The 461,373-nt window shown below is 63.8% G+C and carries 384 protein-coding genes, 6 other RNA genes and 10 pseudogenes (2 of these 400 running past the window's edge); 153 read left to right on the top strand and 247 right to left on the bottom strand.

The window, feature by feature from the left end; genetic code table 11:
• Window positions 1-297, top strand: the 3' portion of a protein-coding gene (locus tag NYR97_RS06845) for a DUF2059 domain-containing protein (RefSeq protein ID WP_205393288.1). The gene continues 282 nt to the left of window position 1, outside the view; 297 of the gene's 579 nt are visible here — the last part of the coding sequence; its start codon lies beyond the left edge, outside the window; it ends in the stop codon at window positions 295-297.
• Window positions 298-733: 436 nt separating this feature from the next.
• Here the strand turns inward: NYR97_RS06845 and NYR97_RS06850 are convergent, their stop codons facing one another.
• The 3 genes from NYR97_RS06850 to NYR97_RS06860 form a co-directional block, all read right to left on the bottom strand.
• Complete coding sequence (locus tag NYR97_RS06850) at window positions 734-1,507, bottom strand: pseudouridine synthase (protein ID WP_316697218.1); 774 nt, start codon at window positions 1,505-1,507, stop codon at window positions 734-736.
• A 96-nt stretch (window positions 1,508-1,603) separates the two neighbouring features.
• The gene (gene ubiB, locus NYR97_RS06855) at window positions 1,604-3,277 is read right to left on the bottom strand and encodes a ubiquinone biosynthesis regulatory protein kinase UbiB (RefSeq protein ID WP_316697220.1); all 1,674 of its coding nucleotides are present in this window, start codon (window positions 3,275-3,277) and stop codon (window positions 1,604-1,606) included.
• On the bottom strand, window positions 3,274-3,918 hold the full coding sequence (locus NYR97_RS06860) for a ubiquinone biosynthesis accessory factor UbiJ (RefSeq protein ID WP_205393285.1): 645 nt from the start codon (window positions 3,916-3,918) through the stop codon (window positions 3,274-3,276). The genes ubiB and NYR97_RS06860 overlap by 4 nt, the downstream gene beginning before the upstream one ends.
• 194 nt (window positions 3,919-4,112) lie before the next feature.
• Between NYR97_RS06860 and ddlA the strand changes: the two are divergent.
• Both ddlA and NYR97_RS06870 read left to right on the top strand, forming a co-directional pair.
• Window positions 4,113-5,224: pseudogene (gene ddlA / locus NYR97_RS06865) on the top strand (D-alanine--D-alanine ligase).
• Complete coding sequence (locus tag NYR97_RS06870) at window positions 5,224-5,349, top strand: hypothetical protein (protein WP_275415011.1); 126 nt, start codon at window positions 5,224-5,226, stop codon at window positions 5,347-5,349. Before ddlA ends, NYR97_RS06870 begins: the two are co-directional and overlap by 1 nt.
• Window positions 5,350-5,467: 118 nt before the next feature.
• Here the strand turns inward: NYR97_RS06870 and NYR97_RS06875 are convergent, their stop codons facing one another.
• Together NYR97_RS06875 and oleD are read right to left on the bottom strand one after the other, a co-directional pair.
• Window positions 5,468-5,626 carry a DUF1328 domain-containing protein gene (locus NYR97_RS06875; RefSeq protein ID WP_003468167.1) on the bottom strand — a complete coding sequence of 53 codons (159 nt, stop codon included), beginning with the start codon at window positions 5,624-5,626 and terminating at the stop codon, window positions 5,468-5,470.
• 64 nt (window positions 5,627-5,690) lie between these two features.
• Complete coding sequence (oleD, locus tag NYR97_RS06880; RefSeq protein ID WP_006449829.1) at window positions 5,691-6,701, bottom strand: 2-alkyl-3-oxoalkanoate reductase; 1,011 nt, start codon at window positions 6,699-6,701, stop codon at window positions 5,691-5,693.
• Window positions 6,702-7,145: 444 nt separating this feature from the next.
• Here oleD and NYR97_RS06885 point away from each other — a divergent pair, with 444 nt between their 5' ends.
• Complete coding sequence (locus NYR97_RS06885; protein WP_316698073.1) at window positions 7,146-8,126, top strand: serine hydrolase domain-containing protein; 981 nt, start codon at window positions 7,146-7,148, stop codon at window positions 8,124-8,126.
• A 717-nt stretch (window positions 8,127-8,843) separates the two neighbouring features.
• Here the strand turns inward: NYR97_RS06885 and NYR97_RS06890 are convergent.
• Together NYR97_RS06890 and oleC are read right to left on the bottom strand one after the other, a co-directional pair.
• Window positions 8,844-10,397 carry a winged helix-turn-helix domain-containing protein gene (locus NYR97_RS06890; protein ID WP_316697222.1) on the bottom strand — a complete coding sequence of 518 codons (1,554 nt, stop codon included), beginning with the start codon at window positions 10,395-10,397 and terminating at the stop codon, window positions 8,844-8,846.
• An 8-nt stretch (window positions 10,398-10,405) separates the two neighbouring features.
• The gene (gene oleC / locus NYR97_RS06895; protein WP_316697224.1) at window positions 10,406-12,061 is read right to left on the bottom strand and encodes an olefin beta-lactone synthetase; all 1,656 of its coding nucleotides are present in this window, start codon (window positions 12,059-12,061) and stop codon (window positions 10,406-10,408) included.
• 344 nt (window positions 12,062-12,405) lie between these two features.
• Here oleC and NYR97_RS06900 point away from each other — a divergent pair, with 344 nt between their 5' ends.
• Window positions 12,406-12,789, top strand: coding sequence for a YkgJ family cysteine cluster protein (locus NYR97_RS06900; RefSeq protein WP_316697225.1), 384 nt, complete (start codon window positions 12,406-12,408; stop codon window positions 12,787-12,789).
• A gap of 147 nt (window positions 12,790-12,936) precedes the next feature.
• On the opposite strand, the gene NYR97_RS06905 is transcribed toward NYR97_RS06900, so the two are convergent.
• The 4 genes from NYR97_RS06905 to NYR97_RS06920 all read right to left on the bottom strand — a co-directional run bounded on the left by NYR97_RS06905 (window position 12,937) and on the right by NYR97_RS06920 (window position 16,644).
• A complete protein-coding gene (locus NYR97_RS06905; protein ID WP_316697226.1) occupies window positions 12,937-13,839 on the bottom strand; it encodes an alpha/beta fold hydrolase in 903 nt (300 codons plus the stop codon).
• 139 nt (window positions 13,840-13,978) lie between these two features.
• A complete protein-coding gene (fic, locus tag NYR97_RS06910) occupies window positions 13,979-15,118 on the bottom strand; it encodes a protein adenylyltransferase Fic (RefSeq protein ID WP_316697227.1) in 1,140 nt (379 codons plus the stop codon).
• Between the two features lie 87 nt (window positions 15,119-15,205).
• Complete coding sequence (locus NYR97_RS06915; RefSeq protein WP_023902138.1) at window positions 15,206-16,222, bottom strand: 3-oxoacyl-ACP synthase III; 1,017 nt, start codon at window positions 16,220-16,222, stop codon at window positions 15,206-15,208.
• Between the two features lie 101 nt (window positions 16,223-16,323).
• Window positions 16,324-16,644: a DUF4156 domain-containing protein gene (locus tag NYR97_RS06920; protein ID WP_023902137.1), complete on the bottom strand. Its 321-nt coding sequence runs from the start codon at window positions 16,642-16,644 to the stop codon at window positions 16,324-16,326.
• 398 nt (window positions 16,645-17,042) lie between these two features.
• On the opposite strand from NYR97_RS06920, the gene NYR97_RS06925 reads away from it, so the two are divergent.
• Both NYR97_RS06925 and NYR97_RS06930 read left to right on the top strand, forming a co-directional pair.
• Window positions 17,043-17,516: an XAC0231 family protein gene (locus NYR97_RS06925; protein ID WP_316697228.1), complete on the top strand. Its 474-nt coding sequence runs from the start codon at window positions 17,043-17,045 to the stop codon at window positions 17,514-17,516.
• Between the two features lie 26 nt (window positions 17,517-17,542).
• Window positions 17,543-18,019: a tRNA (cytidine(34)-2'-O)-methyltransferase gene (locus NYR97_RS06930; protein ID WP_168958623.1), complete on the top strand. Its 477-nt coding sequence runs from the start codon at window positions 17,543-17,545 to the stop codon at window positions 18,017-18,019.
• A gap of 153 nt (window positions 18,020-18,172) precedes the next feature.
• Here NYR97_RS06930 and NYR97_RS06935 read toward each other — a convergent pair whose 3' ends face one another.
• The 33 genes from NYR97_RS06935 to NYR97_RS07095 form a co-directional block, all read right to left on the bottom strand.
• On the bottom strand, window positions 18,173-19,396 hold the full coding sequence (locus NYR97_RS06935) for an MFS transporter (RefSeq protein ID WP_316697229.1): 1,224 nt from the start codon (window positions 19,394-19,396) through the stop codon (window positions 18,173-18,175).
• A 104-nt stretch (window positions 19,397-19,500) separates the two neighbouring features.
• Window positions 19,501-20,115 carry a hypothetical protein gene (locus tag NYR97_RS06940; RefSeq protein WP_316697230.1) on the bottom strand — a complete coding sequence of 205 codons (615 nt, stop codon included), beginning with the start codon at window positions 20,113-20,115 and terminating at the stop codon, window positions 19,501-19,503.
• A 132-nt stretch (window positions 20,116-20,247) separates the two neighbouring features.
• The gene (locus tag NYR97_RS06945) at window positions 20,248-21,048 is read right to left on the bottom strand and encodes a hypothetical protein (RefSeq protein WP_316697231.1); all 801 of its coding nucleotides are present in this window, start codon (window positions 21,046-21,048) and stop codon (window positions 20,248-20,250) included.
• Between the two features lie 360 nt (window positions 21,049-21,408).
• Window positions 21,409-22,749 carry a sigma-54-dependent transcriptional regulator gene (locus NYR97_RS06950; RefSeq protein WP_316697232.1) on the bottom strand — a complete coding sequence of 447 codons (1,341 nt, stop codon included), beginning with the start codon at window positions 22,747-22,749 and terminating at the stop codon, window positions 21,409-21,411.
• On the bottom strand, window positions 22,734-24,176 hold the full coding sequence (locus tag NYR97_RS06955; RefSeq protein WP_316697233.1) for a sensor histidine kinase: 1,443 nt from the start codon (window positions 24,174-24,176) through the stop codon (window positions 22,734-22,736). Before NYR97_RS06955 ends, NYR97_RS06950 begins: the two co-directional genes overlap by 16 nt.
• Window positions 24,177-24,223: 47 nt before the next feature.
• Window positions 24,224-25,951, bottom strand: a complete 1,728-nt coding sequence (gene poxB, locus NYR97_RS06960; RefSeq protein WP_316697234.1) for a ubiquinone-dependent pyruvate dehydrogenase — start codon at window positions 25,949-25,951, stop codon at window positions 24,224-24,226.
• 213 nt (window positions 25,952-26,164) lie between these two features.
• Window positions 26,165-26,824 carry a sigma-70 family RNA polymerase sigma factor gene (locus NYR97_RS06965; RefSeq protein WP_316697236.1) on the bottom strand — a complete coding sequence of 220 codons (660 nt, stop codon included), beginning with the start codon at window positions 26,822-26,824 and terminating at the stop codon, window positions 26,165-26,167.
• 6 nt (window positions 26,825-26,830) lie between these two features.
• The gene (fliP, locus tag NYR97_RS06970) at window positions 26,831-27,583 is read right to left on the bottom strand and encodes a flagellar type III secretion system pore protein FliP (RefSeq protein WP_316697237.1); all 753 of its coding nucleotides are present in this window, start codon (window positions 27,581-27,583) and stop codon (window positions 26,831-26,833) included.
• The gene (locus NYR97_RS06975; RefSeq protein ID WP_316697238.1) at window positions 27,580-27,903 is read right to left on the bottom strand and encodes a hypothetical protein; all 324 of its coding nucleotides are present in this window, start codon (window positions 27,901-27,903) and stop codon (window positions 27,580-27,582) included. Before NYR97_RS06975 ends, fliP begins: the two co-directional genes overlap by 4 nt.
• Before the next feature lie 8 nt (window positions 27,904-27,911).
• Window positions 27,912-28,166: a FliM/FliN family flagellar motor switch protein gene (locus NYR97_RS06980; protein ID WP_316697239.1), complete on the bottom strand. Its 255-nt coding sequence runs from the start codon at window positions 28,164-28,166 to the stop codon at window positions 27,912-27,914.
• Window positions 28,167-28,194: 28 nt separating this feature from the next.
• Window positions 28,195-28,938 (bottom strand): FliM/FliN family flagellar motor C-terminal domain-containing protein, encoded by a 744-nt coding sequence (locus NYR97_RS06985; RefSeq protein WP_316697240.1) that lies wholly within the window; start codon window positions 28,936-28,938, stop codon window positions 28,195-28,197.
• A 3-nt stretch (window positions 28,939-28,941) separates the two neighbouring features.
• Window positions 28,942-30,105, bottom strand: coding sequence for a flagellar basal-body rod protein FlgF (gene flgF, locus NYR97_RS06990; RefSeq protein WP_316697241.1), 1,164 nt, complete (start codon window positions 30,103-30,105; stop codon window positions 28,942-28,944).
• A gap of 11 nt (window positions 30,106-30,116) precedes the next feature.
• Window positions 30,117-30,533 (bottom strand): flagellar hook assembly protein FlgD, encoded by a 417-nt coding sequence (locus NYR97_RS06995; protein ID WP_016903036.1) that lies wholly within the window; start codon window positions 30,531-30,533, stop codon window positions 30,117-30,119.
• A complete protein-coding gene (locus NYR97_RS07000; protein WP_316697243.1) occupies window positions 30,523-31,089 on the bottom strand; it encodes a hypothetical protein in 567 nt (188 codons plus the stop codon). Before NYR97_RS07000 ends, NYR97_RS06995 begins: the two co-directional genes overlap by 11 nt.
• Before the next feature lie 166 nt (window positions 31,090-31,255).
• Window positions 31,256-31,717 (bottom strand): hypothetical protein, encoded by a 462-nt coding sequence (locus tag NYR97_RS07005; RefSeq protein WP_316697244.1) that lies wholly within the window; start codon window positions 31,715-31,717, stop codon window positions 31,256-31,258.
• Window positions 31,710-33,035: a FliI/YscN family ATPase gene (locus tag NYR97_RS07010; protein ID WP_316697245.1), complete on the bottom strand. Its 1,326-nt coding sequence runs from the start codon at window positions 33,033-33,035 to the stop codon at window positions 31,710-31,712. The genes NYR97_RS07005 and NYR97_RS07010 overlap by 8 nt, the downstream gene beginning before the upstream one ends.
• The gene (locus NYR97_RS07015) at window positions 33,035-33,511 is read right to left on the bottom strand and encodes a FliH/SctL family protein (protein WP_316697246.1); all 477 of its coding nucleotides are present in this window, start codon (window positions 33,509-33,511) and stop codon (window positions 33,035-33,037) included. Before NYR97_RS07015 ends, NYR97_RS07010 begins: the two co-directional genes overlap by 1 nt.
• A 164-nt stretch (window positions 33,512-33,675) precedes the next feature.
• Complete coding sequence (locus NYR97_RS07020; RefSeq protein WP_316697247.1) at window positions 33,676-34,140, bottom strand: hypothetical protein; 465 nt, start codon at window positions 34,138-34,140, stop codon at window positions 33,676-33,678.
• On the bottom strand, window positions 34,127-35,473 hold the full coding sequence (gene fliF / locus NYR97_RS07025) for a flagellar basal-body MS-ring/collar protein FliF (RefSeq protein WP_425613045.1): 1,347 nt from the start codon (window positions 35,471-35,473) through the stop codon (window positions 34,127-34,129). The genes NYR97_RS07020 and fliF overlap by 14 nt, the downstream gene beginning before the upstream one ends.
• A 43-nt stretch (window positions 35,474-35,516) precedes the next feature.
• The gene (gene fliE / locus NYR97_RS07030) at window positions 35,517-35,813 is read right to left on the bottom strand and encodes a flagellar hook-basal body complex protein FliE (RefSeq protein WP_316697248.1); all 297 of its coding nucleotides are present in this window, start codon (window positions 35,811-35,813) and stop codon (window positions 35,517-35,519) included.
• Window positions 35,813-36,196, bottom strand: coding sequence for a flagellar basal body rod protein FlgC (locus tag NYR97_RS07035; RefSeq protein ID WP_316697249.1), 384 nt, complete (start codon window positions 36,194-36,196; stop codon window positions 35,813-35,815). Before NYR97_RS07035 ends, fliE begins: the two co-directional genes overlap by 1 nt.
• Entirely contained in the window at window positions 36,193-36,570 is a 378-nt protein-coding gene (locus NYR97_RS07040) for a hypothetical protein (RefSeq protein WP_039814212.1), read from the bottom strand. Before NYR97_RS07040 ends, NYR97_RS07035 begins: the two co-directional genes overlap by 4 nt.
• Window positions 36,571-36,577: 7 nt before the next feature.
• The gene (locus NYR97_RS07045) at window positions 36,578-37,693 is read right to left on the bottom strand and encodes a flagellar basal body P-ring protein FlgI (protein WP_316697251.1); all 1,116 of its coding nucleotides are present in this window, start codon (window positions 37,691-37,693) and stop codon (window positions 36,578-36,580) included.
• A complete protein-coding gene (locus NYR97_RS07050) occupies window positions 37,690-38,253 on the bottom strand; it encodes a flagellar basal body L-ring protein FlgH (protein ID WP_316697252.1) in 564 nt (187 codons plus the stop codon). The genes NYR97_RS07045 and NYR97_RS07050 overlap by 4 nt, the downstream gene beginning before the upstream one ends.
• A 10-nt stretch (window positions 38,254-38,263) precedes the next feature.
• Window positions 38,264-38,968 (bottom strand): flagella basal body P-ring formation protein FlgA, encoded by a 705-nt coding sequence (locus NYR97_RS07055; protein WP_316697253.1) that lies wholly within the window; start codon window positions 38,966-38,968, stop codon window positions 38,264-38,266.
• Window positions 38,968-39,735 carry a flagellar hook-basal body protein gene (locus NYR97_RS07060; RefSeq protein ID WP_316697255.1) on the bottom strand — a complete coding sequence of 256 codons (768 nt, stop codon included), beginning with the start codon at window positions 39,733-39,735 and terminating at the stop codon, window positions 38,968-38,970. Before NYR97_RS07060 ends, NYR97_RS07055 begins: the two co-directional genes overlap by 1 nt.
• Before the next feature lie 13 nt (window positions 39,736-39,748).
• Window positions 39,749-40,420 carry a flagellar basal body rod C-terminal domain-containing protein gene (locus NYR97_RS07065; RefSeq protein ID WP_316697256.1) on the bottom strand — a complete coding sequence of 224 codons (672 nt, stop codon included), beginning with the start codon at window positions 40,418-40,420 and terminating at the stop codon, window positions 39,749-39,751.
• Entirely contained in the window at window positions 40,417-42,480 is a 2,064-nt protein-coding gene (locus tag NYR97_RS07070; protein ID WP_316697258.1) for a flagellar biosynthesis protein FlhA, read from the bottom strand. The genes NYR97_RS07065 and NYR97_RS07070 overlap by 4 nt, the downstream gene beginning before the upstream one ends.
• A complete protein-coding gene (locus NYR97_RS07075) occupies window positions 42,477-43,550 on the bottom strand; it encodes an EscU/YscU/HrcU family type III secretion system export apparatus switch protein (RefSeq protein WP_316697259.1) in 1,074 nt (357 codons plus the stop codon). The genes NYR97_RS07070 and NYR97_RS07075 overlap by 4 nt, the downstream gene beginning before the upstream one ends.
• Window positions 43,550-44,320: a flagellar biosynthetic protein FliR gene (locus tag NYR97_RS07080; RefSeq protein ID WP_316697260.1), complete on the bottom strand. Its 771-nt coding sequence runs from the start codon at window positions 44,318-44,320 to the stop codon at window positions 43,550-43,552. The genes NYR97_RS07075 and NYR97_RS07080 overlap by 1 nt, the downstream gene beginning before the upstream one ends.
• 2 nt (window positions 44,321-44,322) lie before the next feature.
• A complete protein-coding gene (locus NYR97_RS07085) occupies window positions 44,323-44,586 on the bottom strand; it encodes a flagellar biosynthetic protein FliQ (RefSeq protein WP_016903054.1) in 264 nt (87 codons plus the stop codon).
• A 10-nt stretch (window positions 44,587-44,596) separates the two neighbouring features.
• Window positions 44,597-45,754: a tetratricopeptide repeat protein gene (locus NYR97_RS07090; protein ID WP_316697261.1), complete on the bottom strand. Its 1,158-nt coding sequence runs from the start codon at window positions 45,752-45,754 to the stop codon at window positions 44,597-44,599.
• 274 nt (window positions 45,755-46,028) lie between these two features.
• Entirely contained in the window at window positions 46,029-46,967 is a 939-nt protein-coding gene (locus NYR97_RS07095; RefSeq protein WP_316697262.1) for a toxin-antitoxin system YwqK family antitoxin, read from the bottom strand.
• 405 nt (window positions 46,968-47,372) lie between these two features.
• Here NYR97_RS07095 and NYR97_RS07100 point away from each other — a divergent pair, with 405 nt between their 5' ends.
• Complete coding sequence (locus tag NYR97_RS07100; RefSeq protein WP_316698079.1) at window positions 47,373-47,654, top strand: hypothetical protein; 282 nt, start codon at window positions 47,373-47,375, stop codon at window positions 47,652-47,654.
• 128 nt (window positions 47,655-47,782) lie between these two features.
• Here NYR97_RS07100 and NYR97_RS07105 read toward each other — a convergent pair whose 3' ends face one another.
• The 7 genes from NYR97_RS07105 to NYR97_RS07135 form a co-directional block, all read right to left on the bottom strand.
• On the bottom strand, window positions 47,783-48,133 hold the full coding sequence (locus tag NYR97_RS07105) for a hypothetical protein (RefSeq protein ID WP_316697263.1): 351 nt from the start codon (window positions 48,131-48,133) through the stop codon (window positions 47,783-47,785).
• Window positions 48,130-51,357: a LysM peptidoglycan-binding domain-containing protein gene (locus NYR97_RS07110; protein ID WP_316697264.1), complete on the bottom strand. Its 3,228-nt coding sequence runs from the start codon at window positions 51,355-51,357 to the stop codon at window positions 48,130-48,132. Before NYR97_RS07110 ends, NYR97_RS07105 begins: the two co-directional genes overlap by 4 nt.
• An 88-nt stretch (window positions 51,358-51,445) precedes the next feature.
• Window positions 51,446-51,907: a hypothetical protein gene (locus tag NYR97_RS07115; RefSeq protein ID WP_316697267.1), complete on the bottom strand. Its 462-nt coding sequence runs from the start codon at window positions 51,905-51,907 to the stop codon at window positions 51,446-51,448.
• Window position 51,908: 1 nt separating this feature from the next.
• Entirely contained in the window at window positions 51,909-65,285 is a 13,377-nt protein-coding gene (locus tag NYR97_RS07120; RefSeq protein WP_316697269.1) for a LysM peptidoglycan-binding domain-containing protein, read from the bottom strand.
• An 89-nt stretch (window positions 65,286-65,374) separates the two neighbouring features.
• Complete coding sequence (locus NYR97_RS07125) at window positions 65,375-66,193, bottom strand: glycosyltransferase family 9 protein (protein WP_316697271.1); 819 nt, start codon at window positions 66,191-66,193, stop codon at window positions 65,375-65,377.
• A 6-nt stretch (window positions 66,194-66,199) separates the two neighbouring features.
• Window positions 66,200-66,595: a hypothetical protein gene (locus NYR97_RS07130; protein WP_316697273.1), complete on the bottom strand. Its 396-nt coding sequence runs from the start codon at window positions 66,593-66,595 to the stop codon at window positions 66,200-66,202.
• A gap of 2 nt (window positions 66,596-66,597) precedes the next feature.
• Complete coding sequence (locus tag NYR97_RS07135) at window positions 66,598-67,155, bottom strand: tetratricopeptide repeat protein (protein WP_316697274.1); 558 nt, start codon at window positions 67,153-67,155, stop codon at window positions 66,598-66,600.
• Window positions 67,156-67,447: 292 nt separating this feature from the next.
• On the opposite strand from NYR97_RS07135, the gene NYR97_RS07140 reads away from it, so the two are divergent.
• On the top strand, window positions 67,448-68,044 hold the full coding sequence (locus tag NYR97_RS07140; RefSeq protein WP_205393269.1) for an OmpO family porin: 597 nt from the start codon (window positions 67,448-67,450) through the stop codon (window positions 68,042-68,044).
• Between the two features lie 299 nt (window positions 68,045-68,343).
• On the opposite strand, the gene NYR97_RS07145 is transcribed toward NYR97_RS07140, so the two are convergent.
• From NYR97_RS07145 to NYR97_RS07170, 6 genes are all read right to left on the bottom strand, one after another.
• The gene (locus tag NYR97_RS07145; protein ID WP_316697275.1) at window positions 68,344-69,369 is read right to left on the bottom strand and encodes an NAD(P)H-dependent glycerol-3-phosphate dehydrogenase; all 1,026 of its coding nucleotides are present in this window, start codon (window positions 69,367-69,369) and stop codon (window positions 68,344-68,346) included.
• 15 nt (window positions 69,370-69,384) lie between these two features.
• Complete coding sequence (secB, locus tag NYR97_RS07150) at window positions 69,385-69,900, bottom strand: protein-export chaperone SecB (RefSeq protein WP_006451124.1); 516 nt, start codon at window positions 69,898-69,900, stop codon at window positions 69,385-69,387.
• Window positions 69,901-70,011: 111 nt separating this feature from the next.
• Window positions 70,012-70,449, bottom strand: coding sequence for a rhodanese-like domain-containing protein (locus tag NYR97_RS07155; RefSeq protein WP_023902123.1), 438 nt, complete (start codon window positions 70,447-70,449; stop codon window positions 70,012-70,014).
• A 75-nt stretch (window positions 70,450-70,524) separates the two neighbouring features.
• Window positions 70,525-70,947, bottom strand: a complete 423-nt coding sequence (locus NYR97_RS07160) for a hypothetical protein (RefSeq protein ID WP_316697277.1) — start codon at window positions 70,945-70,947, stop codon at window positions 70,525-70,527.
• Between the two features lie 28 nt (window positions 70,948-70,975).
• A complete protein-coding gene (locus NYR97_RS07165) occupies window positions 70,976-71,446 on the bottom strand; it encodes a YiiD C-terminal domain-containing protein (protein WP_043889635.1) in 471 nt (156 codons plus the stop codon).
• Between the two features lie 139 nt (window positions 71,447-71,585).
• Entirely contained in the window at window positions 71,586-72,395 is an 810-nt protein-coding gene (locus NYR97_RS07170) for a glycosyltransferase family 25 protein (protein WP_316697278.1), read from the bottom strand.
• A 219-nt stretch (window positions 72,396-72,614) separates the two neighbouring features.
• Between NYR97_RS07170 and NYR97_RS07175 the strand changes: the two genes are divergently transcribed.
• The 3 genes from NYR97_RS07175 (at window position 72,615) to NYR97_RS07185 (ending at window position 75,734) form a co-directional block, all read left to right on the top strand.
• A complete protein-coding gene (locus tag NYR97_RS07175; RefSeq protein ID WP_316697279.1) occupies window positions 72,615-73,391 on the top strand; it encodes a uroporphyrinogen-III synthase in 777 nt (258 codons plus the stop codon).
• A gap of 103 nt (window positions 73,392-73,494) precedes the next feature.
• Window positions 73,495-74,472 (top strand): uroporphyrinogen-III C-methyltransferase, encoded by a 978-nt coding sequence (locus tag NYR97_RS07180; protein ID WP_043907573.1) that lies wholly within the window; start codon window positions 73,495-73,497, stop codon window positions 74,470-74,472.
• On the top strand, window positions 74,469-75,734 hold the full coding sequence (locus NYR97_RS07185; protein WP_316697282.1) for a heme biosynthesis protein HemY: 1,266 nt from the start codon (window positions 74,469-74,471) through the stop codon (window positions 75,732-75,734). The genes NYR97_RS07180 and NYR97_RS07185 overlap by 4 nt, the downstream gene beginning before the upstream one ends.
• A 259-nt stretch (window positions 75,735-75,993) precedes the next feature.
• Here NYR97_RS07185 and NYR97_RS07190 read toward each other — a convergent pair whose 3' ends face one another.
• Window positions 75,994-77,289, bottom strand: a complete 1,296-nt coding sequence (locus tag NYR97_RS07190) for an acetyl-CoA C-acetyltransferase (RefSeq protein WP_316697284.1) — start codon at window positions 77,287-77,289, stop codon at window positions 75,994-75,996.
• An 88-nt stretch (window positions 77,290-77,377) separates the two neighbouring features.
• On the opposite strand from NYR97_RS07190, the gene NYR97_RS07195 reads away from it, so the two are divergent.
• Complete coding sequence (locus NYR97_RS07195; protein WP_316697285.1) at window positions 77,378-78,262, top strand: hypothetical protein; 885 nt, start codon at window positions 77,378-77,380, stop codon at window positions 78,260-78,262.
• A gap of 218 nt (window positions 78,263-78,480) precedes the next feature.
• Here NYR97_RS07195 and NYR97_RS07200 read toward each other — a convergent pair whose 3' ends face one another.
• From NYR97_RS07200 to glnA, 7 genes are all read right to left on the bottom strand, one after another.
• Window positions 78,481-79,128 (bottom strand): superoxide dismutase family protein, encoded by a 648-nt coding sequence (locus NYR97_RS07200; protein ID WP_115037068.1) that lies wholly within the window; start codon window positions 79,126-79,128, stop codon window positions 78,481-78,483.
• A 48-nt stretch (window positions 79,129-79,176) separates the two neighbouring features.
• Window positions 79,177-79,779, bottom strand: a complete 603-nt coding sequence (locus tag NYR97_RS07205; RefSeq protein WP_210762680.1) for a superoxide dismutase family protein — start codon at window positions 79,777-79,779, stop codon at window positions 79,177-79,179.
• A gap of 420 nt (window positions 79,780-80,199) precedes the next feature.
• Entirely contained in the window at window positions 80,200-81,630 is a 1,431-nt protein-coding gene (ntrC, locus tag NYR97_RS07210) for a nitrogen regulation protein NR(I) (protein WP_006449207.1), read from the bottom strand.
• Window positions 81,623-82,678 carry a two-component system sensor histidine kinase NtrB gene (locus tag NYR97_RS07215; RefSeq protein ID WP_006449208.1) on the bottom strand — a complete coding sequence of 352 codons (1,056 nt, stop codon included), beginning with the start codon at window positions 82,676-82,678 and terminating at the stop codon, window positions 81,623-81,625. The genes ntrC and NYR97_RS07215 overlap by 8 nt, the downstream gene beginning before the upstream one ends.
• Window positions 82,679-82,944: 266 nt before the next feature.
• Window positions 82,945-84,387: an ammonium transporter gene (locus tag NYR97_RS07220; protein ID WP_006449209.1), complete on the bottom strand. Its 1,443-nt coding sequence runs from the start codon at window positions 84,385-84,387 to the stop codon at window positions 82,945-82,947.
• Window positions 84,388-84,409: 22 nt separating this feature from the next.
• Window positions 84,410-84,748 (bottom strand): P-II family nitrogen regulator, encoded by a 339-nt coding sequence (locus NYR97_RS07225; protein WP_002808480.1) that lies wholly within the window; start codon window positions 84,746-84,748, stop codon window positions 84,410-84,412.
• A 276-nt stretch (window positions 84,749-85,024) separates the two neighbouring features.
• A complete protein-coding gene (gene glnA / locus NYR97_RS07230) occupies window positions 85,025-86,434 on the bottom strand; it encodes a type I glutamate--ammonia ligase (RefSeq protein WP_205393259.1) in 1,410 nt (469 codons plus the stop codon).
• Between the two features lie 222 nt (window positions 86,435-86,656).
• Between glnA and NYR97_RS07235 the strand changes: the two genes are divergently transcribed.
• Both NYR97_RS07235 and NYR97_RS07240 read left to right on the top strand, forming a co-directional pair.
• The gene (locus NYR97_RS07235; RefSeq protein ID WP_006449211.1) at window positions 86,657-87,451 is read left to right on the top strand and encodes an undecaprenyl-diphosphate phosphatase; all 795 of its coding nucleotides are present in this window, start codon (window positions 86,657-86,659) and stop codon (window positions 87,449-87,451) included.
• A gap of 136 nt (window positions 87,452-87,587) precedes the next feature.
• A complete protein-coding gene (locus tag NYR97_RS07240; RefSeq protein ID WP_316697287.1) occupies window positions 87,588-88,397 on the top strand; it encodes an META domain-containing protein in 810 nt (269 codons plus the stop codon).
• A gap of 259 nt (window positions 88,398-88,656) precedes the next feature.
• On the opposite strand, the gene NYR97_RS07245 is transcribed toward NYR97_RS07240, so the two are convergent.
• Window positions 88,657-89,268, bottom strand: a complete 612-nt coding sequence (locus tag NYR97_RS07245) for a YbhB/YbcL family Raf kinase inhibitor-like protein (RefSeq protein WP_316697289.1) — start codon at window positions 89,266-89,268, stop codon at window positions 88,657-88,659.
• A gap of 346 nt (window positions 89,269-89,614) precedes the next feature.
• Window positions 89,615-91,687, bottom strand: coding sequence for a tetratricopeptide repeat protein (locus tag NYR97_RS07250; RefSeq protein ID WP_316697291.1), 2,073 nt, complete (start codon window positions 91,685-91,687; stop codon window positions 89,615-89,617).
• Window positions 91,688-91,803: 116 nt separating this feature from the next.
• Here NYR97_RS07250 and NYR97_RS07255 point away from each other — a divergent pair.
• Window positions 91,804-91,878: non-coding RNA, sX9 sRNA (locus NYR97_RS07255), on the top strand.
• 4 nt (window positions 91,879-91,882) lie between these two features.
• Here NYR97_RS07255 and NYR97_RS07260 read toward each other — a convergent pair.
• The 9 genes and pseudogenes from NYR97_RS07260 to NYR97_RS07300 form a co-directional block, all read right to left on the bottom strand.
• A complete protein-coding gene (locus NYR97_RS07260; protein WP_316697293.1) occupies window positions 91,883-92,869 on the bottom strand; it encodes a YheT family hydrolase in 987 nt (328 codons plus the stop codon).
• Between the two features lie 62 nt (window positions 92,870-92,931).
• The gene (locus NYR97_RS07265; RefSeq protein WP_316697295.1) at window positions 92,932-93,828 is read right to left on the bottom strand and encodes a lysophospholipid acyltransferase family protein; all 897 of its coding nucleotides are present in this window, start codon (window positions 93,826-93,828) and stop codon (window positions 92,932-92,934) included.
• Between the two features lie 21 nt (window positions 93,829-93,849).
• On the bottom strand, window positions 93,850-94,278 hold the full coding sequence (locus tag NYR97_RS07270) for a hotdog fold thioesterase (RefSeq protein ID WP_115037056.1): 429 nt from the start codon (window positions 94,276-94,278) through the stop codon (window positions 93,850-93,852).
• A 234-nt stretch (window positions 94,279-94,512) separates the two neighbouring features.
• The gene (locus NYR97_RS07275) at window positions 94,513-96,546 is read right to left on the bottom strand and encodes a phospholipase D family protein (RefSeq protein WP_316697296.1); all 2,034 of its coding nucleotides are present in this window, start codon (window positions 96,544-96,546) and stop codon (window positions 94,513-94,515) included.
• A complete protein-coding gene (locus NYR97_RS07280) occupies window positions 96,543-97,115 on the bottom strand; it encodes a YceI family protein (protein ID WP_316697297.1) in 573 nt (190 codons plus the stop codon). Before NYR97_RS07280 ends, NYR97_RS07275 begins: the two co-directional genes overlap by 4 nt.
• A 3-nt stretch (window positions 97,116-97,118) precedes the next feature.
• A complete protein-coding gene (locus tag NYR97_RS07285) occupies window positions 97,119-97,595 on the bottom strand; it encodes a SixA phosphatase family protein (protein WP_006449220.1) in 477 nt (158 codons plus the stop codon).
• A gap of 14 nt (window positions 97,596-97,609) precedes the next feature.
• Window positions 97,610-98,242: a ParA family protein gene (locus tag NYR97_RS07290; protein ID WP_023902097.1), complete on the bottom strand. Its 633-nt coding sequence runs from the start codon at window positions 98,240-98,242 to the stop codon at window positions 97,610-97,612.
• 331 nt (window positions 98,243-98,573) lie between these two features.
• Window positions 98,574-99,491: pseudogene (locus NYR97_RS07295) on the bottom strand (AEC family transporter).
• A 672-nt stretch (window positions 99,492-100,163) separates the two neighbouring features.
• Window positions 100,164-100,802 carry a tetratricopeptide repeat protein gene (locus tag NYR97_RS07300; protein ID WP_043888912.1) on the bottom strand — a complete coding sequence of 213 codons (639 nt, stop codon included), beginning with the start codon at window positions 100,800-100,802 and terminating at the stop codon, window positions 100,164-100,166.
• Window positions 100,803-100,964: 162 nt separating this feature from the next.
• Between NYR97_RS07300 and NYR97_RS07305 the strand changes: the two genes are divergently transcribed.
• Complete coding sequence (locus NYR97_RS07305; RefSeq protein WP_316697298.1) at window positions 100,965-104,672, top strand: indolepyruvate ferredoxin oxidoreductase family protein; 3,708 nt, start codon at window positions 100,965-100,967, stop codon at window positions 104,670-104,672.
• 251 nt (window positions 104,673-104,923) lie between these two features.
• On the opposite strand, the gene NYR97_RS07310 is transcribed toward NYR97_RS07305, so the two are convergent.
• Genes NYR97_RS07310 through egtB form a run of 3 tightly spaced genes read right to left on the bottom strand, consistent with a single transcriptional unit; the run spans window position 104,924 to window position 107,481 of the window.
• Window positions 104,924-105,193 carry a DUF3253 domain-containing protein gene (locus NYR97_RS07310; protein WP_316697299.1) on the bottom strand — a complete coding sequence of 90 codons (270 nt, stop codon included), beginning with the start codon at window positions 105,191-105,193 and terminating at the stop codon, window positions 104,924-104,926.
• Window positions 105,194-105,208: 15 nt separating this feature from the next.
• The gene (gene egtD, locus NYR97_RS07315) at window positions 105,209-106,195 is read right to left on the bottom strand and encodes an L-histidine N(alpha)-methyltransferase (protein ID WP_316697300.1); all 987 of its coding nucleotides are present in this window, start codon (window positions 106,193-106,195) and stop codon (window positions 105,209-105,211) included.
• Window positions 106,192-107,481 (bottom strand): ergothioneine biosynthesis protein EgtB, encoded by a 1,290-nt coding sequence (gene egtB, locus NYR97_RS07320; RefSeq protein ID WP_316697301.1) that lies wholly within the window; start codon window positions 107,479-107,481, stop codon window positions 106,192-106,194. Before egtB ends, egtD begins: the two co-directional genes overlap by 4 nt.
• Before the next feature lie 65 nt (window positions 107,482-107,546).
• Here egtB and NYR97_RS07325 point away from each other — a divergent pair, with 65 nt between their 5' ends.
• Window positions 107,547-108,728: an aminotransferase class V-fold PLP-dependent enzyme gene (locus NYR97_RS07325; protein ID WP_316697302.1), complete on the top strand. Its 1,182-nt coding sequence runs from the start codon at window positions 107,547-107,549 to the stop codon at window positions 108,726-108,728.
• Window positions 108,729-108,849: 121 nt separating this feature from the next.
• Here NYR97_RS07325 and NYR97_RS07330 read toward each other — a convergent pair whose 3' ends face one another.
• The 4 genes from NYR97_RS07330 to NYR97_RS07345 form a co-directional block, all read right to left on the bottom strand.
• Window positions 108,850-110,322 (bottom strand): ABC transporter permease/substrate-binding protein, encoded by a 1,473-nt coding sequence (locus tag NYR97_RS07330; RefSeq protein ID WP_316697303.1) that lies wholly within the window; start codon window positions 110,320-110,322, stop codon window positions 108,850-108,852.
• Window positions 110,319-111,056: an ATP-binding cassette domain-containing protein gene (locus NYR97_RS07335; protein WP_316697304.1), complete on the bottom strand. Its 738-nt coding sequence runs from the start codon at window positions 111,054-111,056 to the stop codon at window positions 110,319-110,321. The genes NYR97_RS07330 and NYR97_RS07335 overlap by 4 nt, the downstream gene beginning before the upstream one ends.
• A gap of 60 nt (window positions 111,057-111,116) precedes the next feature.
• The gene (locus NYR97_RS07340) at window positions 111,117-111,440 is read right to left on the bottom strand and encodes an EF-hand domain-containing protein (protein WP_232372338.1); all 324 of its coding nucleotides are present in this window, start codon (window positions 111,438-111,440) and stop codon (window positions 111,117-111,119) included.
• Window positions 111,441-111,501: 61 nt separating this feature from the next.
• Window positions 111,502-112,707, bottom strand: coding sequence for a DesA family fatty acid desaturase (locus tag NYR97_RS07345; RefSeq protein ID WP_316697305.1), 1,206 nt, complete (start codon window positions 112,705-112,707; stop codon window positions 111,502-111,504).
• Window positions 112,708-112,858: 151 nt separating this feature from the next.
• Here NYR97_RS07345 and NYR97_RS07350 point away from each other — a divergent pair, with 151 nt between their 5' ends.
• From NYR97_RS07350 to NYR97_RS07360, 3 genes are all read left to right on the top strand, one after another.
• The gene (locus tag NYR97_RS07350; protein ID WP_316697307.1) at window positions 112,859-113,701 is read left to right on the top strand and encodes an ABC transporter ATP-binding protein; all 843 of its coding nucleotides are present in this window, start codon (window positions 112,859-112,861) and stop codon (window positions 113,699-113,701) included.
• Between the two features lie 200 nt (window positions 113,702-113,901).
• Window positions 113,902-114,912 carry a TIGR00266 family protein gene (locus NYR97_RS07355; protein ID WP_016901220.1) on the top strand — a complete coding sequence of 337 codons (1,011 nt, stop codon included), beginning with the start codon at window positions 113,902-113,904 and terminating at the stop codon, window positions 114,910-114,912.
• Between the two features lie 237 nt (window positions 114,913-115,149).
• Complete coding sequence (locus tag NYR97_RS07360) at window positions 115,150-116,187, top strand: patatin-like phospholipase family protein (protein ID WP_316697310.1); 1,038 nt, start codon at window positions 115,150-115,152, stop codon at window positions 116,185-116,187.
• Between the two features lie 440 nt (window positions 116,188-116,627).
• Here the strand turns inward: NYR97_RS07360 and NYR97_RS07365 are convergent, their stop codons facing one another.
• Both NYR97_RS07365 and NYR97_RS07370 read right to left on the bottom strand, forming a co-directional pair.
• The gene (locus tag NYR97_RS07365; RefSeq protein WP_316697313.1) at window positions 116,628-118,841 is read right to left on the bottom strand and encodes a TonB-dependent siderophore receptor; all 2,214 of its coding nucleotides are present in this window, start codon (window positions 118,839-118,841) and stop codon (window positions 116,628-116,630) included.
• 221 nt (window positions 118,842-119,062) lie between these two features.
• On the bottom strand, window positions 119,063-119,545 hold the full coding sequence (locus NYR97_RS07370; protein ID WP_316697314.1) for an Lrp/AsnC family transcriptional regulator: 483 nt from the start codon (window positions 119,543-119,545) through the stop codon (window positions 119,063-119,065).
• A gap of 127 nt (window positions 119,546-119,672) precedes the next feature.
• Here NYR97_RS07370 and phhA point away from each other — a divergent pair, with 127 nt between their 5' ends.
• Window positions 119,673-120,563: a phenylalanine 4-monooxygenase gene (gene phhA / locus NYR97_RS07375; RefSeq protein WP_154844311.1), complete on the top strand. Its 891-nt coding sequence runs from the start codon at window positions 119,673-119,675 to the stop codon at window positions 120,561-120,563.
• Between the two features lie 91 nt (window positions 120,564-120,654).
• Complete coding sequence (locus NYR97_RS07380) at window positions 120,655-121,299, top strand: DMP19 family protein (protein WP_316697316.1); 645 nt, start codon at window positions 120,655-120,657, stop codon at window positions 121,297-121,299.
• Between the two features lie 51 nt (window positions 121,300-121,350).
• Here NYR97_RS07380 and NYR97_RS07385 read toward each other — a convergent pair whose 3' ends face one another.
• On the bottom strand, window positions 121,351-123,087 hold the full coding sequence (locus NYR97_RS07385) for a M61 metallopeptidase family protein (RefSeq protein WP_316697317.1): 1,737 nt from the start codon (window positions 123,085-123,087) through the stop codon (window positions 121,351-121,353).
• Between the two features lie 305 nt (window positions 123,088-123,392).
• On the opposite strand from NYR97_RS07385, the gene NYR97_RS07390 reads away from it, so the two are divergent.
• Window positions 123,393-123,689 carry a helix-turn-helix domain-containing protein gene (locus NYR97_RS07390; protein WP_205394722.1) on the top strand — a complete coding sequence of 99 codons (297 nt, stop codon included), beginning with the start codon at window positions 123,393-123,395 and terminating at the stop codon, window positions 123,687-123,689.
• A complete protein-coding gene (locus NYR97_RS07395) occupies window positions 123,686-124,969 on the top strand; it encodes a type II toxin-antitoxin system HipA family toxin (protein WP_316697318.1) in 1,284 nt (427 codons plus the stop codon). The genes NYR97_RS07390 and NYR97_RS07395 overlap by 4 nt, the downstream gene beginning before the upstream one ends.
• Before the next feature lie 69 nt (window positions 124,970-125,038).
• Here the strand turns inward: NYR97_RS07395 and NYR97_RS07400 are convergent, their stop codons facing one another.
• From NYR97_RS07400 to NYR97_RS07445, 10 genes are all read right to left on the bottom strand, one after another.
• A complete protein-coding gene (locus NYR97_RS07400) occupies window positions 125,039-126,160 on the bottom strand; it encodes a GDSL-type esterase/lipase family protein (RefSeq protein WP_316697319.1) in 1,122 nt (373 codons plus the stop codon).
• Between the two features lie 226 nt (window positions 126,161-126,386).
• Window positions 126,387-127,052, bottom strand: a complete 666-nt coding sequence (locus NYR97_RS07405; RefSeq protein ID WP_205393234.1) for an RpiB/LacA/LacB family sugar-phosphate isomerase — start codon at window positions 127,050-127,052, stop codon at window positions 126,387-126,389.
• A gap of 249 nt (window positions 127,053-127,301) precedes the next feature.
• A complete protein-coding gene (gene kduD / locus NYR97_RS07410) occupies window positions 127,302-128,057 on the bottom strand; it encodes a 2-dehydro-3-deoxy-D-gluconate 5-dehydrogenase KduD (protein ID WP_316697320.1) in 756 nt (251 codons plus the stop codon).
• Between the two features lie 159 nt (window positions 128,058-128,216).
• Window positions 128,217-129,071 (bottom strand): 5-dehydro-4-deoxy-D-glucuronate isomerase, encoded by an 855-nt coding sequence (gene kduI, locus NYR97_RS07415; protein WP_210762666.1) that lies wholly within the window; start codon window positions 129,069-129,071, stop codon window positions 128,217-128,219.
• 439 nt (window positions 129,072-129,510) lie between these two features.
• A complete protein-coding gene (locus NYR97_RS07420) occupies window positions 129,511-130,569 on the bottom strand; it encodes a LacI family DNA-binding transcriptional regulator (RefSeq protein ID WP_316697321.1) in 1,059 nt (352 codons plus the stop codon).
• Window positions 130,570-130,709: 140 nt separating this feature from the next.
• A complete protein-coding gene (locus tag NYR97_RS07425) occupies window positions 130,710-132,293 on the bottom strand; it encodes a family 43 glycosylhydrolase (protein WP_316697322.1) in 1,584 nt (527 codons plus the stop codon).
• Between the two features lie 237 nt (window positions 132,294-132,530).
• Complete coding sequence (locus NYR97_RS07430; protein WP_006452152.1) at window positions 132,531-133,814, bottom strand: TRAP transporter large permease; 1,284 nt, start codon at window positions 133,812-133,814, stop codon at window positions 132,531-132,533.
• A complete protein-coding gene (locus NYR97_RS07435; RefSeq protein WP_205393230.1) occupies window positions 133,814-134,335 on the bottom strand; it encodes a TRAP transporter small permease in 522 nt (173 codons plus the stop codon). Before NYR97_RS07435 ends, NYR97_RS07430 begins: the two co-directional genes overlap by 1 nt.
• A 10-nt stretch (window positions 134,336-134,345) precedes the next feature.
• On the bottom strand, window positions 134,346-135,344 hold the full coding sequence (locus NYR97_RS07440) for a TRAP transporter substrate-binding protein (RefSeq protein ID WP_205393229.1): 999 nt from the start codon (window positions 135,342-135,344) through the stop codon (window positions 134,346-134,348).
• Between the two features lie 36 nt (window positions 135,345-135,380).
• Window positions 135,381-136,202, bottom strand: coding sequence for a 2-keto-4-pentenoate hydratase (locus NYR97_RS07445; protein ID WP_316697324.1), 822 nt, complete (start codon window positions 136,200-136,202; stop codon window positions 135,381-135,383).
• Window positions 136,203-136,341: 139 nt separating this feature from the next.
• Here NYR97_RS07445 and NYR97_RS07450 point away from each other — a divergent pair, with 139 nt between their 5' ends.
• The 3 genes from NYR97_RS07450 (at window position 136,342) to NYR97_RS07460 (ending at window position 140,219) form a co-directional block, all read left to right on the top strand.
• Window positions 136,342-137,451: an alpha/beta hydrolase gene (locus NYR97_RS07450; protein ID WP_316697325.1), complete on the top strand. Its 1,110-nt coding sequence runs from the start codon at window positions 136,342-136,344 to the stop codon at window positions 137,449-137,451.
• Window positions 137,448-139,070: a carboxylesterase/lipase family protein gene (locus NYR97_RS07455; protein WP_316697327.1), complete on the top strand. Its 1,623-nt coding sequence runs from the start codon at window positions 137,448-137,450 to the stop codon at window positions 139,068-139,070. Before NYR97_RS07450 ends, NYR97_RS07455 begins: the two co-directional genes overlap by 4 nt.
• Window positions 139,071-139,271: 201 nt before the next feature.
• A complete protein-coding gene (locus NYR97_RS07460; protein ID WP_316697329.1) occupies window positions 139,272-140,219 on the top strand; it encodes a rhamnogalacturonan acetylesterase in 948 nt (315 codons plus the stop codon).
• A gap of 522 nt (window positions 140,220-140,741) precedes the next feature.
• Here NYR97_RS07460 and NYR97_RS07465 read toward each other — a convergent pair.
• From NYR97_RS07465 to NYR97_RS07500, 8 genes are all read right to left on the bottom strand, one after another.
• Window positions 140,742-141,890 (bottom strand): aldo/keto reductase, encoded by a 1,149-nt coding sequence (locus tag NYR97_RS07465; protein WP_316697330.1) that lies wholly within the window; start codon window positions 141,888-141,890, stop codon window positions 140,742-140,744.
• Between the two features lie 272 nt (window positions 141,891-142,162).
• Window positions 142,163-142,627, bottom strand: a complete 465-nt coding sequence (locus NYR97_RS07470) for a metallophosphoesterase family protein (protein WP_316697331.1) — start codon at window positions 142,625-142,627, stop codon at window positions 142,163-142,165.
• A gap of 169 nt (window positions 142,628-142,796) precedes the next feature.
• Window positions 142,797-144,350, bottom strand: a complete 1,554-nt coding sequence (locus tag NYR97_RS07475) for a PepSY-associated TM helix domain-containing protein (protein ID WP_316697332.1) — start codon at window positions 144,348-144,350, stop codon at window positions 142,797-142,799.
• Window positions 144,347-144,619 (bottom strand): hypothetical protein, encoded by a 273-nt coding sequence (locus NYR97_RS07480; protein WP_316697333.1) that lies wholly within the window; start codon window positions 144,617-144,619, stop codon window positions 144,347-144,349. The genes NYR97_RS07475 and NYR97_RS07480 overlap by 4 nt, the downstream gene beginning before the upstream one ends.
• On the bottom strand, window positions 144,609-144,908 hold the full coding sequence (locus NYR97_RS07485) for a hypothetical protein (RefSeq protein ID WP_316697334.1): 300 nt from the start codon (window positions 144,906-144,908) through the stop codon (window positions 144,609-144,611). Before NYR97_RS07485 ends, NYR97_RS07480 begins: the two co-directional genes overlap by 11 nt.
• Before the next feature lie 390 nt (window positions 144,909-145,298).
• Complete coding sequence (glgB, locus tag NYR97_RS07490) at window positions 145,299-147,482, bottom strand: 1,4-alpha-glucan branching protein GlgB (RefSeq protein WP_316698082.1); 2,184 nt, start codon at window positions 147,480-147,482, stop codon at window positions 145,299-145,301.
• 11 nt (window positions 147,483-147,493) lie between these two features.
• Entirely contained in the window at window positions 147,494-150,844 is a 3,351-nt protein-coding gene (gene treS, locus NYR97_RS07495) for a maltose alpha-D-glucosyltransferase (protein ID WP_316697335.1), read from the bottom strand.
• Window positions 150,841-153,957: a maltotransferase domain-containing protein gene (locus NYR97_RS07500; RefSeq protein ID WP_316697336.1), complete on the bottom strand. Its 3,117-nt coding sequence runs from the start codon at window positions 153,955-153,957 to the stop codon at window positions 150,841-150,843. Before NYR97_RS07500 ends, treS begins: the two co-directional genes overlap by 4 nt.
• Window positions 153,958-154,508: 551 nt before the next feature.
• Here NYR97_RS07500 and NYR97_RS07505 point away from each other — a divergent pair.
• Entirely contained in the window at window positions 154,509-155,396 is an 888-nt protein-coding gene (locus tag NYR97_RS07505) for a hypothetical protein (protein WP_316697337.1), read from the top strand.
• Between the two features lie 80 nt (window positions 155,397-155,476).
• Window positions 155,477-156,160, top strand: coding sequence for a hypothetical protein (locus NYR97_RS07510; protein WP_055825755.1), 684 nt, complete (start codon window positions 155,477-155,479; stop codon window positions 156,158-156,160).
• Window positions 156,161-156,179: 19 nt separating this feature from the next.
• Here NYR97_RS07510 and NYR97_RS07515 read toward each other — a convergent pair whose 3' ends face one another.
• The 4 genes from NYR97_RS07515 to NYR97_RS22415 all read right to left on the bottom strand — a co-directional run bounded on the left by NYR97_RS07515 (window position 156,180) and on the right by NYR97_RS22415 (window position 158,416).
• Window positions 156,180-156,587: an MAPEG family protein gene (locus NYR97_RS07515; RefSeq protein WP_316697338.1), complete on the bottom strand. Its 408-nt coding sequence runs from the start codon at window positions 156,585-156,587 to the stop codon at window positions 156,180-156,182.
• 85 nt (window positions 156,588-156,672) lie between these two features.
• Window positions 156,673-156,933, bottom strand: coding sequence for a hypothetical protein (locus NYR97_RS07520; RefSeq protein WP_316697339.1), 261 nt, complete (start codon window positions 156,931-156,933; stop codon window positions 156,673-156,675).
• 145 nt (window positions 156,934-157,078) lie between these two features.
• Complete coding sequence (locus NYR97_RS07525) at window positions 157,079-157,441, bottom strand: Imm10 family immunity protein (RefSeq protein WP_316697340.1); 363 nt, start codon at window positions 157,439-157,441, stop codon at window positions 157,079-157,081.
• Between the two features lie 708 nt (window positions 157,442-158,149).
• Window positions 158,150-158,416 carry a DUF6959 family protein gene (locus tag NYR97_RS22415; protein ID WP_425613046.1) on the bottom strand — a complete coding sequence of 89 codons (267 nt, stop codon included), beginning with the start codon at window positions 158,414-158,416 and terminating at the stop codon, window positions 158,150-158,152.
• Window positions 158,417-158,440: 24 nt separating this feature from the next.
• On the opposite strand from NYR97_RS22415, the gene NYR97_RS07530 reads away from it, so the two are divergent.
• Entirely contained in the window at window positions 158,441-158,740 is a 300-nt protein-coding gene (locus tag NYR97_RS07530) for a hypothetical protein (protein WP_316697341.1), read from the top strand.
• Between the two features lie 78 nt (window positions 158,741-158,818).
• Here the strand turns inward: NYR97_RS07530 and NYR97_RS07535 are convergent, their stop codons facing one another.
• Window positions 158,819-159,442 (bottom strand): DUF4142 domain-containing protein, encoded by a 624-nt coding sequence (locus tag NYR97_RS07535; RefSeq protein WP_316697343.1) that lies wholly within the window; start codon window positions 159,440-159,442, stop codon window positions 158,819-158,821.
• A 296-nt stretch (window positions 159,443-159,738) separates the two neighbouring features.
• Between NYR97_RS07535 and NYR97_RS07540 the strand changes: the two genes are divergently transcribed.
• Both NYR97_RS07540 and NYR97_RS07545 read left to right on the top strand, forming a co-directional pair.
• The gene (locus tag NYR97_RS07540) at window positions 159,739-160,389 is read left to right on the top strand and encodes a hypothetical protein (RefSeq protein ID WP_425613047.1); all 651 of its coding nucleotides are present in this window, start codon (window positions 159,739-159,741) and stop codon (window positions 160,387-160,389) included.
• Between the two features lie 308 nt (window positions 160,390-160,697).
• Window positions 160,698-161,933: a hypothetical protein gene (locus NYR97_RS07545; RefSeq protein WP_316697345.1), complete on the top strand. Its 1,236-nt coding sequence runs from the start codon at window positions 160,698-160,700 to the stop codon at window positions 161,931-161,933.
• A 635-nt stretch (window positions 161,934-162,568) separates the two neighbouring features.
• Here the strand turns inward: NYR97_RS07545 and NYR97_RS07550 are convergent.
• The 6 genes from NYR97_RS07550 to NYR97_RS07575 form a co-directional block, all read right to left on the bottom strand.
• The gene (locus NYR97_RS07550; protein WP_316697346.1) at window positions 162,569-163,006 is read right to left on the bottom strand and encodes a hypothetical protein; all 438 of its coding nucleotides are present in this window, start codon (window positions 163,004-163,006) and stop codon (window positions 162,569-162,571) included.
• Window positions 163,007-163,225: 219 nt separating this feature from the next.
• Window positions 163,226-163,585 (bottom strand): hypothetical protein, encoded by a 360-nt coding sequence (locus NYR97_RS07555; protein WP_316697348.1) that lies wholly within the window; start codon window positions 163,583-163,585, stop codon window positions 163,226-163,228.
• 63 nt (window positions 163,586-163,648) lie between these two features.
• Window positions 163,649-164,074 (bottom strand): hypothetical protein, encoded by a 426-nt coding sequence (locus tag NYR97_RS07560; RefSeq protein WP_316697349.1) that lies wholly within the window; start codon window positions 164,072-164,074, stop codon window positions 163,649-163,651.
• A 42-nt stretch (window positions 164,075-164,116) separates the two neighbouring features.
• Window positions 164,117-164,674: a hypothetical protein gene (locus NYR97_RS07565; RefSeq protein WP_316697351.1), complete on the bottom strand. Its 558-nt coding sequence runs from the start codon at window positions 164,672-164,674 to the stop codon at window positions 164,117-164,119.
• A gap of 93 nt (window positions 164,675-164,767) precedes the next feature.
• Complete coding sequence (locus tag NYR97_RS07570) at window positions 164,768-165,175, bottom strand: DUF4262 domain-containing protein (RefSeq protein ID WP_316697353.1); 408 nt, start codon at window positions 165,173-165,175, stop codon at window positions 164,768-164,770.
• 541 nt (window positions 165,176-165,716) lie between these two features.
• Entirely contained in the window at window positions 165,717-166,286 is a 570-nt protein-coding gene (locus tag NYR97_RS07575; RefSeq protein WP_316697355.1) for a hypothetical protein, read from the bottom strand.
• 361 nt (window positions 166,287-166,647) lie between these two features.
• Between NYR97_RS07575 and NYR97_RS07580 the strand changes: the two genes are divergently transcribed.
• Window positions 166,648-166,893: a hypothetical protein gene (locus NYR97_RS07580; RefSeq protein ID WP_172454355.1), complete on the top strand. Its 246-nt coding sequence runs from the start codon at window positions 166,648-166,650 to the stop codon at window positions 166,891-166,893.
• Window positions 166,894-167,260: 367 nt separating this feature from the next.
• On the opposite strand, the gene NYR97_RS07585 is transcribed toward NYR97_RS07580, so the two are convergent.
• On the bottom strand, window positions 167,261-167,485 hold the full coding sequence (locus NYR97_RS07585; RefSeq protein WP_316697357.1) for a hypothetical protein: 225 nt from the start codon (window positions 167,483-167,485) through the stop codon (window positions 167,261-167,263).
• Between the two features lie 295 nt (window positions 167,486-167,780).
• The gene (locus NYR97_RS07590; RefSeq protein WP_316697359.1) at window positions 167,781-168,140 is read right to left on the bottom strand and encodes a hypothetical protein; all 360 of its coding nucleotides are present in this window, start codon (window positions 168,138-168,140) and stop codon (window positions 167,781-167,783) included.
• Between the two features lie 187 nt (window positions 168,141-168,327).
• Here NYR97_RS07590 and NYR97_RS07595 point away from each other — a divergent pair, with 187 nt between their 5' ends.
• Both NYR97_RS07595 and NYR97_RS07600 read left to right on the top strand, forming a co-directional pair.
• A complete protein-coding gene (locus NYR97_RS07595) occupies window positions 168,328-168,615 on the top strand; it encodes a hypothetical protein (protein ID WP_316697360.1) in 288 nt (95 codons plus the stop codon).
• 104 nt (window positions 168,616-168,719) lie between these two features.
• Window positions 168,720-169,025 carry a hypothetical protein gene (locus NYR97_RS07600; RefSeq protein ID WP_316697361.1) on the top strand — a complete coding sequence of 102 codons (306 nt, stop codon included), beginning with the start codon at window positions 168,720-168,722 and terminating at the stop codon, window positions 169,023-169,025.
• A 135-nt stretch (window positions 169,026-169,160) separates the two neighbouring features.
• On the opposite strand, the gene NYR97_RS07605 is transcribed toward NYR97_RS07600, so the two are convergent.
• Both NYR97_RS07605 and NYR97_RS07610 read right to left on the bottom strand, forming a co-directional pair.
• Window positions 169,161-169,625: an RNA polymerase sigma factor gene (locus tag NYR97_RS07605; protein ID WP_316697362.1), complete on the bottom strand. Its 465-nt coding sequence runs from the start codon at window positions 169,623-169,625 to the stop codon at window positions 169,161-169,163.
• Between the two features lie 333 nt (window positions 169,626-169,958).
• Complete coding sequence (locus NYR97_RS07610; protein WP_316697363.1) at window positions 169,959-170,336, bottom strand: SymE family type I addiction module toxin; 378 nt, start codon at window positions 170,334-170,336, stop codon at window positions 169,959-169,961.
• 147 nt (window positions 170,337-170,483) lie between these two features.
• On the opposite strand from NYR97_RS07610, the gene NYR97_RS07615 reads away from it, so the two are divergent.
• The 3 genes from NYR97_RS07615 to NYR97_RS07625 are packed head-to-tail and all read left to right on the top strand — an operon-like array spanning window position 170,484 to window position 171,973.
• Window positions 170,484-171,038, top strand: coding sequence for a hypothetical protein (locus NYR97_RS07615; RefSeq protein WP_316697364.1), 555 nt, complete (start codon window positions 170,484-170,486; stop codon window positions 171,036-171,038).
• A gap of 14 nt (window positions 171,039-171,052) precedes the next feature.
• Window positions 171,053-171,250 (top strand): hypothetical protein, encoded by a 198-nt coding sequence (locus NYR97_RS07620; protein WP_316697365.1) that lies wholly within the window; start codon window positions 171,053-171,055, stop codon window positions 171,248-171,250.
• A 21-nt stretch (window positions 171,251-171,271) separates the two neighbouring features.
• The gene (locus NYR97_RS07625) at window positions 171,272-171,973 is read left to right on the top strand and encodes a hypothetical protein (RefSeq protein ID WP_316697366.1); all 702 of its coding nucleotides are present in this window, start codon (window positions 171,272-171,274) and stop codon (window positions 171,971-171,973) included.
• A 308-nt stretch (window positions 171,974-172,281) separates the two neighbouring features.
• On the opposite strand, the gene NYR97_RS07630 is transcribed toward NYR97_RS07625, so the two are convergent.
• From NYR97_RS07630 to NYR97_RS07745, 24 genes and pseudogenes are all read right to left on the bottom strand, one after another.
• Complete coding sequence (locus NYR97_RS07630; RefSeq protein ID WP_316697367.1) at window positions 172,282-175,116, bottom strand: XVIPCD domain-containing protein; 2,835 nt, start codon at window positions 175,114-175,116, stop codon at window positions 172,282-172,284.
• Between the two features lie 42 nt (window positions 175,117-175,158).
• A complete protein-coding gene (locus tag NYR97_RS07635) occupies window positions 175,159-175,818 on the bottom strand; it encodes an imm11 family protein (RefSeq protein ID WP_316698084.1) in 660 nt (219 codons plus the stop codon).
• A 193-nt stretch (window positions 175,819-176,011) separates the two neighbouring features.
• Complete coding sequence (locus NYR97_RS07640; RefSeq protein WP_316697368.1) at window positions 176,012-176,674, bottom strand: imm11 family protein; 663 nt, start codon at window positions 176,672-176,674, stop codon at window positions 176,012-176,014.
• A 172-nt stretch (window positions 176,675-176,846) separates the two neighbouring features.
• Complete coding sequence (locus NYR97_RS07645; RefSeq protein WP_168960095.1) at window positions 176,847-177,074, bottom strand: hypothetical protein; 228 nt, start codon at window positions 177,072-177,074, stop codon at window positions 176,847-176,849.
• A gap of 111 nt (window positions 177,075-177,185) precedes the next feature.
• On the bottom strand, window positions 177,186-177,536 hold the full coding sequence (locus NYR97_RS07650) for a SymE family type I addiction module toxin (RefSeq protein ID WP_316697370.1): 351 nt from the start codon (window positions 177,534-177,536) through the stop codon (window positions 177,186-177,188).
• Between the two features lie 653 nt (window positions 177,537-178,189).
• Window positions 178,190-178,561 carry a hypothetical protein gene (locus tag NYR97_RS07655; protein ID WP_316697371.1) on the bottom strand — a complete coding sequence of 124 codons (372 nt, stop codon included), beginning with the start codon at window positions 178,559-178,561 and terminating at the stop codon, window positions 178,190-178,192.
• Between the two features lie 222 nt (window positions 178,562-178,783).
• Window positions 178,784-179,008: a hypothetical protein gene (locus tag NYR97_RS07660; protein WP_316697372.1), complete on the bottom strand. Its 225-nt coding sequence runs from the start codon at window positions 179,006-179,008 to the stop codon at window positions 178,784-178,786.
• 110 nt (window positions 179,009-179,118) lie between these two features.
• Complete coding sequence (locus NYR97_RS07665; protein ID WP_316697373.1) at window positions 179,119-179,469, bottom strand: SymE family type I addiction module toxin; 351 nt, start codon at window positions 179,467-179,469, stop codon at window positions 179,119-179,121.
• 397 nt (window positions 179,470-179,866) lie between these two features.
• On the bottom strand, window positions 179,867-181,669 hold the full coding sequence (locus NYR97_RS07670) for a P-loop NTPase fold protein (protein ID WP_316697375.1): 1,803 nt from the start codon (window positions 181,667-181,669) through the stop codon (window positions 179,867-179,869).
• A gap of 245 nt (window positions 181,670-181,914) precedes the next feature.
• Window positions 181,915-182,096: pseudogene (locus tag NYR97_RS07675) on the bottom strand (IS3 family transposase); the annotation flags it as partial.
• A gap of 131 nt (window positions 182,097-182,227) precedes the next feature.
• Window positions 182,228-183,511 (bottom strand): HEPN domain-containing protein, encoded by a 1,284-nt coding sequence (locus NYR97_RS07680; protein WP_316697376.1) that lies wholly within the window; start codon window positions 183,509-183,511, stop codon window positions 182,228-182,230.
• 66 nt (window positions 183,512-183,577) lie between these two features.
• Window positions 183,578-183,991: a hypothetical protein gene (locus tag NYR97_RS07685; protein ID WP_316697378.1), complete on the bottom strand. Its 414-nt coding sequence runs from the start codon at window positions 183,989-183,991 to the stop codon at window positions 183,578-183,580.
• Between the two features lie 107 nt (window positions 183,992-184,098).
• Window positions 184,099-185,169, bottom strand: a complete 1,071-nt coding sequence (locus NYR97_RS07690) for a GTP pyrophosphokinase (protein ID WP_316697379.1) — start codon at window positions 185,167-185,169, stop codon at window positions 184,099-184,101.
• Window positions 185,170-185,288: 119 nt separating this feature from the next.
• On the bottom strand, window positions 185,289-186,125 hold the full coding sequence (locus tag NYR97_RS07695; RefSeq protein ID WP_316697380.1) for a YbgA family protein: 837 nt from the start codon (window positions 186,123-186,125) through the stop codon (window positions 185,289-185,291).
• A gap of 65 nt (window positions 186,126-186,190) precedes the next feature.
• On the bottom strand, window positions 186,191-186,574 hold the full coding sequence (locus NYR97_RS07700; protein WP_316697381.1) for a hypothetical protein: 384 nt from the start codon (window positions 186,572-186,574) through the stop codon (window positions 186,191-186,193).
• Between the two features lie 60 nt (window positions 186,575-186,634).
• Complete coding sequence (locus NYR97_RS07705; RefSeq protein ID WP_228959859.1) at window positions 186,635-186,844, bottom strand: hypothetical protein; 210 nt, start codon at window positions 186,842-186,844, stop codon at window positions 186,635-186,637.
• Between the two features lie 188 nt (window positions 186,845-187,032).
• Window positions 187,033-187,470 (bottom strand): annotated as a pseudogene (locus NYR97_RS07710) (LamG-like jellyroll fold domain-containing protein); the annotation flags it as partial.
• Window positions 187,471-187,566: 96 nt separating this feature from the next.
• Window positions 187,567-188,274: a TIGR02391 family protein gene (locus NYR97_RS07715; protein WP_316697384.1), complete on the bottom strand. Its 708-nt coding sequence runs from the start codon at window positions 188,272-188,274 to the stop codon at window positions 187,567-187,569.
• Window positions 188,275-188,732: 458 nt separating this feature from the next.
• Window positions 188,733-189,062: a hypothetical protein gene (locus NYR97_RS07720; RefSeq protein ID WP_126943572.1), complete on the bottom strand. Its 330-nt coding sequence runs from the start codon at window positions 189,060-189,062 to the stop codon at window positions 188,733-188,735.
• A gap of 242 nt (window positions 189,063-189,304) precedes the next feature.
• Window positions 189,305-193,138, bottom strand: a complete 3,834-nt coding sequence (locus NYR97_RS07725; RefSeq protein ID WP_316697385.1) for a LamG-like jellyroll fold domain-containing protein — start codon at window positions 193,136-193,138, stop codon at window positions 189,305-189,307.
• A gap of 224 nt (window positions 193,139-193,362) precedes the next feature.
• The gene (gene pelA, locus NYR97_RS07730) at window positions 193,363-194,391 is read right to left on the bottom strand and encodes a pectate lyase (protein ID WP_316697386.1); all 1,029 of its coding nucleotides are present in this window, start codon (window positions 194,389-194,391) and stop codon (window positions 193,363-193,365) included.
• Window positions 194,391-195,368 (bottom strand): pectinesterase family protein, encoded by a 978-nt coding sequence (locus tag NYR97_RS07735; protein WP_316697387.1) that lies wholly within the window; start codon window positions 195,366-195,368, stop codon window positions 194,391-194,393. The genes pelA and NYR97_RS07735 overlap by 1 nt, the downstream gene beginning before the upstream one ends.
• 12 nt (window positions 195,369-195,380) lie before the next feature.
• Window positions 195,381-198,581 (bottom strand): TonB-dependent receptor, encoded by a 3,201-nt coding sequence (locus NYR97_RS07740; RefSeq protein ID WP_316697388.1) that lies wholly within the window; start codon window positions 198,579-198,581, stop codon window positions 195,381-195,383.
• A gap of 232 nt (window positions 198,582-198,813) precedes the next feature.
• Entirely contained in the window at window positions 198,814-201,561 is a 2,748-nt protein-coding gene (locus NYR97_RS07745; protein WP_205393188.1) for a TonB-dependent receptor, read from the bottom strand.
• A 287-nt stretch (window positions 201,562-201,848) separates the two neighbouring features.
• Between NYR97_RS07745 and NYR97_RS07750 the strand changes: the two genes are divergently transcribed.
• Entirely contained in the window at window positions 201,849-202,871 is a 1,023-nt protein-coding gene (locus NYR97_RS07750; protein ID WP_316697391.1) for a PfkB family carbohydrate kinase, read from the top strand.
• Between the two features lie 177 nt (window positions 202,872-203,048).
• Here the strand turns inward: NYR97_RS07750 and NYR97_RS07755 are convergent, their stop codons facing one another.
• Entirely contained in the window at window positions 203,049-203,336 is a 288-nt protein-coding gene (locus NYR97_RS07755) for a hypothetical protein (protein WP_316697393.1), read from the bottom strand.
• Window positions 203,337-203,510: 174 nt separating this feature from the next.
• On the bottom strand, window positions 203,511-204,719 hold the full coding sequence (fabV, locus tag NYR97_RS07760) for an enoyl-ACP reductase FabV (RefSeq protein ID WP_316697394.1): 1,209 nt from the start codon (window positions 204,717-204,719) through the stop codon (window positions 203,511-203,513).
• 291 nt (window positions 204,720-205,010) lie between these two features.
• On the opposite strand from fabV, the gene NYR97_RS07765 reads away from it, so the two are divergent.
• Window positions 205,011-208,361 carry an nSTAND1 domain-containing NTPase gene (locus NYR97_RS07765; RefSeq protein WP_316697395.1) on the top strand — a complete coding sequence of 1,117 codons (3,351 nt, stop codon included), beginning with the start codon at window positions 205,011-205,013 and terminating at the stop codon, window positions 208,359-208,361.
• A complete protein-coding gene (locus tag NYR97_RS07770) occupies window positions 208,358-208,756 on the top strand; it encodes a hypothetical protein (protein WP_205393184.1) in 399 nt (132 codons plus the stop codon). Before NYR97_RS07765 ends, NYR97_RS07770 begins: the two co-directional genes overlap by 4 nt.
• Window positions 208,757-208,932: 176 nt before the next feature.
• Here the strand turns inward: NYR97_RS07770 and NYR97_RS07775 are convergent, their stop codons facing one another.
• The 3 genes from NYR97_RS07775 to NYR97_RS07785 all read right to left on the bottom strand — a co-directional run bounded on the left by NYR97_RS07775 (window position 208,933) and on the right by NYR97_RS07785 (window position 211,826).
• Entirely contained in the window at window positions 208,933-209,334 is a 402-nt protein-coding gene (locus NYR97_RS07775; protein WP_316697396.1) for a hypothetical protein, read from the bottom strand.
• Between the two features lie 636 nt (window positions 209,335-209,970).
• Window positions 209,971-210,603, bottom strand: coding sequence for a response regulator transcription factor (locus NYR97_RS07780; protein WP_316697397.1), 633 nt, complete (start codon window positions 210,601-210,603; stop codon window positions 209,971-209,973).
• Window positions 210,600-211,826 carry a sensor histidine kinase gene (locus tag NYR97_RS07785; protein WP_316697398.1) on the bottom strand — a complete coding sequence of 409 codons (1,227 nt, stop codon included), beginning with the start codon at window positions 211,824-211,826 and terminating at the stop codon, window positions 210,600-210,602. The genes NYR97_RS07780 and NYR97_RS07785 overlap by 4 nt, the downstream gene beginning before the upstream one ends.
• Before the next feature lie 33 nt (window positions 211,827-211,859).
• Between NYR97_RS07785 and NYR97_RS07790 the strand changes: the two genes are divergently transcribed.
• From NYR97_RS07790 to lldD, 4 genes are all read left to right on the top strand, one after another.
• Window positions 211,860-212,426, top strand: a complete 567-nt coding sequence (locus NYR97_RS07790) for a methyltransferase family protein (RefSeq protein ID WP_316697400.1) — start codon at window positions 211,860-211,862, stop codon at window positions 212,424-212,426.
• A gap of 214 nt (window positions 212,427-212,640) precedes the next feature.
• Window positions 212,641-213,063: a DUF2141 domain-containing protein gene (locus tag NYR97_RS07795; RefSeq protein ID WP_316697403.1), complete on the top strand. Its 423-nt coding sequence runs from the start codon at window positions 212,641-212,643 to the stop codon at window positions 213,061-213,063.
• Between the two features lie 28 nt (window positions 213,064-213,091).
• Window positions 213,092-214,609 (top strand): carotenoid oxygenase family protein, encoded by a 1,518-nt coding sequence (locus NYR97_RS07800; RefSeq protein ID WP_316697404.1) that lies wholly within the window; start codon window positions 213,092-213,094, stop codon window positions 214,607-214,609.
• 233 nt (window positions 214,610-214,842) lie between these two features.
• A complete protein-coding gene (gene lldD, locus NYR97_RS07805) occupies window positions 214,843-216,003 on the top strand; it encodes an FMN-dependent L-lactate dehydrogenase LldD (RefSeq protein WP_316697405.1) in 1,161 nt (386 codons plus the stop codon).
• A gap of 371 nt (window positions 216,004-216,374) precedes the next feature.
• Here the strand turns inward: lldD and NYR97_RS07810 are convergent.
• The 3 genes from NYR97_RS07810 to ku all read right to left on the bottom strand — a co-directional run bounded on the left by NYR97_RS07810 (window position 216,375) and on the right by ku (window position 220,246).
• Window positions 216,375-216,451, bottom strand: a non-coding RNA gene (locus tag NYR97_RS07810) — sX9 sRNA.
• 60 nt (window positions 216,452-216,511) lie between these two features.
• Window positions 216,512-219,286 carry a DNA ligase D gene (gene ligD, locus NYR97_RS07815; protein ID WP_316697407.1) on the bottom strand — a complete coding sequence of 925 codons (2,775 nt, stop codon included), beginning with the start codon at window positions 219,284-219,286 and terminating at the stop codon, window positions 216,512-216,514.
• Window positions 219,287-219,295: 9 nt separating this feature from the next.
• Window positions 219,296-220,246 carry a non-homologous end joining protein Ku gene (gene ku / locus NYR97_RS07820; RefSeq protein ID WP_316697408.1) on the bottom strand — a complete coding sequence of 317 codons (951 nt, stop codon included), beginning with the start codon at window positions 220,244-220,246 and terminating at the stop codon, window positions 219,296-219,298.
• Window positions 220,247-220,394: 148 nt separating this feature from the next.
• Between ku and NYR97_RS07825 the strand changes: the two genes are divergently transcribed.
• On the top strand, window positions 220,395-220,574 hold the full coding sequence (locus NYR97_RS07825; protein ID WP_316697409.1) for a hypothetical protein: 180 nt from the start codon (window positions 220,395-220,397) through the stop codon (window positions 220,572-220,574).
• Window positions 220,575-220,686: 112 nt separating this feature from the next.
• Here NYR97_RS07825 and NYR97_RS07830 read toward each other — a convergent pair whose 3' ends face one another.
• The 12 genes from NYR97_RS07830 to NYR97_RS07885 form a co-directional block, all read right to left on the bottom strand.
• Window positions 220,687-221,091 carry a DUF779 domain-containing protein gene (locus NYR97_RS07830; RefSeq protein WP_316697410.1) on the bottom strand — a complete coding sequence of 135 codons (405 nt, stop codon included), beginning with the start codon at window positions 221,089-221,091 and terminating at the stop codon, window positions 220,687-220,689.
• 227 nt (window positions 221,092-221,318) lie between these two features.
• Window positions 221,319-221,963: an NADPH-dependent F420 reductase gene (locus NYR97_RS07835; RefSeq protein ID WP_316697411.1), complete on the bottom strand. Its 645-nt coding sequence runs from the start codon at window positions 221,961-221,963 to the stop codon at window positions 221,319-221,321.
• A 143-nt stretch (window positions 221,964-222,106) separates the two neighbouring features.
• Window positions 222,107-222,553 carry an Rrf2 family transcriptional regulator gene (locus NYR97_RS07840; RefSeq protein WP_168959197.1) on the bottom strand — a complete coding sequence of 149 codons (447 nt, stop codon included), beginning with the start codon at window positions 222,551-222,553 and terminating at the stop codon, window positions 222,107-222,109.
• Between the two features lie 294 nt (window positions 222,554-222,847).
• Complete coding sequence (locus tag NYR97_RS07845) at window positions 222,848-223,339, bottom strand: cupin domain-containing protein (protein WP_205393173.1); 492 nt, start codon at window positions 223,337-223,339, stop codon at window positions 222,848-222,850.
• 42 nt (window positions 223,340-223,381) lie between these two features.
• Window positions 223,382-223,819 (bottom strand): cupin domain-containing protein, encoded by a 438-nt coding sequence (locus NYR97_RS07850; protein WP_316697412.1) that lies wholly within the window; start codon window positions 223,817-223,819, stop codon window positions 223,382-223,384.
• Window positions 223,820-223,905: 86 nt separating this feature from the next.
• Entirely contained in the window at window positions 223,906-224,478 is a 573-nt protein-coding gene (locus NYR97_RS07855) for an isochorismatase family protein (protein ID WP_205393171.1), read from the bottom strand.
• 225 nt (window positions 224,479-224,703) lie between these two features.
• Complete coding sequence (locus tag NYR97_RS07860; RefSeq protein ID WP_205393170.1) at window positions 224,704-225,585, bottom strand: LysR family transcriptional regulator; 882 nt, start codon at window positions 225,583-225,585, stop codon at window positions 224,704-224,706.
• A 187-nt stretch (window positions 225,586-225,772) separates the two neighbouring features.
• Window positions 225,773-227,302, bottom strand: coding sequence for an aldehyde dehydrogenase (gene adh, locus NYR97_RS07865; protein WP_316697414.1), 1,530 nt, complete (start codon window positions 227,300-227,302; stop codon window positions 225,773-225,775).
• Between the two features lie 242 nt (window positions 227,303-227,544).
• Window positions 227,545-228,024 carry a hypothetical protein gene (locus NYR97_RS07870; protein WP_316697415.1) on the bottom strand — a complete coding sequence of 160 codons (480 nt, stop codon included), beginning with the start codon at window positions 228,022-228,024 and terminating at the stop codon, window positions 227,545-227,547.
• A gap of 352 nt (window positions 228,025-228,376) precedes the next feature.
• Window positions 228,377-228,757 (bottom strand): cupin domain-containing protein, encoded by a 381-nt coding sequence (locus NYR97_RS07875; protein WP_006450226.1) that lies wholly within the window; start codon window positions 228,755-228,757, stop codon window positions 228,377-228,379.
• Between the two features lie 126 nt (window positions 228,758-228,883).
• A complete protein-coding gene (locus NYR97_RS07880; RefSeq protein WP_316697416.1) occupies window positions 228,884-229,183 on the bottom strand; it encodes a hypothetical protein in 300 nt (99 codons plus the stop codon).
• Window positions 229,184-229,332: 149 nt separating this feature from the next.
• Window positions 229,333-231,468 (bottom strand): TonB-dependent receptor family protein, encoded by a 2,136-nt coding sequence (locus NYR97_RS07885; protein ID WP_316697417.1) that lies wholly within the window; start codon window positions 231,466-231,468, stop codon window positions 229,333-229,335.
• Window positions 231,469-231,624: 156 nt separating this feature from the next.
• On the opposite strand from NYR97_RS07885, the gene NYR97_RS07890 reads away from it, so the two are divergent.
• The 13 genes from NYR97_RS07890 to NYR97_RS07950 all read left to right on the top strand — a co-directional run bounded on the left by NYR97_RS07890 (window position 231,625) and on the right by NYR97_RS07950 (window position 250,264).
• Complete coding sequence (locus tag NYR97_RS07890) at window positions 231,625-232,827, top strand: amino acid aminotransferase (protein ID WP_205393165.1); 1,203 nt, start codon at window positions 231,625-231,627, stop codon at window positions 232,825-232,827.
• Between the two features lie 250 nt (window positions 232,828-233,077).
• Entirely contained in the window at window positions 233,078-234,094 is a 1,017-nt protein-coding gene (locus NYR97_RS07895) for a class 1 fructose-bisphosphatase (RefSeq protein WP_316697419.1), read from the top strand.
• 309 nt (window positions 234,095-234,403) lie between these two features.
• Window positions 234,404-234,871 (top strand): LuxR family transcriptional regulator, encoded by a 468-nt coding sequence (locus NYR97_RS07900; protein WP_316698086.1) that lies wholly within the window; start codon window positions 234,404-234,406, stop codon window positions 234,869-234,871.
• Window positions 234,872-235,098: 227 nt separating this feature from the next.
• Window positions 235,099-235,560: a hypothetical protein gene (locus tag NYR97_RS07905; protein WP_316698088.1), complete on the top strand. Its 462-nt coding sequence runs from the start codon at window positions 235,099-235,101 to the stop codon at window positions 235,558-235,560.
• Window positions 235,561-236,088: 528 nt separating this feature from the next.
• Window positions 236,089-237,717 (top strand): TldD/PmbA family protein, encoded by a 1,629-nt coding sequence (locus NYR97_RS07910; RefSeq protein WP_316698090.1) that lies wholly within the window; start codon window positions 236,089-236,091, stop codon window positions 237,715-237,717.
• A 1,331-nt stretch (window positions 237,718-239,048) separates the two neighbouring features.
• A complete protein-coding gene (locus tag NYR97_RS07915; protein ID WP_316697421.1) occupies window positions 239,049-240,683 on the top strand; it encodes a TldD/PmbA family protein in 1,635 nt (544 codons plus the stop codon).
• Between the two features lie 14 nt (window positions 240,684-240,697).
• Complete coding sequence (locus NYR97_RS07920; protein ID WP_316697423.1) at window positions 240,698-242,032, top strand: TldD/PmbA family protein; 1,335 nt, start codon at window positions 240,698-240,700, stop codon at window positions 242,030-242,032.
• Entirely contained in the window at window positions 242,029-242,841 is an 813-nt protein-coding gene (locus NYR97_RS07925; RefSeq protein WP_316697424.1) for a DUF4159 domain-containing protein, read from the top strand. The genes NYR97_RS07920 and NYR97_RS07925 overlap by 4 nt, the downstream gene beginning before the upstream one ends.
• Window positions 242,842-242,942: 101 nt before the next feature.
• A complete protein-coding gene (locus NYR97_RS07930) occupies window positions 242,943-243,935 on the top strand; it encodes an AAA family ATPase (RefSeq protein ID WP_316697425.1) in 993 nt (330 codons plus the stop codon).
• Between the two features lie 13 nt (window positions 243,936-243,948).
• Entirely contained in the window at window positions 243,949-244,845 is an 897-nt protein-coding gene (locus NYR97_RS07935; protein WP_316697426.1) for a DUF58 domain-containing protein, read from the top strand.
• Between the two features lie 70 nt (window positions 244,846-244,915).
• A complete protein-coding gene (locus NYR97_RS07940; RefSeq protein WP_316697427.1) occupies window positions 244,916-246,106 on the top strand; it encodes a BatA domain-containing protein in 1,191 nt (396 codons plus the stop codon).
• Window positions 246,103-248,385 carry a hypothetical protein gene (locus NYR97_RS07945; protein ID WP_316697428.1) on the top strand — a complete coding sequence of 761 codons (2,283 nt, stop codon included), beginning with the start codon at window positions 246,103-246,105 and terminating at the stop codon, window positions 248,383-248,385. Before NYR97_RS07940 ends, NYR97_RS07945 begins: the two co-directional genes overlap by 4 nt.
• A gap of 115 nt (window positions 248,386-248,500) precedes the next feature.
• Complete coding sequence (locus NYR97_RS07950; protein ID WP_316697429.1) at window positions 248,501-250,264, top strand: carboxypeptidase regulatory-like domain-containing protein; 1,764 nt, start codon at window positions 248,501-248,503, stop codon at window positions 250,262-250,264.
• Between the two features lie 288 nt (window positions 250,265-250,552).
• On the opposite strand, the pseudogene NYR97_RS07955 reads toward NYR97_RS07950, so the two are convergent.
• Both NYR97_RS07955 and NYR97_RS07960 read right to left on the bottom strand, forming a co-directional pair.
• Window positions 250,553-251,191: pseudogene (locus tag NYR97_RS07955) on the bottom strand (DUF938 domain-containing protein).
• Between the two features lie 639 nt (window positions 251,192-251,830).
• Window positions 251,831-252,625, bottom strand: coding sequence for an EcsC family protein (locus NYR97_RS07960; RefSeq protein ID WP_316698092.1), 795 nt, complete (start codon window positions 252,623-252,625; stop codon window positions 251,831-251,833).
• A 171-nt stretch (window positions 252,626-252,796) separates the two neighbouring features.
• Here NYR97_RS07960 and NYR97_RS07965 point away from each other — a divergent pair, with 171 nt between their 5' ends.
• Complete coding sequence (locus NYR97_RS07965; RefSeq protein WP_316697430.1) at window positions 252,797-253,246, top strand: SRPBCC family protein; 450 nt, start codon at window positions 252,797-252,799, stop codon at window positions 253,244-253,246.
• Between the two features lie 62 nt (window positions 253,247-253,308).
• Here the strand turns inward: NYR97_RS07965 and proP are convergent, their stop codons facing one another.
• From proP to NYR97_RS07990, 5 genes are all read right to left on the bottom strand, one after another.
• A complete protein-coding gene (gene proP, locus NYR97_RS07970) occupies window positions 253,309-254,799 on the bottom strand; it encodes a glycine betaine/L-proline transporter ProP (protein ID WP_316698095.1) in 1,491 nt (496 codons plus the stop codon).
• A gap of 334 nt (window positions 254,800-255,133) precedes the next feature.
• Window positions 255,134-255,469 carry a thioredoxin family protein gene (locus tag NYR97_RS07975; protein WP_205393150.1) on the bottom strand — a complete coding sequence of 112 codons (336 nt, stop codon included), beginning with the start codon at window positions 255,467-255,469 and terminating at the stop codon, window positions 255,134-255,136.
• Between the two features lie 18 nt (window positions 255,470-255,487).
• Window positions 255,488-255,886, bottom strand: a complete 399-nt coding sequence (locus tag NYR97_RS07980) for a host attachment family protein (protein WP_006453262.1) — start codon at window positions 255,884-255,886, stop codon at window positions 255,488-255,490.
• Between the two features lie 102 nt (window positions 255,887-255,988).
• Window positions 255,989-257,125 carry an alpha/beta hydrolase gene (locus NYR97_RS07985; RefSeq protein ID WP_316697432.1) on the bottom strand — a complete coding sequence of 379 codons (1,137 nt, stop codon included), beginning with the start codon at window positions 257,123-257,125 and terminating at the stop codon, window positions 255,989-255,991.
• A 65-nt stretch (window positions 257,126-257,190) separates the two neighbouring features.
• A complete protein-coding gene (locus NYR97_RS07990; protein WP_316697435.1) occupies window positions 257,191-257,643 on the bottom strand; it encodes an NUDIX hydrolase in 453 nt (150 codons plus the stop codon).
• Window positions 257,644-257,892: 249 nt separating this feature from the next.
• Between NYR97_RS07990 and NYR97_RS07995 the strand changes: the two genes are divergently transcribed.
• The 4 genes from NYR97_RS07995 (at window position 257,893) to NYR97_RS08010 (ending at window position 261,532) form a co-directional block, all read left to right on the top strand.
• On the top strand, window positions 257,893-258,549 hold the full coding sequence (locus NYR97_RS07995; protein WP_316697436.1) for an SDR family oxidoreductase: 657 nt from the start codon (window positions 257,893-257,895) through the stop codon (window positions 258,547-258,549).
• Between the two features lie 110 nt (window positions 258,550-258,659).
• Window positions 258,660-259,724, top strand: a complete 1,065-nt coding sequence (locus NYR97_RS08000; RefSeq protein ID WP_316697437.1) for a M4 family metallopeptidase — start codon at window positions 258,660-258,662, stop codon at window positions 259,722-259,724.
• Entirely contained in the window at window positions 259,721-260,032 is a 312-nt protein-coding gene (locus NYR97_RS08005; protein WP_115036813.1) for a protealysin inhibitor emfourin, read from the top strand. The genes NYR97_RS08000 and NYR97_RS08005 overlap by 4 nt, the downstream gene beginning before the upstream one ends.
• Before the next feature lie 321 nt (window positions 260,033-260,353).
• Window positions 260,354-261,532 (top strand): HDOD domain-containing protein, encoded by a 1,179-nt coding sequence (locus NYR97_RS08010; protein WP_316697438.1) that lies wholly within the window; start codon window positions 260,354-260,356, stop codon window positions 261,530-261,532.
• A 792-nt stretch (window positions 261,533-262,324) separates the two neighbouring features.
• On the opposite strand, the gene NYR97_RS08015 is transcribed toward NYR97_RS08010, so the two are convergent.
• On the bottom strand, window positions 262,325-263,308 hold the full coding sequence (locus NYR97_RS08015) for a hypothetical protein (protein WP_316697439.1): 984 nt from the start codon (window positions 263,306-263,308) through the stop codon (window positions 262,325-262,327).
• A gap of 177 nt (window positions 263,309-263,485) precedes the next feature.
• Here NYR97_RS08015 and NYR97_RS08020 point away from each other — a divergent pair, with 177 nt between their 5' ends.
• Window positions 263,486-265,006, top strand: coding sequence for a PAS domain S-box protein (locus NYR97_RS08020; protein ID WP_316697440.1), 1,521 nt, complete (start codon window positions 263,486-263,488; stop codon window positions 265,004-265,006).
• Between the two features lie 132 nt (window positions 265,007-265,138).
• Window positions 265,139-265,327 carry a CsbD family protein gene (locus tag NYR97_RS08025; protein ID WP_006451426.1) on the top strand — a complete coding sequence of 63 codons (189 nt, stop codon included), beginning with the start codon at window positions 265,139-265,141 and terminating at the stop codon, window positions 265,325-265,327.
• Between the two features lie 330 nt (window positions 265,328-265,657).
• On the opposite strand, the gene NYR97_RS08030 is transcribed toward NYR97_RS08025, so the two are convergent.
• Both NYR97_RS08030 and NYR97_RS08035 read right to left on the bottom strand, forming a co-directional pair.
• Entirely contained in the window at window positions 265,658-266,263 is a 606-nt protein-coding gene (locus NYR97_RS08030) for a dihydrofolate reductase family protein (protein WP_316697443.1), read from the bottom strand.
• Between the two features lie 203 nt (window positions 266,264-266,466).
• Window positions 266,467-266,844, bottom strand: a complete 378-nt coding sequence (locus NYR97_RS08035; RefSeq protein WP_316697445.1) for a winged helix-turn-helix transcriptional regulator — start codon at window positions 266,842-266,844, stop codon at window positions 266,467-266,469.
• Window positions 266,845-266,936: 92 nt separating this feature from the next.
• Between NYR97_RS08035 and NYR97_RS08040 the strand changes: the two genes are divergently transcribed.
• Window positions 266,937-267,344 carry a DoxX family protein gene (locus NYR97_RS08040; protein WP_316697448.1) on the top strand — a complete coding sequence of 136 codons (408 nt, stop codon included), beginning with the start codon at window positions 266,937-266,939 and terminating at the stop codon, window positions 267,342-267,344.
• A 131-nt stretch (window positions 267,345-267,475) separates the two neighbouring features.
• Here the strand turns inward: NYR97_RS08040 and NYR97_RS08045 are convergent, their stop codons facing one another.
• The 4 genes and pseudogenes from NYR97_RS08045 to NYR97_RS08060 all read right to left on the bottom strand — a co-directional run.
• A complete protein-coding gene (locus tag NYR97_RS08045) occupies window positions 267,476-268,090 on the bottom strand; it encodes a hypothetical protein (protein WP_316697450.1) in 615 nt (204 codons plus the stop codon).
• A 455-nt stretch (window positions 268,091-268,545) separates the two neighbouring features.
• On the bottom strand, window positions 268,546-269,808 hold the full coding sequence (locus NYR97_RS08050) for a pectate lyase family protein (RefSeq protein ID WP_316697452.1): 1,263 nt from the start codon (window positions 269,806-269,808) through the stop codon (window positions 268,546-268,548).
• 328 nt (window positions 269,809-270,136) lie between these two features.
• Window positions 270,137-270,544: a hypothetical protein gene (locus NYR97_RS08055; protein ID WP_316697453.1), complete on the bottom strand. Its 408-nt coding sequence runs from the start codon at window positions 270,542-270,544 to the stop codon at window positions 270,137-270,139.
• Window positions 270,545-270,827: 283 nt separating this feature from the next.
• A pseudogene (locus NYR97_RS08060) lies at window positions 270,828-271,118 on the bottom strand (SymE family type I addiction module toxin); the annotation flags it as partial.
• Between the two features lie 59 nt (window positions 271,119-271,177).
• Between NYR97_RS08060 and NYR97_RS08065 the strand changes: the two are divergent.
• The 4 genes and pseudogenes from NYR97_RS08065 to NYR97_RS08080 all read left to right on the top strand — a co-directional run.
• Window positions 271,178-271,396 (top strand): annotated as a pseudogene (locus tag NYR97_RS08065) (hypothetical protein); the annotation flags it as partial.
• Between the two features lie 220 nt (window positions 271,397-271,616).
• On the top strand, window positions 271,617-272,147 hold the full coding sequence (locus tag NYR97_RS08070) for a hypothetical protein (RefSeq protein ID WP_316697455.1): 531 nt from the start codon (window positions 271,617-271,619) through the stop codon (window positions 272,145-272,147).
• Between the two features lie 16 nt (window positions 272,148-272,163).
• Window positions 272,164-274,050 (top strand): XVIPCD domain-containing protein, encoded by a 1,887-nt coding sequence (locus NYR97_RS08075; protein ID WP_316697456.1) that lies wholly within the window; start codon window positions 272,164-272,166, stop codon window positions 274,048-274,050.
• Window positions 274,051-274,154: 104 nt separating this feature from the next.
• Window positions 274,155-274,601, top strand: a complete 447-nt coding sequence (locus NYR97_RS08080) for a hypothetical protein (RefSeq protein WP_316697457.1) — start codon at window positions 274,155-274,157, stop codon at window positions 274,599-274,601.
• 57 nt (window positions 274,602-274,658) lie between these two features.
• Here the strand turns inward: NYR97_RS08080 and NYR97_RS08085 are convergent, their stop codons facing one another.
• Window positions 274,659-274,883, bottom strand: coding sequence for a hypothetical protein (locus NYR97_RS08085; protein WP_316697458.1), 225 nt, complete (start codon window positions 274,881-274,883; stop codon window positions 274,659-274,661).
• A 109-nt stretch (window positions 274,884-274,992) separates the two neighbouring features.
• Window positions 274,993-275,343: a SymE family type I addiction module toxin gene (locus NYR97_RS08090; protein ID WP_316697459.1), complete on the bottom strand. Its 351-nt coding sequence runs from the start codon at window positions 275,341-275,343 to the stop codon at window positions 274,993-274,995.
• Window positions 275,344-275,947: 604 nt separating this feature from the next.
• Here NYR97_RS08090 and NYR97_RS22420 point away from each other — a divergent pair.
• Window positions 275,948-276,112, top strand: a pseudogene (locus NYR97_RS22420) (XAC0095 family protein); the annotation flags it as partial.
• Between the two features lie 682 nt (window positions 276,113-276,794).
• Entirely contained in the window at window positions 276,795-277,346 is a 552-nt protein-coding gene (locus NYR97_RS08095; protein ID WP_316697460.1) for a 3'-5' exonuclease, read from the top strand.
• Here the strand turns inward: NYR97_RS08095 and NYR97_RS08100 are convergent.
• The 7 genes from NYR97_RS08100 to NYR97_RS08130 form a co-directional block, all read right to left on the bottom strand.
• Window positions 277,337-277,858 carry a Mov34/MPN/PAD-1 family protein gene (locus NYR97_RS08100; protein WP_316697461.1) on the bottom strand — a complete coding sequence of 174 codons (522 nt, stop codon included), beginning with the start codon at window positions 277,856-277,858 and terminating at the stop codon, window positions 277,337-277,339. The genes NYR97_RS08095 and NYR97_RS08100 overlap by 10 nt on opposite strands.
• Complete coding sequence (locus NYR97_RS08105) at window positions 277,843-279,618, bottom strand: HesA/MoeB/ThiF family protein (RefSeq protein ID WP_316697462.1); 1,776 nt, start codon at window positions 279,616-279,618, stop codon at window positions 277,843-277,845. Before NYR97_RS08105 ends, NYR97_RS08100 begins: the two co-directional genes overlap by 16 nt.
• Entirely contained in the window at window positions 279,587-280,846 is a 1,260-nt protein-coding gene (locus tag NYR97_RS08110; protein ID WP_316697463.1) for a nucleotidyltransferase domain-containing protein, read from the bottom strand. The genes NYR97_RS08105 and NYR97_RS08110 overlap by 32 nt, the downstream gene beginning before the upstream one ends.
• Entirely contained in the window at window positions 280,843-282,045 is a 1,203-nt protein-coding gene (locus tag NYR97_RS08115) for an SAVED domain-containing protein (RefSeq protein WP_316697464.1), read from the bottom strand. Before NYR97_RS08115 ends, NYR97_RS08110 begins: the two co-directional genes overlap by 4 nt.
• Window positions 282,046-282,180: 135 nt before the next feature.
• On the bottom strand, window positions 282,181-282,438 hold the full coding sequence (locus tag NYR97_RS08120; protein ID WP_316697465.1) for a hypothetical protein: 258 nt from the start codon (window positions 282,436-282,438) through the stop codon (window positions 282,181-282,183).
• A 259-nt stretch (window positions 282,439-282,697) separates the two neighbouring features.
• Window positions 282,698-282,841, bottom strand: coding sequence for a hypothetical protein (locus tag NYR97_RS08125; RefSeq protein WP_162866341.1), 144 nt, complete (start codon window positions 282,839-282,841; stop codon window positions 282,698-282,700).
• Between the two features lie 204 nt (window positions 282,842-283,045).
• Window positions 283,046-283,393, bottom strand: a complete 348-nt coding sequence (locus NYR97_RS08130) for a winged helix-turn-helix transcriptional regulator (RefSeq protein WP_255086456.1) — start codon at window positions 283,391-283,393, stop codon at window positions 283,046-283,048.
• An 88-nt stretch (window positions 283,394-283,481) separates the two neighbouring features.
• Here NYR97_RS08130 and NYR97_RS08135 point away from each other — a divergent pair, with 88 nt between their 5' ends.
• Window positions 283,482-283,808: a nuclear transport factor 2 family protein gene (locus tag NYR97_RS08135; RefSeq protein WP_316697468.1), complete on the top strand. Its 327-nt coding sequence runs from the start codon at window positions 283,482-283,484 to the stop codon at window positions 283,806-283,808.
• A 144-nt stretch (window positions 283,809-283,952) separates the two neighbouring features.
• Here the strand turns inward: NYR97_RS08135 and NYR97_RS08140 are convergent, their stop codons facing one another.
• From NYR97_RS08140 to NYR97_RS08155, 4 genes are all read right to left on the bottom strand, one after another.
• Complete coding sequence (locus tag NYR97_RS08140; protein WP_316697469.1) at window positions 283,953-284,429, bottom strand: hypothetical protein; 477 nt, start codon at window positions 284,427-284,429, stop codon at window positions 283,953-283,955.
• 366 nt (window positions 284,430-284,795) lie between these two features.
• The gene (locus NYR97_RS08145; RefSeq protein WP_316697470.1) at window positions 284,796-285,785 is read right to left on the bottom strand and encodes an antitoxin Xre/MbcA/ParS toxin-binding domain-containing protein; all 990 of its coding nucleotides are present in this window, start codon (window positions 285,783-285,785) and stop codon (window positions 284,796-284,798) included.
• 207 nt (window positions 285,786-285,992) lie between these two features.
• Window positions 285,993-286,682 carry a glutathione S-transferase family protein gene (locus NYR97_RS08150; protein ID WP_316697471.1) on the bottom strand — a complete coding sequence of 230 codons (690 nt, stop codon included), beginning with the start codon at window positions 286,680-286,682 and terminating at the stop codon, window positions 285,993-285,995.
• Window positions 286,683-286,862: 180 nt separating this feature from the next.
• Entirely contained in the window at window positions 286,863-287,615 is a 753-nt protein-coding gene (locus tag NYR97_RS08155) for an SDR family oxidoreductase (RefSeq protein ID WP_316697472.1), read from the bottom strand.
• Window positions 287,616-287,750: 135 nt separating this feature from the next.
• On the opposite strand from NYR97_RS08155, the gene NYR97_RS08160 reads away from it, so the two are divergent.
• Together NYR97_RS08160 and NYR97_RS08165 are read left to right on the top strand one after the other, a co-directional pair.
• Window positions 287,751-288,638, top strand: coding sequence for a LysR family transcriptional regulator (locus tag NYR97_RS08160; protein WP_316697473.1), 888 nt, complete (start codon window positions 287,751-287,753; stop codon window positions 288,636-288,638).
• A gap of 177 nt (window positions 288,639-288,815) precedes the next feature.
• Window positions 288,816-290,897 carry a M13 family metallopeptidase gene (locus tag NYR97_RS08165; RefSeq protein ID WP_316697474.1) on the top strand — a complete coding sequence of 694 codons (2,082 nt, stop codon included), beginning with the start codon at window positions 288,816-288,818 and terminating at the stop codon, window positions 290,895-290,897.
• A gap of 151 nt (window positions 290,898-291,048) precedes the next feature.
• Here NYR97_RS08165 and NYR97_RS08170 read toward each other — a convergent pair whose 3' ends face one another.
• The gene (locus NYR97_RS08170) at window positions 291,049-291,762 is read right to left on the bottom strand and encodes a hypothetical protein (RefSeq protein WP_316697475.1); all 714 of its coding nucleotides are present in this window, start codon (window positions 291,760-291,762) and stop codon (window positions 291,049-291,051) included.
• Between the two features lie 714 nt (window positions 291,763-292,476).
• Window positions 292,477-292,644, bottom strand: a complete 168-nt coding sequence (locus NYR97_RS08175; protein ID WP_316698488.1) for a hypothetical protein — start codon at window positions 292,642-292,644, stop codon at window positions 292,477-292,479.
• On the opposite strand from NYR97_RS08175, the gene NYR97_RS08180 reads away from it, so the two are divergent.
• Window positions 292,614-293,585 (top strand): ATP-grasp fold amidoligase family protein, encoded by a 972-nt coding sequence (locus NYR97_RS08180; protein ID WP_316698097.1) that lies wholly within the window; start codon window positions 292,614-292,616, stop codon window positions 293,583-293,585. The genes NYR97_RS08175 and NYR97_RS08180 overlap by 31 nt on opposite strands.
• A 126-nt stretch (window positions 293,586-293,711) precedes the next feature.
• Entirely contained in the window at window positions 293,712-294,236 is a 525-nt protein-coding gene (locus NYR97_RS08185; protein ID WP_316697476.1) for a hypothetical protein, read from the top strand.
• 58 nt (window positions 294,237-294,294) lie between these two features.
• Here NYR97_RS08185 and NYR97_RS08190 read toward each other — a convergent pair whose 3' ends face one another.
• The 3 genes from NYR97_RS08190 to trhA form a co-directional block, all read right to left on the bottom strand.
• Window positions 294,295-294,594, bottom strand: a complete 300-nt coding sequence (locus NYR97_RS08190) for a type II toxin-antitoxin system RelE/ParE family toxin (RefSeq protein WP_316697477.1) — start codon at window positions 294,592-294,594, stop codon at window positions 294,295-294,297.
• Window positions 294,582-294,839: a type II toxin-antitoxin system Phd/YefM family antitoxin gene (locus NYR97_RS08195; RefSeq protein ID WP_316697478.1), complete on the bottom strand. Its 258-nt coding sequence runs from the start codon at window positions 294,837-294,839 to the stop codon at window positions 294,582-294,584. The genes NYR97_RS08190 and NYR97_RS08195 overlap by 13 nt, the downstream gene beginning before the upstream one ends.
• A gap of 67 nt (window positions 294,840-294,906) precedes the next feature.
• A complete protein-coding gene (gene trhA / locus NYR97_RS08200) occupies window positions 294,907-295,569 on the bottom strand; it encodes a PAQR family membrane homeostasis protein TrhA (protein ID WP_316697479.1) in 663 nt (220 codons plus the stop codon).
• Between the two features lie 174 nt (window positions 295,570-295,743).
• Between trhA and NYR97_RS08205 the strand changes: the two genes are divergently transcribed.
• From NYR97_RS08205 to NYR97_RS08215, 3 genes are all read left to right on the top strand, one after another.
• Window positions 295,744-298,239, top strand: a complete 2,496-nt coding sequence (locus NYR97_RS08205; protein ID WP_316697480.1) for a DEAD/DEAH box helicase — start codon at window positions 295,744-295,746, stop codon at window positions 298,237-298,239.
• Entirely contained in the window at window positions 298,236-300,023 is a 1,788-nt protein-coding gene (locus tag NYR97_RS08210; protein ID WP_316697481.1) for a ribonuclease H-like domain-containing protein, read from the top strand. The genes NYR97_RS08205 and NYR97_RS08210 overlap by 4 nt, the downstream gene beginning before the upstream one ends.
• A 295-nt stretch (window positions 300,024-300,318) precedes the next feature.
• Window positions 300,319-301,116 carry a DUF1868 domain-containing protein gene (locus tag NYR97_RS08215; RefSeq protein WP_316697482.1) on the top strand — a complete coding sequence of 266 codons (798 nt, stop codon included), beginning with the start codon at window positions 300,319-300,321 and terminating at the stop codon, window positions 301,114-301,116.
• 352 nt (window positions 301,117-301,468) lie between these two features.
• On the opposite strand, the gene NYR97_RS08220 is transcribed toward NYR97_RS08215, so the two are convergent.
• From NYR97_RS08220 to NYR97_RS08240, 5 genes are all read right to left on the bottom strand, one after another.
• Window positions 301,469-302,599: a saccharopine dehydrogenase family protein gene (locus tag NYR97_RS08220; protein WP_316697483.1), complete on the bottom strand. Its 1,131-nt coding sequence runs from the start codon at window positions 302,597-302,599 to the stop codon at window positions 301,469-301,471.
• A gap of 103 nt (window positions 302,600-302,702) precedes the next feature.
• Window positions 302,703-302,779: non-coding RNA, sX9 sRNA (locus NYR97_RS08225), on the bottom strand.
• A 61-nt stretch (window positions 302,780-302,840) separates the two neighbouring features.
• Window positions 302,841-303,347: a hypothetical protein gene (locus tag NYR97_RS08230; protein ID WP_316698100.1), complete on the bottom strand. Its 507-nt coding sequence runs from the start codon at window positions 303,345-303,347 to the stop codon at window positions 302,841-302,843.
• A 958-nt stretch (window positions 303,348-304,305) separates the two neighbouring features.
• Window positions 304,306-306,039: a M56 family metallopeptidase gene (locus tag NYR97_RS08235; RefSeq protein ID WP_316697484.1), complete on the bottom strand. Its 1,734-nt coding sequence runs from the start codon at window positions 306,037-306,039 to the stop codon at window positions 304,306-304,308.
• A 3-nt stretch (window positions 306,040-306,042) separates the two neighbouring features.
• Window positions 306,043-306,441, bottom strand: coding sequence for a BlaI/MecI/CopY family transcriptional regulator (locus NYR97_RS08240; protein WP_255086466.1), 399 nt, complete (start codon window positions 306,439-306,441; stop codon window positions 306,043-306,045).
• Between the two features lie 341 nt (window positions 306,442-306,782).
• On the opposite strand from NYR97_RS08240, the gene NYR97_RS08245 reads away from it, so the two are divergent.
• Both NYR97_RS08245 and NYR97_RS08250 read left to right on the top strand, forming a co-directional pair.
• On the top strand, window positions 306,783-307,397 hold the full coding sequence (locus tag NYR97_RS08245) for a hypothetical protein (RefSeq protein ID WP_316697485.1): 615 nt from the start codon (window positions 306,783-306,785) through the stop codon (window positions 307,395-307,397).
• Window positions 307,398-307,577: 180 nt separating this feature from the next.
• The gene (locus NYR97_RS08250) at window positions 307,578-308,567 is read left to right on the top strand and encodes a hypothetical protein (RefSeq protein WP_316697486.1); all 990 of its coding nucleotides are present in this window, start codon (window positions 307,578-307,580) and stop codon (window positions 308,565-308,567) included.
• 381 nt (window positions 308,568-308,948) lie between these two features.
• Here NYR97_RS08250 and NYR97_RS08255 read toward each other — a convergent pair whose 3' ends face one another.
• A complete protein-coding gene (locus NYR97_RS08255) occupies window positions 308,949-311,363 on the bottom strand; it encodes a penicillin acylase family protein (RefSeq protein ID WP_316697488.1) in 2,415 nt (804 codons plus the stop codon).
• A gap of 2 nt (window positions 311,364-311,365) precedes the next feature.
• Between NYR97_RS08255 and NYR97_RS08260 the strand changes: the two genes are divergently transcribed.
• The 4 genes from NYR97_RS08260 (at window position 311,366) to NYR97_RS08275 (ending at window position 322,078) form a co-directional block, all read left to right on the top strand.
• Window positions 311,366-311,623 (top strand): hypothetical protein, encoded by a 258-nt coding sequence (locus NYR97_RS08260; RefSeq protein ID WP_316697490.1) that lies wholly within the window; start codon window positions 311,366-311,368, stop codon window positions 311,621-311,623.
• A 121-nt stretch (window positions 311,624-311,744) separates the two neighbouring features.
• The gene (locus tag NYR97_RS08265; protein ID WP_425613048.1) at window positions 311,745-320,417 is read left to right on the top strand and encodes a glycoside hydrolase family 94 protein; all 8,673 of its coding nucleotides are present in this window, start codon (window positions 311,745-311,747) and stop codon (window positions 320,415-320,417) included.
• Entirely contained in the window at window positions 320,414-320,635 is a 222-nt protein-coding gene (locus tag NYR97_RS08270; protein ID WP_205393124.1) for a hypothetical protein, read from the top strand. The genes NYR97_RS08265 and NYR97_RS08270 overlap by 4 nt, the downstream gene beginning before the upstream one ends.
• A gap of 495 nt (window positions 320,636-321,130) precedes the next feature.
• On the top strand, window positions 321,131-322,078 hold the full coding sequence (locus tag NYR97_RS08275) for a LysR family transcriptional regulator (protein ID WP_316697492.1): 948 nt from the start codon (window positions 321,131-321,133) through the stop codon (window positions 322,076-322,078).
• Window positions 322,079-322,330: 252 nt separating this feature from the next.
• Here the strand turns inward: NYR97_RS08275 and NYR97_RS08280 are convergent, their stop codons facing one another.
• Window positions 322,331-322,945 (bottom strand): FMN-dependent NADH-azoreductase, encoded by a 615-nt coding sequence (locus tag NYR97_RS08280; RefSeq protein ID WP_316697493.1) that lies wholly within the window; start codon window positions 322,943-322,945, stop codon window positions 322,331-322,333.
• A gap of 261 nt (window positions 322,946-323,206) precedes the next feature.
• Window positions 323,207-324,097, bottom strand: a complete 891-nt coding sequence (locus NYR97_RS08285) for a pirin family protein (protein ID WP_316697494.1) — start codon at window positions 324,095-324,097, stop codon at window positions 323,207-323,209.
• Between the two features lie 285 nt (window positions 324,098-324,382).
• On the opposite strand from NYR97_RS08285, the gene NYR97_RS08290 reads away from it, so the two are divergent.
• The 3 genes from NYR97_RS08290 (at window position 324,383) to NYR97_RS08300 (ending at window position 326,360) form a co-directional block, all read left to right on the top strand.
• Window positions 324,383-324,727, top strand: a complete 345-nt coding sequence (locus NYR97_RS08290) for a hypothetical protein (RefSeq protein ID WP_023901967.1) — start codon at window positions 324,383-324,385, stop codon at window positions 324,725-324,727.
• A gap of 169 nt (window positions 324,728-324,896) precedes the next feature.
• A non-coding RNA gene (locus NYR97_RS08295) (sX9 sRNA) lies at window positions 324,897-324,972 on the top strand.
• Window positions 324,973-325,781: 809 nt separating this feature from the next.
• Complete coding sequence (locus NYR97_RS08300) at window positions 325,782-326,360, top strand: class I SAM-dependent methyltransferase (RefSeq protein WP_316697495.1); 579 nt, start codon at window positions 325,782-325,784, stop codon at window positions 326,358-326,360.
• A 2-nt stretch (window positions 326,361-326,362) separates the two neighbouring features.
• On the opposite strand, the gene NYR97_RS08305 is transcribed toward NYR97_RS08300, so the two are convergent.
• The gene (locus tag NYR97_RS08305; protein WP_316698104.1) at window positions 326,363-327,673 is read right to left on the bottom strand and encodes a DNA topoisomerase IB; all 1,311 of its coding nucleotides are present in this window, start codon (window positions 327,671-327,673) and stop codon (window positions 326,363-326,365) included.
• A gap of 59 nt (window positions 327,674-327,732) precedes the next feature.
• On the opposite strand from NYR97_RS08305, the gene NYR97_RS08310 reads away from it, so the two are divergent.
• The 4 genes from NYR97_RS08310 (at window position 327,733) to NYR97_RS08325 (ending at window position 336,193) form a co-directional block, all read left to right on the top strand.
• Window positions 327,733-328,113 (top strand): I78 family peptidase inhibitor, encoded by a 381-nt coding sequence (locus NYR97_RS08310; RefSeq protein ID WP_205393118.1) that lies wholly within the window; start codon window positions 327,733-327,735, stop codon window positions 328,111-328,113.
• 202 nt (window positions 328,114-328,315) lie between these two features.
• Window positions 328,316-332,788 carry a glutamate synthase large subunit gene (gene gltB, locus NYR97_RS08315; RefSeq protein ID WP_316697496.1) on the top strand — a complete coding sequence of 1,491 codons (4,473 nt, stop codon included), beginning with the start codon at window positions 328,316-328,318 and terminating at the stop codon, window positions 332,786-332,788.
• Window positions 332,789-332,912: 124 nt separating this feature from the next.
• Window positions 332,913-334,394, top strand: a complete 1,482-nt coding sequence (locus tag NYR97_RS08320) for an FAD-dependent oxidoreductase (RefSeq protein WP_006452227.1) — start codon at window positions 332,913-332,915, stop codon at window positions 334,392-334,394.
• 692 nt (window positions 334,395-335,086) lie between these two features.
• Window positions 335,087-336,193, top strand: a complete 1,107-nt coding sequence (locus NYR97_RS08325) for an acyltransferase family protein (protein ID WP_316697498.1) — start codon at window positions 335,087-335,089, stop codon at window positions 336,191-336,193.
• 167 nt (window positions 336,194-336,360) lie between these two features.
• On the opposite strand, the gene NYR97_RS08330 is transcribed toward NYR97_RS08325, so the two are convergent.
• Entirely contained in the window at window positions 336,361-337,419 is a 1,059-nt protein-coding gene (locus NYR97_RS08330) for an NAD(P)-dependent alcohol dehydrogenase (RefSeq protein ID WP_316697499.1), read from the bottom strand.
• A 308-nt stretch (window positions 337,420-337,727) separates the two neighbouring features.
• On the opposite strand from NYR97_RS08330, the gene NYR97_RS08335 reads away from it, so the two are divergent.
• From NYR97_RS08335 to NYR97_RS08355, 6 genes and pseudogenes are all read left to right on the top strand, one after another.
• A complete protein-coding gene (locus tag NYR97_RS08335) occupies window positions 337,728-338,801 on the top strand; it encodes a glycoside hydrolase family 5 protein (protein ID WP_316697500.1) in 1,074 nt (357 codons plus the stop codon).
• A 701-nt stretch (window positions 338,802-339,502) separates the two neighbouring features.
• Window positions 339,503-340,498 carry a glycoside hydrolase family 5 protein gene (locus NYR97_RS08340; protein WP_316698106.1) on the top strand — a complete coding sequence of 332 codons (996 nt, stop codon included), beginning with the start codon at window positions 339,503-339,505 and terminating at the stop codon, window positions 340,496-340,498.
• A 385-nt stretch (window positions 340,499-340,883) separates the two neighbouring features.
• Window positions 340,884-341,945: a glycoside hydrolase family 5 protein gene (locus NYR97_RS08345; protein WP_316697502.1), complete on the top strand. Its 1,062-nt coding sequence runs from the start codon at window positions 340,884-340,886 to the stop codon at window positions 341,943-341,945.
• Window positions 341,946-342,105: 160 nt separating this feature from the next.
• Window positions 342,106-342,227, top strand: a pseudogene (locus NYR97_RS22425) (IS30 family transposase); the annotation flags it as partial.
• 409 nt (window positions 342,228-342,636) lie between these two features.
• Window positions 342,637-343,695 carry a glycoside hydrolase family 5 protein gene (locus tag NYR97_RS08350; RefSeq protein ID WP_316698108.1) on the top strand — a complete coding sequence of 353 codons (1,059 nt, stop codon included), beginning with the start codon at window positions 342,637-342,639 and terminating at the stop codon, window positions 343,693-343,695.
• Window positions 343,696-343,987: 292 nt separating this feature from the next.
• Window positions 343,988-344,437 (top strand): PepSY domain-containing protein, encoded by a 450-nt coding sequence (locus NYR97_RS08355; protein WP_316697504.1) that lies wholly within the window; start codon window positions 343,988-343,990, stop codon window positions 344,435-344,437.
• A gap of 194 nt (window positions 344,438-344,631) precedes the next feature.
• Here the strand turns inward: NYR97_RS08355 and NYR97_RS08360 are convergent, their stop codons facing one another.
• The gene (locus NYR97_RS08360) at window positions 344,632-346,425 is read right to left on the bottom strand and encodes a M28 family metallopeptidase (RefSeq protein ID WP_425613049.1); all 1,794 of its coding nucleotides are present in this window, start codon (window positions 346,423-346,425) and stop codon (window positions 344,632-344,634) included.
• Between the two features lie 58 nt (window positions 346,426-346,483).
• Window positions 346,484-347,140: a DUF4097 family beta strand repeat-containing protein gene (locus NYR97_RS08365; RefSeq protein ID WP_205393108.1), complete on the bottom strand. Its 657-nt coding sequence runs from the start codon at window positions 347,138-347,140 to the stop codon at window positions 346,484-346,486.
• A gap of 97 nt (window positions 347,141-347,237) precedes the next feature.
• Between NYR97_RS08365 and NYR97_RS08370 the strand changes: the two genes are divergently transcribed.
• Both NYR97_RS08370 and NYR97_RS08375 read left to right on the top strand, forming a co-directional pair.
• Window positions 347,238-348,545, top strand: coding sequence for a murein hydrolase activator EnvC family protein (locus tag NYR97_RS08370; RefSeq protein WP_316697506.1), 1,308 nt, complete (start codon window positions 347,238-347,240; stop codon window positions 348,543-348,545).
• Between the two features lie 326 nt (window positions 348,546-348,871).
• Entirely contained in the window at window positions 348,872-350,392 is a 1,521-nt protein-coding gene (locus tag NYR97_RS08375; protein WP_316697507.1) for a S41 family peptidase, read from the top strand.
• A gap of 232 nt (window positions 350,393-350,624) precedes the next feature.
• Here NYR97_RS08375 and NYR97_RS08380 read toward each other — a convergent pair whose 3' ends face one another.
• The 3 genes from NYR97_RS08380 to NYR97_RS08390 all read right to left on the bottom strand — a co-directional run bounded on the left by NYR97_RS08380 (window position 350,625) and on the right by NYR97_RS08390 (window position 352,735).
• Entirely contained in the window at window positions 350,625-351,611 is a 987-nt protein-coding gene (locus NYR97_RS08380; RefSeq protein WP_316697508.1) for a D-2-hydroxyacid dehydrogenase family protein, read from the bottom strand.
• Entirely contained in the window at window positions 351,611-351,931 is a 321-nt protein-coding gene (locus NYR97_RS08385; protein ID WP_205393104.1) for a DUF1820 family protein, read from the bottom strand. Before NYR97_RS08385 ends, NYR97_RS08380 begins: the two co-directional genes overlap by 1 nt.
• Before the next feature lie 111 nt (window positions 351,932-352,042).
• Complete coding sequence (locus tag NYR97_RS08390) at window positions 352,043-352,735, bottom strand: rhomboid family intramembrane serine protease (RefSeq protein ID WP_023901941.1); 693 nt, start codon at window positions 352,733-352,735, stop codon at window positions 352,043-352,045.
• Between the two features lie 217 nt (window positions 352,736-352,952).
• Between NYR97_RS08390 and NYR97_RS08395 the strand changes: the two genes are divergently transcribed.
• Window positions 352,953-354,293 (top strand): outer membrane protein transport protein, encoded by a 1,341-nt coding sequence (locus NYR97_RS08395; RefSeq protein ID WP_316697509.1) that lies wholly within the window; start codon window positions 352,953-352,955, stop codon window positions 354,291-354,293.
• Between the two features lie 349 nt (window positions 354,294-354,642).
• A complete protein-coding gene (locus NYR97_RS08400; protein ID WP_316697510.1) occupies window positions 354,643-355,344 on the top strand; it encodes a 2OG-Fe(II) oxygenase in 702 nt (233 codons plus the stop codon).
• A 79-nt stretch (window positions 355,345-355,423) separates the two neighbouring features.
• On the opposite strand, the gene NYR97_RS08405 is transcribed toward NYR97_RS08400, so the two are convergent.
• Entirely contained in the window at window positions 355,424-356,518 is a 1,095-nt protein-coding gene (locus NYR97_RS08405; protein ID WP_205393101.1) for a PA0069 family radical SAM protein, read from the bottom strand.
• A 136-nt stretch (window positions 356,519-356,654) separates the two neighbouring features.
• Between NYR97_RS08405 and cls the strand changes: the two genes are divergently transcribed.
• The 3 genes from cls to NYR97_RS08420 all read left to right on the top strand — a co-directional run bounded on the left by cls (window position 356,655) and on the right by NYR97_RS08420 (window position 359,238).
• A complete protein-coding gene (cls, locus tag NYR97_RS08410; protein WP_205393100.1) occupies window positions 356,655-358,115 on the top strand; it encodes a cardiolipin synthase in 1,461 nt (486 codons plus the stop codon).
• A 75-nt stretch (window positions 358,116-358,190) separates the two neighbouring features.
• Complete coding sequence (locus NYR97_RS08415) at window positions 358,191-358,460, top strand: hypothetical protein (RefSeq protein ID WP_205393099.1); 270 nt, start codon at window positions 358,191-358,193, stop codon at window positions 358,458-358,460.
• A gap of 10 nt (window positions 358,461-358,470) precedes the next feature.
• Window positions 358,471-359,238, top strand: coding sequence for a pyridoxine 5'-phosphate synthase (locus tag NYR97_RS08420; RefSeq protein WP_316697511.1), 768 nt, complete (start codon window positions 358,471-358,473; stop codon window positions 359,236-359,238).
• Window positions 359,239-359,723: 485 nt separating this feature from the next.
• Here NYR97_RS08420 and NYR97_RS08430 read toward each other — a convergent pair whose 3' ends face one another.
• The 11 genes from NYR97_RS08430 to dnaA form a co-directional block, all read right to left on the bottom strand.
• Window positions 359,724-360,134 (bottom strand): ExbD/TolR family protein, encoded by a 411-nt coding sequence (locus tag NYR97_RS08430; protein WP_023901933.1) that lies wholly within the window; start codon window positions 360,132-360,134, stop codon window positions 359,724-359,726.
• Window positions 360,135-360,137: 3 nt separating this feature from the next.
• Complete coding sequence (locus NYR97_RS08435) at window positions 360,138-360,560, bottom strand: ExbD/TolR family protein (protein WP_023901932.1); 423 nt, start codon at window positions 360,558-360,560, stop codon at window positions 360,138-360,140.
• A 45-nt stretch (window positions 360,561-360,605) separates the two neighbouring features.
• The gene (gene exbB, locus NYR97_RS08440) at window positions 360,606-361,370 is read right to left on the bottom strand and encodes a TonB-system energizer ExbB (protein ID WP_006451798.1); all 765 of its coding nucleotides are present in this window, start codon (window positions 361,368-361,370) and stop codon (window positions 360,606-360,608) included.
• A gap of 85 nt (window positions 361,371-361,455) precedes the next feature.
• Entirely contained in the window at window positions 361,456-362,127 is a 672-nt protein-coding gene (locus tag NYR97_RS08445) for an energy transducer TonB (protein WP_006451797.1), read from the bottom strand.
• Between the two features lie 153 nt (window positions 362,128-362,280).
• Entirely contained in the window at window positions 362,281-363,477 is a 1,197-nt protein-coding gene (locus tag NYR97_RS08450) for a tetratricopeptide repeat protein (RefSeq protein ID WP_316697513.1), read from the bottom strand.
• A gap of 152 nt (window positions 363,478-363,629) precedes the next feature.
• Entirely contained in the window at window positions 363,630-364,433 is an 804-nt protein-coding gene (locus tag NYR97_RS08455; RefSeq protein ID WP_205393096.1) for a M48 family metallopeptidase, read from the bottom strand.
• A 62-nt stretch (window positions 364,434-364,495) separates the two neighbouring features.
• Window positions 364,496-365,332, bottom strand: coding sequence for a CPBP family intramembrane glutamic endopeptidase (locus NYR97_RS08460; RefSeq protein ID WP_316697515.1), 837 nt, complete (start codon window positions 365,330-365,332; stop codon window positions 364,496-364,498).
• 68 nt (window positions 365,333-365,400) lie between these two features.
• Window positions 365,401-367,845, bottom strand: a complete 2,445-nt coding sequence (gyrB, locus tag NYR97_RS08465; protein ID WP_023901928.1) for a DNA topoisomerase (ATP-hydrolyzing) subunit B — start codon at window positions 367,843-367,845, stop codon at window positions 365,401-365,403.
• Between the two features lie 114 nt (window positions 367,846-367,959).
• Window positions 367,960-369,066 carry a DNA replication/repair protein RecF gene (gene recF, locus NYR97_RS08470; protein WP_316697516.1) on the bottom strand — a complete coding sequence of 369 codons (1,107 nt, stop codon included), beginning with the start codon at window positions 369,064-369,066 and terminating at the stop codon, window positions 367,960-367,962.
• Between the two features lie 723 nt (window positions 369,067-369,789).
• A complete protein-coding gene (gene dnaN, locus NYR97_RS08475) occupies window positions 369,790-370,890 on the bottom strand; it encodes a DNA polymerase III subunit beta (protein WP_006451791.1) in 1,101 nt (366 codons plus the stop codon).
• Between the two features lie 277 nt (window positions 370,891-371,167).
• The gene (gene dnaA / locus NYR97_RS08480) at window positions 371,168-372,496 is read right to left on the bottom strand and encodes a chromosomal replication initiator protein DnaA (protein WP_006451790.1); all 1,329 of its coding nucleotides are present in this window, start codon (window positions 372,494-372,496) and stop codon (window positions 371,168-371,170) included.
• Window positions 372,497-372,738: 242 nt separating this feature from the next.
• On the opposite strand from dnaA, the gene rpmH reads away from it, so the two are divergent.
• The 4 genes from rpmH (at window position 372,739) to mnmE (ending at window position 376,526) form a co-directional block, all read left to right on the top strand.
• Window positions 372,739-372,879 (top strand): 50S ribosomal protein L34, encoded by a 141-nt coding sequence (gene rpmH / locus NYR97_RS08485; RefSeq protein WP_002805908.1) that lies wholly within the window; start codon window positions 372,739-372,741, stop codon window positions 372,877-372,879.
• 38 nt (window positions 372,880-372,917) lie between these two features.
• Window positions 372,918-373,364: a ribonuclease P protein component gene (rnpA, locus tag NYR97_RS08490; protein ID WP_039512801.1), complete on the top strand. Its 447-nt coding sequence runs from the start codon at window positions 372,918-372,920 to the stop codon at window positions 373,362-373,364.
• Window positions 373,365-373,379: 15 nt separating this feature from the next.
• Window positions 373,380-375,101, top strand: coding sequence for a membrane protein insertase YidC (gene yidC / locus NYR97_RS08495; RefSeq protein WP_316697517.1), 1,722 nt, complete (start codon window positions 373,380-373,382; stop codon window positions 375,099-375,101).
• Between the two features lie 84 nt (window positions 375,102-375,185).
• Window positions 375,186-376,526 carry a tRNA uridine-5-carboxymethylaminomethyl(34) synthesis GTPase MnmE gene (gene mnmE / locus NYR97_RS08500; protein WP_316697518.1) on the top strand — a complete coding sequence of 447 codons (1,341 nt, stop codon included), beginning with the start codon at window positions 375,186-375,188 and terminating at the stop codon, window positions 376,524-376,526.
• A 103-nt stretch (window positions 376,527-376,629) separates the two neighbouring features.
• Here mnmE and NYR97_RS08505 read toward each other — a convergent pair whose 3' ends face one another.
• Together NYR97_RS08505 and NYR97_RS08510 are read right to left on the bottom strand one after the other, a co-directional pair.
• A complete protein-coding gene (locus NYR97_RS08505) occupies window positions 376,630-379,674 on the bottom strand; it encodes an outer membrane beta-barrel protein (protein WP_316697519.1) in 3,045 nt (1,014 codons plus the stop codon).
• Window positions 379,675-380,385: 711 nt separating this feature from the next.
• Window positions 380,386-381,246, bottom strand: a complete 861-nt coding sequence (locus tag NYR97_RS08510) for an acid phosphatase (RefSeq protein ID WP_316697520.1) — start codon at window positions 381,244-381,246, stop codon at window positions 380,386-380,388.
• Window positions 381,247-381,439: 193 nt separating this feature from the next.
• On the opposite strand from NYR97_RS08510, the gene NYR97_RS08515 reads away from it, so the two are divergent.
• Window positions 381,440-383,740 (top strand): TonB-dependent receptor, encoded by a 2,301-nt coding sequence (locus tag NYR97_RS08515; protein WP_316697521.1) that lies wholly within the window; start codon window positions 381,440-381,442, stop codon window positions 383,738-383,740.
• A 98-nt stretch (window positions 383,741-383,838) separates the two neighbouring features.
• Here NYR97_RS08515 and NYR97_RS08520 read toward each other — a convergent pair.
• Window positions 383,839-383,914, bottom strand: a non-coding RNA gene (locus NYR97_RS08520) — sX9 sRNA.
• Window positions 383,915-383,991: 77 nt separating this feature from the next.
• Between NYR97_RS08520 and NYR97_RS08525 the strand changes: the two genes are divergently transcribed.
• A complete protein-coding gene (locus NYR97_RS08525) occupies window positions 383,992-385,092 on the top strand; it encodes a glycerophosphodiester phosphodiesterase (protein WP_205393088.1) in 1,101 nt (366 codons plus the stop codon).
• A gap of 79 nt (window positions 385,093-385,171) precedes the next feature.
• Here NYR97_RS08525 and NYR97_RS08530 read toward each other — a convergent pair whose 3' ends face one another.
• Both NYR97_RS08530 and NYR97_RS08535 read right to left on the bottom strand, forming a co-directional pair.
• The gene (locus tag NYR97_RS08530) at window positions 385,172-385,960 is read right to left on the bottom strand and encodes a rhomboid family intramembrane serine protease (protein ID WP_316697523.1); all 789 of its coding nucleotides are present in this window, start codon (window positions 385,958-385,960) and stop codon (window positions 385,172-385,174) included.
• A gap of 654 nt (window positions 385,961-386,614) precedes the next feature.
• A complete protein-coding gene (locus NYR97_RS08535) occupies window positions 386,615-387,571 on the bottom strand; it encodes a TerC family protein (RefSeq protein WP_205393086.1) in 957 nt (318 codons plus the stop codon).
• Between the two features lie 318 nt (window positions 387,572-387,889).
• On the opposite strand from NYR97_RS08535, the gene NYR97_RS08540 reads away from it, so the two are divergent.
• From NYR97_RS08540 to NYR97_RS08550, 3 genes are all read left to right on the top strand, one after another.
• Window positions 387,890-389,056 (top strand): class I SAM-dependent rRNA methyltransferase, encoded by a 1,167-nt coding sequence (locus NYR97_RS08540; protein ID WP_023905853.1) that lies wholly within the window; start codon window positions 387,890-387,892, stop codon window positions 389,054-389,056.
• Window positions 389,057-389,129: 73 nt separating this feature from the next.
• Window positions 389,130-389,206, top strand: a non-coding RNA gene (locus NYR97_RS08545) — sX9 sRNA.
• 38 nt (window positions 389,207-389,244) lie between these two features.
• Window positions 389,245-389,562 carry a hypothetical protein gene (locus NYR97_RS08550; protein WP_316697526.1) on the top strand — a complete coding sequence of 106 codons (318 nt, stop codon included), beginning with the start codon at window positions 389,245-389,247 and terminating at the stop codon, window positions 389,560-389,562.
• 118 nt (window positions 389,563-389,680) lie between these two features.
• On the opposite strand, the gene ftrA is transcribed toward NYR97_RS08550, so the two are convergent.
• A complete protein-coding gene (gene ftrA / locus NYR97_RS08555; RefSeq protein ID WP_205393083.1) occupies window positions 389,681-390,661 on the bottom strand; it encodes a transcriptional regulator FtrA in 981 nt (326 codons plus the stop codon).
• Window positions 390,662-390,850: 189 nt separating this feature from the next.
• On the opposite strand from ftrA, the gene NYR97_RS08560 reads away from it, so the two are divergent.
• The 8 genes from NYR97_RS08560 (at window position 390,851) to NYR97_RS08595 (ending at window position 401,874) form a co-directional block, all read left to right on the top strand.
• Window positions 390,851-393,382: a TonB-dependent receptor plug domain-containing protein gene (locus NYR97_RS08560; protein ID WP_316697527.1), complete on the top strand. Its 2,532-nt coding sequence runs from the start codon at window positions 390,851-390,853 to the stop codon at window positions 393,380-393,382.
• 875 nt (window positions 393,383-394,257) lie between these two features.
• A complete protein-coding gene (locus tag NYR97_RS08565) occupies window positions 394,258-394,635 on the top strand; it encodes a DUF3088 family protein (protein ID WP_043911156.1) in 378 nt (125 codons plus the stop codon).
• Window positions 394,636-394,747: 112 nt separating this feature from the next.
• Window positions 394,748-395,806 carry an MsnO8 family LLM class oxidoreductase gene (locus NYR97_RS08570; RefSeq protein WP_316697528.1) on the top strand — a complete coding sequence of 353 codons (1,059 nt, stop codon included), beginning with the start codon at window positions 394,748-394,750 and terminating at the stop codon, window positions 395,804-395,806.
• Window positions 395,807-395,882: 76 nt separating this feature from the next.
• The gene (locus tag NYR97_RS08575; RefSeq protein ID WP_316697529.1) at window positions 395,883-397,226 is read left to right on the top strand and encodes an LLM class flavin-dependent oxidoreductase; all 1,344 of its coding nucleotides are present in this window, start codon (window positions 395,883-395,885) and stop codon (window positions 397,224-397,226) included.
• An 11-nt stretch (window positions 397,227-397,237) separates the two neighbouring features.
• Window positions 397,238-398,455 carry a M20 aminoacylase family protein gene (locus NYR97_RS08580; protein WP_316697530.1) on the top strand — a complete coding sequence of 406 codons (1,218 nt, stop codon included), beginning with the start codon at window positions 397,238-397,240 and terminating at the stop codon, window positions 398,453-398,455.
• Entirely contained in the window at window positions 398,446-398,997 is a 552-nt protein-coding gene (locus NYR97_RS08585; protein WP_316698113.1) for a GNAT family N-acetyltransferase, read from the top strand. Before NYR97_RS08580 ends, NYR97_RS08585 begins: the two co-directional genes overlap by 10 nt.
• On the top strand, window positions 398,994-400,745 hold the full coding sequence (locus NYR97_RS08590) for an amino acid ABC transporter permease/ATP-binding protein (RefSeq protein WP_316697531.1): 1,752 nt from the start codon (window positions 398,994-398,996) through the stop codon (window positions 400,743-400,745). Before NYR97_RS08585 ends, NYR97_RS08590 begins: the two co-directional genes overlap by 4 nt.
• 157 nt (window positions 400,746-400,902) lie before the next feature.
• Window positions 400,903-401,874, top strand: a complete 972-nt coding sequence (locus tag NYR97_RS08595; RefSeq protein ID WP_316697532.1) for an ABC transporter substrate-binding protein — start codon at window positions 400,903-400,905, stop codon at window positions 401,872-401,874.
• Between the two features lie 60 nt (window positions 401,875-401,934).
• Here the strand turns inward: NYR97_RS08595 and NYR97_RS08600 are convergent, their stop codons facing one another.
• The gene (locus tag NYR97_RS08600) at window positions 401,935-402,126 is read right to left on the bottom strand and encodes a hypothetical protein (RefSeq protein WP_316697533.1); all 192 of its coding nucleotides are present in this window, start codon (window positions 402,124-402,126) and stop codon (window positions 401,935-401,937) included.
• 118 nt (window positions 402,127-402,244) lie between these two features.
• Here NYR97_RS08600 and NYR97_RS08605 point away from each other — a divergent pair, with 118 nt between their 5' ends.
• The 12 genes from NYR97_RS08605 to NYR97_RS08660 all read left to right on the top strand — a co-directional run bounded on the left by NYR97_RS08605 (window position 402,245) and on the right by NYR97_RS08660 (window position 420,995).
• Window positions 402,245-402,832: an RNA polymerase sigma factor gene (locus NYR97_RS08605; RefSeq protein WP_104551247.1), complete on the top strand. Its 588-nt coding sequence runs from the start codon at window positions 402,245-402,247 to the stop codon at window positions 402,830-402,832.
• Between the two features lie 2 nt (window positions 402,833-402,834).
• A complete protein-coding gene (locus tag NYR97_RS08610; RefSeq protein ID WP_316697534.1) occupies window positions 402,835-403,836 on the top strand; it encodes a FecR family protein in 1,002 nt (333 codons plus the stop codon).
• A 177-nt stretch (window positions 403,837-404,013) separates the two neighbouring features.
• The gene (locus tag NYR97_RS08615; protein ID WP_316697536.1) at window positions 404,014-406,761 is read left to right on the top strand and encodes a TonB-dependent receptor domain-containing protein; all 2,748 of its coding nucleotides are present in this window, start codon (window positions 404,014-404,016) and stop codon (window positions 406,759-406,761) included.
• A gap of 11 nt (window positions 406,762-406,772) precedes the next feature.
• Window positions 406,773-408,908, top strand: coding sequence for a penicillin acylase family protein (locus tag NYR97_RS08620; protein ID WP_316697537.1), 2,136 nt, complete (start codon window positions 406,773-406,775; stop codon window positions 408,906-408,908).
• A 74-nt stretch (window positions 408,909-408,982) separates the two neighbouring features.
• Window positions 408,983-409,459, top strand: coding sequence for a hypothetical protein (locus NYR97_RS08625; protein WP_316697538.1), 477 nt, complete (start codon window positions 408,983-408,985; stop codon window positions 409,457-409,459).
• Between the two features lie 132 nt (window positions 409,460-409,591).
• A complete protein-coding gene (locus NYR97_RS08630) occupies window positions 409,592-410,848 on the top strand; it encodes a dipeptidase (protein ID WP_316697539.1) in 1,257 nt (418 codons plus the stop codon).
• A 506-nt stretch (window positions 410,849-411,354) separates the two neighbouring features.
• Complete coding sequence (locus tag NYR97_RS08635) at window positions 411,355-412,665, top strand: MFS transporter (RefSeq protein WP_316697541.1); 1,311 nt, start codon at window positions 411,355-411,357, stop codon at window positions 412,663-412,665.
• A 25-nt stretch (window positions 412,666-412,690) separates the two neighbouring features.
• On the top strand, window positions 412,691-413,860 hold the full coding sequence (locus NYR97_RS08640; RefSeq protein WP_316697543.1) for a glycerate kinase: 1,170 nt from the start codon (window positions 412,691-412,693) through the stop codon (window positions 413,858-413,860).
• A gap of 373 nt (window positions 413,861-414,233) precedes the next feature.
• Window positions 414,234-415,424, top strand: a complete 1,191-nt coding sequence (locus NYR97_RS08645; protein ID WP_316697545.1) for a sugar diacid recognition domain-containing protein — start codon at window positions 414,234-414,236, stop codon at window positions 415,422-415,424.
• Window positions 415,425-415,563: 139 nt separating this feature from the next.
• Entirely contained in the window at window positions 415,564-417,315 is a 1,752-nt protein-coding gene (locus NYR97_RS08650) for a sensor domain-containing diguanylate cyclase (RefSeq protein WP_316697546.1), read from the top strand.
• Window positions 417,316-417,449: 134 nt separating this feature from the next.
• Window positions 417,450-417,842 carry a DUF2628 domain-containing protein gene (locus NYR97_RS08655; protein WP_104535383.1) on the top strand — a complete coding sequence of 131 codons (393 nt, stop codon included), beginning with the start codon at window positions 417,450-417,452 and terminating at the stop codon, window positions 417,840-417,842.
• A 675-nt stretch (window positions 417,843-418,517) separates the two neighbouring features.
• On the top strand, window positions 418,518-420,995 hold the full coding sequence (locus tag NYR97_RS08660; RefSeq protein ID WP_316697550.1) for a GH92 family glycosyl hydrolase: 2,478 nt from the start codon (window positions 418,518-418,520) through the stop codon (window positions 420,993-420,995).
• A gap of 348 nt (window positions 420,996-421,343) precedes the next feature.
• On the opposite strand, the gene NYR97_RS08665 is transcribed toward NYR97_RS08660, so the two are convergent.
• Window positions 421,344-422,759, bottom strand: a complete 1,416-nt coding sequence (locus NYR97_RS08665) for an amino acid permease (protein ID WP_316697551.1) — start codon at window positions 422,757-422,759, stop codon at window positions 421,344-421,346.
• A 334-nt stretch (window positions 422,760-423,093) separates the two neighbouring features.
• Entirely contained in the window at window positions 423,094-423,717 is a 624-nt protein-coding gene (locus NYR97_RS08670) for a glutathione S-transferase family protein (protein ID WP_316697552.1), read from the bottom strand.
• Between the two features lie 349 nt (window positions 423,718-424,066).
• Between NYR97_RS08670 and NYR97_RS08675 the strand changes: the two genes are divergently transcribed.
• The 4 genes from NYR97_RS08675 (at window position 424,067) to NYR97_RS08690 (ending at window position 427,567) form a co-directional block, all read left to right on the top strand.
• The gene (locus NYR97_RS08675; RefSeq protein ID WP_316697554.1) at window positions 424,067-425,653 is read left to right on the top strand and encodes a DNA recombination protein RmuC; all 1,587 of its coding nucleotides are present in this window, start codon (window positions 424,067-424,069) and stop codon (window positions 425,651-425,653) included.
• Window positions 425,654-425,892: 239 nt separating this feature from the next.
• Window positions 425,893-426,273 (top strand): hypothetical protein, encoded by a 381-nt coding sequence (locus tag NYR97_RS08680; RefSeq protein ID WP_205393064.1) that lies wholly within the window; start codon window positions 425,893-425,895, stop codon window positions 426,271-426,273.
• Window positions 426,274-426,490: 217 nt separating this feature from the next.
• Complete coding sequence (locus NYR97_RS08685; protein ID WP_316697555.1) at window positions 426,491-427,039, top strand: glutathione peroxidase; 549 nt, start codon at window positions 426,491-426,493, stop codon at window positions 427,037-427,039.
• A 102-nt stretch (window positions 427,040-427,141) separates the two neighbouring features.
• The gene (locus NYR97_RS08690; RefSeq protein ID WP_316697557.1) at window positions 427,142-427,567 is read left to right on the top strand and encodes a lysozyme inhibitor LprI family protein; all 426 of its coding nucleotides are present in this window, start codon (window positions 427,142-427,144) and stop codon (window positions 427,565-427,567) included.
• A 160-nt stretch (window positions 427,568-427,727) separates the two neighbouring features.
• Here NYR97_RS08690 and NYR97_RS08695 read toward each other — a convergent pair whose 3' ends face one another.
• From NYR97_RS08695 to NYR97_RS08720, 6 genes are read right to left on the bottom strand one after another with little or no spacing between them, the layout of a single operon-like run.
• Window positions 427,728-428,756, bottom strand: a complete 1,029-nt coding sequence (locus tag NYR97_RS08695) for an MlaA family lipoprotein (protein ID WP_316697559.1) — start codon at window positions 428,754-428,756, stop codon at window positions 427,728-427,730.
• 10 nt (window positions 428,757-428,766) lie between these two features.
• The gene (locus tag NYR97_RS08700; protein ID WP_168959031.1) at window positions 428,767-429,060 is read right to left on the bottom strand and encodes an STAS domain-containing protein; all 294 of its coding nucleotides are present in this window, start codon (window positions 429,058-429,060) and stop codon (window positions 428,767-428,769) included.
• The gene (locus tag NYR97_RS08705) at window positions 429,050-429,712 is read right to left on the bottom strand and encodes an MlaC/ttg2D family ABC transporter substrate-binding protein (RefSeq protein ID WP_316697562.1); all 663 of its coding nucleotides are present in this window, start codon (window positions 429,710-429,712) and stop codon (window positions 429,050-429,052) included. Before NYR97_RS08705 ends, NYR97_RS08700 begins: the two co-directional genes overlap by 11 nt.
• Window positions 429,709-430,257, bottom strand: coding sequence for an outer membrane lipid asymmetry maintenance protein MlaD (mlaD, locus tag NYR97_RS08710; RefSeq protein WP_316697563.1), 549 nt, complete (start codon window positions 430,255-430,257; stop codon window positions 429,709-429,711). The genes NYR97_RS08705 and mlaD overlap by 4 nt, the downstream gene beginning before the upstream one ends.
• 11 nt (window positions 430,258-430,268) lie before the next feature.
• Complete coding sequence (locus NYR97_RS08715; RefSeq protein WP_316697564.1) at window positions 430,269-431,018, bottom strand: MlaE family lipid ABC transporter permease subunit; 750 nt, start codon at window positions 431,016-431,018, stop codon at window positions 430,269-430,271.
• Window positions 431,018-431,812: an ABC transporter ATP-binding protein gene (locus tag NYR97_RS08720; RefSeq protein ID WP_205393058.1), complete on the bottom strand. Its 795-nt coding sequence runs from the start codon at window positions 431,810-431,812 to the stop codon at window positions 431,018-431,020. Before NYR97_RS08720 ends, NYR97_RS08715 begins: the two co-directional genes overlap by 1 nt.
• Before the next feature lie 235 nt (window positions 431,813-432,047).
• Here NYR97_RS08720 and NYR97_RS08725 point away from each other — a divergent pair, with 235 nt between their 5' ends.
• Window positions 432,048-432,335 (top strand): DUF6916 family protein, encoded by a 288-nt coding sequence (locus tag NYR97_RS08725; protein WP_046346129.1) that lies wholly within the window; start codon window positions 432,048-432,050, stop codon window positions 432,333-432,335.
• Window positions 432,336-432,341: 6 nt separating this feature from the next.
• On the opposite strand, the gene NYR97_RS08730 is transcribed toward NYR97_RS08725, so the two are convergent.
• From NYR97_RS08730 to NYR97_RS08745, 4 genes are all read right to left on the bottom strand, one after another.
• Entirely contained in the window at window positions 432,342-432,869 is a 528-nt protein-coding gene (locus NYR97_RS08730; protein WP_316697566.1) for a GNAT family N-acetyltransferase, read from the bottom strand.
• Between the two features lie 36 nt (window positions 432,870-432,905).
• Window positions 432,906-433,442 (bottom strand): phage tail protein, encoded by a 537-nt coding sequence (locus tag NYR97_RS08735; RefSeq protein WP_205393056.1) that lies wholly within the window; start codon window positions 433,440-433,442, stop codon window positions 432,906-432,908.
• Window positions 433,443-433,500: 58 nt separating this feature from the next.
• Window positions 433,501-434,028 (bottom strand): phage tail protein, encoded by a 528-nt coding sequence (locus NYR97_RS08740; protein WP_210762559.1) that lies wholly within the window; start codon window positions 434,026-434,028, stop codon window positions 433,501-433,503.
• A 71-nt stretch (window positions 434,029-434,099) separates the two neighbouring features.
• Window positions 434,100-434,645, bottom strand: coding sequence for a phage tail protein (locus NYR97_RS08745; RefSeq protein ID WP_210762558.1), 546 nt, complete (start codon window positions 434,643-434,645; stop codon window positions 434,100-434,102).
• Between the two features lie 263 nt (window positions 434,646-434,908).
• Here NYR97_RS08745 and NYR97_RS08755 point away from each other — a divergent pair, with 263 nt between their 5' ends.
• The 6 genes from NYR97_RS08755 to NYR97_RS08780 all read left to right on the top strand — a co-directional run bounded on the left by NYR97_RS08755 (window position 434,909) and on the right by NYR97_RS08780 (window position 452,084).
• Entirely contained in the window at window positions 434,909-440,230 is a 5,322-nt protein-coding gene (locus NYR97_RS08755; RefSeq protein WP_425613050.1) for a putative Ig domain-containing protein, read from the top strand.
• 379 nt (window positions 440,231-440,609) lie between these two features.
• Window positions 440,610-444,014 carry an exodeoxyribonuclease V subunit gamma gene (gene recC, locus NYR97_RS08760; protein WP_316697567.1) on the top strand — a complete coding sequence of 1,135 codons (3,405 nt, stop codon included), beginning with the start codon at window positions 440,610-440,612 and terminating at the stop codon, window positions 444,012-444,014.
• The gene (locus NYR97_RS08765) at window positions 444,011-448,243 is read left to right on the top strand and encodes a UvrD-helicase domain-containing protein (protein ID WP_316697568.1); all 4,233 of its coding nucleotides are present in this window, start codon (window positions 444,011-444,013) and stop codon (window positions 448,241-448,243) included. Before recC ends, NYR97_RS08765 begins: the two co-directional genes overlap by 4 nt.
• 223 nt (window positions 448,244-448,466) lie before the next feature.
• On the top strand, window positions 448,467-450,662 hold the full coding sequence (gene recD / locus NYR97_RS08770; protein WP_316697569.1) for an exodeoxyribonuclease V subunit alpha: 2,196 nt from the start codon (window positions 448,467-448,469) through the stop codon (window positions 450,660-450,662).
• 24 nt (window positions 450,663-450,686) lie between these two features.
• On the top strand, window positions 450,687-451,745 hold the full coding sequence (locus NYR97_RS08775; RefSeq protein WP_316697570.1) for a virulence RhuM family protein: 1,059 nt from the start codon (window positions 450,687-450,689) through the stop codon (window positions 451,743-451,745).
• Between the two features lie 42 nt (window positions 451,746-451,787).
• Entirely contained in the window at window positions 451,788-452,084 is a 297-nt protein-coding gene (locus NYR97_RS08780) for a HigA family addiction module antitoxin (protein WP_316697571.1), read from the top strand.
• Between the two features lie 35 nt (window positions 452,085-452,119).
• Here NYR97_RS08780 and NYR97_RS08785 read toward each other — a convergent pair whose 3' ends face one another.
• The 3 genes from NYR97_RS08785 to NYR97_RS08795 all read right to left on the bottom strand — a co-directional run bounded on the left by NYR97_RS08785 (window position 452,120) and on the right by NYR97_RS08795 (window position 453,583).
• Complete coding sequence (locus NYR97_RS08785) at window positions 452,120-452,425, bottom strand: type II toxin-antitoxin system RelE/ParE family toxin (protein ID WP_316697572.1); 306 nt, start codon at window positions 452,423-452,425, stop codon at window positions 452,120-452,122.
• Entirely contained in the window at window positions 452,425-452,679 is a 255-nt protein-coding gene (locus tag NYR97_RS08790; RefSeq protein WP_104586310.1) for an antitoxin, read from the bottom strand. Before NYR97_RS08790 ends, NYR97_RS08785 begins: the two co-directional genes overlap by 1 nt.
• Window positions 452,680-453,250: 571 nt before the next feature.
• The gene (locus tag NYR97_RS08795) at window positions 453,251-453,583 is read right to left on the bottom strand and encodes a hypothetical protein (RefSeq protein WP_102255212.1); all 333 of its coding nucleotides are present in this window, start codon (window positions 453,581-453,583) and stop codon (window positions 453,251-453,253) included.
• A 559-nt stretch (window positions 453,584-454,142) separates the two neighbouring features.
• Here NYR97_RS08795 and NYR97_RS08800 point away from each other — a divergent pair.
• Entirely contained in the window at window positions 454,143-454,550 is a 408-nt protein-coding gene (locus NYR97_RS08800; protein WP_316697574.1) for a hypothetical protein, read from the top strand.
• 34 nt (window positions 454,551-454,584) lie between these two features.
• Complete coding sequence (locus NYR97_RS08805; protein ID WP_316697575.1) at window positions 454,585-455,739, top strand: XVIPCD domain-containing protein; 1,155 nt, start codon at window positions 454,585-454,587, stop codon at window positions 455,737-455,739.
• Between the two features lie 114 nt (window positions 455,740-455,853).
• Here NYR97_RS08805 and NYR97_RS08810 read toward each other — a convergent pair whose 3' ends face one another.
• From NYR97_RS08810 to NYR97_RS08825, 3 genes and pseudogenes are all read right to left on the bottom strand, one after another.
• Complete coding sequence (locus tag NYR97_RS08810; RefSeq protein ID WP_104592033.1) at window positions 455,854-456,186, bottom strand: hypothetical protein; 333 nt, start codon at window positions 456,184-456,186, stop codon at window positions 455,854-455,856.
• A 202-nt stretch (window positions 456,187-456,388) separates the two neighbouring features.
• Window positions 456,389-458,145 (bottom strand): annotated as a pseudogene (locus NYR97_RS08820) (TIGR04141 family sporadically distributed protein).
• Between the two features lie 165 nt (window positions 458,146-458,310).
• A complete protein-coding gene (locus NYR97_RS08825) occupies window positions 458,311-459,132 on the bottom strand; it encodes a restriction endonuclease (RefSeq protein ID WP_316697577.1) in 822 nt (273 codons plus the stop codon).
• 361 nt (window positions 459,133-459,493) lie between these two features.
• On the opposite strand from NYR97_RS08825, the gene NYR97_RS08830 reads away from it, so the two are divergent.
• The 3 genes from NYR97_RS08830 to NYR97_RS08840 all read left to right on the top strand — a co-directional run.
• Window positions 459,494-460,390 carry a pseudouridine synthase gene (locus NYR97_RS08830; RefSeq protein ID WP_316698117.1) on the top strand — a complete coding sequence of 299 codons (897 nt, stop codon included), beginning with the start codon at window positions 459,494-459,496 and terminating at the stop codon, window positions 460,388-460,390.
• Between the two features lie 118 nt (window positions 460,391-460,508).
• A complete protein-coding gene (locus NYR97_RS08835) occupies window positions 460,509-460,838 on the top strand; it encodes a hypothetical protein (protein ID WP_316698119.1) in 330 nt (109 codons plus the stop codon).
• A gap of 101 nt (window positions 460,839-460,939) precedes the next feature.
• Window positions 460,940-461,373: the 5' portion of a DUF2306 domain-containing protein gene (locus NYR97_RS08840; protein ID WP_316697578.1), read on the top strand. The gene runs 274 nt beyond the window's last position; 434 of the gene's 708 nt are visible here — the first part of the coding sequence; it begins with the start codon at window positions 460,940-460,942; its stop codon lies beyond the right edge, outside the window.

The following is a 461,373-nucleotide window of genomic DNA, read 5'->3' on the forward strand; positions in this document are numbered from 1 at the left end:
GCGCAGCTGCAGCGCATCCAGGAGCGCACCCGCCAGACCGTGCGCAAGGCGCTGTCGTGGTCGGAACTGCGCCCGATGTATGTGGACATTTACAAGCGCTCGTTTTCGCGCGAGGACGTGCTGGCCATGGCCGAGTTCTATGAGAGCTCGGCCGGCCAGAGCCTGCTCGACAAGACCCCGGCACTGACCCAGAACCTGATGGGCGCGATCCAGCAGAAGATGCTGCCGCTGTTTGCCGACCTGCAGAAGGATCTGGAGAAGATCGTCAACGAGCCGGCGGCGGCGCAGAAGCCCTGAAGGGCTGGGATTGGGGATTGGGGATTGGGGATTGGGGATTGGGGATCGGGGATTGGGGATCGGGGATTGGGGAGTCGTAACAGCGTGATCCCGACGGTTGCGTCTGTGGGATTGATTGCGCCGACGAGGACAGCAGCGCCCAACTTTCCTGCCAGCGAGAGACGCCTGCTTTAGCGCCTTTCCTGCGGGAGAGGGGGTTGGGTGATGAGGGTAAGAGGCGAAGCCGCGCGTGCATCCAAACTCCACCAGGCTTCGCTCGCACCCTCATCCGCCCCTACGGGGCACCTTCTCCCGAGGGGAGAAGGACAGCAGTCGCACCTCTCCCGTCGGGAGAGGGGTTGGGGTGAGGGTACGGCTGCCTGAAAACGTTGCCGCTCGACGTTGGTGCACTGACAGATCGACGTTGATGCACTGACACATCCATGACCACGCCGCATCACTGCACGTGTGTCGTGCCTTGCAACCCCGCCACGTCCCACCCGAACAACGCACACGCTTTCGCGAACTCCACATCCAGCGGCGCCACCACGCTGAGACGCCGCCCGTCGGCCGGATGCGGAAACCCCAAGCGCTCGGCATGCAGCAGCATGCGGTGGATCCCAAGCATGCGAAAACTCCGGTTATGCCGGCCATCGCCGTGACTGGTGTCGCCGATCATGTGATGCGACAGGTGCTTCATGTGCCTTCGAATCTGCCGAAAACGCCCGGTCTGCGGCTGGCAGCGCAGCAGCGCATACCGCGAGGTGGCAAAGCCGGTGGAGGGAATCTCCAGCTCGCCGGTGGCCAGCCGCTGGAAATGGGTCACCGCCGGCTTCTTGACCGGCTTGCCGGGGCCACCGTCCAGATCGTGATCGACGATGAAGCGCTCCTCGGCCGGCCAGCCGCGGCACACCGTCAGATAGTCCTTCTCCAATTCGCCGGCCATCAAGGCCTTGCCCAACGCGCTGGCGCTCTCGCGATCGAACGCAAGCAACAGGCAACCGCTGGTGGCGCGATCGAGCCGGTGCACCAGAAAGATTGGCCGGCCCAGCTGCTCGCGCAGGCGGTCGGCCAGAAAGTCGTCCTCCCCGCGCGCCAGCTTGCTGTCGTGGACCATCAGGCCCGCAGGTTTATTGACGACGGCCAGGACATCGTCCTGGTGGAGAATCTGCAACGGGTCGGTCGATATGCTCACCGGCGGATTATCCGCATCGCTGTCACCGCATGCCACTGCGTTGCCGCGCCACGACTCGAGGGCCGCGCTGGTGCCCCGCTGCAGGCACTGCCGAAATGCAGCCGAATGCAGCGGGCCACCTATCGCAATGTGTCAGCGCCGCAGCCAGGCGACCAGCAAAGCGACCGAACCGGCCGTGCCGCTGACCCAGCTCCACACCGGCACCGTGCCCAGATACCAGCCATTCGGATGCAGGCCATACAGCACGGCGGCGACCACCAGCAGGCCGCTGCCCGTGATCGCAGTGACCACGCGCGTCTGCAACTTGCGCAGGCTCACATCCAGCGCGCGCAACTCGGCCGAGCGGATATCGAGCTGATGGCGGCCTTCCACCTGCTGCTTCAACCAGCTGTGTACCAGGCGCGGCATGTCCGGCGCGTGGGTCATGATTTCCGGCAGCCGCTTGCGCAACTCGCCCAGCACGCGGCGCGGGCTGTAACGCTCGCGCAGGATGCGTTCGAGCACCGGCCGCGCCACTGCCCAGATATCCAGCCTGGGGTCGAGCTGGCGGCCCACGCCTTCGATGTTGAGCAAGGTCTTCTGTAACAGGATCAGCTGCGGCTGCAGCGTCAATTCGTAGCGCTGCGCAACGCGGAACAATTTGATCAGCACTTCGGCCAGCGAAATCTCCGACAACGGCCGGGTGAAGTAGGGCTCGCACACCGAGCGCGCGGCCGCTTCCAGTTCGTCGATGCGCACGTTGTCGGGCATCCAGCCCGCCTCCACGTGCAGCTCGGCCATGCGGCGATAATCCTTGTGGAAGATCGCCATGAAGTTCTCGGCCAGATAGTACTGATCTTCCTGCGAGAGCTGGCCCATGATGCCGAAATCCAGCGCGATGAAACGCGGATTGAGCCGGCGCTCCGGGTCCGAGTCGACCCAGATGTTGCCGGCGTGCGCATCGGCATGAAAGAAATTGTCGCGGAACACCTGCGTGTAGAACACGCGCACGCCCTTGGCCGCCAGCGCCTTGCGGTCGATACCGGCCGCATCGAGCTTGGCGATGTCGTCGGAGGGAATGCCGTACACGCGCTCCAGCGTGAGCGCACGCTCGGCGGTGTGCGACCAGATCACCTCGGGCACATACAGATCGTCCGAGCCTTCCCAGAAGCGGCGCAGCACGCTGGCGTTGGCGCCTTCGCGTTGCAGATCGAGTTCGGCCGACAAGGTGGCTTCGATCTCGGCCACCACTTCGCGCGGGCGGATCTTGTCCGCGCGCGGGTGGGTGCGCTCGACCAGGGTGGCCAGCGAATGCAGCAGCGCGATATCGGCGTCGATCTGCCGCTCGATGTCCGGGCGCAGCACCTTGACCACCACTTCGCGGCGCACGCCGTTGGCATCCGGCGGCAACGTGGCCGCATGCACCTGCGCGATCGAGGCCGAGGCCAGCGGCACGGTGTCGAATGCGGCGAATGCCACGCTCACCGGCAGGCCCAGCGCGCGCTCCACGATCAGCCGCGCAACGTCGCCATCGAACGGTTTGACCCGGTCCTGCAGCAGGGTCAATTCGTCAGCGACGTCGGCCGGAATCAGGTCGCGCCGGGTCGACAGGATCTGCCCGAACTTGACGAAGATCGGCCCCAGTTCCTGCAGCGCCAGGCGCAGGCGCGCACCGCGCGATTGCGCGGCGATCTCGGCGCTGGCACGCGGCACGAACGGCTTGGCCAGGCGCAGCCAACGCTCGGCCGGCGTGCCTTGCAGCAAGACGTCCAGCCGATAGCGCAGGATCACCCGGCCGATGCGGCTGGCCCGCAGCAGCGCCCTCATGTCGCACCTCCGGCAGCACGCAGACGGGTGACGCGTGCGGCCAGACGTTCGACGTCGTCGCGCAGTTCGTCGACATCGTCGTGAAAGGCTTCGAGTTCGGCGCGTGGCACTACATCGCGCGATTCTTCGGTGACGAATTCGGCCGCGCTATGCGCCAGATCCACTGCACTGCGGCGCGCCTGCTGCAGCGCTGCACGCACCGCGCCGGCGATCTGCACGCCCAGGATGTCGCCGAACACCGCCACGAACGGCAGTTGCCAATCCGGATCGAACCGCCCTGCCAGTTGTTGCAGCTGGCGCGCCAGTTCGGCATCGCCGGAGACCTTGAGCCGGCCCGCCGGGGCGCCGCTACGGCGCGCATTGGCCAGAAACGGCAGCTGGCCGAGCAGGCCGGCCAGGGTGCTGCGCACGGCGAGGTCTGGCTCCTGCGTTTGGTCCACCGGGCCGACCAGCAGCCGACGCTCGTGCACGCGGATCTGCAGCGCCAAGGCAGGCGCGTCCAGGGTCAGCGCGATGCGCTGGCCTTCCAGCGGCAACAGGGCATCGCGGGTATCCGGGTCCAGCGCCAGCGCGCGATTGAGCGCGGCTTGCAGGGCCTGGCCGGCGAGCGGCTTGAGTGAGTTGAGCAGTGATCCGGGCATGGGCCCATTCTACCGTCCCCGCATGTCGCAACTGCTTGATGGTGAGCTGGCGAGTGCATGCCGGAGGCGGACGCGGCGGTCATGACAGCTCGCCTTGGTGGCAAGGCCGCTTGCATCGGTCATGGAGGACTTCCTTCAGCGCGCCGGCCGCGGGCATGCTGGCGACCTCATTGAACAGGTGGCAGGAGCAGGCGATGCGCAAGATCCGGGTCGGTCTCATCTTCGGCGGCAAATCGGCCGAGCACGAGGTCTCGCTGCAATCGGCGCGCAACATTCTGGATGCGCTGGATCCGCAGCGCTTCGAGCCGGTGCTGATCGGCATCGACAAGCAGGGCCAGTGGCACGTCAACGACCCCGACAGTTTCCTGCTCAATGCCGACGACCCGGCGCGCATCGCCTTGCATCGCAGCGGTCGCGGCGTGGCGCTGCTGCCGGGTGCGCACCAGCAGCAATTGCGTCCGACCCAGCCGGAGCAGGCGCTGGCGCAGATCGATGTGGTGTTTCCGATCGTGCACGGCACGCTGGGCGAAGACGGCTCGCTGCAAGGGTTGTTGCGCATGGCCAATCTGCCCTTCGTGGGCTCCGGCGTGCTCGGCTCGGCAGTGGCGATGGACAAAGACATGGCAAAACGTGTGCTGCGCGATGCCGGGCTGGAGGTGGCGCCATTCGTGTGTTTCAACCGCCACACCGCCACACCGCCGCACACGCCGACGTGCATGCGTTGGTTGCGCAGTTCGGTTTGCCGTTGTTCGTCAAACCGGCCAATCAAGGCTCGTCGGTCGGCGTCAGCCAGGTGCGCAGTGCTGATGCGTTTTCAGATGCGCTCGCGTTGGCACTGGCATACGACCACAAGGTGCTGGTGGAAGCAGCAATTACCGGGCGCGAGATCGAATGCGCCGTACTGGGCAATGCCACGCCGCAGGCCAGCGTATGCGGTGAAGTGGTGGTGCACGACGCGTTTTACTCTTACCAGACCAAGTACATCAGCGAACACGGCGCCGAGATCGTGATTCCGGCCGACATCAATGCGCAGACGCAGCAGCGCATCCAGCAGATTGCCGTGCAGGCGTATCAGGCGCTGGACTGCGCCGGCATGGCGCGTGTGGACGTGTTTCTCTGCGCAGATGGCCGCATCGTGATCAACGAGGTCAACACGCTGCCGGGTTTCACCCGGATCAGCATGTATCCCAAGCTATGGCAGGCAAGCGGGCTGGACTATCGGCGTTTGATCACGCAGTTGATCGAGCTGGCGTTGCAACGGCACGATGATGATCAACTGCTGCGTAGTGCGGTGGAACCGCGCTGATGAGTCCATCGCAGGTGCGCGAGGTGCAGTTGCACGATCATCCGGCACTGCTTGCACTCGACAACGCGCATGGCACCGAATTGTCGTTCGGCCAGCACGTGCAATATCTCGAAAAACTGCTTTAAAACAGCCACAACGCAACTGTAGAGCCCTCATAACGCAGATGGCCCGCTTCCTTGCGGAAGCGGGCCATCTTCGCGTCGATCGGCAGCGCCGCTGCCGTGACGTATCGCAGCTAAGTGGTTAAACCTTGCCGCGACGGAACATCGAGATCACTGCCAGGATCAGGAACACCACAAACAGGATCCAGGCGATGTTGGTCGCCGCACCGGCGATACCACTGAAGCCCAGCACAGCGGCGATGATGGCGATGACGAAGAAGATGATGGCGTAATGCAGCATGGCAAGGATTCCAGAAGTTGTCGTGCCGAATCGGCGCAGACGTATCCTGAAGATATCGCGGTCTTTACCGGGTGATGGCAATGTCGTTGGAAGATGAGGATCGCAGCCGTTGTAGGCCTTCTTCGATGCTGATACTAGGTATATAACCAAAGTCGCGGCGCGCCGGTTCCATGCTGTACCAATGCGGCGTGCACAATTGTTCCACCAGAAAACGCGTCAACGGCACTTCGCCTGGCAGACGCAACAGTGGCCACAGGGTCTCGCACACCGCACCGATTCTGTAGGCGGTCTTGAACGACAGCGAACGCGTTACAGCCGGTGCATCCACCGCGGCCAGCAAGCGATTGAGCAACTCGCGCATCGGCAAGGGCTCGCCATTGGAAATGAAGTACGCCTTGCCTGCGCAGGCAGCCCCATGTGCAAGATGCTCGAACGCATCGAAGTGCGCTTGTGCGGCGTTGTCGATGTAGGTGCTGTCCACCAGGTTGCTGCCGTCGCCGACCATGCGCAGTCGCCCGGCACGCGCCCGTGCTGCCAGGCGCGGCAGCAGGTGATTGTCGCCCGGCCCCCAGATCAGACGCGGACGCAAGGCCACCGTCGCCAGCTGCGCATCGTTGGCCGCCAGCACCGCGCGCTCGGCGATCGCCTTGGTGGCCGCATACGCTGCGCGCAGGTCTTCGCCGTAGGGCACTTCGTCGGCGCCCAGACCTTCCACCGGATTGGTGGCGCGATGGGTGACGCTAGGTGTGGAGGTGTAGATCAGGCGCGGCACGCCATTGGCGCGACACGCGTCGATCACGTTCTGCGTACCGACCACATTGGCCTGGTGATAGCTGTCGTAGCTGCCCCACGCACCGGCCTTGGCCGCATTGTGGAAGACCGCATCGATACCGGCAAAAGCGTGCCGCACCGCTTGCGGGTCCGCCAGGTCGCCACGGATCTGGCCCACACCCAAGGTCTGCAGAATCGGGTAATCGCCGCGCTGGAAACTCACCACCTCATGCCCACGCGCGCGCAGGCCGCGGCACAACGCCTGGCCGAGAAAGCCACCACCACCGGTCACCAGCACCTTCATTGCGCCACATCCATTGTTCCTGCAGGTCGCACACAATAGCCGGACCGGACCGTTATCGCGATGCGACGCGCACAGGCAAGCGCCTGCGGCTTTCGCAAGCCATTGATCGCAAAGAGCTTCATAAATCTTCATCGAGACATCAGGTAGTTCATTCGCACTGCTGGCGTCATGCCCGGACCCTGGATCGCTGGAGTCACCATGACCCGCCTGTCGCTGCTGTTGTCCGCCCTGCTCGTCATCTTCCCGCTGCATGCCGCCCCGCCTAGTGCATCTCCAAGAGCCGCCTCTGCAAAAGCCGCCACTCCGGGAATTGCCACACCAGGTCCATCGGCTGCCGCATCACCGGCGGTGCCTCCAGCGGCCACCACGCCGCCTGCCCTGGATGACGGCTGGCCGGTCGCCAAGGCTGCCGCCAGCGGCTGGAACCTGCCCCTGCTGACGCAGATGGAACAGGCATTGGCTGCCGATCTGGCCCCATCCACCACCAGCGTGCTGATCGTGCGCGATGGCGTATTGATCTACGAACACTACCTAGGCGATGCCGATCGCCAGACCTTGCACGACACCCGCTCGTTGACCAAGAGCGTCACCGGGCTGCTGGTCGGTGCGGCGATCTCGCGCAAGTTGATCCCCAACGCGCAAGCCAAGGTCTACGACTACTTCGGCGATCGCCAATGGCAGCATCCGGATCCGCGCAAGCGCGACATCACCATCGAAGACCTGCTCACGATGAGCTCGCAACTGGAATGCAACGACGACAACGCCTTCTCCGCCGGCAACGAAGAGCGCATGTACGTCAGTGCGGACTGGACGCAGTTCGCCCTGGATCTGCCGATCCGTGGCTACGCGCCATGGATGCAGCGGCCCGCCCAAAGCCCGCACGGCCGCGCGTTTTCGTATTGCACCGCAGGCTCCTTCCTGCTCGGTGCGGTGCTGGAAAAAGCCAGCGGACAGCGGCTGCAGGCGTTCTCCGCACAGGTGCTCGAAAAGCCGCTCGGGATCGATCAGGCGCAGTGGAATGTGTCGTCCGAAGGGGTGGGCATGGGCGGTGGCGGCACCCGTTACCGTAGCCGCGACCTGGCCAAATTCGGACAGTTGCTGCTTGCACAGGGACGTTGGCAAGGCCGCCAGGTGATTGCCGCCAACTGGATACGCGCGATGACCAGCGTGCATGCGCAGGCACGCAACGATGCCGATTATGGCTACCAACTCTGGCACTTCCTGTTTCCAGTGCGCGGCGTGCAACGCGACACCTGGGCGATGTCAGGCAATGGCGGCAACTACGTCTTCGTCGTGCCCGAGGAGCGCTTGGTGGTGGTGCTCACGCGCAGTGCCTACAACACCCGGCAGATGCACCAGCAATCACATCGGTTGCTGACCGACTATGTGCTCAAGGCGCTGCCTGAGAGTAACCAAGCGCGCTGACAGAAGCTCTCCAAAACTGCATCGATAGCGCCAACCCGCTGGCTGCACTTGCCTTCGTTGACGAGTGAAGTGATGTCAGGAATGGCAGTGACAGCACTCAGATCGAACGCAGCTGATCACAGCACATCATCAGACGGCTGTGCTACATGCACCGCTCGCAACCATGCATACCGACCATCTCGACGGGTCCTTGCCCGCCCACCGTCGCGGGACCTTACGCGGCATGGATGCCGCGTAAGAGCCTACACGGACGTACTTGCGGCGTGTCCCGCGATGGTGGGCGGGCAAGGACCCTGCAACGAAGCCGCAGATCATGCGCTCTACACCCGACGCACCCGCACCGTTCGATATCTCTCAAGGCGAACGAGATCCTGAGCTTCAGCGGCGCTTGAATGTTCCAAGCCAAGCCGGTCGAGGGCGCGATGCCCTCACCGCTTGCAGGACACGCCGTGAACCCATCCCTGGGGGCTCGGTGGCGGCATCCATGCCGCCACACGGTCCCGCAAGCGGTGAGGACATCGCACCTGCCGACGTGGTCGTGTGCTGATAGAAACCACAGAGCAGGCCGCGCCCGGCTAGCAGTGTGTGTAGTAATTTTCCGAAGTGGCTTACCGCACGACTACGCAATGAGCAGCGAGCGCAGTTGCTCTATGCGGCATACAGCGCATGCATTGCGATTTGAGCATGAAGCGCACCCAAACGAATCGATGCGGTGTCTTAGCCCCGCTCGGACATGGCATCTGCCGGCAACAGATCACGAGCACGCAGTTGCCCACGCTGGGCAGCAAGATCGGCATCGATATGTGTCAGCAACGCAGTAAACTCCGGCAAAGCACGCAGCGGCTGCAGCAGCGGCGACTGACGCAGATAGCCTGCGTTGTGGTAGCCGGCGGCTTCGGCATGCTGCAGAGCGCGCATTGCCGAGTCCGGCGCATGCGCACACAGCAGCAGAACCGCCGCATCGACTGCATCGAACGGGTCGCCGCCGCGCTCCACGCTGACCAACAAATCCTGCGCGCGCGCATGCAGCGTCGCGACTGCCGGTGGCGGCTGCGCCTGCAGCGTCCACGCCACCGTCTGCGCGAAGCTGCCCTGTGGTCGAAGCTGCACTGCACGCAGCGCCGCTGCGCGCGCAAGCGCCTTGTCACCACGCAGCCACGCAAGCTCGGCCTGTAGCAACGACAGCCCTGCGTACTCGGTGCCACGGCTCTGCGCCTCGTTCAACGCTGTCTGCGCTTCGGCCGCGCGGCCGTGTTCGAACAGGAACGTAGGCCAGGCCAGATTGGAGAACGGATCGTCCGGGTACAGCTGAAAATTCTTTCGGTAGCGCGCCTCGGCTGCACTCGCATAGCCGAGCAGACTCAGATTGCTGGCGATCTGGATCGGCAAAAATCGCACGCGCGTCGGGTCGCGCACCGCCAGGTTGGCCGACAGCGCCTGCACCAATTTTCCCTGGCGCTCGTATAGATACGCAGCCGAGCCGCGCACCGCGTCGGCACCGGGATCCAGCTGCAACGCCTGCTCGTAGGCAGCCAAGGCATCGCCATTGCGACCCTGGCAATCCAGCGCATAACCACGCGCGGCGTACGCTGCCGCAAGGCCCGGTTGCACGACCACAACCGCATCGGCCAGCCGCAAGGCCTGCAGCGCAAACGCTGCATCCCCGTCGTACTGGCACACGCGCGCACTGTAGGCGCGGCTGAGGCCGAGCTGCGCCTGTCGATCGTCCGGCGCTTCCTGCAGGCGTTGACGATACAAGCCGATGGCGCGTTCGTTGTCGTCGCGCTGGCCGATGCCGGCGTAATAGTCCGCACGTTGCAGCAATGCGGCCTGCGCTGGTGGCGCATCGCGCGTTTGCAGCCACCAGATCGCGCCAACGCCAACGCAGATCAGCAGCGCGCCTGCCGCAACGATCCAGCTTCCACGACGCCGCACCGCGCCTGCAGGCGGTGCTTCGTCCAACTGTACCGGCACGCACAGCTGATACCCCTGCCCGCGCACAGAGCGCAGGTAGCGCGGCTGCCGCGAGTCGTCCCCCAGTGCCTGCCGCAACAGGCGCACACGCTGGGTGACGGTTTCTTCGTTGACCAGCGCCGGTGCCCACACGTTCTGGATCAACTCGTCGAAATCGACTACCCGCTGCCCCTGCTGCAGCAAATAGTGCAGCAGGCGGAAACTCAGCCCGCCAACCTCGAGCGCAACACCGTCGCGCTCCACGCGCTGACGCGCCACATCGATGCGCAGGTCATCCAGACGATAACGCGCGCGCATCGTTGGGCTCAGTGCGACTGCTGCGCCGCCCAGACCGCCAGCTTTTCGCGACCGATCTTGGCGTTGTGGCGGATGTCCACCGGAAACCCGGAATGGCGCAGAAACCGCGCGATTCCTGCAGTGTGCGGGTGCGCAGCGCCCAACGCACGCAATGCGGTTTCCACTTGCGCAAACGCCAATGCCGAAACATCCGGCTGCAATTCCACGCACAGCACCGGTTGCTGCTGTCCGGCTGCGCCCACCCCGACCAAGGCGGTGCGCCGCACCTGCGGATGCACGTTGAACACCGGTTCCACCTGCTCGGTGTAGAGCGGGCCCGTTGCAGTTTCTACGCGATGGGTCTTGCGGCCGCAGAACCATAAGCGCCCTTCCGCATCGAAATACCCCACATCGCCCATGCGATGCACGATGCGCTCGCTGCCATCACTGCTGCGCTCACGGATCTTGGCGATGCGCGTGGCCGCGTCGCGGTTGAAGTAGGTATCGGTGGTGGTGGGACCGGCAACGGTGATCTCGCCGACCTCGCCCACCGCCAACACGCGCACGCCGCTCCACTCGGGAATGGCTGCATCGTCGATGGCGATGATGCGCACTTCATTGGGCGCTACCACGTGGCCCACACAGGTGCCGGCACCGGCCTCGGTGGCTGCGCGGGTGGCGTCCAGGGTGCGGCCTTCGATCGCTGCCACCGGCAGACATTCGGTGGCGCCGTACGGCGTCCAGAATTGCGCCTCTGCCGGCAGCAGCGCACGGGTCTTGGCCACCACATCCGGCGGCACCGGCGCACCGGCCGAGGTGGCCAGGCGCACGTTGGGCAGTGGCTGGCCATGGTCCGCCAGCACGCGCATCAATGCCGGCGAGCCGAACAACTGCGTTACCCCGAAGCGGGTGATCGCATCGTGCAACTTGCGCGGATCGGCGGTGGCCGGGCGGGTCGGATCCATATCCGGAATCACCGAGGTCAGCCCCAATGCCGGATCGAACAAGGCAAACGGCGGGAACGTCGGCAGATCCACACCACCGGGCTGCATGTCGAATGCATTACGCAGCAACTCGATCTGCCCGACGAAATGCCGGTGTCGATACACCACGCCCTTCGGCACCCCGGTGGAGCCGCTGGTGAACAGAATGGCGGCCACATCGTCCGGCGCGGTGGCGGCCAATTGACTGCCGGCGTTGGCGCCATCGCGCTCCACACGCGCCAGCGTCACCCCGCCCCAGCCGTAGCGGCCACCGACGGTGACGATCTGCTTGGCAGAGCGCGCCCAACGCAACAGACGACGCGCCAGCTGCGCCAGCGGAATACCGATAAACGCCTGCGGCTGCGCTTCGTCCAGGCATTGCTTGAGCGCGCGCTTGTCGATGCCCGGATCCACCAGTACCGGCACCGCACCGGCCTTGAACAACGCAAACATCAACAAGAAGAATTCCGGCGACGGCCGCACCATCACCACCGCGCGCGCGCCACGTCCGATGCCATGCAATGCCAGCCCGGCGGCGATCGCATCGCTGCGCGCGTCCAGCTCGGCATAGCTCAAGGTCACATCGTAGGCAGCAAATCCGTTGGCGGCGCGACGGCCCGGGCAGCGGATGGCGATCTGCTCGGGGCGCTCGCGCGCGAGTTCCGGCAGGGTGGCGGCGATATTGCAGAGAAGAGTTGTCATTGGCGCATTATCACCCATGCGCAGACGGTGCCGGCCGCTTGGATCACGCGCAACGTCGCAGATGTAACCTGCGCCCGGCGAAGGCGCATTTAAAAAAATGCGCGCGAACGATTCACCCTGATCTCCAGTGATCGTCTTAACGGCGAAAAACCATGCTCCGCCAACCCAGCGCGGTGTCGCCAGCGCCCCGCATACAACCTGCTCGCTTCATCGCGCGTCGCTCCTAGGCGCGCACGCGCATGAATCGCTAAAGGGCCGGCGCAGCCTGCCACTTGTATCGTGGCGTGGTTCGGTCAGAATGCCGCGCTCTCCACGTTGTTTCGCCGCGCAAGGCCCGGCATTCCATGGCACATCCCTGCCTCACCTGTGGCGCTTGCTGCGCCTACTTCCGCGTCAGCTTCCACTGGAGCGAAGCCGACCCCGCATTGGGCGGCAGGGTGCCGATCGAGCTGACCGAGTCATTGCGCACGCACGAGCGCGTCATGCGCGGCACCTCGCAATCGCAGCCGCGCTGCATCGCACTGGACGCGGACATCGGTCGCTACAGCCGCTGCAGCATCCACGACCGCCGCCCCTCCTCCTGCGCCGCCGTGCCGGCCTCGCTGGAGTTTGGTGAGCGTAGCGCGCAGTGCGACAAGTCGCGATTGGCGCACGGCCTGCACGCGCTCACCGAAACCGACTGGCTCGGCGTGGACGACGCACAGCGCAATCCGCTGCCGCCGCTGTAACGGCTGATCGCAGCGAGTAAGTGCGGCGTCCACTCGCAGCGACCCACAGAACGACTGGGTGGCCGATTCTCTCCACTTGTCCATCCGCTTTTTGCGCGCAGCTTGCACCGCGCCTGCTGCGCGCCTGCATGAGTAAACCAGCAGCGCTTACAGTGGATTGCGCTCCAAAAACGCACGGATCGCCGGCACCAGCACTTCGTGCTTGTCTTCCAGCACGTAGTGATTGGCATCGTCGAACGCGGTGACTTCGGCATTCGGCAATGCCTGACGGAAGCCGGCCAGGAAATGCTTGTCGAAGCAGATATCGCGCAGCCCCCAAGCGATGAAAGCCGGGCGGGCGGCAAACGAGGGCAATGCCTGCGCCGAGCGTTCCAGCAGCGACCACGCCTGGTCGGCGGGCGACAGCGGAATGTCCTGCATGAAGCGAATGGTGGAGATGCGGTTGCGCCAGTTGTTGTACGGCGCCACATACGCGCGACGCACGGCGGCCGGCATCCGCCGCGATACGCCAAACCACGAAGCGCCGGACGAAAACGCATTGAACGTACGGATAAACCACTCGCCCGGCCGCCAATGCCGGCCCATCGCGATCTGCCACGGCATCGGTTTTTCCGGCGGCAACGGGAATGCAGCGGTGTTGGTGATCACCAGCCGCTTGACCTGCGCGTGATGCGACAACGCCCAGCCGAATCCGATCATGCCGCCCCAATCGTGCACCGCCAGCGTGATCGGCCCGCTGATACCCAAATGCCGCAACAGCGTGTCCAGATCGTCCACGCGCGACTGCAGCGTGTACGCGTAACGCGGCTGCGCGTCGGGCGCATCGTCCGGCTTGTCGGACAGCCCCATGCCGATATGGTCGGGCACGATGCAGCGGTAACGATCCGACAGCCCACTCACCAGGTGCCGCCACAGATAACTCCACGACGGATTGCCGTGCAGCATCACGACCACCTCGCCATCGCGCGGACCTTCGTCCAGATACGACATCGCAATGCCGGGACGCACCTCAAGGCGCTTGGGAGTGAAGGGATAGCCGGGGTAGGTCATGGCAAAGGTATCCAATTCGTTTCAAGAGAAGCTGCGTGATGCAGATGTTGACGTGGCACGTACAGACGAGGAGCACCACGGTGATCGCCGCATTGCGACATCTCCAACGCGTGGCAGATGTAGGAGTACACAGCCAGCGTCATTCCGCTTCCCGCAAATGCATCCGATAAGTCGGGAGTTGATGCCCATCACTGGATAGCAGGTGCAGAAACGCCGGATGCAGGAACAATTTTTCTTTACCTAGGCGCTGCTCTTGCAGCATGCCGATATCTACCAGTTCCTTGAGATGGCGTGCAGCGGTCTGCCGGGTGATGCCCATCACGTCCACCACATTCTGGATGCGGCAGTACGGCTGATTGAAGATCACTTCAACGAGTTCGCGGCTATAGGCCTTGGGAGCGTGTTCTCGCACGTGGTCACGCGCCTGCGCCTCCAATTCGCGGATTGCCTGGATCTTTGCCGTCGTCCATGCAGCGGTCTCGGCAACAGCTGCGAGCATGTACTGAATCCATTCGGCCCAGCGACCATGCCGTGTGACATCTAGTAGCAAGCGGTAGTAGTCGCTGCGATGGCGGATGATGTAGCGCGACAGGTACAGCACGGGAACATCGAGCAACCCTTGCTCGATCAGTATCAGCAGATTCAAGACACGCCCGGTGCGCCCATTGCCATCGGTGAACGGGTGGATCGCTTCGAACTGGTAGTGCGCCACCGCCATCCGGATCAGCGGATCGATGTCGGTGTGCTCGTGAATAAAGCGCTCCCAGTTCGCCAGCTTGTCGCGCAGCAATGCCTCGCCAACCGGCGGGGTATAGATGATCTGATGGATCTGCTCATTGGCCAGCGCAGTCCCGGGCACGCGCCGGATCTGCATCTGCACGGCCTTGATGCGGCTGCACACCACCACGGCGGTGTCGGTACATAGCGGTCGTTGCCGCAGCGACTGGAACCCTTCGTAGAGCGCGCTGCGGTAACGCAGGGCTTCTTTAGTTGCCGGGTTCTGGGCGCGTTCCTGATCGTCTGCATAACGGAACAAATCGTCCGTTGTGGTGACGATATTTTCGATCTCCGAACTGGCCTGTGCTTCCAGGATCGGGATCGTGTTGATGAGCACTGCCGGATTGGGCAACAGCGCGGTGGCCTGCTTCAGCTCGGCCAACGCGGTGCGTGCAACGATGCAGTCCTTGAGCAGGCTGCGCGTTTCGATGTCTCCCGCCGGAGGAAGCGGCGGGAGCGCGTTGTAGGGATGCTCGGGGTTGAACACCAGCGTGTCGTCCATGCCTACACCGGTCATGTTGCAAGAGCGAACATGATGCAATGACGTGTACTAAAAATCCATTTTTTTTAACACGTCGCTAGGTGCAACTCACCAAACCACTTCCGCCATCGAGCAATTCAGCCCCGACCCAATGCCCATCAGCGCGATCCGGTCGCCCTTCTTCAGGCGGCCCAGCTCCTTGAGCTTGCTGAGCACGATCGGCACCGACGCCGGGCCGATATTGCCGTGCTCGCCGAAGATGGTCATGACCTTGGCCGGGTCGATGCCGAACGACTTCACGAACGAGGCGGTATGCGGGCGGCTGACCTGGTGGATGACGAACTGGTCCAGCTCATCCACCGCCCAGCCCATCGCCTGCTTGGCGGCCAGGAAGGTCTTCTGTGCCAGCTTGATGCCTTCGATCAGCAGCAGCCGGGTGTCGGTGACCATGCGGTCCAGGTTACCCCGGCACAGCTTGTTCCACTCGGTGGCCGAGCGGGTCACGCCGCCCTTGTAGCGCGGCGCGTCGGGCACCAGCTCGGTGCGCGCCATCACCATGGCCGCAGCGCCGCAGCCCAGGGTCAACGCGGCGAGTTCGTTGCGGAACTCTTCCTCGGTGACATCCGGCGAGGTCATGCGCTCCAGCGTCTTTTCATAGACCAGGTTGGCGGTCTCGCCGTCCACGACCAGCGCGTAGTCGATCTCGCCGCGCTCCAGCATGCGGGCGGCGATGTCCATGCCGTTGATGAAGGCAAGGCAGGCGTTGGCCACGTCGAAGGTCACGCAGTGGTCGCCGACCCCGAGGTTGCCGGACACGATGGAGGCCGTGGACGGCTCCAGGTAATCGCGGCTCACCGAGGTGTTGACCAGCAGGCCGATCTTTTCGATGCCGATGCCGGCGTCGATCAGGGCCTTGCGTGCGGCCAGCGTGGCGGCGTCCGATGCCTGGACATCCTGGTCCCACAGGCGCCGTGCATGGATACCGGCAACGTCGCCCAACACGTCGGTCTTGATCCCGAGACGGTCGTAGGTCGGTTGCAGGCGCTCGTTGATTTCCTTGGAAGTCAGCGTGTGCGGCGCATCAATATGCGCCAGTCCCGCGATGGAGACATTCTGGAAGAGCATCGAAATAGCGCCATGGCGTCAGGCGAGGGGGCGTCAGTCTAGCTGCTGGCCGCTTTTACCGCATCTTTACAATTGAACCGGCCTCGCCCTGGCCCAACGGTTCAGCGCGGCGGGCAGCGGAACGCGTTGAAACGCTGGCTGCCATCGGCCGGCTGGCCTTGCGCCTGGACCGTGTTGGCATTGGCACCCGGGGCCTCGTTGCGTGCCAGCGTCTCCAGCTCTTCCTGCACCCGCAACGGGTTGCGGTTATAGAAGCCCACCTTGCTCTTGACCGACACCACGACCTCGCCCTGCTGCTGACAGCCAGCTGGCACAGGGCCTGCGGGCAGGACCTGGACGCCCTTGCCGCTTTGTTCGATCGGCACCCAGGTGCAGGCCGCGGTGGTAGCGGCAACCAGAACAGACAGCATGAGCACGCGCATAAGTCTTGGACACCTGTGGGTAAAGCCGGATTGTGCCGCAGTTGTCTGCCGGCAATCAGCGCGTGCCGCGTGCCGGCCACCGCCTCATTCAGCGCACCGAATGTCACTTCCATTGCCCTGGCGATCCCTCCGCTGCGCTGTCCGCGGGCACCGCACGCGTCCGGGTGTCCGGACGCGGACACTGCCGCCAACAACAAATCCCTTTTAAATCAATGCACTGATGCTGGCACGCCCCTTGCTGCTAGTTCACCGGCAAGTAGCCAGCCGTGTCGTGTGCCCATCTGATTATGACTTCCAGCTGAATAAATAAAAAAGCACCGAGAAAGTTCTTGCGCATACAGAAACGGTGTACTACCTTACTACCACACCACTGATCACCCACACCAAGAGACCTCACCATGAAGACCCAGACCCTGCGCATCGCCCTCTCCGCCGCCCTCTCCGCCGCCCTGCTCGCCGGCACCGCCCTGGCGGGTTTCGCCCAGGCCGCCAGCCTGACCACGCTGGACACCGTGCAGGTTCGCCCGGCCGCCGACCAGATCGCCCAGCAGACACTGGAGCGCAGCAGCGACATCCGCACCCTGACCGCCGTGCAGGTGCGTCCGTCGGCCGAGCAACTGGCCGCACTCGCTGCCGAACAGGCCGGCCCGCGCATCGTCACCCTGGCGACCGTCCAGGTCCGCCCCTCGGCCGAACAGCGCGCCGATCTGGTGGTCCGCAGCACCGCTGCCAGTGCACAGACCGCTTCGGGCCAGGCCGCTGCCGCCATTGGCGCGCTGATGGGTCAGGTCATCGTCAACCTGCCGGTGCCGCAGCTGCAGCCGGCGCCGGTCGAGCTGGAAGCACTGGTCAACGCCACCCTCGGCCTTTAAGCACGCGCGCAGCTACACTTGCGCGCATGTCAGCACCCGTCCTCGATGTCATCCTGTTTCAACCAGAAATTCCGCCCAATACGGGCAATGTGATCCGCTTGTGCGCCAACACCGGCGCGCGCCTGCACCTGATCGAGCCGCTCGGCTTCGACCTCAGCGACAAGCAGCTCAAACGCGCCGGCCTGGACTATCACGAGTACGCAACCCTGCAGGTGCATGCCGACCTGCCCACTGCACTTGCCGCAATCGCGCCCAAGCGCGTGTTTGCACTGAGTACGCGTAGCAGCGTGCGTTACGACACACCGCAGTTCGCAGATGGCGATGCCTTTTTGTTTGGCCCGGAAACCCGCGGCCTGCCGGCCGATGTACTGGAATCCATCCCGCCACAGCACCGGCTGCGGGTGCCGATGCGACCGGACAACCGCAGCCTCAATCTGTCCAACACGGTCGCGGTCATGGTGTTCGAAGCCTGGCGGCAGTGGGACTTCAGCGGCGGTCGGTAAGTCGCAATGATCGATACGACTGCACAACTGACGGGCGGCTAATCGCTGCCGGAAAGCGGCGTATCGCGCGCCGGTGATGGTTCTGCGCGCAATCCGCACCACTCGATTGTTGCTTGCGATGTTGTGCCTGAGCGCCGCGCTCATGCCACCGTTTCACTGCACCGCTTGCACATCGATCGCTGCCCGCAACATGCCGCGGCAGCCTGCCCACAGCGCCACCGCCAACAACGCGATCGCGCCCAGCGCCAGAAACGCGACGCGATAGCCGAAGGCGTGCGCCAGCCAGCCACCGAATGCCGGGCTCAGCGCCGCGCCCACACCTTGCACCGTCATCACTGCACCCTGACCGACATTGACCCGCCCGGTGCCCTGCAGCAAACGCGCCACCAGCGCCGGCACCACCACGGCCTGCAGGCCGGCACCGAGTCCATCGAGCATCTGCACCGGAAACACGCCCCAGCCCTGGATCAACGATGCGGCGACCAGCGCGCGCAATGGCAACGCCATGAATGCCACCAGCAACACCCACCAATGTCCGTGCACGCGGATCCAGCGCATCGCCAACAACGCCACCACCACCATCGTGGCCTGCGCGACCACGATGGTGGTGGCCGTCAGCGCACTCGGGTCGCCCGCATGCGCGGCCACGATCGCCATGCCGTACAACGGCAACATCGCCGCATTGCCCAGATGGAACAGACCCAGCGTGACCGCCAACAGCGCCAGTGGACGGCAGGTCAGCAAGACGCGCCAACCGCTGAGAGCGTCGGCGCCATCGGTGTTGCCGAGACCACGCGCGGCGCGATGGTCGATGGCCGCCGACGGAATCAGCCACACCGCCACGATCGCCAACACACCGAATGCAGCGGTGAGCATGAACACCGCCGCGAACCCGTAACGCCATCCCAGCCAGCCGGCCAATAGTGCGGCCAGCATGTTGCCGGCATGGTTGGCGACCTGATTGCGCGCCAGTTGATGATCGAACCCATGCGCATGCACCAGCCCCAAGGTGATGCCGGTGAGCGCCGGGCCGATGCCGGCTGCCGCCAATGCCGAGACGATCTGTGCGGCGACCACACCGGAGGAGCTCGGCCGCAGCCAGATCAGTGCAGTGGCCAACAGAATCGCCAGACAGCCGACCACCACCACGGCGCGCTTGCGCCGGGTGGTATCGACCAGTGCACCGGCCGGCGTTGTGGCAAGCATGCCGGCGATGCCGCCCACGCTCATCACCGTACCGATCGCCGCCACCGACCAGCCCTTGGATTGCAAAAACACGCTGAGAAACGGCCCCAGCCCGTCCTGCACATCGGCCACGCTGAAATGCAGCGCTTCCAGTGCGCGGCTGCCTCGTGGGCGCGGTGTGCTCATGCGCATCGGCGTTTTCCGTCACACGATGGAAAGCGACTGCGCACGCTGGCGTGCATGGCCGACCCGATTGCGATCGCATCGCGCCAACGCGGCAGCCGCATCGCGGGCACCTAGTGCTTGGGCTTGGGCTTATGTGCACCCGGGCCATGCGGATGCTCGATCTGCTTCAGCGACGCGGCCTTGGCGCCCAACGCATGCGCGTGGATCAGCACGCCGTGCGGCGTCGCCTGGGTCTCGCCTTCTGCAACCAGCGCCTTGCCGACGATCAGCTGCTTGGAAAAGTCGGCGCCAGCATGCGGTGGAAACCGCACCGTGACCCCGTCATCCAGCAACACGCCATGCACTTGCCCGTGCGGGCCGTGCAGCAACCGCGCAATGGTGCCGCTGTGCTGGGTACGTTGCGGCTTGGGTGGCTTGCCGGCAGGCGGTTTGGGCTTGGGTTTGACGTGCGGCCCATGCGGGCCTTCATCGAGAATGCGCTTGCCGCCTTCCGGATCGATCGCCAGTGCCACCAGCATGTCCACATCGCGCGGCTTGAGGCCACGCACGCTCAACGTGCTGCCGGGCTTGAGCGCCTTGAGCAAGGCGGCAGACAGATGCGGCGGTGTGTGCACTTCGGTGCCGTCGGTCAGCAGCAGGCCATCGATATCGGCCTTGGGATTGAGCAGAAAGCGCGCCAGCGTGCCGCGGGTTTCGGGAAGGAAATCAGGATCGACCCAATGCATGAAAGAACTCCAACGAAAATAGGACCGGCCAACGCCGGCAAGCCGCGCCCCTCGCCACGCATGACACGTGGCAGGAAAAGCGCATAGAGATGAACGGTGTGAGCGCCGTCGCGTGTGCGACGGCGCGATGGATCAACGCGGCGCCGGAGCCGGCGGTGGCGGTGCGGCCGGCGGCACAGGCGGCGCCGGTGGTGCGGGCGGCACCGGACCATCCGGGCGCGGAGGACTGAACAAGGCGCGCTGCGAGGCACGATCGCGACCCAACTGCGTGGCTTCGATGGCGCGGCCGGTGGCCGTGGCAACACCGAATCCGCTTACGCTCAGCGGCGCACCGGTGCGCAACACATCGCCGAACTGCAGCGCCAGATGCGGCGGCATCCGCACCAGCGTGCCATCGCTCAGCAACGCACCATTGGTCTCGCCACCGGGGCCGTAGACCAACCGCTCGATGCGTCCCTCAGCCTGCAACGGCGTCAATGCGGCGGGTGCCGGAGGCGCGGGCGGCATGGCGGCGGTCGTCGGCGGGCGATCGACCACCTCGCGCCCACCACGCGTGGAACGGATGCTGCTGGCACGTAGCACCGGCAGGCTGCCCAGACGATAACCCTGCACGGTGACCGCATCGCCACGGCGCACGGCTGCCTGCAGTTCGCCGGACAGATGCGGCGCAAACGCCACCTGGGTGCCATCGCGCAACCACAGGCCATCGACCTCGCCATTGGGATTGAGCATGAAGCGCTCGACGGTGCCGGTCACCCTCACCGGGGTAGCGGCTACCGGTGCAGGCGGTGCGGGCGGCATCGGCGGCGCCGGTGGTGGCGTGCCAACCGGTGGACGCGGGGCAACCGGTGCGGCCGGCGCTGCAGGAACCTGCGCGGCGGCAGTCGCCACGCTGCAGGCCAGTGCGAAAGCGAGTGCGGTCTGACGAATCATGTGATGTCTCCAGGGCGGCAGGAGCGCCGCTTGCCCTGAAGACAAAGCAGCAATCGTGCCAACGTCGAATGCGTTGTTTTTCAAGGGTTTTGCACATGCAGTAGTGCGGATGAACGTCTGCGTTTCATACACCACTGTCCGCTTTGCAGACACTTTGCAGCCTCGTTATGCATGACTGTGCGAAAGCAGGCACTCTCCCGGCGCAAGGTCTGCTGTGGCGCCAGTGGCCAAGCACTACGTGTGGCAACGGCGGCATGCAATCACCTACATGTGCGCGTGTTGCTGTGCGCGTACTGCATCGCAGCCAAAGCACCGACTACGCCGGCCTGCAAACATCGCATTCGGTTTTTATCGCTGCGACTACTGCAAGCCGTACTCATCGAGCTTGCGATACAGCAGCTGGCGATGAATGCCGAGCCGGCGCGCGGCTTCGGCGCGGTTACCGCCACTGTGCGCCAATGCGTCCTGGATCATCTGCTTTTCCAGATGCGCTACTGCCTCGGGCAAGGTGCCTTCCACCGGCGCCGTCGTCATGGGTTGCTCGGCACTGTGACCAAGCGCCTCGTCCAGATCCTCGGCGGTGATGCTGTGGCCGCGCACCAGTAGCTGACTGCGTTGCATGACATTCCGTAGCTCGCGCACGTTGCCGGGCCACGGATAGGCCAGCAGCCGCGCTTGCGCGTCCGGCGATAACGCACGCGCTGCACCTTCGCCGGTGCGCAGAAAATACTGCGCAAGCAGCACGATGTCCTGCCCGCGTTCGCGCAGCGGCGGCAGCTCGATCGGCACCACATTCAGGCGATAACGCAGGTCGCTGCGAAACTGCCCAGCCGCCACCCACGCGGCCAGATCGCGATGCGTGGCCGCCAGCACGCGCACATCCACCTTCTGCGCGCCGCGGCCACCCAGGGGCGTGACTTCACCTTCCTGCAGAAAGCGCAACAACTTGGCCTGCATCGGCAGCGGCATGTCGCCGATCTCGTCCAGGAACAAGGTGCCGCCATCGGCCTCGCCAATCAGGCCGATACGGTCGCCGGTCGCCCCGGAAAACGCGCCCTTGCGATGGCCGAACAACTCGCTCTCCATCAGCTCCAACGGAATCGCGGCGCAATTGACCGCCACGAACGCCGCATTCGCGCGTGCGCTGGCACGATGCAAGGCACGCGCAGCCAGCTCCTTGCCGGTGCCGGTCTCGCCGGTGATCAACACCGGCAAATCGGAGGCTGCCGCCAGCCCGATGCGTTTGTGCACGTTACGCATCGCCGGGCTGTGGCCGACCAGGGCGTCGTCGTCTTCAGGCAGCCCGGTCGCCGCGGTATCGGCGTCGGTGTCAGCACGACTTGCCAATGCACGCTCAACCACCTCGACGATATCGGCACGCCCCACCGGTTTGACCAGGTGATCGAACGCACCCAGCGTCATCGCTTCGATGGTGTTGCCGCTGGACGCGTACGCGGTGAGCATCACCAACGGCACCCGACGCGCACGGGCATCGTCCGCCCGCGCGCGCAACACCGCAATGCCGTCCATGCCGGGCATGCGGAAGTCCACGAACGCCAACGCGACACCGCCCTCGTTCAAGCGCACCAATCCATCGGCGCCGTTATCGACCGCGATTACCGTATGGCCGAGCGAGCGCAGCGTTGCCTGCAAGGTGGCAAGAAACGCCGCGTCGTCATCGATGATCAGGATGCGCGCCATGGCAGCTCCACAATGAAATGGGTCATGCCATCGGCATGTACGTAACGCACCTGCCCGCCATGCGCGCGCGCGATCTCGCGCACCAGGGCAAGGCCGAGGCCATTGCCATCGCTGCGACCGCTGACGAACGGCTCGAACAACTGCGCTGCAATGGACTCGGCGATAGCCGCGCCACGATTGCAGACCTGTAGCTGCAACAAATCATCGCTGGCGCTGGCCTCCAACGTCACCGTGCTGCCTGCGTCGGCGTGCTGCAACGCGTTGCGCAGCAGATTGTGCACGGCGCGCCCGAGCTGCTGCGGGTCGAGCGCCCATTGCAACGGTGTAGCAGGCACGCGCAGCTGTGGCGCAGGCGTGCCTGGCGGTAGCAAGGCCGGATCCAGCAAGGTCGCCAACCAGTCCTGCACCACCACCGTTTCCAACTGCAGGCGGATCGGCTGCACCATGCCGAGCAGACTTTCGACCACCCCATCCAGGCGGCGGATCTGGCCCAGCATCAGCTCGCCATGCGCGGCATCGTCCGGCGTGCTCTGCCGCCTGGCGATGTCGTTTTCCACCGCCAGACGCATGGTGGCGATCGGGTTGCGAATCTCATGCGCCACCGTCGCCGTCAGGCGGCCAAGCGCGGCCAGACGTTCGTGCCGGGATAGCTCGTCGGCCAACCGCCGTGTCTGCGCCAGAGCTTGCGCATTACGCTGTGCGTAGTCGCTCACCGCAGCGCCCAACCGATCCAGCTCGGGTGCGCCGGTGACCGGTATCTGCGGGAGCTCGGTATCGGCGGCGAGCGCCTGCTGGATCCGCTGCAGGCGCTGGCTCCAGCGCCGCACCACCACGCCCAACGCGATCGCCGACACCGCCACCATGGCGAAGATCAGCAGCATGCCAATCACCAACGGCCGCCAGGCATCGGAGGTGCTCGCCGGCACTCGCGACATGGTCCATGCGGCTGTGCCCGAGGCCAGCGGGCAGGCGCTGATCAACACCACTTCGCGGCTGCCATCGCGACGAAATTCCACCGCCTTGTTACCCACCGCACTTTGCCGTGCAGTACTGACGATCGTGGTCCACTCGGCGGCGGGGATATCGGTCTTGTGATCGCTACCGTCGTAGGTGGGATAGGCATAGGCAATAAATCCCTTGTCGAGATTCCACACCCCGCCTTCCACGCCGGGCGCGTCGGCCAGCACCAACTGCACCACCACCGCTGCCAGCCCGGCGCCGTTGTCGCCACTGCGCGCGGCCTCGCTTGCGCCGGCGTAGCGCTGCACGATGCGCGTGCATTGCGCGCTCAATTGCTGGCGCGCCTCATCCAGTCGCACGCCTTCTGTTTGTCGGTACAGGCCATACAACATCGTGGCCACGCCCACGCAGGCGGCCAGAACCACCACCCAGATCAACAGCAATTGGCGCAACAATGAGCGAGGCATGCGAAAGGGTCCGATGAAGACGTGCAGTGGTGAACGCGGCGATGGCGTTAACGCATATTGGTCTTGACCAGATCGATCACTTCATCGCCGCGCCCACTCATCACCGCCTTGAGCAGGTACAGACCCATCCCCTTGGCCTGTTCCAACTTGATCGCCGGCGGCACTGCCAGTTCCTGCGTGGCGATGCGTACATCCACCAACGCCGGGCCGGAATGCGCAAAGGCCTGCCGCAATGCACGTTCCAGCTGCGACGACTCATCCACACGGATGCCCAAAATGCCCATCGCATTGCTCATCGCAGCGAAGTCCGGATTGCGCAACTCGGTGCCGGTATCCAGATAACCCGCAGCCTTCATCTCCATCGCCACAAATCCCAGCGAGGCATTGTTGAACACCACGATCTTCACCGGCAGACGCCGCTGCGCCAGCGAGATGAAATCGCCCATCAACATCGCAAAGCCGCCATCGCCAGACAGCGAAATCACCTGACGGCCCGGAAACGCCGCCTGTGCGCCAAGCGCCTGTGGCATCGCATTGGCCATCGAACCGTGATTGAACGAGCCGAGCAAGCGGCGTTGTCCGTTCATGCGCAGATAGCGCGCGGCCCACACTGTCGGCGTGCCGACATCGCAGGTAAACACTGCATCCTGGTCGGCAATCTGGCTGATCATCCGCGCCACGAATTGCGGATGCAGCGGCTCGCCCGGGTCTGCCGGCACCGCCAGATCGTCCAGCCCCTCGCGTGCCTTGCGGTAGTGCGCAAGCGATTTCTCCAGGAAGTCGCGTTTCTCGCGTCGCTGCAGGTGCGGCAACAAGGCGGCAATGGTTTCGCCCACATCCGCCGCGATCCCCAGTTGCAAGGGCGTGCGCCGTCCCAATGCGCTCGGGTCGCGATCCACCTGCACGATGGTCGCGTCCTTCGGGTAGAACTGCCGATACGGAAAATCCGTGCCTAGCATGATCAAGGTGTCGCAGTTGAGCATCGCGTGGTAGCCGGAACTAAAACCAATCAAACCGGTCATGCCGACATCGAACGGGTTCTCCCACTCCACATATTCTTTCCCGCGCAACGCGTGCACGATCGGCGCGCCCAGGGTGTCGGCCAATGCCACCACCGCATCGTGTGCACCCGCGCAGCCGCTGCCGCACAACAGCGTGATCGCCTCGCTTTGCTGCAACAGCTCGGCCAACTGCGCCACGTCTTCGGCGGCTGGCAGCACGCGCGGCTGGCGCAATTGCGGCCAGGCACTGGACACGTGCTTGTCCATTTCCAGCAACGCGATATCGCCGGGGATCACCACCACCGCCACACCCTGCTGCAGGATGGCGGTGCGCATCGCCCGATGCAGCACTTCCGGCAGCTGCGCCGGGTTGGTCACCAACTCCACGAAGTGACTGCACTCGCGGAACAACTCCTGCGGGTGGGTCTCCTGAAAATAACTCAGCCCGATCTCGGACGATGGAATATGTGCGGCGATCGCCAGCACCGGCTGACGGCTGCGATGGCAATCAAACAGCCCGTTGATCAAGTGCAGATTGCCCGGCCCGCAGCTGCCCGCACACACGGCCAGCTGGCCGGTCACTGCAGCCTCGGCGCCAGCGGCGAATGCGGCGACTTCTTCGTGGCGCACATGCATCCATTCGATCGTCTGCATCTCACGCAAGGCATCGGTCAAACCGTTGAGGCTGTCGCCGGTCACACCCCATATCCGCTCCACACCCGCGCTCTGCAGCGTCTCGGCCAGAAACCGCGCCAACGTCTTTTTCTTCGCCATGATGCAGCTCCACACTATTTTCAGGCAGGTAGCTTGGCAGCGCGGATGTAAGCCCAGCGTCTAGTCGCAACGTGCGGTCGGTCTTCGGCGCTCATATGGGAATGAACTGCTGTTTGAAGACTGATGAGCTGACGATGGCGACATCAGCCAATATTGATTAGGTCTCCCCAGATACATGACACATGCCCCTCCCGCTCACACAGGAGGCGGACGCTACAAAAAGTCACCTTTTTGAAAACTCCCCTTGCCAAAGTGCGTGCGCAAAATCTCAAGACCTTGGGAGTGCAACTGCGAGATCCTGCCCTTGGTCACGCCCAGCTCACCTGCGATCTGAACGAAGGGCTTGTGCATGTAGTAATAAGACATGAAGATCTCCCGCGTGCGCGGAGCCAGCTGTAGCATTGCTTGCGCCAGAATCTGCCGCGACTGCTCTTCCGCCAGACTACGTCCCGGCCATGCATCGGTCGCATGCTCGACCAGATGCTGGGTGGCGATCTCTAGGATGGCACCGATGAAGCCATCAAGGCGGCCGATATCATCGGCAAGAACTTCAACCCGATCTTCTAGCCGAATGGAGCGCTTGTGCTGACGCACGCCATTGAACACCGCGCCCCGCACGCGGCGTTTAGCATAAAGCGTGAAAGGGATCGGACGTGTCGGGTCATAGCGAGTCATCGCCTCAAGCATGCCGACATGCGCATTCTGCAGATGATCCAGCCAGTCGAGGTCGCGACGACCGATGCGACGGTAGACGTCGGCAGCGACCATCCTGGCCCACGGCGAATACTCTGTGACCAGGAAGTCTCTCGCCTGCAGATCATGATCAGCCTTGAACCTTCTCCAAAGCTCGGCAACAAGGGCATCCCTGTCCATCTTGAGTCAGGACCAGATGCTGCCCAGCAGCGTCCTGGAGACCAGCACCCACCCATCGATCAAGATAAACAACAGCAACTTGAGCGGCAAACTGACGGTTGCCGGAGGCAGCATGATAATGCCCAGCGCCATCAGCACCGCCGAGACCACCAGGTCGATCATCAGAAACGGGAGGAAAATGACAAATCCCATCTGAAATGCGGTCTTGAGCTCGCTCAATATGAAGGCGGCAGCAAGATGCGTGAAGCGAATGTCTTCCACTGTCTTCGGCGGGGCAACACGCGCCATCTCGCTGACTGCCAGCAAATCGGATTCACGCGTTTGCCGCACCATGAAGTCGCGCAACGCCGGCGTTGCGCGAGATACCGCTTCTGTCGCAGTGATCTGGTCTGCCAGATAAGGTGAAAGCGCATCACGCTGGACCTGGTCTAGCACCGGCCCCATCGAAAACAGCGTCAGCAGCATCGCCAACGTAATCAGCACGCTATTAGGTGGCGTCTGTGGAATACCTAGCGCGTGCCGAAGCAACGCAAGGACAACGATGATGCGGGTGAAGCATGTCATTCCGATCAAGATAACCGGGATGAACGAGAGCATCGTCATCAGCACGAAGACGCGCAGGGTCGACGAAAACTCTTGTTTGCCCGCAGCATTCAATGCGTCGCTCAGCGGGTCTGCACAGACAGTGGTGGCCGCACAGACCAAGCCCACTCCAGCCAGTCCAGCCCACAAGCGGCAACCAGCGTGCTGGCGCGTCACGTGGCGGCTCCTGTTGTCGGACCCAGGCGTTGAATACTGATCTGCCCCTTGGATTCGGCGATCACCAGCTTCTCGCCCTCGATCTCCAACAGGTGCACGACTGTGGAGCTACTTACCCGGTACTCGGCGCGTTTTACGATGGCGTCAGCCGCAACAGACAACTGCGCACCGCCTTGCCAACGTGCGATCACCCCCTTCTTCTTGAGCCATAGCAAGACAGTGACGAATAACGCCAGCAACAGGGTGGTCCAGATGAGCGCGGGGCTGAGCGTCGCTGCGCTCAACACCGTATCGCTACGATAGGGAATGGCGGACGGCATGTCGGTGCTCAGAGTAGTTCTTGAATCCGCACACCCAACTTGTCGCCGACAGCCATCAGCTCTCCTCTGGCGACCGCCTTGCCATTGAGCATGAGGGTGACCAGCGCTTCGCACGACTCTTCCAGCGAGACGATGTCGCTCTGCTTGAGCGCCATGATCTCGTCAACGCTCATCTCTACTTGCCCGACATGCGCCACCAACTTGGCTTTGACGTGACCGAAGATCGAAAGATCGCGCGTCACAGTGGTTGTTTCCATCTTCATCGGTCGTTTCCTCGATCTAATCTGTTGGTCAATGCAATTCAAGCGCACGCTGGCCGCCTGCGACGACCAGGCGCGCAGCAGCCAGGACATGTGTCCCATTCATCAGTTGAAGCGGAGCAGCTGCGTCGCTGTCGACGACAAGCACCTCTCCCACGCGTAATGTAGAGACCTCGCCAAGTTCCACTTCACCCAAGATCAATTGGGCATGTAACGCAACGGATTGACTGCGCAACGCCCCACTGCGCGCGGTCAACACAGGCAGCTCCGCTGGAACGACGCTATCGTCTTCCGCAGCGCACCACACCGAGTCGGCTATCAACTCGACCTCGAACTCGTCCCATCGCGCAGTGGCATGCAGGGCGCCGTGCCGTAACGAAAATCGAAGTGGATCGACGGGGTGGGTGCGCGAGGGTGTTTTGAGAAGGGGCATACCCGCCAGGGTGCCCGCCAACGCTTGCAGCGCCTGCTCACCAACGTTTCCGCACAGCTGCCCATCGGCAGCGCCGGAGAGATCCATTAACATTGCACCAAGTGTCGAGGGCGTGCCCTTGCGCAGACGCATGCCGAACAAGCCACCGATGCTGGTCGTTACGATCTGCCACTGCAGGACATCCGCAACATCTTCGGCGGCTGCCGTAACCGTTACCCGAACACCTTCATCAACCTGTCCATGAGCGACCGACCACTCGGTAAGCCACTCACCGAAGCGCACCTGCAACAGGTCGCACAGTGCCTGCGCGCTGGCAGGGCGTATCCACCCGAGACGTTTCATCGATCATCCGCCTCGTGTGCTGTTGTAGAGCTGCTCGATCATTTCGTTGCTGACCGTCATCACACGCGAGCTGGCTTGATAGCCGCGCTGGATGATCAACATGTCAGCAAATTCCTGAGTGAGATCGATGTTGGACATCTCCAGGCTGCCGCCCTGGATACTTCCAAAAACGCTAGAGCCGGCACGCCCCAGCTCACTGCGTTGGCTATCCACGTCCGATAGCATGCGTCCGCCGGATAGCTGCAAGGTGCTCTCGCTCTGGAACGCAGCTAACGCAAGTTGCGCACCTTGGCGTTTTTCCGTCGAGCTGTAGGTGATCTGCAGGATGCCCTTGTTGTCAAACGCCAGCGCGTTGATACCCAGCACAGGGCTACCGTCTTCCACCGTAGCGGTCAGGCTATCGGTCAGACCGGACAAGCTGGTCGTCCCGGTAAACGTGCCTGGCGTGCCGAAACCAAGCGCGACCTTCTGGCTGCTGGAGCCCGCCGAGAGTGTGACCTCGATACTGCCCGAGCCTATTTCCAACATGCCGCTGGTGCTGAAACGCAGATCGCCGCTGCCGACCTGCGCACCGGATCCATCGGTCACAGTGACGCGGTATGTGCGGCCCGATCCAACCGATGCCACCGGCGCACTGGTGGCGACTCTGAGGGTGTGGACAGCACCTGTCGCGTCATAGACGTTGATGTCGCTGACGGAACTGCCAGTAGACGTAGGCGACAGATTGCCACTCAACCGCACACTCGTCGTGGGCTTGGCATCCAGGGTCCGCAAGCCATCCAGATTCAACTGCGACAGTTGCCCAGTGCTGCTGATCGACATCACGTCATAGCGGCTGACACTGTCCACCAGGACACCGCGATCATCGATAATAAATTGGCCCGCGCGGGTGTAATGCAGCCCTCCACTGGAATCGCGCAGAACGAAATAGCCCGTACCATCGACTGCAACATCAGTTGCATTGCCGGTCTGTCGCAGATCGCCTGCCGTGGTGCGCAAGCCGGCGCCGACGATCCGCGTGCCATGTTCTCCAGCCAGATTCTCGAAGAACGAGTCGCTGCCACGGAAGCCAGGAGTGTTCATGTTGGCAACGTTGTTACTCACCGTATCCAGGCTCTTAGAAAAGCTGAAAAGGCCGGAAAGCGAGTTGTAGAGTGCTTGAAACATGCGGTAACCCCTTATTGCTGGACCAGCGTGATCTGCGGAAGGCGGATGCCCGTCAGGACACCGGCACTGGTCTCTACCGTCAACAGCGGGCCGGAGGCACTGAACTCGATTGCCTTAACCACCCCTGTGGCGGTGTTGCCACTTGCCTGGGTGACCTCAATGCGACGACTCAACAGACTCAGGCTCTGGCTGGTGGCATTCATACTCAACATCCCTTCAGAGTTGAGGCTAAGCTGACGCGATTGCTCCAGATTGCTGAATTGCGCAAGCTGCGCCAGGAACTCACGGTTATCCACCGGCTCCAATGGATCTTGAAACTGCAATTGCGACAGGAATAACTTGATGAAGCCATCCTGGTCGATTGTGTTGTTCGACTGCGCACTTGCACTACCGTTGTTCACGATCGAACCGATCGAATCAATCGCCATTGTTGACCCCTTGAGTATTGGAGGAGCGCTGCCACACAAGCGCGCCATTGAGCATGATCCGGTCAGGTCTGGCTTGCCCGGAGCGCAACAACGCATCGAGCAAGACCGGTATCTGGGCAGCGGAGAGTTGGTAGTCGCGCACCCACCAGGTGGCACGCCCCTGGGCATCTGAAATCTGCTTCATAGCACGTGTCATCCACTCTGCCAACGCACCGAGGTTGATCGTTGAGGACGTGCGTGACGAGTGTGTGGCATCGTTTTCGGTGTGCGCTATCAACGCAAACGGCGAGCCTGCGCCAACCGTTTGTAGTCCTGACGCAAAGGACGGGCGATGCGCAGCATCTTGCGGGCGCATTGCACTGAAGCCAGATCCGGAACTTGCTGACATCAATGCATTGCCATCGACCGCAGCGGCATTCGGTGCCACTACGTCATGACCACGACCGCGATGATCCACGTACGACATCAGATACGTCGCCGTTGCGGCCCACTCGAACACGAAGGAATCAAGCGCCAAGGTCTGATCGGTCCCGTGTGCCGCGTGTGCGGTCGACATGGTCCCGGCGCGTACCGTCTGTTCGGGAGTCGCGGCAGACGCGCCACCTGGTGAGCGCTCGGATGTCAGCCAGCGTTCGAACGCAGCCGCGTCTTTCGACGGACGTTCTTCGCGTGGCTCGCTCTGAGGCTTTGGCGGAACCGCCGCAGGCGAAGGTAGCGCCGATTCAATTGCCACAGGATGCTTTCCTTGCAAGCCAGAGTTCTGCGCAAGTGTCCGATTCAGCGCGTTCCTGCAGACGCAGGGTCTGTTCGGAAAGGCGCTGATGGCGTTCGTCGACAGAGCGCTCCTCTGCCAGGGCACCACAATGCGTCGTCCGTGCCGCGTCCACTCGGTCATCGCAAGCGTCCGCATCACGCAGTGCATGCGTCTGCTCTGCATGCACGACAGCTTCGACGTCCAGTGCGGCTTGATAGGTTTGTAGCTGCAGCAGACCGTTTTCCGCTCGCTGTTTCCAGCAAGCGACAGCATGAACACGCTGTTCGCATTCCCGTAGAAGAGTTTGTGCCTGTCGGCTTTCAAGCAACGCGCTCTGCAGAACCAGCGATGCCTTGCGTGTTTGCAGGTCGCGCACGCGCACCAGCACGGTGAGGCGTTGCAGTTGCCTACGCGCGTGATCGTCAGACATGTGCATCTTCCATCGGCAGCGCACGCTTTAATGCGTTCAAGGTGTCACGCCGCGTCATCGGAGCGAGCTGTGCCTGCTTGAGAACAGCCTCCAGCTGTGGCCAGGCGTCCAATGACTGATCCAGCACAGGGTTGGCACCAGGCTGATAGGCGCCCAGTTCGACCAAGTCACGCGAATCCTCCAGAATGGCGAGTACCCGACGCACACGCGTCGCTATTTCTACGTCCTCACTCGTCGCTAGCTGGGTGAGCAAACGACTCACACTGGCCAATACATTGATCGCCGGATAATGCCCTTTGGAGGCCAGCGTGCGGTCCAGCACGATGTGCCCGTCCAGAATGGCGCGCATATGATCGGTAATGGGCTCGTTGAGGTCGTCGCCTTCTACCAGCACGCTGTAGATTGCAGTAATTGCGCCTTGCTCGAAGTTTCCGCAACGTTCGGCAATCCGTGGCAACCATGAAAAAACCGACGGTGTGTAACCACGAAAGGTCGGCGGTTCGCCGCTGGCCAGCCCAATCTCGCGATGCGCCATGGCAAACCGGGTCATCGAATCCACCACCAACAGGACCGATTTGCCCTGGTCCCTGAAAAACTCTGCAACGGCGTGTGCGGCATGGACTGCATGGGTGCGTACCAGTGCTGGCTGATCGGCAGTGGCAGCCATGACCACGCAGCGCTTCATCGCCTCCGGCCCAAGCGTATGGCGCACGAAATCGCCGACTTCGCGACCACGCTCACCGATCAGTGCAAGCACGATCACGTCGGCTTTCACATGGCGGACGAACATGCCCAGCAAGGTGCTCTTGCCTACCCCGCTACCTGCGAAGATACCGACACGCTGTCCTTTGCCCAGGGTTAACAAGCTATCCACTGCGTGGATGCCCGTCTCGAGAATCTGGTTGATATCACGCCGTTCCAATGGATTGGGCGGTGCTGCATGCAACGGGTAGCGTTGCTCAAGGACACACGGCCCCAACGTGTCCAAAGGACGACTGAAAGCATCGACCACGCGTCCAAGCAAGGCATTGCCCACTGGCACACTCAATGACCTTGTCGTGGTCTCCACTCTGGCCCCGGGCGCGAGGCCGGCGATCTCTCCATACGGCATGAGAAGCAGCTTGCCGTCCCGAAGTCCCACCACCTGTGCGTCCACGCGACGTCCGTCTGCCGATATCACCACTTCACACAGCTCCCCAACGCACGCGTCGGGTCCCTCGGCTTCGATTACCAGACCATTGAATGCACAGACACGGCCATAGCGACGCACATAGCACGCCGATTGGATGGCTGTCGTCAGATGCTGGCCCAGGCTCATTAGCGGGCCACCGATGGGTAGGTGGACAGACCGTCCAACAACGCGGCTTGTAGCGCCGAGAGCCGTACGTCGAGTCCGAATTCGGTTCTGCCGGCGCGCGTTTCCAGCATGCACTGGCCCGGCCGTAGCGCCAGATCGCATTGGATCGGCAGGGCCGCAACGTTGGGGCAGAGCGACAGATCCTGCTCTGATACATGCAGCGCCACTGCCTGATGGCCTGCTTCCCGCACTGCACGATGGCACAACTCAGTCAGCAGCGGCCCGTTCGCATATGCCGCGCCAATCACCTGGGTCACGGCGTAAAAAGCCACTTCCACGGCGACCTCATGACTGCGTTGCGCTTGCTCATCGATGGCCTGCGCCAGCCCGCCGATCAAGTGTTGCATCTGCATGCGTACCCTCTCGGTCGCCTCATGCGCAGCGTGGGCCTCTGCTTGCAGAGAGGCGGTCACTTTCGCCAGCTCGCGCTGCGCCAACGTTGCGGCTTCCTCATGCGCGCGTGCGAGTCCCTCCTGATACCCCTTCGCACGCGCATCTTCCATTGCGGATTGCTCTTGCGAGATGCCAGACATCGCATCGTCAGCAGCGCGCTGTGCAGGCGCATACCAGGGGCGGCAGTCGGATGACGCGGCGAGGCGCTTCATGGCAGGACTCGCAGGGCGGGGTGCGCAGCGTTGGCTTGGGCATGCGCTGCATTGCGCACGGCAGCAGCCAGTGCTGGCGGGAATGACCTGGACGATGCAAGCTCGGCGCGAACTGCCTTGGCCATCGCAGGCTCGAGCGCGGCAAAGATGAACGATGCGTCCGCCGACGTCGTTGCCATGACCACACGGCTCAAAGTGGCTGCACAAAGCGTATGAGAAAGCTGCACGATCTCTTCAAGACCTAGCTCCGCATCTGCGCTTCCGATGGGCAGGCGCGGAATCTGCAGCGCCTGCTCGACCAGCGCTGGGTCGTCCCATCCGTGACGGCAGACGATCGCGATCTGCGCACGCAGTTGCGCGGCTATAGGTGCTGGCAAGGACGCCAACAACCGCCGACGCTCGCCGGATTGCATCACGCTCGCCAGCAGCGCAGACCTGCGCATGGCCTCAGACGCGCTCATGTGCAGACCCCAGCAGCCATGTCCGAATCTGTTGCGCTGCCTGTTCGCTCTGCTCTTGGCTCAGGCATTTGCTGCGCGATCGCTTCATTGCCTTGCCGATCAGTAGCCCGACGATCAGGCTGATCACGACGGCGGCCCAAAGCCAGATCATCGGGCCTGCGTGCCACGCGGGTATCACGCTGCGACCTCCAACGACCGGCCGATCAGCATTGCGTGCTGCCAATGCTGGCTGACCTAAAGGTTGACTAGGCAGCGCGGTTGACCCCACTCCAATCTCGACGACATCGCCCCGCGCAGCATCTCCACCGATTGCTGCCATCACCAAACGCTGCAGATGCTGCTGTTCGATATCGGTCAACGGCTGATGCAATGCAATCGCAACGCTGACACGTTCCACGCGTCCGGTCGCACGGGTGATTTCCTGCTTCTCGGTGCCGTGTGCGTACTCGACCTGCTCGTTCAATACCGCGCCGCTACCGCCTTCGGGCGCACGATCGGAACTGGAGCTACGACGCACCACTGTCCCGTGATCCTGACCAGGCGCCACCAAGGTGCGCTCACTGGTGGTGCGCACCTTGTCGAAGTTCAGTGCGACATTGACCGAGATCGATGCCCCGGCCGTGGACGGTTGCGCTTCCAGAATCTTGCGGATATCACGCTCGTAATCGGCTCCCAGCTGCCGTGCCAGGTCGCCCTGCGCTCCGCCAGCGGCGTCGTTTGCGCCTCCGGCAAGCTGCAAGCCGGTCGGCCCGACTACCACCACGGCATCAGGCGCCAGACCATCCACGGCCGAGGCCACCAGATCACGAATCCCACTGACCTGCTTTGCGGTCAGCGTGGCACCGGGCACGAGCGAGACCGCCACCGATGCCTTAGACTGACTGTCTTCGGCCAGAAACACACCGGGGCGGCGAATCGACAAGTGCACGCGTACCGTTTCGACGCCGGGAATCGTGGCGATGGTGCGTTCGATTTCGCCCTGCAGCGCACGCTGATAGTTGATGCGCTGGGCGAACTCGGTGACGCCGAATTCATTGGTATCGAACAGCTCGAATCCGACATGCCCACCCTTCGGAACACCGGCAGACACCAGACGCATCCGCAATGGATGCACCTGCGCCTGTTCCACCAGGATACCGCTGCCATCTGCGGTATAGCTGTGGGGAATTTTCCACTCGTCCAGGGCAGCCGAGACCTCGGCAGCATCGGCTTGCTTCAACTCACCGAAAAGCAGTGCCTCTCGCGGGGTCAATACCCACCAAATCGCGGCAGCCGTCAGCAGCAGTAACACGCCCACAGCAATGAACAGGCCAAGTTTGCGCACGGGCGCCAATGCCGAATAAGTCGTTTTGAAAGAGGAAAGCACGTCAATGTCCTTACAGTTGCATCCGCGAGAGTTCCTGATATCCCTCGACCAGCTTGTTACGCACCTCGGCCAGCAACGTGAGGTGCATACGTGCTTCTTCCAGCGAGATCATCAGATCGTGCGGCGCAATTTCGTGGCCTGCGGCCATCGCACGCATCTGCTGATCCGCAGTCTGGATGGCGCTATCTGCGCTGGAGACGCCACGTGCAATCACATCGCCAAAGTTCACGCCTTCAGTGGCAGTAACCGGTGCACCGAGTATCTCCACCTGCGCAGGAGCAATCGTCCCGATTGCTTCAATCGTCATCACTTGGCCCCAATTTCGAAAGCGCGCAACACCATGCTGCGCAGCACATTGAACGAGCGCACATTTGCCTCGTAGCCACGGCTTGCCGTCATCAGACTGGTCATCTCGCTCACCATATCCACTGCCGGGTAATGCACCTGCCCCTGCGCATCGGCCATCGGGTTTTTCGGGTCGAGGACGGTGCGCGTTCCAAGGCTGCGCACCGCGTCCATGCCATCGCCCAGGCCCACCGTCTCAGCGAACGAACCGGTGGCCGGTGCAGCCAACTGACGGGGATCGATCGGCTGATTGGCGACCGCAATATGCCGCCCGGCCAAGTCCATGCGTAGCCGCTCGTTTTGCATGCCTGCACGGCTTGCATCCAGAATTGCATCGATGCTCATGCGCCGCTCCGTCCAGTAACCGCCAGACGCATCAAGCCGAAATGCCGGCTCAGCGATTCGGTCAGTGCCTGATAGTTGAGTCCCGCTGACACCGACTCGGCGACCAAGTCGTCCAAACTGGCGCGTTCGCGGTCGTAGCGTTGATCCACGATTGCCAAGGTGGGCGAATCCGGATTACGCAGCAATGCGGCGACATCGTCAGGGCTGGCGCCGGCCGCAGCATTCAACACGCGATCGGTGCGACTCTGGTCGATGACGAACACCGGCGCATCGGGACTCGACGCATTGGCGATATTCCAGCTGGTGACTTCAGCCTTGAGCTTGTTGAGGCTCAAAGCCATGCGCACAGCGTCGACGGTGAGATCTTGTGACATGGGTAACCTACTGGATGATCAGGTCGCCATCCAAGGCGCCTGCGGATTTGACGGACTGCAAGACCGCAATGACATCGCGCGTGGTCAGCTTGGCGGTACGTAACGCGGAAATCAGATCGGCCACGGTGGCGCCTTCTGCAACCGACACCAGCGGAGCGATCGGCTCCTCGGTGGTGATAGTGCTTTCCGGTACCAATACGCTGCGCACCCCTGCGCCTGGACGCACCAGCAGCCCATCCGGCTGCGACACGCTGTAGCGGGTGGAAATCTCCACACGCAAGTCGCCGTGGGAAATGCTCACCTGACCCAGGCGGATATTGCTTCCCGCCACTACCGTGCCGGTCCGCTCGTTGATGATTACGCGTGCCGGTCGCTCACGGGTTACCCGTACGTTTTCGATCTGCGAAATGCGTGCCACACGGCTGGGATTGTCCCGATAGTGAACGACGACCTTGCCGGCGTGTTCGGCTTCTGCGGTGACGCCTGGCAGGCTGGCACTCACTGCCTGTGCGATGCGATTGGCGGTAGTGAAGTCCGCCTCGTCCAACAGGATGCTCAAGGTGCCCGGCTCGCCGGCGACATCCAGCGCGGCTGCGCGCTCGACGGTGGCGCCGGAGGGAATCCAGCCCACCGTTGGGTGATTTTTCTGTACCGATGCGGTGATTGCCTCGAACTGATAACCCCCGACAGAAATCGCCCCCTGTGCGATGGCGTAGACCTTGCCATCGGGCCCACTCAACGGCGCCAGCATCAAGGTGCCGCCTGTAAGACTGCGTGCATCGCCTGCCGAGGCGACCTGCACATCGAGCGGCTGACCAGGTTCGGCGAACGCCGGAAGTTTCGCCGTCACTAGCACTGCCGCGACGTTGCGACTGGATAGGTCGCCCAGTTCGACGCTCACACCGAAGTTGCGCAGCGTATTGCCAACCGATTGCACGGTCGCGCGGTTGCGCGCCGAGTCGCCGGTTCCTGAAAGGCCAAATACCAGTCCGTAGCCGGTCAACGGATTCTCGCGCACACCCGCGATGCGCGCGATGTCCTTGATCCTGACATCGGAGACCGGGGCCGCATGCGCAGATGCGGCCGACAGTGCGAGCAAGAGCACCAGCAAACGCAGGTTCATAGCACCCTCAACCACTTGAGCAGCCGGTAAGCCACGCTCTGACGTTGCGACTCGGCAACGACACCTTTGCCATTGAACTCCACACGCGCATTGGCGAGCCGATGCGACCACACGGTGTTATCGGCCAGAATATCGTCCGGACGCACGATGCCGCTCAGCGTGATGCGCTGATCTTCCTTGTTGATCAATAGCGATTGCTCGCCTTCCACCACCAGCGATCCATCGCTCAAAACATCTTTGACCTGTACCGACAATTGCGTGCGCAACTCACCCACCCGCGAGGTCTCCGCACTGCCCTTGGTGGCACCGGACAGACCGGCATCGAAGCTGCCGCGATAGGCGTTGTTGCCAGCGGTGCCACTCAGGCGGACATCCGAACCGGCGTCAGTGGCCGCCCCGGAGCGCGCCCTGGCGGCCTCAAGTACGTTCACCGTCAACACATCGCCCACCCGATACGCGCGTCGGTCGGCGGCGATGCCGCGATAGGTATTTGGATTGATCAGGCTTTCCTGCGCAAAGGCGCATTGGCTCACCGTCGCCAACAGCAGCGCCGCGAGCATGACCGTGGATCTATTGTTCAATGGACACCTCACCACCGGCGACCACACGTGCCTGCACAGGCGTGCGCGTGCCCTGCGGCAAGACAGCAATCGCCTCGCCTAGTTGCCCATCGGCTGTGGCAATCGCCGGCAAACGCAGTTCGACCGCGCCACGGCGAACGCGCAAGGTCACCGGATCACGCCTTGCAATCGTCGGCGCGGCAGCGAAGTCATGTGCCTGCACAAGATCGCCTGCGCGCACGGTATGTTTCAGGCGGGCGGCTACTGGTGGCATGCCTGGCGTTGCCACCTGGTCGATGGCAAACACACCGGCCACATCCACACGCTTGGGCACGACAACGACCTGGTCGCTCGGCGTGCCGTTGGCGAATGCACGTGCGTAGGTCGGCCGCTCCAGCCACCACTGCACGGTGAACCACACCATCCTGGTCTGTGTCGGCACGCCATCGACCAGTACCTGGACCGGCACGCCTACGCGCTTGCGCGGCCAACTGCCGTCGATCCGGGTGGCGTGCAGCGTCAGCTGTGCGGTAGCCGTGTCTATTTCCAATTGCGAGGCTGGTAGCGCAGAAGCGGTCAAGATCAGCTCGCCAGGAAGGGCGCTGGATAAGGTATCCAGCGACGCACGCGCCGTTGCGATCAGTTGATCGGGCGAGATGTTGGTAGCCTGCGCGCTGGCGCAAGACATCAACAACAAGGCAAGCATCCTGATCATCAGCGGCGCAGGTTGTTGATGGTTTCGAGGATCTGATCCGAGGCTTGCAGTACGCGCGCGTTGAGCTGATAAGCGCGTTGCGCCAGCACCAGGCCGGTCATTTCGTCGATCATGTCGACGTTGGCTGCTTCCAAAAAGCCCTGCTGCAATTTCCCGGCACCATTGCTACCAGCGGCCAACGGAATCGCTTCGCCGGAACCTGCCGCCGCCTGAAACACGTTCTCTCCACGCGACTCCAGACCCTCGGTGGACACGAAGCTGGCCAGATCGATGCTGCCCAGCACCGCACGCTCTTCGCTACCATCGAGCCTGGCGCTCACTTCGCCTGCCGAGGAGATCAGCACATCCGCAGCACCTTGCGGCATCTGGATTCCTGCCGATAGACGCATTCCGTTGGAGATGGCCAGATAGCCCTCCGTATCGACATGAAAGCGGCCCGAGCGCGTGTAGAACCGTTCGCCGTTGGCATTCTCGATCTCGAAAAAACCATCGCCGTCGATGGCCAGATCCAGCGGGTTGCGCGTGGGCTGCAGCGCACCGGCGCCGAACTCCACCGAGGTGGAACTCACGCGAATACCGCCGCCGTGCACATTGCTCGCTTGGCCGATACCTTGGCCTGGCAGCGGCGCATTGGCGATCTCGGCGAAGTTGACGCGTCCACGCTTGAAGCCGGGCGTCTGCATGTTGGCGACGTTGTTGGAGATCACGTCGATCTGCTGCTGTTGACCACGCAGGCCGGTGGATGAGATGTAAAGAGCGTCGATCATGAGGGCAGTCCTGTCAGTTGTCGCCAATACGGTTGATACCCGTATCCATCGCTCGGTCGTAAAGAGAAATCACGCGCTGTACCGATTCGGCATGACGCGACAGCGCGATGAGCTGCATCGTTTCTGCCGCTGCATCGACGTTGGATTGTTCGACGCTGCCTTGCTGCACGGTTCCTTTCCATTGCGCAGTCACGCCGTCATAGCGATAGCCGCCTTCGCTGGGAATCAGGCGCGCGGGCTCGGCCACGTCGACGATGCGCAGATGCGCCAACAGCGCCTCGCCGTCCCAGATGCCGCCCTGTTCGTCGACACGGATATCGGACTGCGGCAAGGTCAGCACGCCTGCATCTGTCAGCACCACAGCCCCCTCACGGGTCTGCAAGCTCCCATCGGCGCCACGCACAAAACTGCCCATGCGCAGTAACCGCTGCTGGCCATCCTGCTGTGTCACGAAGAAGCCATTGCCGCGCAGCGCCAGATCCAGGCCACGTCCGGTTTCACGCAGCGCACCATCGCCACGTTGCACTGTCATTGTGGTCGCGCCACTGACTGCAGCGAAGTCGCCACGTGCACGTACGCTCTGGTAACCGGGCGTGTTGAGATTCGCCACGTTCTGGCTGACCGCGGTCAACGCCTCAATATCCGCGTTCAAACTACGGCTGATGGACTGGATGGTGTCGCTCATGCTGCAACCTGCAAAGGCGTGCCTACAGCCGCAAACGAGCGGACCAAGGCAGTGGAAGGGACTTCGTTGAGTGCCAGCACGGCAACATGCGGCAGCGAGCGCTGAATCAATGCGCGCAACGGTCTGCGCAACTGCGACGGGCACAAGAGCACCGGCAAGCGGTTCTGTCCCATCATCGCCTCGGATTGTTTGGCGAGTTGCCGAATGAAGCCATCCAGCTGCGCCATGTCGGTGAACAACGCGCTGCGGCCTTCGCCGCTGCGCTGCTGGCCCATCAAGTTCCGTTCGATTCCTGGCTCGAGCGTCAACACGTGCAACTCGCCGCGCGCATCCTGAAAACGCTGGCAGATGGTCGCTCCCAGACGTTCGCGGACCCGCTCGGCCAGTTCATCAGGTTGTTTTTGATTGCGCCCGGCATCCAGCAACACTTCGACGATGGCCTCCAGATTACGGATGCTCACCTGCTCGCGCAGCAACAGCTGCAGCGTCTTCTGCACGTCGGAATAACTCAGTACGTTGGGAACCAATTCGGCTACCAGTGGCGCGCGGTGCTCGTCCAAACGCGACAGCAGGCGTTCGGTCTCGCTACGGCTTAGCAGGTCCGGCCCATGGCGCTTGACCAGCTCGTTGAGATGCGTGACTAGCACCGTATCGGGTTCGACCAGCGTATAGCCGCCCGCGCGAGCCGCCTGACGTACCTCAGGCGCGATCCATTGCGCAGGCAAACCATACGCAGGATCTCGTGTTTCCAATCCATCCAGCTTGACACGCGTGCCACCTGGATTGATCGCCAGCAAGCGGTCCGGATGGATCTCACCCTGGCCGACGCGATTGCCTTCGACCAAAAGTTCGTACTGATTACGCTCCAGCTCAGCACGCAGGCTGCTTTGCACTTTTGGAATGACAAATCCAAGCTCACCGGCAACCTGCTTGCGCAAGTTCACGATGCGCAGCGCAAAGTCGCCAGCCGGACCTAATAGCAACTCATGCAGCACAACGCCCATGCGTATTTCGATGGGCTCTACCCGCATGGCCTGCTGCAGTTCCTCCTGCGCGGTTGGGCCCTGCGATGCATCCTCATCCACCACGCCAGCGGTCGACTCGCGCTTGATCAGGCTATAGCGGATCAGCACCGCAACACCGATCAATGCTGCGATCACCGGCAACTTGGGAAAGCCAGGCAATGTCAACATCAACAACAACGCTGCGGCAACGACTGCGAGCGCGCGCGGGTCAGACAGAATCTGGCGTGGAATCTCTGCACCCAGGCGCGCGTCGGCCGCGGCACGGGTGATGATGATCCCGGTCGCCACCGCGATCACCAGGGACGGGATCTGCGTCACGATGCCGTCGCCGACAGTCAACAACGTGAAACGTTGCACCGCCTCGGTCCACGGCATTCCCATCTGTGCGATGCCAATCGCCAAACCGCCGATGATGTTGATCAACACGATGACAATGCCAGCGATGGCATCGCCTTTGACAAACTTGGTGGCACCGTCCATCGCACCGTAGAAGTTGGCTTCCTTCTCGATCTGCTTGCGGCGCCGGCGAGCCTCGTGCTCGTCGATCAACCCCATGTTCATGTCGGCGTCGATACTCATCTGCTTGCCGGGCATGCTGTCCAGCGTGAAACGCGCTGCCACTTCAGCCACACGTTGCGCACCAGTGGTGACCACCACGTACTGCACCACCACCAGAATCAGAAACACCACGATGCCGACCACGTAATTGCCGCGGATCACGAACGTACCGATGGCGCCGATGACGCGCCCCGCATCGGCGCCATCCAGGATCAGACGCGTGGCCGACACATTCAATGCCAGCCGGAACATGGTGGCGATCAACAGCAGGGTCGGAAAGGTAGAAAAGTTCAGCGGCGATTCGGTGAAAAACGTCACCAGCAATATCAGCAATGCCAGGCTGATGTTGATGATCAGCAGCAGATCCAATAGCGCCGATGGCACCGGTACGAATAGCACCATCAAAATGCCGACCACCAGCCCTACCAAAGCCAGGTCGCGCTTGTCCTGTAAGAAGGCTGCAACGATACTTTTCATGCGGCCACACCAGCGCGTCGACTGGCGTAAAGCACGCGGTAGACCGGCGCCAAGGCGTCGAACAGGTCCTCCGGAACCGGTGCATCGATCGCGCAATCCCGATACAGCGCACGCGCCAATGTCGGCATACGCACGACCGGTACGCCTGCACGTTGTGCTGCATGACGCACGCGGGCAGCCAACAGACCACGCCCCTTGCTCAGCACGATCGGCGCACGCATGCTGCGCGGCCGGTACTGCACCGCTACGGCGTAATGCGTGGGGTTGGTGAGAATGACATCAGCATCAGCCACGCGCGGCAGCGAGCGCACCGTTTTGAGCAGGTCACGAATCTGCCGGCGCTGCTTGGATTTTACTTCCGGATCACCATCGCGCCGCTTGGCATCGTCGCGGACTTCGCGCCGGCTCATGCGCATCTTCTTGCCGTGATCCTTGCGCATGAATGCCAGGTCTGCCACCGCAACGACCAGCAACACCAGCAGGACATAGACCGATGTGGTCCAAAAGCCCGAACGCAGTTGTTCGACCAGCAGCGCCGGTGACGACAATGCAATCTTTCCGACAAAAGACGCCGCTTGGCCGACAGCGAAATAGGCAAGCAGTCCCAGCAGGGACAGTTTGAGAATCAGCTTGCCGAGCTCCCATAGACCGCGCATCGAGAACAGCCGCTTGATCGCATTCATGGGATGCATGCGTTGCAGGCTGGGCGCGAGCGCATGCGTGCTGAAGATGGGGCCGGTCTGACCGAGATTAGCCACCACGGCGACCACCAGCAACGCAAGGATCAACGGCGTCATCGCTTGCAGCAGGGCACTGTAGGTATCGATCAACCAGGCCACCAGATCTGCGCCAATGCGCGGCTGCACACCTGCCAGCTGCATGGTATTGCGCGTGGCGCTGGCAAGTGCCATCGCGATGTCGCGTCCGGTCAACATCGTGACCACTACAAAGATTCCCAGCATCAGCACTGCGGTCAGATCAGGGCTCTTGGCGACTTCACCTTTGCGGCGCGCTTCTTCCAGCCGGGATTGGGTTGGCTGCTCGGTCTTGTCCTGGTCGGCGTCGGCCATCAGGGCGCTCCCAGCATCTGCGGTGTCTGGTCCAACGCAGTGCCGAACAGCCGGCCGATCAGGCCTGGCGCATAGGCCAACGTCAATGCCAACATGCCCAGCGCAACGGCGACCTTGAGCGGCAGCGCCAGAAAGTACACGTTGGCCTGTGGCATCGAACGCGACGCGTAGCCCACCGCGACATCGACGAAGAACAGGCCCAGCACAACCGGCATCACCACCACCAACGCACCCACAAAGCTGCTTCCAAGCAATGCGAAGAACGCTTCTGCGCTGATGGGATGGCTCATGCGTCCAAGCGGCAGCGCCGTGGTGCTTGCAACCAGGCCCTTGAACAGCAGCACGTGCAGATCGAGCGAGAAGAACAACACCGTGGCGGCCAACATCAATGCATGGCCAAGCAGCGATTCCTGCGTATCCGCGCTTGCCGGGTTGAGCAGGGCGCCAGCACCCAGACCTGCCTGCATATCCAAGAGCCAACCGCTGGTATGCAACGCGGCATTGGGAATCATGAACGCAAGACCGAAGATCCCGCCGATCATCAGTTCACCAATCGCGGCCAGCAGCAGCGCCATCGGTTGCCCGATCGTCGGAGACACATAGCCGTCGGGCAGAGCCAACAGCGTCAACCATGCGAAAGCGAGCATCGTGGTGATCCTGACCAACATCGGCGCCCATGCCAGCGGCGACAACCCGGGCAACACCATCACCGGCAGGTAACGCAGCGATGCATAGCCAAACAACAGAGCAAAACCAGTCAACGCTTCCATCGTCACAGCCCGGCCGCAAAATCGAACATGCGCTTGGCCAGTTCCACTGCGGTCAGCAGCATCCAGCTTCCCAGCACCATGGTCACCGCACCCACCGCGATCAATTTGGGGATGAAGGTCAGCGTCATTTCCTGGATCTGGGTGACAACCTGCAACACCGAAATCACCAGGCCCACCACCAGGGTGATCAGCAGAATCGGCGCAGAGATCTTGGCCGAGGCCAGCAAGGTCTCGGCCAGCAAATGCATGGCGGTGTCGGCGTCCACAAGCGGGCCTTCAATGCGCTGCTGCAGCGTTGGACGACAACCGGGCACGCAGGCGTCGCGCCATCTCTGGCGGCGTTTGCGCGCCAAGCGCATGAGCACCGGCTAGTGCACCCTCGCGCATCAGGGCCGCAAATACAGCCTCCGACTGCGCCTGCTCGCCATTGTCTGCAAGCAACAAAGACTGCGCGTAGCGACCGCTGATGCTGCTGGGATCGAGCTTTAGCGCGCGCCGCAGATGCGCTTCGCCTTCTTCGCGCTGCCCATCCAGCAATGCCACCACTGCCAGGCCACCGTGCGATTCGGCGAAGTTGCGATCCAATGCGTATGCATGCCGGTAGCAGGCATCGGCTGCCAATCGCTCGCCATCCAGTAGATGCAACCAACCCAATGCATGCCAGGTACCGATGTGGTCCGGCATGGCCTGCGTTGCCTGCATCAGCAATACCTTGGCCGGTTCCAATGCGCCCTGCAGCATGCGCGCTTGACCCAATCCAGATAGCGCCCTTCCCGACATTGGAAAGCGTTCCAGCGCTCGCTCGAAATGTACCGCGGCAGCGACGCCATCTTGTGCGTACAGCGCCAGCGCACCGGCGGTCAGCAGCGCCTCGTGTTGATCCGAAAAAAGCGCCAGGCAGTGATGCGCCTGCTCTGTCGCACGTGCCGTATCGCCAGCATCCAGTGCGCACAGCGCACTCAAACCCAATGCGGTGGGATGCTGTGGGGTGTACGCCAACGCAGCGGCAAGCGCCTTATCAGCGGCTGCGTAATCGGAGCGCATCAGCGCGATACGTGCAAAAAGCACAGCGAACTCTGCGTTATCGCCGTGGCGCCCACGTGCCTTCTCCAACGTGGCGGCCGCACCTTCCAGGTTCTGCTGGCACAGCTGCGCAAAGGCGATGTCATGGTCCAGGGCAGGCGCGGCATGGCGTTCGGCCAGCGGCTGCAGGCGTGCTTCGGCGCCCGCATAGCGGCCAGCCAGCAGGTCCAGCCGTGCAGCGCGAAACTGCACGCCAGCGAGCGCCGCTGTCTCTGCCGGCAATGCGGCAATCACATCCTCTGCGCGCGCAGATTGACCGGTTTCGATCAGCGCATCGCACAGCTGACAGGCAAGCTCCGGATTGGCCGGATCTTTTGCCCAATAGGCCGAGAGTTTATCGACAGAAGACATCGCCACATCCATGAGACGCAGACCACTATCCCGGGCCAAGCAGCCTAGAGGACGATGGGTAAAACCTTGGTACGTTTTGGACCCGCCGATGCAGCGCTCGTGCGTGGCTATCGATCCTGATAGTCACTATCCCCGAAGCGAGCCCGCCGCATCCCCCGTGATGACGGTGTGAACTTTAAGGCCTCCCCCGGGAGGTATGTCAAGCGATGCCATACATTTCAGCGAAAGATTTTTCCGAGGCTAGTGTCACATTTCGAAAGGCGGACTCTATTGTTCAGTTCGCTTCTGGCTGATGTGGAATACAAAGGAATGGGCCAACACCTTGCTGGCATTGAACGGCTTGAACGTAACTGGCATGGGCGTTCATCTGCCCGAGCACATCGGTCTTGCCGTCGAAGCGGCCGGCGGCTACGTACTGGCCGTTGGCAAACGCGTACTGCTCGGTGCGCAGGCGCTCGGCATCGTCCTGGGTGAACTTGCCACCCTCGAACGTGCCCTCGGTGCGGCGCAGGATGTTGCCCTCCGCATCCATCGTGAAATACCGCAGCCGGTCATCGACCTTGCCGCCCGGCGTGTTCTCGCGCACCGACAGCAGCTTGCCCCAGGCGTCGTAGGTGCTGGTGCTGTTGCTGGTCTTGAAGTCCTTGTGCGTGCTGGTGCCGATGACCTGCTGAGTGAGGTAAGTCTCTGCGCCCTGGTAGGTGTAGCGGTAGGTGTGGGTGTAGCCCTCCGGCGTGGTCATGCCACTGCCTTGCTCGTTGCGCACCAGCGAGTAGCGATAACCGCGCAGGCGGCCGGCCGCGTCGTAACCGGTGGCCGGCGTGCCGTCCTGGTAGTTGACCACGCTGAGCAGCTGCAGCCCTTCCAGCCCGTCGTCGGGCATCGGCAGCGGATTGCCCTCTTCGTCCACCGGCTGATACACCCCGCCCATCGGGATGCCGTAGGCACTCTGGCTGATCAGCCGGCCATCGGCATCGTAGCTACTGACATCGATGCGCTTGGCCGAGCCGTCATCGGCGTACTGGCGACGCTCCAGCAGGCGCCCGGAGGCGTCGTAGCGGCTGGTCTCCAGCAGCCGGGTGACGTTGTCGGGCAGGGTCTGCACGATGCGCACCACCCGGCCCTGGTCGTCGTAGAACAACTGCTGGCGCTTGAGCACCCCGTTGTCGTAGGACTGGCGCAAGGTGACGTTGCCGTCTGCGCTTGACAGCATCCATGGCCGCGAGCAGCATCGTTATCGCTGTGGTCAATCCCGCAGCCGGGTTTAGCAGCCCGAACTCTCCGAGGCGCACCGGCGCCCATCGATCGATGACAGGCGTTTTTTTATGTCTGTTGTTTTGTGCGATGGGCACATACTTGCCAGTTTTATGGCGGGCGGTGCGCGGAGGCCGCAAGGCCTGCCGGCCCTCGGACCGGTCTGCTAACCGCGCATCGTCCGTCACCTGCGTTTAGCAGCGCGGTGACGGACTCCATCCTATCCGAGGAGTCCAGCATGACGCGCTCAAGATCCGCTCGTTCAAGCGTTAACGCATCACCATCGTCTGTCGACCGACAGACCGAGACTGACAACGTCCAATCCAAGCCCAGCGACGCACGAGAAGATGTTTTCTTCCGTCGTCTGGCTGAGGCACGAGGTGCAGAAGGGAGTAGCGGCATTCACTGGTCGGACCTTCCGATGAACTTCGGTCTCGCCCTACACTGCGCTCATCTGGACCACTGCGTGCTTGGTCTGCATGGACTACTGGAGGTGTTGCATGCAAGCGAGGGAGCCCAACAAGGTGGGCAGCCTGGATTGGGTGGCGAGCTGACCGATTGTCTGTTCTATGCTTCGCGTGCGCTTGCTGAATCCGCTAAAGACACCATGTATGCGATGCAGGAGCGAATTAGGTCTACCGATTAACATTACGTCAACGTCAGGCTCAGCTGAGCCTGACGTTCCCACCCGTTCCAATTATCGATAAATTGCATTAAATATTATTGCTTCCGCTGACAGCATTTCAGAGTTCAGATTTTTATTTTTACGCAAAACTAGGATTCGATCCCAGTCCTAAAATCTGATATCGTCTCAAAGCTCATCAGACTTAGATTAAAACTGTAATCCATATCGATGACGTGCAATTCAAAATTTGTTTTCTTCTGAAGCTCAATCGCGAATTTTAGCGCGCAGTCTTCAATGCCCTCAACTGTAATCGTCTCAAGTTCTGGACTAATACGCACTATTGTACTTTGACTATTCCATACATAATCGCACTCAAATACTGCACCTATAAATTCACCGACCCTCTGATTGCTCACTCCCTCTATTCCAGAAATGTCAGCCACAGTTTTCTTGAAATCAAATTTCCTGTCTTCGCCAATGTAAATTAGTAGCTTACTCATGGTTTTGGCCGTAATTTTGTTGGAAGATTCGTCGGAACAATTCGGACCTCGCCAGGAATTCTATACTGATCCATTAGCCGTTGAAAATAGGGCGCTGCAGATGACTCGTTTGTTAAAATGTTTAGCCTATTGAAAGGAACAGCCGGATCAGAGATGACGGCCCGATAACGCTCAAACTCATATTTCTGCTGAGTCAAAACTTTTTCCCTGATAAACTGAGGCACGTTCGACCCGTCAACATATGGGCTTCTCTTAGGAGAGCCAACATACTTAGCATCAAGCAATGTGCTCCCCTGATAACCATCGATGTCTATTGCGGTATCGCCCCCGGTAACTCGGTAGTTCAATGGTCCAGTTTGCTCCACCTCGAAAAGCCCAGCCTGTGTGGATGTGGGTGTTCTCATCGTATAAAGACCAGCCACATAATCGTCAACGTTTTGTGTTGATAGATCAGAGAACCTCTCCAACCCCCGGCCCACGTTCGCCAGCTCACCTGCCTGCCCCAACCTCAACTCTGGCAGCACCGTCGACACCGCAATGGTACCAGCCTCCGAAAGCGCCGCACCCAATCGCTGGCCTTGGCTGATCTCAAACTCCGGCAAATCCAGACTGTAACCCGTCAACAGATTCGTCAGCCCACCTGCCGAAGAACCATTGATGACGCCTTCGGTTGTCCTGATCAGGAAGTTCTGACTTCCCTTCCATTGCCCCACCATCGTATCGAAGGGCGATTCCGGCATCGGGAAGCCTGCATCAACCCATGCGGTGATGTCGGGTGCCAGTGCACTGGCGATTCCGTTGCCACTCCACTGCGGCAGCATCGGCATGCTGTCGAGGTATCTAGCGCCAATCGATGTCTCACCGAAAGTACTGTCGGTAAATGGCAAATCGATCCTGGCCAACTCTCCACGCATTCGCTGTACGCCTGCGCTTTGTACTGATGCCACTGAGTTCCAAGCCTTGACGATGCCATCCCCGATATCGGTGCCGTTGAACACATGTACGCCGGCACCGTTGTTCCCGAACCGTATCGTCGATGGGTGAATGCCCGTCATCCGCCAATCGGGTGATGGACCGGCAGTACCATATCCGTTGCTCCAGCTAGGCGCAGGACTGCGTCGCGTGATGCCGCTGTTTTCGACCACGCTCATTGCCGCGATGCGGCCGGCCATGGAAGCTTCGGACAACTGCTCGGCACTTGGCCTGACCTGCACAGTGTCCATGGTCACGATACCGTCCTCGCCGAGGCGAGCGACCATGCCTGACGAACCACCGCCATCGGTGCTTGCCAACGCATAGCGGTAACGATCACTACCGGCATCTGCTGTATCCGCAGTACTAGGCAAACGCCCTAACGCACTGCTTAGTGCATTACCAAATGCATCGACAAACACGTCCTGGTAATTCACTGCGCCGCCCACGATGCCTTGACGCACATGTGCGCTGACCACACCGCCGGTGATGCCCGACACGATGTCTTGCGCGTAACTGGTGGAGTTGATGCCTAGCGTATTGGAGATCGTCGGTGCCAACTGCTGCGTGATGCCTGCTGTCACCACACTGGCCGCCACGCTGCGCCAGCTGAAGCTGGCCTCGTTACCCACCAATTTGTTGGCTGCGTAGTTGCTGACGTTGCCAACGGCTGCGGTCGCCATGGCGCTTACCAACGGGCTGGCAACACCGCTCATCATCGACCCAAAACCCGCCGTCGCTGCGCCGGCCACAGTACTGGCCGCCACATTGCGCCAACTGAAGCTGGTCTGGCCCATCGCACTGCCGACACCTTGGCTGGCCACGCTGCCGGCAAATGCGCCCACCGCACCGCCTACTACTGCTGCGGCAGTGCCGTATGTGCCTGCCAATGCGCCAGCACCGGCCATCATCGTACCTGCGGTCGTCGTGGCGACGCTTGCTGCCGTTGCGCCACTGGCAGCAGTAGCAGCAGCACCCATCGCGCTAGCCGCCGCACCTGCGGTATAGATCGTCACCACAATGGCCACCACCACCATAATGATCATCCCCATCGTGCCGCAGCCACTTTCCGGCGGCTTGGGGATATACGGCAGCGACGGCGTGGTCGAGCCGATCGCCTCGCTGGCATTGAACGGCTTGAACGTACTCGCGTCGTTGGTATTGGCCTTGACATCCGGCACGTTCAACGTGGCACCGGCCACCAGCCCGCTGTCGTCGTCGATGGCGTTGGCTTCGGCCAGCACGTACCACAGGTTGCTGTTGCCGTAGAGCCGTTGTGCCAGGCCGCGCAGCGTGTCGCCGGCCTGCACCGTCACCTTGTAGGTGCCTACGTCGGTGCTGGCGTAGGCGTTCATCTGCCCCAGCACGTCGGTCTTGCCATCGAAGCGGCCGGCCGCGACGTACTGGCCGTTGGCGAACGCATATTGCTCGGTGCGCAGGCGCTCGGCATCGTCCTGCTCGAACACACCGTTCTTGAACGTGCCCTCGGTGCGGCGCAGGATGTTGCCCTCCGCATCCATCGTGAAATACCGCAGCCGGTCATCGACCTTGCCGCCCGGCGTGTTCTCGCGCACCGACAGCAGCTTGCCCCAGGCGTCGTAGGTGCTGGTGCTGTTGCTGGTCTTGAAGTCCTTGTGCGTGCTGGTGCCGATGACCTGCTGAGTGAGGTAAGTCTCTGCGCCCTGGTAGGTGTAGCGGTAGGTGTGGGTGTAGCCCTCCGGCGTGGTCATGCCACTGCCTTGCTCGTTGCGCACCAGCGAGTAGCGATAACCGCGCAGGCGGCCGGCCGCGTCGTAACCGGTGGCCGGCGTGCCGTCCTGGTAGTTGACCACGCTGAGCAGCTGCAGCCCTTCCAGGCCGTCGTCGGGCATCGGTAGCGGGTTACCGTCCTCGTCCACCGGCTGATACACCCCGCCCATCGGGATGCCGTAGGCACTCTGGCTGATCAGCCGGCCATCGGCATCGTAGCTACTGACATCGATGCGCTTGGCCGAGCCGTCATCGGCGTACTGGCGACGCTCCAGCAGGCGCCCGGAGGCGTCGTAGCGGCTGGTCTCCAGCAGCCGGGTGACGTTGTCGGGCAAGGTCTGCACGATGCGCACCACCCGGCCCTGGTCGTCGTAGAACAACTGCTGGCGCTTGAGCACCCCGTTGTCGTAGGACTGGCGCAAGGTGACCTTGCCGTCCTTGTCGTAGCTCTGCAGCGAGCTGGTGTCGTCGTTGGCGATGACGATCTTGCCGGCCTGCAGCACACCGTTGCTGACCGTGACGCGGTTTTCCTTGTCGTAGTCGAACCAGTACGCCTTGTCGACCGGCAGCTCCTTGATGCCGGATAAAAATTTATACTCTACTTACCCTGCATAAATTATTATAACTCCCAAAAGAAGGATAAATATCCCAATTGGGAGAAGTTTCTCCATGCGATTTAATCTCGCTTATATCGCCAGTGGCAAGATTTCTTTTTTCTATTAAAATTGATCCATCAAATGCAAATACAAATGTAACTGAATTTTCAGCCTCATGAGCATCGCTCTCATATTCAAAATGCATGGCCCGGGATAAAAATATACGATCACCCTCAATTCTTTTAAAATCATATATCAAAAATACTCGCTGATAAGAATCAAAAAATCTGACAGCGACCCAGTCACCAGCTATGTCCAGTACGTGCTTAGCTCCATCTAACTCCAATACAGCGACATAAGGAATAAGAGATTCATGTCTAATCTTAGCCTCGGATATATCCAAAGGACCTATTAGTCGACGCTTTGCCCCGAACCATTTCTCGAAAAATTCGACCATGTCAGTAAGAAACCCCATTAACGTCGCGTATAATTATGCCATTTCTATCTGCGTATTCCAATACAGCGGAGGGAATCGGCGCCCTTTGTACAGGAACCTCTAGAATTAGATCGCCTCTCAATGGCTGTCCGCGCAATACCACCGGGTTAAACGGACTGTCTGAAATCATGGCACCACTAGGATATTTTGCAGACAGTTCTTGCAGATAGCTTATCCCTGTTCGTGGCCTGATATCGCCTAGCTGGGAGAATTTTCTGGAGACAATTTCGCCTTCTGCCATTACAGAATTAGCGTTGTAGGAATCCACTCTAAATTTCCTCCCGGCTGAATCTACAACTTCAACTTCGTTGTATTGATATCTACCACGATTAATCCTATTAAATTCATTTCCCGCGTCAAACCGATCCTTAAGCCACTGAGGTAGTTTATTTGTAGTTGCTGAAGTTACATTAGGCTCATTCTCAACCCTACCAAACCGAACCCCCACGCTGCCAGCCTGCGATCGCCCAAGCCCACTAGCACCAATGTCATCAATCATCACACCATAGTTGCCATAGCGGTTCATCGCCTTGCCGACCAGCAAGCCGCCTGCAAACTCTCCACCCAAATTCGCGAGCGGGCGGTAATCGTTGTCCACTACGGCTGCGCCGGCACCATTGCCAATTACGGTCCCCAGCCCCACGGTTGCGGCGTACAGCGGATTGTGATCCAGCGCGAACTGGTCCCACGTCTGGCCTGAGCGTTCGTAGTCGCGCGACATCCCGCTGTTCATCTCAGGCAGCCAATAGTCGCCCTCTTCTCGGAAAAGGTTCGTGGTCACTGCTGCTGCAGCCAGCACCATATCGCCCACCCGCAGCGGCGTATCGGCAACTTCGCGCCCAACCCCTACGAATGCATTGCCGATGCCCTCAACAAAGGAGCCGGCGACTTCCCACCCGCTGATGCTGTTGGGATCGATCGTGATTGCTTCCGGATCGATCGGCATCGGCGCCACCGGCTGTGCAGTCGCAGGCGCCATGCGTGAGGCATTGATGGCACCAATATCCAGCGCGTTGCTGCGTTGGAACGCTCCTACGTCGATGGCATTGCTGCGGCGACGGTCGGCACGGATGTTCTCCACCGTCTGTGCACCGACCGCACGCATCAACGCTTGGTCACGGAGTTGCTGATCGCTTGCGCGGATCTGGATGCTAGATATGTTGCTGCGCGTGGCTCTGACCTCGACGGTATCAAGCGTCAGATCGCCATTGCGATCGCGTACATACCGACCCGGCGCCCCACCTCCATCTGCGGACGCAATTGCAGTGCCAGGATCAAACAAACTTGTGCTGGAGCTCTGTGTCAACGAGTTGACCAGTACATTGCTGAATGCATCGACTGCCAGATCGGTGTAGTCGATAGACCCTCTGCGCAAGGAAGCACTGACCACGCCCCCGGTAATGCCGGCCACGGTTGCCTGCCCATACTTCATCGTGTCCACGCCAATGGACTGCGCAATTGTCGGCGCCAATTGCTGTGTAATACCCGCAGTCACCGCACTGGCCGCCACGCTGCGCCAGCTGAAGCTGGCCTCGTTGCCGACCAATCGATTAGCCAGGTAATTACTGACATTGCCCACCGCTGCCGTGCTCATCGCACCGACGACGGGGCCCACACTTGCGGACACGGCGGTGCTGAGGCCGGCAGTTGCCGCACTCGCGATGGAACTTGCCGCCACATTGCGCCAACTGAAACTCGTCTGACCCATCGCGCTGCCAACGCCCTGGCTGGCGATTGACCCTGCTGCGCCTGCAACAGCGTAAGTAGCAGCTGAGGCAGCAACTGCACCTGCAGTACTAGATGCGGCGCTGAACGCCGCCGCAAAGTAGCCGCTCGTCGCACCCGCGGTGAAATACGTCACCACCACGGCCACCACCACCATGATGATCATCCCCAACGTACCGCACCCACTTTCCGGCGGCTTGGGGATATACGGCAGCGACGGCGTCGTCGAGCCGATCGCCTCGCTGGCGTTGAACGGCTTGAACGTGTTCGCGTCGTTAGTATTGGCCTTGACGTCGGGTACGTTCAACGTGGCACCGGCCACCAGCCCGCTGTCGTCGTCGATGGCGTTGGCTTCGGCCAGCACGTACCACAGGTTGCTGTTGCCGTAGAGCCGTTGTGCCAGGCCACGCAGCGTGTCGCCGGCCTGCACCGTCACCTTGTAGGTGCCCACGTCGGTGCTGGCATAGGCGTTCATCTGCCCCAGCACGTCGGTCTTGCCGTCGAAACGACCCGCCGCCACATATTGCCCATTGGCGAACGCGTACTGCTCGGTGCGCAGGCGCTCGGCATCGTCCTGGGTGAACTTGCCACCCTCGAACGTGCCCTCGGTGCGGCGCAGGATGTTGCCCTCCGCATCCATCGTGAAATACCGCAGCCGGTCATCGACCTTGCCGCCCGGCGTGTTCTCGCGCACCGACAGCAGCTTGCCCCAGGCGTCGTAGGTGCTGGTGCTGTTGCTGGTCTTGAAGTCCTTGTGCGTGCTGGTGCCGATGACCTGCTGAGTGAGGTAAGTCTCTGCGCCCTGGTAGGTGTAGCGGTAGGTGTGGGTGTAGCCCTCCGGCGTGGTCATGCCACTGCCTTGCTCGTTGCGCACCAGCGAGTAGCGATAACCGCGCAGGCGGCCGGCCGCGTCGTAACCGGTGGCCGGCGTGCCGTCCTGGTAGTTGACCACGCTGAGCAGCTGCAGCCCTTCCAGGCCGTCGTCGGGCATCGGTAGCGGGTTACCGTCCTCGTCCACCGGCTGATACACCCCGCCCATCGGGATGCCGTAGGCACTCTGGCTGATCAGCCGGCCATCGGCATCGTAGCTACTGACATCGATGCGCTTGGCCGAGCCGTCATCGGCGTACTGGCGACGCTCCAGCAGGCGCCCGGAGGCGTCGTAGCGGCTGGTCTCCAGCAGCCGGGTGACGTTGTCGGGCAAGGTCTGCACGATGCGCACCACCCGGCCCTGGTCGTCGTAGAACAACTGCTGGCGCTTGAGCACCCCGTTGTCGTAGGACTGGCGCAAGGTGACCTTGCCGTCCTTGTCGTAGCTCTGCAGCGAGCTGGTGTCGTCGTTGGCGATGACGATCTTGCCGGCCTGCAGCACACCGTTGCTGACCGTGACGCGGTTTTCCTTGTCGTAGTCGAACCAGTACGCCTTGTCGACCGGCAGCTCCTTGATGCCGGGTTCGACCGGAATATAGGTCCACTGGAAGTCGTCCACCCACAACGGATCACCGCCGGCGCCCTTGTTGGCGCTCGCACCGATGGTCATGAAGGCCGCACCCGGCGGTACCGTGGCGGTGACCGAGGATTTGTGCCAAGCACCGCCGGAGCCGCTGTCCACCACATTGCCCGAGGACCACGACGAACCCAGGCCACCCGGCAGCATGTTGCCGTCGGCGTCGTACCAGACGATCAATACCTGCGCAGAGGCGTCGCCGGCACTGGAGGCGCCCTGCTGCACCATCACGCTGGCAGTAACGCTCTTGCCCGGTACAACAGGTACGCGCTCCTGGTTGGTGATGCTCTTGGGGCCGCTGTTGGACCCGTTGAACTGCGCGCTGAAGGTGCCGGTGAAAGCATCGCCGTTCGCACCTTCCCGACCAATCGTCCAGCCTTCACCCAGGTCCCAGTTGGTGCTGCCCTGCTCCATCCCGGCATTGATCGGGGCCGGGTTGGGGATAGGGCCGATGGTGAATTGGAAATCGTCCAAGCGCATTGCAGCGCCTGGACCTCTACGGGCACTGCCAGCGATCGACATTGCCACCGCACCAGGCGGCACGACGGTGGTCACCGACGACTGCTTGTAGTCTCTGCTGCCACTAGTGACCAGATTGCCGCCTGCCCACGACTGCCCTTCTCCACCGGGCAACATGTTGCCGTCGGCACCGTACCAAATGATCAGCACCCGCGCCGTGGCATCGCCTGCCTGTGCGGTGCCTTGCTGCACCATGACACTGGCTGTGATCGTCTGACCAGCGGTGACTGTCACGCGCTTGTTATTGGTAATGCTTTGTGGCCCCTTGTTGGAACCAGTGAACCGCGCACTCCATGTGCCAGTGTTGGCATCACCGCCAGCACCATTCTGGGTGATGGCCCAACCTTCACCCATGGTCCAGCCACGACTGCCTTCTTCGAAACTCGCATTGGAGGGCTGCTCGCCCGCCGGGTTGAAGGCGCTGCCCATTTCGACAAGGCGGCGGTTGCCGACGGCGTCATAGGAATAACGCACATCCAATAGACGGCGCTGCGCCACCAGGTCGTCCTGGATCACACGCTCGATGCGGTTGTGCGCGTCGTAGCTGGTGCGTGTGGAGACGTGCAACAACTGGTTGTTGGCATCGTAGCTGGTGGTTTCTTCCAGCGTGCGGTTGCCGTTGGCGTCGTACTCGTAACGGGTGGCGTTGATCCTTCGCATACCGGTCGCGGGATCGCGAGAGGTGCTGGGCTCTTCGACACGCGCGACCAGGCCGTCGGCGTTGTAGAAGTAGTTGCGCGCACTCTCCACCAATGGCGGCATCGGCGGCTCCGGTTCACCCGGATCTTCGGGGAATTCGGGGTCTTGCTCCATCTGTGCCGAGGCGTTGGATGCGCGTTGCAACCCGAATTGCATGTTGCTGATCGACACCGACAGCAATTGACCAGACTCCCGGTCGTACGTGTAGTCGTAGTCCAGACCACTCAGGTCGTTATGGTCAATGACGCGATTGAAGGCATCGTATTTCCAGGTCTTATCATCAAAGTAGACCTGGTCGCCATCACGATCGAACCTCCAGTTCCAGCCCTCTGCAGCATTCTCGCTATTGACCCGCGCCAGCGCCAGCGCATTGCGCTCCTTGATCTTGTTGCCGCGAAGATCGTAGGCATACTCCACCACCACGCCAGTGGCGCTCTCAGAGCGGAGCAGCCGGCCCTGGCTATCGTAGGAAGCCTTGGTGACCTTGCCGTTGCTGTCGATGCTGACCAGGCGATTGCCATCCTGGTCCAGCACGTAGCGCTCCATCTCCTGCCAGCTGCGGCTGCCATCGGCTTTATTGCCGTTATCTGCCCACACCGAGACCACCCGGCCCGCCGCATCCACCTGCTTGAGGGTCAGGGTGCCATCTGCGTCGGAAGACAATGTCTGGCGACCCAGCGCATCGTAGCGATACCGCTTGATGCCGCCAGCGGCGTCCTCTTCGCTCAGCAGTCGGCCGCGGGGGTCGTACTGGTAACGACGACCATTGCCGTTGGCGTCGCGTGTGCCCACCAGCTGCCCCATCGCATCGTAGAACCATCGCATCACAGGGCGCTCGAAAGTCGTTACACCGGTAGCCGAAACCACCTTCACTTCCGGTGCCGTCTGCGAGATCAGCTGATTGGCGTCGTTGTACTCGAACGAAGTCTCATTGCCGTTGGCATCTCTAACCCAAATCTGGTTGCCCCAGCGGTCGTATCCGTGTTGCGTGACCACATTCGGAGATAACTCGCCGTTGCCGTCACCTAACCGCGTGCGCGTGCGGACGCGGCCAAGGTGGTCCATCTCGAGTGAGGTTTCTACATAGCGGCCGCCCTGCGACTGCCAGCTGGAATCTCCAACATAATGCGACTCGGACACCTGACGATTGCCGGCATCGTAGGTGAAGCGACGATCGACACCATCAGCATTTGTCCAGATGACATTGCCGTGGTTGTCGTATTCATAGCCGATTGTCTGATCTACCTCGGCACCGGCCGTATGGGTGTCCTTGACCTTGATCTCGCCGAACGCGTTGTACTCTACGCGTTCGCTAGCCTCCACGACCTCGTCAATAAGTTCGCCACCCGCGAAACTCTCGCGGAATGATTGCTTGCTGAGCTGGCGCCCGGTGTTGTCGTAGCTGTAACGCGTACTGAGCCAGGCCCACTCGCCCAGCTGTTCCGCCGCCTGCCAGGTGTAGCTGAACTTGCCGCTCTCCGATTGCGAGAACGCCGCATAACTGACTTTGCGACGCTCTTCCAGCACGCGGTCGGCCGCATCAAAGGTGCGCGTCAGCTCATTACCGAGTACATCGCGCTGCCAGACATTGCGTCCCTGCCAGTCATAACGGAAGGTTTGGGTGACCCAACCGGCACCCTCGGCGCCGCTGGACTGCTCAACCAGATTGCCGAATGCGTCATAGCGCATCGTCGTGGTGGGAACGACCGTCTGATACAGCTTGGGATCATCGATCCCGGAGAGATCGCCGCTCGCCAGCAAGCCCGTCGCAGCGGCGCTTACCGCAGCACGATCGCCTTCACGCGTAGCCACCACGCGGCCGAGCGCGTCGTAAGCCATGTTGACGGTCTGGTTATTGATGCGCGACTGGGTCAGCCGACCTTCGGCGTCGTAGGTGTAACTATTGGTGAGCGGGCCGACACTTGCGGCACCGAATCTGTCCTGCGCACGCCGCGTCACCGTCTCGGACGTCTTGCGTCCCAAGGCGTCGTAGACATAAGTCGTACTGCGATCTCTTTCTGAGAGCTCGACGTTACGCAGATCTTCGGGGTCGGCTTCGACGATCGGGTTGGCATACTCGGTCTGCTTGGCAATTTGACCAGTCGCCGTGTACTCGTAGGTCGTGACGTAACCTTCCGGATCCGTCCTCATCACTTCACGGCCATTGTCGTCGTAGACGTGGTACGTCATCGCATACGTGCCGTACCCGAGGTCACCGTAGTTGCCCCAGGTATCACGTTCGAGCAGAACAGCTTCTCTCTTCAGATTGCCAAATCCATCATAGAAAAAAGACGTGCGTGAGGTCGCGTTCCAACGCAGATCGTCTTCAACAGGCTCACCGTACCAAGAAGCGGCTTGCATCTCATCGGACGCTCTCGTCGGAGTCGGCTGCACCTGAGGCATCGTACCGACACTCGATTTACGTCCCGCGCGATCGTAGAACGTGTAGATAGTCCGGTCGTCGCTGTAATTCATCCATTCGAGATAGCGACCGATGGACTCCGGCCGTCCATCCGGCATATCAGTGGAGATATCAGCCTTTTCGGCATGACGCGTCAGCCGCGACTGCTCCCCGAAAGCGTTATATCCGTAGCTGATGACATAGCCTTCCGAATCCACATCATGGGCCAGTCTTCCTTGAGTGTCGTAGGACTTGTAGCTGTACCTGCCACGTACGTCTTTCTGCATGACCGCATTGCCGAACGCGTCGTACGTGACCTCGATGGTGGCGTTCTCGCCGGATGCCACCAACTGACCCGCCGCATCCAAGCGGCCGGCATCCGGGAAGATGGTGCGGATCTGGTGACCGCGGTTATCGTACTCATAGCGCGTGACGCGCGGCCGGCCGCCATCGGCGTCCTCGATCATCGAGGTGACATTGCCCTGCCCGTCATAGGTGTAACGGGTGACGAGGCTGCGCTGCACGCTGGTCACGGTTCCGGATGCATCAGCCGTCGCGACCGCGATGGATGGGCTGAATTGGGCGGTCTTGTTGCCGGCAGCGTCGTAGGTATAGTTCCAGACCGCACCGTTGCGATCTTGGTGGCGAATCACACGCCCGGCGCCGTCATAACCGAAGAACTCGACCTTGCCCAGGCGATCTGCCTGAGAGATCACACGGCCAGCAGCATCGTAACGGAACGATCCGCCCTGGTAATTGGTGGCGTTGGCAACGCTCGCCTCGACCTCGGCCAATGTTGCAGGCGCGGTGGTCAGCAACGTTGCGTAGCTGCGCTTGTCGATCACGCGCCCCATCGCGTCGTACTTCTGCTCGGTGACTGCACCACCGGCATCGATGGCAAAGCGCTGCCTGCCTGCCGCGTCGTAGTAATAGTCGCGACGGCGGATCAGACTATCCCTAGTTTGATTCTCATTGAGCTCTACTAGTTCTCGTTCCAATTGCTCCTGCACGTTGATCCAGGAATTTCCAAGGATCGGCCTCCCTCCGTCGCCGGGCGCTTGGATTGTTACTCCATAAACCGTTTCAGACGACAACTCGCCGGTGGCCGTGTACGTATACGCTTTTACCGAGAGCTTTCCATTCTCCCGATATCCAAAGTGATATTCGCTGGTTGTCTGGATTTCATAGATGACCCGACCGGCACCATCGCGAAGATAGCCGATCTCGCGGTAGTCATAATCCTGTGAATTCGCTATACCAAGCGTCGACTGCGAATAATTCGAACTTAAATCATCGGCTTCATACTTACCGGTATCGAGCCATTGACGTACGCTCTGATCCCAATTGTTATCGGCGTATTGTCCCAACTCAACTTTCTGGGAGTAATCTCTACGCCCTGAAAGCAGCCCGGATTGGTTATAAAAGAATTCGGTAACGGCACCGGTGCCGTCCACGGTCGCAGCAAGTGCACCACTGACATAATAGGCCTTCCACTGCACAAGGTCGCGACTCTCGTCCCAACCCAACGGCAGCGCGTCCAGGTTCGACTCGCCTCGCTCGAGTGTCAGCCTCGTGCTCTCATCAAGGGCGATCGGCAGTGCATGCCGAGTCGTTTTGACCTGACGACCCTTCGCATCATAGGTGTACGAGGTGGTCGCACCTGCGCCATCGATCGTGAGCGAGACTTGGCCGTCTGCGTTGAACACCATGTATTGCTGCTGGTCCAGCGCATCGTTACGTACAACTAGCGCCTGTATCTGTGCGCTTGTCGCCTGCAGTATCGTGCTGCTCAACGCGATCGGCGCAACATGCGTCCGGGTGGCTACGATGCGGCCCGCCACATCGTAGCGGCTCTCGGTGACAGCCCCGACGCCATCGATCTGGAATCGCAACCGATTGGCTTCGTCGTAGGTGTAGCGCGTCAGGCTGCCGCTAGCGTCCTGCCGCGCAACAAGATTGCTGTTGGCATCGTAGGTGTAGGTCGTCGTCAACGCGAGCTTGGTCGGGTCGACGACCTCTCTGACGCGCCTGCCGGCAGCGTCGTAGGTGTAGAGGGTGGTCCGCGCCGTGGCCGTGCCTGCGGCCTCGACGACGGAGATCTGCCGGCCAAGTTCGTCCCACGCGTAGGTGGTCTTGATCGCAAGCCCGCTCGGATCGACTATCGATTCCAGCAGCTGACCTGAAAGGTCGTAGCGGAAATCGGTAACCGTTCCCCTGGCATCCACCACGCGCAGCTGGCGCCCAAGCGCATCGTACGTGTAACGGGTTGAAGGACTACTGGCCAGCACCTCGAAAGAGCCGGTTTCTGGATTGAAGCCCCAGTTCGGCCGGATGCTTGCGATCTGCCTGCCGGCATCGTCGTAGACGTAGTTGAAGAGTTGCCCAGTCTCATCGCTGGAGATGAGTCGCCCGGCATCGTCATACTGACGATTCTTGTTGACCACGCCGTCTCTCCACGACACCAGCCTGCCGTTTGCGTCGTACTCGTAACTCGCCGGCTTGGCTCCTTCCACTTGCCGCAGCTCACCGAACTTGGTGTAACGCGATCGAGTCACCACACCCAGTGCAGAGGTGGTCTGTACTTCCAGCTCCGTATCGTCGTAGCTGAAACGTGCGGTGTTTCCGGTTGCGTCGGTGATTTCCAGCGCGCGCGCGAATGCGTCATAGCGGGTGGTCGTGGTTTCATCGCGCCCTTCTACCTGTCGCGAGGTTTGAATGAGCCTTCCATTCTTGTCGTAGGCAAACGTGCTGACGGCCCCGCGTGCATCGGTCTGGCTGACCGCACGCCCGAAGGCATCGTAGCGAACGCTTTGCGTCAGGTTGAGCCGTCGCGTCCCTGCGTCCTGCACGGTCTGCAACTGCAGGCCGCGACGGTCGTAGCTGTATGTTGTGACCATGCCACGCGGCGTACCAGCAGCACGCTCGAGCCGCTCGACCTCGCCAAATACGTTATAGGTCTGCAGCGTACGAACGCCGAGCGTGTCGGTCGCCGTGATGACCTGCCCGTTTGCGTTGTAGGTGAATTGCTGGCGGGCATCGTTTGCTGCAGTGAACGACAAGGTACCGAGCGCGTCCTGCAAGCTCTGACGGCTGCCAGGCACCGCAAGCTGTAGACGACCCCCATACCGAATCTGCTCGGTCTGGTCGCCAAAGGCGTTGTAACGCCACTCGGTGACTTCGGCCTGTGCATTCTTGACGCCTTCCACGCTGGACATACCCTGCGCGCTGTAACGCAGGCGCCCTTCGGCGTCGTGAATGAACCAGGTCGCCACACCATTGGGGTTAGTGCTGCGAACCATACGACCCAATGCGTCGTACTCGTAATGTGTGGCGTAACGGGCGATCAGCTCCTGGCGCTCTTCACTCGTCTGCGCTTGGTACAATTTTTCAGAGCCAACGCCATCCAGCTCGGCAACAAGCTCTCCGAACGCGTTATAGAAACGGTTGTTTTCCCGCGTGTTGACCGTTTCCCAGCCCCATTCGTCTGTACGCCGGTCTTCACTGTCAGTGTGTGCCAGACGGCCCGCCGCGTCATACGTGAAACGCGTCACCAGCCCACTTGTGGAAACCTCTGTTTCCAGCTGACCCAGTCCATTGAACTGACGTCGCTGCTGGCGGTAAGCAGATTCGTCGGCCACAGCCGCAACCTGTTGGCGAATGCTCGACCAGTCGCCTTGGCGCGTCGATGCAGCAACTTGCTTGTAGTACGACAAGGTGGCACGGCTGTTGCCGGCCTCATCGAACACGTATTCGGTGACGTAGCCTTCCGGATCGAGCTGGCCGACCAGATTGCCGCGCCGGTCGTAGAACAGACGGGTGGTCTGGTCCGCGTCTGCGGCAGCTGGAAGCAACTGTTGCAGCGTACCGGCTGCACGTAGAGTGGCCGTGGTGACGGTTGAGTAGGCCGTGCTGCGGATCAGCCGCCCGGCCTTGTCATAACCCCGCTCGACCAGAAAGCCTTCTGCATCCAACGTCGCCGTCAGCAGGCCCGAAGCATCATAGAAATTGCGTGTGACCCGCGCGTTGGCCCCCGTCCCGATGCTGGCAGTAATCAGGCGCCCCGCGCCATCGTAGGTGTAGCGGGTGACCGTACCCACTGCACTGGTTTCGGTGAGCACGCGGCCAGCGTCGTCGTAGCTGCGACGGGTGACGCGATCGTTGGCGCTGTCGAGCTGCAGTCCGATCTGCGACACCAGGGTCGGAACCACGGCTCCGTCTATCAGCCAGCTGGAAGTCGTAACGCGATTGGCATACGCCGTGGTGGCGATCACCCGGTCCGCACCATCGTAGCTGTAGCCGATGACGGTACCGGTGGCATCGACCTGCGCCGCCAGCCGGCCCTTGTCGTCGTAGAACTGGTAGACGCGCCCACCCAGTGCATCTTCGGATGCGCGCAACAGGCCGGTAGCGTCATAGATGTAGCGTTGCGTGCGCGCTGCGCCGACGGCAGACGGATCTTCCAACGTCGTCGTCGTCGTTCGCCCTGCGCTGTCGCGCACCTGGATCTGCGTCGCCCCGGCAGTCTGCGCGATGGCGATGCGTCCCACGCTGTCCAGGTATTGATACGTGGTCGTGCGCGTTGGCGGCGGAATGACTGGGTCGACTGGCGGATCGACCGGATCTACTGGATCTGTTGGATCAATAGGCGCTGCCGAGGGCGGCGAGCCAAGGCCAACCCCAGGACTCTGCACGGTGCCCAGCAAGCGACCCATGCCATCGTAGGAGTAATCCACAATCTCGCTCAGCACCGGCGCTTCGACGATGCCGCGCACGGTGGCCTTGCGCAGCAGCAGTCCCTGGCCGTCGTAGGTCGACAATGTCGTGAGCGTGGCCTGGTCGCGGACACCCGCACCGTTGGCGTCCACTTGCGCAAAAGCAACCGTTAGCGCCAGACGCCCATTCGGGTCGTAGCTGTATTCGACCAGCGAGGTGTCTGCCAACAACGGCGCAGCCCAGGCCTGCAACGCCGCTTCGGTGTAGGTCGTGCCGGCGTAGCTTGCATTGGCAAAACTGCGCGTGCTTGCCAGCTGGCCGATCCCTGTGCCGCTGCTCGCATACTCCAATGCGCTCACGCGGCCTTCGGCATCGACGACATAGCGCAGTCGATCCTGGCTGTCGTAGACGTAACGCGTGCGTAGCGCCCCTGCGACCGGGGGCTCTGCGGTGCTGAAATTGGTGGTCCCGGCGAGATAGCGGGTTTCGGAAAGCAGCTGGTTCTGCGCCGAATAGGCGCGAACGGTGACTTCGCCGGCCTTGTTGGTCTCGCGCAGCAGGTTGCCGCTGGCGTCGTAGATGTAAGTGACCTGGGTGAGCACGGCACTGCCGCGTGCCTGCCTAGTCGAGAGCAGGTTGCCTGCCGCGTCATAGGTGTAGCTGGTGACGTCGCGCTGGCCGCTCACGGGCGGGGCGAGGACCTCCAGGAGCTGTCCTGATGCATCGAAGCGATAGCTCCAGGTACGCCCCGCAGCATCGGTGATATCGGTCTGACGCTGATCGCTGGCATACGCCAGGGTGTAAGACTGCGCTTGCGCGCCTTCGCCATACGCAACACTGGCCAGACGTCCATCGCTTTGATAGCTGTAACGGGTGACCACGCCATCGCTCTGGCGCACCGAGGCGATCCTCAGGCTGGTCGCATCGACGTAGCTGTACTCGGTACGGAACAGGTGGCCATCGTTGGCCGCGCGGTCCGCCGTGTTCCAGACGTTATCTGTGTCGTCCCATGGGGTGAGGTCGGTGACCACGGCGGTCAACCGCCCCTGGGCGTCGTACTCGTAGGCGATCTGGTGTTCGATCACGCCTGCCTGGCGCGTGCCCACCGATGCAAGGCGGCCCTGTGCATCGTAAGAGAAGACGAGCGCATCGCTGCCGCTGGTTCCGTCGGCTTGCACAACCGCGCCGATGCGGCCATCCACGTCGTACACCACATCGAAGGCTGCGGAGGCGCCTCCATCGGTGGTTCCGGCGATGATGCGCAGCAGCCGCCCCTGCGCGAGCGCATCGGCATGATCGGCGAAGACTTCCTGGCGGCGTGTACTGCCTTCGGTCAACGTCCAGGTCTTGGACTCGGCATCCCAGGAAAGAGTGTCGTGCGCACCGGCGCCGGCGGTAGACACATACTTGCGTGTGGTCGTGTCGTACAGGAACTCGGTGCTGCTGCCGTCGCCTTGTTGCAGACGTGCACGCGAACCTGCGGCATTGAGCGAGCCGATCAGGCTGACCTTGCGCTCGAATCCGGTCAGCCAGCCGTCGGCACCGACGTCGGAGAGCTGCCCCAGACTGTTGTAGGTGCGGTTCAACCCAACCGACAGACCGCGGAAGTTCAGATGCTCGTCCGCAGCCTGCAGGACCAGATTGCCTTGCGCCACGTTGACGTATTGCCGGTCGCGTCCTTGACCCAGCGCGGCGGTACCACCGGTTGTCGCCCCGAGGGCAGCCAGAGAACTGTCGAACAGTCCCAGCCCATTGCCCGTAAACACTGCCACCATGCCCCTGCTCCTAATGGATTGTCGGTCGGCGTTCTTTCGCCGTTACCTCCCTACAATCCCGGGTCGCAGAAATTAGTTTAGGGCTGGCGTTACGGGCTCCCGATGACGCGTGAGGTTGCGCCGAAACCCTTAGCCCAGCGCTCGAAAGACGCCACGACCGCGTCCAACGAAACCGCCGCCATCCCGTCGGCTTCCACGCACAAGCTGTTGTCCCAATAGGGGCCGGCCTCGCTGAGTCGGGTCCGTCCATGCAGCCCGATGACGGGGATGTTCATTGCATCGCAGAAGTACAACGGGCCGCTGTCCACCGTCACCACCAGACTGGCGCGTCGCAATAACGCCGGCCAGTTTTCCGGCGTATCCATGCCGACCAGATTGACGTGCGCACCGCCGGCGATGTGATCGGCCAGCGCCTGCGACTGTGGCGGGCCGAATACCGCAACCGGAAATCCTCTATCCGCCGCGTGCTGTGCAAATGCGCGCCAGCGATCAGGCTCCCACCGCTTCGGAGCAAAGTCGGCCCAGGGGCTCAGCACGACCCATGGCCCTCCCGGCAACAGGTGCGATACCCATGGTCCATCGTCGGTCGGGATGTCCATTCTGACCGCCCGTGCATCCTGCGACAGGCTTTGCAACCAGACATCGGTAGGATGCATGTTCGCGCGCCAGTGCGGCCTGAGCACACGCCCATTATCGATGTGGAAGCGAAAGTGGATTGGCAATCGTCGGAGCGAGCGGTAATAGTTCGGCCGTAGGCCTACCACCGCCACCGGGCCGTGCTGGAGCGCAGCGCCAATTGCCGGAAGCGCCATCACCAGATCGCCGGTATGCGCGCCTTCCATCGGAAACACGATGCCATCCGGCGACCAAGCAGAAGGGATCAAGCTGGAAGCTGCATTGTTGCCCACGTTCCGCTACGCCTTGCGCTGCAATGAACGCACCAAGCCGGCGAAGGCTTGCCCCTCAGGATCGTTCGCATCGAGCTGCGCTTCGATCCGCCGCATGATCGAGGCCCACTCGGAATGCTCACGGAATGTCTGGCCGAACTCCCAAAGCAGCACTTGACGAATCAATAGCGGCCGCGCCCGGCGCACTGCAGGCAGATCGTCACTGGACAGGTCGCGAACGATCTGCATCAACTGGCGCTCCAATTGCGCTATCGACTTTGCCTGTTTGACTACAGACGCGGCCTCGGTCTCGGCCTTGCGATTGATCGATGACGCTTGAGCGACCTGACCACGCCCTCGCACTGTCTCGCCACGGATCGCTGCGATCAAGGCAGCAGTTGGAGAGAGCCGGCCCAATTCCATCGTCAGTTGTAGCGGCTGTAGTTCGACAACAGCATCGATGCGCCAGGCAATGCTTCGTCGGTGTTGACCTGCACTGTCGCTGCTGCCTGTTCACCGTCGGACAGCGTACGCACAAGCTGCTGCATATCCGCCTGCAGTGCGGCGAAAGGCTGTGGTTGAGCCAACCCCATCTGCAGCTGCGAAATGGCGAGCTCGATGTGATCGTTTGCAATGGAGATCAAGGCACTAGCATAACCGCCGATCGCGCCATCGACTGATTCGGACAATGGCGTCAACATCTGGATCGCTTCGCTATTGCGTGCGGTGACCAGTAAAAGCTGACCGAGCTGAAAGCGCGCCATGACGAGCTGCGGTGACAACTGCAACGCCGTCCTGAATTCCTGCTCGGCAACACTCAGCTCTCCAAGCTGTGCTCGCTGTGCGGCCAGTAGATAGTGAGCTTGTGCGCACGCGGGGTCTTGCTCAAGCAGCGCGCCAAGCAGCGCAATCGATTCTGCGTCCTTCGCATCCAGCATAGCCTGCGTTGCACGTGCAAGAAGTTCGTCTGTGCTCTGTGTCATGTGGTCTCACAATCGGAATATGGACGTTCATCTGTCTATCCCCTTTCGGCGCAAATAGTTTAGCGGCCAGTAGCACACTTGCGAGGGACAACCGCGATCACACTTTGGGTTTGACCCACTTGCATTGCGGCTTGATGACAAAAACCGGAACTGAACCGGGCGCGATGATTCATGCACCAGTCAGTTCAAAATTCATGTCGCGTTCCATCGAATAACGGAGAATTTACATCTCGGCAGCGAACGGCATCCGCCTCAGCGCCGGCCCAAATCAATAAGTACAGGTATCTCGATCATGAAGACTTCTTTGCTGGCCCTCGGCCTTCTCGCAGCTCTGCCGTTTGCGGCCTCCGCTGCTGAAAACCTCTCCTACAACTTCGTCGAAGGCGACTATGTGCGCACTCCGACCGAAGGTCGCGACGCCGACGGTTGGGGCGTGAAGGGCTCCTACGCCATCACCCCGAACATCCACGTGTTTGGCGATTACAGCAAGCAGAACGCTGACGACAACAACAACGTGTTCGAAAGCTCCAACACCGATTTCCAGCAATGGGGCGTGGGCGTGGGCTACAACTACGAAGTGGCCACCAGCACCGACCTGCTGGCGCGCGTTGCCTATCGCAAGCTGGACCTGGACACCCCGAACATCAATTTCGATGGTTTCAGCGTCGAAGCTGGCCTGCGTAACTCGTTCGGCGAGCATTTCGAAGTCTACGCGCTGGCTGGCTACGAAGATTTCTCCAAGAAGCGTGGCATCGATCTGGACGACACCTTCTACGGCCGCCTTGGCGCCCAGGTGAAGTTGAACCAGAACTGGGGCATCAACGGCGACATCCGTATGGATGGCGACGGCAACAAGGAATGGTCGGTCGGCCCGCGCTTCAGCTGGTAAGCCGCACGTTTAACGCAACGCGACTCTCTCTCCCGCGTTGCATTGGAAGCCCGGTCCCACGACCGGGCTTCTTTCTTTTGTGCGATTGGATGATTGCGATGCGGCGCACTCGATCGCTAGATGCCGTGTCTGCGGGCTGTTGCGCTAGAACGTAGTGCGCAGCACGTTTACGTGGCTGCGACGCGACAAGCGTTCGCCCCGATGCACGCAACGACAAGGTGCGCAAACACTAAAAAGCCCGGCATTGCCGGGCTTTTTAGTGTTTTTCACTCCACCACGCGATATGCGATACAGGCCGGTCAGGTAAACAACGCCTGCGGATACTCGGGCTTGCGCTCGCGCGCCAACAGTTCCTTCAATGCGGCTTCCGGTGTGATCTCGCCATGCAATACGGCACGTACGGCGTTGGAGATCGGCAATTCGATGCCGTGATGTTCGGCCTGGCGCATGACTTCATCGGCCGTTTGCACCGACTCGACCACCTGACCGATCTCGCGGATCGCATCGTTCAAGCTCTGCCCGCGCCCCAACGCCAGACCCAGGCGCCGGTTGCGCGACAGATCGCCGGTGCAGGTCAGCACCAGATCGCCCAATCCGGCCAGTCCCATCAAGGTTTCCGGACGCGCACCGATCACCGCCGCCAGGCGCAGCATCTCGTTCAAGCCACGCGTGATCAGACCGGCGCGTGCATTGAGGCCCAGCTGCATGCCATCGGCCACCCCGGTGGCCACGGCCAGCACGTTCTTCATCGCGCCACCGAGTTCGGCGCCCACCATGTCATCGCCGGTATAGGCGCGGAAGGTGGGGCCGTGCATGGCGTCGGCCACCACTTGCGCAAACGCCGCATCGTCGCCGTGCACGGTGATGGCGGTCGGCAAACCGAGCGTGACTTCCTTGGCGAAGGACGGCCCGGTCACCACCGCCAGCGGCACGCTGGGGCCGAGGATGGCGCGCGCCACTTCGTGCAGGAACCGCCCGGAACCGGGCTCGAATCCTTTGGTCGCCCACGCAACGCCGGCACCGGCCGGACGCAACGGTGCAATCAGCTGGATCGTTTCGGTGAACGCATGCGAGGGCACCACGACCAGGATCCAGCTTGCATCGGCAACGGCCAGCTGCAGGTCGGTGGTCGCGCGCAAGCTCTCGGGCAGTGGAATGCCCGGCAGATACCGCACGTTTTCGTGATTGCGGTCGATGGCATCCACCATCGCCGCATCGCGCCCCCAGAGCACGGTCGGGTGACCGTGTCTGGCGAGCAGCGCGGCCAGGGCCGTACCCCAGGAACCGGCGCCGAGGACGGCGATCTTATAGGTCGAATCGCTCATCGGCACACGCGACGCTTAGGCGTTGCCAGCCGGCTCGGAATCGGCCAGCGAGGTACCTTCGCCCTGCGAGCGCTGGCGCAGGGTTTCTGCGTACAGCGCTTCGAAGTTGATCGGCTGCAGGTAGAACGGCGGGAAGCCGCCGGCCTGGATCAGGTCGCTGACCAGGGTGCGCACATACGGGAACAGGATGTTCGGGCACTGGGTGCCGAGCAGCACGTCGATCGCCTGCGGCTCCAGGCCGACCAGGCCGAACACGCCGGCCTGCTGCACTTCTGCCACGTAGGCGGTCTTGCCACCGGCGGTGCAGGTCAGGGTCACGGCCAGCACGACTTCGAAGGCATTGTCGTTGAGGCGCTGCACCTTCTGATTGAGGTTCAGCTGCAGCTCGGGCTGGTTGGCGTCATTGAAGACGGCCGGTGCGTTCGGCGATTCGAAAGAAACGTCCTTGACGTAAATCTTCTCGATGGTGAAAGCGGGGCCAGCAGCGGCGTCGGCCGGCGCAACGGCGCCGTTGATGATTTCGTCGGACATTCCTAACTCCAAAAAACGGTTCGGTGGATGCAGCGTTGAATGATGCAGGCGTGAAAGCGCGAGTCTCTCACGCAAGCAATGGGGACTTGCCTGCCGCCGTACAAGGTGAGATCAGGCGCGACCCTTGACCAGCGGCAGCTCGGCGATCTGCCAGGCAGCCACGCCGCCATCGAGCCAGTACACCTTCTCGAAGCCGGCCTTCTTGAGCGTCTTGGCCGCCCCTGCCGAGGCGTTGCCGTTACGGCAGACCACCACCACGGGGGAGGCCTTGGCGTTGGCAAGCAATTTGCCGGCCGGGTCGAACTTGGCCAGCGCCACGTTGCGGCTGCCGGCGATATGGCCTTTTTCGAAATCGGCGGTGGGCGACAGGTCGATCACCAGCGCATTCTCGCTGTTGATCAAACGGGTCAGCTCGGCCGGCGTGAGTGCGCGATACCCACGGAACAGGCGCGCGACCTCGGTGACGATCAGGGCGATGGTCAGGCCCACCAGGGCCAGCGACAACATGGGGTTGCGGCCGACAAAGGCCTGCAGCTCTTCGAAATTCACGGGGTCAGGGTCGTTCAAGCGGGCGGGAATTGTCGCACAGCTGGCGCACGCGACGGCCAGGCGCAGCGGTGCGGGCTATTGGCCCTGCCACAGATCGGGCAGGCCGCTGGCCAGCCACCAGCGTTTGCGTTCGGCATCCCAGCGCCACAGCTCGATGCTGCGCACCAGCCGCTCGGCCTGGGTGTTGCGGTTGATCACACGCAACTCGACCTCGCGGCGCAGGTCGCCCGCGGCATCTTCGCCCACCCGCACCTCGCGGTAGCCGGAGATCTGCACCTGTTCGTAGCGCGAGCGCTCCAGATCGCTGAGCGGATGCGCCAAGGCATACGTGGGTTCGACAAAGCCCTGCGCGGCGTCGAAGTCGCTCCAGCGCACCGCGGCCGTGTAGGCGGCCTGGGTGGTCTCCAGCGCGCGCGCCTGGGCACGGCTGCCGGCACACACCATACCGCTCACCATCGCCAGCCCAAGCAACAGCATTGCCCCCATCACTGCACGCATGCGCATCCCCCCGAGACCAGCCCGCATCCTACCGTTTTGGAAACGCCACGAAGCGCCCGCTCAGGGTCGCCGCCGCCGCGCCCGACCCCAGCGCAATCTGCGCACGCATGCCGATACGCGCCTTGCCGCGTTGGCGGAAGGTGGCCAAAAACGCATCCCAACTGCCCATCTCGGATGGCTCGGCATTGGCGACCAGGTCTTCGTACACCGGCGCGACATAGCGCAGCTGGCTGTCGGCCACATAGACATCGGCGCTGTGCCCGGCCAATTGCAGCTGCAGGGTCAGCCAGCCCCAACTGGCCAGCGTCATCAGCGAGGCCAGACTGCCGCCGAACGCGTTGGCCTTGTCGTTGACGTTGGCCTGCAGCGGTGCACGCAAGCGCAGCGCGCCGTCATGCAAGCCATCGACGGCGATGCCCATCGACAGCACCGGCGGCATGGCAATGAATTGCTGCTGAAGCGACTGCAGGGCGGATGCGAGCGTGCACGAAGGAGTCATCGGCGAAGGCTGAAAGACGGCGAAGGGCGGCATCATGCCGCAATGTTCTGCGAGCGTCTTGTGCACTGAAATACATGCGGTACCGCATGGTAAAACACGTTCAGCGCCGTCTCGTTGCAGGCCTTCGCTATCGCGCCGCTCAGGGCGCGAACACCACCTTGCGATAGCCCTGCGCCACACGCAACAACGCGGTCGCTTTCGCCTTCCAATGCGCACTGCGCTGCTTCTGCGCCTGCGTCAGCGGCGCATCGATGGTGCTGGTGAATACGATCTGCTCCGGGGCGTTGTGGAAGAACTTGTCCTGGATGCAGGCCGCCGGCGAGAGCTGATAGGTGGACAACTGCTGTGCGACCGGCGATTCGTTCCAGCCGAACAGAAAAATATCGGCCATGGTGTGCCAGCGCGCTTCGGCGGCCAGCAACACGCGTGCCGCATCGCGGCTGATGATCAGCGCGCCGGCGCACACCGGCCAGCAGTGCTGATAGGTGGATGGACGCACCAGGCGCAGCTGACGCCCGCTGATGTCGGCGACCTTGCTATCGAGCTTGATGCGGTTGTAGGACGGCTCCAGCCGCACGATGCTGTTGCCCGCCGGTAGCCACTCGGTGCTGCGCAACAGCGCCGGCAGCGCGTCGGACAGATGCATGTCGTCTTCGAAGATGGCGGTGTAGGCGTCATCGGAGTCCGCCGCGATGCGCCACGCGGCCTGATGGCTCAGAAAGCAGCCGATGTTGGAAGCGGTCCACTTGCGCGGGCCGGTGCTGAAGCCATCCCCGGAACCTTCCAGCGGGCGTTCGCGCACGAAATCGGCGATCTGCTCGGGCGTCAGCGTGGCGCCGTCGAAGGCGGGAATGCGCTCGAACGGCATGCCCAGCGCCTGGAACCGCGCCGACATGGCCTGCAAACGGTCGCTACTGCGCTGCATGTTGATGAGGTAGGACTTGATCACGGTACTACTCCGGCGTGGCTGTCGAGGCGGATCGTGGCCGGATCCACGAGATTTACAAGAGGTTACGAAATGAGACGTACGTCTCATTCATGAATGCCGGCAATTTCGCCTGCAACCGCTGCCGTGAGTGACGGCATTCCGGTCTGATGAGATCGCACCGGCGACATCCGCGCGGTGCCATCTCGCCCTGACGCCGCAACGTTCTCGCATAATCGTGAGATGACCCGGCCCACCTCCTCGACCGACGCCTGGACCCTGATCTCGCTGCGGCCCAGCGGTGAGCACGCGCCACTGCGGCGGGCCGCCGCCCGGCATGGCGGACGGCTGCTCGCGCTGTCGCCGTGGCGGCTGCAGATCAACGACACCGCACAGGCACGGTCCGCACTGGAGCAAGCGCTGCAGGCACCGATCGCGGTGTTCACCAGCCCGGCAGCAGTGCACGCCGCGCAGCGTCTTTCACCGCTGCAGCGGCCAGCGCAGGCGCAATGGGTGAGCGTGGGAGAAGGCACCGCGCGCGCACTGCAGGCCTGCGGGATCGATGCAGTGGTGCGCCCTGCGCGCATGGATAGCGAAGGACTGCTGGCACTGCCACTGTTCGAGCCCCCATTGCAGACAGTCGCACTGATCACTGCGCCAGGCGGGCGCGGCATGCTGGCACCGGCATTGGAGCAGCGTGGCGCCCGTGTCCTGCGCGCCGATGTCTATCAACGCGTCGCGCTGCGATTGCGCGCATCGGCCGTGCACGCCCTGGCCAGTGCACTGCCACGCAGCGTGCTGGCATTGAGCAGCGCCGACGCGCTATCGCTGGTGTTACAGCAATTGCCCGCAGCGTTGGTCGATGCGTGGCGACTCCATCCGGTGGTGGCCTCCAGCGAGCGCATGCGCGCATCCGCACATGCCGCCGGCTTCATGCATGTGGTGCGCGCCGCAGGTCCACTGCCCGAGCAATTGGCCGCCGCCGCTGCAGCGATCGTGACACCATCACGACCTTGCTGAACTCCGAATCCATCCAGCGCTTGCGAGTGTCTGCTGCCGCACGCCATGCTGTATCAGATGACTGCGGCGCATGCGCCAGTCGTGACCGCCCGAGGATGTCCCAATGACTGAAATGCCCGCTTCCACGCGACGCTTCCCCGTGGCCTGGCTGCTGCTTGCGGTTGCCGTGGCGGCAGTGGGCGTGGCGCTGTTTCTGGGCTGGCGCGCATGGCAGACCTATCAAAGCGGGCAGCTGCAGGCGGCCCAGGCGCAGCAGCAACGCTGGGATGGCACGCAGCAGATGCTGGAAACCTTGCGCCGCGATCAGCGCCTGGCCAACGAGCGCCTGCAGGATGCCGCAGCGACCAATCGTGTCTTACGCGATGAAATGCTCGGGCTGAGCCAGCGCAGCGCATTGCTTGAAGAAACCGTACAAAAACTGGCCGATCCCAATCGGCATGGCGCGCAGGCGCTGCGTCTGGATGAAGTGGAACTGCTGCTGCGGCTCGGCCAGCAACGCCTGAGTATTGCCGGCGACGCCGACGGCGCACGCCGTGCCTATGCGCTGGCCAATGCCGCACTCAACGGCGTGGACGACCCGGGCTATCTCAATCTGCGCCAGGCGTTGGTGCAGGAACGCGACGCACTGGACCGTCTCGGCGCTGGCCCGCAAGCGCAAGCCGGTCAATTGCTGGACACACTCGCCGCCGATCTGCAGCGCTTGCCGGAACACACCGCGCAAGAGAACGAAGCCGCGCAGCCGTGGTGGCAGAAAGTGCTTGCACCGCTGGTGGACATTCGCCCCAGCCGTGGCGATGCACTGCTCGTCGGCGGCGACCGCAACGCCGCGCGCGATGCCTTGCAGATCGAAGTCAGCCTGGCCCGCGCTGCGGCCGAGCGCGGCGATGCCGCCGGCTTCGTCCAATCGCTGCGGCGCGTGGACACCTGGACCACCCGGCTGTGGCCGGATTCGCCACAACGTCGCCAGGCCCGCACGCGCCTGCGCACCTTGCAACAAGCGCCACTGCGTCCGCGCCTGCCGGAACTGGGCACCACCCTGCTGCAACTGCAGGCCATGCGTGAAGGGAGATCCACCCAATGAAAGTGTTGCGTACCGTCTTGATCCTGTTGGTTGCCGTGGCGCTGGGCGTGCTCGGTGCGCAATGGTTGTCGCATCAAAACAGTTACGACCTGGGCAGTGTGGTGGTCAGCGTCGGCGGCAACGACTACCGCGCGGCGATGCCGCAGGCGCTGCTGATCCTGGTCATCGCGCTGCTGGTGCTGTGGCTGGTGTGGACATTGATCAGCCTGCCGTTTCGGGTATGGGGCAAGTACCGCCGCAAGAAGGGCCGCGCCCGCCTGATCGAAGGCCTGCGCGCGGCCGATCACGGCCAGTGGCAGCGTGCCGAGCGCCTGCTGGTCACTGCCAGCGAGGACGACGACGTCAGCGGTATCGCACTGGCAAGTGCAGTCCGTGTGGCCGATGCGCGCGGCGATGAAGCCTCGGCCACTGCGCTGGCCCAGCAACTGGCCGAGCGCGACCCCACCGCACATGCGCTGCTGCAGGGCGAACGGCATCTGGCGCGGCAACGCCCGGTCGAGGCGATCAATGCGCTCGATAGTGCCGCCGCGCAACCGCTGCCGGCACGCGGGCTATTGCTGCGCACGCAGGCCCTGGCGCAGATCGGCCGTGCCGACGAGGCCTACGGTCAACTCGGCGCATTGCGTCAGCAGGCGGTGCTGGCACCGGATGCCTACAACGCGCTGGAGGCCACGCTGGCCGAACAGACGCTGTTGCAGGCCGGCGATGCCAATGCCCTGGCCGAACGCTGGGAAGCGCTGCCCAAGCCGCTGCGCACCTATCCGGCCGTGGTCGGCGCCTATGCACAGCGCGCGGCGATTCTGCATTGGGACGATGCCGCCGTACACAGCCTGGAACAGGCGCTGGATACGCAATGGGACGAATCGCTGGTGCGTCTGTACGGCGTGCTGCCGCTGGAAAAATACGATTCGCGCCGCGCCAGTGCGCAGCGTTGGCTGACCCAGTATCCGGATAGCCCGGGCCTGTTGTTGACGATGGCGCGCCTGGCGCGTCATCAACAACAGTGGTCGCAGGCCGAAGAATTCCTGCATCGCGCCGTGGCCAATGGCGCCGGTAGCGAGGCATGGGAAGAACTCGGGCATGGCTTTGCCGCAGCCGGCGATCTGCTGTCGGCGCAGCATTGCTATGCCAATGCCCTGCGCGCTGCACGCGGGGAACCGGTGCATGAAGGTCTGCCGCAGCAATCGCTGCGTGGGCCGATCATCTCGGCGTATGCAACACCGCCGGTCGATCCGCTCGCACCGGATGATCGCGTGCCGTAACCGATCACGCTGTCATCGATCACGGCTGATCGATGCTGCGGCGATGTGTGGATTAGCTGAAAGGCCCCGGCATGTCCGGGGCTTTTTTGTTTTGTGGATCTGAGCCGGAGTGCCACTCCAAACGCTCACCGACCTGCGAAGGTCTGCGAAGATCGCGACCCAAGGCCTCGGGGTAGGTCATGTCCTGATTCGCAAAATTAAGAGCTTTGCTCTTACGGATCCCCAATCCCGAATGCCCAATCGCACATGCGCAGCAGCGTCAGCGCTCGACGATGGCGACCACGCCCATGCCGCCGGCCGTACAGATCGAAATCAACGCACGGCCGCCGCCACGTTCTTCCAACTGCTTGGCCGCGGTGGCCACCACGCGCGCGCCGGTGGCGGCGAACGGGTGGCCGGTCGCCAGCGACGAACCCAGCGGGTTGATCTTGTCCGGGTCGATACGGCCCAGCGGCGCATCCAGACCAAGGCGATTGCGACAGTAGTCTTCGCTTTCCCACGCACGCAGCGTGCACAACACCTGGGCGGCAAACGCCTCGTGAATCTCGTAGATGTCGAAGTCCTGCAAGGTCAGGCCCTGGCGCGCCAGCATCTGCGGCACTGCAATGGTCGGTGCCATCAGCAAGCCTTCTCCGTGGACAAAATCCACCGCCGCCACCTGGGCATCGCGCAGATAGGCCATCGGGGTGTGCCCGTGCGCCAGCGCCCAGGCTTCGCTGGACAACAGCACCGCAGCAGCGCCGTCGGTGAGCGAGGTGGAATTGGCCGCGGTCAGCGTGCCGCGGCCGGAGGTCTTGTCGAAGGCCGGGCGCAGCGTGGCGAGTTTTTCCAACGAGGTGTCCGCACGCAAAATATTGTCGCGCGAGACACCGCGGAACGGGGCGATCAACGAATCGAAGAAGCCGCGCTCATACGCTGCCGCCAGCTTGTGATGCGAGGCCACCGCCCACGCGTCCTGCGAATCGCGCGCGATGTTCCATTCCTTGGCCATGTCCTCGCAGTGGTCGCCCATGCTCTTGCCGGTGCGCGGCTCGGCCACGCCGGGGAACTCGGGCTTGAGCTCGCCGAACTTGAAACCACGCAGCAGCGCCTTGAGCTTGTCGCCGGTGGCTTTGGCCCGGTTGGCGGCCAGCAGCCGCGCGCGCAGCTTCTTGCCGTAGACGATCGGCACTTCGGACGTCGTGTCCGAACCGCCGCCGATGCCCGAATCGATCTGCCCCAGCGCGATCTTGTTGGCGATGGTGATCACCGAATCCAGGCTGGTGCCGCAGGCGCGCTGCAGGGTGATGCCCGGCGTCAGCGGCGACAGGCCGGACGACAGCGCCGCCTCGCGAGCCAGGTTCCAGTCCGAGGAGTGCTTGATCACCGCCCCCATCGCCACTTCGCCCAGTTGCTGCCCATGCAGCCCGAAGCGCTCGACCAGCGCGCCCAGCGTGCGCACCGACATGCCCAGGTTGCCCACGTCCGCGTACGCGGTGTTCTGACGACAGAACGGGATACGAACGCCGCCCAAGATGGCGACGGGACGGGCTGCTGGCATCGGTTGACCTGGCATGGAGGACTCGGGGACATGGCCTGCACAGGGCCGGCAGGCATAATGGCCGCAGTGTAGCTTCGACCCCGTGATGGGCCAACCGCGAATCATGAGCAAGACCGAACACGGCGTGACCGCCATGGGTGTGATGGCGCTGGAATTGACGGGCAGCAGCGCCCCCGAGCGCGGCGCCTTGGCGCCCGAGCAGGCCGGCATGCTGGCCGAACGCATCGGCCGCGACCTGGCGCAGTGGATCCCGGAGATCCGCGCGCTGGAGCTGAGCGTGGCGATGGCGCATTTCGACCCGGCCGAAGTGCTGCGGCCGGGCTGGCCGCTGCATCGCCGGCTGGAAGAGCTGCAGGCGCGCGCACCAGGACGCGATCAGGGCCCGCGCGTGCTGGCCTTCAGTGCCGACGCGCAGGGCGAGATTCCGTTGCCGTTCCAGGCCGATGCGCAACTCACCGGCGGAGGCCTGCGCGTGCTGCCGTTCCTGCTGTCTGGCGATCCGGAAATCGTCGCCACCGTGGCCGATGCGATGGAAGACCTGCTGCTGGCCCAGGGCATGGCGCAGGCCGACACTGCCTTGCTGGCGCAGGAAAGCTTCGGCGCACGCATCGAACACGCGCGCTATCTCACCGCGAACGATCTGGCGGCGATGATTTCGATGCAGTACGACAATCAAGGGTTGGCGCCGCTATGGCCGCTGATCGAAGCCGCCCTGCTCGCCCCGCATACCGAAGAATGGCTGGAACAGCCGCCCGAGCCGGTGCTGCGTTATGTCGACGGCGAAGTGCGCATCGCGCTGTTCGACCCGGCCGGCTGGTGCGATTACTACACGCACGATCGCGAAAACTGCGAGCGTCTGCGCGGGGTGTACGAGCAATACCTCTCACGCCAGCGGCAGATGGCCGCCGTGCTGGAAGCGCATGGGCTGCCGGTTCTGTATGTGCATGTGGAACCGGGGCAGGATCCGCGTCAGGCGTTGGCTGCTTAAGCAACGCACCGGTTACTTTGAACTTTGAACTGTTAGCGCGCACTGGAAAACCGGCGTTTTCGGTGACAAACATGGCACGCGCCTACGCGCCTTACATCCATGTGCTGAACTGGTCCGTGCGCTGAAACCAGCACCAATGCTTGGCAGGTGTGCACCAAACAAATAACGCCGCAGTGATCGATCACTGCGGCGTTTGTTTGTCTGCCCGTTTCTTTGGCTTACTTGGTCGCAGCCGGCGCGTTGTCGGTGGTGATCACACCGCAGGCCAGACGGCCGCCGGCGTTGCCGGTGGGTTGGGTTTTGTAGTCGTCCGCATCGGCATGCACGATCACGGCGTGGCCGGCGATATCGAACTGGTCGGCCTTGCCGAGATTGACATTGCTCGAGACCGGGCCATCGATGCTGGCATTGCCCTGCGCGTCGGCCTTGATGTTGGGCATGTCGCCACCGTGATGCGGGTCGGCGCTGACGGTGCCGTGATCGGATTGGGCCGGGTTGAAATGGCCGCCGGCACTGCTGCCGTCCGGTGCGCTGCAATCGCCCTTTTCGTGGATGTGGAAGCCGTGCTCGCTGTTGGGCTTGAGTCCGCTCAGCTGGCCGGTGACGCGCAGCGCGCCGTCGACGGTCTTGAAGCTCACCGTGCCCTTCACCTCATTGCCCTTGGTCGGCTTGAGCTCGGCAGTTGCGGTGGTAGTGGCTGCCGCTTCGGTGACCATGGAGGCGGCATGCTCGCCACCATGCGCCGCTTCGGCTGGCGTGCCGGCCTGCGGTGCGGGTGCGGGATCGGCCGGTGCCGGTTCGTCGCGCTTGCACGCGGTCAGCACCAACGCGGTGGCCAGGAACAACGTCGTGGGAAGAATGCGCATGAAAAACTCCTGTAGAGAGGCCGCAGTTGCGGCCATGGATGCCCCAACTCAGGGCTGCGAAGGGGGTGTGCGCCATTGGGTGACGCGAATGACGCCGCAGGCCAGACGTGCGCCGGCATTGCCGCTGGGCTGGCTGCGATAGTCGTCAGGATCGGCATGCACGATCAGCGCCTTGCCGATCACATCGGTGGGCGCGGCATCGCCCAGGGTGATGCCGGCAACGATCATGTCCAGGTGCGCGACACCTTCGGCATCGGCGCGCAGATTGTCCATGTCGCCCGCGTGGTGGGGATTGCTACCGGTGCGCCCGTGCGGTGCACCGGTCGGATTGAAATGCGCACCCGCGCTGCTGGCATCGGCGGCGCTGCAATCGCCGCGCTCGTGCACATGGAAGCCGGCAACACCGCCCGGGCGCAGGCCACCGACGGTGCCGGTGATGCGGATCCCCTGTAACGCAGGCACCAGCACCACCCGACCGCTGACCAGGCTGCCCGAGGCCGAGGCCAGCGCCGCTTCGGCCTGTTGCACCGGACGGGTGGGCACGACACGCGCCACTGGCGGTGGAGGTGTCTTCGGCGGTGGTGGCGTGCTGCTGCAGGCGGCAAGCGCCAGAGCGGTGAGGGCGACGATCGTGGACGACCGGTAACGCATCGAGCTGTTCTCCTGATCAGGCTGGAAACCTATGCGGGCGCATGTTCACGTGTCATGAAATGCGCTTGCCGGCTGATCGGAAGTTTACGGGGTTGGTGTGGAGTGTCGGGTTGTTTTGAGGTGCGGGTCGACGGATGCGCGGTAGCAACGATGTGCGATTGCGATAAGCCTGGATCGCGCGTTGTTTCCTTCTCCCGCCGGGAGAAGGTGGCGCGTAGCGCCGGATGAGGGTACGGGCGGAGCGCTAGTGACGTTTGGGTGCGTGAGGCTTCGCCCCGCACCCTCACCCCAACCCCTCTCCCGGGGGGAGAGGGGCTCAACTCCGCGTACGGTCTGATGCACCATTGCGATAAGCCTGTATCGCCTACGCGCCGTTCCTTCTTCCAGCGGAACGGGCTTTAGCCGGGGCCAGGCGATACATCAGCGGCGTTTGCGGCCTGGGCCGAGTTTGCGGGTGACGGTGTTGCGGCCTAGGCCCAAGCGTGCGGCGGCCTCGGCGCGGCGGCCCTGGGTGAGTTGCAGGGCGGCTTCGAGCAGGGTCTTGTCGAGGCGTTCGCGCGCTTCGGCGTGCAGGCCCTGGGCGCCTTCGCTCAGGCGTTGCGCGGCCCAGCTGGAGAGCATCTCGTCCCATTGCCCGTCGCTGCGCCCGGCGCGTTGGCGACGGCCGCCACGCGCCAGTGCGGCTTCCACATCGACCACGTCGATGATGTCGGCGGTGGCCAAGGCGGCCAGGCGCCAGCACACGTTTTCCAGTTCGCGCACATTGCCGGGCCAGTCGTAATGGCGCAGGCCTTCCAAGGCGGCCGACGACAGCCGTTTGGGCAGCATGTCGAGCTTGCGCCCGGCCATGGCCAGGAAGTTTTCCGCCAGTTGCGCGATGTCGCCGCGGCGTTCGCGCAGCGGCGGTAATTGCAGACGCACCACGTCCAGGCGATGCAACAAGTCGGCACGGAAGCGGCCTTGTTCGACCAGCGCTTCCAGGTCCTGGTGCGTGGCGGCGATCACGCGCACGTCGACACGGATGAGTTCGCGCCCACCGACACGGAAGAATTCGTTCTCTGCCAGCACGCGCAGCAAACGGGTCTGCAGCGGCAGCGGCATGTCGCCGATTTCGTCCAGAAACAGCGTGCCGCCATCGGCCTGTTCGAAACGGCCGATGTGCCGTTTGGTGGCACCGGTGAAGGCGCCGGTTTCGTGGCCGAACAATTCGCTTTCCAGCAATTCTGCAGGAATGGCGGCAGTGTTGAGGGCAACGAAGGATTTGCGCGCGCGCGGCGATTCGTTGTGCAGCGCGCGTGCGACCAGTTCCTTGCCGGTGCCGGTTTCGCCGTTGATCAGCACCGACAGCGGTGCCTGCGCGAGCCGGCCGATGGCGCGGAACAAGGCCTGCATCGCCGGGGTGTCGCCGATCAGCGCGGCCGAGCCTTGCGCCACCGGCACGCCGACCAATGCGTCGACGCCGGCATCGGCATCCGGCAGCGCGCGTGCGGCCAGGGCCACCGCGTCGTCCAGGTCGAACGGCTTGGAGAGGAACTCGTGCGCGCCGCCGCGAAACGCGCCGGCAGTGCTGGCCACATCGGTGTAGGCCGACATCACGATCACCGGCAATTGCGGGTGCTTGGACTTGAGCTTGTCGAGCAGGGTCAGGCCGTCTTCGCCGGGCATGCGCACATCGGTGAACAGCAAATCGGGCGTGGGCCGCATGGCCAGTGCCTGCAGCGCAGCGGCGGCACTCTCGAAGCCATCCACGGCGTAGCCGGCATCGCGCAAAGCGGTAGACAGCACGAAGCGGACCGAACGGTCGTCGTCGACCACCCAGATATGGTGGGATGCGGCGGCGGCCTCAGCCATGCAGATGCTCCTTGTCGTGATCGCCGGCCAGCTCGGGCAGCAGCAGGGTGAAAACGGTATGGCCGGCGCGCGAGCGGTAGGTCAGCGTGCCGTGGTGTTCGCGCGAGACCTGCTGGGCCAGCGCCAGACCCAGCCCACTGCCTTCGGCGCGCCCGCTGACCAGCGGCAGGAACAGGTGCTCGGCCAGTTCTTCGGGCACGCCGCCGCCGTCGTCGATGATCTCCAGCCGCAGCGACATCGCATGCACGCGGTCGCGGATGCGCTGGCCATGTTCGACGCGGGTGCGCAACGTCACCCGGGTGGCGCCGGCCTGGAACGCGTTGCGCACCAGATTCCAGACCGCCTGGGTCAGGCGATCGCCATCGCCAAGGATGTCGGGAATGCTGGGGTCGTAATCGCGTTGCACCTGCACCGACCAGCCCCCCTCGGCTTCGGCCAGACGCAGCACGCGCTCCAGCACGACATGGATGTTGAGGCGGTCGTGCGGGCGCGCCGGTGTGGGCGAGAGCAGGCGTTCGAGCAAGGTGTTGAGGCGTTCGATCTCGGTGCCGATCAACTCGATCAGCTCGCGCTCGTCCTCGTCGCGCCCGGCCGAACGGCGCGCCAGCAGCTGCGCGGCGCCCTTGAGCCCGGCCAGCGGATTGCGCAGTTCGTGGGCCAGACCCTTGAGCGCAGCGCTCAGGGCGTTGGGCAGTGCATGGGTGGGATCCAGCGCGGGGAATTCGTCGACCGGGTGGGTTTCCAGCAGCCAGCCGCCGTCGTCCAGCCGCGACAGCCAGCCTTCGGCAAAGCGCGGTGCGTCGTTGGGCAGGCCCAGGGCCAGCCGATGCAGACGCAGCACATCGCGTTCGTCGTTGAGCAGGAAGCGGGCGAGCGCATCGCCCTGTACTTCCAGCGCGGCCAGCGGTTGATCGACCAGTCGCCGTGCGCTGACGCCGAGCCAGCGCGCGAAGGCTGGGTTGACGCCCAGCACACGGCCCTCGCGGTCGGCCCAGGCCACCGGGGTGCCCAGGCTGTCCAGCGATGGCATCGAAGAAGAAATCACCATTGCACCAATTTAGTGCAAGCAGCATCGACGTGCGCGGATGTCGCGCCAGACGAAGCGTGCAGAAAAGAATTCGGGGCCGAAGCGCGGTGGCGCGCACCGATCCAGCACACATCCGCGCCGACAGTGACAGGCGTGGGGCTGGTCATGCAGACACCTCGGCAGTTGCACCGCGCCAATCAGCGCCGCGGGGAAAAACGGACCCGGCGCGGGCAGTCCCGGCCGGGTCGTCGTGCCACCCGCAGCGGCATGGCTGCGGGTGTTCATGCTCAAGACTCGTATGCGGCTTCGCCGTGCGAGGTGATGTCCAACCCCTCACGCTCGGCTTCTTCGGTGACGCGCAAGCCGAACACCAGCTTGGCCACCAGGAACCCCACCACCGAGACCACGCCGATCCACACCAGGGTGATGCCCACGCCCAATGCCTGGATGCCGACCTGATGCACGATGTCGTAGTCGCCGCCCTTCTGGCCGCCCAGCGAGGCCGCCGAGAACACGCCGGTCAGGATCGCGCCGATGATGCCGCCCAGGCCATGCACGCCGAACACGTCCAGGCTGTCGTCGGCACCCAGCAAACGCTTGAGGCCAGTGACGCCCCACACGCACAGCACGCCGGCGGCAAGACCAATCACGATCGCGCCGAACGGACCCACCGTGCCGCAGGCCGGGGTGATGCCGACCAGGCCGGCGACCATGCCCGAGGCCACACCCAGGGCGGACGACTTGCCTTTGATGATCTTCTCGGTCAACGACCAGCCCAGCACCGCCGCGGCAGTGGCCAGCAAGGTGTTGAGGAAGGCCAGCGCCGCACCGGCATTGGCTTCCAGGTTGGAGCCGGCGTTGAAGCCGAACCAACCCACCCACAGCAGCGACGCACCGACGAAGGTCAGGGTCACGTTGTGCGGCTTGATCGCCTCACGCCCCAACCCGGCACGCTTGCCGACGAAGTAGGCGCCGACCAGGCCGGCGATACCGGCGTTGATGTGCACCACCGTGCCACCGGCAAAATCCAGCGCGCCCAGCCCGAACAGATAGCCACCGGTGGCCCAGACCATGTGCGCCAGCGGCAGATAGCCGAAGGTGAACCAGATCACCGAGAACAACAGCACTGCGGCGAACTTGGCGCGTTCGGCAAAGGCACCGACGATCAGCGCGCCGGTGATGCCGGCGAAGGTCGCCTGGAACGCCACGAACACGTATTCCGGCAGGCTGACACCCTTGGTGAAGGTGGCCGACAGGGTTTCGATGGTCACGCCCTTGAGCAGTGCCTTGTCCAGATTGCCGATCCACGGACCTTCGCCGGAGAACGCCAGGCTATAGCCGTAGAGCACCCACAGGATGGTCAGCAGCGAAAACACCACAGCGACCTGGATCAGCACCGACAGCACGTTCTTGGCGCGCACCATGCCGCCGTAGAACAGCGCCAGACCCGGCACCACCATCAGCAATACCAGCAAAGTGGAAGTCAGCATCCAGGCGACATCGCCCTTCTCGACCACGGGTGCAGCCTCGGCGGCCGCCACCGGAGCGGCTTCCGGCTGCGCGGACGGCAGCGGTTCGGTGGTGACCGGCTCGGTCGGCAACGGGGTGACCTGCGGGGTGGATTGCGCATGCGCGCTACCCATGCCGCCCACCACCAGCGCACTGAACAGCATCAGCATGCAGACGCTGTAGAACCGGGCTTTCCACCCGGCGAAAAGACCTGTCTTCATAAGGACTCCTGGGGTGGGGGATTCAGAGCGCATCGGCGCCGATCTCGCCGGTACGGATGCGCACGACTTGCTCGATCGCGGTCACGAAGATCTTGCCGTCGCCGATCTTGCCGGTACCGGCGGCGTTCTGGATCGCCTCGACCACTGCGTCCAGCCGGTCGTCGGTCACCACCGTCTCGATCTTGATCTTGGGCAGGAAGTCGACGACGTACTCGGCGCCGCGGTACAGCTCGGTGTGGCCTTTCTGGCGTCCGAACCCCTTGACCTCGGTCACGGTGATGCCCGACACGCCCGCTGCGGACAAGGCCTCACGGACCTCGTCGAGCTTGAACGGCCGGATGATGGCGGTGATCAATTTCATGCGCATACCCCGAATGGTGGAAAAAACCGGCCGGCATTGCGCCGCCCGGCGGTGTCATTCCCCTGGATGCCAACCCCGGCATCCGCTCGTTCGCGAGCACGCAGACCCCAGCGGATGCCGGTGCATCCGCCTCGTGGGAGAGGTCAGGCCCGCGCGTCGCGATCCAGTGCTCTCTCAATACCCCTTCAATCCACGGCCGATGCCGTGGACCGATCGAACATGGGCGGCGATGGCGGAGGTGGGAGGGGGGGGCCTCCGCCATCACCGCGGTGGAACTCAGTTGCCGTAGTACAGCTGGTACTCCAACGGGTGGGTCGCAGCACGGAACTTGGTGACTTCCTGCATCTTCAGCGCGATGTAGCCGTCGATGAAGTCGTCGCTCATCACGCCGCCGGCCTTGAGGAACTCGCGGTCCTTGTCCAGCGCTTCCAGGGCCTGGTCCAGGCTGGAGCAGACCTGCGGGATCAGCTTCTCTTCTTCCGGCGGCAGGTCGTACAGGTCCTTGTCGCTCGGGGCGCCCGGGTCGATCTGGTTCTTGATGCCGTCCAGGCCGGCCATCATCAGCGCGGTGAAGGTCAGGTAGCCGGACTGCAACGGATCCGGGAAGCGCATTTCGATGCGGCGCGCCTTCGGGTTGGTGACCCACGGAATGCGGCACGAGGCCGAGCGGTTGCGGGCCGAATAGGCCAGCATCACCGGCGCCTCATAACCCGGGACCAGACGCTTGTAGCTGTTGGTGCCGGAGTTGGAGAAGGCGTTGATCGCACGCGCATGCTTGAAGATGCCGCCGATGTACCACAGCGCCATCTGCGACAGGCCGCCGTAGCCGTCGCCGGAGAACAGGTTGACGCCGCCCTTGGTCAGCGACTGGTGCACGTGCATGCCCGAGCCGTTGTCGCCCACGATGGGCTTGGGCATGAAGGTCGCAGTCTTGCCGTTACGGTAGGCGACGTTCTTGATGATGTACTTCATCGTCAGCAGTTCGTCGGCCTTTTGCACCAGCGAGCTGAACTTGGTGCCGATCTCGCACTGGCCGGCAGTGGCCACTTCGTGGTGGTGCACTTCGGTCTCGATGCCGACCTGTTCCAGCGTCTTGATCATTTCCGCACGCAGGTCGTGCAGCGTGTCGGTCGGCGGAACCGGGAAGTAGCCGCCCTTCACGCCGGGACGGTAGCCGCTGTTGCCGCCGTCGTACTTGGCGCCGGTGTTCCAGGCAGCCTCTTCCGAGCCGACCTGGAAGAAGGTGTGGCCCATGTCGTTGGCAAAGCGCACCGAATCGAAGATGAAGAATTCCGGCTCCGGGCCGAAGAACGCCTGGTCGGCGGTGCCCGAGGACTTCAGGTAGGCCTCGGCACGCTTGGCGATGCCGCGCGGGTCGCGCTCATAGCTCTGCATGGTGGCCGGATCGAGGATGTCGCAGGTCAGCACGACGGTCGGATCGGCGAAGAACGGATCCAGATACGCAGTGCCGGCGTCCGGAAGCAGGACCATGTCCGACTCGTTGATGCCCTTCCAACCCGCGATGGAGCTGCCATCGAACATCTTGCCTTCTTCGAACAACGCCGGCTCGATGATATTGGCCGGAAAGGTGATGTGCTGCTGTACACCACGCATATCGACGAAGCGCAGGTCGACGAACTCGACCTTGTTGTCCTTGATCAGCTTTTCAACATTTTCCACGGACATCGGAAGAAACCTCAGGGGAAGTTAAGTGGCTCGTGGGCGGTACTACAGCAGGGACCGTGCCAAGCGTCATACTTTCACAAGTCGTTGATTTTGCTTGCATCGCTAGAGGTCGCTCACGCTTTAATAGCACCTTCGTGGTGCCAATTGATCGCAATGCGCACCGGTATGGTGCGTGCCGCAATGCACTATCCTGACGCCTCCCCCCATCCCTCCCCCAGTCCGATGTCCGATCTGATTTCCGCCCTGCTGTTGGGCATTCTCGAAGGCTTGACCGAATTCCTGCCGATCTCCAGCACCGGCCACCTGCTGATCGCCGAACAATGGCTCGGACGCCGTTCTGACTTCTTCAATATCGTCATCCAGGCCGGCGCGATTCTGGCGATCTGCCTGGCGCTGCGGCAGAAGCTGTGGACCCTGGCCACCGGCCTGGGCGAACGCGACAATCGCGACTACGTACTCAAGATCGGCGTGGCCTTCCTGGTCACTGCAGTAGTCGGGCTGATCGTGCGCAAGGCCGGCTGGCAGCTGCCGGAAACCGTGCATCCGGTGGCCTGGGCGCTGCTGATCGGCGGGCTGTGGATGCTGGTGGCCGAGCACTTTGCCGGCAAATTGCCCGAGCGCGACGTGGTGACCTGGAAGGTGGCCATCGCAGTCGGCCTGGCACAGGTGGTGGCAGGCGTGTTTCCCGGCACCTCGCGCTCGGCCTCGGCGATCTTTCTGGCCATGCTGCTGGGCCTGAGCAAGCGCTCGGCGGCGGCGGATTTCGTGTTCATGGTGGGCATCCCGACCATGTTCGCGGCCAGTGGCTATGCGCTGCTGGAGATGTACAAGGAAGGCGGCTTCGGCAGCGAGAACTGGGCCGATGTGGCAGTGGCCTTCGTGGCGGCGACCATCACCGGTTTTGTGGTGGTGAAGTGGCTGCTGGGTTACATCAAGAAGCACCGCTTCACGGTGTTTGCGGTCTACCGCATCGTGCTTGGCGCAGCCTTGCTGTTGTGGCTGCCGGCGGCGGCCTGACGCCTCAACTGTCGCCGCGCGGCATGCATGTTCAAGCGAGCGCGACAGGCGTGGCACGCGCCCAGGCAGTGACACCCGTCATTGCCCTGGGCGCGCGCTGGCGGTATCACTGACGTATCGATCACCGGGAGCCGCCATGCGTGCCGTGTTCTTCGCCCCTGCCCTGCTGGCGGCCGGCGTGACGGCCTGCGGGTCGGGCGCTTCGCCGGATGCACCCCGCTCCTCCCCCAGCGCTGCCGCGCAGGCCGATGCGGTAGCCGCACCGGCCGCCGACAATGCCCCGCTGCGGGCCGCCCTGCGCGCGCAGCACTGGCAATTGCAGCAGGCCAGCGATGCGCACGGCACCGCGTTGCGCAGCCTGTTTGTCGAGGGCACTGCGCCACTGCAACTGGATTTCAGCGATGAACGCCTCCAGGTCAGCCAGACCTGCAATGCCCTGGGCGCCAGCTACAGCGTGGCAGAGGCGCAGTTGCAGATCGGCCGGGTGGTGTCGAGCAAACGCCTGTGTGCCGAATCACGGCGGATGGCGCAGGAACGCGCCGCCAGCGAGCTGCTGTCCGGCCGCTTCGCAGTGGCACTGAACACCGCGCATCCCGCGCCGCAGCTGACCCTGACCCGCAGCGATGGCACCCGCCTGGTGTTCGGTGGCGCCCCCACCGCAGACACCCGCTATGGCGGCCACGGTCGGACGGTATTGATCGAAGTAGCCGCCGAGACCGTGCCGTGTGCCTCCGAGCCGTCGCGCCAATGCCTGCAGCTACGCGAGCAGGATGCGACAGGGCAGCCGGTCACCCAGACCTGGCAGCCCTTCGAGGGCAAGATCGAAGGCTTCGAGCACGAGACCGGCATCCGCACCTTGCTGCGGGTGACGCGTTATCCCGCCGCCGCAGGCGCAGATGGCGCGCCGGTGTATGTGCTCGATCAGATGATCGAAGCCAGCGGCTAGCAGTCGAGTGTTGACTGCGTGGCGTCGTCGGCGTGATGGCCGATGTGATCAACGCGCGCGGATGGGACGTGCAGATGCAGGCCACTGACACTCAGCTCACAACACATGGCCAGCGGTCGTCAGGTCGGACGCGCACGGCATGCAGCAGTGAGTGATCGCTTGAGAAATGCCGCTACCGAGCTGCCGGACAACGGGTGAACCGGCAGCTCTCCTCGGCACCGACGGCGCCCGCAGACCGGCGCCGTCGTTTCAAGCGCCTTTAGCGCAGCGACGGATTCAACGTATAGGTCCCGTGCAACGCCGCCTCGGCCAGCACATGGCCTTGCATCGCCGCCAACACATCGGCCGCGGTAAAGAGATCGGGCAGGCTGAGCTGCGCCACGTCCAGCGCGAACACGCGGAAGAAATAACGGTGCACGCGCAAGTCGTTGAACGGCGGGTACGGGCCGTCGTAGCCCAGATAATTGCCGGCCATGTCGGCATTGCCGGCAAACCATTCGGTGTAGGAATTCAGGCCCTGCCGCGCGCCGGCCGGGCCGGCCGGCCGTGGCTTGCCCTTGGGCACGAAGCCGTCGCTGCAGCTGCCGGCCGCGATCTCGTGCACGTCGGCGGGGATGTCGGCCATGGCCCAATGCACAAAATCGGTGCGTGGCTGATCCACCGGAATCTGCACGTCATCGCGTCCGACGGTTTCCGGCACAGTCGGCACGTCCGGATCCAGGCACAGCAGCGCAAACGAGCGCGTGCCCTCGGGCACCTCGCTCCAGGCCAGATGCGGGTTGCGGTTGGGCGCAAAGCCCTCGGGCGTTCCGGCGGCAAATTCCACCGCGATGGGCTTGCCGTTGTCGATGCTGTTGCTGGTCAGGCGCATGCAGGGTCTCCGTGAGGGATGTTGCCGACCAGGGTGCCTGGGTCTGCGCAGCAGTGGAAGCCGTTGCAATGGAACCCACTGATGCGCTCGGTCGGGTGGATCGCTGCCGGTGCATCACGCCGGCGAAGATTGCGGCCGCGTGATCGTGCGCCCTGCGCGCGCGCCACGTTCAGTCGGTGCCTGTCCGGTGGCCGCCTCGCAGGAGCGGACCTGGCCGCGACGGGGTTTTATCGGTCATGCCCCATCGGTGCGCCGCGTCAGCGGTAACGCCCCGTCGCGGCCGGGGCCGCTCCTATGGAGTGGTCTGGAGCGCCGCGGTGGGCGCTCACCCGAAGGTCGGCGCCACTCAGTCCTGCGGGTAACCAAAGCGCACTGCAATCAAGGTGAGCAGATCGAATTGCGCGCCCAGCACGCTGCGATAGTTGCGCCAGCGGCCCGATGCCAGGCGTGCGGGGCCGCGCGGTTCGATCAGCGGGAAGCTCAGGCCGAAGGCCTGTTCCAGCGCGGTGGAAATACCCTGCGGGTCGCTCTCGATGCCGTCCAGGCGGATGATCCGGTGCGGATACAGATCGCGCTCGTGCAGCACGGCGAGCTGCTCCAGCGCCGCCAGCAACCAGTCGGTGGCCTGCTGCGGCGATTGCACTGCCAACGGCGCAGGCGCACCGGCCGACAACCAGTCCAGCAGCATGTCGCGCGGGTCGCGCAATGCGATTGCCAGCCGGCCTTCGGGCAGGTGCGGGCGCAGTGCAGTGAGCAAGGTGTTGTCCCACCACAGCAGCCAGTCGATGACGTTGCCGTCGTCGATACCGCGCCGCGGCAGCTGCGCCTTCCAGCCTTCCACCAGCGCCAGCGGCGCCAGTTCGCCGGAGGCCAGCTGTTCGACGCTGCGATAGCTCTGCAGCGCGTCGGACGGCGGGGTGGTGCCGTAACGGTCGTCGCGCACCAGTGGGGTGGCCGCGCCCATTACTGCGATCAGGCGTTCGACATGCGAACCGGGCACCCCCCAGACGAACAGCGGGCGCGCGGTCACCGCGTCGGGAATCGTACCCAACGCCGGCCACTGCATCGGCTGCTTCGCGGCCTGCGGCGGCAACGGCAGACGGTGCTGGGCCTGCTCGCGCTGGAACTGCATCCAGGTGGCCAGCGCCGCATCGGGCTGGCCGGCGCGGTCCTGCACATTGCCCAGCCACGGTCGCAGCACGGTCTGCTGGTTCTCGGGCAGCGAGTCGATCAAGGATTGGACGCAGGCGATCGCTGCCGGCGGATCGCGCTCCAGCAAGGCTTCGACGATGCGCTGCTCGCCGCTGATGCGGCCCGGCTCGACCGCCACGATCTGCCGCGCCACCATTTCGGCTTCTTCGGCATGGCCTTGCATGTCGTGCACGCGCATCAGCGCTTCCAGTGCCGGCAGATGCTCGGGCATGCCCAGCAGCCAACGCTCGATCACCGCCTGCGCCTGCGGGCCGCCGACCGGCTCCACCGCCAGCCGCGCCAGCCATAGATCGTGCGCATTGACCGAGGTGGCCAACGCCGCGTCCAGGGTGTCGCGCGCGTCGTCGACCGCACCCAATCGCTCCCAGGCCGTCAGTAGCGCGTGCAGCGTACGCCGGTCGGCCGGCCAGTGCGCAAGCGCCAGGCGCAAATGCGCCACGGCCTGGTCGGGGCGGCCGGCCTGCAATTCCATTTCGCCCGCGAGCCGGCGCATGGCCGGGATGTCGCCACCGGGCTGGGCGAACACACCCTGCATCGCGGCCAGCGCGTCGTCCAGGCGACCCTGGCGCTGGGCCAGCTGGGCGACGAAGGCGCGCAGCGCGGTGCCCGGCGGATTGAGCTCGACCACGCGCTCGAAGGCGCGCTCGGCGAACGCGAAGTGTTCTTTCTGCAGATACGCAAAGCCCAGCGCGAACAGCACCCGCGGGTCGTCCGGCAACTGCTCGGCGGCGCGGGTCAGCAGCGACAGCGCGCGATCGCTCTGGCCGCGGCGCAGCTCCACCACGCCATCGACGGCCAGCAGCTGCGGATGCTCCGGCGCCAGCCGCGCTGCCGTGCGGCTCAGCCGCTGCGCATCATCCAGATCGCCGCGCGCCACTGCCAGATGCGCCTGCATCACGTAGGCGTTGAACTGGTTCGGGTCGAGTGCGGTGGTGCGCGACAACGCGGCATCGGCCGCAGACAGATCGCGCGTGGCCAGTAGCAAGCCGGCGCGCAACAGATGCAGGTCGGCATCTTCCGGCGTCAGCGTCAGCGCGGTTTCGATACTGGCCAGCGCCAGCGTGGGTTGGCCCTGCTGCTGCAAGGCCAGACCGAGCCAGCGATGGGTGGCGGCATTATCCGGCGCGCTGATGACCCACTCGCGGGCCAGCGCCACCGCATCGTCGGCCGCATTGCGGCGCAGGGCTTGAAGAATGGCGTCTTGCATAGCGGCGACGTGTCCAGGACAAACGCCTATTGTAACGATGCGCGGCGGGACGCCGACTCGGAGCGGCTATCAACACTGCTGCGCAGCCGCCAGGCGCGTGGCCGATGCCCGTTGGCAGGCACCACTCGTACACTGCAGTTCGGAGCGCGTCATCCGCGCCCACCTGGCGACTGCTCGCGACGGTTTTCGCCGCTCTCAGGCCTGCACGGTCAGCCGCTCGGCCACCCAACGTTCGGCAAAACCATCGCCACGGGCGTTTTCCAGAAAGCCGCAGTGGCCGCCCCAGCGCGCGATTTCCAGCTGCGCGTGCGCGGGCAGATGCCAGCCGGCGAAATCGGCGAACGGAATCACCGGGTCGTCTTCGGCCATCAGGATGTGGACCGGCACCTGCAAGCCGGCCAGGCGTTCGCCGGCAATCGAATAACTGTCGAAATACGCCTGCAGCGAGCCGTGCCCGGTGTGCTGCTCGGCCAACCAGGCCATCAGGCCGCGCATGTCCAGCGCCAGGGTGGCATCGTCGTAGCCGTGCTGATCGGGGAACAGCTTGCGTTTGCGCAGCAGCGATTCGCGCCAGCGCCGGCGGAAATACCAATCGTAGAACTGCGGGCCTTTTTCCAGCTGCAGCATGGTGGCGGCCGGATCCAGCAGCGGACACACCGCTGCGACCCGCGCCACCGGCAGGCCGGCCGCCGGCGCGCGCAAGGCGAGCCGCAGTGCGAAATTGCCGCCCAGCGAGTAACCGGCCACCAATAACTGCGGTGCGGGAAAGCGCCGCCACAGATCGCCTGCAGCGTTGACCACTTCATCGATGCGATCGGAGTGGAACAGGTCCACGTTGAGGTGATGGGTGCCGCCGTGATCGCGGAAATTCAGCCGGAACACCTGATAGCCCAGGCCCAGCAGGCGCGCAGCGGTGAGCCGCATGTAATTGGAATCGGCGCTGCCTTCCCAGCCGTGCAGCAGCAGCACGGTGGCGCGCACCGGCGCATCGCCGGGCGGGATGCTCATCCAGCCCTGCAGGCGTACGCCGTCGCCGCCGTCGAGAATATGTTCGCTGGTCACCGCGCCGCTGGCGGCCAGCAACTGGCGGCTGCGAATCCGGCGCAACGCACTGCTGCCCAGCAGCGATTGCACATGCGGATTGCGCAACCAGCGGGGCGGCGAATAGTCGGAAACGTTCATGCGCTCATCGGGCCAGGCACTGTCGCGTCGGCCGCAGGAGTGATGAGCATACGCATCGCGGGCTAGGACTCCATTGCCGCAATGATGCGTTGACGCGAGGTGTCGGCCAGGCGGCGACGTCCGTCGACATCCAGCGCGCGGATCGGCTCGAGAAAATGCACTTCGGCCAGCCGCGCCGGCTCGCCGAGCAGGCGCACGATGTTGTCGAAGAAGCTCTCGCGCTCGCCGAATGCCACCACCGCCTGCGCATTGCCGCGCTCGCCGTAACGCAACGCCACCGGTTGCACCGGCACGCCGGCCTCTACCGCGGCCTGGAAGATCCGGGCATGGAACGGGCCGACCTCGGTGCCGCCGCGGGTGCGCCCTTCCGGAAACACGCCCACCGGCTTGCCGCTTTGCAGCCGCGCCAGCATTTCCTGCAGCACGCCGCCCAGCGATTCGGTATTGCCGCGCTGATGGAAGATGGTCTGGCCCTTGGCCGCCAGCCAGCCCACCAGCGGCCAGCCGGCGATCTCGCGCTTGGCCACAAAGCCCATCACGCGTTGGCTGTGCAGCATCGAGATGTCGATCCAGCTGACGTGATTGGCGACGAACAACGCAGCGCCCGGGAGCGGAGTGCCGAAGTGACGCAAACGAAATCCGAAGATGCGCATCAGATTGCCCTGCCACCAGCGGATCATCCACTCGTCCAGGGTGTCGTCGTGGCCGGTACGGATACGCGCCAGCGGCGGCGCCACCACGCACAGCATGGTGATCGGCAGACAGATGCTCAGGTGCACCAGCAGTAGCGGTACCCGATACAGGTACCGGAACCAACGCGCGCCGCCAGCATCGCGCGTGGCGTCCAGGGATGACTCGCTCATTGCAGGAACGGGACCGGTACCAGGGGAAGGAAGCGCGACTATTGTGACAGCAGCTTGGCACGCGCGCAGTGCCGGCAGCGGGTGGCGCTGTTCCACCCATGTGCTTGCACGGCGCGCTCAGCCATTGCTGCGCGGGACCACGGCCAAGGTGAGCCGCGAAACGCACACGCGCTTGCCGGCCGGGTTTTCGATGGTGATGTCCCACACCTGCGTGCTGCGCCCGATATGCACGGCGCGCGCGGTGCCAGTGACCACGTCCTGATACGCCGCACGCAGATGGTTGGCATTGATCTCCAACCCCACGCACATCTGGGTGGTCATATCCACGCACAGATTGCCGGCGCTACTGCCCAGGGTTTCGGCCAGCACCACCGACGCACCGCCGTGCAGCAAGCCGTACGGCTGCTTGGTGCGCGAATCCACCGGCATGGTGGCGCGCAACCAATCGTCGCCGGCGTCGGTGAACACGATGCCCAGATGTTCGATCAAGGTGTCGCGGCTGGAGGCGTTGAGGGCAGCAAGATCGACGGGTTCGCGGAAGGTCATAGGCTGGGGATTGGGGATTGGGGATTGGGGATTGGGGATTGGGGATTGGGGATTGGGGATTGGGGATTGGGAATCGGGAATCGGGAATCGGGAATCGGGAATCGCAACAGCATCTGCGCCCGGAGGATCTGGTTCAACTGTCGCTGACTGCCCTGATTGATCCAGGCGCAGTTCCGTCTCCGCGCCAGAGACATATCGTCACGATAGCGGCCAGTGAGCGGCGCGCCTATGCGATCACAGAATCGGCACCAGGCCGGCACCGAAGGCAGTCAGCATCCGCACCAGCAACCACTTCGGGCCGACGTTGACCTCGGGGAAGTCGCCCACCGCCACATAGCACTGCCGGAACTGCGGGTCCTGGCGCTTGAGTGGAAACGGGCAGCCGGGGCCAGGCTGGAATTCGTAATTGGTGGCATAGCGCCAGGGCCAGAAATCCAGCACCGGCAACGATTCGGACACCTTGCCCACGCTGTAGTTCAGTCCGCTCAGCACCGGCGGCTTTTCGCGCGAGGCCACGGTCCAGGCATTTTCCGGGGCGATGTCGCGCTCGATGCTGGCGGCCAGCGCCTGCGCAAAGCGCGCATCGTCGATCACCACCGCCGCCTCGGTGTTGTAGTTCTCGCTGCGCGGGTCGAAGTTGTGCGTGCCGATCACGCCGATGCGCCGGTCCACCACCAACGACTTGGCATGCAGGCCCATGCGCGCGCCGGCACGGGTGACCGGCAGCGGCTTGTTGACCGCACGCGTGCCCAGGAACGAGGGCCGCGTTTCGGTACGCAGCACACGCCGGTCGACCTCGCTGCCGCCGGGTGCACGCCCCGCGCCACCGCCGCTGCCGCGAATGGCACTCCCCGGTGTTCCGCCGCCACCGTTGCTATTGCTGCCACCGCTGCCACGCACCGCGTTGCCGGCCGCGCTGCCGCTGATCACGCGATTGACGCTGCTGTCGCCCTCGACCGGCTCGACGGCCTGCGGATTGAGCGGGTCGGGCACCAGATTGGCGTAGTCCACCGGTGCATTCAGCGGAAATGGCTTGAATTCGTAGATGTTGAAGCCCAGCTCGCGCAGGTTGCGGCGTTTGAACTTGTACGACAGCGCATACACAATCGGGTTGTCGGTGGCCGCCAGGCTATTGCTTGAGACCACGATGCGTGGCGGCTGCGGGCGCGTGCGCAGTGTGCGGAAGATCGCCTGTGCCTGATCGGACAACACCAGATACGGCGTCTGCAGCAGCACTTCCTGCTGCGCACCGGCGATCAGGCCATCCAGCTCCGGCGCGGTGGACACCGCCTTGGCGGCATGTTCCTTGCGGTGTTTCTGCGGCAGGTCGGCCACATACAGCACGCGCTGCACCGGCATGGCCGGGGTCACGAACGCATCGCGGATGAATTGCGCATCGCGCGCCTCACGGTCGACGCGCGCCACCCGCTCCGGGCGGCGGATGTCGGCAGGCGGCATGTTCGGCGCGCCCTGTTCCAGCAGCAGGCGGCCGACATCGTTCAGGCGCTCGGCCGGCACGCTGCGCTGCGCACGCCAGAACGCGTCGAAATTGGCCGCCATCGCACGCACTTCTGGGCCGGCCAGAATCACGTCACGGTCGCGGAAGTTGTATTCGCTGTCCCAGTCGAAATAGTCGTCCTGGTAGTTGCGGCCGCCGACCACGCCGAGCACATCGTCCACCACCAGCAGCTTGTTGTGCATGCGCTGGTTGAAGCGACGGAAACAGCACACCACGCTGCCGGCATAGTCGAAGTAATTGAGTTTGACCTTGCCGAAGGTGGGGTTATAGATGCGCAGCTGCAGATTTTCATGGGTGCTGGACAGCGCGCCGAGAATCTGCAGATCGGCGATCGCCGAGAGCTGGTCGATCAGGATGCGTACCTTGACCCCGCGCTGCGCCGCGTCGATCAGTGCATCCAGCACCATGCGCGCGCTGTCGTCCTTGTCGAAGATATAGGTCTGCAGATCGATGCTGCGGGTGGCGCTGCGGATCAGATTCAGCCGCGCGACCAACGACTCTTCGCCGCGATCGACGATGGTGGCGTAGTGCCGCGGCGCAGCCGCAGTGGAGCTGGTGATCGCCTCGCCGCCCAGCGCGCGCAGCGGCGAGGACAGCGCACAGCGATTGGCCTGGGTGCAGCTCACCAGCGTGCTGCGCGCGGCAGAAGCCACGCCTGCCGCACGGTTGCGTTCGATTTGCGACAGGCCGGCGCATCCGGTGCCGAGCAACAGCGTTGCCAGCACAAGCACCCTCAACAGGAAACTCACGGGCGCCGCGCCTCCTGCAACCGCCCACGCAGAACGAACGTCACCCTGTCGCCCAGGGCCATCTGCCACGCATTCATTCCGTAACGTCCACGCAGCACCGTCCCACGACTGATCACGTCGCAATCATAGCCCGGCCGCGCGCATTCAGCTGGCGCCACATGCAGGGTCTCGATGTGCGTGATTCCGCGAATGGTCAGGTTGCCGGTGATGTCGCCCCCCTGCTTCACGACCGCTTCGGTGTAGGGAAGCGACTCGAATTCCACCACCGGGTATTGGGCGACATCGAAGAAATCCTCGCCGCGCATCCACGCGGTGTAGCGGTCCTTGCCGGGGATTTCCACCTGGGTGGCGTCCAGCCGGAAGCGCACCTGTTGGCGTTTGTCGGGCAACTCCACCAGTTCACCGCGAAAACGCGGGAAGAACCCCTCGATCTTCATGCCGAAGCGCGTTCTGATCTCGAACCCGAAGCGCGATTGCACCGGGTCGATGGAATGCACCTTCTGCTGCGCCATACAGGGCAGAGCGACCCAGAGCGCGAGCCAGGCGTACCAGCGCAGCGACAATGACACGGATCAAGGCCACCAGAAGGCGATCAGGCGGGCGATACCCGGTTCGATGGCGGCCTCCAGCGGCAGCGCCAGCAGGGCGATCGCGGCGGTGGGCATGCCACGGTAGTCGCCGGTCTGGCCGCTGTGCATCAGCGCTGCCAACCGCTCCAGCCCGGGGTTGTGGCCCACCAGCAGCAAGCGCTCGGCGTCACGGTGTTCGTCCACCAGGCTGGCCAGGGTGCCGGGCGTCGCTTCGTAGATGCGCTCGTCCAGGCGTTGTTCGATATAGCCGGTGAGCTCCAGTACCGCTTCCAGCGTCTCGCGGGCGCGCCGGGCAGGCGAGCACAGCACGCGGTCGGGCACCAGGCGCTGCTCGCGCAGCCAGCGGCCGGCCGATTCCGCCTCGGCAATGCCGTGCGGGGACAGCGGCCGGTCCAGATCGGCCTGGCCGGTATCGGCCGGCTCGGCGTGGGCGTGTCGCAACAAGATCAATTCGCGCATGGAAACTATCCGATTTAGGCCTTCTTGAGCCACTTGAACAGCGGCTCCCAGTCCTGTTGATGGTCGCGCACCTGCGCCGAGCGGTAGTCGAACAGGCTGCGTCCCAGCCCGGCCATGACCACGTAGGCCTGGGTGTCGCGCAGCTGGGTCACCAGCGGATACGGCCAGGTACCGATCATCTCGGCGGCCTGTTGCGAGGTCTGGGTCCACGGACGGGCGCGGTTGAGCACCAGGCCCACCGGCAATTTGCGCTGGTGCACGCGCGGCACCTTGGCCAGCGTGTTGAGAAAGCCCACCACCGCTTCAATATCCAGTGCGGAGGACAGCACCGGCACCACGATGGCATCGACGTGGTCCAGAAATCCGCTCAGATCCTCGGCCATCGCCCCGGCCGGGGCATCGATGATCAGCTGATCGGTGCCATCGGGCACTGCGGCCTGCCAGTTGCGACGGCGGGTGGCGTCGATCGGCAGCACCGCACTTTCCAGGCTGGCGCGACGCTGCGCCCAGCGCGTGGACGAGCCTTGCGGATCGGCATCTGCCAGCACGGTGCGCTGGCCCTGCAAGGCCGCATGTGCGGCCAGATTGGTGGCGATCGTGGTCTTGCCTACGCCGCCTTTGGAGCCGGCCACCAGGACTGTCTTCATGCACGCCTCGCTTCCGGGAGCAAGCCGGCAGCGTACACCGCGGCACGGTGAGGAAGTAGTCGAAAGACGTTAAACCGATCGACTGCCAGCCGGGCGATCTTCCAGCAGCCGTGATCCATGCTCGGGAAATCCCTGTGCTGCGCGCGTGCGCAGCAGCTTCTGCGCGACCTGCGCCTGCGTCATGACCTCGCGCGCGCTGTGCTGTCGATTGGCGGCTCTGCGTGCACCGCATTGTCATCGCAGTGCAGCATTGGCTGCGAGGCTAACGCGGGTGCGCGTTGAACCTGCGGTGCGGCAGTACCGAAGCGGCAGCGCGAGTTCGCGCCTGGCATCACGCCGCCAGACGTGCCAGCAACCAGGCCCAGGCAGGCAAGGTCAGCAGCGACAGCAGGATGCTGTAGCCGACCATCGCTGCAGCCAGGCGCGGCGCCAGCCGATGCGAAATGGCCAGCGCGGCGGCGGTGATCATGGTGGGCATGGCCGATTCGAGCACGTTGGTTTGCAGCATCGCCCCATGCAGGCCGAGCGCCCAGGACAGCGGCAACGCCAGCACCGGCATCACGGCCAACTTGAAGACCAAGCCGACGGCCAATGGTTTGAGCTCGTCCGCAGGCAGCCGCAACTGCAGGGAGAAGCCCACCGCCAGCATCACCAGCGGCAGCATCGCCTCGGCCAGACTCTTCAATCCCGAACCGATCCAGGTCGGCGGCTGCTCCGGCATCAACGTCAGTGCGAACAGCAGCGCCCACAGCGGCGGAAACCGCAGCACCCGCAGCAGGATCATCCGCGCGGTAGGCGGGGTGTCGCCGCTTTAGCGCGCCAGCACATACAACCCAAACGTGGACAGCAGCACGAAGGTGCCGAACTGGTCGTAGACCACCGCATACGGCAGCGCGTGATCGCCGATCAACGCGCGCACCATCGGAAAGCCGATGAAGCTGGAGTTGGTGAACACCACGCACATCAGCAGCGCGGCATATTCCTCGCGTTTGAATCCAAACACACGGCTGCAGCCCCACAGCAGCGGCACGATGATCGCGGTCAACACCCACGGCGTGGCGATCACTCCACCCAGCGAAGCATCCAGATGCAGGCGCGGCACATAGGTCAGCACCGAGGCCGGCAGGCAGATATACAACACGATGCGATTGAGCACGTCGGCACTGTTGTCCGGCAGTACCCGCAAGCGGGCGAACAGCAGACCCAGCCCCAGCATCGCCAGAATCAACGCAAATGCATCCACCGCCATGGCGTGATCGTGTCCGTTGGAAAGCGATGCACAGGATCGCATAGCGCGCAGCACAGGCATCGGCGGAGGGCTGGCTTGGCATCGCGCTAACCCGAAGCAGCGAGACTTCCATCGTTTGCCTACCCGAAACCAGTGTGTCGAGTGCGCGGTGTCCTCGCCGCTCGCGGGACACGCCGTGAACCCGTCCCTGGGGGCTCGCTGGCGGCATCCATGCCGCCACACGGTCCCGCAAGCGGCGAGGACACCGCACCAGAGAGTTAGTCGGTGGCTATTTTAAAACCATGCACACCGACACTCTCGACTGGTCCTTGCCCGCTCACCGTCGCGGGATCTTACGCGGCATGGATGCCGCGTAAGATCCTACAGGGACGTACTTGCGGCGTGTCCCGCGATGGTGAGCGGGCAAGGGCCCTGCAGCCAAGCCGCAGATCAGCAGAACAGCCGCACTACACCTGATCTATCCGCTCTGTTCTGATCTATCCGCTCTGCTCAAGCCCTCGAAGACAAGCAAAACTTCGCGTCGTAGCGATGTTTCGATGCAGTCGAAAACCTGGTCAGTCGAGCACGGGCTGCTTCTATGCAAATGCAGCTATCACCAGCGATGGCCTGTCGCAGATTCGGCTGATGCAGGGCATCGCGCTGCGGCGGTTAACTGCAGCGCGATGCCAAGACTTACGGAAACGCCGGCGGGTTCGCCTGCCAGGCGGCGAAGACCTCGGCCAGGCTGGCACGTTCTGCTTCGCGCCAGTCCGGCAGCAGGCTGGCGTAGTTGGCGGTGCTGCTCCAGCGTTCAGGCCAGGTGCGCACGGCGGCGGCATACCACTCGACCGCTTCCTGCTTGCGCCCGGCACGCCACAGCGCCAGCGCCGCGGTCGTGGGCAGCCATTGCGGCGTGGCCGGACGGCCGTTGGCCAGGTTGGCCCACAGCTGCAAGGCCTTGTCGGCCTTGTCGGCACGCAACAGATCCCAGCCGTAGTTCCAGGTGATAGCGCGATATTGCTGGCTACCATTGGAAACCAGGCCCAACGCCCCCTGGTAGAGCTCGTCGCCTAACTGGGTGCGCCCACCGGCATAGGCCAGCGAGGCCAGTTGCGCGCGCGGCTCGGCGGCGCGTGCGTCACGCTGCACCATTGCGGCCAGGCGGTCGACCACCGCATCGCCCTGCCCCTGCACGGCGACCACGGCTTTGGTGGTGCCGCGGTCTTCGTCGAAATAGAACTCCTTGGGCTTGGGCAGGCTCTGCGCTTGCGCCAACGACCACACGCTCCCGAGCAGGGCCAACGCAATGGCCCATGCGAACTTCGTTCTCACTGGTTTTCCCCTTGCGACACACGACAAACCCCAACCCTGTCCCATCCTAACCTCAGTGTCGCTGCGATGCACACCCGGTGTGCCAGGCATGTGAATAGCGGCTGTTACAATTGTTAGGCCGTTTTGGAGCCCTGGGTTCCAGCCACCCTTTCCGGGCAAGCCATGACCAGTACTGCTGCACTCTCTTCCCCCGACTCTGCCAACACGCCGGAGCTCGGCGAGGTGGATGCGGATTACACGCTGGAGCACAAGTACACGCGCGCCGATGGCCGCATCTACTTGTCAGGCGTGCAGGCGCTGGTGCGGCTGCCGTTGATGCAACGCCTGCGCGATGACGCCGCCGGCCTTGCCACTGCCGGCTTCATCAGCGGCTATCGCGGCAGCCCGCTGGGCGGGTTCGATCTGGAGCTGTGGCGCGCGCGCAAGCATCTGGAGGCGGCCAGGGTGACCTTCACCCCCGGCCTCAACGAAGACCTGGCCGCCACCATGGTCTGGGGCACCCAGCAGACCAACCTGTTCCCCGGTGCCAAGGTGCAGGGCGTGTACGGCATGTGGTACGGCAAAGGCCCGGGTGTGGACCGCAGCGGCGACGTGTTCAAGCACGGCAACGCCGCCGGAACTTCGCCATATGGCGGTGTGCTGGCGTTGGCCGCCGACGACCATGCCTGCCGCAGCTCGACCCTGCCGCACGGCTCGGAAGAGGAATTCGTCAGCGCGATGATGCCGATCCTCAATCCGGCCGGGGTGCAGGACATCCTGGACATGGGCCTGCTCGGCTGGGCGATGAGCCGCTATACCGGGCGCTGGATCGGCTTCAAGACCATTGCCGAGACGGTGGAGTCTTCCGCCTCGGTGGATGTGGATCCGTTCGCACGCACGATCGTGCTGCCAGAGGACTTCACGTTGCCGCCAGGGGGTTTGAGCATCCGCTGGCCTGATCCGCCGGTGGATCAGGAAATGCGTCTGCACCGCTACGCGATCGCCGCCGCGCAGGCATTCGCGCGCGCCAACGGCATCGACCGTGTGGTGCTGGATTCGCCGCACGCGCGGTTGGGCATCGTCACGACCGGCAAGAGCTATCTGGACGTGCTGCAGGCGCTGGAATACCTGGGCCTGGATGCGCAGGCCTGCGCGCAGATCGGCATCCGCGTGTACAAGGTCGGCATGACCTGGCCGCTGGAGCCGGTGGGCATCAGCGCGTTCGCGCGCGGGCTCGACGACATCGTGGTGGTGGAAGAGAAGAAGGCCTTCATCGAGCGCCAGATGAAGGAGCTGTTCTACAACTGGCCGGCCAGCGCCGGTGCGCGGCCGAGCATCGTCGGCAAGTACGACGAGCAGGGCGCGTGGATCCTGCCCTCCACCGGCGAGCTGACGCCGGCCACGATCGCGGCGGTGATCGGCAAGCGTATCCAGCGCTTTGCGCTGCCGTCCAGCGCGATGACCGAGTCGATCGACCAGCGGCTGCGCTGGATGGACACCAAGGAAGCCGAAATGGCCTTGCCGCGCGCGCTGTTCCCGCGCGTGCCGCATTACTGCTCCGGCTGCCCGCACAACACCTCCACGGCAGTGCCGGAAGGCTCGCGTGCGCTGGGCGGTATCGGTTGCCATTACATGGTGACCTGGATGAACCGCTCCACCGACACCTTCACCCATATGGGCGGGGAAGGCGTGACCTGGTCGGGGCAGGCGCCGTTCACCGAAACGCCGCACGTGTTCCAGAACCTGGGCGACGGCACCTATTTCCACAGCGGCTCATTGGCGATCCGCCAGTCGGTCGCCACCGGCGTCAACATCACCTACAAGATCCTCTACAACGACGCGGTGGCGATGACCGGCGGCCAGCCAGTGGACGGCACCCTCACCGTGCCGGACATCGCCCATCAGCTGCGCGCCGAAGGCATCCACACCATCGCGGTGGTCAGCGACGACATCGGCAAATGGACGCGCCGGCGCGAGCGCTTCCCCAGCGAGGTGACGTTCCACGATCGCAGCGAACTGGATGCAGTGCAGCAGCAGTTGCGCACGATCAAGGGCGTGTCGATCCTGATCTACGACCAGACCTGCGCCACCGAAAAGCGCCGCCGCCGCAAGCGCGGCAAGCTGGTCGACCCGCCCAAGCGCGTCATGATCAATTCGCTGGTGTGCGAAGGCTGCGGCGATTGCGGCGAAAAGAGTTTCTGCGTGTCGGTGCTGCCCAAGGACACCGAATTCGGCCGCAAGCGGCAGATCGACCAATCCAATTGCAACAAGGATTATTCCTGCGTCTCGGGCTTTTGCCCGAGCTTTGTCACAGTGCATGGCGGCAAGCCGCGCAAGGGCAAGCAACGCGATGCCACCGCGCTGTTCGACACGTTGCCCGCGCCGCCACAACGCACCACGCTGGAACAACCCTGGAACATTCTGATCACCGGCGTCGGCGGCACCGGCGTGGTGACCATCGGTGCGTTGCTTGGCATGGCCGGGCATCTGGAAGGCAAGGGCGCCACGGTGCTGGATCAGACCGGGCTGGCGCAGAAGGGCGGCGCGGTGACCACGCATATCCGCATCGCACGCCGACCGGCCGATATCCACGCGGTGCGCATCGCTGCCGGCGAAGCGGATCTGGTGCTGGGCTGCGACATGGTGGTGGTCAACGATTACTGGGCCTTGTCCAAGGTGCGCGACGGCCGCACCCAGGTGGTGCTCAACACCTACGAAGCGATGCCGGGCAACTTCACCACCCAGCCGGATCTGCAGTTCCCCGCCGCCGAGATCATCGCCGGCGTGCGTACCGCATTGGGCGGCCAGGAGCCGTTACTGCTGGATGCCACGCAACTGGCCACCGCGCTGCTGGGCGATGCGATCGCCAGCAATCTGTTCGTGCTCGGCTATGCCTGGCAGCACGGGCTGGTGCCGTTGTCGCATGCGGCGCTGATGCGCGCGATCGAGCTCAATGGCGCGGCGGTGGCGATGAACCAGCAGGCGTTTGCGTGGGGGCGATTAGCCGCGGTCGATCTGCCGGCAGTGCGGCGTGCTGCGGGTTTGCCGAGCGTGGGCGACTCGGCCATCGCGCATGGCGAGGTGCCGCAAGCGCGTGCGCCCGGCAGCTGGGAAGACCACGATCTCGGCGGACAGAGCGCGCCGCGTACATTGGCGCGGACCGATGGCAGCACGCTGCATGGCGATGTCGATGCGCCGGTGCATCCGCTCGACGATGAGCAGCTGGCGCAGTCCTTGGACGAGGCGATTACGCGGCGCATCGCGTTTCTGACCGACTATCAAGACGCTGCCTACGCGCAGCGCTATCTCGCGCTGGTGGAGCGCGTGCGTGCGCAAGAGGCCCAACGTGCGCCCGGCAGCACTGCCTTGACCGAAGCTGTAGCGCGCTATGCCTTCAAGCTGATGGCCTACAAGGACGAATACGAAGTGGCGCGCCTGTACACGCGCGGCGACTTCCAGCGCCGGCTGCAGCAGCAGTTCGAAGGCGACTACACGCTGCGCTTCCACCTGGCACCGCCGCTGTTGGCCAGGAAGGATGCGCACGGCCACGCGATCAAGCGCGAATACGGGCCGTGGATGTTCACTGCGTTCAAGCTGTTGGCGCGGCTGAGATTCCTGCGCGGCGGCAAGCTCGATGTGTTCGGCTACAGCGCCGAACGGCGTGGCGAGCGTCAGCTGATTGCCGATTACGTGGCGACAGTGGACACGCTGCTGGAACGGCTGGATGCCGACAACATCGGCCTGGCGGCGCAGATCGCCAGCATTCCCGAGCATATCCGTGGTTATGGGCATATCAAGCACGCGCACCTGGAGGAAGCCAAGGCACGCCAAGCCGCGCTGCTGGCGCAGTGGCGCAATCCCAAGGCCTTGCATGTGGTGCAGGCAGCCTAGACGACAGGGCGGCCAGGTCCGCGTTGCAGCGCTAGAACCTTGCGCGCGGATCGGCTGACGCTTGCCGGCAGTGCAGTAGCGACAGGCTCCTGTGGTGGGGCTGGGAGATCGCGCCGGCGCCGCTGCGGCACAGCATCGCGTTTACGCACGACAGCGGTCAGCGCCTACCGGGCCGATGCGCTGTCGGCGCACCGCTCGGCATCATCGTCCTGCCGAGCGCCAGCGGTCATGCACGCGCAGGGCAGCGCCCGTCATTCGAAATGCCGACCACGCATCAGACGGACCGGGCCACGCACCGTGCCCGGGTCAACCACGTCGCCGCGCTGGGTGACCCGTACCACGTCCTTGCGGGCCAGATCGGCAGCAACATTGCGTACCTGCGGCATCAGCGCACGCCAGTGGGTCTCGTCCTCGCTGAGCGCGCGGGCGACTTCGGACGGGCAGATGGACTGCTGCGGCAGCCGGCGCGCCAGCAGCGTGCGCATGGTCGCGGCGATCTGTCCGTCATCGACTCCTTGCACGCCAGGCGCGCGAGATCAGAGCGGACGCAACACGCGCAGGCCGAACCAGTCCTTGGCATCGTTCCAGCCGTGGGTGACCTTCAACCCGGCGGCAGCGGCGAGTTCGGCAAAGCGTGCGTCGGTGTACTTGTAGCTGTATTCGACCTGCATCGCTTCGCCGTCGGCAAACGCGAATTCCTTGCCGCCCACCTGCACGCGCTGTGCGCGCTGGCTGATCAGGAAGGTTTCGATACGGCCACGTTCGCGCGCATACACCGCATGGTGGCGGAAGCCGTCCAGATCGAAATCGCTGCCGATCTCGCGGTTGAGCCGCGCAAGCAGGTTCAAGGTGAACTCGGCCGTGACCCCGGCCGCATCGTTGTAAGCGGCCTCGATCAGGCCGGCATCCTTGTCCAGGTCGATGCCGATCAACGCGCAGCCGTCGCTGCCCATGGTCTGGCGCATCGCATCCATCAACTCGATGGCGGCGGCGTCGGTGAAATTGCCCAGCGTGGAACCGGGAAAGAACACCAGATGCCGACGCGCCGGACGCTGCGCATCGGGCAACCGCAGCGGTTTGGTGAAGTCGGTGCACACCGGCAGCATCTGGATCTGCGGAAATTCCTGGGCCAGTCGCGCGGTGCTGTCGAGCAAGGCGCTGCGCGAGATTTCCAGCGGGGTATAGGCCACTACATCGCGCAGGCCCTGCAGCAGCAACTCGGTCTTGCGCCCGCTGCCGCTGCCGTATTCGACCACATGCACGCCAGCGCCGATCGCCTGCGCAATCGAGGGCATGCTGGCCTCCAGCAAGGCCAGTTCGGTGCCGGTGAGGTAATACTCCGGCTGCCGGGTGATCGCCTCGAACAACTGTGAACCTTGCGCATCGTAGAAATACTTGGACGGCAGCGTCTTGGGCGTCTGCGACAAACCGGTCAGCGCATCGGCGGTGATGTCGTCCGGTTGCGGGTGTAGATCGGTCAGCGCGGCATGGGCGCGTTGGGTGGCATGGGCGGCGGCGTTCAAGGCAGATCCTTGGCAAGGCGCACGCCGGCAAACTGCCAACGCGCATCGGATGGAAAAAAGTTGCGGTAACTGGCGCGGATATGGCTGGCCGGTGTGGCACAACTGCCACCGCGCAGCACCCATTGCGCATTCATGAATTTGCCGTTGTATTCGCCCAGCGATCCGGGCCACGGCGCAAAACCCGGATACGGCAGATACGCACTGCCGGTCCACTCCCAGACATCGCCGAACAACTGCTGCAGGCCGGTATCCACCGCTTCGGCGCCGCGTGGATGCAGCGCGTCGGTATCGACGAAGTTGCCTTGCACCGGCACACCGGTGGCGGCTTGCTCCCACTCGGTTTCGGTGGGCAGACGCGCGCCGGCCCAACGTGCGAAGGCATCGGCTTCGAAAAGACTCAGATGACACACCGGTGCATGCGCATCGCGCGCACGCCAGCCATCAAGCGTGAACTCGCGTCCATCTGCATCCCAGTACAACGGACGCTGCCAGCCCTGCGCCTGCACCATCGCCCAGCCATCGCTGAGCCAGGCGCCGGCGCTGCGGTAACCACCAGCGTCGATGAATTCCTGGAATTCGGCGTTGCTGACCACGCGATGCGCCAGCGCATGCGCGCCGACCAGAACACGGTGACGCGGCGATTCGTTGTCGTAGGCAAACGCGTCGGATTGCGGCCACGCGGCTGCACCGATCTGCACGATCTGCTCGTCGCGCGCATGCCAGCGCAGCGTGCTGGCAATGGCGGCGGGCGGTGCGGGCGCATCGCGATAGGCCGGCTGCAACGGATTGCTCCACAGCGCATGCTTGATGTCGGTGAGCAGCAACTCCTGGTGCTGCTGCTCATGCTGGATCCCGAGTTGCACGATGGTGCAGGCCTGGGCGTCTAGTTGCCCATCGCGCAAGCGCTGCTGCATCTGTGCATCGACCGCAGCGCGGTAATCGCGCACCTGCTGCAACGAGGGCCGCGACAGCACACCGCGGCGCGCGCGCGCATGCATCGGGCCGACGCTTTGGTAGTAGCTGTTGAACAAGAAATCCCAGGCCGGATCGAACACGCGGTACGCAGGATCTGTCTGCAACACGAAGCGTTCGAAGAACCAGGTGGTATGCGCCAGATGCCATTTGCTGGGGCTGGCGTCGGGCATGCTCTGCACCATCGCGTCTTCTGCGCTGAGCGGTGCGGCGAGGCGATCGCTCAACGCGCGGGTCTGCGCGAAGCGTTCCAGCAGGGTCAGCTGCTGTTGCTGGTGGTCGACCAGCACGGGGGAGATTGCAGACATGGGCATATGCTTGAGGAGCGGCCGTGAACGCGCCGTGTCGGCAGCGTGGCAGCCAGCAGTAAGCTGTAGTGATGCCCACGTCTTCCCTGTCCAGCCTGCTCCCCGCACCCATCGATTGGGCACATCGGCAGCCGGCATTCGCGTTACCTATCGACATCACGTATCTGGATGCCGCCTCGCGCGGACCGCTGTTGCGCGCCGTGCAAACGGTGGCACATCAGGCCATCGACGCGATGGCCACACCCTGGCAGCTGCCGTTCGATGCGTGGCTGCACGACATCGAATGTTTGCGTGCGCTTGCCGCTGGCTTGTTCGACCACGACACCGATGGCGTGGCGATGCTGCCCTCGGCCGCGCATGGGCTGGCCACTGCCGCACGCAACCTGCCGCTGCAACGCGGCGAGGCGGTGTTGCTGCTGCAAGGACAGTTCCCGTCCAACCTGCTGATCTGGCAACGGCGCTGCGCCGAGGTGAATGCGCACATCGTGGCGGTGTCCACTGCCATCGAGGAGGCACTCACCGATGCGGTGCTGCGCGCGATTGCCGAGACGCCTGCGCTGCGCATCGTGACGCTACCGCAGGCGTATTGGCTGGATGGGCGACAGCTGGATCTGGACCGCATCAGCGCAGCGGTGCATGCACGCGGGGCGGCGCTGGTGCTGGATCTGAGCCAGAGCCTGGGCGTGCTGCCGACCGATCTGCCGCGCTGGCAACCGGATTTTGTGGTCAGTGTCGGCCACAAATGGCTGCTCGGGCCGATGGGATTGGCCTGGCTGTGGGTGGCACCGCATTGGCGTGTGCACGGCGTGCCGATCGAAGAACACTGGATCGGCCGCGATGCGGGCAGCAGTTGGGACTTTTCGGTCGCCAAAGCGCCGCCGTACCGCAGCGGTGCACGACGGTTCGATGCCGGCGGCGTTGCCGATCCCTTGCGGATCGCGATGGCGACGGTGGCATTGCAGCAGGTTGCTGCATGGCAACCGGCGCGTATTGGGCAGGCGCTTGGTGCACTCACTGCGCAGTGGGACGCGGCCTTGCACGCACGTGGTCTGGGCGGCTGGTGCACGCCTGGGCATGCACCGCACCTCACCGCCTTGCAGCCGCCAGCAGACCAGCTGGATGCAGTGGCGGCAACGTTCAGCAAATTTGGGGCGATCTGCACACGGCGGCACGGGCGTTTGCGTATCGCGCCGCACATGAGCGTCACCGAGGATGCGCTTTCACGCTTGATTGCGGCGCTGCCAAGCGAATGAAGCAGTACGCCTGCCCTCGTAGGAGCGGCCTTGGCCGCGACGGGGCGTTACCGGGGTAATGCCCCGTCGCGGCCAAGGCCGCTCCTACGTGTTCATGGCGAACATAGGGTTGCAGTGCCGCTCAACCGCGCTGGCTGATGCGCAACCCACGCGGCGTGACCCAGCGCTCCAGTGCCTCGAAGGCCGCCTGCACCAGCAGTGCAAGCACCGCCGCGGGAATCGCGCCTTCCAGAATCAAGCCGATGTCGTCCAGGCGAATACCGGTGAGGATCGGCTGGCCATAGCCGCCAGCGCCGATCAATGCGCCCAGCGTGGCGGTGCCTACATTGATCACCGCTGCGGTCTGGATGCCGGCCACGATCGTGCGACGCGCCAGCGGCAGTTCCACGCGCCACAGGCGCGTCCACGCCGGCAGCCCGATCGCCTGGGCGGTCTGGCGCAGCTCGCGCGGGATTGAAGTGAGCCCGGCATGTGTGTTGCGCACGATCGGCAGCAGGCTATAGAGAAACAATGCGGCAATCGCGGGTTTCGCACCGATGCCGAACAGCGGAATCATGAAGACGAATACCGCCAGCGATGGCAGCGTCTGCAACACGCCGGTCAACGACAGCACCACCTGACCGAGCCGTTGCCGCCGCGCCGCCAGCACGCCCAGCGGCAACGCAATCACCAACGCAAAGCCCAACGAGATGCCGACCAGGGCCAGATGTTCGCGCGTGTGCCGCAGCAGGCGCTTAATCCGCGAATCGGCTTCGGATGCAGGCGTGACGCCCAGCCATTGCGCCGCCACCGCCGCCTCGGACTGACGCTCCAGCTTCACCTGCGCGTTGAGCCGCTGCATGGTCGCCTCGTCGATGCGGCCTTGTAGCCCCTGCAATGTCTTCAGCATCGCCGGTGCGCGTTGCGCCAGGTCCTTGCGATACAGAAACACGGCCTGGTACTCGGGGAAATACCGGCGATCGTCGCGCAGCACCTGCAGCTGGTAATACGGAATTTCCGCATCGGTGCTGTACAGATCGGTGACTTCGATCGCCCCGCTCTGCAGCGCGCGATAGGCCAGATCGTGATCCAGCCCGGTCGCAGTCTGCGGCAATGCATACGCCGCGCGCACGCCAGGCCAGCCATCGGCGCGTTGCATGAATTCGTTGCTCAGGCCGATGGTGAGCCTTGGATGCCGGGCCAGGTCCGACATCGTCGCGATACCGAGCGCCTGCGCGCGTTCGGCACGCATGCCGAAGGCATAGGTGTTCTGGAAGCCAAGCGAGTCGGTCATCGCCAGTCCACGCGCGTCCAGTGCGGCGCGCAGTTCGGCCTGGCTGGCCTTGGGCAACTGCAGCAGCTCCTGCGCCAAGGTGCCGGTGTATTCGGCATAGGCATCGATCTGCCCGGTCTCCAGCGCGCGCCACAGGATGCGGGTGCCACCGAGCTGCGCGCGATGCTGCACCTCCACACCATCTCTCTGTCCGGCGGCAGTGGCGATCTCGCCCAGCAAAACCGCTTCGGTGAAGTTCTTCGAGCCGATCGTCACCTGCGCGGCATGCGCGCCGGCGCTGCAGATCAGCACACATAGTGCGAGCAACACGCGCGCGATCATGCGGCCTCGCCGATGCTGCGTTGCGCAGTGAGAAAACGTTGCACGAACGGATCGGCCGGATGTTCGAGCAAACTACGTGCACTGCCCTGCTGTACCACGCGGCCGGCGCGCATCAACACCAGGGTGTCGGCCAGATAAGCAGCTTCGGCAACGTCATGCGTCACCAGCACCACGGTCTTGCCGAGCTGGGCGAACAGTTCGCGCATCTGCGCTTGCAGGTCGTAGCGCACGATGGGGTCGAGCGCGCCGAGCGGCTCGTCCAGCAGCAAGGCCGGTGGATCCAGCATCAAGGCGCGGATCAAGCCCACGCGCTGGCGCTGTCCGCCCGATAACTCGGCCGGGTAGCGCTTCAATAAGTCCGGCGGCAACTGGCACAGCGCGCACAAGATCTCCAGGCGCGCATCGATGCGCTGCCGTGTCCAGCCCAGCGTCTGCGCCAGCAACACCACATTGCTGCGCGCATCCAGATGCGGAAACAACCCGCCTTCCTGGATCACATAACCGATGCGTTGCCGCTGCGCCTGCAGGCTGGCGCGTTGCAGCGGCGTGCCGTCGAAGGCGACCGTGCCGCTGTCGGGCCATTCCAGCCCCACCAGCATGCGCAGCACGGTGGACTTGCCGGCGCCACTGGGGCCGATCAAGGCGGTGGTGATGCCGCTTGCGAATGTCAGCGTGACTGCATCGAGGGCAATGGCCTGGCCGTAGCGGCGGCTGACCTGATCGAGAGTGAACATGTGCGCGAGCTTGCCGGGCTTGGCGTCAGGCGAGCGCGAAGGCAAGCGTGCCGGCGCACATCACCGCGGCGGCGCCAGCAACTCACGCGCGCTCAGAGAGCCATCGCCGTTGGCATCCTGCCGTGCGAAGCGCTCGATCAGCGTGGCGCGATGGGCCGCGCGGGTGATCGACTTGCCGCGACGACCCGGCAGTTCATCGCCCTGCAGCACGCCGTCGTGATCCAGGTCGCGCTGATCGAAGGCGTAGCTCATCCAGGCCAGATATTCGTCACGGCTGACACGTCCATCGCCATCCGTATCCATGCGCTGCAGATACTGCTGGCTGTCCTGCACCTGGGCCTGCGCGACAACCGCCGGAATGCATACTCCACACGCCATCAGCATGCTGCGCACGATCGAGCCATGCGATCCACGCGCGCGCGTATCGGCACGCGTGCCACTACGCTTAAGACCCACTCAGCGCATAACCCTTGAGCCGCGCCGCATACGCCTGCAAGGCGGCATTGCCGCTGGCTTCGGCCTCGTGACACCACTGCTGCAGGTGCTTGAGCCGTTCGGAGGCATCATGGCTGCGCGCTTCCAGCACGGCGGTCAAGCGCGCGCGGTACTCGACCAACGTGCGCATGCGCGGGCGCTCGGCCACCCAGCGCTGCAACTGTTCGCGCGCGTCGGGCTTGAGCCAGCGCCCGTCGTCGACCAGGCCCTTGCGCAAGCGCCGCGGCAGCAACTGTCGCAACTTGGCGCCGGTGGCGGCAGCTTCTTCGCGCAGTGCCGGCTTGAGCACGTTGCGCTGGTAGTCGGTCATGGCCTGGAAGCGATGCGACAGCAATGCCTTGAGTGTGTCGGCATCGGGCACGGCGATGTTGGGGCGGATATCCAGCGACGGCGCCACGCGCAGCACCTTGGCCAGGCCCAAAGCCTGCAAACCGCGAATGGCGACCCAGCCGATATCCAGCTCCCAGCGCCGCATCGAAAACCGCGCCGAGCTCGGGAACGCATGATGGTTGTTGTGCAGTTCTTCGCCACCGATCCACAACGCCCACGGCGTGAGGTTGGTGGAGGTGTCGGCCGATTCGAAATTGCGATAGCCCCACCAGTGGCCAAGACCATTGACCACGCCGGCGGCCCAGAACGGGATCCACGCCATCTGGATCGCCCACAGCGCGATGCCGGGCAAACCGAACAGCACCGCGTTGATCACCAGCAACGCGATCGGGCCGGCATTGGCATGCGGTGTGTACAGATGCCGCTCGATCCAGTCGGTGGGCGCGCCCTTGCCGTATTGCTCGATGTCGGCACGCTGCGCGCGTGCTTCGCGGTACAGCTCCACGCCACGCCAGAACACCTGGCTGATGCCCTTGGTCTGCGGGCTGTGCGGGTCTTCCTCGGTCTCGACCTTGGCGTGATGCTTGCGATGGATTGCCACCCATTCGCGGGTGATCATCGAGGTGGTCAACCAGGTCCAGAAGCGGAAGAAGTGCGCCACCACCGGATGGAAATCCACACCGCGATGGGCCTGGCTGCGATGCAGGTACAGGGTCACCGCGAAGATGGTGAGCTGGGTGAACACCAGCAGCACCGCCAGCATGCCCCACACGCCCAACCCGGCCACGCCGGAGGTCAGGAAGTCGATGATCGGATCGGACAACATCGGCAGTTCCACAGCGGCGCCATCTCTTTGGTCGATGCAGACATGATGGGGGCGATCGCGGCAAACTTCACCCTTCGGATGCGTAGGGTGCGCCCTGCATTCCTAAAGCGGTTCACACGTCTCCTTTCCCCACCTGGTTGATGTCATCCGTATGACTGTTGCTGCCGGTTTTTCTGCGACTTCTGCCATTGAAAATGCCGTCCCGTTGATCGAACTCGACCATGCCAGCGTGATGCGCGGGCAGGTGCGCGTGCTGCACGCCTTGAGCCTGCGCATTGCGCTGGGGCAACACACCGCCATCCTGGGACCCAATGGCTGCGGCAAATCCTCCTTCATCAAACTGATCACGCGCGAGTTGTATCCGCTGGTGCGTGCCGACGGCCAGCCGGCGGTGAAAGTGCTGGGCCAGACGCGCTGGCAGGTGGATCGCTTGCGCTCGCAGCTGGGCATCGTCACCGGCGATCTGAGCGTCAACCTGGCCGACATGCCGGGGCTGGATGTGGAAAGCGCGGTGCTGTCCGGCTTCTTCGCCAGCTACGTGGTGCCGCCGCATCGCGAAGTCAGCGACGACATGCGCGCGCGGGCACGTGAGGCGCTTGCACTAGCGCGCGCACTGCCGCTGCTGGATCGGCAATTTGCCGAGTTGTCGGCCGGCGAAACCCGCCGCGTGCTGATCGCACGCGCACTGGTCAACCGCCCGCAGGCGCTGCTGCTGGACGAGCCCTCCACCGGCCTGGACCTGGTGGCGCGCCAGCACCTGCTCGACACCATGCGTCACCTGGCCCGGCAGGGCATCACGCTGATCCTGGTGACCCATCACATCGAGGAAATCGTGCCGGAGATCGCGCGGGTGATCCTGCTGCGTGCCGGCACCGTCGTGGCCGACGGTCCGCGCGATGCACTGCTCACCGACGCCAGCTTGTCGGACGTGTTCGCCGGCCCGGTGCGGGTGCAGCGCGACGGCGAGCGCTATTGGGCGACGGTGGGAGAGTAAGGGCCACCGGCCGCGCGGTGGCGCGCAGGCCGGTGCCTTGCGCAAGGCATCCGATGACATCCGGCAGCGCGGCGTCGAAGCGCACCGGGCAGGCCGCAATCGCGCCCACCCACGCCACCCGAGGGCATGACCTTGGACACGGGACGCCGTAGCGGCGGCTGCGCTTAGACTCGCTACACGCACAGACAGGAGGCGTCCCGATGGCCCAGTGGTATTTCCATGTTCCCGGACAGGCCGATCGCATCGGCCCACTCGACGACGCCAGCGCCCGCGCGCATGCCCAGCGCCAGCCCGACGCGCTGGCCTGGCGCGACGGGCTCGATGGCTGGACGCCGGCCCGCCAGCTGGCCGAGCTGCAGGGCGGCAGCGGCCTGCCGCCACCGCTGACCGGCGCGGCCGGGCGCGCCGACGAGATCGACTACCGCATCGTCGGCAACGACATGCAGTTCGTCGAGGTCGAGCTGGACCCGGGCGAAAGCGCCATCGCCGAAGCCGGCGCGCTGATGTACAAGGACGCCGCGGTGCAGATGGACACCGTGTTCGGCGACGGCTCGCATGCCGGTCAGAGCGGCGGCGGCGGACTGATGGGCAAGCTGCTGTCGGCCGGCAAACGCGTGGTCACCGGCGAGAGCATGTTCACCACCGTGTTCACCCATGCCGGCAGCGGCAAGGCCAGGGTCGCATTCGCCGCGCCCTATCCGGGCACGGTGCTGGCGCTGCGCCTGTCCGAGCATGGCGGGCAACTGATCTGCCAGAAGGACAGCTTCCTGGCCGGCGCGCGCGGGGTGTCGTTGGGGATCGCATTTCAACGCAAGATCCTCACCGGGCTGTTCGGCGGCGAGGGCTTCATCATGCAGAAGCTCGAAGGCGACGGCTGGGTCTTCGTGCATGCCGGCGGCACCGTGGTCGAACGCGAGCTCGGCCCCGGCGAACGCATCGATGTGGACACCGGCTGCGTGGTCGCCTACCACGCCGGCGTGGACATGGACGTGCGCCGCGTCGCCGGCCTGAAGAGCATGTTCTTCGGCGGCGAAGGCGTGTTTCTGGCCACCCTCACCGGCCCCGGCAAGGTCTGGCTGCAATCGCTGCCGTTCTCGCGCATGGCCGGCCGCATGCTGCAGGCCGCCCCGCAGGCCGGTGGCCAGCAACGCGGCGAAGGCTCGGTGCTGGGCGGACTGGGGCGGTTGCTGGATGGGGACAACCGGTTCTGATGGGTGGGGTGAGGGTGTGGAGCGAAGCGGCGCCTGGATCGGGATGACACGCGGCTTCGCACGTACCCTCATCCGGCGCTGCGCGCCACCTTCTCCCGGTGGGAGAAGGGACGGCTGTGGCTTGCTTCATCTGCAGCCTTCGCACATTCCGATCACCTCGCGCGCCGACCAGGCAGCGCAGCCACGGTGACGGCACGCGTGTATTCTCCCTCGCCTTCCATCCAACAGTCCGTCGCCATGACCGCGCTCCGCCACCCCCGCCTTCTCGCCTTGATGTCCTTGCTCGGCCTGCTTTGCGCCTGCGGCGGCGAGCCGCGTCCGGCGGCACCGGCGCCTCTCGTGCAGGCGCCGTCTGCCGGCGCGCCCAAGCCGGTGAAGATCGGCGTGGCGCTCGGTGGCGGCGCGGCCAAGGGCTTTGCGCATATCGGCGTGATCAAGATGCTCGAAGCCAACGGCTTTGCGCCGGTGGTGGTGTCGGGCACCAGCGCCGGCAGCGTGGTCGGGGCGTTGTATGCCAGCGGCATGGATGCGTTCCAGATGCAGGAAAAGGCCGTCGCGCTCGACCAGACCAGCATCCGCGATGTGCGGATCTTTTCCGGCGGCCTGGTGCAGGGCCAGAAGCTGCAGGACTACGTCAATGAGCAGCTGGGCGGCAAGCCGATCGACAAATTGCGCAAGCCGTTCGCGGCGGTCGCCACGCGGTTGGAAGACGGCGAACGCACCGTGTTCGTGCGCGGCAATGCCGGCCAGGCGGTGCGCGCGTCCAGCAGCATTCCCGGTGTGTTCGAGCCGGTGACCATCGGCCAGTACCACTACGTCGACGGCGGCGTGGTCAGCCCGGTGCCGGTGGATGCGGCGCGCCAGCTTGGCGCCGAATTCGTGGTGGCGGTGGATATTTCCAGCAAGGCCAGCGGCAAGAATCCTGGCGATCTACTGGGCACTGTGAATCAGTCGATCTCGATCATGGGCCAGCGCCTGGGCGAGGCCGAACTCAAACGTGCCGATGTGGTGATCCGCCCCAAGGTCAGCGACATCGGTTCGGCCGATTTCAACCAGCGTGGCGCGGCCATCCTGGAAGGCGAGCGTGCGGCGATGGCGGCGATGCCGCAGATCCGCGCCAAGATCGCGCAGTTGCAGGCGCAGCGCAGCAGCGCCACCCGCACGGCGGCCGAGCAGGCTGCCGCGGCGAAAGCAGAAGCATATCGGCGCTGCCTGGAAGAGCGCTCGCGCTGGCAGAAACTGCGCGGCAAGGACGAGGCCTGCGTTGCGCCGTAAGGCGGATGCAATGCGAGGCCATGCGGAGTTGATGATGCGCGGGTGCCGCACCTGTTTCGAGACGCGCGCTTTTAAAGCCGATGCTAGGCGACGGCGTTGTTGATGCCTTGTGTTGATGCACTGAGCATGTACCGAAACGGGGTCGCGGCCAGGGCCGCTCCTACAACTGCGCAGTGGTTTGGAGAATGCGCTGAAGGCGTGCCGGAGGGGGGGCAGCCGGGGGCGCTCCTACGACAGCGCGGTGGTTGCGCGGGCGCGCTGAAGGCGTATCAAGACGGCTTCGCGGCCGAGGCCGCTCCTACGACAGCGGGCTGGTTTTCGGGGGCACGACAGCTTGGGCAGCCAGGGCCGCCCCTGTAGGAGCGGCCTTGGCCGCGATGCCGTGCCGATAGCAGTGCTGCCGTCCTGGCGCTGTTATCGGAACGCACTTCGCCGCTACCTCAATACCGCCAACGCAACGACACGCTGACAAACCGCGGCTCGCCGTAATTCTGGTAATCCAGGTTGGCCCAATAGGTCTTGTCGAAGGCGTTGCGCACCGCCAACGTGGCAGTCCACTGATCGCTGATGCGGTAGTTGGCGTTGAAGTGCACCAAGGCGTACGCGTTCTGCACCACGGTGACCGGCGTGGTGGCGCCACTGCCGTCGCCGGTGGGGCGCTCGATGTTGAAGCCGCGCACCGCGCTCTGCCAGCTGACGCCGCCGCCGATGCTCAGGCGCTCCCAGGCACCGGGCAGGCGCAGCTGCGTGGACAGCTGCAGATAATCCTCGGGCAGGTTGGCGTAGATCGCATCGGTGGGCGGGCGCGTCACCTTGACGTGGGTAAAGCCGGCATTGACGGTCCAGCCGGGCAGGATCTCGCCGTTGACATCCATTTCCCAGCCACGGCTCTTGGTGCCGTTGATGCCGATGTAGGCCGAATTGCCGTCCGGCAGCGAGGATTCCGGCTGGGTCATGTCGCGCACGGCGAAGTTGTCCTGCTTGGCCTCGAACACGGCGGCGGTGGCCATCGCATGGCCGTTGAGCAATTGAGCCTTGATGCCGGCTTCCAGGTTGGAGCCTTCCACCGGCGCGAGCAGGTTGTTGTCCTTGTCGCGGTAGTTCTGCGGATTGAAGATTTCGGTGTAGCTGGCGTAGAGCGAGACGTCTGGCACGATGTCGTAAACCAGGCCCACGTAAGGGGTGACTTCGTCGCTCACTTCATAGCGGCCGCTGGTGCCGGTGTAGGTGCCGCTGGCATCGAAGGCCTGGGTGCGCGTTTCCCAGGAACTCAGCCGCGCGCCGGCGATCAACGACAGCGGGTCGGCCAGACGAAACCGTGTGGAGGCATACACGCCGCGCTGGGTGGTGCGCGCTTCGCTGCGCCGGCCGGTGCGCGCATAGGTCACTTCGGACGCATTGCCATCCCAGTTGCGGATGTTGGGAATGAAATAGCAGCGCTCGGGTGGACCGAAGTCGTTGGGGCAGGTCGCCCAGTCGTCGGGATAGGTCTGCGCCACGCCATACGAGGTCGATTGCAGATCCTGCCAGCTGCCGCCGACCACCACATCGTGCTGCCGGCCGAACAACGAGAAACCGCCGGACAGATACACATCCACGCTGTCGCGGGTGTCTTCGGTCTCGCCAGCGCCGGTGCGCAGAAACAGGCCGCTGCCATCGGCGGCCGGATAGCCGGTGCCGTACACGCGCAGGCTCTGCACATTGCCCTTGGTGTGCGCGGTGTTGACGCGCAACAGCCAGTCCTCGCCGAAGCGTTGTTCCAGGTTGGCGAACGCGGTGCTGGTTTCGCGCTGCCAGCGGGTCCACTCCGGCGCCAGGTTGGTGGAGCGCGACAGGTTGGCCAGCGAGCCATCGGCGGCGAAGAACGGCACCGTGCCCCAGGTCGAGCCGACCGGGCTGTTGTCCTGGCGCTGGTAACCGACGGTGAGCGTGGTGCTGTCGGTCAGATCGCCTTCCAGCACCGCCATGCCCGACATCTTGTTGTCGTGGTAACGGTCGTAGTAGTAATCGCGATCCTGCCAGGCCGCCACCACGCGGCTGCGCCAGCGCCCGTCTTGGGTCAGCGGTGCGTTGACGTCGGCCTGCATGCGGCGGAAATCCCAGGTGCCCGCGCTCACCGCGAACGAGGCATCGAACTCCTTGCCGGGCCGCTTGCGCAGCAGATTGACCGTGGCCGAGGGAATGCCCGCGCCGGTGAGCAGGCCGTTGGCGCCGCGGATCACTTCGATGCGGTCGTAAAAGACCGTGTCGTATTCCTGGTTGGTGGAACCGCTGTAGGTGGGCAAGCCATCGACCTGGAAGTCGGTGATCTGGAAGCCGCGCGCGAAGTACAGCGGACGCTGGGTGTCGTAGAACGACACGTTGACGCCGGTGACGTTCCGCATCACATCGTCGATGCTGAAAAGCGACTCGTCCTCCAGCCGTTGCAGCCCGATCACGCTCACCGACTGCGGCGTTTCCTGCAAGGTCAGCGGCAGCCGCGTGGTGGTGGCCGGCTGCGCGCGGCTGACCGTGCCGTTGACGCTGACCTTGTCGAGCGTCTTGGCATTGCTTGCATCGGCAGCATCGGCGGCGTGGGCAGCGCAAGGCGTCATCGCCAGCGCGCATAGCAAGGCGGCGGACAGCGTGGCCAGAGGGGCGGAAATCGCAGGCATTGGAGGGGTTCTCATCGATCGGTGCGGACGCTGGGCGTCAGGAAGCTGCAGGCAGGTGTGCGCGTCCCACTCGGGCGACGAGCTGGCTGGCCCTGCGGGGCTGGCGGATCGACGGGGAACGACATGACCGGACGCGGCCAGAAGTCATGCAAATGTAAATCGTTAGCGTTTGAGAGGCAAGTCACACTGTGCCGCCCCGCCCTCATGCAGCGCTGCGGGGGTCAGGCCAGATGCGCCAACGGCAAGCCTTCCGGTGCCTTGACGGTGCGCAGCACGAAGCTGGAATTGACGTCGGACACGCCGGTGGCGTTGAGCAGGCGGTCGAGCAGAAACCGCGAGAAATGCTCCAGATCGCGCACCTGGACCTGCAGCAGGTAATCCATGTCGCCGGTGAGCGCCCAGCAGGCCACCACCTCGTCCCAGCCGCGCACGCCATCGGCGAAATGCTCGATATCTGCCTGGCCGTGCTGCTCCAGCTGCACCCGCACGAACGCCTGCAATCCCAGTCCCAGCGCCCTGGCATCCAGGCGCGCGCCGTAGCCGGCGATGATGCCGGCCGCCTCCAGCCGTTGGGTACGGCGCAGGCAGGCCGATGCCGACAGATTGACCTGCACCGCCAACTCCGCATTGCTGCTGCGCCCCTGCGTCTGCAGCAGGGCGAGCAGGCGTAGATCGGTGCGGTCCAGGGTGATGGGTTGATCCATATATTGCGCAGTAGCAGAAGATGACGCACGAATCTTGCGCCATCTGGCGTTGACCGCGCAAGATTCGCAATCCCGTTGCGCGACCATCGGGCTAAGGTGAGCGCTGATCATCGGGAACTGCCGCCGCATGAACATCGCACCGCAACGCGTCGAGAATCAGCTCACCGACAAGGGCTATGTGCCGGTCTACACCACCGCCGTGGTCGAGCAGCCGTGGGATGGCTACAGCGCCGACGACCACGCCACCTGGGGTACCTTGTATCGCCGCCAGCGCGCGCTGCTGGTCGGGCGCGCCTGCGACGAGTTCCTGCAGGCGCAGGATGCGATGGGCATGGGCGACACGCACATCCCGCGTTTCGATGCGCTCAATGCGGTGCTGCAGGCGGCCACCGGCTGGACCCTGGTCGGCGTGCAGGGCCTGCTGCCGGAGCTGGATTTCTTCGAGCATCTGGCCAACAAGCGCTTCCCGGTGACGTGGTGGATCCGCCGCCCCGAGCAGATCGATTACATCGCCGAACCGGACCTGTTCCATGACCTGTTCGGGCACGTGCCGCTGCTGATGAACCCGCTGTTTGCCGACTTCATGCAGGCCTACGGCCGTGGCGGAGTCAAGGCGCACGGCATCGGGCCGGACGCGCTGCAGAATCTCACCCGCCTGTACTGGTACACGGTGGAATTCGGCCTGATCGCAACGCCGCAAGGGTTGCGCATCTTCGGGGCCGGCATCGTGTCGTCCAAGGGCGAATCGCTGTATTCGCTGGAATCGCCGGCGCCCAACCGGATCGGCTTCGACCTGCAACGCATCATGCGCACGCGCTACCGCATCGACAGCTTTCAAAAGACCTATTTCGTCATCGACAGCTTCGCGCAATTGATGGACGCTACCGCGCCGGACTTCACCCCAATCTATGCCGATCTTGCGCAGCAGGCGCAGGTGCCTGCCGGCGATGTACTTGTCACAGATCGGGTACTCCAGCGCGGTACCGGCGAAGGTTGGAGTTGCGAGGGCGATGTGTGAGCGGTGCCGGGGTGGCGCGAGATCGCTGCACCGACTCGACAGCACTGCCCACGCGGACTAAGGTCAAACCTCCCCACACCGCCTTCGCTCAATGGACCTGACGCAGCTACGCATCCGGCGCTTGGAGCTGGACGACACCCGCCTGCTGTTCACCCTGGCCAATGGCATCCGTATCGATGAGCCCATCAAGGCGCATCGGCTGTTGTTCAAGGCGGCGGCGGCGCAGCGCGCGCAGTGGCAGATCACCGAGGACGGTTTTGGGGTGAACTGGCCCGCCGTCGCGCCGCCCACCCCGGAGGGCCTGCTCAACATGCCCGAGCTGTTGTGGCGCCGCCGCAGCGCGCGCGCGCAGACCAAACTGACCACGCTGCGTGGACACCTGGATGCGCTGACCCCCGGCGAGCGCGAGCTGGTTGCACTGGCACGGCTGGACGCGGACATGGTCGAAAGCGGCTACGCGCGCTATTTCGACCGCTGGGACGCCAGCACGCGTACTTACGCGCTGCAGGCGCTGGCGGCGATGGGTGCGGCGCAGACACGCCAGGCGATCGAAGGCCTGGGCACCGTGTTCGAACGCCTGGAAGAAGACCCGAATCTGCTCAGCATCGAAGACATCCTCGACGCCATGAACGAGACCGACCGCCAGCGCGTGGATGGCTGGGAAGAAGTCTATTACCGCCGCTCCGGCGAACTGGCGCGGTTGGGGCTGACCCACTATGGGGTGGATAAGGCCTGAGCCGCCGCTACTGCATTGCCGGTGCCGGATGCGTCTTGCCGCAGCCCGGACTCACAGCCGGCACTGCGCATCGTCCACACCGGGCACGCGCTCCCATTGCCAGGTGTCCACCTGCTCGCCGCGCGGCAGATAGTCCACGTCGAACTCCTTGCCATCGCGACGCAGGCGCAGGTGCAGGCGCTCGGTCTGGTTGCCCTGGATGCCGTCCTGCGGCACCGGCCGCACGATTTCATCGCCATTGCGCACGCCTGCACGGGCGGCCGCAGATTCCGGTATCAGGCCGCGCACGATGCGTTTGGGTTCGGCCAGCACCGCCGGCTCGAACCCCAGCACATACCGCCGCAGCGGTTTGCTGGTTCTGCGAAAGCACGGCCCGAACGCGTCCGATGCCGGCAAAGGCGGGGTGCCCGCCAGAAACCCGTGGAACTCCTGCACCGCCGTATCGCCCAGCTCTGCCTTCAGCAAGGACTCCCAGTCAGCCTGGGTCGCATTGCGCTCCTGGGTGATCAGCAACAGTGCGCGCAGCAGGTCATCCAGAGAGCGTTGACCGTGCGAGCGCTTGCGCAGCGCATCGTCCACCGTGGCCAGATACAACATGCCGCGGTCATAGGCGAGCGTCCGGATACGGGTGTCCTTCCAGAACCCCTCCTCTATGCGTGCATTGGGCAGCGCGCCCAGCGCGTTGGTGTAGTAACGCGCCGCGGTGAGGTTGAGGCCAGTCAGATACTGCTGCGGGGTGAACAAACCGAAACGCAGCGGCAGCCGGGCCTCGTAAAAGACCGCCGAGCCCTCGCTGAACCAGGTCGTGGATTCGCCACCGTTGCGCGACAGGCGCGGTTGATAGGTGTGGAACATTTCATGCGACAAGGTGACCTTGATCTCGTCCAGATCGGTCTCTGCCGGCGTGCCGTAGGTTGTGATGAAGGACCGGTACAAGGCGGTTCCGCCGCCGGCGTTGACCGGGTTGTAGCGCAGGAAAATCGTATAGGGCCTGGATTCCGGCTGCGGAAACAGGGTTTCGAACCGTTCGTGCAGCTCGCCCACCCAGGCGGACAACGCGCTTGCATCGAAGGGCGGCTGCCCCTGCCAGGCAACCGAAAACCCGTCCGCCCGCGGCACGCTCGGCCAGCGCCCGATGTCCCCTGCCATGAAGAACAAGCCGGGCAGGCTGCCGGTATCGATGTCCCCGACCTGCACGTCGCCCTCCCCGAACGAGCTCACGCCCCTGGCGCCGGCCGGCAGGTGGCTCAGATCCCAACCGATGTTCAACGCGTAGATCTGCTCCTCGGGCGGCAGCACCAGAAACATCGCCGACGTTCCAGAAAACGCATGCGCGTCGTTGCGGAACGAAATCGGCGGGGCCGGGCCGCGCGGCGGCCGCGTTGCGTTGGCCGGTACGCGGTAGCGCAGGGTCAGTGGGCCGCTGAGCGCACGCGGTGCGGTCCAGACACGCAACTGACTCTGATCGCCGTTTTCCTGCGCGCTGGCCGCACGTCCCGAAAGCTGCACCTGGCCGTGCGCATCGGTCGCCTCGATCGAGGCGATGTGCTCGGCGAAGGTGTCCACGTTGTTCACCTGCATCGGCAACTGCGCCACGATGCCGCCACGCGGGACGGCAAGTTCACCAATGCGCAGGCGCACCTCCAGCGCGGTCACCTCACCCTTGTCTGCGTAGGGCGCAAGTTGCAGCTCCAGGGCAACCGGCGCGGGTACTGACGGCGCCGGGCTTGCCACTGCGCCAGTTGCCACAGTGGTGAGTACGAACAGGAGCAACCAGGAAGTTTTCATACGCGCCGGACGCTGGGGATGGCAGATCATGCCGCCGGTCGAGGCCGCCTACCAGTGTGCAGAAGGTCACGGCTTGCAAGGCAGTGCAATGGCTGCCGTGTCTTGGAACGGGTGATGCTGATGTCTGACATTTGCGGCGACCGCTCCGTCGCAGTGCCGGGCGGTTGCACTGCGCTTGTGTGGGCGGGCCAGACGTTGACTTTAGGACGGAAGCTGAACTTACTTGGCCCGAATACAAAATTAAGTTGCTTTTATACCACTGAAGAGTAATTTAATTTGGTATGGCTAAACGTGTCCCTCCCACCATGCCGCGTGCCCAGCGCCAGATCGAGGCGCTGGGAGAACGCTTGCGCGCCGCACGACTGCGTCGCGAGATGACCCAGCGCGAGCTGGCCACCCGCGTCGGCGTCAGCGTGCCAACCCTGGCCAAGCTGGAAAACGGCGATCCATCGACCAGTCTGGCGACCGTTCTCCGTGTACTGACCGTGCTTGGTCTGGACAAGGACATCGATCTTCTGGCGCAGGCCGATCTACTGGGGAGGCAGTTGCAGGACAGCCGGCTGCGTCGCCCGGGGCCCTCCTCCATCAGGAGCGAGCCATGAGTTCGGCTCCCTTCGCGCATGACATCAACAAGGTCGAGGTGTGGCTAGAGGATCAATCATTGGGCGGCAGCTCCCTGGTTGGATATTTGACACGCCAATACAGCCGCCGTGGCGAGACACTGCAGTTCGAATATGTCGCCGGCTGGCTGGCCAACGAGACACCTGTTCGCGCGTTCGCGCTCGACCCGCAACTGCCGCTTTATGAGGGCGCATCGATTGCACGCGCCGGAGCGTCCGAGTTGACCGCTACCTTTTTGGATTGTTCGCCCGATCGCTGGGGCAAACTGCTGATGAAGCGCAGAGAAGTGATCATGGCGCGCGAACAAGGCCGAAAAGTTCGTGCACTGCGGCCCTGGGATTATCTGATCGGCGTCAACGATGCGTCCCGCATGGGCGCGCTGAGGTTGCGCGACAGCACGACCGGCCGATACCTCGACGACCATGCATTGAGTGCACCGCCCATGACGCAATTGCGCGAGTTGGAAGCGATTGCTCGGCGCCTTGAGCGCGATGACATGGATGACAGCGACATGGATCTCACGTGGGTCAAGCAACTGATCGCGCCCGGCGCTTCGCTTGGTGGCGCCAGGCCCAAGGCAAGTGTCCAAGAGTCGGATGATTCTCTCTGGCTGGCGAAATTTCCTTCCGCTGACGACCTCTACGACGTGGGGCGATGGGAATACATCACCTACCGTCTGTCACTGGCCGCGGGCATCAGCATGCCTGCCGCCAAACCACTGGAACTGTCCAATCACGGCACCACGTTCGCGGTGCAGCGCTTTGATCGCACTGCGCATAGCCGCCGTGCATATGCCTCGGCATTTACGCTGCTGGATGTGGAACACAGCGAAGCGTCGTCTTACGTCGATATTGCGCATGCCATCGAAGTCGTTGGCGCAACACACGCGATTCAACATGATCTGCACCAGTTATTCCGCCGCGTCGCCTTCAACATACTGGTCGGCAATCGCGACGATCACTTACGCAATCATGGATTCCTGCGTGAGCACGACGGCTGGCGTTTGGCACCTGCGTTCGACGTCAATCCAAACCAGGACAAAGACGTGCACGTGCTGGCCATCAGTCTTGACGACACCACACCCGATACGGCGCTATTGATGGAAACGCACGATTATTATCGGCTGACCAGAGCGCAGGCATTGGCCATCATTGAAGAAGTACGCGCGGCGGTTGCGCGGTGGCAACAGGAAGCTGTGCGATGCAACGCCAGCCGCACCGAGATAGTGGCGATGGAGTCGGTGATTGATCCGATGCGATAGGCTTGATTTCAAGGCTTATCGTGAGCATCGTAACCGGGAGATCGATGATACGTATCAGTGACGTGTGGCTTATATCTTCGGTGCCACTGTGTATGCCAGCAATATAACCAATGGCTCTTCTCCGATTTGCTGCAAAGCGTGGGTGCTTCCCGGCCGCGTCAGTAGCGCATCGCCTGCGTTGACTTCGTATTGCTTTCCATCCAGCGCATACAGCCCGCGGCCGCTGACGATGTAGTAGATCTCGTCCTTGTCGTGCAGGTGCAGGCCGATGCCGGCGCCTTTGTGCAGCACGCGTTTGCGCAGCACGAACTTGAGCTCCGGTGCGTCGGCAAAGAAGGGATACGCGGTGGTCGGGCCGGCGCCGCCGTGCGGGCCGGGTTGGTCGCGGGCGAGGTCGCGTTCGTGCACCACCAGCGAGGGATGCGCCTGCGCGGCGCGTTGTGCGGCTGTGTCGGGGGCTGCGCCGCAATCGGCGTCGCGACGGAGTTGCGGTTTCAGCGCTGGCTGCAGTTGCACCCAGCCATGCACGACCAGGCAGGCGATCGCGGTGGCGCCGGCGCGGCTGAAGTGGGTGCCATCGGCCTTGCCTTGTTCGGGCACGAACAGGAAGTACGGTTTGGCTGCTTGTTCGCCGAGTGCGCGGATCCAGTCGCTGGAACTGGCATTGAGATCGATCAGGGCAACGTGCTCTTGCGCTGCGAGTTGCTGCATGGCCAGCGTATAGCGGCCGTGGGTGTCGAGCAGCGCGCCGAAGTCGTAGAGCAGGCGAGCGACGGGTGTGATCAGGATCGGCGTGGCGCCCTTGTCGCGCGCGACGTCGATATAGCGGCGCAGGAACTGCTGATAGTCGCTGTGCGCGTCGGTGTAGCGGGTCGGGTCTTCGTGTTTGGCGTCGTTGTGGCCGAACTGGATCAGCAGGATGTCGCCGCGTTGCAGTTGGTTGGCGATGGCATCCAGGCGTCCTTCTGCGATGAAACTGCGGGTGCTGCGGCCGCCCTTGGCGTGGTTGCGGACCTGCCACTGCGCAGGGTCGAACCAGTCTTGCAGCACTTGGCCCCAGCCGGCTTGCGGCGCGCGCTCCGGGCCGTACTCGGCAGCGGTGGAGTCGCCGGCGATGAAGATGTGGTGTGGATTGGCGCGGGCGAGGTTTGCGGAGAGCAGCAGCAACGATGCGAAGAGAAGCAGACGCATGGTGCCTCCGGGCAAGAGTGTTTAGGACAGCGCGGTGTCCCTTCTCCCATCGGGAGAAGGTGCCCGAAGAGCGGATGAGGGTGCGGCGGCATCGGAAATGCTGGACGGCCGTACTGTCGTCTCAAGCCTTTCAAGCCTTTTCCGTTTAGGCCAGCTGTCTTCCGCCGTACCCTCACCCCAACCCCACTCCCGGCGGGAGAGGGGCTTTAGCGCTTCGGGGGGCCGGTTAAGCTGCCGCTGCTGCAGCGGCTTCCGGCTTGCCCAATACGCTGGCGACGAAGGCGCGGATCTCGGCGTCCTGGGCGTTGTCGAAGAAGCACTGCTGGAAGCGCTCGCCGCCGACAGCCTGCTTGATCAGTTCCGGGTCGATGGCGCGCAGGCCGTCGATGTACGACTTGGCGGTGGCCTGCTTGAGCTGGGTGAGGATGCCGGCGTTGGCGGCCTGCGATTCGCGACGCTCGGCCGGGTAGCCCAGGCCACGCTCGCCGCTGAAGGCCTTTTCGAAGATGTAGCGCACGTTGATTTCCGCGCCCCAGCCGTAGCCCTTGGCGAATGCCAGCGACAAAGCATTGCCGTTGTTGACCTGGGCGAACAGGTAGGCGTCGGTCGGCTCGATGCAGTAGCCGCAGAACACGCCCGGGTGTGCGTTGAGCGACATCATGGCGCCCTGGCCGGTGCCGCAGCCGGCGACGACGAAGTCGACCGCCTTGGAGTTCAACAGCAGGCTGGCGACGATGCCCAGGTGGATGTAGGTCAGGCGGTGGTCGTTGTCGCCGTCCATGCCGACGTTGAACACGCTGTGGCCCTGCTCGCTGGCGACGTCGTTGAGCTGCTGCAGGATCACCGGGTTCTTGCCGGCCTGACTGAACTCATTCATGAGTGCGATTTTCATGGGAATGCTCCGATTGGTTGGGGAAGTCGTTTCGAATGTGGAATGTGGAATGTGGCTGGTGTGTGCGCTTGGGTGCTGTCCTGCTCCGCTTTTCCAGTGCCTTGTCCGAGAGGGATTACGACGCTGATCGACAACGGAAGAAATGCTTCGGGGCCTGCAGCGCGCGTTTGGTCGATGTATGTGCCTGCCGACCCTCATCCGCCCTTCGGGCACCTTCTCCCGGCGGGAGAAGGGAACAGCGCATTTTCCTCAGCGTGCCAGCCAGCCGCCGTCGACCGGGATGATGGCGCCGTTGACGTAATCCGAGGCGCTGCTGGCCAGGAACACCGCCGTGCCGCCGAGGTCGGCCGGGACGCCCCAGCGCGCGGCCGGGATGCGGTCCAGGATGGACTTGTTGCGGTCCTGGTCGGCACGCAGCTGGGCGGTGTTGTCGGTGGCCATGTAGCCGGGCGCGATGGCGTTGGTGGTCACGCCCTTGCTGCCCCACTCGTTGGCCAGCAGGCGGGTGATGCCGGCGATGCCGGACTTGCTGGCGGTGTACGACGGCACCCGGATGCCGCCCTGGAACGACAGCATCGAGGCGATGTTGATGATCTTGCCGCTGCCCTGGGCGATGAAATGGCGGCCGGCGGCCTGGGCCATGAAGAAGGCCGATTTCAGATTGACGTTCATCACGTCGTCCCAATCCTGCTCGCTGAAATCCACCGCGTCGGTGCGGCGGATCAGGCCGGCGTTATTGACCAGAATATCCAGGCGGCCCAGGCCGTCCAGGGTTTCCTTGAGGATGCGCTCGACTGGCTCGAGGCTGATCAGGTTGGCCTGGATGGCGATGAAGCGGCGGCCCAGGCCCTTGACCAGTTCTTCGGTATCGGTCGGCGCCTGGATGCCGGCGGCGGCGATGTCGGCGCCGGCCTGCGCCAGTGCCAGCGCGATGCCCTGGCCCAGGCCAGTGTTGGCACCGGTGACCAGTGCGACCTTGCCTTCGAGACTGAACGGATTGCTCATTACCTTATCGCTCCTGCTGGGTGATGCCACGTTGGATGAGTGCGTTGCGTCCGCGCGCTGCGCGGCCACGCATTGATGGAGCTATCGCATTCACTTGGCTGGTGAATCGCATTAACCGAGTTATTGCGCTGATTAAGTAGTGCCTTGCAAGCGCCAGCGTCATTTGAGCTGGCAGATGTCCAGCACGTGCATGTCGGTGTAATCCAGGTTTTCGCCGCCCATCGCCCAGATGAAGGCGTAATTGCTGGTGCCGGCACCCATGTGGATCGACCACGGCGGCGACACCACCGCTTCGTTGTTCTGGATCACGATGTGGCGCTGCGCGTCCGGCTCGCCCATGAAGTGATAGACGCGGTCGTTGGCGCCAAGGTCGAAGTAGAAATACACCTCGCTGCGGCGGTCGTGCAGATGCGGCGGCATGGTGTTCCAGACGCTGCCCGGCTTGAGCACGGTCAGGCCCAGCAGCAGCTGCGAGGACTGGCAGGTGGCCGGCACGATGTATTGATAGATGGTGCGCTCGTTGCTGGTTTCCAGCGCGCCGCGCTCCAGTGCCACTGCGTCCTTGATCGAGAGTTGTTTGGTCTCGAAGCGCGCGTGCGCCGGCGTGGAGGCCAGGTAGAACTTGGCCGGGTTGCTGGCGTCTGACGAGGCGAACGTGACCTCGGTGCTGCCCATCGCCACGTACAGGCCGTCCTTTGGCCCGAGCGTGTAGGCGGCGCCGTCCACGGTCACGGTGCCGGGACCGGCGCCGACGTTGAGGATGCCCAGCTCACGGCGCTCCAGGAACGGATGGCCGGCAGCGGAAGCAGGTTCGGTCTGCCTGGGCAGCTCCAGCGTTTTACCAAGCGGTGCCGCGCCACCGAGCACAAAGCGCTCGTAGTGGGTGTATTTGAGGGTCACCGCATCGTCGATAAACAAGCCATCGAGCAGATAAAGCTCGCGCAGGTCATCGTTGCTGGCGCCCTTGATGGCATCGGGATGGGTGGCGTAGTGGGTCTTGCAGTACAGGGACATGCGCGATCTCCGGTGACAAGCAAGGGGGATATTGGCTTGCACCGGCATAGTCTACCGGCTCTGGTTAACCGGTGTCATTGCGCAGTGCACGATAGGGTCTCGGCCTTGTGGCGGCTTCGTCCCTTCTCCCTGCGGGAGAAGGTGGCGCGCGAGCGCCGGATGAGGGTACGAGGCTGCGCGCTGTGTGCGGGCGCGTGGCTAGGTTGGTCGAGTAGAGGCTTGTGCGCCCCTCCCACTTCAGCGCTTGTCCGAGCTTTCTTAGATGGCTGTCTGCCGCCGTACCCTCACCCCAACCCCCGCTCCGCGCCCCGGCCCGCGCTTGCGGCGCGGGCGCTCCAAGGCACGCGCGCCCATGGCGCGCAAGCCGTGCCTTCTCGCCCCGACGGGAGAGGGGCTTTGTTCCTTGCGTGGCGTCCCCTTGCCTGGTCTTTGACCTCGCTCAATCTTCCGGCGGCTGGCAGGAGTCGCGCACGATCAGGTGCGGGCGCACGCTGGCGGTGGGCAGCTGCGGGGCGTTGTCGGGCTGGATCAGCATGGCGGCGGCGGTGCGACCGGTGTCGCGGGTGTGGCGGCGCACCGAAGTCAGCGGCGGCCACAGCCGCGAGGCCAGCGAGCTGTCGTCGTAGCCGATCACCGACAGCTGGCGCGGGATGTTGATCCCCGCCCGCAGGGCGACCTTGTAGATACCGGCGGCCATTTCGTCGTTACCGGTGAAGATGGCGGTGGGGCGTTTCTTGCCCAGCAGCAGCTTTTCGGCCGCGGCCACGCCCGACTCGAAGGTATACCCGGCTTCGACGATGCGCTCGGGCGGCAACTCGATGCCGCGCCGGGTCAGTGCGTCGGCAAAGCCGGAGGTGCGCTCGATCGAGGAGCGGTAGGCACTGGGGCCGGTGACCAGGGCGATGTCGCGGTGGCCGAGCGAGAGCAGGTAGTCGGCGGCCTCGGCGGCGCCGTCGCGGTCGTGGGTGATCACCGTCTGCGAGGTGGCGTCCAGCGCGACCGAGGCGATGCGGGTGTAGCGGCAGCCGATCTCGGCCAGCATGTCGGCCAGCGCCTGGTCCTCGGAGGCGCGTGGCACCAGGATCACCCCGTGCAGCTTCTGCGCCTGGGCGAAGCGGCGCACGCCTTCGATGTAGCCGGGGCTGCGGCTGTCGCAGGGGTGCACCACCAGTTCAAAACTGGAGCCGCGCAGCGCGTCCAGCGCGCCGTATTGCATGTCCACGATGTATTGCGCGGTGGGATTGTCGTAGACCATGCCGATCAGGAACGAGCGCCGGAACGCCAACCCGCGCGCGAGCGGGTCGGGCGAGTAGCCGACCTCGCGCATCAGCGCCTCGACCTTCTCGCGGGTGTCCTGGCGAACCAGCGGCGAGTTGTTGATGATCCGCGAAACGGTCTTCTTGGACACCCCGGACATCCGGGCGATGTCGTTGATCGTGGCTACCTTGCCCTTCGGCAGGCCGGGCATTCCCTCTTCAGGCATCTTGCGGGCGGGCATAGCGGTCAACCATTCAAGTTGATTGGATTCTACCGGCCAGCGGGCCGGCAAGCCTTCGCAGACTTGCCGATGTCCCGAATCCGCCATGACCGGGGCGCCGTTGCGTGATGCGCCACGGCATGCCCGGCAGTGCAGAACGGTCAGTCCAGGGCGCGGTAGCGGAAGTTGCGGAATTCCACCTGGCCCTGGCCTGACGCATACAGCGCCGGTTTCAGCGCCAGGAACTTGCCGGCCACGTTGTGGTGATAGCCGGACACTTCCATCTGTACCGGGTACTTGGTCCAGGTGGTGCCGTCGGTGCTGCTGTGGATGGTGACGATGTGGCGGTTGTTGGTGACGCGCAGCCATAGCGCGCCGCCCTTGCCGCTGGGCGCCAGCCTGGCCGGGCGTTCTTCGCCGTAGCGGTGCATGACGAAGTTCTCGCCGTTGCTCCCCACCCCGGCGTAGAGCTTGTCGCTGTAGAACAGCAGCGCCCCGCCCTGCCCGCCCGGTGCCACGGTCATCTGCACCTCGAACTGGTAGGCCTGGTCGGGCGCGATCAGGGTCAGCGGCGAGGCATCGCGCGGGGCGCTGCCCTTGCCCTGCAGGCGCAGCACGCCATCGCCTACTTGCAGACGCTTGGCTTCGTCGGCGGCCGGGTTGAAGAACGCCCACTGCGGGCCGAGCGTGCTGGCGCGGAAGTCGTCCGACAACCTCAGGCCATGCGGCAAGGCCTGCCCGCTGGGCTTTTTCAGCGGCGTGCCCAGGTCGCCGCCCTTGGCGACGAACCAGCCGTCCGGCGTCCATTCGATCGGGTCGAGCAAGGCCTGCCGGCCCAGCGTCCAGTAGCCATGTTCGTAGCCGTGGTAGAGCATCCACCAGCGCTTGTCGGTGCCTTCCACCAGGGTGGCATGGCCGCGCGACCACCACGGCTCGTCGGCGCTCTTGGTGCGGGTGATCGGGTTGTTGGGCGCGTTCTGCCAGGGGCCGTGGATCGAGCGCGAGCGCGCGGTGATCACCATGTGCCCGGTTGGCGGGCCGGCGGTGCCGCCGACTGCGGTGGTCATGTAATACCAGCCGTTGTGGCGGGTGATCTTGGGGCCTTCCTGCGCATAGCCTTCCACGTCCCAGCTTTCCGGGTATTTCCAGCCGTCGTAGACGTGCTTGGGCGTGCCGACCACCTTGAAGCCGTCGTCGGACAGCTGCACGTAATCGCCGCCGCTCAGGAACAGATAGCGCTTGCCGTCTTCGCCCACGGCATGGCCGGGGTCGATGTACTTGCCCAGGCCGATGTCGATCGGCGCGCTCCACGGGCCCTTGATGTCGTCGGCCCAGACCACGAAGTTGCTGCGCTCGCCCTGGTCGCCGCGGCGCGCGGGGAAATAGATGTAATAGCGCTTGCCGTGCCTGATCAGATCCGGCGCCCAGATCGCGCCGACGTTCTGCGTGATCGCATGGCCCAGCGGTTGCCAGTTGACCAGATCGCGCGAATGCCAGATCGGCAGGCCCGGATACGCGTCGAACGAGGACAGCGTGAGGTAATAGTCGTCACCGTCCTTGAGCACCGACGGGTCGGGGTGATCGCCGGCCAGCACCGGGTTGAGGAAGGTGCCGTTGCCCTGGTCGGCAATGCGCTGCTGTTCGATGCCGCGCTTCCAGTCGGCCGCAGCGCTTAGCCCGGCACACAGCAGCAGGCCGCCGGCCAGCAGCCAACGCAAACGGGGTGAAGTGATACGCACACGCATGCTCTCTCCTTGACCCCCAACCTGCGGGGCGATGCGGCGGCCGACGCCTTAGATCGTCGGCCGCGGGGATGACGGCGGAAACTCCCGCCAGCAGCGGCGCTGAGCACAGCTCATGCAGCGTCGCCAAGCGACTGTCGGATGGGGTGGCCGGAGCAGTGGAATCGCACGTGGTAGATGCCGATTCGTTCGCCCCGACCGCACCCTGCCGACGGACACGCAGTGGATGGCGTGGCGCCCTTACGCGCGCAGTGCCCTCGGCAACCACAACGACAGTTCGGGGAAAAACGCCACGATCAGCAGCACGCATAACGCGGCCAACCAGAATGGCCAGATGGTGCGCATGCTCTGGGCGATGGTGATCTGGCCGATCGAGGTGCCGATAAACAACACCGAGCCGATCGGCGGGGTGATCAGGCCGATACCGCCGGCCAGCACCATCACCAGACCGAAGTGGATCGGGTCGATGCCGTAGGCCTTGACCACCGGCAGGAAGATCGGCGTGCAGATCAAAATCTTCGGCGCCAGGTCCATGAACATGCCCAGCAGCAACAGCATCACCACGATCATCAACAGCACGGTGTTCTTGCTGTCGGCGATGGCCTGGAGGAACTTCACTGCGGCTGCCGGCACCTGCAAGTAAGCAAGCAACCAACCGAACACTGCAGCCGTGGCGATCACGAACAGGATCACGCCGGTGGTGCGCGCCGCGTGCGTGACCGCGGCGAAGAACTCGGCCCAACGCAGCTGCCGATACAGCAACGCGGTGACGATCAACGCATACACCACTGCAATCGCGGCGCTCTCCACTGCGGTGAAGATGCCGGCGCGAATACCGATGAAGATCAGCGCCACCAACCCCAGGCCCGGCAATGCGCCGAACAGGCGCAACGCCACTGCGCGCCAGCCGGGGAACGGCTCGGTGCCGTAGCCGCGATGGCGTGCGACCGCATAGCCGGTGACCATCATTGCCGCCGTCATCAACAGCGCGGGAAAGATGCCGGCGGCGAACAGATCGGCGATCGAGATACCGCCGCCCGCCGCTGCGGAAAACAGGATCAGGTTATGCGAGGGCGGCACCAGCAAGGCCACCAATGCGGCGGTCATGCTGACGTTGACCGCGTAATCGCGGTCGTAACCGCGCTTGATCATCTGCGGAATCATGGTGCCGCCGACCGCCGAGACGTCGGCAATCGCCGAACCGGACACGCCACCGAAGAACAGCGACGACAGCACGCTGACCTGGCCCAGGCCACCACGCACGCGCCCCACCAGCGACGAGGCCAAGGCGATCAAACGTTCGGAAATACCACCGCGCAACATCAACTCGCCGGCGAAGATAAACAGCGGGATCGCGATCAACGAGGCCGAGCCGCTGCCGGCGGAAATCTGCTGCACCAGCACCACGGTGGGCAGGTCCAGATACAGCAGCGTGGCCAGCGCGGCCGCGCCCAGCGCATAGGCCACCGGCACGCCGATCAGCAGCAGCACCACGAAGGTTCCCAACAACATGGCGATGCCCATCAGCGCACTCCTCCGGTGTGGATCGGGCGCAGCACACGCCACAGCTTGTACAAGGCAAAGAGCACCATCAGCGCGCCGCCGATCGACAGCGGCAGGTAGTTGATGCTCTGCGGCATCTGCGCGCCGGCCATCTTGATATCCAGCCCATCCAGCAGCAGCGCCGCGCTCCACCACGCCAGCACCGCACCGATGGCGATGATCATCAGCGGGCGGATCAGGTCGAACACCCTGCGCACCAGCGGCGGCACGTGCTCGCCCAGCAGATAGAAGCCGAAGTGGCGATTGGTATGCACGCCAGCGGCCGCGCCCAGGCTCAGTGCGGTGCTCAGCAACAGCAGCGTCACCGGCTCGGTCCAGCTGGGCGAGTCGTTGAGCACGTAGCGGGTGAACACCTGCCAGCCCTGCACGACCACCAGGCCCAGCAGCGCGATGGAGGCCACGCCAACGGCGGTATCGGAAACGCGGTCCAGCGCGCGCTGCAACGGCGCGACCGGGACGGCGGGAGTCTCGGGTTCGGTCATTGGATTACCTCTATGCAAAATCGCGGATGCGGCGATACAACGCTTCGATCTCCGGCTGCTTGCGGTACTCGGCCAGCAGCGGGGCGGAGGCGGCACGGAACGCCGGCATGTCGACCTGGTTGAGCTTGACGCCGTAGTCGATCACCTGTTTGCGCGCAACCGTTTCCGAGGCATCCCACAAGGTGCGCATCACCGGCACCGACTGCTTGGCCAGATCCACCACCAGCGCGCGATCGGCCGGGCTCAGCGATTCGAAGCTCTGCCGCGACATCACCAGGATGTCCGGCGCATAGGAATGCTCGCTCTGCGACCAGTAGTGCGCGGCTTCGAAATGCCGGCTGGACTGGAAGCTGCGCATGTTGTTTTCCGCACCGTCGATCATGTGCGTTTCCATCGCCGAGAACGTCTCGCCCAGCGACATCGGGGTGGGATTGGCGCCCAGCATGCGCATCAGCTTGAGGAAGATGTCCGAGGAGGCCACGCGCAGCTTCAGGCCCTTGAGATCTTCCGGGCGGTGCAGCGGGTGCTTGGTGTTGTAGAAGCAGCGCGCGCCCGAATCGTAGATCGCTAGGCCGACCAGATCGCGCTGCTCGAAGCTGCGCAGCACGCTGTCGCCGACATGGCCGTCGATGGCGCGACGCAGATGCGGCACCGAGTCGAACACGTACGGAAGGCACAGCGCCTGAGTCAGCGGAAAAGTGTTGTTCAACGCGCCCGAATACACCCGGGTGATGTCGATGGCGCCGAAGCGCGCCATGTCGATCGCCTCCGACTCGCGGCCCAGCTGGCCGGAGTGGTACTGGCGCAGCTTGAGCCGGCCGTTGGTGCGTGCTTCGAGCTGCTTGCCGAACCACCGCACCGCTTCCACGGTGGGGTAGTCGCCGATATGCACGTCGGTGGCGGTCAACAACTGCCCGCCGGGGATCGGCGTGGTGGCACCGGCGCCCAGCCAGGGGCCGGCTGCGGCGGCACCGAGCCCGGCACCGAGGAAATGTCTGCGTGTGATCATTGGCGCCCTCCCAAGCGTCTGGTCACTGGGTCCGAATCAGGTAGCGGACACAGCCGTACAGGAAATGTCGCCGATGCCGGCGAAGCGAATCAGGGCACGCTGTCCCACTTCGATGTCATGGATACCGGTGGCATTGCCCGTGGCAATGAGATCACCGCGCTTGAGCGGGCGCCCGCGCTGGGCCGAACGACTGAGCGCAAACGCGTAGGCGGCGCGCAATCCACCCGGCAACGTGGTGGCCCCACCGGTACCGACAACCTGGTCGTCGATCAGCGTTTCGGCAGTCAGCGCGGACTCGTCGCGTGCCAGCCAGTCGGTCACTTCCGGGCCCAGAATCAGGCCGTTATTGTTGCCGAAGTCGGAAATCACCACGCGCGGGCCCAGCTTGTTGATGGTGGCCAGCGGGCTGCTGGCGATCTCCACGCCGATGAACAACGTTGCCGGCAGCTGCGCGGCCTGCTCCGGGGTGAAGTGGGTCTGCTCGGCGGGTGCGTCCGCTTCCAGGCGTAGCACGTATTCGGCCTCTACCGCGCCGAAGCCACCCTGGTAGATCGGGAACTGTGTTGTTCCACCGGTAGCATTCCAGAGCTTCCCAGAGAAGATCGGGCCCAGCAGACGGTCGTCGCCGGAGGCGTCGCGGCGCTCGGCAGCGATATAGCCCACCTTCCAGCCGACCACTTGGTCGTCCCACTGGCTGATGGCGATGTCCTGCACCTGATAGGCAGTGACCAGATCCTCAGGGATTTGCCCGGGAAAGTCGGGCAGCGATGCCCCTGCACGGCGTGCCTCCACAAACTGCTGGGCGATCTGCGACAGCATGGATGTGGACGATGGCGGGGTGGCGGCGTCGTTGCTCAAGGGTGTCTCCCTGCTAGTGTTTTTGTTGCACTGCCAATCGACAGTGGCACGGTGTGCTGTATATGGTAAACCGGTGTCATTGGCAATGTGCAGTGCGGCAAAGTTAGCCTTCAAAGCGAAGCAACCCTGGGAGGGGTGGATGGAACAGACAAGCCAAACGCGTGTTCTTACTGCGTTTTCAGGTGCTATGCGGCGGTGCCTGCCGCTGGTGTTGCTGGCGACCTCACTATTGATCGGGCCGGTGGTTGCGGCCGAGGTGCCCAGTGCCGACACTGCGGCCGAACAGGCCAGCCGGATCGGGCTTTGGCCCGAGGGCATGGCACCGGGGGACAATGCCCTGAAGCAGCCGCAGCGCATCGTCGAGCGCAGCAACGTCCCCGCCGAGCCTGATCGCTACATCCAGCAGATCAGCACGCCTTACCTGGTGGTCTACCGGCCCAAGCAGCCAAACGGCACTGCCCTGCTGGTCACCCCCGGCGGCGGCTACCAGCGCATCGTGCTGGACAACGAAGGCAGCGCGCTGGTGCCCAGCTTCGTCGACCAGGCCGGCATCACCCTGTTCGTGTTGCGCTACCGGCTGCCCGGCGAAGGCCATCCGAACGGGGCCGATGTGCCGCTGGCCGACGCGCAGCGCGCGCTGCGGCTGATCCGCGCCAATGCCGCCCGCTACGGCATCGACACGCAGCGCGTCGGGGTGATGGGGTTCTCGGCCGGCGGCCATGTCGCCGCCAGCCTGGGCACCCGCTATGCCGCGCAGGTGTACCCGAAGCTGGATGCGGCCGATGCGCTGAGCGCGCGGCCGGATTTCGAGCTGCTGATCTACCCGGTGATCGACATGGACAGTGCCAACGCGCACGCGGGCTCGCGCGAGCGCCTGCTCGGCAGCAGTCCGAGCGATGCGCAGGTGCGCGCGTACTCGCCCCACCTGCATGTGGATGCACGCACGCCGCCGACCTTTCTGCTGCATGCGCAGGACGACACGGTGGTGTCGGTGCGCAACAGCCTGTTGATGCATGACGCGTTGCTGCGTGCCGGCGTGCCCAGCGAGCTGCATGTGTTTCCGCAGGGCGGTCATGGCTTCGGTACCGCCAGCGGCACCGGGCTGACCGTGGCTGCGTGGCCGCAGCTGGCGCAGGCCTGGATTGCGCATGTCGGCAAGGTGCAAACGCCCGCGACTGCGACTGCGACGACTGCGAATGCACCTGCACCTGCACCCGCCTCTGTACCGGCACAGGACGCCGCGCGATGAAGCAGCCGTCCACGCCCGACGCACGGCGGCGCACGCTGTTGCGGGGCGGCTTGCTTGCCACCGCTGCAGCTGTGCTGCCGGGTTTCGCAGGCGCGGCCGCAACAGCGCCTGCGCGCGACGGCAGTACGCCGCTGGCACACGTGCGTGGCGGCGCACTGCGCGGTTATCGCGATCAAGGTATCTGCGTGTTCAAGGGCATCCCGTACGGCGGCGACACCGCAGCGCGGCGCTTTCAGGCGCCAGTGCCGGAAACGCCCTGGCAGGGCGTGCGCGATGCCAGCGCTTTCGGTGCCGCTGCACCGCAACCCAAGGCCAGCGAACCCACCAGCGAGGAGTGCCTGTTCCTCAACGTGTGGACGCCGGGCCTGCGCGATGGCGGCAAGCGGCCGATCCTGTTCTATATCCACGGCGGCGGCTACACCACCGGCTCCGGCAGCGACCCGCTCTACGACGGCGTGCGTCTGTGCAAGCGCGGCGATGTGGTGGTGGTCACCGTCAATCACCGGCTCAACCTGTTCGGCTATCTGTCGCTGGCGCAGCTGGGCGATGCGCGTTTTGCCGACTCCGGCAATGCCGGGCAGCTGGACCTGATCCAGGCACTGCAGTGGGTGCGCCAGCACGCTGCCGAATTCGGCGGCGATATTGGCAATGTCACCGTGTTCGGCCAGTCCGGTGGCGGCGCCAAGATCGCCACCTTGATGGCGATGCCTGCCGCACGCGGCCTGTTCCATCGCGCGTGGACCATGAGCGGGCAGCAGGTCACCGTGGCCGGCCCGCGCGCGGCCACCCAGCGCGCGCAACTGCTGCTGGATGCGCTGAAACTTGCGCCAGGCGCGCTTGCACGCATCCGCTCCATGCCTGTGGCGCAGCTGCTGGCTGCCGCACAAGTGCGCGACCCCTCGCGGGTGGAAAACAGCGCGTTGTATTTCGGCCCGGTGCTGGATGCGCGCAATGTGCCGGTGCACCCGTTCTGGCCGACCGCCCCGCTGCAATCGGCGAAGATTCCGCTGGTGATCGGCAATACCCGCGATGAGACGCGCGCGTTTCTCGGCAACGATGCGAAGAACTTCGCGCTGAGCTGGGACGAGCTGCCGGCAAAGCTGGAAACCCAGCAATACGTGGATCTGCTGCCGCAGCTGGTGATTGCCGAATACCGCCGGCTGTATCCGCAATATTCGCCATCGGACGTGTTCTTTGCGGCCACCACCGCAGGGCGCTCGTGGCGCGGTGCGGTCGAAGAAGCCGAGGCACGCGCGCGTCAAGGCGCACCCACCTGGGTCTATCAACTGGATTGGGGCTCGCCACTGGATGGCGGCAAGTTCGGTGCCTTCCACACACTGGATATTCCGCTGGTCTTCGACACCATTGCGCAACCGGGTTCGCGCACCGGCGACAGCGCCGATGCACAGCGCATGGCCGAGCAGATGAGCGAGGCGCTGCTTGCATTCGCGCGCAGTGGCGACCCGAATCATCGTGGTCTGCCGCGTTGGCGGCAGTATTCAGTGCAGCAGCGCGAGACGCTGCTGTTCGATACACCGAGCCGGCTCGAACACGATCCGCGCGGTGGCGAGCGCAAGCTGTATCAGCAAGCGCCTTTCATTCAACGCGGTACGTTTTGACTGACTTTCGTGGTCAAGGTCGAGGTCGAGCATGGTCTGATCGCACTCCGCGGCGGCACGGTGTGGCGTGCGTATAGGCGCCCATCAGAGCGCGGCTGGGGTCATCGTGCTTGCGCTCTTCTGCCTGCCTGCGGTCTTCTGATCACCTCTCGCCTTCTGACTACCTTTCGTTTTTCCGATCGCTTTCCTCATTGGTGATTCATGGGTTTTTCGTCTCTTGTACCGTTGATTTTGCTGGCAGCAATCGCTGCACCTGTTGCGTACGCTGCAGATGCCTCACCGGTTGATGCATCAACTGCAAGCGTGCCAGCGTTTAACGTAGCCGCTAGCGGCAAGCACTTTGCCGCCAGCAAGATCGTGCTGGTAGGCGACTCCACCACCGCCGTGCAAGGTGGCTGGGGGCCCAGCTTCTGCGCACAGCATGTGACCTCGTTCCTGAGCTGCCTCAATCTGGCGCGCGGTGGCCGCAGCACGTCCAACTATCGCGCCGAAGGCTCGTGGGAGATCGCACTGAAGGAGCTGCGCAGCGGCGGCTATCGACAGGTGTATGTGTTGATCCAGTTCGGGCACAACGATCAACCCGGCAAACCGGGACGTTCCACCGAGTTGGCGACCGAATTCCCGGCGAATCTTCGCCGTTATGTCGCCGACGCACGTGCCGCCGGTGCGATTCCAGTGCTGGTCACGCCATTGACGCGGCGGCAATTCGAACGCGGCCAATTAATCGACGACTTGGCGCCGTGGGCGGAGACAACACGCGCAGTTGCACGCGAGTTACAGGTGCCGTTGATCGACCTGCATGCGCGCAGCCGTGCGCTGGTGCAGGGCATGGGCCCGGTGTTGGCGATGCGGCTGGCGCAGCGGCCTGCCGATCCGGAACAAGTGATTGCCGCGCAATCGGGCACCACGATCGGCAAGACGCCGGCGCAGGCATTGCACGCGTCGCCGCTGTCGTCGTCAAAGATTGCGGCAGCGGACAGCGTGCCGTCCGCTGCACAGGACAACGCCAGCGCCGAGCCGATGGGCCAGGCCAAACTCGCGTTCGACTACACGCATCTTGGCGCGGACGGCGCGGATCTGTTCGCGGCGATTGTCGCCGACGAGTTGGCAAAGCAGGTGCCTGCGTTGCGGCCGCTGTTGATTCCGTGATGCGTCATTGTATCTGATCGACTAGAGCTGCTGATCTGCGGCTTGGCTGCAGGGCCCTTGCCCGCCCACCCTCGCGGGACACGCCGCAAGTACGTCCGTGTAGGCTCTTACGCGGCATCCATGCCGCGTAAGGTCCCGCGACGGTGGGCGGGCAAGGACCAGTGGAGATGATCGGTGTGCATGGTGCAAGCAATGTCTTACGTGGGTTGCTTAGATAACGGCACGCCTGATTCATCTTCTCAATGCAAGCCGAGCGATGGACAAGCTTTAACAAAGCAACCGGCCAACTCTCTGGTGCGGTGTCCTCGCCGCTTGCGGGACCGTGTGGCGGCATGGATGCCGCCACCGAGCCTACAGGGACTACTTGCGGCGTGTCCCGCGAGCGGTGAGGGCACCGCGCATTCGACCCACTCGGTGTTTGATCTGGACGTCTGACTGCATCCACCAAGAGACGGCCGACAAACCACTGCACTCACTGACAGGCGCTCGCTCGCTAGGTTTTGTCAGCCGCTCTTAGCTGCATCAACTCACAACAGGCACCGGCGCATCCGCTTCGATCACTTGCTCGCGCTTGAGCTCATCCCACACAGCTGCCGGAATCGCCACGCGCATCGACGCCGCATTCGCGTGCGCCTGCTCGGCCGTACGCGCGCCCGGAATCACCGCCGAGACCACTTGCGGTGCGGCGGCAAACTGCAGCGAGACGGTGCGCAGATCCACGCCGTGGCGGTCGCAGATCGCCAGCGCTTTCTGTCGCATGGCCGGCGCCCATTCCGGCACGCTGCCATCGTAAAGATAACGCTCGCGCCCGGCCAGATAACCCGCCAACAGCGGCGCGCCAACGACGACCGAGGCGCCATGTTTGGCGATCTTCGGGAAGGTGTCGTGCAGTGCACGCGCGTGATCGAGCAGCGAGTATTGGCAGGCAAGCAGGAAGATGTCGGGGTCGGCTTCTTCGATCGCACGCAAGGCCGGTTCCGGACGATTGACGCCAAAACCCCAGGCCTTGATCAAGCCTTCCTTGCGCATCTTGGTCAGCTCGGGCATGGCGCCTTTCACCGCTTCGGCGAAGCGCTGTTCCCATGGCATACCGAGGTCTTTTTCGTTCTCCGGCGACAGATCGTGGATGTAGGCGATATCGATCTGCGACACGCCCAGGCGCTGCAGGCTGTCTTCGATCGAGCGGCGCACGCCGGAGGCGCTGTAGTCGTAGCGATAGTCGAAGGGCGAGGGCTGCTGCCACATCGTCTTGGGCGGTTTGTCGGTCGCGGTGAGCAGGCGCCCGACCTTGGTCGACAGCACGTATTCGTCTGCGGCGTGATTGTGCAGATGATGACCGGTGCGACGCTCCGACAACCCCAACCCGTACCACGGCGAGGTATCGAAATAGCGCACGCCCGACTCCCACACCGCCGCCAGGGTCGCTTCGCTCTGCGCATCGCTGGTGGCTGCGAATCCATTGCCGATCGCCACGCCACCAAAGCCTAGACGGCTCGCAGGACGATACCGCGCACCCTTGGTCGCTGCATTGGTAGGCAGCTTCGATACGGTGGTGTTGCCGCGCGTAGGCATCACGCTGCCGGGCGCGGAGGACTGCGCCAACAACGGCGCAGCGGCCAACGCAGCGGTGCCGGCAGCGGCGGCGGAGAGGAATTGGCGACGTGTATTCATGAGGATTCCTTGCAACGACTTGAGACACAAGGATGGCCCCGCATGCGTGCAGATAAAGTCAGCGCATGGGTTTCGAACGTGCACAAGCGTTCAACAGATAGCCCGGGCACGTGCCTATATGCCGCGTAAAGTCGGCGAGCTCATGCGTTGCCGATAGCTTCCGCTCGTAACGTCAGTGCATGCTGGATCGAGCGTATCGAAGTCAGATGCACGTCGTCGCACCGCGTCACCTGGATCGTGGCTCACCGCTTGTTGCAGGCATCTGTCCTGGATCAACGCAGCTGTAGCAATTGCAGTTCCGCACGCGGCGGGCCATCGCCCAACCACAACGTGCCCACACTGATAGGCAAGCTGAAGCGACGTGGGCCGGCACTGCCCGGATTGACGTACAGCACGCCGTCGCGCGTGTGCACCGATGGCTTGTGCGAATGACCGCTGACGATCACCTCTGCCGCGACCTCCGGCGCCAGCGTTTTCAGATCGTGCAACACATGGAGACGCACGCCTGCGATCCGCAGATCCAGCGTCTCGGGTAGCCCGGCTGCCCACGGCGTGTTGTCGATGTTTCCGGCGATCACGTGTAACGGCGCCAGCGCCTGCAGCGCGGTGAGAATCTCCGGCTTGCCCACATCGCCGGCGTGGATGATGGCCGCGCAGCCCTGCAAGGCAGCGACCGCCTCCGGCCGAAGCAAGCCGTGCGTGTCTGAGATCAGGCCAATGCGCAGCGGTGTGGACATTTCAACGCACCCAAACGAACGTCAGCAGCGACAAGAGGCCAGGAATCGTACGTGACATGCATGTCGTCGCACGTGAGTTGAGCTCAGCCGCGCCCAGGTCTTCGGTCCGCAACGCGCGCGTTGTGCAGGCAGCGCTGCAATGCACTACAGCGCGCAGGACAGCAACCGCTCACGGAGCGGCGCGATCTCCCCACGCCCAGACGCTGTTCGGATCGCCCTGCACTCCGCGCCGTTTGCTCGCGCGTGCCAGCTGCCAGTACGTGCATGCCAAGGCCAGCGCAATCAGGTCGATACCGAGCAGCGTTGCGTCCTGCCACGGCAGCACCGCACCGCGCGCGGAAAAACAGCTGGCAACCGGAATCAACGCCGTCAGTACGGCACACACCAGCAACACCTCGTAGGCGCCGCGTGCAGTGGGACGCAGCAAGGCCCACATCAGCATGAGCGCGAAAACCGCGTAGTAGACATGGCGTTCCTGTCCCTGCGGCAGAAACCGCGCCGCGATGAACAACGCCGAGATGCCGGCGACGCTGCCCAGGCACACACCCACCGTGAGCCGTGCCATGGCGTGCGTGCGGCGCGGTTGCTCGACCAGGCGACGCTTGCGGCGTGCCTCGATCCACAACAGGTTGCCGCTGTAGAACAGGAACGCACCGCCCAGCCCCAGCAGGAAGTACAGCCACTGCACCGGCGCATGCCCGAAATTGCCGAAATGCAGCCCCTGCAACCCACGCAGTGCAGCGGTGCCGGCCGACATCGCCTTGGGCTCGAGCACCCGCAAGACATTGCCGGTTGCCGCTTCCAATGCCACACCGCCGAGTGTGTTGAGCTGGCGCTGATCATGGTGGCCATAGACTTCCGCACGCGCATTGGCATCGCCAGCATCGTGAAAGCCGATGCTTTCCGGCACAAACCCCGGGCTGGCTGCACGCGCCTTGTCCAGCAACACCGCGACCGGCAGTAACGAGGCGGCACGCTTGGCCGGTGCCACATGCGGGGTGAGCTCGAACTCCGGCTCCAGGATCTGCATCAACTTGCCGTCGAACACCAGAAACTGAAACGGCGCCAGCAACAGCACACCCAGGCACAACACCGCGCCGGACCAGGCGAAGATCACATGGAACGGCAGCGACAACATGCCGACCACGTTGTGGGCGTCCTGCCACAGGCGCTTGAGGTTGTGGCCCAGCCGCAGCGCGAACAGATCCTTGAAGAACACCGGCGCGTACAGCACTACCCCGCTGACCAGGGCCAGCCCGTACAGCACGCTGATCACGCCGAACAGATACGTGCCGAACACGCGCGGCAGTCCGGCGGTGAAATGCAGGTCGTAGAGGAAATCGGCAAAGCCCACGCGCTGCGGCAACTCCTGCAGCGTGCCATCGGCGGCGTGTTGGTATTGGCGCATGCCGCCACTGGCATCGGCCTGCGCGCCATACCAATACAGCCGTGGAATCGGCCCGTGTTCGCCGGGCAGCAGCACCAGAAACGATTCGGCTACCTGCGGATGCTTGGCGATCACCGCGTCCAGCAAGGCCTGCGCTGCGGCGACCGGATCGGCTGGCGTCTTTTGCGTGACCTGTGGCGTGGCCTGCCAGTCGCTCAACGCATGCGTAAACACGGTGATGGCACCGGCATAGAAGGCGATAAACAAGGCCATGCCGGCCAACAAACCCATCCAGCTGTGCATGGAGAGAAACGCGCGCAAGGTCGATGCTTTCATGCGCTCAACTCCGTCCAGCCCAATACCTTGATGCCCGCAAGCACGACATAGCACAGCGCGGTCAGCCCGCCGAGAACCACCCAGGCGCGTACTGCGCTACGAAACGCGAACGGCAGTGCCATTGCACCGATCCACACCGGAAACATCAGCAACAGCCAGGCCAGCGTATAGCTTTGCTGCGGCCCAGGCAGCAACAACGCGCACAAGCCGACCACGCCAACCGCAAGCGGCAGGCCCAGCACCGCGGCAGCCAGCCATCTAGCCCACATGACGCACCTGCCTGCGTTGCGCACGCGCCTGTTGCCAGACATCCAGATACGGCAGCGCTACCGCCACCAGCATCAGCGCAGTCACTGCGGCGAAGACGCCCGCCCACACACCCAGCGCACGGATGGCGCAGGCCAGCGACAACACCAACAACACGCTGCCACCGCTGCGCAACAGGCGCGCAGACCATCGGCGCCGCAGCACAAGACGTTGATGCGTGGTTGCCAGATAAAACGCAAAAGCCGAGGCGGCAGCGGCGAGCAGATACAAAAACGTCATCAGGCTGCTCATGCGCAAGCCTGCGCCGAGGTGGGCTCAGGCAGCGCACCAGGCCGGGCAGGACATCGGTAGCCACGTCGCGCGGTCGCACGCAGTGGCTGTGCCCTGCACACCGCTGCGTGCGCGCGGCCACTGTTGCGCGCAGCGCAGAAAGCGGCCTCAACAGGCGAACCAACACTCACAGCAATCAAAACGCCCACGCACAACGCTCCCGCAAAGACGGTCGACGGAAGGCATGGCGGCGGCTGTGCCCGGCAGCCCTCCCCGGGCTGCCTAAGAAGCGGCTGACAAACTACCGTGCGCCAATGAAGGCGTTCGCAGCGTTGTGTTCACCACTCTACGGCGCGCAATCTAACAGGTGCCACACCGCCGGACCAGCTGCCCGGCGGTGTGTGCAGTGCATCAGCCGTGCGGCGTCAGCACGATGACCCCCAGCGGCGGCAACAGCAGCGGCAGCGATTGTGCCTGGCCATGCATGGATTGCTGCTCTGCAGTGACCACGCCGCCGTTGCCCAGATTGGCGCCGCCGTAGATGCCGGCGTCGCTATTGAACACTTCGCGCCATTGACCGCTCTGCGGCACGCCGATGCGATAACCGTGCTGCACCAGCGGGGTGAAGTTGATCACCACCAGCACCGGTGCGTCGCCGCGTTTGCCCTTGCGCAGGAACGCAACCACGCTATTGGCCGCATCATCGCCCACCACCCACGCAAACCCGGACGGGTCGTCGTCGTAGGCGTGCAGCGCGGGATATTCGACATACAGTCGATTCAGATCGCGCACCAGCGTCTGCACGCCGCGATGGCGCGGGTCGTCGAGCAGGTGCCAGGGGATGCCGCCGTCGTGATTCCATTCGGTGGGCTGGCCGAACTCGCAGCCCATGAACAGCAACTTGCGCCCCGGGTGGGTGAACATGAAACCCAGGTACGCACGCAGATTGGCGAAGCGCTGCCAGTCGTCGCCCGGCATGCGGCCCAGCAGCGAGCCCTTGCCGTGCACCACTTCGTCGTGCGAGATCGGCAGCACGAAGCGCTCCGAATACGCATAGACCATGCTGAAGGTCAGCTCGCCATGGTGATAACGGCGGTAGATCGGATCCAGCGCGGCGTAGTGCAGGGTGTCGTGCATCCAGCCCATGTTCCACTTGTAGTGGAAGCCCAGCCCGCCATGCGCCACATCGGCGGTCACACCGGGGAACGCGGTGGATTCTTCGGCGATCATCACCGCACCGGGCGCATGCTCGCGCACCACCTCGTTGAGCCGGCGCAGGAACGCGATGGTTTCGTAGTTCTCGCGCCCACCGTGGATATTGGGCACCCACTCGCCGGCATTGCGGCTGTAATCGCGGTACAGCATCGAGGCCACCGCATCCACGCGCAGGCCGTCGACGTGGAAGCGCTGTAGGAACTCCAGTGCGCTGGCGATCAAAAACCCGGACACCTCGCGGCGCCCGTGGTTGTAGATCAAGGTATTCCAGTCGCGGTGGAAGCCTTCGCGCGGGTCTGCATGCTCGTACAGCGCCGTGCCGTCGAAATGCGCCAGGCCATGGGCGTCGGTGGGGAAATGCGCCGGCACCCAATCGACGATCACACCGATCCCGTCGCGATGGCAGCGCTCGACGAAGCGGGCGAAGCCGTCCGGCGAGCCGAAGCGCGCGGTGGGCGCAAACAGCCCCAGCGGTTGATAACCCCACGAGCCGCCGAACGGATGTTCGGTCACCGGCATCAGCTCGACGTGCGTGAAGCCCATATCGGCCACATACGGAATCAGCCGATCGGCAAGCCCGTCCCAATCCAGGTCCACGCCTTCTTCGCGCAGCCAGGAGCCGGCGTGGATCTCGTAGATGCTCATCGGTGCGTCGTGCGCCTGACGGCGCGCACGTGTGGCCATCCAGCCGTCGTCGTTCCACTGATGCGGCGTAGGGTCGGCCACGATCGAGGCCGTGCCCGGCGCCAGCTCGGCACGCCGCGCCACCGGGTCGGCCTTGGCCGGCAACTCATTTCCATGCGGGCCGCGCAACTGGTACTTGTAATGCGCACCGGGGCCGACATCGGGCACGAACGACTCCCACACGCCGGATTGATGCCGCAGCCGCATCGGATGCCGGCGCGCGTCCCAACTATTGAAATCGCCCACCACCGCCACGCGTGTGGCATTGGGTGCCCACACCGCAAAGCGCGTGCCGCGCACGCCATCGACCTCGATCGCATTGGCACCGAGCGCATCGGCCAGTTGCAGATGATGGCCTTCGCTGATCAGATGCAGATCGAAGTCGCTGAGTTGCGGTCCGAACGCAAACGGGTCGGCGGTGTCCTGCTCGCCACCGGGCCAGCCGATGCGCAGGCGATAAGCGCCTTGCGCCGGCAACTCGCCAGCGAACAGGCCCGGCTCCGGGCCTGCCTCCAGCGCGATGACCTGCCCGTCGTCGAGCACTGCATTGACGTAGTTGGCGCCCGGTTGGTAGGTGCGCAGCACCCGTCCGCTGTCGGTCGGGTGCGCGCCCAGGATGGCGAATGCATCGCCATGGCGTGCCTCGGCCAGGGCGCGTGTCGCGCCGGGGTCCCATCGATTGGTCACTGCTGTCATCACTCCACTCATCATGTGTCTCCTGCATCAGCGCGCGCGCGTTGCAGGATGCGTCGCAAGCCTTCCACCGGCACCATCAACCAGCCCGGCCGGTTGGCGGCTTCATAGCGCACTTCGTAGCAGGCCTTTTCCACCAGGAACAACAGCGTGGCCGCATTGAACGCCGCCGGTGCGATCCACGGATGCGTACTGGCATCGAGCACGGCATGGTACGCGTCCAGAAATGCCTGCGTGGAGCGGCGACGGAACTGCACCAGGAATTCATCCAGATGCGTATCCACCCCCACGCCCGCACGTGCGGCAGTGCCTTCTTCGCCGCGTGCCGAGACTTCGCTGGCGTAATCGAGCGAGCGCAGGAAACCGGCTACATCGCGTAGCGGGCTGGCCTTGGCGCGGCGCTCGGACAGCGGTTTGGCCGGCTCGCCTTCGAAGTCGATCAGGATCACATCGTCGAACGCCACCAGGATCTGGCCCAGATGGAAGTCGCCGTGCACGCGGGTCAACAACGACTCGGCGAGCACGCCCGGTGCCTTGGCCAGCAAGGCCTCCAGCTGCGAGCGTTCGGCCAGCACCGCTTCCAGTGCGTCGCGTTCGATCGCGTCGTCGCTGCTGGCCAGGCGTGCGTTGACCGTCTCCCACATCTGTTCGACCTGGCGCGCAACGCCGGCCACCACATCGTTGGCGGCGGGCAGGTCGATGCGCTGCGGGACGAAGTCCGCATCGTCGGTATCGCGCGACAAGGCTTCGTGCAGCTCGGCAAGACGCTTGCCGACCACGGCAGCGAACGCGTCGTAACCGGCCACGGCTTCGGCGCGCGATTCGTCGGTCTGCGCGGTAGCGTACTCGTCGAAACTACGTGCCAGATGGTCCAGCGTCCAACGCCAGGCATCGCCCTGATTGCGGATGAAGCCCTGCAACAACGCAATGGTGGTGATGGTGCCCTGCGCGTCGATGCGGCTGACGCTGCCCAGCAGGGGCGCGGCGTTGGCATAGCCCATTTCGGTCAGGCGACGGCCGATCTCGATCTCCGGATTGGCGCCGTTGGCCACATGCCGCAGCAGCTTGAACACCGCCTTGTCGGCAACCACCAGCGAGCTGTTGCTCTGCTCGGCCGACAACCAACGGATGTCCGGATCGTGCGGAATATCCAGCCTGGCCAACGCCGGCGTCGCTTCGAAACGCACCTGTCCCTGCTGTGAGGCATCGTCGCCATCGCGGAACTCCAGCGTGGAATTCTCGCGCAGCGCATCGATCACTCCGCGCACCATCGGCTTGAGGGCGAACGCGTCGGTGAGGTAACCCACCTCGCGGCCCTGACGCACACGCGCCAGTGCCAACTGCTCGGCCAGCGTGCTGGGGTGGTCGCGCTCCCACACGATGCCGATCGGCAGCATGTAGCTCTCGTGGCGGCCATCTTCCAGCTCCACTTCCAGCTCCAGCAGGCTCATCGGCTCATCGCCGGGCAACGGCGTGCGACGCGAGATCCGCACGTGTTTCAGCACCTGATCCTTGGCCGAGAACCAGCGCCGCGCCGACAGCCAGGCCGGCAGGATTTCGCTTTCCAGCGTGGACAGATGCGGCAGCAGCGCGTTGCCTTCGTCGGTATCGCTACGCAACACCAGCGTGCGGTAATCCGGCAGCGGCACCGGGGTGGGCACATGCCAATCCGGCAAGGTCCCTTCGCTGACCAGCTGGAAGGCGTAGAAGCCGAACGGCGGCACAGTGAGCAGATAGGTCAGGCGGCCGACCGGCGGGAAGCTGCCGCCACCGATGATGTCCACCGGCACGCGGCCTTCGAACTCGGACAGATCCAGTTCCACCGCCTGCAGCGTATGCGACAGATTGGCCACGCACAGCACCGTCTCGTCCTGATAGCAACGCAGGTAGGCCAGCATGCGGCGATTGCCCGGATACAAAAAGCGCAAAGTGCCGCGACCGAAGGCCTGGTAGCGCTTGCGCACGCTGAGCACGCGGCGGGTCCAGGTCAGCAGCGAATGCTGGTCGCGGATCTGCGCTTCCACATTCACCGCCTGGAAGCCGTACAGCGGGTCCATCACCGGCGGCAACACCAGCTGCGCCGGGTCGGCACGCGAGAAACCGCCATTGCGGTCGATCGACCACTGCATCGGCGTACGCACACCATCACGGTCGCCCAGATGGATGTTGTCGCCCATGCCGATCTCATCGCCGTAATACAGCACCGGCGTACCGGGCATGGTCAGCAGCAGGGAAGTCATCAATTCGATGCGGCGGCGGTCGCGCTCCAGCAGCGGCGCCAGGCGGCGACGGATGCCCAAGTTGATGCGCGCGCGCCGATCGGAGGCGTAGGTCTGCCATAGATAATCGCGCTCCGAGTCGGTGACCATTTCCAGCGTCAACTCATCGTGGTTGCGCAGGAAGATCGCCCACTGGCAGCTCTCCGGAATCTCCGGGGTCTGGCGCATGATGTCGGTGATCGGGAAGCGGTCCTCGCGCGCGATCGCCATGTACATGCGCGGCATCAGCGGGAAGTGGAACGCCATATGGCATTCGTCGGCGTTCTGGCCGAAGTATTGCTGGGTGTCTTCCGGCCACATGTTGGCCTCGGCCAGCAGCATGCGGTCGGGGTATTCGGCATCCAGCGTGGCGCGGATCTTGCGCAGGATCGCGTGGGTCTCGGGGAGGTTCTCGTTGGAGGTGCCCGAGCGCTCGATCAGGTACGGCACCGCATCCAGACGCAGGCCGTCCACGCCGCGGTCCAGCCAGAAGCGCATCACTTCCAGCACCGCTTCCAGCACGGCGGGGTTGTCGAAGTTCAGATCCGGCTGGTGCGAATAGAAGCGGTGCCAGAAGTACTGTCCGGCCACCGGGTCCCAGGTCCAGTTGGACTTTTCGGTATCGCAGAAGATGATCCGCGTGCCTTCGTATTCCTGGTCGGTGTCCGACCACACATAGAAGTCGCGCTCCGGCGAGCCGGCCGGCGCATTGCGCGCACGCTGGAACCACGAATGCTGATCGGAGGTGTGGTTGATCACCAGCTCGGTCACGACACGGATGCCGCGCGCATGCGCCTGCGCCACCAGCTGCTCGAAGTCGGCAATGGTGCCGTAGTCCGGATGCACTGCCATGTATTCGGCAATGTCGTAGCCGTCATCGCGGCGCGGGCTGGGGTAGAACGGCAGCAACCAGATGGTGTCCACGCCGAGTTCGGCGATGTAATCCAGTTTGGAAATCAGGCCGGGAAAATCGCCGATGCCATCGTCGTTGGAGTCGAAGAACGACTTGACGTGCACTTGATAAATGATCGCGTCTTTGTACCAAAGCTGATCTGCAACCACCGCAGACTGTTCTGCGTCGGCTTGTAACGATGGGACTGCATTCATGCGACCTCTCCTGCGCGGATGCGCCATAACGCGAACGGCCGCGTCGCCTCTAACCGGATGTGTTGTTGCTTGCCTTGCCATGTGAAGCGATGGCCGTCCCACAGATCGTCCACCGCCACGCTGGCGTGATCGGGCAGGCCCAACTCCCACAATGGAATTTCGATGGCGGCATCCTGCGCGGCGTGGGGGTCCAGATTGATCGCCACCAACACCATGCTGCGGCTGCGCGAGAGGTAACCGGCATCCAGGAACTTGCCGAAGTACAGCACCTGCTCGTTGTGTGCCTGATAGAAACGCGTGCCCAGGTGCGATTGCAGCTCGGGATGCATGCGACGCAGCTGGTTGAAACGGGTGATCTCATCGACGATGTCGCCGGGCGCACGCTCGGGCCAGGCGCGCAGCTGGAATTTCTCCGAGTCCAGATACTCTTCCTTGCCCGGCGCCAGAGGCGTGGCTTCGCATAGCTCGAAGCCCTGATACATGCCCCACAGCCCAGACAAGGTCGTGGCCAACGCAGTGCGGATCAGATGCCCGTTGCGCCCGCTGGTCTGCAGGAACTGCGGATTGATGTCCGGCGTGTTGACGAAGAAATGCGGGCGGAAGCATTCGCGCGGCGTGCCCTGGTTCAACTCTTCCACATATTCCTGCAGCTCGTGCTTGTGGTTGCGCCAGGTGAAGTAGGTGTAGGACTGCGAGAAGCCGCACTTGGCCAGGCGATACATCATCTTCGGCCGGGTGAAGGCCTCCGACAGGAACACCACATCCGGGCGGCGCCCGCGCACATCGGCAATCAGCCACTCCCAGAACGGGAACGGCTTGGTATGCGGGTTGTCCACGCGGAACAGCGTGACGCCCTCGTTGACCCAGAACAGCACCGCATCGCGCAGCGTATTCCACAGATCGGGCACCGCACCGCTGGCGTAGAAATCGACGTTGACGATGTCCTGGTATTTCTTCGGTGGGTTCTCCGCATACGGAATCGAGCCATCCGCACGCCAGGTGAACCAGTCCTTGTGGTCCTTCAACCATGGGTGATCCGGCGCGCACTGGATGGCGAAGTCCAGTGCCACTTCCAGCCCATGCGCACGTGCGGCCTGGATCAAACGGCGGAAGCCATCGAGCCCGCCAAGCTCGGCATGCACTTCGGTATGCCCGCCATCGGCGGCGCCGATCGCATACGGGCTGCCCGGCTCGCCTTCGACGGCAGTGACCGTGTTGTTGCGGCCCTTGCGGTTCTTCGCGCCGATGGGATGGATCGGCGGCATGTACAACACATCGAAGTTCATCGCGCGGATATGCGCCAGCCGCTCGATCACATCGTCGAAGGTGCCGTGGCGCTGCGGGTCGCCGCTCTGCGAGCGCGGGAACAATTCGTACCAACTGGCAAAGTGCGCCGCGCGGCGCTCCGACTCCACCCGAAAGGTCACCGGCGTCTCGGAGCGGAACGGCTTGTCGTCGGCCGCTGCCATCGCCTGCGCGGTGTCCGGCTCCAGCACGATCGCCAGCTGCTGCAGCGGCTCGCTCTGCGCACCGATGCGGGTGAGAACGGCCTGCAGCCGCTCGGCCAACGCACCGGTGCTGCGTGCGTGCGCGGCCTGCACCACGGCCACCGCTTCCTGCACATCCACCGGCAGCACCGTGTTGGCGGCGCGCTTCTTTTCCAGATCCGCATGCAAGGTGGCGAACACATCGCGCCAGCCTTCCACACGGAACTCATAGGTGCCGATGCGCTCCAGCGGAAACTCCGCACGCCAACGGTCGTTGCCCAAGGCGCGCATCGGCGCGCTGGCCCAGGTCTTTGCATCGGCCGGGCGCCACAGCACGGCCACTGCAATGCGGTCGTGCCCATCGCAGAACGCATCGGCCTCTACGCAGATGCGGTCACCCACCGTGCGCTTGACCGGGAAACGACCGTTATCGACCGAGGGCGTCACCGATTCGATGCACACACGCGGCCACGCGGCCGCCGTCTGCGCACGCGGGCGCATGCGCGGCACCGCCAACACATGCCGCGCGGGCACACTGCGATACACGCGCACCTCGCCCGGCTCCAGCGCTTCCAGCGTCGCACCAGACAAGGTGCTGCCGTCTTCGCCCACCAGCGCTTCGGCATCGCCGAGCAGACGCAGCAGATCCGGTGCAGGCACCGGCACCACATGCGCGGCATCGCCATTGATCAACAGCAACGTCGGCAGGCCACCCAGCGGCTCCACTGCAACGGCAGTGAGCCCGGTGGCTTCGCGCAATAGCGGACGCAGCCGCAGGCCGGCATTGCTTGCCGACACGCTGTCAGTGGCGCGGATGCTCGACGGCACCGCATCCAGCTGCGCAGCGTTCAACAACCACGCCCCGCCCAGTGCCTGCGCCAGCTGCCAGTGCTGCGCAGGCGTCGCCGCGCGCTTGCCATCGGGCGCATCCAGCACCGCAACCACCTGGGCGGCGAGTGCGCGCAACGCGGTGTCTTCATCGAAAAACCAACTGCTGCGCCCATCCCACCACGCGAGCGAGGAGAACGCCGCATCGAACCCGGCACCGGCCAACTGTTGCAAGGCTTCAGTGCCCAGACCTGGCGTCCACGCTGCAAATACCACTTCCGGCGCCTGCGCATGGACGCGTGCGATCAACTCGCGCCAGCGCTGCGCCGGGACCTGCTGCGGCTGCAGCAGGCGGAAACCGGCTACGCCCTGCCCGGCCCAGTCCAGCAAACGCGCGCTCCACCACTCCACCAGCGCCGCACCTTCCTGCGCATAGGCAAAACGCGCCTCGGCCACTTCCGGCGTGGTGCGCGGCTGACGCGGGTCCGGCACCGCCGTGCTGCGTGCGCGGAACCATTGCGGGTTCTCGCGCACCACCGCGCTGGCGCCGCCTACTTCGTCCAGGCGCACATCGAGCAGCAGCTTCACGCCAGCGCGGTGCGCCGCCTGCACAAGCTCACCCAGGCGCGCTGCGTCGGCGTCGCTGCCACTGGCGACTTCGCTGAGCCGGCCTTCTGCATCGCGCTCGAACGGTGGCGGCACCACCACGTAGTCGCAGCCCGCCTCGCGCGCCGCGACGCAGCGCTGCTCCAGCCCGGCTTGCTCATTGGTTGTTTCGTTAAGTAGACAGATCCGCATGGCGCCTCCTCAGCAGGCCGCGGCGCAAACACGCGCCGTAACGACAATGGGAGCAACGCGGCGCGAACCATCCAGCAGATCCACAGGCGCTCGCTCACGAGGCACCAGTCCAACTCCCGTCCAGATCGCCCCCTGGCTACCCGCCTGGCCGACCTTTCCACCTGTGACTGCACTCATGCGCAACTCCGCAACGATTCTTGACCCATGCAGTCAAGCACCCTCACTGCGAATTTCATGTGTCGGTCGAATTGACGAAAATCAAACAAGCGCGGCCGTGGCGACGAATTCACACACTACAGACCGCATCTTTACGAGCGCACCGTGCGCGTGGGTGCCCATACGGCAAGTGGCGCCATGGAGCGCGCGACCAGGCACTGGATTGGTGCATCGAACAGGAGACCTGATGGCGAACACGCTACCAAGCATGTCTTGGACATCTGGGATCCGCGTGTAATGGCAACAACGTCCTGCAGTCCAGTGGATCCGGCCAGTGCACTCGGCAAGTTGCGAGGAGTTGTAAGCTATATCTTCAACCTGCAAGGAGAGCAAGGATGCGGATCTATGTCATGGCGGCGCTGCTTGCCATCGCCACAGTCGCGACAGCCAAGGAGCAGAAGCTGACCTCCAGCCGTGCCGAAGAGATCGTTAGGCTGTGGCAGGACTTCAGCGTTAACGACGATATCGTCGTCGAGGATTACGCGGGCTTCGTAAGCGCTATCGATCTGGATAAGGATGGCATCGATGAGATCGTCTATCTCGGCTCCTCGTATTGCACCGACTCCACGTCCGATTGTCCCAACGCGATCAACGTGCTGAGCAAACTCATTCCGAAGAAGACACCGGACCTCAGCGTGCCGATTGACCCATGGGAAACCAGAGCACGCAGGACCGGCTACACGCCAGATGCAAGCGAACAAATTCCAGGCGAGGTCATGGACTTAGCGGTCCAGGGCAATCGCATCGAGGTGGACTTTGTCGTGCAAAAGAAATCGCACATCTGCAAACGGGAGCAATCCAATCCAGATGGCTCGAACCGATGCCCCGCTCCAGGACGTTACACGCAAGCCTATACTTGGAAGCGAGGTGCTTTGACACGCGTCGCTGGCGTCGAAAGCTACCAGCGCAACGTCCCCAAGACCAACTTTCCTAGCAACCTGCAAGGCACATGGGTGACCGCAGGCATTCCCTGTGACCGTGACGCAGCAGACCCAAAGCACGCCATCAGATTCGATTGGGATCATATGACCGGCAAGGGCGAAGATATCTGGCCCAACACGGTGATCTTGCTCGCACGTACGCCTTGGACGTGGCGCATCCTCACCGCATCGGCAAACAAGCCCAATAAGGAAGTTCCGGCGGTGTTTATCCTGAGCCAGATGGAAGATCGCTTGATCATTGCGGAAGAAACACGCGTCAGAACCTTTGATCGGTGCCGGTAAGCGCGGCTCGTGGATCTCATCCGGGAAGAAGAGGATGACTGGTTTAGACTCCGTTCTTTTCCACCCCTGGATTGATACACATGCATGGATTCTGGCTAGCGGCCCTGTTACTGGTATCGGCAGCAGCCGACGCGGCACCAGGCGATGACGAAGCGACCACGTGTCGCAATGGCTTGTTCACCAGCAGCACGGCTGGGTTCTCGATCGCCAAGGTCGCGGTGCCGCGGTTGTATCTGCTCAACGACAGCGACGGCTGCCCGGACAAAGGCGATGCTGCCTGCAGGCGAGGCACGTATGTGGTCAAAGGCGATGCGCTGGTGTTGGCACAGCGGCACGGCGCATATGTCTGCGCGTTGTATCCCAGCAAGGGCGCCGGCAGCGCCGGTTGGGTGGCGCAGGCCAGTCTGCAGCCGCTGCCGAGTGCGAGTACGCCAACATCACAGGCATGGAATGGCCGCTGGCACAATGGCGACAACCAGCTGCAGTTGACCGCGAATGGCGACGGCAGCGTCACCGTCAATGGCGATGCGTATTGGCCCAGTGCAAACCCCACCCCGGAGCAAGTGCCCGGCGGCCCGCATTTTGGCGCCGTTACTGCACGCGGTACTCCCGAGGGCAACCGCGTGGACGTCAACGAAGACGACTGCAATGTACGTCTGCAACTGCTTGGCGACCTGTTGGTCGTTGCGGACAATCTGCAATGCGGCGGTGCGAACGTCAGTTTTGGTGGAGTCTATCGCCGGGAGCCGGCGGCGCGGCGCTGAGGGTTTCCTAGACGAACCCTTAGACCGCCGGTGACCAAGCCGCCCAAACCACCAGCGCCCAGAGTCCTAGCACGGCCAGGAAATTGATGGTGAACACAGCCCCTCTTAGCCGGACATTGCGGGTAAGGATCTGGACGCCGCTATGCAACGCCCGGCCGGCAACGAAGATCCACGCCAGCAGTAGGCCGTCGCGGCCATGCCCCAGATACATCAGCAGAACGCACGCGACATGGAAGAACAGCGGCCACTCGAACTGGTTCGACAGGTTGGCGCCGATCCGCGGCTCGAAATCCGCCCAAGGATTCGCGCCGCTCTTCGGTCTGCCGATGCCCCACACCGCAGGAGCCCGGACAACGGTGAGAAGCACGTAGAGAAAGGCGGCGAGGGCAACGTGCGCTGCCATCGCAAGAATCAAGGGTTGTGACATATCAGCTTCCGGCCGACGCCTGAAATAAAGGCGCCTTCAAGGTGGGTGTGCGCGAGTGGCTTGCCAGCGGTCTAGTAAACGATAGTCACCTTGATTGCGCGCCATCCGGAGGATCACTGAGTTGCTCGGCAATGTGGCCGGACGCTGAAATTAGTTCTGCCGGAGAAAGGATGGCAAGGTTATCTCGTCCGTATTCGCCGCCGAGCGTGCCAGAGATCTTTAGACAGTCTTTGAAGCCCGGCCCGAGTGCGCCGAGACGATCATGCGCTTGCTGCACCAGCCCCGCATGTACCAGTCCGCCAAGGATACCAATGCCCGGCCAAGCGTAGTTGCGCCGTTTGTTCAACAGCTCCCAAGAGCCGGAACAGGGCAGCGCCCACGATCAGGCACGCCAGGTGCACCAGAGCTGCGAGTCCGCTAAGGGCGGTGCCGAATAAAAGAAGCTTGTTAGCTGGAATGCCCATGTAGTTCTCCACAGCCCCAGTAGTATTTCATTCATCGGCCGTGACAAGGCAACCGTCACCTTCAAAAAGGTACCCAAGAGCATCCCGCAACGCATGTTGTTCGAAGGGCGGGAGCTGGAAGAAGATGCTGAGACGTTCCATGCCGCCCAGTGCTCTTGCGGCGTTTGAAGTGAATGCAATCTCCGCAGAGCCCGGCCGAAGCGTGAATTGGGAGATGCCACCGTACGATGATTTTTCTTGGCTGCACCACTGGACGTGGTAGGTATCCATACCGAATGCCACGTCTTGCTCATCGAAAATCAAAGCGCGTTGAAGCGTGAGGTAGGTCTCGCCATTGATCTCGCAGTCACTGAAACCAATCAGGTGAAACCCGTCGTCGACGGGTGCCACCACTACGCTTTTTGCCGAAAATTCAAACGAGCTTGTATTGATATCTAAGGCCTCAATTCGTTCACTGCCACACTCACCTCGCCGTCTCAACAACCATATATTGAAATCCGACTGCGACGTAAGCCAAGAACGCTGCCAATAAACCGAGCCATGCGTGCCAACGCGAACCCTTCTTCAAGCCCATTACGCTTATGCAGATCGACAGAACAAGCATGACGATGGACTTCAGCAAGTATGCGGATGAGGGCAGCACGAAGGCCAGCGGCAGCCCGATGGCCAAGCTTCCAAGTCCGAGGCACTTGAAGAAGCGTCCCTTATGACCCCGGAGATGTCGATTCGAAATCAACATCCCACTTGCGACTGCAATGAACCAGGCGGCAATCGCACACTGGCCTGCAATGAGATCGGATGGAGGTGCAATCACTGAGCGGCGTCGGTTCGAAAGAAGTGTTACGTCACTCGCACAAGCCGTCGCGAGCAAGCGTGGCGGCTATCCGCTCCGCAGACCAATGCCGAGTAATCCAGATGGTAAGCGCGACTCCAGAGATATGCCACCAAAGCGTGTTCCCTACCGAATAGGACGCATTGTGAGTGCTGGCAATACGCCAGGCCGCCTAATACTTGAATTAAGCCTACCCGACAAGTGGAGTCTGGCTGGATGAATTTTCAGGCATCAGGAGAACGGGAGAACGGAACATCCAGCTGATGTTAGCTAAGTACTGCGGTGTAATGGGCGAGCATACCGAGCAGCTTGCTGCGCACATCTTGTAGCTCATCAGAAGCGTCGGGACCACCGGCTAGCGCGCCGGCGACCTGAGCACATCGCGCATGGAGTGTATCTCCTTGCAGCAAAACTCCTGGAAACTTTCGCCCAGTCATTGCAACGTTGCGATGACACCGGGTACTGACGCAATCACGTTCGATGGATGCGTAAGAGGAGATCACGTTGATAAAGCACCCCAGCTGGGGCAACATTCCAGATCGTAGCGATGTGAAGGTATGAGCATTCAAACAAGAACCAATAATGCATTCGCAATCCGCTCTTTCCTATCGCTTGTTGGTGGAGTGGTCTTGTTTCAAGCCGGAAATGCGCTAGGCAAGGACTCCTCCTATCAGATCAACCGGTACTTCATTGCCCTTTGTGCTGTCTATGCATTAGTTCCGATCGCCATTCTTCGAGCCATTCAGCGTCGCCCCGGTTTTTCCAAGCGTCTGTATTCGATAGTTCTTAGCGTGTTGGCGCTGTTGGCAGTTGTGGGAGGAATCGCCTTTTCCCTGATCCCCCTTCCAGGTCCCTAGGCTCGAAAACGACGACGTCGCGCTCACTCGCCGCTTGCAGACCAGGCGTGGCAGACCGGCGATCTGCCACACCCACGCTCACATCGCCTTCTTGATCTCTTCCGCCTTCGCCAGGTGCTGCTCGACGTGCGTCTTGGTCTCGGTCAGGTGCTGCTTGACCGGCTCGGTCGACGCCACTGTCATCATCTGCGTCTCGATCAGCTGCAGCGCGTCCTTGTGCCCGGCGATCATTGCATCGATGTAGGCCGCCGCGTAGTCGTTGCCGGACGTCTGCCCCAGCGTGGACAGGTCCTGCTCGCCTTTGCCCTCCAGCTTCTTGACGTCCGGGGTTTCGGCCAGCGTCCCCAGCGCCTTGGTCTTTTCCAGGTTCTCGGTGTGCTCTTTTTCCATCATCTTCGCGTAGTCCAGCACCGCGCCGGTGACTTTCTTGTCCTGCGCCTGCTTCGCTGCGGCGATCTCGTGGTTGTCCACCGCCCCGAGCAGGCCCAGGGCGATGTCGTCTCCGGAACTCGCGCGCGCCGCGCCTTCCGGCGCCGGGCTGGCTTCGCCGACAGGCGGTGTGGTCGGGGTCGCCGCGCCACCGGTCGGCGTCGGCTCGGTGGACGCGGCAGGCGGCGCTGCGGCCTCCTTGTCGGCATCCGGCTTGCAGCCCGCGAGCGCAAGCGCCGCGACGATGGACAGGACCAACAGTGATTGTTTCATGCTCCACTCCCTCTCGATTGGAGACAGCAGCATCGCCCTCCCCAGGTGAAGAGAGCTCATACACTTCCATTGAGTTAATCAGACACAAGCATGGGCTGCGGGGGCAAAGACACGACGCCGCACCATGCACCGCACCGCACGCGGCCGCACGCCCTCGCGCGCGGGCGTGGAACTGGACCTGGTCAGCGCGGCTGTGGCATGCGTGGCGTGTGGTGGCACTTTCCTGCTGAAAGACGGCCGGGTTTGCCGCACACTACCGCGCCACATTTGGAGTCATTGCTGTGCTGAAGGCCTGGATGCATGCCCTGTTGGGCATTTCGCCACTGGTCCACGCTGCGCCTGCCGACGACGATGCCACCTGCCGCAATGGGTTGTTCACCAGCACGCCGGTGGCGTTCTCACTCGGCAAGGTCATCCCGCCGCGCCTGTACCTGCTCAAGGACACCGATGGCTGCCCGGACACGGGCGGGGCCGCATGCCAGGGACGCGCCTACGTGGTCAAGAACGATATCGTCCTGACGGCGCAGCGCCGCAATGCCTATGTCTGCGTGCTCTATCCCAACAAGGGAGGCGGCAATGCTGGTTGGGTCGCACAGTCCAGCCTGCAGATGCAGCCAAGCGCGGCCACACCCACACCGCAGGCGTGGAACGGCCACTGGCACAACGGCGACAACACGCTGCAATTGACCACCAACGCAGACGGCAGCATCACCGTCAACGGCGATGCGTACTGGCCCAGCGCCTTTCCCGACCCGGAACAGACGCCGGGCGGTCCGCACACCAGCTCGGTCACCGCGCGCGGCTATCCAGAAGGCAACCGCGTCGAGGTCAACGAAGACACGTGCAAGGTGCGCCTGCAATTGCTGGGCGACATGCTGCTGGCCGACGACAACCTGGAATGCGGCGGAATGAACGTTTCCTTCGGCGGGGTGTACCGAAAGAAGTAATCGCAAGCCTAGCCATCCTGGTGCGCCGCACGCCTGCAGGGGAAGGCGCGACGGAGGCAGGCACGCCATCACTACCACCGCGCGGCATAAGAGCCGATGTGAGGTGGCGCAGTGCCATTCCCGCTGGCCCACACCGACCAGAACGGGTTCGGCTCGCTCGATCCCGCAAGCAGTCCAGTGGATGGTGATAGCAGCAGGACGCGCCAGAAGACCTTGTCAGGGATGACGCACCACGTAGAGCGGCGTCATCTATCATTACCGATTGCTGTTTTGAAGGAATTGCGTTGAGACATTCCGCCACGCGTTTGATGCGCGCGCCGCTGCTTGCTGTCATGGCGCTGCTTGCGGCTTGCAGCACAACCAACACCACCAACACGCCGTTGCCGCCGTCGGCGGACACTACTGGCAACACAAGTTACTGCATCGGGCGTCTTGCCGTGACGACCGATGTGCCCCTGCATTTTCTGGGAAGTTCCGCGCAGTTTTACTGGGGCGACATCGATAGCTACCGCGAGGACGCCGCCAGCTATGCGCAGCGCCTGCTGACCGCACAAGCATCGGCCAGCGATGGCAAGGTGCGCCAACTGGTCAAGCCGGTGGAAACGCTGGCACAGGACGATGGCAGGGTCATCGTTGCACACGCGGAAGACGCGTTGCCGCTCGACCCGAATGTCGTCCAGGTCACCGGTTTCGCCCATCGCGATGGCACCACCTTTCGTTTCCAGAAGACGGCCATCAGCCGCCTGCAGGACATCACCGAGCGGCGCACCAAGGACATCCTGGCTTCGATAACCAGCAGCGCACCGCCCTTCCCGCCAGCGGCACAGTCCCAGCAGGGGTTTTGCATCATGCACGGCACCGTCAATCTGGCACCCGGACACGACTGGCACGAAGCCTCCAGGGTCGAGGGAGAATTCACCCTGCAGGAAGCGCGCTACCGTTTCAGTCTGCGTTCGCGCTACCTGCGCTCGCTGTCGTTGAACGAACAGGAAGTGACAAACCAGCGCGACCTGCTACTGGCACTGGCGGGCGCGGTACCGGGCTCCGGCCTAGCGCAGATCAGTGAGCTATCGGGCGCCGACGGCAATCCATCGCAAGGCAGTGCCAGCCTGCTCGAGATGACGACAGCCGACGGCAAGCAACAGGTCTACGAGTGGCACATGCCGGCCGTCAGTACAGTACCCAATACGCCCGCAACGTTTCTCTACATCTGGCCAGCGTCCGGGCAAGCGTCAGCCCGGGACCAGGCCAATTTCATGCGCTGGGTCGTGGCCCATCCGCAGCAGACGACACCGCTGTTACAGATAAAGCCAATGGCCAGTAACGGTGAGCCTCAACAGGCAACACCAGCAGCGGAAGAGAGCAGGTTGGTGTACCGGATGCAGTTGCATTACCACGGCGACCAGGCTGCCGGCGGGCGCCATTACGTGATCTACAAGGATGGCCAGAAAGTCGACGATGGACGCAGCGATGCCAACGGATTCACCAAGGCACACAATGCTGACTACGACCAGGTGTGGACAACCAAGGTGCTGAACAAATGAGTCCCTGCTTCGGTGCACCAGCCAAATTTCAAGACCTGCAATACGTGCAGGTGCTCAGCGTATCCAACCAATGGTCTGACCGATGTAGCACCTTCCCCGCATAACCAGGTGCCCACCCGTCACTTCCGTCTCGAACTCATGAACCGTGTCACCGGGCTGCATGGCGCTTCGTAATTCGGCTTCCTCCTGACTGTGCGGACCTAGCGCCGCCGCTGCCGCTGGAGGAGCAAGCGCTCGCCCCATCTTTTTGATGCCTGCAGGTAGCGGCTTACAGATGCCCGGTGTAAGCAGGGGCGGCCGATGGGTCGCAAGCACTACACAACCTGCCACTACGCCTGCGAGTGCAAGGAGCCAAAGCAGGGAACCAGTCGGGTTTGGTCTGTATGCCATAACTATCTATTGCCCTTAATCGACGCAGAAAGCCATGAAATCCTCGTCCCTTTCGCTTACCAGGAGACCTGCAATCTGCTGTATGAAGACGACAAAGCTCTCTCCTCACCGCAAGTACAGCAAATCTCGATTCACCCCTATTTACGATGCGCCGATGACGTAGGAGGACGGGGGTGACAGGCGAGCATGGTGTGATAGCCGGGACGTAAGTGCTGCAGCGAGGCAATTCCTACCTGAGCGAGTTGTCAGGCGCTCCGTTGATGCTTCCCGGCAAGAAATTCAATTGCCTCAAGATCCTGGCTAGTGATGTGATCCGTGATGTGAAACACCTCCTTGCACCACGGGTGATTCAGTGCCTGGGCCCGGTCCAGCAAAGCCCCAAGGAACGTTGCTTTGGACCATGGCGACTCTGCGGCATCGGTGAGTGCCACGTTATATGTCCCCTCGGTGGCCCAGAGGCGGAACAGAAATGCAATGCGATCTGCTGGCGAGGCCGATTCACCCCACTCGCCGAGGCTGATCAAACCGCTTATATGCTCCGGTTCGTGCCCGGGCGTGTACTGAAGGTAGTAAACAGCGTGCGCGTTACCGTCATCTGTAACGAAACGCGTGAGGCGAATGGTCTCTTTCCCGCAGCACTCGCAGGAGGAAACGCTTGGTGGTTCAAACTCGATTGCGATCATATATTTTTGGCGCCTGACATCAGAGGTACGTCGCGCCGCACAGTGGCGACGGTATGAATGCGTCGTCAGAGAGATCCCAGTGAATCCTTACTTCTCATTCCCAAGTGATGCAATGCGCGTTCGACGTGTTAAGCCTCATAAAGTTTCGCCAGATACGTCATGAGGGATGAGCTCCTGAATTGAACCGCGTCGCGGAGCGGGTTCGGCTTGAATGAATTTTCAGGCTCTCCAAGAAAGGAGGCCAGCAGCGATAAGCTTGAGACGCACCATGGCCTCATCGGTGCCGAGCCTGCCGGCCTTGCCATAGCTGGCATGAGTCTTAGGGGTTTCAGGATGGATATTAGCCAGAACGGTCTCGGCCAGTGCGCGATGTGGAGCTATGCGGGCAGCCAGCCGGCCTAGCAGCGCCTGGCCCGCAGCGTCGGACTCATGCCCGTCCAGTGCGTATGCCCAGTAAAAGTTATCGTACGCTGCACAGAAAGCTCCTAACGACAACGCACCGGCAGCACACTGCCGCACCAACTCATCGTGGTGATCGAGGGCGAGAACAAGTTCCGGCTCTGATGGGTAAGTGATCATATGCTCCAAAGGACCTAATGCCCGCGTCACCTCGGCGTCGCCGTGGAGGCAGTGCCGCTCACGTTACCTGCCATGCGACCGCCTGGATAACGCCTCCAGCGCCTGTAGGTCACGCGTGGTCTCCAGTGGTGCGGTCCTTGAGCAACTGCCCAGCATAAGAGGCTGGGAACCGCTCGCGTATACCAACAGATCGGATCCCAAGAGTGGAACGAACCCATCACCGAAAAAATTGATTGAATCTTCCGCTGTTGCCTGGATACGGTCTCCTGGCTTCAGCTGACCTTTCCAGACTTTCAGCACGCGAAGCTCGACGAGCCGCACAGCATCACGACCAAAACCGGGTGCCGCATAGCTCCTCTCAACATGCGCAGAGATCACGTGCTGAGCAGAGGAGTAGGCCTGCGCCGTGGATTGCTGCCCACCGCATGAGATGGCCACGGCAGGCGCAGCGACGGCGAGGCAAGCAATGAGAATGGCGACTTTCAGCATGCTGCCCACCCGTTGAATAGATCTGTGCCACGCCTGGATAGTTTAGCGCTCGACAAGCGTGAACTCATCGCCGACCGTGGCAAATGGCTGGCCCAGCTGGATCGCCCCACGCGCATCACGCGAGTGCGGTACGAAGACCTCGACTGTCTCGCCCGATACGTGCGCCAATCGCGTACAGATTGCATCCGTCTTGTCCTCCTGTCCGGGTGGCACCACAGACATCTCCATGCAGATGCAGGCGGCCCGGATGGCGCCAAGACGGGCAGATTGCGAGAAGGACGCTTGAAGTAGCTCAACCATCTCCGCAGATACGGAACATTCAAACCCAAGGTCACCAGCAACCTGAGCAATCGTCCCATCTGGGCGCATCAAGACACCGAATGGGATGAACTCGCCATGTGCAAGCAGCATGTACTCGGCGAAGCCACGCGCCTCGTTACAGAGGGCATTCAGATCTTCGGAAGCCACACTACAGTCCTGATCCTGCCTGCTACGGGAATGCGGCAACGCGAATGCCTGGCGATACGTTGGTCGCCGGAAATTGCTATCGGTGATCGAATCCATCGCCTGACAGTCTTCATCCGCCACGTCGACGACCACCCAGCGGCCCTGGATGAAGGATTGTCAGTTGCCACTTGCGGCCTGGCCAAGTACCGGCTGGGCTGCACGGAACTCCGCACTGGCCCTGGGGTACTAGGGAAACAGGCCGGACTTGGACGGCCAAATAATCTGGTAAAGCGGAAAGTCGTCTCCCTGATAGTACCAGCGGGCAAAACCTACATGCTCGTAGTACTCCGACAATGGCAATTCGGCAAAACAGCAGGAGTAGTGATTAATGAGGGCATCTGTTGGTTGTGACAGGTCGAACGGTGTTCCGGCTTGCGCCGCATCCGCAACGATCGAGAGGATCTGGTGCGACACCCTTGAGGACAAGCCGAGGATGATCAATTCCGGGTGCCCAAACGTCTGGTACATGCCAACGGTGAAGGAGTACCCAACCTGCTCGCCCTCCTCCATGATGTGGATGCAATGCCATCCATATTCGGCAACGTCATCAAGTAGCTGCCGCTCACTTTCGTCTACACCGACACTGCGAACCATGCTTTGCGCCTGACTGCGACCCGACCGCCCAAGTGCGGTACGGCAATATCCTCGCCGAGCGGTTAAGTAAGGTCAATCTGGATTCGCCTGCACAGCCCGCCGGATACACAGGGGAACGACGCAAGCCATGCAGAACAAGCTGCAGCGTCAGGTGCTGGCGTGTATCTGGCAAGCGTGGCCAAGTCGGAAAGAGGCGTGACATCGGCCTACAGTCATTATCCGACGATTGCAAAAACGCATTCCATGACTGTCTTGATGGCGAACTGTGTAGGCCCCGCCGATACCTTCATAGGAGCGGGGCGGTCTGCCATCTGGAGCAGTGAGGGTGACCTCGTTTGCAGCGCTGATGCCTTCCAAGAGGCATTAGTGGCGTACGACACAAGGAATGGAGAAGCGAGCGTCTTCAGATTGCCTTGAGGTCAGGCCAGGACCAACGCAAGGCAGCCCTACCTGTGCGGTGACACTCGGCAATCCCGCTTGCCCGCTGCGTCAGCAGCTGCGCGAGGACATCTGCGGCGGCGGGTTTGGCTTGACTGCATTATCAGGACGCAACGACCTGTGGATATAAGCCCTTTGCGCTGTTGAGCCCAGCGGCCAACTTCCCTACCTTGGACAATAGCTTGCCGATATCCTGCTCAGGATCAGCGTAGAAATAATCGATGCAAAAGCGAAGTGACGTGCCAAACTGATCGCCGATGGGTGGAAGCGCAACGCTCCTGATCTGCATCGGCTCGCCCGCTCGCGCCGAATCGCGTACCCACCAGGAAATGAACTCGAGTGCCTTGAGGCCTTTCGGATCGCGCGTGATACCAAAGTTGACGGAGATGGCAAGCTCGTTGTCCAAGCCTCCCTTTGTGCGCTTCAAAGCGCCTAGCGGCAGGTCGGCATACGGAAGAAGACTGAAGTCGCTTTCCGTGACATCAGAAAGATCCACCTTGTCCACCGCTGCATCGGTAATGCCAGGGATAGACGTAATGGCGTCTTGCAGTTCTTGTACTTCAGGCGGCATTGCAGCTCCAGACGAATTAACTCGAATGATCGTCGTCGAGGCGCTGCTTGCCGTCAATTGCTCATGGTCTTGGAATTCGCCGCCCACGGCGCGAAGCAACACCAGGAGATGAGATCAAACGCATATCTGTTGTATTCCGGCATCGCCAGCGCCGTTGGCGCCGGACTCGCACGATCATCTTGAGAGATAAAGGAGCCAGGCACCACCTATCTCGTCGAAGCACAGTGGTATTGAAAGGCCTTGCGCGATGCGCATGGCAAACAGGGGCGTGGCGGCATTCCCGCTGACTTAAAAGCAAATTTCTGAGTCAGCGGGCAATTTACGTCAAGGCGTGTAGCCCCACTGCCCGATGATAGCTTCCAAGGTGGCCTGATTCACTGGGACCACGCCTGGGCATGTCATCAGATATGCCCGGCGTGCCGCCGCCGTGGCTGAAGGGTTGAAGGCGGGGCTCCATATCTGAATGGAATGGAAGACGGCGATCGGCGCTGCACAAGCAGGACCTCCTGGCTTGCTTGGGGCGGTCATGCTGGCCATGCAAAGAAAGACCGAGCAAGGATCTCCCGCCTGGGCCCGCGCTGGAGCGCTCAAGCCAAGGCTTAAAGCTGCAGCCAATGCGAAAGTGGTGGCAATGCTACGTAGCTTCATGATGAATACGTCCCTGGTAGTGATTGAAATGACGTGCTTGTCTCTGGGCGACCTGCGTTAAGCGTGGCTCAGCGAGAAAGCCCCTGACACCGCTTGCAATGGTGTCGACTGGGTCACCTGATGTTCCGTCTTCGCCAGAATGGCGGTGGTCAGGGTAGCATGTCGACCGCGCGCGGTGTGGTGTGAGGGCTAGACACCGCCAGCTGGCCGCCGAGCCGAGATGCGCTGGTAGCTAGTCCAGTCCCGTGGCGCGACAGCTAAACGCCTGCTCATCCATCGCTCTCTTGCTTTTCATTGGCCCGGTCAATGTCCTGCAGATTAGAGACCTCAGCACACTAAAATGTGGTGGCATAAGCCAACTTTCATAGCAAGCTGCGTTGATAGAAGATTTTCAATGGGCATCTATCAAAGCCAGAGTTAGACAAAGCCTATCTGCCATCAGGCTGCTTGACCGTAAGAATGCCAAGCGTGCACAGGATGACACCCATCACGGCAAGGCCGATGACAACCAACTGCCGGATCTCGTCGCTGGGCGAAGGAGCCTTGATTAGGCCCCTCAAAAAAACCAATGCGGCAACCGCCAATAATATGAGACCGATTTTGCTATAAGCATTTATCAGGCCACCAAGAGAAGGGCGCATCTTCTTATTCATCCATGAATTCCTTTGTAATCCGCAGTGAGCGATTAGACTACTACTGTACGATATTCCCGCACTCTAGGCTCTTGGTCAATCATTCAACGATATCGAGTCCAGCATAAAAATGGCAACCACGTTTGCATTACGGATGCGCCATGAAGGGATGAGAGGTCAAGTCGACTCATTAGATTAACCTGACCCCACTTCTTGTGGCCTCATCGCCTTGTGTAAGGTACAGCCCAGCTCACCTGCGGCGCACTATGCCAGAGCTAGACGGTGTCTGCTGCATATGCGCGGCGCACTTCTTTTCTTACAGAGAATCTGTCTGTAGAAGAGCATGAAGATCTTCGGGTCCGGGCGCTATGAGTGACGTTGAACCGTTGCATGTGGCTGTGAGTCTGAACTTGGACTTGGTTGATTGATCCTCGATAGCGCGAACACCGTCGATAGCGCACAAGACGCCGAACAGCGTTGCATCGGCCGCCATTTGCAATGCGGCGACAACGTTGGCTTTGTCGGCAGGAGCGAGACCGCGATACCAGACGGACAAGCTAACCAAAGATTGTTCGGGCCTACGGCCCGGCGGGGCTTTAAGAAGTTCCACGCAATCGTGAACGGCTGCATCCGCGCATTGGGTCTTCAGCCCGCTAACAAAGTCATCTGAAGTCATGTTTGGTCCTGGCTTTTGAAGAGTTCGCTAGCTTCCACCTTCAGGCGATCGCGGTGTAGGCGTTCGAATACGGCGGAAAGCGAGCACAGCCATTTTTATAGCGTATGTGAGAGCGAACTCGATAAGACGCGGGAACAGGGCTTGCATGCTCTGTTGCGCACCTTACGTGCGCCATTAGGATGAACCCATGCGACTGCAGTTCTGCTTGCTTGCGTTGGCAATGGCATTTGCGCCACACGCAATTGCCAAAGGACCTTCTACAGCGTTGTCTGATGCCAACATCAAGACGCTGCTGATTCAACAATCGATCGATGCCTATCCCGGCAACTGCCCCTGCCCGTACAACGCGGCACGCAATGGCAGCAGCTGCGGCGGTAGAAGCGCATATAGCCGTGGCGGTGGCTACGCGCCGTTGTGCTACCCAAAGGACGTGACCAAGGCAATGGTTGCCGACTACCGAGCTGGAGCGCAGTGAATCCGATGGCCCAAGCTGGCCACACCATTCGGGCCAAACGGCTCTCACGTCGTTCGTCTTCCGCGGCCCTGCATAAACCATCAAGTCGTTACGAGGAAACATCCATGAAAAAGGCAAAGATCGTTTTGGCGATCGTGGTGGCACTCGCCTCCGCTTCAGTGTGCGCGCAGACCCGTGTCAATGGCTACCACCGCGCTGACGGCACTTATGTGCAACCTCACTATCGCAGTGCGGCCAACAGCACAACGCTCGACAATTATTCGACGCGTGGGAACGTGAATCCATACACCGGAAAACTTGGCACTGTCGATCCGTATAAAGAACAGAACACGTATCGCCAGCCAGCACCACAGCAAACCTACGAACCATCGAGGGCCGACGCCGTCAACCCTTATGGATCCGGTTACTGATGCATCGAACCCTGCCTCGGCAGGGTTTTTTATCTGCATCGATGTTTGCTGGCCGTAGCGCACCGGCATGCGTGTTCAACACGGCGAGGATGCATCCTGATGTTCTCATCCGGCAGGCAACGCAGCCCGGGCGCATCACTGCACAGCGGCCCGGCACGCGGCCAGGGCGCGGCTGATGTGCTTTTCCACCATCTTGATCGAGATGCCCATGGCTGCGGCCACTTGCGGGTAGGTGAGGCCGTCGATGTGGTTGAGGATGAAGGCCTGGCGGCATCTGGGCGGTAGTGCGGGCAGCGTGTGGGTGTGCAGGTGCTGCAGGATGCGGCGGGCGGCGGCAATCTGGTCGACGTGGGCGCCGTCTGCGGCCAGTGGTGCGATCAGGTCCAGTACGACGTGGGCGTTGGCGTGGCGGCGGTGGCTCGTGCGCCAATGCTCCAGCACCACGTTGTGGGCAACGCGGTACATCAGCAGTGCGTAGTCGCCGATGTCGGGCGCGTCGCGGTAGGCCAGCAGGCGGAGCAGCGTTTCCTGGGTGAGGTCGTTGGCGGTGTCGCGGTCACGCAGGCGCCGGCGCATGTAGGCGAGCAGGTCGGCATGCAACAGGCCGATGGCCTGGTCGAAACGCGCCCTGCCTGCTGCCCGCTGCTGGCTCGTCGCGTACGCGCCAACGCGTGGTGTGGCGTACGCGGGTGTAGCCGCGCATAAGTGCGACGCGCGGATGCGCGACGTACGGCGTGCGTGTAGTGGCGGTTGTGCCTGAGGCGCTGCGTCGATGCCAGGCGGTGCAGGTGTTGGTTGCGCGTTCGACTGGTAGCGGCATCCAGTTGTTGCCGAAGCGCGGGGATGTGCCGAAGGCGCCGGCCAGGGTGTCATTCACCATGCGAGTTCTCCAACTGCGGGGTGCACGCTCCGCGCGTGGGCGCGGCGGGTTGGTCACTCTGCAGGTGCCACGGTGACGACCAGCTCGCCGTTGCGCATGCGGATGTGGAGTTTGCTGCCGATGGTGAAGCCGAGTTGTTCCAGCCAGCGGCCGCGTAGGCGCAGCGTGGGAATGCGTTGGTGGCTGTCGGGGTAGTAGCCATAGCCGACGGTGCAGTGTTGCGGCGCGCGCGGGTGGCCTGGGCGGCGTGACTTGCTGGGTTCGGTGTGGGGCTCGGGGATGGGGGTGCGCTCGAGGTAGGGCCACGACTTGATCGAGGGCTCGAGCATGTGCCCGCCGATCTCGGTGGACGTCGGCACCGTGGCGCGCTTGCGCGCCGGCGTGGGACGGGAAGTTATCGACGCATGGCAACGCTTCTCCTTGACGAACAAGCCCTGCCGCCTTGGTGGGATTCGCACAACGTCCTGCAGTCAGATACCCTCGCGAGAATCCCGGCAGACGTGCGGAGCGGGTTCACCTGACGGACCATTCTGGTGGCCTGCATCGCCAACAGCCAAAGCGCATAAGGAACGATGGGTATGGGTGTTAATCACCGAAAGGCCTATGCAGCATTCGCTGGATTGCTTTGCGCCGCAGTGGCGGGGTGTACCTCACCTGCACCGGCCGCCGCGTCACAGCGCGAGCCCCCGATTCAGCACACTGCAAAGCCTTCTGTTGTCTCCTGTCCTTCCCAGGATTTCGGCACGTTTCTTCAACGCTATGCGGATTCTGCCGACGACAGCGTACGCCGCAGCTTTACTGACGACCCGCTGGAGTATGAGGTGCCGACTCACACGGTCGAGAAAGAAACTGACGCGTCACCCGCTACGCATTTCTCCAAGCGAACAGGCCTCTCCCGCCTGGAGCTCTTCCCCTATCGTTACTTCAAGGATGCGAAGGTCTTTGACCGAGTCGTTCCAGGGGAGATGAAGCCGGGCCGTCAAAGTAAAGTTGGATACCCGGTCTCTATCCAGACGATGGCCGGTGACGATCGCAGTGTGAACTTCGGCATGGAGTACGAAGTAGATACCTACGTTTTCAGACGAAGCCAGGGCTGTTGGCACCTGGCTCGTGCGATCAACCTTAGGGACTAACAAGGAGTAGGCACATGGCCTCACAGGATGCGACACAGCAGGTCCCTTATCGCGTTATTCAACTTGAGTGGGATGCGGAGAAGGGCTATCACAACGAGGGTGTGGAGAACTTCGATGGCTTGGTCACGCACCATCCCAACAGCAACAGCGGCGCTCACCTGGTCAATGGCAGCGTCGTTGGCGGGCAAGCGCCGAAGTCCCCGCTTATGTGAAGCCAGTTCAGAACCCGCTGCATGTTGCAGTGTGTAAACGGGCTAATTCTGGATGTCGTCAGCGCTATCGACGACATGCTTTACCAACACGAGGAAGAGATGCGAAATGTACTGAAGCCATGGATGGTCATACTGCCAATGTTGATCGGTGGATGCGGGGGGAAGATACCTCCGGCTTATGGCGACGGCTTTCCAGTCGTCAAGCCGATTGATCTAGTCCACTCCGGCGCGACGGTCGAAGCGCGCTTCGAACTGCCTCTGCAGGAGACGGGCGATCCGGAACCCAGCACGTTTCTGATCGGATTCCGTTCTGGTGGGCCACGCAAACGCCCCGATCTGAAGCCAGGCGATGTGGACTTCCTTGAGGAAGCGAAGCTTCCCTTGAGGGTCCAGCTTTGGAAGCAGAGTGGTGGCAAAGAGACACCCGTGGTGCTTCACGAGCTGAATCGTGATTTGCCGGCAGTGTGGCAAGGCACGCGCTACCAAAAGGCAAAGAGTGACGTCTTCCCCTACAGAGGCGCTGTCGGCGCGGATTCCAACAGCCTGGTGAAGGCCGGCAAATACGACATGTCGATGGCCTATATGGAATATGAGGTTGCCAGTGCCGAGTCCAAGGACCTGACTCCCGGGAAATACCGGTTGAAGGTGACCAATCTTCAGGACAACCCGCAGATCGCTCACCTCAGCTTTGAGCTTCTTGTCGCCAACTACAACGTGAAATAAAACATGGACAGTCAATCCCATAGCAGTGCTCAGGCCCAACCTGGCAGGAAAGAGCCCGGCCCCTACACCGTTACCGTCTATCTCGCTGCACCCGGTACGCCCGTGCGCGATGAAAAGGGCCATGGCCACTCTTCCTCCGCAGGCCATGCGTACTTCATGATCTCTGACGGCGAGCACAAGAGCGGATGTGGATTCTCGCCGACCAAAACGGGTGTTGAAGGCCCCGGACACGTCGTCAGATACGAGTACAAGAGCGGTATGTAACTAGGCAGGAGACATGAGATCAAGCTGACACGCTCTGAGTTTAATCACACCATCCTCGGCCCGCTCTTGCTCGGATCATCAGGACCGCGATCATGCGCTTGCGCGAGCTCTTGCAATCGTGTCTGTTCCTGCGCATCACGTATTTGATTGGCGGCGAGGTATTGTTGTTCCGACGATGCGGTGATTGCTTCTTGTGTCGGCATATTTGCACGGTTGGCGAAAGGATCCGGAGAGGCTCCAGGGCCGGTACGCATCACGAACATCGTGACTCCCCCTGGGAGCTTATCCGTGGGCACGTTCAACGCAACGTCCACGTTGTCGCCGGGTTTGAATCCCGCTTCTACCGCCAGCTTGTAAGCGCTAGCGACCATCCGATCGCTTCGCTCGTCCCAAGGCTTGTTGGCGCTTTCATCGAGCTTGGCGATGGACAAACGTATCTGCTCCACCAACGCGGCGTCTTGCGGTTTGGGACCAACAGCGCTCTGACGGTCTACAGATGGCTGATCGTCAATCGGCGGATCCTGCGATGCAGTGGCGCGCGCGCTCAGCTGCATTGCCGGGGCAGCACCCTGCCCTGCAATCGTGCTCGTAGAGGCTCCACGCTCTTGTGTCTGGCCGTCGTCCAGCGAGGATGACTGTCCTGGCACAGTTGGTGACGAAGGCGCACTAGGTAAAGGTGCTTCCGACGACGACGTTGCAGGTTGCTGTGTCTGAGGCGCTTGCGTAGGAGCACTGGATTGGGGAGTTTCCGCAGGCCTGGCTTGCTGCGTTTGCGCTTGCGCTTGCGATATCTCAGCTGCTGTCGTGGTCGCCCTGATCTCCATGCGGTCGTCATTTTGGCCGACCACCGTGGCGATCGAGCCGTCTTTCTGCAGCTGCAGGAAGAACGGCATCGTTGGGCCAGTATCACGCGCATGGTCTTGTGCGACCGCCGAGGTCGCCGCGTCGATCTGCTCGTCGGTGCGTGTAATGCCGGCACGGGCGTAGACACCGGCTACCTGGCTGCGCAAGTCGCTTTGTGTCGGCGTGGGATGGGTGCGTGCTACTTCCGCCATCGACGCCATGTCTTGAAGCCCGGCCTGCTGACTCTGCAACGTCCGGTTCAATTCCTCGCGCGTGTTGCCCGTCGCTTGGTTCGTTCCGTAAAACGTTCCTGGCGTGCTCCATTCGCCACTGGCATCACGGGTGTAAGCGTTGCCGTCGGAGGCCTGCAGTGACTGCGGTTGTGCCCGGGCATTGGCAATGACGGGTGGCACCGGTTCGCGGGAGGTGAACTCGTTCCAGCCAAACTGGTTGTAGGCAATCTGATAGCGCGCTGCAGTCGCCTCTGGTGTGTTGGCCGCGTTCTGCGCGATCACGGTTTGCGATTGCCGATCCAACTCGGTCGCACGCTCAGGGCTGACCGGTGCGTTGCGCGTCACAGGTATCTTGCCGTCGATGTTCTCCCGGATTTCAACTTGCCACCGCCCTGTCTGGGCATCACGTACGTAGTCGCGCCCCGTTTCGAACGGTTCGCGCGGTGGCCGGGTTTCGGCGCTGGCATCAAGGCGGTATGGGTCTTGCGGCTTCGGCGGGCTCCCCAAGCCGAGCGAGTACGAGTCATTGGCAGCGCGGTAATTCAGCTCGTCGACCAAGCGGCCGGAGGCAAGCAAACGTGTCTCTTGATAACCGCCGTTTGGCGTTGGAGCACGCACCGTGCGTGTCCATGCGCCTTGCGCGTCTTCCGGATTGCGTGTCCACTCGTTGCCGCTGCCGTCTGGCTGCGTGTAGATCCGCTTGATGTCCTGCTGCTCGGCCCAGCGTTCGCCAAGATAGACGCCGGCCACGCCGCCAACCAAACCGGTGGCCAACGCTCCCGGCCCCGTCCATGAGCCGGTGGCGGCGCCGTAACCAGCACCAAGCAGGAAGCCGCCAGCGATACCACCGGCATTGCGGCCAACGAAGTGGGTGGCCGCCGATTGGGCCGCTGTCTCGTTGCCCGCCGTCTGCAGTTGGACCACACGATGGCCAGTGACGGCGAAGTCGTAAGCCATGAGCGCCACGCCCGCAGCACCGGCAACACGGGCGCCGGGTCCTCGCAATCCAGCTGCTTCTGCTGCGGCGCCTTCGCCCGCAACAATGCCGCCCTCGCCTGGGACACCCGGCATCCGGGGAACAACTGGCGGCCGCGCAATGATCGGTGGCATCTCATGGGGAAAGGCAACGCGCAACCGCGCTGCAAGCGGGTCTGAAAGGGGCAAGTGACCCGCCTGGTTTGCCTCAGCGATCGCCGTGCCAAGAGACGGCCGCCCGCCCCATCTCTCACTCAGCGTGGAGGCGCCCGGCTGATCGGCCGCATCCAGCGCAAGTTTGATGTTGCCCTCCGATTGCGTCACCCCCGCCCAGCGCGCTTCTGCTGCTGACATCTTTCCCATTTCGGCGATTTGGGCAGCATGGCTTTGCCGGTATTCGGCAAGGTCGCCGTGAAACTCCCGAATCCGCGCATTCGCCTGCTCCGGTGTCATACCCTGCGGCGCGTTAGTCACAAGATCGCCGTTGACCAGCCCCACCTTGAGCGTGTCAGTCAGACCATTGACCCGGGCGGCGATGCGCTGCGCTGCGGCTTGGTCGCCTCGCAAGGTCGCTTGGCCGTCGGGTGAAATCTCCAGCCGCTCCAGAGCGTTCGCGAGTTCCTCTGTGTAGGCCCCTAGCGGCCCACCGGGGTGCGGTGACAATCCCATTTTGGCAGCTAGCGCTGGATCGGCCGGCAGGTTGAGCATGTTGTGCGGGCCATGGAGATCGAACAGTTTGCGTTCCGACAAGGCTTGCAGCAGTTCGCTGCGGCGATAGGCGCCCTGCTCGATAACGTGATGCCCCTGGAAGACAGGCGTGTCGGCCATGCTAGTGCTCCCGCTCAAAAATCCATGGAAGATCGAAGGAAATCAGAATTCCGCAGCGTCACGCACCTGAATACCGTCGAGATTCGCAGCCTCCAATGCATCGGCTAAGGTCCGGTCGCAAATAGCGTCGATCCCGAGCCGGGGCTGGCGGAAGATATGGCCATTGCCAACGACTTCTTGCTTGAAAACCAGGCTCGCGCCACCGGCAACGCTGTAGAACTTAAGGTCCTCTCCAGTTTGATGGTCCCGTTCGTACTCGATCTTGACCCGTGACTCAGCCTCATCGAGCGCGTCAAGCGACCGCAGCACACCGCAAAAATAACGTTGAGGCCCGGGGGAACCGTCTGCGAGCGTAAAGTCGCAGGCCGAAAAAGCTAAACCCTGTGGATCCACAGCCTCAAAGACATGCTTCAACGCCTCGGAGACGATCCATTGGCCTGCCAGTTTTTCGAAATCCCGCGGCATTCCGCCAAGTTCCGGCACATGGATCAGATGAGGCTTTTCTGGGTATTGATTTGGATCGCCATTGGGCGGCTCAATCATGAAGGTTCCGGGAAGCCGAAGCTGTTTCTTGTTGGCAATCTCTAAGCCAGAACTCTGACCGTTGCCCCAGAAGCTCGGCCGGAGAACAAAGAACTTGCCCTTGTGAGTAACGCTTGGAATCGTAACGGGAATTGCAGTCTGGTTCATGGCGACTTCCATCTTGAACGCGGGTGGATTACGCATTTCGGCTAATTACCTAGCCAGGCGATTTTAGAGCTACAAGCAACCGGTCTGTGAACCAGTAAAGTAATCTTTCTAAGCCGTTTTCTCAATGAGATCATGATGTTACAAAAGAGCATGTAGATCATGCTGATGCTCGCGCTACGCAATCCATGGATAACGCTGGGAAGAACTATAAATCTGCGGCGTCGCGAATCTTAACACCATCCAGATTCGTAGCATTCAACGCGTCAGCCAACACACGGTCGCAGATAGCGTCAGTCCCGAGTCGAAGCTGCCGGAAAACATGAGCAGCCCCGACCACTTCATGCTTAAAGGCAAGGCTTGCTCCACCGGACGCGCTGTAAAACTTTATATCTTCGCCGGATTGATGATCTCTTTCGTATTTGATCTTGACCCGTGACGCATCTTCATCAAGTGCATCAAGCGAACGCACAACGTCGCATAAGTAGCGCTGAGGTCCAGGCGAGCCATCGGCAAGCGTGAAGTCACAAGCTGCGAACGCGAAACCCTTGGGGTCGATGGATTCGAACACACGCTTCAATGCTTCCGAAACAATCCAGATGCCGAACAGGTTTTCAAAATCGCGGGGCATGCCACCCAACGCTGGTACATGGATCAAATGGGGCTTTTCCGGATATTGCCCTGGATCGCCATTGGGCGGCTCAACGATGAAGCTTCCAGGGAGCCTAAGCTTTTTCTCGTTCGCAATCTCTATGCCTGGCACCTTCCCATTGCCCCAGAGGCTCGGCTCGAGAACAAAGAACTCACCCTTGTGGGAAACGCTTGGAATCGTGACGGGAATTGCAATCTGGTCGTTCATGGCGGCTTCCATCGTGGATGCGGTTGCGTTGTGCATCTCGGCTTATCACTTTGCCAAGCGATTCTAGAGCAACGAGCGGACTATCAGTGGATTACTCGAAAAACCTCCTTGAGGGGCCGAACTGGCGTATGAAAATCTTGGTTAACGCCGGCATCAAATTAACTTCTGTAACAAAAGCCTGTTTTCATTGTGGCTCGCCCCGCCTTTGCTCCACCCGCTGCTCAAGCATCTCGCGCACGGCATGGGCGGCATCGAAGATGGCTTGTCCCAACGTTGGCAGCGTCTGCGCCTCCAGGCACTCCGGTTTGCTCATGGCGATGACGTCGCCATGAGCGATGAGGGTGCGTAGCAGGCGGTCGAGCTGGTCGCGTTGGTCCAGCGTGAGATGCAAGACGACGGCGGGGTGCTCCATCTGTGTCCCTCCTCTGCGCGGTGAGCGGGGAGCGCGCATGGTGTGGCGATTGGCGCGTTGCGCTCGGCGCGGGGCGTGCGGGTGCGTGCTGCACGTGCGCTGCGCACCTGGTTAGTCCGTAGGTGCCACGCTGACAACCAGCTCGCCATCGCGCAGGCGGATGTGGAGCTTGCTGCCGATGGTGAAGCCCAGTTGTTCCAGCCAGCGGCCGCGTAGGCGCAAGGTGGGCACGCGTTGGTCGCTGGCGGGGTAGTAGCCGTAGCCGACGGTGCAGTGGTGCGGGGCACGCGGGTGGCCGGGGCGTGGGGGGCGGGCTTCGGTGCGGGGTTGGGGGATGGGGGTGCGCTCGACGTAGGGCCGCGGCTTGATCGAGGGGTCGAGCGAGCGCCAGACGACCTCGGTGGGCGGTGGTACCGTGGCGCGCTTGCGTGCTGATGTGGGACGGGATGGGGGGCGACGCATGGCAAAGCCCTCCTTGACGAACAGGCCCCGCCGCCGGGTGGCGACGGGATGTCGGGAGGTTAGAAACCGCACGTAGCCGGCGGGCGTATTTCCCCGAAGACTAGGGAACGGGGTCAGGTTGACTTATTAAGTGAGCCTGACCCCGTTATTTCTGGAGAAGATCATGAAGGTCTTCCGGCCCAGGCGAGATAATTGATGTTGAACCATTGCATGTGGCTGTCAGCCTGAACTCAGACTTGGTTGGCTGGTCTTCGATAGTGCGAACACCGTCGATAACGGATAAGACCCCGAACAGTGTTGCATCAGCTGCCATTCGTAATGCAGCGGCAACGTTGGCTTGGTCGGCAGAATCAAGACCACGATACCAAACTGACAAACCAACGAGAGATTGAGCGGACCTGCGACCCGGCGGGGCTTTGAGAAGTTCCAAGCAATCATGAACGGCGACATCCGCACATTCGGTCTTTAGCGCATTAACAAAGCTGTGTGGATTCATATCTTTAGCCCTGATGCCTGAATTAAACGGAATCGCGACGCGGCATCAACTGCGATGCTGCGGTTTGCCGCCCTACACCGCTCGCTGCTCCGCGGTATCGTGCACCGCATGGGCATTGAAGATGGTTTTGCTCGGCAGCGTCGGCTCGAGTGAAGAATTAGGCGTCATGCGCACGCTCCCGTATCCGACGAAGAGCGTGTATCAGCACAATAACAAAAGGCACTATCACGAGAAGATAGAACACCTGAAATGTCGGAACGATGAAAAAATTCCAACCGCCGGTGCGGACATCTTTTACAGCCCACCACACGTTTGGTACGACTGAAAGAGCGACAAGAAAGCACAACACGATCATCCTCAGCGTCGGACCCGCCTTCGATGCCGGTACGAATACCAAATAGATGGCGTATGGAGCTGCTCCAATCAACGCTGTAGTCACAAATGCAGCAAGTGCAGCCCACCAGTTGTCTGTACCAGCAAATACGCGCCATTCAATGGTCGTAGCCGTGAATGCGGCAGTGAGAAGCACGCAGCACCATGCAATGACCTTTGACGCCTTATCCAATCGACTAACTGACCTTTTCATCGCCCTGACTACGAGTGGACCGCAGCAGTGCGGCATGCATGATCCTCACCGACTGATTGACGGCCGTCAATCGCTCCACGCCTCTGTAGCCAATACCCGACCCGCAGCACGGCCACGGCCTTATCGAGATCCGATTTCGGGCTCGCCGATTATTGCCAGGTGCTTCTATGGGGCGCCGCAGCTGTGCTCCATGCAACGGTCAAAGATTTCGCGCACGGCATAGGCGCCATCGAAGATGGCTTGCCCGAGCGTGGGCAGGGTCTGCGCCTCCAGGCACTCCGGTTTGCTCATGGCGATCACGTCGCCATGAGCGATGAGGGTGCGTAGCAGGCGGTCGAGCTGGTCGCGTTGGTCCAGCGTGAGATGCAAGACGACGGCGGGGTGCTCCATCTGTGTTCTCCTCTGCGCGGTCAGCGGGGAGCGCGCACGCTGTGGCGATTGGCGCGTTGCGCTCAGCGCGGGGCGTGCGGGTGCGTGCTGCGCGTACGCGGCGCACCTGGTTAGTCCGTAGGTGCCACGCTGACGACCAGCTCGCCATCGCGCAGGCGTATGTGGAGTTTGCTGCCGATGGTGAAGCCCAGTTGTTCCAGCCAGCGGCCGCGTAGGCGTAGCGTGGGAATGCGCTGGTCGCTGGCGGGGTAGTAGCCGTAGCCGACGGTGCAGTGGTGCGGGGCACGCGGGTGGCCGGGGCGTGGGGGGCGGGCTTCGGTGCGGGGTTGGGGGATGGGCGTGCGCTCGACGTAGGGCCGTGGCTTGATCGAGGGGTCGAGCGAGTGCCAGCCGATCTCGGTGGGTGGCGGCTCCGTGGCGCGCTTGCGTGCGGATGTGGGACGGGACGTGGGTCGACGCATGGCAAAGCCCTCCTTGACGAACAGGCCCCGCCGCCGGGTGGCGACGGGATGTCGGGAGGTTAGAAACCGCACAGAGCCGGCGGGCGTATTTCCCCGAAGGGTGTTGTATTAGCCGCCCTCCCGACGCAGGGATCGCGTCGGTTGCGCCCGCAAGACGCTGCAGGCACAAAAAACCCACCGGTTTGACGGAGGTGGGTACCGCTCTGTGAGGAGTTTCTACGCTCCTTGTGGCAGAGATTGCTGCGGGTTTGTTGGGATGTCAACTGGTTTGGGTGGAAAAGCATCAATCAGGAGCCAACAAGTTTGTCGCCGTTTCAGATGAGGCATGAAAATGAATCTGCCTCCTTATTCCAAAACGGGGTCAGGTTGGCTTCCTAAGTGAACCTGACCCCGTTCTTCAAATTTCTGTGAGTCCGAGGGCATCATCAAGACCATAGGCAACGAGTCGCTGCAATCGGTCTCGCGACATGGGGGACATAGTCTCACTGGCTGCCAGTAGCTGATCCCTGACGTCCGTTGCCCAATGCCTCTCGTCCTCTAGATAGCGCTCAATCATGCCATTTTGATATCGTGCGCTGAGTGCCAACATCGCTGTCCTCTGTTTTGCCGGATGAAGTCCGAGAAATGCGTCTACGAACTCACGTACGTCCAAGGAAGCCAGAATCGGGATGTTGTAAAAATCGTTGTCCTCGTGATTGGTCAAGGCAATCCGGCGGAGGAACTGACTGGGGTTGTGCAGCATCACCTTGAGCAGATCCTTGGCGACAGCTGGACGACGGTCGACTGCAGCGGTGCGGCGCTTCTCGTTCAAATACTGGGTGAGATCCTTAAACTCCGCGGACGAGTCTTCCACGAACCCCAGTCCTCCGTAGCTTTGGAAATCGGTATTAAACTCGTTGTGATGAGACTCAATGGGCTCCAGCAGTCCATGTGCGTATAAGTAGTCCGCGTAGATCTTTGCGTCGGTAACGACTTGCGCAAGACTCACGGGAATCGCACCGATCTTCGATAGCCTGATTTGAATTCCGAAGACATGTAAGATTTCCCCCGGAATGACATACTCGTGCGCAAAAAATGCCCGCGTCATTTCGGCGAGCGCCGCATTGACTTCTTCCTCCGTTCGTTCGTTCCAGTTCCAGACGGTACGCCAGGCGGGCTCCTGCTCAGCCGTTAAGAAGAAAGAACTTTTATCAAGCTCATTGCAGATCCCCTGTCGATCTATTACTCCTTTTACGATCAGATTGACTAGCGTCTCGTCCGAGATAACGTCTGCATCAATCCAGGCGAGGGGATACCGCTCTTTTACTGCGACAATCTTAGGTGGGACATAATCTTTCTCCTTGCGTCGTATATACGAACCCATAATGCGCGTCCGACGATTCTTCATATCATCTGCAGTTAGCCGTCCAGCCTTGACCTCGAAGGAAAGTGCAAACATAAGGGCCAAAAGTGCTGACATAGCGTCGGCGTTCTTCCGATGCCTCTCTTCCAGACCGATATATATTCGCTCGAAGTCCAAGATGGTTTGGTGCAGAACTCTCAGGTTATTCATCTCAGATTGATGATAGACCTCCGAGATGACGGGAGAATTTGAGTAGATGAAGTTTCTCGCAGCCTCATCTTTGACCGAGTCGAAGAATCCCTCCAGGGCCTGTTCGAGTGAGGACTGGATTTCGAAAGTCCTGCCAACGAGCTTCTCACGAATGCGCCGGTACTTTGGCTCTTCAATCTCCGCTTGATTCGCGATTAGGATGACCTTTCGGCCCTCTTGCTCAACGAAAACGTTGATGTAGCCCATAACAGTGTTGATAGGCATCTCGCATCGCTCCAGATCGTCGAAAACGTAAACGTCAGCCTTGGTCTTACTGATAAAGTCCTTCGCTTTCAGATCCAGTTCCACGTTGAAGTACTTACCGATCGACTTGAGTGCGCGGCCGCTAAGGGCAACTCCCTTCTTCGCAAGGACGGGATACATGGACTGAAGGATGGCATCGTCAATGTCATCCACCGATCTGATGCCGTAGAGACTGACATAGATGTACGGCATCGTTTCCTTGTTCATTTCGCCAAGGAATTTCTTGATCACAAAGGTCTTACCAATCCCCCAAGGGCCATCCAACAGAACAGCGAATCCCGGCGATTTTGGCAGCGAAAGATAATAATAGAGGTATTCTTTAATGTGAAAGTTGCGGTCTTTCATCTATCCCCTGAACTCCTGTTTGCTTAATCGGTTACTTATGAGCGCACCCTGCTGATTTCTAGTGCGCGAATCTCTTGCTAGTCCGGCTGGCAATCGACCTTTCCAATTTTATATCTCAGCCGCGGAAGTTCAGTGCGTGATGCTAATAGGCGAACCGACTCAGCTTGCTTCTGCTTCCGGAGGATGGCGACCCAAAGCCGACTTGCCGACGCCCGCATCTGAACTAACCGGTATTTCGTAGACACTTAGAATTTTCTCCGCGCGTAGCGCCACTCGCACTCTACCGGTTAAATTTCACAGCGGAACAGTGTCCTCGGATCGGGTTGTAGAACATCTCGATGTAATCGAATACGTCAGAGTTCGCCGTCTCCCGGTTCGGTTAGATGCGTCGTGTTACCCGCCCCTTCTTCAGCGCACCAAAGAAGCTTCGGTCACGGCTATCCTGTGGCATTACCGCGCCTCTTCATGCTTTATGGGAACGAGATGAGGGAACGTGGCCAGGTTCACTATTAAGTGAACCTGGCCACGTTATTTTCGGACTTGGTTGTTCTTGGATTTCTAGACGTCATCTTCATTATCTTGCTCGGGTTCCGATCTTGGCTGAAGATCTAATTCGCCTCGTTCGATGTTGTACAGCGCGTCTCGTAGCTTTGCAGCTTGGACTTGGCTGACGGCAGCCCCCCTGGCCATGACTTCTGCGGGAACTATGACGTTCGGATAATGAACAATGATATTTCTTAATTTCTGTGTTTCTAGGATCTCGCGCCTATCCTCGCGTGAAAGGATGTGGTGCCTCTTGCCTAGGTAATTCAATAGTGCGCGGAAGCTACTCTGCATTGTCTTTATCTTTTCACGGAACGCAGCGTCTCCATGCGCAGCGACGTTAGCCGTAAGAATCATCTGATTGTTTAGCTTGTTCCAAGATGTTAAGAAATCCAGGTAACTGTCGTCTTTGCTAGCTGCAACGTTCTCGGAGACGCTCTCTTTTTCTTTCTCTGAAACTGTCACCTTGTCCAACGATTCGATTGCTTGTTGCAGCTTTGGAAGTACTTCTCCGGAGAGCGTGATGATCTCCTGCAAATCAAATTTACTAACAGGTCTGTTATGAGCAACTTGATTTCGCTTTTCGTAAAGCTTCTCCCAGCGATTTCTAAGATATTCGCTCTCACAATTGACTAGACCAGAGAAATATCTATCCCAATTAGATCGAGGCACGACATTCTTCATTTCTTCTAAGTCAACTTGATCGGAGCTTTGCGCTGATCTAATCATGTCGATCATGCTTTGAACATCAGTTGTTGCGTAGTCCTTGAAAAGAAAATTGGATAACTGAATGAAGTCAACTTCGTAAAGATAGTCGTGTGCACTGGCTTTGCTCTTGGTCCGAATGGATTCAGAAACCTCTTTGGGGACACTGTCTTGAACCCATGATTGACCGACGTTTGTCAACATGAACTTGGTTATAAGCTTACGCAGAGTATTTTCTAGATCATGAAGGCGACCATAGGCTTCATGAGCATAGTGCTTACCAAGCCCATCCCAAAGAGTAAAAACCGGCCTTCCACTTGTTTTTGCGAGAACTGAGCGAACAGACTTGAGCAGCTCTTCAAGTACAGAGATCTCAAATCCGGTAGGTGCTGTGAGCCGGACATGGTAGAAACGATGCTTATCTGCTGAGATATCTCCACCCTGGACGTCGTATCCAAACTTTACAGATTTAAATTGCAGTACAGAATTAGAAAGAGATACACCATCGATCGTTCTAACTAGATTGTGGAAAGCGTCAACCGTGCGACAGAAGTTGTCCTTGTCCGAGAACGTGACCAAATACTCGACAATCATGATCTTTCCAAAGGAATTTTAACCCTAGATTTAAGCGGCGGTGGGCGGCCCGCCTTGAACGAGATTTTATGCGCCGCCGCCAAATATCAGGGAAAGTATTTTTTTGGTCGCTCCCGCCACTGCAGCAGAAGATGTACTACTGCCAATAGAATCGAAGGCGTCCTTGAGTTGTTCAATAAGTGGTTTGCTAGCGTCCTGAACGCCAGCCGGAACCCGCTGGAGCCTGCTAAGACCTTTAGAGGTGAGCCTGATATCGGTCTTTATAGCCTTATCGTCGCTAGCACGAGCAAAGTCGATGTAGCCCTCGTCAGCGAGGAAGCAAAATGTTGCGGACAGGATCTCCCTAGGTTTGTTGGACAGATCATTCCGATCGAAGAACCCCAGTTCTGATGCCTCGATGTCAATGCGCATCGGAAAAGACTCATACAGACGGTCAAAAATTAGCGCGCATGCATGGTCAAACTCTTGAATGTTACTCATATATATATTCCGATTCGTATAACTACTTTGGACCACCTAAGCGCGGCATAAAAGAAAGGTCTTCATATTGAATCCTTAAGTGAACCTGGCCCCGTTCTTGCTCAGTTTCAACGGTTTGGCTCAGTAGCCACCGCCGGATCGTACGAGCCGATCGCTACGCCGCGTTCCCGTAATGTTTCTAGCTTCTGCGGAAGTCGCACAGACCAGTACTCATCGGCAGCCCAAGGATGACGGGCGACGTAGATGCTCCCCATTTGCGATAAAACCATCTCCTCAAACCGGGTGATTTGGCCCTGACGCGAACCCCACAACACCTGCGAGATCTGATCGCCGTCTGCTGGAGAAATACAGTCGTCCACCTGCTGAATTGTTGTGAACCCCAGGCGCTTCAAATGTCCTGCCACCATCTCATAAGAGAAGCTGGTGATACGGCCATCAGAGCCTAACTTTTTGTCGAGGTACGCTTTTAAAGAGTCGCCTGTGATCTCGACCGCCAAGTAGTCTCCGGACTGGACTGAGGTACGAGCTGCCTCGCGAAGTGCTGTATCATCGTCTTGAAGGCGCTGGAATTCTCTGTCCGCAATTTCGAGCATGCCTGCAAGTGCAATGAAGCGCTTCTTGATCCCGTTAGGAATTGCATAACCACTCTTGTATTGAATGTCATGCTCCATCTCTGCCCAAGCGTGCTGCAGAATGGTTCGGACTTGGATTTCAAAGAAACAGCTAGAAAAGCGCGAGTACTCAGCAAGCCGACTCCGGCTATTCGAAAGGTGACCCAAGAAGTGGACACTTTGATAACCAAATTTTCCCTCGTCGATTAGAGCCTCAGACTTATCTGTCTTTTCAATGATATGGAATTCGTTCGCTACGATGGCACATGCGCGCTCGACATCTCGCGGCAAGAAGGCAATTACGCGAATTCCTGCCAAGTCAGTTATTTGCTCAAGTGGCCGTAAGTAACGCGGGTCCTCAGACCCATCACCCGCTTCCTTTGATGCTTTTTTTTCGAAGCTTTCAACAGACTTGGCGCGTGCCTCGATGGAGTGTACCTTGAGGTCATTGGCATGGAAAGACTGCCGCAAAATAGTACGGATAACATCCGAGAGATCTGCGTACAAACCGTGGATGTTCCTGTACACGGCCGCTGCCAGGCGGCCATGTTCTTCTAAGTTTGGCACCGCAATATCTCCAGGCGAGCCTAAGATCCGATTTTAGAGTGACGCGAGCTACATAGACTTGGGGGAATGGAAGGTCAGATTGACTTATTAAAGTGAAATTTATGGATGCCTTTCTATTTTCAGGCAGCGATATCCATCACCAATATCTCTGCTATCTTGCTCTCAGCTAATGGATCGTGCTGATACTTGATTAAACACGTGAGCGATACTTGCGATTCAGTCATCGAAATAATGAATTCTTCCACTGACTGATCTCCGATATTCTTAAACTTGTAATTTCCTGGCGGAATCGGCTGATTCATGGACACCCTCGCCTTTCCGATATTTTCGTACTTATTGAAGTCATATATGTCGCAACTGATTTTTACCGGTGTTTCATCGATGCGCACGGGCGGCCAAAACAATCCTTTCTTGTCGGAAGTCAACCTAATCACGGGTGTATCCTCGGGGCCTTTCAACGCCACCTCGCGCACCTCGTCTCCTTCGAGCAAATCATCGAAACTGCGGATTGCACCAATGATCTGTGTTCCGATATGGTAAACCGGACCATTGAATACTTGATGGGTATCTCCTGAAATAACAGCTGTATTGCCGTCTCCATCTTGAGAAATTTCTATTTCTCTACCTTCGTGTGCCGCTGTGTAGAGCGCGCCCAGGAAGTCGAAAGCACTTTTGGTAGCCTCCCAAATGTTCTGCGCACCGTAAACGAATGGCAGTACAGCCTGAACCCCAGTGTAAATGGCGCCTAGAGTTGCAATAAATGACCCATCTTCATATCGTTGGATTCGCACTTGGAAAAGTCGACGATCTTGCTCAGATAGGCGCTTCTTATCCGTGAGAACACGAAATTGGCCATCAAACACGTGCTGCAGCGCGTTCAACCCTGTGGCAACTTTATCCAAACGATCACCACCATCAAACGCGTTACCCTTCATTTCGAACTTGTACGGATCCATCGCTACAATTTCCTTCTTACTCTACCGCCTATTTAACGACGTCTGATAGTGCACTTCGATTTTGATTAATCATCAACACCAAGGCTCGTCATCCTGCGATGGCGAGTCAGAAGCATGCGAAATACAAGGAGTGCCGGGAATGCAAGGACGGCGACTCGCAGCTGAAGCGTCGGAATCACACCCTTTTTCGGCCAGAAGGAAAGCCAGATCGCCAGTACAGCAAGACAAGACAATGTCAGCACCAGCAATCGCTTGGCTATGCGTATAGAGAACGGCATTGCCAGCGCAGGAGCGGCCGTCACCAGAAATCCGATGCCGCTGATCAATGTGCCCGTCTGTCCCTCACGTACCTGGCCTGCTGTAACCAGCGCCACCAGCAAAGCGCCTGTCGCCGCGAGCATGACACCGGCAAGGCCGGCCAGCAGCTTCAGGAGTTTTTGATAGCGCATTCTTCGCGTCCTAGTTCTTGCATTACGCTGCACCTCCGAGTGGCGTTGGCTTGAGGCCTGCTAGGACTTGTGACGCCGATAGTGGTTATTGGTACTTGTGCTGCGATAGCTGCCACCTTTGTGCGAGGCGCCGTGGCCTGCGCTGTAGTGACCGCCGTGACTGGTGGTGTGGTGCGTGCCGGCGGCCCTGACGCGCGCTTGCGCTGTTGGGGTAAACAAACCGAGTGCAGCCACAGTCATTGCCACGATGCTCCATGCCTTGCTCAACATTGTTTCTTCCCCCCTGAAGAAATGTGTGGCTTTGCGGCTGCGTTAAGTACTGCGTGCCTTGATCCTCGCCGAGTTTTTGGGTTGCGTCAATGCGCTTGCGCGATTGATCTTTGGCTTTATCGGCTTTGCCCTCATCCGCCTTTCGGGCACCTTCTCCCGCGTGCGGGAGAAGGGCTTGGTATGTTGGGTTATTGGCTGTTTTTTGCGGTTGCCGGCTTGGCCAGGGTGGGTAGAGCGAGTTTATTGTTGAGGTCGGTAATCTCTTGGGCGCTGCCTTCGGCAAGCACACGCAATTGCGCGGTTTTTTGATTTGCCGGGTTGGTTAGTGGCAGGCATACCTGCGTGGTGATTGGCTGCAGATTGCGTGGCGCGGCAAGCGCCGGAAACCCCACCCTCGCCAGCTCCTTCCCACGCGCATCCTCCAACGCCACAAATCCGGCCGGTGCGTCGGCATGGCCAAGGCTGTGCACGGTGACTTCGATGGCGTCTGCGTTCACCTGCACATCGCCATGGCCGATGCCCAGGTCCGGGCGTAGTTCGACCGGTGTGGCATCTGCAATCCGTTCGAATTGCAGGACAGTGGTGCGGCCTGCAGGGAAGTCGACGTCGATGGCCGCGCTTTTTTCTAACGGAACGGAACGGAACGGGGTCAGGTTGCCTTCTTAAGTGAACCTGACCCCCGTTATTCGGAGCTGCGAGGCGGCTTCGGCTTGAATGAGTTGTTAGATGGCACTCCGCTTATCAACGATACGTAAGAGGTGACTTGCCAGCCCGATCATCTCAGCCGCCTCCTCTGCCTCGATAGTGACCGATCGATGGCTAGATGGATTTTTGTACGAGCCAATTGCGCCTGCCATTAGGTGCATTAGCGACTCTTGTTCGCCCTTAGGCAATGAGGTGTCCGTTAATGGCCCTAATTCCGGCCGAAATGCTTTTCTCATCAACTCCATGCCGATGTCTGTTGCTTCCAGACCGGCCGCGTTGCGGACATGAACCTCAAGCTCTTTGAAGCTTTGGAAGACGGCGGTGTCATAGTCTCCGCGAAGAAACGTGGCCCAGACCTTCTGCGCAATGACAGGATGAAGCTGAGATTTTGGCAGCAGATTGGAGGCCTGATACGCCGCAAAATTCTCTGCTTCCGCAGCCCGCAGGCCACGCCTCGTGATGTAACGCCAAGTAGCTACGTTATCCGGTTGAGGTGCCAAGAAGCCTTCCCTCTCTAGCCAAATCCACGCTTCCATCAGGGCGCGCCGCGCTGTCTCGTGCTTTGCAGGCGGATAGCTAGCGATACTGTGATTGAGAGTGAAGTTGTGGATGTTCAACTCGCTCTTTTCAGCCGTCGTCAGGTACCGAAGCACGATGCCACCCAACTCCTCTGGCTCGAGAGCAAGCAGGGCTTCTACGTCCGAGATGATGCGATCAATCGTCATGTGCCATCTAACGCTTGAATTAAGCCGAGTTGCGAAGCAACTTCGGCTTGAATGAGTTGTTAGGCAGTGAGTGGCGCACAGGTTGGATGGTGCAACCATGCTCCCCAGCACTGCCGCCTGGATCGAGTGTGCCACAGCTTGCGGGATGGAGCTTGCCCAGCAATGCCGAATCGCGTGGTGCCACCGAAGCTAGACGCAATGAGCGCGGCACGGCAGCTACGGGCACGGGCACGGGCGAAGCGTTGAACTCACAGCGACCCAAAACGGTGATGACTGCTGTCCGGAGCCGACTCCCTGCATGCCAGCGAACCGACCGACGCAGGACTGACAAACTGACTTGCTCCACCACGGTCTAACACCTGAGTTAAGCCGGACCGCTGCGCGGCACAGCTTGATGGTACACGTCACCATTTAAGCCGAGCCGCGAAGCGGTCTCGGCTTGAACGAATTGTTAGGCCTCACATCTTCCGCCGGGCTTTTGGGAGCTTCTCATCAAGGTCGGGAATTTCACAGAGAATCGCTTCTCGCGAGATCGCAGCATCTTCGGCGAGCTTTTCTGTCTGGACAGCAGCATTCGCCAACGATTTCAAGTACGCGACTAATTTTTCGCTTAGCGTCTTAAGCCCGGCACCGTCCCGTTCCATCTCCGGCTTCTTCTGTTGAGCAATCGCGGCGATAATTGCACCAGCCTGTTCAATCTCTCCCATTGTTGGAAGATTGGAGCAGTCGCCACTTGCAAATGCTTCTGCCACTCTCCGGATGATTGAATATGCTTCTTCCTTCGTCACGAACAATCTCCTTACACTGAGGCCTAACTACCATTGGACCGCCTAAGCGCGGCATAACAGGATCCTCGCCGACTCCCTGACCGCGGTCAATCAACATAAACAATTGAAGTCATCTCTTTTCAGCTGCGTCCCTACCTTTGACGCCTGGTGTTAGGCCGCGTCTTTGGGGGCTGATTCTTTTACGCGAAGTTCCTTGTGGCCGAATGCCGGGATCTAAGAAACCCGACACTCGAGCTCGTTGCCTACTTCCACGGTACCGCCAGCATGTTGTTGCGTTGAGTCACCTCAGCAACCTCACCTTCCGTCACCAGCCGCAAGCGCCCGCCCTTACCACTGCTACCCGCCGGCACCGCCAACCGCACAACTGCTGTCTTCGGCACCAAATCCCGCGGTGCCTCCAACGCCGCGAACCCCGCCCGCGCCAGCTCCTTCCCCCGCGCATCCTCCAACACCACAAATCCTGCCGGTGCATCGGCATGGCCGAGGCTGTGCACGGTCACTTCGATGGCGTCTGCAGTCACCCGCACATCGCCGTGGCCGATGCCCAGGTCCGGGCGTAGTTCGACCGGGGTGGTGGCTGCGATGCGTTCGAGCTGCAGGACGGTGGTGCGGCCTGCGGGGAAGTCGATGTCGATGGCCGCGCTTTTTTCGAAAGCGTGCTCTTGCGTCTTGGCATTGCTGTCGAGCTTGCCGTCATTGCCTTTGCTCACGCCTTGGGTGATGCGCCATTGGCCTGGGGCGACGTTCCAGCCGGTCATGCTGGCGCGCTGCGCTTTGTTGGAGGTGTTGTAGGCGATGACGGTGAAGCGGTCTTGCTGGGGTGCGGGGATGGCGATGGCCACTTGGGTGGCGGCCTCTGGGTCGGCGAAGCGCCAGCTGACGGTATGGCCGGGGTAGGTCTGGTTGCGCTTGAGGGCCACTCCCCCTAAGCGTGCGCGTTGCAGGTTGACCGTGGGGGATTCCACGCGGTCGCTCCACCAGTGACCTTCGGTGTTCATGTAGAAGTTCTGCAGTTTCTCCCGCGCCTCGCTGCGGTAAATGGCGGCGAGATAATCGAGGTTGCCGGTCTGCTCCCAGGCCACATGGTGCGGGAAGTCCGGGGCGCTACCGTCGTCCTTGTTGGCGGCGTCGATGAGCTTGCCGCTCCAGTCGCTGCGCTTACCCATGACATCCAGGAAGTTTTCGTTGAGCAGGGACAGGCCGTTGGGGCCGCTGTTGGCCACGCGGTAGTCGATGGGCTTGAGATAGCGCTGCTCGCCGGTGAAGCGGTAGGCGGCCCAGAAGGTGTGCAAGGTGTCGGCGCCGCCGCTGCCTTCGAACAGTTCGCCGCCGCGGGTTTTGCCGGTTTGCCAGTTGATCTCGTTGGGCAGCGCCCAGTTGCCCTTGGCGTTGGTGTAGGCGTGGGCGAGATAGCCGTCTGCCAGGCCGGTGACGATGCGGCGGCTGTTGGGGTCGGCGTTATAGCCGCCCAGCAGGATGGCCGGGTGCACGATGGGGAAGGAATACGGTTTTTGCCATTGCCAGTTGGGCTCGCGGTAGACCTTGCGGCCACCGAACCAGTTGCTGGCAAACAGCAGGTGGCCTTGCGGGTTGACCTGGATGACATTGTCGAAGGCCTTCACCGTTTCCATCAGGCGCTCGACGGTGCGCGGGTCGCCCCAGTTGAGGTACAGCAGGGCGCTGTTGAGGTTGATGCCCTCCTCATACGCATGCAGCTCGTCGGTTTCGATGGTGGACAGGCCGTTGGTAAACATGCCGTTGCGGTAGTTGGCATCGGACAGTGCCAGCATGGAGGCGTTGAGCATGTCCGGGTCCACGCCCATCAGGGCGACGCCGGGCCATTGCTGCACCAGGTCCGAATCGTCGGAGATGCCGCCGCCGAAATCGCCATAGGCCACCTGGCGCTGCTCGATCCACCAGCGGATGTAGCGGCGGGTGGCGCTGAGGTCTTGCAGCTGCCAGAACGCCCAGGCTGGCACGCCCTTGGGCACGGTGGGCATCTCGACAGGCAACGCGCCCTGGTTGGCGTAGCTGATGTCGTTCCAGTACTGGCGGCCGAGGGCGTGGTCCGGGTCCACGCGCAGCAGGTCGGTGATGTCCGCATCCAGCCGCTTGTAGAGCAGCTGGCGCTTGGAGGTGGTGTGTTCTTCGACCAGAAAGCCCCAGTTGTCCTTGACCTGGTTGAAGCGGTCGGCAACGTGCTCTTTGATGGCCTGGGCGCGCGGCTTGAACACCAGTTGCAGCTGGGTGCCGTCGAGCGCGTTGGCGTCGAAGCCGGGCGCGGCGGCGGCGATGCTGAGCATCAGGCTGTCGTTGCTGAGGATTCTGTCGCGCAGGTCCAGCCACAGCGTGCGGGCCTGGCCAGGGGTAACCGCTACCGAGACATCGATCATGTCGCGTGCGGGCCAGATGGGGTCCTTGATGCGGATGTTGAGCGGGATGCTGCCGTTGTGGGTGGCCGGCAGATTGAGCGCCGGCAGGGTGATGGCGATGCCGTCCAGGCCGTCGTGCATGTTCTCCCAGCCGTAGGACCAGCTGCGCATCAGCGCCTGGTCCGGCGGCGGGTTGCCCAGGCTGGATGGCACCAGGATGTGCACGATGGGCTGCTGCGCGCTTGCTGCGGCCTTGTCGCTGGGGCGCTTGCGCGCCGGTGCCTTGGTGGGCAGGGCGACCACGGTCTGGCGCTCGCCCGGCGGGTAGCGGCCGGCAATGACATCGCGCAAGGGGGCGAGGTTGTCGTAGTCGGGCTGGATGTCGCTGCGCACGGTGTAGCTGAGTTGCGCGCTGCCTTTGGGCACCTCGCCCGGTTGTACGTTGTAGGCCCAGATTTCCTGGATGGGGGTTTCCTGCGCGGTGTTGGCAAAGCGCAGCGTGCCGCCGCGGCGCTCGGGGAACTGGTCCACGCTGCGCACCACGCCTTGTGCGCGTGCGAACAGCGGTTGCGCCCGTGCGGTGGTGGCACCGGCGGCAGCGGGCGCGGTGTAGCTGGCCTGCCCAAAGGCGGCGCCACGCAGCTCGATGCGGTTGACCGGCTCGTCCGGCAGGGTGAGGTCCAGCGCCTTGCCGCCTTCGACGTAGGTGTTCCAGTCCGGCAGTTGGAAGTAGTCGTTGCGGCCGGGCAGGCGCGAGCGGTTGTAGACGCCCGGCCAGGTGGTTTCGGCGATGCCGTCGGTGGCCTTCCACATCCATTGCTTGAGGTCACGCGCGTCAGTGAATTCCACCTTGCGGATGCGGGTGACCGGTGCGGTGAGTGCGGGCGGTGCGTGGCCGTTGTCCCAGCCGTAGCGGTGCAGGAAGGCGGCGTGTTGCGCGTCGCCGGTGGGTGCTTCCGCAGTGCTGGGCTCCTGCAGGCGGGCGAGTGCGGCGGCGCCGCTGGCGTCGAGCATGCGGTCGTAGATGCGGATCTCGTCGAAGTCGCTGCCGCGCAAAAAGTTGTAGCGGCTCTGCACCTGGTGCGGCGACATCACGCGGCCGGCCAGACCGAACTGGTCCAGCGCGGCGTCGAAGTCGAGCGCGCCGCCATTGGCGCAGGGCGCACCGCAGTCCACGCGGGCGGCTTCCTTGCCATCGACATACAGGCGCACACCACGGGTTTCGTCCCAGGCAAACGCAATGTGGGTCCAGTCGCTGGCGGCCGGGGCCTTGTCGAGCTTGAAGGAGACGCGGGTGCGTGCGAGGTTGGCATCGGTGACGAAGGCGTCGAAGCCGTGGCCGTTCCAATCGATGCGCAGCCAGGCCATGTCCCAGCTGGTGTGGTCGGCGTAGCCGACGCGGAAGATCACGAACGGCGCTTCGCCCACCGCATAACGCGCGCGCCAGAAGAAGCCGAGCGTGCCGCGCTGGGTGTAGAGGTTGCCGGGTGCATTCCACGACAGCACGCCGTCGTCGGCCCATTCGATGGCGTTGCCGCGCTTGCCGGTGGGTACCAGGGCGATCTTGTCGCGGAAGTTGGGCACGCCGTCGCCGCGGGCGACATCGGCCTGCAGGTCGCGTTCGGCCGAAACCCGGAACAGCAACTCCGGGGCCGTGGGGGTGGCCGCACTTGCCGGCAGCGCGATCAGACACAACAAACCCATCCAAACCTTCAGCACACGCACCTCGTCTGGTTCAAAACCACTGCTTCAAAACCACTGCCGCCCCGCATGGCCGACAGACACTGCAACGTGCCACCGCAACGCGACACGCGACGCATGCTGATGAGCGACGAGCACGCGAGCCGGCACGTACGAGCGTACATGCCGTGCCTGCGTGCTGCGCGCGCCAGCATGCGCCGCGTGCGGTGGTGCGATGGCTGCGTCCACTACAGCCCGTTTGCGGCCTTCCACTTGGGAATGTCGTCCTTCAACAATTTGTCCGGCCAGGTGCCGTGCCAGGCATACCCAACGCGGCGCTCGTTGGGCACCTGCATGTAGTCGGTCAGGGCCTTGCCGTCGCGGTTGGCATACAAGGGGCGTTGATTCTGCAGGTCGTAAAAGCGTGCCCATAGCGAGGCGCCCGGCTGCGCGATGAGGATCACGTCCTTGCCGGTTTCCTGGGTGGGGTCGTCGATCTTCTTGGTGGCCAGGTCGCGCATGCGGTGGGTGTCGAACCAGACAGCGGCCGCCTGCACGGCGGTCTTGACCTTGGCCGAGGGGTTGGGCTGGCGCATCAGAAAGCGCACGATACTGACCGACTCGCTGGAGGCCAGCGACGCGAGCTCATAGGCGCGCGCCTTGGCCGGCTTGAGCGTGACCTCGTCGTATTGCGCGCCCCAGATGGTGAGGGTGCCGCCGATCTTGACCTGGGTGGCGAGCACGCATTCCAGGCCCTTGGCCACCGCCTGGGTGGACTTGGCACCGTGGCTGCCACGCAGCTGCGCGCCGGCATCGCCCTTGCCCTCGCCGATGTCCTGCAGCAGGTTGAGCACGCGCACCATGGCGTTGTCGTTGTAGGTGATCTGGTGGTGGTAGGACGACAGGTCCGGGTAGAACTGCGGCCAGCCGCCGTTGGCGTACTGCGCCTTGAGCAGGGAGTCCACGCCGCGGCGGGCGGCGGCGATGTACTTGGCGTTCTTCTCGTTCTTGAAGGCGGTGGACAGGTACGTGATTTCGTACGTGGTGGCCTTGTTGTCGATGGTGGCGTCGTCCTTGCGCCCGGGTTGCTGCAGCTCGGCGATTTCCGCAGCGGTGAAGGTGCGGGTGTAGTCGACGGCGACGCCCTTGTACTGCTTGGACCAGCCGCCGGAGGCGGTCTGCAGCAGCAGCATGTTGTCGGCGATCTTGTCGGCCATGGCCGAGAGCGGGGCCAGCAGCAAGGCGCCGGTAAACGCCAAGGTAGAGAACTTGATCATCAGAACGGCCTCCAGGTGCCGAGGATGGTGTTGCGATCGAGCGCGGCGGCTTGCGCGGCGCTGAGCTGACGCGACCACTTCACGCGGCGCGACGGGTTGGCGCCGGCGCCGCTACTCTGGTATTCGCTGTAGCGGGCGGTGGCCTCGTTGGCGGTGTTGCCCCAGTTGTTCCAGCCTTCCGCCGGCACGTGCGCGCCGAGCTGGCTGCTGATGAAGCTCACGCTGGCGTACGGGCGCCACGGCCGGCCCAGGAATACGCGCGACACGCCGCTGGCAGCGGTGACACGTGCATTGCGGAACACGAAACCGTGTGCGCTCTCCTGCGGGGTGGAGGCGGCAGTGAGATAACCATCGCCCAATGAGTGCAGCTGGGCGTTTTCGAACAGTGCGGTGCCACCGCCGAAGATGAAATCGACGGTGCCTTCCACATAGCAATCCAGAAAGTAGGACAGCTTGGGATTGCGCAGATACAGCGTGTCTTGATAGCCGAGAAAGCGCACGTTGCGGAACGCGGCGCGGTCGCCATCCACGCGCACCGCCACCGCCTGCCCCACCGGGCCTGCGTGATTGCCGAAGGCGAGTTTTTCCGCAGTGAAGTCGTTGCCGGCGATGATGACGCTGGACGAGCCGGAGGTGCCGTATTCGGTGCCGGTGGCCGGATTGATGCGCGAGGCGTAGTTGTCGTAGGTGATGATGGTCTGGGTGGGGCCGGCGCCGGTGAGCCTGAGCGCCGGTGCGTTGGACGGCACCACGATCAGTTCCTGATAGGTGCCGGCGCCGATGTTGATCTGCGCGCGCTTGCCGCCCTGCACGGCGGCGTCGATGGCGGCCTGCACGGTGCGGTAGCCGGCACTGCCCTGCTTGGCCACTGTGTAGACCGGGTCGGCGGCGATGGCGGCGGTGCTGCCGAGCGACAGCCCGGCCAGCAAGGCGGTGGCAGCGAGAGTACGTAACACGATCCTGCGATGCGGTTGCATGCGTTGCTCCTGTCAGAACTTGTAGCGCGCGCCGATGTAGTACTGGCGCCCGGTGACGGTGTACTTGTCGGGCAGTTCCAGCGTGGAATCGACGTAGCGGCGGTCGGGGGTGTCGAGCAGGTTGATGGCCTCAAACGTCAGCGACAGCTGGTCGTTGAGCTTGTAGGACATGTTGAAATCGACGTTTTCCACGCTGTATTTGCCGGTCACGTCGGCCGTGACCAGGCGCCTGCCGTCCAGGTCGTAGACGTCTTCCTGGGCGAGGATGTTGTTGATGTAGCCATCGCGGTAACTGGTGGACACGCGCGCACTGAAGCGGCCGTCGTCGTAATAGACGGTGGCGTTGTAGGACTGCGGCGAGAGATTGAGCAGATCGCGCTCGGTGGCGGTGGTGGTGATGCTGGTGTTGCTGCTGCCTGCGGTGCTGAACAGGTAATTGATCTTGGAATCGACCTGGGTGTAGTTGAGCTGGATGCCGAAGTTGCGCCAGAAACCGGGCAAAAAGTCGAAGGCCTGCTGGTAGGTCAGCTCGAAGCCCTTGAGCGGGCCGCCGGGCGTGTTGAAGTAGCTCTGCACATTGAAGATGGTGTCCGGCGTAAAGCCTGCGGGCAGCAGATCCAGCGAGTAACCCATCGCTTCCCAGGTGCTGAGCACGCGGGTGCGTTGCACGTAGCTGTCGATGTCCTTGTAGAACACCGCCGCCGACAACAGCGAGCCTTCGCGGAAATACCATTCGGCGCTGAGGTCGTAGTTGGTGGAGCGGAACGGGTCGAGCTTGGGGTTGCCCAGGTTGATCGAGAAGAAGCGCCCGTCGTCGAAATACTGGGTGGGCCCGCCGCTGACGCTGGGCGACAGATACGCCAGCGTGGGCCGCGCCATGGTCTTGGCCGCACCGAAGCGCAGCACCACCTCCTCGCTGACATCCCAGGACAGGTTCAACGAGGGCAGGATGTCGCGGTAATTGTGGTTGACCGTGGTGGGCACCAGCAGGCGCTCGCCGGCCGCGGCGGTGGCGCTGGCCACGCCGAAGAACGATTCGCAGTTGGGCGAGATGGCGCCGGCCGCGGTGGCCGTGCACGGCGCATAGCCGCTGGCGGCGATCTGCGTCTGCACATAGCGCACGCCCAGGTTGCCGCGTAGCGCGCGGCCCCACAGGTCGGTGTTGAAATCGAGCTGCAGATAAGTGCCCAGGCTCTTTTCGTTGACGGCGAAATTGTTGTTGGACGAGCCGAAGTGGCCGACATCGGCCAACCTGTAGTCGCCACCGGGCACGCCGGTGTCGCAGTTGCAATTGATGTTGAGCAGGTCGGCGACTTTCTGGAAATCCGGAATCACCCAGGTGGTGGGGAAGCTGCCGTTCAAGCTGCGGCCGAAGCCATCCAGGTTGGTGCTCAGCTCATCCACGCCCACACCGGCCGGCAATGCCTGCGCCAGTCGCCCGTAGGAGATGTTGCGCGACTCCGACGTGTCCATGTCGTAGTTCTTGTAGGCCAGCCCGGTGCGGAAGGTGAAGGTGGGGCTGATGTTGAATTCCAGATCCACCTTGGCGGTGTCGAACGTGTTGCCCACCGACTGCGGGTTGAGCCGCACCTCGCTGATGTTGGTGCCGCGTGCGGTGCCGTTGCTGTTGACCGGCACTGCGCCGTAGCCCAGCCATTGCCAGTTATTCGGGTTACCCGCATCGAACGGGAAACTCATGCTCGGGTAATCGCCACCATTGCGGCGGTCGAGCACAAAGCCATCGAGATTGGTGTTGTCGAAACTCACCATCGAAAACTCGGGGCGTTCGTAGTCCGAGGTCGAGTGGCCGACCAGCGCGTTGACGCGCACCTGGTCGTTGAAGCGGTGCTGCAGGTCCAGGCTGAACTGCTTGAACTCGGTGGATTCTTCGATGTTGCTGGACTCGGTGCGGAAATCGACGTTGTCGAACACGCCATAAGTGAGGCGGTTCTGGTCGTCCACCTGCGCTTCGCGCACGGCGATCTGGGTCTTGCCGCCGAAGTTGGCGGTGCGGTGCAGGTTGGCGCCGACCGAGTCTTCGCGCTGGTCCTTGTCCAGCTTGGAATACAGCATGTCGAAATTCAGCAGGGTGTCGTCGCTGACCTTGAACTGCAGCGCGCCGGTGACGCCCAGGCGCTTGATCTCGTGGTCGGTGCGGATGTAGCGCGGGTAGCGCGGAATCCAGGCGTTGGTGGCGGTTTCGTAGGCCTGGATGTTCTCCGGCGTGTTGGCCGGGCGCGCGATGCCGGTGCCGCAGTTGGCGGCACTGATGCCGTAGCTGCCCCAGCCGTTGTTGCGGTCCTGGTTGGCCTGCGAACCGACGCCGGCAGGGGTTTCGTTGGCCAGCGGGTTGCGCGGGGTCTGCGGGTTGTAGCCCACCGGCGAACAGAAACCGTAGGTGCCGTTGTTGGTGGCGGTGCTCTGGTTGGAGTTGCGGTAGTTGCCGTGCTCCCAGCGCACCGGGTTGTAGCCTTCCTCGCGCAGGTGGCGCTCGCTGTAGGACACCGACATCAGCGCGCCGACGCGGCCATCGGCCCAGATGTTGCTGATCAGGCCGGAGAAACGCGGGTCCTTTTCGCGCGAGAGATCGTTGTAGCCGTATTGCGTGGACGCGGCCGCTTCGAAACCGTCGAAGTCGAACGGGCGCGAGCCACGCAGGTCGACCGTGGCACCCAATGAGCCTTCGTCCATCTGCGCCGACTGGGTCTTGCTGATGGTGACGCGGCTGAAGAGTTCCGAGGCGAAGGTATTGAAGTCGAAACCGCGGCTGCGGTTGACGCCATCGCTGCCGCTGCCGGCAGTGGCCAATGCTTCCAGCCCGTTGATGCGCACGCGGGTGAAGTCCGAGCCCAGGCCGCGCACGGAGATCTGCTTGCCCTCGCCGCCTTCGCGGTCGATGGAGACGCCGGCGATGCGCTGCATCGATTCGGCAAGATTCAGATCGGGAAACTTGCCGATGTCTTCGGCATAGATGGCATCCACCTGCTCCACGCTGTAGCGCTTGGCATCGAGCGATTGCTGCAGGCTTTCGCGGTAGGTGGCCTTGACCTGCACGCGGTCCAGATCCACCGCGTCGGTCGGCGTGGTGGGCGGGCCGACGGTTTGCGCGGCAGCGCCGGCACCGTGCAAGGCCAGGACGATGGCCACCGACAGACGCGCGGCGGACAGGCAGGCGCCTGCCGCATGGGCAGGACGACACGAACGGGCTTGCATGAGGCGGCTCTCTCCATGGCACAGGCTGCAATGACGCGCTCAGCCCCCCAAGGCAATGGCGTCGCAATGAGCGACCAACACACCTGCTGCGCAACCGCGCACGCCAGAGTTGCTGGAGGCTTTCAAACATCGCGCCCACCGCGTTGCATGCGTGCACCACTGCACCGCATGCAAGGCGATCAAGCGTTGGAATAAAGGCCCGCTGCGCGCGTGCGCAGCGGGCGGACAGCGGTTAGAACTTGTAGCGCACGCCCAGCAGGAACTGCCGGCCGGTTTCGCTGTACTGCAGCGGCAACTGCGCGGCCGCACCGACCCATTCGTCGGCCACTTCGTTGGTCAGATTGATGCCTTCCAGGCTCAGCTCGATCTTGTCGTCGAACTTGTAGCGCAGCGAGGCGTCGATCATCGTGGTGGCCTTCATGCCGTGCACGTCGAAGCCGGTTTCGGTTGCCGGCACCTGGGTCAGATAATCGTCGCGATGCGTGGCCGACACGCGCCCGGCGAACTTTTCGCCTTCGTAGAACAGCGTGGCGTTGTACGCATTCTTCGACAGACCGGTGAGATCGGTTTCCAGCGATGCCGCGCCGCTGGTGGTCAGATACTGGATCTGCGAATCGACGTAGGTGTAGTTGAGCTGGATGCCCAGATTGCTCCAGGCGCCCGGCAACCAGCTGAAGGGCTGGGTGTAGTTGGCTTCCAGCCCCTTGAGATCGCCACCGGGGGTATTGAGCGGCACGCTGAAGACAAAGTCGTCGTTGACGCCGGCGCCGGTACCATCGAGCAGGCTCACCGGCAGGCCGCTGGAGGAATACGGACGCACTTCGCGTGCGGTCTGCACGAAGCTTTCGATGTCCTTGTAGAACAACCCAAGGCCCAGCAGTGCGCCTTCCTGGAAGTACCACTCGAAGCCCAGGTCGTAGGTGTCGGCCAGAATCGGTTCCAGATTCGGATTGCCGCCACTCACGGTGCGCGCACCGCCGCTGACGTTGACCGTGACACCCGGCGTCAGGCTGCCCAGACCCGGACGCGACATCACCTTGGCCGCACCGAAGCGCACCAGAAAATCCGGGCTGACTTCGGCCACCAGGTTCAGCGAGGGCAGCGTGTTGTTGTATTCGCGCTCGGCGGTGGTCTGCACGAGTGCGGAGCCGACAGTGGCAAAGCCGGTGGACTCCTGCTTGGTGCGCACATAGCGCACGCCCAGATTGCCGGAGAACGGGATCGCGCCGATATCGAAGGAGAAATCGCCCTGCAGATACGCACCGCGATCCTGCTCGGTGACGCTGCGGGTGTTCACCGCACGCTCGGCCAGCGCAAAGGTGCCGGTGCCGCTATAGATGCCCAGCGCATCGGCCACCGCATCCAGATTCGGCACCACCCAGGTGTTGGGCGAGCCCTTGATGGCGCTCAATCCGGTTTGCTCGGTCAGGTCGGCCGGCACGATGCGGGTGCCATCGGCGAAGGTGGGCACCGCCACTTCGGACGCGCGGCGGAATTCCTTGGTGGAGAAGGTGTAGTTCTTGGCCAGCACGCCACCCTTCAGACGGAACCCGGGGCTCACGCTCCAGTCGAAATCCAGGCTGCCGGTGTCGAAGTCGTTTTGCACCTGTTGCGGGCGCAGGCGCAGTTCGGCCAGGGTCCAGCCATTGGGGTCGGTGGGGTTGATGCCGTAATTGAACACCGGCTTGCGGCTGTTGCCGCGATAGTCGTAGGAATACCCATCGACGTTGAGCTTGTCCATGATCACCGTGGTCTGGATCGGGTTCTCGTGCTTGGAGCTCGAGGTGCCGACCATGCCGCTGATCTTGAACACGTCGCTGAAGCGATGCTCGCCGGTCAGCGACAGCTGCTTGAAGACGGTATTCCATTCGTCGTAACGGTTTTCCGAGCGCACGTCGACGTTGTCGAAGTTGCCGTACAGCATCGCACCGGTAGCCGGGTCGATGAAGCCGTCGTTGACGATGGTCTGCGGCTTGCCGCCCTGCGCGGCGCCACGGCTAAAGGAGATCGCTTCAATATAGTTTTCGCTGCGCTTGGCGTCGATCTTGGAATACAGACCGTCCAGCGAGAACTCGGTGGAATCGCTCGGCGCCCACTGCAGCGAGCTGGTGACGCCGATGCGCTCCTGCTTGTGCTCCATCAAGGTGTAGCGCGGGAAGCGCGGATGGAACACGTTGGCATCGCGCGCCCGCGGGAACGCCGGGCTGGCGGCAAAGTTGCCGTTGCTCGGGCCATTGGCCCAGCGACCGCTGTTGCTGCCTTCTTCCAGCAGCTCGCGCTCGGTGTAGGCCACCGACACCAGCGCGCCGAAGGTATTGTCGGCCCAGGTGTTGGAGATCAGGCCGGCTACGCGCGGGTTGGCCTTCTCGGACATCGCGTTGTAGGCGGCCTGGCCGCTGGCGGCGATGGTGAGGCCTTCGTAATCGAACGGGCGCGCGGTGCGCAGGTCGACGGTGGCGCCCAGCGAGCCTTCTTCCACATCTGCCTGCGCGGTCTTGCGCACGATCAACTGGGTGAACAGGTCCGAGGCGAACACGTTGAAGTCGAAGCCGCGGCCACGGTTGGAGCCGCCGGACTGGTCCGAGCCGCCCACCGTGGTGAGCGCTTCCATGCCATTGACGCGCACGCGGGTGAAGTCCGGCCCCAGGCCGCGCACGGAGATGTTGCGGCCTTCGCCGGCGTCGCGGGTGATCACCACGCCGGGGATGCGCTGCAGCGATTCGGCCAGGTTGAGGTCGGGGAACTTGCCGATGTCCTCGGCGACAATGGCATCGACCACGCCGGCTTCGCCGCGCTTGATGTCCAGGGCCTTTTCCACCGAGGCGCGATAGCCGGTGACGGTGACGGCGTCGAGGTCGACCGTTGGCTCGGTGGGTGCCTGGGCGGCGTCCTGTGCAGCCGCATGGCCGCTCAGCGCCAGGCCGATCGACAGTGCAAGCAAGGTAACCGGTGTCTTCCGGTTGGTGGTCCGAAATTGCATGTCCTCCCCTCCCAAGGGTCCATGAACAACGTGAAATAGCGGGGGTGTGGGCGGTAATGACACCGCTGGTCAAAACGACGTTACCAGCTGAATCGCCGTTCAACATCTTGCAGCGCAGCAGAAAACCTCACCTGATTTGCACAAAAGGGGTGCAACCAGCCCCTACACGTCGCATTATTCTTGTGCTTGGCCGTCTGACACGACGGCCAGAATGACACCGATGGTCATCCTGACGCGTCCCGGTCTCCCCACCCCGTGACGCACCACACAGACGAGGTAATTGCAGCATGAGTCGTGCCCGTATCCTGTGCTTTGGAGAGTTGTTGTTGCGCCTGGGGGCGCCTGGTCACGAGCTGCTGCTGCAGCAGCCTCGGCTGGATGTGCATTGCGGTGGGGCGGAGGCCAACGTTGGCGTGTCGCTGGCGCATTTCGGCCACGAGGTGGCCATGGTCAGCACGGTGGCGGATAACCCGCTGGGTGCGGCAGTGCTGGGCGAACTACGGCGGCACGACGTGGACACGCGGCATGTGCGGCGCGTGGACGGCCGTATGGGTCTGTACTTTTTGACCACCGGTGCGATCCATCGCCCCAGCGAAGTGGTCTACGACCGCGCCGATTCGGCGTTTGCACTGGCGCCGGCCGATGCCTACGACTGGCCGCGCCTGCTTGAGGGCGCGCACTGGCTGCACTTGTCCGGGGTGAGCCCGGCGCTGGGCGCCGATGTGGCGCAGGCCACGCTGGCGGCCGCACGCGCCGCACGTGCGGCCGGGGTCAAGGTCTCGTTCGACGGTAACTACCGGCCCAAGTTATGGCAGCGCTGGCAGGGCGATGCGCGCGGCATCCTGCACCAGCTGTTCGACTGCGCGGATGTGGTGTTTGCCGATTACCGCGACATCGGTGTGGTGCTCGGTGGCGAGTTCCCGCAGGACACGCTGGAAGCGCGCGTGGAAGCGGCCGCGCAGCAGGCCTTCGCTGCGTTCCCGCAACTGCAGCTGATGGCTTGCACGCAGCGCGTGGCGCACAACGTGGACCACCACAGCCTGGGCGCGATGCTGGTGCCGCGCAGCGGCGAGGTGGCACGTGCGCCCAGCGAAGAACTGACCCCGATCATCGACCGCATCGGCGGCGGCGACGCCTTCGCGGCCGGCGTGCTGCACGGCCTGATCGCAGGCTGGTCGCTGGAGGACACGGTGCGCTTCGGCCTGGCGGCGGGGTGTTTGAAGCACTCGATTCCTGGCGATTTCAATCCGCTCTCGGTGGCCGATGTGCAGGCGTGCGTGGGGGATGCGCGGTTTGATGTGAGGCGGTGAAGGGCCGGGAATCGGGAATCGGGATTGGGGAATCGTAAGAGCTTAGGAGCGCTGGCTTTCGGCGCTCTGTCCAGGCTTGTTGCTAACGGAGCGCGGTGCGCTCAGAACTTACGCGTTGTTGCGGCCGCAGGGCGGCGGGCAGGTACTTGTTGCGTGTTGTTCGCTGCGCTCACGTGCTCAGGCCGGCACACGGACGCGGCGTTTGTTGGTGATCCATTTGAGTGCTGCGCTCAGCAGCAGCACGCACAGCGACGCCGGGACGCTGAAGAACAGCGTGATCATCAGTGCGAACTGCAGGTCTGGCGCCGAGCCGTCCTGCATGACCACGGCGCAGACGACGGCGGTGGTGATCACCACATTGACGATTGCTTTCAGCGCGCCGTGCAGTTTGACGAAGCGCAGCAGCACGGCACAGGTCACGCTGACCAAGAGGGCCAGCACCAGAAAGGCGATCAGTTTATCCATTGGGGGCTGGGATTCGGGATTGGGGATTAGGGATTCGTAACATCAGTCCAGCAAGACAACCGGCATCGCGTGCCGATTGCCCTTGCCGCAATGCATTTGGCTCCGCCGAAGATCAGCGATGCAGCAACCCACGGCTTTTCCGATTCCCCAATCCCGATTCCCGATTCCCGCGCATCACCCCAACTCGATGCAATCGAAGGTCACGTCCGGATCCACATCGGCGTCGTAATCCACGTCGTCACGCTCGAAGCCGAACAGCTTGAGGAACTCGTGCTTGTAGCCGGCGTAGTCGGTGAGGGCGAACAGGTTCTCGGTGGTGACCTGCGGCCATAGCGCCTTGCAGGCGTCCTGCACGTCGTCGCGCAGTTCCCAGTCGTCCAGGCGCAGGCGATTTTCGTCGTCCACCTCGGCAGGCTGGCCGTCCTGGCGATACAGGCGCTCGCGGAACAGGCGGTCCAGCTGGTCGATGGTGCCTTCGTGCAGGCCCTTTTCCTTCATGATCTTGTAGACCATGGAGATGTACAGCGGCATCACCGGAATCGCCGCGCTGGCCTGGGTCACCACCGACTTGAGCACCGCCACGTTGGCAGTGCCGCCGTGCTTGCCCAGGCGCGCATTCAAGCGCTGCGCGGTGTGGTCCAGATCCACCTTGGCCTTGCCCAGCGCGCCGTGCCAGTAGATCGGCCAGGTGATCTCGGTGCCGATATAGCTGAAGGCCACGCTGCGCGCGCCATCGGCGAGCACGCCGGCGCCTTCCAGCGCGTCGATCCACAGTTCCCAATCCTGTCCGCCCATCACGGTGATGGTGTCTTCGATCTCCTGCTCTGTCGCCGGCTCGATCGAGGCCTGGATGATGGCGTCCTTGTTGGTGTCGATGGCGGTGGCGGTATAGGTCTGGCCGATCGGCTTGAGCGCCGAGCGCTTCACTTCGCCGCTGCCCGGCAGCTTGCGCACCGGCGAGGCCAGCGAATACACCACCAGGTCGACCTGGCCGCCCATCTCGGTCTTGATCAGCTCGATCACCTGCGCACGCGCGGCATCGGAAAACGCATCGCCATTGATCGACTTGCTGTACAGACCCGCCGCCTTGGCATGCTTGTCGAACGCAGCGGAGTTGTACCAGCCGGCGGTGCCGGCCTTGGTGGCACTGCCGGGTTTTTCGAAGAACACGCCCAGCGTGTCGGCGCCGAACCCGAAGGCGGAGGTGATGCGCGAAGCCAGGCCATAGCCGCTGGACGCGCCGATCACCAGCACCTTCTTCGGGCCGTCGCTACGCACGCCGTGCGCGCGCGTGGCGGCGATCTGCTCGAGCACATTGCGCTCGCAGCCAAGCGGATGCGTGGTGGTGCAGATGAAGCCGCGCACTTTGGGATGGATGATCAACGTGTACTCCTCGTCAGCAAGATGCTGGCGGCATCTTAATCGGTGGGCTGCGCGCGAAACAGCCTGATGCGCAACACACGCTGCTGTATGGATGCGCGTGAAGAGGCCGGTATCGCCACACGGTGCGGTGCAACGCATGCATCTTCAGCGCACAGCCGCGAACGAACAGCGATCACCATCGATTTCCTGCCGGGCCGCCTGTGCTATTTTTTGCGCCTGCCGTGCCGTGCCTGGCTGCGCCTGTTGGCGATCGTCGAGGTCCCTTCCAGCTGTGCGACCGGTGTCTGAGCGATGTCTCTTCGAAGCGAGCGCGTCACGCAGCTGAGCTCCGTCCCACGGTTTCGGCTTGGGCCATTACTGGTCGAACCGGAACGGCTTGCGCTGATCGACGACGGCCAGACCATCACGCTGGAACCGCGCATGATGGAAGTGCTGATCGCGTTGGCCGAGCGCGCAGGCGAGGTCATCAGCGCCGAGCAGTTGTTGATCGAGGTGTGGCACGGCAGCTTTTACGGCGACAACCCCGTGCACAAGACCATCGCCCAGCTGCGCCGCAAGCTCGGCGACGACAGCCGCCAACCGCGCTACATCGAAACCATCCGCAAGCGCGGTTACCGGCTGCTGCCGAAGGTGATCTTTCCCGAGGATTACCGCGGTGCGGTGATCGGCACGCAGCTGTGGGGACACGGCAACCCGTATGTGGGGCTGCAGGCGTTCGATCCCGCGCATGCGGAGGTCTTCTTCGGTCGCAGCCATGCGATTGCGCAGGTGCTGGGTGCGCTGCGCGCGCAATTGCACAGCCAACGCGGGCTGGTGCTGGTGAGCGGTGCCAGCGGCTGCGGCAAGACCTCGTTGTTGCGGGCGGGCGTGGTGCCATTGCTGTCGCAGCCCGGCGGCCTGGATGGTCTGGAAGCGGTGGCGGTGGCGTACTGCAACCTGGCGCAATGCCGCGGCGGCGATGTGCTCGACACACTGGCCCGCGCACTCGGCGACTGGGCGCCGGGCGGGCGCGCGGTGTTTTCGCCAGCGCAGACGGCGCTGCTGCCCGATTGGTTGCAACACCCTGCACCACTGCATGCGGCCATTGCCGAGGCAATGCGCCAGAGCGCCCCGGCGCGCGACAGCCTGCAGACCCAACGCCATCTGCTGTTGGTGATCGACCATGCCGAAGCGATGGTGGCCACCCCCGGTATCACCGATGCCGACCGCGCTGCCTTGGCTGACGCATTGCAATCGCTGTGCGGCAGTGCGCAGGTGGCGGTGTTGATGCTCACCCGCAGCGACTTTTATCCGCGGCTGATCGATGCCTTGCCGCAGATCGTGGAGCTCAAACGTGGCGACGGGCATGTGGATCTGCTGCCGCCGCGCGATGGCGAGATCGGCCAGATCATCCGCGTGCCTGCAGCAATGGCCGGGCTGCGTTTCGAAGAAGAGCGCGACAGTGCCAGCCGCCTGGACGATGTGCTGCGCGACGCCACCGCGCGCCAGCCCGACGCCTTGCCGTTGCTTCAACATTTATTGCATGCCTTGCACGCGCAACGCAGCGACGATGGCCTGCTGACCTTCGCGGCCTACCGCGCACTAGGTGGGCTGGAAGGCGCGTTGGCGCACCATGCCGAACAGACCTTCCGTGCCTTGCCAGCCACCGCGCAGGCCGCGCTGGGCGAGGTGCTGACGCTGTTGAGCGTGATCCATCCCGACAGCGATGCGGTGACCGCGCGGCGCGCGTTGTGGTCGGCATTGCCTCAGAACAGCGCCGCACGCGTGCTGGTGGATGCCTTCGTGCATGCGCGGTTGTTCGTCAGCGAACTGGTCGCAGGCGAGCCGGGGTTTGCGGTTGCGCACGAAGCCTTGCTGCGGCAATGGCCACGCGCGGCCGAGTGGATCCATGAAAACCGCCGCCTGCTGCAGGCCCACAAACGCCTGCAACTGGCCGCACAGCGCTGGGCCGCCGAAGGCCGGCGCACCGATCATCTGCTCAACAGCGGGCGCCCGTTGAGCGAGGCGCGCGAGGCGGCGCGGCGCATGCCGCAGGAGTTGGGCGCGGTGGATCACGCGTTCCTGCATGCCTGCGAGCGCTCGCAGCGGCAACGGCGCGGGATGTATGCGGTGGCGGCGACGTTGTTGGTGGTGTTGGCAAGCGCCTCGATGCTGCTGGGCTGGCAAGCGCGGCAAGCGCAGCAAGTGGCCGAACAACGCCGCGATCAGGCGCAGCAACTGGTGGGCTACATGCTGGGCGATCTGGCCGAGCAATTGCGCACCGTGGGCAACCTCAAACTGCTCGACAGCGTGGGCAGCCGCGCGCTGCGCTATCTGGAAGACCTGCCCAACGCCAGCATGCAGACGGGCGATCTGATCAACCACGCCCGTGCCCTGCGCACCACCGGCGAAGTGCTGATGAATCAGGGCAAATTGGACGAGGCGCATGCGGCATTCACGCGTGCCGCTGCCACGGCCGTGCAGGCACGTGTGCGTGCGCCCGCCTCGCTGGAGGCGCAGGCCGAAACCGGGCAAACCGCATATTGGCTGGGGGACCTTGCCTACAAAGGCAAGCAGTTGCCGCTGGCGCACCGGTATTGGTCGCAGTATCTGGCGACCTGCGAATGGCTGGTGCGCGCCGCGCCGCAGGACCCGCGCTGGCAACTGGAGCTGTCCTACGCACTCAACAACCTTGGCACGCTGGCCAAGGACCAAGGCCAGACCAACGCCGCGATCGGTTTCTTCGCGCGCTCGATCGCACTCAAACGCCAGTTGCTGGCACGCACGCCGGACAACACATCGCTGCGTTACGAACTGGTCGACAGCTTGTCCTGGCTCAGTCTGACGCAGGAAATGCAGGGTTTGCTGGCACCTGCCGAGCAGGGCTATCGCGAGCAGATCGCCATGCTGGGCGCACTGGTCGAAAACGACCCCGACGCGCATGCCTGGCGGCGGCGTCTGGCCGGATCGCTGATCCGCACCTCCAACCTGGCGCTGGCGCGCGGCCATCTGGTGCAGGCGCAGACCGATGCGCTGGACAGCGTGCGCATGCTGCAGGCACTGGTGGCGTTGCAACCGGACAATGTCGCCTGGCGCCGCGATCTGGCGCACGCCGACGCACAGGTCGGCTGGATGGCCGCTCTGGACGGGCATCCCGATCTGGCCGAGCGCCACCTCGACCGGGCTCGCCAGACCATGGCCGATGTGCTGAAACAGGCGCAACCGTTGCCGGAATGGCAATGGCTGGACGCCATCATCGCGCTGCGCTTGCAGCGGGTGTACGCCGCCCGTTCGGACACGAATGCCGACAGCCTTGCACCGATCGTTGCTCAGCTGGATGCGTTGCATCGCGCCAGGCCCGACGATCTGCTCGGCCTGTCGGCCCTGGCCCAGGCGCTGGTCTGGCACGGCGAACAGCAGGCCGCTGCCGGCAACGGCGCCGGTGCTCGCGCGGCGTGGCAACGCGCGGTGGCGGTGCTCGGCAAGGACATCGCCAATAGCCGCGACAAGAATCTGCTGGACCCCTGGATTCGCGCGCAGGTGCACCTGGGCCAGCGCAGCGCCGTTACGCAACAGCTCGGATGGCTGTATCACGCGGGCTACCGCCACCCGGGATTCGTCTCCCTCTATGCCCCGCTTTTCAAGGAATCACCAAAGTCATGACGGACTCCAAGACCATCCTCATCGAACTGACCGTTGCGCACGTGGCGTTCGGCGGCAATACCGGCAGGGGCGCCTACTTCTACAGCTTCTCCCCGGACCTGCTCATCTGTGGCAAAGGCGAGCAGGACGTGATCCTGCGCTATGCGTTCTGCGAGTCGGTGCCCAAGCATTTCGAGATCATCAGCCTGCTGAATTCGGATGCGACGGGTCAGATCGGCAAGTCGCATATCGCCTCCGACAGCCGTAGCGTGCACGTGGTCAATGCCAACAAACATCCGACGCTGATCTTTTTCACCGTGGTGGTGAAGGACACACACACGGGCACGCACTTCAGCTGCGATCCCCAGGTCGGTAATGATCCGCAAATCTCACCGCAGGAATTCGGGCGTCCCTGACCGTTGAGCCCACTCCCGTCCGATGGTTTGCCGCCGGACGGGAGCCGCCGCGCCGTAACGGCCGACGCCATCCTGCACGATGGCGTCGCGCTGCTGTCTGCGCGCGGCATCAACGGTGCGGCGTCTGCCCTGGCCGTCACTGCAGCAGTGCCGTATCCCGTACAGAGACGCGCGCGCTAGATTCCGGCCGACGCGCGCAGCCTATTGTCGCGCTCGGTTTCGTTGCTGAAAGCAACCTTGACCTGGCCGCGGGTTGACCACGCGCCGGCCATCTCGGCGCTGGTGTACGCATGGTCAGGGCCGTCAGTTTCGCTGACCTTCCATGGCTGCCTCACCAGGGCTTGCCCGCAACCCTTGCAATCGGAGCGCCCGGTCAACCGATCGCAGGCGTGGACCGCAGCTGCCTCCACTACCGACGCGCATTCCACGACCACCCGCAAGTCACGCTCGACTGCCGCAGGGTGGGTCAGCAGCGCGGCCCGGGTCCAGCTGCCCGGCAATTCGGCCTGGGTCGGCGCCGCCCAGGCGCTGGTGGACAGCACGACGATCAACACGAACAGGTATTGGACAAGGCGCATGACGGACTCCGCGGCAGACCGGGGCGCGGCGCGTCCCCGAGCGGCGTTGGTGGCCGCCGGACGACCTTCTCGCCTGGCCGCTGGTGCGACCTGACGGCAACCTTACGGTTGTTGGCTGACTCTGCCGAATTCGGGAAATCCTTTGTAAAACAATGTCATGCACACTAGCGAGATATCGTCATGTAATTAGTTGGCGATGTGTCTGGGCGCCGAGCTGGCTCTTGCGTGTGGTGGTAGCAGCTCAGTAGAGCTTCGCCCTTCGGCCGAGATGAATGGGCAAGTGCCACCGTCGACGAGAGCAAACCTTGGTGGGCTTGGGGCTAGCGGCTAGCGGCTAGCGGCAGGCTATCCCGGCTGACCACGGCCTGCTAACCACGTGCTGTCCCTTCTCTCCTCGGGAGAAGGTGCCCCGCAGGGGCGGATGAGGGTACGGGCGAAGCCTCGTGTCATCTCGTTCCATGTGTGGCTTCGCCCCGTACCCTCACCCCAACCCCTCTCCCGAAGGGAGAGGGGCTTCCGGCTTCCGATTTGCAGTTCGACTTCGACGCCAGTCTCACCCTTCCAGCGCCCGCTCCAACCCCGCTCTTACGACTCCCTAAACCCCAATCCCCAATCCCCAATCCCGATTCCCAACCCTCAAATCACCCGCAACGTGATCGCCTTCAACACCGCGCGCGTGCGGTCGCGGGTGCCGAGCTTTTCCAGGATGGTGGAGACGTAGTTCTTTACCGTGCCTTCGGCCAGGAACAGGGTGCGGGCGATCTCCTTGTTGGAATAGCCGCCGGCGAGCAGGCGCAGGATCGCCACCTCGCGCTCGCTGAAGGTCTCGCGCGGGGGCTGCTGGTCGCGGAACTGGTAGCGGGCGCGCACCGGGTCGGTGCTGACCGGCTGCAGCAGGGTCTCGCCGTTGGCCACGCGTTCGATCGCCTCGCGCAGGTCTTCCGGGGCGGCATCCTTGAGCAGGAAACCTTGCGCGCCGACCTCGGTCGCGCGCAGCAGCAGGTCGCTGTCGTCGAAGGTGGTGAGCAGCAGCACCGGGGTGCGGTCGCCACGGTCGCGCAATTGCTGCAGCGCCTGGATGCCATCCAGGCCGGGCATGCGGATGTCGCTGAGCACCACGTCCACCGTGTTGATGACGAGCGCGTCCAGCAGGCTCTGGCCGTCGTCGGCCTCGCAGACCACCTCCACGCCCTGCTGCTGCAACAGCGCGCGCAATCCGGCGCGCACCAGCACCTGGTCGTCGGCCAATGCGATACGGCGCGTGCTCATGTCGGCAACCTCGCGGTCAACTGCATGCCGCCGTGCGCGGCGCGGCCGAGCTGCAGTTGGCCATGCAAGGCCGCCAGCCGCTCGCGCATGCCGGCGATGCCGTTGCCCTCGCGGATCTGCTCGGCGCAGTGGCCGTCGTCCTGGATGTCGATGTGCAGCTGGCCGTCATGGGTGTGCAGCGACACCTGCACGGTGTCGGCCTCGCCATGGCGCGCGGCATTGGTCAGCGCTTCCTGTACCAGCCGCAGCAGGGCTTCGGCGATTTGTGGGTCGCTCACGCGTACGGCCGGGTCGATCTGCAGCTGCAGCACCGGTTTGGGAAACGGCGCGGCCAGGGCATGCAGCGCGGTGTGCAGATCCAGCCCGGCATCGTCGCGCAACGACTGCACCACGCTGCGGATGTCGCCAAGCAACTCACGCGCAAGGCCTTCCAGCATCGCCAGCTCCTGGCGCGGCGCCAGCATGGGGTCGGCACGCAGCAAGCGCAGATGGATGCTCATCGCGGTGAGTTTGTGCCCGGCCACGTCGTGCAACTCGCGCGCCAGACGCAGGCGCTCGGCATCGCGCGCGCTGTCGGCCAGCAGCGCGCGGGTGGCCAGCAGATCGGCATTGACGTAGGCCAGCGCATCGCGGGCACGCTCGGCAGTGCGCGCGTAATGCGCGGTGAGCGCGGCAAAGGCCTGGAAGCCGGCGTAGATGCTGGCGATCGACAGCGCGCGATCGATACCGGCCTGCACCAACACCGCGTACATGCCCGCGTTCAACGCCAGCGCCAACAGCAGCACGCGCAACGGCGGCCAGGCCATCCCTGCCTGCGCCACCAGCAACACCAGCAGCACCGGGGCCGTGCCGGCATGCGGCTCCATCCACACCAGCAGCAGCGCCATGACCGCTTGCAGCAGCAGCGCGCCGTTGCGCAACGCAGGCAGCGGCCGCAACAGGGAGTGCAGCAGAAACAAGGCGGTGAAGCCGGCCAGCACACCCCAGCGCCAGGCACCGTGCGCTGACGCATCGGGCACAAACGACAACGCCACCGCCGCAATGGTGAACGCGCCGGCCAGGCGCAGGGGATGCAGAAGATGCGGCAGGGAAGAGTTCATGCGGCGATGCTGACGGCCGCGTGGCCACTCGGCAATGGCGCGCATGCAGAAAGTGACTTCCGGCAGGTGGGATCGATGACCTGCGGCCCCTGTCGTCGTGGCGGTGTGTGCGCACACTGGCATGACCAACCCATCCCATCGCCACGGAGTCACGCCATGTCTGCTTCCAGTCTGTTTCTTGCGCTCAATCTGCTCTGGGGCGGCTACGAACTGCTGCTCAGCCGTCGCCGCCGCGCCAGCGATGGTGGCGCGCACGATCAAGGCACGCTGCAACACCTGTGGCGGGTGCTGTCTGCAGCGGTGGCCGTTGCGGTGATGCTGGCCTACAGCGGCCTGGCCCATTGGCCGCAGGGCTGGGCCGCGCCGCTGCAGTGGGCCGGCTGCGCGTTGATCGGCAGCGGGCTGGCGTTGCGCGCGTGGGCCATCCAGGTGCTGGCACGCTGGTTCACGGTGGATGTGACCATCCAGCCCGATCATCAGCTGGTGCGCAGCGGCCCGTATCGCTGGCTACGCCATCCCTCCTACAGCGGCGCGCTGTTGGCCTTTTACGGGCTGGCGCTGGGCATGGGCAATGCAGTGTCGGTGGCGGCGATCGTGGTGCCGGTGACCTGGGTCTTCCTGCACCGCATCCGTATCGAAGAAGCCGCATTGCAGCGCGCGTTTCCGGTTGCGTACCCGGCGTATGCGGCGCAGAGCCGGCGCCTGCTGCCGCTGGTGTGGTGAGGGTTGAGAAGGCAGCGGTCTGGCGCCTGCGATGAGGAGCGCTTCGCTTGCTTGCACACGGGTTCGGCCCACGTGGCGTGCAGGCAGACGTGTTGCCGCACTATGTTCAGCCACATGTGGGGCGATCTGCGACGGCCACCACCGCCGCAGGGTCGAGGCGCTGCGTACCATCGCCCCCAACGCGTCGCATCCCCACCCGTGTCAGGAGACTTGCATGCTTGCCCGCACCTACGTCGTTGTCGCACTCGTCGGCCTGCTCGGCAGCGCCGGCATCCAGGCCGCCGATCTGGACGTGGGCGTCAGTGGCCTGCGTTCGCAACAAGGCAAGTTGCGCATTGCGGTGATCGCCTCACCCGCGCAGCTGGAGAGCGCACAGCCGCCGGTGCAGGCGCAAACGGTGCCGATCACCAGCGCTACACCGCACATCCAGTTCAAGAATCTTGCCCCCGGCCGCTACGCGGTGATGATCAATCACGACGAAAACGCCAACGGTAAGCTCGATACAAATCTGATCGGCATGCCGGTGGAAGGCTACGGCTTCAGCAACAATCCGCGCGCGATGCGCAAGCCGACCTTCGACGAGGCGGCGTTCGAGCTGCCGGCCGGCGGCAAGCGCATCAGCATCGAGATGCGCTGACAGCCCGCCCAGACGCGAGGACATCCGCATGCACCGACGCCCCTTCCTGCAGTCCCTGTTGGCCGCCACCGGCACTGCCGCGCTGGCCAGTTGGTCGCTGCGCAGCCTGCCGGCGCAGGCCATGGAGGCGGCGCAGTTCCATGCCGGCCTGCAGCGCGCACCGTGGCTGCTGGGCTGGCGCAGCGTCACCCAGGCGAGCCTGGGCCCTACCCGCGTGGCGCTGCAAGGCACGCTGCCCGAGGGCCTGGCCGGCAGCTTGTACCGCAACGGCCCGGCGTGGACCGAGCGCGCCGGCTTCCGCTACGACCACTGGTTCGACGGCGACGGCATGGTGCACCGCTGGCGGCTAGATGGCAGCCAGGTGCAGCACCACGCGCGCATGGTGGCCACCCACAAATTCACCCAAGAACAGCAGGCCGGCCGCTTCCTCTACCGTGCGGCCGGCACCGCGGTGCCGGACCAGCAGCCGGCCCGCAACAACGACGACGTCAACACCGCCAACACCTCGGTGGCGATGCTCAACGGCCGCCTGTTCGCGTTGTGGGAGGCAGGCTCGGCGATCGAGCTGGATCCCGATGCCCTGGGCACGCTCGGCCCGGTGACCTGGCGCGACGACCTGGCCGCGATGCCGTTTTCGGCGCACCCGCTGATCGACCGCGACGGCAGCGCCTGGAACTTCGGCTCGATCGGCGTGATCGGCGCCACCGGGGTGCTGATCTGGCACATCGGCGCCGATGCGGTGCTGCGCAGCGCGCAACTGCTGCAGACCGACACGCCAGGCTACCTGCACAGCTTTGCGATGACGCAGCGGCATCTGATCTTCGTGCTGGCACCCTACCGCCGGCTGGATGGCGAGGGCCCGTTCTTCGAGCAGATGCGCTTCACCCCCGACGCCGCGTGCCGGATTGCGGTGGTGCCCAAGGATGCGCTGGACCAACCGCGCTGGTTCGAGGCCGACTTCGCGGTGGCCTATCACTTCGCCGATGCCTACGAACACCGCAACCGTATCGTGGTGCGGGCGCTGGTCCACACCGATCCGGAGGAGGCGCGCTCGCCATTGCGGGCGGCGATGCACGGCGACCCGGCGGCCACGCCCTCACCGGTGCAGCTGCGCAGCCTGCACCTGGATCTGCGCAACGGCCGCGCGCGCTGGCAGGCGCATGCGGTGGACAACCTGGAATTGCCGACCTTCGATGCGCGTACGCCGGGCACGCGCGGCGCGCGGCTGTACGCGCCGTGCATCGACGGGCCGAACGCCTCGCCGTTCCTCAACGCGGTGGCCAGCTACGATCTGGACCGCGACCGTCGCCAGGTGCACCGCTACGGGCCGGACATGCTGGCCGAAGAACACGTGTTCGTGCCGCGCCCCGGCAGCGAGCGTCCCGACGACGGTTGGCTGGTCGGCACCGTGCTGGACACCACCCGTGCACGCACCGGCCTGATGGTGCTGGATGCACGCCACGTGGACGCCGGGCCGATCGCACAGGCGTGGTTGCCGTATGCGGTGCCGCTGGGATTTCATGGGCACTTTGCTGCAGCCGAGTGAGCCGGTGCGCTACCTCCCGTGATGCGGCAGGCTGAGCTGGCGCCTGTGATCGCTTTGCCCGCAGCCGCAATGCGTGCGCCGCCGGCGTAGTACGCCGAACTTGCCGCATTGGTCCATCTCGCCAGGCACCCGGCCTCGGCGTGCGGCTGCACCAGGCACGCTGTCGCGCGGTCCACCCGCCACACCGATGGTCTTACACTCAGCGGCTACCCCGCAGCTGCCGTGCGTCTTCGATGATCATTTCCGCCGCTTCCGATTACCGTGCCGCCGCGCAGGCACGCCTGCCGCCGTTCCTGTTTCACTACATCGATGGCGGCGCGTACGCCGAGCACACGCTGCGGCGCAATGTCGCCGATCTGGCCGATATCGCGCTGCGCCAGCGGGTGCTGCGCAATATGTCGGACCTGAGCCTGAGCACCGAGTTGTTCGGCGAGACGCTGGCGATGCCGGTGGCGTTGGCGCCGGTGGGGCTGACCGGCATGTACGCGCGCCGTGGCGAGGTGCAGGCGGCGCGTGCGGCGGCGGCGCGGGGGATTGCGTTTACGTTGTCCACGGTGTCGGTGTGCCCGATCGAAGAGGTGGCGCCGGCGATCGAGCGGCCGATGTGGTTCCAGCTCTACGTGCTCAAGGACCGCGGCTTCATGCGCAATGCGCTGGAGCGCGCCAAGGCGGCCGGAGTGACCACGCTGGTGTTCACCGTGGACATGCCCACGCCGGGCGCGCGCTACCGCGATGCGCACTCGGGCATGAGCGGGCCCAACGCGTCGCTGCGGCGCATGCTGCAGGCGGTGACGCATCCGCGCTGGGCCTGGGACGTGGGCTTGCTCGGCAAGCCGCACGATCTGGGCAATATCTCGGCGTACCGCGGCAGCCCGACGGGGTTGCAGGATTACATCGGCTGGCTGGGCGCCAATTTCGACCCGTCGATTTCGTGGAAGGATCTGGAATGGATCCGCGAATTCTGGACCGGGCCGATGGTGATCAAGGGCATCCTGGACCCGGACGATGCGCGCGACGCAGTGCGCTTCGGCGCCGACGGCATCGTGGTGTCCAACCATGGTGGCCGCCAGCTCGACGGCGTGCTGTCCAGTGCGCGGGCGTTGCCGGCGATTGCCGATGCGGTGAAAGGTGAGCTGAAGATCCTCGCCGATTCGGGCATCCGCAGCGGGCTGGATGTGGTGCGCATGCTGGCGCTGGGCGCCGATGCGGTGCTGCTGGGGCGTGCGTTCGTCTACGCGCTGGCGGCCGGTGGCCAGGCCGGTGTGGAGAATCTGCTGACCCTGATCGAACGCGAGATGCGCGTGGCGATGACCTTGACCGGCACGCGGTCGATTGCCGAGATCAGTGGCGATGCGTTGAGCAGGGTGACGCGGGAGAGTGCGGTTTCGCTTTGACGGGATTCGGGATTCGGGATGCGTCGGTAGCAGAGCGGATGATCTGGGGCTTGGCTGCAGGGCCCTTGTCCGCCCACCGTCGCGGGACACGCCGCAAGTACGTCCGTGTAGGCTCTTACGCGGCATCCATGCCGCGTAAGGTCCCGCGACGGTGGGCGGGCAAGGACCAGTCGAGTTGATCGGTGCGCATGGTTTTTAACAAAGCAGCCAGCAAACTTTCTAGTGCGGTGTCCTCACCGATTGCGGGACCGTGTGGCGGCATGGATGCCGCCACCGAGCCCCCAGGGATGGGTTCACGGCGTGTCCCGCAAGCGGCGAGGGCACCGCGCGCTCGACCACCAGGCTTTTGACCTCAGCTTCCGACTAAGAGCGGCCAACAAAACGTAGCGAGCGTTCGTCAGGTGGGGTGCGGACGGCGCGCTTAGAACCGGGGTGTACGAGTGGTAATGCCGATTCCGAACACAGGCCGCGCCCGGTGGGGGCTGTGCAGTAGGTTTGTTAGCCGCTCTTAGTTCTTATCGTTGCCCGTGGGCAAGTATTGCCGCAACGCCAACACCGATTCCCATGGATCTGCGCGTTGACGCTTGGCACGTTGCAAGGCCTTGTCCATCGGAAACGCATCGGGCCCGCTGATCTTGCCGAGTTCTTCCCAGCGCAGCGGCACGGCGACAGTGGCCTTGTCGCGGGCGCGTAGCGACCACGAACACACGCTGGTGCTGCCGCGCCCGTTGCGCAGCCAGTCGACGAAGATCACGCCGTGGCGTTTGGCCTTGCTCATGGTCGCCACGTAGCGGTCCGGCGTGTGCATTGCCAGTGCCTGTGCGAACGCTTCGCAGAAATCGCGCGCTTGCTCCCAGCCTGCCTCCGGCACGATCGGCACCACCACGTGCAGGCCCTTGCCGCCGGACAGGCGCACCGCGCTTTCCAGCCCTGCACTGCGCAGCTTGGCGCGGATGTCGCGCGCGGCGGCGACCACATCGGACCAGGACACAGCGTCGCCAGGGTCCAGGTCGAACACCAGCCGATCCGGATGTTCCGGGTCGTCTACCTGCGCGCCCCAGGGATGCAGCTCGAGGGTGTTCATTTGCACCAGCTCGAGCAGGCCGGCGACATCTTCGACGTAGATGTAGTCCTCGGTGCCGCTTTTTTGCTTTAGCGCAATCGCCTTGATATGCGCGCCCAGATGGCGACCTTCGTGCTTCTGGAAGAAGCAATCGCCACCGGCGCCATCGGGGCAGCGCAGCAGCGACAACGGGCGGCGGGCGATCTCCGCCAGCACCAGCGGTGCCACTGCGCGGTAGTAGTCAGCCACATCGCCCTTGCTGATACCGACCGCAGAAAACACTACGCGCTCGGGATGAGTGATGGTGATGCCGTCTGTGGGCGTGGATGTGGACGCAGTGGACCTGGACGCTGCGGATTTGGCTGCCCTGGATCCGGACGCTGCAGTCTTCGATATGGCGGTCGTCTTCGATGCCGTCGAACGCACGCGTTTGCTGGTTGTCCTGGTGGATGCTTCGACTGTCGTGTTGGCTGTTTTTTTTGTCGCCGTCTTGCGCGCAGGCGCAATGGCCGCCGTCGCACCGCCACTTTTGCCAGCAGCACGCGGCTTGCCCGGCGCGGCACGATCGCCGCCCAACTCGCTCATGGGTTTGTCCTCACGCAAACGCTTGAACGCGGCTTGTCGCAGCAGCCCTTCCTTGGCCCAACCGCGAAACGCCACCTCGGCGATCAACACCGGTCGCACCCAATGCACATCGCGTGGCCGCCCCGGGATGTGCGTGGGCAATTCCAGCGTGGCGGTGTCGCTATGCAGCGCCTGCAACAGTGTGGTGATCTTGCCCAGCAAGGCATCGTCGAAACCGGTGCCCACACGCCCGACATAGCGCAGCGTCTTGCCCTCGCGCTGCGCCATCAGCAATGCGCCAAAACCACTGCGTGCGCCCTTGGGATCGGTGTAACCCACCACCACAAACTCGTCGCTGTCTGCGTGCTTGGTCTTGACCCAATCGGCGCTGCGTCCTTCGCGATAAGGGGCGTCGGCGAGCTTGCTGACGATGCCTTCCCAGCCGGTGCCGGCGCTGGCCGCGAACACTTCCGGGCCGTGACCGATCACATGGTCGCTAAATGCCAGCGTGCCCGGTTGATCGCCCAGCAATTCGCGCAGCAATTGCTTGCGTTGCAGCAACGGGGTGCCGCGCAGATCCACCCCGGCGACCCCGAGCAGGTCGAACACGATGTAGCGCAGCGGTTGCGTGACGCTGCCATCGAGCGCCCGTTGCAGCGCCGAGAAATCGCTGCGCCCTTGCGCGTCCAGCACCACCAGCTCGCCATCCAGGCGCGCATCGCGCACTGGCAATGCCTGCAACGCGCGCACCACATCCGGAAAGCGCTGCGTCCAGGCCTGGTCGTTGCGTGAGCGCAACTGCACGTTTCCATCGACCATATCGGCCAGCAGGCGATAACCATCCCACTTGATCTCGTGCAACCAGCGCTCGCCCTCCGGGGCGTGCTCGCGCAGCAAGGTCAGTTGCGCGCGCAGCGCGGTTGGGCATGGCGCATCGCGCGCGCCGTCCAGCGCCAGGGCGCGGGTACGCCACTGTTTGGATTCTGCACGCCCTGAACGCACACGTTTGCTTGTCACTGTCGATGTCCCGGCGATTGCTTCTGGCGGCACACGTTGCGCACGGCTAGCCTTGCCGCGCGTTGTAACCGAGGCTGTCTTGGCACGCGTTGCCGAAGTTGCCACACCCGATGCGCCGGCTGACTGCTGCGCCACCAGCGCATCGGCATCCAGATCGGCCGCGTAGGCATCGGTGCGCTTGAACAGCAGCCACTGCGGTTTGCCGCCACGCATTTGCGTGCGCACCAACGCAAAGCCACCGCGCAGCAGCGTGCCCTGCAACTCGAATTCCAGCTTGCCCGCCTCCAGCGCCGCCAACGCATCGCCTTCGCAATGCCAATGGCCGTGGTCGAAGACATCCACATGCCCGGCGCCGTAATGGCCTTGCGGGATATCGCCTTCGAAGCTGGCGTACGACAACGGATGATCTTCCACCTGCACCGCCAGGCGTTTTTCACCGGCGCGCAACGATGGCCCCTTCGGCACGGCCCAACTCTTGAGCACGCCGTCGGCTTCCAGACGGAAGTCGTAATGGCGCGAGCTGGCGTGGTGCAGCTGCACGACGAAGATCGGTTGTGTGTTGGCGCGCGCAGGCGTCTCGCCGGCCGGTTCCGGTGTCTGGTCGAAGCGGCGCTTGGCGTTGTAGTCGTGCAGTGACATGGGCCGGGCCTATCCGGCCTTGCGGCGCGGGGGCGCTTTCGCGGCCGCTGTTTTGGTCGGCTTGCTCGCAGTCTTTTTGGTGGCCTTCTTGGCCGCCTTCTTGGTTGCGGTTTTCTTGGCAGGCGCCGCTGCCGGCGCACTGCTTTTCTTGGCCGGCGTGCGTGTATTGGCTTGCAGGCTCTTCTGCAGCAGCGACATGAAATCGACCACGTTGGTGGTGGCGTCTTCGTGCTGCGGCGGCTCGATGTCCACCTTGGTGGTGCCGCCCTTTTCCTGGATGCGCTTGCGCAGCAGCTGCTCCAGCTTGCCGCGGAATTCGTCGTGATACTCCTCCGGCTGCCAGGTGCCGGACATCGACTCGATCAGCTGTTTGGCCATCTCCTGTTCCTTGGGCGTGATGCGGTATTCGCCCACCGCGCCGGCCGGCAGCTTGAAGTCCTGCGGGTCCACCACTTCCTGCTGGTAGCGCAGCAGCAACAGGATCAGCGCATCGCCCTGCGGCATCACCGCAGCCAGATATTCACGCGTGCGGATGACCACCTTGGCAATGCCCACCTTGCCGGTGTCGCGTAGCGTTTCGCGCAGCAGCACATAGCCTTTTTCGGCTTTCTTGCCGGGCACCAGGATGTAGGGCTTTTCGAAATAGCGCGGGTCGATGTCGGCGGCATCGACAAAGGTTTCCACCTCCACCGTCTCGTGGCTTTCCGGCGAGGCGGAGCGGATGTCCTGCTCCTCGACGATCACGTAGCTGCCCTTGTCGTATTCGAACGCCTTGACGATCTCCTTCCACGGCACCTCGTCGCCGGTGTCGGCATTGACGCGCTCGAAGCGGATCGGCTTCTTGTCACGCGAATCGAGCATGCGGAAATGCAGATCCACCTTGCGCTCGCCCGACATCAACGACACCGGCACATTGAGCAAGCCGAACGAGAGGGTTCCGGTCCAGATCGGTCTTGCCATCGGCGTGTGACTCCGGGTGCTGTTGGGTAGCACATAGCTGTAACGCCGGCGCCGTGAGCCATGCGTGAGCCATCCGCATGGCGCGACTGCATGCTCTTCACTCCGCGCGCGGTGAACTGCTGGCCCATCTTGGATACAGGAGAACATCATGTCCCGCGACCCACTGCGCGAGCAACCGACCCAACCCGGCGAACAGCACGGCAAGCGCGATGCCGAACATTACGAAGACCGCGGCGCAGGCGATGCGCCAGACAAGCTGATTCCGGCCGATGGCGACACCCCGGCCAAGACGCCAGGCACCGCGCGGTCGGCCGCGACAGACCGCTGAAAACATCTAACTGCAACAAAGCGCAGGCGTGCAGCCCCTTGTCCGATGCCGTCCCCGAGCCGCGCTACCCGCGCCTGGCCGCCAGTGTGGCGATCAGCCGCGCTGATCAGCCCTATGCCCGCCCTGCCTCCTGCAGGCGGGCGAACTCGTCATCGGCAAACAGACGCGAGCGCACCAGAAAGCGCACGCCCTCGCCGTTTTCCAGCGAGAACATGCCGCCGCGCCCCGGCACCACATCGATGATCAATTGGGTGTGCTTCCAGTACTCGAACTGCGAGGCGCTGATATAGAACGGCGCACCGCCGATCTCGCCCAGCAGCACGTCGCGATCGCCGACGATGAAATCGCCCACCGGAAAGCACATCGGCGAGGAACCATCACAGCAGCCGCCGGATTGATGGAACAGCACATCGCCATGCCGCGCGCGCAGCGTGTCGATCAACTGCAACGCCGCCAAGGTGGCCATGACCTGCAGCGGCATCTCCGGTTGCGTGGGGGATTGCGTGGTGTGGTGCATCGTCGGCCTCGTGCAGCCGCATCAGGCCGCCCTGTCAGTCACGATACGCCTCTCACGTTGCTGCGCGCATGCGTTCTCCGGGGAGTGTCACGCGGCCGTGCTGCAAGGTGCAGCCCGACCTACGCGGCTGCGCCGATTGGACAACTGTCGTGGCGGGGAGCTGCCTGCTGTCCGATGCGGCACGCTGCGGCGCTGCTTGAAGCGCCGCCTCATCAGAGGTTACGGGCTTAGATCTTGATGAAATTGTGCGCAGACAAGGCACCGAACGGCAACGAGGCGAGCCGGCCGCCGACCTCCAGCGAGCCCAGATCTGCCGCGAAGAAGCCGGCAGCTTCGATGATCTTGCGAACCTCGGCCTTGGCGTCTGCGTCATCGCCCGAATAGAACAGGACACGCTTGCCGCCGGCAACCTCTGGCTCTGGCAGCACGTTGACGTCGAGGTGGTTGAATGCCTTGACCACGCGTGCACCCGGAACGAACTGGCTCAACACTTCGCTGGAATGTTTGTCACCCAGATCGACCGCCTTGATGCCGTAGGCGGCAAGCGGATTGCTGGGGTCCTTCGCATCTTCCGAATTCGGGTCCAGGAATTCGACCGGATTGGTGCCGTCGACCACGATGCGGCCGTCCCATGCCGGCAGGCTGCCCAGGACGCTCTCGATATCGCTCCAGCGGATCGCCGCGAAGACGATATCGGCACTCGCCGCTTCCGCCGTGGTACCCGCCGTGATCGACGGGCCCAGCTCCTGCACCAGCGCGGCCAGCGAGTCGGGGCCGCGGCTATTGGAAATGGTGGCCGAAATTCCGTGCTTGGCGAGCGCACGTGCAATGTTGGAGCCGAGGGCGCCGGAACCGATGATACCGATACTCATGATGTTCTCCTGATAAGACGTTGGGGTTGAAAGCAAAGGGCCGCCGGCGCCACATGGGCCGATCGGGTGTTGAGGCATCGAACGTACAAACAGCTCTTTAATATAATTGTGTCACTTACTCTATTACATTTATTAGCAAAACTTCACCAAACCAGCGGGATCGAAAACTTTCCAAGCCGTGCCACCTCTGCTGCGACCGACGCAATACTGGTTTTTGCCAGCTCCGCTTCAAGCGCCTTGCGTGCCCGCGCCAGCGGCGGGCCAAGCGCTTCGAGGATGTTTCCGCCGACTGCGCAGTTCTCGCAAGGTGGCGTTCGATGCGTAGGGAACAACTCGGTATCCTCGACGGCCTGATAGACGTCCAGCAGCCGTATCGTCTTCGCCTGCCTGGCAAGCAGGGCGCCGCCGCCCGCCCCGAGCTGCGAACGGGTCAGGCCGGCCTCGGCCAGACGCGACAACAACGAGCGCACCACGACCGGCCCGGTATTGGCCGAGTACGCCAGATCTTCGGAGCGCAGCGGTTTGCCATCGCTGACGGCCAGTGCCGTCAGGATGTGGACCGCAACGACGAAGCGGGTGCTGGTGGGCATGTCGGCCTGCTTGTGAATGTGTGTAACTAACATTACAACACACTTATCGCGCTGTCAACACGTCTGTGCCGCGCGTGCTGGCGCATTGCTTGAGCGGATCGATCATCCAGCGCCCCGCAGGCCCGGGGGCGCGGCATTGCGGTAGGTCGATGGAGCCGAAACCTGTAATGGGCAACACATGGCTAGTCAAGCAGTGTCTCCTCAAACAAGTGGCCGTGTCGCCATCACTGCGCACGATGGCGATGGATACATCACTGCTGCAGCGTCACTGCAGCAACGGCGACGCTGCGCAGGCTAATCATGAGAGGCCAAAACGATGCCGTGCCGCGCAGCAGCCGCTTTCATCCGCGCTATTTCGGCGGCATCCACGGCAGGTGGCGGGCCGTCGTTAGTAACAGGCTGCCCGGACTCGCGGAAGAAATCTTCAATTCCTCCAGGGGTGAAACCCAGCAAGATGCGGCTCGGGGTACTGGCCGTGTTTCGGAAGTGATGCATGATGCCGCGCGGCCCGAAGGCGAAGCCGCCCGGCCCCACCGAGTGCACCGCATCGCCGATATGGATTTCGAACGTACCATCGAGCACGAACCAGAATTCGTCCTCGTTGGTATGGATATGCGGCGGCGGACCATTGCCGGGTGAAGTGAGACATTCGACCACCGTGTAACTGCCGTCGGTAGTTGCTGCGGTGGCCTTGAAGATCAAGGTGTCGGCGACGAACCACACGCGTTCGCCTTCGCCGGCATCAACCGAAAAACCATTCGCCATGCTTGCTTGAAGCTCGTTCATCGAATGCTCTTTGTTGAGTAAATGGGTACTGGCCGATGCCGGTCAGCCCTGGAATACCGGAACCGGGCCGGCAGCGCGATGCACCGGCAGACGCGCCTGGAGTTCTGCAATTCGTCGCTCGCCAGCGTCCAATGCAGCGCGGTTGGTATGCACCGAATAATTGCCCATCACCAGCGCATGCGGATGCGGCACCGCCGAGGCGATGACAAAGCGCGCACCGTCTGGCGAGGCGATCAGCTCGATCGCGCCTATGCCATCGAAGATCGCCATCTGGCCGCGCCTGACCTGTTGGTCGCAGGCGACCGCCCCGTGGCTGACCGCAAGCCAGGCCACGTCCTGCCCGGCAGGTGGCGTATACGTCCAGGCTTGGCCGGCACTCAACGTCACCATTAGATAGGTGATGCCTGACGGCGAGCGCACTGGGCTTGTCTTGCCCTCGTAATGCCCAAGGATGACGACAGCCGGCCCCGTGATCGGCATGACCGACCCCTCATGGTGCATCTCCTCGTTGGCCCTGCCTGCCGCTGCTTGGCGCAATGACAGGCGGCCATGGCTCTGTCAACAGATCAGTAATTGAGGATCGGCATCAGCTTCTGGCCGTTGACGCTGGTCCAGTCCACTGCCAGCTCGGCGATGATCTGGTCGACCGTGGTGATGACTGCACCTGCATTTTCCATGCGACGCAGGGCGAGGTCGTCGCCGTACTTGGTACCTGAGGCCGATGCATCCGCCGATACCTGGACCTCGTAGCCTTCTTCGAGCATCTGCAGCACTGGGAACAGCACGCAAATCTCGGTGGTGATACCGGCCACGAACAGCTTCTTGCGGCCAAGTGCCTTGACCGCGTCATTGAAGCCCTGATGGTGCATCGCATTGACGATGCCCGGACGCTTGACGCGTGCAGCATGGGCTGCGGGCAGGATTTCTTCCAGCTCGGCCATCAGAGGACCCGGAGCACGGTCTTCCATACTGGTGGTCAGCAGCACCGGGATTTCCAGCGCTGCGGCGATCTTGGCCAGCTTTACGGTGTTGGACTTGACCAGGTTCAGGTCGTGCGAGTGTGTGAATGCCATCGTGCCGAGCTGGTGATCGATCAGCAACATGGCGGCATTTTCGGGGGTGAAAGCAGTGCTGTGCATGTAGGTCTCTAGATCCGGAAGGGGCAGAGCGAAAGCCGACCCAGGTGACCAATCAAATTGGATATGGCGTCGGGTGTGCTTGCTGCCCGGGAAATATAGTCACGCACCTGACCGCCCGGTAGTCGCGCGGGCCGCACTTGTCTGTCGCCAAAACCGAAACACGCCAGGCCGGTGACGGCCTAGCGAACTCCCTTCAAACAGACACGCGATAGCGCTTCCCTATCGTCAGCAGTCGTCCTGGGACGCGTTGAAATGCGCGATCAGCATGTCGGTGAACGTTGTCACCTTACGGGTAGGATTTGCACCCGGTGGACGCACCACGAACACGCCGATATCGACCAGCCGGTGCTGCTTCATCACCGGCACCAAGCGACCGGCGGCCAACGACTTGCGGATCAGAAAGTCGGGGAGTGCGGCCACGCCCAGCCCCGCCAGTACAGCAGAGGTCAGTGCATGGCCACTGTCCGCCTTGTACCGGCCTTGCGGCCGGAACGCGTGTTGCTTGCCTGCGTCGACGAACTGCCAGTTTTCGGTGCCTTGCAACAGCGCCTCATGCGTGGCGAGTTCCTCAAACGTTTCAGGCGACCCGTGCGTGCGCACATAATCCGGGCTGGCGACGATCCAGGTCTTTACTAGGCCCACCCGTCGCGCCTGCAGCGAGGAATCGGGCAACTGCCCGATGCGCACAGCGCAATCGAAGCCTTCGCCAACGATGTCGACAAAGTGATCGGAGTGACTGGTGCTAATCCGCAGCGCAGGGTTTTGGCGTGCCAGTTCTATCAAAACGGGCGCCAGATGCGATGGGCCGAGTGAAACCGGCACCGAGACCCGGAACAGCCCACGCAGATCGCCGGCAGGAAGAATGGCGTCGCGCGCGGCTTCCATTTCTGCCACTGCGGTCGCGGCATGCTCAAGGAGGATCGAACCGGCATCGGTAAGCGCCGCACCGCGCGTGGTCCGCGCGATCAGCTGGGTGCCGAGCTCGTCTTCGAGCCGGGCCAGCCGGCGGCTGACGATCGATTTGGAAACCGCCAGCCGCCGCGCGGCGTGCGAGATGCCGCCGGCCTTGGCGATCTCCACGAACGTTTGCAGATCCTCGATATCCATACAGTTCCTCGACCTTGCCAGATGTGGTCAGCGTTGCGCCGATCGGGTGATAGGGGGCGGCGTCGACCAACGATGGCGATGCTGTCGAGCACAACATGGAGCTGTTGCTCCACAAGACAAGAGTGGCACCGCCGGTGTGCCGACGATGCCACTCTTGGGCTATGCGTGTTGCCAAAAGCGACAACTCTCAGAAAAACCCAAGTGCCTTCGGCGAATAGCTCACCAGCAGATTCTTGGTCTGCTGATAATGGTCGAGCATCATCTTGTGATTTTCGCGGCCGATGCCCGACTGCTTGTAACCGCCGAACGCGGCATGCGCCGGATAGGCGTGGTAACAGTTGGTCCACACGCGCCCGGCCTGGATCGCGCGGCCCATGCGGTACAGGCGTGAAGCATCGCGACTCCACACGCCTGCGCCCAGGCCGTAGAGCGTGTCGTTGGCGATCGCCAGCGCCTCGGCCTCGTCCTTGAAGGTGGTCACCGACACCACCGGGCCGAAGATCTCTTCCTGGAACACGCGCATCTTGTTGTGGCCCTTGAACACGGTTGGCTTGACGTAGAAGCCATCGGCCAACTCGCCATCGAGCGTGTTGCGCTCGCCACCGATCAATACTTCGGCGCCTTCCTGTCTGCCGATATCGATGTAGGCCAGAATCTTTTCCAGCTGCTCGCTGGAAGCCTGCGCGCCGACCATGGTGTTGGGATCGAGTGGGTTGCCTTGCTTGATCGCCGCCACGCGTGCGAGCGCTTTTTCCATGAACTTGTCGTAGATCGCTTCCTGGATCAGCGCGCGCGAGGGGCAGGTGCACACCTCGCCCTGATTGAAGGCGAACAGCACGAAGCCTTCCACTGCCTTGTCAAGAAAATCGTCGTCTTCGGCCATCACATCGGCAAAGAAGATGTTGGGCGATTTACCACCCAGCTCCAGCGTCACCGGGATCAGGTTCTGGCTGGCGTACTGCATGATCAGCCGGCCGGTAGTGGTTTCGCCGGTGAAGGCGATCTTGGCGATGCGCGGGTTGCTGGCCAGCGGCTTGCCCGCTTCCAGACCGAAGCCATTGACCACGTTGAGCACGCCGGGCGGCAACAGGTCGCCGATGACTTCCATCAACACCAGGATCGATGCCGGTGTCTGCTCGGCCGGCTTTATCACCACGCAGTTGCCGGCGGCCAGCGCCGGTGCCAGTTTCCAGCACGCCATCAGCAGCGGAAAATTCCACGGAATGATCTGCACGACCACGCCCAACGGTTCGTGGAAGTGATAGGCGATGGTATCGCTGTCGATCTCGGAAATGCCGCCTTCCTGCGCGCGAATGGCACCAGCGAAATAGCGGAAGTGATCCACGCACAACGGCACATCGGCGTTGAGCGTTTCGCGCACCGGTTTGCCGTTGTCCCAGGTCTCGGCGTAGGCGAGCAGTTCCAGATTCTGCTCGATGCGGTCGGCGATCTTGAGCAACACGTTGGCGCGGTCGGTGGTGGAGGTCTTGCCCCATGCCTCCTTGGCCGCATGCGCCGCATCCAGCGCCGCTTCGATGTCCTGCGCGTTGGAGCGCGCGATCGAGGTGAACACCTTGCCGCTGATCGGCGTGGTGTTGTCGAAGTATTGGCCGCTCGCCGGCGCCACCCACGCACCGCCAATAAAGTTGTCGTAGCGCGGTTTGAAAATCGAGGTCGGGTCGGTATTCAACGGCTTGGTGGAGGGAAGCGCATTCATCATGGTCTCCTGCTGCGATGGTCCGATGCGAACAGTGTATACCCGCGCAAGTGATAGCGCAATGTCATGTCATGCGCTGTTGCGCTGCGTCATTGCGGCACAGCCGTCCTTATCGTACGCAGCTGTGGAAAGTGCGCTGCAGCGCATCATTGCGTGCACTGAGATAACTGGTGCCCGGCTTGCTGCGTGCAGCACTCGCAACGTGCGACACGATGCGCCGCAAGCAGCTGTGCACGCTCATCTCAGCCGCGCGGTGCGGCCGGCTTGAAGAACCCGGGATCCGCCATGGCGGCATCACAGTCTTGCACCTGCTTGAATTGGTAATCCAGCAACCGCCAACCGGCGTTTGCCGACGACGACATCCATCGGTACTTCCATTGATGGCGAATACCGACGCCACACGCATCAATGCCGACCTCATCACCGCTATGACCACGCACAGGGAAGGCAACCTCTGTGCTGGTCAGATCCGTGCGCCGATCGGCTCCTGGCGCGTGCGTGAAGTAGCTGGTCCGCACCTGGCCTAATTCGGCGGCGCTTGCCGGAGGCTTTAGCCTGGACGGCTGCTCCAGCAACCAGCGATGCACTTGCGCCACCGCCGGACTATTTGCCGGATAGGTGCGCGTCACACGCAAATCGCCCTGTTCCGCAGGCGTAGCGGCACTGGCCAACAGGCTGTTCGTGCCAAACACCGCAATCGACATTGCTGCCAAGAACTTCATCACGTGCTCCATGCATTGTGTGAGAGGACCGAGCGTAGCACGCACCTCACAACCGGCTAACCGCGGGCCCTGCAGCGATGTCGTGCCACTTAGTGGTTGCACTGATAAGTGTCATGCAGAGCTGGTTGCGTGCCATGCAACTCACAGGCATGCACTACTCCCAACCAAGCACACCGACCATCTCCACTGGTCCTTGCCCGCTCACCGTCGCGGGACCTTACGCGGCATGGATGCCGCGTAAGAGCCTACATGGACGTACTTGCGGCGTGTCCCGCGATGGTGGGCGGGCAAGGGCCCTGCAACCAAGCCCCAGATCAGCGCTTTGCACCCGCACGCACGCACCGCACAGCGATCAGATCCAGACGTCGTTGTCTGCGGTGTAGGCGCCGCCCGCATCGCCGGTATTGACCACGCCGCGCGGCTCCACCAGCAACACGCTGCATTCCTGTTCCGCCACCGGCCGGTGTTCGACACCCTTGGGCACCACATGCATCTGCCCGGCCGACAGCGCCACCACGCCATCGCGAAACTCGATCGACATGTTGCCGTCCAGCACGATGAACACCTCGTCCGTGTCCGCATGCTGATGCCACACGAAGGCGCCTTGCAGCTTGACCAGCTTGAACTGGTAGTCGTTCATTTCCGCCACGACACGCGGGGACCAGTGCTGCGACAGCAGGGCGAGCTTGTCGCTGAAATCGATCGGGGCGTAGCGCGTGTTCAACGGAAACATCCTTGTGGCGGGAATTCGCCTGCAAGCTTAGTGCATCGTATTGCGCACAGTCACTGCTGCAGAGTGCGGCGCATTGCAGCGACGCTCAATCAACAACGCGACCGGTTTGCCCGGCGCGATGCGCGCTCATGCACACGCAGTGCGGGTCTCTGCCGCGCGCCACGCTTGCACGGCGGCGCTGACCTGCGCACCGTGACTGGCGCTGACATCGCGCGCGACAAAGGCGTGCGGCTGCCATTGCACCTGCGCAGCAAGTCGTGCGCAGGCGGCATGTCCGTCTGCCAGCACATCGGCCTGCTCGGTTGCGTTCAATGCCAGCAGGAGCGAGAAGCCGGTGGCCGAGATCGCGCAGTTGATGTCCAGCCAGTAGCGGTTGTCCTCGTGCAGGAGAAACCAGTCTGCGGGGGCGTGATCGATGACGATCATGGTGGGGCCTGGGGTGGTGTTGGAGATGCAATTGCGCTGCTGTGGCCGTTGCGTGGCGACGCGCGTGTTATCGGGAAGGCTTCGTCGCGCCCGGGGGCGCTCCTACGGGCAATGTGCGTATCGTTGGATGCGCACCGCCTGCCGGTAACTCAGCCGCCGAAATCCCACTGCAGCCCCACCGTATAGGTGCGGTCCGGACCCGGCTCGTAATAGCGTCCGTTGCCGTCGTTGACGATGACAGAGCCGACGTAGTGCCGATCCAGCACGTTGTCGATGCGCGCGAAGGTGCGCAGCCCGCCCAGCGTGGTGGTCCAGCTCCGGGACGCTTCCAGATTGACCAGCGCATAGCCCGGTGCGCGTTCGGTAGCCAGGTCGTTGACCACGGTGGCGTCGGAGGCCACCGTTTCGGCGGCGAACTGCCATTGCATCGGCTGCCACTGCCAGCGTGCGAACAGCTGCTGACGCGGCACACCCGGCAGGCGCGCGCCGCTGGCCACTGGTGCGGTGGGTGTGGCGCAGCCGCTGCTGGCGCAGGTGAGATAGCCATCGCGCACGGTGGCATCGACGAAGGTATAGGCCAGCTGCACTTGCTGGGTGTCGCCCACCGGTTGATTCCAGCTCAGCTCCGCGCCCTGGCGGCGGGTGGCGCCGATGTTGCGGTAGGTGCTGCGGCCATTGGTGTTACTGGCCACCGCCAGTTCGTCGTCGGTGTCAGCGCGGAACAGCGCGAGTTCCACCGCCGCGCCGCTTTGCGCGCGCCACTTGCTGCCGACTTCGTAGTTGCGGCTGGTCGCCGCGCCCAGATCCAGCGCCAGGCCGGCGCCGCCATCGCTGCGATACCCCAGTTCGTTGAAGGTGGGCGTTTCGAAGCCGCGTCCCACCGAGGCGTAGAAACGCAGGTCGTCGGCGGCGCGAAACACGATGCCGGCCACCGGCGTGGTCGCCGAATAATCGCGCCGGCCGCTGTCGTCGGGATTGCGCCCAACGATGTAGCGGTCGTCCGAGTCGAAGCGCACTTCGCTGTGGCGCACGCCCAGCAACGTCGACCAGCGATCGCTCCATTGCCACCACAGCTGCGCGAACTGGTCCACGTTCTCGACCTGGTCGCGCTGGTTACGACGCAGCGCGCCCTTGACCCCAAGCGTGTCGCCGACGAAGTTCTCGTAACCGGTGCGGTGCTGACGCTGGCGATCGACATTGGCGCCCACGGTCAGTTGCAGCGGCCGGCCCAACGCGTCGCCCTGCCAGGCCCAACGCGCGTCGGCACCTTCGTAATTGCTGTCCAGATCGATCAGCCCACCCGAATGCAGCGGATTGCGCTGCACCGCCACCGGGATCGCCAGATACTGCTCCACGCTGCGCTGCCCGCCGTAGGCCATCAGCCGCAGCGTCTGGCTGTCGAACTGCTGGGTGAAGATGGCCCCGGCCTGCGATTGGCGCACCGATTTGCGGGTATTGAACTGGGTGGCCACCGCCGTGGCCTGGGCCGGGTCGGCAGTGAACTGGGCGCGGGTCAGCCCGAGCGGGTCCTGCGCATCCGGTGCGTCCAGATAGTTGAGCACCAGGTCCAGCCGGCGGCCCTCGGCCAGATCGAAGCCGAGCTTGGCGTTGACCGAATCGCGCCTGGCGCGGCTATGGGCGCGGAAGCCGTCGGTTTCGAAGTGATTGGCGGCCAGGTTGTAGTGCACCGCGCCCTGCTGGCCGAGCAATTGCGCGCCCACGTTGACGGTGGCGTTGCTGCCGTAGGTGGCACGCAGCCGCCAGGGGTCGTTTGGGGCGCCGTCGGCGCTCCACAGTTGCAGCACGCCGCCGGAGGAGTTGCCGTACAGCGCCGAGAACGGCCCGCGCAGCACCTCCACCCGCTCGGCGCCCAGCACGTTGAAGTGCGAGAGCTGGCCCTGCCCATCGGGCATGCTGGCCGGGATGCCGTCCACCAGCAGGCGCACGCCGCGCACGCCGAAGGTGGAGCGCGCACCGAAGCCGCGGATCGATAGCTGGGTGTCCTGGGCGTAGTTCTGGCGGTCGCGCGCCACCAGGCCGGGGATGCCGTCGAGCAGCTCGGACACCTGCGCGCCGCGGCGGTTGTCGTCGTCGGCCGCCACCACGGTGAACGAGGCCGGCAGGTCGAAGTCATCCACCCCGTGCACGCGCGCGGCGTCCACCTGCACGGTGGGCAAGCGCTGGATCGGTGTGGACGACGGCGCCGTGTCGGCGGCCAGGGCGAGCGGCGCGGCGCTCGTGGCGAACAGGCCGCACGCGGCGGCCAACAAGGTGAGTCTGGGCATGGGCGTAGTGTCCCTCATCCGTACTGCGGGCGCATTGTTGCGTACGGAACGAAGCATGCTACGCCCGCCATAGGCTGCTACGATGAAGTGGTTTGGCCCAGCCGCGGTCAAGCACCCGGAAGTCCCTCACTCTTTCGTCCTTCAGCGAGTCATGCCGTGTCCTTCTTTGCAAACGTGGAACAGGTTCCAGGCGACCCCATCCTGGGCCTGACCGAGGCCTACAACGCCGATAGCCGCCCCAACAAGGTCAATCTGGGCGTGGGCATCTATTACGACGAAAACGGGCGCATCCCGCTGTTGCGCGCCGTGCACAAGATCGAGCAGCAGCTCGCGCTGGAGGCCAAACCGCGCGGCTACCTGCCCATCGACGGCCTGGCCGCCTACGACAAGGCCACCCAGGAGCTGTTGTTCGGCGCCGAGTCGGCGCTGGTGGCCTCCGGCCGCGTGGCGACCTCGCAGACCGTCGGCGGCAGCGGCGCCTTGCGCGTGGGCGCGGACCTGCTCAAGAAGCTGCTGCCCACCTCCACCATCGCCATCAGCAACCCGAGCTGGGAAAACCATCGCGCGGTGTTCGGCGCGGCCGGCTTCGAGGTCGTGGACTACACCTATTTCGATGCCGCCAGCCATGGGCTGAACTTCGACGGCATGCTCGCCGATCTGGCAAAACTCGAGCCGGGCACGGTGGTGCTGTTGCACGCCTGCTGCCACAACCCGACCGGCGCCGACCTGACCAAGGAGCAATGGAAGCAGGTCGCCGGCGTGTTGAAGGAGCGCAACCTGTTCCCGTTCGTCGACATCGCCTACCAGGGTTTCGACAAGGGCATCGAGGCCGATGCGTACGCGGTGCGCCTGCTCGCCGCCGAAGGCATCGACAGCTACGTGGTCGCCAGTTCCTACTCCAAGTCGTTCTCGCTGTATGGCGAGCGCGTGGGCGCGTTGTCGGTGGTCTCGGCCACGGCGGCCGAAGCCAAGGCCGTGCAGTCGCAGGTCAAGCGCATCATCCGCACGATCTACTCCAGCCCGTCCACGCACGGCGCCGCGCTGGTGGCCGGCGTGCTGACCAGCCCGGAGCTGCGCGATCTGTGGGAGCAGGAACTCACCGAAATGCGCGAGCGCATCCACGCCCTGCGCGCGGGCCTGGTCGCCAAGCTCGCCACGCTGGGCGCGCCGGAGTTCGACTTCATCCAGCGCCAGGCCGGCATGTTCTCGTACTCGGGCCTGACCAGGACCCAGGTCGACCGCCTGCGCGACGAGTTCGCGATTTACGCCGTCGGCACCGGCCGCATCTGCGTGGCCGCGCTGAGCCAGCGCAACCTGGAATACGTGGCACAGGCGGTGGCCACCGTCAGCCGCATGTAAGCGCCGCAGTTGGGTGAAACGCACAAACCGGGAGCGCGCGAGCCTCCCGGTTTTTTGTGCTTGTTCGCCGCCCTTGCAGCCGCGCAGAGACGCTCAAACCGCCAGTGGTACCTGCCGGTAGCCCATGTTGTCGGCAACACATTCGCGCACGTTCGATCAGGTTTGCTGCAAAACGCGCATCAAGTGATCGAAATCTAACGGCGCAATGGCGACAATGGCGGACCACTTCCTACACAGGCTGCCCGCCCCCATGTCGCGTCCCTCGCTGACCCGCTTCCTGATCGAAGAGCAACACGCCGGCCGTATCGATGCGGAATTGCGCCAGCTGATCACCATCGTCTCGCGCGCCTGCAAGCGCATTTCCATCGCCGTGAGCAAGGGCGCCCTGGGCGGCGTGCTTGGCGATGCCGGCACCGGCAACGTGCAGGGCGAGGCGCAGAAGAAGCTCGACGTGCTGAGCAACGACATCCTGCTCGAAGCCAACGCCTGGGGTGGCCATCTGGCCGCGTGCGCGTCCGAAGAGATGGACCACAGCCAGCCGGTGCCCGACCAGTACCCCAGCGGCGACTTCCTGCTGCTGTTCGACCCGCTCGATGGCAGCTCCAACATCGACGTCAACGTCTCGGTGGGCACCATCTTCTCGGTGCTGCGCGCCCCCGAGGGCACCGACAAGCCCGGCGACGAACACTTCCTGCAGCCGGGCACCAAGCAGGTCGCCGCCGGCTACTGCATCTACGGCCCCAGCACCATGCTGGTGCTCACGCTCGGCCACGGCACCCACGCCTTCACCCTGGAGCGCGAGGAAGGCAGCTTCCTGCTGACGCAAGCCAATATGCGCGTGCCAGAGGACACCGCCGAATACGCCATCAACATGTCCAACCAGCGCCACTGGGAACCGGCCATGCAGGCCTATGTGGGCGATCTGCTGGCCGGCAAGGACGGCACGCGCAGCAAGGACTTCAACATGCGCTGGATCGCCAGCATGGTCGCCGACGTGCACCGCATCCTCACCCGCGGCGGCATCTTCATCTACCCCTGGGACAAGAAGGACGCATCCAAGCCCGGCAAGCTGCGCCTGATGTACGAAGCCAACCCGATGAGCATGCTGGTGGAACAGGCCGGCGGCGCGGCGACCACGGGGCGCGAGCGCATTCTCGACATCCAGCCCACACAACTGCATCAGCGTGTGCCGGTGTTCTTGGGATCGAAGAATGAGGTGGCTGAGGCGACGCGGTATCACCTGGATGCGGATAAGGCGCAGGGCTGAGGTTTTGGCTTAGCGACCAGCAATGCCGATTTACTCAAGACACCCGCCGAGTGCGGGTGTCTTTGCGTGTGGCGCAGGTCGATTGCCCAGCCAATGATTCATTGGAGCAGCGAACGCTGTGCCAACAGCCACATCGTGCAGTCAGTTGACTCACCACCGGGCGGCGGGGAGTATCGCCCTCGGGCCGGAGTGGGACGGTCTACGGGAAGTCGATCTCTACGCGCAATGCCTTGCAAGCAGTCGCCTGACTGCCCGCAGGGATCACATATCGATAAGGGAATTCTCATGAAAACCGCATGCGTTGCACTGGTGGCTGCCGTCATGTTGCAAGCCACACCCGCCTTCTCCGCATCAACCGCAACCTCGCCACTGGTCGGAACCTGGCTGCTGGACACCAGCAGCCTGCCGATGCCAGCAGCGGTACGACCCAAACGTGTCGTCCTGGAGTTCAAACAGGTTCCAGGCAACAAGTGGGCCACCAGCGCCGAGATCATCGAACACGACAACAAGACGCTGCAGGCCCAATCCACGCTGTTGCTGGACGGCACGCCGGGCAAGGCATCCGGCACCTACCTGGTCGATCGTGCCGCCGTCAAAATGCCCGAGCCGGGCGTGCTGGTCATGCAGTTGATGTATCGAGGCGTGCCGGCATCCACACGCACCTATACGGTCAGCGCCGACGGCAAGGTCATGACCGAGATCGAAGCCTACTTCAAGGACGGCAACCCGATGATGCGCACGGCGTATTTCAAGCGCGCGCAACGTCAGAGCAAGTAAGCGACATCGCGTCGCGCCGCATCATGGCGCGACGCGATGTTTGAGAAGACCTCGCAATGCGACGGCAGGCCTTTCACGCTGCGTTGTCCGCCTGGCACAAGTGAAAAGGCGCAGGAGATCCCCGTGAGGGAAATGATGTGCAGACAGGCGTGATGACGGCGCCCGCACCCGCATTGGAGAACTGGCGTGTTGATTTCGAGTACGACGTTCATTGCGATGCGGCCGGCATGACGCGGCCGCTTCAGCGCACGGCGCTCTTGCCAGCCATGGCACGGATGGCGAAGGCGGGCTTGAAGATTCTCGCCGTCTCGATCTACGCCTGCCTTACCGCGTCGGTTTTCAGCGGCATTATCCTATTCATCGTGGCACTTATTTTCGGCGGTGCTGATGCTGCAGGCGGCGGCCTTCTGTCTGGCTTTTTTGGTATCTCGTTCGTCATGGGTTTGCCTGTATTTCTGGTTGTGGGCGTTCCGGTATTGCACTTGATTCCCAGGCTGAAGCACGCGCATCCCCGCTACGCGGCCCTGGCCGGGGCAATCAGCGCGGCGATCGTGGACTGTTGCCTTTATTGGCTTGGCAATTCCCCGGAGCTAACCCATTCCTCGTGGGCGACGCTATTCTTTGGATCCACCATCGTCTGGGCCGCATTCGCCGGCGGGCTGTATCAATACACCAGGAAATTGCCGTAAAACGCGCAGCTGCGGCGTCTGGTTGTGGTGTTCCTTGCGGCGCACGCCAAACGCAAGACATGCTGGACTGAAGGATGTCGCGCGGCGCAGGGTGCCGCCATGCGCATTCGCGTGGCACGCGCTTGACCAGCCAGCTTTCGATCCATGGCGCGAACCGATGACCACATGTTGCATGCCAGGGCACGTTGCCGCACACGCTTCCATCGACAGTCAAGCTGCGGTAGTTGTGCATTCGTGGGCGCAACAGGCGCGCACCAGCCCCGGCAACCGCGCCCAACCGCATAGCGACACGCGCTGCCGCTGCCTTGGCGGTAGCCGCGCGCCGAGCGAGATGCCGTGCGTCATCGGTCTCCACACCGCACGCGCTCACCTGGCACAGCACGCTGGTGGCCACGTCTCGGTACGCCGCCGCGTCGCCGCCTGGAACCAGACGCCGCCACTGTCCTCTTGACCGCCAACGCCCACACCGGCCAGTCTCGGGGCTGGCACGGCGGGGGTCGTGTCGCGCGCCTTCAATGGAGAACCGCCCTGGACCGTCGTACCTTCCTCACCCTGTCGGGCATCGGCGCTGCCGGCTTGCTGTTGCCGAACATGCGCCTGATCGCCGCCGAACAGTTGCTCACGCCCAACGATGCCGCGCGCAGCAGGCGCTTGTCCGACACCGCGCTGACCGCCGCCAAGGCGGCAGGTGCGAGCTATTGCGATGTGCGCGTGGGCCGGTATCTACGCCAGTTCGTGATCACCCGCGAGGCACAGGTGGAGAACGTGGTCAACGCCGAATCCAGCGGCGTGGGCGTGCGCGTGCTGGCCGATGGTGCGTGGGGCTTTGCGGCCACCAATACGCTCACCAGCGATGGCGTGGCCACTGCCACGCGGCAGGCAGTGGCGATCGCCAAGGCCAACGCACGGCTGGGCGGTGCTCCGGTGCAGCTGGCACCGGTGACGCCGGCCGGGCAGGTCAGCTGGAGGACGCCGATCCGGAAGAATGCGATGGAAGTGCCCCTGCAGGACAAGGTGGCGCTGCTGATGGACGTCAATGCGGCCGCGCTCAACGCCGGCGCCACCTTCGTGGCCTCGCGCATGTTTGCCATCAACGAGCAAAAATACTTCGCCAGCAGCGATGGCTCCTATATCGATCAGGATGTGCACCGGCTGTGGCTGCCCTTCACCGTCACCGCGGTGGACAAGGCCAGCGGGAAGTTCCGCACCCGCGACGGGCTGTCTTCGCCGATGGGCATGGGCTACGAATATCTCGATGGCGACGCCAGCCAGAAGCACCAGTTGCCTGGCGGACTCATCGGCTACGGCCATCGCTACGACGCGCGCGAAGATGCGATTGCTGCCGCCAGACAGGCGCGCGCCAAACTCACCGCACCCTCGGTGAAGGCCGGCAAATACGATCTGGTGATCGACCCGAGCAATCTGTTCCTCACCATCCACGAGTCGGTGGGCCACCCGCTCGAGCTCGATCGTGTGCTCGGCTACGAGGCCAACTACGCCGGCACCAGCTTCGCCACGCTGGACAAGCGCGATGCCGGGTTCCGCTGGGGCAGCGATGCGGTGACCTTCGTCGCCGACCGCACCCAGCCCGGCAGCCTGGGCACGGTCGGCTACGACGATGAGGGCGTCAAGAGCAAGCAGTGGGAGCTGGTGAAGGACGGCATCCTGGTCGATTACCAATGCACACGCGATCAGGCGCATCTGCTCGGCAAGACCGCCTCCGACGGCTGCAGCTATGCCGACTCCTGGTCCAGCGTGCAGTTCCAGCGCATGCCCAATGTGTCGCTGGCCGCAGGCAAACAACCGCTTGGCGTTGCCGAGATGATCAAGAACGTGGAGCGCGGGTTGTATATCCACGGGCGCGGTTCGTATTCGATCGACCAGCAGCGCTACAACGCGCAGTTCGGCGGGCAGCTGTTCTACGAGATCGAGAACGGCCAGGTCACGCGGCTGGTGGAAGACGGTGCCTATCAAATCCGCACGCCGGAATTCTGGAATGCCTGCAGCGCAGTCTGCGATCAACGCGACTTCCGCCTGGGCGGCTCGTTCTTCGATGGCAAGGGCCAACCCAGCCAGGTGTCGGCGGTATCGCACGGGTCGTCCACCGCACGCTTCGATGGCATCAACGTGATCAATACCGCGCGTTCGTTGGGCTGAGAGCTGCCAACAAACGGTTTGTAGGTCGCTTTGTTAGAGCTGTCCTGGTTGCAAGTAGACACACCTCCAATCTCAACGAGTCGTTGCGTCGTTTAGGTGCGATCAAAAGCTTGGTCAGTCGAGTGCGCGGTGCCCTCGCCGCTCGCGGGACACGCCGCAAGTACGTCCATGTAGGCTCGGTGGCGGCATCCATGCCGCCACACGGTCCCATAATCGGCGAGGACACCGCACCAGAGAGTTTGTCGGTAGCTTTTTTTAAGCCTGCAGGTTGATCGTCTTGGGTTGCGAAGATGATCCGACGCGGGGTTATTCAAACAGCACCCGTCACGTCTTGCTTGCAACCATGCACACCGACCATCTGGACTGGTCCTTGCCCGCCCACCGTCGCGGGACCTTACGCGGCATGGATGCCGCGTAAGAGCCTACAGGGACGTACTTGCGGCGTGTCCCGCGATGGTGGGCGGGCAAGGACCCTGCAGCGAAGTTGCAGCCCTATTGCCCTGCTGCTGAAGCGTCTGCATTGTTCAATCAGCTCATAGCAACAAAGACATCGAGTTATGGTGTCGTTTAGATACATTCAAACGCTGTAGGTCAAAAGCATGGTCAATCGAGTGCGCGGTGCCCTCGCCGCTCGCGGGACACGCCGCAAGTACGTCCATGTAGGCTCGGTGGCGGCATCCATGCCGCCACACGGTCCCACAATCGGCGAGGACACCGCACCAGAAAGTGAGTCGGTTACTTTGTTGAAAGCCTGCCTATTGATCTCGTTGCGTTGCGAAGCTGATCGGACGCGCAGTCATCCAGACAGCGCACGTCATGCCTTGCAACCGTGCATTCCGACCATCTCGACTGGTCCTTGCCCGCCCACCGTCGCGGGACCTTACGCGGCATGGATGTCGCGTAAGAGCCTACAGGGACGTACTTGCGGCGTGTCCCGCGATGGTGGGCGGGCAAGGGCCCTGCAGCCAAACCGCAAACGATCGCTTCATCTTTGGCCTCTCCGAGCCGTATGAAGCAGGCACTGCGCACGATGGCGTGCGCGTCGCGCATTGCACGATCGCCAATAAGATAATGCACGCCTGTCATCGATCACATCGCGTGTCGACGCGATGGCGCAGCAAGCACACGCAACCAGCCCCGCTCGCCACATTTGCATGCAGGCAGCGTGTGCCGCTCGACTCATGCGAGCACAGCGATTGCCGCTGCACCCATGCCGAAAGTCATTTGACGCAGCGTTCATTGCCCGGCAAGAATCGGCGATACCGTGCAGATACCCATCTGTGCGTCACCAGACTACCTGCGCGCCGCGCGGGACTATTGGGGAGTTGCCCGTGCAACGACGTGATTTCCTGGCCCTGACCGGGCTGACCATGGGTGGGCTGATCGTGCCTGCCTACTTCGGCAAGGCCATTGCCGCCGAGCAGCTGTTGACGCAACTGGATGTGGGCCGCAAGAAGCGCCTGGCCGATGCCGGCCTCAACGCCGCCCGTCAGGCCGGCGCGAGCTATTGCGATGTGCGCATCGGCCGCTATCTGCGCCAGTTCGTGATTACCCGCGAGGACAAGGTGCAGAACGTGGTCAACACCGAATCCATCGGTGCGGGTATCCGCGTCCTCGTGGCCGGTGCCTGGGGCTTTGCCGCCACCAACGATCTCACCGAACAGGGCGTAGCCAAGGCGGCCGCGCAGGCCGCCGCGATCGCCAAGGCCAATGCCAAGGTGCAGGGCACCCCCGTGCAACTGGCGCCCACCCCCGGCGTGGGCGAGGTGAGCTGGAAGACGCCGATCAAGAAGAACGCGATGGAAGTGCCGATCAAGGACAAGGTCGACCTGCTGCTCGGCGTCAATGCCGCCGCCACCGCGGCCGGCGCCAACTTCGTCAACTCAATGCTGTTCGTGGTCAACGAGCAGAAGTACTTCGCCAGCACCGATGGCTCCTACATCGACCAGGACATGCACCGCATCTGGGCACCGATGAGCGTGACCGCCATCGACAAGGCCAGCGGCAAGTTCCGCACCCGCGACGGGCTATCTGCACCGATGGGCCTGGGCTACGAATATCTCGATGGCGCGGCCTCGGGCAAGTTCGTCTCGCCCAATGGTGTGGTCAATTACGGCCTGTCCTACGACATGAAGGAAGACGCCATTGCGGCGGCCAAACAGGCGCAGGAAAAGCTCAAGGCGCCGTCGGTGAAGCCGGGTAAATACGATCTGGTGCTGGACCCCTCGCATACCTGGCTCACCATCCACGAGTCGGTCGGCCACCCGCTGGAACTGGACCGCGTGCTCGGCTACGAGGCCAACTACGCCGGCACCAGCTTCGCCACGCTCGACAAGCTCAAGGCCGGGTTTCAGTACGGCAGCGACAAGGTGCATATCCTGGCCGACAAGACGCAAGCCGGCAGCCTGGGCGCGGTGGGCTACGACGATGAAGGCGTCAAGACCAAGCAGTGGGATCTGATCCGCGATGGCAAGCTGGTGGACTACCAGGCCATCCGCGATCAGGCGCATATCCTCGGCAAGACCGCCTCCGATGGCTGCTGTTATGCCGAGTCGTGGTCCAGCGTGCAGTTCCAGCGCATGGCCAATGTCTCGCTGGCGGCCGGCAAGACACCGTTGAGCGTGAGCGATTTGATCAAGAACGTGGAAAACGGCATCTACATCATCGGCGACGGCTCGTTCTCCATCGACCAGCAGCGCTACAACGCGCAGTTCGGTGGCCAGTTGTTCTACGAGATCAAGAACGGTGCGATCACCCGCATGCTCGAGGACGTGGCCTACCAGATCCGCACCCCGGAATTCTGGAATGCCTGCAGCGCGGTGGCCGATCAACGCGACTACCGCCTGGGCGGCTCGTTCTTCGATGGCAAGGGCCAGCCGGCGCAGGTGTCGGCGGTCTCGCATGGTTCGTCCACCGCTCGCTTCGATGGCATCAATGTCATCAGCACCGCCCGCTCGCTCGGCTAACAGGAGAAACCCACATGAGCATCCTTACCGAAGCGCAGGCCAAGGCCATTCTGGACAAGGTCATCAAACTGTCCAAAGCCGATGAGTGCACCGCACAGCTCACCGGCTCGATCGACGGCAACATCCGTTTTGCGCTCAACAACGTCTCCACCAGCGGCATTGTCGACAATACCGACCTGCAGGTGCAGGTGGCGTTCGGCAAGCGCGTGGGCGTGGCCACCATCAACGAGTTCGACGACGCCTCGCTGGAGCGCGTGGTGCGACGTGCCGAAGATCTGGCCCGGCTGGCCCCGGAAAACCCGGAGTTCATGCCGGCGGTGGACAAGCAGACCTACAAGCCCAGCCCAACCTTCAGCGACTCCACTGCGGCCATCGACCCGGCGTTTCGCGCGCAGGTGGCCGCCGATTCGATCGCGCCGTGCAAGGGCAAAGGGCTGATCGCGGCCGGCTTTCTCGAGGATGGCCAGAGCTTTACCGCATTCGCCAACAGCAAGGGCAATTTCGGCTACCAGCGTGGCGCCCGTTTCGACTACACCTGCACCGTGCGTACCGAAGACGGCCGCGGCTCGGGCTGGGTGGGGCGCAATCTGAAAGATGCCGCCGACTTCAAGGCCGAGCAGGACATCCGCATCGCGATGCGCAAGGCCAGCGATTCGGCCGAGGCCAAGGCGCTGGAACCGGGCAAGTACACGGTGATTCTGGAGCCGGCCGCCGCTGCGGGGCTGATCTCGTTCATGATGAATTTCTTCGACGCACGCCGCGCCGATGAAGGCCGCAGCTTCCTGTCCAAGAAGGGCGGTGGCAACAAGCTCGGCGAGCAGGTTTACGACCCGCGCGTGAACATCACCGCCGACCCCTGGGATGCGCGTGCGGCAGTGTTGCCGTGGGACGAAGAAGGCCTGCCGCGCGAGAAGATGTCGATCGTGGAAAACGGCAAGATCGCCAACCTGCAGTATTCGCGCTACTGGGCGCAGAAGAACGGCAAGCGCGCGATCGGCGAGCCGGGCAACCTGCTGATGGCCGGCGGCGACAAGAACATCGCCGAGCTGGTGCGCGGCACCGAGAAGGGCATCCTGGTCACGCGCACCTGGTACATCCGCATGGTCGACCCGCAGACCGTGCTGCTCACCGGTCTGACCCGCGACGGCACCTTCTACATCGAGAACGGGCAGATCAAGTACCCGGTGAAGAATTTCCGCTTCAACGAATCGCCGGTGATCATGCTCAACAACATCGACGAACTGGGCAAGCCGGTGCGTGTGGCCGGTGACGAATCCAACTTCGTGATGATGATTCCGCCGATGCGGTTGCGCGACTTTACGTTTACCTCGTTGTCGGATGCGGTGTGAGTAGGAGCCGGGAATCGGGCGTGGGGAATCGGGAATGGGAGAGCAGGCGCCGCTCTTGCCAACCGGATTGTTTCCCCGCGCTTCCGCTTCCCGGTTCCCTCCCGGCCACGACATCGCGTCGCCATTTCCTCGGTCTGCTGCTCGGTAGCGTCGCCACCCTGGCGCTACCGCTGCGTGCACGCGCGGCCGGCAACTACGATTTCTGGTTCACCCGGCTGCGTTACGACTCCGGCGATTGGGATGTGGATGCGCGCATGCCGTCCAATCTGATCACCTCGCTGATCGATTACACCCAGCTACGCGTGGACCCGCAGGAACACGTGCTGGATCTGGCCGATCCGCGCATGTTGCAGGCGCCGTTCTGCTATCTGGCCGGGCACAAGCTGGTGGAGTTCAATCCGGCCGAGCGGCGCAACTTCGAGCGCTATGTGCGCAATGGCGGTTTCGTGTTCGTGGACGATTGCAATCACGATATCGATGGCCTGTTCGCCACCTCGTTCGAGGTGCAGATGGCCTCGATCTTCGGCAAGACCGCGCTACAGAAGTTGCCCAAGAGCCATCGCCTCTACAACGCGTTCTTCAAATTCCCCGATGGCCCGCCGGCTACCAACTTCGAGCTCAACGGCTGGGGCGACGATCTGGTGCACGATTACCTCAGGGGCATCAGCATCGATGGCCGGCTCGGCGTGTTGTACAGCAACAAGGACTACGGCTGCGAATGGGATTACGACTGGCGCAACAAGCGGTTTCTGGCAGAAGACAACACCAGGTTCGGCGTCAACATCGTGATGTATGCGTTGACCAATTGACCGCCGTGTAGGAGCGCGCTTGCGCGCGATGAGGATTTACCGGTGGCGCATCGCGCGCAAGCGCGCTCCTACGCCAGCAGTTCCATAACGAGACGTTTCCCATGACTTCCCCCAACGACGACATCCTCACCGCACAGCTCTCCCAACTCGGCGCGCTGCGTACGGCCCTGGCCCAGGCGGTGGTCGGCCAGGACGCGGTGGTGGAGCAATTGCTGATCGGCCTGCTGGCCGGCGGCCACTGCCTGCTGGAAGGCGCGCCCGGCCTGGGCAAGACGCTGCTGGTGCGCTCGCTGGGGCAGGCGCTGGAGCTGCAGTTCCGCCGCGTGCAGTTCACCCCCGATCTGATGCCCAGCGACATTCTGGGCACCGAGCTGCTGGAAGAAGATCACGGCACCGGGCATCGGCAGTTCCGTTTCCAGCAAGGCCCGATCTTCACCAATCTGCTGCTGGCCGACGAACTCAATCGCACCCCGCCCAAGACCCAGGCCGCATTGCTGGAAGCGATGAGCGAGCGCACCGTCAGCTACGCCGGCACCACCTATGCGCTGCCGGCGCCGTTCTTCGTGCTGGCCACGCAGAACCCGATCGAACAGGCCGGCACCTATCCGCTGCCGGAAGCGCAGCTGGATCGCTTCCTGCTGCATGTGCGCGTCGATTACCCCAGCGAGCAGGAAGAGCGCGACATCCTCACCCAGACCACCGGCACCGCAACTGCGCAGGTGCCGGTGGTGATGGACGCAGACAACGTGTTGGCGCTGCAGCAACAGGTGCGGCAAGTGCATGTGGGCGCGGATCTGCTGACCTGGATCAATCGCCTGGTGCGCGCCAGCCGGCCCGGCCCGCAGGCCAGCGACGAGGTGCGTCAATGGATCCGATGGGGCGCCGGCCCGCGCGCCGGGCAATCGCTGGTGCTCGCGTCCAAGGCACGCGCATTGCTGCACGGCCGCTTTGCCGCCACGCGCGAGGATGTCATTGCGCTCGCAGCGCCAGTGATGCGCCACCGCCTGCTGCTGTCGTTTGCGGCCGAGGCCGAACAACGCAGCGCCGACGATGTGGTCGCAACGTTGCTGCGCGCCGTGCCGTTCTCGGCGTGAGGCGCGCAGCGGCGTGAGCGTGGACCTGCCGGCGTTGATTCCTGCCGAGCTGCGCAGCCGCCTGCGCGGTTTGCAGCTGCGCGCGCGCCACGCGCAGGGCGCGCACGGTATCGGCCAGCACGCCAGCCGCAACCGTGGTGCGGGGCTGGAATTTTCGCAATACCGCGCTTACGAACCCGGCGATGCCTTGCGCCAGATCGACTGGAAACTCTACGCGCGCTCGGACCGCTTCTTCGTGCGCGAAGCCGAGCGCGAAAGCCCGCTCACGCTGTGGTTGTTGCTCGATGCCACCGCCTCCGCTGGCCAGGCAGATCAGGCGCGCCCTGCCTACACGCGCTTGCAGGCGATGGCGACCTTGGCCGCATGCGCTGCCGAAGTGGCGCTGCGCCAGGGCGATCAGGTCGGTTTGTTCGCCGTGCACGGCGATGGCCTGGTGGCGGTGCCGGCAGGCGGCGGTCCACGCCAACGCGACCGACTCTGGCTGGCCTTGCAGCGTCTGCGCGCCGGCGGGCGTTGGCCCGGCATGGATGCGCTGCGCCCGCTGTGGGAACGCATCGCCGCACATGCGCTGGTGCTGTCGATCGGCGATGGCTTCGATGAAGAATTGGTCGGCGCGCTGGAAAAACTTGCCGCCGCACGCCGCGAAGTGATCCAGCTGCAAGTGCTGACCTGCGACGAACGCGATTTCAGCTTCAGCGGCGGGCACCGCTTCCGCGACCCGGAAACCGGCGAAGAATTGCTCGGCGATGGCGCCGCAATGCGCGCCGCATACGTGCAGCGTTTCGGCGATGCACAGCGCGCGCGGCAGGCCCGCTGGCAAGCGGCCGGCATTGCGCATGCGCTGCATTATCTGGATGCACCACACGACGCGGCATTGCGCCACCTGTTTGGGCAGGGTGCGCGGCGATGAGCCAATACACCTGCCTCAGCGAGGTACCGTCATTGCACCTCATCGCGCACGCCGCTGAGGTGGCGCGGCCGTGAACCTGCTCCTGCTCTTCCCCGCCGGCCTGGCCGCGTTGGCCGCACTGCTGCTGCCGCTGCTGATCCACCTGGCACGCCGCAGCGAACACCGTCCCACCGACTTCGCCGCGCTGCGCTGGCTGCGTGCGTTGCCGCGCCCACGGCATCGGGTGCGCTTCGACGAATGGCCGCTGCTGCTGGTGCGCTTGCTGTTGCTCGCGGCATTGGCGTTGCTGCTGGCCGAGCCGGCCTTGCGCGACCATCAGGATGCGCGCCCGCGGATCGCGGTGAGTCCTGGCGTGGATGTGGCCGTGGCGCGCACGCTCAGCCACGCAGCGAACGCGCAGTGGGTGTGGTTGGCGCCGGGCTTCCCGCCGATCGATGCCGATGCGGCCAACACCCCCCCCGCGCCCGCCGGCACCATGCTAGCGGTCGGCAGCCTGCTGCGCGAGCTCGATGCCAGCCTGCCGCCGGACACCGCACTCAGCGTGATCGTGCCAAGCCAATGGGGGCCGCTGGATGCCCAGCGCCTGCAGCTGTCGCGCAACGTGCAATGGCAGGTGCTGCCCGGCCGATCGCCGCTCGCCCCTGCCGCAACTGCCGCACTGCTGCGGATGCAGGCGATCGCCGACGCCCCCGCCGACCCGGCGCTGCGCTATCTGCGCGCCGTACACGCTGCCTGGGCAGTGCCCGGCGCGTTGCCAGTCAGCGCGCCCGACGCCGCAGTGCCGGCGCGCTGGGCACCCGGCACGGTGGTGGTCTGGCTATCGCGCAGCGCACCGCCTGCGGCGGTCATCGCCTGGGTCGCGGCGGGCGGGCAACTGCTGCTCGCTGCGCAAACGCCGGCCCCGCGCGCACTCGCCGGCCCGCTGCAGCCACTGCTGCAAGACGCGCACGGTGCGCCGCTGATCGACGCCATCGCGTTAGGGCGCGGACGCATCTTGCGTTGGGCTGCGCCGCTACAGCCGCAACACCTGCCTGCGCTGCTGGATGCCGATTTCCCCACCCGCCTGCACGACGCCTTGCAATCCACGCCCGCGCCACAGCGTGCGCTGGCACAGACCCAACAACCACAGCGTGGCCCTGCGGCCATCCGCCTGACCACCGCACCGTGGCCGCTGGCGCCATGGCTGATCGGCCTGGCGCTGCTGCTGTTCGCGGCCGAACGCTGGCTGGCCACATCGCCACGCCGGAGCAACGCGGCATGAGCACGCCGGCGCTGCACCACGCCTGGCAGGCCGCGCGACGGCGGCAGGCCGCAGGCGTGCTGCTGTTCGGGCTACCGCTGGCCGTGCTGCCTGCGCTACTGGCGTGGCGCAGCGGTACGCATGTGGCGATCGTGCCGTTGCTTCTCCTGGGCCTGCTGGCACTGATTGGGGCGGCGATGCTGGCGGCGCGCCGGCTCGACCAGACCTGGCTGATCCGCCGGCTGGATCGCGAAGCGGATCTGGAAGACAGCAGCGATCTGCTGTTCGCCTCGACCGCGCAGCTCGGCCCCTTGCAGGCCCTGCAACGGCAGCGCCTGGAACAGCGCCTGCACAGCACCCCGCGCGATCTACGACCGGCCTGGCCGTGGCGGCGTGCCTGGCCGTGGAGCCTGCTGGGCCTGATCGCCTGCATCGCGCTGCTGCTGTGGCCGCACCGCGCCACCCAGCCCGCGCCAAGCAACGACCGCGTCGCCGCCGCCCGTGTCGGCACCGGCGCTCCCACGCTGCATCAGGCACAGCTACACAGCACCCCGCCCGCTTACACCGGCCTGCCGGCCGCACGCCTGCCTGGCCTGGATGCGCGCGTGCCAACCGGCACCCGGCTGGAGTGGCAGCTGCAGGTCAGCCCGGCCCCGCGCAGCGTGGCACTGCGGCTCACAGACGGCCGCCTCATCGCGCTGGCCCGGCAAGGCAGCAGCGATCAGTGGCAAGGCCGGTGGATCGCCGAGCGCGCCAGCCTGTATCGCATCCTCATCGACGGCGCGCCTGCCGACCGCCAGCTGCATCGGCTCGACGTGCTGCCGGATCGCCCGCCGCAGGTGCGCGTGCTCGCGCCCGAACAGAGCCTGGTGCTGTGGACGCCCACCAATGCCGGCTGGACGCTGCGCTTCGAAGCCAGCGACGACTACGCGGTGGCGGCCACCGCCGAGCTGCGCCTGACCCTGGCCCAGGGCAGCGGCGAGAACATCACCTTCACCACCCAGCACCGCACCCTCACCGGCAGCGGCCCGACCAGGCAACGCAGCTTTTCCACCACGCTGCAGCCGCGGGCCCTGGGCATGGCGGCCGGCGACGACCTGATCGCCCAATTGATCGTCCACGACACCCGCCAACCCGCCGCGCAGGAAGGCCGCAGCGCCAGCGTGATCCTGCGCTGGCCGCCGCCCGAACAGACCATGGCCGCCGGCCTGGAGGCCAGCGTCAAACAGACCCTGCCGGCCTACTTTCGCAGCCAGCGCCAGATCATCATCGACGCCGAGGCGCTGATGAAGGAAAAGCCGCGCCTGGATGCGGTTACTTACCTCAAGCGCGCCGACGCCATCGGCGTGGACCAGCGCCTGTTGCGGCTGCGCTATGGCCAGTTCCTCGGCGAGGAGAGCGAAGGCGCACCCAAGGGCCCACCCACTGCCGACGCCCCGCCCACCAGCGACGCCCCGGCCGACGATCTGCCCACCGCCGACATGCCCACTGCGGATGCACCGGCAACGCCTTCGGCAGCTGCACACGCGCCCGCCCAGGACGAACACGGGCACGACGCGCACGAGCACGAGCACGACGCCGCATCCGAACCCGGCGCCGCCGCGCTGGATGACCACGACCATGACCACGGCAACAGCAACGGCCGGCCCGAGCGCAGCAGCTTCGGCCAGGCGCAGGATGTGCTCCCCGAATTCGGGCATACCCACGACCACGCCGAAGCCGCCACCCTGCTCGACCCGCAAACGCGCGCCCTGCTGCGCGCCGCGCTGGACCAGATGTGGCAGTCCGAGGGCGAGCTGCGTCAGGGCCACCCCGAGCGTGCGCTGCCCTTTGCCAACAAGGCGCTGGGCTTCATCAAGCAGGTGCAACAGGCCGAACGCATCTACCTGGCGCGGGTCGGCACCCAGCTGCCGCCGATCGACCCAAGCCGGCGCCTGAGCGGCGACCGCGCCGGCCTGGGCGACCGTGCCGCCGGCCTGGACACCCGCCCGGATCCGGACCCGTCCGCGCTGCAGCTGTGGGATGCGCTGGGCGAACAGGCGCCGGTGCCCGACGCCACCCTGGCCCGCTACGCGCAATGGCTGCAGACCCGACAGGACCGCCTGCAGGATCCGCTGAGCCTGGCCGCCGCGGTGGAAACCCTGCGCGCCGAACCCGACTGCGCTGCCTGTCGTACGCAGCTACGCGCCCAGGTCTGGCGCACGCTCGTCGCCCCGCCTGCGCCGGTCCACCGACGCGCCACTCCGGACGCGCGCGGCCAACGCTATCTGGACGCACTGCGCCAGGAGCCACAACCATGATGCTGCCACCGCTCGTGCTGAAGGTCCGCAGCAGATTCCGCCTGCTGCACGCGCGCACTGCAACCTGGCGCGTGGGGCCAAGGCTAGCTGGACGCACGCGCGCGGAGCCGCAACCATGACGCTCTCGCTGCCCTGGCTGGTCGGCATTGGCTTGCTGCTGCTGGTGATGGTGAGCTGGTGGCGGCTGCTGCGCGCGCACGCGCGGCAACCACGTTCGCGCGCCCGGCTATGGCTGTTGCTCACCGCCCAACCGCTGCTCGCCGGCCTGCTGTACCCGGTGCTGCTGCCACCGCCGCGTGCAGGCAGCAGCAGCGAACTGCATGTCGCCACCGCAGAGACCAAGGCAGCTCAGATCGACCCGGAGACCACGCACTGGATCGCCTTGCCCGAAGCGCCCGCGCTGGCAGGCGTGACACGCGTGCCGGACCTGGCCACCGCCCTGCGTCGCGCTCCCGGCACCACTGCGTTGATCGTGCATGGCACCGGCCTGCCCGCGCGCGACCGTGACGCCCCCGGCATACCGCTGCGACTGGCGCTTGGCCCGGCACCGCAGGGCCTGGTGGCTGTCTCGACGCCGCCGCCGGTGGCCCCAGGCGAAGCCATCGCGATCAACGCGCGCATCCAGGGCATCCCGGCTGCGCGAATAGACCTGCTCGATCCGGCCGGCCAGGTGGTCGACACCGCCGTAGCCGACGCAGCCGGCCAGGTGCATCTGCGTGGCCTGGCGCGCGCAGCAGGGCAGGTGGTGTTCGCGCTGCGCCTGCGCGATGCCAAGGGCGCCGAACGCAGCCGCGTGCCGGTGCTAGTGGCAGCAGTGCCGTCCACCCGCGTGCTGTTGCTGGCCGGCGCACCGCAGCCGGACCTGAAATATCTGCGCCGCTGGGCCAGCGATGCCGGGCTGGACGTGCGCAGCCAGATCGCGGTCGGCCCCGGCATGCAACTGGGCGAGGGCGCCGCACTGGACGCCGCCAGCCTGGACACACTCGACCTGCTGGTCATCGACCAACGCCGCCTGGTCACGCTAGGCAGCGCGCAACGCCAAACCGTGCGCACCGCGATCGACCGCGGCCTGGGCGTGCTGGTCCGCACCGACGGACCACTGGATGCCGGCACCCGCGCAGCGCTCAACGCGCTCGGCTTCGCGACAACCGGCGGAACGACCAGCACTGCAATCGCCGCCCCGCGATCGCTGTCTCCGGCAACACCGTCCATCGATCCAGCTGCAGCCCCTACCGACACTCCCGCACTTCCACCGCTGCAACGCCGCGATCTGCAACCGCAAGATGCCGAGGCAGTGATCGCAGCACGCGCCGACGACGGCAGCGCGCTGGGCTGGTGGCACGCACAAGGCCGGGGCCGCATCGGCATCGCCCTGATCGAAGGCAGCTTCGCGTTGGTATTGGCCGGCCGCAGCGACCTGCATGCCGCGCTGTGGGCGCAGCTGTTCGGCGCCATCGCCCGCGCGGGCGGCACCCAACCCGCGCCGATGCAAGAAGGCTGGTCGCAACAACGCATGACACTGTGCGGTCTCGCTGCAGACGCGCATGTCACCGGCCCCACCGGTCCAGCCCAACCGCTGCTGATAGACCCCAACAGCGGCACCCAAGCCTGCGCCGCCTACTGGCCCACAACCGCAGGCTGGCATCGCCTGCAAACCGGCAACGACCAACGCTGGCTCTACGTCCGCGCGCCCAGCGACGCCCCCGCTTTACACACCCAACAGACCCGCGACGCCACCCTTGCGATGGCCGCCACAGCCACCCACACAAACGCGACCCTCACCACGCCAGCAGCCCAACCCGGCACCCGCTGGCCCTGGCTACTGGCCTGGCTCACGCTGGCCACAGCCCTGTGGTGGCTGGAACGACGCAGGCGCTGAGTTGCTGCCGCGCCAACCTGCATCAGCGCATGGGTGCGATGCCGCTCTTTAACGACTCGAAATTTTGAGTGTCCTGTCGTGGTTGTACCAAGCGGATGGACCAGGTGTAGAGCGGCTGATCTGCGGTTTGGCTGCAGGGTCCTTGCCCGCCCACCATCGCGGGACACGCCGCAAGTACGTCCATGTAGGCTCTTACGCGGCATCCATGCCGCGTAAAGTCCCGCGACGGTGGAGGGCAAGGACCAGTCGGGAATGTCGGTGTGCATGCTTTTCAAAAAAGCAATCGACTTACGCTCGCCGCCACACCCGACATACATTATTTGCCGGCAACGCCACATCGTCGATCAACTGCAATCCAACCCAAGCCGCCAGCGCATCCACCGCCTCTGCATCGCGAATCCCCGAGGCCGCATCGCGCTCGCGCAACATCGCATCGAATGCGCGATTGCTGTCGCTGGTGAAGTGTCCATCGCGGTTGAACGGCCCGTAGACCACCAGCACCGCCTGCGGCGCCATCACCGCAGGCAATCCCACGAACAACGCCTGCACTTGCGGCCAGCCCATGATGTGCAAGGTATTGGCGCTATACACCGCATCAAAACCGGCCACCTCTCCCGCTTGCACGATCGGTAACGGCGGTGCCGGTGCCAGACCCGGCGTCGGCGTCAGCACCGCCTACAACGGAATCGGTGGCGGCGTATTTGGCAATGCAGCCTCGTCCAGCCACTGCGTCATGCCCGGCAGATGATCGGGATGATCGCTCGCCTGCCAACGCAGCCACGGCATCGCCGCCGCAAAATGCACCGCGTGCTGCCCGGTGCCTGCACCGATCTCCAAGACATGGCGACGGTCGGCAAAGTGCCGCTGCAATACCGCAAGGATCGGGTCACGGTTGCGTGCGGAAGCCGGCGAAAAAGGTTTGCTCATGGACGAGGTCCGACATAGGCGAAAGTGATTGTGACGTGTCGCAGTGGCATCGTGCATCCAACGCTCTGCTGGCAAGCGATCACCTCCTCGCAGATCAACGGGAATGACCGAAGGATCAACGCAAGACCTGGAGCGGCCGACAAAATTCCTACGCCCACCGCCAGGTGGACGCAGCCGGCGCTGTATTTCCCATCAGCACACAGCCAAGTGAGCAGGTGCGATGCGCTCACCGCTTGCGGGACCGTGTGGCGGCATGGATGCCGCCACCGAGCCTACATGGACGTACTTGCGGCGTGTCCCGCAAGCGGTGAGCGCATCGCGCCCTCGACCAACGCCGACCAACGCGGCTTTGAAACATCCAAACGACGCTGAAGCTCGAGCTCTCGGTCGCCTTGAGAGGTAAATCGAACGGTGTGGATGCGTCGGTTGCAGAGCGGATGATCTGGGGCTTGGCTGCAGGGCCCTTGCCCGCCCACCATCGCAGGACACGCCGCAAGTACGTCCGTGTAGGCTCTTACGCGGCATCCATGCCGCGTAAGGTCCCGCGACGGTGGGCGGGCAAGGACCAGTGGAGATGGTCGGTGTGCGTGGTTGCGAGTAGTGCAGGCTGCGCCAGTGGCCTATTGGGCGATCTTAATCTCAACGCGGTGCAGGCAATGCGTCATACGCGCGCCGCACGGCCTCTTCTCCAAAGCGCCGCTCCAACCGGCGCACGATGAAATGCCCGCGTGCCATCGCCTGGAAGTGGCGCATGAACACGGTATTGAGCGTTGCGCCACTCACTGCGCCCACCAGCGGCACGGCCTGCACCGCGAGTTTTTCGCCCACGTTGACCGAGAACTTGGCCGCAACGCGCGACACCAACGACACCAGCGCGGGTGCGCCCTTGCTTGCGAAACCATGTGCGGCCACGTAATGCGCGGCGGCGCTGAGTTGCTGCGCCATGGCCGCGCGTACGGCGAAATAGCCGGATTCGGCGCCATCGTCGCTGACGCTGCGTCCGCCATGTGCCAGCACTTCCAGACAGGCCAGCGCCGTTTCCGGATCGTGCAGCGATTCGCCTTCCGAGCGTGCGATATCGGCGATGGAGCGCAGCATCACCGTGGTGGTCACCGGCAGCTCCACGAGCAGACCAGGCAACCCGAAAAATCCGCCTGCACCGCCGGCAACGGCCACCGCCATGGTGTGCCGCGCGGTGGAGGCGGGCTGCTGCGTATCGGCCTGGCCGCGCAAGCTGAGCAATGCCGATTTCATTGCCAACTGCAATGCGCGGCGGGTAACCCCATCGATGCTGCGGGTCAGCATTTTCGGCAGGCGCCTGGTGATCAGACTCTCGATCGGCGCGCCCAGTGCGTTGGCCAGTTGCGCAGCTACGCCAGGGTTTTCCAACAGCGCGTGGGCGGTGGCCAGATCGCGTTGTGCAGCAACGTCCATCACCGGTATCGGAAGCGTCGTCATGCCAGGTCTTCGTCGTTAGGGGCCTGCGCCGATGGTACCCAGCGCCATGTGAGCGTTGGACGAGCGAACTGTGCAGTCCCAAGACAATCCTGCAGTTGGTTGGCAAAATGCGCGATCATCGGGATCTACGCTGCGAATGCCCACCAGATGAATCGTGAGATCCGCCACAGCATCGTCATTGCCGCCGCGCCGGAAGTGGTGTCCGCTGCGCTGTCCGAGCCAAGGCAGCTGGCGCGCTGGTGGACGCGCGAGGTGAGTCTGGGCAACGGCAGGGTGCGTCTGGAGTGGAGCCGTCAGGGCTGGCGCGTGGAACTGAGCATCGACGACGGGGCCGACCATCGTCTGGTGTGCTGGCGTTGCCATGAGTCCAACATGCTCGATTCGGATGCATGGAAAGGCACGGTGATGCGCTTCGAGCTGCATTCCACCAGCCAGGGCACGCAGCTGGAATTTGTCCAGTCCGGTTATCGCGAATCGCCGTGCAAGGAGGCCTGCGCGCGCGGCTGGCGCTTCTTCCTGGGCAGCAGCCTCAAACGCTATGTGGAAACCGGCGAAGGCATGCCCTCGGCCGACATGCTTGCGCCTAACACGCATTGAAAACGAACGTGCGGTGAGAGCAGATGCAGGCTCGGCGCATCTGCCCGCAGTGCCGAGCCCGCTTACGCCGTGCGCGGCTGGCCCATCGAGGGCGCGGTGCGCAGTGGCAGCTGCGCATCCACCGTCACCGGGCTATCGGCCTGCAACAGCGCGCGTGCTTCGGCATCGGTGGCCACGGCCGGCGGTGAGCCACGCAACGGCAAGCCGGCGGTTTCGCGCACGAACAGCATGGTCACCAACCCGATCGCGGCTGCGCCCATCAGGTAGTACGCCGGCACCAGCGGGTCGCCGGTGCGCTCCACCAGCCAGGCAGTGACCAACGGCGTGGTGCCGCCGAACAACGACACCGAGACGTTGAAGCCGATCGACAGCGCGCTGTAGCGCACCGGTGTGTAGAACAGCGCCGGCAAGGTGGAGGGCATCGAACTGGTGAAACACACCAGCGCCAGGCCGAGCAGCATCAGCCCGGTGAAGATCAGCCCGTCGTGGCCGCTGCCGACCAGCAACAGGCACGGGATCGCCAACACGAACAAGGCAATGCAGGCACCGATGATCATCGGGCGGCGGCCCAGCTTGTCGCTGAATAGCCCGCCGACGATATTGAGCGGCATCATCACCAGCATCACCAGGATGATCAGCAACAGGCCCTTGCTCTCGGCATACCCCATGGTGACGCTGAGGTAGCTGGGCATGTAGGTCAGCAGCATGTAGTCGGTAACGTTGAATACCAGCACCAGCCCAACGCACTTGAGCAACTGCGGCCAATGCAGGCGCAGCAGCGTGAGCAGGCCTTGCCCTGCGGTTTGCCGTTCGCGTTGTTCCGATTGCGCGGTATAGGCACGAAACGCCGGGGTTTCTTCCAGTTTCATGCGCATGTACAGGCCCAGCAAACCCAACGGGCCGGCGACCAGAAACGGGATGCGCCAGCCCCACTCGAGCATCTGTGTCTGGCTCAAGGCCATGTGCAATGCGGTCACCGTGGCGGCACCGGCGATGTAACCGCCCAGCGTGCCGAATTCCAGCCAGCTGCCCATCAGACCGCGATTGCGGTCGGTGGCGTACTCGGCGATGAAGGTCGCTGCCCCGCCGTATTCGCCGCCGGTGGAAAAGCCTTGCAGCAGCCGCGCCACCAGCAGCAACACCGGCGCCCACACGCCGATGGTCGCATGGGACGGAATCAAGCCGATGCTGAAGGTGCCCAGCGCCATCAGGATCATGGTGGCGGCCAGCACTTTCTGCCGCCCGTAACGGTCGCCGAGCGGTCCGAACACCAGCCCGCCGATCGGCCGCACCAGAAATGCGACGGTGAACGTGGCAAAGGTCGCAATCAACTGCGCGGTGGGATTGCTCGCGGGGAAGAACACCTGCCCCAGCGTCACCGCCAGATAGCCGTACACGCCGAAGTCGAACCACTCCATCGCATTGCCCAGTGCGGCCGCGCCCACGGCCTTGCGCAGCATCGGGCGGTCGACCACGGTGACGTCGTCCAGTTGCAGTTGGCGGCGGCGCTTGAACCAACCGAAGTGCGAGGCAATCGCGCGCGTGTCGTGCATATGTTTGGTCTCCATGTGCGGCCATCGCTGCCCACTCGCCCTGGCAACGCACAGGACACAGCACACCGCGCGCGCATGGCAAACGCACATGCAGGGGATGACACCGGAGGCATTCCCGGACGGCCGCGAACACTCAGCGACGCTGCGGGACAGACGACCAAGGGGTGGGCAAGTGCCCAGGGTCTTGATCAGACGCACATGTTACTACAGCGTGCAGATCGCTGCAGGCGCGAGGGCGCGGCTTTGCCAAAACGCCCTGTTTTCAAGGCGTTTCAGCGCTTACAGCAACGACCGCGCCCACCTTGCGGTGAGCGCAGTAGTTTTGTCAGCCGCTCTAAATCGCAGGCTCACCCAGCACTGCCAACAACGGCTGCAGATCCTCGCGCGTCTGCGGGCGCACGGCGCGCGCGACTTCTTGGCCATCGCGCAGCAGAATGAGGGTTGGCCATAACTTCACGCGGAAAGAGCGGCCAAGCGGCCGCCCTTTTCCATCTTCGAACTTGCGGTAATTCACTGCCTCGAAACCACCCAGCAGTTTCTGCAACAGCGGCTGGGCGGCCATGCAGTGACCGCACCAATCGGTGCCGAACTCCAGCACCTGCAGCCCGGCCTGTGCGTCCACCTCGCTGCGCTCGGGTGCCTGCGTGGCGTACTCGCGAACAAACCCCATTGCGCATGTACCTCGCGGTCAGGACAGCGCGCGCTGGATGTCTTCCAGCGGCAGATTGGTGAGGTCCTTGGCCAGATCACCCACCAGGCGCTGCTGTGTTTCCTTGTGCAGCAGGGGGCGGACGCGGCCCAGCGTGGTCGGGTCGGCCACCAGGACCAGATGCGTGTATTCGTGCTTTAGCGCGCCATCGTTCAAGGCATGCGACAACTGCTTGGCGAAGGTCATTTCGTCCAGATCCGCGTTGCTCAGATCCTGCGGCGCCTTGCCGGCCGGGCCGTCGTCATCGACGTTCTGCACATCGGTGCGCGCGTGCTGACGCAGCACCACCTTGGCTTCGTTGCCGGTGTTGGTGAACCAACGTGCTTCGCCGCCATCGGCCACAACCACCAGCGCACCCTGAGGAATTTGCAGACTCATCCGACTCTCCTGATCAATGTCGGCACTGCAAGTGCAGCGCCGGTCCGTCTCAACCTAGGCGAGAAGATGTAAGCGCGGTGCCTAGCCGATGTCAGCGTGGCGTTAGCGCGGCGCGGCCAATGCCGGTGGTGGCAGGCCCAGATGCTTGCTGAAGAAGCGTGCGGTGACCCGCAATGCCTGCTGGCTTTCCGGCAGTGTCTCGGTGAGATGGAAACCGTGGCCCAGCCCGTCCCAGACGTGCAGGTCCGATTCGCGCCCCAGATCCACCAGGCGCGCATGCGTATAGGCCGTGGCGCTCAGCTCGGCCGCACGCGTGGCGGTGAGAAACAAGGTCGGCGGAAACTGGCGCAGCACCGCATCGGAGAACACCGGCGACACCAGCGGGTCATGGAAGTCCACGTTTTCGCCGTAATACAGGTCTTCCATGATCGGCAGCGCCCCGGCCTTGTCCGGCAGCAAGGCATCGTTCACCGCGGCGACCACCACACGCGAATCGCCGCGATAGCGCGCATCGCCAGCGGCGCAGAACATGCCTGCCGCCGCCGGCATCGGCAGGCGCTCCTTGGCAAACCATGCCAGCGACTCGCCGGTGAGCACACCGCCGGCAGAGCAGCCGAAGATGCCGATGCGCTCCGGTGCGTAGGTCTTGAGCGCGGCGCGATACACCGACGCCACATCTTCGCTGGCGGCCGGGAAGCGATGTTCCGGGCCCATCCGGTAGTCCACCGCGACCACGCTCATGCCGGTCATCGCCGCGACCGGGATGGCTTCCATCAGGCCGAACGAGGCAGCGCTGCCCATCACGAATCCGCCGCCATGCAGCTCGATCAGCAAACGCTTTGCCTGTTCGGGTGTGCGCGTGCGTGGCTCCACCCGCAACACCGGCACGCCGTTCCAGGTCTCGGGGGTGATCTCCACCGCGTAGCGTGCGCGCAGCTGCGCGATCACGCCTTCGGCCCAGCGTTCGGTGTCGGCGCGGATGCTCGGCAACTGCGTCAGCAACGTGGCGTTGTCGGCCTTGGCCAGCGGATCGACGCGCGCGACTTCTGCAGCGACATGCGCGCGTGCCGCCGGGCTCAGATACTCGGAGACCGGCAGCGCGAATGCACTCACATGCCGGATGCCGTCCTGTGCGGTTGCGGCAGCGGGTTGTGCCGTCTCTGCCGCGGCAGCGTATGCAGTGCCTACGCTGCCGATCAGCAGCAAGACAACCGCTCGTGTCCACCAATGGTGTGCCATGCGTTGCCCTCCCAGGCAGTCAGCCGGCGAGGATAACGCCAGACAGCTGCGATGACCTGCCGCGCTCAGCCTGTAGAGGCCGGCAGGCCTTGCGCGTGCAGATGCTGCAATGCCTGCAGCGTGGAGGTAGTCAGTGGCGATGGCAGTGCGTCCAGCGCGAACCAGCCGATAGCGAGGATTGCCTCGGGCTCGCGCCGCACGGCGTGTTCGCTGCCTTGGATACTGGCCAGATACACCGGCGCGACCCAATGCTCCGGTGGTGTCAGATCCGGCTCGAAGTAGCTGACGATGCACAGCACGCGTTGCAGCTGCACATGCAGGCCGGTTTCTTCGAGCACTTCGCGCACCACGGCGTTTTCGACGGTTTCCATCCAGTCCACCTTGCCACCTGGCAGGCCCCAATGGCCCTGCTCGGGCGCACGCCCGCGTTGCACCAACAGCAGATGGCCATCGGCACGGCGGATGAAGGCGCCACATCCAACGCGTGGACGCAAATCAGGGGTGGTGGTCATCGGCATCTCGCACACACAGGGGCCGCATAGTGTCCCAGATGCGATCGATGCGGTCATTGCGCCATGCGCGTTTTGAGCAGGTGTATTGGCTGCTGCCGATGCCTCGCACATGGCTGGCGACGTGGGTTCGATGCAATGAAGACAAACGCTGTGAATAAAAAGCTGATCGCCGCTGCGATAACACCGCCTTAGCACTGCATTGGCGAGGATGATGGCATTCCGCGCCCTCACGGCGCGCAGTGTGTGGAGTGGTGGATGTCTCGTATCGTGTTGATTGGCGGCCATGGCAAGGTCGCGCGTTTGCTTACCCCGCTATTGGTGCGCGCCGGGCATCAGGTGACTGCGTTGTTCCGCAATCCCGAGCACACCGACGATGTGGTTGCCGATGGCGCCACACCGTTGCTGTTCGACATCGAACACGCCGATACCGATGCGATTGCTGCAGCGTTCTCCGCCCACGATGCGGTGGTGTGGTCGGCCGGCGCCGGTGGTGGCGATGCGGCGCGCACCTATGCGGTGGACCGCGATGCGGCAATCCGTTCGATGCATGCCGCCGAACAGGCGCGCGTGCGCCGTTACGTGATGGTGTCCTACCTCGGTGCCGGGCTGGAACATGGCATCGGGCCGGACGATGGCTTCTTCGCCTACGCGCAGGCCAAGGCCGCCGCCGACGCACATTTGCGCGATACCACGCTGGACTGGACCGTGCTGGGGCCGGGACGGCTGACCCAGGGGGCGCCAACCGGCCGCATCACCCGCGACCCGGGCGGCGATGCCGACGGTGGCGTCTCGCGCGGCAACGTGGCGCAGGTGATCGCAGCGGCATTGGCAACGCCGGCCACCATCGGCAAGACCGTCGGCTTCATCGACGGGCAGACGCCGATCCAGCAGGCATTGGCGCAGCTGGAATGAACGCCAGACCTATCGCAACACGCCACAGGCGCTTGATCCGGGCCGACCTAACGTTTTCCTAAACCAGGGCTGGGCATAGTCGCGAGCGCATCCCACTGTGGAGACCGCTTATGTCTGCGTCCGTCGCCCCGCGCCGTGCCGGCATTCTGCCGCCTTATTTGCTGGACCATGTGGCGCAGGCGGCGCCCGAGCATGCACGCCACTGCGCGCAACTGTCCCGCCACATCACCGCGTTCCTGCGGCAGCAGCGTGCGCGGGGCCTGCTCGCACGCGCAGAGGCGCTCGCTGCGGATGCCGCACCGGCCACGCACGCGGTGCGGCGGCGTATTTACGATGCGCAACACGGCACCGCATTACCCGGCACCCTGGTGCGCGACGAAGGCGCTGCAGCCACCGACGATGTGGCGGTGACCGAAGCGTATGACTATCTCGGTGCCACACATGATTTCTTCCAGACGGTGTACGGGCGCAACTCGATCGATGGCGCGGGCATGCCGTTGATCGGCAGCGTGCATTACGAGCGCGGCTACGACAACGCATTCTGGGATGGCGAGCAGATGGTGTTCGGCGATGGCGACGGCGAGGTCTTCAATCGCTTCACCATCGCCATCGATGTGGTCGGCCATGAGCTCACGCATGGCGTCACCGAGCGCAGCGCCAATCTGATTTATCAGGGGCAATCGGGTGCATTGAACGAATCGGTCTCGGATGTGTTCGGGGTGCTGATCAAGCAATACACATTGCGCCAGAGCGCAAGCGAGGCCGACTGGATCATCGGCGCCGGCTTGTTGATGCCCGGCATTAACGGTGTGGGCCTGCGCTCGATGCAGGCGCCCGGCACCGCGTACGATGACCCTGCACTGGGCAAAGATCCGCAACCGGCCACCATGGCCGGCTACGTCAACACGCAAGAGGACGATGGCGGCGTGCATTACAACTCCGGCATTCCCAATCACGCGTTCTATCGCGCTGCGGTGGCGATCGGCGGCGCGGCGTGGGAGACAACCGGCCGCATCTGGTACCGCACGCTCACCGGTGGCGAACTGGCTGCGGGTGCGGACTTCGCCACCTTTGCCGCGCGCACTGTCAGCGTCGCCAGCGCCGATTACGGCGCCACCAGTGTGGAGACACTCGCCGTGCAACAGGCCTGGCGCGACGTGGGCGTGCTGGCATGAGCCCACAGCGGCCGCCGGTGGAGTTGGGCGTAACCCTGCGGCTTGCACGCGAGGGCGGCGTGGCCGCGTTCCCGGCCATGCGCCGCGAGCGGCAACTGGTGATGGATGAACTGGACGATGCGCAGCGCCTGCACCTGCGCACGTTGCTGGACCAATGCCTGGTGCATGCACTGCCGCGCCCGCAGGCCGGTGGCGGCGACCGACGCTATTTCAGCATCGCCTGGGACGGTGCCAGCGAGCCGTTGCGCATTCCCGAAGAGCACGCCCCGGCCGAAATCGTGCGGCTGTGGAAACAGGGCACGCTGTAGCGCGGCTGTGCCGCAGTGACAGTGCCCGCTAACCAGCGCGCGTGCCCATCACCACACACAAGCGAAGACACCGCGCAATGCGCGGTGTCTGTCGTGAAAGATGGTCCAACTGCGGATGCCTGCACCCTTTAAGCTGCCTAGATGCTCTAGGGCTGCACAGCTGGTGACGCATAGTGGTCCCCGCTGCGTTAGCGTGATGTGCAGCGCAGCGGTCAATCTGAAGACACGCCACGCACTGCTGCACTGCGGCAGCTTCTCGCGCCCGCATTGCCGCCGCGACCGGCTTCGCGGATAGTCGCAGCACTGCTCAGACAAATTCCCATGACGCCCGTGATTGTGTTGCTGCTTGCTGCCGGACTCCTTGCCGGCTTGGTACTCGCCGGTGTCATCGCCTGGCTGCTGCTGCGCCATCGTGCCCAAACGATCAGCGCAGCTGCCGCGCCCGGCACGGCTATCGCACCCACTCCGCACGCCGCGCCAGCGGTCACGCCGGAACTGGCGCCTGTGCGCGAGCAGACGCCAGCGCACACGCAGGCGCACACCGCTCCTGCACCGCAGCCATTGCCGTCCGGGCCGCCACCGATGCGCCCGTTGCTGCGGCGCATGTACGCCGCGGTGATGTCCACCCCGTCGCTGGCCGATGGCAGCCTGCCGGTCGATCCTGCGCAGGCCGATGTGCTGGCCGCGGTGGCCAGCGCGCTCGACCACGTCGACCTGCGGCCGCAGCTATTGCCGCGCCGCCCGCAGCTGTTGCCGCAGCTGATGCGTGCGGTCAACGACCCGGATGCCTCCGGCCGCGGCATCGCCGCGATCATCGCGCAGGACCCGGCGCTGGCCGCCAACCTGTTGCGCATCGCCAACAGCGCGCTGTATCGCCCGCAAGGCGGCCCGCTGGAAAGCCTGGAACGGGCGGTGGTGCATATCGGTACCGAGGGTGTGCGCCAGATCGTCGCCGCAGCGGTCATGCAGCCGGTGCTGAGCCTGGATGGCGGCCTGTATTCGCGCCTGCCGGCCGCAGTGTGGGATTACGCCCTGCGCACCGCCACTGCCGCGGCTGCCTACATGCGCGAGCGCGGCGGCGACACCTTGTCGGCGCAACTGGCCGGGCTGCTGCAAGGCCTGGGCGCGGTGGTGATCCTGCGCGTGTTGCGCGACACCTACGCCGAACGCCCGTCGCTGCCCTACAGCCTGGAGGTGGCCGCCGCCCTGGTCGAACGCCACACCGCCACGGTCGCCAAGACCATCGCCACCGCCTGGGAGCTGCCTGCCTCGCTGAGCACCGCGCTGGACGAGCAGCGCCCCGAACACGACACCACCCTGCTGGCCACCTCGCTCGGCATGGCGCTGCGTTACGGCCGGCTGGCCGCCGCGCTGGCCATGCTTGCCCGTCACGGCGCCGAGCATCAAGACCACGCGCTGAGCGTGCTGGCCACGTTGGAACCGGACAACGAGGCCAACGCCGCGTTGTGGCAGCGGCTGGTGGCGTCCAGCGTGGAGTGATGGCCGGCCGGTGACGCAACGCGTCTGAAACACGCGTACAGCGCAGCGATCGATGCACGCTTCTGCGCAGGTATCGCGAAGGGATTGTCAGCGTGCATGCGGATCCATCTCATCCATGCAAGCGCCCACGGCGAACGAAGCAGTCGCTTAAAACTGGCAGGCGTCATGTGGGGTCGGCTTGTGCGCGGTGCCGCATCCAGTGTCGGGACACGCCGTGAATCCGTCCGTGGAGGCTCAATGGCGGCATCCATGCCGCCACATGGTCCCGACACCGGATACGACACCACGCCTCCACTCTTCACGGCAGCCGATTGGCAGGCAATGCCTTCGCTTTTTCCATCAGCCACCGACAACATCCGAAGGTGCTTGCACGCGTACCGGCGTGGGACCTTACGCGGCATGGATGCCGCGTAAGAGCCTACACGGACGTACTTGCGGCGTGTCCCACGCCGGTACGCGTGCAAGCGCCCGCAGCAGACCGAAGCACTCGCACAAAACCGGCAGACCTAGTGCCAAGGCAAACCGCAAACACTCGTACACCGAAGTCGAATGCCTAATCTGCTTCCAAGCTTGAACCACGCAGCGGTAATTAAAAATAATCACCACGCAAAAAAACACCGGACCATCCCTAGATGGCCCGGTGGAGAGCGAGTCCTGGCATCCTTCGCCGAGAAGGGGTCACCCCGGTTGCTTGCTCAGTGTCACTCCTAACTCGGCATACCTTGGGACCAAGGACGCCTTGCAGCAGGCGACGGTTCCCCAACCGTCAACCTGACACCTCGACAGGCGGTCTCACACCCCAACAACCGGGTCGATCACAACGGGATCGGTACGGCGACCGGCACGCCCGGCGGCGAACGCGATGCCCGCGCCCAGGATCAACAACACCAGGGTGCTCCAGGCCGCACGCGAGATGCCGCGTGCGGCGACATCGCCGGCCTCGCGCGCCTTCTGCTCGGCGGTGCGCTTGAGCGCTTCGTATTGGGCCACAGCCTTCTGGTAGCTCTGCGCGTAGTTGTCGGCAATCTGCTCGGCTTCTGCACGCGACTTACCGGTGCGCGCCACGATCAGGTTGATCAACGCATCGCGATCGGCCGCATCGATAGCCGGCTTGGCCTGCGCACGCACACGGTCGAACCACGCGGCCAGTTCGTCCGAGGCGGCCTGCGGGGTCTGCGCCGCATCGGTGGCGGTGGCCTTGCCGTCGTCGCTCGCATTCGCTGCCTGATCCTTCAGACGCTCAGGATCGAGTTCGGCCTTGCCGGTCTGGCGCAGCACCGTGTCCAGCTGGCCGCGCAGGTCGCCCCAATCCAGCGCGATACCCTGCTTCTTCAATTCATCCTGCACCCCATTGCCCAACGCTGGCGCCGCAGCGGCGATGCCCTGCCCGGTCAGCGACAAGCCCTTGCCGACCACGCCCGACACCGCGTCTACCGCGTTGCTGGCCAGCGCCGCCACCAACCAGGTGGTGATCAACGAGGTCACCGCCCAGCTCAACAGACCGTGCAACCCGCCGCGTACCGTGGCCAGGCGGCCGGCGACGAATGCGCCTACGCCGATCGAGAGCAACGTGCTCAACGCCAGCCAGATACCCGCACCGGTGCCCAGCCCGCTGACCGGGTTGGCTTCACGCAGCGGGTCGATGGTGGAGGCACCGATCGCGGTGCCCAACACGCTCAACGTCAGATAGGTCACCAGCGCGAAGGTGCAGCCGGCGAGCACGGCGCCCCACGACATCCGGGGGGCGAGAGTGGACTGGCGAACGACCTGTGCCATGGGAGTGCCTCACAACGGTAGAAATGGGCGCTCAGTGTGGAAGGCGTACTGCGCCCATGCCTGAGCCGAATGCACCAGTGCGGCTAGTGCATTCGCGTCAGGCAGCGGCTACCGTGTGCCGCCACCCTTGGTTTCCATTGCCTGGTTTCCATCGCCGTTGTTACCCGAGGTCACCCCATGTCGTCAGCGAGTGAAACCGCGCCGCCCAGCAGCCCGCCGCAGTCCACCAACCGCCGCCAGCTGCAGCAGATCATCACCGGGCTGAGCGAGGGCGTGATCCTGGTCGAGCCGGATCAGTCCATCACCTGGGCCAACGAGGCCGCGCTGGCCATGCATGGCGCACGCGTGCTGGAAGACCTGGGCGCCACGGTGAGCGAATACCGCGAACGCTTCCAGCTGCGCTATCGCAACAACCATCGCCTGAGCGCCGGCAATTACCCCATCGACCGTGTCATCGCCGGCGAAGTCTTCAACGATGTGGTGGTGGAAGTGGTGCGCGCCGGCACTGAGGAGCAATGGGTGCACCGCGTGCGCAGCCTGGTGCTGACCGACGCACAAGGCGCGCCGGATTGCCTGGCGCTGATCGTCGCCGATGCCAGCGACTGGGCCAGCGCCGAGCAACGCTTCGAACGCACCTTCAACGCCAACCCGGCCCCGGCGCTGATCTGCCGGCTCGCCGATCAGCGCTATATCAAGGTCAATCAGGGCTTTGTGGAAATGACCGGCTACACGCGCGAAGCGGTGGTGGGCAAGAGCGTGTTCGAGGTGGATGTGCTGGAACTGGCCGACCGCCGCGAACTGGCGCTGGAACGCCTCAACGAGGGCACCACCATCCCGCAGATGCAGGCCGAACTCAGCCTGCCCGACGGCACCACCAAGATGGTGGTGGTGGCCGGCCAGCCGATCGAAATCGGCGAAGAAGCCTGCATGCTGTTCACCTTCATGGACCTGGAACCACGGCGTCGCGCCGAGGTGGCCTTGCGGCAAAGCGAAGAACGCTTCGCCAAGGCCTTCCGCATCACCCCGGTGCCCACGCTGATCTGCAATGCCGACACCTTGCAGATAGTGGAAATCAACGACGCGGTGGCGCAGACCACCCAATACGCCAGCGAAGACATCATCGGCAAACCCATCGAAGAGATCGGCCTGTTTCCCACTCGCCAGGCCTATCAGCAGTTCTGCCACGCGCTGCAGCAAAGCGGCAGCATGCTCAATGTGGAATACCCCATCGCGCGCAAGGATGGCGAGCAGCTCGATTGCCTGATCTCGGCCGAAACGGTGAGCATCCACGGCGTGCCGTGTTACCTGTTGTCGCTGATGGACATCACCGACCGCAAACGCACCGAGATGGAATTGGTCGCCGCCATCGAAGAAGTGATGCAGGACGCCTCCTGGTTCAGCCAGACCTTGCTGGAAAAGCTCGCCAACGTGCGCCGCGCCAATCGCCCCAGCCAGGCACAGAGCTGCGGCATCGCCGAACTGACCGGACGCGAGCGTGACGTGTTGGGCCTGCTCGCCGAAGGCCTGGCCGACAAGGAAATCGCCCAGCAACTCAGCGTTGCGCCCAACACCGTGCGCAACCACGTGGCCGCGCTGTATTCCAAGATCGACGTGCACAGCCGCGGCGAAGCCATCGTGTGGGCACGCGAGCGCGGCTTTGCCGGCCGCAGCGCCAAAAAGCCCGCGCGCAAGGCCTGACAGGCAGTAGCTGGGCCGGATGCACTAGCCGCCCTGGTGCATCCGCATGTGGGCAGGCACCGCGCGGGCCGACACCATGCTCACACCGGCCCGCACAGACTAAGCCGGTTCCCCAACTACGAGAAACGTCCCATGGATAAGAACCGTATCGAAGGTACCGCCAAGCAGGTCAAGGGCTCGGTCAAGGAAGCCATCGGCCGCGTTACCGGCGACAAGAGCACCGAGCTGGAAGGCGCCGCCGAAAAGAACATCGGCAAGGTGCAGAGCAAGGCCGGCGAAGTGGCCGACAAGGTGCGCGACGCCTCCAAGTCGACCAAGTAACTCCATTGGCCGAGTCATATCGGCCGAGTAGGGTTCGATTGCGTTGCTGGCAGGCATTGCCTCTGCCGCGCTGAGGCAATGGTTTGGCTGTCTTGTGTAACGCGCTGCTTCGCAGCGTTATTTCGCAAACGGCGCTACCGAGTTTTAGTGATAGATCGCACCAGCGCCCCGACTTGATCGGGGCGTTGGCGTTTGTGAGGCTGGAATGAGTTACACCACCCTTGAATGAGGCGATCTGACTTTCGAAAGCAAGCAACGACAAAAAGCCGCTTGCCGACGCGATGCAGCACCGAGGCGACGAAGAACGTCCCGCCCCCCCGTGGCTTGCGTTCATGCAGGCCGATACGTTTGCGCCATAAAGCCGCTCGGGAAGATCTCTGAGCTGATCAATGAGAGTGGCATCGGCGCGGGCAGGTCGCAGAAAATCGGTGCGCCCCTGCCCAGCAGGATCGGATAAATGCCCAGAACATATTCGTCGACCAAATTGTGGGCAATGAGGCTGCGCGCAAATGCCGCGCCACCGTGGGCGACGATCGGCTTGCCATCCTGCGCCTTGAGTGTGGCCACTTCATCGGCCAACCCGCCGCTGGCTACATACGCCTGCGCCCAGCTTTCTGCACCAGCCTGCAGCTGCCCGCCGGGCGTCATGTTGACCAGTGCTTGCGCATCGGTGAGTGCCTTGGCGGCAGCTTCCAATATGGCCGGACCCCGCGTCGAAAAGACCGCTTTGGGAATCTGGTTCATCGGTGGTGCGAATGGGGAGGTGGCGGTCGGCCAGAAACCGGCCATGCCCTGAAAGACGCCGCTGCCCATGAGGTGCAGGCTGGCATTCCAGGCCATTTCCACCTTCCAGGCGATGGCTTGCTGGTCGCCGTTGAACACCCAATCGATCTCGCCAGCCGGGCCGCTGACAAAACCGTCCAGCGACACCGACATCATCAGTTTCAGTTCTCGCATTGCGTTCTCCTGGCGCTCGTGAACCAAGCCACGGGTTGATCAACGGCTGCAGCGATGGCCAGTCTTCACTACCACGACGGATGGACGGGTGCGACATCTTCATCGATACCGGTGTTGAACGTATCTGCAATCGACGCCTTAGACGAACGCCTCAAAGTCATGCGGACTCCCTGGCTTGCCTCCTAAACGCTTGGCTTGCGCCCGCGTGAAGCAGGCCGCTTCGCGACGCTGTCGCCGTACTGCTGCCACCATGCGGTCAGCGCTTCCATGGTTGGCCCAAGTCCATGCGCCTTCGGCGTGATGGCGTATTCCACGCGCGGCGGTACCTGCGCAAACACCGTGCGTGTGACCAGGCCATCTGCTTCCAGCTCGCGCAACTGCGCCGTCAGCATATGTTGGGTGATACCGGGAATCGCTTTGCGTAACTCGCCAAAGCGATACAACCGCTGATTCAGCAGCCACATGATTTCCAGCTTCCATTTGCCTGACAACAACGCAAATGCACGGCGCATCTCTTCGTGCATGTTGCGCTCGCCTTTATCAATGGTCTGCTTTTCCATACTAAGCCCTGATGATTCATCCTACTTTTCAATAGGCATCTTAGGCGACATTCTGATTGCCGGTCGTATTCGCATATTGACTGGCAAACACCATGAGCATCTCTGTCTACTGGATCAGTACCGCCCTGCTGTGCCTGCTGTATCTCGCCTCTGCCTACATGTATCTGGCCAAGGGTGAGTTCGTGCGCAAGGCACAGGCCGAGCTGGGGTATTCGGCGCCGTTGCTGGTGCCCTGGATGATCGCCATCAAGATTCTGGGCCCGGTGGCGATTGTGTGGCGTTTCAACACCGCACTGAGCGATCTTGCCTACGCCGGCATGTTCTACCACCTGCTGTTGTCCGGCATGGCGCATCTGGGTGTGCGCAAGCCCAAGGGCGCGCTACCGGCCGTGCTGGGCCTGCTCTTTCTGCTCGCCTCGTTCGGCACGCAAAACACCGCGCGCCAGCCGCCTTCGCCGTATGCGCCGACGGCAGCGGCCATCCACGCAACGCTGCAGTGATTCGACACCCGGTTGAGCGCTATCGGCTGGGCCGCTACAACGCGCACGGCCCAGCCAGCACCCTCACCCTCGCGCCAACTCGAGGTGAGCGAACAGACAGGACAGTGGTTGGCCGATGGGTGGGCGGGTGACTACCCAGGTTTCTGCCAGTTCGGATTGTCCCCCAGTTTCGGATAGTGCCTGACCAGTGTGTGCAGTGCGTCGGCCAATGCGAGGGGATCTCCGCGTAATACTTTGACAGTGTCCAAGACGCCTCGTGGCAGGGGCGCCATTTCCGTCAGGTTTTTAAGAAGATTCAGGATGCGTCTGCCGTGTTCTTCGTTCGGCGCATCGTATGTCTCCTCGATCCCGGACACCATGTTGGCAACCTGCACTGCCACGTCTTGCTTGAGGATCAGGCCCTCCTGGAGCTGCAAGAACCTTTCATCGCCGCCTGCCCTGATCACCTGGATCTCAAGATCGACATCTGCTACGAACTGCCGCATCTTTTTGAACATGGCGCGGCCTGCGTCTTGCTCGCTGCCTTCAGCAGGCGGCTCGGCTGCGCCTGGATGTGCGTTATGGATGGCAATCCGATGCTGGATCTGCCCAATTTTTTCAGCGATGTCGTCGCTACCACCAACGGCTCTTTTTCCAAGCGCGCAATCACTCATGCGCTTGAGTAACTTGAATGCTGATGTGTGCTCAGCATGAAGGGCTTCGTTAGCGAGGAGGGGACCAATCTTATCGAGCAACGTGTGTGCCATCTCCTGCATCCTGACCAGCACGCGAGTTTCCAAGCCCGATCGCTGTGGTCGCATTGGCTGTGACGTCGTGGGCCGTGATGGGGTTGCCGGCCGCGACGGGCGCTGCGGGCGACGCTGCAGTCCCTGCAATGGCGACTGATCCGGCCGGGGTGTCGATGGCGCGGGCCGCGGCGGCGTTACCTGGGGCGTGTGTTCTTGCTGCGTGTAGGTCACTGGCGCATGAGTGCTACTGACATTGTTTGAAAAACAGTTTCCCATCGCTTTTGCCAATACTTCAATGTTGGGCGGCAAGTAGACCAGGGCCACTCCCGGCAGTGCGCAAGCAGACGCGAATGAACGATTGTGCATCCGAAGCTACGCCCTGCTGGTCAGCAATGCGTCAGGGCCGTGTCATCACAGAGCAGGCGCGCAGCCACGAGCAAGGCGAGCACGTGCGTCTCGCCCCCCGCTTGAGGCTACCTGCTAACGCTGTCCGGATCGGCTCTTGGCCCTGCGTTGGCGGCCACCGACTTGGCGACGTCGTTGGACATCATCGGCCTGACGCTGCCTATCGCATTCTTCCAGGTCGCATTGCCGGCAATATTGGCCATTACCGTCGTGTCCAGCAGAAATGATTCCTGTCCGGTTTCCGTGTAACTGGTGACACAGGAACGCCTCAGCGTCTGCGAGCAAAGCGACCCCGTGGAGGACACGTTCTCATCCAGTGGCGCGAACACCAGATCGCCGGGTGTACTGGCGATAGGGAAGAAGTATTGGCCCTCTGAATTGAAGTAGTTACCTTCGGCCAACAGGTTGACGTCCCTTGACGCAGTGGCGCCAAAATAGAAGTTGGACGTATACAGATTGTTCACCAGATGAATCATGCCACCCGTGCCGATTTCCGGCGAACGCCCTGCGGTGGCGTGGAAGTGATTCGCCAGCAAGGTGATTTCTTCAGCTTCGCCGATCAGCAGCATGATCCAGGAGCTTCGGCCGTTGCAGTAGTGCCCATACGCGGTCTCGCCATCGAACATGTTGTTGGAAATGGTGACTGCCTTGGCCGGCCCCCAGCCCGTCACGATCATCTGCCGGCCGATCCGTGCGAACGCGTTGTGGTCGATCCAGATCCTGCTTGCGTTATCGATGCTGATCGCATCGCCGCCAAAGACGATCCCCTCATTGAGATCGGTGATCGACAGGTTCCGCACGATGATGTTCGATACACCGCCGGTCATCGACAAGCCCGTGCCCTTTATCCCCGCCGATGCCCCCAGACCGATCAGCGTCTTGTTCGAACCCACGGACAGCAATGACTTCGCTGCGTTGTCGTAGGTCAATGGGAACGTTGTACGACCGCTGCAGTATGACCCGTTGTCCAGAACCCGCTCCTGCTTCCCGCTCGGCTCCGCACACTGTCTGTCAGCGTAAACGCAGCCCGTTGTGGACGTGGTTCCCTGCGTTGCCGTGAAGTCGATGACGGTGTTCAGGCGGATGATGCGAGGCGTGTCGTCTATGCAGGTATAGCCCTGGTAACGCTGGCACAAGGCATTCTTGAGCTCTGCCGGTGTCGAGACATCGACCACCTCGCCCCCCGTGCCTCCGGTGGTTCCCGCGCCGAAGCCGACCGGCTCGCTTGCCAGTGCCGCGGTTGTCGTCCCAGCCAATAGCGTGACGGTGGAGAACACGGACCCCATGACCGAACGTCTTGAGAAGATTTGCCGCTTGATGACATCGATCATGAAGAACCTCGCGTTGGGGGCGCTGTGTTGTGGGTGATGCGCGTTTGTCTGCAATCGGCGCCGTGCCGTGTGACTCGCGTCTGCTGTCGCTGCCTGATGCAACACTAGGGGAATTCTCGCGTTGGGTCCCCGTCGCGCGTCACAGTCGTTGGCGCGCAAAGAGAACCCGAGGAGACGGGAGCGAAGAGCAGGGAACAGAGTCTTAACAGGATGACGTGGCGCACCCTGCGTCTGCTTCAATCGCTCTTGATCTTTTTCAGCTCTCGCCTGAAAACGAAGCCAACCTAGAACGTGTATGCGATAAGGCGCTGATCTCATCCCGGTGCAGTCAGACCGCGCTGACGCCGACCCAAACGCGTGTCACCAGTACATAGCCGGTCAGCGCCAGCGTTGCAAAAACAACACCATTGGCGATGAGGTGAGATCGGTTGCTGCGGCTGTCAGCTTCGGCACGTTGCACTGCCTGTGCCCGATTAACACGGTAAAGCAAGAACGCCAAGCCAACCGTGATGACTGCACTACAGGCGAAGGCGGCGGGGTGATGGGAGATGAGGTAGCTCTGCAAGAATTTCCCGTGACTCGGAACTGCAGCCTCCCAGCCAGCAGGGAGTGATTTACCTTGAAGATCGAGCGCAGCAATGGGTTTGGCTCCAAGGAACATGGACGCGGCAAAAAAGGAGACAAGCAACGGCGGCCATAGCAGCAGCTCAAGTATGTATAGGAGTGGGAACTTCATATTTTTCAGCATAGTGTCTGGTCATCCCGACCTGATAATCAGTAAATTGAACAATCGAGCTTTCGCTCCGCATTGCGCTAAACGAACGTCTCGCGGCATCTGATCGAATGAGTACCAACCTATTGGTGACCCCGAGAAGCCGCATGCCGCTAACTTAGCCGAATAGCTAAGCGCAATGAACCGGGCCAGTGCCCGGCTGCTCGCGATGCACCGCCAACCTGCGCAGTGCAATGCCCTGGCGTTACTCACCCACCGCCGTGCCGGCGGCGGCGAGCGGTTCGCTGCCCTGTTGTTCCAGCCAGCGGCCGCGCAGGCGCAGCGTGGGCACGCGTTGGTCGCTGGCGGGGTAATAGCCGTAGCCGACGGTGCAGCGTTGTGGAGCGCGCGGCCGGCCGGGCCGGCGCGGTGTACGGGCGTCGGTGCGGGGTTGGGGTTGGGGTTGGGGATGGGCGTGCGCTCGACGTAGGGTCGCGGCTTGAGGCTTGGGTCGAGCGAGTGCCAGCCGATCTCGCAGGGGCGGCGGCACCGTGGCGCGCTTGCGCGCAGACGTGGGGCGGGGTGGGGATCGACGCATGACAAAGCCCTCCTTGACGAACAAGACCCGTCGCACGACGCAACGGGATGTCGGGAGGCATTTGGGACGCGGCAGCGCTCTCGCAGAAGTTGGAGGCCCTGGGTTATAAGCGCGGCGGGCAGCGCCCTTTCCAGGCTGGATGGCTACGCCAACACTGGCGCTCTATCAACGAAGGACAGCAAGGCTTTTCAGTCGCACTATTGCTTTATCAAACTGATGCGGAGAGTGGCTTGCGTGAATGCGCGCTTGGCGTGCAAATCGATGGAGGTGATGCCTGACGCCGCAGTCATATGGAATAGCGCCAGTTGCGTCAGTATCCACAGGTATGGCCGGTGATTTGCTAGATTACGACGGTCTCACTTCAGTGTATGGATCATGTCAATGAGGCCTACCAAAGCTGCAATGCTTTTGCTTACCTCGCTATGCGGGACTACGCTCTGTGCTTGCGCGCACACGACGGCCGAACCCACAAAGCTACTTTCGAAGGAATCCGCCGCAATGACTACTTCTGAGACAGACATGGTCAACCCCATGCTCGGTGCTGATGAAATCGGCAAGAGGTTCTTGAAGTTGCTGGAAGGCCTGGAATCCAGGAAGGATTTAACCGTTGATAGAGTGCGCGAAGTCACCGGTATTTCCCTCAAGAAGGTTACCTTCCCCTCCGAGAATCTTGAGTCCTATATCCATGGTCAAGCACTGAGCAATGGATGGAATTATTCTTTGGAGCTGACTCCCGAGTCTCGCTCTCTCAAACAGGGCATCAGCCTATCCTTCATTAATGACAACGATGAATTTTCAAGCTTGGAAGGCAATTGCGTCGATTTCGAGAAGTACAAGCGTTCACTCGTCCAGATGGGATTTGTCGAGTCGCCGGTGTACGGGGAAATTGGTCAATTGCAAAGCTGGCGGCTTGCCAAATTTGCAAAAGATGGTAGCGCCAAGGATATCGTGATCTCAATCGTTCCTCAGAATGAAGCGCCTGGTTCGTCTGGCCGGCTCTGCGTCAAATCAATTGGAACTTTGAACTAACCAAGGACGAACGCCGATGGCCGCCCCCAGCCCGCAACTCGAATCAGCGTTAGCCCGGTTTGCTGCGTCTGGAGGCAACCAAGATCAGGTTGCTCAGCTTCGCGGTGCGCTGATAGCTGACCCTAAGCTGCTGCAGCAGTTCGATCAGGAAGCGCAAGCAGGTCATCTTCGAGGCTTTGCGCTGCAAGCGGCAAACAATTCAGCGCCGAATCTCGCTGGAACTTACAACATACAAAGCGGTCTCATTACGCTGCCTTCAACAAGCATCCAGCCGACGGGAACATCAGCAAGTAACGACCTAAAAGCCACTCTGCAAGTTCAACAGATGTCGGTCGCGTTTGCACACAGCACCTATCAGGACTCTGCAAGAAATAGTCATCCTGTGACACAAGATATGGTCGACAACCTGCAATCGACCATCAATGGCTCACCGTTTTTAGCCGACGAGATCAAGAAGTCTGCGACTACGGTCGATCCTTCGGACAGGCAGCGCCCCCCGAGGGCACACCTCGAAGGTTTTGGCTTCTTGGGCCCAGGCATGGCGGCTGGTGGTACGTACGACGGTAGCAACAAGATAATGAATTTGCCGCCGCTCGGTCTCCAGACAGGCTCGGCGGCTAACCCTCACGGGACTTTCAATGATAAAGACATGACATTTGTGCTCGGGCATGAGATCCAGCACAGTTTTAACCATGCATCTAAAGATCACGCTACACATAAATTTCTAGCGGATATCGAAACCCAATCGAAGATCCGAGGCCCTGTACATGACTACACGGACGAGCTTCGCAGCTACATACAGGCTGGACGTGAGGACGAAGCCAAGGCGGAGATCGCCGGCTGGAATGCATTGCTCAGTAAGCAACAGCAGATCAATCCCAGTGCAGGCCTGAAGGAAATGCACGGAACGCAAATTGACAGGGTCAATGATTTTGTCAAAAAAGATCCTTCCACCGGCCTTGTCACCGGCAAGCCAGGTTTGACGTTCAACCAAGACGGTAGCCTCTCTCAGACGTCCGGAAATATTACGGCTATGGGACACCATTATTTTGATAGACCCTCGCCGCTCTATTCGCAGCCTGGCCAACGCCCAGTTGGCATCGGCGAGCACCGCAATCCGGCGGGCGCTCTCCAACCGACGGCCGACTATCCCAATTACTACGGCACTTGGGGGGTAGAACAGATCCTTCAGGCAGAAGATCGCGCAAACGTGCTGCATCAGGGTGTCCGTCCACAGGTGACGATCGATATGGCCGCGTTAGGCCTGAAAGAACATCTGATCGAGAACGAAGGCCTGGACCGAGGGCCGAACAAGGCGCCGTTTCCGTATCACGACAGCAGCACCGCGCCACCCTCGCTGCACCATTTCGACCACACCCAGGATGGCAGCGTGCATCGGGCGCACGACCATACCTACGTGCCGGTGGTACCCAGCGCTCCTGCAGCAGCGGGACCGCGCGGCCCGGACGATCCTGCACACCCGGACCACGCCATGCTCGAGCAAATTCGCGGTGGCGTGCGCAAGATCGATGAGAGTGTGGGCAAGCCCTATGACGACATGAGCGAACGTGTGAGCCGCAGCCTGCTGGCCGCCTGCAAGGACAACAGCGAGGCACATCCGCACGTCACAAACTATGCGCTCGCCAGCAACGCGCTCAGCCGTGTGGACCATGTGGTGATGAGCAAGACGGGCAACGTGTTCGCGGTGGAAGGCCGGATGGACGATCCTGCGCATAAGCGCGCGCATGTGGAGATCGATCAGGCGATCCATATCCCCATAGAACAATCCGACCAGAAGTTGCTGGCCGCCAATCAAGCGATCGCGCAAGAAAGAGCGCTAGTGCAGCAGCAAGAGCTGGCGCGCGGCATGAACGAGCCTGGCCCGAACGTGCCGACCAGATAGGTCGCAAACTGCCCGAGCGTGCGCATGACCGCCAAAACCAAGCGGACTGAGCCACCTGTGCCTGCAACGCATGCGCTAGGATCTTTGCGTATAGGGGGAACACCATGGACAGGATCACGACTGCACGCTGTGTCGCGCTGGCGCTGACAGTGTTGTGCATATTTGCGTACGTACAAGGCGTGTCGGCACAGAGCATGCGCTCGGCCACAGGCAAGGCGACGAGCAAGTACATCCCACCAACGCAGCAGCCATACAACTCCATGGCCCGCGACACCACGCCGTTCAATTGCGACCAATACCGCGCGCACCCGCATCCGGGCATGGTGCGTTACTGCCAGGGCATCGAGAACATGACCCTGCGTAACGAGGCGCGCAGCCAGGGGCGCCCCGCTCCATCTGACTCTATCATCGCGCTGCCGGGCCTAGGCACGGCAGAGGCCAAGCAGCTGGGCTATGCATGCGTAGGCGGGCAGGCGATGCGACGGCTACGTAACGGGTGGGAGCGGGTGTCGGCGGCGGCGGGTGGATGGCAGCGGTGCCAGGGTGGCTAGGTGACTCAGGTTGGCAGGCGTGCGTGGTGCATCTGCCGGCTGCTTCGTGATGTGCCGCTAAGGCGCACAAGCCGTGTGCTCCACCCGTTGCTCAAGAATCTCGCGCACCGCGCTGGCAGCGTCGAAGATGGCCTGGCCCAGGGTTGGCAGCGTTTGTGCGTGCAGGCACTGTAGGGCGCTCATGGCGATCACGTCGCCATGGGCGGCGATGGTGCGCATCAGGCGGTCGAGTTGGTCGATCTGGTCCAGCGTGAGACAAAAGACGGCGGCATGCGGGTGCATTGCGTGATCCTCTGTGAGGCGGGCGCGTGCGCACGCGGCGCGGCATGCGCGCAGCGCGCCTGAAGGGTGGCCGTGCACCTGCGCGGCGGCACGCGCACGGTGGGGCCGGTCAGTCTGTGGGCGCCACGCTCACCACCAGCTCGCCATCGCGCAGGCGGATGTGCAGCTTGCTGCCGATGGCAAAGCCCAGTTGTTCCAGCCAGCGGCCACGCAGGCGCAGCGTGGGCACGCGTAGGTCGCTGGCGGGGTAATAGCCGTAGCCGACGGTGCAGTGTGTTGGGGCACGCGGGTGGCCGGGGCGTGGGGGCCGGGCCTCGGCGCGGGGTTGGGGGATGGGGGTGCGCTCGACGTAGGGCCGCGGCTTGATCGTGGGGTCGAGCGAGTGCCAGCCGATCTCGGTGGGTGGCGGCTCCGTGGCGCGCTTGCGTGCGGATGTGGAACGGGACGTGGGTCGACGCATGGCAAAGCCCTCCTTGACGAACAAGACCCGTCGCACGACGCAACGGGATGTCGGGAGGCTAGAAACCACACACAGACGGCGGGCGTTTTCCCAAAGAAATTCGCATTAGCCGCTTTCCGACGCAAGTGTCACGCCGATTACGCCTGCAAGAAACTGCACGCACAAAAAACCCACCGGTCTGACGGAGGTGGGTGCCGCTGTGTGAGGAGTTTCTAGGCTCCTTACAGCGAGATTGCTACGCGTTGGGTGCTGTGTCAACTGGTTGCAGCGACTCATTGCAGTGCTGCGCTGAGTCAGAAAATTCTTTTATGTAGGCGGCTTCTCCGCACCCGGACAGTCACCTCAGCTTGACCCTGCCCTGCGCCGCCCGCACACTTCCAGCCGGAGCCTAGAAACTCCTCACACAGCGGTACCCACCTTCGAGTTTTGGTGGGTTTTTTGTGCTCGGCCATCTGGCCTGGCACTGCTCGGCGTTCCTACGCCGGGAGGGCGGCGAATACAACACCCGCAAGGGGAATAAGCCCGCCGGCTGTGTGCGGTTTCTAGCCTCCCGGCATCCCGCTGCGTTGTGCAGCGGGAGCTGCCTCACGGCAAGGAGAACGGCATGCACAACGAACCCGGTTCCTGGATGTCCGAAGGCACGCAATACCACCTGCTGCGCGTACGCGACTAACTGCGCCTGCTCGCCACGCTGGGGACGCCAACAATTCCACTGCAGCAGTGGACCCATTGCCTGCAGCATCTGGCCGAGCAGGTTGACGATGTGCTTGCGAGTTGGGCACTGCCTGATGGGTGCTCTCTCAGTTCGAAAGGGGCGCTGAGTATCGAAAAAATGTGCGGATGTCGCCAAGCGGCCTGATCCACACGCATGTGCAACGCCTGAGCTAGGATCGGCACTTACATGGGGAACACCACGGACAGGATCAACACCATCGCGCGACTTCTCGCTATAGCAACGGCAGAGCGGCATGTAGCCGCATGCGCGCGACCAGCCAATGCCCAAAGGATGCGCTCGGCCACCAACACTGCGACGAACAAATGCCAGGGCGTCGAGAACATGCCTTCCTCAATGAAGCACATCGCTAGGGAAGCCATGCTCCCCGGATTCCATCATCCCGTTACTGGCACTGGACACTACAGAAGCCGAGCAGCCGGCCTACGAGTGCGTACTCGGCGAAGCGATGAAGCAGTTGCGGAATGGTTGAAAGCAGGTATTTGCTGCTGGGTGCGAGCAGTGGTGTAGTGTCGAGGTGGACGAGGTTGGTTCTTTTATTTCCGTGCTATTAGTGAAAAGCAAAAGCAAAAGTCGATATTTATGAGATTACGTATCAAGAATTTTGTATTTTTCACCAAATTTTATATTAAAAGACACACTTTGATAGGTTCCTGCTGCCATCACAAAGCAGGCATCAATAGATACAATTCTTCACATTCCTGCCAAGGCAACCTCAATGATCGATGCGGAACTATTTATCTCTGTGGACATCGAGTCGTCCGGCCCAATACCCGGCGAGTTCAGTCTTCTTTCTATCGGAGCGGTGAGCGTTGATCAGCCACAAGTGTCATTCTATATTGAACTGCAACCAGACAGTCTTAAGCATGACCCAGAGTCGCTCGCTGTTACCGGCTTTGATATCGCTCAATTGGCAAGAACGGGAATTGAGCCGCGAGAGGCGATGCAACGATTTTCCGGATGGCTCTCAGAGGTTTCAGCTTTAGGCCAAAAACCGATCTTCCTTGGGCTGAATGCCCCGTTCGACTGGTCCTTTGTCAATTACTATTTCTATAAGTATTGCGGCAGCAATCCATTCGGTTTCGCAGCACTCGATCTCAAAGCTTATTATATGGGAGTGGAGGGAATTCGGTGGGATGAAACGAAGTCCAGCCGCATGGCCCGCACTCTCGGTCCAGCACTGAGTGCTACGCATAACGCATTGGACGATGCTCGTTATCAAGCAGAGCTCTTTCGATTAATGAGAAAACGAAGAATTCTTCAGGGGTAACCAGGACTTACTAGCCGCCTCTCCGCTTGGATAGGGTTGCAGCCATGGAACAACCAGGCCTGAATCCCTCCCGGCTGATTAGACTGGCCGACAATCACTGCCAAGGGATTTGGAAGTATTGAAGAATTTAACTGAGCAAATTGGGTGATGCTCTTTATATCTGTTGGCGATATTTTGGGAATCTTCTGAGGATGCGTATGCCAATGACCAACGAGACGAAGCCCCTTATCATTAAAAGCCTGTACTTCACTCTTGCATCGTTCTGGATCCAGCTCCAACCAAGCCCAACCGGCGCGATCCTTGGGGTGAGGAGGCGTAGCGACGGCAAGCACAGCGCCTCGAGGATCATTGGGATCGACGAAAAGTTGTCCGCCGCGTTCGCTATTCCAGGCCCTTTGCCTGTGAGTTGAGAGCATGGCAAGAAGGCACCCGGGAACTAATAAGGTCCCTTCAACCGAGGGCCAACTCCAGGCCCATACAACCTCTTTAATTGATGTCAATTTCTCGGCCATGGGCGCTCAAGTGTCATTTCCATTGTATTTTTTGGAAAATCTGGTCCGACGTATTCCCCATGCAGCGCATTGACGCTCTGTGGATTGTTAATGCTGCTGATCCATAGAGGCCCGTCTGTACCGGACGTAAGGTGTCTGATCACGACTCCAGAGACCATGGATGCAATGGAGCTCATACCTAAGCCGCCGCCAGGAATGAAGCTCTGTCCACAGGCAGGAAGCGGAACGCTGTCACCTTTGAACCAATTTGTGTACTTGTTCCGAAATGTGCCATCGTCCATGAACAGCGGTCGGGCATCTGCCTTAACGGTAGGAGCTAATAAGGCGTGGCCCACAATTGCGTGCGGCTCACTCCATGCTTGGACGAGCGCCCACTTGGCACCTTCGCTTTTTATTCGCCACAACGTCGTCTCAGACTCCCAATCCGCACTGGTCACGATCACTAGATCGGCTTGCTCGAAGACGTCCGGTTCGTTGAATAGAGCGAGCTCGACATGAGTAGGAATTGCCTTGACCTTGACTATAGCGATGTCTCGATGGAGGCGATTACGCATCGCCAGCGCCTTGTTCTGTCCAAGCTCATCGGCACCAAGAACATGGCGTCCCAAATTGCTCGCTATGAGCTCATCGGGATCAATCAGTGTCAGGTTGCCGACCCCAGCTCTGGCTAGATGAAGCGCCACGGGACTGCCCAGGGAGCCTTGGCCAACCACCACAACGTGGGTCTTCTCCAGTGCAACTAGGTTAGAGCTCAGGTCTCGTGAGAAAACTTCAGTTCTATCCAGCACATTGATCACTGCGGAACGCACTAGCAGGGAAGGTTGAGCTGAAGAGGAAGGCAACCGGCGTCCCGCGCGGACTCCTAGTCGGCTATTTCTATCCTTCTGAAGTGATCGATCTCGCAAATTAATGCAATAGATCGGGGCGCCACTGTCACCAGGTAACTCAAGCGCAATCCATCTGCTAGCTAACGAACTGGACTGACCAAACCAGAAAAGAAGCTTTGAATTGTCCGCCTTCGATAGATGCGGCCCTAGCCACGCGAAAAGTTCACCTGGGGCTGGTGCCTTGATATCCGGATAGCTCTTCAGCTTTGCGTAGAATGCTGCCTTAGCTGGACTTCTGATTTTAATGCGGAGTCCGGCAGCGAGTTCTAAATGCTTGCCAATGGCGACCGTGTCGTCGGAGAGCCATATAGCTTCGCTGCCTTGTTGACGCCCCATACGAGGATCTGTAACGGCGAACAATTCTCCGGAACAGGATAGTCTCCGTAACAAAGTTACGCCTTGAGTGGATTGAGTTTGCTGTAATCTCCAATAGGACATCGCCTCACGCTGGAACTCCTCTTTCCTATGATTCGCGTCAGCCGTGGGGAGAGACATGCCAACTATCTTTCTCAGACGAGATAGGCTGTCGTTAACTATCGTCTCTGGTGTGCCCGTGACTGGCTTCTGCCGAAACCCATGCAAGCACAGGCCCGTCTCCATTGCATGCGGCCAAACAAGCCAGGGCGATGGTTCTACGCGAAGGCGCAGGGCGGATCGAGGAAACGCTGTTGGGAAAGCAATTCTCAACCACCGCTGCACCCCCGCATAGTCTTCTGGCAGAGGAAAGCGGAACGCAGCTGCCTCTCCAACTTTAGGAATCAATGGCTGCAAGAGGGATACTCCCTCATCGCCAAGATAGGTTCGGAGCGCTGTTATTCCACGCTCCACTGGTGATTTTTCTTTAACCGAGGCGTTCAAGAGATCGTACGCCATCTTGCGACTGACTTCCTGAAACGCTGCTGCCAAAGACGGAGCCGATAGTAGCGATGTTTCGGGTGTGCCCGATCTTCCTGCCGGGCATCGTCCAGTTCCCTGGGATATCATTGTTGATCATAGTTACGAAAGTACTTCCAAGAGCGAAACGCTCATTGATTGCGTCGTTAAAGGACTCCGCAGATGGAAACTCTTGAAGACCAATAGAGATTGATTCCTTAGCATCCGCATGCCACTTGTGGAAGGCACTGACGTATAGACGCCCCTCGTCCTCTCGATTCCACTTCTCGGCAAAGTTTTCGGCGTTGTCCTCCGGATTGCAGATCAGATACTCGCCGTTTTCATAACGGATGTATTCGCTCATGTTGGCTACAATTTCGACAATCGCGTCCAACGGTCGCCGAGGCCTGTTAGACGAGTCCGCAGCTACGTCCTCGTAGGCTCGGGTGGCAAGGGTTGTAATCACTGCAGAGATAGGCCGGTGAGAGAAATCTTTGTTCCTAATAGCCCACTCGTCCCGGTGACGCTTCAGAAGTTTGATCGTGGCACGCAGTGGATCATTATCGATGTATTGATCGTACTCAGGAAGCGGCGCTTGAGTTGCAGAGTCCATCGCAAGAGCCTTTTTGGCGAGGACCGCAACGCTCTCAAGAGCGATCTCTTTCTTTGAAGCAGCTTCGAGCCACCCGAGGTAGGGAATAGGGCTACTTGCCTTCCACGCCATCAACTCACGATCAGGAACTTCCAGCTTTCCTTGGCCATTTTCCTCCGAATTGCCAGAAATAGCGCGGGCGGGCGTTACATCAATATGGAAGCCCGGGTTTTCATCTGCATAGATGATCCGGACGCCTCGGCGGAGTAGCTTGACGTCGGCATCCACACGAGTTCCTTCCTCAATCCGATCATAGATCTCAGCTAGCACGGATTCTGCTGAGGCTCCATCTGCATTGGGTAGCCAAACAATAGCGTCTGCATCGACTGTTCCAAGGTCCTCCGGTGCGCCGGAGATAGGCTTAATCGTCGTCCTGAGGCCGATAGACCCTTGTACAAAGATGTGGGCGTTGCCAAGAAGCGGGCTGGCGGCAGCGTTTAGGATACCTTGAAGCACCTTGTACCGTGCATTGATCGTTTCGTATTGCGCTTCAGTCAAAGAAATAGTTCTGGCCGCGCGCAAAAGAAAATACTCCCAACTTCCAATTTTTGATTCGTATTCAGAAATCTGACTCATGCGCGATCTCCTGGATTGATAGTTAAGGCTTGTACGAAACGCCCCTCATTGTTTTTGTCACGGTCATAGATGACGTAGATATGCTGGTGTTCTGTTGTCATCAATGCGCCGAGCTCTATGCAAAGCGCTGCTGGAGCTGAGATGAAGACATGGATTGGCTCGGAAGTGAGTGCTTCTAGCCTGCTCATGAAGATCTGGAGAGCATCCCTGAAGGCGTGGATGACGCGGCGATTCTTGAGCATGGCGTAACTAGGCTGATCAATAGTGAGCGTAGCAATGCTTGCAGCCGGCACCGCGGCCAGTACATCGCGCTCTGGAATCTGCGCCGAGATAGAAATAACAAGTGCTAGGCAGCGGGATCCTTCCGGTGGTTCAACGAGACGATAGTCCGGTGGAGCCGCATCAAGGTCAGGCCACTTCAACCCGTGCTCACGATTCGGAGAGAAGATGAGCCGATTGGATCGGTCTCCGATCGTTTGTCCGAGCATGATCAAAGCTGGTATGTCCGCTAAACCCACAACCGCTAGGGTCGGTAGATCACCATAGCGACCACCTCGCCGGTATAGCTGGCGATCTAAGTTATGTCGAATATCTTCCTGGATATTTTCCCAGTACCGCCCGCTACGCCCTGACTCGCCGGGCTCTCGAAGATCTAACTTGATGATGTCGCCAAAGGCTACAAGCCCTTCTCCGGACATCGCCATGGCAAGATCCCGCTTTGAAATGTCGTTTACTGTAACGAAATGACTGCTTTGTACGATCAGGCCTACAGCCCGACCAGCGTCAGGTGCAGTGGCCGCCAAGCGAATCCGTTCAATATAGGCTTCGTGAAGCCCAGTCAAGTCTGTCTTCGGATAGCCCTCAGCGTCTCTATCAATCTTGTTGTGACAACCAGGACAGAGCAGCATAAGGTTGGCGGTATCGTTGGTTAGCTGCGCGGCTTGTTGAGCATCGTGGCCGGCCTCTGCTCTTGGACCCTTCGGGCTCGCCGGCATTATGTGGGCAACTTCTCCCCACTGCATGTCTTGCGCCACCCGGAAATCACGCGTTAGATCACAACCGCACATTTCGCAGTGCCCTGCCGACCTAATCCAGGCCAGTTTTTTCACTGGCTCAGTAGTGTGAAATCTTCCTCCCGCCCCCACGTGTTGAGTTTCAGCAGTGGACGTATCTGCGACCTTCTCAACTGCTGGCTTCACTTGGTCGCTCCTTGGCGGCATAAATAGTGGTGGATTGGTCTTGATGTTTTTTAAATTCAGCTTCTAACATTTTGTGATGATAACTATTTTTGCTGTTCCTCAAAAACCAGGAACTCTGACGAATCCACTAAAATCTCAGCGGAAGGCTTCGCCCAACAGTAATTCGAGCTGGCGCCAGCTGTTGGCGGCCAGATTCTCTAGCGTTGTACGGGTTCCTAGCAGTTTGCGGCACTGATAGCTGCCGATAAACGAAGCGAACGCAACAAGACAGCAAACGCTCAGCACTATCCTTGCGAGGGCCGCGAGCGCTGCGCTGATGTCTTGATTAAAACCTTGTATAGGTGGGCTGCTTTGCTGCGACAGCAGCCACTGCGCGTCGGTACGGATGGCCAAAAACGCGCCACTCCCCACAGCGAGCCCAAGCGGCCATGGTGATGACCGCACAGCCGTAAACCCGGTACTTCCCCTTCTGCTTCCCATGCATGAAACCCCCGTTCCAGTCTGCACACTACCGTTATGTAGTGGTTTTGTCAGCGGGGCACCCGACATTTTGTACTAGCGGTGTCATCCGCTGTGATTGCGCGCACTGAATTGCATGGTGAGAGGCGCCCGTTTTTGTGCGAGCGCCTCTACCATTTACTGCAGCGTTCGCTTATTTCTTCTTGCCGCTTTTATCCGGCGTTTGACTCAAAGCGGACCCGGCCGCTGTTTTTGAATCCTTACCGGTACTACCGCTACGCAAGACCTTGCTTGCGGCCTTGGCCGCTTTAGGGCCGGTTTTCTCGTTGGTCGCCATGCGTGTGACCTCCTCGCCACCCCAGTGGTGGCATGGCGAAACTAGGCCGATTATGGTGCCCGCACAAGTCTGGCTACAGCGCGCGAGACGGCAGAGATACTGCAAGACCGCCGGTGCGTTATCTGGGCCAGTTATCTGGCGATATGCTCGGTGCTGTGTGCCTGATGTTTTAAAGCCGGCGTGCCACAGCACTGTGCCAAGCCGTCACTGCGGCGAGGGTTCGGGCAACAGCTGCCGCGCCTGGCCCCAGGTGAGCATTGCATCCAGTGCGGGGCACAGGGCCTGGCCCCATGGCGTAAGGCGGTAGTCCACCTGCGGCGGTACCTGCGCGTAGACGGTGCGTAACACCAGGCCGTCGCGTTCAAGCTGACGCAACTGTTGGGCGAGCATCTTCTGCGAGATGGCGGGAATCAGCCGTTCCAGATCCGAGTAGCGCTGCACCTTGCCGTCGAACAGGTGAAACAGCAGCAGCAGTTTCCAGCGGCCTTCGATGAGGTTGAGCAGGGCTTCGACATCGCACGCGGCGGTGTCCGGAGTGTGCGGCTTTCCCATGGGTGCGTGACTTACCTTTGCGTGCGTTCTTGTGACAGGCGATGTCGCTGCCGATCATGGCATACCGTTTCCATCGAGCACCGCCGCCATGTCGCTTGCCCTGCCCCCCGCCATTGCCTGCTTCTTTGCCGCCAGCAATGCCGGCGATGCCGCGGTGCTGCTGCCGCACCTGGCCGACGATGCGGTGGTGCAAGACGAGCACCGCCAGCACCGTGGCGCTGCCGCCATTGCTGCCTGGCTGGCACAGACGCAAGCCACCACGCCATATCGCGCGGTGCCGCTTGGCGTGCACACCCAAGGCGAGCAAGTGAGTGTCACCGCGCAGGTGTCTGGCGATTTCCCGCAGAGCCCGCTGCAGCTGGAGCATGTGTTCCAGCTGGTGGGCGGCAAGATTGCTGCATTGCAGATTCATTGACGCGGCATGCCGGCGTGTTGCGCTGCTAGCACGTTCCCGGATGCGGACTTTCCACAGTCGCGTTACGCAACCGCGCGCGATTGGTGAGCGGTTGTTTGGTACCTCGAGTGCGCGTTGCGCCTCTGAGGAAATCTCGGGCGGCGCCTAGTCGCCTTCTGCCTGAAGTCGAAACACCATGCCGCCCTGTTCCGTATCTTCGCCAAAGGTGACTGTGACCGTTGCGTCTGCGTTGATGACCTCATGACGAAAGGACAGCTCGGCGTTGTGCAGTCTCAGGCTGCTATCAAATGCGGTGCCGCTCGATAGGCAGGCCACCGAGTCCATTACCGTGGCGTCTGCAAGCTCTGTTTGCCCATGCTGCATCAGGTAGGTGCAGACGGCCTGCGCGGCGGGGTCCCCACCGTGCTCACACCGTTTGGTGGAAAGCGCCTGCTCTTGCGCGTGCTTGAAGTTGGTTCCCCACGCGGTACGGAACGCAAAGCTGCGTGTCTGACCCGGCTGTACTGCACCGACAAAGGCGCGCAAGACCTCGCATAACTCAGCGGCCGGGGCTGCGTGGGCGGTTGCCAACGCCGACAGCAGGATCGAAGGCGCCGCAACATAGAGAACGAAGGCGCGCATGGCGCTCTGCTGAAAGAAGACCTGCACAGTATTGGCTCAGCCGCATTGCGCCGCAACGCCGGTCCGCGCTGAAGGCGGGGTAGGGATACGCATGCGCCTGGTGACTGCGGCGCGGCGAAGGCATCCCCCCATCCTCGGCGCTTCGATGCCTGCAGGGCCCATGCGCAGCCTGCCAGACGAGCGGTGGCGGTTACTCGGAGCTTCCTGTCCCGATAGAAATCGCCTGGCCCGCACTAACATCGAAGTAATCACGCCAGGCGACGATACGTCAGCGTTCCAGCTTGAGGGTGTCCATCAACTCAACGCCCGATGTCCCGCGCGCCATCGACGGAAGGATCGATGACATGGGCATGGAAGCCTGTTTACCTAGGTAAGGCTGGCGTCTGTGGGGATGTGATCGCGGATGTACTGCTCGATATATGCCATCACCAAGGCCGCGCCGGCATCGTGTTCCAGCAGGTCGATCGGTCGCTGGTTGCGCAGATACGGGTTGTGCGTGTCTGCCCATTGGAAAAAATCTCTGGGCTTTGGCTTGATCGGTTTGGCAGCGATCATGGCCGCTTGTAGAAGATCGGGGCGCGCGTACCAGGAGATGGGTTTGGTGGCGTCCTTGTTCTTTCCGGGGATCACGCGTGGCAATTGCGAGGCAGCGAGTTCTTCAAGTGCTATGTGCTTGCGAACCCAGTGCGCATGCTTGCGCAGCTCCCCGTTGGGCTGGCGTTCTTTCTTCATTGGGTTGTTGTCATCGCGCCTGGTTGGAATCACCAGACCAATGATCAGGTGGGTGGCTTTTCTGCGAATCAGCTCCAGTGCTGGTGCGATGTCGGTATCGTTGGTGACAACCACCAGCTGATCGAGCTCGCGGCAATTGATTGCATCGTCATACAAGGACAGCGCCAGATTGACGTCTGACTGCTTCTCTTCCAGCTTCCACACGGTGATCTTCCCGCATTCGCGTGGATCTTTGTCAGGATCCGCTGCATCTACGACGTACTGGTTCGACTTGCTGAGCGAGTAATAGCCCGATGTGATCGAAATGCGGTCGTTTGTAGCCAGGGCACGGTGGTATTGAAGTTGCGATGCAACCGAGTCGGTACCTTTTGCAGCCCGGGGCACAATGGGGGCGGTGAAGTAACGGATTGCGCAGTGGTCCAGAACCATGCGAGAAGCAGGCGCATGCGGCGCGGTTCGATGCAGAATCGAGGGCAATATGTGCTTGCCGAACAGTTCGACTAGATCCAACCACTTGTAGGGTGTCTTACGCAGACACCCGTAATACAGGTTATAGCCGTCTATATAGACGCGCGTCCTTAGCGTTGCCATTTCCGCTTCCCTGAAATGAAAAAACCGGCTCAAGGCCGGCTTTTTCTCCCTGACTCCTATGGTGCAAGCCCGTAGCAATGAGGGTTAGTTGTTGGGGCAGACGTTAGCCGGGACCGAAAGGCCTGTCAACCAGGCATGCGCCTGCCATGACAAGGCCGGTCTGTGCATCTGCCGTGTTGCTTTACGCGAGCCTGATTAGCTCCACCGCACCCAACGGCGCCGCACGGGGCCGTTGGCTTCTTACGCAGGCACACACACCGCGTCTGCCAGCAGGGCACGCTGCCTGTGCAGATGCTGCTGGAAGCGGCTGGCGTAGTCCTGCGCCACCGCGCCGATGACGCTGGGCCGGGCGGCCAGGGCGGCGCGCCATGCGCCGATGCGCGGCAGCCCTTCGAAGAGGGGTGCACAGACATCGGCGGGCAGCAGGCCGAAGTAGCGCAGCAGCGGCGCGAACACCACATCGACCATGCCGAACGTGGGGCCGGCGAAATACGGGCCCTGGCCCAGCGCCTGCTCGAGCTTTTGCAGCTTGCCGCGGAAGGCGGCGCTGGCGGTGTCGGCGCTGGCCTGGTCGCTGGCATTGAGGAACTGCCAGGCGTCGGCAAAGGTGGGCGCGGCGAACTCGATCCAGGCGCGTTGCTGCGCACGTTGCAGCGGGTCGCGCGGGTACAGGCTGGTGCTGCCGCTGGTTTCGTCGAGGTAGTCGCAGATCACCACGCTCTCGAACAGGGTGGCCACGCTGCCGTCCGGCTGGCCGATGCGCAGCAGCGGCACCTTGCCGGTGGGCGACAGGGCCAGGAACCAGTCCGGCTTGGCATGCAGGTCGATATCTACGCGTTCGAAGGCGACAGCGTGTTCCAGCAGCACGATGGCGGCGCGTTGCACGAACGGGCACAGCGGGTGGCTGATCAGGGTGAGGGTATTGGGCATGGGCAATGGCTCGCGTTGCGAAAGGGGGTGCCAGGGCAGCCGTGGGCCGGCCTTGCCTGCATGGCAGAAAACGCCTGCGCCTCGCCATGCAACGGTGCATGGCGATGCGCAGGCGCAGGTGGGTGCCGGCAGGGCGGCGATGCGCGCCGCCTGCCGGCGCCTGGCGGGGGGCCGCCAGGCTCAGCCGTTGAGCAGGCGCCCGCCGTCGACCACGATTTCCGACCCCACCGTCCAGCTGGATTCGTCCGAGGCCAGGTACAGCACGGCCTTGGCCACCTCTTCCGGGGTGCCGAAGCGGCCCATCGGGATGCTGGCGGCAATCTCCTCGTTGAGCTTTGCACGGTAGGCGTCGGGCACGCCGAGCTTGTCGTACAGCGGGGTTTCCACCGGGCCGGGGCTGACGGCGTTGATGCGGATGCCGCGGCCGAGCAGTTCGCTGGACAGCGTCTTGGTCATGCTGAGGAAGGCGGCCTTGGTGGCGGCATACACCGACGAGCGGGCCATGCCGGCATGCACGTTGACGGAGGTGTTGAGCACCACCGAGGCGGGGTTGGCCAGCACCGGCAGCAGCGCCTGCAGCAGGAAGTACGGGCCCTTGACGTTGATGGCGAAGGAGGCGTCGAAGGCCTGCTCGGTCCACTCCTCGATCGGCACCCAGACCGAGACGCCGGCGTTGAGGAAGACGACGTCGAGCTGGCCGTAATGGGCCTGCACCGCCTGCGCCAGCTCCTGCTGGGCGGCAACGCTGGCCGAGTCGGCGCGCAGCACCGGCACGTCGGGCCCCAGGATGGCCTGGGCCTTGGCGATGGACTCGGGGTTGACGCCGGTGACGATGACGCGGGCGCCTTCGGCGAGGAACTGCCTAGCGGTTTCCAGGCCGATGCCGGTGGTGCCGCCGGTGATGAGGGTACGTTTGCCTGCAAGACGTGACATGGTGTGCTCCTGATGGTGCGGTGCCCGGCCGCCGTATGGCGGCCTTCGATGCGGCATCTTCGCCCCATGCGCCTGCTGCTATAAGATCCTGCGGGAACATAACCTTCATGCGCTGTGCGCATGAATCGAGGACGCATGGACCGGTTTCTGCTGATGACCTGCTTTGCCCGCGCGGTGGAGACGGGCAGCTTTTCCGCCGCCGGGCGCGACCTGGGGTTGGGCCAGCCCAATGTCAGCCGGCACGTGGCGGCGCTGGAGCAGCACCTGCAGACCCGGCTGCTCAACCGCTCCACCCGCAAGCTGGTGCTCACCCCGGAGGGCGAGCGCTATTACGCGGAGGTGCGCCGCATCCTGGATGCGGTGGGCGAGTCTGAAATGGCGCTGCGCGACGACGTGCAACCGGCCGGGCTGCTGCGGGTGGCCTGCCCCACGGCGTTGTCGCACACCTTCGTGCTGCCGCTGGTGCCGGCGTTCTTGCAGCGGTTTCCGGCACTGGAGCTGGACCTGCAGATCAACGACCGCTACGTGAACCTGCTCGACGAAGGCGCGGAGCTGGCCATCCGCATCGGCCACCTGGACAGCAGCGCGCTGCGCGCACGCCGCATCGGCGCGTTCACGCGGGTGACGGTGGCCAGCCGCGCCTACCTGGACAGGCGCGGGGTGCCAGCCGTGCCCGAGGACCTGCGCCACCACGACTGCGTGCTGTACACGCTGCTCAGCACCGGGGCGAGCTGGCGTTTCCGCGATACCGACGTGCCGGTGTCCGGCCGTCTCCGGGTCAATTCGCCCGAGGCCACGCGCGCGGCGGTCAGCGCGGGGCTCGGCATCGGCCAGGGCCCGGCGTGGCTGTACGCCGAAGGCCTGGCCTCGGGCGAATTGCAGACCGTGCTGGATGCCTTTGCGCCGCCGCCGGCGCCGATGCAGATTGTCTACGCCGCCAACCGGTTGGTGCCCAAGCGCGCGCTGGTGTTCATGGATTTCATTGCCGAGGCGTTTGCAAAGATTCCGCAGCTCAATCGTTAGCGACACCTGCGCTGCGGTGGTGCCGGTGCCGGTGCCGGTGCGCCGCACGCGCTTCGCTTTCCTGCACGCGCGTGCCGATCCAGACGCGGGAATACTCAACTTTGTTCGCCCACGCGCAGCCTGCGCGCAAGGCTCGCCTAAGCTCGCTGCCCCCCCCGACGCACGGCTGCCACGCCCATGTTGAGCAGACACATTCTCGCGCTTGCCACCTTCATGGCATTGAGCGGTTGCAAGCAGGCCAGCGAGCAAGCGACCGCGCCCACCGCACCCACGCCTGCGGCGGCAGCCACTGCGGCGGCACCGGCACTGGATATCAACGAGCTGGATCCAGGTGCCGACGCCTGCCAGGATCTGAATGCCTTCGCCAACGGCAAGGCGCTGGCCAAGGGCATCCCCGACGACGAGGTGGGCATCGGCACCTCGTATGACGTTTACAACGCCAGCTATCGGGATCAGCACGCCATTGCAGAGGCCTTGCTGAAGACGCAGCCGGCCAGCGGCTCGGTGGAGCAGCTGGTCAGGACGTTCTACGCCTCGGGCATGGACGAGGCGGGCATCGAGCGCCTGGGCGCGGCGCCCATCCAGCCGCGGCTGGCGGCGATCGATGCCTTGACGGATGCGGGCGACATTGCCGGCTTCATCACCCAGCGCCACGCCGAGGGCGCCAACGTGCTGTTCCAGTTCGTTGCCCAGCCCGACGCGCAGAGCGTGTCGAAGATGGTGGGCTATGCCCTGGTCGAAGGCATGACGCTGCCCGCAAAAAATTATTATGTGGACGCGCAGTACGCTCCCATCCGCAAGGCCTACCTTGCGTATATCCAGCGCACGTTCGTCCTGGCCGGCGTGCCGGCCGAGCAAGCGGCCGTGCAGGCCGGGCAGGTGCTGCAGCTGGAAAGCCGCCTGGCCGCCGCGCTGCTCGCGCCGGCCGAGCAGCGCGAGCCGAAGAACATGTACCACTGGCTCACCACCGCGCAGGCCAATGCGCTGACGCCGCACTTTGCCTGGGACCGCTTCATGGCCGCGCAAGGTGTCAACGGGCAAAGCGGCCTGGCGCTGTCGCAGCTGGCGTTCTTCAAGGCATTCGATGCGCAGTTGCAGCGCGCGCCGGTGGCGCAATGGAAAGCTTATCTGCGCTTCCGCACCATCGACGATGCGGCGCCGGCACTGAGCAAGCCGTTCGTGGAGAACCACTTCGCGTTCCACTCCACAACGCTGGATGGCCGGCAGGTGCAACCGCCGCGCTGGAAGCAGGTGATCGATGCATTGAACACGACGATCGCCGAGGCGATGGGCCAGCTGTATGTCGCCCAGAAGTTCCCCCCGGCCTCCAAGCAGCAAGCGCTGGCGCTGGTGGAGAACGTGCGCGCTGCCATGAAGCTGCGCATCGCGCACGCCGACTGGCTGAGCGCTGCGACCAAGGCCAAGGCATTGGACAAGCTGGCCCACATGATGCCGAAGATCGGCTATCCGGACACCTGGCAGGATTGGTCGGGCCTGCGGCTGGACACGGGCGCCTATCTGCAGAACATCGAACGGGCCGCCGCCTTCAATCATCGCGAAAACATGGCCAGGATCGGCAAGCCGGTAGACCGGGCGCACTGGGATGACGTGGCCCCGCAGACGGTGAATGCCTTCTACTATCCGCGCGAAAACAGCATCTACTTTCCCGCGGTGATCCTGCAGCCGCCGCTGTTTGCGGCAACGGCCGACGATGGCCTCAACTACGGCGGAATCGGCGGCATGATCGGTCACGAGATCAGCCATGCCTTCGATGACGAGGGCAGGCAGTTCGATGCCATCGGCGCCACCCGCAACTGGTGGTTGCCCGCGGATGTTGCCGCGTTCGACGCGCGTACCGACAGGATCAAGCAGCTGGTGAGCCGCTATGTGCCGCTCAAGAGCAGGCCGGACCTGCACGTCAACGGGCAGCTGGTGCTGGGCGAAAGCATCGCCGACTTCACCGGGGTCACCATCGCCTACGACGCGCTGATGCTGGATCTGCAACAACACCCCGAGCGCAATGTCGCCGTGGATGGCTACACGCCCGAGCAACGCTTCTTCATCAACTGGGCCCGGCTCTATCGCAATGCGCGCCGGGAAGAAGTGCAGGTGAAGGCGCTCAACGCCGACCCGCATCCGCCCAGCGTAGTGCGCGTCAACGCCGGGCCGTCCAACATGCCGCAGTACGCCAAGGCGTTCTCGTGCAAGGCGGGCGATGCGATGGTGCGCTCCGAGCAGGAGCGTGTACAGGTCTGGTGAGGCGGACGTTCGGCAGTGTGGCGGCCACGCAGGCCGCCGTGCTGCGTTGACGGTCTGGCCGGGCTGTGCCCGGTGACGCACCGGGCTGCTGCAGCTGCGCAGGCGGTGCCTCCTGCACGGCCGTGCAGTAGGCCCGCGCACCGCACGCTTTTTAGTCGAGCGGTCTCGGCGACGGGCGCTGGTAGTTGGAAAAGGTCTTGTAGAGCGATGCGGCCCGCTCATCGGCAACTGCGTTTTCGACGCCGCTCAGCCCTTTCGCTGCGATGGCGCGCGAAGCTTTGCCATCACCCACCAGGTACGCCAGGCGCAGGTAGGCCAGGCTGTCGACCAGGTTTTTGTTGTTGGAGTCGCTGGCGTACACGTCCGACAGCCCGTAGTACGCATACAGATTTCCGGCCAGTGCGGCGCGCCGCAATATATCGATCCCTTTATAAAAGGGGCCAGTGAGTGCGGTCTTTTTGCCGTAAATCACGGTGGCCGCCTTGTTGCCTGCTTGCGACTCCGCTTTGAGCTGGTCCAGGTTCAAGGTTTCCAATCGGGCGAGTTCGTCTTCTGTCGGGTAGCCGTGGGTCCACAGCCACTGCGCTTCTGCATCCGAGTTGGCGACCAATGGCCCACTGGCCTTGCAGGCATTGGGGCCTTGCGGACATAGATAGCGTCTTGCCTCCTGGCTTACAGAGGGCGGCTTGCTGTTGGCCGCGTGATCGGGCGGCATTGCTGCGGCGTTGCGCTGGCCAGTGGCCGTTGTGGGTGTAGCAAGCGCAGACGTTGACGCCTTGCCGGTTTGCGCTGGCTGGTCTGTTTTTCCGCAAGCGGCAAGTGCAATGCACAGGGCCGCCAGGAACAGGAGCGTTTTTACGCGCATGGTGCCATCCGTTGCAGGCTGCAGTGGTCAAGCGTGATGGTGCTTGATGTTGGCCTGCGATGCGAATGCGTCCTTTGATTGCTGGCCTTTGATTGCTGGCCTCTGATTGCAGGCCTGCGCTGGCAGTCAACACACACCGCCTGCTCCGTACTCTCACCCCCGACCCCTCTCCCGGGAGGAGAGGGGAGTGTTCGCCACGTCTGTTGAGCAAAGCAGACCGACTCCGCCGCCTTTGGCCTGCACTGCTCGCAGCCCGCACTTGGCGGGCTGCAGATACGGCGGTTGAGGCCGCACAACGCAGGTGGCGCGTGGCCGGATGCGGCGTGTCGCTTCCTCCCCGGTTGCACGTTTTGCCACGCGGTTGGGGCTGCAGGCCGCACCCGCCCTGCTGTCCTGGCTGCTGGCGCAAGACGGGGCAAAACACGCCACACGGTGCGCCCCGCGCGGCGGGCCGCCATATGACGCTAAAGGCCAGATCGCTTGCTGCGCAAGGCTTTCGAGCGGGTGACGCGATCTGATTTGCATGAAATCGGAGCGTCTGAGACGAAATGCATCCCTGGTCTGAATTTTCCGTATATCGTGCGTTACGTCACATTTAAATGTGACCAACGTCGCAATTAACCGGCGAGAAGGATCTGGGCATGACCGACAACACGATGGGGCTGCCCCCGCAGCCATTGGGCGGGCGTGGTGTGACAGGACAGGGATGGGCGGTCATGCCGCCGTCGTTGACATCGTCGTTTGGTCATCGCCGCATGGCCGCGTTGCCACGCGTGCCGACACCGACACCGTCGTCAGCTCCAGCGCCAACTCCAGCTTCAGCGATAGCGCCAGTGCCAGTGCCAGTGCCAGTGCCAGGGGCAGGGGCAGGGGCAGGGGCACCCAGTCTCAAGCGGCTGCTGCGCAAAGGCGCGCGCAGCCTGCTGAGAACACTGCCCTGGCGGCACCAGGACCGGCTCCACTTTCTGCATACGTTCGGGCGGCTGCCGGATCTGTATGCGCCGAAGTGCTTCAACGAAAAAATCCTCTACCGCAAATGCGTGCACGGCGATTACCCGCTGTACACGCGTCTGGCAGACAAGTTTGCGGTGCGCTCCTATGTGGCGGCCAGGATCGGTGAGGCGCACCTGGTGCCGCTGCTGATGGACAGCACCGACCCACAGGAGTTGTTGCAGCTGCCGCGCTGGCGGCAGAGCGTGATCAAGGCCAACCACGGTGCGGCGATGGTGGAGGTGGTGCGCGACGAGCCGGATGCGGTGCAGAAGCGCCGCATCATCGAGCGCTGCGGCCAATGGCTGCGGATCGACTTCTCCGAGATGGTGCGCGAGATCCATTACCGCGATATCCCGCCGCGCATACTGGTGGAGCGGTACATCGGCGAGGCGCAGCAGGTGCCGGTGGATTACAAGTTCCACATGTTCCGGCAGGCGGACGGCCATTTTCATTACGTGCTGCAGGTGATCTACGGCCGCTTCGACACACCGAAGCTGGCGATGACCTTCTTCGTCGACAACCTGCACACGGCCTTCCACCGCATCCGCGACGACGGGCGCACGCCGCCCTGCGCGCCGGCGCTGCTGGAGCAGGCGCTGGAACTGAGCAAGGTGCTGGCAAGCGACTGCGATTACGTGCGGGTGGACTGGTATATCCAGCGCGGGAAAATCTATTTCGGCGAACTGACCTTCACCCCGGGCGCGGGGCTGGTCACCGGGCTGGATCGCGGGCTGGACCGGATGATGGGCGATATGTGGCTGCAGCGGCGCATGCCGGTGGCGCCGTGGTTTTCCGGGGAAGGCATCCGCGTGCGCGTGCCGGTGCGGTGATGTAGCGGCCGAAGCGCGCTACCCTTGCATGCTCAAGCAAACGCCTCATCCAAACGGCACCCTCTGGGCTGAAGTGGTGACGTTGCTTCACCGTCGATTCTTCCACTTAGTACAAGGACGTCACCGTTGTCGAACGTTTTCCTGCGCGCCGTCTTGCCGCTCACTCTCCTGTGTGTGCTGTCTGCCTGCAACGGCGGCGGCTCTGCAGCCACCAGCGCGCCGCGCCCGGAGGCCGAACACTTCACCCTTGCCGATCTGCAGCAGCTTGGCTGCACCGTCACCGCCACGCCCAAGCGCAACGTGAGCAAGATCCCGTTGATGGGCGAGGTGGATGGCTATGGCGTGACCAGCAGCACCGCATGCGCAACCCAGTTGGTCAGCCTGCTGCAGCCGATCAAATACGAAGACGCGGTGTGGGAAGGCGCACGGACGGCAGCCGGCAACTTCGCCAAGAAGCAAGGCTTCGAACGCGAGAGTTTCGAAGGCCAGCTCGGCGAGTACAGCGAGATCGAGGTCTTCAGCCGCAGCGGCACGCCGGTGGGCTTCGAGTACAGCGTGCAGGCCAAGGGCCAGCTGCATTCGGTGATCGTGGTCTCCGACAGCATCGCGCCGGATGCGGCGTTCGAGGCGGTGTTGAAGAAGAAGCTGTGAGGGCTGGCGCTGCGCTTGCATTGGCGCTGCAGCGCGTTGAGGCGAGCCGGCTCATGATTCAGCGTGAAAGACGGCTCTTGCGGAGCGAACGCTCCGACCGCATCACGTGCACCACTACGATACGTTGCCCATCCACGCGGTAGAACACGCGGCAAGGCGGTTCGACAATCTGGCGATAGCGCGAGCGCTTCAGATCCTGGGGGCGGCTGCCACTCTTCGGGTGTTCAATCAATTGCTCGACGTGCGCGAACACCCGTCTCACCAGTGCCGCTGCGGCGAGCGCGTCCTCGATTGCGATGTAGTCGGCAATCGCGTCCAAATCAGCCAATGCCGGCTCCGACCAGACTATTTCAGCCATCGCGCCATGCGTTGCTTGGCCTGCTCGTGACTCAGCGTGCGGCCTTCCGCTACTGCCATTTCGCCACGGGCGATTCCTTCAAGAATCGCCATGCGCTGCTGCATGCGTTCATAGCTGACAACATCCACCAGATAAGCGCTGGGCAAACCATGCTGGGTGATCAGGATCGGCTCCTTGTCGCGCTCTGCAGCTGCAAGGAGTTCGCTGGCCTGACGCTTGAGCGTGGTGACAAGTTCGGTGCGCATGCAGTGACACTAAAGTATCACTTCGGGCGAGGCAAGCGGTCGGTCCGCGGACGCCGAGCTGGCGCCTTCACACCCCACCCAACGGCCGCAGGCATAACCAGATCGCGCACCAGTGCGAGAGCGCGCCGCCCAGCACGTGGGCGTGCCAGATGGCGCGGTTGTAGACCAGCGACTTGCGCACGTAGAAGGTGACGCCCACGGTGTAGAACGCGCCGCCGGCGGCGATCAGCCACAACACGGTGCTGTCCAGGCCGGCGACGAACGGCTTGATCACCACGATGCCGGCCCAGCCCAGCAGCAGGTAGATGGCCACCCAGAAGCCCTTGGCGATGCCGGGCAGGAACAGTTTGGCGAACACGCCGAACAAGGCCACGCTCCACACCGCCACGATCATCGCCCAGCGCCAGGTGCCGTCGAGGGCGACCAGCAGAAAGGGTGTGTAGGAGCCGGCGATCATGACGAAGATGCCGGCGTGGTCGAACTTGCGCAGCATCGGTTGGCGCTGCGGCGGGGCAAAGTTGTAGGCCGCCGAACAGCCGAACATCACCAGCAGGCCCAGCGCGTACACGCAGGTGGCCAGCAGCATGGTCTGGCTGGCATGGGCGCGCCAGACCATCCAGGCGCCGCCGACGATGGCCAGAAACAGGCCCGCAGCATGCACCGCGACATCGGCGCGGCGGGCGGAAGCGGTCTTGTAATGCGGAGCAATGGCGCTGGGGGGCACGGGCACGGCGGTTCTTCGAGGTGGGGGAGCCCACAGCGTGCAGAACAACGGTGACGCGGCGGGGGCAACAGGATACCCGGCTTGCTGAATTCGCTCAGTGAGGCAGGCTCGCCGCTTGGGGCCTGGTCTCATACCCTGAGACATCCTTTTTGTTTGATCTCCCTCTTTGGGAGCTGCCGTATGCCTCCGTTTGCCCTCGCTCCCCGCACCGAAACCGCCGAACGCGCGCTGGCCACCACCGATGGCCGGCCCAGCCGCGATGGCGCGCTGCTCACCGAACGCCTGGAACGGCGTTACCACGACCGCATCACCGGCAGCTTCACCCTGCCCGGGCGCGAGGGCCGCTATGCGCCGATCCCCGACGATGTGCCCAGCGCGCTGCGTGATGCCTTGCATGCGCGTGGCATCACGCAGCTCTACAGTCATCAAGCCGAAGCCTGGGCAGCGAGCCAGCGCGGTGAGCATGTGGCGATCGTGACGCCGACGGCATCGGGCAAATCGCTGTGCTACACGTTGCCGGTGGTGAGCGCGGCGATGACCTCCGGCGCCAAGGCGCTGTACCTGTTCCCGACCAAGGCGCTGGCGCAGGACCAGGTGGCCGAGTTGCTGGAATTGAACCGCGCCGGCGCGCTGGGGGTGAAGGCCTTCACCTTCGACGGCGACACGCCCGGCGATGCGCGCCAGGCGATCCGCCTGCATGGCGACATCGTGGTGAGCAACCCGGACATGCTGCACCAGGCGATCCTGCCGCATCACACCAAGTGGGCGCAGTTCTTCGAGAACCTGCGCTATGTGGTGATCGACGAGATCCACACCTACCGCGGGGTGTTCGGCAGCCACGTCACCAACGTGCTGCGCCGGCTCAAGCGCATCTGCGCGTTCTACGGCGCCAACCCGCAGTTCATCCTGTGCTCGGCCACCATCGGCAACCCGCATGCGCACGCGCAGGCCCTGATCGAAGAACAGGTGCACGCGATCACCGAGTCCGGCGCGCCCACCGGCGACAAGCACGTGCTGCTGTGGAACCCGCCGGTGGTCAATGCCGACCTGGGGCTGCGCGCATCGGCACGCTCGCAGAGCAACCGCATTGCGCGCATCGCGATCAAGAGCGGGCTGAAGACGTTGGTGTTCGCGCAGACGCGGCTGATGGTGGAAGTGCTGACCAAATACCTCAAAGACATCTTCGACCACGACCCGCGCAAGCCGCCACGCATCCGTGCGTACCGCGGCGGCTACCTGCCCACCGAGCGGCGCGAGGTGGAGCGCGCGATGCGCGCGGGCAATATCGACGGCATCATTTCCACCTCGGCGCTGGAGCTGGGCGTGGATATCGGCGCGCTGGATGTGGTGATCCTCAACGGCTACCCCGGCAGCGTGGCGGCGACCTGGCAGCGCTTCGGCCGCGCCGGGCGTCGCCAGCAACCGGCGCTGGGCGTGCTGGTGGCCAGCTCGCAGCCGCTGGACCAGTACGTGGTGCGGCATCCGGATTTCTTTGCCGATGCCTCGCCCGAGCATGCGCGCATCGCGCCGGACCAGCCGCTGATCCTGTTCGACCACATCCGCTGCGCGGCGTTCGAGCTGCCGTTCATTGCCAGCGAACCGTTCGGGCCGATCGACCCGCTGGTGTTCCTGGAAGCATTGGCCGAGAGCGAGGTGATCCACCAGGAAGGCGACCGCTGGGAATGGATCGCCGACAGCTACCCGGCCAATGCGGTGAGCCTGCGCTCGGTGGCCGACGGCAACTTCGTGGTGGTGGACAAGAGCGACGGTAAGCAGCAGATCATTGCCGAGGTGGATTACTCGGCCGCTGCGCTGACCTTGTACGAAGGCGCCATCCACATGGTGCAGAGCACGCCGTACCAGGTGGAGCGGCTGGACTGGGAAGGCCGCAAGGCCTATGTCACGCGCACCCACGTGGACTACTACACCGACAGCATCGACTACACCAAGTTGAAGGTGCTGGACCGCTTCGACGGTGGCGTGGCCGGGCGCGGCGACTCGCATCACGGCGAGGTGCATGTAGTGCGGCGCGTCTCCGGTTACAAGAAGATCCGCTACTACACGCATGAAAACATCGGCTACGGGCCGGTCAATCTGCCCGATCAGGAATTGCACACCACGGCGGTGTGGTGGCAGCTGCCGCAGGCCACCCTGGGCAAGGCGTTCGCCTCCAAACAGGATGCGCTGGATGGATTTCTGGGTGCGGCCTACGCGCTGCACGTGGTGGCCACCGTGGCAGTGATGGCCGATGCGCGCGACCTGCAAAAAGCGGTGGGCAATGGCGACGGCGCATGGTTTGCGGTGGCCGACCAGACCGGGCGCGGCCAGCTGCGCGGCGTGGACGAAGGCGAAGAAGGCGCGGTGGAGTTGCAGCAGGCCTTTGTGCCCACCGTATATCTGTACGACAACTTCCCTGGCGGCGTGGGCCTGAGCGAGCCGCTGTGGCTGCGCCAGGCCGAGCTGCTGCAGCGCGCCGACGAGCTTGTGCGGCGTTGCGATTGCAGCGCCGGCTGCCCTGCCTGCGTGGGCCCGGTGCTGGCCGCGCACGAGGACGGCAAGGGCGAGTCGCCCAAGTCGTTGGCGTTGACGGTGCTGGCGCTGTTGTTCGATGCGGATGCGCCGTTGCGCCACGCCACCCAGGTGGACGAGGACCTGGCGCTGGACGTGCTTGCATGAGTGTGAGTGCGGACCGGCTGCGGCTGTTGCGCCGGCAGGCCGGGCATGCGGATGTGCGTGCGCCGGTGACGATTGCAGACGGCGATGCACCGCATGGCGCGCAGGCAGCGGCTGCGGTGGATGCGAATGCCGGAACTGTTGCTGGAGTGCCCCGCCTGCATTCCAATGCAGGCGCGCGTGTTGCGCCGCATGCAGCGATGGCACGCGCGGTCGTGGACCCTGCTCCTACTGGCGAGGTTGCCGCACCTGAGGTGCGTCATGGTGCATGTTGGCCCTGCGATGCGCCGGCGATCGCGCAGACAGGCGTGGACGATGACACCTCAGCGTTCGCGACCGAATGCATGATGCTTTCGCCTGCACAACAGATGCACTCCGCAGTGGTCGGACGAACATCTGGTGAAGCAGTTGTTGTGGGTGTTGTTGTGGGCGATGCGCGCACGCGTGCCGCAAGTGAAATGCCTGCAACGGCACAGCCGACGCCTGACCCGGCAACACCGGTGGCTGGCAGCGGCCCTGGTGTCAGCGCAGAACGTCTGCGCTTGCTGCGCCGTCAGGTCGGCGGGCTGACGCCTGCAGCGCGCAGGGACGAGGCAGTGATGCCCACGCGCGCGCAGCGTCAGCCTGCGCGCGATGCCACCTCGCAGGGGTGGCGTGCTGCGCCGCGCGATGCTGCTGCGCCAAGCGCACAGGCAGGCAATGTAGACGCTGGCAGTGACCTGCGTGCCCAGGCACAGACACAGACACAGACACCGGCAATGACGCGCCGTCCCTTACAGGCACCGGGTGCTGCAACGCCAGCGCGCGATACCTCCGTGTTTGCCTGGGTGGAGCACGACGTGCGCCACCGGCCGGTATCTCCGTTGCAGTCGCCATCGCAATCGACTGCACATGCCGATGCCGATACAGATGTCGCGGACGCTGCTGCGAAGCGTCTGCCTGCATCACATGAAGCGTCCATCGCACCGGCTTCCCCTTCGCAGCGACGCACCGATATCGCCGGCCTGCGCAAGATGATCGGCCTGCGCGAACGTGCGGTGTCGGCGCACGTGCCCGTGCGTGCTGCCTCCACCGATCGGCATTTGCCCGGCAACGAGATCGCGCCCGGCCTGCATCTGATCGAGGACTTTCTACCGCAGCCGATTCCGCACGAAGCCTTGTCGCTGGCCTTCGCCAAACGCGAGGACGCAGTAGACCCGATGGATCTGCTGTTCTTCGATACCGAAACCACCGGCCTGGCCGGCGGCACCGGCACGCGCGCCTTCATGATCGGCGTGGCCGATTGGTACATGGACGACACGCACGGCAGCGGGCTGCGCGTGCGTCAGTTGATGATGTCCACGATGGCCGCCGAGAGCGCGATGCTGGAGCTGTTCCGCAGCTGGCTGTCGCCGCAGACGGTGCTGTCCAGCTACAACGGCCGCTGCTACGACGCACCGTTATTGAAGACGCGCTATCGGCTGGCACGCCGCGGCGACCCGATCTCCGCGCTGGATCATGTGGACCTGCTCTTTCCCACGCGCCGCCGGTATCGCGGCACCTGGGAAAACTGCAAGCTGGCCACCATCGAACGGCAGCTGCTGCGCGTGGTGCGCGAAGACGACCTGCCCGGCTCCGAAGCCCCGGCCGCCTGGTTGAGTTACCTGCGCGGCGGCAGCGCGCGCAACCTGCGCCGCGTGGCCGACCACAATCATCAGGACGTGGTGACCTTGTCGCTGTTGCTGCAACGCCTGGTGGCGGTGGAAGCGCAGGACCGCGAGGTGATTCCGCTGCTGGACGCACCTTGAGTTCGATGCGTGATTGGTCGCGCGGTCACCGCAGAATCGTCAAGTGATGACGATGATGGATGCGCCCTCAATGGTCCCCGACCGCCTTACAGTGAGCACGTGAGAGCGGCGCTCAGCCAAAAGCGCTGTGTGCCGAGATCTGGTACCGGTGCGGCAATGCAATCAGAAAAGACGACCGCGTTAGCGAAGAGAAACGTGCTGCGGCACTGAAAAGCCTGCCGCTGTCATCGTCGGGTTAACTGCGCGACTTAAACCCTGCTGCTTGCCCTCAACGTCGATTTCAAGGACACGCTGCATGTCGTCATTCCTGGACACTCCCTTCAGCCGGCGACGTTTGCTGGCCGCCGCTGCCGGCGCCTCGCTGCTGTCCACCGCGTTGCCGGTGCTCGCCGGTCTCGCCGATGCAGCGCCGCCGCCGGATGTGGGCCGCAAGTTCCTGCGCTCGAAACGGCCGATGCCATTTGCCGGCAATACGTTTGTGGGCCATCTCGAACAGCAGGGCGATGGCTACGACAGTTTCGACCGGGTGCTGGAGATCTACCGCGAATTGCCCGAGCAGCGCTTTGCCAACAAGCTGGCCGTGTTGCCGCCGAGCAGCTATCACGTGACCTTGCTGGGCGGGGTCAATGAGATCGACCGTGCGAGTGGGCCGTGGCCGAGTGATATGGCGCGCGATGTTGCGTTGGCGCAGATCAGCACCAGCTTTCTGTCGCGGTTGCAGCAGCGCAATGCTGCACTGCTCGGGGCGTGCCGGTTCCTGGTCGACCCCACGGCGGCCAAGACCGGTCGCAATGATAATTTGCTGATTCCGTTGGTGCCCGCAGATGCAGCCACCGGGCAGCGGTTGGAGAGTGCGCGTCAGGGGCTGATGGCACTGACCAAATTGCAGCGCCCGGATTACACCAACTTCCGTTTTCATATCTCGCTGGCTTATCTGTGCGAGACGCTCGATGCTGCCGAGCAGGTGGCTTATCGCGTGGCAGTTGCCGATTGGTTGAAACGCCTTGCGGCAGCAGGGCCGATCACGGTGCCGCGTTTCCACTTTTGCACCTTCAAGGACATGTACGCGTTTCGTGAGGTGTGTGAGGTTTGAAGTTGCGTGCGTGTGGTTATCTGCCGATAGACCCGCCGCGCTATAAATCCCCTCTCCTACGGGCGAGGGGTTGGGGTAAGGGTACGCAATCTCGCCAACTCACAATCGCCAGCGTATTTGCCATGTTGCCAAGGCATACCATTTCGTTTGGGCAGGCATCTGCAGCACGTTGAATTTTGCGTGTGATGGCAATATCTGTGCGCGTGGTTGATGGAGCACGCTGAGATTGTTAGCTGCCGTACCCTCACCCCAACCCCTCTCCCGGGGGGAGAGGGGCTCTGCTCCCTTGCACTTAGTTGTTGCGCACAGTTGGGTGAGTCGTGCCTCTGCGGCTGTCCTGCACAGCGTGTACTCACACATTCACTTCCAACACCTCCGTCGTCATCTGCCACGCTGCAAACTCCTGCTCGAATTCGGCCAGCGTCAACAGGCCCATGCAGGCATGCGCGCCAACCGGTAACGCCTTTCCTTCGGCAAGCCTGCGCACCAACAGGATCGCAGCGAAACACGGAATCTCCGGGCCGTGCAGCATCGGGGCGGTGAGGTCCCACTGCAGTCGCAGCGGCTGGCGACTGCTGGTTTCAGCGTGCCCGATGCCGCGCAGCTCCACGCGCATGCCGCCCAAGTCGGTGCCGAAGCGGTCGAACCAGCGTGCGGCGCGTGCGAACACGTCAGCCAATCGCGCCATCGGTAATGGCACGCCGCAGTGACGCAACCAGGCGACGATCGCCAGGCAGCGCTGCAGGAACGGCACCTCCAACGCGGCGCGAAACTGCACGGTCTGCACGCCGGGATAGCGCTGCGGCAAGAGATCGTGGTCGGGCACATCGCACGGTGATGCAAGGCGCGGTGCGAGTTGTGCGAACTGCACGCGTGTGGGCCTGGCCCAGCCCACCACCGCTTGCCAGCGGCCGTCGTGCAGCCAGTCGAACGGCGTGCCGCAGTACGACAACACCGCACGCACCGTCGCCAGACCCAGCGGTGTGCCTTGCGCGGGCGCAATGACCATGCGGATGTCGTGCAATGCCGAAAAGCGCGGCAGCAAGGCGTCGATGACCGCGCTGGATAGTGCCGGCAAGGTGCTGGCGCCACTGATGGCCACACGCTGCGCTTGCCGTGCCACGGCGTCCATTGCAGCCGGGAAATCGCGCACGAAGGTGCGGCCGTCGGCCAGGTCGATGTAGTGCATGCCCGCTTGCAGGCAGGTGCGCGCCACGGCGTAGTCCTGGCCCTGAAACGGGCCTGCGGTGTGCACCACTACATCGGCAGCGGTGGCCGCCAGTTGCTCTGCGAAGTCGCTTGCCTCGGTATCCAGACGGCGGGCGGAGATGCGGCCGGGTGCGACATTCGGCCACCTGGCCGCCACATCGCCGGGATGCCGCCCGGCCGCGATCACCTGGAGCTGCGCCGTTGCCGCCAGCGCCCGCACGATGCGCGCGCCGAAATGCCCGAAGCCCCCCAACACCACCACCCGATACGTCATTGCCAGCTCGCCGTCTGCACCTGCTGCACAGTATCGGCGAGCAGACCGGCACCAGCGCGTCCGGCGTGCCCGTGCACGATGGCGATACGGTGCGACCAGGCGCGGCTGACACAAGCTAGCGAGCGGTCGTCAGGCGGGTGCGGGCGGCGCGCTCAGAACCGGAGTAGGCGAGTGGTGCATGCCGACTCCGAGCACCGACCGCGCCCGTCTGGCGGTGAGCGCAGTCGCTTTGTGAGCTGCTCTAGCCGGAAACCCGTGTGACCAGACCACGCGCCAACGCCTCGCGCAGCACCTTCAGCGCTTCGCGTGTGGCGAGCTTGGAGGCGCCGGCCTGCTTGGTCGCCAACGCGGCCTGCTGGTCGGCCAATGCACGCTGCTCCTTCGCCAGTGCCTGCAGCGCGTCGGGCATCGCGCCCTGCTGCGAGGGTGCGGACGCAGCGGCCGACGGCCTGCGTGTCGAGGCCTGAAGCACGCGCGGCTCGGTCTGTGCAGAGAGCTGCGCGGCCAGTGCGGCCTGGCGCTCGCTCACTGCCTGCTGACGCGCCGCCAGGGTGGCCTGGGCGTCGGCCAGTTGCTGGCTGCGGACATGCGCCGCGCTCAGCCGATGCATCAGCGTCGGATCACGCACCAGGTATTGCACGCCACCGGCACGGAACCACAACACGCGCTGGCCATTGCCGGCATAGGCGCGTGCGGTCTGCAGATCGCTGCGCGAGCCATGCATCACCTGATGGTCGCCGTGCACCAACACATAGGCATCGCCTTCGTCCTGGTTGGTTGCGACGGCTTTGCCGCACGGTGCGTTTGCTCTGGCTCGCGGTGCAACCGGGGCTGGTGCTGCACTGGATGCACTGGATGCACTGGATGCACTGGATGCACTGGATGCACTGGATGCACTTGATGCACTTGATGCACTTGATGCACTGGGTGCACTGGGTGCGCTGGGTGCGACGGGTGCCAAAGGCGCTGTTGGCGCAGTCGCGGTTGGCGCGACAGGAGAAACCGCAGGTGCGGGCAGCGCCGGTGTGACAGGCGGTGCGGGCACAACAGCCAACGCAAGTGGATGCGATGCAGATGCAGTTGCGGTTGCGATCAGCGAGGGACCGGCGAGTGCGGCGATGGCCAGCAGCAGCGCGGTACGTAGGCACAGCAATGGGGAAGCGGTCTGGATCATGAGAGATCTCCACGAAGGTCACAGCTCGGTAGGTACCGCCTGCGCAGGACACGCAGACGGGGTGGGAAACAGCGATCACGCGGCCACGGCGTTGCCGACGCTGCGCAGCGTCGTCACGCAGGAAGTGCCGGGCTGTGGCGGGCCCGTGTCGATGCAGGTGCTGACTGGCGCGATGCCATCGCACGACGCCGGCAGGTGCTTGGCGTCAGGCAGTGCTTACCGCTGCCGCAGGTCTGCCGGCCGTGCACGGCCGGGAGCGGATCGGTGACTGCACGCCACGCGTTGCCGAAGCGTGGCCGCTAGAGACGGTGGCCGACGCGACGTGCGGTCTGCAGCGAATCCGCTGCGGTTGGCGCTCTATGTTCGGTAGCTGCAGCGGCAGGCAAGACGGTGCGAGCGAGGCGTCAACTGATGTAGATGGCGCGCTAAGAAGAGGGTTCGCCCAGAGCCGGAGCCTGCGCGTGGCCCATGCCGGCTCCGGGCACCGACCGCGCCCGCCTGACGGTGAGCGCAGTCGTGTCGTTCATGGCTCCTAGTTGTTCTGCGCCTGTTCTGCGTCTGCTTGCGCTTGGTCGGCGTCTGCCTGCGCTTGCGCTGCCTCCCGTTGCGCCTGCGCGGCTTCCTGTTGCCCGCGCGCGGCCTCGATGCGGGCCTGACGTGCGGCCTGTTTGCCCATCTCGGCCTGGTGCCGGGACAGCTCAGCCGCTTGGCGCACCGCAGCGGCATAGGCGTATTGCGCCTGGCGATGCTGCTGCGCCATCTCGCGAATCTGTTGCTCGGCTTCGCGCGCCTGCTGTTGCGCGTCCTGTTTGGCCTGCGCCAGCTCCGGGCCTAATGACGCCAGCTGTTCGCGCGCTTCCTGCAGCGCTTCCTGCGCGTCCTGCATCTGTTCCTGTCGACGTTCAAGGTCGCTGGTGTCGGCACCCAGCGCATCGTGCACGGCGCTCTGCGCCTCGCGCATGGCCGTGGCGGCGGCCTCGCGGCTGACGCGGTCCAGCTCCACATCCCAGCGGCTTTGCGTTGCATCCCCATCTGCACCAGGCAGTGGCTCGGCGCCCAGCACATCGGCGATGACACCGTGCGACGCCGGGGCAGCCGGGGCCGCAGGCAGTGCTGGCAGCGCCGGTGCAGGCAGTGCGCTCATCGGCGCTGCGGCATCCACCAACGACACACCGCCCTGAGTACCAGGCATGCGTTGCGCTGCCGGGGCGGTCACCACGATGGGCCGCATGCTGCTGGAGGTTGCTGGCACCGGCATTGCGACCAGGCGCAGCGGCATCACCCCGGCCACGGCCACCGTCGCCAGGATCACCGCTGCGGCCAGCTGCGGAAAGGCGCTGGTGTCCTGCAACATCACCAGCCTGCGCTTCAAGCTGAGGAACGACGGCGAGGCACTTGCCACGCCACCGAGCGGACGTGGCGACACCCCGAACTGCAGGAGCAGGCGTCCATAGTCGTGACGGCAATGGCGATGCCCGGCGACCACGGCCGCATCGCAGGCCGCTTCGCGGGCGATGGCGTATTCACGAGCGGCCAGGTGCACCAGCGGATGGAAGAAGAACAGGTGCTGGGCCAGCGACGGCAGCAATCCCAGCCACAGATCGCGGCGGCGCAGGTGGATCAACTCGTGGGTCAGCGCCATGTCCAGGTCGTCGTCGGCCATCTGCGCCAGGCGTCTGGCCGGGAGCAGCAACACCGGCCGCCACGGGCCGATCAACTGTGGCGAATCGATCTGCGAAGACAGCCGCAACGCGGGTGGGTGCGACAAGCCATGCGCCTCGGCCGCCATCTGCAACGACTGCACCAACGCCTTGTCGGTGCACGGCTGGGCCGCACGCACCAACGCACGGCTGCGCCAATACGCGCGGACCGTGCCGGCCGAGATCACCAGCACGCCAGCCGCCCATACCGCAAACAACCACGTGGCCCACGACGACCAGACCGTGACATCCATGGCGTGCGCGGTCGCGCTGGCGGTGGCGGCTGTAGATGCCGCGGCAGCGGCCGTCGCGGCCGGCACCAACGTGTCGGCGCCACCAAGCGCAGATGCAAACGTGTGCGCCGGCAATACCGGCAGGTGCACCGGGCTGCTCCACAGCAGGCCAACCACGGCCTGCACGCCGACCAGCCACCACAGCCAGGTTTGCGTGGTGGCCGGCAAGCGCTTGACCCCGCGACACAGCGCCCACACCGCAAGTGTCAGCACCGCGGTCTGCACACTGGTGGCGCCGAGTTTCCATAACAGCGATTCGATCAGGGGCGACATGGCTCAATCCTCCTTGCGCTGCGATTGCAGCTTGGCGACCAGGGCTTCGAGTTCGGCAAGCTCGGTATCGCTGACCTCGGCACGCTGCGACATCCAGGCCACGAACGGCGACACCGAGCCCTGCAAGGTCTTTTCCACGAACTGCCCCACAGCCGAGCGCACCACATCGTCCTGGCCGGTGGTGGCGCTGTAGCGGTACATGCCGTCCATCTGCTTGCGGCGCAAAAAGCCCTTGGCGCGCAGGCGTTCCATCATGGTCAGCACGGTCGAGCGCGCCAGACCGCGCGGCTCACCGAACGCGGCCGCCACTTCGCCGACACTGGCGTGCCGTTGTTCTTCGATGTGTTGCAGCAGGGCCAGCTCCTGGTCCCCGATGGTCTTGCCGCGCATGCCGCTCTCCATGACTACAGTTGTCGCTACCGTAAGCATGGCGACAGGTGTAGTCAATAGGTCGGATGGCAGGGGGGCGAGTGGGCGCTGCGACTGAGGAGAACACCATAGTTTGGTTGGGTTCGGACGGACTATGGCGTCCTGCCGGCTTGTATTGCCAAGACATGTGCGATCTGGGCTTGAAGAGACCTAAAGCGGACGTCGAGTGAATGCCCGCATCTGGCCGTAGGGGACTTTTGCGGGTTGCAAGGGAGAAGTTGCCTCTTGCTCTGACTAGAGTCTGGTGACTGATGGTTGTCGCTGGCTTTGATATGGTGAGGACAAGTGGGATCTTCAGGAAGTAAGGCGGAATAATGAATGAGATAGGAAATTCACACATTGCGGTCGGCGGCGAGTTCACCAAAATCTTCGATCACGAAACATTCCTTTCTATGTTGAACTCAACCGACGAAGCGGGAGTCGCGCTGAAGTTCCATCTGATCATGGAAGAGTTTCTCAACATCTGGTGCTCCAAAATCGCAGGGGTAGAGGATTTGTTTAGCGATCTCGAATTTGTGCCATTTAAGACGAAACTACAGATTGCAAAAAACCTGGGAATGGGAAGCGATCTATTTCGCGCCTTTGGTAAGTTGAACGTGACCAGGAATAAGTACTCCCATAGGCTGAACTTCAAGGCCTCACCGGGGGATCTCGAATCATTGTCGACGCTGATCGACAATAGTGTCCCAGAGGCTCAGGTCCTGAGCTGCTGCGAGTTCGTGATCGAAAGTTCCGGTCTGGATCAAGACGGCGTTCGTGTCCATCAGGTCCACGGCTGGTCATCGAGCAGCTCCAAAAATTTGTTCATTATGTGCGCACTCCTCACCATCAAAGCTACCTTCTGGATGCAAGAGGAGTTCAACAAGCGCGGCATTCAATACACCCTGATCGCTGGACTTCCACAGCATGACGGTCAGCCCCAGCCATGAGTGTGTGAGGTGGGGACCGGAGGCTATCAGGCGATCCCACCAAACTCCCGCCCGGTCCGGGAGCCTAACCTGTCCTTCAAACGGCTCGTCGTTACCCCGCGGACCGATCCTACCGGCACCCCTGTGCTGGACATTTGTGATGAAGGAGCCAAAGAGAGCTATCGCCTTGCGCGTTGGACCGTGGATCCACTCTCCTATCAGGAACTGATCGAGGCCAAGGCAGGTAAGCCAACCACCCTGAACCTGAATGACGTTGTCGTGATGGATTCGGCTGGAGTCAAAGTCCATGGCGATGACGTCATCGCATCAATGAAGCTCGACTGTCCTTTTTCTTCTGATGTCTTCGCATTAGTTGATGGTGGCTGGGTGCCCAGCTCATGGTCGCTTGGCCCCGGGCGCATTCTGATGGCGGACAGGTGCTTTGTAGATGCACTCTATTCGCGCTTCAAGGATGGGAAGAAACAACGAGCCGATGCAGATTCCGAGTTCTTGGACTTCATCATGGATTGGCCTGTCACGATCAATCCATTGCTTTACGTCATGGAAGGCAACACCCGGACCCGGCCGCTTGCGACGGAGGCCGGTGAGCAGTTTGAGGAGGTCAAGCGCAAGATCTCTTCCGCGCTACCGAAGGCCACGATCATGCCGGACAGCCAGATCGGATTGGAGGCTGCCTTGAATATTCTTGATGAGCTGGAGAGGCCCTATCGACGCAAGCTCGGCTTTCTGGTTGATGTTGCGCCTGCATTGATGGCGCCGGTTGCGCAATGTGACCGACTGAGAAAGCTCAACTGGGTCATGGAGAAAGCTGACCATCATGGCGTGAAGCGGCTGAGCCTTCCAGTGCTCGCAGCGTTCAGTTCGATCTTATTGCCAGCACGAACCAATCCCGCGAAGAAACTACTCAAGCCAAGTCACGTTTATGGGGGAAAAGAAGCGCACAACGCGCTCAGTGATCTAAGAGCTTTGGAGATGCTGATTGCGGTGCATGGCCAATTTCCCTCAGCACATGCGTCCTTGTGGACCAAGGACCGCAACATGGCACTGTTCTGGGTCGGGATGGAGATCGTGAATAGTGAGTTGATCGGCACGCAGCGGCGCTTCAATATCAAGCTGCAGTCACCCTTGCTCGCCGGCGCAACCGAGCGGGAGCGTGCCCTGCTGCGATAGGCTGTTGCGGCGAGTTGAGTGGCGCGCATAGTGAAAATTCAGGCGCCGCTTCTCGCAGCTTGGCTCTTTCGGATGCTAGAGAGCCGGAATGTTCCTTTTTCACAATAGGGAATTCTGAGCCCTACTGCGGACCGTTATTGCGGTGAGCTCATGCCGACAGGCATCAGTGTCCGCTTCTAGCCGAAAGCAGATGCGTGGATGCGTATGTGGTTGCTACATGAAACCTACTGCTATATCGCACAGTGTGCGCGCGCTGATTCCACGAAGCGCACGTGTGCTGCGCTGTATCGAATCCACACAGCACATTGGATGCATACCGAAGACAAAGCGACAGCACATCTGCATCGCCTTCAATGCCTAAGCGCGCCTTCCAGCACCGCGCTATTGCGCTTTCGCCGGCACCAGATCCACGATCTGCTCCGTCGCCGCATCAACCGCCGCCCGCGTATACACCAACGGGAAATAGCGGCCCTGCAGCCACATCGGTGCGAGGTCGCGGTAATGCGGGCTGGCCGGGTCGCCGGATTGGCCGGGGTAGTTCATGGCGCGCGAGTTGTCCCAGTTGCCCAGGTCGATGATCAGTCTTGCAGACGGGCCGATGGTCTGGCGGAAATCGGTGGGGTCGTAGCTGGATTGATTGGGCGTGTAGGGGCTGCCGCCCTTGGCGAACGGGCCAACGTCGAGCAACGCACGATCGGTGCCGACCGCCGCGCTCATCGCATGCGAAACCTTGTTGACGTGCAGCTTGCCCCATTGCCACTGCGCAGGCTCCGGCCCCTGCAACTCGACCAGCGCTAGGTACGCGCTGCGTAGCGAGTCCAACAGCAGCTGATCGCGGCGTGCGGCCGGTGCGGGGCCGAACGCGGCGCCGGGGTGTTCCAGTGCCTCCATCAACACCGCTGCATCGGGCATGCCGAAGGTGGCCGCCTCGGAGGGGCGCAGCACCAGCGCCTTGTAGGCATCGCCGAGATAGCGGCTGAACCACACTTCTTCCAACGCGGCGGCCGCAGACGTTGCGCTTACCGTGCCATCCCAGGATTTGAGCAACGCGAGCGCCGCCGTGGTGGCGGCATCCTGTGCGTGCAGCGGCTTGATCAGCGCGACCAGCCGCTGCGCCAGCAACGACACCTGATCGTTCTGCAGTTTTTCCGAATCCTGCACGCTCACCGTTGGCAGCTGCGACAGCACCTGGGTGATGCGTGCGTGCCGCGCGTCGTTGGCCCATTCGAAACCGATCTTGCGCTGCGCATACGGGTAGCCGGCAGGCAGATTCATTTCGTTGGAGGTGGTGATGAAGCCGGCGGCCGGGTTCTTCGAAGAAGGCAGGACATCGGCGTTCCAGAAGCCGTTCCACTCGTAGCGGCCGTCGCCAGGCACCGGCAGCAGGCCGTCCGAGCGCGTGCGTCGCGGCGTCATGCCGGCGGTGGCCCAGCCGATATTGCCTTTGACGTCCGCGTAGACCTGGTTCACCGAGGGCGCGCCCCAATGTGCGAGTGCGTTCTTGAATTGCTCGAACGAGCCGCTGCGCAGATAGCGTAGCGAGCCGAGATACGGCGCAGCGCCGGGTTGGCTCCACACCGAGCGGACCGCATAGGCGATGTGCTTGTCTGCATCGAGGTAGATCACCGGCCCGTGGCGGGTGAATTGCAGCTGCTCGGTGACCGCCGCGGTACCGCGCACCGCGATGGAGGCGTGTTCGGTGTGCAGCGGTTCCCAGTTGCCGTTGTACCAATACGACGCGTTGTCGGCCGGATTCAGACGGTAGACGTACAGGTCCTCCTGATCGATGTTGAAGATGGTCAGCCCGAACGCACTGCGCTGGTTGTGGCCGATCGCGATACCGGGTGCAGTCGGCTCGCCGGCACCGATGACGTCCAGCCCCGGGCTGTTGAGATGCACGAAATAGCGCAGGCTGGGAACGCTGTAGGCACGATGCGGATCGTCGGCCAGCACCGCGTGGCCGGTGGCCGATTTTTGCGGTGCGATGACCCAGTTGTTGCTGCCTTCGGCGAAGGCGCCCTCGCCTGGACGCGGCGGCGTTGTCTGCGCGTCGGCCACGTGCGTATCGGCGCTGAGCCTGGGGCTTTGCGTGGCCAGTTCGTAGACCTTCAAGACGTCATCCGGAAGGCAGGGATCGAGTCCGTCAGGCACCGTGGTTGTCCAGGCCGGTTGCAACTTCTGGCGCACTGCATCGACGGCAAGCGAGGCCTTGCACGCGACCTTTGCACGCGCCACTTCGCTTTTGACGTTACGGCTCAGGCCGGTGGTGCGGATGCGCAGCACGTCTTCCGGCGCCCATTTTTCCGGGCGGTACGCGAACGTGCGGAACTCATACGGCAGCGCCTGCGGATGGGCGCCCAACCAATCGATGTAGGCGTTGATGCCGGCAACGAAGCGCGTCACATCGCGCTGCGCGTCGGGTCCGTAACTGTTCCACTCCTCGGCCATGCTGCCGCGATACAGAAACAGCCGCGCGGCGCGATCCTGCTGCACATACGCAGGCCCGAACGCCGCCGACAGGTGACCAAGCCCTTTGCGACGCAACAGATCCAGCTGAAACAGGCGGTCGCGTGCCACGTTGAAGCCCTGCACGAAAAACGCATCGTTGTCGGTCCCGGCATAGATGTGCGCCACGCCCCAGCGATCCACACGGATCTGCGCCGGCTGCTCCAATCCCGCAACGGTCAGCGTGGCGTGCGTCGGTTGGGCCGCCGCTGCGCTGTCGAGCATCAGCTGGCACACCACCAGGCACCATAGCGCTGTTGTGCTGATCGAGATCGTGCGTGTCGACATCATGCGTGGCACACCTTGCGGGTGAAAAGGGCGGTGTTCAGCGGCATGTTCGTTATCCCATCGGCAGCCGCGCAGGCTGCAGCATTGTGGCGTGTTGCGTGGGATTGCCGCAGAACCACCGGCGCGAAAAACGAATCGCACCTGCAGCACTGGCCGCACCTTCAACCGGCGATCATCGCCGCCAGTACAGCGCTTTTTGCACCGCCTGGGTGAACGCGGGCGTGCAGTCTTCCATCACCCATCTCGGCGCGCAGCGCGCGTGATGCGTGCGTCGATCAGCGAACGACTGCAACGCGTCCGCATTGCTGCCTTCACATGCCGCACAGGGCAAGCGCGCATGATCGTCGCCTCTAGCGGCTCTTATGCTGCATAGGTTATGTCTCCATGCCGCCACAGCGGAAGGCTTCTGCGTTTTCTCTCTGGTGGCAGTCGATTACCCAACCAGCAGCAACCCTGCAGCATCCGTCGGTGCGGGATGCAGTGCCTGAAGGCGCCGCCTTGTTTGGCGACGAGCAGATGGAGGCGCTGGGGCACAGCCTGGCGCAGGCGCATGTGCTCTACACCGGGCCAACCCGCGAACTGCTGTTGTCGCAACTCAAGTTCAACGAACGCGCACTCGGCACGGCCGCAGCGCGATTGACCGAAATGTCGGCCGATGGCTTGCGCCTGCATCCGGCCGGCGAGTGGTTGCTGGACAACTATTATCTGGTCGAAGAACAGATGCGCCTGGCGCGTCAGCATCTTCCGCCAGGTTACAGCCGGCAATTGCCGCGTCTGCGCACGCCCACCTCGGTTGGCCTGCCGCGCGTCTACGAGCTGGGCCTGGAGGTGGTGGCGCATGGCGACGGGCGCGTGGATACGATCACGCTGAGCCGTTTCATTGCAGCCTATCAACAGGTGGCGCCACTCAAACTCGGCGAGCTGTGGGCGATTCCGATCATGTTGCGGCTGGCGCTGATCGACAACCTGCGCCGCATTGCCGAAGACATCATGCGCGATGGCCGCGACACCCGCCTGGCCGCACACTGGGCCGCGTTGCTCAACGCCACGGCGGCGGCGCAACCCAAGGACGTGGTGGTGGTGGTGGCCGATATGGCGCGCTCGCAACCACCGGCCACCGGCGCGTTCGTGGCCGAGTTGACGCGCGGCATCCAGGGCCGCGGGCCGGTGTTGTCGATGGCCAGCGCCTGGGTGGAGCAATGGCTGGCAAGCGAGGGCCACAGTGTGGAAGGCCTGGTGCATGCCGAGAGCCAACGCCAGGCCGCCGAACAGGTGGCGATCAGCAACAGCATCGGCAGCCTGCGGTTTCTGGACCAGATGGATTGGCGCGACTTCGTCGAGGCCATGAGCGTGGTCGAGCAGATCCTGCGCAAGGATCCGGCCGACGTCTACGCACGCATGGATTTCCACACCCGCGATAGCTACCGGCATGTGGTGGAGCATCTGGCGCAGCGCCTGGACCGCGACGAGCCTACGGTGGCCGAGTGCGTCCTGCGCCTGGCCGCGCAGCCGGGCTCCGATGCACCGGTGGCCAGCCACGTGGGCTATTACCTGGTGGATACGGGATTGCCGCTGCTGCGTAGCGCGCTGCGCGACCCAGCCGCACCCGGCACACCGAAACCACCGAAACCACCGCGCCCGCGGGCGCGACGCGTTGCGCTACCGGTGTACCTGCTGCCGATCGCCGTGATCGCCGTGCTGTGGAGCGCTGTATTGCTGCAGGGCGTAAGCGCATTGCCACCGGCGCTGTGGTGGATCACCGCCGGCATCGCGCTGCTGGCCGCCAGCGAGTTGGGCATCGCCCTGGTCAACTGGGTGGCAACGCTGTGGGTGCGCCCGCATCCGTTGCCGCGCATGGACCTGAGCCTGGGCATTCCACCCGATTGCCGCACGCTGGTGGTGATGCCGAGCATGCTGGCCAGCCCCGAGGCCATCGACGAGCTGGTCGACGCGTTGGAGGTGCATTACCTGGCCAACCGCGACGAGCAGCTGTACTTCGCACTGCTCACCGATTTTCTCGATGCCGCGCAAGCGCTGTTGCCTGGCGACATGGCATTGGTGGCGCATGCGGCGCAGCACATCGACCGGCTCAACGCGGCCTATGCCGATGCGCACGGCGATCGCTTCTTCCTGCTGCATCGCGCGCGCCAGTGGAACGCGGGCGAAGGCTGCTGGATGGGCGCAGAACGCAAGCGCGGCAAGCTGGAAGCGCTCAACCGTCTGTTGTGCGCGGGCAATGCGCCGCTGCAGGCAGCCCACGAATTCCTGCAAGTACAAGGCGATGTGGCCGCGCTGGTGCAGGTGCGCTATGTGATCACGCTCGATAGCGACACCCACCTGCCGCGCGATGCGGCACGCGCACTGGTCGGGGCGATGTCGCATCCGTTGAATGTGCCGCGCATGGATGCGGCCGGGCAGATCGTCGAGGCCGGTTACGGCATCCTGCAGCCGGGCCTGGGCACCGGCATGAGCGAGGGCGGCGAATCGCGCTTTGCGCGCATGTTCGGCATCGAGCCGGGCATCGACCCTTACACCCGCGTGGTCTCGGACGTGTACCAGGATCTGTTCGGCGAAGGCTCGTTCATCGGCAAGGGCATCTATGCGGTGGCCACCTTCGAGCAGGTGCTGGCCGGCCGCTTCCCCGACAACCGCGTGCTCAGCCATGACCTGCTGGAAGGCTGCTATGTGCGCGCCGGGTTGCTCAGCGACGTGCGCCTGTACGAGCGCCATCCGCAGCGTTACGCCACCGATGCCAAGCGCCGCGCGCGCTGGGTGCGTGGCGACTGGCAGTTGTTGCCATGGCTGCTGCCGTGGGTGCCCGACCGCGGTGGCCGGCGCGCACGCAATCCGTTGTCGTGGTTGTCGCGCGGCAAGCTGCTGGACAACCTGCGCCGCAGCCTGGTGGCCCCGGCGGCGTTTGCATTACTGCTGATCGGCTGGCTGTGCTCGCCCACTCCCTTACGCTGGACGCTATGGATGCTGGTGTTGTGGCTACTGCCGGGTCTGTGTTCGGCGGTGTATGCGCTGGCGCATCCGCCCGAGGGTTTGGGTTTGCGTCATCACGCGCGCCAGGTCGGGACGGGGCTGCGTCAGCACCTGCTGCGCACCGGCGTGGTGCTGGCCTGCCTGCCGTTCGAGGCGGGGCTGCAGCTGGCGGCCATCGCGCGGACGCTGGTGCGGATGTCGATCACCCAGCGCCACCTGCTGCAGTGGGCGCCGTCCAGCGAAGTGGAGCGCAGCGCGCGCAGCGGCAACGCCGAACAACAGCTGATGGCCGGCGCCGCCTGCAGTGCGGCGCTGGTAATCGCCGCAGTGGCATGGTGGGCGCCGTTGGCGTTGTGGACGGCGCTGCCGCTGGGGCTGGCATGGATGGGCGCGCCGTGGTTGATGGCCTGGCTGGGCGAGCAGCCCGCCGCGCCGGTGGCGCAGCTGTCGCAGGAACAACGCGATTTCCTCGGCGGATTGTCGCGGCGCACCTGGGCGTTTTTCGAAAGCCATTGCACTGCGCAACACCACTGGCTGCCGCCGGACAACGTGCAGGAATACCCGGTCACGGTGGTGGCCAACCGCACCTCGCCGACCAATATCGGGCTTGGCCTGCTGGCCAATCTGGCGGCCTACGATCTGGGCTACCTGACGGTGGCCGGCGTGATGCGCCGCGTGGCCAATACGCTGACCACGCTGGAAGCGCTGCCGCGTTATCGCGGCCATTTCTACAACTGGTACGACACCGAGACGCTGGTGCCGCTGGTGCCGCGTTACGTCTCCACCGTCGACAGCGGCAACCTGGTCGGGCATCTGTTGACGCTGCGGCAAGGGCTGCTGGCGCTGGTGGATGCGCCGGCCGTCTCGATGGCGGTGTTCGATGGGCTGGCCGACACCCTGAGCGTGCTCACCCTGCAGGCGCAGCCGCGCAGCGACGCAGCCACCGCCGCATTGAGCGCGATGACGCACAGCGTGCAGGCGATCCGCAACCAACCCACGCCACCCCTGCACCAGGCCGATGAAGCGCTGCGCCTGCTGCTGGCGCAGAGCCACACCATCCTGGCCTCGATGCCGGCCGGTGGCGAGGACGAGGAACCGTGGCCGCAACGCCTGGTGAGCAGTTGCGAGGCGGCATTGGCCGAGTTGGGCCACTGCGCACCGGCGCTTGCCAGCACCGATCCGCACCCGGCAGAACATCCCGGCGATGCAGTCGCCACGCTGCAGCAGCTCGCCAACGGCAGCCACGCACCGAGCGTGCAGACCTGGGCCGCCAAGCGCGTGCTGGAGCTGCAACGGCTTGCGCATATCGCCGGGCAACTGGCGCAGATGGACTACGACTTCCTCTACAGCCCCGCCCAGCAGTTGCTCTCGATCGGCTACAACGTCGACGACCATCGTCTGGATAGCGGCCGTTACGATCTGCTCGCTTCCGAAGCACGCTTGGGCATCTTCGTGGCGATCGCCCAGGGCAAGCTGCCGCAGGAGAGCTGGTTCGCCCTCGGGCGCACGCTCACCGATACCGGCGCCGAGCCGACGCTGCTGTCGTGGAGCGGCTCGATGTTCGAGTACCTGATGCCGGATCTGGTGATGCCGAGCTACCCGCAGACGCTGCTGAGCCGCTCGATGCGCGGCGCGGTGCAGGCGCAGATCCGCTATGGCGCGGCGCGCGCGGTGCCGTGGGGCGTGTCCGAATCGGGCTACAACACGGTCGATACGCGGCGCAATTATCAGTACCGCGCCTTCGGTGTGCCCGGCCTGGGGCTCAAGCGCGGCCTGGGCCAGGATCTGGTGATCGCCCCGTATGCCAGCGCGATGGCGCTGATGGTCGAACCGGATGCGGCCTGCCGCAATCTGCAGCAGCTACAGACGCTGGGATTCGACGGGCGTTTCGGCTTGTACGAAGCGATCGACTACACGCCCTCGCGCGTGCCGCGTGGCGAACACCACGCGCTGGTGCGCTCGTTCATGTCGCATCACCAGGGCATGGCGCTGCTGGCGCTGGACCACGTGTTGCGCGATGCGCCGATGCAAAAACGCTTTGTCGCCGACCCGCAATTCCAGGCCACCTTGTTGCTGTTGCAGGAGCGCGCACCGCGTGCCGGCGTCTACGTCAAAGGCCTGGTCGAAGTAGCCGAACGCCCGGTGGCCACCGAGGCGGGTATGGCGTTGCGCATCCATCGCGACCCCAATCTGCCGCAGCCGGCGTTGCAACTGCTCTCCAACGGGCGTTACCACGGCATGCTGACCTCGGCCGGTGGCGGCTACAGCCGCGCGCGCGACATGGCGGTGACGCGTTGGCGCGAAGACGGCACCCGCGACCACTGGGGCACGTTCTGCTATCTGCGCGATGTGGACAGCGGCGCGGTGTGGTCGGCCGCGCATCAGCCGACCTGCGTGCCGGTGGAGCGTTACGAAGCGATCTTTTCCGACGCCAAGGCCGAGTTCAAGGGCAGCCATCAGCGCTACGACAGCCATCTGGAAATCGCCATCTCCGCCGAGGACGATGTGGAGCTGCGCCGGTTGCGCATCCGCAACCGCTCGCGGCAGACGCGGGTGATCGAAATCACCACCTACGCCGAAGTGGTGCTGGCACCGGCGCAGGCCGACGAAGCGCATCCGGCGTTCAGCAATCTGTTCGTGCAGACCGAAATCCTGGCCGACAAACAGGCATTGCTGTGCACACGCCGCCCGCGTGGGCATGACGAAGCGCAGCCGTGGATGCTGCATCTGGTGGCCGTGCACGATGCCGATGTGGCGTCGATCTCCTACGAGACCGACCGCGCCGCCTTCGTCGGGCGCGGACGCAGCACCCGCGATCCGGTGGCCTTGCACGCGCACGCCAGCCTGTCCGGCGCGGCCGGCTCGGTGCTGGACCCGATCGTGGCGATCCGCTGCCGCATCTCGCTGGCGCCCGATCAACAGGCGCAGGTGGACATGGTCTACGGCGTCGGCACCCAACGCGAGGCCTGCACCGCCTTGATCGACAAGTACCGCGACCGCCGTCTGGCCGACCGTGTGTTCGATCTGGCGCTGACCCAGAGCCAGGTCACGCGCCGGCAGATCAACGCCTCGCTGGAAGACGCCATGCGCTACGAGCGGCTGGCCGCACGCGTGCTGTTCGTCGACCCGCAACTGCGCGCCGACAACGAGGTGCTGCTGCACAACCATCGTGGCCAGTCGGCACTGTGGAGTCATGCCATCTCCGGCGACCTGCCGATCGTGCTGTTGCGCATCACCGACCCGGACAATCTGGACCTGGTGCGCCAGCTGGTACAGGCGCACGCGTACTGGCGCCTGAAAGGCCTGCGTGCGGATCTGGTGATCTGGAACGAAAGCCAGGCCGGCTATCGCCAGCAATTGCAGGACGCCATCCTGGGCCTGATCGCCGCCGACCCCGAGGCCAATGTGCTCGACCGCCCCGGCGGTATCTTCGTGCGCGCCATCGAACACATCTCGCAGGAAGACCGCGTGCTGCTGCAGACCGTGGCACGGGCGATCCTGAGCGATGCCAACGGCACGCTGGATGCGCAACTGCAGCGCCACCCCAGCGCGCGTGCGCACCCGCCGTTGCTGGAGCCGATCCGGCAACCGGACAGCGCCGATGAATTGGCCAGCACGCATGCCGCGTACCTGGACAAGACCCTGCAGGCCGCCGCCGAAGAGCCGATGCTGTTCGACAACGGCCTGGGCGCCTTCGCCGCCGACGGCCGCGAATACCGCATCACCCTGGACGAAGGCGTCGCCACGCCGGCGCCGTGGTGCAACGTGATGGCCAATGCGCAGTTCGGCAGCGTGGTCAGCGACAGCAGCCCCGGCTACAGCTGGGCCGAAAACGCGCACGAATTCCGACTCACGCCCTGGCATAACGACCCGGTCGGCGATGCCTCCAGCGAGGCGTTCTACCTGCGCGACGAAGACACCGGGCAGGTGTGGTCGCCGATGGCGCTGCCATGCCGCGGCAGCGGCCGCTACACGGTGCGCCACGGCTTCGGCTACAGCGTCTACAGCCATATCGAACACGGCATCGGCACCGAGCTGTGGGTGTTCGTGGATGTGGAGCGGCCGATCAAGTTCAGCCATCTGCGGTTAAAGAATCTTTCCGGCCGCCCACGCCGGCTCAGCGTCACCGGCTACGTGGAATGGGTACTGGGCGACATCCGCACGCGCTCGCAACTGCATGTGGTCAGCGAAGTCGACCTGGGCAGCAGCGTGCTCACCGCGCGCAATCCGTACAACACCGAGTTCGACGGGCGCGTGGCGTTCTTCGATGCCGATGCGCCCAGCCGCAGCATCACTGCCGACCGCAATGAGTTCCTCGGGCGCAATGGCAGCCTGGCCGCACCTGCCGCGCTCACGCGGCAGCGTTTGTCCGGGCGCGTGGGTGCCGGCCTGGACCCGTGCGCGGCGATCCAGATCCCTGTGACGCTGGCAGCCGAACAGAGCTTCGAAACGGTGTTCCGCCTGGGCGCAGCCGTTGACCGCGAGAGCGCACTGACACTGGCACGCCAGAGCCGTGGCGTGGCCGCCGCGCACACCGCCTTGCTGGCAGTGCGCGCGCACTGGCAGCAGATTCTGGGCACCGTGCAGGTGACCACGCCCGACCCGGCGGTGGATCTGCTGGCCAATGGCTGGCTGCTCTACCAGACCATCGCCTGCCGGTTCCTGGCACGCAGCGGTTATTACCAGTCCGGTGGCGCGTACGGCTTCCGCGACCAGCTGCAGGACAGCATGGCGATGGTGCACGCGCAGCCGGCGCTTACCCGCGCCCACCTGCTGCGCTGCGCCGCGCATCAGTTCGTGCAGGGCGATGTGCAGCATTGGTGGCACCCGCCGCAAGACCGCGGTGTGCGCACGCAGTGCTCGGACGATTTTCTGTGGTTGCCGCAGGCGCTGTGCCGCTATCTTGAGGTCACCAACGACGCCAGCGTGCTCGACGAGCGCGTCAGCTTTATCGACGGGCGCGCACTCAAGCCCGAGGAAGAATCGTATTACGACCTGCCGCACATCACCGGCAACGTGCAGTCGCTGTACGCGCACGGCGTGCTCGCCCTGCAACGCGGCATGGCACGCCTGGGCGAACGCGGCCTGCCGCTGATCGGCAGCGGCGACTGGAACGACGGCATGAACCGGGTCGGCAAGGACGGCAAGGGCGAGAGCGTGTGGCTGGGCTTTTTCCTCTACGACACACTGCTGCGGTTCGCAGACGTGGCGGTGCAACGCGACGATGGCGCATTCGCAGCGACCTGCCGTGCGCATGCACACGCCTTGCGCACCGCGCTGGAACAGCATGCCTGGGATGGACGCTGGTACCGGCGTGCCTGGTTCGACGACGGCACACCGCTGGGCTCGAGCGACTCGGACGAATGCCGCATCGATTCGCTATCGCAAAGCTGGGCAGTATTGTCCGGCGCGATGGACCCGGCGCGCAGTGCACAGGCGATGGAGGCGATGCGCCAGCAACTGGTGGATGCCGAGACCGGCATCGTCAAGCTGCTGGTGCCGCCGTTCGATCACACCGAACACGACCCCGGCTATATCCGTGGTTATGTGCCCGGCGTGCGCGAGAACGGCGGCCAGTACACGCATGCCGCAGTGTGGGCGACGATGGCCTTCGCGCATCTGGGCGACAGCGCGCGGGCCTGGCAACTGGCCGGCATGATCAACCCGATCCAGCATGCCCGCGACGCGGCGGGCGTACAGCGCTACAAGGCCGAACCCTATGTGCTGGCGGCCGATGTCTATGCGGTGGCGCCACACGCCGGCCGCGGCGGCTGGAGCTGGTACACCGGCGCGGCCGGCTGGATGTACCGACTGCTGACCGAATCGCTGCTCGGCCTGCAACGCCACGGCGAGCGCATGCACATCGTGCCGTGCATCCCGGCCAGCTGGCCGGAGTACCAGCTGCGCTATCGCTTCGGCTCCAGCACCTACGTCATCGACATCACCCAGCGCCCCGGTGTCCAAGCCCGGCTGGAGATCGACGGAGTGGTGCAAGCCGAGCTTGCTTTCACTCTGATTGACGACGGTGCGGTCCACGCTGTCGCCCTGGACTGGCCGGGAGACGCGACATGAGCATGCGCACACGCACCCACACCAATCACCAGCTCTCCGACCTGGGCAAGATGTTGTCGGTGTGGCCGCAGCGGGTACGCGACCCCAGCCAGTTCTGGCCGCAATTCGATGCCTTGGCCAAAGACATTCTCGATGAGGCGGCCGAAGCCGATCTGCAGCGCGTGCAGCGTCGCCTGCGGCAGCTGCTGCACCGTCACGGGCTGACGCGCACGCAATAAGCGCGCGGACACCGATTTGAGTCGTAGAGGCGTCTGGATACAGTCAAAAGCTGAGCTAGTCGAGGGCGAGGACACCGCACCAGAAAGTTGGTCGGCTGCTTGAAAACATGCACACCGACTATCTCCACTGGTCCTTGCCCGCCCACCGTCGCGGGACCTTACGCGGCATGGATGCCGCGTAAGAGCCTACATGGACGTACTTGCGGCGTGTCCCGCGATGGTGGGCGGGCAAGGGCCCTGCAGCCAAGCCGCAGCACCAATGCTCTACGACTGACCGACTCCACCACTTCACCACTTCTGAGCAGGCAAGATTTTGCAACTTGGCTTCGTCAGACGCAGCGTCAAAAGCTCAGTCGACCGAGCGCGCGCAGCAACGCATCACGCGCTTTACTGCTGGTGCACCTGAGCTGCCACAGACAGCACGCGCCACCGCCATGATCGACGACGCGCAGTCGCCACGCTTAGACTCCGCGTTTACACGCGCCAAGGCCGCCGGTGATCGATCTCAATGACATCGCGTTGTACGTGCAGGTCGTGCGCAGCGGCAGCTTTGCCGAAGCCGCGCGCAGGCTGGGCACTGCACCCAACAGCGTGAGCCGGCGCGTGCAGCAGCTGGAAGCGCAACTGGACACGCGCCTGATGCAGCGCTCCACCCGCAAGCTCACCCTCACCGACGCCGGGCAAGCGTTCTTTGAACGTTGCGCCGATGCGGTAGACGGGCTGACCTCGGCCGGGCAGAGCCTGGTGGCTGGTGGCGACGAAGCAGCCGGTTTGGTGCGCGTGGCCGCGCCTGCGGATTTCCTGGATTTTTTCCGCGTCGAATGGGTCGGCGAATTTCTCGCCGCGCATCCGCGCGTACGCCTGGAATTCGTGCTCAGCGATGCCAAGGCCGACCTGATCGCCGAGCGCATCGATGTGGCTTTCCGTGGCGGTGTGTTGACGGACCTGGGCTATGTCGGCCGCCAGATCCTGGCCGACACCAACGATGTGCTGGTGGCCAGCCCCGACTACCTGCAGGCACGCGGCAGGCCACTGCGGCTGGACGAATTGCCGCAGCACGACTGCCTCAGTTTCCCGCATCCCAGCGGCCATGCCACCTGGACATTGGTCGGCCCGTCCGGGCTTGCCGAAGACGTCCAGGTGCAGGCCCGCATGGCCGCCACCACCGCGCGTGCACTGCGGCTTGCGGCGGTGGCCGGGCTCGGGATTGCGTTGTTGCCGCAGGGGCTCACGTGGCCCGATATCCACGAAGGTCGCCTGACCGTGGTGTTGCCGGATTTTCAACGCAAGGGCCAGAGCCTGTACGCGCTGTATCCGAGCCGGCACCATCTGCCGCGTGCGGTGTCGGCGTTTATCCAGGCCGTGACGACGCGATTGAATGCGGCTGAATGTAAAAAGTTGGGTGGCTTGGCGAACAGCGCCGCCCTGCCGGGCGTGCGGTGATCTTGGCGCTGCGGAGTGCGACGGTTTCAACGCCTTGATTCGATCCGGTCTGCGCACCTAGCGCGTACCACGTCACGCCGACCTTGGTTGAAAGCGGCTGACGCCCTGCCGCGCGGACAACGCGTTGCATCGAGCGGCACGCTGTCCGCTCGATGCAGGGTCGGCACGTTTGAACGATCGGCACCGGGCAAACGGATGACATGATCGCCAGCGCAGGCGATGCCCCCGGAAAGGCATCACGCGCTACATCACTCAGGCAGCAAGCCCATCGATCTGCTGCTGGGCGCTGGTGATCCCCGCCTGGCGAGCGTCTGCGCCAGTGGCCAGGCCTTCGGCCACGATCACCTCGGGGGCGTGCACGCCGACAAAGCCCAGCGCGGTACGCATGTAGGTCTCTGCATGTTCGAACGCTGCCATCGGCGAGCCGGCGCCATAGAAGCCGCCACGCGCCACCAGCAGAATCACCCGCTTGTTGCCGGCCAGCCCCTCGGGCACGCCTTGCGCGTTGTAGCGGAAGGTCTTGCCGGCCACCAGCACGCGATCGATCCAGGCCTTGAGCTGGGTCGGGATGGTGAAGTTGTACAGCGCCACACCGATCACCACGGTGTCGGCGTCCAGAAATTCCTGCAGCACCGTTGCACTGGTGGCCAGTTCGGCCGCCAGTTCCGGGCTCTGGTCGCCGGTGGGATTCTGCTGGGCCGCCAGATGCGCGCCGGACAGATGCGCCAGCGGCTCGGCGGCCAGATCGCGGTAAGTCACTGCGACATCGCTGTGGCCGGACTGCAACTTGGCGACCGTGGCCGCCGACAGCTGACGGCTGGCCGAGTAACCACCGAGGATGCTGGAATCGAGATGGAGCAGTTTCATGATGAAGCCTCTGATTGTGTGGGATTGCGTGGCACTGCCACGCCGTTGGAGATGCGACCGAGCACGCACACGTGTGCGTGTCGGCGGGTGAAATACAGACTGATGGGTGTGCGCTGCCGGTTGCCCTGCTACCGGTCTGCGCGTGTGCGTTGCGCTTGCCGGTGATGTAGTGCTTCTCGGTGCGACATCGCGCAGACAGGCAGACAAGGCGCAGACGAAAGCGAAAACACTGGGCGGGCGTGTGTAGCGCCCGCCGCAGACTCAGGCCAGACGGCCCTGAGCGCGCAACTGCTCGCCGATGCGGCGTATTTCCGCCTCGCCTTGCGCCAGTGCGGCCTTGCTGGTGTGCACCGAGTAGTGGCCCATCACCAACTCATGCGGATGCTTGACCGCCGAGCCCAGCACGAAGGAGCTCGCACCCACCGACACCACCTCGATGGCCTGCTCGGCATCCTTGAACACCGCCATCTGGCCACTGCCGATGGTCTCGGCCGCTTCCAGCTGGCCGCCATGCACCGCGATCCAGGCCACGGCGTGGCCGGCCGGCGGCACATAGCGCCAGCGCTCGCCATCTTGCAGCTGCACGCTCAGGTAGGTCATGTCGGCCGGTGCCGGGATCCTGCTTTCCAGCGCACCGTAGCGGCCCAGCAGCACCCGCACCGGGCCGGCCACCGGCACATCGTCGGGCGACAGATACAGGCTCTGCGCCGGGGCGTTTTCTTCGGCGGCCGGCAGCGCAACCCACAGCTGAAAGCCCTTGGCCGAGGACTGGCCCACCGGCACACCGTCGTGCCATACGCCATTGCCGGAGCGCATCCATTCCACACCGCCGGTGGGCAGGGTGCCCTGCTTGCCGGTGCTGTCTTCGTAGCCGACTTCGCCTTCCATCAGATAGGTCAGCGTGGCGATGCCCGAATGCGGATGCATGCCCATCGGTGCGCCGCCGATCGACGGCTTGACGGTGAACAGGTCCAGGAACACGAACGGCTTGACCAGCTGGCCCAGGTCGCCCGGGCTCATCAACCGGGTGATCGGACCGCGGGTGGTGCCGCGGGTGCGGAACACCACCGGACGCGGCGGGGTAATGGCCTGCACGCCGGGCTCGCGCTGCGGCTGCTGGTCGGCGTAGACGGTGGCCAGTTGTGCGTTCATGACGGATCCCTTTGCGGTGGTGGAGCAAGCTGCCCCGGTGATGCAAAGCGTAGAGACGCGCCCATTGGTCGACTAGCCGGAAGATTTGTAGTGGAGTCGTCCAGATTTAGAAGTAATCACACGCTGCTGGACCAGCCGCGTCGAACGAGAACGCCTCAGCCCTGCGTCCCGGACCGCAGCAGGGCATGCCAGGCCTAGCACCGCGATGCGTGCGGCCGGCAGTCTTCATGCCACGCCAACAACGCGTTCTTCACGCTTGCGGCATTCTTCCGCTGGAGATCCTCGATGATCCGCACCCTCGCCCCGCTCGCTGCCGTGTTGCTGCTCTCGGCCTGTGCCTCCAACCAGCTCGTGCAGGTGCAGCCCATCGACGGGGTCATCTCCGGCCAGTGCCATATCGACAAGGTGCGTGGCGCGGTGGGCCTGGCCGCAGCGGCGCAGACCATCGAACGAGCGCGCGTGGACAGCGACAGCCTGCAGGTCAGCGTGCGTCGCGGCGAGCGCGCCACCGGCGGCACCACCGCCAGCGGCCTGGCCGATCCGGCCCAGGGTGCCAGCGACAGCGGTGGCGATCACCTCACCGTCGAGACCGGCCCGAACAACAACATCACCGCGATTTATTGCGGCTGAGCGTTGCCGTTGTCTTAGGCACATCCGCATTGCCGTGCATATGACAGCGACCGGAACGGGCACATGTAGGGTTGCCTGCATGTGCAGCGTCCAGTGCTAGAACACTTAGAGCGGCTAACAAAACTACTGCGCACCGGATAGGCGCGCGTGGCCGATGCTCGGAATCGGCATGTACCACTTTTACATTGCGGCTCCTCCGAGCCGTCCACGCACACCTGACGACTGCCCGCTACGTTTTGCTAGCCGCTCTTAGTCAGCGCCAGCGTCTTGCTCAACCCATCCCGCCGAGATCTGCGCTCACCGTGACATCGCTGTCGATGGTGGCGGCTTATTTCGCTCGGGCCGCTTTCCAGCGCCCACACCGCAACGCTCGATAATGGCACCAGACCATCGCGCACGTGCACACGAATAATCATTACCGGTTGTCCACAGAGCGCTAGACAGGTTGCGGTTCGGTATCGCCGCTGCTGGCGGTGCGCAATGTCTCGCGGATTTCCACGTTGCTTACCCCATGGCGCGGTCTGGCGGTCATTCGGACACCATGATGTCCGGCCCCTCAAAGCTTACGATGCGCACGCCAGACAACCCCGCTGCACGCAGCTCGTCTGCGCATGCGGTGACAGCCGTGTTGGGCGCGTGTCTTGGCAATCGCTGGTCAGGATCATTCGACACGCATTCGCCCGATCAACACCTGCCGCACTGCGCACCGATTGCAAACATGGCCTGATGCGTCGGCTGCCACGCAGGCTGGCGCCACTGTCTGTCGATCATCTGTGCGATGCAGGCATTTATGCAACCGCCGCGCGTTATATGCGGTCATCACCTGCACCGACGATCACGCATCGTTTTTTATCTGATGACAGCGCATTGCAGCGAAGCATTCGAATCGCCAGTGCACCAATGCTGATAAAAACCTGAACTATCGCCACCGATCTGCAGCCAAAACAGGTTCCGGACAGACTCTTGCTTTAGCCTTGTTTTTGCAACATCGCGCATCCTGCAGTGGTGCGCGCAGATGCAGCTTGGCCGAACTCTTTCAACGTTGTGAGGATAGATGGCACGTTCGTATATGACGTCGTTTTTTCGCGAATGGATCACCGCACCCTGCTCCGTTGCAGCGATACTTCCCTCCGGACGCGCCCTCGCCTCCATCATCACCTCCGAGCTGTCGGCGCGTACCGGTCGGGTTCTCGAACTCGGTCCTGGGACCGGTGTGTTTACCCAGGCGATGATCGACAAAGGCGTGCAGGAAAAGAACCTCGTTTTGCTCGAGTACAACGCCACCTTTTCTGCGTTGCTCACGCAGCGCTTCCCGCGCGCAAGCTTGCTGCAGATGGATGTCTGCGATCTTGAGTCGCTGCCTCGCATCAATGGCGCGTACGTCGATGCCGTGGTCTGCGGCCTTGGCTTGTTGAACATGCCGGCACACAAGGTGGCTGCGATTCTGCGCGGCGCCTTCCTGCAGCTGAAGCCTAGCGGGCGGCTGTATCTGTTTACCTCCGGAGTCAGGTGCTCGGTTCCGGCACAGATTCTCGACGCACTTGATCTGGAGGCCGTCAGGATCGGGCGCACGTACCGAAACGTTCCGCCTGCGACCACCTATCGCATCCAACGTCGCGCATGCACAGCGTAGCCTCACGCAGATTTTGCACGACGCAGGCGCGGCCCGACCGCCTTGCGAGGTTTGCTGCTCGGCTTGCGTTGCTTGCTGCGCGAGTCGGTCAGAAAGCGCAGCGTGGCCGCCTCCCATTGGCGCTCGCCGCGCACGCCGGTGGCCATGGCCTGCAGTTCGCCGGCGCGCCAGCCTTCGAACACGCACGGGTCGATGTAGGCCTTGCGACACACAGAGGGCGTGTTGCCCAGCGCATCGGCCACCTCGCGGATGACATCGTTCTGTACCTGGGTCAGCGCGCGTTCGCTCATGCGCTCGGGCAGCGGCAGGCGTGCCAGACGTTGCAGTGCGGCCAGCGTACCGCCCCAGGTGCGGAAATCCTTGGCGGTGAAATCCTCGCCCATCGCCTCGCGCAGATAGTCGTTGACCTCACCCGAATCCACTGGCTGCAGCTGGCCATCGTCGTCGCGGTACTGAAACAACGATTGCCCCGGCAATTGCTGGCATTGCCGGATCAGCTTGACCAGCTGCTTGTCGTCCACTTCGATCTCGTGATCCTGGCCGCTCTTGCCGCGGAACTTAAGCCGCGCACGTCCGCCGCGCAGAAATTCCATATGCCGGTTGCGCAAGGTGGTCAGGCCATAGGAACGATTGCTGCGCGCATATTCGGCATTGCCCACGCGTACCAGGGTGTCGGCCAGCAACGCCACCACGATCGCCAGCACCTTCTCGCGCGGAAATCCCGGCAATACCAGATCGCGGCGCAGCCGGCGGCGTAATTTGGGCAAGGCCTGGCCGAAGGCGATCACCCGTTCGAACTTGCCTTCGCCGCGCACCTGCGCCCACTCGGCGTGATAGCGGTATTGCTTGCGCCTGCGCGCATCGCGGCCGGTGGCCTGCAGATGGCCGTTGGGCTTGGCGCAGATCCACACCTCGGTATACGCCGGCGGAATGGCCAGTGCGCGGATGCGCTGCAAGGTATCGGCATCGGCTACGCGCTGCCCGTCGGCACTGCGATAACTGAAGCTCTTGCCGGCCCTGCGGCGGCTGATGCCGGGCTGTTGATCGTTGACATAGGTGAGCCCGGCCGCACGCGCGGTGGCCTTGGCCTGTGCAACCGCTGCCACGCTCGCCGCCGCAGCGGTGGCAGCCACCGCACTGGCGGCACTGGCGGCCACGCTGGCCAGCTTGCCGGCAGCGCTGGCGGTGGCTGCGGCATTGCGAAGAACACGTTTGGCTTTCATTGCGCACGGATCGAAGGACAGGCGCCGATTGTTGAGCCGGGCAGGACTAGGCAGCGTCAACGCTGCGACAACGCCATGTGGGCAAGCGATGCCCGTCGGCAGATTTTCTGCTTATGCTTGGGCCTCCCCCCACTGTGCTGGAGTCATCGATGCGCGCTGTCCTGCCTACTGCCCGCCTGGCCTGTACCTTGGTCGTGCTGGCGGCCTTGAGTGCCTGCGGCTCGCCGCAACCGGACGAGCAGGAAGCCGTCACCGCCAAGGCGCAGCAAGCGGCCGAACAAGCCGCAGCCCCCGCACCGGCCGCCGCTCCCGAGGCCCCGCCGATCGGCAGCTGCGATGCCACCCAGGTGCAGTCGCTGGTCGGTCAGGCCTTGACCGATGCAGTGAGCGAACAGGCCCGCAGCGATGCCGGCGCCAAGTCGGTGCGCGTGCTCAAACCCGGGCAGATGGTCACCATGGAGTTCAACGGCGAACGGCTCAATCTGGAAGTGGATGCCAAGAACCTGATCGCCTCGGTGCGCTGCGGCTGAGCACCGTCTGGCGCCTGTTGGCGAACGGGCGCCAAGCCAGCTGGCACAGGGCCTTGCGGCAGCCCTCGTTGCAGCTGTAACGGTGTATTGCGGCACCGCATCAACTGTGGTCTAGTCGATCATCCGGTGACCTCTTCGAAACGCTCCACGGATCGAGCGCTGCAACGTCGTCGCCGCTCTCCCAGATCGCAAAGAGGCAGACATGGCCCCCCGCACTCGCCAAGGGCTCAACGACTACGGTCTCTACAACAGCGCGCGCGACGAACGCGACGCCTGTGGTTTTGGCATGGTCGCCCAGTTGGACGACCAACCTTCCCGCTCGCTGGTGGACACCGCGATTGCGGCGCTCTCGCGCATGACTCACCGCGGCGGCGTGGCGGCCGACGGACTCACCGGCGATGGCTGCGGCTTGCTGATCCGCAAACCCGATGCGTTCTTGCGTGGGCTGGCGCGCGATGCCGGTATCACCCTGGGCACGCGTTACGCGGCCGGTGTGGTGTTCCTGCCGCTGGACGAGAGCGATGCCGCGCGATGTCGTGCCGAACTGGAAACCCAGTTGCATACCGCCGGCGTGCACTTTCGCGGTTGGCGCGTGGTGCCCACCGACGACAGCGTGTGCGGGCAGCTGGCGCGCGACACCTTGCCGCGTATCGAGCAGCTATTCGTCGATGCCGGCGCAGAACAGAGCGAAGACGGCTTCACCCTGGCGCTGTTCCTGGCGCGCCGGCGCGCCGAGCAGGCGCTGCGCGAGGTAGACAACTTCTACGTCACCACCTTGTCGCCCAATGGCATCAGCTACAAGGGCATGGTGCTGCCGGACAAGCTGAGCACGTTCTATCCGGACCTGCAGCGCAGCGATCTGTCGTCCAGTGCGATTGTCTTCCACCAGCGCTTTTCCACCAACACGCTGCCGCGCTGGCCGCTGGCGCACCCGTTCCGACTGCTCGCGCATAACGGCGAAATCAACACCATCGAAGGCAACCGCCGCTGGGCGCAGGCGCGCAGCAAGGTGTGGCAGACCCCGCGCTTCGACATCGCCGAGTTCGACCCGGTGATCTCCATGCATGGCTCCGATTCGCAGAGCCTGGACAACATGCTCGAGCTGCTGGTCGCCGGTGGCATGGACCTGCTGCAGGCGCTGCGCATCCTGGTGCCGCCGGCGACCCAATCGCTGGAGTTCAAGGACGCCGATCTGGCCGCGTTCTACGAGTTCTACGGTTTGAACACCGAACCGTGGGACGGCCCGGCCGGCATCGTCGCCTGCGATGGCCGCTATGCGGCCTGCATGCTCGATCGCAACGGGCTGCGCCCGGCGCGCTGGATGCTGACCTCCGACCGCCATTTCCTGGTGGCCTCCGAGGCCGGTGTGTGGGAACTGCCCGCCGAGCGCATCACCCGCAAGGGCAAGCTTGGCCCGGGCGAGATGATGGCCATCGATCTCAAGCGCGGCGACCTGCTCGATTCGGATGCCATCGACCGCATCAACCGTGCGCGCGCGCCGTACAAGCAATGGCTGCAGCAGGGCGTGACCTATCTGCAGACCGAGCTGATCGACCCCTCGCTGGTGGAAGAACCCTTCAACGAGCAGACCCTGCGCAGCTACCACAAGCTGTTCCAGCTCAGCACCGAGGAAGTGGAGCAGATCCTGCGCCCGCTGGCCGAGACCGAGCAGGAAGCCACCGGCTCGATGGGCGACGACACCCCGATGGCGGTGCTCAGCCGCCAGACCCGGCCGCTGTACGACTACTTCCGCCAGGCCTTCGCGCAGGTCACCAACCCGCCGATCGACCCGCTGCGCGAAGGCATCGCGATGTCGCTCACCACCCAGCTCGGCAAGGAGACCAACATCTTCCATGCCGGCGCGGAGACGGTGAACCACGTCATCCTCAACTCGCCGGTACTCAGCCAGCGCAAGCTGCGCCAGCTGCTGAAGATGGAGCAGTACGTCGAGCGCAATCGCCTGATCGACCTGTCCTACAGCGTGGAAGAAGGCCTCAAGGCCGGCCTGGAACGCATCTGCCAGGAAGCCGAGGCCGCCGCGCGCGCCGGTGCGGTGATGCTGCTGCTGTCCGATCGCTACCCGGTCCCGGACCGGCCGATGGCGCATGCGCTGCTGGCCACCGGCGCGGTGCATCACCACCTGTGCAAGGTGGGGCTGCGCTGCGACGCCAACCTCATCATCGAAACCGGCACCGCGCGCGACCCGCACCACATGGCCTGCCTGCTCGGCTTCGGCGCCACTGCGGTGTACCCGTATCTGGCCTACCAGACGCTGTTCGACCTGGGCCGGCGCGGCATCCTGCAGCTGAGCAAGGGCGGCGAGCAGTCGCAGATCGGCCGCCGCTATCGCAAGGGCATCTACAAGGGCCTGTCCAAGATCATCTCCAAGATGGGCATCTGCACGATCGCCAGTTATCGCGGCGCGCAGTTGTTCGAGATCGTGGGGCTGGACCCGGACGTGGTGGAGCTGTGCTTTGCGCAGACGCCGGCACGCATCGGCGGCGTCAATCTGGCGCGGCTGGACACCGAGGCGCGCGAGCTCACCGCACGCGCCTGGAACGACCAGCTCAAGCCGGAAGTGGGCGGCCTGCTCAAGTACGTGCACGGCGGCGAGTACCACATGTACAACCCCGACGTGGTCATGACGCTGCAGCGCGCCACCCGCACCGGCGATGCCGGCGACTGGCAGAAATATGTGGATGCGGTGCATTCGCGCCCGGCCTCCACGCTGCGCGACCTGGTCCAGCTCAAGCGCGCCGACACGCCGACTCCGCTGGACGAGGTCGCCCCCGCGGCCGATGTGCTGCGTCGCTTCGACACCGCTGCGATCAGCCTGGGCGCGTTGTCGCCCGAGGCGCACGAAGCACTGGCCATTGCGATGAACCGCCTGGGCGGGCGCAGCAACTCCGGCGAAGGCGGCGAAGACCCGGCCCGCTACGGCACCGAGAAGCGCTCCAAGATCAAGCAGGTGGCCTCCGGCCGCTTCGGCGTCACGCCGGAATACCTGGTCAATGCCGAGGTGTTGCAGATCAAGGTCGCGCAGGGCGCCAAGCCCGGCGAAGGCGGCCAGCTGCCCGGCCACAAGGTCAACGAACTGATTGCGCGGCTGCGTTACGCCAAGCCCGGCATCGGCCTGATCTCGCCGCCGCCACATCACGATATCTATTCCATCGAGGATCTGGCCCAGCTGATCTACGACCTCAAGCAGGTCAACCCGACTGCGCTGGTGTCGGTGAAGCTGGTCGCGCATGCCGGCGTCGGCACCATTGCCGCCGGCGTGGTCAAGGCCGGCGCCGACCTGATCACCGTGTCCGGCCACGACGGCGGCACCGGCGCCAGCCCGATCAGCTCGATCCGCTACGCCGGCGTGCCGTGGGAACTGGGCGTGGCCGAATCGCACCAGGCGCTGGTGGCCAACGACCTGCGCGAGCGCACCATCCTGCAGACCGATGGCGGCCTGAAGACCGGCCTGGACGTGGTCAAGGCCGCGCTGCTGGGCGCCGACAGCTTCGGCTTTGGCACCGCGCCGATGATCGTGCTGGGCTGCAAGTACCTGCGCATCTGCCACCTCAACAACTGCGCCACCGGCGTGGCCACCCAGGACGAGCGCCTGCGTGCGAACTACTTCACCGGCTTGCCGGAGCGCGTGGAGCATTTCTTCCGCCTGCTGGCCGAGGAAGTGCGCCAGTGGCTGTCCTACCTGGGCGTGCGCTCGCTGGACGAGATCGTCGGCCGCACCGACCTGCTCGAACAGCTGGAGGTCTCGCCACGTGCCGGGGTCAAGGTCGATCTGTCGCGCCTGCTCACGCATGCGCAGTACGACGGCAGCCATTGCGCGGCCCAGCGTCTGTACGAATCGCCCGACAGCCTGGCCACGCAGATGGATGGCCTGCTGGCCAACGCGATCGCCAACAAGACCGGCGGCGACCATCGCTTCCTGATCCACAACACCGACCGCTCGATCGGCGCGCGCCTGTCCGGCGCCATCGCGCGCGCGCACGGCAACCACGGCATGAGCGATGCGCCGTTGAACCTGCGCTTCCGCGGCACCGCCGGGCAGAGCTTCGGCGCATTCAACGCCGGTGGCCTGCAGCTGGAGCTGGAAGGCGAAGCCAACGACTACGTCGGCAAGGGCATGGCCGGCGGCCGGCTGGTGGTGCGCCCGCCGCGTGGTGCGCGCTTCGAGGCGCGTAGCACGCCGATCGTGGGCAACACCTGCCTGTACGGCGCCACCGGCGGCGAGCTGTTCGCGGCCGGCCGCGCCGGCGAGCGCTTTGCGGTGCGCAATTCCGGCGCACTGGCGGTGGTGGAAGGCGCAGGCGACCACTGCTGCGAATACATGACCGACGGCGTGGTGCTGGTGCTGGGCAAGGTGGGCCTGAACTTCGGCGCCGGCTTCACTGGCGGCCTGGCCTACGTGCTGGATATCGAACGCGACTTCGTGGACCGCTACAACCACGAGCTGATCGACATCCACCGCGTCTCCGCCGAGGGCTTCGAGAACCATCGCCAGCATCTGCACACCCTTATCAGCCGCCACCGCGAGCTGACCGGCAGCATCTGGGCGCAGCAGATCCTGGACGAGTTCCGCGACTACATCGGCAAGTTCTGGCTGGTCAAACCCAAGGCCGCCAGCATCGAGTCGCTCACTGAGTCGCTGCGGCGCGCCGCCTGAGTGCTTCCCTCTCCCTGTAACGGGAGAGGGTTTGGGGATGCGGCGCTGACGCTCCGTACCCTCATCCGCCCCTTCGGGGCACCTTCTCCCGGTGGGAGAAGGGAATCAGCAACGGATTTCTTTTATGAGCCGCAAGCAAGCCTTCCAATTCCTCGACCTGCCCCGGACCATGCCCACGCGCATTCCGGTGGAGCTGCGTACGTCCGGCGACTGGGGCGAGCTGTACGGCAAGTTCGACAAGGCCGACGCGCAGTACCAGTCCGGTCGCTGTCTGGACTGCGGCAATCCGTATTGCAGCTGGAAATGCCCGGTGCACAACGCCATTCCGCAGTGGCTGCAGCTGGTGCAGGAAAACCGCATTGAAGAAGCCGCCGCGCTGTGCCATTCCACCAACCCGCTGCCGGAAGTGTGCGGGCGGGTGTGTCCGCAGGACCGCCTGTGCGAAGGCAGCTGCACGCTGGAGGAATTCGGCGCGGTCACCATCGGTGCGGTGGAAAAATACATCGTCGATACCGCCTTCAAGATGGGCTGGCGCCCTGACCTGGGCAACGTGCAGCCGACCGGCTGGCGGGTGGCGGTGATCGGCGCCGGCCCGGCCGGCCTGTCGTGTGCGGACCGGCTGGTGCGCGCCGGCATCGAAGCGGTGGTCTACGACCGCTACGAGCAGATCGGCGGGCTGCTGCAGTTCGGCATTCCCAGCTTCAAGCTGGACAAGTCGGTGATCGGCAAACGCCGCGAAATCCTCGAAGGCATGGGCGTGCAGTTCCGCCTTGGCGTGGAAGTGGGCCGCGACGTCAGCATCGAGCAGTTGCTGGGCGAATTCGACGCGGTCTTCCTCGGCACCGGCGCCTATCGCTACACCGATGGCGGCCTGCCCGGGCAGGACCTGAAGAACGTGCTGCCGGCGCTGCCGTTCCTGGTGCAGAACAGCCGCATCGTCAGCGGCAACGATCCGCACGGCCGGCCGATCGCCGGCTGGGAAGACCAGATGGCGCTGCCCGATCTCAACGGCAAGCGCGTGGTGGTGCTGGGCGGCGGCGACACCGGCATGGACTGCGTGCGCAGCGCCATCCGCCTGGGTGCGGCCAAGGTCACCTGCGCGTACCGCCGCGACGAGGCCAGCATGCCGGGCTCGGCACGCGAAGTGGCCAACGCGCGCGAGGAAGGCGTGCGCTTCCTGTTCAACCGTCAGCCGCTGTCGATCGAATCCGGCGCCGACGACGAAGCCATTGGCGTCACCGTGGTGGAGACCAGGCTCGGCGAGCCCGATGCCAGCGGCCGTCGCAATGCGGTACCGGTGGAAGGCAGCGAATCGCTGCTGGAAGCGGACGTGGTGATCATCGCCTTCGGCTTCTCGCCGACCGTACCGGACTGGCTGGCATCGCAGGGCGTGGAAGCCGGCAGCAACGGCCGTATCGTCGCACCGGCCGACGACAACGGCCGCCTGCCCTATCAGACCAGCAACCCGCGGCTGTTCGCCGGTGGCGACTGCGTGCGCGGCGCCGACTTGGTGGTGACCGCGGTGGCCGAAGGCCGCGATGCGGCCGGCAGCATCGTGCAGCTGCTCGGCGTCAAGGCGCAGGTCAAGGAACCGGCTGCGGCCTGAGTGATTGCCAGCGGTGGGCGATGCGCCCAACGCTGGTGCAGACTCGCGTGCGGGCAACCCGCACGCTGCGTGAGCGGCTACGCCCGCGTGACGCACCGCGATGCAATGCATCCACGGCGACACGCAACGGGCATCGCATCCGGCAAGGTCGCGCCTCGTCCGACCCGGAACGCTCGACGACCAATCCCCCTGTCTTTCGCGATCGGCACTTCGCTCACAGCGATCGTGCAGCGTTTGCTGCTGCGTGCGGTGATTTGTCCTGCTGCCGATCAGGCTGACGCTGGCAGCGCGCGTAGACCACAACGCAACACCGCAACGCCGCCTACCGCTGAGCACGCGCTCCACCGCATCTCGGCAACTGCAGACTCAAGCGGCCATCGACCGTGCAAGGCGCCCGCACCCACGCATGACCTTGCCATCAGCGCATACGCAGGCCTGCATCTATCTGCAGCCTCGACGATTGCACGCGTCAAACAAGTGTGATCTAAGTCACACATAAGCCGTCCCCGCATCATGCAGCCCAGCCACCCTCACTGACACGCGGAACGCTCTGCGCTTACCCGGATGTCCTCGGCAACGACGGTATCCGCCTCCTCCCACGCGTGGACAACACCGCCGTGGAATCCAGACCTGATTCGTGTCGTCGCACACCGCGGCGGCAAAGCCGTGGGCCCCACCGAAGGAGCAACCTCATGACGTACCAAACCATTACCGGCAACCATAAACGCGATGATTGGGTGGACTGGCTGCGCGGTGCCAGCGTACTGATGGTGATCGTCCTGCACGCCTATGGCTTCGCTTTCGACGCCTATCCCGAGCTACGCAGCGGCGCAGCCGGAGAAAGCAGCACGCTGATGCTGTCGATCGAACGTATCAACCGCTCGCTGGCCCCATTGCGCATGCAGCTGATGTTCCTGCTCTCGGGCTTGTTCGTGGCGCGTGGGCTGGACAAGGGGATCGCGACCTACTTCAGCGGCAAGCTGCGGCACGTGTTGTATCCCTATCTGATCTGGTCGCTGCTGATCTTCGGCTTGCGCGAGGCAGGCTCGGTGCTGGCCAAGGCCGAACCCATCGCCTGGCTGGACCTGGGCAGGATCGCAGTGGGCAACGTGGCACTGACCTGGTTTCTGTTCTACCTGTTCGTGTTTCTCGCAGTGATCCCACTGCTGCGTCGGCTGCCGGCCCCGTTGGTGCTGGCAGCGACCCTGCTGGGCTCGGTGTGCCTGGGCCCATTGCTGCGCCAGGGGGCCGACCCGTTTTATTACTTCGCGTTCTTCTACATCGGCACGCTGCTGGCCGGTCGCGTGCCGGCACTGCTGCAGCAGGCACCGCGCTGGATCTGGCCACTGTCGTGCCTGAGCCTGTGCGCCATCGTGCTGATCGCCAATCTCACCGCGTTGCACGGTATCTGGATCGGCTACCTGCCGCTGGTGGTGATCGCGCTGCCGCTGGTGATCGCTGCAGCAATCTGGGCAAACCAGCAACCGGCCGCGCAGGCGATCCGCTATGTGGGCCGCAACTCGGTGGTGTTCTATCTGACCCACTTCCCGCCGTTCATCGTGCTGGCCTATCTGCTGCCGCGCTGGATCCACGATGGGTCGCTGCTGTTCTTCGCCTTGTTGGGCACCGGCGTGCTGGCGCCCACCCTGCTGTGCCTGCTGCGTACGCCGGGCCGCCTGCCCGCGCTGAACCTGCTGTTCTCCGCACCCATGCTGGTGCGCACCACACGCCCCGCGACGCCGCTGGTGTCGCCCTATCCGGCGCAGGACGACAGGGTTGCCGCTGCGCAGGGCGCCTGACCTGGTTGATCGCATCGCGGTCCGGCGATACTTGCAGCCGGTGGCCGGTGTCATCCGGCAGCAGCGTGGACGCGGTCACTGCCGGGTCCACGCTGCATTCGATCACGCAGGCGCCTGACGTGCAGCCCTGTTGCAGGGCTGCATCGATTGCCGGGCGCGCTGGGGGATCAGGCCGCCTTGTCCAGCGTGGCCATGTCGATCACGAAGCGATACTTCACATCGCTCTTGAGCATGCGCTCGTAGGCCTCGTTGATCTGGTCGGCGCGAATCGTTTCGATGTCCGAGACGATGTTGTGCTTGGCGCAGAAATCCAGCATCTCCTGGGTCTGGCGGATGCCGCCGATCAACGAACCGGCCAGCGTGCGGCGCTTCATGATCAGATTGAACACGCTCGGCGAAGGGTGCGAGTGCTCGGGCACGCCGACCAGCACCATCGCCCCGTCGCGCTTGAGCGCAGCCAGGAACGGGTCCAGGTTGTGCGGCGCGGCCACGGTGTTGAGGATGAAATCCAGTGTGTTGGCTTGCGCGGCCATCTGCGCCTCGTCCCTGGAGATCACCACCTCGCTGGCACCCAGACGCAACGCATCGGCGCGCTTGCTCTCGGAGGTGGTGAACAGCACCACGGTGGCACCCATCGCCTTGGCGATCTTCACTGCCATGTGGCCCAGGCCACCCAGGCCGACCACGCCCACTTTCTGGCCGGGACCGACCTTCCAATGCGCCAGCGGCGAATAGGTGGTGATGCCGGCGCACAGCAGCGGCGCCACGGCGGCCAGGTTGTCGCTGTGCGAGATGCGCAGCACGTATTTCTGATCGACCACGATGTGGTCCGAGTAACCGCCGTAGGTGTTCTCGCCGCCGCCGAACATCGGCCCGTTGTAGGTGCCGGTGAAGCCCTGCTCGCAATACTGTTCTTCGCCTTCCTGGCAGGACGCGCAGCTGCGACAGCTGTCGACCATGCAGCCGACACCGGCCAGGTCGCCGACCTTGAAGCCGGTGACCGCATCGCCAACGGCCGTCACACGGCCGACGATCTCGTGGCCGGGCACCGACGGGTACAGCGTGTTGTGCCACTCGTTGCGTGCGGTATGCAGATCCGAGTGACACACGCCGCAATAGGCGATGTCGATCTGTACATCGTCGGGGCCGGGTGCGCGCCGTTCGAACACGAACGGTGCAAGCGGCTGATCGGCGGTCTGGGCGGCGTAAGCGTGGGCTTTGCTCATTGGGATAAAGACTCCGGGCGTTGCGTCCCCCGCAACAAGTACAGGAGACAAAAGTAAGCGGGCTCTAGATTAAAACAAGCGCCTGTCGCACTCCTGTGACAGTGCGTCTTGCCTGTCGCGTTGCGAACGCCACCGCAGCGGCGAGATGCGTCTTGCAGGCGTTTGCGCGATCAAATCGCTGCAGTAGGCGTGAATGGCGCACTAACGCCAAAGCTTCTACGCTGACCAACCACCATCCTGCCCTGCACCATCCCTGCTGGCCGTGCCCTCCCCCTGCGGCCACTCACGTCGATGCCGAAGGAGGCTTCATGTTTCGCTCTCCCGCACATTTCCCCTCGTTACGCAGTGCCGCACTCGCACTGACGTTGCTCGCCGCAATGCCGTTGGCGCAGGCAAAAGAGCCCGCCGCTGCGAAAAAAGAATCTGCCGGCCTGAAATATGTCGGTGTCAATCTCTCCGGCGCCGAGTTCAACTCGCGCAAGAAGCCGGGCACCTTGTACAAGGACTACACCTATCCGGCCGCGTCGGATTTCAGTTACTTCGCCGGCAAAGGCATGAATACGATCCGCTTGCCGTTCCTGTGGGAACGCCTGCAGCCACAGCTCAGCGGCGATCTAGATCCGGCGCAGTTGGCGCTACTGAAGAAATCGGTGGCTGCGGCCAAGGCCAACAAGCAATACCTGATCCTGGATGTGCACAACTACGCCAAGTACAACGGCAAGCGCATCGGCACCAGCGATGTGCCCGCCGCCGCAGTGGCGGATCTGTGGCGCCGGCTGGCGGTGGAATTCAAGGACGACACCTCGGTGATCTTCGGGCTGATGAATGAGCCCAACGGGATTTCCGCAACCGACTGGGCAGCAGCGGCGCAAGGCGCAATCAACGCGATCCGCAAGACCGGCGCCAAGAATCTGATCCTGGTGCCGGGCACCGCCTACAGCGGCGCGCACAGCTGGCGCAGTTCCAACTATGGCGGTTCCAATGCCAAGGCGCTGGAGATCCTCAAGGACCCAGGCAACAACCTGGCCTTCGAGGCGCATCAATATCTGGACAGCGACTACAGCGGCACCAAGCCGGTGTGCACCAGCGCCACGGTTGGCGAAGAGAAGTTGCGCGGCTTCACCGCATGGCTGCGCGAGAACAAGCAGAAAGGCTTTCTGGGCGAATTCGGCACCGCCAACAATCCGGTCTGCGACCAGGCGCTGGAAGGCATGCTGACCTACATGGAAAAGAACAGCGACGTGTGGCTGGGCTGGACCTGGTGGGCCGCCGGTGCATGGTGGAAGCCGGACTACTTCTTTACCGTGCAGCCGGGCAAGGATGGCAGCGACAAGCCGCAGATCTCGATCCTGAGCAAGTACGCACGCCGCGCCACCAAGTAACACTCGCCGGTCTGTTCGAATGCGGTGGTCGCAGCAGGATGCTGCGGTCACCGTTTTTTTTGTCGTGCATGTATGACATGCGCTATGCCGAAGCATCGAGTGTGCGGGCGCTGGCATCACAGCGCTACGCGCAAATGCGCGGTGGCCCCGCAATCGGGCCACGCGTCGTGCAGGATCCGCAGTGATGGAGTGTTGCCGCAATCACGACGCAGCGCACAAACCTCACATGCACTACATCGCAAGTGCCGACGTTCCGTTAGCGCACCAGGTGAGTTTTATACGTGCAATTGCGATCTGCGTTGATGCAAGGCACGCCACTGCATCGATGTGCAGTGTTGTAATCGCAAGACAACCTGCAACGTCACTCCATCTCGAATGCTCAGCAGGCGATACAGGGTTGCCGCACAGAGTGCGACCTGTGTGCTGAGATGACGATCGCGCGGCGCGCGCTTTACCACATCAAAGCACGTGTATGTTTGGCAATAAGTGCCAAGTCGCTCACAGCTCCAATTAAGTGATATCTCGCATTCGTAGTTTGAATGTACGGATGCGCCTAGGGTGTAGGTGTTGCATTGTCGTCATGCACGTGGCAGGTCCACGCCAGTGCAATGCATCTCCCCCCGCGAATGCTTCAGGAGTCACCCATGTTGCCCTCTCCCCCCCGGACACGCCGGCTGCTTAGCTGCGCGTTCTCATTACTGCTGCTTGTCATCATGCCGCTTGCACATGCACAGAGCGGCAATCGCCTGAAGTATGCCGGCGTCAATCTCTCTGGCGCAGAAATCAAATCCTCGCAAAAACCCGGCGTGCTCAACGTCGACTACCTGTATCCGGCTGCCAGCGATTACCGCTACTTCGCCGGCAAACACATGAACACCATTCGGCTACCCATCCTGTGGGAGCGCCTGCAACCCAAGGCTGGCGGTGAACTGGATGCGGCGCAATTGGCACTGATCCGGCAGGCGGTCGCCAATGCAAAGACCGCCAAGGTCTATCTGATTCTGGATGTGCACAACTACGCCAAGTACTACGGCAACAAGATCGGCAGCAGCCGCGTGCCGATCAGCACCTTTACCGATTTGTGGCGTCGTCTGGCGATCGCCTTCAAGAACGACAACGCGGTGATCTTCGGGCTGATGAATGAGCCTTACGACATCAATCCGCAATCCTGGGCCACCGCAGCACAAGCATCGATCGACACCATCCGCAAAACCGGCGCCAACAATCTGATTCTGGTTCCCGGTGCGCTGTGGAGCGGCGCGCACAGTTGGTATTCCACCGTCGCCGGGCAATCCAATGCCGTGGCACTGGCATCCATTCGCGACCCGCTCAATCGCTACGCCATCGAAGTGCATCAATACCTGGATACCGACTCTAGCGGTACCAGCGCCGGTTGCGTCAGCAGCACCGTCGGTGCCGAACGTCTGCGCAGTTTTACCCAGTGGTTGCGCCTGAATCACAAACGCGGATTTTTGGGCGAATTCGGCACCGGCAACAACGCGACCTGCAACAGCGCACTCAACAATATGTTGGGGTACATGGAAACCAACAGCGATGTGTGGATCGGCTGGACCTGGTGGGCAGCCGGTGCATGGTGGAACCGGACCTATCCATTCAACGTGCAGCCCGATGCGCAGGGACGCGACAAGCCACAGATGACGATCCTGAGCGCCCGCGCGCAGCGTATCGCCCGCTAACAGCGGCACCTCGCATCCGTCTGCAAACCACGCCTCGCATGCGCTGAGCATGCGGGCGCAACCGTGCACGGCGCCAATGAATCGGCGTCATGCAGTTGGCAGCAGACGCATCCATACGACGTTCTTTCGACAGCACACCGTCCGCGCTGACCGTGTGCCGAAGCGTGCGCGACCGCTTTTTTCTGCCGCGCGTTACAGCGTGCTGGTGCGGAGTGTGACCCCGGCGAATTGTGACTGGGAGTGAGCTCGCACATTTACTTAACGCTCAGTGTGCTGCGCGATCGGGCACAGCCAATGCATTAAGTCCTACCGATGCAGCGCACTTGGCGCAAATCGCACGCAACCGGCTGCGACGCATCGTCCCCGTCGTTCAAGGAGTTGCTTTATGTCTTCTGTTTCCTGCTCGCTGCGCAGCGTTGTTCGCTGTGCACTGCTTCTCATCCTGCTTGGCGTCTTGCCGCAGGTTCATGCGCAGACACGCGCACTCACCTACGCCGGAGTCAATCTTTCCGGTGCCGAGTTTGCATCGTCGAAAAAGCCGGGAGTCCTCAACAAGGACTATATGTACGCGCCTGCCAGCGATTACACCTATTTCGCGGGCGTTGGCATGAATACGATCCGCCTGCCCATTTTGTGGGAGCGCCTGCAACCCAGCGCACGTGGCGAGCTGGATCCGGCTCAATTGGCATTGGTGCAGCAGGCAGTGGCCCGCGCCAAGGCATCGGGCATGTATCTGGTGCTGGATATCCATAACTATGCCAAATACTACGGTTATAAAATAGGCACTGCTGAAGTTCCGATTGCGACCTTCAGCGATTTATGGCGCCGCCTTGCGCTGGTGTTCAAAAACGATAACGCGGTGATTTTCGGGCTGATGAACGAGCCCAATGGGGTATCGGCAGGTGGCTGGGCTGCCGCTGCACAGGCAGGCATCGACAGCATTCGGGCCACCGGTGCAAACAATTTGATTCTGGTCCCCGGCGTGTTATGGACCGGCGCGCATAGTTGGTACTCGCCCACCAGCGATGGGTATTCCAACGCCACCGCGCTGACCTCCATCTACGACCCACTCAACCACTACGCGTTCGAAGTGCATCAGTACCTGGATGCCAATTCCAGCGGCACCAGCAATGTCTGCGTCAGTGCCACCGTCGGCGCCGATCGGCTACGCAGTTTCACCGAGTGGTTGCGCCTCAATCAAAAACGCGGTTTTCTGGGCGAATTCGGCACCGGCAACAATGCCGGTTGCAATGCAGCGCTGCAGGGCGTGCTCGAGTATATGGAAACCAATGCAGATGTCTGGCTGGGCTGGACCTGGTGGGCTGCCGGTTCATGGTGGAACGTGAGTTACGAATACAGCGTGCATCCCAACAAGGATGGAACCGACAAGCCGCAGATGTCGATCCTGTCGCCACAGGCGACCCATGCGACACGCTTCAGCCCTTGATGTGATGTGATCTCGCCATGATCCAATCGAGCCGCCGCAAGGCGGCTCTTTTGTGTGCGTCATCGCAACATGCGGTTACACAGCTTGGACTCGATATCCAAGTGCAACACCCTCATTGCAATTTGAAAAATCTCTCGTCACCTGCCTGACGCCGGGGACGAAGGTATTTCAGTTGGTGCGTGATCCTCGGTGCTATGGCGCTGGTTGCCCTAGCAGATTGCTGCCAAGCCCGCGTGCATGCATCCGGATGATCCTGCCCAGCGCGTCAGCCACAAAGCCGTGCAAAGCGGATCGCTTAGTTAATAAATGTCTGCGGTAAAACATAGACGACAAAGGGAAACACTTATGCGTTCGCTGCGCGTGTCACTGCATTGTTACGTCAGTGATCCGACGCCGGACCGTTGACAGCAAGCGCGTCCATACGATGGTATTTCGACACAGCTTTGCACGCATCCCGGCTTCAAAAGCCTGCGCTGCCGCATTCCACGCCTCACGCTATAACGCGCTGATTCGAAAAGTGACCTATGCGATATATGACTGCGCATCATTCCCACATTTACTTCAAGGTTAATGTTCCCGAAGTTCGGTACGGCAGATGCATTAAAGACGACGGATGCAGCGCATTTCGCGCAGGTCGCAGGTACAGAAGGGTGCTGCGACGCATCTTCCCCGTCGTCTAAGGAGTTGCTTTATGTCTGCCGTTTCTCACTCGCTTCGCAACCTTGTCCGTTGCGCCCTGCTGTTCCTCCTGATCGGCACGTTGCCGCTCGCCCACGCAAGAACGCGCGTACTGAAATACGCCGGCGTCAATCTCTCAGGCGCAGAATTCGCGTCTTCCAAAAAGCCGGGAATCCTCAACAAGGACTATATGTATCCGGCAACAAGCGATTACACCTATTTCGCAGGTGTAGGCATGAATACCATCCGTCTTCCCATCCTGTGGGAGCGCCTGCAACCGAGTGCGCGCGGCGAATTGGATCCGGCGCAACTGGCATTGGTGCAACAGGCGGTGGCACGCGCCAAGGCATCGGGCATGTATCTGGTGCTGGACATCCACAACTACGCCAAATACAACGGCTACAAGATCGACAGCAGCGACGTGCAAAACGCCACGTTCGCCGATTTATGGCGGCGTCTTGCGCTGGTGTTCCGCAACGACAATGCCGTGATCTTCGGCCTGATGAACGAGCCCAATGGCGTGTCTGCCAGCGGATGGGCCGGTAGCGCCCAGGCGGCGATCGACGCCATCCGCGCCACCGGTGCCAACAATTTGATCCTGGTCCCAGGCGTTCTCTGGACCGGTGCGCACAGTTGGTCCTCGCTCACAAGCGATGGCTATTCCAATGCCACCGCGCTGGCGTCCATCTACGATCCCCTCAACAACTACGCGTTCGAGGTGCATCAGTATCTGGACGCAGATTCCAGCGGCACGACCAACGTGTGCGTCAATTCCAGCATCGGTGCCGATCGTCTGCGCAGCTTCACCGAGTGGCTACGCGCCAATCACAAGCGCGGTTTCCTTGGCGAATTCGGCAGTGCCAGCAACAAGACCTGTAATAGTGCGCTGTATGGCATGCTCAAGTATATGCAGAGAAACGACGATGTCTGGTTGGGCTGGACGTGGTGGGCCGCAGGTGCTTGGTGGGGCTCCTACGCGTATACCCTACAGCCGAACAAGGACGGCACCGACCGGCCGCAGATGTCGATCCTGTCCCCGTGGGCAGCGGGCATCACACGCGTCACACCTTGATGTGATCGGATCGAGCCGCCGCAAGGCGGCTCGATTTTATGCGTCCGTCCGGGCTATGCATCGTTCTGGCTCCTGTGCGAATCGCAGCGCAACCATCCCAATCGCGTCATCGACGACCTCGCACATGACTGCAGCCACGTCCTGCAGAAGGTAAACATCACGTGCAAGGCGAATGAAGACCGGTGCAAACATTTCAGCTGCCTGAACTCGTACCACCGCGACGTCGGTTTTTTCACCCGCTGGCGATGACGGCGCGTCCAGCATGGGCTCACTTCACTGCAGGAGCAGTCTCATGGCACATCAATTGATGAAGACCGCGCTGATCGGCGCACTCGCGCTGGCATCGCATGGCGCATTTGCTCAAGCCGCTGCCGATAAGCCGGCCAAGGCGCTGACATCCGCCGAAGTCACCAGCATGCTCACCAGCAAGGGTTACACCAAGGTGCACGACGTCAAGTTCGAGCACGGAGTGTGGACCGCCGATGCGCGCAGCGGCGATGGCAAGGATGTGGATGTGCGCATCGACCCGGTGACCGGGCGCGTGTACGGCGACCAGACCACCTCCAAGTTGAGCGAGGCCGATATCCGCGCGGCGTTATCGACCAACGGCTATTCCAACGTGCACGACCTCAAGTTCAAGGACGGCCTATGGAAGGCCGACGCCGAGCAGCGTGGCGGGCAGAAGGTCGACCTGCACATCGATCCGGAAGATGGGCACGTGGTCAGCGCGGACAACGACTGATCCATCACCGACGCAATCGCGTGGTGGTGTTTGAGCACGTTAGCCGGGCAGCACTGCAGCACTGAACAGGGCTTCCAACTGGAGGCCCTGTTGATTGACACCGCAGGCTGCGCGCCGGCCTTGTTGTCACACGCAATCGATCGCAACGCGACTCCACACATGCGTGCTTGAGGCCGTGCGCGCACTCGGTGTACTCAATGCGCCGGCGCTCCCTGCTTGCGATCGGCCTGTTTGCCATCAGCAGCAGAAGCAGGTGCCTGCGGATCCGCACCCGGCTTGCCGACCATCATGCGGTCGCGCGCGGCCTTGAATGGATTGCCGGCATACCAGTTGGGCCAACGCTCGCCGGCGGCGACTTCCTTGCCCACGCCGTACACGGCCTGCAGATCTTCGAGGGTGCCATCGAGTTTCCAGGTGGCCGCATCGTACTGATCGCCAGGGGCATGGTAGCGATTGCGCCCATAGTCTTCGGCGGCTGCACGTCCGGCAGCGGTGCCGCCCTCGCGCAGGTCTTCGCCGCCATCGGCGTACAGCGCCGGCACACCGGCCTTGGCGAAGTTGAAATGATCCGAGCGAAAATACGAGCCGCTCTGCGGCGTAGCCTCGGCGTGCAACGTGCGGCCCTGCATCGCGGCGATCGGCTTGAGAATGTCTTCCAGCTCCGAGCTGCCCATGCCTACCACGGTGACATCGCGCGCGCGCCCGGCCACCGACATCGCATCCAGGTTGATCACCGCAGCGATCTTGTCCAGCGGGAAACTCGGATTGGCCACGTAATACTTGGATCCGAGCAAACCGGATTCCTCCAGCGTCACTGCCACAAACACCACCGAGCGCGCCGGCTTGGGGTCCTGATGCGCGAAGGCATCGGCGATTTCCAGAATGCCGGCCACGCCGGTCGCGTTGTCCACCGCGCCGTTGTAGATGTTGTCGCCGCTCTCGCCCGGATGCTTGCCCAGGTGATCCCAATGCGCCATGTACAGCACCGCCTCATCGGCGTGGCTGCTGCCCGGCAGCACGCCGACCACATTGCGCGAGGTCTTTTCGGCGATGGTGCTCTTCAGGTCCACCGACCAGCTGGCCTTCAACGGCACCGGCTTGAAGCCGCGCTTGCTGGCGTCCTTGTAGGCCTGCGCCAGGTCCAGGCCGGCGTTGGCGAACAACTGCTTGGCGGTCTCGGCGCTGATCCAGCCCTGCACCGGCAGGCGCGGGTCGGTGTCGTCCTTGGCCGGCAGGTCGTATTGCGGGCCGGCCCAGGAATTCTTCACCACATCCCAGCCGTAGCTGGCGCCGGGCGTGTCGTGCACGATCAACGCGGCAGCCGCACCCTTGCGCGCGGCTTCTTCGAACTTGTAGGTCCAGCGCCCGTAGTACGTCATGCGCTTGCCGTCGAACAGCTTGGCATCGCCGGTGTGGAAGCCGGGGTCGTTGACGAACATCACCACCGTCTTGCCCTTCCAATCCTGGCCGGCGTAATCGTTCCACTGCTGCTCGGGTGCATCCACGCCGTAGCCGACGAACACTAGCTCGCTGTTGTCCAGCTTGACCTCGGCCTGGCCGGTGCGCGTGCCCACCACGATGTCGGTGCCGAAGGCCAGCGCGCGCGTCTGATCGCCGCTGCGCAGGCTGGGTGCGGTGGCTGCATCGGCGGTGGTTTCCACCATCGGCACGTCCTGGAACCAGCTATCGCCATTGCCCGGCTGCAGCCCGATGCGCTGCATCTGGTCGCGGATATAGGTGACGGTCTTCTCTTCGCCCGCTGTGCCCGGACCGCGCCCTTCGAAATCGTCCGAGGCCAGTGTCTTGACCAACTCGGCGAAGTCGCCGGTCGTCATCTCCGGCGAGAACGCGTGCCGGCTGACCGGTGCGCTGGGTGCGGTATCGGCCGGGGTCTGCGCGCTGGGCGCGGCAGGTGCGTCGGCGGGCTCACGTTTGCAGCCGGCCAGGGCCAGCGTCGCGGCCAGGCACAACAGGATCTTGCGGGGCATCGGGACTCCTCGTGCGGCGAAGGTCCCCCGATTCTAGGCGTTGACTGTGGTGAGCGCGTCAGTCCTTGGGCGCCACGTCGCTGTCGAAACTGCGCGCAGTGGCGCCGGTGACCGCGCCGATCCTGGCGGTGCGATGCACATACAGGTTGACCTCGCGCTCGAACTGCAGCTGCCCATCCACCACCGCATTGGGGCCGATCACCACCCGCGGCTTGCGCGACGGCTTGAACGAAAGACTGAAATTGGGCTTAGTGACCTCGATCCCGCCATGCACATGCGAGCCCACTCCCACGGTGATATCGCCATTGACGGTCTCGATGCCCTTGCCGAGCTCGGTTTCCACCAGACCGATGCTGCCGTTGACGGTTTCCACGCCGCCGCTGATCTGGCTGCCGCGCTCCACCAGAATGCTGCCGTTGACCGTCTCCAGCCCGCCGGACACCACCACTTTCTGGCCCAGGCCGATCGCACCATTGACGGTGGACACGCCACCGGTGCGCGCGCGCTCGCCAATCTGGATGCTGCCGTTGACCGTTTCCACGCTCTTGGTCTGCGCACCGGCACCGATTTCGATGGAGCCGTTGACGGTGTCCAGGGCGCCATAGGATTGGCCGGCCTCGGCGCTGATGCGGCCGTTGACCTTGCTGATGTCCTCGTTGGCCCAGGCGCTCGTGCAGACCAGGGACACCATCAGGAGAAGATGCTGGGACTTCATGCTGAACCTCGCGCGGCGGCGGCTATCTGGGGCGTGGCGGCGATCACACCATGCTTGGCTACAATCGCGCACCTGCCTGAAGTCACTGGACCGTTCGTTGCCCCCTTCGCCCGCACCGCGCTCGCGCCCGCCGCTTGCCCCCGCCACCGGCCGCTCACGCGCGTGGCTGGCGGCGGCCATGCTGGCTTGCACACTGCTCGGCAGCGCCGGTGCAAGCGCGCAAAGCCAGCGCGAGGCCGAGCGCAAACTGCAGCAGCTGCGCGATGAATTGAAGACCATCACTGCCGACCGGCGCGAACTGGAAGGCAAGCGCGGCACCGCCGCCCAGCAACTGCGCCAGGCCGATGAAAAGGTGGCCAAGACCGCACGTGCATTGAGCGAGACCGAATCGGCGATGCGCGAACAGGAGCAGCACCTGAGCAAACTGCAGCAGGATCGCGCGCAGTTGCAGCGCGGCCTGCAGACCCAGCGCGTGCAGTTGGCAGCATTGTTGCGCGCAACCGATCAGCTCGGCCGCAACGCGCCGTTGAAGGTGCTGTTGTCGCAAGACACGGTCGGCGATGCCACGCGCCGGCTGGCCGACCATCGCTACGTGCAGAACGCGCGCGCGCAGCGCATCCAGGCACTGACCACGCAGCTGGAGGCCTTGGCGAAAGTGGAACAGGACATCGCCAGCCGACGCCAGGCACTGGATAGCGCGCGTGCGCAGCAAAAAGCGCAAGCCTCTTCGCTGCAGAAGGATCGCTCGCAGCAGGCGGTCACCGTCGCCCAGCTGGACGATCGCTACAAACAGCGCGCCGAACGCGAAAAAGCCCTGGGCCAGGACGCCAAGTCGCTGGAGCAGCTGCTCGCCAATCTGCGCGCGGCCGCCGCCAAGGCCGAAGCCGAACGCCGCGCGGCTGCCAAACGCGCCGCTGCCGAAGCGGCCGCGCAGGCAAAGCGCGCCAAAACCGATCGCACCGATCGTCCCGACCGGCCGGGCAAGACGCCGCCCAAGGTCATCGCCAGCGCGCCGGCCCCCAAGGTCGGTGGGCTGAGCTGGCCGGTGTCGGGCAACCTGCTGGCCCGCTTCAACGCCACCTTGCCGGACGGCCATACCAGCAAGGGCGTGCTGATCGGCGCACCCAAGGGCAGCACCGTCAGCGCCGTGGCCGATGGCACGGTGGTGTTCTCCGACTGGATGACCGGCTACGGCATGATCCTGATCGTGGACCATGGCAACGGCTACATGAGCCTGTACGCGCACAACGACACGCTGTTGCGCGATGCCGGCGCATCGATCAAGCGCGGCGAGGCGGTGGCCAAGGTCGGCAGCTCGGGCGGGCAGGGCGTGCCGGCGTTGTACTTCGAACTGCGTCGCAATGGGCAGCCGGTGGATCCGTCGAGCTGGTTGCAGCGGCGCTGAGTGCAGGTGCGGTGAGCCGCGCTGCCGCGTCCCGGTGACCAGACGTGCATCGCGTTGAAGCGACCATTGAGGCGACCACTCAGGAAACCGGGACAAGCTGCTTGCGCAGCCATCGGGCGAGCGCTCCCGGTGCGGTGTCGCCTGTGCCCGGCAGCGCGTCTGGCCGCGTCATCGCCAGCACGATGCGCACCGCACAGCGACGCCACCGCGCGTGCATCTGCGCAGTTGCAGCAGGCAACGGCAATTCAACGCGGATTTATCGCTGCTTCGCGCATAATCCAGGCGGCGCCACGTTGTGGGGCGTCTTCTCTCTTCCGGAGTGCTTCATGCGCGTAGCTGTCCTGTCCGTTGCCCTGTCGCTGGCCTTGTTCGCGTCGCCCGGTTGGGCACAGAAGGCCGGCACCGCCGCCGCCCAGGCCACTGCGGACGATCCGGAAGCCAATGAAGCCGCCGTGTCCAAGGTGCCGCTGGAGGAGATCCGCCGTTTCGTGGCGGTCTATAACGCGGTCAAGCAGGCGTATGTGGATCCGGTCGAAGACAAGAAGCTGATGCATGCCGCCGTGCGTGGTCTGCTCTCGGATCTGGACCCGCACAGCACCTATTTCGACAAGGAAGACGCCGAGGCCTTCGACGAACAGGCCACCGGCGCCTACGACGGCATCGGGGTGGAATTGCTGCAGCAGCAGGACAACACGCTCAAGGTGATCGCGCCGATCGACGACACCCCGGCCGCGCGCGCCGGCATCCGCGCCGGCGATGTGATCGTGGCCATCGACGGCAAGCCGATCGACGCCAGCAAGGCGATGGAGCCGCTGCGCGGCGAATCCGGCAGCAAGGTCGTGCTGACCATCGTGCGCGACAAGACGCCCAAGCCGTTCGACGTCACCCTGCAGCGCGAGACCATCCGTGTGGCCAGCGTGCGCAGCAAGCTGCTGGAACCGGGCTACGGCTATATCCGCATCAGCACCTTCCAGGCCGACACCGGTGCCGACTTCCAGAAGAACCTCAAGCAACTGCAGGCCGGCGGCAAGTTGCGCGGCTTGGTGCTGGATCTGCGCAGCAATCCGGGCGGCCTGCTGACCGCCGCGGTGCAGGTGGCCGACGATCTGCTCGACAAGGGCAACATCGTCAGCACCCGCGGGCGCATCTCCATCAGCGATGCCAAGTTCGACGCCACCCCCGGTGATCTGCTCGGCGGGGTGCCGGTGATCGTGCTGGTGGACGCCGGCTCGGCCAGCGCCTCGGAAGTGCTGGCCGGCGCGCTGCGCGACAACCAGCGCGCGCGCATCATCGGCAGCCGTACCTTCGGCAAGGGTTCGGTGCAGACCGTGCTGCCGCTGGACAACGGCGACTCGGTCAAGCTCACCACCGCGCGCTATTACACGCCCAGCGGCAAGTCGATCCAGGCCAGCGGCATCGTGCCGGAAGTGCTGCTCACCCCGGAACCGCAACCGGGCGACGCCGACCTGCCGTCCAGCCTGACCGACTACAGCGAAGCCACCTTGCCCGGCCATCTGCGCGGCGATGCCGAGGGCGAAGAGGGCTATAGCGCCGGCGACGTGTTGCCGGGCGATGGCCCGATCGCCGCCGCATTGGCCGAACTCAAGCAGCCCGGCTCGGCCGCCAAGGCCCAGGCCGCGCTCAAAGCCAAGGCGCAGGCCGCGCAGAAGGCCAAGGCCGCCAAGACAGCGGCCGAACCCAAGCCGGCAGCAGCGCGTCCGGCGACCGGTGACAAGCCCAAGCCCACCGACAAGCCCACCGAACCGGCAGAAAAAGCCAAGCCAGCGCCGCCAGCCGAACCGACCGCGCCTGCGGAAAAACCCAAACCGGCCGAACCGGTCAAGTGATCCGGACACGGCGCAGCGGGTGAGCTACACCCGCTGCGCACTCGGCGCGATCGATGTGCGCTTGCACTGCAACGCCATCTGCGCGCACACCCCGATCACCCGGCAACCGTAGCGTTGACCGGATGTAACGTCATGCAACGAGCCGTGCCGCAGCGCGAATGCTTCTGTAGGAGCGACCCTGGTCGCGAGAAGCCTTCCCGAAAAACAAGCGATCACCCACTTCAAACAACCGCTATCGCGCAATCGCCAACGCCTCGGGATTGACCAGATTGCACGGCGTGCCTGCGGCAAACGCCAGCACATTGTCGAATGCCGCTTCGAAGTACAGCGCGTAGCTGTCGCGTTCCACATAGCCCAGATGCGGCGTCGCCAACACGCGCGGGTGCTGCAGCAACGCATCGCGCGCATCCAGCACCGGCTCACGTTCGAACACATCCACCGCCGCCTGCGCCGGACGGCCTGCGTCCAACGCGGCCAACAGCGCACCTGGCGCAATCAATTCGGCGCGGCTGGTGTTGACCAGCAAGGCATCGCGGCGCATGCGCGCCAGATCGTCCACGGTCACCTGATGGCGTGTCTGCGCGCTCAGGCGCCGATGCAGCGACAGCACATCGCTGCGTTCGAACAAGGCATGGCGGCTGTCGGCGATCTCGAACCCATCGCGCGCGGCCTGTGCGCAAGAGGCTTCGCCGCCCCACACCAGCACCTGCATGCCGAACGCACGCCCGAAGCCGGCCACGCGCTGGCCGATCCGCCCGTAACTCCAGATGCCCAGCGTGCGCCCGTGCAACGCGCGCCCCAACCCGGGATCACCCAGCGCCTGCCAGCGGCCCTGATGCAGCGCGCGCTGGTACTCGGTCAGCCGCCGGCTGGCCGACAGGATCAAGGCCCAGGTCAGCTCGGCCGGCGCCACCGGCGAGCCGACGCCTTCGGCCACTGCCACCCCGAACTCGGTGCACGCGGCCACGTCCACGTGCGCGCCGATGCGGCCGGTCTGGCTGATCAACTTGAGCCGCGGCAAACGCCGCAGCAGCGTGGCGTCCACGCGAGTGCGCTCGCGAATCAGCACCAGCGCATCGGCTTCCACCAGTCGCTCGGCCCATTCGTTGGGATCGGTGGCCAGCGCACCCAGCACCTGTACATCGTGCCCTTGCAACCGCTGCAAACAGGGCAGCTGGCGGACCGCGCCCTGGTAATCGTCGGGCACCAGAATGCGCATCAGCGCGGTTTGGTCGGCAGCGGGAACGGCGTGACCACCTTGTCGCCGGTGGTGGCATCACGGATCACCGACTGGCCTTTCTTCTCGACCTCTTCGATCCGCACGATGCTCTGCATCGGCAGGTGCAGCGTCTTGGTGTTGCCGAACTCTTCGCGCAACCGTTCTTCGGTGGGATCCACCACCAACCCGTCGTGCACGTCGAACACCAGCTCGCCGATCTGGTTGAAGCCCCACAGATGGCTGCTGGTGACCTCACGCGCGTAAAGCTCGTACACCTTGCCATGATTGAGGAAGGTGACTTTGTACAAAGGCTTGGCCATGCCGGCGATTATAGGCGCGCCAGCAGGGCCGAGGCAGCGCAACCGGTCACTGCCAGAACGCAATGCCTGCATCAGCGCCGTCGGGTCATCCACCATGCGTGGCTCGCCGCGTTAAAACCCGTGGCGCTTGCGCAGCCGCCGCGCGATCGCCGCGCGCACGTAGAGGCCATAGACGATGCCGAACACGAAACCGGCGATATGCGCCGACCACGCCACCATGCCGAACGCCGGGCCGATATAGGCGAACACCACCTGCAGCATCGCCCACACCCCGATCAGCAGCGGCGCCGGCACCCGGATGAATTCCAGAAACACCCCCAGCGGCAGCACCACGCCCAGCTTGGCGCCGGGAAACAGGGCCAGATAGGTGCCGATCAATGCCGACACCGCGCCCGAGGCGCCGATGATCACCCGGTCCGGCGTGCCGATCGCAAAGATCGCCGCCAGGTTGGAGGCCGCGCCGCCGACCAGAAACAGCAGCAGCAACCGCCACGGCCCCAAAATGCGCTCGGCTGGCAGCCCGAAGATCAGCAGGAACACCAGGTTGCCGAGCAGGTGCGACCAGTCCGCGTGCAGGAACAGGGCCGTGAACAGCCGCAGCACGCTGCCGTCGCGCAGGGTCGCCCACCAGTCGCCCAGGTTGGAGACGCCGCTGGACAGCGCGCCCCAGTCCAGCCATAGCGTGTTGCGTGCCTCGCCCGGCCGGCTGATCGACCACAGGTAGGCCAGCCAGACGGTGGCGAACAGCAACGGCACCGCCCAGCGGGGGGTAGGTTTCTTGCGGGAGGGGAGAGAGACGAACATCGGAGTGGCACTCTAGCGGGTTCACGCTCCTGAACCCATCCCCAACCTGTCCAGCCAGCCAAAACGCACTTCGTTATTGTTCGGTTAATCGTCGTGGTTATACTGCGTACGGCGTCGTATGTCGGGGGGGGGTCTCCGGCGCGCTCCAGCAGTCACTTGCCGCTGGGCGCGGGCGCTGTACCGACCACTGCAGTCTTTATCCGGAGAGCACCATCTTATGTCTACCGCTTCCACTCTCAGCCGCGCCACCCTGTTGGCCGTCGGTATCGCCGGCGTACTGGCCGTTGGCCAGGCCCACGGCGCCGCCTTCCAGCTGAAGGAAAACAGCGCCAAGGGTCTTGGCCGCGCCTTCGCCGGTTCCGGCAGCGCCCCCGATGACGCCTCGATCATCGCCAACAACCCGGCCGGCATGCGTCAGCTCGACGGTCGCCTGTTCCAGGCCGACGTCAGCGCCATCAGCTTCTCGGCCAAGTTCCAGCCCGACACCGCCACCTACGCCAATGGCGCCCCGGTCTCCGGCGGCAATGGCGGCGACGCCGGCATGATCGCCCCGGTCCCGGCGATGTACTTCCATGTGCCGTTCGGCGAGAACGACAACATGCACCTGGGGACCTCGCTGACCGTGCCGTTCGGCTTCAAGACCGAATACGACCGCGACTGGGTCGGCCGCTACCACGGCACCAAGACCGAGCTGCAGGCGATCGACTTCAATGTCGCCTTCTCCTACGACGTGAACCCGTACGTGTCCTTCGGTGCCTCGGTGTTCGCCGAGCGTCTGGATATCGATCTGGCCAATGCGGTCGACTTCGGCAGCGTGCTGGCCGCGCGCCGCGTGCCGGGCTTCGCACCGGGTAGCGCCGACGGTTACTCGCGCATCAAGGGCGACAGCACCGAAGTGGGCTTCACCCTCGGCGGCTTGTTCAGCATCGACGAGAACACCCACATCGGCTTCAGCTACCGCTCGGAAGTGGAGCACAAGATCACCGACGGCGACGCCGACTTCACCACCCCGCCTAACGCCGCTGCCGTGCTGGGCGTCGCCGCACCGGGCACCTTCGTCGACACCAAGGGCCGCGCCACCGTCAAGCTGCCGGCCAGTGCCACCGCCAGTTTCACCCACAACGTGAACGAGCAGTGGTCGATCATGGCCGACGTCACCCGCACCGCCTGGAGCAAGTTCGACCAGGTGACCGTGGACTTCGCCTCCAACCAGCCCGACAGCGTGCTGGACTTCTCCTACCGCGACACCACCTTCGCCTCGATCGGTGCCGACTACCGCATGAGCGAGACGCTGACCCTGCGTGGCGGCCTGGCCTACGACCAGACCCCGACCACCGCCGAGCATCGCGACGTGCGCGTGCCGGACGCGAGCCGCAAGTGGGTCTCGCTGGGTCTGAGCTGGCGTCCGTCGCAGCAGGCCGAATACAACTTCGGTTACACCCACCTGTTCACCAGCGATCCGACCAGCGACACCCGCAGCGCCACCGGCGACCGCCTGGCTGGCAGCTACACCGTGAAGGGCGACGTGCTGGCCGCTTCGATCAACTACAAGTTCTGATCGACGCTTCCCGGTACGCGTGATGAAAAACCCCGCTTCGGCGGGGTTTTTCTTTTACGGTCGTGCACACGCTGCAGCCGCATACAGCACCTTCTCGGAGCGCAGCATCGTCATTCGTCATTCGTCATTCGTCAGGGACAGGGACAGCGCCATGCGGCGTTTCCACGCTTGGCCTTGGCATCCACTCATCCCGCTGATCAGCGAAACACGCAAGGCTGGCGAGTCGCTTCGAACCATTGCATCGAACCCAAGCTCTTGATCTGCGATATGGCGCAGCGAAACGATCCAGGCGGGGTGCGATCGAGGCACCGACTGTGCAGGCCGATGTCGAGGTTGCTATCGTCATGGCATGGACCAACCCGACTTCATCCAGATCACCGACAACGCGGTGTCGCGGCAGGATTGCGCCGCCATCGTGCAACGCATGCGCGCCAGCCAGCAGCTGCAACCCGGGCGCGTCGGCAGCGGCGTGTTTCCCGAACTCAAACACAGCCGCGATCTGCGCATCAGCGGCATGGCCGAGTGGGCGGAGGTGGAAAACCGCCTGCAACAAGCTGTTTTCCAAGGCCTGCTCGGCTATCTGCGGCGTTACCCGCAGGCGTTGATTTCACCACTGATGCTGCAGGTCACCACCGACGACGGCGGCCCGCATCGCCTGGTTGCCGAAGACATCGTGCAGATGAGCGATCAGGCGTTGGGCGATCTGGCGCGCACCTGCCTGCGCCCGGCAGCGATCAATCTGCAGTGGTACGCCGCCGACCAGGGCGGTTATCCGTACTGGCATTGCGAGCTGTATCCACGCGATGCCAGCGCCGAAACGCTGCACCGCCATCTGCTGTGGACGCTCTACCTCAACGAGGAGTTCGAGCAAGGCGAAACCGAATTCCTGTTCCAGCAGCGCAAGGCCCGCCCACGCACCGGCAGCCTGCTGATCGCTCCCACCGCGTTCACCCACACCCACCGCGGCAACCGCCCGGTCGGCGGCGACAAGTTCATTGCGACGAGCTGGATTTTGTTTCAGTCGGCGCAGGCGCTGTACGGCGGGGAATAGGGAATCGGGAATGGAGAATCGCAACGGCAGAAGAGCTGCGCTGTTGCGATTCCCGATTCCCCAATCCCGATTCCCGCCCCTAGAACAACTGCCCCTGCGGCGACTCCTTGACCGGCTTGGCCGGCGGAGCAGGGCGCCGAAACTTCCCTGTGTCCAACGGCGGCATCTCGCGTGCATCGAAACCGGCGCGGCGGTGGGCCAGCGCGAAGCGTCTCGCCAGCAGATCCGCATACACGCCTTGTCCGCGCATGCGCGTACCGAAGGCACTGTCGTAATCCTTGCCGCCGCGCAGCTGCTGGATCGTGCTCATCACATGCTCGGCGCGTTGTGGATGATGGGTCTGCAACCAGTCGCGGAACAGCGGCGCCACTTCGTGCGGTAGCCGCAGCAATACGTAGCCGGCACTGTGGGCGCCAGCATCGGCGGCGGCCTGCAGGATCGCTTCCAGTTCGTGATCGTTGATCCACGGAATCACCGGCGCGGCCATCACCCCGACCGGCACGCCGGCCTCGTGCAACGTACGCATCGCGCGCAGGCGTGCATGCGGCGCGGACGCGCGCGGTTCGAGCTTGGCCGACACATGCGGGTCGAGCGTGGTCACCGAGAAATACACGTTGACCAGCCCCTCGCGTGCCAGCGGCGCAAGCAGATCCAGATCGCGCGTCACCAACGCGTTCTTGGTGATCAGCGTGAACGGATGCCGCGTCTCCCATAGCACTTCGATCAATTGCCGCGTCAGCGCGTGCTTACGTTCGATCGGCTGATACGCATCGGTGTTGATGCCCAATGCGATCGGGCTGGGTACATAGCTGGGCCGCGACAACTCGCGACGTAGCAGCGCCGGCGCATTGGTTTTGGCGAACAACTTTGTCTCAAAATCCAGTCCGGGCGAGAGATTGAGATACGCATGCGAGGGCCGCGCAAAGCAGTAGCTGCACCCATGCTCGCAGCCTCGATACGGATTCACCGATTGCGAGAACCCGATATCCGGCGATTGATTGCGGCTGATGATGCTGCGCGCGGTTTCCTCGGTGACCTGCGTACGCAATGCCGGCGCGGCGAACTCCTCGCTGTCGTCCGCGTACCAGCCATCGTCCACCGCCTGCTGGGTGGTGGTTTCGAAGCGTCCGGGCAGGTGGCCGGTTGCACCCCGGCCCTTGATTGCAGTTGCCATCGCGCCATCGTACGGCCGGCAGGTCTCACATGCCGCGACCGCGCACGCGACACGATGAAGCTTTCATCCCAGAGCACTGCCGTCGCGTTGGCTGCCTGGTCATCGCAGTGAGGCGTGCGGGCCGTAGAATCCGCGCATGCTCGCATCTGCACAGGGCGCGTGGGACTGGCTGGCCACCATTCCCCACCTCGAAGCGCTTCTCCTCGCCGCCTACGTGCTGTACCTGCTGTGGATCGCCAGCTGGATCGTGCTGCAGAAGCGCGAGCCGGTGGCCACGCTCAGCTGGGTGCTGTCGCTGGCCGCGCTGCCATATCTGGGCCTGCTGATCTATTACTGGCTCGGCCCGCAGAAGGTCAAACGCCAGCGCCTGCGTCGCGGCCGTTCGCGCTCGGGCATGGAAAGCTACGACAGCGTCTGCCCACCCGATGCCGACTGCACCGAGCTGGCCAAGATCGCCCAGTCCACCACCGGCCTGGCGCCCAGCAGCGCCACCGAAGTGCACTGGCTGGTCGACGGCGCTGCCACCTACGCCGCCATCATCGAGGCGATCGGTCACGCGCGCGACCACATCCATCTGGAGTACTACATCTTCCAGCCGGACCGCAGCGGCACCGCGATCTGCGAGGCTTTGATGGAACGCGCGCGCGCCGGCGTCAAGGTGCGCTTGTTGCTGGATGCGGTGGGTTCTTCGGCGATGACGCGGCGCAGCCTGCGCACGCTGCGCGAGGCCGGGGTGGAGACCGCCTGGTTCCATCCCTCGCAGCTGCTCAAGCCGTTCAAGCGCCCGTGGTTGAACCTGCGCACCCACCGCAAGGTGATCGTCATCGATGGGCGGATCGGCTTCACTGGCGGCATCAACGTCACCGACGACGAGAACGAGCAGGTGCGCAGCGACGCCTACCGCGATCTGCACGTGCGTCTGCAGGGCCACGTGGTGCGCAGCCTGCAGCTGGTGTTCCTGGAAGACTGGCTCTACGCCACCCGGCAGGGCCGCCCGGCCTTCCACGGTCAACAGCTGTGGCCGGAGGACGTGCCGACCCGCGCGCAAGGCGATGTCGACGCGCAGGTGCTGGTGTCGGGGCCGGATTCCTCTTGGGAAGCCATCCACCGGCTGATGGTCGCCGCGATCCACGAGGCCAGGCATCGCGTCTGGCTGGTCACCCCATATTTCGTCCCCGGCGAGGCCGCGCGCATGGCGCTGACCTCGGCCGCATTGGGCGGGCTGGATGTGCGCCTGCTGGTGCCGCGCGTCAGCGATTCGCGCCTGGTCACCTATGCGGCGCGCTCGTATTTCGACGAACTGCTCGAAGCCGGCGTGCGCATCTACGAATACGGCCCGCGCATGCTGCACACCAAGGCGTTGCTGGTCGACGACGAGATCAGCATCGTCGGCAGCGCCAATTTCGACAGCCGCAGCTTCCGGCTGAATTTCGAGTTGTCGATGCTGTTCCGCGACCAGGCGGTGGCGGCAGAACTGGCGGGGCTGATCGGCAGCGACCTGGAAAAAGCCCAGGAAGTGCGCTTCGTGCGCCGCCGCCCCCTATGGCGCTCGCGCCTTCCCGAAGCCTTCGCACGGCTGCTGTCGCCCCTGCTCTGAGCCGCACCCACCGCGCCCACGTGGAACCGCACCGGGCGCGGCGCTACACTGCCGCCACTGATTGGGGAGCTCGTCATGCACTGGCTGTTTCTGCTTATGGCACTGGGTGCGCTGGTGCTGGCTTTCAGCACGCCGCACGTGTGGTTGCTGGTGGTCTCACTGCTGGTGGCATTGCTGCTGCTGCTGCTGTGGACGCGCGGCTGGTTCGCCTCGCGCATGGGCGATACCCAGCGCGATACCAGCAGCATGATCGACCCGGCAGAACTGCGCCGCCTGCGCGAGATCGCCGAGGCCCGCAAGGCCGCCGCACTGGCCGCCACGCGCGACGGCGAGCCGCAGGCCTGAGAGCGACGTTGTGACCACCCAGCTGAGCGTCAACGTCAACAAGATCGCGGTGCTGCGCAATTCGCGTGGCGGGCACGATCCGGATGTCGTGCAGGCCGCACGCACCTGCATCGCGGCCGGCGCGCACGGCATCACCGTGCATCCGCGCCCGGACCAGCGGCATATCCGCGCCGACGACGTGCTGGCACTCAGCACGCTGGCGCGCGAGCAGCGGGTCGAATTCAATATCGAAGGCAATCCGTTCGCGCCACCGCGCGACGGTTATCCGGGGCTGCTGGAGCTATGCCGGCTCACGCGTCCCGAGCAGGTCACCCTGGTGCCCGATGGCGACGGGCAACTGACCTCCGATCACGGTTTCGACTTTTCACAGGACACCGCACAGCTCGCTGCGCTGATTGCCTCATTCAAAGCGATTGGTGCGCGCGTCAGTCTGTTCGTGGATGCCGGTAATGCCGAGATCGCGCAGGCGGCGGTGCTGGGTGCAGACCGCATCGAGTTGTACACCGGCCCGTATGCGCAGGCGCATCTGAGCGGGCAGCCAGACGCTGCATTCGTGCTGTTTGCCGGCGCCGCGCAACGTGCCAGCGCCGCAGGGCTGGGCATCAATGCCGGGCATGATCTGTCGCAGGACAACCTTGGCGATTTTCTCAAGGCTGTCCCGGGCGTGCTCGAAGTCTCGATCGGCCATGCGCTGATCGGCGAAGCCTTGTATCGAGGTCTGGATGCGACTGTGCGCGCGTATCTGAAGATACTGCGCAATTCGTCGGCTAACGTTTGAGAGATTCAATCGTCTAAGCGCGTCTATCGAAGCGACGGCACTTACCGAAACACGGAGCTCGGCGGTCTTGAGGTCGCAGATAACACCCGAATTCTCGCGTGCGGTCCAGACGCCTGATGGCCGGCCGCTGCGTTTTGTCGTTTTTCTCGGTTGCTTTAAGCCAACTGCACGTTATGCATCCCATTACTCGCAACGGAGCAGAGTTTTTCTGCCCCGTTGCGCTATTTACTGCACCGTTTACTTCAGTAGTAACTGCATTATCTACTGCACAAAACTGATGCGAGCGGCCTGCGCGTTCTTTGCCGCAGCCACTACCTTGGCCATCACTGCATATTCCGCATCTGCACTGGCCTCAGTGCAAAAACAACGCTCGACCACCGAGCCGAAGCGTCGCGGCGCGAATCGATCACGCATAAAAAAACGCCACCGTTTCCGGTGGCGTTTGCAGTCGCGTCATGACTGTTGTGTTGCGGTCTTGCGATGTCTTACTGCATGAAGCCGATTTTCTTCATCTGCGAGTTCTTTGCCGCAGCCAGGACTTTGGCCATCACCTCGTACTCCGCGTCCTGGTTCGCATCGATGCGCAGTTCCGGCTGATTGGTCGGATCGCTGGCGATCACTTCTTCCATCTTCTGCTGCAACTGAGCCACCGGCACTGGACTGTTGTTCCAGAACACCTGGTTGCTGGCGTCGATCCGCAACTCGATCGGCGGCGGCGGTTCGGTCGTCTGCGGTGGCGGGTTAAGCACCCGCTGCGGCAGATCCACGGCGATCGGGTAGGTCATGATCGGCGCGGTCACGATGAAGATGATCAGCAGCACCAACATCACGTCCACCAGGGGCGTGACGTTGATATCGGCCATCGGGCCACGGTTTCCACCGGTACTGAATGCCATGGCTTACTGCCCCTTCTCTTTGGTCGCGACGAAGCCGATGTCCAACATGCCCTGACCCTGCGCGATCTTGGTGATCTCGTTGATCGTACGCATCTTGGTCGTGCGGTCGCCACGCAGATTGAGCGGCGGTTGCGGTGTCTGCTGTGCGGCGGTGGACAGGCGCGACTCCAAGGCTTCCTTGGAGACCGGCTCGTCGTTCCAGTACAGCGACCCGTCTTCCTTGACGGCCAGGGTGATCGGCGCGGCACGTTTCTCCGGCTCTTCCTTCTGGACCAGATTGGCCTCGGGCAGCTCCACCTTGACCTTATGGGACATCAGCGGTGCCGTAATGATGAAGATGATCAGCAGCACCAACATCACGTCCACGAGGGGCGTCACATTGATGTCGGCCATCGGGCCACCGCTGTTTCCACTACTGAAGGCCATAACGGGCTCCGTCTAAATCGTTGCGAAGTCGTTCTTTACTACGGATTAGCGAACGCGCGAACCAGTGGCGAAGAAGTCGTGCAGGTCGTGAGCGAAGGTGTCGAACTTGGCGATCACCGAGCTGTTGACCTTGGAGAAGAAGTTGAACGCGAACACCGCCGGGATGGCGACGAACAGACCGATCGCGGTCATGATCAACGCTTCACCCACCGGGCCGGCAACGGCGTCGATGGAAGCCGAACCGGTTGCACCGATCTTGATCAGCGCGCCGTAAATGCCCCACACGGTACCGAGCAGACCGACGAACGGTGCGGTCGCACCGACGGTGGCGAGCAGGGTCATGCCGGACTGCAGACGGGTGCTTTCGCGGGTCACGGCCTGACGCAGGGCGCGATCGACGAACTCGGAACGGCTCAGGCTCTCGCCCAGACCGCCGGCGCTGGTGCCTTCGGCACGCTGGTGGTGAGCGGCAGCCTGGGCTGCGTCCAGCGCGATCTTGGAGAACGGCTCGGAAGCCGGCTGTTCTTCCATGGCGCGGATGGCGTCCTGTGCATTCGGAGCATCCCAGAACGCGGTGGTGACGCGGTCAGCCGCGCTCTTCAGACGGGTGGCGCGGAAAATGTTGATGACGGTCCAGTACCAGGAGGCAGCGGACATGGCGATCAGGGTGATCAGAACGACCCAGGACACGGCGAAGTCGCCGGGCTGAGAGGTCATTTCGGTGATCAGATGCTCGAAGCCCATCTGCGAAAGAGCGGCCGACGGATTGGAGCCCCCTGCAGCGGCGGCGATAAAGAATTCCTGCAGCATGACGCTTACCTTTGTTGTGTGTGGTGATGAAGGGTGGAGCGAAAGGAAGACAGGATCCTGGGCCGACCGTGGCCGGCCCGTGGGATCAGTTCAGAGCAAAGTTGACCGGGACGCGGACACGTCCGGCGGCTTTCTGCCCGTTGACAGTGGAAGCATTGAACTTCCACTTGCGTGCTGCGTCCATCGCGGCACGGTCAAGGTCGCGGTTGCGGCTGGACTTTTCGACCGACACATTGGTCACGTTGCCGCTTGCATCCACATCCACGATCAGGATGACCTCACCTTGTACACCGGCACGGAATGCAGCCGGCGGATACTTCGGCGGGTTCATGTTCTTGGACGAGATATCGACACTGGCGCCGATGTCATTCGGCGGTTGCGGCGGAGACGGTGGGCTCGGCGGCGTGACGATATCGCTGGGACGGGGTTCGGGAACGTCGACTACCGGAGCTTCCGGCGGCGGCGGAACCGGTGACGGCTTCGGCGGCGACAGATTCTTGACCGGCGGCGGCGGCTTGTCTTCCGGCGGCGGCGGCGGCGGCGGCGGCGGGGGAGGAGGCGGTGCATCCACCAAGGTGACCATGGTGGTGCGCTCCTTCTCAGCCGGAGCCTTCGGCGCCACTGCAGGGATCAGCAACATCATCAGTGCAGTGAGGTGCAAAGCAATTACAAACGCGATGCCGATAATGCGGGCCCAGCTCAGACCCTGGTTCCCGGCATCATAGTCATGCCTGTGGATAACGAGTTGTTCCGTCATGCGCCAATGGCTCTTTCAGTGGGGGCCCCGGATCACGGTGATGATCCCCAGGTTTTCGGACGGCTTTGACACCGCAGGAACTCCCAAGCTTATACCAATCCCGAGTCCTGTAACCACTAAAAACACAGGGATTTCGGGGGTTTATTTTCTTTTTTACTTCAGGTTGATGATCTTCTTTGCGTCTTCAGGTTTTTTGACGCCTTTGGCGATCGCCTGCTGGGCAGCCTGCTTGGCTTCGGGGATACGCCCTTCCGAATGCAGCACCTTGGCCAGATTCAGATAGGTCTCGCCGTCCTTGGAAAGGGGTGCGGCTTTCTGCCAATTCTCGACTGCCTTGGGCACGTCCTCGCTGTAGTAATACGACTGCGCCAACGCGAGGTATGTCTGATAATCAGGCTTGAGGATGCCTTTTTGCATGCCTTCGTTGATGACAGCGATGACGTCCTTTTCCTTGTTCTCGGTGTTGGCGTAGATCGAGTACAGCTGCTTGTACTCCTTCTCCTCGGTCAACTGCCCGGCAGCGCGCAGCTTGTCCATGACGGCTGCGGCCTTGTCCATCTGGTCGGCCTGCATATACATGCTGGCCAGATTGAGCTGGGCCTTTTTGTCGTTCGGCGTCTTGGCGGCGATCGCCTCGGCTGTCGCGACGGCCTCGCCGGTCTTGCCGGCCTCGGCGTAGGCAGCCATCAACAACTGGTTCCACGTGTCCTTCGGCTCGGGCGAAGCGGCGATGGCCTGCTTCAACACCGGAATCGCCTCCTTGTACCTCTCGGCCTGATACAGCGCCTGACCCTTGAGGATCAGATCTTCCGGGCGCTGCGACTTGCTCTCGTCCAGGTACTTGTCCAGCGTGGCCAGACCCTCGGCCTGCTGGTCGTCCTGCATCTGCAACTGCGCCAGCATCAGCATCGACTGGAACTGGCCGTTGTTGTCCAGCGCATTCAGACCGATTGCCTGCTGCAGGTATTTCTTGGCAGCGGCGGTGTCGTCGGTGTTGTACGCGGCCTGGGCAGCAAGCTGCGCGGCCAGCGCCTTGTCGGCTTCATTGGCAGCGGAATTGGCCAGGATTTCATCGGCCTGGGTGCGCACGCCAGGGTAGTCCTCGCCCTTGTTGAAGGTTTCGATCAGCTTCTGCAACTTGCTGCCCAGCTTGGACGAGGGCTTGATCGTCGGCGCGGCGCGGGTGGACTGCGGGTACAGCTCTTCGGCCTTGCCGCTGCTCTTGGACTTGCGGCTGGCACGCTCGGACGAGCGGTCCGACTGCGCGACCGCATCGGCGACGACAGCCCCGCCCAGCGACGCGGCGATGAACAGGGACAACAGGGCTTGCTTGCGCTTGAGCAGTTTCATGATTCACCTCGGACGAGCCGCCGTCGGGCGGTACGAAAAGCGGAATGGAAGCTGTACGAAAAATCTGAGCCGGCAAACTTAGCAGAAAGTCTCAGTTCCCGAAAACGGTTTCCATGCTGTGTTGCGATATTCGGTACGTATCCGGGGCGATTTCAGCCACAGCGTGGCGCCCGGCCGTCTTGTCGCGCCTGCTTGTAGACCGGTTCGAGCTGATTGACGTCGGCCTGCAGTTCGCGAATGCGATTGGCCGGATCGGGGTGAGTGGACAGCCATTGCGGCTGGCGGTTGCCACTGGCGGCCATGTTCTGCCACAGCGTCACCGCCTGGGCAGGGTCGAAGCCGGCCTGCGCCATCAGGCGTTGTCCGACCACGTCGGCCTCGCTCTCCTGGGTGCGCGAGCCGGGCAGCAGGAACACCGTCTGCGCGGTCATGCCGCCAACCTGGTTCACCGCGCTGGCCGCGCCATCGCCGTAGGCCGCGCCAGCCAGTGCGCCGATGATGCCCAGGCCGGTCTGCGCGCCGAGCTGGCGGGTGATGCGCTCTTCATGGTGGCGCGAGATCACATGCCCGATTTCATGACCGAGCACGGCGGCCAGCTGATCCTGGGTCTTGGCGACGGTGAAGATACCGGTGTTCACGCCGACCTTGCCGCCGGGCAGCGCGAACGCATTGGCTTCATCGTCGACGAACAGCGCGGTTTCCCAGCGGGTTTCGCGCCATTGCGGCGGCAATTGCGCCACCAGCGCATTGACCACGCACTGCACGTAGGCGTTCTGCTTGCCGTCGGTGCTGACCTTTTCCTTGGCCTTGGTCTGCGCAAACGACTCCGCGCCAAGCTTGTCGAGTTGGTCTTGCGTGACGCCTCCCACCACCTGTCGGCGGCCGGTCGGCGAGGTTGTGGTGGCACATGCCGTCAACGTAAGGACGGCAACAACAATCAACAGCCTGGCTTTCATTCAATCCCCCTGGAACCCTGGGGGCATTTTGGCAGGCTCGTCTTAACTTTTCGTCAAACGGGTCAGCCCACCCCGAAAAAGTACAGCGCGGCCAGGGCCGTGGCGTTGTTGATGCCGTGCGCGGCGATGGGTGCCCACAGGGTGCCGGTGCGCCAATACAGCCATGCGAATGCCGCACCCATGCTGCCGTAGATCAGCCACAACTGGGCGATGGCGGCCGGGCCGTTGCCGCTGATGCCGGGCACTTCATGCACCAGCGCGAAGATCGCGCTGCTCAGCGCGATGCCCAGCCACGGGCGCCCGGCGGCCAGCAGGCGGCCGAACAGCACGCGCCGGAACAGCAATTCTTCATACGCCGGGGCGATGACCACCGCGAACAGCACCAAGGCCAGCGGCCATTGCTTGATCGCTTCTTCCATCAGCGGCAGGTTGGTCGGCACCGGTTTGATGCCCAGCGCCGATGCCGCGACGCTGACCAGATTGCTCAGCACGAATACCGAGACGGCGATCAGGCCGGTCCAGCCCCAGGTCGAGGCACGCCGCGTGGCGGCACGCGAGGCGGCCTGTTCGCCGGCGGTGGCCCGGCGACGCCAGTAGTACAGAAGCACGGCCGGCGTTGCGGTGCTGACCAGTGCAGTGAGCAACTGCACCAGTACCCCGGGTTGACCGATCGCGGCCATGATCTGCGCAGAGGAGGGCGTCAGGCCCTGCGCTTTGGCCGCCTGCACATGGCTGAAGCCGCGTACGGCTCCCCACAGCGCGAAACCGGCCACGCTGAGCGTCAGCAGCAGGCCGGTGGCGATCAGCACGTCGATCCAGAAGCCGAGCAGTGCGGGAAACAACCGGGACTTGCCGGCAACGGAGGCCGGAGCCGGGGTCGTTGGAGAATCTGCGCTCATCGTCGTCCTGCGAAAACCGCGCCCGCGCGGGCATCGCCGAGGCGACGCGCGCGCGTACGACGGAAGGCTCAGATATCCAGGTTGGACACCTTCAGCGCGTTGTCCTCGATGAAATCGCGGCGCGGTTCGACCACATCGCCCATCAAGGTGCTGAAGATCTGATCGGCGGCCACCGCGTCTTCGATGCGTACCTGCAGCAAGCGACGCGTATCCGGGTTAACCGTGGTTTCCCACAGCTGCTCGGCGTTCATTTCGCCCAGGCCCTTGAAGCGCTGCACCTGGCGACCCTTCTTGGCCTCTTCCAGCAACCAGGCATGCGCCTGCGCGAAGCTGGTGATCGGGTGGGTCTTGTTGCCGCGCACGATCTGCGCGCCTTCGCGCACCAGACCATCCAGCGCCAGCGCCACCTCGCGCAAGGGACGCAGTTCGCCGCTCTCGAACGCGCCCATCGGCAGCACCTGGGTGAATTCCTCGCCCATGTGCTTGCGCACCGCCACCAGCGTGGCGGAGGTGCTGTCGGTGGCCGGGTCGAAGCGCAGCTGGTAGCGCGCCGTGCCCAGCGTGCCGCGGTTGAGCACCGCCTGCAGCTTGTCCAGGGTGGGGTGCTGGTCGCCTTCGGCCTGCAGCTTTGCCACGTCCAGCGGCGGCAGATCGATCAGGGCGGTCATCAGCGCCGGGTCGTAGCGGTGCGCATTGCGCGCGATCGCTTCGTTGGCACCGGTGAACAGCATCAGCAGCTTCTCCAGCGCCTCACCGGTGATCGGCGGCTCGTCGCTGGCCGGAATCAGCGCCGCACCTTCGACCGCGTTGCTGGCCAGGTAGGCGTTGAGCGCCGCGTCGTCCTTGAGATACAGCTCGCTCTTGCCCTGCTTGAGTTTGTACAGCGGCGGCAGGCCGATGTAGATGTAGCCGCGTTCGATCAACTCCGGCATCTGCCGGTAGAAGAAGGTCAGCAGCAGGGTACGGATGTGCGAGCCGTCGACGTCGGCGTCGGTCATCAGGATGATGCGGTGGTAGCGCAGCTTGTCCGGGTTGTACTCGTCGCGACCGATGCCGGTGCCGAGCGCAGTGATCAGCGTGCCGACCTGGTCGGAGGCCAGCATGCGGTCGAAACGCGCGCGTTCGACGTTGAGGATCTTGCCGCGCAGCGGCAGCACCGCCTGGTTCTTGCGGTTACGGCCCTGCTTGGCCGAGCCACCTGCCGAGTCACCCTCGACGATGAACAGTTCCGACAGTGCCGGGTCCTTTTCCTGGCAGTCGGCCAGCTTGCCCGGCAGGCCGGCGATGTCCAGCGCGCCCTTGCGGCGAGTCAGATCGCGCGCCTTGCGCGCGGCTTCGCGCGCACGCGCGGCGTCGACGATCTTGCCGGTGATGGCCTTGGCTTCGTTCGGATTCTCCTGCAAAAACTCCTGCAGGCGCGCACCGAAGGCGTTTTCCACCGCCGGGCGCACGTCCGAGCTGACCAGCTTTTCCTTGGTCTGCGAGGAGAAGCTGGGGTCGGGCACCTTCACCGACAGCACCGCGATCATGCCTTCGCGCATGTCGTCGCCGGTCAGCGCCACCTTGGCCTGCTTGGCGATGCCGTTCTGCTCGATGTAGTTGCTGAGCACGCGCGTCAGCGCCGCGCGGAAACCGGCCAGATGGGTGCCGCCATCCTTCTGTGGGATGTTGTTGGTGAAGCAGTACATGGTTTCCTGGTAGGCGTCGGTCCATTGCAGGGCCACGTCCACCACGATGCCGTTGTGCTCACCGGTTACCGAGATCACGTTGGGGTGCAGCGGCGACTTGAGCTGCGCCAGATGCTCCACGAAGCTGCGGATGCCGCCTTCGTAATGGAAATCGTCGCGACGGCCTTCGCCACGTTCGTCGATCAGCGCGATCTTGACGCCGGAATTGAGGAACGACAGCTCGCGCAGGCGCCGCGCCAGAATGTCGTAATGGAACTCGACATCGCTGAAGATCGCCACGGCCGGCTTGAAACGCAGCGTGGTGCCGCGCTTGGTCGAGGCTTCCAGCTGCTTGAGCGGGTACTGCGGCTCGCCCAGCGCGTATTCCTGCTGGTAGTGAAACCCGTCGCGCCAGATATCCAGCCAGAGGTGCTCGGACAGCGCATTGACCACCGATACGCCCACGCCGTGCAGGCCGCCGGAAACCTTGTAGCTGTTATCGTCGAACTTGCCGCCGGCATGCAGCACGGTGAGGATGACCTCGGCCGCCGACACGCCTTCTTCCTTGTGGATATCGACTGGCACGCCGCGTCCGTTGTCCGACACGGCGACCGAGCCATCGACCAGGATCTTGACCACGATGTCGTCGGCATGGCCGGCCAGAGCCTCATCGACCGAGTTGTCGACCACCTCGAACACCATGTGATGCAGGCCGGTGCCGTCGTGGACATCGCCGATATACATGCCGGGGCGTTTGCGGACGGCTTCCAGGCCACGCAGCACGGTGATCTTGCTGGAATCGTAGGTGCTGTTGGGTGTGGTCGGGGTGTTTTGATCTTCGGTCATGCGCGTGCCGTTAGCTCCACAACACGGGCGAGGGCGGCAGGAGCCGCATCGCGCCGTGGGAAAAGGGGGATAGCGCACAAATTATACCAGTCGGCCCGCGTGTGCCGTGGTTGCCTACTCCGACGCGCCTTGAACAGCGATCTGACCGTGTTCCACGTGGAACCGATGCAGCAGTTCCCCTGCGTCTGCAAGCCCCGGCGGCACTTCGGTCGCGGTGATGAGTACCTGCGCAGGCGCACAGGCTAGCCGCTGCAAGACGCGCGCCTGGTGGTGTCGATCCAGCTCAGAACCCAGATCGTCCAATGCAATCACCGGCCATTCGCCCCGTTCGTGGGCGAAATCTTCCGCCTGCGCCAACAGACAGGCGAGGGCAGTCAGCTTGGCCTGGCCACGCGAGAGCGCATCCTTTCCCGGCAGCGCGTCGAATGCAGGCGTCCAGTCGGCGCGGTGCGGTCCCTGCGAGGTGTACCCGTTCTGGCGGTCGCGCTCCCGCGCCAATAGCAACGCATCGGCGAGCGAGACCTCATGGCGCTTCCACCCCGGCGCGAACGTCAGCGCAGACAGCCCTAGCGAGGGGGCGATCGCGGTTGCAACGGGAATCAGCCGTTCCTGCAAGCGATCCAGGTAGCGAAGGCGCCGCGACGTCAGGGTTTCACCGGATTCGGCGAGCTCGTGATCCCAGGCATCGAGCATCCGCGGCTGCGCGCCCTGCTTGAGTAAGGCATTGCGCTGCTTGAGCGCACGTGCATAACGCCGCCATAGTGCCAGGAAGTCAGGTTCCACGTGGAACAAGCCCCAATCGAGGAAGCGTCGCCGCGGTTCACCACCGCCGCTGATCAAGACATGGCTGCCCGGCTCGAACGTCACCACCGCCAGCGCGGCACATAACGATCCCAACTGCGCGACATCTTCCCCATCCAGCCGGCCGGTCCATTCCTGGCCGCTATGGCGCAGACCTGCGCGACGCGAGCGTTCGCTGGTTTCGCCGCTGCGCTCGCGCCATTCCACGAACACTTCCAGATCGTCGGCGCCTTGCTGGATCAGCCCATCGCGCACCCGCCCACGGAAACTACGGCCATAGGCCATCAGATGCAGCGCCTCGAGCACGCTGGTCTTGCCGGCGCCATTATCGCCGGTGAACAAGTTCAAGGAACTGGCGGGATGAAGCTCGACAGTCTGGAAACGACGAAGTCGATGGATGGACAACCGCACAACGTGCATCGATCGGTTTGCTCTAAGCTAATCCGGCGTACCGGTCGGGGCGCAGGATACGTGATCGTTGCCGATTCCGTGCAAAGGCCTGTGAAAGCCGGGCAGGGACAGGCAGGGGATAACGTGTGGATAAGTTTGGCGCTCCTGAGCGCCCTTTTGCTTATCCACAGGTTACAGACCGGTAAACAGGACTGAAACCACAGGGTTTCGAGGCATAAAAATACTTTTGAAACAGAGACTTAAGGTAGTTTTCGGCGAAATCTGGCCCTACCATCACCACCAAGCTCTTAAGTTATTTCTAGATTTAAAAGCAAAGCTAGATGTGCATAAGTCAAAAACGCACTTGGAATGCCCACGACATCGGACAATGGAAGACACCGGTCCGCCTCGGCCGCCGATGCTCCCGGCCCCTCGAAATGAACTCATTCATACTTGTGCGCGAATGTCATCTTGTTCTTACCGCGATTGGCCGAAGGCGCGCTGTTGCAGGCCGAGCACTAACTCCGTAAGCACGACCTGACCCCCACCATTGGCAGCCTCACTTCAGAATGCGGTGCACCACCGACATCGAACAGGCGCCCGACTGTGACTCGGCAATGAGACTGGACTCACAGCAGATCAGGACCCCTTTGTTTTCGATAGTCCAATCCAGCACCGGCTTCAGGCTTGCTGCCGCACAAACAAGAAAGCCCGGCAATGCCGGGCTTTTCGTGTTCCACGTGGAACTCAATGTCAAAGACGCAGCGGCATCACCACATGACGCGACTTTTCGCTGCTGGCTTCGCGCACCAACGCAGACGAGTTCGCATCGCGCAGCTGGATCACCACATGCTCGTCGCGCAACGCGGATAAAGCGTCGAGCAGGTAATTGACGTTGAAGCCAATTGCCAGATCGTCGACCTTGGTATCGGCCTCGATCTCTTCCTGCGCTTCTTCCTGCTCCGGGTTATGCGCGCTGATCTTGAGCTGACCGGGAGAGACTTCCACGCGCACGCCGCGGTACTTCTCGTTCGACAGAATCGCAGCACGCTGCAGCGAGGCACGCAACGCTTCACGGTCAACCTTGACCTCACGGTCGGCCCCAATCGGAATCACTGCCTCGTAATCCGGAAAGCGGCCATCGATCAGCTTGGAGGTGAAGGTCACATCGCCGCGCTTGACGCGGATATGGCTGCGACCGACTTCCAGCTCGACTTCGCGGTCCGCCGCTTCCAGCAAGCGCAGCAATTCGGTCACGCCCTTGCGCGGCACGATGATCTGGCGCTTGGCGCCGCCGGCCTTCTCCAGCTCCATTTCGCACAGCGCCAGACGGTGGCCATCGGTGGCCACACAGCGCAGCAGGCCGTCGCGCAGATCGAACAGCAGGCCGTTGAGGTAATAGCGTACGTCCTGCTGGGCCATGGCGAACGCGGTACGTTCAATCAGTTCTTTCAGCCCCGCCTCTGGCACCACCACACGCTCGGTGGCCTCGACTTCATCCACCGACGGGAAGTCATTGGCAGGCAGCGTAGCCAGCGTGAAGCGGCTACGTCCTGCCTGCACGGTGACCTTGTCGCCGGTCTGCGAGATGGTGACCCGGCTGCCGTCGGGCAGGGCGCGCAGGATGTCGAACAACTTGCGGGCCGGGATGGTGGTTTCGCCGTCCTGCGCGTCTTCCACCATCGTGCGCGAGATCATTTCCACTTCCAGGTCCGTGCCGGTCAACGAGACCTGTCCGTCCTTGACCTGCACCAGCAGGTTGGCCAGAACAGGCAGGGTTTGACGGCGTTCGACCACATTGACCACTTGGGCCAACGGTTTGAGGAAGGCTTCGCGCTGCAGTGTAAAACGCATGTGGTTCCGTGCCCCTATGCTTTAAAAGATAATGGAATAAATCAAAAGCTTGGTGGTGATGGTAGGGCCGTTTTCAGCGGATAACCACCATAACTATTTGTTTCCAAAGACATTTCAGCGCCTGAAAGTCGTTGGACTAGTAGCCCTGGTCTAGCGGTAAAACCTGTGGATAGTTTTTCACTCGAACCGCGACGCAACGTTATCCACAGATTCTCCCGCATTTGACCCCAACGTTTCCACGCTTTTCTCCAAGCGGGCCGTCAAGGGCCGCAACGACTCACTCGCTGAGCTTGCGAATCAGCTTTTCCCAGTCCTCGCGCAGCTTGCCGTCGGCCTCCATCAACGTGCGGATCTGCCGGCAGGCATGCAGCACGGTGGTGTGGTCGCGGCCGGCAAAGGCGTCGCCGATCTCCGGCAGGCTGTGTTCGGTCAGCTCCTTGGCCAGCGCCATCGCCACCTGGCGCGGACGCGCCAGCGAGCGGGTGCGCCGCTTGGAGAGTAGATCCTTCATCTGCAGGCCGTAGTAGTCCGCCACGGTCTTCTGGATGTTGGGGATGCCGATCGCCTGCTGCTGGGCGCGCAACAGGTCGCGCAGCGTCTCCTGGGCGAATTCCACGGTGATCGAGCGTCCAGTGAAATTGGCGCGGGCCACCAGCGTGTTGAGCGCGCCTTCCAGATCGCGCACGTTGGAGCGCATCTTCTTGGCGATCAAAAACGCCACGTCGTCCGGAATGTCGGCGCCGCGCTCGCGCGCCTTGGCCAGCACGATGGCCGCGCGGGTTTCGAAATCCGGTGGATCGATCGCCACCGACAGGCCCCAGGCCAGGCGCGACTTCAGCCGCGGCTCCAGCCCCTCGACCTCGCGCGGGTAGCGATCGCAGGTCAGGATGATCTGCTGGCGGCCATCGAACAGCGCGTTGAAGGTGTGGAAGAACTCTTCCTGCGTGCGGTCCTTGCCGGCGAAGAACTGGATGTCGTCGATCAGCAGCGCATCGATCTGCTGGAACTGGCGCTTGAACTGGTCCATCGCCTTGTCCTGCAGCGCCCGGATCATCGCGCTGAAGAACTGTTCCGAGCGCAGATACATCACCTTGGCGGCCGGATTGGCCTGGCGCAGCGCATTGCCGGCGGCGAACATCAGGTGGGTCTTGCCCAGGCCGGTGCTGCCGTACAGCAGCAGCGGGTTGTGCGCACGGTCGCCGGGTTTCTGCGCGGCCTGGATGGCGGCCGCCAGCCCCAGCTGGTTGCTGCGGCCTTCCACGAAATTGGCGAAGGTGTAGTGCGAATCCAGGTTGCCGGCAAACGGCACGATCGGCGCGGCGGCCGGCGCGCTGGGCGCGGCCATCGGGGCCGGCAACGGGTCTGGCGCACGGGGACGCGAGCCGACTGCCAGCGCCACCTCGCCATTGCCGACGAAGTACGCCACCAGTTCGCGGATCCGCGGCAGATAACGTTCGCGGACCTGGTCGACGATGAAGGCATTCGGCGCGTACAGCACGATGCTGTCGCCGCGGTCTTCGGCTTGCAGGGGTTTCAACCAGGTGTGGACGTCTTCGGGCGGGAATTCGGCTTCGAGACGTTCCAGACAGCGGGGCCAAGCATCCATCAAAGTATGATCATCTGTTGCTGGCTGCGGCGCGCAGAAAAGCGCCGTGCTCGCAGCCCGGTAGTGAAAAGAGGATGCGCCAGACTAGCACCGAGGGCAGGGTTTTCCCAGACTTATTCACAGGTCCATCCACAGGCTGCTGCCATCCTCACCTGCGGTAAAGCGTTTGAGGAGTTGACCGGCGCTGTAGAGGTCCTATAGAATTTCCGGTTCTATTCGTCTCCATCCATGCAGAGGGCCCCATGGCCACCAAGCGTACTTTCCAACCCAGCAACCTCAAGCGAGCACGCGACCATGGCTTCCGCGCACGTATGGCAACTGCCGACGGCCGCAAGATCCTGGCTCGTCGCCGCGCCAAGGGCCGCAAGCGCCTGAGCGCTTGATTGCCGCGCCGCTCCCCGCGGCCGAGGCAGTCCCTACCGTGAACGCATCGAACCCGTGCAGGCGATTTCCTCGCTCTGCGCGGGTTCGTACGCGTGCGCAATATACGGTCGTTTTCGATACTGCACGTCGCACCTCGGACCCATTGCTCAGCCTGCACTGGCGGACCGGCGATACACCGCCGCGCCTGGGCATGGCGGTGTCGCGCAAGGTCGATACGCGTGCGGTCGGACGCAACCGCATCAAACGCGTGTTGCGCGATGCCATGCGCCACCTGTTGCCCGAGCTGGCCGGTGGCGACTACGTGATTGTGGCGCGCTCTGCCGCCGCAAAAGCGACCAATCCACAGATTCGCGACGCCTTCCTGCGTCTGCTGCGCCGTGCCGGCGCATTGCCCCTGCCTGCTGCGCCCGGCACAATGCCGCCCGCCAGGACGATGCACCCATCCTCCCTTTCCCCGACAGAGCCGGAACCCAGTTCCGACTGAGCGAGTTGCTGCCCGATGAACCAGACCCGTGTTTTCCTGATTTTTGCCTGGCTGATGGTCGCGGCGTTGCTGTGGATGGAGTGGGGCAAGGACAAGACGGCCGCCAATGCACCGGTAGCTGCGGCGACCCAGTCGGTGCCGGCCGCGCGTGACCTGGACGCAGCTGCGACCGCGGCCAATGTGCCGGCGGCACAGGCCATTCCGCAGGCGGGCGTGCCGGGCGCGGTACCGGCGACCAGTACCACCGCCGCGACGCCGGCCGCTGCCAGTGCTGCGCCGGTGATCACGCTGACATCGGACGTGTTGCGCCTGAAGCTGGACGGCCGCAGCGTGCTCGATGCCGAATTGCTGCAGTTTCCGCAGACCAAGGACGGCACCGCGCCGGTCAGCCTGCTGACCGAAGATGCCGCGCATCCCTATAACGCCACCAGCGGCTGGGCCAGCGAGCATTCGCCGGTACCGGGCGTAGGCGGCTTCCGCGCCGAACAGCCGGGCACCGCGTTCGAACTGGCCAACGGCCAGAACAGCCTGGTAGTGCCGTTCGTATGGAATGGCCCCAACGGCGTGTCGATCCGCCGCACCTTCACCCTGGAACGTGGTCGCTACGCGATCTCGATCAAGGATGAAGTGATCAACAAGAGCGGTGCACCGTGGAACGGCTACGTGTTCCGCAAGCTGAGCCGGGTGCCGACCATCCTCAGCCGCGGCATGACCAACCCGGATTCCTTCAGCTTCAACGGGGCGACCTGGTATAGCCCGCAGGAAGGCTACGAGCGTCGCGCGTTCAAGGACTACATGGACGACGGCGGCCTCAATCGCCAGATCACCGGCGGCTGGGTGGCGCTGTTGCAGCACCACTTCTTCACTGCGTGGATTCCGCAAAAGGACCAGGCCTCGCTGTATGTGCTGAACCAGGACGGCCCGCGTGACGTGGCCGAGCTGCGCGGCCCGGCCTTCACCGTGGCGCCGGGCCAGACCGCCAGCACCGAGGCGCGCCTGTGGGTGGGCCCGAAGCTGGTCAGCCTGATCGCCAAAGAAGACGTGAAGGGCCTGGACCGGGTGGTCGATTACAGCCGCTTCTCGATCATGGCCATCATCGGCCAGGGCCTGTTCTGGGTGCTGAGCCATCTGCACAGCTTCCTGCACAACTGGGGCTGGGCCATCATCGGGCTGGTGGTGCTGCTGCGCCTGGCGCTGTATCCGTTGTCCGCCGCGCAGTACAAGTCAGGCGCCAAGATGCGCCGCTTCCAGCCGCGCCTGGCGCAGCTGAAGGAGCGCTACGGCGACGATCGCGTCAAGTATCAGCAGGCGACGATGGAGCTGTTCAAGAAGGAAAAGATCAACCCGATGGGCGGCTGCCTGCCGCTGCTGATCCAGATGCCGATCTTCTTCGCGCTGTACTGGGTGCTGGTGGAGTCGGTGGAACTGCGTCAGGCGCCGTGGCTGGGCTGGATCCAGGACCTGACCGCGCGCGATCCGTACTTCATCCTGCCGGTGCTCAACATCGCGATCATGTGGGCCACGCAGAAGCTGACCCCGACCCCGGGCATGGACCCGATGCAGGCCAAGATGATGCAGTTCATGCCGCTGGTGTTCGGCGTCATGATGGCCTTCATGCCGGCCGGCCTGGTGCTGTACTGGGTGGTCAACGGCGGGCTGGGTCTGCTGATCCAGTGGTGGATGATCCGCCAGCACGGCGAGAAGCCGAGCAAGATCATCCAGGCCAACGCCAAGTGATATGAAGAAGGCCCGCCGCAAGGCGGGCTTTCTGCATGCGCGCCTGCAAGCCACGTTTCTGACCACACGCCGTACCAACAACCTATGTCTTCTTCGCCATCGACCATTGTTGCCATCGCCAGTGCCGCCGGAACCGGAGGCATCGGCATCGTGCGGCTGTCCGGGCCGCAGGCCGCGCAAATCGCCGCCGACTTGGGTGTCCCGAATCTGCAGCCACGGCAGGCGAGATACGCACGCTTTCGCGATGCCCTGGGCGAGGTGATCGACGATGGCATTGCGCTGTGGTTTCCGGCGCCGCACAGTTTTACCGGCGAAGACGTGGTGGAGTTGCAAGGCCATGGCAGCCCGGTGTTGCTGCGGCAGGTGGTGGCGCGCTGTATCGCACTGGGCGCACGGCAGGCACGCGCGGGCGAATTCAGCGAGCGTGCGTTTCTCAACGGCAAACTCGATCTTGCGCAGGCAGAGGCCATCGCCGACCTGATTGCGGCCGGCGATCTGCGCGCAGCGCGTGCCGCGCGACGTTCCTTGGATGGCGTGTTCTCGCGCCGCGTGGATGCAGTCAGCGACAGCCTGACGCGTCTGCGCATCCATGTGGAGGCGGCGATCGATTTTGCCGATGAGCCGCTGGATACGCTGGGCGGCACCCAAGTGCGCGATGGACTGACGCAGGCACGCGGCTTGCTCGCGCAATTACTGCGTGATGCCGAACGCGGACGCAAGTTGCGCGATGGGTTGCATGCGGTGTTGATCGGTCCGCCCAACGCCGGCAAGAGTTCCTTGCTCAATGCACTTGCGGGCAGCGAGCGCGCCATCGTCACCGATGTCGCCGGCACCACGCGCGATACCTTGCAGGAAACCATCCAGCTCGATGGCTTCGAACTGACCCTGGTCGACACTGCGGGCTTGCGCGACGGCGGCGATGCGATCGAACGCGAAGGCATGCGCCGCGCACGCGCCGAACTGCAGCGCGCCGACCTGGCGCTGATCGTGCTGGATGCACGCGACCCGCAAACTGCACGCGATGCGATCGGCGATGCCATCGATGCGGTGCCGCGGCAGCTCTGGATCCACAATAAGTGCGATTTGCTGCTAGATGCTCTGAAACTCGATAGCGATGCAATCGCGGTCTCTGCAGTGACCGGGCAGGGTTTGGAGCAGCTGCACATCCGCCTGCGCGAACTCGCACTGGGCGATGGCATGGAAAGCGTGGATGGCGAATTCTCAGCACGCACGCGGCATGTCGAAGCACTGCGTCGCGCCGAGCACCACGCGGATGCGGCGGATCTGGAACTGGGTTTCGAACAACTCGAACTGGCCGCTGAGGAATTGCGTCTGGCGCACGAAGCGCTTGGCGACATTACCGGCAAGCTGAGCGCCGACGAGTTGCTGGGCAAGATCTTTTCGAGTTTTTGTATTGGTAAGTGATGCGGCACTGCGCAGCGCGGAGCGCTGAATCTAGCATTCGCCAATTAAAAAATCCGGCCTCTTACGAGACCGGATTTCGTATGTAAAACGCTGATACCGCGACTTAGAAGTCGTAGCGCGCGGTCAGGCGAAACGAACGAGGCGTCTGATAATTTTGATCGTTCAAATAGTTTGGGCTGATCACATCACGCGAGGCCTCACTGAACTCGTTGTACTCGGTGACCCTGTCGTTGTTGAACAGGTTGAAGACATCTAGCTTGAAGCGCAGTTTGTTATCGGCCCAGTTGGGGATGTACGCCGCGGCCAGATCGAAGGTCCAGGTCCACGGCGTGCGGCCTTCGTCGCCACGTTGGCGTAGCACGCGTGTGCCCTCGGCGTTCAAGCAGTAAAAGCTCGAGCCGCTGTAACCGCTGAGGTTGCCCTGGTCAGGCTGCGGGATGTCGTCCAGCGGGATATAGCCCTGGCAATTGATCGGGCGCCCGGACTGCAGGACCAAATTTCCGCCAAGCTGCCATTCCGGCGTGATCGTATAAGCACCGAACAGCTTGAGCGTGTGCTGACGATCGTTCGGGGTCGGCCCATAGGTGCCATCGGTGAACAGACGGTGGTCGAAGTCCTGGGTGAGGCCGGCGTCCTCCTGTTCCAGCGTGGAATTGACATAGCCCTCGACGTTGCCGCGTGTCCTGGCAAACGTATAGGAGCCCTGGAAGTTGAACTTCTCGCCGGTGCGCTCCCAGAAGAATTCCAGAGCGGTATGCAGGCGGCGATATTCCGGCAGGCCAAGATACGAGGCCGGCAAGGTTGCCAGTTCCAGTTCGCCATCACCATTGAGATCGACGTTGATGGTCACATCGCTGCCCGGATTCAAGAAGTAGCAGCTAGGCACCGAGCCCGGATCGAAATCGGGGTAGCCGTTGTCCGCCGCCCAGTCGATCCACGGATTGGTGGTGCAGGTGTCGTCCATCCCGGACTTCACTTCGCGGCGGATCATGCGCACACCCGCCATCCAGTTTTCCGTCAACTGCAGCTGGCCACCGAGAATGACCTCGTCCTGGTACATCGGCGACAGGTTGGTGGACGCGACAGAGGCTGGATTCGGCGCAGTGAGCGAGCCATTGGTCTGGGTCTGGCCAATCTGCGCACCTTGGCCAACCGGCGTGCCATCGGCTTCGCTCCAGCCATTGACGAAGTACCAGTTGGACACGGTCGATTCGGCGCCGGTTGCGCGGATACTGGAGTTGGTCGCCACCGGGATGTAGTAGCGGCCTGCGGTACCGAACAGCTTCAAGCTGGAATCGCCCAGCACATCCCAGGAGAAGCCCAGGCGCGGTGCCATTTTGTAATCGGATTCGATCCAGGCAATGCCATCGCCGTTCTTGTTTTCGAACTTCTCACCGCGCAAGCCGAGCACGGCGAGGAAGTTTTCGGTGACCTGCCAGTTGTCTTCCAGATAAAACGCGCTATTGGTGTTTTCGTACGTGGAGCTGCTGCTCTGGAACACGCGCGAACGTGCGTACAGCGCATTGCGCGGCACCAGTTGGCCGTTGACCGTGCGGCCAGGCCGGCCTGCAAACGCGCCGGTGGCTACCGAATTGCCGGGCACCGTGTAATACGCCCAGTTGATGCCACCGGCGTAGGTCTGGCCACGGTGGCTGGATTCGTACTTTTCCTGATCCACGCCGAAGCGCAACCGGTGATCGCCCAGCACCCATTCGCCATCGACCCGGAACGCTTTGCGGATGTCCTCGTCCGGCTCCGCATCGCGGTCGGCGATCGTGGAGATCGTGCCCGGGTTGCAGCCGATGTATCGGTCGACCACGCTGGTGGTCAGGCCGAAGCTGTAGGCCCAAGGGCATTCGCTCCCAGCCGGATCGGCCGGCAGGCGGGACTCGATCAGATTGCTCAGGTAGCCGTACTGCGCCGACAGCGTGAAATTATCGGTGAAGTAGCCGGTGTATTTGAGGATGCCGATCTTGCCGCCATTCTCCATCTCGTACTGCTCGATCGGCACTTCGTGCCGGCCAACGTTGTAGCGGTTGTCGCCGTTGGCGTCGGTGGCGTATTCGTAGGTGCGGTACTTGGTCTTGGCCTGGTTGTAGATGCCGGTGAATTCGACCAAGTTGCTGTCGTTGATATACCAATCGAGCTTGACCAGGCCCTGCGGGGTCGTGTCACTGACGCGCCGGCTGGTCAGCGCGTAGAAGTTGTCTTCAGTTTCCTGGCGGCCTTCCACCATTGCGAAGAAGAACAAGCGGTCCTTGACGATCGGGCCGCTGGCATACGCAGAGTAAATGGTGCTGTCGAACTGATCGTCGCTGCGGTACTGGTACAGCGGGTCTGACGCGTCGGGGTCGCGTTCGCGGACGTTTTTACCCGCCGCCGCGCCCCAGTCCGGTGCCCATTCCACGCTGCCGCCGTAGTGCCATTCGTTGGAGCCGGCCTTGGTGACGATGCTGACGATGCCGCCAAGCGAGCGGCCGTATTCGGCGCCATACCCGCCGGTCTTGATCTGCAGCTGACCAATGCTCTGGAACGGCAGATTAGCGAACGACAGAAACGTACGCATGTTCGTGACGTCAAAGCCATTGATGTAGTAGCCGTTCTCGGCCACCGACGATCCGCCGAACGAGGCAAGGTTGCCTGCACCGAGCCCGCTGTCGCCCCGGACCGCGCCAGGCGCGAGCAGCGCGACCGAAGACACATCGCTGGCCACCGGTAGCGAGACCATCTGGTCGGCAGTGAACACCGTGGTCGATTCCACCGAAGAGACGTCGATGGGGTTGAACGCCTGCGCGCCGACCACTTCCACCCGATCCAGCGTAGTGGCATCGCTACTCAGCGAGACCTGCGCGCCGCTGCCGACCTTGACCTCGACCTCCCGGGTCAGCCCATTGGAGGTAATGATGTATTTACCCGGCGGCAGCTGGCTGAACGTGAATCGGCCATCGGCAGCGGCAGTGGCTGAACGACTCACGCCCGTCTGCGGGCTTTGAATGGCGATGGTGCTGCCAGGCTGCCCACTACCGAAAATGGAGCCCACCGCGCTCTGCGCCTGTACACCGCCGGCAACACACATGCTCAGCGCAATGCTCAAGGCACTGCGTGTGATGTTCTTGGACAAGGCACTACGAACCCCTGGACGTGTCATTCCTCTCTCTCCTGATGAAGTACCGTCACACCGACTGCAAGACGTAAAAACTCAACTGCCTGTGGCAATTGAGGGGGAAGGCGCTTCGAGAAAACCTGACCAACCGAGCCCGTCACTTTCCTGAAGGCTGCCTGAAGATTAACCCAAGATTTACGGGGATGTCATCTTCCGGGAACTTTTTAATGAAACAGGGCTTCCGGGCCAGGAATTGCTTGTCGAATTCATGTAATGAGCGCCTGTCCCCCTCCGGTCCAACGCGGCTGGTGTCGTCGTCCCACGTCTTTGTCCAGGCGACCAGTACGCATCTGGCGCCTTCGCCGACAGTGAGCACGCTGCCCGACCGAGCGAAGCGCCGCTGCGACATGTCATCGCGGTGGGGACGGACAGCGAAATGTCTATTGCCGTGAACGGGCAAGTGCCAGGCCGGTCGGCCGGGTTGGTGAGCATCGGCTCGCATTGATCATGCAGAACATGCGGGAGGGGCTGGCGCCGGACGCGCGCGCGCAGAATGAGCGAGGCCGGGCGGTCTCGATCAACGTAGTCGATCTACTCAATGCGTCTGTGGCCGGCCAGTGTCCGGTGGAGTGATGCCGAGGCCGGGATCAGTCGAGGTCCAATACCGCGTATTCAACAGACGTTGGATGCATGGTCCAACGCGCAGTGGCCGCGTTGTCTAGAGCAGGTTGCAGTGATCCGATCCTGTCGTATCGCTTACATCACATCCGGCAACACCGTCTGCAGTGCCGCGTTTTCGGCATCGCAAGTGAGCGATGCCGCGGGCGTTGCAGCGTGCTTTGCGCGCGCCTTTTCAATCTCGCCGCGTGCGGCGGCCATGTCTTTCTGGAACTCAGGGTTGTCGTGCAATGCGGCGACAGTGGCGGCGCCCATGATGCGGCCCTGCAGGACATCGCTTTGCCAATGCACGTTGCAGACCAGGCGGCTGTCGCCGAAGGCGCGGCCTCGGGCGAGCAGGGCGTCGCGTTGTGCGGGGGCCAGTTCGGCCAGGATCAGGCCCCAGCTCCAGCCGATGGCGGTGTGGCCGGAGGGGTAGGAGCCGTTCTTGCGCAGCGCCGCGTCGTCGGCGGGGGTGCACATCGGTTGGTCGTTGCGCATGAACGGGCGCGGGCGTTGGTAGCGTGCCTTGGCCGCGCTGGTGCTGCTGCTGGCGTCGCGCATGCTGCGTTCGAGCAGGCGCAGCAGATGCGGGGTGTGGGTCTGATCGATCTGGACGCCAAGCGCGCAGCTGAAGTGACTGGCGGCAGCGGGGAAAGTCAGTGCGGCGTCCTGGGTGGCCAGGTTCCAACGCGGTGTGCCGCGCAACGCGAGCATGGCCTTGGCGATGGCTTCGTCGTTGGCCAGCGCGGCGCTGCCGTCCTGCGGCGGTGGCGGCACCAGGCGCAGGCTGTCGGGCAACTGTTCTTTTTCGAGATATCCGCGCGCATCGGTGGCGATCACCGAGCCTGTCGATGCTGGTTTTTCCCGCGCGCTCAGCATGCCGCTGCCGACGACCAGCGCGGCGATGGCGATGCCGGTCAGCGTCCGAGGATAAGAGCGAGCACTGCGATGCGACATGGACCAACCCTCAACAACGCGCATGGAAGAGCTCGCAGATTACGACGCGCAGATGACACGTGCGTGCCAGCGCAACGCAGCTGCGGCGCGGAATGCGCAGCTGCTGTCGCAGCACTGTCATGTCCCGGTCGCATCGACGCAAGACAGCTGTCGCACGCTTGCCGTCATCTTTTGACTCGTCCCCCTGCCGCTCATGCCCAAGACCCATCTGTTAAGTGCCGTCGTTCTTACCGCGCTCGTGCTGTCGCCGGCCGCCCACGCCGCCGATCCCGAGGTGACTGCCGACACCGGCACGACCGTGCAGCAGCTCGATGCGGTCTCGGTGATCGGCCAGGGCGAAACGCGTCAGGTGCAGCGCATCACCCAGCAGGACATTCCGGTGTTGCCGCCCGGCACCAGCATCCAGAAGCTGCTCAACCGCATGCCGGGCGTCAACGTGCAATCCAACGATGCCTTCGGTGCCAACGAAGAGTCGCAGACGATCAGCCTGCGCGGCTTCAACGGCACGCGCCTGGGCTATACGCTCGACGGCCTCCCGCTGGGCGACAACGCCTACGGCAACTACAACGGCCTCAATATCAGCCGCGCGCTGATCGCCGAGAACTTCGGCGGCGTGGAGCTGGCCTCGGGCATCGGTGCGCTGGGTACCGCCTCCACCAGCAACCTCGGCGGCACCATCCAGTACTACTCGGCCGATCCGTCCAGCGTGTTCGGCGGGCAGGTGTCGCAGACGGTGGGGTCCGATGCCAACCGCCGTACCTTCCTGCGCGTGGATACCGGCGACTACAACGGCTTTTCGGCATATGTGTCGGGCATCAACGCCGAAGCCGACATGTGGGCGCGTCCGGACTCGCCGACCACTACGCGGCAGTTCAATGCCAAGAGTGTGTACCAGTTCGACGGCGGCAAGTTGACCGCGTTCGCCGATACCTCGCGCACCTCGCAGGCGGATTATTCGTATCTGTCCAAGAGCGGCATGGCGCGTGGCCTGGGTTGGGACTGGAATCTGTACGCACCGGACTGGAACCGTGCGCTGGCCGCAGCGTATTGCGCACCGGCCACGCGGAATGCGGCACGCTGTGGTTTCAGTGGCGGCGTGGACAACGTCGACGATGCCTATTACCAAAGCCGCGCATTGCGCGACGACGATCTGTTCTACGTGGCCGGCGACTTCCAGCCCAACGATGCGATCAGCCTGCACACCCAGGTCTATCACCACGAAAACAAGGGTCAGGGCCACTGGTGGTCGCCGGGCCAGGCGTCCAATCCAGGCACGCCGCAGGCATTGCCGATCTCCATCCGCAGCACCAATTACTGGATCAACCGCACCGGCGGCATCGCCTCGCTCGGCTGGAACCTGGGCCCGCATCACCTCGAAGCCGGGCTGTGGTACGAGCGCAATCACCACGATGTGGAGCGCAATTTCTACTGGATCGACGGGCCGGTCAGCGACGACAAGTTCCTGCAGGATCCGGACCGCCGGTTGTTCTCGCAGAACTACGTCATCACCACCCGGCAGTTCTACGTGCAGGGCAATTTCAAGTTCTTCGATGAGCGCCTGAGCGTGGATCTGGGCATCAAGAGCCCGAGTACCGAAATGACCGCGCGCGAGACGCCGGGCGTGGCGGTGGAAGCGCCGGTGGCGACCGGCTCGATCAAGGCCAGCGACTCGGTACTGCCGCAGATCGGTCTGGGTTATCGCCTGGCCGAAGGGCAGGAAGTGTTCGCCTCGTATGCGGAAAACATCGCCGCGTTTCAGGGCGGCGGCGCCGGCGGTCCGTTGCTGGTGACCCAGGCCTCGTTCGATGCCAGCGTTGGTGCGCTGGAGCCGGAAAAGTCGCGCACCATGGAAGCCGGTTATCGCTTCGTGCGCGATCACTTCGAAGCCTCGCTGGTCGGTTACGACGTCACCTTCGACAACCGTCTGCTCTCGCTCAATCCCTGCGCCAGCATCCAGCAGGGCACCACGCCGGCCTGCACCACGCGCTTCTTCAACGTGGGCTCGGTGAGCAGCCGCGGCGGCGAACTGACCGTGATCTGGAAGCCGACCAGTTACCTGCAGTGGTACAACTCGGCCTCGATCAACCGTTCGACCTACGACGACAATTACGTGCAGAACGGTGTGACCATCGCCACTGCCGGCAAGACCACGGTGGATACGCCCAAGCGCATGTTCGCCAGCGAAATCGCCTTCAACTACGCCAACTGGAACGTCAATCTGCGCGGCAAGTACACCGGGCAGCGCTACTACACCTACACCAACGATCAGGGTTTTGGCGGTTACACCTCGTTCGATGCGGGCGCCGGGTACGACTTCGGCCAGGCCGGCGTGCTGCAGGGGCTCAAGCTCTCGCTCAACGTCACCAACCTCACCGACAAGCGTTACGCCTCCAACCTCACCGCGTTCGCCAACAGCGATCCGAATGGGCGTCAACTGGCGTTCCATGCCAGTGCGCCGCGGCAGGTGTTCTTGACGCTGGATGCGAAGTTCTGAGTCAGGGATTGGGGAATCGGGATTTGGGATTCGTAACGGCGGGTCTTGCTGCTGCTTACGGATTTTCCGATGCTGATGGACGCTGTTAGTTTTAGAGTGGCTGACAAGACGTAGCGCGTGGTTGTCAGGCGGATGCAGACGATGCGGAGAAAGCGGGGTGTATGTGTCGTACATGCCGCACCGCCAATCGGCCGCGTTCGCCTGGCGATCATGCCTTGGTTTTGATGGCTGCTTTTTCGTTGGAGAAATGCATGATGCAGTTCCACCGTGTTCTAGTGTTGGGAGCGATGATGGTCGGCATGAGCGGCCCCGCAGTGGCAGAAGCGCCGTTGGCGAAAACGGTGCAGATCTTTGCGCACCGCGGTGCCAGCGCGTTGCGCCCGGAACACACGTTGGCCTCCTACGCCAAGGCCATTGTGGATGGCGCCGATTTCGTCGAGCCGGATCTGGTGTCGACCAAGGATGGCGTGCTGGTGGCACGCCATGAGAACGAGATCGGCGGCACCACCGATGTGGCCAGCCACCCTGAGTTCGCCGCGCGCAAGACCCGCAAGACCATCGATGGCCAGCCGATGGAAGGCTGGTTCACCGAAGACTTCAGTCTTGCCGAATTGAAGACGCTGCGCGCGCGCGAGCGTCTGCCGCAATTGCGTGGCACGCGTTGGGATGGGCAGTTTCAGATCGTGACCTTCGACGAGATCATCGATTTTGTCGCAGCGGAATCGGCAGCGACCGGGCGCACGATCGGGCTGATTCCGGAGATCAAGCACCCGAGCTATTTCAGTGCGCTGAAGTTGCCGATGGAAGACAAGGTGCTGGCGAGCTTGCGTGCGCATGCCTACACGCAGACCGCGCCGGTGGTGATCCAGTCGTTCGAGACCGGCAACCTGCGTGGCCTGCGCGGCAAGATCGGGCGCACCAGCAACATTCGCCTGCTGCAGTTGCTGGGTGGCGCGCAGATGGCGCTGCCCGATGCCGGTGTGGGCAACGCGCCGCGCACCTACGCGCAGATGATCACGCCCGAAGGGCTGAAGCAGATCGCCAGCTATGCCGATGCGATCGGCCCGGATATCCGCAGCATCATTCCGTTGGATGCGCAGCAACGCCTGGGCACGCCAACCAGCCTGGTGCGCGACGCGCATGCGGCAGGATTGCAGGTGCAGCCGTATACGTTCCGCCCGGAGAACTACTTCTTGGCTGCCGAAAACCGCAGCAGCGGCGCGGTGACCGAGCGTAACGACGCCGGGGCACTGGCCGAACTCAAGACCTATCTGGACGCCGGCATCGATGCCTTCTTCGCCGACGACCCGGGCCTGGCGCGGCGTGCGTTGCACGCGCGTGCAATGCGTTAAACGCATCCGCGGCCCGTAGGAGCGCGCTTGCGCGCGATGAGGCGTTATCGAGGAAGCCTCATCGCGCGCAAGCGCGCTCCTACGTCCCAGGCGGTCGCTCGCGCGGGGGGAAATGCAGTACCACGTTGTGCGAGCCGTCTTCCTGGCGTTGCCATAGCACCGGCACCTGGCGCGGCGGCGGCGGTTCCAGCACGTCGCGCTCGGCATTGCTGACTTCCCACGCAGCGTCTTCGTCCTCATCCTCCCAGCTGTAGCGTGGCCTGGCCTGTTGCGGGTCGCGCAGGCGCAGCAGCAGTGCGGCGATCAGGCCGGCCACGGCGCCGCCCAGATGCGATTGCCACGACACGCCGGCCTCGTGCGGCAGGATGGTCAGCAGCATGCCGCCGTAGAACAGGAAGGCGATCATGCTGGTGGCGATCGCCGGGCGGTCGCGGCGCAGCAGGCCGAGCACAAACACCAGAAACATCAGCCCGTGGGTGACGCCGCTGGCGCCCAGGTGGCGGCTGCCGGGTTCGCCCAGCAGCCAGGCGCCCAGGCCCGAACCCAGCCACAACAACGGCAGCGCCATGACGGTGGCGCGCGGATACACGCTGCCGGCCAGCGTGCCCAGGATCAGCAGGGCGGCCGCGTTGGCGCCCAGATGCGCGAGCGAGCCATGCAGCAGCGGTGCGGTGAGAATGCCGAGCAGGCCGTCGGCCTGCAGCGGTGCCACCGCCCAGGCGCGCCAGTCGAACATGCCCTGGGCGGTGAACACTGCCACCAGCAGCAGCACCGCGGCCAGGCTGAAGTTGAAGGCACGCAAGACCCGGGAACGGTCCAGACGGTCTTGGGCGGTGGCGTCGGCGGCGGCAACAGGATGCTGTGTCATGCCTTCACGGATGGCGTCGCGCGGGTTTTTTTACAAGCCCATCCGGCGCGGGATAAGCAGGCCCGGCGACGGGATAATCCACTCCCGGCGCCGATCTTTGGCGCATCGGCCTGCGCCGCATCACGGATGATCTGTTGCTTGGCTGCAGGGTCCTTGCCCGCCCACCATCGCGGGACACGCCGCAAGTACGTCCCTGTAAGCTCTTACGCGGCATCCATGCCGCGTAAGGTCCCGCGACGGTGGGCGGGCAAGGACCAGTCGAGCTGGTCGGTGTGCATGTTTTCAACAACGCCACCTACAAACTCTCTGGTGCGGTGTCCTCACCGATTGCGGGACCGTGTGGCGGCATGGATACCGCCACCGAGCCTCCACGGACGGATTCACGGCGTGTCCCGCGAGCGGTGAGGGCACCGCGCCCTCGACTCACCTAGCTTTTGATTGTTGATCTGCGCCTTGGCTGCAGGGTCCTTGCCCGCCCACCATCGCGGGACACGCTGCAAGTACGTCCTTGTAAGCTCTTACGCGGCATCCATGCCGCGTAAGGTCCCGCGACGGTGGGCGGGCAAGGACCAGTCGAGATGGTCGGTGCGCATGGTGGGGAGCAGTGCATGCGGCGCTGCCATTCACGAATCCCCAATCCCGAATCCCGGCCCGTCAGTGACGGGCCGGCTTGGGCGGACGCAGCAGGCTCAGCACGATGGTGAAGATCAGGATCAGCACCACCACTGCCAGCGACACCAGCACCGGGATCTTGTACAGATCGATGATCATCATCTTGGTGCCGATGAACACCAGGATCACCGCCAGGCCATATGGCAACAGGTGAAAGCGGTCGGCCATGCCGGCCAGCAGGAAGAACATCGCACGCAGGCCCAGCACCGCGAACACGTTGGAGGTCAGCACGATGAACGGGTCGGTGGTGATGGCAAAGATCGCCGGAATGCTGTCCACCGCGAAGATCACATCGATCACCGCGATCAAAATCAGCACCACGAACAGCGGCGTGAACCAGCGCTTGCCGTCCTTGATCACGCTCAGCAGGTTGCCGTCGTACTGCGGGCTGAGCCGCAGATGGCCGCGCATCCAGCGCAGCACCGGGTTGGCTTCCAGATCCGGCTCCTTGCCGGCGGAGAACCACATCTTGATACCGGTCAGCAGCAGGAACGCGCCGAACACGTAAAGCAGCCAATGGAACTTGGTCAGCAATACCGAGCCTGCAAAGATCATGATCGCGCGCAGCACGATGGCGCCCAGCACGCCGATGATCAGCACGCGCTGGCGCTGTTCTTCAGGCACGCCGAAGTAGGTCATGACCATCAGGAACACGAAGATGTTGTCGACCGCGAGCGATTTCTCGACCAGATAGCCGGTCAGGAACTCCAGCCCGATCCGGTTGGCCACCGCCTCGCCGGCGCTGGACTGCAGGTACCACCACAGCCCGGCGTTGAAGGCCAGCGCCAGCAGCACCCAGCCGATGCTCCACCAGGTGGCTTCCTTGAAGGTCACCTTGTGCGCGCCGCCATGGCGCATCAGCACCAGATCGACCATCAGCGCCACGATCACCACGATCGCGAAGCCACCCCATAACCAGACATTGCCAATGGTTTGCATAAAAGAATCCCGAAAAGTGAAACGACCTGGACAGCCGGTGGGCTGAGGCCTTGTGACACGGAAATCGTGGATTCCGGGTGACGGACCTTCGCCTGCGCGGCGAAGGTCTCGCTCGCAACCGGTATGGGCCGGTTGCCGTTGCACCGGAGCGCCTGGTGACAGGGCTCGTAATGACGGCGACAACGCTGGAGCGACTTCCCGAACGATGGCATGACCGCTGCGACGTTCTGTTGGCCGTTCCTGGGAGCTACTCCCCTTCTGAGCCCGATTCTGCGTTGCGGGCTCAGGCACGTCAATCCAGCCGGATACAATGGGAGGATGAATACTCCTGTCCCCGTCGTCCGACTCAAGAATGCGTGGCGCTCCAGCCACCCGTGGATCTTCCAGAAGCTGGTGGAAAAGCCCGCCGCCAAGCCCAAACCCGGCACCATCGTCGATGTGGTCGGCGTGGATGGGGAGTGGATCGGCCGCGGCTTCTACAACGGCCATTCGCGCATCGCCGTGCGCATCCTGGAAACCGATCAATCGGTGCCGGTGGATGCGGGCTGGTTCTCGCGCAAGATCGCCGCGGCAGTGAGCCTGCGCCGCGACTGGCTCAAGCTCGATGGCGTGTCCGATGCCTGGCGCGTGGTGCACAGCGAAGGCGACGGCCTGTCCGGGCTGGTGGTGGACCGCTACGGCGATCTGGTGGTGGTGGAGTTCTTTGCCGCCGGCATGTTCCGCCACCGCGAATGGATCTACGAGGCGCTGCGCGAGCAGTTCCCCGGTTGCCGCTTCCACAGCTTTGCCGACGAACACGTGCAAAAGCAGGAAAGCTTCGACTTCCACGGCAACACCACCACCGAAGCGGCGGTGATCACCGAGTACGGCATCAAGTTCCGTGCCGACCCGGCGGGGGCGCACAAGACCGGGTTTTTTGCCGATCAGCGCGAAAACCGCCAGTGGCTGAGCGAGCAGGTCGAAGGCAAGAGCGTGCTGGACCTGTGCTGCAACACCGGCGGATTTGCGGTGTATGCGGCCGCGCGTGGTGCCTCGGAGGTGCTGGGCGTGGACATCGACGAGGATGTGATCGCGTTGGCCAAGGGCAATGCCAAGCTCAACAACGTGCGCCCCAAGTTCGTGCAGGCCGACATCTTTCCGTGGCTGCGCGATGCGTCCAATCGCGGCGACCAGTTCGATGTGGTGATCCTGGACCCAGCCAAGATGACGCGCGACCGCGAGCAGGTGATTCCCGCGTTGAAGAAGTACCTGGACATGAACAAATTGGCACTGGGCGTGGTCAAGCCCGGTGGCCTGTTCGCCACCTTCTCGTGCACCGGGCTGGTGGCCGAGCAGGAATTCCTGGACATGCTGCGCCGCGCCTCGTATTTCTCCGGGCGCACCATCCAGATCCTGAAAGTCGCCGGTGCCGGCCCGGACCATCCGTTCATGGCGCACGTGCAGGAATCGCGCTATCTGAAGGCTGTTTTCTGCCGCGTGATCTAGCGCGGCGATCAAGAGCGACTAACAAAACTACTGCGCGGCCGCCAGACGGGCGCGGCCGGTGCTCGGAATCGGCATGTACCACTCGTACACTCCGGTTCTGAGCGCGCCGTCCACGCCCACCTGACGACCGCTCGCTACGTTTTGTTAGCCGCTATAAAAACGCAGTCAACCCGTGGAGCGGCCAGTCGATGACACCGGACGATGACGAACGCAAGGCGCTGACCCGGTTGCTGCGTGAGATCGAGCGCCCCAACCCCAGTCTGCTGGCCAGTAACTGGCCGGTGTTCGGCGTGTGGCTGCTGTTTTCCGGCGCCTTCATGTATCTGTTCCAGACCGGCAACGGCTCGCCATTGCATCCGTTGCTGCTGGCGCTGGGCTCGACCTGCCTGGGCGTGTTCGGCGCCTGGATCGTGTTGCGTTCGGTGTGGGCGCGGCAGTGGCCGCATGTGCGCGAGCACATCGATGTCGAGAGCGTGCGCGCGCGTCTGGCCGAGCTGGGCGACTAAGCGACCGGCAGACCGACTGCGCAGCCGTCGCATCCAGGCGACAGATGCCTGGAGCGCCGCCCACCATCGCGCAGGCTGGCGGATGAGCTGGCGATGCACTGGCGAAGCCCAGCGCGCGCTAGCGGATCTGCAACTGGCGCCGGTACGCGGCCGGGCTGGCCTGGGCCAGCACGCGAAAATGCCGGCGGAACGATTCCAGCGAGCCGAAGCCGGCGCGTTCGGCGATCCAGTGCAGCGGTCGGTCGGTGGTTTCCAGTAACTCGCGCGCCAGTGCCACGCGCTCGCGGATCACCCAGTCGATCGGCGACAGCCCGGTAGCTTCGAGAAACTGCCGTTGCAGCGTGCGTTGGCTGAGGGCGGCACGCTCGGCCAGGCTGGCCAGGGTGTGCGGTTGGTCCAGATGGCTGCGGATCCATTCGGTGAGCACCGCAAGCCGGTTCGGTTCGCCGAGCGGGATCGAGCGGTTGACCAGCTGGCTGCGCTCGCCATCGCGCCACGGCGCCAGCACCAGCCGCTGCGCGACCAGGTTGGCCACATGCGTGCCGTAGTCCTTGCGCACCATGTGCAGCAGCATGTCCATGCCGGTGGCCGAACCGGCCGAGGTGAGGATGCTGCCGGTGTCGACATACAGCACGTTGGCGCGCACCTCGATGGCGGGGAAGCGGCTGGCGAGCAGATCGGTGAGCCGCCAGTGGGTGGTGGCGCTACGGCCATCCAGCAGGCCGGCATAGGCCAGCACGAAGGCGCCCGAGCAGATCGAGGCCAGCCGCGCGCCGCGTGCGTGGGCGGCGCGCAGTTTGTCCAGCAGTGCAGCCGGCGGGCATTCGTCGGGATTGCGCCAGCCGGGGATCACGATCACGTCTGCATCGTCGAGCCGGTCAAGCGTGGCCGGTGCCTGCAACAGGCAGCCGCCTAGCGTCTTCAGCGCGTCCGGCTCGCAGGCGCACACCACGCTGCGGTACCACTCCACCTCCAGCTCGGGGCGTTGCGGCGCAAATAGCCCGACAGCGCAGCCGAACTCGAACAGACCCAGTTGCTGGTAGGCCAAAATCGCAACCAGGGGCGCGGCGGTGACGTGCGGGGAGTCGGGTTCGCTCATGCGTGGTATTAGGCCGCGTTTGCCGTGCGTCGCGATGTTGCAGACTGCCTGCAGTGGTGACCAGTGGTTGTGACCACATCGCCAATGGATATGTCGCTGGCGCGATGTTGCCAGCGGTTGTCGTGCGCACCGATGGTGGCAGGCGCGCGCAACGCCTTGAATGGACGGCATCCCGTTCAAGGCACGCCAATGCGCCGATTCCGTCTGTGGCTGCTGCTCGCAGCGCCGTTGTTGTCCGATCCCGCCAATGCCGCGCCGGCCGATGCGCCTGCGGCGGCGGCCGCCACCTTGGACACGGTGCTGGTGACCGGCTCGCGCAGCAGCACGCGCACGGTCAAGAACAGTTCCACCCCGATCGATGTGGTGTCGGCGCAGGAGTTGGTGGCGACCGGGCAGGGCAATCTGCTCGACGCGCTGCAACGCACCCTGCCGTCGCTGAGCCAGGTGGGCGGCTACCAGAGCGATCAGGAAAGTCTGGTGCGCGGCTATCAGCTGCGTAACCTGTCGCCCGGCTACACCTTGGTGCTGATCAACGGCAAACGGCGCAACGCCAGCGCCTATGTCAGCGGCGCCAACGGCGGCGGCTTCCCCGGTCATGCCTGGGCCGACCTGGCGCTGATTCCGATTGCGGCGATCGACCGGGTGGAGGTCTTGCGTGATGGCGCTTCGGCGATCTATGGCTCCGATGCGATCGCCGGGGTGGTCAACATCCTGCTCAAGACCCAGGCCAGCGGTGGCAGCGCCTGGCTGGAGAGCGGCAGCAGCGATGGCGACGGCAGCCGCACCAGCGTGCGCGGCAACCTGGGGCTGCCGTGGGGCGCCGATGGCTTCGTCAATCTATCGGCCGAACGCACCCGCCAGCACAGCGCGATCCGGCCATTGACCTATCAACCGGACTATCTGAGTTATCCAGCCATCGGCGCCGATGGCAGCCTGGTCGCACTCGGCAGTTACAACAGCCTGCCGGCCGGCGCCACGCGCAATCCGGCCGAGGCCACCCGCGATGCGCAGGCCAACCGCATCTACAGTTCGGCCGATTACGCGCTGACCAGTGCGGCGGTGAATGCAGGGCGCAGCCTGGGCGATACGCTGCAGGTCTATGTCACTGGCACGGCCAGCGATCGCACTGCCAACGCGGCGCAGAACTTCCGCCAGCCGGCGACGATCTCCGGTGTCTACGATGCGGCCGGTGTACTGACGGTGTGGCCGGACGGATTCTCGCCATCGATCCAGAGCAAGGAGCAGCAGTACAACGGGACTGCAGGATTCAAAGGCGCGCTGGCCGGTTGGGACTACGACGCCAGCGTGACCTATAACCGCGACACCATCCGCACCTATACACGCGATTCGGCCAATTTCTCGCTGGCGTATCCGGGCGCACCGACCGATTTCTATGACGGTAAGGTCGATTATCTGCAGCAGCTGGCCAATCTGGACCTGCGCCGCGCCATCGCCCTGCCGGCGCTGGCTTCGCCGGTGGAGCTGAGTGCCGGGCTGGAATATCAGCACGAAGACTATCGGCGCGCTCCCGGTCAGTGGGAGTCGTACACCGGCTTCGGCGCAGCGGCCTTCATCGGGTTTGCGCCTGCCGATGCGGCAGACGCCACGCGCAACAGCAAGGCGACCTATCTGGGCGCCTCGGCCAATGTCACCGAGCACTGGTTCGTGGATGCGGCAGTGCGTTACGAAGACCATTCCGACTTCGGCGATGTCACCACCGGGCGCCTGTCCACCCGCGTGGATGTCACCGAGCGCATCGGCGTGCGTGCGACGCTCAGCAACGGCTTTCATGCACCGGGATTGGCCGCGCGCTATTACCAGGTCACCGGCAATTGCCCGTGCGGCACAACGCTGGTGGCGCAGGTGGATTCGCCGGTGGCACGCGCGCTGGGAGCGAGCGATCTGCGCCCGGAGAAAGCGCGCAACTACAGCGTGGGCGTGACCTTCGATCCGGCGCAGAACGTGCATGCGGCCTTGGATGTGTATCAGATCGACATCCGCGATCAGCTTGGGCAATCCAGCCAGATCGGTTACAACGCGCTGGATCCGGCCAACGTCGTCGACTACGGCAACAGCCCATTGAGCGCCGCGCAACAGTCCACCATCGATGGCTTGTTGGGCAGCGCCGGTATCGCCATTGCGGCGGGCGAGGCGTACTACGTGAGTTACTTCACCAACGTTGGCGACACCCGCACGCGCGGTGCGGAGCTTACGCTGGAAGCCACTCAAGACACCGACTGGGGACGTTTGCGTTACACCTATGCGGCCAACGCCGGGCGCACCGAAATCACCCAGGTGCGTAGTGTGCCGCGCGCGCTGCAAGGCTTGCCCAACATCGGTCTGCTCACCGAAACCAGCGAGTACGCGTTGCGCTATCGCTCGCCCACATACACCCAGGTGGCCGGCGTGTCGTGGAGTCAGGCACGGTGGAGCGTCAACCTCAATCTCAATTATCTGGGTCCGCTCAAGCGGCTGACCAACGGACAGAAATATCAGTTGAGCCCGGTGCTGGTGAGCAATCTCAGCGGGAGCTACACCATCGGTGGCGGTTGGAGCGTGGATGCCGGTGTGGACAACCTCGGCAACAAACGCACGCGCAAGATCCCCGAGACCGCACGCAACGCCAGCCAGCGCGCCAGCACCACCTTCACCTACGAATACGGCGATGTGCTCGGCACCGTGGGGACGTATTGGTTTGGCCGCATCAACTATCGCTTCTGACGACGTCTGCATCCGGTGTCGTTTGGATGTTCTCAAGCCGCATTGGTTGAGGGGCCTGTGGCCAAGCCGCAGAGCATTCGCCTTGCAAGAGATCTGTTCACAAGGCTCGATGACTTCAAGACACACCACAACGCAGATTTGGAGTTGTAGCGGGGTTTGTATGCAGTCAAACAACCGCTTAGGTCGAAAGCCTAGGTAGTCGAACGCGCGGTGCCCGCACCGCTTGCGGGGACACGCCGCGAACCCATACTTGGGGACCGTGTGGCGGCATCCATGCCGAAACACGGTCCCGCAAGCGGTGAGGACACCGCACCAGAGAGAGAGTCGTTTGCTTTCTTAAAAGCTTGTTGGTTGCTCGGCTTGAGTTGGAAAGTAACCAAAACCACGCTTATGCGAACAAGATGCATCGTGCATTGTTTGCACCATGCACACCGACCATCCCGACTGGTCCTTGCCCGCCCACCGTCGCGGGACCTTACGCAGCATGGATGCCGCGTAAGAGCCTACATGGACGTACTTGCGGCGTGTCCCGCGATGGTGGGCGGGCAAGGGCCCTGCAGCCAGGCCGCAGATCACCCGCTCTGTAATCAACGCACACACAGCGTCCAAATCTTCCCAAGACAACCAACACCTCAGGCTCCTGTCGCGCGCGTTCCGACGCGTGACGCGCCACACTTTTCGACTGGGTGCACGACTGGCTTATGTCGCATGCATAACCCAAAGCAGTCAGGTCATTGCCAACGGCCATTTCGCTGGCCGCATCTGACCGGACATTGTCGATTTCTGGCGCGATCTGCGCGCTGGCGGTCACTAGGCTGGAAACACCACGCATCGCCCTGGTGTCGATGCTTCCACGTAGCGAGGACGTCACCCCCATGTCTGCTTTGTCCACGTCCGATCTGTCGACGTCCAAACCGATCTTGTTGTTGCTGGAACACGATTTCGAAGATCCCAGTTTTGCCGGGCAGCGGTTTTTCTGTCGGCACGGCTTGTTGCTGGAAGGCGCGCTGTCGGGCATCGATGGATTGCGCGACCGGCTGGAAGTGCGCCGGGTCGGCTTTCCGCGGCCGCGTCGCGACGTGATCGGGCTGGTCGGCGAAAGCGATCAATCGCTGCCCAAGCTGGTGTTGCCTTCGGGTGTGCACAGCAGCCACGCAAGCGGCGAGCACGCCACACGGCAATACGTCTCCGGCAGCGAGCCGATCCTCGCCACGTTGGCGGAGTTGTACGCCATTCCTCAGCTGCATCCCTGACAACCGGCGCCAACACCTGGCGCGTCAATCGCCTCGATCGCAACGCGCGCTCACACGCAATCACCGACACGTCGCGCTGGCGGCGGTCCTCTTCTTCCAACGTGGCAGGGCAATGAGCTATCTCCTCAGCATTCTCGACAAGAGCTACATCCCCGACGGCGGTACGGCGGCGCAGGCGCTGCGCGACAGCGTGGCATTGGCGCAGCTGGCCGAAGCGCTGGGTTATCACCGTTACTGGTTTGCCGAGCATCACGCCACCACGCAACTGGCCAGCCCCGCACCGGAAGTGCTGGTGGCCTATGTGCTGGCGCAGACCGCGCGCATCCGTGTCGGGACCGGTGGGGTGATGCTGCGCCACTACGCGCCGTACAAGGTGGCCGAGCTGTTCAACCTGCTGGCCACGCTGGCGCCGGACCGTGTGGACCTGGGCGTGGGCAAGGCACCGGGCGGCTTGCCGGCCTCCACCCGCGCGCTGGCCGATGGCCGCCTGGGCACGGCAGATTTCGCGCGGCAATTGACCGATCTGGAAGGTTTTCTATCCAACACGCTGCCGGCCGAGCATCCACATGCGAGCGCCATCGCCACACCGCAACCTGCACAGGGGCCGCAGCGGTTTCTGCTTGGTGCCAGCCCGGAAAGCGCACAACTGGCAGCGCAGTTGGGGTGGCAGTTCGTCTATGCCGGTCACTTCGATGGCGACCACGCGCATATCGAACGCGCGTTCGACGCGTATCGGCGTGGCAGCAGTCTGCAGCCGTTGTTGGCGGTGGTGGCCTTTGCTGCACACACCGCCGAGGCCGCTACGCAGCAGGTCGGTGCGCTGCGGCTGTATCGCGTGCAGCTCGGTGCCGGGCAGAGCGTCAACCTGCCCAATGCGGAAGCCGCTGCCGAATACGCGCGCCAGGTTGGGGTGAGCGATTACCGGCTGGAAGAACTGCGCCCCAGCGTGCTGTCCGGTACCGCGGAGGACGTGCACGCGCAACTGGACTTGCTGCATCGCCGCTTCGGTGTGGGCGAGTTCGTCATCGATGCACCGGTGGCCGACGCGCAGGCACGCCGTACCTCGCTGGAATTGCTTGCACGCACCGCACCACACGCGGCTGCACGCAGCGGGCGCGATGCACCGGCTCGCACGGTCGCGCCGCCCATTGCCGAACACGCGTTGTCGTGATGCAGATGCCGGCGGCCAGTGCCGCACCGCGATCTATCGCACTACCGACGTTCTTCTTTCCACAAGGATTACCGCGATGAGCACTACGCCACGTCCCATTCCGTTCGGCATCATGTTGCATGGCGCCGGTGGTCATATGAATGCCTGGAAGCATCCGTCGGTGCCGGCCGATGCCAGCGTCAATCTGGCGTATTACATCGCCACCGCACGCAAGGCCGAAGCCAGCGGGATCGCGTTCGCCTTCGTCGCCGACGGGCTGTACATCAACGAGAAATCGATTCCGCATTTTCTCAATCGTTTCGAACCGATCACCATCCTGTCGGCGCTGGCCACCGCCACCACCACGATTGGCCTGGCCGGCACCTTGTCCACGTCCTACAGCGACCCGTTCACGGTGGCGCGGCAGTTCGCCTCGCTGGATCTGATCAGCGGCGGACGTGCCGGCTGGAACGTGGTGACCTCGCCGCTGGAAGGCTCGGCACGCAACTACAGCCGCGCCCATCCCGAGCATGCGCTGCGCTATCAGATCGCCGACGAATACCTGGAGGTGGTGCAGGGTTTGTGGGATTCGTGGGACGACGATGCGTTCGTGCGCGACCGCGTGGGCGGTGCCTTTTTCGATGCAGAAAAATTCCGTCGTCTCGACCACAAAGGACGTTTCTTCCAGGTCGAAGGGCCGTTGAACATCCAGCGCTCGCCGCAGGGGCAACCGGTGATCTTTCAGGCCGGCGCCTCCGATGACGGGATTGGCCTGGCCGGCAAATATGCCGATGCGGTGTTCACCCATGCGCCGTCATTGGAAGACACGCGTGCGTTTACGCAGCGAGTGAAGAATGCGGCGATCGCGCATGGCCGTAGCGCGGCCGACGTGAAGATCTTCCCCGGCATCGGGCCCATCGTCGGCAATACGGCCGAGGAGGCCGAAGCCAAGTACCAGCAGATCGCCGCACTGGCCGATATCGACGAGGCGCTGGCGTATCTGGGGCGCTTTTTTGACCACCACGATTTCAGCCAGTACGCCCTGGATGCGCCGTTCCCGGAGCTGGGCGATATCGGTGCCAACAGCTTCCGTTCCACCACCGACAAGATCAAACACGATGCGCGCACGCAGGGATTGACGCTGCGTCAGGTGGCACTGGAAGCGGTGAGCCCGCGGCCGCAGTTCATCGGCACCGGCGAGCAGGTGGCCGATGCGTTGATCCGCTGGTTCGATGCCGGCGCCAGCGATGGTTTCATCCTTGGGTTCCCGGTGCAGACGCAGGGCCTGGACGATTTCGTGGCGCAGGTGTTGCCGGTGCTGGAAGCGCGCGGCTATTTCCAACGCACGCCGCCCGGTGTGACGCTGCGCGATCACCTTGGGTTGCCATACAAGTCCAGCCGTTACGCGCCAGTGGCCGATGCCGCGCGCAAAGCCGGTTGAGGGAGCAGGCCATGTCCGTGTTGTCGGCAAGCACCCATCCGCATCCGTCCATCCGCATCGCCGCATTCGCCGAAGAAGCGATCGCGCTGCGGCATGACTTCCATCGTCATCCGGAGCTGGCGTTCGAAGAACACCGCACCAGTACGCGCATCGCCGGGCTGTTGTCGGACTGGGGCTATACCGTCACCACCGGCGTCGGTGGCACCGGTGTAGTCGGCACGCTGGTGCGCGGCAGCGGTACGCGTCGGCTCGGTCTGCGCGCCGATATCGATGCCTTGCCGATCACCGAAGACTCCGGCCTGGACTACGCCAGCGGCACGCGCGGGTTGATGCATGCCTGCGGGCATGACGGCCACACCGCGATCCTGCTGGCGGCGGCGCATTACCTGGCCAGACACGGTCGCTTCGACGGCACCTTGCAGCTGATCTTTCAGCCGGCCGAAGAAACCGGCTCGGGTGCGACGCGGATGCTGGCCGATGGTTTGTTCGAGCGCTTTCCGGTCGATGCGATCTTCGGCTTGCACAACTGGCCCGGCGTGCCGGCCGGGCGGCTGGGCTTTGTCGATGGCCCGGCGATGGCGTCGGTGGACTGGGCGGCGATCCGTGTACTCGGCAAGGGCGGACATGGCGCTGAGCCGCATACCGGGGTGGATTCGGTGCTGGTGGCCGCGCATCTGATCACCGCCCTGCAAAGCATCGTCTCGCGCAATGTGGACCCGCGCGAGATGGCGGTGATCACGGTCGGCTCGATCCACGGCGGCCAGGCCGCCAATGTGATCCCCGACAGCGTGGACTTGAAGCTCACCGTGCGCGCGTTCCTGCCGCAGGTGCGCGAGACCCTGCGCCAGCGCATTCCGGCGCTGGCTGAAGCGATTGCCGCCAGTTTCGGCGCGCAGGTGCAGATCGACTTCCCGTTGGGATTTCCCAGCGTGATCAACCACGCAGCGGAGACCGCATTCGCACGCGACACCGCCGTGGAATTGTTCGGCGCCGATGGCGTGGTAGCCGGGCTGGCGCCGCGTACCGCCAGTGAGGATTTCGCGTTCTTGCTGCAGCAGCGTCCGGGCAGTTTCTTGTTCGTCGGCAATGGCGACAGCGCCTCGCTGCACAGCCCGCGCTACGTGTTCAACGATGCGGTGATCGCACCGGCCGCCAGCTACTGGGCGCGGCTGACCGAGCGCTTTCTCAGTGCAGATTCCGACATCGATGCAAAGCGGGCATCGGCATGAGCGAGCAGTTCCTCTACACCTCCGTGCACGACCCGCGCGCGCAGCCGCTGTTCGATGGCCTGGAGCGCGAATACAGCAACCGCTATCGCGATGTGATCGGCCGCATCGGCGGCAGTGCGCGCGATGAGTTGCTGCGTTATCCGGCCGAAGCCTTCGCCTCGCCGCACGGTGCCTTCGTGCTGTTGCTGCGCGATGGTCAGACCATCGGCGGTGGTGCCTTCATGCGGCACCCCGATGCCGACACCGCCGAGTTCAAGCGCATCTGGACGCGCGAGGATCTACGTCGCCAGGGCATCGCGCGGCGCGTGCTGGTAGAGCTGGAAGCCCAAGCGATACGACAAGGGTATCGGCGCGTGTATCTCACCACCGGCTTTCGCCAACCCGAGGCGGTGCATCTGTATCTGACCCACGGCTACGCCGCGCTGTACGACCAGCAGGCCGATCCGGAAACCGTGCTGCACCTGCCGTTCGAAAAGCACTTGCCGGTGCCGCTGCCGGTGCGTGCGCTGCGGCCTTCTTCCCTTTCGACACAGACGCCATGAGCAGTCAAACCCTCCCCGAACTCGACCGCCGCACCGCCGCAGCCACGCGCGCGCAACGCAGCGCACCGCGCATCGTGCCGGCCCGGCATCCGTTGCAGACCGGCGGCACGCTGGTGGCGATCCTGCTGATCCTGGCGGTGCTGCAATCGGTGCTCGGCAACCCACGCTGGGGCTGGGACGTATTTGCCGAATGGTTCTTCGCCGAGCCGGTGCTGGCCGGGCTTGGCCGCACGCTTTTGCTGACTGCACTGGGCACGCTGTTCGGCTTTGTGCTGGGCACCTTGCTTGCCCTGGCGCGCGTGTCCGGGTCGCCGTTGCTGGCCGGCGTGTCGTGGGGCTATGTGTGGTTGTTCCGCTCGATCCCGCTGCTGGTGCTGCTGTTGCTGCTCAACAACCTGGGCTATCTCTACGCCACCATCAGTCTCGATGTGCCGTTCACCGGCATCACGCTGTTCTCGTACCCCACCACCGAGTTGATCAGCCAGTTCGCTGCGGCAGTGCTGGGCCTGTCGTTGAATCAGGCCGCGTTTTCGGCGGAGATCATCCGCGGCGGCATTCTGTCGGTGGATCAGGGCCAGTTCGAAGCCTCTGCGGCGTTGGGCCTGCCGCGCGTGCGGCAGATCCGCCGCATCGTGCTGCCGCAGGCGATGCGCACCATTTTGCCGGGCGCCTTCAACGATGTGATCAATCTCGCCAAGGGCACCTCGGTGGTCTACATCCTGGCGCTGCCGGAGCTGTTCTACACCATCCAGGTGATCTACCGGCGCAACCTGGATGTGGTGCCGCTGCTGATGGTGGCCACGGTGTGGTACCTGGTGATTCTCACCCTGTTGTCGTTGCTGCAGGCGCAGGTGGAACGTCGCTTTGCATGGGGTGCATTGCGCGAGTTGCCTGCGCGTCGCCGTGGCTGGTGGCAGCGGTCGGCACCAGCACCCACGCCGCCGATGGTGGCGATGGACGCAGTCGCCGATGCGGTCGCGGTAGGGCGGGGTGCGGTGGTCAGGATTCAGGGCGTGACCAAGCATTACGGCGAGCAGCGCGTGCTCGATGCGGTGGATCTGGAGCTGCCGGCCGGCAGCGTCACCGCCATCATCGGCCCGTCCGGGGCGGGCAAGTCCACCTTGCTGCGCACCATCAATCATCTGGAACGCGTGGATGCCGGGCATGTCACCGTCGATGGCGAATTGATCGGCTATCGCCGCGTCGGCGACAGCCTGCACGAACTGCGCGAAGCGGAGATCCGCCGCCGCCGCGCCGACATCGGCATGGTGTTTCAGAACTTCAACCTGTTCCCGCATCTGACCGCGCTGGAGAATGTGATGGAAGCGCCGATCGCGGTGCGCGGCATCGCGCCCGAACAGGCGCACCTGCAGGCGCAGGCATTGCTCGCCCGTGTGGGCCTGGGCGACAAGCTGGATGCGTATCCGCGTCAGCTCTCCGGTGGGCAGCAGCAACGCGTGGCGATCGCGCGTGCGTTGGCGCTGCGGCCGAAGGTGCTGTTGTTCGACGAACCCACCTCCGCCCTGGACCCGGAGCTGGTCAACGAAGTGCTGGAGGTCATCGAAGAACTGGCGCGCTCGGGCACCACGCTGGTGATCGTCACCCACGAGATCGGCTTTGCGCGCCGCGTGGCCGACAGCGTGGTGTTCATGGAACACGGCCGGGTGGTCGAAGCCGCGCCACCGGAGCGTTTGTTCCGCGCGCCGGCACATCCGCGCACCGCCGAGTTCCTGGCCAAGGTGCTGTGAGGGTGCGTCGGGGCCTGACGGCGCCAAGCCATCCCGCGACGATGACGGCTACTTCGCGCCACGCGCCTGCACGCGCGATGTGTCCAGGCGTGTCCGTTCACAACAAGTCCGCTCACAGCACGCGCTTTTCAAGCAGCACTTTCCCAAGGATGCCCGTATGACCCACTCCCCCGCGTCGCGCCGCCGCCTGTTCAACATCGCCGCCATCGTTGTGGTGCTGGCGATCGGCATCGCGGCGATCCTGTTGACGCGCAAGCCGGCCAATGAAGCGCAAGCCACCACGCGCAAACCCGCCGCCGCCGAACTGCCGCCGCTGCAGGCACCGCCGGACCAGGCCGCGATCGCCTTGCTGCCGGCCGGCCATCGCTTCGTCAAACCCGGCGCGCTGACCGTGGCCACCGTGGCGGCAGCGTTGCCGCTGGGCGATTACGCCGCCGATGGCAAGCAGGTGATCGGCGTGGAGCCGGACATCGCGCGTCTGGTCGCAACCGCGCTGGGGCTGCAATTGAATCTGGTGCCGGTGGCATGGGCGGATTGGCCGCTGGGGCTGGAATCGGGCAAGTACGACGCGGTGATCGCCAATGTCACCGTCACGGAATTGCGCAAGCAGAAGTTCGATTTTTCCAGCTACCGCTACGACCTGCTTGGCATCTACACGCGCAGCGATGGGCCGATCAAACAGATCACCCAACCCAGCGACGTGGCCGGTTTGAAGGTGGTGGTGGGCGCCAGCACCAACCAGGACCAGATCCTGCGCCACTGGAATGCGCGCAATGTCGCGGCGGGACTGAAACCGGTGGAGTTTCAGTATTTCGACGATGCGGTGGTGGGGCGGTTGGCGGTGATCACCGGGCGCGCCGATGTCTCGTTCGAGCCCAATGCCACCGGCGCCTATGCCGCGCGCGACGGCAAGGTGCGCCGGGTAGGGTTGTTCCCCGGTGGGTGGCCGCAGGCGGCGGCCATTTCGGTGACCACGCGCAAGGGCAGCGGCCTGGCCGAGGCGATCACCCAGGCAATCAACGCGCAGATCGACAGCGGCCTGTATGCCAAGGCATTGGCGCGCTGGAATCTGGCCGAGGAAGCGGTGCCGCGTTCGCAGACCAATCCGCCGGGGCTGGGCGAGTTGTAGCGCGCGCCGCGTGCCTGGCGGCGGGCGCACAGCGGCTGCAAAACGCAGCGGTTTCAGGTTTTAGGTTCGGCGTGGCTGCGCACCTTGTACGTGGCGCATGCCGGCACGCGCGCGATCGCGTGGCCGTCGCCCCGCATCGCGCTGCAACGCACGCAGCGTGGCCGGCCTGGCAGACAGGGCGTACAGCCAGCCGCACACGCCCCAATCGCTGCGCGGGTAGCGCCACAACGCCACCCCACCCGTCGGACGCAATGGCGGATCCGCGCCGCTGATCCATCGTTGAGATGGGAGCAGGGGATCGGCTCGACACTCGGAGAATGCAATGACGTCCTCACCCCAGCGTGCTGGCACCGCACAGGCCGCGCCCTAGATGCCGGCCATCGATTCCCAGCGCGCCGCCTGGCTGGCGACGCAGATCCTGCCGCATGAGCCGGCGCTGCGGCGCTGGCTACGCAAGCACGCCCCCGGCACCGTCGATTGCGACGATGTGATCCAGGAGACCTACGCCATCCTGGCCGGGCTGGGCGAGGTGGGCCATATCGCCAACCCGCGCGCCTATCTGTTCACCGCCGCGCAGTCGGTGCTGTTGCAGCAGGTGCGCCGCGCCAGGATCGTTTCGATCGAAAGCGTGGCGGAAATCGAGCGCCTGGACATCACACAGGACGAGCGCTCACCCGAGCGCCACGCCATTGCCGGTCAGGAGCTGCGCCGCATCGGCGAAGCGCTGTCGGCACTGCCGGACAAATGCCGCCAGGTATTTCTGCTGCGCAAGGTCGATGGACTATCGCAGCGCGAGATCGCCGCGCGGCTCGGAATCAGCGAGAACACCGTGGAAAAACACATCGTGAAGGGATTGCGTTTGCTGATGGCCCGCATGGGCCGCACCCGCGTCTCCGCACCGGCCGCCGTCCACGACGCGCAGGCCACACGCTTGGCCGACCCGCAGCGTGGCACCTGAGCATGCGCACCATCGACGACATTGCCGCCGCCTGGGTGGGACGCGAGGACGGCGACCGGCTCACGCCGGCCGAGTGCGCGCAGCGCGACCGTTGGCTGGCCGCAGACGTGCGCCATCGCGGGGCGTATGCGCGTGCGCATGCGGTGCATCTGCACTTCGATCGCGCGCGTGCGTTGGGGCAGGGCTTCGCAGTACAGACCCAGGCCAGGCGCGTGCATGCGCGCCGACGCGGTGCCTGGTTGGCCGCGCTCGCAGCCAGCGTGGTCGCCGCAGCCAGCGGCATGCTGGCGCTGCAGCAACCCATGCGCATGAATCGCACGCCCAGTGAGGCCATGGCGGGCAGTGGCACACCCGGTAGCGGCCATCACCTCACCCGCATCGGCGAGGTGCTGCGCCTGCCATTGGCAGACGGCTCGGCGGTGACGCTCAACTCCGGCTCGGAAGTAGTGGTGGAGTACCGCGCCGACCGGCGTCAGATCCAGCTGCTGCGTGGCGAGGCCTTGTTCGATGTGGCCAAGGATCGCCATCGCCCGTTCGTGGTGATGGCGGCCGGCTCGCAAGTGCGTGCGGTCGGCACCAGCTTCAGCGTGCGCCGCCGCCAGGACGATGCAGTCAAGGTCCTCGTGCGCGAAGGCACCGTCGAAGTGGATGCCGACCAGCGCGCACCGCAACGGGTGGCAGCCAACATGCTGGCGATGGTCAGCCCGACGCGGGCAGTGCAGCTGCAGCCGCTGGATGCGCAACGCGTGCAGCAGTTGCTGGTCTGGCGCGACGGCATGATTGCCTTCGATGGCGACACGCTGGCGCAGGCCGCTGCCGAATTCGCCCGCTACAACGACATGCGCATCCTGATCGACGACCCCGCCGTAGCGCGACGCACCGTGGTCGGCCTGTATTCGGCCAACGATCCGGAAGGCTTCGCACGCGCTGTCGCACTGAGCATGGGCCTGCAGATCGAACACACCCGTGGCGGCATCCATCTGCGCAGCGCAATCGCGCAGTGATGCCCATCGATCTGCAGCCAGGCCGCCAGCACCTGCGATGTCGATGGCGATGTCGATGGCGGAAAGGCGGCGGCTGCGCATCCAACCGCATGCGAGCAAGACAACAACGGTGACGACGACCAGACAGCGGCGCACACGCGTCAGCGGAGACCAGTGATGCAGACAGCAACAAGGCGTTTGAGCAAGGCAATCGCGGCGGCAACCGCAATGATGGCAGCGGGACATGCGTTGGCAGCGTCACCGCAGGGGCGCACGTTCTCGCTACCGGAGGGCAATGCGGTGGCGGCATTACCCGAATTCGCGCGGCAGGCCGGCGTGCAGATCGTGGCGCCGGGCGAGTATCTGCAGCAGGTGCGCACCCCGGCCGTGCAGGGCACGCTGGAATCGCGCGTGGCACTGCGGCAATTACTGGCCGGCACCGGCTTGAGCGTGGTCGAAGACGATGGCGAACGCATCACCCTGGCCTCGGCGCAGCCGATGACGGCCGCCTTGCACGGCCAACCCGGCGTGGGCTATGCACAAGTGGACGCACCCGCCGCGGCGCCGCCCGCAGATGCCGCAGTCGGCAACCTGGATGCGGTGGTGGTCACCGGCGCACGCGGCGTGCAGCGCACCGTCACCGAAAGTCCCACCCCGATCGATGTGATCGGCGCGGCGGAACTGGAAAAGACCGGGCGCCCGGGCCTGCTGGCGGCGCTCAACGATCTGGTGCCCTCGTTCAATGCGCCGGCCAAATCCGGCAACGGCACCTCGTATGTGATCGCCACCGGCGGCTTGCGCGGGCTCAATCCGGATCACACCCTGGTGCTGGTCAACGGCAAGCGCCGCCATCGCACCGCCAGCATCAACATCGCCGGCATCGTCGGGCGCGGTTCGGTGCCGGTGGACATGAGCCTGATCCCGGTCTCGGCGGTGGATCACATCGAGGTGCTGCGCGACGGCGCCGCCGCGCAGTACGGCTCGGACGCAATCGCCGGCGTCATCAACATCCTGCTCAAATCCGATGCCGACGGCGGCAAGGCCGACATCCTGTGGGGGCAGAACATCGACCGCGCCGATGGCGACAGCAGCAGCGCCAGCATCGGCAAGGGCCTGGCACTGGGCATCGACGGCTTCGTCTATCTGGCCGCCGACGCCCGCTATCAACAGACCTCCAACCGCGCGGTGCCGGTGGCCGACGACTACCGGCTGTACTACCCGGTCAACGGCCAGCCGGACCCGCGCGAGGCCAGCGCCGACCGGTTGATCACGCGCAACTTCGGCCAGCCCTGGCAGAAGGGCGCCAACCTGTCCTACAACGCCGAACTCGGCCTGGGCGGCGACCTGCGCGGGTATTCCTATGCCACTTACAGCCGCCGCCTGAGCGACCTGGAATGGTCGTTTCGCAATCCCAACGCCAACAACACCCTGCAGGAGATCTATCCGGACGGGTACAGCCCGCGCCTGCGCATCGACGAGACCGACTACGAGTTCACTGCCGGCATCAAGGGCCTGTGGGGCCAGTGGGATTGGGACCTGGCCACCAGCTACGGCAGCAACGCCTCCGAACGCGACGGGCTGCACACGCTCAATGCCAGCCTGGGGCCAACCAGCCCCACCGAGTTCTATCTAGGCCAGCTGACCTCCACCGACTGGACCACCAGCCTGGACATCACCCGCGGCCTGCAGCTGGCCGAGCGTCCGTTGCAGGTGTCGCTGGGCGTGCAGCATCGCTACGAAAAATACGAGATCCAGGCCGGCGAACCGGCGGCGTATGCGGCCGGCAGCTACGTGTTTCCGGCCGGCCATCCGCGTGCCGGGCAGGCGCCGCCGCCCGGCGCGCAGGGCGCGATCACCTTCCAGCCCGACGAAGCCGGCAGCCTGGATCGCAACAGCGGCGCGGCCTATGTCGACCTGACCTGGGACGTGGCCGACAGCGTGTCGCTGGGCCTGGCCGGACGCTACGAGCGCTTCGACGATTCGGCAGGCGACACCGCGGTGGGCAAGTTCACCGCGCGCTGGGCCATCACCCCCAGCTTCGCGTTGCGTGGCGCGGCCAGCACCGGCTTCCGCGCGCCTGCCCTGGCGCAGGCCCTGTATGCGGCCACCAACAGCAGCTGGCGCACGCTGGACAACGGCGATCGCGAGTTGTTCCTGGCCAAGACGCTGCCGGTGGATTCCCCGGCAGCGCTGGCACTGGGGGCCGAACCGCTGAAGCCGGAAGAATCCACCAACGCCAGCATCGGCTTCACCTACAACCCCACGCGCGCGCTCAGCCTCACCGTGGATGCCTACCGCATCGATCTGGACGACCGCATCGGCATGACCGGCTACATCACCGGTGCGGCGATCACCGACCTGCTCACCCGCGCCGGCGTGTCCGGCGTCGACAGCGCGCAGTACTTCACCAACGCCATCGACACCCGCACCGACGGCGTGGACGTGGTGGCGACCTGGCGCATGGAGGCCGGCGACTGGGGCCGGGTCAACTGGAACCTGGGCTACAACTACAACAAAACCGACATCACCCGCATCGCCGACAACCCGGCCGCACTGGACTTGCTGGGCGCCGGCTACGAACTGTTCGACCGTGCCTCGCGCGGCTATCTGTCGCGCACTCCGCGCAGCAAGGTGTTGCTGGGCGGCAACTGGGTGATCGGCGACTTCGCGCTCAACGTGCGCGTCAACCGCTTCGGCAGTTTCGATGTGCTGGAGAACAACCCGGCCAACGACGAACACGTGCCGGCCAAATGGATCACCGATCTGGAAGCGTCCTACGCACTGTCCGGGCGCATCACCTGGACGCTGGGCGCCAACAACCTGTTCAACCAATACCCGAACAACATCGGCGCGGTCGCCAGCACCGGCAGCGGTTTCTATGTGACCAGCGTGCCGTACGGCTTCACCGGCGGGTCCTATTACACCAAGTTGACCTACACCTTTTGAGGAGTGATCCAGTGCCGCGACTTTCCTTGATGCGGGCGCCTGCGCGCAGCGCTTTCACTTACGCAGGACTGCTGCTGATCGCGTTGGCGAGCGCCCCGATCGCGGCGCTGGCAAGCAGTGGTAAAGACACCGGCGAGATCCTGTGGGACCGCTACGGCGTGCCGCATGTCTATGCCAGGACCGAAGCCGGCACCTTCTACGGCTTCGGTTGGGCACAGACCCACAGCCACGGCAATTTGCTGCTGCATCTCTACGGCGAAGCGCGCGGCCGCGCCGCCGAATACTGGGGCGACAAATACATCGAACAGGATCGCTGGCTGGCCAGCAACGATGTCTACGCACGCGCGCAGCAGTGGTACCGGCAGCAGGATCCGGGCTTTCGCGCCGATCTGGATGCATTCGCACAGGGCATCAACGACTACGCCGCCGCACACCCGGAGGCGCTGGATGCCGAGGTCAAAGTGGTGCTGCCGATCACCGGCGTGGACGTGGTGGCGCATGCGCACCGGCTGATGAATTACGTCTACATCGCCTCGCCTGCAAAAGTGCTGGGCGAGCCGCCCAAGGACGGCCAGGCCCGCGATGGGTCCAATGCCTGGGCGCTGATGCCAAAGAAAACCCGCGACGGCCACGCCATGCTGCTGGCCAACCCGCATCTGCCGTGGGGCAGCGGCTTTTTCACCTACTACGAAGCGCATCTCAACGGGCCGGGTGTGGATCTGTACGGCGCCACTCAGGTCGGCCTGCCGATCCTGCGTTTCGGTTTCAACAAGCAGCTGGGTTTCACCAATACGGTGAACACGCTGCTGGGCCAGACCACCTACAAACTCAGCTTGTCGGGCGATGGCTATCTGCTGGACGGCAAGGTGCTGCCGTTCAAGCGTGAAACCAAAACGCTGAAGGTTCGTCAGGCCGATGGCTCGCTGAAGGAAGAAACGCTGCAAGTGCGGCATGCGATGCAGGGCCCGGTGTTCGAGCGTTACGACGGCAGCACCGTGGCGCTGCGTGTGGCCGGCCTGGATCGCCCCGACATGCTCAAGCAGTACTGGGACATGGGCAAGGCGCAGGACTTCGCGCAGTTCCAGCGCGCGCTGAAACAGCTGCAGGTGCCGATGTTCAACATCGTCTATGCCGACAAGGCCGGCAACGTGCTGTTTCTCGACAACGGCATCCTGCCCAAGCATGCGCAGGGCGATCTGAAGTACTGGAGCGGGCTGGTGCCGGGCGATACCGCGTCCACGTTGTGGAGCGAGGTACACGGCTACGACGAGCTGCCCAAGGTGATCAACCCGGCCGGCGGTTTCGTGCAGAACACCAACGACCCGCCGTGGCTGGCGAGCTGGCCGCGTGTGCTGGAACCGAGCGCCTTCCCCGCGTATGTCGCACCGGTCGGGCCGATGTCGTTGCGTGCGCAGAATTCGGTAAAGATGCTGGCCGAGCACGACAGTATCGACTTCGATCAGCTGGTCGCGCTCAAGCGCACGGCTCATGCGTTGGCGGCCGATCGCACGTTGCCGCAGCTGTATGCCGCTGCCGCAAATAGCACCGACCCGGACATTCTCGCCGCGATCAAGGTGCTCAAGGCCTGGGACCGCCACTTCGAAGCCGACAGCAGCGGCGCGTTGCTGTTCGAGGAATGGGCGCGGCTGTTCACCGGCGATGCGCGCTATCTCTCGCAGGCCGGCTACGCCACGCCGTGGTCGCTGGACGCTCCGCTGACCACGCCCAGCGGCCTGAAGGACCCGGCGCTGGCGCTGCGCCAGCTCAAGCAGGCCGTTGCCAGCACCAGACAGACCTATGGCGCCATCGACCGGCCGTACGGCGAAGTGTCGCGCTTCCATCTGGGCGCTGTCGATGTGCCCGGGCGCGGTGGTTTCGGCAATCTCGGCGCCTTCGACGTGATCACCTGGAACCCGCCCAACGCCGCCGGCCAGCGCCTGCCGCAGCACGGCGAAACCTGGGTGTCGCTGGTGGAGTTTTCCACGCCCATCAAGGCCAAGGGCTTGATGAGTTACGGCAATGCCAGCCAGCCCGGTTCACCGCACATCAGCGACCAACTCGAATTGCTGTCCAAGGGCGAGTTCCGCACCTTGTGGACCACGCGCGAGCAGGTCGAACAGCATCTGGAATCGCGCACCGACTTCTGATGCCCACCTTCCGACGATCGCCCCCCTCCAAGCAGCTACCCCACCGCACCGCCCAACATCCCAGGACACCGCCCATGCGCATCTTTCTGACCGCCGCCTTGTTCGCCGTCTCGGCGTTGACTGCCACGTTCGCCGCATCGGCGGCCGATCCGCACGACGGCGCCTGGACCCTGGTGGAATCCAAATCCAACTGGAGCGACGGCAAGTTTCCCAAGGGCATGCGGTTGACCATCAACGTGCAGTTCTCCGACAACCGGATCGAATACCACTCCATCAACACCACCCGCCCGGACACGCCGTACAAGGTCGATTACGTCACCACGCTGGATGGCAAACCCAGCCCGCTCAACGAGCAGGCGCGCTTCAACCAGATCGCGGTGAGCAAGACCGGCGCCGACACCTACCAGATCCTCAAGCTGAAGGACGACGACGTGATCGTCGGCGAGTTCTGGACGTTCTCTGCAGATGGCAAGACGCTGATCCGCAATGGCGTGGGCAAGTCGCCGGAAGGCAAATCCAAGGCCTATCACGAGTTCTTCGAGCGCAAGTGACGCGTTGGTGCGTGGTCGCAGGCGCTGATGTCTGCCACTGCGCATCGCGGCGCCCCGCGCCCGCGTTCTGCGCAGATATCGGCCGATCCCTGCGCGGCTATGATCGATTCCCCCCACCTTCTGCGAGCTGTCATGACCCTGCACCGCCTGTGCACCGCCATCTTCCTGAGTCTGGCCGTGGCCGCACCCAGCCACGCGCTGGAGTTTTCCAAGGCCGAGCTGGCGCGCGCCACCGCCTTGCAACAGCGTCTGGTCACGCTGGATTCGCATCTGGATACGCCGGCCAATCTGGAGCGCCCCGACTTCGACGTCTTGCAGGCGCATGCCGGCAACCGGCTGTCGCAGGTGGACTACCCACGCATGGTCGCAGGCGCGCTCGATGGCGGCTTCTGGGCGGTCTATACCGGGCAGGGCGATCGCAGTGCGGCGGCGCATTTGCGCGACCGCGATGCCGGCCTGCAGCGGCTGTTGAAGATTCACACCCTGCTGGCCGCGCAACCGCAGCAGTTTGCCTTCGCCACCACGCCTGCCGATGCCGCGCGCATCAAGGTCGCTGGCAAGCGCGTGGTGTACATCAGCATGGAAAACGCCAGCCCGCTGGTTGCCGACCCCACGCTGCTGAGCTTCTATTACGCGCAAGGCCTGCGCCTGATGAGCACCGTGCACTTTCTCAACAACGAGTTCGCCGACTCGGCCACCGACCCCAAGGGGCCGGAGTGGAAGGGCTTGAGCCCGGCCGGCAAGCAACTGGTGCAGCAGGCGCAGGCGCTGGGCATCGTGATCGATCAATCGCATGCCTCCGATGCGATGTTCGATCAGTTGATTGCGCTATCGCCGGTGCCGATCGTGCTCTCGCACAGCGGAGCGCGTGCGGTCTTCAACCATCCGCGCAATATCGACGACGCGCGCTTGAAGGTGTTGGCCCAGCACGGCGGTGTGATCCAGGTGAACTCCTACGGCGGCTATCTGGTCGACAGCGGCGCCAGCCCCGAGCGCAAGGCCGCCGAAAAGGCGTTGACCGACCAGTACGGCGGTTGGGAACACGTCAAGATCGCCGACGGCACCGCCCTGAGCGCCGCACTCAAGGAGCTGGATACGCGTTACCCGATCAAGCGCGCCACCGAGGAGGATTTCTTCGCCCATCTGGAGCACGTGCTCAAGGTGGTCGGGCCTGAGCACGTGGGCATCGGCATGGACTGGGACGGCGGCGGTGGCGTGGTCGGGCTGGAAGATGTCTCCAAGCTCCCGCGCATCACCGCCTGGCTGCTGCGCAAGGGCTACACCGAACAGCAGATCGCCGGCATCTGGGGCGGCAACCTGTTGCGGGTGATGGGCCAGGCGCAGGCGTATGCGGCGGGGAATCGGGAATCGGGAGTGGGGAATCGGTAGAGCGGCTGGCGCTTGTGCCGTGATTTGGGAGTCGGGAGTCGCAGAGGCAAGACGGTCCATCGTGCGGGGGAGGGGACCGGGTGCTGCGTCGGCCTGGCGGTGGGTCGCCGGCTTGGTCGTGGGGGTGCAGGGATGTGGTGGAGGCGCGTTGCCGCTGCGGGCTTCTCGCCGAACTGTCTGATCGGGTGACCTGGAAGCGCCAGCGTTAGCTGTCAGCCGGGTGGTCACGTGGCGGGGTGGCCGTCATAGCATCGGGGCAGCGGGCTTGAGTCAGCCAGCCTTGCGCCAGCAGCATGGTCGCCGTGGCGCTCCGAGCCCGGCACATGCCGAGAGGCTTGATGCGGATTTGGGCATTTGCACAAAAATCAGCGCCCACCTGCCCATAGACAGGCAGCATCCTGACGATGCTTCCGGGAAAAAGCTCCAACTAGAATGCGCCGACCCCTGTGTGGTGCCGATGCCAGCGCACTGCGCACCGGTGGGCCCACCGACTGCTGGAGCGTGCGATGACCCAAGCCACCCGGCCCCTGCCGCCCCCCGACGGCATGCGCCCGACCTACCGCAAGATCCTGTGGCGGCTGATCCCTTTCCTGTTCGTCTGCTACCTGTTCAATTACCTGGACCGGGTCAACGTCGGCTTCGCCAAATTGCAGATGCTGGGCGATCTGGGCATGAGCGAGACCGTGTACGGGCTGGGCGCGGGCATCTTCTTCATCGGCTATCTTGCCTGCGGGGTGCCGAGCAATCTGATCCTGCAGCGCATCGGCGCGCGCCGCTGGGTGGCGATCATGATGGTCAGCTGGGGCCTGCTCTCCACCTGCCTGATGTTCGTGCGCACGCCGGCCGGCTTCTACACCCTGCGCCTGCTCACCGGCGCGGCCGAAGCCGGCTTTTTCCCCGGCATCGTGCTGTATCTGACGCGCTGGTTTCCGCGCGCCCAGCATGGCCGGGTCATGACCGTCTTCATGTCGGCCATCCCGATCTCCGGCGTGCTGGGCGGGCCGTTGTCGGGCTGGATCCTCAGCCACTTTTCGGCCGGGCAGGGCGGTCTGGCCGGCTGGCAATGGATGTTTCTGCTGCAAGGCCTGCCCACGGTGCTGCTGGGCATCGGGGTGTGGTTCCTGCTCAGCGATGGCGTGCAGCAGGCGACCTGGCTGGATGCGCAGCAGAAACAGGCACTGACCCGCGCGCTGGCAGACGACGAAGCACGCAAGCCGGCCGGCGCCTCCACCTCGCTGGGCGCAGTGCTGCGCAACCCGGCGGTGTGGATGCTGGGCACGGTGTACTTCTGCATCCAGAGCGGGGTGTATGCGATCAACTTCTGGCTGCCCTCGATCATCCAGGGCAGCGGCGTCACCGACCCGACCCGGATCGGTCTGATGAGCGCCATCCCGTACCTGGCCGCGGCGGTGTTCATGGTGTTGATGGGCCGCTCGGCCGACCGCCGCGGCGAGCGTCGCTGGCATCTGGTGATCCCGTTGCTGATGGGCGCGGCGGGGCTGTGCATCGCCGCCAGCGTCACCGACAACCTGGCGCTGGCCCTGTTCGGCATGACCCTGGCCACGATGGGCGCGGTCAGCGGGCTGCCGCTGTTCTGGCCGTTGACCAACGGTTTTCTCACCGCCGCCGCTGCGGCCGGCGGGCTGGCGCTGATCAACTCCACCGGCCAGGTCGCCGGCTTCGTCAGCCCGTATCTGGTGGGCTGGATCAAGGACACCACCCACAGCACCGAGCTGGCGCTGTACGTCCTGGCCGGCGCCATGCTGCTGGGCGCCGCGCTGGTGCTGCGGGTGCCGGCGCGCGCGGTGAACCAGTGATGCGTCCATTCAAGCGAGTGTCCCCATGAAGATCGTCATCGCCCCCGATTCCTACAAGGAAAGCCTGTCCGCGCTGGAGGTGGCCACCCAGATCGAGGCCGGCTTCCGCGAGGTGTTCCCTAACTGGCACTACACCAAGGTGCCGGTCGCCGATGGTGGCGAAGGCACGGTCGACGCCCTGGTGGCCGCCACCGGCGGGCGAGTGATCGCCTGCACGGTCAGCGGCCCGCTCGGCACCCCCGTGCAGGCGTTCTTCGGCCTGACCGGCGACGGCCGCACCGCCGTGATCGAAATGGCCGCCGCCAGCGGCCTGGCGCTGCTGCCGCCGGCCGAGCGCGCGCCGCTGCGCACCAGCACGGCCGGAGTGGGTGAGTTGATCCTGGCCGCGCTGGATGCCGGCGCGCGGCGCTTCATCATCGGCATCGGCGGCAGCGCCACCAACGACGGCGGCGCCGGCCTGGCGCAGGCTCTGGGCGTGCGGCTGCTGGATGCGCAGGGCGAGTCGATCGGCCCGGGCGGCGGCGCGCTGGCCGCCTTGGCGCGCATCGAGACCGAAGGCCTGGACGTGCGCCTGCAAGACTGCCAGTTCGAAGTGGCCTGCGATGTGGACAACCCGCTGATCGGCCCGACCGGCGCTTCGGCAGTCTTCGGCCCGCAGAAAGGCGCCACCCCCAGCATGGTGCGCCAGCTCGATACCAATCTGCAGCATTACGCCAACCTCCTGCAGCGCGACCTGGGCGTGCAGCTGCACGACCTGCCGGGCGGCGGTGCGGCCGGCGGCCTGGGCGCGGCGCTGGTGGCGTACCTGGGCGCGCAGTTGCGGCCCGGCGTGGAGATCGTGGCGCAGGCGCTCGGGCTGGATGCGCTGGTCGCCCAGGCCGATCTGGTCATCACCGGCGAAGGCCGTCTCGACAGCCAGAGCCTGCACGGCAAGACCCCGGTGGGCGTGGCGCGGGTGGCGCAGCGGCACGGCAAGCCGGTGATCGCCATTGCCGGTTGCCTGGGCAACGGCGCCGCGCTGTTGCATGGCCACGGGATCGATGCCATGTTCGCAGTGGTGCATCGCGCCTGCACGGTCGAGCAGGCGTTGGCCGAAGCTGCCAGCAACGTACGCATTGCCGCGCGCAATGTGGCGGCGGCGTTGCAGGTGGGCAGCGCATTGGCGCAGGTGCCTGCAGTCGAAGAAGGCCGCTGACGGCAGCGCACGGATGCCTCACGCCCGCCCTGCGCGTGCCACCTGTTCCATTGCAGCCCATCGGCGCGCGCGACATGCCTGGCGCCCGCAGGGTGACGGCGCGACGCGGCGCGTTGCCGGCGTGACTGCCAGCGATTCCGTGAAGTCGGCTGCTCACTCACGACGGGTGCGCAGCGCGCCGGCAGCAGGCGTCGCTGCGCGCCGCATCTTCGCCTGACGCATCCGAATCGAACCCCGTGCGGCAGGCTGTCAGCAACCGCGGTAGAAGCACCCGCCGCCGCCGCACCCTGCACAGTCACACCCGTGTCGAACATGCACGCGCCGACCATGGCACCGTGATCTCCCTCGTTCGCGTCCACAGACCACCACGCCCATGCTCACGCTCGACCGCACCCTGGCGCAGTCCATCGTCGACCGCGCGATGACCATCATCGACGGCAACGTCAATGTGATGGACCACACCGGCGTCATCATCGCCAGCGGCGAGCCGGCGCGCCTCGGCCAGCTGCACGAAGGCGCGCTGCTGGTGCTGTCAAGGCAGGGCCGGGTGGAGATCGATGCGGCGCTGGCGCAGCAACTGGATGCAGTGCGACCGGGCGTGAATCTGCCGCTGATCGTGGATGGCCGCATCGTCGGCTGCGTCGGGCTCACCGGCCACCCGCAGCGGATCGGGCAACAGGCCGAACTGGTGCGCATGGCCGCCGAAGCCATGCTGGAACAGGCCGGCCTGCTGCGCCTGCTGGCCCGCGACGCGCGCCTGCGCGAAGAAGTCACGCTTGGCCTGATCCGCACCGACGGCCCGACCCCGGCACTGGCCGGCTGGGCCGAGCGGCTCGGCATCGCGCTGGACCTGCCGCGCGTGGCCGCCGTGATCGAAGTGGAAAGCGACACCCTGGATCTGGACGCCATGCTGGTGGAGCTGCAGCGCCTGCACACGCTGCTGTCCACACCCGAACGCGGCAACCTGATCGCCGCCACCGCGCTCAACGAACTGGTGGTGCTCAAGCCGGCGCTGGACCGGCGCGGGCACTGGGACGTGGGCGAACAACGTCGTCGCGCCCATACCTTGCTCGAGCGCATGCGCGCCAGCAGCCCGCTGCGGATCCGTCTCGCCCTGGGCCAGTATTTTCCACAGCCCAACGGGCTGGCGCTGTCGCACCAGGTCGCGCGCACCACCATGCGCATCGGCAAGGCGCGCGCGCCGCAGGCCGATGCGTTTTTCTACGACGACTATCGCCTGCCGGTGCTGGTGGACGACCTGCGCCAGGCCTGGCAGGCCGATGAACTGCGCAAGCCGCTGCAGGCCCTGCTGGCACAGGAGCGTCGCAGCCAGTTGTTGAAGACCTTGTCGGCCTGGTTCGGCGCCGGCATGCGCATGGCGCCCACCGCCAAGGTGCTGGGCATCCATCGCAACACCCTGGATTACCGCATGCAGCGCATCCAGCAACTGTGCGCGGTGGACCTGAGCAATACCGACGATTGCATGCGCCTGTATCTGGCCTTGCAGATGCGCGACGACCGCGCCGGCGCCGACGCGAATACGGACGCCAGCGTCACCGACTGAGGTGGCGCAACGGCCGCAGCGTCGGCGCGCACGCGCGTCTGTGTGCGATAGCGCACGGAACCTCGCATCGCCAGTCCCTGCCAGGTATGCCCACTCCGCTAGACTGAACGCATTGCCCGGGGCACGAGCGAGCTTTCCGTTGAATCAGTGCGACACCGCCGTGTCATCCAGCGCCAGCGAGGCCGAGCGCCTTGCGCGTCTGGCGTTGCTGCAGGTGGTCGACACCGACGCCGAACCGTTCTTCGATGCGCTGGCCGCCGCCGCGCAGGCGATCGCCGGCACCCCGATCGCGCTGGTGTCGCTGGTGGACGAGCGCCGGCAATGGTGGAAGGCCAACATCGGCCTGCCCGGCGTCTCCGAAACCCCACGCGAACTGGCGTTCTGCGCCTACACCATCCAGGGCGATGCGGTGATGGAAGTGCGCGATGCGCCGGCCGACCCGCGCTTCTGCGACAACGCCCTGGTCACCGCATCGCCCGCCATCCGCTACTACGCCGGCGCGCCGATCGTGCTGCCCGACGGCTTGCGCATGGGCACCGTGTGCGTGATCGACCAGCGCCCCCGCGCGCTGGAGCCGGCGCAGCTGCAGGCCTTGCAGCAGCTGGCCAGGGTCGCCGCCGAAGGCCTGGAGCAGCGCCGCGTGATGCTGGAACGTCAGGCCGCCAACGAACAACTGCAACAGCGTCTGCGCGAGAGCGAGGCGTTTCTGGAACGTACCGGCCGGGTCGCCGGGGTGGGTGGCTGGGAAGTGGATGTGGCCAGCGGCACGCTGACCTGGTCGGATCAGACCTGCCGCCTGCACGATCTGCCTCCGGGCTACAAACCGACCTTGAACGAGGGGATCGGCTTCTACCCGCTGGAGGCACGCGCGGTGATCACCGAGGCGGTCGACACCTGCGTGCGCGACGGCACGCCCTGGGATCTGGAGCTGCCGCTGATCAGCGCCACCGGCCGGCGCCTGTGGGTGCACAGCACCGGCTCGGTGGAGCATGTGGACGGACGCACCCGGCTGGTCGGCGCAGTGCAGGACGTGACCGACCGCCATCGCGCAGTGGATGCGCTGGCCGCCAGCGAGCGCAAGTTCCGCAACATGTTCCAGTACAGCCTGGGCCTGATCTGCACCCACGACATGGACGGCCGCCTGATCAGCATCAATCCGGCCGCGGCGCGCTCGCTGGGCCGCAACGTGGACGACATGGAAGGCCGCTCGTTGCTGGAATTCATCCGCCCCGAGCGGCACGCCGCCTTCCAGGGCTACCTGTCGCGGATGGTGCTCGACGGCCAGGATGCCGGGGTGATCGAGCTGGTGGCCACCGATGGCAGCCTGCGCCATTGGCAATACCGCAACGTGCTGGACGTGGAGTCCGACGCCACCGTCGTGCTGGCGCACGCCCAGGACATCACCAACCAGTACCAGCAGGAGAAGCAGTTGCTGGAATGGTCGTTCACCGATCCGCTCACCAACTGCTACAACCGTCGCTTCCTGGACGAACTGGACAAGCGCGACCCCAGCGTGCGCTGGGGCTGCATCGTGGTGGATCTGGACAAGTTCAAACTGGTCAACGACACCCACGGCCACCAGCGCGGCGACGAGGTGCTGGTGCAGATGGCCTGGTTCCTCAATCAGCCGCTGCGCACCCAGGACCGTCTGGTCCGGCTGGGCGGCGACGAGTTTCTGGTGCTGCTGCATCAACCCTCCCAGTCGCAACTGGCGGCATTGGCGCGCGACTACGTGGCCGCCACCGACGACGCCCCGATCCAGTTCACCCTGGGCACCGCCCTGCGCAACGACGGCGAGGCGCTGGCGGCAGTGGTCGATCGCGCCGACCGCTCGCTGTATTCACTCCGCCGGGCGCGCCGCGGTACCGGCGTCAGCGACCAGCGCGAGTGACGCGCTGGGTCCTGCAAGCGGCCACGGCCGAAGCTGATCGGCGGCTGACCTTCCGCTTCCGACCGGCACCGAAGACCGTGCCGATGAATACGCGATCGCCTATCATGTAACCGTTTTCAACTACATGGTTTGGAATGGATACCTTCGATCGCACCCAGCTCAGTCCCAAGTGGCAGTTTCGTTTCGATTTCTTCGACCGCCACGGTGGCCCCAAAGACCCCAGTTACAAGAACGCACTGAAGACCCTGAGCTTTGGCGAAAAGGTCAAGGTCGGCATGAACTTCTATGCCTTCTTCTTCGGCGTCATCTATTTCTTCATCATCGGCCTGTGGCGCAAGGCGTTGAGCCTGATCGGCATCAGCATCGTGGTGAGCATCGTGGCCTCGTTCCTGCCGGCCGCGTTTCAGAACGTGCTGTGGCTGCCGCTGTCGTTGTTGACCGGCATGATCGCCAACTACGCCTACTACCTGGACAAGGTGAAGGGCAGCACCAGCTGGAACCCGTTCGAAGGCATGCGCTGGATCTGAGCAACTGCGTCACCGGCGCGTCGGCCCCTCCCGCCGCCACGCCAGCGTCGCCCGGCCCGGTCACTGACCGGGCTTTTTTGTGGGCAAGCTGGAGCGCACGCGGCTACGCCATGCGCTCACCCAGAAACCGAGCCGCTCCCAGAGGCATAGCCCTCCCAGCGACCAAGCACCAGGCACCAGGCCTCCTCAGGAACCGAACCCTGCAGGAACCAAGCCCCTCTCCCCCCGGGAGAGGGGTTGGGGTGAGGGTCCGGCCCCCGACGCGCAACACGCCCAGGGAACGTCTCAACCACACGTTCACAGCGCAGCCAAATGGACCCCCAAGCCGGGCTTACCCGTCAGCACAGCTGGCACGCCTCAGAACGGCATCCCCCGAGCGCGCGCAACAGACCGCTTCAAAACGTCTAAAACACCCGCAAAACTGCAAGAGCCAGCACACTTTGCTGCGCCGCGGTGTGCGGCAGATGGTCGAGAATGCTTAATCTTTGCCAACACATGGCTGTGACCAAATCGAATTTAGATCGATCCAAGTAAGCCAGCCGGGCGCGAGATCGCGATCGCGCTGAAGGTCGTTGCTCGAACGCAGTCGTTGTGTCTCGATCGCTGGGTGATGCAGCGGTCGACATGGATCCTCCACCTGCGGCTTCGGTCGCCCTCTCCCCCGAGGTGTCTTGCATGCTCTCCGCAGTCCCGTCCAGTCGTTCCGTCCCGCAGGGTGCTCCGGTGCCGTTCTGGCGCCGCGCCGCCGTCAGCCTGTGTCTGCTCGGTGCCGCGGTGTCCGCGCCGCTGGCCGCGCAGGACCCGGCGCAGGTCAACACCTTCATCGGCAGCAAGGACGACGGCAACACCTACCCGGGCGCCTCGGCCCCATTCGGCCTGGTCCAGGTCAGCCCGATCGGCGCGCACTATGCCGGCTGGCGCTACGACGACCCCAGCATCCGCGGCTTCGGCCATTCGTTTCTGTCCGGCGCCGGTTGCTGGGAGCAGGGCGGGCAGGTCTCGGTGCTGCCGGTCACCGGCACCATCGGCCCCGGTGGCGACTTCGATACCGGCGACGCCAAGGCTTTCGACCAGACCCGCTATGCCGCCCGCTACACGCATGATGGCGAGATTGGCCAGGCCGGCTACTACAAGGTGCGCCTGACCGACTACGGCGGCATCGACGCCGAAGCCACCGCGCTCACCCGCGCCGCCGCCGAGCGCTACACCTTCGCTCCTGGCGCCGACACCGGCCATGTGCTGGTCAACCTGGGCCAGGCCAACGACCGCCATGTGGTGATCGGCAGCCAGGTGCAAGTGGTCGGCGACCGCGTGGTCGAAGGCAAACTGACCACGCAAAGCTTTTGCGGCGGCCAGGAATACACCACCTGGTTCCGGCTGGAATTCGACCGCCCGTTTACCGCGCACGGGGTCTGGGGCGAAGACGGCGGCGTGCCCGACGCGCGCCACAGCATGGGCGGCGAACTCAAGCCCAACGGCGCCTGGCTCAGCTTCCCGCTGGGCAAAAACAAGAACGCGCGCGCAGTGACCGTGGTCAGCGCCATCTCGCACGTGGACGCCGAAGGTGCACGCAACAACCTGCGCGCCGACGGCAGGCAGGGCGGCAAGCTGCTGGGCCTGGAACAGATGCGCCAACGCGCGCAACAGGCCTGGCGCAAGCAACTGGCCAGCCTGCAGCTGGACGGCGCCAGCGCCGACGACCGCACCGTGGCCTACACCGCGCTGTATCACGCCCTGCTGCAGCCGCTGACCGGCAGCGATGCCGATGGCCGTTATCGCGGTTATGACGATGCCATCCACCGCGCCGACGGCTGGACCTACTACGAATATTTCTCGCTGTGGGACACCTACCGCTCGCAGAACCAGCTGCTGGCCCTGCTGCAACCGGGGCGTGCGCGCGATATCGGCCGCTCGCTGCTGGCCATCCATCAGCAAGGCGGCTGGTTACCGCGCTGGGGCTACGCCAATTACGACACCAACATCATGACCGGCGACCCGGTCACCCCGTTCCTGGTCGACCTGTGGCGCTTCGGCGCGCTGCAGGGCAACGAGGCCGAGGCGTATGCAGCGCTGCGCCAGAACGCCTTCGAACAACCGCCGACCAACTCGCGCCACGCCGGCCGCTCCGGCAATGCCAGTTACCTGGCCAACGGCTTCGTGCAGTACGACCGCGCTTTCCCGTCCAAGGGCATGGACGTGGACCCGCACCACGGCGGCTCGGCCACGCTGGAATACGCACTGGCCGACTGCGCGCTGGCGCAGATGGCACAAGCGCTCGGCCACGGCGACGACAGCGCGCAACTACGCCAACGCGGCGGCAACTGGCACCGCGTCTGGGACGCCGGCGTGCGCGATGTCGACACCGGCTTCAGCGGGTTTCCACGCCCGCGCCTGGAAGACGGCAACTGGTACGCGCCCTCGGACGATCACTACAGCCCGCGCTCGCAGCACGGCTTCCACGAAGGCACCGCCTGGCAATACCAGTGGCTGTTGCAGCAGGACATCCCCGGCATGCTGCAGGCCATGCACGGCAGCGAACAGGCCGGCAAGCGGCTGGATGCCTTCTTCGCCTACGACGACTTGCTCAAGGACCCGCTCGCTGCTGCGCGTACGCACTGGGTGGTCGGCCCGTACAGCTACTACAACCAGTACCGCTACAACCCCAACAACGAACCGGATCTGCATGCCCCGTGGATGTACACGCTGATCGGCCAACCATGGAAGACCGCCACTGTGGTGCGCGCCGCGCAGCAGTTGTTCACCAACGCCCCCAACGGCGTCACCGGCAACGACGATCTGGGCACGATGTCGGCCTGGTATCTGTTCAGCGCCCTGGGCCTGTATCCGGCGGTGCCGGGCAGCGGGCAGTTCCTGCTGCATGCCCCGCGTTTCAAGCGCGCGACGCTGGACCTGGGTAACGGCAAGCGCCTGCGCATCGATGCCCCCGGCGCGGATGGCCGCGCGCTGCAATACGTGGACAGCGTCCGCTTCAACGGCAAACCGCAGCGCCAGGTGTTCCTGGACTGGGCCCAACTGCAGCAGGGCGGCACGCTGTCGTTCTCACTGACCAAACAGGCTCCTACCCAAGGCTGGGGCACGCAAGCGGACGCATTACCAACCTCGTTCTGCGCCACGCCTGCAGCCGTGCAGTAACCGCAAGCATCAGGCCGACGGATAAAAGCCCCTCTCCCTGCGGGAGAGGGGTTGGGGTGAGGGTACGGGGCAAAGCCAATTCCCAAGTTGGATGACATGAGGCTTCGCCCGCACCCTCATCCGCCCTACGGGCACCTTCTCCCGGCGGGAGAAGGGCACAGCTCATTTGCATTTGGCGGCTGAGTACGCAGAGCAGCCGCGCAGCACAGCACTGCTAGCGCCAAGACCTTCCCATCGATGATTCACCCTTGAAGGCGCGTGGCGACGCGTTGTCATGGTTGGCAATTGAAGATGTATGAGGCGCCCCTCATCCGCCCTATGGGCACGTTCTCCCGGCGGGAGAAGGGACTAACCAGCCTTCCCCAAGCGACTATTCCGCCGCCCATACGCCACATACACCACCACACCCAGCACGTTCCAGACCAGGAACCACAGCTGCGTCGTACTTGGCAGACTCCAGAACAGATACAGACAGCCCAGGATCGCCACCGGCCCCACCACCCACGCCAACGGGGTGCGGAACGCACGCGCATGGGTCGGCTCACGCACACGCAGCACCAGCAGACACGCCGCCACCGCAGTAAACGCCGCCAGCGTGCCGGCATTGGCCAGCGCGGCAATCTCGTCCAGCCGCGCCACACCCGCCAACGCCGCTACCAGCACCGCCGTAAACAACGTCGTCGCCACCGGCGTACCGGTGCGCGCGCTGACCTTCGACAAACCGCGCGGCAGCAAGCCATCGCGCGACATCACGAAGAAGATGCGGCTCTGCCCGTACAGGAACGCCAGCAACACCGTCGGCAGCGCGATGATCGCCACCGCGCCGATTACCAGCGCCGCCTTGCCGTGGCCGAGTTCGCGCAGGATCAGCGCCAACGGCTCCGGGCTCTTGCCGAACACGGTGAAGCTCATCGCACCCACCGCCGACAACGCCACCAGCACGTAGATCAGCGTGCAGCCGATCATCGAACCGACGATGCCGATCGACAGATCGCGCCCCGGGTTCTTGGTCTCTTCGGCCGCAGTGGAGATCGCATCGAAGCCATAGAACGCAAAGAAGATGATCGCAGCCGCCGCCATCACCCCGCGCTCCACGCCATCGGGCCCCATCGCCTTGGAGAAGCCGTAGGGCATGAACGGCTGCAGGTTGGCGCTATTGAAGGCCGGCAGCGCGATCGCCACGAACACGCCCAGCGCGATGATCTTCAACACCACCAGCACTGCGTTGAGCGTGGCGCTTTCCTTGGTGCCGGCCATCAGCATGCCGGCCACCAGGAAGGTGATCACCACCGCCGGCAGGTTGACGATGCCGCCGGCGTGCGGCCCTGCCACCAACGCGTGCGGCAACTCCACCCCCAACCATTGCAGGAAGCCGACGAAATAGCCCGACCACCCCACCGCCACCGTGCTCACCACCAGCGAGTATTCCAGCACCAGGCTCCAGCCCACCACCCAGGCGATGCTTTCGCCGAGCGCGGTGTAGCTGTAGGTGTAGGCGCTGCCGGCGGCCGGCATCATCGTGGCCATTTCCGCATACGCCAGCGCCGCGCAGGCGCACACGATGCCGGCGGCCACGAACGACAACAGCACCGCCGGGCCGGCCTTGTCCGCACCCACGCCGATCAGCGTATAGATGCCGGTGCCCACGATCGCGCCGATGCCGAGTGCGATCAGATGCGGCCAACTCAGGCTGCGGACCAGCTGCCGGCCGGCCTCGTGCACGGTGACCTGATCGATGGATTTGCGCCTGAGCCAAGACGACATGCGGACCTCGAAGGAACCAAAAGAATGCGCGAGTGTCGCCCAACGCGCTGCAGCAATGCTATTGGTAGTGATGTTGTTTGGAGTGGCGCGGAGCGGTTGCTGCTTTTATGGACGGGGTTTGACGGCCTCTGAAAGGATTCCGTAAAGCCGTACCCTCACCCCAACCCCTCTCCCGATGGGAGAGGGACTTCTGATTCCTTCTCCGATCGGGAAAAGGTGGCGCGCAGCGCCGGATGAGGGTACGGACAGGCGACGCAGCATCAGCTCGATCGCTGCCTGATCGATGCGTATTCCCCACCCACAACATGATGCGATCCGGCCAGGTCCAGCACCCCTAAGCCACCCCATTACACCCATGCCGCTGAAACCCGGCGCGCATTCCGAGCTGCGCGTAATACGCGGCCACCGCAGGCAACACCGGCCGATCGATCGGGCTGGCAAACCAGCGCTGCGTCGATAAGCCCAACACGATATCGGCCAGGCTGAAGTCTGCCCCGAGTACGAACGGACCGCCGCGCTGCAGCTGTGCGTCGAGGATGACCATGTGCCGATTCCACTCGCGCACGCTGGCTGCAATCGCCTGCACATCGGTATGCGCCGCACTGCCACGCACCGTCGCCATGAACGCGTAACGCCAGGCGTTGTTGAGCTCGGTGGCCTGCCAATCCATCCATTGCTCGACCAGTGCACGTGCAGCGGGCGCACTCGGCAGCAGATCGTCGCGGTGGCTGCGCGCGGCCAGATACCGGCAGATGGTGTTCGATTCCCACAGCACCACAGTGCCATCGCGCATCACCGGCACCAGCGCGTTGGGATTGAGCGCGCGAAACGCCGGCGTGTCCACCGAGGCAAACCCGCTGCCATACGCGTTCAGCGTGTAGTCCAGCGCCAACTCCTCGCACAGCCACAGCACCTTGCGCACATTGATGGAGGTCGGCTTTCCGTAGAGTTCCAACATGTGATCCTCAATAACCAATGGCGACATAGGGCGATGACGGCGGGCAATGCGCGCACCCGTGGGAGCGAACGCTGTGATTCTGCATCCATGTCTGCCAACTTACCTGCCACCACGCCCGAGTGGCAGGTGCCCCTGTCGTGCGTTGCCTCTGCAGCGAGCATGCCATGCATGGTTGCAACCACGTCGGTGATGGGCGCTTCAACGCACCCTGCGCTGGCATGCCAAGCGACACAGGCAGCTAATCGAGGTGTGAACTCCCCACCACGGCGTAGCCCGACACCATCGTCATCCTGTGCACTGCGTCCACTCCCGACGCAGCCCCTGCGACCAGCCCCGTTACACTGCGCACATGTCATCCGAATCCCTGATCCTTCTCGGACTGCTCGTCGTAGTCCTCGTGTTGCAGCTGCTCGCGCTGCTGCGGCGTCCCTCCACCAGCGGCCTGGAGCTGGCGCTGCGCGCCGAGCAACGCGACGGGCGCGGCGAACTGCGCGAGCAACTCGAAGGCCTGGCACGGCAGCAGGACGGCCGCCTGGAAACCTTTGCGCGCAATCTCACCGAACTGTCCACGCGCACCGATCAGCGCCTGGACCTGTTGCGCGACGCACTCGGCGAAGACGCACGCAAGGCGCGCGAAGAAAGTGGCCTTGCGCAGCAACGCACCGGCGAACTGCTCACCCTGCGCCTGACCGAACTGCGCACCCAGCTGGAAGGCTTCGGCCAGCAGCAGGAAACCCGCATCCAGGTGTTCGGCCAGCAACTGACCGAATTGATCGCACGCACCGACACGCACATGGCTACCTTGCGCGAAGCGTTGGCCGAAGACGCACGCAAGGGCCGGCAAGAAGCCGGCGAGTCGCAGCAGCGCTTCACCGAGGCCTTGAACCAGCGCCTGAACGAGCTCACCCAGCGTAACGAACTGCGCATCGGCGAGATGCGCGCCACGCTGGAACAGCAGCTGGCCAACCTGCAGAACGACAACGCCAGCAAGCTCGAACAGATGCGCGCCACCGTCGACGAAAAACTGCAGACCACGCTCAACACGCGCCTGGATGCCTCCTTCAAGATCGTCTCCGAACGGCTGGAACAAGTGCAGCGCGGCCTGGGCGAAATGCAGCAGCTGGCCACCGGCGTGGGCGATCTCAAACGCGTGCTCACCAACGTCAAGAACCGCGGCGGCTGGGGCGAAGTGCAGCTGGACAACATCCTCGAACAGACACTTACCGCCGAGCAGTATTCGCGCAGCGTGCGCGTGCGCCCGGACACCAGCGAAGCAGTGGATTTCGCCGTGCGCCTGCCAGGTCGTGGGCACGAAGACACCCCGGTGTGGCTGCCGATCGATTCCAAATTCCCGCGCGAAGATTACGAACGCCTGCTCGACGCGCAGGAAGCCGGCGACATCGAGCAGATCCGCCTGCTCGGCAATCAGCTGGAACGCGCGATCCGCATCCAGGCCAAATCGATCAGCGACAAATACATCTGCCCGCCGCACACCACCGATTTCGCCGTGATGTTCCTGCCCACCGAAGGCCTGTACGCCGAAACCATCCGCCGCCCCGGCCTGGTCGATGTGCTGCAGCGCGAGCACCGCGTGGTGATCGCCGGCCCCACCACGTTCACCGCGTTGCTCAACAGTCTGCAGATGGGCTTTCGCACCCTGGCCATCGAAAAGCGCTCCAGCGAAGTGTGGGGCCTGCTCGGCGCGGTCAAGAGCGAGTTCGGCAAGTTCGCCGGCATCCTGGAAAAGGCCGAACGCCAGATCAACACCGTCGGCAAGACCCTGGGCGATGCAGGCCGCAAGACTCGCACCATCGAACGGCGCCTGCGCGGCGTGGAGACGCTCTCCAACGAACACTCGCAAGCGCTGCTGGACGACGCCGGCAACGACGACGCCGGCAGCAGCAGCGAAGACGACAGCAGCGACGAGCAGGAGTGATCCGGCTGCATGCCGCGACACGGCGCTGCCATTCCGGCAGGCCAGCGGCACCGCAGGAGAGGACAACGTAGGAGCGCACCCGGGCGCGACGAGGCCTTACCGACAATGCCTCATCGCGGCCCGGGCCGCTTCTACAAGGGCAGGCGTGCAACGTGGCATTCCTGCGCCCAACGCCAAGCACATCACGCAGACATCGCCACCGCGATGCTTGCACGCACCTTGTTCAAGAAGAGAGTGCCATGTCGCGTCGATGGATCTATGCAGTGATCTGCGCCCTGCTGCTGACCGCATGCAGCAATACTCCGGCTGCCAAGCCGGGCGCTGCAGCGAGCGCCCAACAACCACCGCGCGCAGTCTCTGCTGATGCTGCCGAATGCACGGCAAAGGGCGGGCAGCTACGTCCGGTCGGTCGCATGCAGACGGTGCGCTGCGTGGTGCCGTACGCCGATGCCGGCAAGACCTGCAATGACAACTCCGATTGCAGTGGCGACTGCCTGGCCACCAGCATCGTGCCCGCCGGCACCGCCACGTCAGGCACCTGCCAGCGCGATAGCGACCGCTTCGGTTGCCGCCAGGAAGTGGTCGGCGGCATGGGCCAGGCCGCGCTGTGCATCGATTGATGGCATTGCATGTGCGTAAGCGTTGGCACTGGCGGATCAGCTGATCCGCCAGTGCGCGCAGTGGTCGCCAGCTGTCGCAATAGCCGGCCGCAGCAAAGCCAACTGCAGCAACAGAAAGTTGTAAGCAACAGCCAACCGCAAGCACCGTCAGACACCCGCATCGCTCGCTCGGCTTCAGCGGTTTATGCTCTCGGCTCTCCCTGCCCAGGACATACCGATGAGCCAGACGCTTTACGACATCCCCGTCGCCCGCATCGACGGCGAGCCTGCCATGCTGGCCGACTATCGCGGCAAGGTGTTGCTGGTGGTCAATGTCGCCTCCAAATGCGGCCTGACCCCGCAGTACGAAGGCCTGGAAGCGCTGTATCGCGATAAGCAGGCAGCGGGGCTGGAAGTGCTCGGTTTCCCAGCCAACGACTTCAAGGGCCAGGAGCCCGGCAGCGAGGCGGAGATCGCCCAGTTCTGCCAGCTCACCTATGACGTGACCTTTCCGATGCTCTCCAAGATTGCGGTCACCGGCACGGACACGCATCCGCTGTATCAGCAGCTGACCAGCGCACGTACACACGCCACCGGCGACGGCCCGATGCGCGAAAAACTGGCCGGCTACGGCATCGAACCCAACCCGGCACCCGGGGTGCTGTGGAACTTCGAAAAATTCCTGATCGCCCGCGACGGCCAGGTCATCGACCGCTTCGCCCCCGACGTGCCGGCCGACGATGCGCGCCTGCGGCAGGCAGTCGATGCAGCATTAGCGACTGCCTGAAAGCCCCTCTCCCCCCGGGAGAGGGGTTGGGGTGAGGGTACGGCGGAACACAGATGCAGCAAGCAAGCCCAGTCATCGCGCTAGAACAGACTCCAGTGGCCTATGTCGATGCGTTACATCCTTCTCATCCTGACGCTCCTCAGCTGCCCGGCATTGCAGGCAGCACCCCGATGCTTCAACCCAGCCACAACAGCCGAAAGCAACGCATGCTGGAATGACGAAGTCGGCCTATCGCAGCACCGTCTGAATGACTATCTGGCTGCCGCACGCGAAAGAGCGATTACTGAGTTGAATATTCCTGCCGAGGCGTTCGACAACGCACAAACGGCTTGGACGAGTTACAGAGAGCTCCAATGCGACAACGTACGCAGGCAGTGGGGCATTGCCACGTTTGGGCAGGCAAAAGCAGCAAGCTGTCTGGTCGAACTCAACGATCAGCGATCGCATGATTTATGGAAACATTATCTGACCTATATCGACCGCACGCCCGCGATCAGGCCCGAACCCGAGTTGCGTTCCGCCAAGTGACGGTGCAATGCAATCCGGTGATTTGATTTGGATCACCTGTGGTAAGCGTATGCGCCACCCATGTCTTCGGTACCTACGTCACATGGTTGTTGTGAAAAACAAAAAAGCCCGGGATCGCTCCCGGGCTTTCGTATTTATTGCAAGGCGCAAGCTCAACCGATCAACGAATCCACTGCGGGATCGGCATCGCATCCACCGGCACCGTGCTGTCCTTGTCTTCGCGCAGATAGTCGGGCAGCTCGGTGTTCTTTTCGCGATGGCTGCGCAGATCGCGCACGATCTGGTAGTTGCGGCGTTGCATCCAGGCATCGCGGGTCAAGGCGTACTCGTCCGGTGCCTGGTCGCGCAGCGAATCCAGCGACATCAGCTGCGAGCGCGTATCCACCAGCTGCAAACCCTGCAGGGCGAAGCGCGCACCACTGTCGTCGACCTGGCGCAACGGCGACAGCGGAATGTCGCCGCCCAGGCCGAAGGTATCGCGCACGGTGCGCGGGCCGAACAGCGGCAACTCGAAGTAGCGCGAATTGCGCCAGCCCCATACACCCAGGGTCTGGCCGAAGTCTTCGCTGCGGCGCGGAATGCCGGCCGCGGAGGCCGGGTCGAACAGACCGGCCACACCCAGCGTGGAATTCATCACGAAGCGGCCCAACGACTGCACCGCATACACCGGGTGGCCCTGCAGCAGCTGATTGACCATGGTCAGCGGCGTGCCGAGATTGTCGAAGAAGTTGGTCACGCCCAGACGGGCCGGACGCGGCACCACCTTGGTATAGCCGGTGGCCAACGGACGCGCCACGCCGCGGTCCACCGCCAGGTTGAAGCGGTGCATGCCGCGGTTGTAGCGCTCCCACGGATCGTAGGACGGCGCGTCACCAGGCTGTGCCGGTGCACCGTTGGCGCCGGCCTGCGGAGTGGTGGGGCCGTAGAGCGCAGCGAAGTCGTCCTCGGCCGAGGTGGGGGCACCGGCCATGCCGGCACCGGGACCGGCGCTGGTCTGCTCGGCAGGCGCCGCCGCGGTGGCCGGCAGGGCGTCGGGTGCGGCAAAACCGGCGGCGGCCGGCTGCGCGGTCACACCGGCATCGTCGCGTGCCGGCGCCGGCGTTGTATCCGGTGCGGGCTTTGGAGCATGGCTGGCACAGGCGCCAAGCAGCAGGCAGGCCAACAGGGAAAGGGGGCGAAGCTGGGTCATGGGGTGGCGCTCAGGCCTGAAAATCGAAAGTAGGGGACAAGCGATAAGCGGCGCGCAATTCGTCCAGACCGGACGCCTCACCCACCACCGTAACGGTACCAGTGCTGCGCACGCGTGCAGCCAGTTCGGCCAGCATCGCCACGCCGGCACTGTCCAGGCGTTGTACACCGGACAGGTCAAGCGTGCGAATGCCGTCCAGCTGCGCGACCGCCTGCGGCCAGGCCGCAGTGACCGCCGCCCGGTCGAGCACGCCGGTGAGTGCCAGCGTGTCGCCGTTGCGTTGCACGGAGCTGTTACTTGCCATTGGCCGGTGCCGCACCAACCTGCAGATTGCCGCTGCGCAGCTCGGCGGCGACCTTGGCGATGCCCTTCTCGCGCAGCGGGCCGTCGAACTGGGTCTTGAAGGTCTGCACGTAGGAGATGCCTTCGATCATCACGTCGAAGATCTTCCACTGGCCGCCGACGTTACGCATCATGTAATCGACCGGGGTCGGGTCGTTGCCGGCGCGCAGCAGGTCGGTGGAGACCTTGACGCCGCGGTTGCCCGGCAGCGCGCTCTCGGACTTGGCGCGGAAGGTCGGCTTGCCCTCGAAGTTCAGCAACGCGGTGCCGTAACGCTGCATCAGGTTGTCGGCCAGCGCATCGGCAAACAGCTTGACGTCCGCATCGGAGGCGCCACGGCCGTTGACGCCCAGCACCAGACGTGCCGAGTAGTCGCGGTCGAAGGCCTTGTTCAATTCGCCGTCGATGTACTGACGCAGCGCAGCCGGGTTGCTGCGGAACTCGGCGCGGCGCTGATCCAGCGTGCTCAGGATGCGGGTGCTGCTGTCGATGACGGTCTTGGTCGCTGCGCCCTGCGCAGGCGCGCTGGCGGCAGCCGGCTGCGCCAGCACGGTGGCCGGTGCGCACACTAGCAGGGTCGAGGCCAGGACGGCGGAAAGCAGGGTGGTCTTCATTGGTGAGGTTCCGTAGAGGGAGGAGCGGGCTGGGCAGGCGCGGGCGCCTGGCCGTCGGTGGCGGCCGGGGCATTGCTGCCACCACTACCGCCACCACTGAACATGTATTTGCCAACCAGCTGCAGCAGATCCACCGCCGGTTGGGTGAAGCCGATTTCTTCGCCCGGCTTGAGCGTCTCCGGGTCGCCGCCGGGCTGCAGCCCGATATAGCTCTCGCCCAGCAGGCCGCTGGTGAAGATGCCGGCCGAGGTGTCGGCGGGCAGATCCTTGTATTTGTTGTCCAGCGACAGGGTGACCACCGAGTCGAACTTGGTTGGATCCAGGCTGATGTCGGACACCTTGCCGATGGTCACCCCGCCGATCTTCACCGGCGCCTGCGCACGCAGCTGGCCGATCTGGCTGAAGCGCGCGGTCAGCGTGTACTGGCTGGAGCCGAAGCCCCAGCGCTGGTTGGTCGAGGCCACCGCCAGCACCAGCAGCGAGGCCAGGGTCAGCAGCAGAAAGGCGCCGACGGCGAATTCGAGTCGTGGTCCACGCATGGCCATAGTTATTCCACTCACCTAAACAACATTGCAGAAAGAACGAAGTTGAACATCAGCACCAGCAGTGAGGCGTTCACCACCGCGCGGGTGGTGGCGATCGAGGTGCCTTCGATGGTCGGCTCGGCATGGAAGCCCACGTAGGCGGCGACCAGTGCGGCGGTGCCGCCGAAGATCGCCGACTTGAGCATGGCCACGCCAAAGTCGTCCCAGAAGTCCACGCTGTTGCTCAGCCCCGACCAGAATGTGCCGTTGTCGATGCCCAACACGTGTACGGCCTCGAAGTAGCCGCCAGTGATGGCCAGCGAACAGAACACGCCGGTCAGCAACGGCACCGTCAGCACCGCCGCCCAGAAGCGCGGTGCCACCGCCTTGGCGACCGGATCGATGGCCATCAGTTCCAGCGCCTTGATCTGGTCGGTGGCGCGCATCAGGCCCAGCTCGGCCGCGATCGAACTGCCGGCGCGGCCAATGAACAGCAGTGCGGTCAGCACCGGTGCCAGCTCGCGGTACAGCGACAGCCCCAGCAGCGTGGACAGCGCATCGGAAGCGCCATAGGTGGTCAGCGTGCGGTACCCCTGCAGCGTCAGCACCAGCCCGACGAAGGCGCCGCCGACGGCGATGATCGGCAGCGAGCGCGCGCCGACCTTGTAGATCTCGCGCACCAGCTCGGCGATGAAGTCGCGCGTGGGCACCGAACCGCTCAGCACGGTCAGCGAGAACAGCCCGGCGCGGCCGAAGGCACGGATCGATTCGACCATGGCCATCAGGCGGCACTCCGGTCGCGCCGCGGCGCCGCATCGAAGGCGATCGGCCCATCCGGCTGGCCATGCAGGAACTGCTGCACCAGCGGGTCGGTGCTGTCCTGCAATTGCTCGGGCGTGCCGGCGAACACGATGCCGCCATTGGCGATCACCACCGCCTGGTCGCTGATCGGCAGGGTTTCGTGCACGTGGTGACTGACGATGATGCTGGTCAGCCCAAGGCTGTCGTTGAGGCGCTGGATCAGGCTCATGATCACGCCCGACGCGATCGGGTCCAGCCCGGTCAGCGGTTCGTCATAGATCATCAGCGGCGGGTCCAGTGCCAGCGCCCGTGCCAGCGCCACACGTCGCGCCATGCCACCGGACAATTCGCGCGGCCAGGCATCGGCGGCGGCCAGCAGGCCCACTGCGTGCAGCTTCATCTGCACCAGCCGTTGCAGCACCGCTGCCGGCAGGCGGGTATGCGTGCGCAGCGGCAGCGCGACGTTGTCGGCCACGCTCAGGTCGGTCAGCAAGCCATTGCCCTGCAGCAGCACACCGACACTGCGGCGCATCTCCAGCAGTGCACGACTGCCGCGCGGAATTTCTGCACCGAACAGGGTGACCGTGCCGGCGACCGGACGCAGCTCGCCGGTCAGCGCAGCCAGCAAGGTGGACTTGCCGCTACCGGAAGGACCGAGCACGGCGGTGATGCTGCCGCGTGGCACGTCGAGCGAGACGTCGCGCAGGATCGTGCGACCGCCGCGATCGATGCGGACACCGGACAACTGCACGACAGGAGATGCGGACGCCGTCATCGAAGCCTTTAACAGAATTCCAACGCGATAGAGTAACCGTCACACGGCTGAACATAACCGAACCGGCGCGTGCAGTATTGTCGCATGACGCCTGTACCGCAGCAGACGCATCACGGCTGACACGTGTGCAACAAGCCGTCTCATGCATGACGCAATGCAATCTTCGAATGCGCGGGTGTTGTGGCAGGTATGCCCTATGTGGATGATCGGATTTTCTGCCGACCATGAGCACAAAATGGACTTACTGACCCTGGAGCACTTTGCTGGCAGCGTCAACGACACGTTCTCGGCTGCATTGAACGAAGGCGAGGTTCCATTCGTGCTGGTCGAGGCGCGGCCGTTGCCCACCAAACACGCAGTCCATCGCGCGCCGTTCTCGCTGCTGTTCCGCAACAGCTCGGCATTTCTGTTTCCACAGCAGACCTATCGGTTACGTCACACGCGGCTGGGCGAGATCGGCATCTTCCTGGTGCCGGTGGCGCGCGAGCGCGATGGCTTTCTGTATCAGGCCGTTTTCAACTGAGCGCGTTCAACTGCGGTGCTCGGGAAAATGCCAGTGCATCTGCAGATGCGTCTGGCTGCTCATACCCGTGACGAAACCGTGGCGGACATACAGTCGCTGCGCGGCGGGGTTTGAGTGCAGCACGTGCAGTGACAATCCGCATCCCGCCTCTCGCGCCATCGCCTGCGCGTAGGCGAGCAGTTGCGAGCCGATGCCCTGGCTGCGCCAGTCAGGCAGCAGGCTGATATCCACCAGCGTATGTTGCGTGGCAGCGCGGTGCAGATACAGGCGCCCGATACGCAGATCCTTGGCCTGGACGATCAGAAAGTCGCCGCCTTCAAAGTGTTGCTGGTAGTGCGCGCGCTGCAGCGCGAACTGCTGCTGAAGAAAAGCGCGTTTGCTCGCCTCCGGCCACGGTACCGGTGCCAGCTCGTCGCTGCGGGTGCTGGCATAAAGCGCCTGCAGCCACGTGATGTCGGCTGGCTGCTCGGGGCGCAGCGCAAGGTCTACTGCTCCCCGAATAGCGGTAGCGCTCGTTACGGACTGCATCCTCATCGCCGCCTCTGCAACGCGCCCGGGTGACGGCAGCGCTCAGTTGAACGCCGGATAGTCGCCCTGCAGCGCAATGCAGAAGTTCACGGCCAGATAGGGCTGGCGGTTCTCGTGCGCCTGTCCGCTGCCGGTAGGCAACAGCATGGTCGGGGAGAATTGCTTGTCCGGCGCGACCGCCAGGAACGGACGCTCGGTGTTGACGTTCAGCGACGACAGCGCCACACCGTTGCCTGGCGTGCCCGTCTTCTTGGTCACGTCCGGCTGCGAAAGTATGTTGACGCCATGCTGGTGCATCGGGATCTGCGTGCTGAGCAGGCTTTCCGACGCAGAGCCGAAGTTGCTACCCAGCGTGTGCGGGGTCAGGCCCGGCCCCGCACCCTGCTGGCAACCGGCGCGTGCGGAAAAGTTCGGTAACTGGAAGGTGCTGCTGCCGTTGCCGCCATAGGCCACGCCGAGCAGGGAATACAGCGTGGTGTTCTGCGCGATCGGCAGCGTGGCGCCATTGCAGAACGCCCAGCCGTAGGGGTTGTAGTCGAAGCCGAACAGCTGGATTTCGCCGATATAGGGTTCGGTCATGAACAGATTCTCCGATGAAGCGGATGCATACCGCGGCCTGACCGGCGCGGCGCGGGGATCAGGCCTGCTGCGGAAAGATGCCCGTGGTGGCGATGCAGTACTGCACCGTCAGTGTCGGCATGAGGTTGTCGTGCGGCTGGTTGCCGCCGGCGAACGAGGTGCTCTGCGTGGACATCGCCGAGGTGGTGCCACCGGTCGCATCGCTCACGTAGAACGTGCTGCCGTTGACCGCCGCCGGCAATAACCCCGCAGGTGCGGTCGCCGTCGCTGCGGTGGTGGTGGCCTGAGCGGTGTGCGTGTGCGCCGGCATCTGCAGGTCCGTCAACGTCACCGTCTCGGTGCCGGCGTGCTGGGCGAGCACGTAGTTGCTCAGGCCCGGCCCCTGGCCCTGGTGGATCGGCAGGCGGCCGCGCAGATCCGGCACGCCGAACGTGCTGGTGCCATTGCCACCGTAGACAGTGCCGAGCAGGACGTACAACGGTTCGTATTCTGAAATCTGCAGCAACGAGCCGTCGCACGCCTGCCAACCCTGAGGTGTGCGGCCAAAACCGAACATGCGGATTTCGCCAATGAAGGGTGTACCCATGAAATTCTTCCTGGTCGATGGGGCGTCGTACGCAAGGCTGCGTGCGCCGGCGCCCCCGGATACGGGGGCGCCTAACTGCGCGAAGGGAAGATGCCGGACAGCGCGATGCAGAAATTGATCGTGGTATACGGCTGCTGGTTCGGATGCGCCTGGCTGCCGCCGCTGTTGGCGATCGTTGACTGGGATAGCGGCACCATCGCGCCAGGCGCGGCGTATAACGCGTGCGCAGTCCCCGAGGCGACGTTGTTGTTCGCGAACAGACGACCTGTTGGTGTGCGGTTGTCGCCGTTGGCGCTGCTGCAATCCATCAGGTGGCTGTGCGGGGGCAGGTTGTCTGCCACCAGCGTCACCGTCTCCGCGCCTGCCGCCTGGCCCATGGGAGCGGCAGGCGGCTGCCAGTTCGGATCCGCCGACGGCCCATAGCCCATCGGGGTGCGCCCACGCATGTCCGGCAAGCCGAACGTGGTCCTGCCGTCGCCGCCGAAGCGCGTGCTGAGCAGACTGAACAGGGCCTGGTTCTGATTGATCGGCAGCAATTGCCCGTTGCACTGCGCAAAATACTTCGGCGCGAATGCGAAACCGGTCAGCATGATCTGGCCGATGAAGAACTCACTCATGCAGCTCTCCCTACGTAGGTGCGCCGCCGACCGATTGCCGGAGACTGACGTACTGATACCTGCCGAGATTGCACAGCACAAGCCATCGGCGTCTTGAACTGGAATGAAGTATTAATTTTTCATTCTTTAACTGCCAGTCAGTTCCTGTTTAAATAGCTCCACAGTCCAATCGTATGCCCATTCAGGCATTGGTTGCGCTGATCCGAGGCACCAGGACCGTTGCCGACGCCATTGGGGTGGCGTGTTTTTTTGGGGGAAAACATATGTCTACGAACTTGACCGCCTCAGGTGGTGTGCGCCCGCTGTTGCGCTGGATGCTGGCGCTGTTGCTATTGGCGACCTCTCAGGTTGCCCTGGCCGCCTACTGCCCGACGCCGAAAAGCGCCACCGTCAATTCAGGTGGCTCGGTGTCCTTCGAAGTCGGCGACTGCGACGGCCCTTCCAATTTCGGTATGACCGATCCCGGCGTGCCCCCTGCGCATGGCACGTACAGTCTTCCCGGTCAGAATCCTGACAGCACCGAACAGGTGACCTATACCAACAACGGCGATGGTGCGACATCGGACTCGTTCTATCTGCTGGACGAGGACAACAACCAGATCGTCTTCAACATCACCGTCAATCCCTCGCGCACTGCCAGCATCGCGGTGAGCCCGGCCAGTCGCAACGAAGACAGCGGCGCTGCCTTCACCTACACGGTGACGCTGAGCCAGACCAGCAGCTCGGCGACCACGGTGAACCTCAGCCGCAGCGGCACCGCCAGCAGCGGCACCGACTACACCGGTGCGCCGAACAGCGTGGTAGTGCCCGCCAACGCCACCACGGCCACCTTCGCCGTCACCCCGGTCGCCGACACCACGGTGGAGGCCAATGAGACGGTGGTGATCAGCGTGGCCAGCGGCAGCGGCTATGCCATCGGCAGCCCGTCCAGCGCCACCGCCACCATCGTCAACGACGACTTTCCGACCGCATCGATCACGGTGTCTCCGTCCAGCGTGCCCGAGGACGGTGCGGCCAACCTGATCTACACCGTCTTGCTCGACCAGGCCGCGCAGAGCGCGGTGTCGATCGCCTTCAGCGTCGGCGGTAGCGCGACCTCGGGCACCGACTACGCGGCCGTGAGTTCGCCGCTGACGATCCCCGCCGGGCAGACCAGCGGCACCATCACCATCAATCCCACCGCCGATGCCACCATCGAAGCGGACGAGACCGTGGTGATCAGCCTGGCTGCGGGCAGCGGCTACAGCGTGGGGTCGCCCAACAGCGCCACCGGCACCATCGCCAACGACGACCAGCCGTCGCTGTCGATCAACGACGTATCCGTGAACGAAGGCAATGCCGGCACCACCAATGCCACCTTCACTGTCTCGTTGAGCCAGCCGGCCGGCGCCGGCGGCGTCAGTTTCGATATCGCCACCGCCGATGGCACCGCCACCGCGGGCGTGGACTACGTCGCCTCCAGCCTGACCGGGCAGACCATCCCCGCCGGCAGCAGCAGCGCCACCTTCACCGTGCTGGTCAACGGCGACACGCTCAGCGAACCCAACGAGACCTTCTTCGTCAACGTCAGCAACGTCAGCGGCGCCAGCGCCGGCGACGTTCAGGGCCTGGGTACCATCGTCAACGACGATGCAGTGCCGTCGCTGTCGATCAACGATATCAGCGTCAACGAAGGCAACAGCGGCACCACCACGGCCAATTTCACGGTGAGCCTGAGCGCGGCCAGCGGTCAGACCGTGTCGGTCAATTACGCCACCGCCGACGGCACTGCCACCGCCGGCAGCGACTATGTCGCGCGCTCCGGCACGCTGACCTTCGCGCCGGGCACCACCGCGCAGGGCGTGGCGATCACCGTCAATGGCGACACCGCGGTCGAAGCCAACGAGACCTTCAGCGTCGGCCTGTCCGGCGCCAGCAACGCCGGCATTGCGCGCGCCACCGGCACCGGCACCATCCTCAACGACGACGTGGTGGTGACGGTCGGGCCAGCCTCGCTGCCGGCGGCCACCGCCGGCAGTGCCTACAGCCAGAACCTGAGCGCCAGCGGCGGCACCGCGCCGTACACCTTCGCCGTCACGGCCGGTGCGTTGCCGGCCGGGCTGACCCTGAGCGTTACCGGCGTGCTGTCCGGCACACCCACCGCCACCGGCAGCTTCAACTTCACCGTGACCGCCACCGATAGCGGCGGCAGCCCCACCAGCGGCAACCGTGCCTACACGCTGACCGTGGCCGGCGCGACGGTGACCCTGCCGGCGACCAGTTTGCCGGCCGGCACTGCAGGCCAGGCCTATTCGGGCGCGCTCACTCCGGCGACCGGCGGCATTGCACCGTATACCTACGCCGTCACCGCTGGCGCCCTGCCGGCGGGTATCACGCTCAATGGCAGCAGCGGCGCCTTGACCGGTACGCCCGGCAATGTGGGCAGCTTTGCCTTCAGCGTGACCGCCACCGACAGCACCAGCGGCACGCCATCGCAGGCAACGCAGAGCTACTCCCTGACCATCGCCGCGCCACCGATCGTCGTTGCGCCGTCCACGCTGCCGGCCGCCACGCGTGGCACTGCCTACAGCCAAGCGCTGAGCGCCAGTGGCGGAACCGCGCCGTACACCTACACGCTGGCAAGCGGCACGTTACCGGCCGGCCTCACCCTTGCCAGCAACGGCACGCTGTCGGGTACCGCAACGGTGGAAGGCAGCTTCAACTTCACCGTGACCGCGACCGATGCAGGCAGTTTCACCGGCGATCAGGCCTACAGCCTGACCGTAGCCGGCCCGAATCTGGTACTGCCGGCCAGCACCTTGCCGGCCGGTACGGCCGGGCAGGCGTATTCGGCGGCAATCACGCCCGCCACCGGCGGTACCGCGCCCTACAGCTATGCAGTGACTGCAGGCGTGTTGCCGACGGGGGTTGTCGTGGACGTGGCCAGCGGTGCACTGAGCGGCACGCCGACCGTAGCGGGCACGTTCAACTTCACCCTGACCGTGTCCGACAGCACGCCCAGCCCGGCGGCGCAGGCCAGCCGCAGCTACACGCTGACCATCGCGGCACCCGTCATCGTGGTGGCGCCCACCGCGCTACCGGCGGCCACGCGCGGCACGGCCTATAGCCAGACGCTGAGCGCCAGTGGCGGCACTGCGCCTTACACCTATGCGGTGAGCGCAGGCAGTGTGCCGGCCGGCCTGACTCTGGCCAGCAACGGCACGCTGTCCGGCAATCCGACGGTGGAAGGCAGCTTCAACTTCACTGTGACGGCGACCGACGCGAACAGCTTCACCGCTGCGCAGGCCTATGCGCTGACGGTGGCCGGCCCGAACCTGGCGTTGCCCGCCAGCAACCTGCCGGCAGGCACGGCCGGGCAGGCCTACGCGGCGACGATTGCTCCGGCCACCGGCGGCACCGCGCCCTACAGCTATGCAGTGACTGCAGGTGCATTGCCCAACGGTGTTGTCCTCGATGCGGCGACCGGTGGCCTCAGTGGCACGCCGACCCTGTCGGGCACCTTCAACTTCACCCTGACCGCGACCGACAGCACGCCCAGTCCGGCCGCCCAGGCCAGCCGCAGCTATGCGGTCACCATTGCAGCGGCGACGCTGGTGCTGGCGCAGCCCACCCTGCCTCCAGCGACGCGCGGCAGCGCGTACAACCAGGTGCTCACGGCCAGTGGCGGCGTCGCGCCGTATCGCTACAGCATCGCCAGCGGCACCTTGCCGGCTGGCCTGACGCTGGCCAGCGACGGCACGCTGTCGGGTACGCCAACGACGCAGGGCACCTCGTCCTTCACCATCGCGGTGGCCGACGCCGGCAATGCCAGCGCCACCCAGGCCTACAGCTTCACGGTGGGCGATGCGGCGCCGGTGGCGGTGGCGGATGTGGCGGCGACCATGACCGATGCTGCGGTGACGGTGGCGGTGACCGCCAACGACACCGGCAACATCGCATCGATCGCCATTGCCACTGCACCGACCAACGGGACCGCCGTGGTCAACGGGCTGGAGCTGGTCTACACGCCGGCCGCCGGTTTCGTCGGCACCGATGTGGTGAGCTACACGGTCACCGGCAGCGGTGGGACCTCGGCCCCGGTCACGTTGACCATTACGGTCAACGCACGGCCGGTGGCGGTGTCGGTGACGGCCGCGGCAGTGCCCGGCGAGGCGCAGCAGGTCGATCTGACCCGCAATGCCACCGGCGGGCCGTTCGTGGCTGCGGCCGTGGTCGCGGTGCTGCCGGCCTCGGCCGGTACCGCCACGATCACGCAGGTGGGCGGTGCCTCGGCTGCGGCCGCCGCAGCGCGTGCCTCCGGCCCGTCGCCGGCGGCGGCTGCAATGGCCGAATCGCCCAGCTTCATGCTGACTTTTACGCCTAACCCGGCATTCGTCGGCCAGGCCACGGTGCAGTTCACCTTGTCCAATGCGTTCGCCACCTCGGCCCCGGCCAGCGTGGTGTTCACCATCGCGCCGCGCCGCGACCCCAGCGTGGATGCGGAAGTGCGCGGCCTGATCGATGCGCAGTCCGAGTCCACGCGCCGCTTTGCGCGCGCGCAGATCGACAACTTCCAGCGCCGCCTGGAAGCGACCCATCGCGGCGGCGGCACCTTCAGCAACGCGGTGAGCTTCCAGCCGACCTCGCACTGCCGTCAGGCCGACCGCGGCATCAGTGCGCAGCCGTGCAGCCCGGACACGCAGGAGGCCGACAACGACTTCCGCGATGCGCCGGCAATGGCCAGCAGCGGCAACAGCACGGCGCAGGGCCAGGGCGATCTGGGGCTGTGGGTGGGCGGTGCGATCCGCTCGGGCAGCCTGGACAAGCAGTCCAACAACAACGGGGTGGACTTCCAGACCGACGGCCTGAGTGTGGGCGCCGATTACCGGGTGGCGCAGTCGCTGGCGATCGGTGCGGGCCTGGGTTGGGGCCGCGACGACAGCGATGTGGGCAGGAACGGCAGTCACTCCAAGGCCACCGCCTACACCATGGCGCTGTATGCCAGCTTCCATCCGGGCAAGGCGTTCTTCTTCGACACCCTGGTCGGCTACCAGCTGCTGTCCTACGACCTGCGCCGCTATGTCACCGATGACGCCTCGATGGCCGAAGGCAACCGCGACGGCAAGCAGTGGATTGCGTCGGTCTCCACCGGTGCGGACCTGCAGCGTGGCGAGTTGCAGATCACCCCGTATGCGCGTGTGGATGTCGCCCGCGCCACGCTGGATGGCTATGTCGAGGACGGCGTGGCGCCGTTCGCGCTGCGCTATGACGACATGGACGTGGCCACCACCACCGGCAACCTGGGCCTGCGCCTGGAATGGCGCCGCGAAGTGGCCTGGGGCCGGCTGACCCCGCAGTTGCGCGTGGAATACCAGCGCGACTTCCAGGGCCGTGGCGATGCCACGCTGAGCTATGCCGACCTGAACGGCGGGCCGTTCTATCGTGCCGGGCAGAGCGCATTCGATCGCAACCGCCTGATGGTCGGCATCGGTGCGGCGTTGTTGACCGAGCAGGGCCTGTCGACGCGGCTGGAATACCGCGGCATCACCGACGGCGACAGCAACAACGATCAGACCTGGATGATCAATCTGGAAAAGAAATACTGATCGTCTCCAGCGTCATGCACTGAGCAATGCGATGGGCCGGGCGACTACCCCGGCCCATCGCGTTTGTGATGCGGCCGGAGGTATGTGTTGCATGGCTGCGTTGGTGCTGCGATGCGCATTGGTCGACGGGGAGTTGTAGACAGACCGCCAAGCGCATCGGCCGCAGTGCATCTAAGCCAACGTGCAGCCTGGTCCGCCTGTCTGCTTTCCTGCCGGTGCCGGGTTTGGTCAGGTCCGCAACGCGTCGGCAGTCGATCGCCACGCTAGGCTGTGCGGTTGCCCATGTCACAGGACAGCCATGGGCATCGGCACCGATCGCTGCATGCAGATCCTCGGCAAACGGCGCAGCACGGCCGCATCCGGCACAATGCACGCACGCATGCACGCCACTTCCGCGCCCGATTTCCGCCTCTATCCCTCGAACGCGCTGGATACGCTGGCCGCCTTGCTCGCACAGGAACTGCGCCGGCCGGTGCCGGAGCAGCCGTTGTTGCAGCCGGAGGTGGTGCTGATTCCGCAGGTGGCGATGCGGCGCTGGCTGCAGTCCACGCTGGCGGCCGAGCACGGCGTGGCGGCCAACCTGGAATTCCTCACCCCCGGCGAATTCGTCGCGCGCGCGCTGGAGTGCAATCTCGGCCCGGCCGACGACGATCTGGACATGGCCACCACGCAGTGGCGCCTGTACGCCGCATTGCAGGCCGACCTGGGCAGCGATGCGGCGTTAGCGCCGTTGGCCGGCTATCTGTCCGATGGCGATGCGCTCAAGCCATGGGCATTGGCCGGCGAATTGGGCAACGTATTCGAGAAGTACCAGGCCTGGCGACGCGACTGGTTGCTGCGCTGGGAAGGCGGCGCCGACCCCGATGATCCGCAGGCGCGCCTGTGGCGCAGCATCGCCGCCGGCCGGCAATACCGTGCGCGCCGCATCGGCCAGTACCTGGATCGCTACGCGCGCCCGGACGGTCCGCTGCCGCAGGGCTTGCCCAGGCGCCTGTTCGCCTTTGCGATCCTGAATATTTCGCCCGACGTGCTGCGCGTGCTGGCCACGCAGGCGCGTGTGGGCACGCTGCATTTCTATCTGCCCACGCCCACCCAAGGGTACTGGGGCGATCTGCAGACCCTGTGGCAACGTCGCCGCGAAGACGGCGCGGTGCAGCTGTTTGCCGAGCAGGTACAGGAAAACCCGCTGCTGCAGGCCTGGGGCGCGGCCGGGCGCGACTTCATGGCGTTGGTCGGCGACTACGAGGTGGTGCACCCGCTGGCCGAGATCGCCGCCTATGCCGACCCGCTGGAGTCCGGCCGCCGCGCACTGGCCGACAGCGGCCTGGGCGACAGCCTGCTGCGGCGCATGCAGAGCGATCTGTTCCATCGCCGCGCGCCCAGCGTGCCTGCCGTGTTGCCGGCGGTGAATCTGCACGACCCCAGCCTGCAGGTGCACGCCTGCCACACACGGCTGCGCGAGCTGCAGGTGCTGCACGACCAGCTGCGCGCCTTGCTCGACGATCCACGCTTCGACCCGCCACTGCAGCCGCGCGAGATTGCGGTGCTGTCGCCGGATATCGACCCGTACGTGCCGTATCTGGACGCGGTGTTCGGCAGCCACGGCAACGACGACGCGCTACCGTACGCGCTGGCCGATGCCAGCCCGTTGGCCAGCGAGCCGTTGGCCGAGGTGTTCCTCACCTTGCTCGGCTTGCCGATCGCACGTTTCGGGCTGCACGAGATTCTCGACCTGCTGGCCAGTGCACCGATCGCCGAGGCCGCCGGCCTGGACGAAGCCGGGCTGGAACGCCTGCGCGGCTGGCTGCACGCGGCCGGCGCGCGCTGGGGGCTGGATGCGGCGCATCGGCGTCAGCACCAGGCACCGAGCGACGATGCCTATACCTGGCGCTTCGCACTGGACCGGCTGCTGCTCGGCCATGCCAGCGGTGCTGACGACGATATCGAGGGCGTGGCGCCCTGGCCGCAGCTGGAAGGCAGCGCATTGGCTGCGCTCGATATCTTGTTGAAGCTGCTGCGCGTGCTCGAACGTCACCAGTCCGTATTGGCCGAAGCGATGACGCCGGTCGAGTGGCGCGAGCGTCTGCTCGGTCTGCTGGAGGCGCTGATTCCAAAAGCGCCCACCGCGCCACGCGCGCAGCGCGCGCTGGATCGCTTGCGCAGCCTGATCGATCAATTCGCCCGCGATGCGGTGCGCGCCGAGTACACCGGCAAGGTGCCGGCCGAGGTGGTGCGTGCGCACTTCGCTGCGGTGCTGGGCGAATCGGACACGCGCGCGCCGCTGCTCACCGGCGGCATCAGCTTCGGCCGCATGGTGCCGATGCGCCTGCTGCCGTTCCGCGTGATCTGCCTGCTCGGCATGAACGATGGCGACTTCCCGCGCCGCGACCCGGCCGCCGGGCTCAATCGCCTCACCGCCGAGCTGGGCACCGAGCGCCGCCGGCACGGCGACCGTTCGACCCGCGAGGACGACAGGTTCCTGTTCCTGCAGTTGTTCGCCTCCGCGCAGGAAGTGCTTTATCTGAGTTACCTCGGCGCCGATGCGCGCGATGGCAGCGCGCGCGAACCATCGGTGCTGGTCAGCGAATTGTTGGCCAGCGCTGCGCAATATCACCTTGACCCCAAGGCAATCGACACGCTGGTGGTGCGCCACCCGTTGCAGCCATTCGCCGCCGCCGCCTTCGGTGCGCTGGGCGAAGACGGCGCCGACCCGCGTCGCTTCAGTTATCGCCGCCAATGGCGGCCCGCGGTAGATAGCCTGATTGGCCAGCGCCAGCCGCTCGCGCCGTGGGTGGCCGGTGCGTTGCCGGCCGATGACATCGCGGTGCCGACCAGCGTCTCGATCGACGAGCTACGCCGCCTGTTCGCCGACCCGGCCGGGCAGTTCCTGCGCCACCGCCTGGGGATGCGTTTGCCGGATCCGGCCGGCGAAGACAGCGATCTGGAGCCGCTGCTCGCGCCCACGCGCGGGCTGGAGCAATACGGCCTGCAGCAGCATGTGTTCGACGCCGCGCTGGCCGGCGACACCGAGCGGCTTTACGAGCGTCTGCGCGCGCGCGCGTTGCTGCCGTCCGGGCCGCTGGGCCGCCGCCAGCTTGATGAGCGGGTGGCGCAACTGCGCCCGTATGCCGAGGCATTCCGGCAATGGCGTGGCGAGGCGCCGGCGCAGTCGCATCGGCTGCAGGTGCAGATCGGTGATGTCGAGGTGCATGGCCGCGTGCCGGGTTGGTATGCGAGCGGAGTAGGGCGGGTGCAGGTCGGCGCACTCAGCGGCCGCAGCGCGATCCGCCACGGCCTGGAATGGCTGCTGCTGCGCGCCGCCGGCGAGCACGCACCGTATGTGCGCTTTTTCGAAGACGAAGACGGTTTAGGCCCGCATCCCATCGACCCCGAACCGCTGTCGCAGACGCAGGCGCAGGGCGCGTTGGCCGCACTGCTGCAGGTGTATCGGCACGGCCTGCAGGCGCCGCTGGCGTTCGCGCCCTATAGCAGCTGGAAATATCACCAGGCCGCGCGCAGCGACGACCTGGACAAGGCCATCAAGGACGCCGCCGGGCAGTGGCAATCCAGCTTCGGCTGGAGCGAATCGCACAGCCCGGAACTGCGCCTGGTCAACCGCGGCCGCGACCCGTTCGCCGATGCGCAGCGCTTTGCGGATTTCGCCACCACCAGCCATCGCGTGTACGACCTGCTTGAGCGCGGCAATGCCGACGCCATGCTCGATCCGCAGCGTCTGGTCGAGAGCTGGCGCCACTGGCACGGCGCACAGGAAGAGGCCGAATGAGCGCCGGCCCGGTCACCGACCCGTACCTGCATCTGCCCTTGCGTGGCGTGCGCCTGATCGAGGCCAGCGCCGGCACCGGCAAGACCTTCACCCTGGCCACGCTGTTCACCCGGCTGGTGGTGGAGCGCGGCCTGCGCATCGGCCAGATCCTCGCCGTCACCTTCACCGAGGCCGCCACCCAGGAACTGCGCCGCCGTATCCGCGAGCGCCTGGTGCTGGCCGCGACCCTGGTCCCCGACGCCCCCGTAGGAGCGGCCCCGGCCGCGACCGACCTCGCCAACGGCCCGTCGCGGCCAGGGCCGCTCCTACAGGAGGCGCCCGAGGTCCTGCTCACCCGCACCCCCCCCCCCGTAGGAGCGGCCTTGGCCGCGACCGACCTCGCCGACGAACCGTCGCGGCCAGGGCCGCTCCTACAGGAGCCGCCCGACGTTCTGCTTACCCGCGGCATCCTCGCCACCCACCTGGCCAACGGCACCGAAACACCCGCCGCCCTGCGCCGCCGCCTGCAACAGGCGGTGGAAGAAATCGACCTGGCCGCCGTGTTCACCATCCACGGCTTCTGCGCGCGCGTGCTGCGCGAGCATGCACTGGAAAGCGGCCAGGCCTTCGCCGCGCCGGAACTGCTCGCCAACGACCGCGAACTACTCGGCGAAGTCGCCGCCGACCTGTGGCGCCAGCGCGCTGCCGATGCGGCGATGGCCGAAGACCTGGTCGCGCTGTGGTCGGGCGGCCCCGATGCACTGGCCAGCGATCTGCGCGCCTTGGTGCGCCATCCAACACTGCTGCCGGCGGCCGCCACGACGACCGACGATTCCGCTGCGCTGCTGCAGGCGGTGCAGGACGCCAGCGCCGCATTGGCCACGGCATTCCAGGCGCACGGCACCGCGTTTTTCGACACCCTCATGGCTGCCATCGACGGCGGCATCCTGAGCAAGGTCAGCTACAAACCGGAGTGGCTGGCCTCGCTGTGGCATTGGTTCGACAGCTTCGCCGCCGCGCCATCGGTCAACACCGCCCCGCACCCCAAACTGATCAAGCTGACCGCTGCGGAGCTGGCCGCCGGCACCAACAAGAAGTTCGTCGAGCGCACGCCGGCCTCGCCGCTGAGCCACGAGATCGACGGCTATCTCACCGCGCTGGCCCGTGTCGAACAATGGCGCACCCGCCGCCGCATCCGCCTGCTGCACGCCCTGCGCGAGGACGCCATCGCACGGCTCGCGCTGCTCAAGCGCCAGCGCCGCGTGCAGACCTACGACGACCTGGTCGATGGCGTCGCGCACGCGCTGGAAGGCGCGCAGGCGCAGGCGCTGGTCACGCGGCTGCGCGCGCAATACGCCATCGCGCTGGTGGACGAATTCCAGGACACCGACGACCGCCAGTGGGCGATCTTCTCCAATGTGTTCGGCGAAGGCCCGCTCGCGCGCGCCGCCGGCCTGGCGCCGGCGCTGTTCCTGATCGGCGACCCCAAGCAGGCCATCTACGGCTTCCGTGGCGGCGACGTGCGCACCTATCTGGCCGCCGCGGTCACTGCCGAACTCGCCCCGCCGCTGAGCCACAACTTCCGCTCGCGCCCCGGCGTGCTGGCGGCCATCGACGCGCTGTACGCACAGGCTGGCTATACCGAGGCCTTCCTCACCGACGGCATCGCCTTCCACCCGGTGCGGCCCGGCACCAAGCGGGTGGATGCCGACCTGCAACGCGATGGCGGCCCCGCCCCGGCGCTGACGCTATGGCGCGCGCCGGAACCGCCGCCGCCTGCGAAAGGCAAGCCCAAACCCTGGAGCGCCGGCCGCGCCCGCGAGCTGGCCACCGCCGCCTGCGTGGCGGCGATCCGCGGCTGGCTGGCCGGTGGCCGCGACGGCACTGCCACCGTCACCGGCCGTCCGGTGCAGGCCGGCGATATCGCCGTGCTGGTGCGCAGCCATGGCGAGGCCACGCGCATGCAACAGGCGCTGGGCGCGGTGGGAATTCCGGCCGTGGCGGCCGGCAAGCAAAGCCTGTTCGCCACCGACGAAGCGCTGGAACTGCTGGCCCTGCTGCAGGCCTTGCTCGACCCGGGTGACGACAGCCGCCTGCGCGCCGCCCTGGCCACCGTGCTGATCGGTGCGGATGCCGCCGCCATCGCCGCGCTCGCCCACGATGGCGAGCGTCACCGCCGCTGGCAGCAACAGGCGCTGGACTGGCGCGAGCGCTGGCAACGCGGCGGCCCGCTGGCCCTGATCGGCGAGCTGGGCGCCGCGCACGGGCAACGCCTGCTCGCGCTGACCGATGGCGAACGCCGCCTCACCAACTACCTGCAACTGGCCGAACTGCTGCAGGAAGCCGACGCCCGCGCACTCGGCCCGCATGGCCTGGTCGACTGGCTGTCGCGGCGCATCGCCAATGCCGACGACAACGACGAAGCCCAGCAACTGCGGCTGGAATCGGACGCGCGCCGCGTGCAGATCGTCACCCTGCACAAGAGCAAGGGCCTGGAGTATCCGCTGGTGTTCCTGCCGTACATCGGCATCGGCCGCAGCGACAAGGGCGCCGGCCGCCACTGCGTGGTGCATGCGCCCGAGCTCGGCCGCCAGCTGCACTGGAAGACAGACAAGGAAGACCCAAGCTGGAGCGCCGCCGAAGCGGCCTGGAAGCAGGAACAACGCGCCGAAGACGCACGCCTGCTCTACGTCGGCCTGACCCGCGCCGAGCACGCGCTGTGGATCGCCAGCGGCCCGTTCCACCAGCACGAGCGCACGGCTTTGTCCGGCATGCTGCGCGCGCTCGACGCGCTGCAGGGCGCGGCCGGCGAGGGCGCGGTGGTGGTGGACACGTCTACGCCGCCCACCAACCTGCCGCGCCTGCCGCCACCGATCGAGGCGCAGGTGCCGCCCGCGCGCACGCCGCAGCGGCATATCGCCCCGGAGTGGTGGGTCTACAGCTTCACCCAGCTGGCCAACGCCGATGCCGGCGCCGCCACCGACCCGATGGCCAGCGCCACGGTGGTGGGCAGTGGCGGCAGCGACGAGCCGGCCGGCAGCGAGGCGATTGCGGTGGCCGCCGAGGTCGACACCTTCGACCCGCGCTTTGCCGGCAACCGCTTCGGCGTGGTGATGCACGACGTATTCGAGCGCTGCGACTTCGCCGCCTGGCAGGCCTGGCGCCCCGGCCTGCCCGCACCCGAGGGCCAGGCTGCCGCCATCCTCGAGGCGCTGCAACGCGGCGGCTACGTCGAGAAGGAATGGGACGACGGCCTGGCCATGCTCACCGCGCTGATCGGCCACACCCTCACCGTGATGTTGCCCGAAGGCACCCCCCTGGCCGCCGTGCCCGCGCCGCAGCGCCGCAACGAGATGGAATTCCACTTCGCCATGCGGCCCACCCGCGTGGAGGCATTGCTCGCATTGCTGCATCGCTTCGGCGTGGTGGGCGAGCGCCAGGCCTTCGGCGCGCGCCAGCGGCTGGAAGGCCTGATGACCGGCCTGATCGACCTCACCTACACCGTGGACGGCCGCTGGTACGTGCTCGACTACAAGTCCAACCGTCTGCCCAGCTACGACGCCGACGCCCTGGCCCGCGCCATGGCGCACAGCGAGTACGCGTTGCAGGCGCTGATCTACACCGTCGCCCTGCATCGCTGGCTGCGTTTCCGCCTGGGCGAGGCCTACGACTACGCCCGCGACTTCGGCGGCGTGCGCTACCTGTTCTGCCGCGGCCTGGACGCCAGCCGCAACCCCGCATCGGACCCCGGCTCCAACCCTGCTCGTAACGCCGCAGCCAACCCCGGCTCCGACCCCGCCAGCAGCGCTGCAACCGACCCCGGCGCCGATCCCGCACGCAATGCCGCGACCAACCCCGACTCCGACCCCGACTCCGACCCTGCCCGCGGCGCCGCAACCGACCCCGGCTCCGACCGCGCCCGCAATGCCGCAGCCAACTCCGGCTCCGGCTCCGATCCTGCCCGCAACGCCGCAGCCAACCCCGTCGCCGCCCCCGCCAGCGACGCCATGTTCCACACGCCCGCACCCGGCATCCAGGCGGCATCCGTCTCCGTTGCGCCCGGCATCCACGCCTGGCGCTTCGACCCGGCCCTGGTCCAGGCCCTGGACGCCCTGTTCGCCGGCAATCCCACCGAACCCCTGTCCAGCGACGCAGCAGCGCCCCATTCCCCCGATGGGCAAGCGCCCCTCTCCCCCCGGGAGAGGGGTTGGGGTGAGGGTACGTTCGCCGCCGAAGCATCCAAGCCATGACCCAACAGACCGCACTCCCGATCAGCGCTGTGCGCAAGCCGCGCTCCCCTCGGGGCGAGCACACACCGCTTGCGCGCCATGGCGCGCGTGCCTGGCAGTGCCTGCGCCACGCCGCGCGGGCCGGGATGCGGAGCAGAGGTTGGGGTGAGGGTGTCGTGCAGGATCAGAAATGTGCCGATCGACAACTCGCCCGAGGCGCCTCCGCCCACCAGGCGTCCACCCCATGAACCAGCCAAACCTCTTCAGCGCGCTGATCAAGGCCGAGGCGCTACGCCCGCTGGATCTGGCCTTCGCGCAAAGCCTGCAACGCCTGGCCCCGGACACCGACCCCCAGGTCCTGGCCGGCGCCGCGCTTGCCTCGCTGGCCGTCACCAGCGGCCACGCAGGGCTGGACCCCGCCCGTGCCGGCATGCTGCTGGACGCACGCGAGGGCCCATCGCCCGCACTGCCGGAGCCCACCAACTGGCAGCGCACCCTGGCCGCCTCGCGCTGGGTCGACCAGCCGGCTCCGGAAGACCCCGCCGCCGCGGACTGCCCACTGGTCCTCGAACACGGCCTGCTCTACCTGCGCCGCTACCGCGAGTACGAACGCCGCCTGGCGCTGGGCCTGCAACGCATCGCCGCCCAGTCGCCGCCGCCCTTCGACGCCGCCACGCTGGCCCCGCTGTTCGCCCAGTTATTCCCGAACGCCACCGCCTCATCCCCTCTCCCCCCGGGAGAGGGTGCCCGAAGGGCGGGTGAGGGTACGGGCCTGCCGGAGCCATCTGTCTACCAAGAAGCCACGGCCCCGCTCGTCCAATCCCACCCCCCAGACCGCCAGGCCCAGGCCGCCGCCCTCGCCCTGCGCCGCACCCTGCTGCTGGTCACCGGCGGCCCCGGCACCGGCAAGACCACCACCATCGCCCGCCTGCTGCTGCTGCGCATCGCCCAGGCCAACGCAGCCAGCACCCCGGCCCCGCGCATCGCCCTGGCCGCGCCCACCGGCCGCGCCGCCGAGCGCATGGCCGAAAGCCTGCGCCTTGCGGTCGCGCGCGCCATCGCCAACGGCATCGACCCGGCCCTGGCCGATGCCCTGCCCACCGGCGCCAGCACCCTCCACCGCCTGCTCGGCGTCATTCCCGATTCCCCAAACTTCCGCCACACCGCCGACAACCCGCTGCCGTTCGACCTGATCGTGGTCGACGAAGCCTCCATGGTCGACCTGCCGCTGATGTGCAAATTGGTCGAAGCCGTGGCCGACGGCACCCAGCTGATCCTGCTCGGCGACGCCGACCAGCTGCCCTCGGTGGAAGCCGGCGACGTGCTCGCCGCCATCCTGCAGGCCGCCGGCCCCGGCGACGCCCTGCAGCCGCACGACGCCGACGCGCTGCAACCCCTGCTCGGCAGCGCGCACCCTGACACCACGCCTGCCAGCATCCAAACCGGCGGCCACACCGTCAGCCACACCCACAGTGGCGGCCTGGCCGGCCACCGCGTGCACCTGCTGCGCGGCTACCGGCAAGCGCACGACTTCGCGCTCGCCCCGTTGGCCGACGCCGTGCGCGCCGGCGACGCCGACACCGCCCTGGCCCTGCTGCGCAGCGGCGAGCTGGCCGGCGTGCACTTCCACGAAGACGGCGAAGACCCGCTCACCCTGGGCCGCGACGCACTGCTCGCCCATTGGCGCGCGCTGGCCGACGCGCACGACCCGGCCGCCGCCCTGCGCGATGCCGCGCGCCTGCGCCTGCTCACCGCCGTGCGCGCCGGCCCGCAGGGCGCACGTGGCCTCAACGCCCGTATCGAACAACTGCTGGCCGAAACCGGCTCCGGCGCCCGCCGTCTCGGCAGCGCCTCGCCCTGGTTCCAGGGCCGCCTGCTGCTGATCACCGAAAACAGCTACCGCCACGGCCTGTTCAATGGCGATGTCGGTATCTGCCTGCGAAGCGATGCGAATCCCTTTTCGGGGCGCAGCGACGAAAGTCCGTCTTCAGGGCCAGACCAGTCCGGCAGCACCACCAACCGCCACAACCCAGGCACCGACAGTCGCGCCCAAGGCCCGTTGGTCGCCTGGTTCGAAGGCGACGGCGACGGCCAGGTGCGCGGCTTCCACCCTGCCGCCTTGCCCGCGCACGAAAGCGCCTTCGCCATGACCGTGCACAAGGCCCAGGGCAGCGAGTTCGACACCGTCTGGCTGCAACTGCCCACCCGCGACGCCCGCGTGCTCAGCCGCGAACTGCTCTACACCGGCATCACCCGCGCCCGCCGCGCCCTGCACCTGGCCGGCAGCGAAGCGGTCATCCGCAGCGCGCTCGCCCGGCACGCCGCACGCATCTCGGGTCTGGCGTGGCGGTTGGGTGGGGAACAAATACGGCCCGCTGCCGAAATCACACAGGATTTGCCAGAGGCACCGGTTGCACCGCTGCAAGGCTCGTTATTCTGATGACATCACGCGCTTGGAGACCGCATGAACACTGATGACAAGGATGCCCCTGCTTCCGAGCTGATCCTGTATCGCAGCGAGGATGCACAGACACACATTCAAGTACGGATGGAGGGTGACTCTGTTTGGTTGACCCAGGCGCAGCTGGCCGACCTGTATCAGGTCACAGTCAAGACGATCAGCGAGCACCTGCAAAACATTTTTGCTGAAAATGAGCTGGATCCTGAACGAACTGTCCGGAAACTCCGGATAGTTCAAATCGAAGGTGCGCGAGAGGTTCGTCGTGCCGTGGATCACTATCATCTGAGTGCCATCCTGGCCGTCGGCTATCGCGTTCGCTCGTCGCGCGGCACACAGTTCCGGCAATGGGCCACCGCCCGGCTTACCGAGTATCTGGTCAAAGGCTTCGCCATTGATGAAGAACGCCTCAAGCGTGGCCCTGATGACGGCTACTTTGAAGACCTGCTCGGCAAGATTCGCGACATCCGCTCCTCGGAGAAGATGTTCTGGCGCAAGGTGCTGGAGATCTACGCCACCAGCGTCGACTACGATGCCTCGGCCGAGGCTAGCCAGCGCTTTTTCGCTACCGTGCAGAACAAGATGCATTGGGCTGCGCACGGACACACTGCCGCCGAGCTGATCATGGAGCGCGCAGACGCAGGCAAGCCGTATAGCGGGATGACCAACTGGGTTAGCGCTACGCCGCGTGCGTCCGACGCCACGGTCGCCAAAAGCTATCTAAATCCTGACGAGCTGGACGCACTGAATCGCATCGTCACTGCCTATCTGGAATTTGCGGAGCTTCAGGCGCTGAACCGCAAGCCCATGACCATGGCCGACTGGATCGCCAAACTTGACGACTTTTTGCGGCTAAGCGACCGAGAGGTGCTCACTCACGCGGGCCGGGTCAGCCGTGAGCAGGCGCTGGAATTTGGTAAGGCGGAATTCGCACGCCACAAGCAGCAGAAGCTGGCCGAGCCCTCAGCGGTCGAGCGCGATTTCGACGCCGCTACGCGAGAGTTGAAGAAGATGGCACGTGCCCGGGGCAGTGGCGCAGCTGGCAAGAAGGCCGGAGATGCATAAACCCAGTCCCGGCATTGTCAATTACCACTGAGCACGAGGCACATGACAGTCCTACCCAACATCCACCTCTGTCCCGGCGAAATCCTGCTTGAAGAGTTCCTCGAGCCGATGGGCATCAGCCAGAACGCACTGGCGCGGGCCACCGGCGTGCCGCCGCGCCGCATCAACGAGATCGTACTGGGCAAGCGCGGCATCACCGCCGACACCGCCGTGCGCCTGGCCGCAGCGTTGGGCACGACCGAGCGCTTCTGGCTGGGCCTGCAAGCCGATTACGAGCTGGAACAGGCGCACCGCGCGCTGGGCGACCTGCCGTCACGGATCAAGCGGCTGGCGACTTGAGTCGAAAGCCACACCATCGCTACGTGGATCGTGAGCTATAGCCTGCCGGCTAAACGCACCATCAGATCCATGCGCTCATGCAAGATCGCCACGATCAGCGATGGAGCCTGCTCACGCGGCAGGCAGAAGACGTAATGGTGCATGCAATGCGACATGCGCAACGCAGGGTACAGCGTGCTCAGATCCTTGAAAGTGCATTCCCCTGCTGCGAGATGGGCAATGCCCTGTTCCAGGTCTGCGATGTATCGGCGAACCTGCGCCTGGCCCCAGCGTGCCGAGGTGTAGCGGATGATCCCGCGCAGATCGGCTTCGGCTGCGTCGGTGAGGACGTAGCCGTGCATCAGCCGCGACGGCCCTCGGCCAATTCTTCATCCAGGATGGTGCTGATGCTCTTGGTAGACACGTTGCCGGCAAGGCCTTCCTCGACACGTCCCCCAAGCAGGCTTTTCAACTCATGCCATGCCTGATCAGCGTTTATATCGCCAGGGAACAGGCGTTCAAGGGCGTATTGCTTGATGGTCTTGCCTTGCAAAGCCGCCAGCGCCTTCAGGCTCTGGTGCTGCTGATCGCTTAGGTCGATGGTCAAACGGCTCATGGACGCGCTCCGAAATCCGCACAAACCCACATTAGCACAGCTGGTTTGGCCGAGCCCGTTGTTCGGTCAACAGCGCATTGAGGCACTACGCAGGCCATGTCAGTAGCGATTGAGAGAATCTGACAAGCCGGGTTCGCAAGCCAACGCTCAGCGCCACACGCCACGCTTAAAAAACGCGAGGCCAGGCATCCGCCTGACCTCGTCTGCCGTCTGGCAGGCCGGGCGGCTTACTTGCCCTTCTTTTCCTGCTTGGCCGCGCGCTTTTCCTTCAGCGTCTTGGTCGGCTCTTTCTTCTGGCTCTTCTTCTGGTCCATCCCCTTGCTCATGACACCCTCGTAGTTGCTGGATTGATCGGTGGGGCAGCGCCATGACCCTGGCGTGCCTGCGCACTGTACGGCTTGCGCGGGGTGGATGGCAGGGGAGAGCGGGCGGAGCGACGGGCGGTGCCTCAGGCTTGGCGTTCTTTGGGGGCAGGCGCCGGCCGATCGGCGCCGCCGGCAGAGCCACAAACGCAAAACGCCCGCGTGCGACGGTGAAGGTCGGCACGCGGACGCTGGCGACAGCGGCGGGCTTACTTGGCCGGCACGCGCTGGTACTGCTCGCCACCGGTGTTGAGGTGGCCGTTGGCCGCGTCGATGGCGAAGTTCACCGTCTCGCCATCGTTGGTCACCTGCAGCGCCCCGTCCTTGTAGACCGCCGGGTAGCTCTCGGTCTTGGGCTTGCGGCTGAAGAACTTCGGCGTGGTGCTGCGCACCATGAAGGTCTCGCCATTGCGCTCGATGTCCATCGTTTCTTCCTGCGTCTGCACGTTGACCCAGTGGCCGACGAACTTCTCGCCCTCCACCTTGGCGCAACCGCTCACCAGCAGTGCCGCGGCCAGCGCGGTGCCCATCCACTTCATCATCGTGTCTTCTCCAGTTGAGTCTGGAGCCGAGGATGGCGGGTGGGGACTGTAGAAAGGGTTAAGGCGTATCGGTGACGGATCAAAAAGGGAGCTGATCCGGCACGAACGCTCAGCCTGATCCGGCGCATCCCACCCCATAAAGCCCGAGTGCAAGCGCCATCGACGGCCGGTAACGCGATTCGCGCAAGCGAGGATCATTTCGCCGTTGGGCTTTGGAGCTGCCGATACAAACGATACCGTGCAACGTCTGCAGACCGTAAAAAGTTTGAACCTCCCGACATGCTGTCGCCGTTGGCGGCAGCGCTTTGGTTATTCCAGGTGGATATTGCCGTGCTAGATTTCCACGACAGTTCTAGCGCGGGATAGAGAGATGGCCCTTCGCATTCGAGGATCACATGGTCTGCCATTTGGCTGGGGACATGCCGCCTTCCCGCGAGCAATCTGGTTGCCGCTTGGGCTACTGGCGTGCACCCTCCATTCGGGATGTGCTTCTAGCACTCCACGCAGTCACACAGCTGTAGCAGCTACCAAGCCCCCCAGTGAAACCAGGAGCAAAGACGTGACGGAACGCCTCAAGCAAGATGTGGATCGTTTGATCGGCACTGACTTCCGGGACATCGTGGCCATTAGTGCTCAGCTTCACACTCAACTCCGACCGACCCAGTCAGACGGGGAAAGAGAACTGCAAGTCAGCGAGAGCGGGACACTGGCTGGTGAAAAATTGCAGCGTATTGAGTTGAGTAATACAACAGGCAATCCATCACAAGGGAAATTAGTGATCGATTTCTTTCCGCCTGGGCCGGCCTTCGCAGATGCACCTTGGGTGGACGCTGTTCCTTACCCGCCTCGGCCAGACGCCCCCGATTCGAGAGCCTATTGGGTGATGAGGGTTGATGGTGCAAAAGTCACTTTCGGTCTGACGCAAGACCAGTCGCACTTGAGCTATATCTCGATTAACAAGCTGTAAGCTGAGTGTAGTTACTCGAGCAAAGGAGTGCATGATGGAATCCAATGAAGAATCAAGATTTCCACAGCCGCAACAAGCGGCTGCATCTTCTGCCGGTGTACGTCCTGCCTCTCCGCTGACGGACCCCGCGCTTACGCCGCTTGTCAGTCAGTCGCCCACGCTTCAAGCAGGCCTGTCTCAGCTCAAGCGTGATGGCATAGGTGTTGTGTGGGGCAATGCAGGCGGGGGCACCTACATAATTCCTGACAAGCAAATCGTTATTGACCAGAACGCGATTGGCAAGGGTGAAAGACTTGCTGGATCACTCTCACATGAGATCGGACATCATCGATTTACCGAGGAACCCGATTATTCCTCCAAGCATGCATACGTCACCAACATGCTGCGCGGCGAAGCTGCCGCAACACTCAGTAATGCGCTGGTCCGGCGTGAGATTCTGAATAATCAAGGTCCCGATATCGGTATCGCTGGTAGCGGTCCGAGACCAAAGCAGTACGAAGAAATTGCTGATCAGCAAATGGCAGGCAAAATCACGCGCGATGCAGCGTTGAATCAGATTTCCCAGGTATTCAAGACTGAGCAGCCTTCCGTTGGGCCGAGTAAGACGTACGAGCAGTATTACGGGGACTATTACGACAAGCACGTTGCACCACTGCAGCGCAAACACGGTAGGCCGGAGCCAGGATCTGGTACCGATAGCCTCGTCAACGATGTGAAACAGGACTTGCCGAGCCGTGATTCACAAGCGCCATTGTCGGCAAAGCCATCTCTGCCAACGCAGCAAGATCACGCAGATCACGCGCTGTACCAACAGATCAAAGGTGGTGTGGAAAAGCTCGATGCGCAGCATGGCCGGGAGTGGGATGGATCAAGTCAGCGCATGACGGCCAGCCTGCTTGTGCTCGCAAAGGAAGAAGGCCTGACGCGTGTGGACCATGTGCTGCTCAATAGCCCAACAGACAAGCTTGCGGCCGGAGAAAAGGTGTTTCTGGTCCAGGGTACTCAGAGCGACCCAGCGCACCTTCGTGCCGACATGGCCACTATGCAGGCGGTGCAAACACCTGAAAACCAATCGTTTGAGCGCGTGCAATCGATCAATCAAGCTCAATCGCAAGTGCGAGAGCAGCAGCAAGCGCTTGAGCAATCTCAACAGACAGTCACCCCGCCTGGGCCAACGATGACGCGTTGAGAGCGTTCGCGGACGTGCTTGCAAAGATATTGACAAACCGGCGGGGCTACAAATGCAAAACGCCCGCGTGCGACCGGCAAGGTCTGCACGCGGGCGCCGGTGACAGGGGCGACCTTACTTGGCCGGCACGCGCTGGTACTGCTCGCCGCCGGTGTTGAGGTGGCCGTTGGCCTCATCGATGGCGAAGTTCACCGTCTCGCCATCGTTGCTGACCTGCAGCGCCCCGTCCTTGTAGACCGCCGGGTAGCTCTCGGTCTTGGGTTTGCGGCTGAAGAACTTCGGCGTGGTGCTGCGGACCATGAAGGTCTCGCCATTGCGCTCGATGTCCATCGTCTCTTCCTGCGTTTGCACGTTGACCCAGTGGCCGACGAACTTCTCGCCCTCCACCTTGGCGCAACCGCTCACCAGCAGTGCCGCGGCCAGCGCGGTACCCATCCACTTCATCATCGTGTGTTCTCCAGTTGAGTCTGCGGCGAGGATGGCGGGTGGGGGATGTATGGGAGGTCAAGGGTTCCTCGCACAGGCGTTCGAATACAAGCGCCGCTGACGCTGGCTAAGAGACTTGACATAATCAAGTTAATCCAAGTTGCCAGACTTCTTAATCTGTAAAGGATTCACTCTGAATCTGCTTTCGGACACCTATGCTGTGCTAATTTACAGCGGTCTTATTTTTCGCAGTTTTAGCGGCCTTTTTTGCTTTTTTCTTTGCTGCTTTCTTCGCAAGGAACGATGCTGACTCATGAATGCGCATAAGGTACGCATTAAAACCGTAAGCAGTAAGAGTTCGAATGCTTGAAAGTAAACTTATTTTGCTGAAAAACGGTATGTCTGAGGGAGGAGATGTTGAAGGGCCATCTATGATGGCATAAACTAAATCGTAGTCGCTGCATGGGAACTTAATTGGTACCTGCCGCCGTTTCCGGGACCTCAATTGCTCATTTACTTCTTTGACAAATTCTGGTGCCGAAGCTAAAAGGGTGCAAGAAACAAGCCCTTGGTTAAAGAGATGGCTAAGTGATGCAGATTCTCTGCCTCTCTTTACATGAATCAACTCCCCTCTATTCGCAGATGTGGCGTGGCGGAGTAAATCACAAACTTCTATGCTGCTAGGTCCTCCGCCGAATCTAATCAGTTTCTTATCTAACAATGTGTAAGCCAACCGGGTTTGTGAAGAGACGGCCAGGTTATAATCCCCTTCATCTGCATGATCGTATTCAGGAAAAGCAGAAGAGGAAACCTTCTCAGGAATTTTTTGTACGCATCGTCAGTTGCTTTTGCGAAATTAGGGTTAATTTTATACCAATTTCCCTGGTGTAAGATATAATTGTCATTACCGAGTCTGGTTTCCCAATAAATACAGCTAAAGGCCGGATAGCTGCCATATGATTTATCCGATGACCTTTGGTAATATATTTTTCTGGATCTAAGCGTTGATAGGCTGCTGTTCTTATTGAATGTTTTTCTAAAATCGGAAACTTCTATAAATTGAGAAAAAATAGTTTCTTTGGTAATGGGCCAATAAGAAAATCCGGATAAATTGCTCCAATCAATTATTTCAGGGGCGGCGAGCCACATCTTGGAAAAATTGAGGGATTTGAAGTTGAGCCAGAGATTCTCGTTCAATTCTCTCAGTTTCGCGTCATCAGTCTCATGAGTTAAATTATTGACCCAAGCAAATTGACTTTCTTTACCATCAATTTTCTTCAAGTAATCCGAAGATTCTGCTCGCGAAAGTGCAGTAATTATTGCGCGCTCCACAGAAGCCATATCGGCGCTAACAGATATTTGCAGTGAGTCCATACCGGCCACAACGTCGCCTAAGTCGCCTGAGTATGCTTTCTGAGTTACCCCTACTACGGCCTTTAACAAATCCTGATCAGGATTTACGCCATAAGCAGATATTGACGAAATTTTTGTCGCTTGAGTTCTAGTGAGTCGAGGGTTCGCATCGAAGGTTTGCTTATCGATGGAGGCAATCCTTCCCGGCTCTATAGAATTTAGGCAAACTTTGACTCCAAACCTAGTGTCAATGCAACTATGTTCAAGCATGTGTCGGCCGTGGCCAAATGCTAGAACAAACTGGCGGTCCTTGATCTTCAGAACAAGGAGTGCGGACACACTCTTATTCTTAAGTTGATCTGTAATTTCGTTATCTAATCCATCGTTGATAAAGTAAACCCAATCCGGGGTATTTTCAGATGGTGGATGCTTGATTAGAAGCGTTCCTGCAACGCCACCCGATTCAAAAGACAATTCTCGGTGTTTGACGACGCCATCGTCCTCACCTGATCCGGAGGATTGTGTGAGGTATTCCCTTTTTTCCCAAATTTTTGTAGCTGATTCCAAATTATATTTTAGGAGGAAAATGTTCAAGCCAATCTTACTTTTTGGTTCTTTAGACGGCATTGGGCGTGGCTCCTTATTATCTACTCTGCGTTACGCTGCATAAATACTTTGGCTCGCTCCCGGCTCTAGATTAAGCTAGCGGCAGCAACTGATGGACAGGCTTCGAACTGGTAACAAATTCTCTGCATCTGAGGGATGTCTGTAGCCAGGTAAAACGAGGTCGGTTCACGCGGTTCCTCTGCATCTGGGGAACTGTCTGCAGCCTAGAAAGTGCTCACTGGTACGCCGATTCCTTTTCTGTATAAGCGCGCTGCCGCAGTGCGGGCAGCTTGGTGTGGCGGTGGCTGTGGAGGCAGTGGAAGCAAAGACAGGTTCGACGCGTGCCGCCGTCAGTGTGGTTGTCGCTTGTTGTTGCACCGCTCGGATCATGTCCAACAACTGTTCGCCCCCAATCAGCTCAATCGGCTTGCCTTGTGCGAAGCGCTCTGCGTCCTTCGTGTAGGTGCCGATACAGACGATCTTCACCGCATGGGCCTGGTGATGGGCCAGCAGGCCGTACATCTCGCGCACGACGCTGACGCCGACCTGCTGGCGCTTCCACTGTTTGCATTGCACCAGCGTGCGGCGGCCGTCCTTGCGCAGGATCAGGTCGATGCCGCCGTCTGCGCCGCCCAGGCCTGTTTCTTCGACGCTGTAGCCCTGGCGGCGAAAGGCTTCGCCCACCAGCTGTTCGAACTGGCGCCAGCCGCCGGCGGCCAGGCTCTTTAGGCTTGTGCGTGTTTCCAAAAAGCGCCGCCGGCCGCGTGTGCCCAAATAGGAGAACAGCGCAGCAAGCCAGCAGACACCGAGCAGCATCCACGCCAATGGCGCGAGCATTCCACTCGATTGCTGTGCGAAGCCTTGCGACAACATTCCGCCCTGGTGAGAGAACCACCAGCCGATGCCGTAGCGCACCACCAGATACGCAGCGATTCCCATAACGAAGCCAACCGGCCACGGCAATGCGGCCAGCGCATCGAACCCACCCTGTTTCTTTCTGCGTCCCATGCCAGAACCCCCGTTCCCGGTTTGAACATAGCCGTTGAAACGGCTTTTGTCAGCAGATCATGCGCGCCGTTGCGATCGATGCCTCATCAACGCTTGGCACGACGCGTGCGCAGGCAAACGGGCGTGTTCTTTACGCTAAAGCTTGAGTTCGCTTGCGCGTTGTTTAGCGCAACCGCATGCCAATCAACGCGATGAAGCGGGCTGCGGTAGTGGTCACTGTGTACGCTTTCCAGTAATGCACGCGGTGCGCAGCACTCGAAAGTCTCTCTCTCAGTGGAGAGCCGATGCATCACTGCGGAGAGAATCGACGCGACAAGGTACGATCAAAGCCAGTCTGCTTGAGTACGCTTTTGCTGTCGCCATGTCTGCTCCTCGCCCGAACCTCGATGGCACTCCTGCCAGCCAGTTCCAGCTCCCGCCCGGCCCGTGGCACACGGTGTGGGAGGCGCTGTGTGCGTGCTTTCCGGTCGTTGGGGCTGACACTTGGCGTGATCGCTTTGCACGTGGGCGCGTATTGGATGCGCAGCAGCAGGCATTGGATATCGCTGCACCGTATCGGCTTGGTGCGGAGATCTATTACTTCCGCGAAGTAGCGGATGAGCCGATCATCACGGCAACGGAAACGGTGTTGCATTCAGACGCGCATATTGTCCTGGCCTGCAAGCCGCATTTCCTGCCCGTGGTCCCAGCCGGAGCGTACGTGCACCAGACGCTGTTGGCCCGTTTGGTGCGCCGCTTCGATAATCCCGCGTTGGTGCCGCTGCACCGCATTGATCGCGACACTGCGGGGTTGGTGTTGTTCTCGGCCAACCCGGCCACGCGCGGGATCTACCAGGCGCTGTTCCGCGAGCGACGTATCCGCAAGCACTATCTGGCAGTGGCACCGCCGCTGCCGGGGCTGGCGTTTCCGTATGTGCATCGCAGCCGGCTGGAGCCGGGTGAGCCGTTCTTCCGCATGCGCGAGGGCGTGGGCGAGCCGAACAGCGAGACGGTGATCGATGTGGTCGCGCCTGGCGCATACACATGGACGTATCGGTTGGAGCCGGTCACAGCCCGCAAGCACCAGTTGCGCGTGCATATGGCCGCGCTGGGCGCGCCGATCCTGCATGATCGCTTCTATCCCGACCTGGAAGACCAGCGGCCCGACGATCCGGAACGGCCGCTGCAGTTGTTCGCGCATACGTTGGTGTTCGATGATCCGATCACCGGTGATCCTCGGCTCTTCACCGCGACAGTCGAACCGACAAAATTGGCTTGAGACGCGAGCCTCCGTTTCGCTAGAAATCCAGGCGAAATATCTGGTTTTCAGATATCCGAAAGAGCGCGTTACGCTGGCTTTGCGGACATCCCGTCCGCTCACGTCGAGGATGGACGCCATGACTGCTTCGAAAGCCCTTTCGACTACCGCTCGGCGACGCGCCACGCCAGCGGCCAAGCTGCAACCGCACCAAGAGCCCTTCACCTTCGGCGTCACCCTGCAGCAGATCGACCAGTTCCACACGCTGCTGCGCACGATCACCGCGCAAAGCGACATGGTGGCGGTGTGCAGCGGCAAGCCGCTGGATGCCACCAGCTTGTCGGTTCTGGGCGAGAGCATCTTCAATGCCGCCCGTGCGGCGCGCAGTGTCGTGGATGAAATCTATGAGCAGCGGCTCGGCAGCGAGTGGCGGGACCCGGTGTCACATGACGTGCAGCGGCACGCGTAAGCCTTCGTCCCGCATCGCTCCCAGGATCCGCGCCAGCGCTCCCGCGGCGTGTCCATGCTAGCGTGCCGCTGCCGAGAGCCGGCTGGCCGAAGGAGCGGGGCATGCGGGTCGATCCAGTGCGCGAAGGTGTCGCGGTTGCTGGTGGCAGGCCGGTCGCCAGTGTGGCATGGGCGCTGCTGTGGCTTGCGTTGGCTGCATTCGCGGCTGAGTTCGTGCGCCACGTGTACCTGAAGTACGCCGCGCTGGAGTCGCCGGCATACGCGATGTTCCTTACCCGGCGTGGCTGGCTGTGGCTGCACCTCGGTGGCGGCGCCGCCGGCATCGCACTGGGCACGCTGCAGTTCCTCACGCAACGCTGGCGCAGGCACGCATGGGTACACCGCTGGGTCGGGCGTGCGTATTTCGTCGGCATGCTGGTGGCGATGCTTGGCGCCACCGGGTTGATTGCCACCTCGCCAGCGCCGATGGTCATCCGCATGGCCTTCGCGGCGACGGAAGCGGCGTGGCTGGTGGTGGCCTACGTCGGCCTGGTGGC

The organism is Xanthomonas hydrangeae, assembly GCF_032697525.1.
In the GTDB taxonomy this organism is placed as follows: domain Bacteria; phylum Pseudomonadota; class Gammaproteobacteria; order Xanthomonadales; family Xanthomonadaceae; genus Xanthomonas; species Xanthomonas hydrangeae.

What these genes read in the sequence shown, in the direction of transcription:
- ubiB (WP_316697220.1), bottom strand. Translation starts at nt 3,277, where the DNA reads ATGAGGGCGCTGCTGCGGGCCAGCCGCATCGGCCGGGTGATCCTGCGC.
- NYR97_RS06860 (WP_205393285.1), bottom strand. Translation starts at nt 3,918, where the DNA reads ATGCCCGGATCACTGCTCAACTCACTCAAGCCGCTCGCCGGCCAGGCC.
- NYR97_RS06870 (WP_275415011.1), top strand. Translation starts at nt 5,224, where the DNA reads ATGAGTCCATCGCAGGTGCGCGAGGTGCAGTTGCACGATCATCCGGCA.
- NYR97_RS06875 (WP_003468167.1), bottom strand. Translation starts at nt 5,626, where the DNA reads ATGCTGCATTACGCCATCATCTTCTTCGTCATCGCCATCATCGCCGCT.
- oleD (WP_006449829.1), bottom strand. Translation starts at nt 6,701, where the DNA reads ATGAAGGTGCTGGTGACCGGTGGTGGTGGCTTTCTCGGCCAGGCGTTG.
- NYR97_RS06885 (WP_316698073.1), top strand. Translation starts at nt 7,146, where the DNA reads ATGGAACAGGCATTGGCTGCCGATCTGGCCCCATCCACCACCAGCGTG.
- NYR97_RS06890 (WP_316697222.1), bottom strand. Translation starts at nt 10,397, where the DNA reads ATGCGCGCGCGTTATCGTCTGGATGACCTGCGCATCGATGTGGCGCGT.
- oleC (WP_316697224.1), bottom strand. Translation starts at nt 12,061, where the DNA reads ATGACAACTCTTCTCTGCAATATCGCCGCCACCCTGCCGGAACTCGCG.
- NYR97_RS06900 (WP_316697225.1), top strand. Translation starts at nt 12,406, where the DNA reads ATGGCACATCCCTGCCTCACCTGTGGCGCTTGCTGCGCCTACTTCCGC.
- NYR97_RS06905 (WP_316697226.1), bottom strand. Translation starts at nt 13,839, where the DNA reads ATGACCTACCCCGGCTATCCCTTCACTCCCAAGCGCCTTGAGGTGCGT.
- fic (WP_316697227.1), bottom strand. Translation starts at nt 15,118, where the DNA reads ATGGACGACACGCTGGTGTTCAACCCCGAGCATCCCTACAACGCGCTC.
- NYR97_RS06915 (WP_023902138.1), bottom strand. Translation starts at nt 16,222, where the DNA reads ATGCTCTTCCAGAATGTCTCCATCGCGGGACTGGCGCATATTGATGCG.
- NYR97_RS06920 (WP_023902137.1), bottom strand. Translation starts at nt 16,644, where the DNA reads ATGCGCGTGCTCATGCTGTCTGTTCTGGTTGCCGCTACCACCGCGGCC.
- NYR97_RS06925 (WP_316697228.1), top strand. Translation starts at nt 17,043, where the DNA reads ATGAAGACCCAGACCCTGCGCATCGCCCTCTCCGCCGCCCTCTCCGCC.
- NYR97_RS06930 (WP_168958623.1), top strand. Translation starts at nt 17,543, where the DNA reads ATGTCAGCACCCGTCCTCGATGTCATCCTGTTTCAACCAGAAATTCCG.
- NYR97_RS06935 (WP_316697229.1), bottom strand. Translation starts at nt 19,396, where the DNA reads ATGCGCATGAGCACACCGCGCCCACGAGGCAGCCGCGCACTGGAAGCG.
- NYR97_RS06940 (WP_316697230.1), bottom strand. Translation starts at nt 20,115, where the DNA reads ATGCATTGGGTCGATCCTGATTTCCTTCCCGAAACCCGCGGCACGCTG.
- NYR97_RS06945 (WP_316697231.1), bottom strand. Translation starts at nt 21,048, where the DNA reads ATGATTCGTCAGACCGCACTCGCTTTCGCACTGGCCTGCAGCGTGGCG.
- NYR97_RS06950 (WP_316697232.1), bottom strand. Translation starts at nt 22,749, where the DNA reads ATGGCGCGCATCCTGATCATCGATGACGACGCGGCGTTTCTTGCCACC.
- NYR97_RS06955 (WP_316697233.1), bottom strand. Translation starts at nt 24,176, where the DNA reads ATGCCTCGCTCATTGTTGCGCCAATTGCTGTTGATCTGGGTGGTGGTT.
- poxB (WP_316697234.1), bottom strand. Translation starts at nt 25,951, where the DNA reads ATGGCGAAGAAAAAGACGTTGGCGCGGTTTCTGGCCGAGACGCTGCAG.
- NYR97_RS06965 (WP_316697236.1), bottom strand. Translation starts at nt 26,824, where the DNA reads ATGGACAGGGATGCCCTTGTTGCCGAGCTTTGGAGAAGGTTCAAGGCT.
- NYR97_RS06975 (WP_316697238.1), bottom strand. Translation starts at nt 27,903, where the DNA reads ATGCCGTCCGCCATTCCCTATCGTAGCGATACGGTGTTGAGCGCAGCG.
- NYR97_RS06980 (WP_316697239.1), bottom strand. Translation starts at nt 28,166, where the DNA reads ATGAAGATGGAAACAACCACTGTGACGCGCGATCTTTCGATCTTCGGT.
- NYR97_RS06985 (WP_316697240.1), bottom strand. Translation starts at nt 28,938, where the DNA reads ATGAAACGTCTCGGGTGGATACGCCCTGCCAGCGCGCAGGCACTGTGC.
- flgF (WP_316697241.1), bottom strand. Translation starts at nt 30,105, where the DNA reads ATGTTTCAAGCACTCTACAACTCGCTTTCCGGCCTTTTCAGCTTTTCT.
- NYR97_RS06995 (WP_016903036.1), bottom strand. Translation starts at nt 30,533, where the DNA reads ATGGCGATTGATTCGATCGGTTCGATCGTGAACAACGGTAGTGCAAGT.
- NYR97_RS07000 (WP_316697243.1), bottom strand. Translation starts at nt 31,089, where the DNA reads ATGTCGACCGCACACGCGGCACACGGGACCGATCAGACCTTGGCGCTT.
- NYR97_RS07005 (WP_316697244.1), bottom strand. Translation starts at nt 31,717, where the DNA reads ATGTCTGACGATCACGCGCGTAGGCAACTGCAACGCCTCACCGTGCTG.
- NYR97_RS07010 (WP_316697245.1), bottom strand. Translation starts at nt 33,035, where the DNA reads ATGAGCCTGGGCCAGCATCTGACGACAGCCATCCAATCGGCGTGCTAT.
- NYR97_RS07020 (WP_316697247.1), bottom strand. Translation starts at nt 34,140, where the DNA reads ATGAGCGCGTCTGAGGCCATGCGCAGGTCTGCGCTGCTGGCGAGCGTG.
- fliE (WP_316697248.1), bottom strand. Translation starts at nt 35,813, where the DNA reads ATGACGATTGAAGCAATCGGGACGATTGCTCCTGCGCAGGTGGAGATA.
- NYR97_RS07035 (WP_316697249.1), bottom strand. Translation starts at nt 36,196, where the DNA reads ATGAGCATCGATGCAATTCTGGATGCAAGCCGTGCAGGCATGCAAAAC.
- NYR97_RS07040 (WP_039814212.1), bottom strand. Translation starts at nt 36,570, where the DNA reads ATGTCACAAGATCTCACCGTCGACGCTGTGCGCATGGCTTTGAGCCTC.
- NYR97_RS07045 (WP_316697251.1), bottom strand. Translation starts at nt 37,693, where the DNA reads ATGAACCTGCGTTTGCTGGTGCTCTTGCTCGCACTGTCGGCCGCATCT.
- NYR97_RS07050 (WP_316697252.1), bottom strand. Translation starts at nt 38,253, where the DNA reads ATGCTCGCGGCGCTGCTGTTGGCGACGGTGAGCCAATGCGCCTTTGCG.
- NYR97_RS07055 (WP_316697253.1), bottom strand. Translation starts at nt 38,968, where the DNA reads ATGATCAGGATGCTTGCCTTGTTGTTGATGTCTTGCGCCAGCGCGCAG.
- NYR97_RS07060 (WP_316697255.1), bottom strand. Translation starts at nt 39,735, where the DNA reads ATGATCGACGCTCTTTACATCTCATCCACCGGCCTGCGTGGTCAACAG.
- NYR97_RS07065 (WP_316697256.1), bottom strand. Translation starts at nt 40,420, where the DNA reads ATGAGCGACACCATCCAGTCCATCAGCCGTAGTTTGAACGCGGATATT.
- NYR97_RS07070 (WP_316697258.1), bottom strand. Translation starts at nt 42,480, where the DNA reads ATGAAAAGTATCGTTGCAGCCTTCTTACAGGACAAGCGCGACCTGGCT.
- NYR97_RS07075 (WP_316697259.1), bottom strand. Translation starts at nt 43,550, where the DNA reads ATGGCCGACGCCGACCAGGACAAGACCGAGCAGCCAACCCAATCCCGG.
- NYR97_RS07080 (WP_316697260.1), bottom strand. Translation starts at nt 44,320, where the DNA reads ATGGAAGCGTTGACTGGTTTTGCTCTGTTGTTTGGCTATGCATCGCTG.
- NYR97_RS07090 (WP_316697261.1), bottom strand. Translation starts at nt 45,754, where the DNA reads ATGTCTTCTGTCGATAAACTCTCGGCCTATTGGGCAAAAGATCCGGCC.
- NYR97_RS07095 (WP_316697262.1), bottom strand. Translation starts at nt 46,967, where the DNA reads ATGCTGTCAAGCGCAGACGGCAACGTCACCTTGCGCCAGTCCTACGAC.
- NYR97_RS07105 (WP_316697263.1), bottom strand. Translation starts at nt 48,133, where the DNA reads ATGAGTAAGCTACTAATTTACATTGGCGAAGACAGGAAATTTGATTTC.
- NYR97_RS07115 (WP_316697267.1), bottom strand. Translation starts at nt 51,907, where the DNA reads ATGGTCGAATTTTTCGAGAAATGGTTCGGGGCAAAGCGTCGACTAATA.
- NYR97_RS07120 (WP_316697269.1), bottom strand. Translation starts at nt 65,285, where the DNA reads ATGGTGGCAGTGTTTACGGGCAATGGGCTGGGACTGTTCGACAGTTCT.
- NYR97_RS07130 (WP_316697273.1), bottom strand. Translation starts at nt 66,595, where the DNA reads ATGGAATTGGGCCGGCTCTCTCCAACTGCTGCCTTGATCGCAGCGATC.
- NYR97_RS07135 (WP_316697274.1), bottom strand. Translation starts at nt 67,155, where the DNA reads ATGACACAGAGCACAGACGAACTTCTTGCACGTGCAACGCAGGCTATG.
- NYR97_RS07140 (WP_205393269.1), top strand. Translation starts at nt 67,448, where the DNA reads ATGAAGACTTCTTTGCTGGCCCTCGGCCTTCTCGCAGCTCTGCCGTTT.
- NYR97_RS07145 (WP_316697275.1), bottom strand. Translation starts at nt 69,369, where the DNA reads ATGAGCGATTCGACCTATAAGATCGCCGTCCTCGGCGCCGGTTCCTGG.
- secB (WP_006451124.1), bottom strand. Translation starts at nt 69,900, where the DNA reads ATGTCCGACGAAATCATCAACGGCGCCGTTGCGCCGGCCGACGCCGCT.
- NYR97_RS07160 (WP_316697277.1), bottom strand. Translation starts at nt 70,947, where the DNA reads ATGCGTGCAGTGATGGGGGCAATGCTGTTGCTTGGGCTGGCGATGGTG.
- NYR97_RS07165 (WP_043889635.1), bottom strand. Translation starts at nt 71,446, where the DNA reads ATGACTCCTTCGTGCACGCTCGCATCCGCCCTGCAGTCGCTTCAGCAG.
- NYR97_RS07175 (WP_316697279.1), top strand. Translation starts at nt 72,615, where the DNA reads ATGACCCGGCCCACCTCCTCGACCGACGCCTGGACCCTGATCTCGCTG.
- NYR97_RS07180 (WP_043907573.1), top strand. Translation starts at nt 73,495, where the DNA reads ATGACTGAAATGCCCGCTTCCACGCGACGCTTCCCCGTGGCCTGGCTG.
- NYR97_RS07185 (WP_316697282.1), top strand. Translation starts at nt 74,469, where the DNA reads ATGAAAGTGTTGCGTACCGTCTTGATCCTGTTGGTTGCCGTGGCGCTG.
- NYR97_RS07190 (WP_316697284.1), bottom strand. Translation starts at nt 77,289, where the DNA reads ATGCCAGGTCAACCGATGCCAGCAGCCCGTCCCGTCGCCATCTTGGGC.
- NYR97_RS07195 (WP_316697285.1), top strand. Translation starts at nt 77,378, where the DNA reads ATGAGCAAGACCGAACACGGCGTGACCGCCATGGGTGTGATGGCGCTG.
- NYR97_RS07200 (WP_115037068.1), bottom strand. Translation starts at nt 79,128, where the DNA reads ATGCGCATTCTTCCCACGACGTTGTTCCTGGCCACCGCGTTGGTGCTG.
- NYR97_RS07205 (WP_210762680.1), bottom strand. Translation starts at nt 79,779, where the DNA reads ATGCGTTACCGGTCGTCCACGATCGTCGCCCTCACCGCTCTGGCGCTT.
- ntrC (WP_006449207.1), bottom strand. Translation starts at nt 81,630, where the DNA reads ATGGCTGAGGCCGCCGCCGCATCCCACCATATCTGGGTGGTCGACGAC.
- NYR97_RS07215 (WP_006449208.1), bottom strand. Translation starts at nt 82,678, where the DNA reads ATGGTGATTTCTTCTTCGATGCCATCGCTGGACAGCCTGGGCACCCCG.
- NYR97_RS07220 (WP_006449209.1), bottom strand. Translation starts at nt 84,387, where the DNA reads ATGAAGACAGGTCTTTTCGCCGGGTGGAAAGCCCGGTTCTACAGCGTC.
- NYR97_RS07225 (WP_002808480.1), bottom strand. Translation starts at nt 84,748, where the DNA reads ATGAAATTGATCACCGCCATCATCCGGCCGTTCAAGCTCGACGAGGTC.
- glnA (WP_205393259.1), bottom strand. Translation starts at nt 86,434, where the DNA reads ATGTCCGTGGAAAATGTTGAAAAGCTGATCAAGGACAACAAGGTCGAG.
- NYR97_RS07235 (WP_006449211.1), top strand. Translation starts at nt 86,657, where the DNA reads ATGTCCGATCTGATTTCCGCCCTGCTGTTGGGCATTCTCGAAGGCTTG.
- NYR97_RS07240 (WP_316697287.1), top strand. Translation starts at nt 87,588, where the DNA reads ATGCGTGCCGTGTTCTTCGCCCCTGCCCTGCTGGCGGCCGGCGTGACG.
- NYR97_RS07245 (WP_316697289.1), bottom strand. Translation starts at nt 89,268, where the DNA reads ATGCGCCTGACCAGCAACAGCATCGACAACGGCAAGCCCATCGCGGTG.
- NYR97_RS07250 (WP_316697291.1), bottom strand. Translation starts at nt 91,687, where the DNA reads ATGCAAGACGCCATTCTTCAAGCCCTGCGCCGCAATGCGGCCGACGAT.
- NYR97_RS07260 (WP_316697293.1), bottom strand. Translation starts at nt 92,869, where the DNA reads ATGAACGTTTCCGACTATTCGCCGCCCCGCTGGTTGCGCAATCCGCAT.
- NYR97_RS07270 (WP_115037056.1), bottom strand. Translation starts at nt 94,278, where the DNA reads ATGACCTTCCGCGAACCCGTCGATCTTGCTGCCCTCAACGCCTCCAGC.
- NYR97_RS07285 (WP_006449220.1), bottom strand. Translation starts at nt 97,595, where the DNA reads ATGCGCGAATTGATCTTGTTGCGACACGCCCACGCCGAGCCGGCCGAT.
- NYR97_RS07290 (WP_023902097.1), bottom strand. Translation starts at nt 98,242, where the DNA reads ATGAAGACAGTCCTGGTGGCCGGCTCCAAAGGCGGCGTAGGCAAGACC.
- NYR97_RS07305 (WP_316697298.1), top strand. Translation starts at nt 100,965, where the DNA reads ATGACCAGTACTGCTGCACTCTCTTCCCCCGACTCTGCCAACACGCCG.
- egtB (WP_316697301.1), bottom strand. Translation starts at nt 107,481, where the DNA reads ATGCCCATGTCTGCAATCTCCCCCGTGCTGGTCGACCACCAGCAACAG.
- NYR97_RS07325 (WP_316697302.1), top strand. Translation starts at nt 107,547, where the DNA reads ATGCCCACGTCTTCCCTGTCCAGCCTGCTCCCCGCACCCATCGATTGG.
- NYR97_RS07330 (WP_316697303.1), bottom strand. Translation starts at nt 110,322, where the DNA reads ATGATCGCGCGCGTGTTGCTCGCACTATGTGTGCTGATCTGCAGCGCC.
- NYR97_RS07335 (WP_316697304.1), bottom strand. Translation starts at nt 111,056, where the DNA reads ATGTTCACTCTCGATCAGGTCAGCCGCCGCTACGGCCAGGCCATTGCC.
- NYR97_RS07340 (WP_232372338.1), bottom strand. Translation starts at nt 111,440, where the DNA reads ATGCTGATGGCGTGTGGAGTATGCATTCCGGCGGTTGTCGCGCAGGCC.
- NYR97_RS07345 (WP_316697305.1), bottom strand. Translation starts at nt 112,707, where the DNA reads ATGTTGTCCGATCCGATCATCGACTTCCTGACCTCCGGCGTGGCCGGG.
- NYR97_RS07350 (WP_316697307.1), top strand. Translation starts at nt 112,859, where the DNA reads ATGACTGTTGCTGCCGGTTTTTCTGCGACTTCTGCCATTGAAAATGCC.
- NYR97_RS07355 (WP_016901220.1), top strand. Translation starts at nt 113,902, where the DNA reads ATGGCCCAGTGGTATTTCCATGTTCCCGGACAGGCCGATCGCATCGGC.
- NYR97_RS07360 (WP_316697310.1), top strand. Translation starts at nt 115,150, where the DNA reads ATGACCGCGCTCCGCCACCCCCGCCTTCTCGCCTTGATGTCCTTGCTC.
- NYR97_RS07365 (WP_316697313.1), bottom strand. Translation starts at nt 118,841, where the DNA reads ATGCCTGCGATTTCCGCCCCTCTGGCCACGCTGTCCGCCGCCTTGCTA.
- NYR97_RS07370 (WP_316697314.1), bottom strand. Translation starts at nt 119,545, where the DNA reads ATGGATCAACCCATCACCCTGGACCGCACCGATCTACGCCTGCTCGCC.
- phhA (WP_154844311.1), top strand. Translation starts at nt 119,673, where the DNA reads ATGAACATCGCACCGCAACGCGTCGAGAATCAGCTCACCGACAAGGGC.
- NYR97_RS07380 (WP_316697316.1), top strand. Translation starts at nt 120,655, where the DNA reads ATGGACCTGACGCAGCTACGCATCCGGCGCTTGGAGCTGGACGACACC.
- NYR97_RS07385 (WP_316697317.1), bottom strand. Translation starts at nt 123,087, where the DNA reads ATGAAAACTTCCTGGTTGCTCCTGTTCGTACTCACCACTGTGGCAACT.
- NYR97_RS07390 (WP_205394722.1), top strand. Translation starts at nt 123,393, where the DNA reads ATGCCGCGTGCCCAGCGCCAGATCGAGGCGCTGGGAGAACGCTTGCGC.
- NYR97_RS07395 (WP_316697318.1), top strand. Translation starts at nt 123,686, where the DNA reads ATGAGTTCGGCTCCCTTCGCGCATGACATCAACAAGGTCGAGGTGTGG.
- NYR97_RS07400 (WP_316697319.1), bottom strand. Translation starts at nt 126,160, where the DNA reads ATGCGTCTGCTTCTCTTCGCATCGTTGCTGCTGCTCTCCGCAAACCTC.
- NYR97_RS07405 (WP_205393234.1), bottom strand. Translation starts at nt 127,052, where the DNA reads ATGAAAATCGCACTCATGAATGAGTTCAGTCAGGCCGGCAAGAACCCG.
- kduD (WP_316697320.1), bottom strand. Translation starts at nt 128,057, where the DNA reads ATGAGCAATCCGTTCAGTCTCGAAGGCAAGGTCGCACTGGTCACCGGT.
- kduI (WP_210762666.1), bottom strand. Translation starts at nt 129,071, where the DNA reads ATGTCCCTGTACTGCAAGACCCACTACGCCACCCATCCCGATGCCATC.
- NYR97_RS07420 (WP_316697321.1), bottom strand. Translation starts at nt 130,569, where the DNA reads ATGCCCGCCCGCAAGATGCCTGAAGAGGGAATGCCCGGCCTGCCGAAG.
- NYR97_RS07425 (WP_316697322.1), bottom strand. Translation starts at nt 132,293, where the DNA reads ATGCGTGTGCGTATCACTTCACCCCGTTTGCGTTGGCTGCTGGCCGGC.
- NYR97_RS07430 (WP_006452152.1), bottom strand. Translation starts at nt 133,814, where the DNA reads ATGGGCATCGCCATGTTGTTGGGAACCTTCGTGGTGCTGCTGCTGATC.
- NYR97_RS07435 (WP_205393230.1), bottom strand. Translation starts at nt 134,335, where the DNA reads ATGACCGAACCCGAGACTCCCGCCGTCCCGGTCGCGCCGTTGCAGCGC.
- NYR97_RS07440 (WP_205393229.1), bottom strand. Translation starts at nt 135,344, where the DNA reads ATGATCACACGCAGACATTTCCTCGGTGCCGGGCTCGGTGCCGCCGCA.
- NYR97_RS07450 (WP_316697325.1), top strand. Translation starts at nt 136,342, where the DNA reads ATGGAACAGACAAGCCAAACGCGTGTTCTTACTGCGTTTTCAGGTGCT.
- NYR97_RS07455 (WP_316697327.1), top strand. Translation starts at nt 137,448, where the DNA reads ATGAAGCAGCCGTCCACGCCCGACGCACGGCGGCGCACGCTGTTGCGG.
- NYR97_RS07460 (WP_316697329.1), top strand. Translation starts at nt 139,272, where the DNA reads ATGGGTTTTTCGTCTCTTGTACCGTTGATTTTGCTGGCAGCAATCGCT.
- NYR97_RS07465 (WP_316697330.1), bottom strand. Translation starts at nt 141,890, where the DNA reads ATGAATACACGTCGCCAATTCCTCTCCGCCGCCGCTGCCGGCACCGCT.
- NYR97_RS07470 (WP_316697331.1), bottom strand. Translation starts at nt 142,627, where the DNA reads ATGTCCACACCGCTGCGCATTGGCCTGATCTCAGACACGCACGGCTTG.
- NYR97_RS07475 (WP_316697332.1), bottom strand. Translation starts at nt 144,350, where the DNA reads ATGAAAGCATCGACCTTGCGCGCGTTTCTCTCCATGCACAGCTGGATG.
- NYR97_RS07480 (WP_316697333.1), bottom strand. Translation starts at nt 144,619, where the DNA reads ATGTGGGCTAGATGGCTGGCTGCCGCGGTGCTGGGCCTGCCGCTTGCG.
- NYR97_RS07485 (WP_316697334.1), bottom strand. Translation starts at nt 144,908, where the DNA reads ATGAGCAGCCTGATGACGTTTTTGTATCTGCTCGCCGCTGCCGCCTCG.
- glgB (WP_316698082.1), bottom strand. Translation starts at nt 147,482, where the DNA reads ATGACAGCAGTGACCAATCGATGGGACCCCGGCGCGACACGCGCCCTG.
- treS (WP_316697335.1), bottom strand. Translation starts at nt 150,844, where the DNA reads ATGAATGCAGTCCCATCGTTACAAGCCGACGCAGAACAGTCTGCGGTG.
- NYR97_RS07500 (WP_316697336.1), bottom strand. Translation starts at nt 153,957, where the DNA reads ATGCGGATCTGTCTACTTAACGAAACAACCAATGAGCAAGCCGGGCTG.
- NYR97_RS07505 (WP_316697337.1), top strand. Translation starts at nt 154,509, where the DNA reads ATGCGGATCTATGTCATGGCGGCGCTGCTTGCCATCGCCACAGTCGCG.
- NYR97_RS07510 (WP_055825755.1), top strand. Translation starts at nt 155,477, where the DNA reads ATGCATGGATTCTGGCTAGCGGCCCTGTTACTGGTATCGGCAGCAGCC.
- NYR97_RS07515 (WP_316697338.1), bottom strand. Translation starts at nt 156,587, where the DNA reads ATGTCACAACCCTTGATTCTTGCGATGGCAGCGCACGTTGCCCTCGCC.
- NYR97_RS22415 (WP_425613046.1), bottom strand. Translation starts at nt 158,416, where the DNA reads ATGTTGCCCCAGCTGGGGTGCTTTATCAACGTGATCTCCTCTTACGCA.
- NYR97_RS07530 (WP_316697341.1), top strand. Translation starts at nt 158,441, where the DNA reads ATGAGCATTCAAACAAGAACCAATAATGCATTCGCAATCCGCTCTTTC.
- NYR97_RS07535 (WP_316697343.1), bottom strand. Translation starts at nt 159,442, where the DNA reads ATGAAACAATCACTGTTGGTCCTGTCCATCGTCGCGGCGCTTGCGCTC.
- NYR97_RS07540 (WP_425613047.1), top strand. Translation starts at nt 159,739, where the DNA reads ATGCATGCCCTGTTGGGCATTTCGCCACTGGTCCACGCTGCGCCTGCC.
- NYR97_RS07545 (WP_316697345.1), top strand. Translation starts at nt 160,698, where the DNA reads ATGCGCGCGCCGCTGCTTGCTGTCATGGCGCTGCTTGCGGCTTGCAGC.
- NYR97_RS07550 (WP_316697346.1), bottom strand. Translation starts at nt 163,006, where the DNA reads ATGATCGCAATCGAGTTTGAACCACCAAGCGTTTCCTCCTGCGAGTGC.
- NYR97_RS07555 (WP_316697348.1), bottom strand. Translation starts at nt 163,585, where the DNA reads ATGATCACTTACCCATCAGAGCCGGAACTTGTTCTCGCCCTCGATCAC.
- NYR97_RS07560 (WP_316697349.1), bottom strand. Translation starts at nt 164,074, where the DNA reads ATGCTGAAAGTCGCCATTCTCATTGCTTGCCTCGCCGTCGCTGCGCCT.
- NYR97_RS07570 (WP_316697353.1), bottom strand. Translation starts at nt 165,175, where the DNA reads ATGGTTCGCAGTGTCGGTGTAGACGAAAGTGAGCGGCAGCTACTTGAT.
- NYR97_RS07580 (WP_172454355.1), top strand. Translation starts at nt 166,648, where the DNA reads ATGGAATGGAAGACGGCGATCGGCGCTGCACAAGCAGGACCTCCTGGC.
- NYR97_RS07585 (WP_316697357.1), bottom strand. Translation starts at nt 167,485, where the DNA reads ATGAATAAGAAGATGCGCCCTTCTCTTGGTGGCCTGATAAATGCTTAT.
- NYR97_RS07590 (WP_316697359.1), bottom strand. Translation starts at nt 168,140, where the DNA reads ATGACTTCAGATGACTTTGTTAGCGGGCTGAAGACCCAATGCGCGGAT.
- NYR97_RS07595 (WP_316697360.1), top strand. Translation starts at nt 168,328, where the DNA reads ATGCGACTGCAGTTCTGCTTGCTTGCGTTGGCAATGGCATTTGCGCCA.
- NYR97_RS07600 (WP_316697361.1), top strand. Translation starts at nt 168,720, where the DNA reads ATGAAAAAGGCAAAGATCGTTTTGGCGATCGTGGTGGCACTCGCCTCC.
- NYR97_RS07615 (WP_316697364.1), top strand. Translation starts at nt 170,484, where the DNA reads ATGGGTGTTAATCACCGAAAGGCCTATGCAGCATTCGCTGGATTGCTT.
- NYR97_RS07620 (WP_316697365.1), top strand. Translation starts at nt 171,053, where the DNA reads ATGGCCTCACAGGATGCGACACAGCAGGTCCCTTATCGCGTTATTCAA.
- NYR97_RS07625 (WP_316697366.1), top strand. Translation starts at nt 171,272, where the DNA reads ATGTTGCAGTGTGTAAACGGGCTAATTCTGGATGTCGTCAGCGCTATC.
- NYR97_RS07630 (WP_316697367.1), bottom strand. Translation starts at nt 175,116, where the DNA reads ATGGCCGACACGCCTGTCTTCCAGGGGCATCACGTTATCGAGCAGGGC.
- NYR97_RS07635 (WP_316698084.1), bottom strand. Translation starts at nt 175,818, where the DNA reads ATGGAAGTCGCCATGAACCAGACTGCAATTCCCGTTACGATTCCAAGC.
- NYR97_RS07640 (WP_316697368.1), bottom strand. Translation starts at nt 176,674, where the DNA reads ATGGAAGCCGCCATGAACGACCAGATTGCAATTCCCGTCACGATTCCA.
- NYR97_RS07645 (WP_168960095.1), bottom strand. Translation starts at nt 177,074, where the DNA reads ATGGAGCACCCCGCCGTCGTCTTGCATCTCACGCTGGACCAACGCGAC.
- NYR97_RS07650 (WP_316697370.1), bottom strand. Translation starts at nt 177,536, where the DNA reads ATGCGTCGCCCCCCATCCCGTCCCACATCAGCACGCAAGCGCGCCACG.
- NYR97_RS07660 (WP_316697372.1), bottom strand. Translation starts at nt 179,008, where the DNA reads ATGGAGCACCCCGCCGTCGTCTTGCATCTCACGCTGGACCAACGCGAC.
- NYR97_RS07665 (WP_316697373.1), bottom strand. Translation starts at nt 179,469, where the DNA reads ATGCGTCGACCCACGTCCCGTCCCACATCCGCACGCAAGCGCGCCACG.
- NYR97_RS07670 (WP_316697375.1), bottom strand. Translation starts at nt 181,669, where the DNA reads ATGAAAGACCGCAACTTTCACATTAAAGAATACCTCTATTATTATCTT.
- NYR97_RS07680 (WP_316697376.1), bottom strand. Translation starts at nt 183,511, where the DNA reads ATGATTGTCGAGTATTTGGTCACGTTCTCGGACAAGGACAACTTCTGT.
- NYR97_RS07685 (WP_316697378.1), bottom strand. Translation starts at nt 183,991, where the DNA reads ATGAGTAACATTCAAGAGTTTGACCATGCATGCGCGCTAATTTTTGAC.
- NYR97_RS07695 (WP_316697380.1), bottom strand. Translation starts at nt 186,125, where the DNA reads ATGGATCCGTACAAGTTCGAAATGAAGGGTAACGCGTTTGATGGTGGT.
- NYR97_RS07700 (WP_316697381.1), bottom strand. Translation starts at nt 186,574, where the DNA reads ATGCGCTATCAAAAACTCCTGAAGCTGCTGGCCGGCCTTGCCGGTGTC.
- NYR97_RS07705 (WP_228959859.1), bottom strand. Translation starts at nt 186,844, where the DNA reads ATGTTGAGCAAGGCATGGAGCATCGTGGCAATGACTGTGGCTGCACTC.
- NYR97_RS07715 (WP_316697384.1), bottom strand. Translation starts at nt 188,274, where the DNA reads ATGACGATTGATCGCATCATCTCGGACGTAGAAGCCCTGCTTGCTCTC.
- NYR97_RS07725 (WP_316697385.1), bottom strand. Translation starts at nt 193,138, where the DNA reads ATGGGTTTGTTGTGTCTGATCGCGCTGCCGGCAAGTGCGGCCACCCCC.
- pelA (WP_316697386.1), bottom strand. Translation starts at nt 194,391, where the DNA reads ATGATCAAGTTCTCTACCTTGGCGTTTACCGGCGCCTTGCTGCTGGCC.
- NYR97_RS07735 (WP_316697387.1), bottom strand. Translation starts at nt 195,368, where the DNA reads ATGCAACCGCATCGCAGGATCGTGTTACGTACTCTCGCTGCCACCGCC.
- NYR97_RS07740 (WP_316697388.1), bottom strand. Translation starts at nt 198,581, where the DNA reads ATGCAAGCCCGTTCGTGTCGTCCTGCCCATGCGGCAGGCGCCTGCCTG.
- NYR97_RS07745 (WP_205393188.1), bottom strand. Translation starts at nt 201,561, where the DNA reads ATGCAATTTCGGACCACCAACCGGAAGACACCGGTTACCTTGCTTGCA.
- NYR97_RS07750 (WP_316697391.1), top strand. Translation starts at nt 201,849, where the DNA reads ATGAGTCGTGCCCGTATCCTGTGCTTTGGAGAGTTGTTGTTGCGCCTG.
- NYR97_RS07755 (WP_316697393.1), bottom strand. Translation starts at nt 203,336, where the DNA reads ATGGATAAACTGATCGCCTTTCTGGTGCTGGCCCTCTTGGTCAGCGTG.
- NYR97_RS07765 (WP_316697395.1), top strand. Translation starts at nt 205,011, where the DNA reads ATGTCTCTTCGAAGCGAGCGCGTCACGCAGCTGAGCTCCGTCCCACGG.
- NYR97_RS07770 (WP_205393184.1), top strand. Translation starts at nt 208,358, where the DNA reads ATGACGGACTCCAAGACCATCCTCATCGAACTGACCGTTGCGCACGTG.
- NYR97_RS07775 (WP_316697396.1), bottom strand. Translation starts at nt 209,334, where the DNA reads ATGCGCCTTGTCCAATACCTGTTCGTGTTGATCGTCGTGCTGTCCACC.
- NYR97_RS07780 (WP_316697397.1), bottom strand. Translation starts at nt 210,603, where the DNA reads ATGAGCACGCGCCGTATCGCATTGGCCGACGACCAGGTGCTGGTGCGC.
- NYR97_RS07785 (WP_316697398.1), bottom strand. Translation starts at nt 211,826, where the DNA reads ATGCCAGTGTGCGCACACACCGCCACGACGACAGGGGCCGCAGGTCAT.
- NYR97_RS07790 (WP_316697400.1), top strand. Translation starts at nt 211,860, where the DNA reads ATGTCTGCTTCCAGTCTGTTTCTTGCGCTCAATCTGCTCTGGGGCGGC.
- NYR97_RS07795 (WP_316697403.1), top strand. Translation starts at nt 212,641, where the DNA reads ATGCTTGCCCGCACCTACGTCGTTGTCGCACTCGTCGGCCTGCTCGGC.
- NYR97_RS07800 (WP_316697404.1), top strand. Translation starts at nt 213,092, where the DNA reads ATGCACCGACGCCCCTTCCTGCAGTCCCTGTTGGCCGCCACCGGCACT.
- lldD (WP_316697405.1), top strand. Translation starts at nt 214,843, where the DNA reads ATGATCATTTCCGCCGCTTCCGATTACCGTGCCGCCGCGCAGGCACGC.
- ligD (WP_316697407.1), bottom strand. Translation starts at nt 219,286, where the DNA reads ATGTCACTGCACGACTACAACGCCAAGCGCCGCTTCGACCAGACACCG.
- ku (WP_316697408.1), bottom strand. Translation starts at nt 220,246, where the DNA reads ATGGCAAGACCGATCTGGACCGGAACCCTCTCGTTCGGCTTGCTCAAT.
- NYR97_RS07825 (WP_316697409.1), top strand. Translation starts at nt 220,395, where the DNA reads ATGTCCCGCGACCCACTGCGCGAGCAACCGACCCAACCCGGCGAACAG.
- NYR97_RS07830 (WP_316697410.1), bottom strand. Translation starts at nt 221,091, where the DNA reads ATGCACCACACCACGCAATCCCCCACGCAACCGGAGATGCCGCTGCAG.
- NYR97_RS07835 (WP_316697411.1), bottom strand. Translation starts at nt 221,963, where the DNA reads ATGAGTATCGGTATCATCGGTTCCGGCGCCCTCGGCTCCAACATTGCA.
- NYR97_RS07840 (WP_168959197.1), bottom strand. Translation starts at nt 222,553, where the DNA reads ATGCCCACCAGCACCCGCTTCGTCGTTGCGGTCCACATCCTGACGGCA.
- NYR97_RS07845 (WP_205393173.1), bottom strand. Translation starts at nt 223,339, where the DNA reads ATGAACGAGCTTCAAGCAAGCATGGCGAATGGTTTTTCGGTTGATGCC.
- NYR97_RS07850 (WP_316697412.1), bottom strand. Translation starts at nt 223,819, where the DNA reads ATGCCGATCACGGGGCCGGCTGTCGTCATCCTTGGGCATTACGAGGGC.
- NYR97_RS07855 (WP_205393171.1), bottom strand. Translation starts at nt 224,478, where the DNA reads ATGCACAGCACTGCTTTCACCCCCGAAAATGCCGCCATGTTGCTGATC.
- NYR97_RS07860 (WP_205393170.1), bottom strand. Translation starts at nt 225,585, where the DNA reads ATGGATATCGAGGATCTGCAAACGTTCGTGGAGATCGCCAAGGCCGGC.
- adh (WP_316697414.1), bottom strand. Translation starts at nt 227,302, where the DNA reads ATGAATGCGCTTCCCTCCACCAAGCCGTTGAATACCGACCCGACCTCG.
- NYR97_RS07870 (WP_316697415.1), bottom strand. Translation starts at nt 228,024, where the DNA reads ATGAAGTTCTTGGCAGCAATGTCGATTGCGGTGTTTGGCACGAACAGC.
- NYR97_RS07875 (WP_006450226.1), bottom strand. Translation starts at nt 228,757, where the DNA reads ATGTTTCCGTTGAACACGCGCTACGCCCCGATCGATTTCAGCGACAAG.
- NYR97_RS07880 (WP_316697416.1), bottom strand. Translation starts at nt 229,183, where the DNA reads ATGATCGTCATCGATCACGCCCCCGCAGACTGGTTTCTCCTGCACGAG.
- NYR97_RS07885 (WP_316697417.1), bottom strand. Translation starts at nt 231,468, where the DNA reads ATGCCCAGACTCACCTTGTTGGCCGCCGCGTGCGGCCTGTTCGCCACG.
- NYR97_RS07895 (WP_316697419.1), top strand. Translation starts at nt 233,078, where the DNA reads ATGTCGCGTCCCTCGCTGACCCGCTTCCTGATCGAAGAGCAACACGCC.
- NYR97_RS07905 (WP_316698088.1), top strand. Translation starts at nt 235,099, where the DNA reads ATGACGCGGCCGCTTCAGCGCACGGCGCTCTTGCCAGCCATGGCACGG.
- NYR97_RS07920 (WP_316697423.1), top strand. Translation starts at nt 240,698, where the DNA reads ATGAGCATCCTTACCGAAGCGCAGGCCAAGGCCATTCTGGACAAGGTC.
- NYR97_RS07930 (WP_316697425.1), top strand. Translation starts at nt 242,943, where the DNA reads ATGACTTCCCCCAACGACGACATCCTCACCGCACAGCTCTCCCAACTC.
- NYR97_RS07945 (WP_316697428.1), top strand. Translation starts at nt 246,103, where the DNA reads ATGAGCACGCCGGCGCTGCACCACGCCTGGCAGGCCGCGCGACGGCGG.
- NYR97_RS07950 (WP_316697429.1), top strand. Translation starts at nt 248,501, where the DNA reads ATGACGCTCTCGCTGCCCTGGCTGGTCGGCATTGGCTTGCTGCTGCTG.
- NYR97_RS07960 (WP_316698092.1), bottom strand. Translation starts at nt 252,625, where the DNA reads ATGGACGTTGCTGCACAACGCGATCTGGCCACCGCCCACGCGCTGTTG.
- NYR97_RS07965 (WP_316697430.1), top strand. Translation starts at nt 252,797, where the DNA reads ATGAATCGTGAGATCCGCCACAGCATCGTCATTGCCGCCGCGCCGGAA.
- proP (WP_316698095.1), bottom strand. Translation starts at nt 254,799, where the DNA reads ATGCACGACACGCGCGCGATTGCCTCGCACTTCGGTTGGTTCAAGCGC.
- NYR97_RS07975 (WP_205393150.1), bottom strand. Translation starts at nt 255,469, where the DNA reads ATGGGGTTTGTTCGCGAGTACGCCACGCAGGCACCCGAGCGCAGCGAG.
- NYR97_RS07980 (WP_006453262.1), bottom strand. Translation starts at nt 255,886, where the DNA reads ATGAGTCTGCAAATTCCTCAGGGTGCGCTGGTGGTTGTGGCCGATGGC.
- NYR97_RS07985 (WP_316697432.1), bottom strand. Translation starts at nt 257,125, where the DNA reads ATGGCACACCATTGGTGGACACGAGCGGTTGTCTTGCTGCTGATCGGC.
- NYR97_RS07990 (WP_316697435.1), bottom strand. Translation starts at nt 257,643, where the DNA reads ATGCCGATGACCACCACCCCTGATTTGCGTCCACGCGTTGGATGTGGC.
- NYR97_RS07995 (WP_316697436.1), top strand. Translation starts at nt 257,893, where the DNA reads ATGTCTCGTATCGTGTTGATTGGCGGCCATGGCAAGGTCGCGCGTTTG.
- NYR97_RS08000 (WP_316697437.1), top strand. Translation starts at nt 258,660, where the DNA reads ATGTCTGCGTCCGTCGCCCCGCGCCGTGCCGGCATTCTGCCGCCTTAT.
- NYR97_RS08005 (WP_115036813.1), top strand. Translation starts at nt 259,721, where the DNA reads ATGAGCCCACAGCGGCCGCCGGTGGAGTTGGGCGTAACCCTGCGGCTT.
- NYR97_RS08010 (WP_316697438.1), top strand. Translation starts at nt 260,354, where the DNA reads ATGACGCCCGTGATTGTGTTGCTGCTTGCTGCCGGACTCCTTGCCGGC.
- NYR97_RS08015 (WP_316697439.1), bottom strand. Translation starts at nt 263,308, where the DNA reads ATGGCACAGGTCGTTCGCCAGTCCACTCTCGCCCCCCGGATGTCGTGG.
- NYR97_RS08020 (WP_316697440.1), top strand. Translation starts at nt 263,486, where the DNA reads ATGTCGTCAGCGAGTGAAACCGCGCCGCCCAGCAGCCCGCCGCAGTCC.
- NYR97_RS08025 (WP_006451426.1), top strand. Translation starts at nt 265,139, where the DNA reads ATGGATAAGAACCGTATCGAAGGTACCGCCAAGCAGGTCAAGGGCTCG.
- NYR97_RS08030 (WP_316697443.1), bottom strand. Translation starts at nt 266,263, where the DNA reads ATGTCGGTGTCGCTGGACGGTTTTGTCAGCGGCCCGGCTGGCGAGATC.
- NYR97_RS08035 (WP_316697445.1), bottom strand. Translation starts at nt 266,844, where the DNA reads ATGGAAAAGCAGACCATTGATAAAGGCGAGCGCAACATGCACGAAGAG.
- NYR97_RS08040 (WP_316697448.1), top strand. Translation starts at nt 266,937, where the DNA reads ATGAGCATCTCTGTCTACTGGATCAGTACCGCCCTGCTGTGCCTGCTG.
- NYR97_RS08045 (WP_316697450.1), bottom strand. Translation starts at nt 268,090, where the DNA reads ATGGCACACACGTTGCTCGATAAGATTGGTCCCCTCCTCGCTAACGAA.
- NYR97_RS08050 (WP_316697452.1), bottom strand. Translation starts at nt 269,808, where the DNA reads ATGATCGATGTCATCAAGCGGCAAATCTTCTCAAGACGTTCGGTCATG.
- NYR97_RS08055 (WP_316697453.1), bottom strand. Translation starts at nt 270,544, where the DNA reads ATGAAGTTCCCACTCCTATACATACTTGAGCTGCTGCTATGGCCGCCG.
- NYR97_RS08070 (WP_316697455.1), top strand. Translation starts at nt 271,617, where the DNA reads ATGACTACTTCTGAGACAGACATGGTCAACCCCATGCTCGGTGCTGAT.
- NYR97_RS08075 (WP_316697456.1), top strand. Translation starts at nt 272,164, where the DNA reads ATGGCCGCCCCCAGCCCGCAACTCGAATCAGCGTTAGCCCGGTTTGCT.
- NYR97_RS08080 (WP_316697457.1), top strand. Translation starts at nt 274,155, where the DNA reads ATGGACAGGATCACGACTGCACGCTGTGTCGCGCTGGCGCTGACAGTG.
- NYR97_RS08085 (WP_316697458.1), bottom strand. Translation starts at nt 274,883, where the DNA reads ATGCACCCGCATGCCGCCGTCTTTTGTCTCACGCTGGACCAGATCGAC.
- NYR97_RS08090 (WP_316697459.1), bottom strand. Translation starts at nt 275,343, where the DNA reads ATGCGTCGACCCACGTCCCGTTCCACATCCGCACGCAAGCGCGCCACG.
- NYR97_RS08095 (WP_316697460.1), top strand. Translation starts at nt 276,795, where the DNA reads ATGATCGATGCGGAACTATTTATCTCTGTGGACATCGAGTCGTCCGGC.
- NYR97_RS08100 (WP_316697461.1), bottom strand. Translation starts at nt 277,858, where the DNA reads ATGGCCGAGAAATTGACATCAATTAAAGAGGTTGTATGGGCCTGGAGT.
- NYR97_RS08105 (WP_316697462.1), bottom strand. Translation starts at nt 279,618, where the DNA reads ATGGCGTACGATCTCTTGAACGCCTCGGTTAAAGAAAAATCACCAGTG.
- NYR97_RS08110 (WP_316697463.1), bottom strand. Translation starts at nt 280,846, where the DNA reads ATGAGTCAGATTTCTGAATACGAATCAAAAATTGGAAGTTGGGAGTAT.
- NYR97_RS08125 (WP_162866341.1), bottom strand. Translation starts at nt 282,841, where the DNA reads ATGGCGACCAACGAGAAAACCGGCCCTAAAGCGGCCAAGGCCGCAAGC.
- NYR97_RS08130 (WP_255086456.1), bottom strand. Translation starts at nt 283,393, where the DNA reads ATGGGAAAGCCGCACACTCCGGACACCGCCGCGTGCGATGTCGAAGCC.
- NYR97_RS08135 (WP_316697468.1), top strand. Translation starts at nt 283,482, where the DNA reads ATGTCGCTTGCCCTGCCCCCCGCCATTGCCTGCTTCTTTGCCGCCAGC.
- NYR97_RS08140 (WP_316697469.1), bottom strand. Translation starts at nt 284,429, where the DNA reads ATGCGCGCCTTCGTTCTCTATGTTGCGGCGCCTTCGATCCTGCTGTCG.
- NYR97_RS08150 (WP_316697471.1), bottom strand. Translation starts at nt 286,682, where the DNA reads ATGCCCAATACCCTCACCCTGATCAGCCACCCGCTGTGCCCGTTCGTG.
- NYR97_RS08155 (WP_316697472.1), bottom strand. Translation starts at nt 287,615, where the DNA reads ATGTCACGTCTTGCAGGCAAACGTACCCTCATCACCGGCGGCACCACC.
- NYR97_RS08160 (WP_316697473.1), top strand. Translation starts at nt 287,751, where the DNA reads ATGGACCGGTTTCTGCTGATGACCTGCTTTGCCCGCGCGGTGGAGACG.
- NYR97_RS08165 (WP_316697474.1), top strand. Translation starts at nt 288,816, where the DNA reads ATGTTGAGCAGACACATTCTCGCGCTTGCCACCTTCATGGCATTGAGC.
- NYR97_RS08170 (WP_316697475.1), bottom strand. Translation starts at nt 291,762, where the DNA reads ATGCGCGTAAAAACGCTCCTGTTCCTGGCGGCCCTGTGCATTGCACTT.
- NYR97_RS08190 (WP_316697477.1), bottom strand. Translation starts at nt 294,594, where the DNA reads ATGGCTGAAATAGTCTGGTCGGAGCCGGCATTGGCTGATTTGGACGCG.
- NYR97_RS08195 (WP_316697478.1), bottom strand. Translation starts at nt 294,839, where the DNA reads ATGCGCACCGAACTTGTCACCACGCTCAAGCGTCAGGCCAGCGAACTC.
- NYR97_RS08205 (WP_316697480.1), top strand. Translation starts at nt 295,744, where the DNA reads ATGCCTCCGTTTGCCCTCGCTCCCCGCACCGAAACCGCCGAACGCGCG.
- NYR97_RS08210 (WP_316697481.1), top strand. Translation starts at nt 298,236, where the DNA reads ATGAGTGTGAGTGCGGACCGGCTGCGGCTGTTGCGCCGGCAGGCCGGG.
- NYR97_RS08215 (WP_316697482.1), top strand. Translation starts at nt 300,319, where the DNA reads ATGTCGTCATTCCTGGACACTCCCTTCAGCCGGCGACGTTTGCTGGCC.
- NYR97_RS08220 (WP_316697483.1), bottom strand. Translation starts at nt 302,599, where the DNA reads ATGACGTATCGGGTGGTGGTGTTGGGGGGCTTCGGGCATTTCGGCGCG.
- NYR97_RS08235 (WP_316697484.1), bottom strand. Translation starts at nt 306,039, where the DNA reads ATGTCGCCCCTGATCGAATCGCTGTTATGGAAACTCGGCGCCACCAGT.
- NYR97_RS08240 (WP_255086466.1), bottom strand. Translation starts at nt 306,441, where the DNA reads ATGGAGAGCGGCATGCGCGGCAAGACCATCGGGGACCAGGAGCTGGCC.
- NYR97_RS08245 (WP_316697485.1), top strand. Translation starts at nt 306,783, where the DNA reads ATGAATGAGATAGGAAATTCACACATTGCGGTCGGCGGCGAGTTCACC.
- NYR97_RS08255 (WP_316697488.1), bottom strand. Translation starts at nt 311,363, where the DNA reads ATGATGTCGACACGCACGATCTCGATCAGCACAACAGCGCTATGGTGC.
- NYR97_RS08265 (WP_425613048.1), top strand. Translation starts at nt 311,745, where the DNA reads ATGCCGCCACAGCGGAAGGCTTCTGCGTTTTCTCTCTGGTGGCAGTCG.
- NYR97_RS08270 (WP_205393124.1), top strand. Translation starts at nt 320,414, where the DNA reads ATGAGCATGCGCACACGCACCCACACCAATCACCAGCTCTCCGACCTG.
- NYR97_RS08280 (WP_316697493.1), bottom strand. Translation starts at nt 322,945, where the DNA reads ATGAAACTGCTCCATCTCGATTCCAGCATCCTCGGTGGTTACTCGGCC.
- NYR97_RS08285 (WP_316697494.1), bottom strand. Translation starts at nt 324,097, where the DNA reads ATGAACGCACAACTGGCCACCGTCTACGCCGACCAGCAGCCGCAGCGC.
- NYR97_RS08290 (WP_023901967.1), top strand. Translation starts at nt 324,383, where the DNA reads ATGATCCGCACCCTCGCCCCGCTCGCTGCCGTGTTGCTGCTCTCGGCC.
- NYR97_RS08300 (WP_316697495.1), top strand. Translation starts at nt 325,782, where the DNA reads ATGGCACGTTCGTATATGACGTCGTTTTTTCGCGAATGGATCACCGCA.
- NYR97_RS08310 (WP_205393118.1), top strand. Translation starts at nt 327,733, where the DNA reads ATGCGCGCTGTCCTGCCTACTGCCCGCCTGGCCTGTACCTTGGTCGTG.
- gltB (WP_316697496.1), top strand. Translation starts at nt 328,316, where the DNA reads ATGGCCCCCCGCACTCGCCAAGGGCTCAACGACTACGGTCTCTACAAC.
- NYR97_RS08320 (WP_006452227.1), top strand. Translation starts at nt 332,913, where the DNA reads ATGAGCCGCAAGCAAGCCTTCCAATTCCTCGACCTGCCCCGGACCATG.
- NYR97_RS08325 (WP_316697498.1), top strand. Translation starts at nt 335,087, where the DNA reads ATGACGTACCAAACCATTACCGGCAACCATAAACGCGATGATTGGGTG.
- NYR97_RS08330 (WP_316697499.1), bottom strand. Translation starts at nt 337,419, where the DNA reads ATGAGCAAAGCCCACGCTTACGCCGCCCAGACCGCCGATCAGCCGCTT.
- NYR97_RS08335 (WP_316697500.1), top strand. Translation starts at nt 337,728, where the DNA reads ATGTTTCGCTCTCCCGCACATTTCCCCTCGTTACGCAGTGCCGCACTC.
- NYR97_RS08345 (WP_316697502.1), top strand. Translation starts at nt 340,884, where the DNA reads ATGTCTTCTGTTTCCTGCTCGCTGCGCAGCGTTGTTCGCTGTGCACTG.
- NYR97_RS08350 (WP_316698108.1), top strand. Translation starts at nt 342,637, where the DNA reads ATGTCTGCCGTTTCTCACTCGCTTCGCAACCTTGTCCGTTGCGCCCTG.
- NYR97_RS08355 (WP_316697504.1), top strand. Translation starts at nt 343,988, where the DNA reads ATGGCACATCAATTGATGAAGACCGCGCTGATCGGCGCACTCGCGCTG.
- NYR97_RS08360 (WP_425613049.1), bottom strand. Translation starts at nt 346,425, where the DNA reads ATGCCCCGCAAGATCCTGTTGTGCCTGGCCGCGACGCTGGCCCTGGCC.
- NYR97_RS08365 (WP_205393108.1), bottom strand. Translation starts at nt 347,140, where the DNA reads ATGAAGTCCCAGCATCTTCTCCTGATGGTGTCCCTGGTCTGCACGAGC.
- NYR97_RS08375 (WP_316697507.1), top strand. Translation starts at nt 348,872, where the DNA reads ATGCGCGTAGCTGTCCTGTCCGTTGCCCTGTCGCTGGCCTTGTTCGCG.
- NYR97_RS08380 (WP_316697508.1), bottom strand. Translation starts at nt 351,611, where the DNA reads ATGCGCATTCTGGTGCCCGACGATTACCAGGGCGCGGTCCGCCAGCTG.
- NYR97_RS08385 (WP_205393104.1), bottom strand. Translation starts at nt 351,931, where the DNA reads ATGGCCAAGCCTTTGTACAAAGTCACCTTCCTCAATCATGGCAAGGTG.
- NYR97_RS08390 (WP_023901941.1), bottom strand. Translation starts at nt 352,735, where the DNA reads ATGTTCGTCTCTCTCCCCTCCCGCAAGAAACCTACCCCCCGCTGGGCG.
- NYR97_RS08395 (WP_316697509.1), top strand. Translation starts at nt 352,953, where the DNA reads ATGTCTACCGCTTCCACTCTCAGCCGCGCCACCCTGTTGGCCGTCGGT.
- NYR97_RS08400 (WP_316697510.1), top strand. Translation starts at nt 354,643, where the DNA reads ATGGACCAACCCGACTTCATCCAGATCACCGACAACGCGGTGTCGCGG.
- NYR97_RS08405 (WP_205393101.1), bottom strand. Translation starts at nt 356,518, where the DNA reads ATGGCAACTGCAATCAAGGGCCGGGGTGCAACCGGCCACCTGCCCGGA.
- cls (WP_205393100.1), top strand. Translation starts at nt 356,655, where the DNA reads ATGCTCGCATCTGCACAGGGCGCGTGGGACTGGCTGGCCACCATTCCC.
- NYR97_RS08415 (WP_205393099.1), top strand. Translation starts at nt 358,191, where the DNA reads ATGCACTGGCTGTTTCTGCTTATGGCACTGGGTGCGCTGGTGCTGGCT.
- NYR97_RS08430 (WP_023901933.1), bottom strand. Translation starts at nt 360,134, where the DNA reads ATGGCATTCAGTACCGGTGGAAACCGTGGCCCGATGGCCGATATCAAC.
- NYR97_RS08435 (WP_023901932.1), bottom strand. Translation starts at nt 360,560, where the DNA reads ATGGCCTTCAGTAGTGGAAACAGCGGTGGCCCGATGGCCGACATCAAT.
- exbB (WP_006451798.1), bottom strand. Translation starts at nt 361,370, where the DNA reads ATGCTGCAGGAATTCTTTATCGCCGCCGCTGCAGGGGGCTCCAATCCG.
- NYR97_RS08445 (WP_006451797.1), bottom strand. Translation starts at nt 362,127, where the DNA reads ATGACGGAACAACTCGTTATCCACAGGCATGACTATGATGCCGGGAAC.
- NYR97_RS08450 (WP_316697513.1), bottom strand. Translation starts at nt 363,477, where the DNA reads ATGAAACTGCTCAAGCGCAAGCAAGCCCTGTTGTCCCTGTTCATCGCC.
- NYR97_RS08455 (WP_205393096.1), bottom strand. Translation starts at nt 364,433, where the DNA reads ATGAAAGCCAGGCTGTTGATTGTTGTTGCCGTCCTTACGTTGACGGCA.
- NYR97_RS08460 (WP_316697515.1), bottom strand. Translation starts at nt 365,332, where the DNA reads ATGAGCGCAGATTCTCCAACGACCCCGGCTCCGGCCTCCGTTGCCGGC.
- gyrB (WP_023901928.1), bottom strand. Translation starts at nt 367,845, where the DNA reads ATGACCGAAGATCAAAACACCCCGACCACACCCAACAGCACCTACGAT.
- recF (WP_316697516.1), bottom strand. Translation starts at nt 369,066, where the DNA reads ATGCACGTTGTGCGGTTGTCCATCCATCGACTTCGTCGTTTCCAGACT.
- dnaN (WP_006451791.1), bottom strand. Translation starts at nt 370,890, where the DNA reads ATGCGTTTTACACTGCAGCGCGAAGCCTTCCTCAAACCGTTGGCCCAA.
- dnaA (WP_006451790.1), bottom strand. Translation starts at nt 372,496, where the DNA reads ATGGATGCTTGGCCCCGCTGTCTGGAACGTCTCGAAGCCGAATTCCCG.
- rpmH (WP_002805908.1), top strand. Translation starts at nt 372,739, where the DNA reads ATGGCCACCAAGCGTACTTTCCAACCCAGCAACCTCAAGCGAGCACGC.
- yidC (WP_316697517.1), top strand. Translation starts at nt 373,380, where the DNA reads ATGAACCAGACCCGTGTTTTCCTGATTTTTGCCTGGCTGATGGTCGCG.
- mnmE (WP_316697518.1), top strand. Translation starts at nt 375,186, where the DNA reads ATGTCTTCTTCGCCATCGACCATTGTTGCCATCGCCAGTGCCGCCGGA.
- NYR97_RS08505 (WP_316697519.1), bottom strand. Translation starts at nt 379,674, where the DNA reads ATGACACGTCCAGGGGTTCGTAGTGCCTTGTCCAAGAACATCACACGC.
- NYR97_RS08510 (WP_316697520.1), bottom strand. Translation starts at nt 381,246, where the DNA reads ATGTCGCATCGCAGTGCTCGCTCTTATCCTCGGACGCTGACCGGCATC.
- NYR97_RS08515 (WP_316697521.1), top strand. Translation starts at nt 381,440, where the DNA reads ATGCCCAAGACCCATCTGTTAAGTGCCGTCGTTCTTACCGCGCTCGTG.
- NYR97_RS08525 (WP_205393088.1), top strand. Translation starts at nt 383,992, where the DNA reads ATGATGCAGTTCCACCGTGTTCTAGTGTTGGGAGCGATGATGGTCGGC.
- NYR97_RS08530 (WP_316697523.1), bottom strand. Translation starts at nt 385,960, where the DNA reads ATGACACAGCATCCTGTTGCCGCCGCCGACGCCACCGCCCAAGACCGT.
- NYR97_RS08535 (WP_205393086.1), bottom strand. Translation starts at nt 387,571, where the DNA reads ATGCAAACCATTGGCAATGTCTGGTTATGGGGTGGCTTCGCGATCGTG.
- NYR97_RS08540 (WP_023905853.1), top strand. Translation starts at nt 387,890, where the DNA reads ATGAATACTCCTGTCCCCGTCGTCCGACTCAAGAATGCGTGGCGCTCC.
- NYR97_RS08550 (WP_316697526.1), top strand. Translation starts at nt 389,245, where the DNA reads ATGACACCGGACGATGACGAACGCAAGGCGCTGACCCGGTTGCTGCGT.
- ftrA (WP_205393083.1), bottom strand. Translation starts at nt 390,661, where the DNA reads ATGAGCGAACCCGACTCCCCGCACGTCACCGCCGCGCCCCTGGTTGCG.
- NYR97_RS08560 (WP_316697527.1), top strand. Translation starts at nt 390,851, where the DNA reads ATGCGCCGATTCCGTCTGTGGCTGCTGCTCGCAGCGCCGTTGTTGTCC.
- NYR97_RS08565 (WP_043911156.1), top strand. Translation starts at nt 394,258, where the DNA reads ATGTCTGCTTTGTCCACGTCCGATCTGTCGACGTCCAAACCGATCTTG.
- NYR97_RS08570 (WP_316697528.1), top strand. Translation starts at nt 394,748, where the DNA reads ATGAGCTATCTCCTCAGCATTCTCGACAAGAGCTACATCCCCGACGGC.
- NYR97_RS08575 (WP_316697529.1), top strand. Translation starts at nt 395,883, where the DNA reads ATGAGCACTACGCCACGTCCCATTCCGTTCGGCATCATGTTGCATGGC.
- NYR97_RS08580 (WP_316697530.1), top strand. Translation starts at nt 397,238, where the DNA reads ATGTCCGTGTTGTCGGCAAGCACCCATCCGCATCCGTCCATCCGCATC.
- NYR97_RS08590 (WP_316697531.1), top strand. Translation starts at nt 398,994, where the DNA reads ATGAGCAGTCAAACCCTCCCCGAACTCGACCGCCGCACCGCCGCAGCC.
- NYR97_RS08595 (WP_316697532.1), top strand. Translation starts at nt 400,903, where the DNA reads ATGACCCACTCCCCCGCGTCGCGCCGCCGCCTGTTCAACATCGCCGCC.
- NYR97_RS08605 (WP_104551247.1), top strand. Translation starts at nt 402,245, where the DNA reads ATGCCGGCCATCGATTCCCAGCGCGCCGCCTGGCTGGCGACGCAGATC.
- NYR97_RS08610 (WP_316697534.1), top strand. Translation starts at nt 402,835, where the DNA reads ATGCGCACCATCGACGACATTGCCGCCGCCTGGGTGGGACGCGAGGAC.
- NYR97_RS08625 (WP_316697538.1), top strand. Translation starts at nt 408,983, where the DNA reads ATGCGCATCTTTCTGACCGCCGCCTTGTTCGCCGTCTCGGCGTTGACT.
- NYR97_RS08630 (WP_316697539.1), top strand. Translation starts at nt 409,592, where the DNA reads ATGACCCTGCACCGCCTGTGCACCGCCATCTTCCTGAGTCTGGCCGTG.
- NYR97_RS08635 (WP_316697541.1), top strand. Translation starts at nt 411,355, where the DNA reads ATGACCCAAGCCACCCGGCCCCTGCCGCCCCCCGACGGCATGCGCCCG.
- NYR97_RS08640 (WP_316697543.1), top strand. Translation starts at nt 412,691, where the DNA reads ATGAAGATCGTCATCGCCCCCGATTCCTACAAGGAAAGCCTGTCCGCG.
- NYR97_RS08645 (WP_316697545.1), top strand. Translation starts at nt 414,234, where the DNA reads ATGCTCACGCTCGACCGCACCCTGGCGCAGTCCATCGTCGACCGCGCG.
- NYR97_RS08655 (WP_104535383.1), top strand. Translation starts at nt 417,450, where the DNA reads ATGGATACCTTCGATCGCACCCAGCTCAGTCCCAAGTGGCAGTTTCGT.
- NYR97_RS08660 (WP_316697550.1), top strand. Translation starts at nt 418,518, where the DNA reads ATGCTCTCCGCAGTCCCGTCCAGTCGTTCCGTCCCGCAGGGTGCTCCG.
- NYR97_RS08665 (WP_316697551.1), bottom strand. Translation starts at nt 422,759, where the DNA reads ATGTCGTCTTGGCTCAGGCGCAAATCCATCGATCAGGTCACCGTGCAC.
- NYR97_RS08670 (WP_316697552.1), bottom strand. Translation starts at nt 423,717, where the DNA reads ATGTTGGAACTCTACGGAAAGCCGACCTCCATCAATGTGCGCAAGGTG.
- NYR97_RS08675 (WP_316697554.1), top strand. Translation starts at nt 424,067, where the DNA reads ATGTCATCCGAATCCCTGATCCTTCTCGGACTGCTCGTCGTAGTCCTC.
- NYR97_RS08680 (WP_205393064.1), top strand. Translation starts at nt 425,893, where the DNA reads ATGTCGCGTCGATGGATCTATGCAGTGATCTGCGCCCTGCTGCTGACC.
- NYR97_RS08685 (WP_316697555.1), top strand. Translation starts at nt 426,491, where the DNA reads ATGAGCCAGACGCTTTACGACATCCCCGTCGCCCGCATCGACGGCGAG.
- NYR97_RS08690 (WP_316697557.1), top strand. Translation starts at nt 427,142, where the DNA reads ATGTCGATGCGTTACATCCTTCTCATCCTGACGCTCCTCAGCTGCCCG.
- NYR97_RS08695 (WP_316697559.1), bottom strand. Translation starts at nt 428,756, where the DNA reads ATGACCCAGCTTCGCCCCCTTTCCCTGTTGGCCTGCCTGCTGCTTGGC.
- NYR97_RS08700 (WP_168959031.1), bottom strand. Translation starts at nt 429,060, where the DNA reads ATGGCAAGTAACAGCTCCGTGCAACGCAACGGCGACACGCTGGCACTC.
- NYR97_RS08705 (WP_316697562.1), bottom strand. Translation starts at nt 429,712, where the DNA reads ATGAAGACCACCCTGCTTTCCGCCGTCCTGGCCTCGACCCTGCTAGTG.
- mlaD (WP_316697563.1), bottom strand. Translation starts at nt 430,257, where the DNA reads ATGGCCATGCGTGGACCACGACTCGAATTCGCCGTCGGCGCCTTTCTG.
- NYR97_RS08715 (WP_316697564.1), bottom strand. Translation starts at nt 431,018, where the DNA reads ATGGCCATGGTCGAATCGATCCGTGCCTTCGGCCGCGCCGGGCTGTTC.
- NYR97_RS08720 (WP_205393058.1), bottom strand. Translation starts at nt 431,812, where the DNA reads ATGACGGCGTCCGCATCTCCTGTCGTGCAGTTGTCCGGTGTCCGCATC.
- NYR97_RS08725 (WP_046346129.1), top strand. Translation starts at nt 432,048, where the DNA reads ATGGACTTACTGACCCTGGAGCACTTTGCTGGCAGCGTCAACGACACG.
- NYR97_RS08730 (WP_316697566.1), bottom strand. Translation starts at nt 432,869, where the DNA reads ATGAGGATGCAGTCCGTAACGAGCGCTACCGCTATTCGGGGAGCAGTA.
- NYR97_RS08735 (WP_205393056.1), bottom strand. Translation starts at nt 433,442, where the DNA reads ATGACCGAACCCTATATCGGCGAAATCCAGCTGTTCGGCTTCGACTAC.
- NYR97_RS08740 (WP_210762559.1), bottom strand. Translation starts at nt 434,028, where the DNA reads ATGGGTACACCCTTCATTGGCGAAATCCGCATGTTCGGTTTTGGCCGC.
- NYR97_RS08745 (WP_210762558.1), bottom strand. Translation starts at nt 434,645, where the DNA reads ATGAGTGAGTTCTTCATCGGCCAGATCATGCTGACCGGTTTCGCATTC.
- NYR97_RS08755 (WP_425613050.1), top strand. Translation starts at nt 434,909, where the DNA reads ATGTCTACGAACTTGACCGCCTCAGGTGGTGTGCGCCCGCTGTTGCGC.
- recC (WP_316697567.1), top strand. Translation starts at nt 440,610, where the DNA reads ATGCACGCCACTTCCGCGCCCGATTTCCGCCTCTATCCCTCGAACGCG.
- NYR97_RS08765 (WP_316697568.1), top strand. Translation starts at nt 444,011, where the DNA reads ATGAGCGCCGGCCCGGTCACCGACCCGTACCTGCATCTGCCCTTGCGT.
- recD (WP_316697569.1), top strand. Translation starts at nt 448,467, where the DNA reads ATGAACCAGCCAAACCTCTTCAGCGCGCTGATCAAGGCCGAGGCGCTA.
- NYR97_RS08775 (WP_316697570.1), top strand. Translation starts at nt 450,687, where the DNA reads ATGAACACTGATGACAAGGATGCCCCTGCTTCCGAGCTGATCCTGTAT.
- NYR97_RS08780 (WP_316697571.1), top strand. Translation starts at nt 451,788, where the DNA reads ATGACAGTCCTACCCAACATCCACCTCTGTCCCGGCGAAATCCTGCTT.
- NYR97_RS08785 (WP_316697572.1), bottom strand. Translation starts at nt 452,425, where the DNA reads ATGCACGGCTACGTCCTCACCGACGCAGCCGAAGCCGATCTGCGCGGG.
- NYR97_RS08790 (WP_104586310.1), bottom strand. Translation starts at nt 452,679, where the DNA reads ATGAGCCGTTTGACCATCGACCTAAGCGATCAGCAGCACCAGAGCCTG.
- NYR97_RS08795 (WP_102255212.1), bottom strand. Translation starts at nt 453,583, where the DNA reads ATGATGAAGTGGATGGGCACCGCGCTGGCCGCGGCACTGCTGGTGAGC.
- NYR97_RS08805 (WP_316697575.1), top strand. Translation starts at nt 454,585, where the DNA reads ATGGAATCCAATGAAGAATCAAGATTTCCACAGCCGCAACAAGCGGCT.
- NYR97_RS08810 (WP_104592033.1), bottom strand. Translation starts at nt 456,186, where the DNA reads ATGATGAAGTGGATGGGTACCGCGCTGGCCGCGGCACTGCTGGTGAGC.
- NYR97_RS08825 (WP_316697577.1), bottom strand. Translation starts at nt 459,132, where the DNA reads ATGGGACGCAGAAAGAAACAGGGTGGGTTCGATGCGCTGGCCGCATTG.
- NYR97_RS08830 (WP_316698117.1), top strand. Translation starts at nt 459,494, where the DNA reads ATGTCTGCTCCTCGCCCGAACCTCGATGGCACTCCTGCCAGCCAGTTC.
- NYR97_RS08835 (WP_316698119.1), top strand. Translation starts at nt 460,509, where the DNA reads ATGACTGCTTCGAAAGCCCTTTCGACTACCGCTCGGCGACGCGCCACG.